A 453,058-nucleotide genomic window follows, 5' to 3' on the forward strand; every position below is an offset into this window, starting at 1 on the left:
AGGGGTGTCCGCACGGGCCGGAAACGGACACCCCGGCCGCGGCCAACGCCATGCTTTTGCCGCGACGGGCGGCTCTGTTGGCGCGCCGGTGGAGCGGATGCGACGGAACGGCGGGCCGGCGCGTTGACGGAAGCGGGCCGGAAAGGCATTTTCCAGTCGAACGTCTAGAAACGAATTCGCGATACCAACTGGTCTCGTGAAGTGCGGAAGGGACGGAAGTTGTATCAACGCAGATCAGCCGGGGCATGGCGCGACGGAACCAGCGCGGCCGGGCTCGGAGACGATCCCCCGCTGGGTGTCGACGGCGACGAGGAGGAAGTGGATCGGCGACGGGTTTCCGTCCGCTGGTTTGCGGCCACCCTGCTCACGGCCCTGTGCGGCTCCTTCCTGATGGGCGGCGCAGTCTATGCCGCGCTCGACGGCGAGCACCGGCTGGCGTTGATGCCGGAGAAGATCCGTACCGCCCTGCGCCAGACCCTGGCCAAGGGGGAACGGCCGAGCAACGTGCTGCGCAAGGGCGATCGCATGTCCCTGCTCGGCGATTCCAGCAACGCCCGGCAGACCTTCCGCGTCTCGACCGCCACCAAGGTCGGCGATCGCGAGATCATCAAGGTGCGCCCCTTCACCCGGGTGGCGGCCAATCTGGCCATGTCCACCACCTCGGTGTCGTCCAACGTCCCCCGCTTCAATCCCGCCCAGCTCACCGCCGATTCCGGCGCGCGGGAGGAAGCCGCACCCCAGGCGGAGCCCACCGGCGAGGTGACGGTGGTGATGCGCGACCTGGGAGCGCTCAGCGCCCAGACCAAGCTGGGCGCCACCGCCTCCATGGAAAGCGTGCTCGTGAAGGTGCGCGAGATCGCCGAGCTGGCGCGCAGCCAGCCGGGGGCGCTGCCGCCCGCCATCGTCGGCAGCAATTCACGCTTCGCACCCGGCGCCCCGGCCTATCTGGCCTATGCGACCCAAGGCACCAGCCTGGGCACGCCGGTGCCCAGCGGTGCCATGAATAATGTCAGCTTCATCCCCAAGAGCTCGGCGGAGACCTCTGGCGGCAATGACTGGTCCGACACCACGGTGGTGGTGAAGAAGGGCGAGACCATCATCTCCATCCTCACCGACGCCGGCGTTTCGAAGGAGGATGCCCGCGCCCTTTCGGTGGCTTTCAATCGTGGCAAGGATGGGCGGATCAAGGACGGGCTGCGCCTGCGCATGCTGCTGCAGCAGGAGGGCAGCCGCATTCTGCCCCTGCGCGTGTCGCTGTTCAGCGATTCCGGCCACGAGGGCACCATTGCGTTGTCGGACCGCAACGAGTTCGTGAACGTGCCCGAGCCTGCGGAAACGGAGATCGCCGGCGTCTCGGAGGATACCGATGACGACAGCGGCCCCGGCATCCGGCTTTATGAGAGCGTCTATGAAACGGCGCTGCGCAACGAGATTCCGCGCAACGTGATCGCCGATTTGATCCGGATCTATGCCTTCGACGTGGATTTCCAGCGGCGCGTGCGGTCCGGCGACAGCTTCGAGGTGCTCTATTCCGACGATGCTGGCGCCAACAACGAGATCCTGTATGCGGCGCTGACCACCGGCAGCGAAACCAAGCGCTACTATCGCTTCCAGACCTCGGACGACGGCCTCGTCGACTATTATGACGAGGATGGAAAGAGCGCGAAGAAGTTCCTGGTGCGCAAGCCCGTGGCCGGGGGTGTCATGCGCTCGCCCTTTGGGTACCGCCGCCATCCGATCCTCGGCTATTCCAAGCTCCACACCGGTGTGGACTGGGCGGATTCCATCGGCACGCCCATTTATGCGGCGGGCAACGGCACCATCATCTATGCCAACTGGAAATCGGGTTATGGCAAGCACACCGAGATCCAGCACGCCAATGGCTATGTCACCACCTATTCGCACCAGTCGGGCTTCGCCCGCGGCATCCGCGAAGGCATGAAGGTGCGCCAAGGGCAGTTGATCGGCTACATCGGCTCCACCGGCCTCTCCACGGGACCGCATCTGCACTATGAAGTGAAGATCAACGGCAACTTCGTGGACCCCATGCGCATCAAGTTGCCCCGCGGCCGTGCCCTCGCCGGGCGGTTCCTCACCGAATTCGGCAAGGAGCGCGAACGCGTGGACGCCCTGATGAACCACGCCCCCGTGCCGGCCAAGGTGGCCAGCGCCGGCGCGTCGGGCGCCAAGCCCGCGCGCTCCAGCGCCGACTGATCATCCGTCGCGCTCGGGCCGACGCCGGCAGCGCGGCCCGAGCGCCGCGGGTACCCCCGCCGCAGTTGACGGCCCCTTCCCCCATCCTCACTCTTCTCTCCCGCGCCAGGGCGGGAGCGCGACGCCGCGGTCCGCTCCCGCGAACCGCCACGGCTGAGACGAGGACACCACAGGATGGGACATCACCTTCTGCGTGACCGCCCGCGCCGCCCGCGACCGGCCCGTGCCGGCATCCGGGCGGCTGCCATGGCGATAGTGGTGGCCCTGTCCTGTTGGGGCAGCCACGACGTGGCCGCCGACACCCCCACCGAAAGCTACATCGCCACCCGCAATCAGCTGAGCGAGGCGGTGGCCGCCGCCGTCAAGGCCGGTGAGAACCAGGACGCGGTCGACACGCGCAGCGCCGCGGCGGTGCAGCAGCTGGAGCGCCTCATGACGGCGCTTATCGGCCCGGTCACCTTCGCGGACACCCGGCCGCCGCCGGTGTTCCTGCCCACCACCCTGGTGCCCGACTATCTGGAATCCCGGCAGCCCGATGGGCTGCTGTTTTCGAGCGCCGACTTCGTCACCCGTTTCTTCGTGGCGCCGGAGCCGGTGTTCGCAGACTGGCTCGCCCGGAGCGCCAAGGATGAGGACGCCCCCGAGGCGCTGCGCGGCGGGCTGGCGGCGGCCGTCGGCACACAGGCGCTCTATCAGGCGGTGATGGGATCGGACGCGATGTTCGTCAAATATATGGACCTGCCCGTCACCACCGCTCCGGGCGAGACGGTGAATGCGGCTTTGGGCCTGTTCACCCAGACCGGCGCCCAGAATGATGTGCCGGACAGCATCGTCTTCACCCGCATGGCCGGCGGACGGGTGGTGGTGGGGGCGGCGCCGGTCAAGGTCACCATCAGGCCCATGCCGGCCTGCGACAAGGTCTGGAAGGGGTTCGCCGCGAAATCCAAGGCCCTGATCGCCGCCGCCGAGAAATCGAGGAACGACCAGGACCCGCGCTGGGACCAGGCAACCGATGTGGAAGAAGAAGGCGCGGCGGCCTATCAGGCCTGCTTCGCGAAGGCGGCACCCGCCCTGCCCTTCTTCGCCGCCGCCACCCAGCGGGCCCAGGAGCTGCTGGCCGCCGCCCGCGGCGAATAAAGCCGCGCACCCGGTCCAGACGTCGATGGCTCTCACCAGATGAGTGCCGAGCAACGGCTTCTTGTCTCGTGGCGGACGCCACCCGCGCGCACAACAAAAAGGCCCTCCCCGAAGGGAGGGCCTCTTCTCTTCAGTCATACCCCTGCGACGCCAGGATCAGGCGGCCGCATCGACGGGTGCCGCGGTGGACTGGAAGGCGAGGTGATCGCCTTCGAGGGTGACCTGCACCGTCGCGCCATCCAGGATGTCGCCGGCGAGGATCTTCTCGGCGAGCGGGTCCTGCACCAGCTTCTGGATGGTCCGCTTCAGCGGACGCGCGCCATAGGCCGGGTCATACCCCTTCTCCGCCAGGAAGTGCCGCGCCTCGGGAGACAGCGTGATGGTGATCTTGCGATCCTCCAACAGCTTCTTCAGGCGGCCCATCTGGATATCGACGATGGAGTCCATCTGCTCCCGCTTCAGGCGATGGAACATAACGATCTCGTCGATCCGGTTGATGAACTCGGGGCGGAAGTGGTGCCGCACCGCCGTCATCACCAGGTCATAGGCCTCCTCGTCGGACACCACCTTGTCGCCCTCGTGGCCCGGCACCTTGAAGCCCATGGGCTGGCGGGGATCCGCCAGGAACTCGGCGCCGAGATTGGAGGTCATGACGATCAGCACGTTGCGGAAGTCCACCGTGCGCCCCTGCCCGTCCGTCAGGCGCCCGTCGTCGAGCACCTGCAGGAGGACGTTGAAGACGTCCGGATGGGCCTTCTCCACCTCGTCGAACAGCACCACCTGATAGGGCCGGCGCCGCACCGCTTCGGTGAGGGCGCCGCCCTCGTCATAGCCCACATAGCCGGGAGGGGCACCGATGAGGCGGCTCACGGAGTGCTTCTCCATGTATTCCGACATGTCGATGCGCACCATGGCGGTCTCGTCGTCGAACAGGAACTCCGCCAACGCCTTGGTCAGCTCGGTCTTGCCGACGCCGGTGGGGCCGAGGAACAGGAACGAGCCGATGGGCCGGTTCGGGTCCTGCAGGCCGGCACGGGCCCGGCGCACGGCGGTGGAGACGGCGGCCACCGCCTCCGACTGGCCCACCACGCGCTTGGCCAGCTCCAGCTCCATGCGCAGCAGCTTCTCGCGCTCGCCTTCCAGCATCTTGTCCACCGGCACGCCGGTCCAGCGGGAGACGACGCCGGCAATGTGGCTGGGCGTCACCGCCTCTTCCACCATGCCGCCGGTCGCTCCGGCCTTCTCCACCTCGGCAAGGCGCTTCTCCAGCTCCGGGATCACCGAATAGGTGAGCTCGCCGGCCTTCTGGTACTCGCCCTGGCGCTGCGCGGTCTGCAGATCGGCGCGGGCCTGGTCGAGCTTGGCCTTGACGGTGGTCGCCTCGTTCAACTTCTCCTTGTCCGCCTTCCACTTGGAGGTGAGGACGGAGGCCTTCTCCTCCAGCTCCGCCAGCTCCTTCTCGAGCTTCTTCAGCCGGTCCTTGGAGGCGGTGTCGGTCTCCTTCTTCAGCGCTTCCTGCTCGATGCGCAGACGGACGATCTCACGGTCGAGATTGTCCAGCTCCTCGGGCTTGGAATCCACCTGCATGCGCAGGCGCGAGGCCGCCTCGTCGACGAGGTCGATAGCCTTGTCGGGCAGGAAGCGGTCGGTGATGTAGCGGTTGGACAGCACCGCCGCCGACACCAAGGACGAATCCGTGATGCGCACGCCGTGGTGAAGCTCATACTTCTCCTTCAGGCCGCGCAGGATGGAGACGGTATCCTCCACCGTGGGCTCGGAGACGAAGACGGGCTGGAAACGACGGGCGAGGGCCGCGTCCTTCTCCACATGCTTGCGGTATTCATCCAGCGTGGTCGCGCCGACGCAGTGCAGCTCGCCGCGGGCCAAAGCCGGCTTCAGCAGGTTGGACGCATCCATGGCGCCATCGGTCTTGCCGGCGCCCACCAGCGTGTGCATCTCGTCGATGAACAGGATGATGCCGCCCTCGGCCGCCTCGACCTCGTTGAGCACGCTCTTGAGGCGCTCCTCGAACTCGCCGCGATATTTCGCGCCGGCGATGAGGGAGCCCATGTCGAGGGCGAGCAGGCTCTTGCCCTTCAGGCTCTCGGGCACGTCGCCATCGACGATGCGGCGGGCGAGGCCCTCCACGATCGCGGTCTTGCCGACGCCCGGCTCGCCGATGAGCACGGGGTTGTTCTTGGTGCGGCGGGCCAGCACCTGGATGGTGCGGCGGATCTCCTCGTCACGGCCGATCACCGGGTCGAGCTTGCCGTCGCGCACCGCCTGGGTCAGGTCGCGGGCATACTTCTTGAGCGCGTCATAGGCGTTTTCGGCGGTGGCGGTATCCGCGGTGCGGCCCTTGCGCAGCGCCTCGATGGCCGCGTTCAGATTCTGCGGGGTGACGCCCGCATGGGCCAGGATCTTGCCGGCCTCGGTTTCCTTCTCGATGACCAAAGCGAGCAGCATGCGCTCGACGGTGACATAGCCGTCACCCGCCTTCTTGGCCGCCTGCTCCGCCGCCTCGAAGACGCGGGCGAGCTGCTGGCTCAGATAGACCTGGCCGGAGCCCCCCGACACCTTCGGCAGCTTGGCCAGCGCGGCTTCCACATCGGCGCGCACCAGCGTGGGATTGCCGCCCGCACGCTGGATGAGACCCGAGCACAAGCCTTCCGGGTCGTCCATGAGCACCTTCAGGAGATGCTCAGGGGTAAACTGCTGATGACCTTCCCGCGTCGCCAGCGCCTGGGCCGACTGGACGAACCCGCGCGCGCGCTCGGTATAGATCTCGAAATTCATGTCTTTCCTCCTTCTCACGCCCGGCACCTTCATCTGAAGCATGCCAACGCGCTGGGGCACGGTCCCGGTATCCCCGGCGACCGTCGCGCACGGCCTTGCAACCTGCGCCGTGCCTCATGTGGGTGTGGCTTCCCGGCAACGGAAGGGGGTGCGCGACGAAAACAAGCTTATCGTTCCGCGGCCATGAAACCTTGACGAAGCCCAAGCCCGGACGCCGTTTTCGGCGCCGGCGCCAGCATCCCCGGGATGCCCAGAGCCGGCGTGGCGGCTTGACCGCGATGCCCTTCAGATGAGATCGCGGCACCCATGACCACCGTCGAGACCGTCGCCTCCCTTCCACCCGCCACCGTCACCGCCCTGTACCGTCATCCGGTGAAGGGGCTCTCCGCCGAGCCGCTGGCGGCGGTGCAGCTGGAAGCCGGCGCCTTCTTCCCCGGCGATCGCCTCTATGCGGTGGAGAACGGCCCGTGCGGATTTGACCCCGCCACCCCGGCCTATCGCCCCAAGACGGCGTTCCTGATGCTGATGCGGGATGCGCGCCTCGCCGGCCTGGACAGCCGCTACGACGACGCCTCCCGGGAACTGACCCTGTGCCTCGAAGGGGTGGAAGCCGCCAGGGGCAACCTCGCCACGGCGGAGGGGCGCGCCGAGATCGAGGCCTTCCTCACCTTTTATATGGGCGAGGAGGCCCGCGGCCGGCTGCAGCTGCTGACGGCGCCGGAGGGCTTCCGCTTCACCGATTCCCTGCGCTCGGGCTTCATCTCCCTGCTCAATCTCGCCAGCGTGCGGGATCTGGCAGGGCACATGGGTGAAGCGGTGGACCCGCGACGTTTCCGCATGAACCTTCATCTCGACGGCTGGGCGCCGGGCACGGAGCTCACCCTCGTCGGGCAGACGTTGGCCATCGGCGACGCCCGCCTCGCCATTCTCAAGCGCACCGAGCGCTGCGCCGCCGTCAATGTGAACCCGGACACCGCCGCCCGCGACATCAATGTGGTGAAGGGCCTCGCCCGCGCCTATGGGCACACGGATTGTGGCGTCTACGCCAGGGTGGTCCAGGCCGGCCGGGTGGCGGTGGGCGATGCCGTCCGCGTCGTCTGAGGCCGCCGCCGGCGGCCGGACTTGACCTTCCGACCCGCGCAGCGCACTAGAAGGCATGGAACCGGCTAGCCTCGCTCTTTTCGCGGCGGTCCTGACACTGGGGGCCGCGAGCCCTGGTCCGGCCGTTGTCGCCCTGGTGGCGCGCACGCTCGCCCGGGGTCGCCACGGCGCGTCCGCCTTCATCCTCGGCCTCGCCACCGGCGACATTCTGTGGCTCGCCGCCGCCGCGCTGGGCCTCGCCGCTTTGGCCGCCACCCTCGGCAGCCTGTTCATCGTGGTCCGCCTGGCCGGCGCCGCCTATCTGCTGCTGATGGCCTGGCGCATGTGGACAGCCCCCGCCGCGCCGCCCAGCGACGCGCCGGTGCCCACGGATCAATCGGCGCTCGGCCTCTATGGTGCCGGCGTGGCCCTGACCTTGAGCAACCCCAAGACCATGGCCTTCTACCTGGCGCTGCTGCCCACCCTGATGAACCTCGACCAGCTCTCCATGCTCGGCTTCGCCGAGATGAGCGGGGTCATCCTGGTGGTGCTGACAGCGGTGTTCGCCGGCTATGTGATCGTCGCCGACCGGGCCCGCCGGTTCATCGCCTCGCGGCGGGCCATGCGCACCCTCAACCGCATCTGCGGCGCCACCCTTGCCGGAGCCGCCGTGACCGTCGCCGCCCGTTAGCGGCCTCGCCCCAACGGCGCCACCAAATCACCGCGCGCGTGCGCTAAAGTCGCATGACGCTGACCACCGATTCGAGATCCGAGAACCGATATGGCAGAACCCGTGCCCGCTGCTTCCCCCGACGATTACGGCGCCCAGTCCATTCAGGTGCTGAAGGGTCTGGACGCGGTGCGCAAGCGCCCGGGCATGTATATCGGCGACACCGATGACGGCTCGGGCCTCCACCACATGGTCTATGAGGTGGTCGACAACGCCATCGACGAGGCCTTGGCGGGCTGGGCCCACGAGGTCACCGTCACCCTCAACGCCGACGGCTCGGTGACCGTGACCGACGATGGCCGCGGCATCCCCACCGACCTGCACCCGGAAGAAGGTGTTTCGGCGGCCGAGGTCATCATGACCCAGCTGCACGCGGGCGGGAAGTTCAACCAGAATTCCTACAAGGTCTCCGGTGGCCTGCACGGGGTGGGCGTCTCGGTGGTGAACGCCTTGTCCACCTGGCTCGACCTGACCATCTGGCGCGACGGCAAGGAGCATTTCATGCGCTTCCGCCACGGCGACGCGGAAGCGCCGCTGAAGGTGGTGCGCGAGGCCCCCGAGCATGCCCGTGGCACCAAGGTGACGTTCCTGCCGAGCCCGGAAACCTTCACCAAGGTGGAGTTCGATTACGCCACCCTGGAGCACCGCCTGCGCGAGCTCGCCTTCCTCAATTCCGGCGTGCTCATCACCCTCACCGATGCCCGCGGCCCCGAGCCCAAGCGCGAGGAGCTGCATTACGAAGGGGGCATCGAGGCGTTCGTGAAGTATCTCGACCGCTCCAAGACGGCGCTGGTGCCCAAGCCCATCGTCATCCGCGCGGAGCGAGACGGCATCACCGTGGAAGCCGCTCTTTCGTGGAACGATGGCTACCACGAAAACATTCTGTGCTTCACCAACAACATCCCCCAGCGGGATCGCGGCACCCATTTCACCGGCTTTGCCGCCGCCCTCACCCGCCAGGTGATCGGCTACGCCAATGCCTCCGGCATCGCCAAGAAGGAGAAGGTGGACCCCACCGGCGAGGATTGCCGCGAGGGGCTCACCGCGGTGCTCTCGGTGAAGGTGCCCGATCCGAAATTCTCCTCCCAGACCAAGGACAAGCTGGTCTCCTCCGAGGTCCGGCCGGTGGTCGAAAGCCTGGTGGGCGAGGCGCTGAGCACCTGGTTCGAGGAAAACCCCGCCGAGGCCAAATCGGTGATCGGCAAGGTGGTGGAAGCCGCCGCCGCCCGCGAGGCCGCCCGCAAGGCGCGCGACCTCACCCGCCGCAAGAGCCCGCTGGACATCGCCTCCCTGCCCGGCAAGCTGGCCGATTGCCAGGAGCGCGACCCCGCCAAGTCTGAGCTGTTCCTGGTGGAGGGTGACTCCGCCGGCGGCTCCGCCAAGCAGGGCCGCGACCGCGCCTTCCAGGCGGTGCTGCCCCTGCGCGGCAAGATCCTCAACGTGGAGCGCGCCCGCTTCGACAAGATGCTGTCCTCCGAGCAGATCGGCACCCTGATCACGGCGCTCGGCACCGGCATCGGCCGCGACGACTTCGATCTGTCGAAGCTGCGCTACCACAAGATCATCATCATGACCGACGCCGACGTGGACGGCGCCCACATCCGCACCCTGCTGCTCACCTTCTTCTTCCGGCAGATGCCGCAGATCGTCGAGGCCGGCCATCTCTTCATCGCCCAGCCGCCGCTCTACAAGGTGACGCGCGGCAAGTCCGAGACCTATCTCAAGGACGAGAAGGCGCTGGAAGACTATCTGGTGACCGCCGGCCTTGAGGATGCCTCCCTGCGGCTCGCCTCGGGCGAGGTGCGCGCCAGCGCCGACCTGACCCGGCTGGTGGAAGTGGCCCGCCACATGCGGGGCACCCTGCATGCGCTGCACCCCCGCTACAACCGCGCCGTGGCCGAGCAGGCCGCCCTCTCCGGGGCGCTCAGCGCCGCCGCGCTGTCCGATCCCGAGGCCGCCACCCGCAGCGCCGCCGCCATTGCCGGCCGCCTGGATGTGCTCGCCGAGGAAACCGAGCGCGGCTGGGTCGGCCTCGCCGACGAAGGCGGCTACACCTTCTCCCGCATGGTGCGCGGCGTGCAGGAAGTGGCGCGTCTCGATGCGGCCTTCCTCGCCTCGCCGGAGGCCCGGCGCCTCGACAGCCTCGCCCGCGAGCTGGACGGCGTGTTCACCGAAGCCGTCACCCTCAAGCGCAAGAGCGACGAGCAGACCCTGTTCGGCGCCGTGGACCTGTTCAACGCGGTCACCGATGCCGGCCGCAAGGGCCTCGCCCTGCAGCGCTACAAAGGCCTGGGCGAGATGAACCCCGAGCAGTTGTGGGAGACCACCCTCGACCGCAACGCCCGCTCGCTGCTGCAGGTGAGGGTCAAGGAAGTGGACGCCGCCGACGACCTCTTCAACCGGCTGATGGGCGACGTGGTGGAACCCCGTCGCGAGTTCATCCAGGAAAACGCTTTGCGCGCCAGCGTGGACGTGTAACCCCCTCAAGACGGGGGTGGACACCGCGTCGGCGATGTTGCCGCTGGACCGCGCCTTTGCCACAAAGGGGCGGCCAGAGGGACCATCATGACCACGCCTGCCCCGCTCGCGCTCCGCGCGCTTCCCGTCGAGGATCTCTCCGCCGATCAGGCCGCCCAGGAGCATCAGGCCCTGGCGGCGGAGATCGCCGGCCACGATGCCGCTTATTACCGCGAAGACGCCCCGGTCATCTCGGATGCAGACTATGACGCTCTGCGGCGCCGCTATGAGGCGATCGAGCAGCGCTTCCCCGGCCTCGTCGGCACCGACAGCCTGTCCAGAAAGGTCGGCGCGGCGCCGGTGGAGAAGTTCGGCAAGGTCACCCACCAGGTGCCCATGCTGTCGCTCGCCAACGCCTTCACCGATGAAGAGGTGGAGGAGTTCGTCGGCCGCGTGCGGCGCTTCCTGGCGCTGGGCGAGGCTGATCCGGTGGCGTTCACCGCCGAGCCTAAGATCGACGGCCTCTCCTGTTCCCTGCGCTACGAGCGCGGCCGGCTGACGGTGGCCGCCACCCGCGGCGACGGGTCCGAAGGCGAGGACGTGACCGCCAATGTGCGCACCATCGCCGAGATTCCCCACGAGATCCGCGGCCCCGACGTGCCGGACATCATCGACGTGCGCGGCGAGATCTATATGGCGGTGGCGGATTTCGAGGCCCTGAACGCCCGCCAGGAAGCCGCCGGCGAAAAAGTGTTCGCCAATCCGCGCAATGCCGCCGCCGGCTCCCTGCGCCAGCTCGATGCCAGCATCACCGCCGCCCGCCCGCTGAAATTCTTCGCTTATGCCTGGGGCGAGGCGACCACGCTGCCCGCCGACACCCAGATGGGCATGGTGGAGACCTTCGCGCGCTGGGGCTTTCCCACCAACCCGCTGACGGTGGTGGTGGAGTCGGCCCGCGCTTTGCTCGCCCATTACCACGGCATCGAGGAGCGCCGGGCGACGCTGGGCTATGACATCGACGGCGTGGTCTACAAGGTGAACCGGCTGGATCTGCAGCGCCGGCTGGGCTTCGTCTCCCGCTCGCCGCGCTGGGCCATCGCCCACAAATTCCCCGCCCAGCAGGCCATCACCATCCTGGAGGATATCGAGATCCAGGTGGGCCGCACCGGCGCCCTCACCCCGGTGGCCAGGCTCGCGCCCATCACGGTCGGCGGCGTGGTGGTCTCCTCCGCCACGTTGCACAATGAGGATGAGATCCAGCGCAAGGACATCCGCATCGGCGATACGGTGGTGGTGCAGCGCGCCGGCGATGTCATCCCCCAGGTGGTGCGGGTGATCGCCGACCAGCGCCCCGCCGGCGCCCGGCCCTATGTCTTCCCCACCGTGTGCCCCGCCTGCGGCTCCCACGCGGTGCGCGAGGTGGATCTCAAGAGCGGCAAGGTGGATGCGGTGCGTCGCTGCACCGGCGGCCTCATCTGCCCGGCGCAGATGGTGGAGCGGCTGCGCCACTTCGTCTCCCGCAACGCCTTCGACATCGAGGGGCTGGGCGAGAAGCAGGTGCATGCCCTTTATGAGTGGGAGCTGATCAAGTCCCCCGCCGACATCTTCACGCTCGAGGCTCGCAACGCCAATTCCCTGCAGCGGCTGGAAAATCGCGAGGGCTGGGGCAAGACCTCGGTGAAGAACCTGTTCGCGGCCATCGCCGCGCGACGCACGGTGGCTGTGGATCGCTTGGTGTTCGCGCTGGGCATCCGCCATGTGGGCGAAACCAACGCCAAGCGGCTGATGCGCCATTACGGCACCGTGGAGGCGCTGGAGCAGGCGGCCCTGGATGCGGTGATGCCGTGCGAGGCCGAGCCCAAGGGCAATGCCGCCTGGCAGGAGATGCTGGCCATCGACGGCATCGGCGACGTGGTGGCGGAAGCGGTGATCGACTTCTTCACCGAGCCCAACAATCGCGAAGTGGTGGCGGCCCTGCTCACCCATGTGACGCCGGCCCCCATGGAAGCGGTGGCGGCGGCAAGCCCGGTTTCCGGACAGACCGTGGTGTTCACCGGCAGCCTGGAAAAGATGACCCGGGACGAGGCGAAAGCCATGGCCGAACGGCTGGGAGCGAAGGTGGCAGGCTCGGTCTCCGCCAAGACCAACCTGGTGGTGGCCGGCCCCGGCGCCGGCTCCAAGCTCGACAAGGCCCGCGCCCTGGGGGTGAAGGTGATCACCGAGGACGACTGGTTCGAGCTGGTGGGCTGAGGCGGGGACAAGGACCCGCGCCGACGGGGCAGCGTCCCCACCCCCTTGACGCCCCGCGCGGGAGCGCTCATTGGTCCCGCACCAGCCGGCCGGGCGGCCGCGGCATTTCGGTGTCGAGGAAAGTCCGGGCTCCACGGAGACACGGTGCCGGATAACGTCCGGCGGGGGCGACCCCAGGGAAAGTGCCACAGAAATCAAACCACTCGCGAAGGTCCCTCGGGTCCGCGCGAGCCAGGGTGAAACGGTGGGGTAAGAGCCCACCGCGCGACCGGCAACGGAAGCGGCACGGCAAACCCCACCGGGAGCAAAGTCAAATAGGGACGACGCGGGAAACCACCCGGTCTTCGGGATGTCGTCCGGGTTGACTGCTAGAGGCGCCGGGCAACCGGCGTCCCAGATGAATGGTCGCCACGCGGGCCTCGTGCCCGCCGTACAGAACCCGGCTTACAGGCCGGCTGGTATTCCCCTATTTCGCCTGCACCTGCTTCAGGAGCGCCTCCACATCCGGCAGGATGCCGGACACCATCACCCGCACCCCGTCGGGATTGGGGTGCAGCCCGTCCTTCTGGATGAGCTCGGGATGGCCGGCCACCCCCTCCATGAAGAAGGGATAGAGCAGCACGCCCTGCTGGGCCGCCAGCTCCGGGAACACGGCGTTGAACTCGGCCTGGTATTCCGGCCCGAGGTTGGGCGCCGCCAGCATGCCGGCCACCAGCACCTTGATGCCTCGTGCCTTCAGGCGGCTGACGATCTCGGTCATGGCCTTACGCGTGGTGGCGGGGGGCAGCGCCCGCAGCATGTCGTTGGCGCCCAGCGCCACGATCACCCCATCGGTGCCCTCGGGCACCGACCAGTCGAGCCGGGCGAGGCCCTGGCTGGCGGTGTCGCCGGAGACGCCGGCATTCACGATCGCCACATCATAGCCCTTCGCCTTCAGCGCCGCCTGAAGCTGCACCGGAAACGCCTGCGATGACGGCACACCATAACCGGCGGTGAGGCTGTCGCCGAAGGCCACCAGCTTCACCGTGCGGGCGGCGGCGGGTGACGCGATCGTGATCAGGCAGGCGAGGGCCATCAGCCCCGGCAGTGCCTTAAATACCGTTTTCCATCCGTATGCGGTTGCCGGACGCGCGCCCGCGCCCGTTGCTGATGCCTTGAAGGTCTTGTCACGCATGAACGATGCTTCCCTTCCCCCGCCGGCCCTGAAGCTCTCCGGGGTCGATCTCTCTTTGGGGGCCGGCGCGGCCCGTGTCCATGTGCTGAAAGACATCTTCGTCCAAATCACGGCAGGGCAGACCGTGGGGCTGGTGGGTCCCTCCGGCTCGGGCAAGTCCACCCTGCTCATGGTGATGGCCGGCCTGGAGCGGCCGGACAAGGGACGGGTGGAGGTGGCGGGCACCGATCTCACCCCCCTGTCGGAAGATGCCCTCGCCCGCTTCCGGGGCCGGCATATCGGCATCGTCTTCCAGTCGTTCCACCTCATCCCCACCATGACGGCGCTGGAGAATGTGGCGGTGCCCCTGGAACTGGCCGGCCGGGCCGATGCCTTTGCCCGCGCCGCCCGGGAGCTGGAGGCGGTGGGCCTCGGCCATCGCGCCACCCATTATCCCGCCCAATTGTCCGGCGGCGAGCAGCAGCGGGTGGCGGTGGCCCGGGCGCTGGCGCCCGAGCCACCCATCCTGGTGGCCGACGAGCCCACCGGCAATCTGGACGAGGCCACCGGCCAGCAGATCATGGACCTGCTGTTCGCCGCCCATCGCGACCGCGGCACCACGCTGGTGCTCGTCACCCACGACACTGGCCTTGCCGCCCGCTGTGGCCGGGTGATCCAGGTGCGGTCCGGCGTCATCGCCCACGATTCGGCGGGCGAGGACCCGGCGGCGGATGCGGCGGCCCAGGCGGCCATCGGGGCCCTGGCATGAGCAGCCCGACCGAAACGCCCCCCCTTGCGCCCCTCCGATTCACGCCTCTCCGTTTCACGCCGCTCCGCTTTGCCTGGCGCGAGCTGCGCGGGGCGCGGCGGGGCTTTGGCATCTTCCTCGCTTGCCTGATCATCGGCGTCATGGCCATCGCCGGCATCGGCTCGTTCGCCCGCGCCCTCACCGAGGGGCTGGAGCGGGAGGGCCGCGCCATTCTCGGCGGCGATGCCGCCTTCACCTCCGCCCAACGCCAGGCGAGCCCGGACGAGCTGGCGCTGATGCGCGGGCCTCAAGGCTCCGCCACAGGTCCTGTCACCTTGGGTCGCGTCGCCTTGCTGCGGGCCATGGCCCGCGCCCCATCGGGCGATGCCACCCTGGTGGAGCTCAAGGCGGTGGATGCCACCTACCCCATGGTCGGCACCCTCGATATGTCTCCGCCGGCGCCCCTTTCAACGGTGCTCGGCCTGCATGACGGACGTTATGGCGCGGTGGCGGACGAGGCGCTGATGACGCGGCTCGACCTCGGTATCGGCAGCCGCATCAAGGTCGGCGAGGCGGAACTGGAAATCCGCGCCCGGCTGTTGTCGGAGCCGGACAAGCTCGCCTCCGGCGTCGGCTTCGGTGCCCGCCTCTTGGTCTCCGATGCCGGGCTCGAGGCCACCCGCCTGATCCAGCCGGGCAGCGTGGTGCGCTGGACCTATCGGGTCCGGCTCGCAGATCCCGCCGCATTACCGGCCTATCTGGAGCGCACCCACACGCCTTTGGCCGCCGCCGGCTATGAGATCCGCACCCGCGATGCCGCCACCCCGCAGCTGGAACGCAATGTGCGGCGCATCAGCCAGTTCCTCACCCTGGTGGCCCTCACGGCTCTGCTGGTGGGCGGGGTGGGCGTCGCCAATGCGGTGTCGAGCCACCTGGCTGCCAAGCGGGAGACCATCGCCACCCTGAAGGCGCTGGGGGCCACCCGCGCCACCATCTTCGCCACCTACGGGGCCGAGCTGGCGCTGATCGCCATGGTGGGCATCGGCATCGGCCTGGTGCTGGGCGCCGCGCTGCCATTCGTCGCCACCGCCGCCATCTCCGCGCTGGTGCCGTTCCCGCTGGCGCCGCGGCTCGATCCGGCGGCGCTGGCTCTGGCCGCCCTTTATGGGGTGCTGGTGACCGCCATCTTCACCCTCTGGCCCCTGGCCCGGGCCCAGGAGGCGCCGGTTTCGGTGCTGTTCCGCGACAGCCTGGGTGCCGACCGGCGCCGGCCGGCGCTGGCCTATGCCGCGCTGGTGGCCGTGCTTGCCCTGGTGCTGGTGGCGCTGGCACTCCTCACCTCCGACGACATGCGCACGGCGGCGGTGTTCCTGGTGGCGGCGGCCGGCGTGTTCGTGCTGCTGCGCGGCGTCGCCCTCGCCATCATGGCGCTGGCCCGCCGGCTGCCCCGGCCCCGCTCGGCTTTGGCGCGCCTCGCCCTCGGCAACATCCACCGGCCGGGCGCCCTCACCCCCACGGTGGTGCTCTCCCTCGGCCTCGGCCTGTCGCTGATGGTGGCGCTGGCATTGGTGGACCGCAGCCTCGGCACCCAGCTGTCCGGCCCCCTGCAGGAGAGCGCGCCGAGCTTCTTCTTTGTCGATGTGCCCTCTTCCCAGCAGGAGGAATTCGCCGCCTTCATCACCGCCAAGGCGCCGGATGGGGTGATGGACTCCGTGCCCATGCTGCGCGGCCGCATCACCGCTTTGAACGGCGTGCCGGCGGAGGAGGTGAAGCCCACCGCCGACGCCGCCTGGGTGCTGCAGAGCGATCGCGGCATCTCCATCGCCTCCGCCGTGCCCAAGGGCTCGCAGGTGGTGGCGGGGCAGTGGTGGGCGCCCGATGCCACCGAGCCGCTGGTGTCGTTCGAGGACAAGCTCGCCGCCGGGCTCGGGCTGAAGCTCGGAGACAGCGTCAGCGTCAATGTGCTGGGGCGCACCGTCACCGCCCGCATCGCCAATCTGCGGCGGGTGAATTGGGAGCGGCTCGGCATCAATTTCGTCATGGTGTTTTCCCCCGGCAGCTTCGCCGGCGCGCCCTATACGGTGCTCTCCACCCTCGCCTTCCCGGGCGGCGCCGACACCGCCCGCGAGGTGACGCTGATGAAGGAGGTGGCCGCCGCCTTTCCCGCCGTCACCACGGTGCGGGTGAAGGAGACCCTGGAAGAGGCCCGGCGCATGCTCGACAACCTCTCCCTCGGCATCCGCGCCGCCAGCCTCGTCACCTTGCTGACCTCGGTGCTGGTGCTGGCCGGCGCCCTGGCGGCCGGGCATCAGCACCGGGTGTATGACGCGGTGATCCTGAAGACGCTGGGGGCGACGCGCACCCGCCTCATCGGCGCCTATGCGCTGGAATATGCCGGGCTCGGCCTCATCACCGCGGTGTTCGCGCTCATCGCCGGCGGCATCGCCGCCGCCGTGGTGGTCACCCAGATCATGGAGATCCCCTTCACCTTCTCCATTCCCGCTGCCGCCGGGGCGGTGGCGGGGGCCCTGCTGCTCACCGTGGGCTTCGGCCTCATCGGCACCTACCGGGCCTTGAGCGCGCCGCCGGTTCGGGTATTGCGACACCTGTGAGCGCGCACCGGGTCAGCACGCCGCGTTGATCCGGCGCCCGCGCCGTGCCAGCACCACTCCAAACACAAAGGGGAGGATGGGGCATGGCACAGCGGGAGCCGGACCATGGCTGAGGCGGATCTGGTCATCGGCGAAGGGCGCACCCTGGCGGCGCATCCGCTGCGGGCGGCGGTGCTGAAGGAATTGCACGCGCGCCCGTTCATGCCGGCGGAGACGCCGCGCCGCATCCTCCACGCCGCCTTCCTCCTGGATGCTGGCGCCGCCGCCCGCGACCGGGCGGCGCTCAGCGCCCTGTGCAGCTCGCGCGGCCTGCCCACCCCGCCGGCCGGCGCCAAGCATCACCATGTCTCGTTCGGTGGTGCCGACCTGCGCTGGGAGAGCCACGCGGAATTCTGCACCTATACCTGGGATCTGCCCTCCCCCGGCGTGCTGCCCGGCATGCTGCCGTTCCAGCCGCCGGCGGTGACCCTGGCGAGCCCGTTCGGCGAGATGCCCCAGCCTGGCCCGCTGCTGGTGGCGGTGGACCTGCACCTGATCCAGGACACCGCCGAGGACCTGTTCCTCGACAAGGCCTTCAACCGGGCGAGCCTGGCCCGCGCCGACGTCAATGACGGCCTCGCCGAGATCGCCACCGATTTCATGGCCGATCCATCCGGCTTCGTGCGCATCCTGGTGCGCGATCGCGGCCTCGGGGCCGAGGCGGCGGGGGCGCTGGTGCAGCGCCTCCTGGAGATCGAGACCTATCGCACCCTGGCGCTGCTCGGCCTGCCGGAGGCGCAGCGGCTCGCCCCGGCCATCTCCAAGATCGAGGGGCGGCTGGCGGAGGTGGCCACCGCCATGACCCATTCGGAGGGGCTCTCCGCCAACAACAAGCTGCTCGACGAGCTGGTGGCGCTGGCGGCGGAGCTGGAGGCGGATGCCGCCGGCTCCCTGTTCCGCTTCGGCGCCAGCCGCGCCTATATGGAGATCGTGAAGCTGCGCCTCGCCACCATTCGCGAGGTGGCGGTGCCGGCCTTTCCCACCTGGCAGCAGTTTCTCGACCGCCGGATGGCCCCGGCCATGCGCACCTGCTTCGCCATCGAGGAGCGGCAGGACAAGATCGCCCGTAAGCTCGCCAATGCCGCCGACCTGCTGCGCACCCGGGTGGATGTGGAGCTGGAACAGCAGAACCGCGACCTGCTCACCTCCATGAACGAGCGCACCCGCCTGCAATTGCGCCTGCAGCGCACGGTGGAGGGACTTTCGGTCGCCGCCATTTCTTATTATGTGGTGAGCTTGGTCCACCACCTCGCCGAGGGGGTGCATCAGAGCGGCATGGCCGAGGCGCTGGGCCTCCACTTCGACGTGGGGCTCATCACCGCGGTGTCGGTGCCGGTGGTGGTGCTGGGGGTGTGGGGCGTGGTCCGCAAGATCCGCAACGCCCACGGCGACCATGACTGAATCTGGCGACCATGATTCGATTTGACAATCATGCCTGAGGCCGGCCGAATGCCCGGCGCGGAGGACACCTTGGATCTCGCGCTCGAATACGACAATCGGGCCCGTGTTCCCGACTATCCCGCCATTCTCGATGGCTGGATCCGCCGTTCGGCGACCCTGCGCGCCGAGGTGCCGGCGGCCGATCTCGGCGTGCCCTACGGCCCCTCGCCCCGGCAGACCCTCGACATCTTGTGGCCCGATGCCTCGCGGCAGGCTCCGGTGGTGCTGTTCTTCCACGGCGGCTACTGGCAGCACGGCCACCCGCGCAATTTCTCCTTCGTCGCCGAGGGCTGCCTCGGCCAATCGGTGGCCATGGCCATCGCCGGCTATGACCTCACCCCCGACGTGTCGCTGGCCACCATCGTCGCCCAGGCCCGCGCCGCGGCGCTCTGCCTCGCCCGGCTGGTGGGCCGCAAGGTGGTGGCCTGCGGGCATTCGGCCGGCGGCCATCTCACTGCCGCCCTGCTGTGCACCCCATGGCGGGAGCATTCCCCCGGCGCGCCGGCGGATCTGGTGCCGGCGGGGGTCGGCCTGTCCGGCGTCTATGACGTGGAGCCCTTGGTCGCCACCCCGCTCAACACCGCCCTGCGGCTGACGCCGGAAGAGGCGCGGCGGGTCTCCCCCTCCGCCTGGGCGGTGCCGCCGGGCCGGGTGTTCGATGCCGTGGTGGGCGGTGAGGAAAGCAGCGAGTTCCTGCGCCAAGGCCGCCACATCACCGATCTGTGGGCGACCCAGGGCGCCACCACCCGCTATGTGGAACTGCCCGCCACCAACCATTTCACCATTCTCGAGCCGTTGACCGATCCGCGATCGGCGCTGGTGCAACGGCTCACCAGCCTGGCCCGCGGCATCACCGACTGAGCCGCCGCCCCATGCCAGGCCCGCCCGGCCTGGCCCTGGAGTTCCCATGGAAACCGCCCCCGCCCAGCCCGTGCAGATCGCCATCGTCCCCGTCACCCCGTTCGCGCAGAATTGCTCGATCCTGTGGTGCACCAAGACCATGAAGGGGGCAGTGATCGATCCCGGCGGCGATGTCGACCGCATCCAGGCGGCCGTCGCCGAAACCGGCGTCACCATCGAGAAGATCCTGCTCACCCACGGCCATGTGGACCACGCGGCCGGCGCCGCCGCGCTCGCCGAGCAGCTGAAGGTGCCGGTGGAAGGGCCCCATGCCGCCGACCAGTTCCTGCTCGACGAGATCCCCGCCTCGGCCACCAAGTTCGGCTTCGAGGGCGGCGGCCGGGCGATGACGCCGGATCGCTACCTGAGCGAGGGCGATGCCTTGAGCGTGGGCGCGCTCGACATCGACATCCTCCACGTGCCCGGCCACACGCCCGGGCACCTGGTCTTCGTGCTGAAGGACGCCAACATCGCCATCGTCGGCGACACCCTGTTCCGCGGCTCGGTGGGGCGCACGGATTTTCCCTATGGCGACCATGAGCAGCTCATTGCCGGCATCGTCGAAAAGATGCTGCCGCTGGGAGATGGCGTGGTGTGCCTGCCCGGACATGGCCCTTTGACCAGCATCGGCGACGAGCGCGCCCGCAACCCCTTCCTGCCGCGCTGACGGCCGGCCATGACCCATCGCTACGCGCTCTATCTGGCTCCGCCGGCCGCCAGCGCCCTGTGGCGGTTCGGCTCCGCGGTGGTCGGCTACGACGCCGAGACCGGCGCCGAGCTGGCACCGCCCGAGGTGGCCGGGTTCGATGCCGAAACCTGGCGCACCCTCACCGGCGAGCCGCGCCGCTACGGCTTCCACGGCACGCTGAAGGCGCCGTTCCGGCTGGCGCCGGGGGTGAGCGAGAGTAATCTTCAGGCCCAGATCGCGATGGTCGCCGCCGGCCAGCACCCGTTCGAGCTGCCGCCGCTGGTGGTGCGGGCCATCGGCCCGTTCATCGCGCTCGTGCCGGCGGCCCCGGCGCCGGCCCTCGACGACCTGGCCCGCAGCATGGTCCTCGGCCTCGAACCGGCGCGCGCCCCGCTGAGCGCCGAGGAGATCGCCCGCCGCCGGCCCGAGCGGCTCACCACCCGCCAGCGCGCCCATCTCGAACGCTACGGCTATCCCTATGTGGGCGAGGACTTCCGCTTCCACATGACCCTCACCGGTCCGCTGGAGCCCGAGACCCAGGCCCACGCCCTCAATGCGCTGAACGACGCCTATGGCGCCTGCGGCGCGGAGACGCCCCTCGCCATCAGCGAGGTGGCGCTCTACACCCAGGCCAGCCCCGACAGCCGGTTCCGGATCAGCCGCCGCATGCCCCTCGGAGCGCCCTGAGCGCGGCCGGCCGCGTGTATTGATTCGGCCTGCAACCCACCAACACGTGGCCGCGCGCACCCACCGGCGCCCGGCTGCGTTCCGCGCAGGGCTGGATTGCCGAGCGGGCCAAAGCCTGTCGCACCAAGAACTTATACAAACTCTTGCACAAGCTCTTGCAAACGCTGCGTTCACCCTGCGTCACGCGGCGCGGATGCTCCCCCTGCGGCGCGAATGGTGCTAAGACAACTGGCATGATGCCCTCTTTGAAGATCCCTGTTCCAGGTGCCGACGAGCAACCGATGCGGCCCTCTTCCGTCACGTCCGCTCTGGCCACCCTCGACGCGGAGAGCAACGGCCTCAAAGCCCTGACGGCCGCCATCGCCGGCCCGCTCGGTGCCGCCTTCGAGACGGCGGTGGAGACCATCCGCAACGCCCGCGGCCGGGTGGTGGTGACCGGCATGGGCAAGAGCGGCCATGTGGCGCGCAAGATCGCCGCCACCCTCGCCTCCACCGGCACCCCCGCTTATTTCGTGCACCCGGGCGAGGCGAGCCACGGCGACCTCGGCATGATCACCGGCGATGACGTGATCATCGCCCTGTCGTGGTCCGGCGAGACGGCGGAGCTGCGCGATCTCGTGGACTATTCCAGCCGCTTCGGCGTGCCGCTGATCGCCTTCACCTCCAATCCGCAGAGCACGCTGGGGCGCACGGCACAGGTGCTGCTGAGCCTGCCGGTGGAGCCGGAAGCCTGCCCCCACGGCCTCGCCCCCACCACCTCCACGGTGATGCAGCTGGCGTTGGGTGACGCGCTGGCGGTGGCCCTGCTGGAGAGCCGCGGCTTCACCGCGCTGGACTTCCGGCAGTTCCACCCCGGCGGCAAGCTGGGTGCCAAGCTCAAGTTCGTGCGCGATGTGATGCGCGACCGCGACGCCCTGCCGGTGGTGCGCCGGGGCACGTTGATGGGCGAGACGCTGGTGGAGATGAGCGCCAAGGGCCTCGGCTGCGTCGCGGTGGTGGACGAGGACGCGCGGCTGATCGGCATCGTCACCGACGGCGACCTGCGCCGCCACATGACCCGCGACCTCACCGTGCAGACCGTGGAGACGGTGATGACCGCCGCGCCGAAGACCGTGCGCCCGGACCAGCTGGCGGTGGAAGCCCTCAAGATCATGAACGAGCGGCAGATCACCACCCTGCTGGTAGCCGAGGACCAGGCCCTGAAGGGCGCGCTGCACATCCACGACCTGCTGAGCACCGGCATCGCCTGAGCGCAGTCGAGGGCCTTCATCCCCGGTGCACGCCGCTCAGACCATGAGGGGCGCCGGCGCCGGGCGGCTGGTGACCAGGCGATGCAGGGTGGTGATGGTGGACGCATCGGCGATGCCATCCACCCGCGTCCGCCGGAAGTGGCGCTGGAACGCGGTCACCACTTGGGTGGTGGCCGGGTCGAACACACCTGTCACTTCAAGGCCATAGCCATAGAGCGCGAACAGCGCCTGGAGCGCCGACACCGGCTCGCCATAGTCGCCGGGCATCAGAAAACGGCCGCCGGTGAGCGGCGTTTCGGGCACCAGATGGCCGATGCCGGCGGCGTGGAGGGCCTCCCAGGGGAAGTTCTCGCCGGGATCTTGCTTCCGGTCCGGCGCCACATCCGAATGGGCGAGCACCCGATCGGCGCGGATGGCGTGCCGCGCCTGCAGATCCGCGCACAGCGCGATCACCGCCGCGATCTGCGCCCCGGGAAAGGCCGGCAGCCCGAAATCGTGGCCGCCATTGACGATCTCGATGCCGATGGAGCGGGAATTGGTATCGGTGATGCCTTCCCAGCTGGACCGGCCCGCATGCCAGGCCCGCTGCGCTTCCGGCACCATCTGGATGATGCCGCCATCCTCCAGCACCACATAATGGGCCGAGACTTCGGCGGCCGGATTGCGCAGCTGCTCCACCGCCGCCTCGGCGCTGGCCATGCCCGTATAGTGCAGCACCAGCATATCGACCGGCGCACGGCGCGCGCCGAAATTGGGCGAGGGCACCAACGTGGTGACCAGGCCGCAGTCGGCCCTCATCTCAACCGGCCCGCTCATCGCAACCCCCGCATCTGTGCAATCCGTCCATAGGCGACATTGAGGGCCGCCACCCGATCATTGGCGAGCTTCACCGCCGCCGGCGGCAGGCCGCGCCCGGCGATGCGATCGGGATGATGGCTCGCCACCAGCGCCCGCCAGCGGGCCTTCACCTGCGCATCGGAGGCCTCCGCATCGAGATCCAGCACCGCATAGGGATCATCGGGCCGGCGCACGTGGCGCGCCTCGATACGGGCATAGGCCGGGCCGCTGAAGCCGAGGATGCGGCCGACCTCCTCCAGAAAGGCCAGCTCGCGTGGGTGCAGGGCATGGTCGGCCTTGGCCACGTGGAACAATGCGTCGATGAGGTCTTCGCGGGTGTCGGGATCGTCGGCGAACATCTCCGCCACCTGGCGGGCATAGGCCTCGTAGCCCGCCACGTCCGCCTTGGCGAGATTATAGAGCCGCGAGACCGCCTCGAAATCCTCCGGCGGAATGTCGAACACCTCCTGGAAGGCGGCCACCTCAGCCGGCACCACCACCCCGTCGGCCTTGGCCATCTTGGCCGACAGGGCGATGAGCGCCACAGAGAAGGCGGCCGGCCGGGGCGCCGGCGCCAGCAGCAGCCGATCCAGCACCACCCCGGCCAACGCCCCGAGCAAGGCCCCGAGCGGCCCGCCCAGCACGAAGCCGACGCCGGTGCCGCCGATCAATCCTATGGTCAAATGTGTCTCCCTGGTCGGCGCCGGGCTAGCCGAGCAGTGCGGCATTCTCAAGGGCGCCGTGGGCCGACGCCGCCGGCAGCCACACCGTGAAGACGCTGCCCTGGCCAGGCGCGCTCTCCACCTCCATCACGCCGCCGGCCCGCTCCACCAGGGTGTAGCTGATGGAAAGACCGAGCCCGGTGCCGCCCTCGCCCTTGGTGGTGAAGAAGGGATCGAACACCCGAGCGAGCTGCGCCGGAGCGATGCCGACCCCGGTATCGCGCACCGCCACCGCCACCCCGGCCTGCCCGCCGCGCGCGCCGTCACGGGCGGTGAGGGTGAGCGTGCCGCCGGCCGGCATGGCATGGATGGCGTTGACCATCAGGTTGATCAGCACCTGCTGCAGCTCCACCCGGTTCATCAGCACCATGCCCGTGGCCTGCTCGTGCCGCACCACCTCGATCTCCGAGCGGGCCAGAAGGTGCTGCACCAGCAGCAGGCAGTCGCCCACCACATCCACCGGGCTCACCGGCTCGCGGGCGCCGGCGAACTCGTCCGGACGCGCGAACTGCAGCAACTTGGACACGATGATGTTGATGCGGTGCACCTGCTGGTCGATGAGGGCGAACTCGCCTTTCACCGGGCCCGCAGCGCCGCCCAGAAGCTCCCGCGCCACGTCCAGATTGCCCTGGATCACCGCCACCGGATTGTTGATCTCATGGGCGATGCCGGCGGTGATCTCACCGATGGCGGCGAGCTTGCCACTCATCACCAATTGCCGCTGGGCGGCGGCCAGCTCCGCATTGGCGGCCTCCAGCTCGCGGGTGCGGGCGGCCACCCGGGCATCCAATTCCTCCGCCCATTGGCGCAGCTGGGCATCGCGCTGCTGCAGCAGGTCCAGCATGGCATCGAGATGGTGGGCGAGGCGACCGATCTCGTCAGCCGGGCCGGTAAGGCCGGTGCGGGCATCGAGGGCGCCAGCCTCCACCTTGGAGATGGTGGCGTTCATCGCCTCCAGCGGCCGGAAGATGCCGGCGGCCCAGCGCAGCAGAATGGGAATGGTGACCAGCGCCACCAGCAGAAAGCCCACCCCCACCGAGGCCAGGATGGCCCGTTTCAAGGCCAGGAACGGAGCCTCCAGGAAGCCCACATAGAGCATGCCCACCCGCTGGCCGGCGGAATTGAGGATGGGTTCATAGGCCGAGATGTACCAGTCGTTCACCACGAAGGCGCGGTCGAGCCACACTCGCCCCTCGCCCAGCACCGCCGCGCGCACCTCCCGCGACACCCGGGTGCCCAGCGCTCGCTGGCCCTCGAACAGGCGCACATTGGTGGAAATGCGCACATCATCGAGGAACAGCGTGGCGGTGCCCTCGCTGCCCTCCGGCAAAGCGCCGCGGCCATAGACCAGATCGTTGATGGTGTCGATGAAATCGAGATTGCCATTGAGCAGCACCCCGCCCACCAGCACCCCGCGATGGTCGCCGGCCAGCAGCACCGGCGCCGCCGACTGCACCACCATGCCGCGCACCTCCTCGGTGCGGGTGGTGGGCACGGCGCCGGGGGTGGGCACCAGTTCCACCCGCGCCCGCTCGGCCAGCGCCGGCGAGAGCCGCGCCAGGGTGGCGGCGCCAAACACGTCGATGCCGGAACCGGCCTTGCCATCCAGCGCCCGCAGCACCACCGAGGACTGGGTGACGGCGGTGCCGTCTGGCCGCGCCCCCGGCGGCGCGGCGGCCACCAGCGCATCGCGGGCATCGAGCACGTAGAGGAAATCGAGGCCGAGGGCGGCGCGGCTGGTATTGAGGAAGGTGGCGAGCGCCGCCGGATCGCCGGCCTGCGCCACCTTCTCGAACGCCACCGAATCCCCCAGCGCATGCAGCGTCTCGTCGGAACGCTCCATCAGCCGGTCGAGATACTGGCGGGCGATGGTGAGATCGCCCTGCACCTTGGAAATGAGCAGCCGATCAAACTGCCGGGTCCACCAGCCCACCGCCACCAGCAGCACCACCGGCAGAATGATGAGCATGGGTAAAAGCGCGATGGCCAAGAGCCGCGCCCGCACGGTGCCCACGCGCCCGTATCCCAACCGCCCGTGGCTCACTCGCCAGTTCCCCAATCGCCCGCGGCCAAGGGCGGGCCGCGCCCCATCGGCGGGGGCCCCTTCAGCCATGCCAGGCCTTCAGCTTGCGATCCAGCGTCTTGCGCGACACGCCAAGGCGGCGCGACGCCTCGGCGCGATTGCCGCCGGCCTCCGCCAGCACCTTGAGCATGTGGTGTTTTTCCACCGCCTCCATGGCCTGGGAATAGGTCTCCTCGTCGTCCGCGCCATCGAGGGGCACCACATCGCGCGGGAAATCGCCGAGGATCAGCGCCCGCTCGATCACATTGCGCAGTTCGCGCACGTTGCCCGGCCAGGGATAGCGGGCGAGCTGGCGCAGCACCGCTTCGGTGAGCTCCAGCGGCGGCACCCCCAGCTGGGCGCTGAGCTCGTCCATGAACAGGCGCGCCAGCGGTGCCACGTCGGCCGCTCGCTCGCGCAGCGGCGCCAGGTGAATGTTCACCACGTTGAGCCGGTAATAGAGATCCTGCCGGAACCGGCCAGCCTCCACCATCTCCTTGAGGTCGCAATTGGTGGCCGCCACCAGGCGCACGTCCACCGGCACCTCCCGTTCGGCCCCCACCGGGCGCACCTTCTTATCCTCGATCACCCGCAGGAGCTTGGCCTGCAGACCGAGCGGCAGCTCGCCCACCTCGTCAAGGAACAAGGTGCCGCCCTGGGCATAAAAGAACAGCCCCTCGCGGGAGGAGGCGGCACCGGTGAACGCCCCCTTGAGGTGACCGAACAATTCGCTCTCGATGATGTCCGCCGGAATGGCGGCGCAGTTCAGCGGCACGAACGGCTTGTCGGCCCGGGGCGAGGAGGTGTGCAGGGCGCGGGCGGTCACCTCCTTGCCGGTGCCGCTCTCGCCGGTGACCAGCACCGTGGTGGGCATGGGCGCCACCCGCGCCACCATGGTGCGCACCGCGTGGATGGACAGGGAATCCCCCACCAGGGTGGACGGGCCGGCGCTGGCGCCCGGGGTCCGCAGCGCCCGGCGCAGCACGAAGTTCTCGCGGCTCAGCCGGGCCCGCTCCAGGCAGCGGGCCATGGCGTTGAGAATTTGGTTGGAGCGGAACGGCTTCAGCACGAAATCGGCGGCCCCGGCGCGCAGCGCCTCGATGGCGGTTTCGAGATCGGCGAAGGCGGTGATGAGGATCACCTCGCGGAAGAAGCCGGTGGCCCGCAGCTCCTTCAGCCAATCGAGGCCGGAGCGGCCAGCCATGATGTTGTCGAGAATGATGAGGTCGAACGGCGTCGCCTCCAGCAGCCGGGCGGCGGTGGCCACATCGGCCGCCTCCGCCACATGGCGGCAGCGCGGCGCCAGCATGCGGGTGAGGAAGTTGCGCATGCCCGGCTCGTCATCCACCACCAGCACGGCCGATTCCGCCAGGTGCGGGCTGAAGGTGACGTCGGAAGCGGGGTCCGCCGGAAGGGCGCGGGTCATGGTCATCAGATGCGTGCCGCAGTTGCTGGGCGCTCGCCCCTGGCGACACGACCCCACCTCGAAGCCCGGCGCCCGGCACCGGTCTTCCTCCTCGATGGCGGCGACACGTCTTCTGTCACGGGCTGCCCGCGCGGCGCGGCTCGTCATCAGCCCTATCAATCGCTCAAATTGATCCAGCGATCAAATACGCAGCACGAGGCCCCCTCTCCACCCCCGCGGGGGAGAGGGGGTTCTGCAATCCGGCCGGACCCCTGACGCCCGGCCGGGTGCCCGCGATCAGTGGAACAGGACCACCGCCTTCTGCAGGGTGATCCAGATGCCCCACACCAGGGGGATACCCACCGCCAGCCAGGCCAGCGCGACCAGCGCCACGGGGGTCGAGCCGGTGGCCACCGGGGTGCTGGAACGCACGGCGGACGTGGTGCCGTCCTTCGCCTCCTCCTCGAAGTCCTCGAAGTCGGCGTGGGTCTCCTCCTCGGCCTTCTGGACGGCGAGCTTGCCCGCCTTCTTGAGCTCCTCGTCGGTCATGTAGAGCTTCTCGGCGACCGGCCTGACCAGGAGGTTGCAGATGAAGCCCAGCACCAACAGACCGGCCAGGATGTACATGGTCTGGTCATAGGCGGCGAACCGCGGAATGCCGGCGGCGATCTGGTATTCGCGCAGATAGTTCACCAGCACCGGCCCCAGCACGCCGGCGGTGGCCCAGGCGGTGAGCAGCCGGCCGTGGATGGCCCCCACCATATGGGTCCCGAAAATGTCGGCGAGATAAGCGGGAATAGTGGCGAAGCCGCCGCCATACATGGACAGGATGATGCAGAACGCCAGCACGAACAGCACCACCGACCCCATGTGGGCGGTGGTGGGCACCAGGGCATACAGGCCAAAGCCCAGCACGAAGAAGACCGCATAGGTCATCTTCCGCCCCAGCTTGTCGGAGAAGGAGGCCCAGCCGAACCGGCCGCCGATGTTGCACAAGGACAGCAGGCCGGTGAAGCCGGCGGCGATTGCGGCGATCTGCGCCTTCTGGCCCGCATCCAGCTGGGAGAAGGTGAGGTCGAGGCCGATGAGCCGGCCGCCGAACACTTCCTGCAGCATGGGCGAGGCCATGCCGATGACGCCGATGCCGGCCGACACGTTGAGGCACAGCACTGCCCACAGCAGCCAGAACTGCGGGGTCTTCCACGCCACGTCCAGATGCACATGGCGATGGGTGACCATGGCGTTGGCGCTGGCGGCGGGGGGGGTCCAGCCGGCCGGCTTCCAGCCTTCGCGCGGCACCCGGTAGCCCAGCGCCCCAGCCACCATGAACACGAAATAGATGGCCGCCATGGCGAGGAAGGTCTGCGCCACGCCCACCGAGGTGGGGCTGGCGAAATGCTGCATCAGGATGTTGGCCAGCGGCGCGCCGATCATGGCACCACCGCCGAAGCCCATGATGGCCATGCCGGTGGCCATGCCGCGCTTGTCGGGGAACCATTTGATGAGGGTGGACACCGGCGAGATATAGCCGAGGCCGAGGCCGATGCCGCCGATGACGCCGGAGCCGAGCCACAGCATCCAGATCTGGTGCAAATAGACGCCGATGGCCGAAATCACCAGGCCGCCGCACCAGCAGAAGGCGGAGACGAGGCCGGCCTTGCGCGGCCCGGCATGCTCCAGCCAGCCGCCCCACACCGCCGCCGAGGAGCCCAGCAGCACGAAGAACAGGGTGTACATCCAGCCGAGCTGGGAGATCTGCCAATCACAAGAGGTGGCGAACAGGCCCGCGATGAAGCCCATGTCGGCCGGGCAGGCCACCGGCGCGGTGATGCCCACGGCGCGCGACAGCGGCAGCCAGAACACGCTGAAGCCATAGGCCATGCCGATGCACAGATGGATGGCGAGCGCTGCCGGCGGGACCAGCCAGCGATTGAAGCCGGCGCCGGCGATGGTGCGCTCCCGGCTGAGGAACGGGGGTGGGGCAAGGGTGGTGACTGACATCTTTCCTCCTGGCGGCTTCTTGCTTGGGCCTGGATCTTGATCCCGCGCACGTCCGGCGCAGGTGGTCTCGCCTAGCAAGCCGGGGGCCAGCACCGATCTGCCCGCAGAAGTGTGGAATTTGAGGCCCTCACGCAGCCGCGCGCCGCCAGCGACGACGGCAGGGTGGACATTTTGTCCCATCGGCGACGGAAGCGGCGCCCCGCCCGGGGCAAAATGACGAGGCGCTCAGCCGAGCTCCAGGCTGGTGATGCCGAAGATTTCGGCCAGGGGCAAAGCCGGCGCCGGGCCTTGATACATGCGCGCCGTCTCGAACACCGGCGCAAGCCCGGCGGTCTGCGCCAGGGCGGCCGCCGCGCCATTGGGCTCGGGCACGTCGAGGAAAACCGCCTCTCCGGTCCGCCCGGCCACGAGCGCGCGGAACAGAGCTTCCGCACACCCCGGGTCATCGGCGAACAGCGGCCCGATCCTGTAGCCGGTCCGGCACGCCCGGATCACCCCATAGCCCTTCACCGTTCCATCCTCCACCAGGGCCAGCGCGCTGCCATGGGTCGGCACCAGCCAGGAGGCCAGGAAGCGGGGCCGCTGAAAGCCGAAATGGCGCGCGTCATAGTCCATCACCGCGGCCCGCACCGCCGTGTCCACGGGCACGATGCGGGGGTCGACGGCACCGACGGCAGGGGCTGGCCCTCCATATCGGTTGTTGCGATGGGCGAGGACAAAGCCGGAGGTCGCATAATTGGCCTGCTGCGCCACCACCCCATCAAGGCCCATGCTGCGACCGGACAGGCCGGCAAGGGCCGCCTGCCACAGCTTGAGCCCCAGCCCACGCCCCCGCAGATCCGGCCGGCAGATGTAGAAGCCGACGAAGGCGAAGCCGCCGTCATAGCGCACGGTGGACAGGCTGACCGCCAGCGCCCCGTCCACAAACAGGCCCCAGAACCCCTGTGGGTCCTGGGCGTGGAAGATGGGAGCATCGGCGAGGCCCGGGTTCCAGCCCTCGGTGGCTGCCCATTCCACGACCGTGTCCAGCTCGGGGGCGGACAACAGACCGATACGAAGATCCTCAGCCATCACGCGCCTCCTCCGGCTCCGCCGCCCACATGACCATGCAGTTGCGCCCGCCCGCCTTGGCGGCATAGAGGCCGCGATCGGCCCGTTCGATGACGGTCGCAATGGTCCGGTCGTCCGCCGCGAGGGCGGCACAGCCGATGCTACAGCGCACCTCCAGCGCCATTTCGCCCACGGTGACCGGCACACCGGCCACGGCCTCCAGCAGGTTCTCGGCCACCAGACGCGCCCCGGCCGCGCCGGTGTTGGGCAGCAGCACGGCGAATTCCTCGCCCCCCATGCGGGCCACCAGATCGCGCGCCCGCAGCGCCGCCCGGCAGCGGCCGGCCACCTCGCGCAGCACCGCATCGCCGGCGGCGTGGCCATGGCTGTCGTTGATGCCCTTGAAGTGATCGAGGTCCATCATCAGCACCGACAGATCGGAGCTGGTGGCAACGGCGATCCGGAAGGCGCGGTCCGCCTCCTCGAAGAAGCGGCGGCGGTTGCACAGGCCGGTGAGCTCGTCGGTCACCGCGAGGTGACGCAGCTCCCGCTCCAGCCGTCGCGGCTCGGAGACATCCCAGAAGACCACCACATAGGTGTCACCCACGAAGCGGAAGCGGAACAGGATGGTGCGGGTTTGGCCATCACGGCACAGCACCTCCCATTCCGCATCCTGGACCGTGCGCGGATCGGCACGCACCGCATCCATGCAGGACCGCCACTCGCGGATCACCTCGGCCCGGATCGCATCGTCGGGAAAGGCCCGCTCCCACCAGCCGTCGAAATCACCATAGGCCGGCGTCTGATCGCCCGCGCCGAGGCCGAAGAGCTGATCCGACTGGGCATTGAAGAACAGCTCCCGCATGTTGACATCGTAGATCTCGACACCGACCGGCAGGGAGCGGACGATGTCTTCCAGCTTGGCGCCGAAATCGTCGACCGCAGGCAGCGGCCGCCCGCGCCGCGCCGCCGCGCTCTCCCGGTGGTCCCGCAGGGTCACCACCGTGCCGTCCCCTTCCGGCAGCCGCGCGACCTTGAAACCAAAGGTGGCGAGGCCGAAGGGCGTGCGGCAATAGAGCACCATCTCTTCGGTATCGAGACGCGGGCCCGCCAGCAGGCCATGCAGACGACCGGCGGCATAGGCGCCGAACAGGTCCGCAAGATCACGCCCGTCGAGCTGATCACCCACCAGACTCACTGCCGACGCGTTGGCCCTGATGACCCTGCGCCCCTCGCCCTCCACCACCAGCACGGGGGCGTGGACGAGATCGAGCCACGCGAAGCGACCAGCATCCTGCACTGCGAGAACCTCACGCGAGACAGTCGTCGACGGAGCCCGCTCCCGCCTCAAACGGGCCTGCCCCTTGAAGGTACTTTGGACATGGCGCGCGCACACCCGAAATCTCAGACGTCACCGCACGGACACGGCCACCACGCCGGATCCCCCATCGCGTGCCGGACCTGAACACCACTCCCGACCAGACATGGCCCTGCGTTACGGCGACCAAAGTGACCATATCACGCAGATATACAACCTCAAGATGTACTCGTTGTCAGGCCAGGGCCTTCAGGAAGCCTTCGAGGTCATCGGTCACATGGTCCACATGCGGCGCCTCGCGCCCCTCCAGCTCCCAACTCTCGCGGCCGGCGCCGGAATGGCCGGGGGTGACCACCAGCACGGTGGCCATGCCGAGCCGGGCAGGCACTTCCAGATTGCGCGCCAGATCCTCGAACATCACCGCCCGGGTGGGCACCACCCCATGCGCGGCAAGGAACCGCTGATAGGCCTCCGCGGTGGGCTTGGGGTGGAAATCGGCGGCGACGATGTCATGAATGGCGTCGAACTGGCCGGCGATGCCCAGCCGTTCCAGCACATTGCGCGCGTGGCGCTCTGAACCGTTGGTATAAACCATCTTGCGTCCCGGCAGAGCGGCGATGGCCGCGCCCAGGGCCGGTTCCGGCGCCAGGCCCGACAGGTCGATGTCGTGCACATGGGCGAGGAAGGCGGCGGGATCGATCTTGTGCTCGATCATCAGCCCGCGCAGGGAGGTGCCGTAGCGCCGGTAATACTCCTTCTGGAGCTTGAAGGCGTCGTCGGGCGTCATGTCCAGATGCTGCGCAATATAGGATTTCATGCGCGCATCGATCTGCGGCCACAGATCGTGGTCGGCGGGATACAGGGTGTTGTCGAGATCGAACACCCAGGTGTCGATGCCGGCAAAGCGGGGCGAAGAAACGGGAAGCGACATGCAGCTCTCGATGGGCGCGCCCAGGCGGCACGCCGGGTGATGGAGCGCCCGCGCAGTGGCCGGGCTCCGAAGTCAGAAGGGTCCGCGCGCGGAGATGGCGCCCAGGGCGGCCTCCAGCTCCGCGATCCGCGCGGTATAGGCGGTCTGCACGCAGGCCGCATCCGTGCCGCACAAGGCACGCCGCGACAGCCACGCGCGCTGGGCATCGACCATATCGCCGCGCTGGCCCATGGCGACCAGCTGGGTGAGCACCCCATAAAGGGTCGCCATCTTCACATCCAGCTGCTGCAGGTCGCAGCTGGCGCAGATGGTCTTCTCATCCGCCGCTTTCGCCGCCGCGCAGGAGAAGCTGGCGCCCTGCGCGACGGCGCCGGTGGCCAGAAGAACGGCGGTTGCGACGCCGGCGAGCCGGAACAGTGATGCGCCCATATGATCCTCCTTTCCTGCGCGCCGATGGCCGGCGCGGATCTAAGGGACGGCGGCGTAGCGGGCGAAGCCCTCGGCCCTGAGCCGGCAGGCCGGGCATTCGCCACAGCCATAGCCCCAGGCATGGCGGGCCCCCCGCGTGCCCAGGTAACAGGTGTGGGTCTGCTCCAGAATCAGCTCCACCAGCTCGCGCCCGCCGAGCTGCTCCGCCAGCCGCCAGGTCTCCGCCTTGTCGATCCACATCAAGGGGGTGTGCAGCACGAAACGGCTGTCCATGCCGAGGTTCAGGGCCACCTGCATGGCCTTGACCGTGTCGTCGCGACAATCGGGATAGCCCGAGAAATCCGTCTCGCACATGCCGCCGACCATATGGCGCAGGCCACGCCGGTAGGCGAGCGCCGCCGCGAAGGTGAGGAAGATGAGGTTGCGGCCCGGCACGAAGGTGTTGGGCAGGCCCCCCTGCTCCATCTCGATGGAGACGGCGCGGGTCAGCGCGGTATCGGAGATCTGGCCGAGGGCGTCGAGGTCGAGCAGATGGTCCGGCCCCAGCCGCTCCGCCCATTGCGGCCGCAGCCCGGCGATGCCCGCGCGCACGCCCGGCCGGCAATCGAGCTCGATGCGGTGCCGCTGGCCATAGGAAAAGCCGAGGGTCTCCACCCGCTCGAAGCGGTCAAGGGCATAGGCGAGGCAGGTGGTGGAGTCCTGCCCGCCGGAAAACAGCACCAGGGCACCTTCGCGGGCACCCGCGTCAGCGGTGGTCATGGGAGCCTTTCAATGACGAACGGGCCGCAGTGCCCGCTCCGTTCGTTCCGCGCAAATGGCGCTCAATTGCAGTGCGCTCACTCCCCGGGAGCCTTGGCCTCGATGGCCAGGGCGTGCAGCCCCTTGGCGATTTCACCCTGCAGCAGGGCATTCACCATGCGGTGGCGCTCCAGCCGGCTCTTGCCCGCGAAATCGGCGGCCACCACCCGCACGCGCAGATGGGTGATGCCCCCGTCATCGCGATGGGCCCCCTTATGATCATGCATCACGCCGGCGTGGCCGGCATGCTTGTGGCTTTCGTCCTCCAGATCGAGGGCCAGGGGACGAAGGCCGGCTTCGAGGCTGTCACGAATGGCGGAAAGAGAGGCATTGGACATGATGAAAACCGTGCTCTGAAAAGAGAAGCGTCACCGTGCAGGCCGCGCGCCATGGCCCGCTCACCAGAACAAGCTCAACCATGGCACCTGCCGGACCCTGCCATTATATAAGCGTTATTCCGGCGCGCCTATCCTGCCCCCTGCGGCGCGGAACGGCTGTCTGCCGGGGGGGACCCGTCGCGTTTCCGGTGCCGTACCTGCGGTATCGGGAGCCCTCGTCGCGTCGCCGCGTATCTGTGCCGTATCCTTGCCGCGCTGCCGCACGGCGCTCATAATTGCCCTGTCATGAAGCTCAACTCTCCGCTCTTCGACCGCATCCGCGTGAAGCCCGCCGCCACCCGCGCGCGCGAGCCGGAACAGACCTGCTGCCAGTGGCCGGGCTGCGGAGCGCCGGCGACTCACCGCGCGCCGAAGGGGCGTCAGCAGGAAGGGCAATACTGGCATTACTGCCTCGACCACGTGAAGCAGTACAACCAGTCGTACAACTATTTCGCGGGCATGACCGACGATGCGGTGTACGCCTATCAGAAGGATGCGCTGACCGGCCACCGCCCCACCTGGCGCATGGGCAGCAAGGGGGCCGGTGGCGCCGCGGCCGGCGACGAGGGGGCCACCCCGCGCGGCGATTTCCATGAGGGCGTGGGCGATCCGTTCGGCTTCGGCGCCGAGATGGGCCGCACCTTCCGGCCCGAGCGCGAGGAGGCCGAGGGCCGCGTGGTGCGCACCACCGAGCGCCGGGCGCTGGAGGTGATGGGCCTCGAAATGTCCGCCGGCGCGGACGAGATCAAGGCCCGCTACAAGGAGCTGGTGAAGAAGCACCACCCCGATGCCAATGGCGGTGACCGCTCCTCCGAGGACCGGCTGCGCAGCGTCATCCAGGCCTATACCAACCTCAAGCAGGCGGGATTTTGTTGACCTTCCGCCCGCATTGAGCCCACCAAGGGGCGTTTGATTTTTCTTGTGGCCGCGGCTTTGCTTGGGCGAATCCAGCGGCGAACCATTCAGGCACGAAGGGCGCGGGATGCGCCCACGGAGGAGTTATGAGCGGCACCGAAACCCTTGCCCCCACCCCGGACATGAAAGTCTCGGTGCGCCAGACCTTCGGCATAGACATCGACATGGACGTGCCGGCCTATTCCGAGCCCAACGAGCACGTGCCCGACCTCGACCCGGACTATCTGTTCGATCGCCCCACCACCCTCGCCATCCTGGCCGGCTTCGCCCACAACCGGCGGGTGATGGTCACCGGCTATCACGGCACCGGCAAGTCCACCCACGTGGAGCAGGTGGCGGCCCGCCTCAACTGGCCGTGCGTGCGCATCAACCTCGACAGCCACATCTCCCGCATCGACCTGATCGGCAAGGACGCCATCGTGGTGAAGGACGGGCTGCAGGTGACCGAGTTCCGCGATGGCATCCTGCCCTGGGCCTACCAGAACAACATCGCTCTGGTGTTCGACGAATATGACGCCGGCCGGCCGGACGTGATGTTCGTGATCCAGCGCGTGCTGGAATCCTCCGGCCGCCTCACCTTGCTCGACCAGAGCCGGGTCATCCGCCCCCACCCCGCCTTCCGGCTGTTCGCCACCGCCAACACCATCGGCCTCGGCGACACCACCGGCCTTTATCACGGCACCCAGCAGATCAACCAGGCGCAGATGGACCGCTGGTCCATCGTCACCACCCTGAACTACCTGGCCCATGACCACGAGGTGGCCATCGTGCTGGCCAAGGCCAAGCACTTCCAGACCGCCGAGGGCCGCGACACGGTCAACCGCATGGTGCGGCTCGCCGATCTCACCCGCCAGGCGTTCATCAACGGGGACCTCTCCACGGTGATGAGCCCCCGCACGGTCATCACCTGGGCCGAGAATGCGGACATCTTCAAGGATCTCGCCTTCGCGCTCCGGGTCACCTTCCTCAACAAGTGCGATGAGCTGGAGCGGCCGCTGGTGGCCGAGTTCTACCAGCGCTGCTTTGGTCAGGAACTGCTGGAAAGCACCGTCAACGTCGCCCTGTCCTGAGGGCGTTCCGGCGGCCGCCGCGGGTGGCCGCCTCCTTGTCCGCGGTGCCGGCCGTCCCGGCACCGTTCCTCGCGTCGCTTTGAGAGACCGGCACCATGGCCCCCACCAACCGCACGCCTGGAAAGGCGCCCCAGGAAGCGCCCGTCGAGCCGTTCAAGCGCGCGATCACCGGATGCTTCAAGGCCATCGCCGGGGTAGGCGAGTTCGAGGTGACCTTCACCGCCGAGCGCCCGTCCCTCGGTCCCGACAGGGTGCGCCTGCCGGAGCCGCCGCGGCGCTTCACCGTCCATGACGCAGCCGTCGTGCGCGGCCAGGCGGATTCCATGGCGCTGCGCCTTGCCTGTCACGACGCGGCGGTGCATCGCAAGATGCTGCCCACCGGCGACACCGCCCGCGCCATCTTCGAGGCCGTGGAGCAGGCGCGGGTGGAAGCGCTGGGCTCCAACCGCATGCCGGGCACCAAGACCAACATCTCCGCCATGCTGGCGGACCGCTACCACAAGGCCAATTACGCCGATATCACCGATCGCGCCCAGGCTCCCATCGAGGAGGCCATCGCGCTGATGGTGCGCGAGCGCCTGACCGGCGAGGCCCCGCCCCGCGAAGCGCGCAACCTGGTGGATGTCTGGCGATCCCATATCGAGGATCGGGCCGGTGATGATCTCGCCCGCCTGCTCGCCTCCATCGACAACCAGAAGCATTTTGGCGAGATCGCGCGCCACATCCTCTCGTCCCTCGACATGGGAGAGGATGCCGACTTCGACGCCGACACCGAGAGTGAGGACAACGAGAGCGACGGCGGCCCCGAAGAGGAAGCCGGCGAAGAGGGCGAATCCAAGCAGGACCAGAGCCAGCAGGGCAGCACCGAGGCCGACGCCCAGCTCTCGGAGGAAGAACTGCCGCTCGGCGAGGTGGATGCCGAGGCCGCCCCGCCCGACGACATGCCCGAGGGCACCGAGCCCGGTGATAGCGAGGAGGCGGCCGAACCCTGGCAGCCCCGGCCGCCGGCCACCCACGACAATCGCGGACCGGAATACCACGCCTTCACCACCAAGTTCGATGAGGAGGTGGCGGCCGAGGATCTGTGCGACCCGGAAGAGCTGACCCGCCTGCGGGCCTATCTGGACAAGCAGATCTCCCATCTGCAGGGGGTGGTGGCGCGGCTCGCCAACCGGCTGCAACGGCGGCTTCTGGCGCAGCAGAACCGGGCCTGGGAATTCGACCTGGAAGAAGGCGTGCTCGATCCCGCCCGCCTCTCCCGCGTGGTCACCGACCCCACCGCCGCTTTGTCGTTCAAGCGCGAGCGCGACACCGATTTCCGCGACACGGTGGTGACGCTGCTCATCGACAATTCCGGCTCCATGCGCGGGCGGCCCATCACGGTGGCCGCCACCTGCGCCGACATCCTGGCGCGGACGCTGGAGCGCTGCGGCGTGAAAGTGGAGGTGCTGGGCTTCACCACCCGCGCCTGGAAGGGCGGCCAATCCCGCGAGGCGTGGCTGGCCGCCGGCAAGCCGGCCCATCCCGGCCGGCTGAATGATCTGCGGCACATCATCTACAAGGCCGCCGACGCCCCCTGGCGGCGGGCCCGGCGCAATCTGGGCCTGATGATGCGCGAAGGCCTGCTGAAGGAGAATATCGACGGCGAGGCCCTCGACTGGGCCCACCAGCGCCTGCTGGTCCGCCCCGAGGCGCGGCGCATCCTGATGATGATCTCCGACGGCGCGCCGGTGGATGATTCCACTCTCTCGGTCAATGCCGGCAACTATCTGGAGCGGCACCTGCGCCACATCATCTCGGAGATCGAGACCCATTCCCCGGTGGAGCTGATCGCCATCGGCATCGGCCATGACGTCACCCGCTACTATCGCCGCGCGGTGACCATCGTCGACGCCGAGGAGCTGGGCGGTGTGATGACCGAGAAGCTGGCCGAGCTGTTCGAGGAGAAGGCCGCTCCCGCGCAGCCGGGCCGGCGGATGCATTGACCCGGCGCGACGCCCCTCGCCCCTCATTCCGACGGCTCATCAGCCTCATCGCCGCCGGAGTGCTGACGCTGGCGGTCGGCGCCGGGGTGGTGATCGAGACCGCGATCTCGAAGCCCACCACGCTGCCGGAGCGGCCGGAGCCGCTCACCGTCACCGCCAGCCCCATCACCCGCTTCAAGCTCGATGACGAGCGCACCCGTTTCGGCGCGCTCGCCTTTCGCGGCGGGCTGGTGCTGCACTCGACCTATCCCGCGTTCGGCGGCATTTCCGGCTTCCATCTTACTGCCGACAACCGCTTCCTGGCGGTCACCGATGCCGGCGTGTTCCTCTCCGGCCGGCTCGATGTCGACGGCGATCGCCCCACCGGCCTCTCCGATGTCACCGCCGCCGCCCTCCAGGATGACGCCGGCCGCCTGCAGGCGCAGCGCGGCCGCGGCGATTCTGAATCCCTCGCAGTGGCCCCGGATGCGGTCTATGTGGGCCTGGAAACCATCAACGAGGTGTGGCGCTATCCGCGCGATCCCCTCAGTGCCCACGGCACGCGGGTGCAGGCGCCCGCGGCGGTGCGCCGGCTGCGCACCAATGTGGGCCTGGAAAGCCTCGCCTATGTCCCCGCCGGCCCGCTCAAGGGCGCGCTCATCGGTATCGGCGAGGAGGGGTTCGAGAAGGGCGGCGACCTGCCCGGCTTCATCATCGGCGGGCCGCAGCCCGGCGCCTTCACCATCACCAAGAGCGGGCCGTTCAACGCCACCGACATGGCGCTGGCGCCCGATGGCAGCTTCTATCTGCTGGAACGGCACTTCTCCATCACCACCGGGGTGCTGATGCAGATCCGCCGGTTCGCGCTGAAGGATGTGACGCCCGGCGCGGTGCTCACCGGCACCGTGCTCGGCACCTTCGACGGCGGCTATGACATCGACAACATGGAAGGCCTCGCCGCCACCACCAACGCCGCCGGCGAGACCCTGCTGACGCTCATCTCCGACGACAATTTCAGCCCCCTGCAGCGCACCATCCTGCTGCGCTTCGCGGTGCTGCCGGACTGAGGACATGTCCCGATCCGGGACGCCCCGCAGACCGCATCGGGGCTGAACGGGAACAAAACGGGCGCGAATCGCGAGACATCGGCGGATCGCGCTTCGTTCCCTCCGGGTTGCAGCGGCACGACGCCCATGTCCTTATGCGCGGGCCGGCCCAGGCCGGCTGCGGGGGTCACGGGCAGCGGCCGAAGAACCGGCCGCAGGACTCATGTCAAGAGACGGACCAAAGGATAAGACCATGCTCGTCGTCGGCCCGAACCTCTTTGTGATCGTGCTTCTGGTGCTGGCCATCGCCATCGTCTTCGCCGGGGTGAAGACGGTGCCGCAGGGCTACGAATATACCGTCGAGCGCTTCCGCCGCTACACCAAGACCCTCTATCCCGGCCTCAACCTCATCGTTCCGTTCATCGACCGCATCGGCAACAAGGTGAACGTGATGGAGCAGGTGCTGGACGTGCCCACCCAGGAGGTCATCACCAAGGACAATGCCACGGTCTCGGTGGATGGGGTGGCCTTCTTCCAGGTGTTCGACGCGGCCAAGGCCTCCTATGAGGTGGCCCGGCTCGACACCGCCATCCTGGCCTTGACCATGACCAATATCCGCACGGTGATGGGTGGCATGGACCTCGACCAGCTTTTGTCCCACCGCGACGAGATCAACGTGCGGCTGCTGGCGGTGGTGGATGCCGCCGCCTCACCCTGGGGCATCAAGATCAACCGCATCGAGATCAAGGACATCGTGCCCCCCACCGATCTGGTGAATGCCATGGCGCGGCAGATGAAGGCGGAACGCGAGAAGCGCGCCGCCATCCTGGAGGCGGAGGGCCTCCGGCAATCGGAGATCCTCAAGGCGGAAGGCCAGAAGCAGGGCCAGATCCTGCAGGCGGAAGGCCGCCGCGAAGCCGCCTTCCGCGACGCCGAGGCGCGTGAGCGCCTGGCCGAGGCCGATGCCCGCGCCACCGAGATGCTCTCCGCCGCCGTGGCGAGCGGCGATCCGGCGGCGCTCAATTATTATATCGCCGAAAAATATGTGAAGGCGTTCGAGACCCTGGGCGCCGCCCCCAACCAGAAGGTGGTGCTGATGCCTTATGAAGGCACGGCGCTGCTCTCCTCCCTGGCCGGCATCGGCGAGCTGACCCGCAGCGCCTTCAGCGGCGAGCCGCCGCGCCCCACCGGCAACCGCCGCGCCACCGGCCCCCTCACGCCGCCGGCCGCGTGATGGGCCCTCTCTTCGATCTCGGGCCCTGGGCCTGGTTCGTGCTGGGCGGGGTGCTGCTGGTGGCGGAAATCCTCGCCCCCGGCACCTTCCTGGTCTGGCTGGGCCTCGCCGCCCTCCTCACCGGCGCTCTCACCTATCTGGTGGACCTGGCGTGGCAGAGCCCGGTGCTCGCCTTCTCCTGGCAGGCCCAGGTGCTGGTCTTCGCCGCTTTGGCGGTGGTGGCGGTGCTGGTGGGCCGCAAGGTCTCCCCCAGCCCCGACAAGGCCTCTGACCGGCCATTCCTGAACCGCCGGGCAGACGGCTACGTGGGCCGGGTGTTCACTTTGGACGAGCCCATCATCAGCGGCATCGGCCGGGTGCGCATCGACGACACCGTCTGGCGCGTCACCGGCCCCGACACCGCCGCCGGCCACGACGTGAAAGTGGTGGCCGCCGACGGCGCGGTGCTGAAGGTGGAGGCGGTCTAGGCTTCCCCCATCGCCGCCCTCACCAGTTCCTCCTCGGCTTCGGCAAGCAAGGCGTCCTCGGCGTCGCCGCCCACGCCTTCGCGGCCGATTTCCAGCAGCACCGGCACCGACAAAGGCGAGACGCGGTCCAGCGGCTGGTGGACGATGTGGCCCTTGATGCGGGCCAGCATCTCGGCGAGGCGCTTCACGTCAAGGAGGCCGGTGGCGGCATCCGCCCGCGCCGCGCGCAGCAGCAGGTGATCGGGCTGGTGGCGGCGCAGGACGTCGTAGACGAGGTCGGTGGACATGGTGACCTGCCGGGCGTTCTTCTCCTTGCCCGGAAAGCGCCGCTCGATCAGCCCGGCGATGACGGCGCAATAGCGGAAGGTGCGCTTCATCAGGCTGCTCTCGTCGAGCCAGGCTTCCAGATCATCCCCCAGCATGTCCTCGTCGAACAGCTCCGCCAGCGACAGCCGCCCCTGGCGCAAGGCGAGGCCCATGTCGCCCACCCCATAGATGCCGAGGGCATAATCGTTGGCGGTGAAGCCCAAAGGCCGCAGCCGGGCCCGCTCCAGACGCCGGGTCAACAGCATGCCGAGGGTCTGGTGGGCGAGGCGGCCCTCGAACGGATAGGTCACGAGATAATGCCGCCCGGCCCGCTCGAAGGTCTCCACCAGGAGATCGTCGCGGCCCGGCAGGCGGGAGCGCAGGCGCTGCAGCTCCAGCCATTCGCGCACCGGCGCCGGCAGATCCCCCCACCGCTGCGGGCTCGCCAGCAGCGCCCGCACCCCGGCGGCGAGGAAGGTGGAGAGGGGAAACTTGCCGCCCGCATAGGCCGGCACCTTGGGCTCGGTGGCACTGGCGCGGGCCACATAGGCCTCGTCCTCCACCATGGCCTCGTAGCGCAGGATTTCGCCGGCGAACACGAAGGTGTCGCCCGGCGTCAGGGTCTCGATGAAATATTCCTCCACCTCCCCCAACACCCGGCCGCCCCAGCGCACTCGCCCGGCCACCCCGCTCTTGGCGGCGCCGCGGGCCGAGACCAGGCGGATCTTGATCATCGGGCTTTCGACGATGGTACCCACATTCAGCCGGTAGGCCTGGGCAATCATGGGGTTGGCCACCCGCCACAGGCCATCCTTGGTGCGGCGGATCTTGGCGAAGCGCTCGTAGGCGCGCAGGGCGTAGCCGCCGGTGGCGACGAAATCGAGCACCGCATCGAAATCCGCCCGCGACAGGTCGCGATAGGGGGCGGCGCTCACCACCTCGGCGAACAGAGCGTCGGCATCGAACGGCGCCGCGCAGGCCATGCCAAGCACGTGCTGGGCTAGCACGTCGAGAGCGCCCACCCGCTCCGGTGGGGTATCCTGGGCGCCCGCCCGCACCGCCTCCAGCGCCGCCCGGCATTCCAGCACCTCGAACCGGTTGGCCGGCACCAGCACCGCGCGGGAGGGCTCATCCAGCCGATGATTGGCGCGGCCGATGCGCTGGAGCAGGCGCGAGGACCCCTTGGGCGCGCCCACATTAATGACGAGATCCACATCGCCCCAGTCGATGCCGAGATCAAGGGAGGAGGTGGCCACCACCGCCTTCAGCCGGCCCGCCGCCATGGCCGCCTCCACCTTGCGGCGCTGGTCCACCGCCAGTGAGCCGTGGTGCAAAGCGATGGGCAGATTGTCGTCATTGATGCGCCACAGCTCCTGGAACAGGAATTCCGCCTGCCGCCGCGTGTTCACAAACACCAACGAGAGGCCGCTCGCCTTGATGGCCGCATAGATGTCCGGCACCGCATGGTCGGCCATGTGGCTGGCCCAGGGAATGGGGCCGTCGGCTTCCAGCAGGGCCACGTCCGGCGCGGCGCCGCCCTTGGCCACCACCAGCTCGGCCAAAGGCACATCGGCCCTTTGGGGCACCAGATAGCGGCGCAGATCATCGGGTTCCGCCACGGTGGCGGAGAGGCCGACGCATTGCAGCCCCGGCGCGATGGCCCGCAGCCGCGCGAGGGCCAGAGCCAGAAGATCGCCGCGCTTGGAGGTGACGAGGGCGTGGAGCTCGTCCAGCACCACCCGCTTGAGGCCGGCGAACAGGGTTTCCGCATCCTTCGAGGCCAGCAGCAGCGAGATCTGCTCCGGCGTGGTGAGCAGGATGTCGGGGGGATCATGCCGCTGGCGCTGGCGGCGCGATGCTGGCGTATCACCGGTGCGGGTCTCCACCCGGATCGGCAGGCCCATCTCGGCGATGGGGGTTTCGAGATTGCGGGCGATATCCACCGCCAGCGCCTTCAGCGGCGAGATATAAAGCGTGTGCAGCGGCGACACCGGGGCGGCGCTGGCCCAGCGGGCGAACGGCACGGCCGCGCCATCGGCGGGAGGCGGCGCCTCATCCCCGGATCGGCGCGCCGCGCGGGCGGCACGGCCTTCGCGCCCATCGGCCAGCTCCAGCAGAGTGGGCAGGAAGCCGGCCAGGGTCTTGCCGGCGCCGGTGGGGGCGATCAGCAGCACCGAGCGGCCGGCCCGCGCCGCCGCCACCAGATCGAGCTGATGCACGCGGGGCGCCCAGCCGCGCGCCTTGAACCAGCGCCGGAAGGGTTCGGGAAGGGCGCCCACGCCCGCTCGTTTCGCCTGTGCCACCGGGGAAAGATAGGGGCGAGAGGCCGCTTCCGCGAGGCGGACCCCTGGCCTTAATCCGGCGTCAACCGTCTTCCCTCACTGTGCGGCCCATGTTCTCGCGTGGAGTATGCGTCCCATGATGTCGCGCGCCGATCGCACCGTGCTGAGCGAATGGTGGTGGACGGTGGACCGGGCCCTTCTGGCCGGCCTGTTCGCTTTGATGGTCATCGGCATCATCCTGTGCCTGGCGGCCAGCCCCGCCGTGGCGGCGCGCATCGGCATCGATGACCCGTTCCACTTCGTGAATCGGCAGGTGATGTTCCTCATCCCTGCCGCGTTCGTGATGCTCGCCACCTCCTTCCTCTCGCCGCGCTCCATCCGGCGGGTGTGCATGGTGGTGTTCGCCATCTTCTTCGTGCTGCTGCTTGCGACCTTGGTGATCGGCCCGGAGGTGAAAGGCGCCCGGCGCTGGCTCACCGTCGCCGGTATCACCGTGCAGCCGTCCGAATTCATCAAGCCGGCCTTCGTCATCCTCGCCGCCTGGCTGTTCTCGGAAAGCACCAAGCGGCCGGAGATGCCAGCGCAGTTGCTGGCCATCGGCCTGCTCGCCCTGGTGCTGGGCCCGCTGGTGAAGCAGCCGGATTTCGGCCAGAGCCTGCTCATCTCCCTGGTGTGGGGCTCGCTCTTCTTCATCTCCGGCCTGCGCTGGATCTGGATGTTCGGCTTGGTCGGGGTCGGCATCGGCGGCGGCACCATCGCCTATTTCACCGTCTCCCACGTGCACAAGCGCATCAGCCGCTTCCTCAATCCGGAATCCGGCGACACCTACCAGATCGACGCGGCGCTGAATTCCTTCCGCAACGGCGGCTGGTTCGGCCAGGGCCCGGGCGAGGGCACCATGAAGCGCCTGCTGCCGGACGGCCACACCGACTTCGTGTTCGCGGTGGCGGGCGAGGAGTTCGGCATCATCCTGTGCCTGATCATCCTGACGCTGTTCGCCTTCATCATCCTGCGCGCGCTCAACCGCGCCCAGCACGAGACCGATCCCTTCGCCCGCTTCGCCGTCACCGGCCTCGCCCTGCTGTTCGGCCTGCAGGCCTCCATCAACATGGCGGTCAACGTGCATATCGCGCCGGCCAAGGGCATGACGCTGCCCTTCATCTCCTATGGCGGCTCCTCGCTGATCTCGCTGGCGTTCGGCATGGGCATGCTCATCGCCCTCTCCCGCAAGCGCCCGGGGGCAGCGGCGCTGGCGGCGCTGAGCGAGCCGCGCCAGCTCACCGGCACGCCGCGCGCCACCCCCAAAACCGCCGCGCCCTATGGCGGCCCCGCCGAGGGCGCCCCTTCCCCGGCATGACCAGCGCCGCCTTATTGGCGTCGCGAACACGGAACAAGAGAGCGCCGTGACCAAGCTCGTTCTTCTCGCCGCCGGGGGCACCGGCGGCCATCTGTTCCCCGCCGAGGCGCTGGCCGCCGTGCTGACCGCCCGCGGCTGCATGGTGGATCTCGCCACCGACGAGCGGGCGGCGCGCTATGCCACGAGCTTCCCCGCCCGGCAGCTGCATGTGCTGCCTGCCGATACGGTGCGCGGGCGCTCGCCCGTGGCCCTGGCGAAGGCCGGCCTCACCCTCGCCTCGGGTCTCATTTCGGGGCTGGCGCTGATGCGGCGGCTGAAGCCGGCGGTGGTGGTGGGGTTCGGCGGCTACCCCTCATTGCCGCCGCTGCTTGCCGCCTCGCTCATGGGCATTCCCACCCTCATCCACGAAGCCAATGGGGTCATGGGCCGGGCCAACCGGCTGCTGGCGCGCCGCGTCACCGCCATCGCCACCGGCTTCCCCGGCCTCACCAAGACCGATCCGGTGCTCGCCGCCAAGGCGGTGTGGACCGGCAATCCGCTGCGCCCCGCCGCCATCGCCGCCGCCGCCGAGCCCTATGATGAACCGGCGGCCGACGGCCCGCTGAAGGTGCTGGTGTTCGGCGGCAGCCAGGGCGCCCGCGTCATGTCAGACGTGGTGCCCGACGCGCTGGCCCACCTACCCCGCGCGATCCGCGCCCGGCTGCAGCTGACCCAGCAGACCCGGGCCGAGGACATGGTCCGGGTGCGCGACGTTTATGGCGACCTCCATCTGAAGGCGGAGCTCGCCCCCTTCTTCGACGATCTGCCCGCCCGCATGGCGCACGCCCATCTGGTCATCTCCCGCTCCGGCGCCGGAACGGTGGCGGAGCTGGCGGCCATCGGCCGGCCGTCGATCCTGGTGCCGCTACCCCATGCGCTGGACCAGGACCAGGCCGCCAACGCCCGCAGCCTCGCCGAAATCGGTGCGGCGCTGGTGCTGCGGCAGCTGGAATTCACCCCCGAGCGGCTCAGCGAGGAGCTCACGCGGCTCGCCGCCGACCCGCAGACATTGACGCAGATGGCCGCGCGCGCCAGAAGCGCCGGCGTGCTGGACGCCGCCGAACGCCTCGGCGACCTCACCCAATATCTGGCCGACGGGGGCACGGCCGCAACTTTTCAAGGACCACGCTCATGAAGCTGCCGGCAGCGCTCGGCCCCATCCATTTCGTTGGCATCGGCGGCATCGGCATGAGCGGCATCGCCGAGGTGCTCCACAATCTCGGCTACACGGTGCAGGGCTCCGACGCGTCGGAGAACGCCAATGTGAAGCGCCTGCGCGAGCTGGGCATCACCGTCAGCATCGGCCATGACGCGGCCCATGTGGAGACCGCCGCCGTGGTGGTGGTTTCCTCCGCCATCAAGCGCGACAATCCCGAACTGGCGGCAGCGCGGGCCCGGCGCCTGCCGGTGGTGCGTCGCGCCGAGATGCTGGCCGAGCTGATGCGGCTGAAGAGCTGCGTCGCCGTTGCCGGCACCCACGGCAAGACCACCACCACCTCGCTGGTGGCCACCCTGCTGGACGCCGGCGACCTCGACCCCACGGTCATCAATGGTGGCATCATCAACGCCTACGGCACCAACGCCCGCTGGGGTGGTGGCGAATGGATGGTGGTGGAGGCCGACGAAAGCGACGGCACCTTCCTCAAGCTGCCCACCGAGGTGGCCATCGTCACCAATGTGGACCCCGAGCATCTCGACCACTTCAAGACCTTCGAGAAGGTGCAGGAAGCGTTCGAGACCTTCGTGGAGAACCTGCCCTTCTACGGCTTCGCGGTGATGTGCATCGACCATCCGGTGGTGCAGGCGCTGGTGGGCCGCATCGAGGACCGCCGCGTCATCACCTATGGCGAGAACCCCCAGGCCGACGTGCGGCTGGTGGACGTGGACCTCAAGGGCGGCATCACCAAGTTTGGCGTGGTGTTCCGCGACCGCTCCGGCGCGGTCACCCACGAGATCACCGGCCTGCGCCTGCCCATGCCCGGCAAGCACAATGCGCTGAACGCCACCGCCGCCATCGCGGTGGCCCGTGAGCTGGGCGTGTCCGATGCCCAGATCGTCGAGGCGCTGGCCGGGTTCGGTGGCGTGAAGCGCCGCTTCACCCATACCGGCGATTGGAACGGCGTCACCATCTTCGATGACTACGGCCACCACCCGGTGGAGATCGCCGCAGTGCTGCGCGCGGCCCGCGGCGCCAGCGAGGGTCAGGTGATCGCCGTGGTGCAGCCGCACCGCTATTCGCGCCTGCAGAGCCTGTTCGACGAATTCTGCACCTGCTTCAACGACGCCGACCACGTCATCGTCGCCCCGGTCTATGCCGCTGGCGAGGCGCCCATTCCCGGGGTGGATCGTGACCATCTGGTGGAGGGGCTCGTCGCCCACGGCCACCGCTCGGTCATCGCCCTGCCGGGACCGGAGGCGCTGGCGGGACTGGTGGCCGGCCTCGCCAAGCCGGGAGATTATGTGGTGTGCCTGGGTGCCGGCTCCATCAGCGGCTGGGCCTATGCCCTGCCCGGCGAGCTGGCGGCGCTGAAGCCCGCCGCCTGACGCGGCCGACCCGCGGCGGAAGGAGACGCGCCATGCTGCCGCTGCTGCCCTGGCTGCGCCGCATGCGCCACGGCCTCACCCTCGGCGTGCGCGTGCTCGCCACCGACGCCGACGACCGGCTGCTGCTGGTGCGGCACGGCTACACGCCCGGCTGGCACCTGCCCGGCGGCGGGGTCGATGTGGGTGAAAGCGCGGCCGCCGCCGCCCATCGCGAGCTGATGGAGGAAACCCACGCCGTGGTGGACGGGCCGCTGCTGCTGCACGGCGTGTTCTTCAATCCCCGGGTCGGCGGGCGCGATCATGTGGTGTGCTTTCGCGCCCGAGTGACCGCCGGCCCCCCGCCCGGCCCCAATCTCGAAATCCGCGAGATCGGCTATTTCCCCTTCGATGCCCTGCCGGATGGCACCACCCCCGGCACCCTGCGCCGCATTGGCGAGTGGCGTCGGCAGCTGCCCCTGCACGAGGCGTGGTAGCGCCACGCCATCGCCGCTGCGCCGGCAAAGAGCGCCGGATGCCTTGCCAACCTCCCCGCCAGAACCTTAAGTGCGCCGACGACCGCCCGGGGCGGTGACTCACGGAGGCTTTGATGTCCCTCGACGCCGACCAGATCGTCGAACGCCGCAGATTGCGGCGCAAAGTCACCTTCTGGCGCACGCTGGGCGTGCTGGCGGTGGTGGGGGCGATCGCGGCGGGGGTCGGCTACGCGGTCTCCGACAAGGTTTCCACCGGCGGGCCCCACGTGGCGCGGGTGGTGATCGGCGGCCTCATCCGCAACGATCGCGAGCGGGTGGAAATGCTCGACGAGATCGGCCGCTCGGGCGCGCGGGCGGTGATTCTCTCCATCGACAGCCCCGGCGGCACGGTGACCGGCTCCGAACAGCTTTATGACGCGCTGCGGCGCCTCGCCGCCAAGAAGCCGGTGGTGGCCATGGTGGAAGGCGTGGCCGCCTCGGGCGCGTATATCGCCGCCCTCGGCGCCGACCATATCGTTGCGCGGCGCAACGCCATCGTCGGCTCGGTGGGGGTGATCTACCAGTTTCCCAACGTCACCGAGCTCCTGAAGACGGTGGGCGTCACCATGGAGGACATCAAGTCCTCCCCGCTCAAGGCCTCGCCCAACCCTTATACCCCCACCACCCCGGAAGCCCGGGCCGCCATCGACGCCCTGGTGGTGGACAGCTACGACTGGTTCAAGGGCCTGGTGGGCGAACGCCGCAGGCTCTCCGACGCCAAGCTCGCCGCCGTTTCCGACGGCCGGATCTTCACCGGCCACATGGCCCTGCCGCTGCAGCTGGTGGACGAAATCGGCGACGACCGCACCGCCCGTGCCTGGCTCTCCCGCGAGAAGGGGGTTCCCGAGAACATGCGCGTGCGCACCTGGCGGACCCGGGAGCTCGATACCGAGTTCGGCTGGCTGCTCGGCATGGCCCGTGGCGCACTGGACGCTGTGGGATTACCACAACTTGGAATTGTGCTGTCAGCAGCGACCCAGGGGGCCCTTGAGCGTAGTCAACTTGACGGCTTGCTGGCCCTCTGGCACCCTCCGGCCGACAGATAACCGGGGACCCAACCCCCTCTCAGGGGTTGCGAATTTTCACAAGATCGAGGCTGGAGGCGACAACCGCCGCCGTCAGCCTGTCCACCGCTCCCGGCGGTTCGGTCGTGAGGGGAACCAGAGCCATCATGATCAAGTCGGAACTCGTCCAGAAAATTGCCGAAGCCAACCCGCACCTGTATCAGCGGGATGTTGAGAACATCGTCAACGCCATCCTGGAGCAGATCGTCTCGGCCCTCGAGCGGGGTGACCGCGTCGAGCTGCGCGGTTTCGGCGCCTTCTCCGTCAAGAAGCGCGACGCCCGCGTCGGCCGCAACCCGCGCACCGGCAAGCAGGTGGAAGTGAGCGAAAAGACGGTGCCTTATTTCAAGACTGGCAAGGAGATGCGCGAGCGTCTCAACACCGGAAAGTAAACAGCCGTGCGGCGGTTCGTGTCCCTTCTCATCGGCCTGCCCGTGTCGATCCTGGTCATCGCCCTGGCGGTGGCCAATCGCCGCGAAGTGCTGGTTTCGCTTGATCCCTTCTCGCCCAGCGCCCCCGTGCTCTCCATGACGGTGCCGCTCTATGCGGTGATCTTCGGGGCCCTCATTCTCGGCGTGGTGCTGGGGGGGTTGGTGACGTGGCTGCGGCAGGGCCGCTTCCGGCGCGAAGCCCGCCAGGCGCGGCGCGACCTCAAGAAGACCGGCGCCAGCCCCGCTGCCCCCGCGCCGGGCCTCACCCTGCCCGCGCCGCGCACCTGAGCGCGCCGGCCGAAAGGCCGAAGCCTCTATCCCCACCGGTGATCAGGCCGCAAGGTCTGTCGGGCGCTCGCCGCGTTTCTTCTCGGCGCGCTCGATCAGGTATTTCGCCACCAGGGTGAACAGCGCCACACCCACCAGCACCGTGGCTGCGGCAAAGGCGGCCACCACCTGGCTGTCCTGGTACAGCAGCTCGATCTGCAGCGGCAGGGTGGACGTCTGCCCCCGGATATTGCCCGACACCACCGAGACCGCGCCGAATTCCCCCATGACCCGGGCATTGCACAGCGCCGCGCCATAGAGCAGTGCCAGCCGCACATTGGGCAGGGTGACCAGCCGCAGGATCTGGAAGCCGGAGGCACCCAGGCTCGCCGCCGCCTCTTCCTCGTCTCGCCCCTGGGCCATCATCAGCGGCACCAGCTCGCGCACCACGAACGGCGCCGTCACGAACAGGCTGGCAAGGATGATGGCCGGCACGGCGAACATGATCTTGATGTCATGGGCGGCGAGGAACGGCCCCAGCAGGCCCTGGGCGCCATAGACGAACAGATAGGCGACGCCGGCGATGATGGGAGAGATGGAGAAGGGCAGCTCCACCAGCGCCAGCAGCAGGCTGCGCCCGGGAAAGGTGAACTTGGTGACCGCCCATGCGGCGGCAATGCCGAACCCCACATTGACGGGCACGCAGACCAGCGCCGCGAAGACGGTGAGCCCCATGGCGTGCAGCGTATCGGGACGCACCAGGGCTTCGCCATAAGGGGTAAGCCCGCGCCGGAACGCTTCCACGAAGATGACGCCCAGCGGCGCGATCAACACCAGAGCCGTCACCAGCAGCACCGCGCCGGTGAGGGTGAAAGCCACCGCCGGCTGATCGCCGACGCGCACCCGATAGCGATTGATGCGCCGCGCCATCTCAGGCCTCCCCGATGCTGTGGCGCTGGTGCCAGGCCTGGATCAGATTGACCAAGAGCAACATCAGGAAGGCCAACCCCAGAAGGGTCGCCGCGATGGCCGCCGCTGCCGGATAGTCATATTCCTCGAGCCGGATATAGGTGAGCAGCGCGACGATCTCGGTGCGAAACGGCTGGTTGCCGGCGATGAACACCACCGCCCCGAACTCCCCGAGCGAGCGGGCAAAGGCCAGTGACGCGCCGGCGAGAAACGCCGGAAACAGCGCCGGCAGGATCACCGTGCGCAGGATCCGCCCATCGGAGGCGCCAAGGGTGGCAGCGGCCTCCTCCAGCTCCGGCTCCAGATCCTCCAGCACCGGCTGCACCGTGCGCACCACGAACGGGATGGACGTGAATGCCATGGCGCAGGCGATGCCCGCGGGCGCATAGGCCACCTGGATGCCCCAGAGCGAGAGCGGCGCGCCATACCAGCCATTGCGGGCGAACAGCGTGGTGAGGGCGAGACCCGCCACCGCCGTGGGCAAGGCGAAGGGCACATCCACCAGCGCATCCAGCAGCCGCTTGCCGGGAAACTCATAGCGCACCAGCACCCAGGCGAGCGCCAAGCCATAGACACAATTGAACAGCGTGGCCGCCGCCGCCGTCGCGATGGTGACTTCGAACGAGGCGAGGGTCCGCGGCGAGGTCATGATCGCCACATAGCGCGCAAACCCCACGTCCGCCGCCTTCAGCAGCAGCGCCGCGATGGGCAGCAGCACGATGAGCGCCAGATAGGTGAGGGTCAGCCCCAGGGAGAGGCGCAGGCCGGGAATGACCGTGCGCCGCGGGCGGGAAGCAAGGCGGTGGAACATGTGCGCTCGAACATCTCCGGCCGGGGCCCCTCGCGAAGGCCCCCTCGGGGAAACGCTCCTCGTGAAAGCCCGCAGGCGTGACAGGAGCAGGAAGCAAGAGGAGCAGCCAGCCAAAGCGGCCACCGACGCACCGGAGGACCAAGGAGATCCGCGCCACCCCATGGGGTTATGGCGCGGCACACGCTATTTGTCATTCTTTTTCTGTGAAGAAAATATTCAACAATTTTTAATTGTATAAAATGCACAAAACAAAGGGCCGCTCTGGCTGGAGCGACCCTGCGACACGCGGAGCGGTACGCCTGAACTCAGTATCCCGGCAGATCGAACGGACCGGGCAGCGGCCAGCGGATGCCGGTGATGGGGCCCGGGCCGACGGCCGAGCCGCTGTAGTTCGGGAAATTGTAGTTCAGCGGCAGCGCGTAATCGAGATAGGGCTGCGAACCCGGCTTCACCATGGTGCCCGGATCAAGATACGAGCGCTGGGTGATGGTCAGCTTGGTGCGCTTCTGGGTCTGCTGCGTCTGCGCCTCGGCGCTGCTGGCGACCGCGACCGAACCCGCGAGCGCGACCATCAGCGCGGCGGCAAGGGTGTGAAGCGGCGCGATACGCATGGAACCCTCCTCAAACGGCTCATCTGCCGTCTCGCCATGAATTACGGCACTTGTCCGGCTGGCGCAAGGAAACGTCGGTGCGCGGCCAGGGTTCCCCGTGGGAGAAATCGCCCTCGTGGCGTCACGGCAACACCGCCATCGCGCCACAAAGCGCAGTAGCGGTGCCGGAAAACGCCGCGACCGCCGGCCTTTGCGCAGCCCCGCCCAGCCCCGCGCTGACGGCACCCGCGCATCGCCCGGCGCAGCGCCCGGCGCATCGCCCCCTTGCAGCGCGCTCCAGCGCTCCTAATTGATTCGGTAGATTTGCAACGCGCGCACGTTCGTCTTACAAGGCGCGTTCACCGGCCCCAAGGCCGGCAATCCCGAGGAAGATCATGGGTTACAAGGTCGCCGTCGTCGGCGCCACGGGCAACGTGGGCCGAGAGATTCTCTCGATCCTCGAAGAGCGGGGCTTCCCCGCGGACGAGGTGGTTGCACTCGCATCGCGCCGCTCGCAGGGCACCGAGGTTTCTTACGGCGACAAAACCCTGAAGGTGAAGGCCCTCGATACCTACGACTTCTCCGACACCGACATCTGCCTGATGTCGGCCGGCGGCTCCGTGGCGAAGGAATGGGCGCCCAAGATCGGTGCCCAGGGATGCGTCGTCATCGACAATTCCTCCCAGTGGCGCACCGACCCCGACGTGCCGCTGATCGTGCCGGAGGTGAATGCCGACGCCATCGTCGACTTCAAGAAGAAGAACATCATCGCCAATCCCAACTGCTCCACGGCGCAGCTGGTGGTGGCGCTGAAGCCGCTGCATGACGCGGCGACCATCAAGCGGGTGGTGGTGTCCACCTATCAATCCGTCTCCGGCGCCGGCAAGGACGCCATGGACGAATTGTTCAGCCAGACCCGGGCCATCTTCGTCTCCGATCCGGTGGAGCCGAAGAAGTTCCCCAAGCGCATCGCCTTCAACCTCATTCCGCAGATCGACGTCTTCATGGACGATGGGTCCACCAAGGAAGAGTGGAAGATGGTGGTCGAGACCAAGAAGATCCTCGACCCCAAGATCAAGCTCACGGCCACCTGTGTCCGCGTGCCGGTCTTCATCTCCCATTCGGAATCGGTGAATGTGGAGTTCGAGAAGGAGCTGTCCGCCGAGGACGCGCGCAAGATCCTGCGCGAGGCCCCGGGCATCCTGGTGGTCGATACCCGTGAGCCCGGTGGCTATGCCACCCCCCACGAGGCGGCCGGCGAGGACGCCACCTACATCTCGCGCCTGCGCGACGATCCGACGGTGGAGAACGCCATCAACTTCTGGTGCGTCTCCGACAATCTGCGCAAGGGTGCGGCCCTGAACGCGGTTCAGATCGCCGAGGTGCTGGTGAACCGCAAGCTCATCTCGCCCCGCCGCGCGGCGGCGTGACCGCATCGCGAACGGCCCTCCCCGGAGGGCCGTTTTCGCTTGCGGCCCGATGTCCTATGCTCGGGCCGCCTCTGGTCGGCAGCAGGCCGACGGCTCGATGGATCAGGTGAAGACCATGTCTCAATCCCAGCGCTCCGGCCAGGATGTGGACCCCAAGCTCCTGGAGATCCTCGTGTGCCCCCTCACCAAGGGGCCGCTGGAATATGATCGCGCGCGCCAGGAACTCATCTCCCGCGCCGCCCGCCTCGCCTATCCCATCCGCGACGGCATCCCGATCATGCTCGCCGACGACGCCCGCCCGCTGGACGAGGCCGAGCTCAAGAAATAAGCCGCTGCCGGCAAGCCGGACATTAGGATCGGTCAGCGGACCAGCGCGCCTGCATATAGGCGAGGGCAAAGGGCGCCATCTGCGGCGTAAAATCCCCCGGGCCGCGCACCAGCATCATGTCGGTGAGTTCCGGCAGCGCCTCGCGGGCCAAGAAGTCGCGCACCTGTGCCGCCGCGGCGGCGGCCGGGCGACGCAGCACCAGACGTCGCATGAGGGCGAGGCGCGGGCCGTCGAACACGGCGACAAAGCCAAGGTCCTGCGCCACATCCGCGGCGCCCAGCCCGGTTTCCTCCCGCAGTTCCTGCCAGGCTGACGCCTCCAGATCCACCTGCCCTGCGGGCGTGACATTGGAGAGGTCCGGCGTGCCGCCCGGGAAATAGACGCAGCCGGCGGACGCGGTGTGGGGACCCATCACCCCCATCAGGAAGGCGCCGTCCGCCCCCTCGATGGCGGCGAGGGAAAAAGCGTTGAGCGCCTGCATGTCCTGCGGCCAGCCACGATCGCGCCACCACAGGAAGGTGGCGAAATCGGTCTGGCGGAATCGGCCCCGCAGGTGACCGTCATCCATCTCGTAATCGCGCAACAGCAGAACGGCCCCGTTCCACAGGTGCGGATTGACGGCGCGCCGTTGGGCGAAATGGGCGTCGATCTCGCTGCGGAATGCCTCCGCCTCGGGCCAGCCGCCGGGCTCCAGAACGAGGTCGAGACCTCGGACCGGCACCACGCGCCGGCCCTCGGTCTCATTTCCCCATAACGGATCGGCGCTCACGCCACCGGGTCCAGGGTCGGATAGTCCGTATAGCCCTTGGCCCCACCGCCATAGAGGGTGTCGCGGTCGAGCTCATTCCAGGGCGCGTTGCGGCGCAGCCGCTCCACCAGATCGGGATTGGAGATGAAGGGGCGGCCGAACGCCACCAGATCAGCCTTGCCTTCCGCCACCACCCGGGTGGCGAGATCAAGGTCGTAGCCGTTGTTCACCATCCAGGGGCCGGCGAAGCGCTGGCGCAGCGCCTCGAAGGAGAAGTCCGGCGCCACATCCCGCGGGCCGCCGGTGGCGCCTTCCACCACATGGACATAGAGCGGGTGGCGCTTGTCCAGTTCCTCGATCACCGCATTGAACAGCGCCTGCGGGTCGCTGTCGGAGATGCCGTTGGCCGGGCTCACCGGCGACAGGCGCACACCGGTGCGAGCGGCGCCGATCTCGGCGATCACCGCATCCATCACCTCCAACAGGAAGCGGCAGCGGTTGGCGATGGAGCCGCCATAGGCATCGGTGCGGTGGTTGGCGCCATCCTTCAGGAACTGGTCGATGAGGTAGCCGTTGGCGGCATGCACCTCCACCCCGTCGAAGCCGGCTGTGATGGCATTGGCCGCCGCCCGGCGATAATCGGCAACGATGCCGGCGATCTCGCCAATCTCCAGCGCCCGCGGCATGGAGGTGTCGGTGAAGGTATTGTTCACAAAGGTTTTGGTGGCGGCCTGCAGCGCCGATGGCGCCACCGGAGCCGCCCCGCCCGGCTGCAGCGCCGTGTGGGAGACCCGGCCCACGTGCCACAGCTGGATGACGATGCGCCCGCCCTTCGCGTGCACCGCGTCGGTCACCTTGCGCCAGCCGGCGACCTGGGCATCCGTATAAATCCCGGGGGTGTCCTGATAGCCCTGGCCCTGCTGGCTGATCTGCGACGCCTCGGTGATGAGCAGGCCGGCGCTGGCGCGCTGGGCGTAATAGTCCGGCGCCAGATCGCTCGGCACGAAGCCCGGCGCGGCGCGGTTACGGGTGAGGGGCGCCATGACAATGCGGTTGGGAAGCATCATCTCGCCCAGGCGATAGCTGTCGAACAAGGAGGGCGTGCTTGCGCTCATAGACAATCCCTTTGCCAGGCCGCAGACGGCCGGATGGATGCGATTGAGCGAACATAGGTGCGACCGGCCGATCGCCAAGGGGCGCGCCGGGAAAGCCTGCGCCAAAACCCCCGGAAAGCGGCGTGATCACAAAAAATTCACGCCGCGGTACGCATTTTCCAGAGCTATCGCAAGGGAATACACCATTTCCCTTGTGAAATGCGGCGTCCCTGGCCATGCCCTGTTTCACGTGAATCCGCCGCATGGGCGCGCGGCACATGGTCAGATGTGCAGCACCCCCTCGGCCACCACCACCGCACCGCCGCCGATGGTGGTGGTGCCATCCACCAGTGCCCCGTCCTTCACCGAGAAGCCGATGTCGATGCGGCTCGGCCGGCCCATCTCGAAGCCCTGGTCGATGCGCACCTTATGGTGGCCATCCACCCGGTTTTCCGCATCCAGCAGCACCTTGGGGAATGCCGCTGCCGCCGCGCCGGTCGCCGGGTCCTCGACGAGGCCGAGGCCGGGAGAGAACATGCGGGCGCGGAAATCGGCGTCGCCGTCCTCATCCAAAGTGTAGAGATAGACCGCCTCGCCAAAGGCCCCGAGGGTGGCGATGGAGGCCGCCTCGTCAGGCCGTGCCCGGGCGAGGGCCGTGAGATTGGCCAGCGGAATGAACAGGAAGGGCACGCCCGCGGAGGCCACCACCGGCCGGTGGGCGTCAAAGCCGATATCTTCCGGATCAAGGTTCAGCGCCTCGGCACAGGCCTGGCGGGAGACATCCACCGTCTCCAGCGCGGCGCGGCGCGGCACGGTGAAGACCGCCGATCCCTTGCGGCTGCCTGCGCCATCGGTGGCCACGGTGCAGCTGACGGCGCCGATGGGCTCGTCCAGCTTCATCACCCCCTTGTCGATCTTGTCCTCCAGCGCCAGCAGCACCGCCGTGCCCACCGTGGGGTGGCCGGCAAACGGCATCTCATGGGCGACCGTGAAGATGCGGATGCGGGCGCGGTGCGCGGGATCCTTCGGCGGCAGGATGAACACCGTCTCGGAGAGATTGAACTCGCGGGTGATCTGCTGCATGGCCGCGTCGTCGAGCCCCGAGGCGTCGGTCACCACGGCCAGGGGATTGCCGCCGAACGGGCGGGTGGTGAACACGTCGAGCGTCACATAACGGCGCGGCATAACGGCTTTCCGGACAGGATGGCGAACAGAACGCACCGGCCCCGAAGGCCAGCGCCACAAAGTTGCCTTAAACCGCCATGGGCGTGAAGACCTTGGAGGGGCTCACGAACTCCTCCTGGGCCTCGACCAGCAGCAATTCCCGGGAGTGTGCTTTTTCGGTCCGCTCCAGGAGGCAGAAGATGGAGGAGGCGGCGGCCGACAGCGCCTCGGCGGTGGAGCCCGTGCGCTTCACGTGGAAGAAGAACAGGGCCGCGATGGCGTCGCCCGCCCCGTTCAGGGACACGTCCAGCCGCGGCGTGCGCACCAGGAAGCGGCCATCCGGCCCGCAGGCGAGGAGATCGATGGACTCCTTCGGCGTTTCCCGGGTGTGCAGGCTGGTCACCAGCACCGCCTTCGGCCCGCGCTTCTGCAGCACCGCGCAGGCCGCCAGCGCATCCTCCAGATCCACCACCTGACGGCCGGAGAGCAGCTCCAGCTCGAACTGGTTGGGTGTGATCACGTCAGCCGCCGGCACCGCCTGGTCGCGCATGAATTCGGGAATGCCCGGCAGCACGAACACGCCGCGTCCCACGTCGCCGATCACCGGATCACAGCAATAATCCGCATTGGGATTGGCGGCGCGCACCCGCTCCACGGCGCCGAGAATGCCGGCGCCAATCTCCGCCGAGCCCATGTAGCCGGACAGCACGCCATCACAGCGCGGCAGCACCCCGCGCTCGGCGATACCCTCAACCAGATCGGCGATCACCGAGGCATCGAACACTTGGCCGCGCCAGGCGCCATAGCCGGTGTGGTTGGAGAACTGGACGGTGTGGATGGGCCACACCTCCACCCCCAGCCGCTGCAGCGGGAAGACGGCGGAGGCGTTGCCCACGTGTCCATAGGCGACATGGGACTGGATCGACAGGAGATTCATCGGGCGTTTCCGGGTCGAGCCGAAGCAGGGGACAGGACATTAGACGCGGTTCGCCGGTTACTCCCCGCATCGGCGCGGCACAAATGGAAATTGCTCATCAATGCCGCACGCAACGGTGATGGGTCAGCCGCGCGACGCCAGCATGAAGCGGGTGGCCTCGCTCACCAGCCGGCGCGGTGCGAGCCGCGCCAAGAGGATCAGCACCCTGTTGAGCAGCCCCACCACCTCCACCCGCCGCCCGGCCATGAGCGCCTTGAGGCCGCGCTCGGCCACCATCTGCGCGCTGGTCATGGGCCCCTTGAACAGCCGCGTGCCATCCCAGCCGGCCCGGGCGAAGAAGCGGGTGGACGTCGGCCCCGGACACAGGGCCGTGACGGTGACGCCGGAGCCCTTCAGCTCTTCGGCGACCGCCTCCGAGAAGCTCAGCACATAGGCCTTGGTGGCACCGTAAACGGCGGAGAAGGGCAGCGGCGCGAAGGCGCCGGTGGACGCCACATTGAGGATGCGGCCCGAGCCGCGCGCCCGCATGCCCGGCAGCACCGCCGCCGTGAGGCGTGTCAGCGCCCCCACATTGGTGGTGATCATGGACAATGACAGCGCCGGGTCGATTTCGGCAAAGCGGCCATAGGCGCCAAAGCCCGCATTGTTCACCAGAATGTCGGGCACCCGCGCCGCCAGCTCCTGCGCCAGTCCCTCGAGGGCGGCCGGCGCGGCAAGATCCACCTGCCGCACCGTGACGGCGCGGCCGAGCGCCGCAATCTTCCGTTCCGCCGCCGCCAGCCTCTCCCCATCGCGCCCCACCAGCATGAGATCGAAGCCGGCCTGGGCAAGCTCCACGGCGAGCGCCAGACCGATGCCACTCGACGCCCCGGTGACCACCGCGAGCGGCGCGGCGGCCGTACCTTCCGCCGATCGAAGGCCAAGCTGTGCGGACATCCCCACCTCTCCGGTGCCGTGAACGATGTCGCAGTCTAGCCCAAATGATCGCCGGCCCGCGCCCCGCCGCTGCGACCAACGCAGCCCTGGCACCGGGGCCGCGAGGCGCCTATGGGTAGCGACGCGACGCCGCGCCCCCGGACCTTGGGGCCGGCCGCGTCGCTGCCTTGCCGAGACCGACCGTGCACCATCCTTCCTTTGCCTTCCGTGTCGCCGCCCTGCTGGGCGCGCTCCCGCTGCTCGCCGCCGCCCCCAGCCACGCCGCCGGGCCCGCCTGCTTCCCCCCGCAGAGCCTGGCTGCCCGCGCCGGCGAAGAAATCGTCCAGCCCCACCCGAAGTCCGAGCCCGTCACCTTGCCGGAGCTGGCGCTGGCCGCCGCCAAGCCAGTGCCCGCCGCTTTGCGCGGCTCCATCCGCCGGGTGGACCTGCCCGCCGGCCAGAAGCTCGTCGCCCTCACCTTCGATCTGTGCGAAGCCTCCGCAGAAACGTCCGGCTATGACGGGGCGCTGGTCGACTATCTGCGCGCCCAGGACATCCCGGCCACTTTCTTCGGCGGCGGCAAATGGCTGATGAGCCACCCGGAACGCGCCACCCAGCTGATCGCCGATCCGGACTTCGAGATGGGCAACCACACCTGGTCCCACGCCAATCTCACCGTGCGGACGGGCGAAGCCATGCGGCGGCAGGTGGATGACGCCGACATCGCCTTCTCCTTGCGCCGCAGAGACGCCGCCGCCCGTGCCTGCCCCCTCGCCAACGTGCCCCAGCGGCCAGACCTGTTCCGCTTTCCCTATGGCTCGTGCAGCGCCGAATCCCTCAATTATGTGAATGACACAGGCCACCTCGCCATCCAGTGGGACGTGGATTCCGGCGATCCCGCCTTTCTCGGCGCCAAGGTCATGGCCGAGGCCATGGGCCGGCAGATCAGGCCCGGCTCTATCGTGCTGATGCATGCCAATGGCCGCGGCAAGCACACGGCGGAGGCGTTGCGCCTGCTGATCCCGGCGCTGCGGGCCAAGGGCTACCGCTTTGTCACCGTCTCCGAACTGCTGGCCGCCGGCCGCCCGGTGATCGCCGACACCTGCTATTCGCTCAAGCCCGGTGACACCCGCGTCTATGACGAGGCGGCCCGAAGCGGCAAGCGCATCCTCGGCCCACGCTGACCCCGCGCCCCATAAACGCGGACGCCGAGGAGATCCCTCTCCCCGGCGCCGCGATCATCGATCCGACCTCAACTTTGTTGTGTTCTAGGGTCAGTGCGGGGGCTCCCCCGCGAGCCGGGGTCAAACCATGCCCAAAACGACCGCGCCAATGAAGGCGAAGGCGGCGCATGTCTCAAGCAAGGCGAACAGCTCCATGGGCATTGGGATCCCCCGCTGGATCGATACCGCAGCCGACCTTAACAAAGGTTAAGCCTTTGGAAAGATAAAAGTTGTGCTGCAGTGCAAGCCCCGCGACAGCATTGCAGCGCACGCTGAGACACAAAGAAAGACTTTTCATTCATTTGCGCTGGCGTTGCACTGCACCGCCGGCATTGAAGAAATATTTCGTCGCCCGGAGCGGAAGACGCGCCCCGGGTCTTTTCCGCGCCATCTCGGCTGCCGTCATACGCCTGTTGCGCACGCGGATTATCCGCACTGGAACGCAACGGAGCGAGCCGATGCTTGTGATCGAGGGCCTCAGTCGCCAGTTCGGCGACAAGGCGGCAGTCTCTGACGTCACCCTTCAGATCGGCCACGGCGCCTTCGTTGGAGTCATCGGCCGATCCGGAGCCGGCAAATCGACCCTGCTGCGCATGATCAACCGGCTGCAGGAGCCCTCCGCCGGCCGCATCAGCTTCGACGGGCGGGACGTGAGCGCCCTCAAGGGTGCGGCGCTGCGCCAGTGGCGCGCCCAGGCGGCCATGATCTTCCAGCAATTCAACCTGGTGGGCCGGCTCGATGTGCTCACGAACGTGCTCATGGGCCGGCTCGCCACCGCCCCTACCTGGCGGGCGCTGACCAAGATGTGGAGCGCGGACGACCGGGCTATCGCTTTGTCCGCCCTTGAGCAGTTCGACATCGCATCCCTGGCCGCCCAGCGCGCCGACAGCCTTTCCGGCGGCCAGCAGCAGCGGGTGGCCATCGCCCGTGCCCTGGCCCAGGAACCGGGCCTCATTCTCGCCGACGAGCCCATCGCCTCGCTCGATCCGCGCAACACCAAGATCGTCATGGACGCGCTTTTGCGCATCAACCGGCATTTCGGCATCACGGTGCTGTGCAATCTGCACTCCCTGGATCTTGCCCGCACCTATTGCGACCGGCTGGTGGGCATGGCCCAGGGCCGGGTGGTGTTCGACGGCGCGCCCGAGCAGCTCACCGACGCGGTGGCCCGCGACCTTTATGGGCTGGAAGCCGGCGAGGTGATGGAGCTCGCCCCCGCCCGCGCGCCGCAGGGCCTCGGCGTCACGCTACCCGGGGCCGTGCCCGCCTGACGTTCAGGAGCGCCGCCGCAACCTGCGCCACGGCCTGAAGCCGCGCGCCATGCCGACCGACGGGCTTCGACCGGCCGCGATGCCCGCCTTCGTGTGACGGCCGGATCCTGCCCGACATGGCCGCGCCAGACGCGGCCGACGGGTGTGCACGCGTTCTTTTTTCCGCGTTTTCAATGCTTCGTCCGACAGGAGCCCAAGCCATGTTGAACCGTCGTACCCTGATCGCGGCCGGCGCCGCGCTCGCCCTTTCCGTCGGCGCCGCCGGCGCGCAGGACTGGAAGGCGCAATATCCCGAGCTCACCTTCGCCATCATCCCGGCGGAGAACGCCACCGGCGTCACCGAGCGCTTCGCCCCGCTGATGGACTATCTCTCCAAGGAAATCGGCGTGCCGGTGAAGCTGCGCATCGCCAATGATTATGCGGCGGTGATCGAGGGCCAGCGGGCCGGCAACATCCACATTGCCTCCTATGGCCCGGCCTCGTTCGCCCGCGCGCTCAAGACCGGCGTGCCGGTGGAGGCCTTCGCCATCGAGGTGAATGGCGACGGCACCAAGGGCTATCATTCGGTGCTCTATGTGAAGGCCGACAGCCCCTACAAGTCCATCGAGGACCTCAAGGGCAAGAACCTGTGCCTGGTGGACCCCAACTCCACCTCCGGCAACAACGTGCCGCGCTTCGCCATGAACAAGATGGGCCTCAAGCCCGACGAATTCTTCGCCAAGGTGGTCTATGCCGGCTCGCATGAAAACGCGGTGATCGCCGTGCAGCAGGGCACCTGCGACGCCGCTTTCAACTGGTGGAACGACGAGAGCGAGTCGAACCTCAAGCGCATGGAGCGCAAGGGGATGGCGAAGTACGACGACTATCGGATCATCTACAAGTCCGACCTCATCGTGAACTCGCCTTACGCTTACATCACCACCATGCCGGCGGACCTGAAAGCCAAGATCCGCGACGCCTTCTTCTCCATCGGCAAGAACGACCCGGCCGCCTTCGAGAAGATCTATGAGGGCAAGTCCCAGCTCTGGCAGCCGGTGGACAACGAGGCCTACACCCCCATCATCGAGCTCATCACCTTCGTGGACGAGCTGCGCAAGAAGAAGTCCTGATCTCATCCGAAGGGCGGCCCCTCACGCGGGCCGCCCTTTTCTTTGCCCCTTGCCCCGCCCGTTTCGGAAAGGTCCGCCGTGCCCCATGCGGTCACCCTGCTGCCTGATGCGCAGATCGCCACGCTGACGCGGACCTACGAGGCCGCCGTGCAGGCGCGGCGCCGCGCCAGCCTCATGGTGGCGGCGGTGATCCTGGTCTGCACCGTGCTGGCCGGCTGGGTGGGGGAGGTGAAGCCTCTGGTCTTCATCGCCCATGCCGACCGGCTCACCGGTTATTTCTGGCAAATCCTGCCCACCCTGCACTGGCAGACGCTGGGGGCGGACCTTGCCGAATGGTATTGGAACCTCGACCACTGGCTGAAGCTGCTGGTGGACACCCTGCTCATCGCCTATCTCGGCACCCTCTTGGGCGCCATCGGCGCCTTTGCGTTGTGTTTTCTCGCCAGCGCAAATCTGGTGCGCAATCCGCTCATCCGCCTCAGCGCGCGCCGTTTCCTGGAATTCTGCCGCACGGTGCCGGAGCTGGTGTTCGCGCTGCTGTTCGTGGTGGCATTCGGGCTCGGCCCCATGCCCGGGGTGCTGGCGCTGGCCATCCACACCATGGGCTCGCTCGGCAAGCTGTTCGCCGAGGTGGTGGAGAATATCGACATGAAGCCGGTGGAGGGCGCCACCGCCGCCGGCGCCTCCTGGACCGAGACGGTGCGCTTCGCCGTGGTGCCGCAAGTGCTCTCCAATTTCGCCTCTTACGGCCTGCTGCGCTTCGAGATCAACGTGCGCGAAGCCTCCATCATGGGGTTCGTGGGGGCCGGCGGCATCGGCCAGGACCTCATCGAGGCCATCCGCAAATTCTATTATTCCGACGTCTCCGCCATCCTGCTCCTCATCATCGCGACGGTGATGCTGATCGACCTCGGCACCGAGAAGCTCAGGCACCGCCTCATCGGCTTTGGAGAGCCGCGATGAACCGCGCCCGCATCCAGCCCGCCGCCGCCGACCACGCGCGCCTCGCCGCCGCTTTTCCCGAGGCCATGGCGCCGGACCCCGCCAGCCGGGTGCGCCTCCTCGTCACCGCCGGCGCGGCGCTGGCCCTCGCACTGTTCGGCTTCTGGCACCTGGGCTTCAATTTCGATCGGCTGGGCACCGGCCTCGGCCAGCTCGCCCATTTCATCACCTTGATGATGCCGCCCGATCCCGGCGCCCAGCTGCCGCTCTACATCCACGCGCTGTGGGAAACCCTGGCCATCGCTTTCCTGGGCACCCTGCTGGGGGCGGTGATCGCCTTTCCGTTCGGCTTTCTCGCGGCCAAGAACGTCATTCCCAACATCTTCGCCCATTTCGCCGTGCGCCGGGTGCTCGACACCGTGCGCGGCGTGGATAAATTGATCTGGGCGCTGATCTACGTGACGGTGGTGGGCCTCGGCCCGTTCGCCGGCATCCTCGCCATCGCCACCGCCAGCATCGGCGAATTGGGCAAACTGTTCTCCGAAGCGGTGGAGGCCCTGGACCGGAAGCCGGTGGAAGGGGTCACCGCCAGCGGCGGCTCGCCCATGGCGGCGGTGCGGTTCGGCATGCTGCCCCAGGTGCTGCCGGTGCTGGCGAGCCAGTTGCTCTATTATTTCGAATCCAACGCCCGCCAATCCACCATCGTCGGCATTGTCGGCGCCGGCGGGCTCGGCCTGCACCTCGCCGAGCAGATCCGGGTGCTGGAATGGCAGAAGGTGTCGTTCCTGATCCTGATGATGCTGGTGATGGTGGGGGTGATCGACTTCATCTCCTCCCGCCTGCGCTTCGCCATCATCGGCCGCGCGCCGACCAGCGTCTGAGCCCGTTTAAGGCTTGAACACCAGCTGCACCCGGTCGGCGGCGAAGGCGGAGCGGCCCCATTGCAGCGGTCGCCCGTTCGGCTCCACATCCACCCGCTCCAGCACCATCACCGCGCGGCCGGGCGCAAGGCACAGCTGCTCCATCTCCCGTGCCGTGGCCGGGCGGGCGGTGAGCCGGGTTTCGCGGCGGCGATAATCCTCGATGCCCAGCGTGGCCAAGGCCCGGGTGAGGGAGCCGGTGGCGGCATAGACGAGATCGAGATCGGGGCAGCGGGCCGCCACGAAATAGGCGCAGCCCATGGAGATGGGCACCCCATCGGCCTCATGGACACTCTCGATGCGCAGCACCGGCGTGCCTTCCGCCACCGCCAGCTCTCGCGCCACTTCGGCATCGGCGGGCTCCACCCGGGCCTCCAGGAAGCGGCCGAACGGCTCGCGGCCGCCGGCCGCGACGATCTCCGAGAAGCGGGTGCGCGGGCCAATGGGATAGCGCAGCGGCGGCTCCTTCACGAAGGTTCCGCGCCCCGCCGTCGCCTCGATCAGGCCGGCCTCCGCCAAAGCGGCGAGGGCGCGCCGGAGCGTGTGACGATTGACGCCGAAGGCCCGCGCCAGATCCGCCTCCACCGGCAACCGCTCCCCCGGACGCCAGCGGCCGGACACAATGTCCGCCTCCAGCCGCTCGGCGATCTGCCGCCAAACGGTGACGCCCGTGCCGCGCGGCACGCTGCCGGCCGGCAGGTCCTCAACGCCACCCGTCCCAGCGCCGGAGGGCGCGTCCTCGTCGTCCGTCATCGGAATGTGACCATCCGCCCGCACACTGCGTCCCATTCCAGCCACTCTGCCCTCCCCGATGCCCTTTTGGCAATCTTTGAACATTTGTATAGACTATTAGACAAATAGGGTCTAGTGAAGCGTCCGTGATGCCGCCGCGGCTGGTGCCGCCCTGCGATCGAGACCGCCATGATCCCCGACACCCCACCTGAGGCTGCGGCGACACCGGCCGGCGCCCCCGGTTTTCCCCTTCCCCCCACCGATGGCGCGACTCCAGAGGTGGCCCAGCGCCAGGCGGTGATGGGCCTCCTCAACCGCGCCACCCTCGCCGAACTGCAGGCCGCCATCGAGCGCTTCCAGCCGCTGCCGAAGGTGCATGTGATGCGGCCGCCGGAGGTGGGGCTGGTGATGGTGCAGGGCCGCACCGGCGGCGATGGCGCTCCCTTCAATCTCGGCGAAGCCACCGTGACCCGCGCCGCCGTGCATCTGGATGGCGGCGCCACCGGCGTCTCCTATCTGCTCGGCCGCGCGCCGGAAAAAGCCAAGGCCGCCGCGCTGCTCGATGCCCTGTGGCAGGACCCGGCCCTGCGCATCGCGGTGGAGGATGCCCTGCGGCCACTGCGCCGGCGGCTCGCCGCAGAGGCCGCCCGCGCCCGGCAGGACACCGACGCGACGCGGGTGAACTTCTTCACCATGACCCGGGGAGAAGACTGATGGGCATCGCCGCCCCCGCCACCGGCTTCGCTGAACCCGTGCATGAGTCCCAGCGCACCTTCGTCGCCCTCATGTGGGCCATGGCAGAGCCCGCTTTGCCCCGCCCCCTCGCCAGCGCGCTCACCCCGCCGGCGCCGCTCTCCCCCGAGCTTGCCGCCGTGGCCCTGACGCTGCTCGATTATGAAACGCCCTTCTTCCTCGATGGGCCCCTCGCCATCGCCCCGGTGGCGGCGTTCCTGCGCTTTCACACCGGCGCCCCGCACACCCTGGTGGCCGCCGAAGCCCGTTTCGTGCTGTGTGCCGACGCCGGGGCGCTGCCGGACTTCGCCACCCTCGCCCAGGGCACGGCGGACTACCCGGACCGCTCGGCCACGGTGCTGGCGCAGGTGGACCGCTTCACCGCCGGCCCGCTGATCTTCTCCGGCCCCGGCATTCCCGACACCCGCCGCTTCGGTGCCGAACCGCTGCCGGCGGACCTCGCCGCCCGGCTCGCCGCCAATGCTGCCCTTTTCCCGCTCGGCATCGATCTGGTGCTGTGCGCGCCCGGCACCGTCGCCGCCTTGCCGCGCACCACCCGGCCGGTGACGCCGAACCCCTGACGTTCCCCCCATCAGCCTGCGGAGACTGACATCATGTATGTGGCCGTCAAAGGCGGTGAGGACGCCATCCGCAATGCCCATGACCTGCTGGCCCGCACCCGGCGGGGCGATCCCGGCGTGCCGGAGATCGGCCTCGACCAGATCGCCGAGCAGCTGGGCCTCGCCGTGGACCGGGTGATGGCCGAGGGCTCGCTCTATGATCGCGACCTCGCCGCCCTCGCCATCAAGCAGGCGCGGGGTGACCTCATCGAGGCGATCTTCCTCGCCCGCGCTTTCCGCACCACCTTGCCGCGGTTCGGCACCAGCGTGCCGGTGGACACCACCGCCATGGCCATCCGCCGGCGCATCTCCGCCACCTTCAAGGATCTGCCCGGCGGCCAAGTGCTGGGCCCCACCTTCGACTACACCCACCGCCTGCTCGACCAGGGCCTCGCCACCACCGCGCAGACCACCGTGAAGAAACCGGCAGCCTCGGCCTCCGAGCCCACCGGCGAGGAGGCTCCCGTCGCCTCACCTCCCATGCCCCGGGTGACCGATCTTCTGGGCGATGAAGGCCTGATCGAGCCCGCGCCGGCGGACGACGGGACGGCGCCCACCGACATCACCCGCACGCCGCTCAGCTTTCCCGCCGGCCGGCCGACACGGCTGCAGGCGCTGGCGCGGGGCGACGAGGGCTTTCTGCTGGCGCTCGGCTATTCCACCCAGCGCGGCTATGCCAGAAGCCACCCGTTCGTGGGGGAGATCCGCTTCGGCACGGTGGAGGTGAGCCTGCCGGTGGAGGAGCTGGGCTTTGCCGTGCCGCTCGGCGACATCACCCTCACCGAGTGCCAGAACATCAATCAGTTCAAGGGCTCGGCCACCACCCCGCCGCAGTTCACCCGGGGCTATGGGCTGGTGTTCGGCCAGTCGGAGCGCAAGGCCATGTCCATGGCGCTGGTGGACCGGGCGCTACGCTTCGCCGAATTGGGGGAGGAGAAGACCGCCCCCGCCCAGGACGAGGAATTCGTCCTCTCCCATTGCGACAATGTGCAGGCCACCGGCTTCGTGGAGCATCTGAAGCTGCCCCATTACGTGGACTTCCAGGCCGAGCTGGAGCTGGTGCGCCGCATGCGCGCCGCCCATGCCACGGACGAGGCCGCCGGCGCCCCCGTTCCCACTCAGGAGGCCGCGGAATGACACGCCCTGCCACCGCCATGCCGGCCATTTCCTACAATTTCGCCTATCTCGACGAGCAGACTAAACGGATGATCCGGCGGGCGATTTTGAAGGCCATCGCCATTCCCGGCTATCAGGTGCCGTTCGCCGGCCGCGAGATGCCCATGCCCTATGGCTGGGGCACCGGCGGGGTGCAGGTGACCGCCGCGCTGCTCGGCGCCGACGACGTTCTGAAGGTGATCGACCAGGGCTCGGACGACACCACCAATGCGGTGGCGCTCCGCACCTTTTTCGAGACCACGGCGGGGGTGAAGACCACCTCCCACACGGCGGAGGCAAACGTTATCCAGACCCGCCACCGCATTCCCGAAACTCCGCTCAAACCCGGGCAGGTGCTGGTTTATCAGGTGCCGATCCCGGAGCCGCTGCGGTTCCTGGAGCCGCGCGAGACCGAGACCCGCAAGCTCCATGCCTTGTCGGACTACGGGCTGATTCACGTGAAACTCTATGAGGACATCGCCCGCCACGGCCATATCGCCACCACCTATGCCTATCCGGCGACGGTGAACGGCCATTATGTGATGGACCCCTCCCCCATCCCCAAGTTCGACAACCCCAAAATGGACCACTCCCCGGCCCTGCAAGTGTTTGGCGCCGGCCGCGAAAAGCGCATTTACGCGGTGCCGCCCTACACCTCGGTGGTGCCCTTGGATTTCGCGGACCACCCCTTCACCGTCCAGCGCTTTTCCCAGCCCTGCGCCTTGTGTGGGGCCGAAGGGGTCTATCTCGACGAGGTGATCCTCGATGACCAAGGCGGGCGCATGTTCGTGTGCTCGGACACCGATTATTGCGCCGGCCGGCAGGCCGAGGGGCACACCGGCACCCTGAGCGCGCCTGATGCGCCGACGCGGGCCGACGAGGGGCCGAAGGAGGGCTGCTCATGACCTCATCCGCCATGCCTCGGCCGAAGGCCGACGACGAGGCACCGCTGCTCGTCGCGGAGAAGCTGACGCGCTTCTACGGCGCCCGCCTCGGCTGCCGCGAGGTGGATCTCACCCTCCATCCGGGGGAGGTGCTGGCCATCGTCGGCGAATCCGGCTCCGGCAAGTCGACCCTGCTCTCCCTCCTCTCCACCGAGCTCGCCGCCAGCTCCGGCCGGGTGCTCTACCGCCAGCGCGACGGGGTCACCCGGGATCTCGCCACCCTCTCGGAGGCGGAGCGGCGCCTGCTGCTGCGCACCGACTGGGGCTTCGTGCGCCAGCATGCGGAGCAGGGGCTGCGCATGGCGGTCTCGGCTGGCGGCAATGTAGGCGAGCGGCTGATGGCGGTGGGCGGGCGCCACTATGGCGCCATCCGCCAGGAGGCCGTGGACTGGCTCGGCCGGGTGGAGATCGAAGCCGACCGGGTGGACGACGACCCGCGCAGCTTTTCCGGCGGCATGCGCCAGCGGCTGCAAATCGCCCGCAACCTCGTGACCCGGCCGCGGCTCGTCTTCATGGACGAGCCCACCGGCGGGCTCGATGTGTCGGTGCAGGCGCGGCTTCTGGACCTCATCCGCTCCCTGGTGGCGCAGTTCGGCCTGGCGGTGGTGATCGTCACCCACGACCTCGCGGTGGCGCGGCTGCTCTCCCACCGCATCATGGTCATGAAATCCGGCCGGGTGATCGAGGAGGGCCTCACCGACCAGGTGCTGGACGATCCCCGCGAACCCTATACCCAGCTCCTCGTCTCCTCGGTGCTCGTGCCATGATGGACCACACGATGGATGCCGCCCCCCTGCTCAGCGTCGAGGCCATCGCCAAGAGCTTCACCCTGCATTTGCAGGAGGGGCTGCGGCTGCCGGTGGTGGCGGGGGTGTCCTTCACCCTCCAGCCGGGGGAATGCGTCGCCCTCGGCGGGCCATCGGGGGCCGGCAAGAGCTCCATTCTCAAGATGATCTACGGCAATTACCGCACCGATGCCGGCCATATCCGCGTGGCCGACGGCACGGAGCAGGTGGACGTGGCCACCGCCGCGCCGCGCCGCATGCTGCGGCTGCGGCAGCAGCGCATCGGCTATGTGAGCCAATTCCTGCGGGTGATCCCCCGCGTCGCCGCCCTCGACGTGGTGGCCGAGCCGCTGCTCGCCGAAGGGGTGGCGCCGGAGGCTGCCCGCGCCCGGGCCGGCGCTCTGCTCACCCGCCTCAACCTGCCGGAACGGCTGTGGCTTCTGCCGCCGGCCACCTTCTCCGGCGGCGAGCAGCAGCGGGTGAACGTGGCACGCGGCTTCATCGGCCGCCAGCCGCTGCTGCTTCTGGACGAGCCCACCGCCTCCCTCGATGCCGCCAACCGCGCCGTGGTCATCGACCTCATCGCCGAAAAGAAGGCGGCGGGCTGCGGCCTGCTCGGCATCTTCCATGATGCCGAGACCCGGGCGGCGGTGGCCGACCGGGTGGTGGACGTGACCCGCTTTTCCGCCTGAGCGACCCGCCTGGCATAAGGATGACACCATGACCGAACACGTGCTCACCAACGCCCGCCTGATCCTGGCGGAAGAGATGGTGCACGGCCATGTGCGCCTGGTGGATGGGCGCATCGCCGAGATCGGCACCGGCGCTGCGCCGGCGGGGGCGGAGGCGAGGGCGGAAGATTGCGGCGGGGATTATGTGCTGCCTGGCCTCATCGAGCTGCACACCGACCATGTGGAGGGCCATCTGGCGCCGCGGCCCAAGGTGAAATGGAACCCGCTCGCCGCCGTGCTCGCCCATGATGCGCAAATCGCCACCGCCGGCATCACCACCGTGTTTGATTCCCTGCGGGTGTGGCCGGACAAGAAGGCGGTGGGCATGGATGGGGATGCCCCGACCCTCATCGCGGCTCTGGAGGCCGCCCGCGCCGCCGATGCGCTCAGGGCCGACCACCGCATTCACCTGCGCTGCGAAGTGGCCACCGATACGGTGGTGGAGGATGCCGCCGCCCTCATGGCGAAAACCCCCATCCACCTCGTTTCCCTCATGGATCACACCCCGGGCCAGCGCCAGTTCGCCAGCGTCGAGCAGTTCCGCAGCTATTACATGAAGAAGAGCGGCATCTCCGCCGACGAGGCGGATGTCATCGTCGCCACCCGCATGGAATATCACAGCCTTTATGCCCGCAAGAACCGGGCGGGGCTGGTGGCCCTGGGCCACGCCCATGGCTGCATTCTGGCAAGCCATGATGACGCCACCCCCGAGCACGTGGCGGAGGCCATCGGCGATGGCGTCGCCATTGCCGAATTCCCCACCACCGAGGAGGCGGCGCGACTCTCCCACGAGGCCGGCATCCGGGTGCTCATGGGCGCGCCCAATCTGGTGCGCGGCGGCTCCCACACGGGCAACGCCTCCGCCGCGGCGCTGGCGCGGGCCGGCCTGCTCGACATCCTTTCCTCGGATTACGTGCCGGCGAGCCTGCTGTGGTCGGCCTTCGACCTCGCCCGCCGGGTGCCGCGCCTCTCCCTGCCGCACGCCGTGCAGCGGGTGACCAAGACCCCGGCCGAGGTGGTGGGCCTCACCGATCGCGGCGAGATCGCCCCCGGCAAGCGGGCCGATCTGCTGCGGGTGGCCCTGGCGGGGGAGATCCCGGTGGTGCGGGCCGTCTACCGGGAAGGGCGGCGGGTCGCCTGACCAGCCCGCCGTTCGGCGGCGCGTCTCGCACCCATCGACATTCAAGCGAGAACGGCCTGTTGAAGGGCGCATCCCCTCTCCCGCTTGCGGGGGAGGGCAAGGGAGGGGGCCGGGACGCGACCAATGGCACCGGCCTTTGATGTTCAATACATTTTCGATTCCCGGCGCTGCGCTTCACCTCACGGCCGGGCTGCCAGCTCCAGCGTTTTGCCCCCTCCCCACCCCTCCCCCGCACGCGGGAGAGGGAGCTCGACGGCGCCGTACACGGGGGACAGCGCAGGAACCGAGCCGCCGCTCCATCGCGATCGAACCTCACCAAAAATCAAAGGCCGACAGGCGAAGAGCCCATCGGCCTTTGGTGAACGCCGTGCGGCGCCTGCCCCCCTCTCGCCCCGGCGTGGAACCGGGCCGACCGCATCACTGCCGGTAATGCTGGATGCGCGTGGTGCGCAGCCCCGGCAGACCGTGGCGGTCGATGGAGGCCTGCCAGGAGAGGAATTCGTCCACGGTCAGAGTATAGCGCTTGCACGCCTCTTCCAGGGACAGAAGACCTCCCCGCACCGCTGCCACCACCTCCGCCTTGCGGCGGATGACCCAGCGCCGCGTGTCGGGCGGCGGCAGGTCGGCGATGGTCAACGGACCACCATCAGGGCCGATTACGTATTTTACCCTCGGCCGATAGGCATCGGTCATTGTTACGCCACCTGTTACTCAACTCAACACAGGGGTTAACCTCGCCGAAGGCCATGAAAAAATTGCTAAGAGGAAGAAGAAGATGTTGTTTACTTCGATTAATGACTCGTGAACGCGTGCAAATGAAGAAATATAGAGAAAGACGAAATAGTTTCTATTTCTGACTTTCGCGCTTCAACAAAGTGCTTTTGCCGCCTTTCCGCGACCGATGTCACAGCTTCGCCAGGTAAAAAAATCTGACGCTGCGCAAGCATGGTACCTTCGTAAGGAGGCCTCAAGCGTGCACGCAGCCCCCACCACACGCAAAAACGGCCCGGTCGCGGGGACCGGACTGCCATCACAACGGCCCCTTCGGGCTGCCGATCACTCAAAGAGGTCCGCGTGCGTTCCCGCGCGAACAAAATTGATCTGATGTCCGTCCACTTGATAGATCAGCAGGAAATCACCGCCGATGTGGCACTCGCGGTGATCGGCCCATACGCCCTTCAACGGATGATCCAGCCATTCGGGCTCGAGCGGCCCGTCATTGGCGACCAGCAGCAGCATGAGTTCTTTCAGGCGCACCATGTCATAGCGCCCGGAGCGGGAGAGGCGCTCCCAGTCCTTCACGAACGACTTCGTGAAATCGCAGGCTCTGAGAGGCTTCGCCCGCTTCCTGTCAGCGGGCTTTCTTGTCGAGGGCATCGATCAGGTCCTGCCCCGCGTGGAAGCGGGCCTGTCGCGCCGCCAGCATGGCGCGGGATTCGGCCATGGCAGCCTGTGTCTCGGCGTTCGGAATCTTCAATTCCAGCGGCAAAGCCTTGTCACGGGCAACGCGCGTCAGGGTGAGGCGCACCGCGTCCGAAATGGTCAGCCCGAAATAGCTCAGGACGGCCTCGGCCTCCGCCTTCACCTGCTCATCAACCCGGGCGCGTACAAATGCGGTCGTCGCCATGACGTGTCTCCCTCTCGCCCCTATGTAGCTCAATTGAGCAACACAAACAAGGACGGCGGCGACATCACCGACGGCTCATGTCCCTGATCGCCGACGCAAAAACGGCCCGGTCGCGGGGACCGGGCCGTTCAGATGGCAGCAGGGCCGGCAGATCAGCCGGCGATGCGGTCGAAATCGGCGATGGCGCGGGTGGCGGTGCGGATCTCGTCCAGGAGCTTCAGCCGGTTCTCGCGCAGGGCCGGGTCCTCGGCATTCACCGTCACCGCCTCGAAGAAGGCATCGACGGGGGCCCTGAGATCCGCGAGGGCGGTCATGGCGGTCTCGAAATCCTCCTTCAGGAGGGCGGCCTTCATGCGCTCCTTCACCGCGTCCATGGCGGCGGCGAGCTTTTCCTCGGCCTCTTCCTTCAGCAAGGTGGCGTCGGTGGGGCCCTGGTAGGTGCGGCCGTCCTTCTTCTCCTCGATGCGCAGGATGTTCACCGCGCGCCGATAGCCGGCCAGCAGGGTCTTGCCGTCCTCGGTCTCCAGGAAGCGGGCCAGCACCGTCATGCGGCTCACCAGCAGGAACAGGTCGTCCTGCCCCTCCAGAGCGAACACCGCATCCACCAGATCCACCCGCGCCCCATTCTCGCGCAGATGCACCTTCAGCCGATCGGCGAAGAAGGAGAGGAGATCGCCCTGCCAGGGGCCGGGGCTCGCCTGCGGCAGCACTTCGGCGGCAGCGGCGATGAGGCTCGAGAGCCGCAGCCGCAGCCCGTTCTCCAGCACCATGCGGATCACGCCCAGCGCGGCGCGGCGCAGCGCATAGGGGTCCTTCGATCCGGTGGGCTTTTCGTCGATGGCCCAGAAGCCCACCAGAGTGTCGAGCTTGTCGGCCAGGGCCACCGCCACGGAGACGGGGGCCTTGGGCACGCGGTCGCTCGGGCCCTGGGGCTTGTAATGCTCCTCGCAGGCGGCGGCGATCTCCGGGGCGAGGCCTTCGCCCTGCGCATAATAGCGGCCCATGAGGCCCTGCAATTCGGGGAACTCGCCCACCACCTCGGTGACGAGGTCCGCCTTGGCGAGCCGCGCCGCCTCCGCCGCCAGCGCCGGATCGGCCCCCACCTCGGGAGCGATGATCGCGGCGAGCTTCGCGATGCGGGCGATGCGGGCCGCCTGGGTGCCGAGCTTCTCGTGGAAGGTGATGTGCTCGAACTTCGGCAGCCGGCTCTCCAGGCTGTGGGCCCGGTCCGTATCCCAGAAGAATTTGGCGTCCGACAGCCGCGCCCGGATCACCCGCCCGTTGCCGGAGACGATGGCCGCACCGCCGTCGCTCGCCACCAGATTGGAGATCAGGATGAAGCGGTTGGCGAGGCGCCCGGTCTTGGGGTCCTTCAGCACGAAGCATTTCTGGTTGGCGCGGATGGTGGCGCGGATCACCTCATCGGGAATGTCGAGGAAACGCTCCTCGAACGACCCCATGAGCACCACCGGCCATTCCACCAGGCCGCAGACCTCCTCCAGAAGGCCCTCGTCCTCCACCAGATCGAGCCCGGCGGCCAACGCCAAATCCTTGGCATCGTTGAGGATGATGGCCTTGCGGCGGTCGCGGTCGGCCACCACCTTGGCGGCCTCCAGCTTCGCCATCCAATCGTCCAGCCGCTTCACGGTGAAGGGCGCGGGCGCCATGAAGCGATGGCCGCGGGTGACGTTGGAGGAGACGATGTCGTCCACCGCGAAGCGCACCACTTCCGGCTCGTCACCCTCGGAACCGAAGGTGCACAAAATGGTGTGCAGCGGCCGCACCCAGCGCAGGGAGCCCGAGCCCCAGCGCATGGATTTCGGCCAGGGGAAGGCGCGCACGATCTCCGGAATGATCTCGGCGATCACCTCCGGCGTGGTGCGGCCGGCCTTCTCGATGACCGCCACATAGAAGTCGCCCTTCTTGGGGTCCGACTGGATCTTCGCCTCGTCGATGGAGGCAAGGCCCGCGCTCTTGAGGAAGCCGGCGAGCGCCGCCTCGGGCGCGCCGACGCGGGGGCCCTTCTTCTCCTCCTTCTGGTCCGCCTGCTTGCCCGGCAGGCCGTGCACCGCCAGCGCCAGCCGGCGCGGCGTCACGAAGGCTTTCGCGCCTTCGTAGATCAGGCCGCGATCCACCAGCGCATCGGTGACGAGCTTGCGCAGGGTGTCGGCCGCCTGCGCCTGCATGCGGGCGGGGATTTCCTCGGAGAAGAGTTCAAGCAGAAGATCGGGCATGGGGCTGATTTTCAGGCAATCTCGGCCGTCGTGACGACGGTGGCGAAGCGATCGGCGAGCTCCGCGAGCGCGGTGCGATGAATGTCGGTGGCGGCGATGTCCGGCCCGCCCAGCGGATCCGGCAGCGTTCGGGTGGCGACGGCATCGGCCACCACGAAGGTGGTGAAGCCGAAGTCCAGCGCGTCCCGGGCCGTGGTGCTCACGCACATATGGGTCATGAAGCCGGCCAGGATCAGGTCGGGCCGGCCGGTGGCGGCGAGCCGCTCCTCAAGGTCGGTGCCGGCAAAAGAGCTGGGCAAGGTCTTTTCCACCACCGCCTCCCCCGCCACCGGCAGGGCCGGCGCGGCAAAGGCGAAGCCCGTCCGCTCGGGATCGAACGGACCGCCGGAGCCGGCACGGCCGCGGTGGGCCACATGGATCACCGGCGCGCCCGCCGCCCGGACCGCCGCCAGCAGCCGGCCGATGGCCGCGAGCGCCGGGCCGACGCCCTCCAGCGGCAGCATGCCGTCCACATATTCGCGCTGGGCGTCGATGATCACCACCGCGGCGCGGCCCAGCACCGGCTTGTGCTGCGGCGCGCCGGAAAGCTGAAACAGGGTCTTGGCGCCGCTCATGATCGCGCCCCGCTCACGTCGGCGCCGCCGCCGGCGGTCTTCAGCCAGGCGGCGCCGCAGGCCTTGGCCAGCTCGCGCACCCGCAGAATGTAGCTCTGCCGCTCGGTCACCGAGATGACGCCGCGGGCATCCAGCAGGTTGAACACGTGGGAGGCCTTGATGCACTGGTCATAGGCCGGCAGCGCCATCAGGTGCCGCTCGCCATCGGCGCCCGCCGCCAGGTATTTGGTGCAGGCGCCCTCCGCCATGCGGAACTGCTCCAAGAGCATGTCGGTATCGGCATATTCGAAATTGTGCCGGGAATATTCCTGCTCGGCCTGCAGGAACACGTCGCCATAGGTGGTCTTCTCCGACCCCTCGCGGCCGTTGAAATTGAGGTCGTAGACGTTCTCGACCCCCTGCACATACATGGCGAGGCGTTCGAGCCCATAGGTCAATTCGCCGGAAACCGGCGCGCACTCGAAGCCCGCCACCTGCTGGAAGTAGGTGAATTGCGAGACTTCCATGCCGTCGCACCAGCACTCCCAGCCGAGCCCCCAGGCGCCCAGGGTCGGGCTTTCCCAATCGTCCTCCACAAAGCGCACGTCGTGCAGCTTGAGATCGACGCCGATGGCCTCCAGGGACTTCAGATACAGCTCCTGCAGGTTTTCCGGCGAGGGCTTCAGGATCACCTGGAACTGGTAATAATGCTGCAGCCGGTTGGGGTTCTCGCCATAGCGCCCGTCCTTGGGGCGGCGCGAGGGCTGCACATAGGCCGCCTTCCAGTGCTTGGGGCCGAGCGCCCGCAAGGTGGTGGCGGGATGGAAGGTGCCGGCGCCCACCTCCATGTCGTAGGGCTGGAGGATGACGCAGCCCTGGTCCGCCCAGAAGCGCTGAAGGGTCAGCAGCAGGGCCTGGAAGGAACGGTCGGGCCGCATATGCGGCGGAAGGGCGGGGTCGATCATCTCAAGGCTCGCGACGAGGAAACCGGCGACGGCGCGGGCCCCGATGGCGGCGGCCAAGGCCGCGCCCGGCCGCTCGCGCCGAGGAAGCGGGCGCGAAGACTGCGCCGCCATGGGGCCGGACACTAGTTTTTCGCCCCGCCGATAGCAAGGGAAGCGGCGCGATGGGCCCTTCCCCCGCACGCGGGCTAAGGACAGGGGGCAAAGAAAAGCCCCGGCGCGCGGGCACGCCGGGGCAAAAGACTCAGGCGGAGCGCGATCAGCCGCGGGCGCGGGCGCGCACCATGAAGTCGTCATAGGTGAACTCGACGATCTGCCACCACAGATAGCCGTTGTTGCGGAACGCCTTCACGTCGTCCCAGATCTTCTTGAACTCGGGGTTCTTGGCGGAGATTTCGTCATAGAGGCTGTGCGCCGCCTTATAGGCCGCGTCCAGCACGTCGTTGGGATAGCGGCGCAGCTGGGTGCCGGACTTCACCAGGCTCTGGATGGCGATGGGGTTCTTGGCATCGTAGCTCGCCAGCATGCTCTCGTTGGCACGGGCGCAGGCGGATTCGAGGGCCGAGCGATAGGCCTTCGGCAGCTTCTCCAGCTCTTCGAGGTTGAAGAAGAAGTTCAGGGCCGCGCAGCCTTCCCACCAGCCGGGGTAATAATAATACTGCGCCACCTTATAGAGGCCGAGCCGCTCGTCGTCATAGGGGCCGACCCACTCGGCGGCGTCGATGGTGCCCTTCTCCAGCGCCGGGTAGATGTCGCCGCCGGCCAGCTGCTGCGGCACCACGCCGAGCTTGGCCATCACCTGGCCGCCCATGCCGGCGATGCGCATCTTGAGGCCCTGCAGGTCGGCGACCGACTTGATCTCCTTGCGGAACCAGCCGCCCATCTGGCCGCCGGTGTTGCCGCCGGGCAGCATGTAGACGCCGTACTTCTTGTAGAAGTCGTTAAGCAGATTGAGGCCGTTGCCGAACAGGAACCAGGCGTTGGTCTGACGGGTGTTCAGCGAGAACGGAATGGCGGTGCCGAGACCGAAGGTCGGGTCCTTGCCCACATAGTAATAGGACGCCGAGTGGCACATCTCGACGGTCTTGTTCTGGGTGGCGTCCAGCGCCTGCAGGCCGGGCACGATCTCGCCGGCGGCGAACACCTGGATCTGGAACTTGCCCTCGGTGGCCTCCGACACCGCCTTGGCCATCAGCTCGGCGGCGCCATAGATGGTGTCGAGGGACTTGGGGAAGGACGAGGTGCAGCGCCACTTCACTTCCGGCATCGTCTGGGCGATGGCCGGCATGGCGACGGCGGTGGAGGCGACGGCACCGGCGCCAGCGGCGGTGAGGAAATCACGGCGTTTCATGGAGCAGCTCCCTAGAACGTCTTTGGCGACGCGACCCGACCGCACGGGGTGAAGCGGCGTCTTGGCCCTATCTAGAGCCGGTCCGAGCCCAGGGGAAGCATGTTTGCATCGCAAAAATGGTGTTGGCGCACTGAAATGTGCGTCAACACCATACCGTACGACAGATTATTACGCGATTACTCCATAACGATGCGTGGCGCGGGCTTGGCGGCGGTCTCCAGCCGCTCCAGCGCCGCCTTCACGCCGGCCGCCACATGGCGATAGGCGGCGGCCTGCTCACCCTCGGGATCGGACACCAGCACCGGCGTTCCCGCGTCCGACATCTCGCGGATGCGCATATGCAGGGGAATCTCGCCGAGGAACGGCACACCCATCTTGTCCGCCTCCGCATGGGCACCCCCATGGCCGAAGATGTCGGACCGCCCGCCGCAATGGGGGCAGACGAAATAGGCCATGTTCTCCACCACGCCGAGGATCGGCACATTCACCTTCTCGAACATGGCGACGCCGCGCCGGGCGTCAATCAAGGCCATGTCCTGGGGGGTGGAAACGATCACCGCGCCGGCGAGGTTCACATTCTGCGCCATGGTCAGCTGGGCGTCGCCGGTGCCGGGGGGCATGTCCACCACCAGCACGTCGAGGGGGCCCCATTTCACGTCGCGCAGCATCTGGGTGATGGCGCTCATCACCATGGGGCCACGCCAGATCATCGGCGTCTCTTCATCCACCAGGAACCCGATGGACATCAGCTTCAGGCCGAAATTCTCCAGCGGGATGATGGTCTTGCCTTCCTCCATCTCGGGCTTTTCGCTGAGGCCGGAGAGGCGCGGCAAAGACGGGCCGTAGATGTCGGCGTCCAGCAGGCCGACCGTCATGCCCAGGTCCCGCAGGCCGAGCGCCAGGTTCATGGAGGTGGTGGACTTGCCCACGCCGCCCTTGCCCGAAGCGACGGCGATGATGGCCTTCACCCCCGGCACGGCGGTGCCGCGGGGGGGCGGCGGCGGGGCCGCCTTGGGCGCAGCCGGGGCTCCGGCGGGCGCGCCAGTCGAGGCCCCCATGGCCTTTTCGGCGGTCAGCGCCACCAGCGCCGAGGCGACGCCGGGCAGCGCCGCCACCGCCTTCTCGGCGGCGATGCGCACGCTCTCCCAGGCCCGCGCCTGGGCCGGCTCCACATTGATGGAGAGATAGACCTTGCCGGAGGTGACCACCACGCCGGACAGCGCCGGCGACTTGGAAAGGGCCACCCCATCCGGCGTGCGCACCTGCGACAGCGCCTCGCGCACCTGATCTTCGCTCACCGCAGGCACGGAGCCCGCGTTTTCGGTTCCGCCGGTCTCGGCCATCTCGTCTCTCCCCTGCCGCGGCGTCGCGCCCTTTGACAACAGGCTGCGCAGGGCATCGGAGGCGCTTGCGGCAGCACTCTGGAACCAATCGAATATGTTGCTTCGCACGATGCGCCCTTCCTGCAAAGCCTCACTAATGGGCGTGCCCATCGCTCAGGCAACAGGCATGCCCAGCTTTGAGGCCCGGCCTGCGCTGCCCAAACTGCAGTCAGATGCCGCCTCATGCATGCCAAATCGCACATGAGATGGGAAGGATCTCAACGCCGCGCACCTGCGACGAGGCGCAGCAGGCGGGCGATATCGGCCTTCAGCTCCGGCAACAGTTCCTCTTCAAAAAACGGGTTACGCTTCAGCCAGCCAGTGTTGCGCCAGGAAGGATGGGGCAGCGGATAAAGCACGGTGGGCCGTGGCAGCCGGGCGCCCGCGTCCCGCACCGCCCGCCAGTTCGCCACCGTCTCGGTGAGGCCGCGGCCCACGAGGTGGCCAAGACCGAGGCGGCGCAAATGATAGGCCTGCGCCGGCCGCCCCACCGCCAGCACCAGAGCGAACGGCGGCAAGGCGGCAAACACCGCATCGTGCCAGGTGGCCACGCACTCGCGCCGGGGCGGCAGGTCCGCGCCCTTGGCGTCCTGGCCGGGAAAGCAGAAGCCCATGGGGGCGATGGCGATGCGCGCGGCATCATAAAATTCGTCGGCGCTCACCCCCATCCAGGCCCTCAGGCGATCCCCCGAGGCATCGGTGAAGGGCCGGCCGCTGGCGTGCACCTTGGTGCCCGGCGCCTGGCTCGCCACCAGGATGCGGGCGGTGGCCGACACCTGCAGCACCGGACGCGGCGCATGGGGCAGCGGCGCGCCGCGCGGCGCTTCCACGCACACCCGGCAGGCGCGGATGCGGGCCACCAACGCGTCGAGAGCGGCTTCAGATGTCGAGGACGAGGCCATCCTCCGCCACCGTGAAATGGGCGCCATCCACGGCGCCGCGCCGTTCCCACATGGCATCGCCCATATGGGTCAACAGGATGCGGCGGGCACCGAGCGCGGCCCGCTGGGCGGCGATGGTGGTGTAGGCCATGTGCCCCACCGGCGCGCCGTCGAACATATAGCTCTCGCAGATGAAGAGATCGGCACCGTGGGCGATGGGCAGCAGCGCCTCGGTCCATTCGGTATCGCCGGAAAAGGCCAGGGTCCGCCCATGGAGGCCGAGCCGCAGGGCGGTGGCGGGGGGCCCGGCGAAATGGCGTACCTCGGCGGTGGTGAGGGTGAGCGGGCCGAGGGCGAGGGTGCCGCCCGGCGCCACCTCCTCCACCCGCCACTCGAACCGCCAGGTGTTGCGGCCCATGCCGGCGAACATGGCCTCCATGAGCAGGTCCAGGCGGGCACGGGTGCCGGTGGGGCCGACGATGGTGAGCGGCCGGCTGCGCCGGTGCACGAACTGGCCGTCCAGCAGCAGCATGGGCAGGCCACCGAAATGGTCGCCGTGCAGATGGCTCAGCACCACCATGTCGATGCGCGCCGGGTCGAGCCCCAGCCGGTTGAGGGCGACCGGGGCGCTGGCGCCGAAATCCAGCGTCAGCACCAGGTCTGCGCTCTCCACATGGTAGCAGGAATTGCCCCGCCCGCCGGAGCCGAAGGCATCGCCGCAGCCCACCACCGTCAGCCGCATGGCATCAGGCCTTCATGCTCGGGCGCTCCGACACCACATGGCGCCAGCGCCACACATGGGTGAGGTGCTCGGGCACCTCGGTGCGGATCGCCCGCATGAAATCCACGGCGACGATGGCGGTGATGTCGGCCACGGTGAAACGGGCACCGGCCACATAGGCCCGGTCCGCCAGCTCGCCGTTCAGAAATTCGAGGAAGGCGAGCACCTTGGGCTTGTTGGCCTCGCCCCACTGGGGCACCTGGGGCACCTCCATGGCGGCCATGGCGGGGTTGAGATGGCGCAGCACCGCCGCCACCGGCAGGAACAGCTCCAGCTCCACCCGGCGCTGCCACATCTCCACCTGCGCCTGCTCCAGCGGGGTCGCGCCGAACAGGTTGGGTTCCGGCTGCACCGCCTCGAAATAGCGGCAGATGGCCATGGTCTCGCTGATCACGGTGCCGTCGTCCAGCACCAGGGCCGGCACCGCCTGGCGCGGATTGATGCGGGTGAATTCGGCGCTCTTATGCTCCAGCTTGCCCAGGTCCACGGACACCAGCGGCACCGAAATGCCCTTTTCCGCCAGGAAGATGCGGACACGGCGCGGGTTCGGGGCGCGGGCCTGATCATAGAGCTTCATGGTGTGGCGTCTCCTCCATCTTTCACCAGCACAGACCACAGGGCGCCGGCGGGCGCAAGCGCGGCGGTTCAGCCGCCGCGGGGATGGGCGGCCCGGTAGTCCTGCGGCCGCTCGAAGCTTCCGCTCCACAGGCCCCGCCGGGCCGCGCGGGCCTCCTCCTCGGCGGCGGCGTAGCCGTGCCGGCCATAGGCGACGGCAAGGCCCTGCCGCACCATCTCCTCGCCGATATCGGTGCCGGACACGGTGCAGCGGGCCAGGCGCCGGTCATAACGATCCCGCGAGCCGGAGGTGCAGAACACCGGCCCGCGCAGCACCAGCTCCGCCAGGCCGAAGCGGGCCACCTCGCCGCAGGGCCAGCTGGTGCCGTCGCGCTGGCAGGTCTGGCGCAGTTCCGGCGCATCGATGCCTTCGAGGCGAATGCGCTGATGGTTGAGGGTGAAGCTGTCGCCATCGCTCACCGTGGCGGTGCCGCTCAGCACCTCCTTGCGCGTCAGCCACTCCGCGACAAGGCCCACGGCGAGCACGATGGCGAAGGCGACGATCACATCCAATATGCGCATGGCGGCGGTTGCGACCTTCCCAATACGGACCCGAAGTGGGCCCGATCGCAGAGCAACGGTTGACGACCCAGCCTGAACACAGGAGCGTTAACCCTTCGTTAACTGCCTTTCGGCGAGGAGTCGAAGGGTCAATCCCGGCACCCGGCGGTCTTCGGGCCGGCCAGCGCGAAGGGCTCGCATGCACGGTTCCGCTCACCCCCGGGTGAAGGACACGCCCCGCCCCGCCTCATCGCCGGGGCCGGAGCGCGCTCCCCTCGCAGTCCCCTCGCCGGTCCCGGCCGCCCTGCTGGTGGCCGCCACCGGCGTGCTCGGTCTCGCCGCAGCGGCCTTCGCCCTTGGCGGGGCAACCTTCGCCCTTGGCGGGGCAACCTTCGCCCTTGGCGGGGCCTGGGCCGCGGCCGCCGGTGCGGTGGTGGGCCTCGGCGCCGGCGCCCTCCTGCTGGCGCAGGCGCGGCGACTCGATCGCGACCGCGCTGCTCTCGAAGCCCGCGCCGCCGCCGCCGAGGCGGCCCGCGCCCAGGCGGAGGCGGACAATCTCGCCAAATCCCGCTTTCTCGCCGAGATGAGCCACGAGCTGCGCACCCCGCTCAACACGGTGATGGGGTTTTCGGAGATGATGGCCGACGAGGTGCTCGGCCCCCATCGCATTCCCGCTTATGCCGGATACGCCCGCGACATCCTCGCCTCCGGCCGCCATCTCCTGGCGCTGGCCGACGATCTTCTGGACCTCGCCCGCATCGAGAGCGGCCACCGGGTGCTGCTGGAAACACCGGTGCATCTGGAGCGGCTGGGCCAGGAGTGCCTGGCCATGATGGCTCCCGACGCCCGCGCCCACCAGCTCGCCCTCGGCCAGGACAGCCACGGCCCGGCGCATCTGTGGGGCGATGAACGGGCGGTGCGGCAGATGGCGCTGAACCTTCTGGCCAATGCGGTGAAATTCACCCCCGCCGGCGGCGAGGTGCGGCTTGTCACCGGCCGCGACGAGACCGGCGCGCCGTTCCTGGCGGTGGAAGATACGGGGCCCGGCGTTGCCGAGAGCGAGCTGCCCCTCGACGATGCCCGCCACCGGGAAAGCCGGCTCGATGTGAACAGCGGCCGTGGCGCCGGGCTGGGCCTCGCCATCGTGCGCGGGCTCGCCCAGCTGCATGGCGGCACGTTCCAGCTCACCCGCCGCGCCACCGGCGGCACCCGCGCCCTGGTGTGCTTCCCGGCGAGCCGGGCGCTGCGGGTCGCCGCCTGACGGCGGCTCGTGGTTCAGCTTTCCTCGGAAACGCCAGCCTCGGCGAAGGTGGCCATGCCGCGATGGCAGGCCACCGCCGCCTTCACCACGCCGATGGCCATGGCGGCGCCGGACCCCTCGCCGAGGCGCATGCCGAGATCGAGGATGGGGTTCAGTCCCAGCCGCTCCAGCACCGCGCCATGCGCCTTTTCCGCCGAGACGTGGCCGGCGAGGCAATGGTCGATGGCGGACGGGTCGATGGCATGGAGCACGGCGGCGGCGGCGGTCACCACATAGCCGTCCAGCACCACCGGCACCTTTTCGTGGCGGGCGGAGATGATCGCCCCCGCCATGGCGGCGATCTCGCGGCCGCCCAGGCGCCGCAACACTTCCAGCGGATCTTTGAGGTGCGGCCCATGCAGGGCCACCGCCTCGCGCACCACCGCGAGCTTGCGCTCCAGCACCGCGCCGGTGGAGCCGGTGCCGGCGCCCACCCAATCCTCGGCGGTGCCGCCATAGAGGCCATGGCAGATGGCGGCGGCGATGGTGGTGTTGCCGATGCCCATCTCGCCCAGGCACAGGAGGTCGGAGCCGCCGGCGATGGCCTCCATGCCGAACGCCATGGTGGCGGCGCACGCCTTCTCGTCGAGGGCCGCCTCGCGGCTGATGTCGGGGGTGGGATAGTCGAGGGCGAGGTCGAACACCCGGAGGCCGGCGTCGAAGGTGGCGCAGATCTGGTTCACCGCGGCCTTGCCGGCGGTGAAGGTGTCCATCATCTGCCGGGTCACCGCGCCGGGATAGGGCGAGACGCCGCGGTCCGCCACCCCGTGGGTGGCCGCGAACACCGCCACCATGGGCCGGTTGACCGTGGGCATGGAATTGCCCTGCCAGGCGGCGAGGTGAACGGCGATCTCCTCCAGCCGGCCGAGCGCGCCCGGCGGCTTCACCAGCTGGCCCTGGCGGCGCAGGGCCGCATTGCGCGCATCCTCATTGGCCGCCGGCATGGCGGCGATGAGGGCGCGGATGTCGTCGAAGGGAAGGCCACTTTCGGGAGCAAACATGGGACAGCTCGGGGGCAATGCGGGGCAACAGTTGGTCCGCTGCATAATCCGCCCGGCCCCACATCGCAAATGCGCCGGGGCGGGGAGCAGGTCCCCGTCCCGGCGCACAGCCAGCGCACAGGCGTTCGAGCGGGTGGCTCAGGCCTCGCGGATGTCGTTGGCGGCGCGGGCCAAAATCTCGACGATCCGGGTTTCGGCGGCGCGGCTCGCGTCCAGCTTCTCCTGGCTCACCTCGCGCAGGTTCTCCAGCGCCGCCTCCACCAGGCGCGGCAGCGCGGCCGCCTCGCCGGTGCCGCTGTCACCCCAGCCCATCCACTTGCGCACCCGGCTCATCTTGAGGCCGATCTCGGACAGGCGGCCGAGGATGGCATCGGCCAGATCCCGGTTCTGGCCGAGATAGGCGGTGCCCTCGTCGGTGATGGCATAGAGCTTCTTGGCGCCCTCGGTGGTGGCGGTCACATAGCCCGCCTCCTCGAGAAAGGTGAGGGTGGGATAGATGACGCCCGGGCTCGGCGAATACCAGCCGCCGGTCTTCTCCTCGATCACCTTGATCAGCTCGTAACCGTGGCGCGGCTGCTCGGCGATCAGCGTCAGGGCGAGCAGCTTGAGGTCGCCCTGGGCGAGCATGCGGCCGAGGCGGAACATGTCGCCGCCGCCACCGCCGCGGAACCGGCCGCCCCGGGGGCCCCGCGGGCCGCCCCGCTCACCTTCGCCGGCGAAATACCCAAGGCCCTCGCCCTCGCGGGGGCCACGATGCGGTCTGCATCCAAACATGGAACATCTCCTTAGATATATCTTTCGATATGATGTGGCCAATACATATCGTTCGATATATCGAGAGTCAACAGCTATATCTAAAGATAGTTCCGCACCTCCCCTGCGCCAGCGGCGGAACGCCGGCTGGAACGGCCCAGGGACATGCTGCGATGGGAGATCACGGGCGCGCCGAGAAAACGCACGAAGCAGGCGCACGAAGAGGGCGCGCAAAGAATGAGCGCGAAGCGACCCTCAAACGGGCGCTTCAGGCGCTCGCCGCGGCCTGACGACCCACGGTGGCGCGAGGGATGGCATCCCGGCGCAACGGCGCCGGAAGACGCGCAACCGGTTCCACTCCCAACCCGACGGGGCCAGGGTGCAGCGCGGCCACGGTGCGGAGGGCCCAAGGCCAGTGACGCAAGGCCAGGGACCCAAGACCCGGTGAACGAAGCCCCAGTGACCCGAGCGCCGCCGGGCGCTCACTCCGCGGAGGCGTTGGAGGATTTGGGCAATAGCCAGGACAAAAGCGACGGCGCCGGCTTCAGATGGCCCGGCAGGCGGTCCACCACCACGATCTTGGTGACCTCGCCGCGCTTGTAGGCGGCCATGAACTTGTCATGGTCCTTCACCGAGACGCAGCCGTTGGAGTCGCCGCGCGGCCCCATCATGAAGGGATGCACCAGGAAGCCGTCGCGGCCATACATCTTGCCACCGCCCACCGGGGTCATGCGCAGGGTGGCCACGCCGTGGAACAGGGCTTCCCGCGGCCGCAGGTTATAGATGTTGGGGGGCGTGGGGCCACGCATCTTCAGCGTCACCTTGCGGATGTCGTCCATGGAGTCGCCATAGCCTGAATGGGCCTCGTAGCGATCCCCATTGGGCATGTACACCATCTGCCCCTCGATATCGTAGAGGGCGTAGCCGCTGCCCGGCTTGGGAAGACCCACCGGCTCGCTCACCGATTTGGGCGCCGTCACCCCCAGCGCCAGACCGTCGGCCCCCTGGCCGGAGGGCTTCGGCGTGCTGGCGCGGGCCTCATCGGGCACCCGATCCGGCGCGCGGACCGCCGGCGTCTCGCTGGCGGGAAGATCCATGGGTGTCAGGGACGCCACCTGCCCGGCCGTCTGCCGACGTTGACGGGACAGAGGATTGCTGGGCGGCAGCGGCACCGCCGCCAGCTGCTGCATGGGTTCCGGCAGCCGACCGGCCATCAGCGGATTGCGCGACGGCGCCGGCGCGCTCTCGACGATGATCTGCGCCACCCGGGCGTCACGATCGAGATCACTGCCGCCCGCCAGCCGGGCACCGGAGAAGGTGCCGGCGGGCGCGGCGAGGCGCGGGCCCAGCAGCCAATAGGAATCGATTTCGATGGCGCCGGCCGCCGGCAGGCCATCGGCCCGGCTCACCGCATCGGCGGCACTGGCCAGACGATAGCTGCGACGCTCGGCGGCCACCGAGCGACGCAGGTCGAGATCGGTCACCTGCGGCGCCGTGGAGACCCAGGCCGCACCGGACGTGGCGGCGAAGGTGGCGGCGCCGGCAATGCCGACACCGAGCACGCTCAGCATCACCACATGCGACGTCCGCCAGCGGCGCTGAGGCCCGGCGTCGTCGAAATCCGGTTCCGTTCCCAAAGTGGTTCCCGCCATGACCCTCGTCACTCGAAGAGAAGGCCGCCCCGCCGTGGCGCGCGCCGGTCACTCGCCCGACGCGACACCTCGGCCGCTTTGCCGTTTCCGTTGCCGTCCACCGTGACCGTACCCGACACCGTCCTGGACCCGATCGGTCCATCCGGCGCGATCTTCGGATACGCGAGGTGCGACATCCCACCGACGTCCGCTGCGACACAGAGAAGGCGTCCGCTCCTCGTGGGCGGTCGCACCTGGCGCACCTTCGTCGGCACCCTAGCCGAGTTCCGTAACCATTCTCTTTACGTGCACCCGACCAGATTGGGAAGGCGAGAATAAGGAACCGCGCTTGCCCGAAGCTGCAGCCCGCCGCCCCCGGCGATGCCCCGGCGCCACGGACCCGCGCGGCACTGATACACGCCGATGCCAGCTTCGGCACCGACGGACAGGGCACCTGTCCCCCACCCGGACACCTGCCCGCGGTGCGGTGCTTCAACATGACCTTTCGTCATGCCGTCCCCCTTCAACCCGCTCCAACACGCTTGCCGGCGCGCAGGGCGCAGCGGCGGAGCTGCTGCTGCAGATGTGGGGATCGGGCGCGGCCGGAACAAGCGGGCGACCCCGCCCGCTCCCCTGCCGGCGCGCCGCCATCGGCGGCCGGAAAGTGGCCCCGGCGCGACATTTCCGTGGCGCCGGCCTGGCCCACCTGCGCGCTGTTGCCGCACCCTGGGAGCGGCGGCCCAGCCCCGCGCCCGTCAGTCCAGCTTGATGCCGATGCGATCGGCCTGCCGCTTGACGAAGGCCTCCATGCGCGCCCGCCCGGTATCGGTGAGGTGGACGATGACCCGCCGCCGGTCGCGCGGATCCGGCACGCGGTCGATCAGGCCGGCATCCTTCAGGTCGTCGATGCGGCGCAGGGCGGTGGTGGTGGGTGCGCCGGAGGCGATGCACAGGCTGGTGACGGAGATGGGCCGGCCACTGGCCTCGGCCACCGCCAGATCCAGCATCATGTCCCACGCCGGATCCGAGAACAGGCCGCTCTGGAAGATGGCATCGCGATCCGCCCGGGCCGCCACCAGGGCCCGCAGATAATTGGGGCGCGGCACCGCCGCCTTGCCGGGCTCGCCGGCCGCCGCCTCGGCCTCCTCATCGGCCACCAGCGCCAGGGCGCGGCGGATGGCGTGGGCCACCTCCTCCGCCGACAGCGGCTTCTGCAGGAAATCCACCGCATGCAGGCGCAGCGCGCCCACCGCCCGGTCGAGGGAGGCGTGGCCGGTGATGACGATGGCTGCCATGGGATGGCGCTGGCGCCGCACCGCAAGCTTCTGCAACAGCTCGATGCCGTCGATCCGCGGCATCTGCAGATCGGTGACGATCACCTTCAGCGCCGGATTCTGCTGCACCACGTCGAGCGCCTCCACGGCCGTCGAGGCGGTGAGGCAGGTCATTCCCAGACCTTCCAGGCCCTCGCAGAGCTCGGACAGCATGTCCACATCGTCATCCACCAGCAGAACACGGGGAATGGCGGTCTCCTCCATGGGCCTCTCCTGCGGCGGCCTTCACCGGACGCCTGCGACATTCTGTCCAGCATGATGCCAGTGATCGCCGGTTTTGGAAGCCGCGACCGGCCGGGGGCACGCTGTTTCTCGGCAATGCGTTGGGCACGCCATATGGTTTTCAACCATAGCCTGCATGCGCCCGCAATCCCGCGCTGGCGAAGAATGATCCTCTGCCCGGCTGCGTATTGCGCCGCACAGGGTCTATAAGGTCTCCATTCGACGGCCGAACCGGAACGCCTCAGTGACACCTTCCCTGCCCGACGCCACCTTTGCCGACAGCGCGCTCGATGCCGCTGACCTGCAGGGCGCCTTCACCCGCCTCGCCGATTACATGAACACCAGCATCCTGGGGCAGCCGGCGTTCGTGGACCTGTTGCTGGTGGCGGTGCTGGCCGACGGCCACCTTCTGGTGGAAGGGGCGCCGGGCCTTGCCAAGACCAAGGCCATCAAGGCGCTGGCCCGGGCCATCGACTGTGACGACCAGCGCATCCAGTTCACCCCGGACCTTCTGCCCTCCGACCTCACCGGCACCGACATCTTCCGGCCCGAGGACGGCTCGTTCCGCTTCCAGCCCGGCCCGGTGTTCCACAATTTCATCCTGGCCGACGAGATCAACCGCGCCCCCGCCAAGGTGCAGGCGGCGCTGCTGGAGGCCATGGCCGAACGGCAGGTGACCGTGGGCGGCGTCACCTATGCGCTGCCCAAGCTGTTCCTGGTCATGGCCACCCAGAACCCCATCGAGCAGGAGGGCACCTATCCGCTGCCCGAGGCCCAGCTCGACCGCTTCCTGCTGCATGTGAAGATCGGCTATCCCGACATCGCCGCCGAGCGGCAGATCCTGCGGCTGGTGCGCGGCGAGGCCCATGGCGAGGAGGTGCGGTTCGGCGCGCCGCTGCCGCAATCGGTGATCTTCGCCGCCCGCCAGGCGGCGCTCGCCACCTATATGTCGGAGGCGGTGGAGGAATATCTGCTGCAGTTCGTGTTCGCCACGCGCCAGCCCACCCTCTATGGCGACGACCTCGCCGGCCTCGTGTCGTTCGGCGCCAGCCCGCGCGGCTCCATCGCGCTCGATCGCTGCGCCCGCGCCCATGCCTGGCTGCGCGGCCGCGATTTCGTCACCCCGGAAGACGTGCAGGCGGTGGCCAAGCCGGTGCTGCGCCACCGCGTGCTGCTGACCTTCGAGGCCGAGGCCGACGGCATGGGCACCGACGATTTCCTCGATGCCCTCATCGCCCGCGTGCCGGTGAGCTGACCGGCCCATGGCGCAGATGCCCGGTGCCCCGCCTTCCTATGGTCTCGTCGCCAGCCTCGACGAGCTGCTGGCCATGCGGCCTGCCGAGGGTGTCGGCGGCTTCGCGCCGGGCGGCAAGGTGCGGACCCACCAGTTCGGCGGCCACCGCTCCGCCTTCCGCGGCCGCGGCATGGAATTCGACGAAGTGCGCGCCTATCAGCCCGGCGACGACATCCGCACCATCGACTGGCGGGTGACGGCCCGCACCGGGCGCACCCACACCAAATTGTTCCAAGAGGAGCGCGAACGGCCGGTGCTGCTGCTGGTGGATGCCCGCACCGGCATGCGCTTCGGCACCCGCGACTGCTTCAAATCGGTGCTGGCGGCGCGCGCCGCGGCGCTGCTCACCTGGGTGGCCATCGCCGGTGGCGATCGGGTGGGTGGGGTGGTGCTCACCCCGTTCGGCCTCACCGCCTACCGGCCCGAGCGCAGCCGCCGCCGCATCCTGCATTTCGTGAAGGCCGTGGCGGATGCCACCGCCGAGGGCTTCGGCCGCGAGGCGGCGGCGGGCGAGGCGCCGGCGCTGGCGAGCGCCCTCGCCCACCTGCGCAGCGCCGCGCGCCCCGGCACCCTGGTGTTCCTGCTGAGCGATTTCGAGGATTTCGACGGCGCCGCCGCCCGCGAGCTGAACCGCCTCGCCCAGTCGAGCCAGGTCACCGCGCTGTTCACCTATGACGATCTGGAGGCCCGGCTGCCGCCGCGCGGCGCCTACCGCATCAGCGACGGCGACGCGGTGGCCACCCTCGACACCACCCGCCCCGCGCTCACCGCCGCCTATGCCGAGCGGTTCGCCCTGCGGCGCGGACGCATCGAGCAGTTCTGCCGCCAGCACGGCATGGCCTTCCTGCCCCTGCGCACCGGGCAGAATGTCGGCGACATCCTCCATCCCGAACGGCTCGCGGCGCCGCGCGCCGGCCGTCCCGCGGTGGCGTGATGGCACAGGAGCAGATCCTTCTTCCCGAACGGGCCCCGCCGGTGACGTTCGATCCCGGGGCCGATCCGCTGGCGCGGCTGCGGGACATCCACCTGCCCGATCCGGTGCCGTTCTGGCCGCCGGCCCCGGGCTGGTTCCTGCTGGCCGGCGCCGTGGTGCTGGTGCTGCTGATCGCCGGCGTGCTGGAATGGCGCCGCCGGCAGACCCTCGCCTATCGGGTGCTACAGAGCTTTCAGGCGCTCAGCCGTGATCCCGAGGCCGACACCCTGGCCCTGGGGGCGGCCGCCGCCGTGCTCATGCGCCGGGTGCTGCTGAGCCGCCAGGCCCACGCGCCGGCGGCCGCCTACACCGGCGCCGCCTGGGCGGCCTTCCTCGCCGATGGCCCCAAGGGATTGCCGCCGGACATCAGCCGGTTCCTGGCCCTGGCCCCCTATCTGCCCCCAGGCGCGCCCGAGGCGGCGCAGATCGACCGCGCCGCCCTGGTGGCGGCGGTGCGCCACTGGATCCGGGGCCACGCATGATCACCTTCCAGTGGCTGTGGGCCTTCCTCTTCCTGCCGCTGCCGCTGGTGGCGCGCCTGCTGCTGCCGCCGGCGCCCACCCCCCGGGCGGGGGCGCTCAAGGTGCCGTTCTTCCAGGCACTGGCGGCGGCCGGCCTCGCCGGACGGCGCGCCGCCGGGGGGCGCCGCCTGCGGCTGGTGCTCGCCAGCCTCATCTGGGGGCTCATCGTCCTCGCCGCGGCGCGCCCCGCCTATGTGGGACCGCCGATCGCTGTGCCGGTGGAAGGCCGCGACCTGATGCTGGCGGTGGACCTTTCCGGCTCCATGGCGCGGCAGGATTTCGCCGTGGGCGGCCTGCCCATGGATCGGTTGTCGGTGGTCAAGAGCGTGGCCGACGACTTCATCGCCCGCCGGGTCGGCGACCGGGTCGGGCTGATCCTGTTCGGCACCCGCGCCTATATCCAGGCGCCCCTCACCTTCGACCGCACGGTGGTGCGCGAGCTGCTGGACCAGGCCAGCATCGGCATGACCGGACAGGAAACCGCCATCGGCGATGCCATCGGCCTCGCGGTGAAGACCCTGCGCAGCCGGCCGGCGGATCAGCGGGTGCTGATCCTGCTCACCGACGGCGCCAACACCGCCGGCATGCTCGATCCCCTGCAGGCGGCGGAGCTGGCCAAGCGCGAGCAGGTGAAGATCTACACCATCGGCGTCGGCGCCGATGCCCGGGCGATGAATCCCTTCCTCCTCAACATGCCGTCCGACCTCGACGAGGAGACCTTGCGGAAGATCGCCGGCATCACCGGCGGCCATTATTTCCGCGCCCGCGACGTGGCCGGGCTGTCGGCCATCTATGCCGACATCGACCGGCTGGAGCCGGTGGCCGGCGAGCCGCTCTATCTCAATGCCACGGTGGCCCTGTTCCAATGGCCGCTCGGCGCCGCCCTGGTGCTCAGCCTCGCCCTCGGCGCGCTGCTGCTGCCGCGCGGCCGGCGCCGGGTGGCGGCGGAGGGGAAGCCATGATCCCCGCCGATTTCCATTTCCTGCGCCCGCTCTGGCTGCTGGCGCTGCTGCCGGCGCTGGCCCTGGCCCTCGTCGCCTGGCGGGCACTGCGGTCCGGCCGGAAAGACTGGCAGGGCCTGGTGGATGCCCACCTGCTGCGGCACCTGGCGGTGCAGGGCGGGGGCGGACCGGGCCGCGGGCCGCTGCTGCTGTTGCTGGCCGCCTGGGTGATCGCCGCGCTGGCCATGGCCGGCCCCACCTGGCGCAAGCTGCCGACCCCGGCCCTCGACCGGCTGGACCCCACCGTGATGGTGCTGAACCTCGGCCGCTCCATGGACGCCACCGACCAGGCGCCGAGCCGCCTCACCGGCGCCCGCCACAAGCTCACCGACATCCTGGCCCGCCAGCGCGGCGCCCAGGTGGGGCTGATCGTATTCGCCGACGTGCCGTTCGTGGCGGCGCCGCTGACCGAGGATGCGCGCATCATCGGCCAGATGCTGCCGGAGCTCGCCACCGACCTGATGCCAGTGAGCGAGAACCGCCCCGACCTCGCCATTCGCCGGGCGGTGGAGCTGCTCCAGGGCGCCGGCGCCCGCGACGGCCGCATCGTGCTGGTGACCGACGGGGTGGGCGATGCGCCGGAGAAGACCCGCGCCGCCGCCCGGGCCGCCGCCCAGGCGGGCTATCGGCTCAGCGTCATCGGCGTCGGCACGGTGGGCGGCGCCCCGCTGCCGGGGGCCGATGGCGCGCCCGTGCTGACCCGCATGGACAAGGCCCGGCTCACCCAGTTGGCCGATGACGGCGGCGGCGCCTTCACCCCGCTCACCATCGACAGCCGCGACCTCGACACCGTCTTCACCCCCGGCGCCGGCGGGCGCTCGCGCAATCCGCTCCAGGACAGTGGCATGACCGCCGATCAATGGGCCGACATGGGGCCGTATCTGGTGCTGCTGCTGCTCGTGCTGGCGCCCTTCGCCTTCCGCCGCGGCCTCATCCTGCTGCTGCTGGCGGGCCTGCTGACCCACCTGCCGCTGGCGGTGCCGGGCGGCCAGGCCCTGGCGCAGACGCCATCGGTGGAGCCCACCGCACCAGCCCCGGACAGCGGCTGGGCGAACCTGTGGCAGCGGCCGGACCAGCAGGGCGCCCGCGCGTTCGCCGAGGGCGATTACGCCGGCGCCGCCAGCCGCTTCGAGACCCCCGCCTGGCGCGCCGGCAGCCTCTATCGGGCCGGCCGGTTCGAGGAAGCCGCCGCGGCCTATGGCCGGGTGCCCGGCGGCGACTACAATCGCGGCAACGCCCTGGCGCGCGCCGGCAAGCTGGAAGAGGCGCTCACCGCCTATGACGACGCCCTGAAGGCGGATCCGAACAACGCCGACGCCTTGTTCAACCGCGATCTGGTCCACCAGTTGCTGCAGAAGCAGAAGGAGGACGAGGAGAAGCAGAAGTCCGGCGGTGGTGGCGGCGCGGGGGGTGGCGCGGGGGGCGGCGGTGGCGGCTCCAGCGCCGGCGCGTCCCAATCCGGCCAGGGCAACACCGAGTCCTCCAAGGACCCCGGCAAGAACAAGGGTGACAACAAGGACCAGAACAAGGGGCAGGACCAGGGCAAAAACCAAGGCAAGAGCCAGGGTCAAGGCCAGAAGCAGGACAAGGGCCAGGACAAGGGCCAGGACAAGGGCCAGGACAAAGATCCCAAGGGCACGCCGGATTCCGGCACCGGCGCCGCGCAGCCGCGCACCGGCAGCGGCAACGCCCCGCAGCCCTCCCCCAAGCCGCAGCCCGCTCCCGACAAGCCGGGCCAAGACCAAGGTGGAAAAAACCAGGGCGAGAAAGACAAAGGCGACAAGGACAAGGACGGCCAAGACCAGAGTGGCCAAGACCCGAGTGGCAAGGACAAGGGCGACAAGGACAAGGGCGACAAGGACAAGGGCGACAAGGACAAGGACGGTAAGGACAAGGGTGCCAAAGATCAGGACGGCCAGGAGCCGGCGCAGAAGCCGGATCCCGCGAAGGATGGCCGGGACCAGCCCGATCCCGCCAAGGCCGGCAACACACCCGCACCGGCGCCGACCCCCGCCCCCGCACCGCCACCCGGACCCGGCGGCCAGCAGCCGGCGCGCCAGCCGGAGCCGGGCGAGGGGCCGAACGTGCAGCCGCGATCGGGCGCACGGCCCGTGCCGGTGCGTCCACAACCCGCCGGTGAGGCGGGCTCGGACACGGAATCGGCCAATCCCGGCGGCATGCTGCTGCGGCCCATGAGCGAACAGGACCAGACCAACGAGCAGGCCTTGCGGATGGTGCCGGACGACCCCGCCGGCCTGCTGCGGGCGCGCATCCGCGCCTATTACCGTGGTGGCGCGGTGACGGTGCCTCAGGAGCAGCCCGCCCCATGAGAGCAGCCGAAAACATGAGCGCAGCCGAGACCAAGAGCATCACCGAGGCCAGACGCGCAGGCGGTGCCCTGGGCGCGCCCCCGCAGACCGGCATGCTGCCGGCGCGCGATCTGGCCAAGGCGACGAGCGCGGGCATTGGCGACACGGCCGGCCCGCGGCCGCAGAAGCGGCCGGCGCGGCACCTTCTGCCGGCAACCCTCGCCCTGCTGCTGGCGCTGGCGGCGCCGACAGCGGCCTGGAGCGCCAGTGTCACCGCCGGGCCCGACCGCTTCGTGGTGCCCATGGGCGAAACCTTCGACTACATCCTGACCCTCACCGACGGCCTGGGGCGCGATCCACCGGACGTGAGCGCCCTGACCCGCGACTTCGAGATCGTCGATCGCCGCCGCACCAGTCAGGCGGAGATGCGGGACGGCAAGCCCGTGCACATCGACCAGTGGGTGATGACCCTGCGCCCCCGGCGGGCCGGAACCCTCACCCTGCCGTCCCTCACCGTGGACGGCCTCACCACCAGCCCGGCCCAGGTGCAGGTGCTGCCCGGCGGCGCGCGCCGGGACATCGTCCGCGCCGAAGACGCCGGCCCGCTGTTCGTGCGGGTGGAGGCGGCCGACACCCCCGCCTATGTGCAGAGCGACATTCCCGTCACCCTGCGGATCTACGACCGCATCGGCATGCGCGGCGGCGCCATGGACAAGCCGAGTGCCGAGGGCGCCACCTTCACCGCCGATGGCGGCCAGCGCACCTATGTCACCACCATCGGCAAGGCCCGCTACCGGGTGATCGAGCAGAGCTATCTCATGACGCCGCAGAAGAGCGGCACCATCGAGATCCCGCCGCTGACCCTCAAGGCCCGCGTGCCCGGCTTCAGAGGCAGCTCCGCCGGTTCCGACCTGGCGCAGATTCTCGGGCGCAACGGCATGGGCGAGGTGGGCGAGCGGGAGGAGACGATCCGCTCCCAGCCCGTGTCGGTGACCGTGCGGCCGCGGCCGGAAGGGGTCACCGGCTGGTTCCTGCCGGCGCGCGCGGTCAGCCTGGAGCAAAGCTGGTCGGCACCGGTGGACGCGGTGAAGGTGGGCGACACCCTCACCCGCACCATCCGGCTGAAGGCCCGGGGGGCGAGCCCCAACCAGTTGCCGCCCCTCGATCCGCCGCCGGTGGAGGGGCTGCGCCAATATGCCGAGGACAGCCGCACCGACGCCACCCTCTTGGATGGCGAGGGGGCGGCGGTGCTCACCAAGACCTTCTCGGTGGTGCCCTCCGCCTCCGGCAGCCTCACCCTGCCGGCGCTCACCGTGCCATGGTGGAACACCGCCACCAACCGCCAGGAAACCGCCACCCTGCCGGCGGTGACCCTCCAGGTGCGGCCGGCCGGCGGCAGCCCGGCACCGACCCCCACCGCCCTGGCCGCGCCACAGAGCCCGACGCAACCGGCGCCGCCGCCGGAACCGGTCGCCAGCCCCGCGACCGCATGGCTCGACCCGGCGACCCTGTTGGCGCAGTTGCGGGCGCATCGCCTGGGGCTCTCCATCCTCACCGGGCTCCTGGTGGCGCTGCTGGCCCTGCTGCTCTGGCGCCCCTGGCGCCGTCGCCGGCCAGTCGCGAATGCGACACCGATGCCGCGCACCGGACGTCGCCGGCCCGGCGCTGTGTCGGGTCTGCCCCGCGCCCGCCTGCTGGCGGACCTCATCGACGCTTGCCGGCGGCATGATGCGGTGGCCGCCCACACGGCCTATGCCGCCCTGGAGCGACAGGGCGCGTTCGCCGGCGCCGACCCTGCCCTTGCCGCCGCCGGCACCGACCTTGCCCGCCATCTGTATGGCGCCGACACCCGGCGCTGGAACGGCAAGGCCCTGCGCACGGCGGTGGAGCGGGCCGCACGGGCGAGCGCCAAGGCCCACCGCCCCGCCCGCGGCGCCCGGCTGGCGCCGCTTTATCCGGCCGGCCGCTGACGGGCGCAGGCCAGCGCTGGACTGGAATTTGCTTCGCCTGTCGGCAGATCATCGCCTGCGCCCCTCGCGCAGCTCGGAGAGCCCGCCATGGCACTGGACCTCAAGACCGACTGGACCGACGCCGACCTCGCCCAGCTCATCGCCTCGGTGGTGGATGACCGCGACTGGCGTCTGGAGGTGGCTGCCGACGGCGTCGCGCGCCTCGCCGACAAGACCGCCAACCCCACCGGCGCCGATTATGACGAAGGCCTGCACTGTTATTTCGAGACCTGGATGGCGGGCACGGATTTTGTCGGCCCCGGCGCCGCCGGCGACAAGACCCTGGTGGGCAAGCTCGCCACCGCGCTGCGGGCCAATTACCCCAGCCTGAAGGCCGACAAGTTGGTCTATGTCGACCTGTAGGGCGGCACGCCTTTAAATTGCATCTCTTGACAGGACACGCTCTGATGAGAGCAACTAAAAGTTGCCGGACTTCGGGGAGGTGTTGTCATGGATGCGGCTGCGCTGTCGGACTTTCGCGAGAAGCTGACCGAGTTCGCCAAGCGGGCGGTGACGGCTGCGCCGCGCTGCCTGAATGAGGAATCCACCAAGATGTTCCTGGTGGTGCCCATGATCTCGTTCCTGGGCTACGACCCCATGGACCCCAACGAGGTTTTCCCCGAGCACCATTGCGACTTTTCGGAGAAGTATAAGAACCGGGTGGATTTCGCCATTTTCAAGGGCGGCGAACCGGTGATCGCGCTGGAGACCAAGCCCGCCGGCGCCCCCAGCCTGCGCGACGACCGTGGCCAGCTGCGCAGCTATTTCAATGCCGCGCGCACGGTGAAGATGGGGGTGCTCACCGATGGGCTGGTGTGGGAATTCTATGCCGACAGCGACGAGCCCAACATGATGGACGCCAACCCCTTCCTGCGCTTCGACCTGAGGGACGTGGCGCGCGGCAAGGTGGATGAGTCCGCCCTGGAGGGCCTCTCCAGCCTGGGCAAGGCGGTGTTCGACCCCGACAACATCGGCGCCGAGGCCAAGCGCAAGCACATCTACAATTCGGTGCTGGGGCAGGTGGCGACCATCTTCGCCGATCCGCCGGAGGAGTTCGCCCGGCCGCTGCTCAAGAAGGCCGGCATCGGCCACATCTCGCAGAAGGCCCTCGACGAATACCGGCCCATCATCCAGGCCGCCCTGCGCGAATTCATCAGCCGCCAGATCCTGCACCGGCTGGACCTGCCCAAGCCCGATACGCCCGCCCCGGCCGCATCGACGGATGCCCCGCCGCCGGCGCCCATCGCCGATAACGTCATCACCACCGAGCGCGAGCTGGCGGTCTATCGCTGGGTCTTGCAGCGCCTCGCCTTCCTGGTGTCGGACGACGCCTTGTTCGGCGAGATCGCGGCGGTGGAGTATCGCGACTACCAGGGCAAGTTCGTGGTGTTCTACAAGATGGAGCGCAAGGGGCGCCTGTTCGAGTTCATCGAATCGAAGACCAACCCGGGCTACCGCTTCGTCTTCCCGGAGGAGGCCGGCCTGCCCGCCGGCGACGTCACCGTTCCCAACCTCCAGGACATCGACGCCCCGCTCCTGGCGGTGTTCACCGCCCGGGTGGCGGGCATCGGCAAAACTGCGGACAAGACCGCGGACAAAAGCACCGACAAGGCCGAGAAGGCGCCCGCGCCGGCGGGCGCCTGAGGGCTCAGCCGAGCACCATCTCCGGCACCTCGTCGGGCACGATGAGGCTGGCGGTGGTGGCGCCCAGCACCTCCTCCACCGACACGCCCGGGCCGCGCTCCAACAGCACCAGGCCCTCATCCGTGGGCTTGATCACGGCGAGCTCGGTGACGATCAAAGTCACCCGGCGCTCCGCCGTCAGCGGCAGGGTGCAGCGGGGGACGATCTTCGAATCCCCCTTGGCGGCGTGCTGCATGGCGACGATGACCGCCTTGGCCCCCGCCACCAGATCCATGGCGCCGCCCATGCCGGGCACCTTGTGCCCGGGCACCATCCAATTGGCGAGATAGCCGCGCTCGTCCACCTGCAGGCCGCCCAGCACGGTCAGGTCGAGATGGCCGCCGCGGATGAGGCCGAAGCTCATGGCGCTGTCGATGGAGGCCGCCCCCGGCACCGCCGAGACAAAGCCGCCGCCGGCGTCGGTGAGGTAGGGGTCCTCCATGCCTTCCGGCGGGTGGGCGCCGAGGCCGATCACCCCGTTCTCGGCCTGGAAGAACACGTCGGAGCTCGCCGGCAGGAAATTGGCCACGAGACTCGGCAGGCCGATGCCGAGGTTCACCAGCATGCCGGGCCGAAGCTCCTTGGCGACGCGGGCGGCGATGATGGACTTGGCGTCCCAGTCCTTGGGAGAAGCAGGGGTGTTCGTCATCACGCGGCCCTCGCCAGAAGATGGTCCACCAGCACGCCGGGGGTGCGCACCTCGTCGGGCGGAATGACGCCCACGGGCACGATCACATCCGGCTCGGCGATCACCGTCTTGCCGGCCAGTGCCATGATGGGATTGAAGTTCTGCGCAGTGAGCGAATATTCGAGATTGCCCACATAGTCCGCCTGGCGCGCGCCGATCAAAGCGAAATCCGCATGCAGCGGGGTCTCCACCAGATAGCGCTTGCCCTCCACCTCGATCACCTGCTTGCCCTCTTCCACCGGCGTGCCGAGGCCGGTGGCGGTGAGCACCCCGCCAAGGCCCATGCCGGCGGCGCGGATGCGCTCCACCAGCGTGCCCTGGGGCACCAGTTCCACGGCGATCTCCCCGTCGATCATCTTCTGCTGGATCTCGGGGTTGAGGCCGATGTGGCTCATGATGGCGCGGCTCACCGCCCCGGCATGCACCAGCCGGCCGATGCCCTTGTGCGGCAGGCCGGCATCATTGGCGATGACGGTGAGGCCGCGCACGCCGCGTTCCACCAGGGCATCGATGAGGCGCAGCGGGCTGCCGACAGCCATGAAGCCGCCGATGAGCACCCGCGCGCCGTCGGGAATGAGAGCCGCGGCCTCCTCGGCCCGGATCGCCTTCTTCATGGCGTTTCCTCTTGGTGTTGGGGGGGCGCGGGACACGCCGCGCCGGAGAGGGATGAGACAGATCAGGCCGCGCGCGGCGCCTGTTCGGCGAGGGCCCGCTTGCAGGCGCGGGCGATCACCAGCTCCTCATTGGTGGGGATCACCATGATGCGGGCGCGGGAGAATTCGGTGGAGATGACCTGGGCGCTGACGTCGTTCTGGTCGTGGTCGAGCTCCAGGCCGATCCAGCTCATGCCCTCGCAGATGCGGCGGCGGATCTTGCGCGAATTCTCGCCGATGCCGCCGCAGAAGATGAGGGCGTCGAGACCGCCCAGAGCGGCGGCCAGGCCGCCCAGCTCGCGGCGGATGCGGAACACGAAATAGTCGATGGCCTCGTGGGCCTCCGGCAGGTCCGCCGCCTCCAGGGTGCGCATGTCGTTGGAAATGCCCGACATGCCGAGGAGACCGGACTTGTAGTAGAACATGTCCCGGACTTCATCGATGGTCTTGCCCTCCTGCTGGACCATGTAAAAGATCACGCCCGGATCGATCTGGCCGCAGCGGGTGCCCATGGGCAGGCCGTCGAGGGCGGTGAAGCCCATAGTGGAGGCGATGGAGCGGCCGCCGAGAATGGCGCACATGGAGGCGCCATTGCCGAGATGGGCGACCACCACCCGGCCGTCATGCAGCAGCGGCGCCATGCGCTGCAATTCGCCGGTGATGTATTCGTAGGACAGGCCGTGGAAGCCATAGCGGCGCACGCCCTTGGCGTAATATTCGCGCGGCAAAGCGAAGGTGTCGTTCACCTTGGGATGGTGGCGGTGGAAGGCGGTGTCGAAGCACGCCACCTGCAGCGCCTCGGGAAACGCCATCTTGGCCGCCTCGATGCCGGCGAGGTTGTGCGGCTGGTGGATGGGCGCGAACGGCGACAGCGCCCGCATCTCCTCCATCACCTTGTCGGTCACCACCACCGGGGTGGAGAAATGCGGGCCGCCATGCACCACCCGGTGCCCCACCACCGAGGCTTTCGCCTCCGGATACTGGCTGCGCAGCACCGCCAAGGCGGTGGCGAGGGCGCTCGCATGATCGGAGGCCTCGGACTGGGCGAGATCGCGGGTGATGGCGGCGGTGCCGGGGGCGAGCTTGGCCTTCAGCCGCGGCGCCCCGCCGATGGCATCCACCGCCCCCACCGCCATCAGCTGCGGCTCGGCGAAGCCTTCGGAGATGTCGTAGAGGCTGAACTTCAGGGAGGACGAGCCGGCGTTCAGGGTCAGGGTGACGGGACGTTCCATGCTCACACCGCCTCGCTCGTGTTCTGGCCGCTGATGCGGGCCTGATGCACCACCGCCACCGCGCAGGAGGCGAGCCGCGCCTTCTCGCCATCGGCGCGGGAGGTGAGGATGATCGGCACCTTGGCGCCCATCACCAGGCCTGCGGCCTCGGCGTGGGAGATGAAGGTGAGCTGCTTGGCCAGCATGTTGCCGGCATCGAGATCCGGCACCACCAGCACCTCGGCCTTGCCCGCCACCGGCGAGCGGATGCCCTTGATGCGGGCGGCGGCAATGTCCACCGCATTGTCCATGGCCAGCGGCCCATCCACCAGCCCGCCGGTGATCTGGCCGCGCTCGGCCATCTTGGACAACAGCGCCGCATCCACCGAGGAAGCGATCTGCGGGTTCACCGTCTCCACCGCCGAGAGCACCCCCACCTTGGGCTGCGCGATGCCCAGCGAGATGGCGAGGTCGATGGCGTTCTGGCAGATGTCCACCTTGGTGAGCAGATCGGGGGCGATGTTGATGGCCGCGTCCGTCACCAGCAGCAGATGCGACAGCCCCGGCACATCCATGATGAAGATGTGGGTGAAGCGCCGGCCGATCCTGAGGCCGCGCTCCTTGCGCAGCGCCGCCTTCAAAAGCTCGTCGGTGTGCAGATGGCCCTTCATGAGCGCCTGCGCGCGGCCGTCGGCCACCACATCCACCGCCGCATTGGCCGCGGCGGCATTCTCCGGCTGGTCGATGATCTCGATGCCGTCGAGGCTCTGGCCGAGGCCCCTGGCCGCCGCCTCGATCTTGCGGGCCGAGCCCACCAGGATGGGGGTGATCAGCTTTTCCTTGGCCGCCAGCAGGGCGCCACCGAGGGAAGCCGGCTCCTCCGGCGCCACCACTGCCACCGACAAAGGCGGCAGCTTCTCCGCCCGCTCCAGCAGGGCGTCGAAATGGCGATGGCGCTGCACGATGAGGCCGGGCAGCTCCTGCTCCTCATAGGTGAACTTGACCTTCGGCGCCTCCACCTCCGCCTCGCCTTCCAGCAGGATGGTGTCGTCGGACAGGCGCCGCACCTCGGTCGCGAGGCGCACCACGCCATCCACCCGCTTCTCCAGCACCGTGACCTTCACCTGCAGTTCGTCGCCGGCCGACGCCCGGCCGTGGAACTGAAACAACTGCGTGCGATAGAGGGTACCCGGGCCGGGCAGCAGATTGCCCAGCACCGCCGAGATCAGCGAGCCCACCCACATGGAGGGCGCCACCACCACGTCTTCCTTGCCATCGTGGTCGATGTCCTGGTTGGGCAGGTGCATCGGGTTGTGGTTGCCGGAAACGTTGGCGAAGACGATCAGGTCGTCGGTGGTGCAGGCGCGGCGCAGCTCGGCGCTGTCGCCCGGCTTGAGCTCGTCGAAGGTCTTGTTTTCGCGCATCATGCGGGCACCTTACCTTGGGTGGGGTCAGGACGGAACGGCAGGCGGGAGCACCGGCTCCCGCCGCAACGCGGGCTAGCCGACGATGCTGTAGCCGCCGTCAATGAGATGGACGCCGCCGGTGACATTGGCGGCCTCGCGGCTGGCGAGGAAGGCGGCATAGGCGCCCACGTCCTCGATGGTGGCCAGCAGGTGGGTGGGGGCGCGGGCCGCCGCCTCCTCCAGCAGCTCGTCGAACTCGGCGATGCCGGAGGCGGCGCGGGTCTTCAGCGGCCCGGGCGACAAAGCGTGCACGGAGATGCCCTTTTCGCCCAGCTCCGCGGCCACATAGCGCACGGTGGCTTCCAGCGCCGCCTTCACCGGGCCCATCACATTGTAATGCTCGACCACCTTCTCGGAGCCGTAGAAAGAGACGGTCATGCAGGTGCCGCCCTGAGGCATCAGCGGCTCGGCCCGGCGCACCATGCGCAGGAAGGAATGCACCGACACATCCATGGCCATGGCAAAGCCAGCCTTGGAGCAATCCACCACCCGCCCGTGCAGGTCCTCGCGCGGGCAGAAGGCGATGGAATGCAGCACCGTGTCGAGCCGGCCCCATCTTTCCGTGATGGCGGCGAACACGGCGTCCATCTCCGCGTCCTCGGTGACGTCGAGGGGCAGGATCAGCTCGGCGCCGAGCGCCTCCGCCAGCGGCCGCACATGGCTTTCCGCCTTGGCGTTGAGATAGGTGATGGCGAGATCGGCGCCCTGCGCCCGCAGCGCCTTGGCGCAGCCCCAGGCAATGGATTGATCATTCGCCACGCCAACCACCAGCGCCTTCTGACCGGCCAGTGAAAACATGAGGGGTCCTCTCGTTCGCCGCACCTGGAGATGCCCGCCGCGACGGATAGGTCGTGAGGCTTGCGCCAGAATGGGCTCGTCACCCTGCCCCGGCGGCGTGCACCGCTGCGGCAGCCGGATCATGCTGCCGCACCGCACGCCTAACGGGAATCCACTGCAAATGGATGACGTCCCGCCCGCCGATGCAAGGGGGAAGTGTGCACCGCACACACCGGCCCCGGGTGCGGCACTTCGCCGTTGCCCCCGGCGCCATGGCGACCGCTGCGCCCTCCCACCGGGCCGCACCGCCGGCCGCCAAGGCCCGCCGGAAGGCGCCCCGCGCGCCGCCCGACGCCGCCCGCGCGACCCGATGACGGCCGCGGCCGGCCCGTCGCCGGCGGCGGTGCGCGTATGGACAGCCTCGGAGTGCGTCCCTAGACTTGACGCTAGGTCGTGGGGCCCGGTAGCGGGGTCATGATGGCCCGGCGCAGGGTGCCCGCCTGGGGTGCCGCGCTCCCGCAGCCCTTGTCCATCCGCCCTTGTGCATGGACGGGATGCGCCTTCTCGCGGTTCGCCCGGCGCGCGGACCACCCCCTTCACCGCCCGCCCGGCCGGGGCGGCGCAACCGGTCGCGAGCCATGAACGCCATCGCCATCCATTACGACCTGATTCTCTCCATCGTCGGCGAAGTGGTGCGGGTGGCGCTGCCGCCGCAGACCGCCGACGACCCGGAGGGCCCGCGCTATGGCGACCTCGCCATGGTGCGCGAGGGCAACGACACGCCCCGCCTCGCCCAGGTGGTGAAGCTGGAGGCGGGGGAAGCCTCACTGCAGGTGTTCGGCGGCACCCAGGGCCTGTCCACCCGCACCACCGCCCGCTTCCTCGGCCATCCGCCGCGGGTGATCTTCTCCGACAACATCCTCGGCCGCGTCTTCACCGGCGACGGCACGGTGGCGGATGGCGGCCCACCGCTCACCGACGAGCCACAGGTGGAGATCGGCGGCCCCTCCGCCAATCCGGCCCGGCGGGCGCTGGCCTCGCGCATGATCCGCACGAACGTGCCGATGATCGACGTGTTCAACTGCCTGGTGGAAAGCCAGAAGATCCCCATTTTCTCCACCGCCGGCGAGCCCCACGACGCGCTGCTGGCGCGTATCGGCGTGCAGGCGGAAGCCGATGTGGTGGTGTTCGGCGGGCTCGGCCTCACCTTCGATGACTATTGGCGCTTCCGCTCCGCCTTCGAGGATGCCGGCGTGTTCGCCCGCACCGTGATGTTCGTGAACCAGGCCGCCGACCCGCCCCTGGAGCGGCTTTTGGTGCCCGACATGGCGCTGGCGGTGGCCGAGCGCTTCGCCGTGGAGGAGAAGAAGCGCGTCCTGGTGCTGCTCACCGACATGACCGCCTTCGCCGACGCGCTGAAGGAGGTGGGGGTGGCCATGGAGCGGGTGCCCTCCAACCGTGGCTATCTGGGCGATCTCTATTCCCAGCTCGCCCGCCGCTATGAGAAGGCAGCGGTGTTCCACGGCGCCGGCTCGGTCACCATCCTCACCGTCACCACCATGCCCGGCGGCGACGTGACCCATCCGGTACCCGACAACACCGGCTACATCACCGAGGGCCAGTTCTATCTGCGCGACGGCATGATCGACCCGTTCGGCTCCCTCTCCCGGCTCAAGCAGCACGTGATCGGGAAGGAGACGCGGGAGGATCATTCCGCCGTCATGAACACCATGATCCGCCTCTATGCCGGCGCCCGGGATGCCGAGCGCAAGCAGGCCATGGCGTTCGACCTCTCCGAATACGACCAGCGGCTGCTGCGCTATGGCGCCCTGTTCAAGGCCCGCTTCATGGATGCGGCGGTGGCGCTGCCGCTGGAAGCCGCCCTCGATCTCGGCTGGCGCACCATGGCGGAGTGCTTCCCGCCCGAAGACCTGCTGGTGCGCCAGAGCCTGATCGAGAAATACTACCCAGCGGAGGCGTGAGCCCATGGCCGGCGTCACCTTGAGCAAATCCCAGCTCACCCGAGAGAAGGCGAACCTCGCCACCTATAAGCGCTACCTGCCGGCCCTCGACCTCAAGCGCCAGCAGCTGATGGCGGCGCGCAACCAGGCGCGGGCCGAGCTCGCCGCCGTCGAGGCCGCCCTCGCCACCGCCATCGCCGAGGCCGGCGCCGCCTTGCCCATGCTGGCCGATCGCCGCATCGACCTCGACGGCCTGGTGCGGTGCGGCGCGGTCACCTTCGCCACCCGCAACGTGGCGGGGGTGAAGCTGCCGGTGGTGGATCAGGTGGAGATCCGCGTCGCGCCCTACGGCGGCATGACGCGCCCCCATTGGGTGGATGCGGTGGTGACCCGGCTTGAGGCCGCCCTCCGCCTCAAACTGGAAACCGAGGTGGCGGTTGAGCGGGTGGCCCTGCTCGACCGGGCGGTGACGCGCATCACCCAGCGCACCAATCTGTTCGAGAAGATCCTCATTCCCCAGACCGAGCGCAATATCCGCCGCATCCTGGTGTTCATCGGCGACAGCGAGCGGGCGGCGGTGGTGGCCGCCAAGATCGCAAAGGGCAAAGGGGCGCGTCACGCCATGATCGAGACACGCACATGAGCATCGTGCCCATGCGCCGCCTCACGTTGTGCGGCCCCCTCGCCGACAAGGCGGATACCCTCAAGGCGCTGCAGAAGCTCGGGGTGATGCACCTCATCCCGCTCACCGAGGCGGCGCCTCTGGCACCGCGCGACGCCACCCGCATCAACCGCACCCAGGCCGCCTATCGCCACCTCACGGAGGCGCCAGACAAGCGCCTGCCCTACCGGCCCAAGACCCCCTTCGATCTCGACGTGGTGGTGGCAGAAGTGCTGGAGAACCGGTCCCTGCTGCGCACCCTGCGCGACCGGCGCGACGTCCTGCAGGCCCGCATCGAGGCCCTCGCCCCCTGGGGCGACATCCATTTCCCGCCGCTGGAGGCCCTGGCCGGCCAGCGGCTGTGGTTCTACGCCCTGCCCATCGGCCAGCGCGCCGCCCTCGACCTTGTGCGCCTGCCCTGGCACGTGGTGCGCAAGGGCACCACCAATCTCTATGTGGCCGTGATCGCGCCCGAGGAGCCGCCGGATGATCTGTTGCCGGTGCCGCGGGTGCATGTGGGCGCGGTGCCGCGCAGCGTGCTCAAGGTGGAGCTGGACGACAATGCCATTGCCATCGAGAAAGCGGAGAACACCCGCGCCGAGCTGAGCCGCTGGCGCCTGGCGCTGGGCACCCACCTCGCCGCCGCCGCCGACCAGGAGGACCTGCGCGAGGCCGCCGAGCACACGTTCGATGCCGATGCGGTGTTCGCGGTCCAGGGCTGGGTGCCGGCCCGCGCGGTGCCGGAGGTGGCGGCCCTGGCCGCCGACGGGCGCCTCGCCCTGGTGGACGAGGTGCCGGGACCGAGCGACGCGCCGCCCACCCTGCTGGACATTCCCAAGGGCCTGGAGAGCGGCGGCGACCTCACCAGCTTCTACACCAGCCCCGGCTATCGCAGCTGGGACCCGAGCCTCGTCGTGTTCTCCTCCTTCGCCTTGTTCTTCGCCATGATCGTGGCCGACGCCGGCTATGCGCTGCTGCTGGCGCTCGGCACCCTGGCGTTCTGGCGGCGGCTCGGGGCGCGCCCGGCCGGCCGGCGCGCCCGGGTGCTGCTCATCACCCTTGCCGGAGCCGCCCTTCTCTATGGGGTGCTGGCGGGCTCCTATTTCGGCCTGAAGCCCCCCGCCGGCTCCCTGCCCGCGGCCCTCGCCATCATCCATATCAACGACTTCGACCAGATGATGCAGCTCTCCCTCATCATCGGCGTGGTGCATCTCACGGTGGCGCTGGGGGCGGTGGCGTGGCTCAACCGGGACCGCGGCGCCGGCCTTTCCGCTTTGGGCTGGATCGTCACCCTGTGGTCGGGCCTTGCCGCCTTCCTCGCCCAGGGCAGCGGCGGGGAAGGCCTGGCCTACGGCGCCATCGCGCTCGGCCTCGCCCTGGTGTTCGTCGGCGCCGCCGCCGCGACCCCGGTGGAGGCGCCCCTCGACTGGCTGAAGCGGCTCGCCGCCGGGGTGCTCGCCCTCACCTCCGTGACCAAGCTGTTCGGCGACGTGCTGAGCTATCTGCGCCTGTTCGCCCTGGGCCTCGCCAGCGCCTCGCTGGCCGCCACCTTCAACGCGCTGGCGGTGGAGATGCGCGGCACCCATCCCGGCCTCGGGGTGGTGCTGATGATCGCCATCCTGGCGTTCGGCCATGTCACCAACATCGCCCTCGGCCTCATGAGCGGCGTGGTGCACGGGCTGCGCCTGAACTTCATCGAATTCTTCGGCTGGGGCCTGACCGAGGAGGGTTATCCCTTCCGCGCCTTCGCCCGCCGGGAGCTTCCCCAATGACCAGCGCCCCACCGTTGAGAGAGGCACGCTCATGAATGATCTCGTCATCGCCCTCGGCTGGCTCGGCATCTTCGCCCCCATGGGGCTCGGGGCGTTGGGCGCGGCCATCGGCGTGTCCATCGCCGGCCAGGCGGCCATCGGCGCCATGGTGGAGACCGACAGCGGCTATGGCCGCTATATCGGCATCTCGGTCATCCCCTCCTCGAACGTCATCTACGGCATCGTGGTGATGTTCTCCCTGCAGCAGCCAGTCACCGCGCACAGCGCCGGCGCCCTGTTCGGCATCGGCTTCATTGCCTCCCTGGTGCTGCTCTACACGGCGGTGTGGCAGGGCCGCGCCTGCGCCAGCGCCATCGCCGCCTCCAAGACCAAGCCGGAGATCTTCGGCCTGGCGCTGGCACCGGCCGCCATCGTCGAGGGCTTCGCCGTGTTCGCCTTCGTGTTTGCCCTGGTGCTGGCGCGCACCATCTGAAGCCGAAGGAGCGCGCCATGGTCCACAAATCCGACGCCGCCTTGTCCACCGCCTCGGGGGTGGAAACCCTCATCTCCCGCCTGCGTGACGAGGGAGTGGAAGCCGGCCGCCAGGAGGCCGAGCGCCTGGTCGGCGAGGCCCGCGCCCACGCCCGCGAGATCCTGGACAAGGCCGAGGCCCAGGCCACCGCCGTGCGCGAGACCGCGCGGGCGGAAGCCGAGGCGCTGCGGCGCGCCGGAGAGGATGCCCTGCGCATCGCCGTGCGCGACGCCATGCTGGACCTGAAGGCCCAGCTCGCCCAACGCTTCGCGGCGGATGTGGCCAAGACCGTCTCCCAGGTGATGCGCGACGAGGACCTGCTCAAGGCCATGATCCTGGCGGTGGCGGGCCGCGCCCGGGACGAGGCCGACCTCGACCGTGCCGAAACGCTGGTGGTGAGCCTGCCGCGCCAGGCGGTGGGCCTCGACGAGCTGCGGCGCAATCCCGAGGAGATGGTGGCCGGCTCCCTCACCCATTTCGCCGCCTGCTGCGCCGCCGAGATGCTGCGCGGCGGAGTGAGCTTCGATCGCCAGGAGGGGCCGGACGGGGGCATCCGCATAAAGCTCGTCGATCGCGGCGTCAGCGTCGACCTCACCGACGCCGCCGTGGCCGAGGTGCTGCTGGCCCACCTCCAGCCCCGCTTCCGCGCCCTTCTGGAAGGGGTGGTGCGATGATCGCCGGCCATGATCCCTATGTGATGGAGATGGCCAGCCTGCCGGCGCTGGGGCCGCTGCTCGGCACCACCACACCGGCCATCAGCACCACCCGGCTGGAGGAGCGGCTGCGCAACCTCGCCCCCGAGGACCGGGCCGATCTCGACGCGCTGGATGCCGCTCTGTCCTGGGACCGCATCGACCTCGGCGAGAGCGACGCCGCGTTCGTCGCCGCCGTCACCAAGGTGGTGGCGCGGGCCCGCAACGACACCCTGCGCGCCGCCCTCCGCGACCGGCTGGAAATCCGCACCCTGATCGCCGCCCTGCGCCGCCGCCACAGGGGTGGCGAGGCCCCCGCCCATGGCGAGGCCTGGGGCTATGGCCGCTTCACCGAGACCATCCGCACCCATTGGGCCGCCCCCGATTTCGGCGTCGGCCATTCCTTTCCCTGGGTGAACAAGGCCCGCGAGCGGCTGGAGGCGGGCGACACCGCCGGGCTCGAGCGGGTGATCCTGCAAGCGGCGTGGGATGCCGCCGGCCGCTATGGGGACGGCCATATCTTCGATTTCGAGGCGGTGGCGCTCTATGTGCTGCGCTGGCGCCTCGCCGACCGCTGGGCCCGCTATGACGTGGCCGCCGCCACCACCCGGTTCGCCGCGCTGCTCGACGCCGCGCGCGACGCCGGCCAGCCCTCCGGGATTGCCCCATGACCGTGGACGCCACCGCCACCATCGTCGCCGTGCAGGAAGACATCGTGCGCCTGCGCCTCACCGATCCGGCCCGCGGCCGGCTGATGAAGAATGAGGTGGTCTATATCCGCCCCGCCCGCGCCCCCGCGCAGCGCCTCAAGGCCGAAGTGCTGCGGGTGCTGGGGGATGAGGCGGACGCCCAGGTCTATGAGAGCACCGGCGGCATCGGCCTTGGCGATGGCGTCGAGCAGACCGGCCAATTGCTGTCGGTGCGGCTCGGCCCGGGCCTCCTCGGGCAGGTCTATGACGGCCTGCAGAATCCGCTGGAGGCGCTGGCCCACGGCCATGGCGTGTTCCTGCCCAAGGGCGTCGCCGCGCCGGGGCTCGACCCCCATGCCAAATGGGCCTTCTCCGCCACCCGCCGGGTGGGCGACAGGGTGAAGGCCGGCGACGTGCTGGGCACGGTGCCGGAAGGGGCCATCACCCATAAGATCATGGTGCCGTTCGCCCTCGACGAGGATTGGACGGTGAGCTGGATCCGCGACGGCTCGGTGAACGTGGACGAACCGGTGGCGCGCATCACCGCCCCCTCCGGCGCCGAGCGCACCCTGACGCTGGCCCAGGACTGGCCGGTGCGGCGCGCCCTGCCGCGGCTGCAGCTGCGCAACGGCAGCGCGACCCGGCTCTATCCTTCCGAGCCCATGATCACCACCCAGCGCATCATCGACACCTTCTTCCCGGTGGCGCAGGGGGGCGCGGCCTGCATTCCCGGGCCGTTCGGCGCCGGCAAGACGGTGCTGCTCAACCTCATCGCCCGCCATTCGGACGTGGACGTGGTGATCCTCGTGGCCTGCGGCGAACGGGCCGGCGAGGTGGTGGAGACCATCACCGATTTCCCCCGCCTCAAGGACCCGCGCACCGGCGGTTCGCTGATGGATCGCACGGTGATCGTCTGCAACACCTCGTCCATGCCGGTGGCCTCGCGGGAGGCCTCCATCTACACCGGCATCACCATCGGCGAATACTATCGCCAGATGGGGCTGAAGACGCTGATGATCGCCGATTCCACCTCGCGCTGGGCCCAAGCCATGCGCGAGACCTCGGGCCGGCTGGAGGAGATCCCCGGCGAGGAGGCGTTTCCCGCCTATCTCGACAGCGCCATCAAGGGCGTCTACGAGCGCGCCGGCGTCATCCGCGCCAATGACGGGGCCGAAGGCGCCTTCACCATCATCGGCGCGGTGTCCCCCGCCGGCGGCAATTTCGAGGAGCCGGTCACCCAGTCCACCCTGGCGGCGGTGAAGTGCTTCCTCGGCCTCTCCTATGACCGCGCCTACAAGCGCTTCTACCCGGCCATCGACCCGCTCACCTCCTGGTCGCGCTACCGGCGGCAGATGGAGCCGTGGTTCGTCGACCATCTCGGCGCCGACTGGACCCACCAGGTGGACGAGATGATCGCTTTGCTGCAGCGGGGTGACGAGATCCAGCGCATGGAGCAGGTGGCCGGCGAGGAGGGCATCAGCCTGGAGGATGCTTTGGCACTGGAGCAGGCGCGCTTCCTCGACATGGTGTTCCTGCAGCAGGACGCCTTCGACCCGGTGGACAGCTCGGTGGCCCCGGCCCGGCAGAAGGACCTGTTCGGCCGCGTCTACGCCATCGCCACCAGCCGCTACGAATTCGCCGACAAGGAGGCGCTGCGGCGCCATTTCACCAGGCTCACCGGCCTGTTCAAGAACCTCAATTATGCCGCCCCCTCGTCGCCGGATTTCACCCGCCTCAGCGCCGAGATCGACGCCCTGCACGAGTCCGTGCCGGTGACCTGAGCCCGCGCGGCCCGGCGCGGGGCCATCTGGCCCCTTGCCGGCGCCGCTCCGCTCCCATAAAAAAGCGAGCGCTCGCTCAAATTAGAAGAAGCGAGGCGAGACAGGGCAACGGGAAACACGGGAGGCATCCATGGGCTTTCAGGTCACGCTCGACGGCCAGGCGGTGCTGGTCACCGGCGCCTCGCAGGGGCTCGGCGCCTTCTTCGCCGAGCGGCTGGCCGCCGCCGGCGCCAAGGTGGCGCTGGGCGCCCGCAACGTGGCCGCCTGCGCGGCTTTGGCCGAGCGCATCACCGCGGCCGGCGGCACCGCTCTGCCCCTCGCCCTCGACGTCACCGATACCGCCTCGGCGGAGGCGGCGGTGACCGCCGTAGCCGAGGCCTTCGGCCGGCTCGACGTGCTGGTGAACAATGCCGGCACCACCGCCACCAAGCCGCTCATGGACATGGACGAGGCCAGCTGGGACCGGGTGGTGGACACCAATCTCAAGGGCGCCTTCCTCACGGCCCAGGCGGCGGCCCGCCAGATGGTGAAGGACAAGCAGGGCGGCGCTATCGTCAATGTGGCCTCCATCCTCGGCCACCGGGTGGCGGGGCAGGTGGCGGCCTATGCCGCCTCCAAGGCGGCGCTGGTGCAGCTCACCCGCTCCATGGCCCTCGAATGGGCACGCTACGGCATCCGCACCAATGCGCTGTGCCCCGGCTATGTGGAAACCGACCTCAACCGGGACTTCTTCGCCACCGAGGCGGGCCTGGCGCTGGTGAAGCGCATTCCCAACCGCCGCCTCGGCACCCTCGACGATCTCACCGGCCCGCTGCTGTTCCTGTGCTCGGACGCCTCCGCTTACATGAACGGCGCGAGCCTGGCAGTGGACGGCGGGCACCTCGTCTCCTCGCTCTGAGGGCGGCACCGGCCTTGTCCACAGCGCGCGCAAGGTGGCGCGAAAAATTCAAACCGCAGGCTTGTCAGTCCCCGGCCAGTTTGCTACACGAACGCCTCCTTCGGGGGCAACCTCGAGTGGGCGCATAGCTCAGTTGGTAGAGCAGCTGACTCTTAATCAGCGGGTCCAAGGTTCGAGCCCTTGTGCGCCCACCACCTGAAGACCTGATGGCACGGAAGCCCGACGTCGGACGCGCGTCGGGACCAGCCGTGGAGGGCGCCGCCCCATCCGGTCGAGACCTGGCCTTGCAGCCCGATGTCGACAGCCCTGCGGGAATGGCACACCGCCCCGGCGGTCAGCGCATGGGAGACGGTGGCATCTCGGCGACCATCCTATTAGGAAGACGTTCCAGACACCTTCCGACGGCTCCCCTTCGACGCCTGACGAGATTGCGAGATAGGCGGAACCAGCCGTGCCCTTCCTGACGTCCAACCCGGCCCTTGCCCGCTCCCTGGCCGAGCGCGAGTACAACGACCCCACCCCGGTGCAGCAGGCGGTGCTGGCGCCCGAGGCAGCCACCCGCGACCTTCTGGTCTCGGCCCAGACCGGCTCCGGCAAGACCGTCGCCTATGGCCTCGCCATGGCCGAGACCCTGCTGGGCACCGCCGAGCGCTTCGGCCCGGCCGGCGCGCCGCAGGCCCTGGTGGTGGCGCCCACCCGCGAGCTGGCCCTGCAGGTGCAGCGCGAGTTCAGCTGGCTCTATGCCGGCACCGGCGCGCGCATCGTCTCCTGCGTCGGCGGCATGGACCCGCGCCAGGAACAGCGCCAGCTCAACCACGGCGCCCATATGGTGGTCGGCACCCCCGGGCGGCTGCGCGACCATCTGGAGCGCGGCCGGCTCGATCTGTCGGCGCTGCAGGTGGCGGTGCTGGACGAAGCCGACGAGATGCTCGACCTGGGCTTCCGCGAGGATCTCGAATTCATTCTTGAAGCGACGCCGCCGGAGCGGCGCAGCCTGCTGTTCTCCGCCACCATGCCGCGCGGCATCATCGCCCTCGCCCGGCGCTACCAGCACGACGCCCTGCGCATCGAGGTGGCGAGCGCGGAAGGCGGCCACGCCGACATCGAATATCGCGCCATGCGGGTCGCCCCCACCGAGGTCGGCCATGCGGTGGTCAACGTGCTGCGCGCCCACGACACCCCCAGCGCCATCGTGTTCTGCAACACCCGCGACGCGGTGCGGCGGCTGCACGCCATGCTGCAGGAACGCCAGTTCGCCGCCGTCGCCCTCTCCGGTGAACTGAGCCAGAACGAGCGCAATCATGCCCTGCAGGCGCTGCGCGATGGCCGGGCGCGGGTCTGTGTCGCCACCGACGTCGCGGCCCGCGGCATCGACCTGCCGAACCTCGGCCTTGTCATCCACGCCGACCTGCCGAACGATGCCGAAAGCCTGCAGCACCGCAGCGGCCGCACCGGCCGGGCCGGCCGCAAGGGCGTCAGCGTTCTACTGGTGCCGCCGTTCCGCCGCCGCCGCACCGAGGACCTGCTGCGGGGCCTCGGCATCCAGCCGGCCTGGTCCGGCCCGCCCACCGCCGAGGACATCCGCAAGCTCGACCACGAGCGCATGCTGCGCGATCCCCTCATCACCGAGGAGCCGAGCGAGGACGATCTCGCCGCCGCCCAGACCCTGCTGGCGGCCCATGCGCCCGAGCATCTGGCCGCCGCCCTGGTGCGCCTTTACCGGGCCGGCCTGCCGGCCCCGGAAGAGGTCAGCGATCCGGGCCTGTCGCGCAGCCCCCGCGACCGCGCCGCCGACCGGGATTTCGGTGGCGCCTCGGGCGCCGGCAGCGTCTGGTTCCGGCTCAATGTGGGCCGTCGCAACAATGCCGATCCCAAATGGCTGCTGCCGCTGATCTGCCGGCACGGAAACGTCACCCGCAAGGAGATCGGCACCATCCGCATCTTCGATGACGAGACCGCGTTCGAGGTCAGCCTCGCCGCCGCCGATCGCTTCGGCAAGGCGGCCCGCAAGCCGGAGGGCGAGGATGTGATCATCGAGCCCCTGCCCGGCGCGCCCCCGGCCCGGCCGGAGCGCTCCGGCAAGCCCATGCGCGGCCGGCCGCAGCGGGATCACCGGTCGCACGAGACGCCGTATCGGGAGAAGCCCCACCGCGGCAAGCCGTTCCGCGATGGGGCGGGGCATGCCGGCGTCGGCGAGGACCGGGGCGGCGCCCCGGGAAAGCCGCGCGCCGCCAAACCGTCTACCGGCAAATCATCTGCTGGCGGCAAGCTCGACCGGCCGCCGAAGGGCCGGCACTCCTCCCCCTCCGAGGGCAAGCCCAAGGGCAAAGGTAAACGCTACTCGTGATCGGCGCCCATCCTGAGGGCGGCGCTCAGGCCCGGCCGGGCGCCGCCGCTGGCTCGGTGACGGCGGCGGCGTAGAGCTGCGCCGCGTCGCCCGCGAGCCGCATGGCCTCCCGCACCTGCGACGCCCGCAGCTGCCGGGCGATGCAGGCCAGGACGTTGAGATGGGCCCCGGTGCCCTCCTCCGGCAACAGCAGCACGAACACCATGTCCACCGGCACGTCGTCGATGGCCTCGAACGGGACCGGGCTGGCCAGCCGCGCCAGCAGCCCCACCGGCTGGCGCAGGCCGGGGACCCGCGCGTGGGGAATGGCGACACCCTCGCCGATGCCGGTGGAGCCGAGCCGCTCGCGGGCCGCCAACAGCTCCAGAATCTCGTCCCCTGGCCGGCCCAGCCGGCGGCCGGCGAGATCCGCCAGGCGCGCCAGCACCGCCGCCTTGGAGGCCGGCGCCAAATCGACGAAGACGTTCTCCGGCGAAAGAAAATCAGCAATCTGCATGGGTCTCGTTCGCTTCATGGGGCGGGCGCCGGCCGATGCCGTGGCGCCACCGCCCGCCCTCACCCGTCGGCCTCGCGCAGGCGGTAGCCCACGCCGGTCTCGGTCATGATGTAGTGTGGCTGGTCCGGCGAGGTTTCGATCTTCTGCCGGAGCTGGCGGACATAGACGCGCAGATACTGCACATCGGCCGCCCCCCCCCACACCTGCCCCAGCAGGTGCTGGTGGGTGATCACCTTGCCGGCGTGCTGCACCAGGATGCGCAGAATATCGTATTCCTTCGGCGACAGCTTCACCTCGCGGCCGTCCACCCTGACGATACGCTTCACCAGATCCACCGACAGGCCGCCGCTCTGGAACACCGGCCGCTCGCCCTGCTGCTGGAAGCGATGGCGCAGGGCGACCCGGATGCGCGCCACCAGCTCCTTCATGCCGAACGGCTTGCACACATAATCGTCGGCGCCGCGCTCCAGCGCCTGGACGATGCCGGTCTCGTCGGTGCGGCTCGAGAGGATGATGATGGGCACATCCACACGCGCCGCGCGCCAGGCTTCGAGCAGATCGTGGCCGGAGCGGTCCGGCAGGCCGAGATCCAGCAGGATCAGGTCGGGATGGGCGGCCTCCACCTGCGCCATGGCATCGCGGGCGTTGATGGCCTCGGCGATGGCGAAGCCCTCGGCGCCCAGGCCCACCCGCAGCAGCTTGCGAATGGGCGGCTCGTCATCCACCACCAGGATCCTGACCGTCGACGCCGTCATGCCTGCGCATCCAGATGGGGCGGCTCCGCCGCCAGCGGCAGGCGGAGGGTGAAGAGGGCGCCGCTGCGCTCGCGCCGGTTGGCCACCGTGATGGTGCCGCCCATGGCCTCGACGAAGCCGCGGCAGATGGACAGCCCGAGCCCGGTGCCGGCGCGCACGTGGTCGGTCTTGCGTACACGGTAGAAGGAATCGAACACCCGTTCCAGATCCGCCTCGGGAATGCCCGGCCCCTCGTCCATCACCCGGATGGCGAGGTCCGCCCCCTCCCGGCGGCCGGTGATCCGCACCAGGGAGCCCGCCGGCGCATATTTGGCGGCATTGTCCAGAAGGTTGAAGACCACCTGCTCAAACAGCACCGCGTCGGCCTTCACCATGGGCAGGTCGGAGGCGATGTCCACCTCCACCCGGTGGCCGGCCAGGATCTTCTCGGCCCGGCGCAGGGCCGCGCCGACCATATCGCCGGCGAACTGGAAGGAGGCGTTGGGCTGCATGGCGCCGGTCTCCAGCCGGGTCATGTCCAGCAGGTTGGCGATGAAGCGGTTGAGCCGCTCGGCCTCGTCGATGACGGTGGCCAGCAGATCGGCCCGGTCCGGCTCCGACATGGAGGCGGCATAGTCGCGCAGCGTGCCCGCCGCCCCCAGGATGGCGGCCAGCGGCGTCTTCAGGTCATGGGAAAGGGAGGTGAGCAGCGCCGAGCGCAGCCGGTCCGTTTCCGCCGCGCGCTTGGCCTGGTCGATGTCGGCGACCAGCTGAATGCGCTCGATGGCAAGGGCGGCCTGATCGGCCAGGGCATCGAACAGCCGCTGCTGCTCGGGCGTGAGCAGCGGCCCCTGCCGATCATTGTCGAGGCCGATGACGCCGAGGATGGTGCGGCTCGATTTGAGCGGCAGGTAGAGCCGGCGCGCGCCCGGCAGGGTATCGGCGCCGCGCCCGGCGGCATGGTCGTGGGCCCAGGCCCAGCGGGCGGCGGCCAGATCCGCCTCCACCAAGCTGTCGTCGGGCGGATAGCCGGCCTTCACCGCCAGGCCTTCCGCCTCTGGCATCAGGATCACCACCCGCACCTTGAGCATCAGGGCGAGCTGGTGGGCGCTCGCCCACAGCACGTCGTCGAGGGTGCCCGCCCCCGCCAGCTTCCTGGAGAAGAGATAGAGATCCTCGGTGACGCGGGCCCGCTGGCGCGCGGTTTCCGCCTGGCGCTGCACCCGCGCCATGAGATTGCTGGCGATCACCGCCACCACCAGGAAGAACGCCAGCGCGAGCACGCTCTCGGGGTCCTGAATGGTCAGGGTGTAGCGCGGCTCCAGGAAAAAATAGTTGAAGGCCAGCGCGCTGGCGAGGCAGGCATAGAGCGCCGGCCACAGGCCCGCCGTCACCGCCGTGCCCAGCACCCCCATGAGGAACACCAGGGCCAGGTTGCGCACATCGAGCACCCGGTCGAGCACCACGCTGGCGGCGAGGGCGCCCGCCACATAGAGGGTGCCGACGACATAGGGGCCGATGCGGAACGGCGGGCGCGCCGCGGCCGCCTTCACGCTCCAGCCCGGCGCGGCGGCCTCGCGCTCGGCGCCGGAGATCACATGCACGGCGATGTCGCCGGCACGGCGGATCAGGTCATGGGAGACCGAACCGGTCAGCAGCTCGCGCCAGCGCGGCTGGCCGGGGCTGCCCACCACCACATGGGTGAAATTGTTGGCGGCGGCATAGCGCAGGATGTCGCCCGCCACGTCCTGTCCGGGAAGGGTCACCGCCTCCGCCCCGAGCTGCTCGGCCAGGCGCAGGTGCGCGGCGATGCGATCCTTGTCCGCCTCGGCGAGCGCCGCATCGCGGGAGGTCTCCACGTGCAGCGCCGCCCAGGGCGCGCGCAGGCGGTCCGCCTGCCGGCGGGCATAGCGCACCAGCGCGCGGCCCCGCGCCTCCTCATTGACGCACACCAGCACCCGCTCGCCCGCCGCCCACGGGCCGGATATGGCATGCGCCTGCATGTGGCTGACCAATTGCTCGTCCACCCGCTGGGCGGTGCGCCGCAGGGCCAGCTCCCGCAGGGCGGTGAGGTTGCCGGGGGAGAAATAGTTCGCGATGGCGCGCCGGGCGGTGGTGGGCAGATAGACCTTGCCCGCGTTGAGACGCTTGATGAGATCATCGGGGGTGAGGTCGATCACCTCGATGTCGTCGGCCCGGTCGAGGATGGAATCCGGCACCGTCTCGCGCACGCGGATGCGGGTGATCTGCGCCACCACGTCGTTGAGGCTCTCCACATGCTGGATGTTGAGGGTGGTGTAGACATCGATGCCACGGGCCAGCAGCTCTTCCACATCCAGATAGCGCTTGGGATGGCGGCTGCCGTCCACATTGGTGTGGGCGAGCTCGTCCACCAGCACCAGCGCCGGCCGGCGGGCGAGGATGGCATCGAGGTCCATCTCCGCGAGCAGGCGCCCTTTGTAGGTGACAGGGCGGAGCGGAATGATCTCGAAGCCCTCCACCAGGGCCTCGGTCTCGGCGCGGCCGTGGGTCTCCACCACGCCGATCACCACATCCGCCCCATCGCCCCGCCGGGCACGGCCCGACAGCAGCATTTCATAGGTCTTGCCGACGCCGGGGGCGGCGCCGAGGAAGATCTTCAGGCGGCCGCGGCTCTCCCGCGCGGCGCTCTCCAACAGCGCGTCGGGCGAGGGACGCGCCGGTGCGTCGCGCATGTCGTCAGCCATGGTCCCTCCCCCGCTCGCCGCCCATCACCGCCCGAGCTGGTCCAAGGCCAGGTTGAGCGCCAGCACGTTCACCGTCGGCTCGCCGATGACGCCGAGCAGCCGATCCTTCACATGCGCCACCACCAGCGCCCGCACCGCGTCTTCACCGAGGCCCCGCGCCCGGGCCACCCGCGGCACCTGGAACAGGGCCGCCGCCGGCGACAGATCGGGATCGAGCCCGCTGCCGGAGGTGGTCACCAGGTCCACCGGCACCGGCGCCGCCGGGTTCTCCGCCCGCAGCCGCGTCGCCTCGGCCGTGATGCGGTCGATCAGCACCGCATTGCTGGGGCCGAGGTTGGAGCCCATGGAACTCGCCGCATTATAGGGCTGCGGCACGCTTTTGGCTGGATCGTTCGGATCAGCGCCGAGGGTGGCCGAGGGGCGCGGATGGAAGTAGCGCGCCGCGGTGAAATCCTGGCCGATCAAAGCGGAGCCGATCACCCGCCCCTCCCGTTCGATCAGGCTGCCGTTGGCCTGGGCGGGAAACACCGCCTGGGCGAGGCCGGTCATGGCCAGGGGATAGGCGAGGCCGGTGATGAGGGTCAACGCCACCAGCATCACCAGGGCGGGACGCAGCTGTTTCAGCATGCTTGTCTCCTTTCAGGAAGAAGCCGCCGTCAGGCGAGGCCGAGGGCGGTGACGGCCAGATCGATGGCCTTGATGCCGGCGAACGGGACGATGATGCCGCCGAGGCCGTAGACCACCAGATTGCGGGTGAGCAGCGCGCCGGCGCCGACCGCCCGGTAGCGCACCCCCTTCAACGCCAGCGGGATCAGCGCCACGATGATCAAGGCGTTGAAGATGATGGCGGAGAGAATGGCGCTCTGCGGTGTCGCCAGCCCCATGATGTTGAGGGCCCCCAGCTGCGGGTAGAAGGCCACGAACAGGGCGGGGATGATGGCGAAATACTTGGCCACGTCATTGGCGATGGAAAAGGTGGTGAGGGCGCCACGGGTCATCAGCAGCTGCTTGCCGATCTCGACGATCTCGATGAGCTTGGTGGGGTCGCTGTCCAGGTCCACCATGTTGCCGGCCTCGCGCGCCGCCACCGTGCCGGTGTTCATGGCGACACCCACATCGGCCTGCGCCAAAGCGGGCGCGTCGTTGGTGCCGTCGCCGCACATGGCGACGAGCTTGCCCTTGGCCTGCTCCTCGCGGATCAGGGCCAGCTTGTTCTCGGGGGTCGCCTGGGCGAGGAAGTCGTCCACGCCCGCCTCGGCGGCGATGGCGGCGGCGGTCATGGGGTTGTCGCCGGTGATCATCACCGTGCGGATGCCCATGCGACGCAGCTCGGCGAAACGCTCCTTGATGCCGCCCTTGACGATGTCCTTGAGGTGCACGACGCCCAGCAGGCGCGGGCCGCGCAGCACCGCCAGGGGGGTGCCGCCGGACCGCGCCACGTCCTCGGCGATGGCCTCGATCTCCCGCCGCGCCTCGGCGTCGATGCCGGCCGCCGGCTGGGCCTCCAGATGCTTCAGCACCGCATCCACCGCGCCCTTGCGGATGCCTTCTCCGTCCATGTCCACCCCGCTCATGCGGGTCTGCGCGGTGAACGGCACGAAGGTGGCGCGCAGGCTGGCCATGTCGCGGGCGCGAATGCCGTATTTCTCCTTCGCCAGCACCACGATGGAACGCCCCTCGGGGGTTTCGTCGGCCAGCGAGGCGAGCTGCGCGGCATCCGCCAATTCGCGATCGGTGACGCCCCGCACCGGCAGGAAGGCGGTGGCCTGGCGGTTGCCGAGGGTGATGGTGCCGGTCTTGTCCAGCAGCAGGGTGTCCACGTCCCCTGCCGCCTCCACCGCGCGGCCGGACATGGCCAGCACGTTGAAGCGCACCAGCCGATCCATGCCGGCGATGCCGATGGCCGACAGCAGGGCGCCGATGGTGGTGGGAATGAGGGTGACGAACAGCGCCACCAGCACGATCACCGGAATGGTGCCGCCGGCGTAGGCGGCAAAGCTCGGGATGGTGACCGTGGCCAGCACGAAGATCAGCGTCATGCCCGCCAGCAGGATGTTGAGGGCGATCTCGTTGGGGGTCTTCTGCCGCGCGGCGCCTTCCACCAAAGCGATCATGCGGTCGATGAAGGTGGCGCCGGCGGCCGCGGTGATGCGCACGCGGATCCAGTCGGACAGCACCTGCGTGCCGCCGGTGACCGCCGAGCGATCGCCGCCGCTCTCGCGGATCACCGGTGCGCTCTCGCCGGTGATGGCCGCTTCGTTCACCGAGGCCACGCCTTCGATCACCTCGCCATCGGAGGGGATGATGTCGCCGGCTTCCACCAGCACCACGTCGCCCACCTTGAGGCTGGTGCCGGGCACCAGGGTGAAGGTGTCGCGGTCCGCGCCGGAGAGCAGCTTGGCCTGGGTCTCGGTGCGGGTGCGGCGCAGGGCGTCGGCCTGCGCCTTGCCGCGCCCCTCCGCCACCGCCTCCGCGAAATTGGCGAACAGCACGGTGAACCACAGCCACAGCACGATCTGAAAGGAAAAGCCCAGGCCGGCGCCGCCGCTCAGCGCATCACGCACCAGCAGCACGGTGGTGAGCGCCGACACCAGCGCCACCACGAACATGACCGGGTTTTTGGCCAGGGTGCGCGGATCAAGCTTGCGGCCCGCATCACCGAGGGCCGGCAGAAGAATGCGGGCATCGAGAATGCGCGCGGACGGCGACTTGCTCATGATGAGCCTCCAGATGAGCCTCAAAGGCGGGGCGGCGCGTGATCAGCCGACCGCCGACACAAGGGTGAGCACAGCGGCAAAGCCCAGCCCGATCAGGGCGATGGCCAGCATGCCGAGCAGCAGGGTCGAGATCCTGGGCGGGGTAGGATCATCCCCGGCCCACCCCGCCCGGGCGGGCCGGCGGCGCGGGGTGGGGGTGGAAGACGGCGGGCGCGCCATGGGGATGCCGCCGGCTCAGAAGGTGGCGCCGCCGAGCAGCGCCAGATGCTCGACGATGGGCCCGAGGGCGATGGCCGGGAAGAAAGTGAGGCCGCCGACGATCACGATCACCCCCACCAGCAGGCCCACGAACAGGCCGCCATGGGTGGGAAAGGTGCCGGCGGAGGCCGGCGCCGCCTTCTTTTCCACCAGCGCCCCGGCCAGCGCCAGGGCCGGGATGATGACCAGGAACCGCCCCATCAGCATGGCAAGAGCCAGGGTCACATTGTACCAGGGCGTGTTGCCGGAAAGGCCGCCGAAGGCCGAGCCGTTGTTGGCGGCGCCGGAGGTGTAGGCATAGAGCATCTCGGAGAAGCCATGCGGGCCGGGATTGGCGATGGAGGCCACCGCGCCGGGCAGCACGCTCGCCGCCGCGGTGAAGCCGAGCATGGCGAGCGGCAGGCACAGCACCGCCAGCATGGCCATCTTGACCTCCCGGGCCTCGATCTTCTTGCCGAGATATTCCGGCGTGCGCCCCACCATGAGGCCGGCCACGAACACCGCCACCACCACGAACAGGATGATGCCATAGAAGCCGGCACCGACGCCGCCGATGATGATCTCGCCCAGCATCATGTTGATGAGCGGGACCATGCCGCCGAGCGCCATGAAGCTGTCGTGCATGGCATTCACCGCGCCGCAGGAAGCGGCGGTGGTGACGGCGGCGAACAGCGCCGACATGGCGATGCCGAAGCGCGCCTCCTTGCCCTCCATGTTGCCGCCCTCGATGCCCAGCGCATGCACCAGCGGATTGCCGGCGGCCTCGGCGCCGTAGCACACCGCCACCCCGGCGAGGAACAAGAGGCCCATGGCGATGAACAGCGCCCAGCCCTGGCGCTCATCGCCCACCATGCGGCCGAATACATTGGTCAGCCCGGCGCCCAGGGCGAAGATGGAGACCATTTGGATCAGGTTGGCGAGGGCACCGGGATTCTCGAAGGGGTGGGCGGAATTCACGTTGAAGAAGCCGCCGCCATTGGTGCCCAGCATCTTGATGGCGAGCTGGGAGGCGACCGGGCCCACCGCGATGGTCTGCCGCGCGCCCTCCAGGGTCTGCGCCTCCACAGAGGGACCGAGGGTCTGCGGCACGCCGAGCGCCACATAGGCCAGGGTGAGCACGATGCAGGCCGGCAGCAGCACATAGAGCGTGGACCGGGTGAGATCGATCCAGAAGCTGCCGAGGGTCCGCATGGACTTGCGGGAGAAGGCGCGGATCACCGCCACGGCCACGGCGATGCCGGTGGCGGCGGAGACGAAATTCTGCACCGCCAGGCCCGACATCTGCGTGAGATAGGACAGGGTGGTCTCGCCGCCGTAATTCTGCCAATTGGTGTTGGTGACGAAGCTCACGGCGGTGTTGAAGGCAAGGTCGGGCGGCACGTCGGCCATGGCCATCGGGTTGAACGGCGCCATGCCCTGCAGCCGCTGCAGCGCGAACAGCGCCACCACGCCGGCCAAGTTGAACACCAGCAGGCCCACCGCATAGGCGGTCCAATGCTGCTCCTCCCCCGGCGCGGTCCCCGCCAGCCGGTAGAGCCCCCGCTCCAGCGGCCCGAGCACCGGCGCGAGCACCGTGCGCTCGCCGCTGAACACCCGCGTCATGTACCCGCCAAGCGGCCGCACGAGCGCGACGATGATCGCGCAGAAAAGGAGGATCTGAAGCCATCCGTTCACAGTCATCGAACAGGCCTTCGCAAGAATGGGCGCCGGGTGGTCAGAACCACTCGGGACGGATGAGGGCGATGGTGAGATAGAACAGAATGCACAGCGCCACAGCGCCGCCGGCGATGAGATCGAAGAGCATCACGGCCTCCACCCTCGCCTAAAGACCATCACAGACGCGGACATAGGCCAGCGCGCCGGCAAAGCAGAGAAATGTGAGGCCGATGAGAAGCAGATCCATGGTCATGTCCCGTTCCAGATCCACGATCATGGCCCCCTCCATCTCGAGAATGGAGCAGATCAACTGTCGCGAACGTCACCAAAGCTGGTGAGATCCCCGGCGCGTGGAAGAGGACGGGACTATGGCGCCGATCCGCATAAAGGTTCGAGAGCGGACCAAAGGGAAAGACATAAAGACCGCATAAAGATCCGGCCGCCGTCCACGCCGCGACACAGGCATGGGACCAGCCGTGGAACGTCGCCCGCCGCTAGCGGGCGAGGGTGCGGAAGCCGGCGCTGACGAAGGCCACGAAATCCTCGAACACTGTGGGATCGCCGGCGATGGCACGGCCGCCGGAGAGGCGCTCGATGCGCTTGTCGGCCACGTACATCAGCAGCGCCCCCACCGCATATTCATAGGCCCACAGCAGCCGGGCCTCCGCGCAGCCGGGCAGCGCGATCCGCATCGCCTCCAGGAAGGCGTGCACCAGCGGGTCGTAGAAGCGCTCGATGATGGCGCTCGCCTCCGGGCCGGGGTCCCAGGCGGTGCGCGCCACCAGCAGCGAGAAGGAATCCCCGGAGGCCGAACCGTGCAGCCGCACCACCGGCTCCGCCCAGGCGGTGACGATCTCTTCCACCCGGCCCGGGCCTGGCCCCTTCGCCCCCACCGCCCGGATGCGGGCGATGCGCTCGTCGAGATTACCCTGCCGGTGCTCGAACACGGTGGAGAACAGCTCCGGCTTGCGGCCGAAATAATAGCCCACCAGGGCCACCGGCACGCTGGCGCGGGCGGCGATGTCGCGCACCGAGACCGCCGCATAGCCGCGTTCCGCGAACAGGGCCTCGGCGCTGTCGAGAATGTCCTGGCGCCGGTCCGGCCGATCCCGCTCGCTGGCCGGCACCGGTGAACGCCGCCCGCGCTTTTCCGCCACGGCGCCGGCGGGCTTGCCCGTTTTCTTGCTGGCCGTCCCGCTGCGTGGCTCGCGGGCCGTCTCGGTGTGTGTCTTGTGGACCATGGCGGCGGTGTCGGCGCGCTCGGGTCCCTGGCCGGATTTGGGCGTGGCGGTCTCCATCGGGCTGTCGGCTCAGGTCCTTTCTAGACCGAGCGGCACGCCGGCGCCAACGGTTCGGGGCCGGGAAGAATGGCGTATTGTACGATCGTACAAAAAGATGTACGTTTGTACAAAATAGCGGGTGCCACGGGCGCCCATCAGGATGGAAACGCCGTGCCCCGACTGATCGACATCTCCATTCCCCTGGAGAATGACGTTCCCGCAGACCCGCCGTTCCAGCGGGTGCGGATCGACTATGCCACTCACCGGGAAACGGCGCCGGCCCTGTGCGCCGCCTTTCCCGGGCTGCGCCCCGATCAATTGCCCGACGGCATGGGCTGGGCGGTGGAAACCGCGCACATCTCCACCCACAACGGCACCCATGTGGACGCCCCCTGGCACTACCACCCCACCATGGATGGCGGCGCCCGCGCGATCACCATCGACGAGGTGCCCCTCGACTGGTGCTTCCGGCCGGGTGTGAAGCTCGATTTCCGCCACCTGCCCGACGGCCATGTGGTGAGCCCCGACGAGATCGACGCCGAGCTCGCCCGCATCGGCCACACCCTGGCGCCCTTCGACATCGTGGTGGCCAACACCGCCGCCGGCACCGCCTATGGCGCGGCGGACTATGTGGATCGCGGCTGCGGCTTCGGCCGCGCGGCCACCCTCCATCTGGTGCAACAGGGCATCCGCGTGGTGGGCACCGACGGCTGGAGCTGGGACGCCCCCTTCAGCGCCACCGCCCGCCGCTTCGCCGAAACCGGCGATGCCGCGCTGATCTGGGAGGGGCACAAGGCGGGCCGCGAGAAGGGCTATTGCCAGATCGAGAAGCTCCACAATCTCGAAGCGCTGCCCGCCACCGGCTTCACCGTGTGCTGCTTCCCGGTGAAAGTCCGCGCCGCCTCGGCCGGCTGGACCCGCGCCGTCGCCATTCTTCCCGACTGATCCATCCCCTTCTTCCTGCGGAGCGAAGCCTTGAGCAAGGTCATCATCACCTGCGCGGTGACGGGCGGCATTCACACGCCCACCATGTCGGATGCGCTGCCCATCACCCCCAATGAGATCGCCGCTGAGGCCATCGCCGCCGCCGAGGCGGGCGCCGCCATCCTGCACCTGCACGCCCGCGACCCGATCGACGGCCGGCCGACGCCCGACCCGGCGGTGTTCATGCAGTTCCTGCCGCGCATCAAGCAGGCCACCGATGCGGTGATCAACATCACCACCGGCGGCGGTCTCAACATGAGCGTGGAAGAGCGCCTGGCCGCCCCGCTGAAAGCGGCGCCGGAGATGTGCTCGCTCAACATGGGCTCCATGAACTTCGCCCTCCATCCCCTCGCCAAGCGCTATTCCAACTGGAAGCACGCCTGGGAGGAGCCCTATCTCTCCGGCACCAAGGATTTTATCTTCCGCAATACGTTCGGCGACATCGAGCGGATCTATAAGATGCTGGGCGAGGAGCACGGCACCAAGTTCGAGCATGAATGCTACGACGTGGGCCACCTCTACAATCTCGCCCACTGCCTCGACCAGGGCTGGTTCCGGCCGCCGGTGTTCCTGCAGCTCATCTTCGGCATCCTCGGCGGCATCGGCGCCGACATGGACAATCTGATGTTCATGAAGCGCACCGCCGACAAGCTGTTCGGCTCCGATTACCAGTGGTCGGTGCTGGCCGCCGGCCGCCACCAGATGGCCTTCGCCACCCAGGCGGCGATGATGGGCGGCAACGTGCGGGTGGGGCTGGAGGACAGCCTGTTCATCGGCCGCGGCAAGCTCGCCACCTCCAATGCCGAGCAGGTGGCGAAGATCCGCCGCATCCTGGAGGAACTGGGCCATGAGATCGCCACCCCCGACGAGGCCCGCGCCAGCCTCGGCCTCAAGGGTGCCGACACGGTGAACTTCTGAGCCGCGCGGAGATCGCCATGGCCCGGCCCAATCCCCTCGACGGCTTTGTGGTGGACCCGGCGGCCATCACCTATGTGGGCGCCGACCTGCAGCGCCCCGAATGCATCCTCGCCGAGCGCGACGGCTCCTTGTGGAGCGCCGACGCCCGCGGCGGGGTGGTGCACATCCGCCCCGACGGCAGCCAGGAGCTGGTGGCCCAGCAGGAGGCCACCCAATTCGCCGCCGCCACCGACGAAGAAACCCGCTTTGTCTCCGGCACCCTGCCCAACGGCCTCGCCTTCGCCCGCAACGGCGACATCCTGATCTCCAATTTCGGCACCGATCGGCTGGAGATCATGAGCCGCGACGGGCGCAGCCGGGTGCTGGCCGACAGCATCGACGGCGCCCCCATCGGCAAGGTCAATTTCGTGCTGCGCGACAGCCGCGACCGCATCTGGCTCACCATCTCCACCCGCACCCGCAACTGGATGCGGGCCATGAGCCCGAACATCGCCGACGGCTTTCTCGCGCTTTACGACCAGGGCCGGCTGCGCATCGTCGCCGACGGCTTCCGCTTCACCAATGAGATCCGCCTCGATGCCCGTGAGGAATGGCTCTATGTGGCGGAAACCTGCGGCCGCTGCGTCACCCGCCTGCGGGTGCTGCCCGACGGCAGCCTGACCGATCGCGAGACCTTCGGCCCCGCCGACCATGGCGCCTTCATCGACGGCATCGCCTTCGACGCCCATGGCAATCTGTGGGGCACCCATGTGATGACCGACCGCCTGTTCGCCATCACCCCGGAGGGGGAACTGCGGATCCTGCTCGACGACGACAGGGGGAGCCCCGCCGGCGCCGCCCTCATGGCCGCTTTCGAGGCCGATGCGGCGACCCCCGAGCTGATGCTCGCGTGCGGCGGCACCCTCGCCCCCTGGTTCGCCAGCGTCACCTTCGGCGGGCCGGACCTCACCACCGTCTATATCGGCAGCCTGCGCGGCCGCCGCATTCCGTGTTTCCGCGCGCCGGTGGCCGGCCTGCCCATGGCCCATTGGTGAGCGGACCACCAACATAGAAAACACCGGGAGAAGCGACATGAGGACAGGATTGAACCGCGCCGGCCTCGTTCCAGCCCTGGCGCTGGCGGCGGGGCTCGCCACCGCGCCGGCCCATGCGGAGATCTCCGGCGGCAGGGTCAAGGTGGGCGTGCTCACCGACATGTCGGGGGTCTATTCGGACATCACCGGCAAGGGCTCCGTCACCGCCGCGCAGATGGCCATCGACGATTGCCTGAAGGCCGAATGCGCCGGCATGACCATCGAGATGATCTCGGCCGACCACCAGAACAAGGCCGACATCGCCTCCGCCACCGCCCGCAAATGGATCGACATCGACGGCGTGGACGTGCTGGCCGACATGTCCAATGCCTCCATACAGCTCGCCATCGCGCCGCTGGTGAAGGAAAAGAACCGCGTCGCCCTGTTCCCCGGCGGCACCGCCCGGCTCACCGGCGATGCCTGCCAGCCGGGCCATGTGGTGCAGTGGATGTGGGACACCTATGTCCAGGTGGCCGGCATCGCCAACCGCCTCACCCAGCCGGGCACCTCCTGGTATCTGGTGACGGCGGACTACGCCCTCGGCCATCAGCTGGAAGCCGATACCAAGGCGGTGGTGGGGGCCCGGGGCGGCAAGGTGCTCGGCTCGGTGCGCCATCCGTTCCCGGCGGTGGACCTGTCCTCGCCGCTGCTCACCGCCCAGGGCTCCGGCGCCGACATCATCGCCCTCGCCAATGCGGGCAACGATACGGTCTCCGGCATCAAGACGGCGCGTGAATTCGGCATCATGGGCTCGAAGCAGAAGCTGGTGGCCTTCTTCCTCACCGCCCTCGACGTGAAGAGCGTGGGCCTGCCCACCGCCCAGGGAACCCTGCTCTCCGAAGGCTTCTACTGGGACCTGGACGAGGGCACCCGCGCCTTTTCCGAGCGCTTCAAGGCGCAGAACGGCAAGATCCCCTCCGCCATCCACGCCGGCGTCTATTCCTCGGTCCTGCACTATCTGAAGGCGGTGGCGGCGGCCAAGAGCGATGATGCCACCACGGTGGTGAAGACCATGGCCGAGCTGCCCATCAAGGATGACGTGGTGCGCAACGCCCACCTGCGGGAGGACGGCCGCATGGTGCACGATTTCTACGTGTTCGAAGTGAAGGCGCCGGAGGCCTCCAAGGGCGAATGGGACCTTTACAAGCTGGTGGCCACCCTGCCCGGCGACACCGCCTTCCGCCCGCTGGCCGACAGCACCTGCCCGGCGGTGACTGCCGCTCGCGGGGCGCCGAAGCCGGCGAACTGAGGCGCCGCCACGCCGGGGCCCCGCGCCCCGGCGCCGGCTCAGAGCGTCGTGAGGCCCATGCCGGCGAGGGCCAGCAGCAGCACCACCATCCAGGGCGGCGCCTGCCACACGGTCAGCAACAGGAAGCCGGCCAGCGCCACGGTGAAGTCACGCGGGGTGAATACGGCGCTGGTCCAAACCGGGGTATAGAGCGCCGCGCCGAGCAGGCCCACCACCGCCGCATTGGCCCCGCGCATGGCCGCCTGGGCGGCCGGCAGCGGCCGAAGGGCACTCCAGAATGGCAGCATGCCATAGACCAGCAGCAGCCCCGGCAGGAAGATGGCGCCAAGGGCGATCAGCGCGCCGCACACCCCCGCCGCCGCGCCCGCCGCCGGCAGTGTGGCCGGCCCCATGGCGGCGCCGAGATAGGCGGCAAAGGTGAACAGCGGCCCGGGCACCGCCTGCGCCAGGCCGTAGCCGGCGAGAAAGGTGGTGGCGCTCAGCCCGTCCGGCCGCACCACCTCGGCTTCGAGCAGCGGCAGCACCACATGGCCGCCGCCGAACACCAGGGCCCCGGACCGGTAGAAGGACTCGAACAGCGCCACAGCGCCGGACCCGCCCGCCTGCACCAGCGCCAGCGGCCCGACGAACAGGGCGACGAACAGGCCGAGGGCGACCAGGCCCGCCCGCCGCGACACCGGAAAGTGCAGCGCCACGGCGGCGCGCACCGGGCCCTGCCGGCAGAGGGCGAGGCCGGCCAGGGCGCCGATGGCGATGGCCGCCACCTGCCCCAGGGCGCCACCGAGCAGAACCACCAGCGCCACAGCCATGAGGGCGATGGCCGCGCGCGGACCATCGGGCGTGAGGCTGCGGGCCATGCCCCATACCGCCTGCGCCACCACCGCCACCGCCACCAGCTTGAGACCATGCAACAGCCCCTCGGCCAGCGGCCCGGTGACCGCCGCGGCGCCCAGGGCGCAGGCCATCAGCAGCAGGGCGGAAGGGGCGGTGAACCCCAGCCATGCCAGCGCCCCACCCGCGAGGCCGCCGCCCCGCAGCAGGCCCAGGGCGAAGCCCACCTGGCTCGATGCCGGGCCGGGCAGGAACTGGCACAGGGCCACCAGCTCGCCGAAGGTGACATCGTCCAGCCAGCGGCGGCGCAGCACCAGTTCATCACGAAAATAACCGAGGTGCGCCACCGGCCCGCCGAACGAGGTGAGGCCCAGCTTGAGAAAGGCCACGAACACCTCGCGACGGCGCCCGCCGGTGACCGGCGCCGCGCGCTCCGACCGCTGATTTCCTGCCGCCATCACGCCTGTCGCCCCACGCCCGTCCCCGGCGCCGCCCCCGGCGCCAGCGGTCCATAAAGACCAGGCGTATGAAGACAGCATGTCGACGCGGCCGCGGCCCCGTCAAGCGGCGCGCACCCGCTGCCTGAAAGGCCATCGCGCCTTAAAGTTGTGCATGCTGGCACGACCAGCCTATTGCATTGCCCCACGATGCTCCGTCATCATGCCAAGCCGGCAGCGCGTTCCATCGCCGCGGCGCGTCGGCAGCGACGGCTCCGGCGGGACGGCGCGGGCGTTCGAGGAGGCGTGGCCCCACTCGGGAGCATGGAGCCAGATGCCAGGCCAGTGGCGATGCCGCAATACGGCGTCCCTCGCCCGGCCGGCTCTCCCGGCCCCCGCATGCGGTTATTCTCCCGCTCTAGGTATTCGGCAATGGCGCAGCTTTCGGTTTCGGACAAGATGGATGACAAGCGCGAGCTGATCGTGGATCAGCTCCGCCGCGTGCTGTCGGAAGAGATCGTGACCGGGGTTCTGGGGCCGGGCATGCGGCTGGACGAGCAGAGCCTGGCCGACCGCTTCCAGGTCTCCCGCACGCCGGTGCGCGAGGTGCTGAGCCAGTTGTCGGTGCTGGGGCTGGTGGAGCGGCGCCCGCATCGTGGTGTGGTGGTGCTGCAGCAATCCAAGGAGCGCCTGCTGCAGCTGTTCGAGGTCATGGCCGAGCTGGAAGGCGCCTGCGCCCGCTTCGCGGCGGAGCGCATGTCGGCCGCCGAGCGCGACACCCTGTTCGAGCTCCACGCGCGGGCGGCACCGCTGGTGGAGACCGGCGACGTGGCGGCCTATGAGGAGGTGAACGGCGTCTTCCACCGCTGCATCTACGATGGCACCCACAATCCCGCCCTCGTGGACCTGACCCTCGACGCGCAGCGGCGCGTCTTCCACTTTCGCCACGCCCAGTTCCGCATGCCTAACCGCATCCGCAATTCCCACGCGGAACACGGCGCGGTGGTGGCCGCCATCGACAAAGGCGACGGCGGCGCCGCCTACGAGGCCATGCGGGCGCATATCCTGGCGGTGAAGGAGGCCTCCACCGTGGTGGTCACCCATCGCCGTCCGCATCTGGTGGGCTGAAGCGGCCTGCTGCTTAGAATTTGTTCAATTGCTATTGGTTTGAGCGCCGCAACGACAGCCTTCCGCGGCAAGGGGTCTCCAAAGGCTTGAATTCTCCCGCACTGCAAAATGGCACGCACCTTGCTTTCAAGGATTGCATGTAATTTTGCATCCAATCTGCATCTCACCGAAGGGAGAGACCTTATGCAGCGCCGGGAGTTCCTGAAGTCGTCCGCCGCCGTGCTCCTCGGAGCCGGACTGCTTCCACTGTCCGAGGTCCTGCCGGCCGCCGCGGCCGCAAACGACACCATTGTCGTCGCCACCGGCGCCACCATCAACTCCCTTGACCTGCACCGCCAGGGCACCAACCGCGCCAGCTATCAGGTGGCCATCAACGCCTATGACCGGCTGGTGAAGTTCGGCACCAAGACCATGCCGGACGGCTCCCTGAGCTACGATTCCACCAAGATCGAGCCGGATCTCGCCGAGAGCTGGACCGTCTCTGACGACGGCAAGGTCATCACCTTCAAGCTGCGGCCCAACGCGGTGTTCTCCGACGGCTCACCGGTGACCGCCCAGGACGTGAAGTGGTCGCTGGATCGTGCGGTGAGCCTCGGCGGCTTCCCCACCACCCAGATGAAGGCGGGCCTCATGGAGAAGCCCGAGCAGTTCGAGGTGGTGGACGACAAGACCATCAAGGTCATCCTGCCCCGCAAGAGCAAGCTGACCCTGCCTGATCTGGCGGTGCCGATCCCCTTCATCATCAATTCCAAGGTCGCCAAGGCCCACGCCACCGAGAAGGACCCGTGGGCGACCGAATATCTCCACCGCAACACCGCCGGTTCCGGCGCCTTCGTGGTGGAACGCTGGGACCCCGGCCAGCAGGTGGTCTACGCCCGCAACGACAAGTGGACCTCGGGTCCGCTGCCGGGCGCCAAGCGCGTGATCATGCGCGAGATCCCCTCCGCCGCCACCCGCCGGGCGCTGATCGAGCGCGGCGACGTCGACCTGGTGTTCAACATCCCCGACAAGGATGCCAATGAGCTGAAGGCCTCCGGCAAGGCCAAGGTGGTCTCGACCCCCATCGAGAACTGCATCTACGTGCTGGCCCTCAACGACAAGTTCGGCCCCTTCAAGGACAAGCGCGTGCGCCAGGCCATCGCCTACGCTTTGCCCTATGAGGACATCTTCAAGACCGCCGCCTACCAGACCGGCGTACCCATGTGGGGCGCCGACAAGGCCGAGGGCATCGCCTGGCCCCAGCCCTCGCCCTACAAGCAGGACCTGGAGAAGGCCAAGGCGCTGCTGGCCGAGGCCGGCTACAAGGACGGCCTCACCGTTCCGCTCTATATCAACCTCGATCTCGCCTCCTGGATGGAGCCCACCGCTCTGCTGATCCAGGAAAGCCTCGCCAAGATCGGCGTGAAGACCACCATCGAGAAGATCCCCGGCGCCAACTGGCGCACCGCCGCCAACGTGGAGCGGCGCCTGGAGATGCATCTCGACGACTTCGGTGGCTGGCTGAACTATCCGGACTACTATTTCTTCTGGACCTACATGCCGGGCACCATCTTCAACAGCTCCAATTACGACAATCCGGAGATGGTGAAGCTGGTCAACGAGACCCTCGACCTCTCGGTGGACGATCCGGCCTATGCCCCGAACATCAAGAAGATGATCGACATCGCCTTCGAGGACGTGCCGCGGGTGCCTCTGTGGCAGCCCGCCCTCTCCTCGGCCATGACGCCGAAGATCAGCGGCTACGAGTTCTGGTTCCACCGCCAACCGGACGCCCGCAAGCTCACCAAGTCCTGAGCACTTCCAAGTTCTGAGCGCTCAAGCTCCTGAGCGCTCAGGCGCATCGACGGACCGGGCCGCCCGCGGCCCGGTCTCCCTTCCGCACCGGCCGCCGCGGGCGGCGAAGGAGTCCGGCGATGACCTCCTCGCGAGGCATGATTGTCCTGAAGCGCCTCGCGCAGGCGATCCCCACCCTGTTCGGCGTCATCGTCGTCACCTTCATCATCACCCGGGCGCTGCCCGGAGATCCCGCCGCCTATTTCGCCGGGCCGGCCGCCACGCCGGAATCCATCGCCCAGATCCGCGCCGGCATGGGCCTCGACAAGCCGCTGCCCGAACAGTTCGTGCGCTATCTGCAGGATCTGGCCACCGGCAACCTCGGCTCGTCCATCTCCACCGGCCAGACCGTGCTGTCTGATGTGCTGAGCCGCCTGCCCGCCTCGCTGGAGCTGACGTTCAGCGCCCTGCTGCTGGCCCTGGTCATCGCCGTGCCGCTGGGCATTCTGGCCGCCACCCGCCAGGGCACCTTCGTCGATCACCTGTGCCGCGTGGTGGTCACCGCGGGCGTCTCACTGCCGGTGTTCTTCACCGGCCTCGCGCTGGTCTATGTGTTCTACTACATCCTGGGCGTGGCGCCGGCCCCGGTGGGGCGGCTCGACTTCATCTATATCTCGCCGCCCACCATCACCGGCTTCTATGTCATCGACGCGCTGCTGGCCGGCGATCCGGAAACCGCTGGCGCCGCCTTCAAGCAGCTCATTCTGCCGGCGGCCACCCTTGCCATCTTCACCCTGGCGCCGCTGGCGCGCATGACCCGCGCCGCCATGCTGCAGGTGCTGGCCAGCGACTTCATCCGCACCGCCCGCGCCGCCGGCCTCTCGCGCCGCAAGATCCTGTTCACCTACGCCTTCCGCAATGCGCTGCTGCCGGTGGTGACCACCCTCGGCATGGTGTTCTCCTTCGTGCTCGGCGCCAACGTGCTGGTGGAGAAGGTGTTCGCCTGGCCGGGCATCGGCTCCTACGCGGTCGAGGCGCTGGTGGTGTCCGATTATGCGGCGGTGCAGGGCTTCGTGCTGGTGATGGCGATCCTGTTCGTGGTGATGAACCTCTTGATCGACCTCTCCTACACGGTCATCGACCCCCGCGTCGGGTTCGACGGGTGAAGCCATGGAAGGATCCCAGCAGATGACATCCACGGCTGAACCGGCGCGCGCCGCCCCGGGCCTGATCACCCACACCCTCTACGTGCTGCGCTCCAACCCCATCACCCTCCTGGCCTTCGTGCTTCTGGCGCTGTTCGTGCTGGCGGCGCTGATCGGCCCCTATGTGGTGCCGCACGACCCCTACCAGAGCAACGCCGCCAACGCCCTCAAGCCGCCGTCCTGGCAATATTGGTTCGGCACCGATGACCTCGGCCGCGACGTCTTCTCCCGCGTGGTGGTGGCCACCCGGCTCGATCTGCTCATCTCCCTGTCGGCGGTGGTCATCTCCTTTTTCGCCGGGTCCACGCTGGGCTCGCTGGCCGGCTTCTACGGCGGCTGGACCGACCGCATCGTCTCGCGCCTGCTCGACACGCTGATGGCCTTCCCGCTGTTCGTGCTGGCCATGGGCATCGTCGCGGCGATGGGCAATTCGGTGCAGAACATCGTGATTGCCACCGCCATCGTGAACCTGCCCTTCTATGCCCGCGTCAGCCGCACCGAGGTGAACATCCGCCGCGAGGCCGGCTTCGTGCAGGCGGCGCGCCTGTCCGGCAATTCCAACCTGCGCATCCTCGCCACCCAGATCTTCCCCAACGCTCTGCCGCCCATGATGGTGCAGATCTCCCTCAATCTCGGCTGGGCGATCCTGAATGCGGCAGGCCTGTCCTTCATCGGCCTCGGCGTGCGCCCGCCCACCCCGGAGTGGGGGATCATGGTGGCCGAGGGCGCCCGCTTCATCGTCTCCGGCGAGTGGTGGCTGGCCCTGTTCCCGGGCGCCGCCCTGATGCTCGCCGTGTTCACCTTCAACATGCTCGGCGACGGCCTCCGCGACATCGTCGATCCGCGCCAGCGCAGCTGAGGAGACAGGCCATGACCGCCTTCGTGGACGTGCGCAACCTCAGCGTCGACTTCAAGACCCGCAACGGCCTGGTGCATGCCGTGCGCGATGTGAGCTTCACCCTGGACAAGGGCAAGACGCTGGGCATCGTCGGCGAATCCGGCTCCGGCAAGTCGGTCACCTCCTATTCCCTCATGCGCATCCTCGATGCGGCGGGGGTGATCGCCGGCGGCGCCATCACCTTCGAGGGCATGGACATCGGCTCGGCCTCCGAGCGCGCCATGCGCGACATCCGCGGGCGGGAAATCTCCATGATCTTCCAGAACCCGCGCGCCGCGCTGAACCCCATTCGCAAGGTGGGGCACCAGATCGAGGACGTGCTGCGCCAGCATGTCCAGGCCGACGCGCACAATGCGCGCGAGAAGGCCATCGAGGTGCTCAAGCAGGTGCGCATCAACAATCCGGAAGAGCGCTACCATTCCTATCCGTTCGAGCTCTCCGGCGGCATGTGCCAGCGCATCGTCATCGCCCTGGCGCTGGCCTGCAAGCCGCAGCTGCTGATCGCCGACGAGCCCACCACCGGCCTCGACGTGACCACCCAGAAGGCGGTCATGGATCTCGTCGCCGAGCTGACCCGGGCGCGCGGCATGGCCATGATCCTCATCACCCACGACCTGGGGCTGGCCGCCACCTATTGCGACCACCTCATCGTCATGAAGAGCGGCGAGGTGGTGGAATCCGCCCCCGCCCTCGAACTGTTCCGCAACCCGCAGCACGCCTATACCAAGAAGCTGCTGCGGGCGACGCCCCACGGCACGGAATCGGTGCGTGACCTGCTGCCCGAGGACCTGCGGCCGGCCGAGACCGCCGCCGTGCCGGAGCCCGTGGTCGTCAAGGATCGCACCCCGCTGCTGGAGGTGCGCAACCTGGTGAAGGAATATCCGCTGAAGTCGGCCCGGGGCGGCGTGTTCCGGGCGGTGGGCGGCATCTCCTTCAGCGTCGGGCGGGGCGAGAGCGTCGGCCTGGTGGGGGAATCCGGCTGCGGCAAGTCCACCACCTCCTCCATGGTGATGCGGCTTCTGGACCCCACCTCCGGCACCATCCGCTTCGATGGCACCGACATTGGCGAGATCCCCGCCGGCGCCTTCGCCCGCTCGCCCTATCGCGGCCGGCTGCAGATGGTGTTCCAGGACGCCACCGACAGCCTGAACCCGCGCTTCAGCGCCCGCCGCTCCATCGCCGATCCGCTGCTACAGCTGGGACTGAAGGGGGGCGAGCGCCTGTCCGGAGCGGCCCTCAACGCCCGGGTGGAGGAGCTCGCCACCCTGTGCGGCCTGCCCCACCATCTGCTGGATCGCTTCCCCCACCAATTGTCCGGCGGCCAGAAGGCGCGCGTGGGCATCGCCCGCGCCATCGCCGTCTCGCCCGATCTGCTGGTGCTGGACGAGCCCACCGCGGCGCTCGACGTGTCGGTTCAGGCGGTGGTGCTCAACCTGCTGGTGGACCTGAAGGAAAAGCTCGGCATGAGCTATCTGTTCGTGTCCCACGATCTGGCGGTGGTGAAGCTCCTGTGCGAGCGCGTCATTGTCATGAAGGGCGGCGAGATCGTCGAGCAGGGCAATTGCGCCAAGATCCTCAAGGCGCCCGAGCACGATTACACCAAGGCCCTCCTGGCGGCCATTCCGCATCCCCCCATCTGAGAGAGACGTGATGTCCGCGTTCGGCGCTGCGCCGGGCTCCAGGCCCGGCGACGACTTCACCATTCCCGCCCTCCATGCCGCCTATGCCGCCGGCACACCGGTGGAGGCGACCATCGACACGCTGCTGGCGCGCCACAGCGCGGCGGGCGACCCCGGCATCTTCCTCAACATGGAAAGCCGCGAGAACCTGATCGCCCAGGCCCGCGCCCTCGGCCCATTCGACCCCGTAGCCAAGCCGCTGTGGGGCATCCCCTTCGCGGTGAAGGACAATATCGACGTGGCCGGGGTGCCCACCACCGCCGCCTGCCCCGACTTCGCTTATGTGCCGGACAGCGACGCGCCGGTGGTGGCCCGCCTCAAGGCGGCGGGCGGCCTTTATGTGGGCAAGACCAATCTCGACCAGTTCGCCACCGGCCTCGTCGGCCTGCGCACCCCCTATCCGGCGCCCCTGAACGCGGTCGACCCGGCGCTGGTGCCCGGTGGCTCGTCCTCCGGCTCGGCGGTGGCCACCGCCCGGCGCATCGTCTGCTTCGCGCTCGGCACCGACACCGCGGGCTCCGGCCGGGTGCCGGCGGCGCTGAACAACATCGTCGGCCTCAAGCCGTCGCTGGGGGCCCTGTCCAGCCGCGGCGCCGTGCCGGCCTGCCGCACCCTCGACTGCATCTCGGTGTTCGCCTTCGACATCGCCGACGCCTGGAGCGTGTTCGATCTGGTCGCGGCCTATGATGCGGCCGATCCCTTCTCCCGCGATCGCGACGTGCGGGGCGAAATGGTGCCGCAGGTGGTGGGCATTCCCTCCGCCGGCAGCATCCGCTTCTTCGGCGATGATCTCCAGGCCGCGGCGTTCGCGGCGGCGGTGGCGCAGGTGCGCGCCACCGGGGTCGAGGTGCGCGAGGTGGATTTCGCCCCGCTCTATGCGGTGGCCGACATGCTCTACCAGGGTGCCTGGGTGGCCGAGCGGCTGGCGGCGGTGGCGCCGTTCCTGAAGACCCATCCCAACAGCCTGCACCCGGTGACCGCCAGGATCATCGAGGGTGCGCGCGACCTCACCGCCGTCGATGCCTTCAACGGCTTCTATCGCCTGAAGGCGCTGGCGCGGGAGGCGGAAATCGCCCTCGACGGCATCGACCTGTTGTGCGTGCCCACCATGCCCACCTTCTGCACGGTGAAGGAGGTGGAGGCGGACCCGATCGGCCCCAATGCCCGGCTCGGCACCTACACCAATTTCGTCAACCTGCTGGACTGGTGCGGCATCGCCGTGCCCTGTGGCAGCCGCGCCGATGGCCGGCCCGGCAGCATCACCGTTCTGGCCCGGGGTGGCGGCGACCGCTCGGCCGCCGCCTTCGCGGCCCGGGTCACCGGGGCTCCGCCGCTGCCGCCGGTGCGTGCGCCGGTGTCGTCGGACATCGAGCTCGCCGTGGTGGGTGCCCACCTCTCCGGCATGGCGCTCAATGGCGAGCTGACCCGCCTCGGCGCCCGCCTCGCGCGCACCGTGCGCACCGCCCCGGACTATGCGCTCTACCTGCTGCCCGACACGGTGCCCGCCAAGCCCGGCCTGCTGAAGGTGGGGCCAGGGGCCGGCGCGGCCATCGAGGTGGAGGTGTGGACCCTGCCGGAGACGGGCTTCGCCCGCTTCGTGGCGGCCATTCCCGCGCCCCTCGGCCTCGGCCGCATCGCCCTTGAGGACGGCAGCCGGCCACAGGGCTTCCTGGTGGAGCGCTACGCGGTGGACGCCGCCACCGACATCACCACCTTCGGCGGCTGGCGCGCCTGGTGCGCGGCGCAGGAGACGCTGCCGGCCACCCGCGCGGCGTCGTGACACCTGCGCCGGACGGGCCCGTGGCACGTTCGGCGTGGTCCAAGTGAGCGCACCAAGCGAGCGCACCAACGGCGCGCAAGGGCCGGCCTCGGCGGCCCCGCGCCATATCCCTAGAGTGGGGCGGTGGCGCGGATCAGCCAGGCGAGGTCATCACCCTCCAAAAGCGGCGTCAGGGCACCGCGCACCAGGCGGTGATAGGCGTCGATGGCGCCCCGCTCGGCCGGCGTGATGAGGCTGAGATCGATGAGCTTGCGGTCGTAGGGCACCAGCGTCAGTGTGGTGAAGCCGAGACATGGCTTCTCCGCGCCCGGGACGGTCCGAGGCTCCACCAGGACCAGATTCTCGATGCGGATGCCGTAGGCGCCCTTCTTGTAGTAGCCCGGCTCGTTGGACAGGATCATGCCCGCCGCCAGCGGCACCGAGCCGAGCGGCGAGATGCGCGCCGGCCCCTCATGCACCGACAGGCCGGCACCGACCCCATGGCCGGTGCCATGATCGAAATCGAGCCCCGCCGCCCACAGATACTGCCGCGCCAGCGGATCGAGCTGGGCGCCGGTGATGCCGGAGGGAAACACCGCCAGGGTGAGGGCGAGATGGCCCTTCAGCACCAGGGTGTAGCGCGCCCGCATCTCTTCTGAGGGCATCCCCACCGCCAGCGTGCGGGTGATGTCGGTGGTGCCATCGGGGTATTGGGCGCCGGAATCGAGCAGGAACAGCTCGTGGGGATGAAGCGCGCGGTTGGTCGCCCGGGTCACCCGGTAATGGACGATGGCGCCATTCTCCCCTGCGCCGGCGATGGTGGGGAAGGAGACGTCGGTGAGCGCGCCGGTCTCGCGGCGAAAGGTCTCCAGCGCCTCCACCACATCGATCTCGGTGAGGCGCCCCCCCAGGGCGGCGAACTCGAACCACGCCAGGAAGCGCACCAGCGCCACCCCGTCGCGCACATGGGCGGCGCGCATGCCGGCGATTTCCGCCGGATTCTTGCTCGCCTTGAACAGGGCGATGGGGTCCGCCCCCTTGTCCACCGTGCCGCCCGCGCCCTCGATCACCTGCGCCAGGTGCACCGGCGCGGTGGCCTGGTCCACCCGGAAGGTGCGCCCGGTGGCCAGCGCCGCCAGGGTCGCCTCCAGCTCGCTCGCCGGATGAATATGGGCGTGCTCGGCCACGCTGGCGCGCACCTCGCGGCTGAATTTGGCGTGGTCGACGAACAGGTGCGGCAGGCCATCCGCCGGCACCACGCACCACGCCAACGGCAGCGGCGTGTGGGCGACGTCGCCACCGCGGATGTTGAGCAGCCACGCGGTGCAATGGGGATCGGACACCAGCAGCCCGTCCAGCCGCTGCTCCCGCAGCGTCTCCTGCACCCGGCGCAGCTTGGCCACCGGCGTCTCGCCGGCGATGGCGGGATCCAGAAGGCGGATCGGCTCGCGCGGCGCCGGTGGCCGGTCCGACCAGAGGGCGGCCACCGGATCCTCCGGCACCGGCACCAGGATGCCGCCGGCCAGGGCCACCGCCTTGGCCAGCCGGTCCCGGCCGTCCAGGGTGGTGCGCCAGGGGTCGAAGCCGAGGCTCGCCCCCTTGGGCAGGTGGCTCTCCAGCCATTTTTCCGGCCGTAGCTCCGAGAGGGGCACCACGCTGAAGGCTGACGTCTCCACCTGGGCCGGCGCCTGCAGCACATAGCGCCCGTCGACGAACAACGCCGCCTCGTCCTTCAGCACCACCAGCAGGCCGGCCGAGCCGGTGAAACCGGTCATCCAGGCGAGGCGCTCCTCGCGGGCCGGCACATACTCGTTCTGGTGGGCATCGGCGCGTGGGATCACGTAGCCATCAAGGCCGCGGCGCGCCAGTTCGGCGCGCAGCGCCGCGAGGCGATCGGGGCCGGCGGCGCCATCGGCGAGGTCCTCGAAGGTTTGAAAGACGGCCTTGAAACGATGGGGATTTGGGTGATGCAGGGTCATGAGGACAACGGGTGCGACCGGCCACGTGCGAGGGCAATGCCTCGACCATAAGAGCGTGGCGGCCAGACCGCAACGCACGCAACGGCATGTCGACGAGAAGTTGCAAGCCCCTTCCCCGGTCACAGCCCGTTGAGCAGGCGCTCCAGATAATCCAGCTCCAGGCGCGGCCGGCCCGGCTGCTCCAGGCGGCGCCGCAATTCCTCCAGCACCTGGCGGGCGCGCTGCGCATCCACCTCGTCCGGCACCTTGACGGTGAAATCGTCGCCATAGTCCTGGCCGCGCAGGGGCCGGCCCAGGGGATCGGTGCGCTGGGCACTGTCCTCGCCCGGACCGCCGGGGCCCGGCTCACCATTCTGGTTGCCGCGCTGGCCCTGGGCCAGGGCCTGGGCGCCCTGCCGCAGGGATTGCAGGGCCCGGCCTTCCGCATCGAGGGCGGTCTGCCCCTCGCCGCGGCCGAGAGCCTCCTCGGCCTCACGCATGGCCTGCTCGGCCCGGCTGAGGGCCTCTCCGGCGCGATCCATCGCCTGGGCCTGGGCCTGGGCCTGGCCCTCACCCTGCCCTTCACCCTGGCCTTGCGGTTCCCCGTTCTGGCCCTGCTGCCCCTGCTGGCCGCGCTGCATCTCGCGCAGGGCATCGCGCATGCGGCCCAGCCGCTGGCGCAGCTCCTGCTGGCCCTGCCGCAGCTCGTCGAAGCGGCCCTGGCGGTCGGCCTCCCCCTCTTGCGGGCCGCCCTCTTGCAGGCCGCCCTCCTGCGAACCACCCTCTGCGCCCTGCGGCTCGCGCCCGTTCTCCCGGCCCTGGCGATAGGTGCGATCGCGCAGGCGCTGCTGCTCCTGGATCATGGCCCCCAGTTCACTCTGCTGGCGGTTGCCCTGGCGGCCGGCCTGGCGATTGCCGGGGCGCATGTTCTCCATCATCGCCTGCAGCTGTTCGAGCAGCTGCTGGGCGGCCTCGCGGTTGCCGGAGCGGGCGAGATTCTCGATCTGGTCCAGCATGCGCTGGAGATCCTGTGGCCGCACGATGCGGGTGTTGGGGTCGAGCGGGCGGGCGTCGGTGCCGCTGTCGCGCCGGCTCTGCTCGGCCAGCTGGCGCATCATCTTGTCCATGGCGGCGCGCAGATCCTGCGTGAGGCGCTGGATCTCCTCATCGCTCGCGCCCCGCTCCAGGGCCTCGCGCAGGGCCTCCTGGGCGGCCTTGAGGGCGCGTTCCGCATCGGTGAGGGTGCCATCCTCGATCTGGACGGCCATCTCCCACAGATAGTCCACCAGCGCCCTGAGATCATCGTCGTTGCGGGCATATTTGGCCTGGGCCAGCGCCGCCCGCAGGCCGAGATACTGGCCGAGCGGCGGCGCGAACGCCTCCGGCGTATCGGTCAGGGCGGTCAGCACCGCCACCAGCCGGCGCCGGTTGCGGGCATCGAAGGCCAGAAGGCGCCGCTCGTCGATCAGCGCCCGCGCCATCGGATTGGAGAAGCTGCGCGCCGGCAGGCGCACCTGCCGGGTCTCGCTCCGCCCCTCATTGCCGGTGTCGTCCCGCACCCTAAGGGTCAGCTTGACGGTGGCGCCGGCCCAGGGATGGGCCACCAGATCCGCCGAGGTCTGGGCGGCGCCGCTGCGCCCGCCGGGCGGCAGCACCAGCTTCACCTCCGGCGCCGGAACCAGCGGCTTTTCCGGCACCCGCGGGGCCGCCGCACCGGGGCGGGGAAACAGCGGCGGCTCGGCCGGCACCGGCGTCATCTCCACCTCGCCCGCCTTCACGCCATAGTCGTCCTCGATGCGATAGGCGAGCTGCAGCACGTTGCGCGGCCCGGGCTTGGGCTCGCGGGCGAAGGCCACGGTCGGCGGCAGATCCGGCAGCGCCTTGAAATGCCACATGACCCGGCGCTGATCGGGCCCCACGAAACTCACGTCGCCCGTATCGTGGATGACGAAGCGCTGCTCGCGGGCGGCAGCCGGCGCTTCCGCCGCCGTCCCGGCATCACCAGCCGGGGGCGCCAGGGGGGTGATGCCCCCCTCCAGCTTCAGGCCGTCGAGATCGATGCCGGCGCCCCGCACCACCAGCACGCTGCCCGCCGGCACCTGCAGGGCGGTGGCGTTCAGCGCCGTGGGCTCATCCCAGCGCAGCCCCGGCAGCACCGCGGGCGGGCGACCGGTGTAAGCAGGCGGATCCACCCAGGCATCGAGCCGGAACGGGGTCGGCGGGGTCAGCGCCCGCCAGTCGAAGGCGGCGCCGATGCGGGCGAGATGCGCCCCCGGCGCCATGAAGAAGGTGGCGAACAGGGCCAGCACCACCAGCGCCCGCAGGCCGCGCGGGTCACGCTTCGCGAGGCCCGGCGCCGGCAGGCCCGCGCGCAGGCGCGCGGCGGCCGTCACCGCCCGCGCCAGATGCGCCCGCCACAGGGCCGCGCCCACCGGATCATCCGGGCGGGTGGCAAGGCGATCGGAAAGGGTGGTGGCTGGCCGGTGCGCCAGGGCGCTTTCCCGGTCGAGCCGCGCCACAGCCTCGGCATCACCCGGCAGCCGCACCCGCAGCAGAGGAATGAGAGAGAGCAGCAGCAGGAGGGCAAAGGCAGCAACGCCGATCACCCGCCCCAGCGCCGGCAGGGCGGGCCACAGGCCGGCGAACGAAACCGCCAGGAACAGGCCCACCACCAGCAGCGGCAATGCCAGGCCGGGCCAGATCCGTTCCCAGGTGAGGCTCAGCCGGGCCCGCCGCACGGCGCGCGCCAGCAGCCGCTGGGCCGTCGCCGCCCTGGCGGCATCCGCCGAGAGCTTCGGGTCTTCCTCCGCGCCATCCAGAGGCCGCTTCGCCGGGCTCACGCCATCTCCATGATCTCGCGAGAAACTCGCGCCCGCGCGGGGCTTTTCCAGAGGACCTTGCCGCCCGGAACTCGCACGAGCTTAGCACGCCGCGCCACAGGCACCAGCGGCGCACGCACCCCGCCCCATCACAAGCCGGTGGCACCCGGCCCGCGTCAGAAGGCCGTGTCCGCCGCGGTGCCGATGGCATCCGGGTCGAGTCCCAGGGCCTTGAGGGTCTCGCACATATGCGGCGGCAAAGGGGCGCTCACCGCCACCGGCGCACCGTTCTTGGCCAGCGGCACCACGATGCGGCGCGAATGCAGGTGCAGCTTGGGCCCGCCCGGCAGGCGGGAGGCGCCGCCATAGATGGCATCGCCGAGGATCGGCGCGCCGAGATGGGCGAGATGGGCCCGCAACTGATGGGTGCGCCCGGTGACCGGCGACAGGGCCAGCACCGCCAGCCCCTCGCCCCGATGCAGCACGCGATAATCGGTGACGGCCTCCTGGGCCCCCGCCGTGCCCTTGGGCACCGCCTGCATCCACCAGCCGCGATGGGGCGAGCGCTTCGCCAAAGGCTGGTCGATGCGCCCGGCATCGTCCGCCGGCGCGCCGCGGGTGAGCGCCACATAGGTCTTGTCCACCTGCCCGGCGGCGAACAATTTGCCCAGCAGCGCCAGCGCCTTGGCGTGGCGGCCCAGAACCAGGCAGCCGGAGGTGTCCTTGTCCAGCCGGTGCGCCAGCTCCGGCGCCCGCGGCAGGCCGAAGCGCAAGGCGTCGAGATGATCGGCCAGGGTCTCCCCGCCCTTGGGCCCGGCATGCACCGGCAGGCCGCAGGGCTTGTTGATGATCAACATCATGCCGTCGCGATGCAGGATCGGCAGGTCGGGCGCGGGGGTATCAGAGGCGGGTGGCGCGGCTGGCGGCAAGGGCATGGTCATGCATTTCGGCGGAAGAGGGAGAAAAGCAGCAGAACACCACCCGCGTCACCGAGGAGGCGGCCTCGAGATGGTCGAGCACCGCGCCCACGGCGAGCGGGGCGGCCCGTTCCGCCGGAAAGCCGTACACCCCGGTGGAGATGGCGGGAAAGGCGATGGAGCCGAGCCCGGCGCCGGCGGCGAGCGCCAGGCTCCGCGCATAGCAGGCGGCGAGCAGAGCGTCCTCCCCCACCCCGCCGCCCTGCCACACCGGCCCCACCGTGTGGATCACATGGCGCGCCGGCAGGGCGAAGCCCGGGCTGAGCTTGGCGGCGCCGGTGGGACAGCCGCCGAGGGTACGGCAGAAGGCCAGCAGCTGCGGCCCTGCCGCCCGGTGGATGGCGCCATCCACCCCGCCGCCGCCCAACAGCGAGCTGTTGGCAGCATTGACGATGGCATCGAGGGCGAGGCGCGTGATGTCGCCGGTCACCACCTCCAGGCGGACGCCCCGCCAGTCATAGGTGGCGGACGGGGTGGGCGATGGGTCAGGCGATGAGGGGATCATGGGAGCGGGCTGCCAACGATGCGATACGCGGAATGCGCCAGGCCTTATCTAGGACCGCCAGCCTCATGTCGGAACCCCAGGCGCCCACCGGGCCGCGCAGACGCACGAGCACGGGGTGAGCGCCGACCGGGCCGACTTCAGTCCGGGGCGAGCTCCAGGCTGAGATCGAGGGTGGAGCGGCGACCGAGGTCGTCGAAATGGGCATCGAGGAAGATCTCTGCCGCCGCCCGGCCGAGATCGCGCAGATGCTGCAGGAAGTTCCATTCCGCATTGAGCTTGGAGGTGGCATCGAGCGCCATCAGCTGGTCCTCGCCGCCGATGCGGTGCAGCCGCACCCGGCGGAAGCTGGAGCCGCCCAGGGTCCAGCGGCTCAATAGGCCCTGGTCGATCAGCTTGGCAGCGTGGTCGATGGCCCGCAGCTGCGCCAGCAGCGAGGCGTTGAAGGTGATCTCGTTGATGCGGTTCTGGATTTCCGAGGCGGTGCGCGGCGTGGTCTTGCGGGCCACCGGGTTGATCTGCACCAGCAGGATGTCGTCGGCATCCGCTTTCTCATAGAGCGGAAACAGCGGCGGATTACCCATATAGCCGCCGTCCCAATAGGGCACGCCCTCGATCTCCACCGCCTGGAACAGGAACGGCAGGCAGGCGGAGGCCATGACCGCATCGGCGGTCATCTCGTCATGGCCGAAGATGCGAGCGCGGCCGGTGTGCACATTGGTGGCGGAGATGAAGATCTTCACCTGCGAGCGCCGCAGCGCCTCGAAATCCACGTGCGCCTCCAGGATCTCGCGCAGCGGATTGATGTTCAGCGGGTTGAAATCGTAGGGGGAGAAGAAGCGGGAGGCCACCTCGAAGGCGAGATAGGCCGGGTTGCGGGCCAGCGACCAATTGCCCATCAGCCGGTCGAAGGCGGTGCGCTGCAAGGGCGACATGCGCCCATCGCGGGACACGTCCCGCCAGAACTGGGTGAGGCCGTGGCGAGCCTCCTCGGGATCGCCCTTGGCGAGGCCGTTGGCCAGCACCACCGCGTTCATGGCGCCGGCCGAGGTGCCGGAGATGCCGCCGATGACGAGCCGCTCGTCCTGCAGCAGCCGGTCCAGCACGCCCCAGGTGAAGGCGCCGTGGGCGCCACCCCCCTGGAGCGCGAGGGACAGGGACTTCTTTTCGCCGTCGCGACGGGCCATGGGTCTTCGCCTCCTCAGCACGGGTCTGTTGCGACCCACCCCCGACCCGCCGCGCGGCGGATCACTCCGCGGTCCAGCCGCCGTCGATGGACTGCATGGAACCGGTGATGGAGCGGGCATTGTCGGACGCGAGGAACACGGCATAGGCCGCCACTTCCTCCACCGTCACGAACTCCTTGGTGGGCTGGGCGGCGAGGATGACGTTCTTCTTCACCTCTTCCTCGGAAATGCCGCGGGCCTTGGCCGTATCCGGAATCTGCTTCTCCACCAGGGGGGTCCAGACGTAGCCGGGGCAGATGGCGTTCACGGTGATGCCGAACTGCGCCGTTTCCAGGGCGGCGGTCTTGGTCAGGCCAGCGATGCCGTGCTTGGCCGAGACGTAGGCCGACTTGAAGGGCGAGGCCACCAGGGCATGGGCCGAGGCGGTATTGATGATGCGGCCCCACTTGCGGGCCTTCATGCCGGGGATCGCCGCCCGCATGGCGAAGAACGCCGCCGACAGGTTGATGGCGATGATCATGTTCCACTTGTCGATCGGGAATTCCTCGATCGGCGACACATGTTGGATACCGGCATTGTTGACCAGGATGTCGCAGGAGCCGAGCTCGGTCTCAGCGAGCTTCACCATGCCCTCGATCTCTTCCGGCTTCAGCATGTTGGCCGGCGAATAGAGGCACTTCACGCCGAAATCGGTCTCGATGCGGGCGCGTTCGGTCTCGATGGCGGCCGCATCGCCGAGGCCGTTGATGACGATGTTGGCGCCTTCCTTGGCGAAGGCGCGGGCATAGGCGAGCCCGATTCCGCTGGTGGAGCCGGTGACGACGGCGACCTTCCCTTTGAACATGGCTTTTCCCCAATCCGGCGCAGGTGAGCGCGCAAGGCGCGGCATCACCATCTAGCGATGCGCTGTGACGATGCTGTCACATGCGGATGATCGCGACGATCCCCCGCGCGGCGCAGCTTGCCTTGGCCCGCGAAGCGACGCAATGCGCGCCATCCCGCAAAATGCGGGGTGGTCGCGCGCTGCGCTTCTGGTATCAGATTATGGTTAAGCTCCAGCGTCGTCGCGGTGGCGATGGCGGAACGGGCCTCCATGCATTACATCGGATCTGTGACCCGCGAAGAGATGCATATCAGCCCCCCAGGCGACGACCACGACCACAGCCAATGCGTGGCCGGGGCAGTGGCGCGCGTCGAGCAATGCTGCGTGGCCAAGGGCCTGCGGCTCACCCCGCTGCGGCGCAATGTGATGCGGGCCTTGGCGCAGAGCCACACGCCGCTCGGCGCCTATGACATCGTCGAGAGGCTGACCGCCGAGGGCGAGGGCGCGCCGCCCATGTCGGTCTATCGGGTGCTGGATTTCCTGGTGGCCGAGGGGCTCGCCCATCGCATCGAGAGCCGCAATGCCTATCTCGCCTGCACCCACCCCCACGACATCGACGAGGTGGTGGTGTTCCTGATCTGCGAGCGCTGCGGCCTCACCCGGGAAGTGGGCTCCCACGCGGTGGGCCGCGACCTCGCCTGGGCCGCCCGCGCCGCCGGCTTCACCCCGCGCCAGCGGGTGCTGGAGGTGGCCGGCACCTGCGCCCGCTGCCGCGAGGCGGCGGAACGCGACGGCGCCACGGCGCCCGACGGCGCCTGAGCCCTCCGCCGGTTGACGCTGGCGCCGCCCGGGCCTACCTCGATGGCGTTGCCGGCGCGCTCATGGCGCCCGTGACCCTGCTGCCCGAGGATCTTCCGGCCATGACCTCTGCCCCCTCCCCGATCGCGGCGCCCGCGGTGGTGCCCACCGAGCTTCTGCAGGCCGGCCCTGCCGGCCGTCGCCCCACCGTGGGGGTGCGGGTGGGCGCGGTGATGGTGGGTGGCGGTGCCCCGGTGGTGGTGCAGTCCATGACCAACACCGACACCGCCGATGTGGCCGGCACCGTGCGCCAGGTGGCGGCCCTCGCCCGCGCCGGCTCGGAGCTGGTGCGCCTCACGGTGGATCGGGACGAGGCGGCGGCGGCCGTGCCCCACATCCGGGAGAAGCTGCTGGCGCAAGGCATCGACGTGCCGCTGGTGGGCGATTTCCATTACATCGGCCACAAGCTCCTGGCCGATCACCCGGCCTGCGCCGAGGCCCTCGCCAAATACCGCATCAATCCCGGCAATGTGGGCTTCGGCGACAAGAAGGACCGGCAGTTCGCCGCCATCGTCGAGACCGCCCTCAAGAATGACAAGCCGGTGCGCATCGGCGCCAACTGGGGCTCCCTCGACGGCGAGCTCTTGACCGCCTTGATGGACGAAAACGCCCGCCTGCCCCACCCGGCCGAGGCCCGCGCGGTGACCCGCGAGGCGCTGGTGCGCTCGGCGCTTCTGTCGGCGGCGCTGGCGGAGGAGATCGGCCTCAAGCGCGATCACATCATTTTGTCCGCCAAGGTCTCGGCGGTGCAGGACCTCATCGCCGTCTATTCCGAGCTGGCGCGCCGCTCGGACTACGCTTTGCATCTCGGCCTCACCGAGGCGGGCATGGGCTCCAAGGGCATCGTCGCCTCCACCGCCGCCATGGGCGTGGTGCTGCAGCAGGGCATCGGCGACACCATCCGCGTGTCGCTGACCCCGGAGCCGGGTGGCGACCGCACCCGCGAGGTGCAGGTGGCGCAGGAAATCCTGCAGACCATGGGCCTGCGCACCTTCGTGCCGCTGGTGGCGGCCTGCCCCGGCTGCGGCCGCACCACCTCCACCGTGTTCCAGGAGCTGGCGCAGAGCGTGCAGGAGATGATCCGCACCCGCATGCCCCATTGGAAGGCGACATATCCTGGCGTCGAGACCCTGAACGTGGCGGTCATGGGCTGCATCGTGAACGGGCCGGGGGAATCGAAGCATGCCGACATCGGCATCTCCCTGCCCGGCACCGGCGAGACCCCCTCCGCCCCGGTGTTCATCGACGGCAAGAAGGTCGCCACTTTGCGCGGGGCCAACATCCAGGAAGAGTTCCGCCAGATGGTGGAAGCCTATGTGGAGCAGCGCTTCGGCGTGGGCGCGAAGGCCTCATCCGGCTCGGCCGACGCCGCCGAGTAAGCCGAAAGCAGAGCGCGGCGTGACGCAGGAAGACCCCATCGGGCTACCTGACGTTACGAAAATTTCATCTGCGCCCGCCCTATCGGCGCCCCCCTTGGCTGCTCATATCCCTCCCGGTCCAACCACCGGAGGCGGAGATGACCCCCGAGGAACGTGCCCTGATCGACGGCCTTTTCGACCGCATGCGCGAGTTCGAGAGCGCGCCGCGTGACGCAGAGGCGGAAGCGCTGATCGCGCGCCGCGTCGCCCAGGCACCTTATGCACCCTATGCGCTCGCCCAGAGCGTGCTGGTTCAGGAACATGCCCTGCAGCAGGCCTATGCCCACATCCAGGAGCTGGAAGCCCAGCTTCAGGATGCCGAGGCCCGCGCTCAGTCGGCACCATCGTCTTCCGGCGGCTTCCTTGGTGGCCTGTTCGGCGGCGGCCGCGGGTCGGTTCCGGCAGCGGGAGCCCGCCCGACGGATCAGCCCATGGGCGTGCCTCCGGGCTACGCCCAAGGTGGCTACAATCAAGGCGGCTACAATCAGCCGGGCTATAACCAGCCGGGCTACGGTCAGCAGGGTTATGGCCAGGGCGGCTACCCGCAGGCGGCCCAGCAGGCCGGCGGCCCCTGGGGCCAGCAGCAGCCCATGCCGGCGGCTCCCGCGCAGCGTGGCGGCGGCTTCCTGCAGGGGGCTCTGGCCACTGCGGCCGGCGTCGCCGGTGGCGCGCTGCTGTTCGACGGCATCAAGAGCATGATGTCCGGCGGCGAGGGCGCCATTGCCCAGCAGGCGGCCGACGCGGTGAAGCCGGTGACCGATGCCGCCGGCGACCTCGGCGCCGAAGCCCAGCAGGCGCTGGGCGGCCAGGGTCAGAGCGACAGCTTCTGGGACGTCGACCCGCAGAATGCCAGCCTCGACGACGGTGGCTGGGATCTGGGCGGCGACGACAGCGACTGGACCTGAGCGCGCCCCAACCCAGAGACCCCAACCCTGAAGCGCGGGCCGGGCCTTATCCCCGGCCGCGCCGCATGTGGCAGCCCATCGCCGGTGCAGACCGGCGAGGCTCGGGCTGAAGTAGCTGGTGGCGTTGTTGGCTCCTGGGCTTGCCTGCTGGTGGACTTGCGCCGCCATCCCTGCGATGGAGCGGAGGAAGGCGCGCAAGACGCGCCAGCCAGACAAGCAGGGGGCCCATGACGCCGTTCGGTCGCCGGGTGCGAGATCTGCGAGCCAGCCGGGGTGTGACGCTCACGCAGATGGCGCACGCCTTGGGCGTGACCCCCACTTATCTTTCGGCGCTGGAAAACGGCAAGCGCGGGCGGCCCACCTGGGCGCTGGTGCAGCGCGTCATCGCCTATTTCAACGTCATCTGGGACGAGGCGGAGGACCTGCAGCGGCTCGCCGAGCTGTCCCAGCCGAAGGTCAGCGTCGACACCTCGGGCCTCAGCCCGGAAGCCACAGAGCTTGCCAACCTGCTGGCGCAGGAGATCCGCCACCTGCCCCCCGAGGCGGTGGCCGAGCTGCTGGGCCGGCTGAAGATCCTGCGCAAGCGCGCCTGAGCGCCCCGCCCAACGCTCAGGCGACGTGGGAATCGGCGCCGACATCCCCATGGTCGGGATCCGACTGCTGCCAGGCGAGCTTCTTGCGATAGAGCGTGGACGGGCTGAGATCGAGCGCCGCCGCAGCCAGGGTGATATTGCCATCAAAGGCGGCGATCGCCGCCTCGATGGTGCGCCGCTCCACCACCGCGAACGGTTCGACGATGCGCAGGCCCGGGGTCACCGGCAACCCGCCGGGGGCCGGCACGGCCGCCGCCAGAACCGGGGCGCTGCGCCGCTCCGTCGAGACCGCGTCACCGTCCATGCGGTCATCCTGGAACAGGGCCGGCGACAGCACCGGTCCGTCGCTCAAAACCACCGCGCGGCGCATCAGATTCTGCAGCTCGCGCACATTGCCGCGCCACTGGCGCTGGCGCAGCACCTCGGCCGCCTCCGGTGTCATCCGCGGCAGCGGCCGCCCTTCCTCGCCCGCGAAGCGGGCCAGGAACGCCTCGGTCAGCAGGATCACATCCTCGCCCCGCTCCCGCAGCGGCGGCAAATGCAGATGCAGCACATGGAGGCGATAGAACAGATCCTCGCGCAGGCGGCCGGCCTTCACTTCCGCCACCGGATCGCGATTGGTGGCGCAGACGATGCGCACGTCCACCTGCCGCTCATGCCCCTCGCCGATCCGCCGCACCTTTCCATCCTGCAGGAACCGCAGCAGCTTGGCCTGCAGAGCGAGGTCCATCTCACCCAGTTCGTCGAGGAACAGGGTGCCCCCGTCGGCCAGCTCGGCGGCGCCGGAGCGCTCCGCATGGGCGCCGGTGAAGGCGCCCCGCGCGTGGCCGAAGATCTCACTTTCCATCAGCTCGCGCGGGATGGCACCGCAGTTCAGCGCATGGAACGGCCCCGCGTGGCGCGGCGAGCGGGCGTGGACGGCACTGGCCGCCAGTTCCTTGCCGGTGCCACTCTCGCCGGTGACGAACACCGGCGCGCGCGAGGCGGCCACCCGGTTGATCTGCTCATAAAGCCGCGTCATGGGGGTGGAGCGGCCGAGAAAGCCGCAGAAATCCGAATGGAGGGTGGCCGCCGGGGGCCGCCGATCCTCGCGCATGGCCCGGCGCCGCTCCGGCCGCTCGGCGGGCGCGGCCGCCACGAGGCGCTCCGCCACGTCTTCCGCCCGCACCGGCTTCAACACCACGTCGTCGGCGCCGGCCCGCATGGCGGCCACCGCGCCGGCCACCGACCCCTGGGCCAGGGCGACGATCATCACCCCTGTCAACCCGGCGGCCCGCAGCCGCGCGATCATGTCTTCCTCGCCCGGCCCCATGGCCACCAAAGCGGCGTCGCAATGGGGCGCCAGCACGAAGGCCGCCTCGAGGCACTCCGCTTCCATCATGTTCAGGGCGTCGCGGCGGCCGAGGGCAGCCCGCAGCCCGCGTCGGGCCGCCGGATCCGGATCACAGACGAGCACACGCAGGTTCTGGGCGGAGCGGACGACGGTCATGAACGGCACACGTGGGCAGGAGGCGGGCGCTCAGGGTGCCCCGCCGGGGGTAAACAAATCCTTGCCATCGGCGTCTGAGCAACTGCCGATGGGCCGTCTGGCGGCTTGCACCCGGATGCCCGAGCCCCAGCCGCCGCTCAGCCCCTCGGGCGCTTGAGGGTCGCCGCCTCCTGGGAGAGGCCCGCCGCCTCCAGGGCATCCAATGCCCGCTCGGAGACGGCCGGCGCCGGCAGCAGGTGGCGCACCAGCCGGCGCACCCCCTCCGCCCCGCCATTGTCGAGCCGGGCGAGGGCGCGCACAGCCTCCCGTTCATCGCCGCTGCGCTCCAGGGCGTGCAGCGCCAGGGCCAGGGCAAGCCGGCTCTGCGGCCCGCTGTGCAGGCGCAGCTGCGGCACCATGGCCTGGGCGGCGAAGGGATCCCGCTTAAGGAAGGCGGCGATGGCCAGATAGGCCTCCTGCAGCGGTGCCCGACCGGCCCCATGGGCCTGCGCGGCGCGCAGCAGCGCTTCCCCCTCCTCGACACGGCCAGCGCCGATCAGCACCGATCCCACCGCCGCCGCCACATCGAAATCCAGGGGATTGAGCCGCAGCGCCCGCTCGCCGGAGGCCACCGCATTCTCGGTCTGGCCAAGGTAGAGCTGCACCAGCGCCAGGGTGCGGGCGGCATAGGCGCTGGTGGGGGCGAGATCGGCCGCCAGCTCCGCCTCCCGCAGCATCAGCGCATTGTGCTCCGTGTCCGCAGCGGGCGCGACGCCGCGCATGGCCTCGTCGAGCAGCAGCGAGGCCCGCACCGCATGGCCGAGGGCGAATTCCCCATCCCGCGTCACCAGGCTGGTCAGGCAGGCCCGGGGCGTCGTGGCGCTGGCGCTGCCGTCGTTGCGCAGCACGGCGAACGCCGCGGCGACGCAGCCGAAGCCGGAGCCCGGGGCATGGGCCAGCACCTGCGAGCGCGCCCGCACCGGCACCACGCCATAGCTCTCCATCAGCGCCGGGGTCACCTCGCGCACCACCTGCAGCTCGGTCTCCTGGCTGCCGGGCTCCGCCTTGAGACCGTCAATGGCCTGCGACCAGACGATCACCCCCTCGCACCGGTCCGCCAGGTGCAGCATGAGCGAGAAGGTGCCATCGGCGCGGGGCTCGGCGAGGCCGCCGAGCACGAACACCGAGCGCGGCTGGCGGCCATTGCATTCGCGTGCCGCCAGGCCCTCTCCCGTGCCGGCCCGCACCTCGGCGAAATCGAACTGGGCGAAAGCATCGCGCAGCCGCTCCTCGATGCTGCGCAGGTCGTTGCGCACCACCTCGCGGCTGTCGTTGGAGGCAAGGCTGGTCACCTCCACGATGGGCAGCCGCACCCGGTCCGCCAGCGGCGGGCGCCCCCCCAGCCACGATTGCAGAACCGGCGGCGCCTCCATGCCGCTCAGCCACAGCACCGCCGCGGTGGCGCAGGCGGCCGTCGCCGCCACGACGGCGGTCATGGCCGCCGCGGCCCAGCGGCGGGGGGCTCGCGCCGCCGGAGCCGGCACCGGGATCGGCACCGGCGCAGCCTCGGGCAGTGGCGCCGGCACCGCGGCGGCCGGCGACGTCACCGCCGGCACAGCCCCCTTGCGCGGCACGAACTGCGGCACATAGCCCCCCTTGGGGATCAGGATCTGCAGGGGGTCGTCCAGGCCATCGGTATTGTAATAGTTCTGCAGGGCCCGCCGCAGGCGGGTCGCCTCCACCCGCACGATGGGATCGGACTGGGGATCGAAGGAGGCCGGCCGGCCCAGCGCCTCCACCGCGATGGTGTAGCCCTTGATCTGCTCGGCCCGCCCGGCAAGCCTCGCTTCAACCACATAGCGCAGGAAGGCGCCCAGCCGTGGCGAGGTGCGCAGGTCCGGCGCCGCCAGCACCCGCTCCAGCGCCTCGACCACCTCCTCGTCGGCCGGCGCCGCTTCGGCGGGCGGGGCTTCGACGGGCAGGGCTTCGACGGGCAGGGCTTCGACGGGCGCGGATATTGTGGACAGGGATCCGGCGGACATGGATCCGGCGGCGCCCCCCTCGGCGGCCGGCAACACGCCATCCGCCGGCGCAACGTCGGGCGTTGCAGCGTCGTTGGGTTCCATTTTGCCGGCATTACCCATGGTCATGGGGTCTTTTTCTGTCAGAAGCCATGCGCATGCAAGAGGATTGAGCCGCGCTCGCGTGATGTTTCCTGGAGGCCGGAGCGCTGATAGCTTGCAGAACTTGGCGGCCGAAGCATGGCCGCATGAGCGCTCACGCGCGCTTGAGGGAGACCATCATGGTTCTGGACGACAGGGCTGGCAGCACCGCTTCCGTTGCGGACGTGCCGAACGACATCGACGCCTTCTGGATGCCGTTCACCGCCAACCGTGCCTTCAAGAAGCGACCGCGGCTCGTCGCCCGCGCCAAGGACATGCACTACTACACGCCCGAGGGCCGCGCCGTGCTCGACGGCTGTTCCGGCCTGTGGTGCACCAACCCCGGCCACAATCGCGAGCCGATCGTCGAGGCCATCCGCACCGCCGCCACCACGCTGGATTTCGGCCCCACCTTCCAGTTCGGCCATCCCGATGCCTTCCGGCTCGCCAACCGCATCGCCGCCCTGGCCCCGGGCGACCTCGACCACGTCTTCTTCTGCAATTCCGGCTCGGAGGCGGTGGATACGGCGCTGAAGATCGCCCTCGCCTATCACAATGCCACCGGCCATGCCGGGCGCACCCGCCTCATCGGCCGCGAACGGGCCTATCACGGGGTCGGCTTCGGCGGCATCTCGGTGGGGGGCATCGTCACCAACCGCCGCACGTTCGGCACCATGCTCACCGGCGTCGACCATCTGCGCACCACCTATGACCGCGAGCATCAGGCCTTCACCAAGGGCGAACCCGACTATGGCGCGCATTTTGCCGACGAGCTGGAGCGCATCGTCGGCCTGCACGACGCCTCCACCATCGCCGCGGTGATCGTCGAGCCCATGGCCGGCTCCACCGGCGTGCTGCCCGCCCCCAAGGGCTATCTGCAGCGGCTGCGCGAGATCTGCGACAAATACGGCATCCTGCTGATTTTCGACGAGGTGATCACCGGTTACGGCCGGCTCGGCGCCGCCTTCGCCGCCGAGCGCTACGGCGTGGTGCCGGACCTCATCACCTTCGCCAAGGGCATCACCGCCGGCGCCGTGCCCATGGGCGGTGTGCTGGTGCGCAAGGGCATCTACGAGGCCTTCATGAAGGGGCCCGAGCACACCATCGAGCTGTTCCACGGCTACACCTATTCGGCCCATCCCCTGGCCTGCGCGGCGGCGCTCGCCACCCTCGATCTCTATGCGGCGGAGGACCTGTTCGGCCGCGCCCGCCGGCTGGAGCCCCTGTGGGCCGATGCCATCATGAGCCTGCGCGACAGGGCCGGCGTGCTCGACATCCGCACCGTCGGCCTTACCGGCGCCGTCGACCTGCCCGCTCGCGAGGGCGCTCCGGGCGCCCGCGGCTATGAGGGGCTCGAACGGGCGTTCCATGAGGAAGGGCTGATGATCCGCACCTCCGGCGACACCCTGGTGGTGACGCCGCCGCTGATCATTTCCGAGGCGCAGGTGGGCGAATTGGTGGAGAAGCTCGGCCGCGTCATCGACAAGGTGATGTAAACCGCCCCGCGCCGGGGCTGCTGCGGTGGCCCCGGCATGCCGGCATCAGGAGCACCGGCATCACAGGCACCGGGATCGGGGCACGAAAAGAACCTAGAGCCAGCCCGTCAGGGTCAGCACCGCCACCACGAGCAGCAGCGCGCCGACCGCGCCGCCCGGGGCATAGCCCCAGCGGGCGCTGTAATTCCAGGTGGGCAGGGCGGCCACCGTCAATATCACCAGCACGATGATCAGGACCGCCGCCATCGGTGCCTCCAAAGGGGTGGCGACCCGGACATGGGCGCCATCAGGACAGGGCTGCCTTCCGTGCCCGCGCAGGTGCCCACCCGGACGGCCATCGGTGCCGGCGCAACGACGGCGCGCGAGTCACGGCGCGGGGCACGGCGCGGGGAACGGAATGCGCCGGGCATCCTGAGGGCATTCCCCTAACAGCTGGTATTCAACCGGGCCCGCCGACAGGTTACGCTCCCGCCCCGGGGCGCGCCAAGCCATAACCGGCTGCCACATGCAAAAGGCCCGGCCGTGGGGCCGGGCCTATCGTCTCCTACGCGTCGCGCCCGCAGGCGCCCCTCAGGCTCAGGCCTGGAAGGGATGCTTGACGGCGTCGCGCTGCTCGGTGGCGACCTTTGCGGAGGGCTCGCCCTTGACGGCGCGGGCGAGGGCCTGCTTGGTGGCCTCGTAATTGTAGGACTGGATCTTGGCGTCGTCCGCCGCTTCCCAGTGGATGAACACGCCCACGCAGATATAGAGGTCGTCCGCCTCTTCCAGCGGGATGATGCCCTCGGCCACCGCGTCCTGCACCGCCTTGGCGACGCCGTGCTGGGCCGGGCCGAACATCTGCACCGCCTGGCGCGCGTCCTTGATGGTCACCTTGTTGAACATCACGGTGTTGGGCTTGCACTGCAGGTTCGGCGCAATCACCGCCAGCAGGGACGTGAAGCCGTCCTTGTTGTTGGTGAGGCTGTTGCAGAAGGCGCTTTCGGCCGCGCTGCCGCGCGGGCCAATGATGAGGTCGATATGGGCGACCTCGTTGCCGTCGCCCACCAGCGCCTCACCCACCAGAACCTTGTCGATCTTGGCCATCGTTTCGTCCTCCCAAATGGAACCCGGGCGATGGCCGCCGGACCGGGCCGCGGGAGCCCTGCTCCCGCACGCGCCGTCGCATCCATCACCAGGCTCGGGACGACCGCCTCCGGTTCATGCGGATAGCGGTCGGCTGCCGCTTACCCTTGTTGTCAGCGCCCGGCACACGCCGAGCCGGTTCACCGGATAGCTCGCGGAAACTACGCGACCCAACGGCCGCCAGCAAGATGCCCCGGGCGCGGCGGATGGCCCATTTGTTCCAGTCTGATCAGAAATCGCTGGCGATGCCGCCCACTTCCCAGTCGCCATAGCGCACCGGCTCCGGCCCGTCGCGGCCGTTGATCTCCTTGGGCAGCGGCGTGCGGGCGGCATCGGCCGCCTGGCGCCGGGCCTCGGCTTCGGCCAGCGCCCGCTTGGCGGCATCGCTGAGCGGCTTGCGCTGGGCCTCGGGGGCGGCGGGGCGCTGGGGCGCGTCGGTCATGGCAACCTCTCGGGTCTCGGGGCGTGATCTCTCACGCAATTTGGGCGCTGGCGGCCGCGTGCTCAACCTTGAACCACCGCTGCAAAGCATGGTAGCGAACCGCGCGCCTTCGGGCTCACTGTATCAAAGCCTGCAACCGATGGAGATGCGCATGGCGACGCAGAATGGCGGCCCCACCCCGAATCAGGCGCCGTCGCTGAACGTGCTCGCGCAATACACCAAGGATTTCTCGTTCGAGAATCCCAATGCGCCGCGCTCCCTGTCTGCGCCGCCGAGCCAGCCGGACGTGAATATCCAGATTCACGTCAACGCCAAGCCGGGCGGCAACGGTGATTTCGAGGTGGAGCTCAAGATCGAGGGTGGCGCCAAGGTCGGTGCCGATACCCTGTTCGCCTTCGAGCTCACCTATGCCGGCATCTTCCGGGTGCAGGGCGTGCCCGAGCAGAGCCTGCAGCCGGTGGTGCTCATCGAGTGCCCGCGCATCCTCTTCCCGTTCGCCCGTCAGATCATCGCCGACGCGGTGCGCAATGGCGGCTTCCCGCCGCTGATGATCGATCCGGTGGACTTCGCCGCGCTCTACCAGCAGCGCATGCAGGCCGAGGCGCAGAAGCTCGAGACCTCCGGCCAGGCCTGATCGGCTTCCAACGCCCGGGTCCACGGCCCGGGCGTTTTCATGTGGGGCCGGCGGCTTGACGATGGCCGGGTTGCCCCGCCACCGTGCCGCCTCGCCCGGCGGCGCTGCGCCCGCGGGCGTGGCGGAGCTGGGGCATGGCATCGATAAGGTTCAAGCTGGGTGCGCTGATCGCCGCCGTCGCCGCCCTGGCGGCCCTCGCGGCGGGTGGCGTGGTGGTGGCGGTGGGCGCGACCGATCGTGCCCTGGAGGCCGCCGTGGCTGCCCAGCGCCGCCTGGATCTCCTGACCGAAGCCTCGGCGCGCCTGTCTGAATTCGGCATCACGGCGGTCGCCGATGCGGGCTTTCCCAGCCCCGATCGCGCCCGGCTCGAAGCGGCCCGGGCGCGGGTGGTGGCGGTGCTGGAGATCGTCGCCACCGAAAGCTCCGAGGATCTGTCGCCCTCCGATGCGACGCGCCAGGGCCGGGCGCGATTCCTCGCCCATCTGAAAGCCGATTTCGCCCTTCTGGACCGCCAGATCGGTCTCGCTCTCGCCGATCCCGACGGGGCGCGGCGGTCCGACAAGGTGCGCGGCGCCCTCAATGCCTTCGCCGCCAGCGCCGGCCCGGTGCTCTCCCTGCTGGTGGAGGGGGAACGGCGCGCCGTCACCGAGGCGCGGGCGGAAGCGCGGGCCCTATCCCAACAGCTGAAGCTCGGCGCGGTGCTGCTGGCGGTCACGGTGCTGCTGGTGGCGCTGGTGCTCTATCGGGCCCTGGCCCGGCCGCTGCTCGACCGTTTGGCGCAGATCGACACCGCGGCCGCGGCCATCGGGCGCGGGGTGCTGGCGACCCGCCTCGCCATTGGCCCGCGGGACGAGCTCGGCCTGCTCATGGCGAAGTTCAACCGCATGGCAGAGCGCCTGGCGCGGCGCGAACGCCGGGTGGCGCAGGACCGCGTCGTGCTGGAGCGCACCGTGGCCGAACGCACCGCCGACCTCACCGCCGCCAATGACCGGCTCGCCGCCATCGATGCCTCGCGCCGGCGCTTCTTCGCCGATGTCAGCCACGAGTTGCGCACGCCGCTCACGGTCATCATCGGCGAATGCGACATCACCCAGCGCGCGCCCTCCATTCCCGAGGCGGTGGCCCGCGCCGTGCTCGCCACCATCCGCAAGCGGGCCGGCCGGCTGCATCGGCGCGTGGAGGATCTGCTGCGGGTGGCCCGCTCCGAAAGCGGCGAGATCGAGCTGGTGTTCCAGGATGTACCGATGGCGGCACTGGTGGCCGAGGCCATCGCCGCCTTCGAGACGCCGGCCCAGCGGCAGGGGGTGCGGCTGGCTGGCGTGGTGGCCGACCCCGGCCTGCTGGTGCACGCCGATCGCGAATGGCTGCGGCAGGTGATCGAGGGCCTCATCGACAATGCCCTGCGCCACGGCGCGCCGCTGTCGATGATCACAGTGGATGCCCACGAAGCGCTGGGCGAGGTGCGCATCATGGTCGCGGACGATGGGCGCGGCATTCCCCCGGCGGCCCGCGCCGGCCTGTTCCAGCGCTTTGCTCGGGGCAGTGCCAGCGCCGCCCATTCCGGTTTCGGGCTCGGCCTGTCGCTGGCGGAATGGGTGGTGACGCAGCATGGCGGACGTATCACACTGGGGGACAATGACGACGGTGGCGACGTCCGCGCGGGGACCCGCGTGACGATCACGCTGCCGCGGCCCTTCGGCGCCGAGGCCGCCGGGGCGGGAGAGGAGACGACATGAACATTCTGGTGGTGGAGGACGACAGCGATATCGGCGCGATGCTGAGCCGCGGGCTCGTTGCCGAGGGGTTTGAGGTGCAGGTGGTGGGGCGCGCCGACGCGGCGCTCGATACCGCCCGGGCCTACAATCCCTGCGCTGTGGTGCTCGACATCATGCTGCCCGACGGTTCCGGTATCGATGTCTGCCGGGCGCTGCGGAACGCCGGGCATTCCGGCCCCATCCTGTTCCTCAGCGCCAAGGACGAGGTGGCCGACCGCGCCGAGGGCCTCGGCGCCGGCGCCGATGACTATATCGTGAAGCCGTTCGAATTCGGCGAGCTGGTGGCGCGGCTGCGGGCCCATCTCATGCACCGGCTGGGCGATGCCCACGACAAGCGGCTGACCGCCGGCCGGCTGGTGCTGGATCTCGCCAGCCGCCATGTGCTGTTCGGCGACATCCACGTGCGCCTGACCGAGCGGGAAGCGGAGCTGCTGGCGCTGCTGATGGCGACCCCGAACCGGCCGGTGGCGCGGGGCGACATCTTTGATCGCCTGTGGGCGAGCCAGGGCGGCGCCTCGCTCAATGTGGTGGATGTCTATGTGGGCTATCTGCGCAACAAGCTGGCGGCGGTGAGCCGCGCCGGTGGGCCTCAGGTGGCCACCGTGCGCGGACGCGGCTTCATGCTGGATCTGGTGGGCGCCGGCGCCCATTGAGCGGCCCTGTCCGGGCAAAGCGGGCACTGCGTGGGGCCGCTGCAACATCTTCCTGGTCGAGGGTGGTGAAAATTCCCCTTGCGGGTCGGCGAATGAAGGACAATATTTGAAGTCACTGTAATGAATGCTCATTACAGCTTGGTTCTTATGATTTTCTTATGAAAATCTGGAACTCAATTAATAGGAGGAAACATCATGCGTTGGCAGAAGCCCGAAGTGTGCGAAGTGTGCGTCGGCATGGAAGTCACCGCCTATCTGCCGGCCGACTTCTGAAAGCAGTGCGTGCCCGCATCCCGGAACGGGCGGGCAACGGCCCCTTTCACCCTTGCCGGTGATGCGGCGCGCGGCTCACGCGCAAGGTGCGTGCGCCCATGTCCCGCGCGGGGCTCGGCACGACCTCCATCATGCAAGCCATTGTTCTTGGCTCTGCGGCCGGCGGCGGCGTTCCGCAATGGAATTGCCGCTGCCCAGTCTGCCGCCTCGCCTGGGCGGGTGATCCCCGGGTCACGCCGCGCACCCAATCTGCCCTGGCGGTGTCGGCCGATGGCGATCGCTGGCTGCTGCTGAATGCCTCGCCGGACCTGCGGGCGCAGATCGCCGCCACCCCGGCCCTGCATCCGCGTGCGGGCGAGCGCCATTCCCCTATCGCCGCCGTGCTGCTGACCAATGGCGACGTGGACCATATCGCCGGCCTCCTGACGCTGCGGGAATCGCAGCCCTTCATCTTGTTCGGCACGGCCGAAACCCTGGCGCTGGTGGGCCAGAACCAGGTGTTCGACGTGGTGAACCCGGCCTTCGTGGAGCGGCGCCAGGTGGCGCTCGGCGCGCCGTTCTCGCCCCTGCCCGGCCTCACGCTGGAGATGTTCTCCGTGCCCGGCAAGGTGCCCCTGTGGCGCGAGGATGCGGAGCTCGTCCTCGGGGCCGAGACCGAGGGCACGGTGGGGGTCGTCATCACCTGCGCCGACAAGCGCCTCGTCTATATTCCCGGCTGCGCCGCCGTGACGGCGGAGGTGCGGGCCCGCCTCGCCGGGGCCGATCTGCTGCTGTTCGACGGCACCCTCTTCCGCGACGATGAGATGATCCGCTCCGGCACCGGGGTGAAGACCGGCGCGCGCATGGGCCACCTCTCCATGTCGGGGCCCGGCGGCACCATGGCGCTGCTCGAGGATGTGCCGGTGAAGCGGCGGGCCTTCATCCATATCAACAACACCAATCCCGCCCTCGTGGATGGCTCGCCGGAGCGCAGCGCGGTGGAGGCGGCGGGGTGGATCGTGACCCGCGACGGCATGGAGTTCTCGCTGTGAGCCTGCAATTCGACATCTCCCGCGAGCCGCTGCCGGCACCGGTCGACACCCCCTACACGCCGGAGGGGCTGGAGGCGGCGCTGCGGACGGTGGGCGCGCAGCGCTATCACAATCGCCACCCGTTTCATCAGCTGCTGCACTCGGGCGCGCTCAATCAGGATCAGGTGCGCGCCTGGGCGCTGAACCGCTATTGCTACCAGTCCGCCATTCCGCGCAAGGACGCGGCGCTCATGAGCCGCTGCGATGACCGGACCCTGCGCCGGGAGTGGCTGCACCGCATCACCGACCATGACGGTTTCGAGGCCGATCAAGGCGGCATCGAGCGCTGGCTGATCCTCACCGACGGCCTCGGCCTCGACCGGGATTACGTGGTGTCCAAGCAGGGCGCGCTGCCGGCCACCACGTTCGCGGTGGAAGCCTATGTGCGCTTCGTGGCCGACCATTCCCTGCTGGAGGCGGTGGCCTCCTCGCTCACCGAGCTGTTCGCGCCCGGCATCCATGCCGAGCGCATCTCCGGCATGCTCACCCATTACGATTTCATCAACGAGACGGTGGTGGCCTATTTCCGCCGCCGGCTCGATCAGGCGCCGAAGGATGCCGATTTCGCCCTCGACTATGTGAAGGCGCATGCGCGCACGGTGGAGCAGCAGCGGGCGGTGCTGCGTGCCCTGACCTTCAAGACCGAGGTGCTGTGGGCGCAGCTGGACGCCCTCTATTTCGCCTATGTGGCGCCCGGCTGGCCGGCGCCGGGGGCCTGGGTGCCCGGTGTCGGCATGGCGGGGATGACCCCATGATCGCCGCCGAAACCGATGTGCCGCGCCTGCCGCGCGGAGTGAAGCTGAAATACGACGCGGTGCGCCAGCGCCATGTGCTGCTGGCGCCGGAACGGGCTTTCAACATCGACGCCATCGCCGCCGCCGTGCTGGCCCTGGTGGATGGCCAGCGCGACTGCGGCGCCATCGTCGATGCCCTGGCCGCGCAATATGACGAGAAGCGCGAGGTCATCGCCGGCGACGTTCTGGCCATGATCGGCGATCTGATCGCCCGCCGGGTGATCGAGCGATGAGCGCCCCGGCGCCGGCCCGCGCGCCGCAGGCCGCCGATCTGGTGGGCCATCCCATCGGCCTGCTGGCGGAGCTGACCCATCGCTGTCCGCTGCGCTGCCCCTATTGCTCCAACCCGCTGGAGCTGGAGCGGCGCGACGCCGAGCTCGACACCGCCACCTGGAAGCGGGTTCTGAGCGAGGCGGCGGCGCTTGGCGTGCTGCACATCCATCTGTCCGGTGGCGAACCCACCGCGCGGCCGGATCTGGTGGAACTCACCGCCCACTGCGCCCGCGAGGGGCTCTATTCCAACCTCATCACGTCCGGCATCGGCCGCGCCGGCACCATGATCGACGCCTTGTACGACGCCGGCCTCGACCATGTGCAGCTCTCCGTGCAGGGCGCCACCGTCGACACCGCGGATCGCATCGGCGGTTATAAAGGCGGCCACGTGGCGAAGCTCGCCTTTGCCCGGCGGGTGGTGGAACTGGGACTGCCGCTCACCCTCAACGCGGTGATCCACCGCGGCAACATCCACGAGGTGGAGGAGATCATCGCCCTCGCGGTGGCGCTCAAGGCCAAGCGGCTGGAGGTGGCGCACACCCAATACTATGGCTGGGCCTATGTGAACCGGGCGGCGCTGATGCCGGAGCGGGCGGAGGTGGACCGCTCCATCGCGCTGGTGGAAGAGGCCCGCCGGCGGCTCGAAGGCGTGCTCGTCATCGACATGGTGATTCCGGACTATTACGCCCGCTATCCCAAGCCCTGCACCGGCGGCTGGGGCCGCAAGACGCTCAACGTGACGCCCACCGGCAAGGTGCTGCCCTGCCATGCCTCGGAGAACATCCCGGGGCTCGAATTCTGGACCGTGCGCGAGCATGGGCTCGCGGACATCTGGCGCCACAATCCGGCGTTCAACGCCTATCGCGGCACCGACTGGATGCCGGAACCGTGCCGCAGCTGCGAGCGGCGCGAGCTGGACTTCGGCGGCTGCCGCTGCCAGGCCATGGCGCTTCTGGGGGATGCCACCGCCACCGATCCCGCCTGCTCGCGCTCGCCCTTCCACGCCCGCATGGAGGCCCTGGCCACCGCCGAGGCCGGCGGTGTCGCGCCCGACTACATCTATCGCACCATCGGCGGCGCCCCGGTGCCGCAGCCGGCGGAGACGCTGTCATGAGCCTTCTGCGTTCCCCTCGCCGCGCCGGACGGCGTGCCGCGCTGCCGGTTGCCGCATTTCTGCTGGCGGCGGGCCTCGTCGCCGCGCCGGCGTTCTCGGTGCTGCAGGCCGCCGAAACCGCGGCACCGGCGGCGGCGGCGCTGCTGTTCGAGGCGCCGCAGCTCGCCGACACCACGCCGGGCCAGACGCTGCGCTACGACTACCACCGCAAGATGGCCAATGCCGACCTCGGCCCCAGCTATGACGATCGCATCACCCTGCAGATCGAGCCCGCCGCCGAGGCGCCGCCCGGCGCGCGCACCGTGAAGGTGGACTTCTTCGGCCCCGAGCGGCACCGCGCTGCCGGTCCGTTCGAGGGAGTGAGCGGCAATCCCGTGCTGGTGCTGTTCCTGGAGCATCATGTGGGCGACCTGTCGGGCCTGCTGAAGGGCAACCCGCGCTATTTCAAGAACGCCATCCGTGCCGCCCTGCGCGACAAGGCGGAGGTGAGCCCGCTGCAGATCACCCGCGGCGGCCACACCTATGCGGGCTGGCAGGTGAAGGTGGCGCCGTTTGCCGGCGATCCCAATGCCAAGCGCATGCGCGGCCTGGAGGCCCTGACCTACACGTTCGACGTGGCCCCGGAGCTGCCGGGCGCCATCGCCCGCATCGCGGTCACCGCCGACGTCCCCGAGGGGCGCTTGTGGGAGGAGGCATTGAGCTATGAGCCATAGAGCTTTTGCACGCATCGCCGCGGTAGCGCTGGCGTTGGCGCCGCTGGGAGTCTCGGCCACCGAGACCAGTGATTATCCCACCGAGGCCCGGGTGGATTATGTGCTGGCCTGCATGGGCGCCAACGGCCAGACGCGCGATGCCATGACCCGCTGCGCCTGCTCGGTGGATACACTGGCTTCAGTGCTTCCCTATGACCGCTACATTCAGGCCGAGACCATCCTGTCCATGCGCCAGGGGCTGGGGCAGGGCGCGTCCATATTTCGCAGCGTGAAGATGTATGACGACATCATCGCCGATCTGCGCCGCGCCCAGGCCGAAGCCGAGGTGCGGTGCTTCAAGTAATTCCGGCGATCGGCGTGCAATTGAAGGCGGGAGAACGGGGGCGCGGCGCACCCAATTCCCATGGACGCGGGGGATGTGCCTGCCGCCGGGTTTCGCAACGCACAACAATTGCTCGCATCTGCCGCACAGCTGACGGGTTTTCAAGTCCCGATGGGCTGTGTTAGCTTCCTTCTCAAGAACAGACGCATGGCGCACGAAGCCGTTCCTCAGAAGAGGCGGAGCTACGAAGCGCACTGCAACGACAAGCGGGCAACCGCCGCGGCGTCTTGATCGGGTCCTTAAATTCCCATCCAGGCAGTGCCATGGCCATATCCCGTTTCGTTGCCCCACCCGTAGTGTCGGGTTCTTTCCTGCAGTTTCAGCATGGGACCAGTGCCTGCGCGGCCGCGGTCGCCCCGGCTTCCCGCGCGCTGTCCGCACGGTGACATCATGACAAGTGACGACGAGTCCCGCGACGATGCAGATCGCATCGTGACGGACGTGGTCTGCGGTTTTTGCGGCCTCGGCTGTGACGATCTCGAAGTGGCCGTGTCCGGCCGCGCCATCCGTCCCATCAAGGCGTGCGCCGAGGCGGCGCGCCTGCTCGCCCGGCCGGATCAGCCGCCGCCGGCGCCGCGGGTGGGCGGCCAGGAGACCACCCTTGCGGAGGCCGCGGCCGCCGCCGGGCGCCATCTGCGCGGCAGCCGCGCCGCCGCCTTCAGCGGCCTCGGCGCCGACCTCGACGGCCTGCGCCGGGTGTTCGACATCGCCATGACCTGCGGCGCCAGCTTCGATCACGAGGCCTCCGGCGGCCTGTTCGCCAATCTGGAGCGGCTGGGACGGCGCGGCTGGATCGCCACCACCGTCGCCGAGGTGCGCAACCGGTGCGATCTCCTGGTGGTGTTCGGACCCGATCCGACCCTCAGCTTCGGCCATGTGTTCGAGCGCCTGCTGCCGTCGGCTGCCGGTGACGCGGATGCCGCGCCGCTGTTCGTCGCCGGTCGCCGGCGCCGTGTGGTGATCATCGGCGGCGCCCTTTCCGAAGCCGCGCGGCGGGCGCTGGCCGGCCAGGAGGTGGTGGAAATCCCGGTGCCGACCGATCAGGTGGCGCTGGCGGCCCAGGCGCTCACCGGCCTGCTCGCCGGCCGCGCCGTGGCCGACCTGCCGGAACTGGATGGTATCGCGCCGGCGCTGGTGGCGCTGGTGGAGCCGCTGAAGGCGGCGGCCTATTCGGTGTTCGTCTGGAATGCGGGAGTGCTCTCCACGCGGGACGCCGCCACCGTGGCGGAAGCCGCAGCCGGCGCCGTGGACGTGCTCAGCGTCACCACCCGCGCGGCGGTGTTTCCGCTCGGCGGGCGGGACAACATCACCGGTGCCCATCAGGCGGCGCTGTGGCGGTTCGGCTATCCCCTGCGCACCAGCGTCGGCGGCGGCACCGCCCGCCATGCCCCGGATCGCTACGCCACCGCGACCGCGTTGAAGGATGCGGACCTGCTGCTGCATGTAAGCGCGTTCCGCCCCGGTGCCCCTGCGGATTTCGAACGGGGCCCGGTGATCGCCCTCGCCCATCCCGACACGGTGTTCACCCGCGAGCCGGATGTGTTCATTCCGGTGGGAACGCCGGGGGTGGACCACTTCGGCCACGTGTTCCGCATGGATTCCGTGGTCTGCCTGCCCCTCGCTCCACTACGTAACGCCGAGCTGCCCAGCGTGGCTGCGGCCGCGGAAGCCATTCTCGACAGCCTGCGGAGGGCGGCATGACCACACGCATCACCGGCGGGCGGGTGTTCGACCCCGCCAACGGCGTGGTGGACACGCCGCGCGATATCGTCATCTCCGATGGCCGCATCATCGCCGCAGACGGCCCCGCCGGGGCCAATGACGAGATCATCGACGCCTCGGGCTGCGTGGTTCTGGCCGGCGGCATCGATCTGCACACCCACATCGCCGGCGGCAAGGTGAACCTCGGCCGCCTGTTGATGAACGACGACCGGGCGCGATTCCCGGAGCCGTTCGGCGGCATGATGTGCGGCTGCGGCGGCGGGCGCGCCGCGCCCACCACCCATGCCACCGGCTGCCGCTATTCGCAGATGGGCTACACCGCCGCCTTCGAGCCGGCGGTGGTGGGGGCCAATGCCCGGCACGCCCATCTGGAGATGGGCGACATCCCGAACCTCGACACCGGCGGCTTCCTGGTGCTGGGCAATGACGATTTCCTGCTGCGGATGATCGCCGAGGGGGACGGCCAGCAGGCGGTGAACGACTATGTGGCCTGGATGCTCAAAGCCACCCAGTGCTGCGCCATCAAGATCGTCAATCCGGGCGGCATCAACGCCTTCAAGTTCAACGGCCGGGCTCTCGACCTGGATGAAACCGGCCCCCATTACGGCCTCACGCCCCGGCGCATCCTCAACACCCTGCAGCGGGCGGTGACGGAACTGGGCGTGCCCCATCCGATCCATCTGCACGGCTGCAATCTCGGCGTGCCGGGCAATGTGAAGACCACGCTGGCCACCATCGGCGCCACCGAGGGCTTCCCGCTGCACCTCACCCACATCCAGTTCCATTCCTATGGAACGGAGGGCGACCGGCGCTTCTCCTCCGGCGCGGTGGAGATCGCCGAGGCGGTGAACGCCAATCCCCACATCTCCATTGATGTGGGGCAGATCATGTTCGGCCAGACGGTGACCGCCTCGGCCGACCTGATGTCGCAATATCGCAACCATGGCATCGCCGATCCCAAGAAGTGGATCGGCATGGACATCGAGATGGATGCGGCCTGCGGCGTGGTGCCATTCAATTATCGCGACACCTCGTTCGTCAACGCCCTGCAATGGGCCATCGGGCTGGAGCTGTTCCTGCTGGTGGAAGATCCCTGGCGGGTCTACCTCACCACCGATCATCCCAATGGCGGGCCGTTCACCTCCTATCCGCACCTCATCCGGTTGCTGATGGACAAGCCGTTCCGCGATGCCCACCTGGAGCGCATCCACAAGGCGGCCCGCGCCCATACCCGGCTCGCGGAGATTTCCCGCGAATACACGCTGGAGGAGATCGCGGTGGTGACCCGGGCGGCGCCGGCCCGCACCCTCGGCCTCAAGGATCGTGGCCATCTCGGCCCCGGCGCCCGTGCCGACGTGGTGCTGTACGTGGAGCAGCCCGACCGCGAGGCCATGTTCGCCGCGCCCCGCCTGGTGCTGAAGGATGGTGACATCGTCGTGCGCGATGGCGAGGTGGTGGCGCTCAAGAAGGGGCGCACGTTCGCGGTGCATCCGCCCTCTGACCCGCTCATGGACAAGCGCCTGGAGCGCTGGTTCGACGAGGCGGTGGGGCTCAAATCGAGCCATTTCCAGATTGCCGATGGCGAGATCCGCGACGGCGAAGGGCCTGAGCTGGTGGAGACCCAGCCATGAAGATCAATGGTGTGGAGATCCGCGACAGCTTCGCGGAAGCCTTTCCCATGGCGGGCACCCGCCTCATCATCACCGCCGACACGCCGCGCTGGGCGCGCACCGCTGCCACCAGCATGACCGGCTTCGCCACTTCGGTGATCGGCTGCGGCTGCGAGGCTGCCATCGAACGGGAGCTGGCCCCCAGCGAGACCCCGGACGGGCGGCCCGGCATCAGCGTGCTCATCTTCGCCATGTCTTTGAAAGACCTGAAGAAGATCGTGCCGCTGCGGGTCGGCCAATGCGTGCTCACCTCGCCCACCTCGGCCTGCTATGCCGGGCTTCAGGGCGGCCCGGCCATCCCTATCGGCCGGGCCCTGCGTTATTTCGGCGATGGCCACCAGGTGTCAAAGAAGATCGAGGATCAGCGCATCTGGCGGGTGCCGGTGATGGAGGGCGAATTCGTCTGTGACGAGATCTCCGGCTCGGTGACCTCGGCGGTGGGCGGCGGCAACTTCCTCATTCTCGCCCGCGACCGGCCGGCGGCCCTGGCGGCGGCGGAAGCGGCGGTGGATGCCATGGCCCAGGTGGAAGGCGCTGTTCTGCCGTTCCCCGGCGGCGTGGTGCGCTCGGGCTCCAAAGTGGGCTCCAAATATGCGGGGCTGATCGCCTCCAGCAACGACGCCTATTGCCCGACCCTGCGGGGCCTCGTGCCCTCGGCTCTGCCGCCGGAAGTGGGCAGCGTGATGGAGATCGTCATCGACGGCCTCGGCGAAGCGGAAATGGCGGCCAGTATGCGCGCGGGCATCGCCGCAGTGTGCGAACTTGGCGCCGACGCCGGGGTGGTGGCGGTGGATGCCGGCAATTACGGCGGCAATCTCGGCCCGTTCCATTTCAAGCTCCGGGCGCTGATGGCGCCGGCCGGGCTTGCAAAAGAAACCCTGGAAGGGGGGCAGGCATGAGCGGCTATCGGCTGAAGCTGCGGGCGCCGCTCGACGCCCGCCTGGATCTCACCGGCATCACCCCGGCGGCCCTCGCCGGCCTGAGCAGTGATGCGGTGGCGCGCAAGGATGTGTTCCTCGGGGCCCAGCGGGTGGCCCTGGGTGAGCTGTTCGAGGTGAGCTCGGGCGCGTCTGACGCCCTGGTGGTGAGCGGCGATCCGCGGCTCGATGGCGTCGGCGCCGATCTCGGCGCGGGTGAGATCCTGGTGGAGGGCCCGGTGGGCGCCGATGCCGGGGCCCGCATGACGGGTGGTCGCCTGGTGGTGCGCGGCGATGCCGGCGACGGCCTCGCCGCCGGTCTGGTGGCCGGTCGCATCGAGGTCGCGGGTGATGCCGGTGCCGGGCTTGGCAGCGCCCTGCCCGGTGAGCGGCTGGGCATGCGCGGCGGTGTGGTTCAGGTCGGCGGCAATGCGGGCCTCCGCCTCGCCGAGCGGCTGCGCGGCGGGCTGGTGCTGGTGGCCGGTGATGCGGGCGCCGGCGCGGCGACTGATCTTATCGCCGGCACCGTGGCCGTGGCCGGGCGCCTGGGGCCCGATGCCGGGCGCGGCATGCGGCGCGGCTCGCTGCTGCTGGCCCAGGCGCCAGCGGCCCTGGCGCCGGGTTTCGCCGACACCGGCAGCCACGACCTCGTGGCACTGCTGCTGATGGCGCGCCGGGTGCCGGAGCTGGCGGCCCTGTTCGGCGGCGGCGTGTCCGGCCGCGCCCAAAGATTTGCCGGCAACCGATTGGTGGGCGGCGAAGGTGAAATACTGCTGCTGCAGTGAGCTGTGGCTGGCGCAACACGAGCCGGTCCAAACCGGCCAGAAGGAGGAAGTCCGATGAGAGTGACTTTTGCGCGCGTCGTTGCGGCCGGCACCCTGGCGGTGCTGCTCGCCGGCGCCGGTTCGGCCCGGGCGGAGGATGCCGCGGTGGCCGGTGACCCCGCCAAGGGGGAGGTGGTGTTCAAGAAATGCATGGCCTGCCATGCCATTGGCCCCGGCGCCAAGACCAAGGTCGGCCCGCCGCTCAATGGCATCGTCGGCGCCAAATGGGCGCACTTCGAGGGCTATCCTTATTCCGAGGACATCAAGTCCGGTGCCGCCGCCGGCAAGGTCTGGGATCTGGCCACGCTCGACAATTATATCACCAACCCCAAAGTGCTGGCACCCAAGGGAAAAATGGCCTTCGCCGGGGTCAAGAACGACACCGAGCGGGCCAACCTGATCGCTTTCCTGGCGCAGTTCGACGCTGAGGGGAACAAGAAATAGCATCCGTTCGCCGGAGAGGTCGCCGGCGAACGGTTGAGGTTTGCCATTCACGTCGCGAGGGGGTCGTGGCGTGAGAACCTGAGGCGGCAAAGTGAAAAACTTTGCCGCCTATTTTTATTCGCCGGCGAGCTGCTTCAGCCACCGCTCCGCCTGCGCCCGCACCCGCTCGGGCGCCGTGCCGCCATAGCTCATGCGGCTGTCCACCGAGCGTTCCACCGACAGGACGGAATAGACGTCGTCGGTGATGCGGGCATCCACCGCCTTCATGTCAGCCAGCGGCACGTGATCCAGCGCCAGACCCTTGTCGGCGGCGAGACCGACGATGCGGCCGGTAATATGATGCGCTTCGCGGAACGGGATGTTGAGCGCCCGCACCAGCCAGTCAGCCAGGTCCGTGGCGGTGGAGTAGCCCTGGCCGGCAGCGGCCTTCATGCGGTCGGCGTCGGGGGTGAGATCACGCACCATGCCGGCGCTCGCGGCGATCACCAGAGACAGCGCGGACAGAGCGTCGAAGGCACCTTCCTTGTCCTCCTGCATGTCCTTGGCATAGGCCAGAGGCAGGCCCTTCATGACCACCAGGATGCCGGTGAGGGCGCCGATGATGCGGCCGGCCTTGGCCCGCACCAGCTCCGCCGCATCGGGATTGCGCTTCTGCGGCATGATCGAGGAGCCGGTGGTGAAGGCATCCGAGAGCTTGACGAGGGCGAACGAGGGGGAGGTCCAGATCACCACCTCCTCGGCGAAGCGGGAGAGGTGCACGGCGCAGATGGAGGCGGCCGACAGGGTCTCCATCACAAAGTCGCGATCGGACACGCCGTCGAGGGAATTGGCAGTGGGCCGGGCGAAGCCGAGGGCGGCGGCGGTGGCCTCGCGGTCGATGGGGAAGGAGGTGCCGGCCAGCGCCGCCGAGCCCAAGGGGCACTCGTTGAGGCGGGCGCGGGCATCCTTCAGCCGGCCGCGGTCGCGGTTCATCATCTCCACATAGGCCATCAGATGGTGGCCGAAGGTGACCGGCTGGGCGGTCTGCAGGTGGGTGAAGCCGGGCATCACCGTGGCGGCGTGGGCGAGCGCCTTCTCGGCCAGCGCCAGCTGCAGATCGGCCAGCTGGGCGTCGAGGGCGTCGATGGTGTCGCGCATATACAGGCGGAAGTCGGTGGCCACCTGGTCGTTGCGGGAGCGGGCGGTGTGCAGGCGGCCGGCACTGGCGCCGATCAGCTCGGCGAGCCGGGACTCCACATTCATATGGATGTCCTCCAGCTCGCGGCGGAAGCTGAAGTTGCCGGCCTCGATCTCTGACAGGATCGTGTCTAGACCGTCCTGGATCTTCTGGGCATCGTCGCCGGCGATGATGCCCTGGGTGGCGAGCATGGCCGCATGGGCCTTGGAGCCGGCGATGTCCTGCGCGTAAAGACGCTGATCGAAGCCGATGGAGGCGTTGATCTCCTCCATGATGGCATCGGGGGCGGAGGTGAAGCGCCCGCCCCACATCTTGTTGCTCATGACGGATCTCCGGTGATGACCAAACCTGAACAGGCGTCCCCCGATACCGAAAGCCGGAACGGGGCTGTTCCGGCGGCTCAGGGCGGCGCTTCCGCGCGGCGCGCGTCGGCCCGGCGGACCATCGGCCTGGTGGCTCTGGCGACGCTGGCGGGCGCCGCGGCCGGCGCGCTCGCCCTATACGGGATGAACCACCTCTCCGGCAATGCACCCGTGGCGCAGAGCAGCGCTGAACCGGCCGCGACCGCCACCGGCCCGACCCCCGACACGGCGACCGCGGACTGCGCCGCCAGCGTAGCGCGGGCCCGCGGCCTCGACGGGCTGGCCAAAGGCGAGCTGGCGGCTCTCAAGCTGGCCACCGAGCCGCGCCGGCTGCCGAACCTCACCTTCACCGACGCCAAGGGCGTGAGCGGCAGCCTCGAGGATTTCAAGGGACGCATCGTCCTGGTCAATCTGTGGGCCACATGGTGCGTGCCCTGCCGCAAGGAAATGCCGGAGCTGGATCATCTCGAGCAGGCTCTCGGCGGGCCGGATTTCGAGGTGGTGGCCATCAATCTCGACACCCGCGACCCGGACAAGGCGCAGCGCTTTCTTGCCGAAACCCAGGTTCGTCACCTGCGCTTCTTCGCCGATCCGCAAACCCGCAGCTTCCAGGCGCTGCGGAGCGTCGGCCGCGGCTTCGGCCTGCCCACCACTTTGCTGGTGGACCGCAACGGCTGCGAGTTGGGTTTTCTGGCCGGCCCCGCCGCGTGGGGGAGTCCCGAGGCGCAGGCCCTGGTGAAGGCTGCGGTTGCCGGCCGCTAAGGGGGCACCGAAACGGATCCCGATGCCTCAGCGGCCCGTGAGGTAGTAAGATAACGCTGCGAGTGCGGCGCCGGGCCGCGGCGCGGCGACATTCCGCAGCGGTGAGCCCGAGGCTGTAGGACAGCCGGCACGGATCCACGCCGAACCCCATAAACCATTGGTTTACCTTAACGTTGCGTAACCTTTTGTGGCACGCCTCGCTTAAGGTTCTGGAAGCGGTTGCACCTGCAGGATGGAATTACCACACGTTTACGGTATCATCGTGCGGCGCAAAATTAGTCATAGATTCATCATTGGCTTGCGCCCTCGACAAATTGGCGACACAAAAAGCTGGGCCCGCAGGTCTTGACACCGGCGGCCGCCTTGGTCTTGTCCGCGTCGAATCAGCATTGGCGGTCCCTTTGAGAATTCTGTCCGTTTTCGGCACGCGCCCCGAGGCGATCAAGATGGCCCCGCTGGTCAAGGCACTGGCAGCGGAGCCGGGCCTGACGGCGCGCGTGTGCGTCACCGGCCAGCACCGCGAGATGCTGGACCAGGTGCTGCGGCTGTTCGACATCACCCCCGACTTCGACCTCAAGCTCATGGCCAGCAACCAGGGCCTCAACGGCTTGGCCAGCGCCGCCCTTGCCGCCCTCGACCCGGTGCTGGAGGCGGAGCGCCCCGATCGGGTGCTGGTGCATGGAGATACCACCACGGCCATGGCCGCCGCCCTCGCCGCCTTTCATCGTCGCATTCCGGTCGGCCATGTGGAGGCGGGCCTGCGCACCTATCACCTCGACCAGCCGTTCCCGGAGGAGATGAACCGCCGGGTGGTGGATGTGGCGAGCGACCTGCTGTTCGCCCCCACCGCCCGCTCCCGCGCCAATCTCGAGAGCGAGCAGCTGGAAGGCCGCATCATCATCACCGGCAACACGGTGATCGACGCCCTGCAGGAGACCCAGCGCCGCATCGCCGCCGACCCGGCGCTGCGGGCGGAGCTCGATCGCCCGTTCGCCGGGCTGGACGCCGCCAAGCGGATCATCCTCGTCACCGGCCATCGCCGCGAGAATTTCGGCGCCGGCTTCCTGCACATCTGCCAGGCGCTGGCCGACCTGTCGCAGCGGCGGGATGTGGAGATCGTCTATCCGGTGCACCTCAATCCCAACGTGCGCGGGCCGGTGCATGAGGCGCTGTCCGGCCGGGCCAACGTGCACCTCATCGCACCACTCGATTATCTGCCGTTCCAGCGGCTCATGCAGCGGGCCCACCTGGTGCTCACCGATTCCGGTGGCGTGCAGGAAGAGGCGCCCGCCCTCGGCAAGCCGGTGCTTGTCATGCGTGATGTGACCGAGCGCCCGGAGGCTGTCGACGCCGGCACCGTGCAACTGGTGGGCACCGGCCGGGCCGCCATCGTCGCGGCGGTCAGCCGCCTGCTGGACGATCCTGAGGCTTATGCCCGCTTCGCCAACCGCGTGAATCCCTATGGCGACGGCGCCGCGTGCCGCCGGATCGTCGACACCCTTCTCGGCCGTCCGGTCGAAGAGTTCACCCCCGCGTTTTCATCCGTTCTGCAGCGGTCCAAGCCGGCCGCTGCACCGCAACCCACCGCATCGTGAGAGAATGACATGACACCTCATCCCGCACGTCGCGCGGCTTGCGCAATCCCCGCAGGGCTGGTCGCCTTGACCTTGCTCAGTTCCGCGGCCTTTGCACAAACCGCAGATCCCCTCATCTCCGCCCTCCAGGAGCGCGCGCAGGATCAGATGGTGACCCGCGAGGTCACCCTCACCGATCTCGGCGTCGACGCGCCCGTGGTGTTCCAGGGCATGGATGCCCGGCGCGACATTTATGTTCCCGTTCCCGCGGGCGTGCCCCTGTCCGATGCGCGGTTCGTGGTCGATGCGGACTATCTACGCGGCGACGGCGGCCGGACCACCATGGTGGTCTCGGTGGACGGCAATCCGGTGTTCTCCCGGCGGCTCGAAGGCGAGCAGGGCACGGCCAACACCACCGTCGACGTGAGCGCTAAGCCGCGCCCCTCCGGCTTCCTGCGGTTCGGCATCGCCTGGTCGTCGGTGATCGGCGAGGACCTGTGCTCGGACGAGCGGGCCATCGGCAATGTGCTGAAGCTGCTGCCGACCAGCCACCTCATCTATTCCTACAACGCCTCCTACGTGCGCGACCTGTCCACCGCGTGGAGCGCCATGCCCGGCGCCGGCTCGGTGCTGGTGGCCGGCGGCACGCTGGCCAAGGAGAGCTTCGACACCGCCTGGCGGCTCGGCCTCGCGGTGGAGAATGCCGGCAAGCGCATCGTCGTGAAGACCCTGCCCAGCGTGGGTGACGAGGTGGACGTGTCCGGCCTCGACGTGCCCGCCAGCCTGCGGGTCATCGCCCCCTTCTCCAATTTCGTCGGCGCCAACACCTATCGCCTGCGCGACCAGGCCGAGGTGGGCGCCCTGCTGATGCTGCCGTCCTCGCCCATCGGCGCCGACATCGTGGTGGCCGATCCGATCCTGCTGAGCCAGATCCGCAGCGCCCTCGATGCCCTGGCGGGCCGCATGGGCGGGCCGGCCATGGCGGCGTTCAACGACTGGCGCACCAAGTCGGCCAGCCTCGGCAACGCGGTGGTGGCCACCGACGAGCTCAGCCTGCAGACGCTGGCGGGCCGTCCGGTGATCGCCGTCGGCGCCGGCGCCGGCGCCAAGGCCGCCCAGCTGTTCGACAGCTTCTGGCGCGGCTCCATCTCAGCCGGCAACGTCACCGTGCGCTCGGTGGATGCCAAGCCGACCCCGCGGGATAGCATCCCGCTGTCGACCTTCGGCAATGCGGCCGGCAACCTGGAGGTTCTGGCGCGTGGCGACTGGGTGGTGAATTTCGACCTCGCCGCCGCCACCGGTGGCACCAGCCTGCCCAACCGCGTGAACCTCGACGTGGCCGCCGCGCCCGGCGCCTCCACCACCGAGCCGGTGGCGGCGGTGTTCCTGAACGACGTGCTGCTGGCCGCCAAGCGTCTCGACGCCACGGGCCATCCCGAGCACCTCTCGGCGGCCATCCCGGTCTATGCGCTCGGCGCTCGCAACACCCTGCGGGTGACCTTCCAGCGCCAGCCGGTGAGCGACCGGTGCCGCGAGACCCCGCAGGCCTTCCCGGTGGCGGTCCTGCCCTCGTCCAACCTGGAGCTGGGCGGCTCGGTGTCCGGCGCCGACTTCCTCGGCGTGATCTCGGCCATGGCCGGCGGCGGCCGTGTGGTCATTCCCGACACCTACCTCTCCACGGCCCGCGACAGCGTGGTGCGGGTGGTGCGGGCGGCCGCTGCCGCCGGCGTGCCCCCGGGCACCGCCTCCACCCTCGACGTCAACCCGCCCGGGATGCCCTTCAAGGTGAGCGGCTCGTTCCTCGGCCTCGACGTGCCGGCCCAGGGCGCCGACCTCAAGGCCCATGTGGAGGGCGACCGGGTGATCGTCGGCAATGACGAGAAGGCCCGCATCCTCGACATCACCGGCCTCAAGAACGTGGCGCTGGTGCAGGCCGTGCATGCCGATGGCAGCCGCGGCATCCTGTGGCAGAGCATCGGCCCCAAGCCGATGACGCCGCAGAAGGCGGTGCGGCTGTCGCGCGGTGACGTGGCCATCGTCGGCGTGGACGGCACCTTGATCGAGGTGTCGGCCTCCGGCGCCGCGCCCGGCACCGTCCGCGTGCCGGAGACCGAGGGCGCGGTGGCGACCCTGCAGCGCCTGTGGCAGAATTCCGCCGAATGGGGCCTGCCCCTCGGCGTGGGTGCCGCCGCGGTGTTCTTCCTGCTGCTGATGCGCGCTTCCTACGTGCGGCGTCGGGGTAACTGAGCCCTCGGAGGACTGCCACCATGTCCCTCTATTGGCCCTTCCTGTTGGCCGACGTTATTCGCATCATCGAATATTCGTCGGCAGTGGTGGCGGTCCTCATCCTCCTGTCCTCGCTCGACGACCTGTTCGTCGATGCGTGGTACTGGACGCGGCGGATCTACCGGCGGTTCGTGGTCGAACCGTTCATCCGTCCGCTTTCGGTCCAGGCGCTGTATCAGAAGGACGAGCAGCCGCTCGCCATCATGATCCCCGCCTGGCAGGAATCCGATGTGATCGCGGCCATGATCGAGAACATGGTCAGTGTTCTCGATTACCGGCGCTACATGATCTTCGTTGGGACCTATCCCAACGATCCCGACACCATCGCCGAGGTGGAGCGCATGCGCCGGCGCTACAAGCAGCTGGTGCGTGTGGAGCTGCGCAACCCCGGCCCCACCAACAAGGCCGACTGCCTCAACGCGGTGGTGCGCGCCATCTTCCAGCACGAGCAGATGACCGGCACCGAGTTCGCCGGCCTCATCCTGCACGACAGCGAGGATGTGCTGCATCCGCTCGAGCTGCGCTTCTTCAACTACCTGCTGCCCCGCAAGGATCTGGTGCAGGTGCCGGTGGTGTCGCTGGAACGCCATTGGTCGGAGATGGTGGCCGGCATCTATATGGACGAGTTCGCCGAGTGGCATGCCAAGGATCTGGTGGTGCGCGAAAGCGTCGCCGGCTCGGTGCCCTCGGCGGGGGTGGGAACCTGTTTCTCCCGCCGCGCCGTGCTCTACCTCAACAGCGAGGGCGAGGTGTTCAACACCGGCAGCCTGACCGAGGATTACGACATCAGCGCCCGCCTCTCCGCCGCCGGCATGCAGGCCATCATCGCCCGGTTCCCGGTGGAATACCGGGTGAAGCGCGAGACCTTCTTCGGCTTCGGCCCGGAAAAGGAAATGCGCCTGTCCATGCCGCTGTGCGTGCGTGAGTTCTTCCCCGATACCTTCCGCACCTCCTACCGGCAGAAGGCGCGGTGGGCCCTGGGCATCGCCTTCCAGGGCTGGCAGTACATGGGCTGGCGCGGTTCTCTCGCCAACAAGTACTTCCTGCTGCGCGATCGCAAGGGCGTGGTCACCTCCATCGTGACGGTGCTCGCCTACGTGCTCGCGGTGCTATTCCTGGTGATCTACTTCGGCAGCGAGCTGGGCTTCATTCCCCAGCGCTATCCGTCCATCTTCGCGACGGAAGGCTGGCTGTTGGCGGTGCTGGCGGCCAACGCCGTCGCCTTCGCCCTGCGGCTGGCACAGCGCTTCTACTTCGTCTCGGCCATCTATGGCTGGGAACAGGGGGTGATGTCGGTGCCGCGGGTGGTGATGGGGAACTTCGTCAACTTCGCGGCCACCCTGCGGGCGTGGAAGCTGTTCCTCGGCCACATTTTCCTCGGTCGGCGCATCGTCTGGGACAAGACCATGCACGACTTCCCGGAAAGCGAGGCCTTCGCCCATCGGCGCCAGCGGCTCGGCGAGCTGCTGCTGATGTGGCAGGCGGTGCTGCCCGAGCATCTCGACGAGGCACTGGCGCTGCAGAGCGGCCAGCAGCAGCCGCTCGGCCGCATCCTCATCTCGCGCGGCTGGCTGGACGAGGAGACGCTGGCGGAAGCCATCGCCTATCAGGCCAACCTGCCGCGGACCCACGTCACCGAGCATCTGGTCCGTGAGTTCCGCGACCTGCTGCCGCTGGACGTGATGGTCCGCCGCCGGGTCATCCCCATCGGCCGCGACGTGTCGGGCCGGCTGGTGGTGGCGGTGTCCTCGCCGCTGGGCGACAAGGCGCTGGAGGACGTGCGGGTGGCCACCGGCGACCTGCCGCTGCAACGCATCGCCCGCGAGAGCGAGATCAACGACGGCCTGAGGCTGGTGGCCGGCACCGGCCGCGGCTTCGAGGGCGCGAGCTCGCCGCCGCTGCTGGGCGACCTGCTGCTGGAAAAGGGCCTGATGCGCCGCGAGGCGTTCGAGTCCGCCATGGAGCACTATCGCCCGGACGTGGACGGGCGGATCGGCGAGTATCTGGTCCGCTGCGGCATCGTCACCTCCGAGGCGCTGGCCGAGACCATGAAGGAACAGCAGCGCCGGCTCATGCTGATGCCGGCGTGACCGGCGCCGGGCGGTGCGCCGTCCGGTGCGTTTCCTGAACACCTCATCGGCGGCCGGTCTCCGGCCGCCGTTTCCTTATACGAGCATCGCCGCGAGAGGATGCCATGGATCGACGCACAGCCCTCATGGTCGCGGGAGGCGCCGCCGGTGCCCTCGGCCTGCTCGGCCTCGACCGGCTGCTGAACCGCGAGGCGCCGCCGCCCAAGGGGCTGATCGACGGCATCGTCTGGCAGCTCTACGACGGCTCCCTCGACCCCTATGGGGAATGGGAGCGGCTGGGGGTGCATGCGCTGCTGCTGCAGTGGATCGTGGTGAACGGCACCGCCTTCGTCCCCGGCCTCGGCGTGCAGACCATCGAGGACCCGCCCAACTGGGAGCGCATCGCCCGTGAGCCGTGGGCCCGCTCCATCATCGTCGGCCTCGCCAGCATGAGCAACGAGCCGGAGGCGCGGCGCAACGTGGCGGCGCTGGTGGAGCTGTCGGCGAACATCGCCCGCCGGCCGCTGCCGTTCCGGGCCGATGGCTTTTACTTCCCGGTGGAGGCTGACCCCACCTGGATGGACGCCCCCAAGATGGGGCCCCTTCTGGCCGCCCTGCCGCGCCCCCTGTGGGTGAGCGCCTATGACAACAGCAACATCGGCGCCGCCCCGTTCGCCGACTGGATCGACAGCTGGCTGCCCAAGGACGTGGGCCTGTTCTTTCAGGATGGCGTGGGGCTGCACATGCGCACCGCCGAGAGCGCCCGGCTCTATGGCGAGGCGCTGACCGCCAAGCTCGGCCGCGACCGCTTCCGCATGATCCTGGAAGCCTTCCGCCCGGCCGGAGGGGACGCGCTGCGGCCGGCGACGGCGGCGGAGATCCGCCCGCAGATCGCCGCCTACCGCGAGTTCGAGACCTTCGCCTTCGAGGCCCCCAACTACCTCAAGCGCAAGCTCATCAACGAGCTGCTGCGCGGCTGAGCATGGCTGAGCGTGGCCCCGGCCGGAACCGGGCCGAAGGGCTCAGTGCCGGAAGTGGCGCACGCCGGTGAACACCATGGCAAGGCCGGCTTCGTCGGCGGCGGCGATCACCTCGGCGTCGCGCATGGAGCCGCCCGGCTGGATCACCGCCGTGGCGCCCGCCTCCACCGCCGCCATCAGGCCGTCGGCGAACGGGAAGAAGGCGTCGGAGGCCACCACCGAGCCCTTGGTGAGCGGCACCGCCAGGCCGGCGGCCGCCGCGGCGTCCTCTGCCTTGCGGGCGGCGATGCGGGCGGAATCCACCCGGCTCATCTGGCCGGCGCCAATGCCCACGGTGGCGAGGTCCTTGGCATAGATGATGGTGTTGGACTTCACGTGCTTGGCCACCCGGAAGGCGAACCGCAGGTCGGTCAGTTCGGCCTCGGTGGGGGCGCGCTTGGTCACCACCTTCAGCTCCAGGTCGTCGGCGCTCATATTGTCGCGGCCCTGCACCAGGAAGCCGCCGGCCACCGTCTTCACCACCAGGCCGGAGGCGCGCACGTCCGGCAGGCCGCCGGTGAGCAGCAGGCGCAGGTTCTTCTTGGCGCCCACCACGGCGATGGCCTCCTCGGTGGCGTCGGGGGCAACGATCACCTCGGTGAAGATCTCCACCATGGCGCGGGCGGCCTCGGCGTCCAGGGTGCGGTTGACGGCGATGATGCCGCCGAAGGCCGAGACGGGGTCGCAGGCGAGCGCCTTGCGATAGGCCTCCTGGAGGCTCGCGCCCTCGGCGACGCCGCAGGGGTTGGCGTGCTTCACGATCACCACGGCGGCGGTGCGACCGGGATGGAACTCGGCCACCGCCTCGAAGGCGGCGTCGGTGTCGTTGATGTTGTTGTAGGAGAGCTGCTTGCCCTGCACCTGGCGGGCGGTGGCGACGCCGGGACGGATCTCGTCGGAGGCGTAGAAGGCGGCCGACTGGTGCGGGTTCTCGCCGTAGCGCAGCGCCTCGATGAGCTTGCCGCCGATGGCCCGATAGGCCGGGGCCTCTTCCTTCAGCTCGCGGGCGAACCAGTTGGAGATGGCGGCGTCATAGGCGGCGGTGCGGGCATAGGCCTTCTGGGCGAGGCGCCGGCGGTTGGCCAGGGTGGTGCCGCCATGGGCGGCGAGCTCCTGCAGGACGGATTCGTAATCCACCGCGTCCACCACCACCGCCACGTCGCCGTGGTTCTTGGCGGCGCCGCGGATCATGGAGGGGCCGCCGATGTCGATATTCTCGATGGTCTCGTCGAAATCGGCCTTGCGGGCGACGGTGGCCTCGAACGGATAGAGGTTCACCACCACGAGATCGATGGGGGCGATGGCGTGCGCGGCCATGGCGGCCTGGTGGCCGGCGTCGTCCCGGATGGCGAGGATGCCGCCATGCACCTTGGGGTGCAGGGTCTTCACGCGGCCGTCCATCATCTCGGGAAAGCCGGTGAGCTCGGACACGTCCTTCACCTTCAGGCCGGCGTCGGCGAGGGCCTTGGCGGTGCCGCCGGTGGAGACCAGCTCCACCCCATGCCCGGCGAGGGCGGTGGCGAACGGCACGAGACCCGTCTTGTCCGACACCGAGATCAGGGCACGGGTCACGGGACGGATATCGGCAGGCATGATGGCGGCTCCGGTGATGGAAAGTGCCGCTCGCCTATCACTAAAGGCCGCCGCTCGCCAGCGCGCAGCGCGGGAGACACCCCTGCACGCAGGGCGGCGCTCCCGGCGCGGGGCTCCAGTTCGCACCGCGGCCGCCGCTCAGCGGCTGCCGCTCCGGCCAAGACCGCCAGTGGTGCCGGGATGCGCCTCGCGGGTGCGCATGAAGGTCCAGATGACCCGGCTCTTCTCCGCCACGTCGCCGGCCAGCACCAATTGGGTGGTGCGGCGCGGGCCGCCGGCGGCCGCCAGATAGACGCTTTCCTCGATGCCGAGCTGAATATGCGGCGCGGCGAACGCCCAGGCTTCGCCGGTGGGGAGGCTGAGCAGGGCGGTGTGGGGATCGTCGAGCCGCTCCACCGAGACCGAGGGATGCAGGTGGAAGCGGATGGCGAACGGTGCGGGCTCCAGCACCGCGCCTTCCGCCGGACGGAACACGTCCTCGCCGTCCAGCCGGTTGCCTTCGGCGGCCAGCCGCCACGAGCGCTGGTGGATCACGCCGAAGGCGGTGCCATAGCCGTCATGGCTGGCGCGCAGCAGGATGGCCTCGTTGCGGGTGCCGCGCTGCACCTCCACATGCTTCGGCCCGTCGACGATGGGCACGCCCATCAGTCGGGTGAGCTGGGGCCCCTTGAGGAACTGGCAGGAGGAGGTATCGGCCACCACGGCGGTGGAATGGGCGGCGGTGGACCGCGCCACCTGGCGCCACTGCTCGCGATTGACGCTGGGCATGCCGCAATTGACGACGATGCGGCTGCGGCCGGAGGACAGCTCGAAGGCGAGGGCGCTCGCATGCGCCTCCCAGCTCACCGGCAGGGGCGGCGGCGGGCCGGTATCGGCAATCACCACCACGCCCCTGGCATCGAGCCGCTGGTAGCCGGAATAGGGGGCATTGGCCACCGGCGCGCCCCGGGCATCGTCGAAGGCGAGGATGGTGGCCAGCTGGTCGGCCGCGGTGAAGCCCATGCCATGGAAATGCGCGAAGGCGCCATCGCCATGGCGGAAGAAGCGCAGCATGGGCATCATGCGGTCGATGGCGTTCATCAGCGCGGTGGGGGCCGGCTGGTTGCGCGCCATATAGGCCTGGCGCAGCGGCAGAAGTTCCAGCAGCAGCTCGATCAGCATGCCGGGGTTGCGGGTAAGGGGGCCGCCGTCGGGCAGGATCTGCCGATCCAGCTCCTCGGTGAGGCGGCGCTGTGCCGCCTTCAGCAGCCGGCCCTGGTCGGACATGCACAGGCCGGCGGTGGTGAGCGCCACCAGCACCAGCAGGCGCGGATAGCCATCGGGCGCGCGGTCGGCCTCGCGGCGCAGCTGGCGCACCTGGCGCGCCAGGGAGCGGGTGAAGCGGCGGTAGAAATCGAGCTCGGCGTCCTGCAGCAGGAAGGTCGCCTGGGTGAGCCAGGAGATGATGCGCCGGGCGGTGACCTCGGGCCGGGCGGCGATGGCCCGGGCGGCGCCGGTGCTGCGCATCCAGTCGCCCACCAGGGCGCGGGCATTGGCCCGGGCGATGGTGGTGTTGGCGGCGCGCAGGTGGCGCAGCCAGCCGAAGCCGTGCAGCGCCTCGGCCCAGTCCACCGAGGGCGGCACCAGCTCGAAGGCGGTCTGGCCATCGAGCTGCACCACCTTGCCGGCGAAGGCGAAGCGTCCAGCATAGATTTCCGCCGCCTGGGTGGCATCGCCGGTGCGCAGATCCTGGGGCGCGATCAAGAGCCGCTCGGGCACCGGAACCGAGACATAGGCGAGGCCGAGGTGGCTGCCGCCGGCGCGGCCGGCCTGGCCCAGCAGCCACTGCCGGGTCACCACCACCGCCAGACGCAGGCGCTCGGCGAGGCTCTCTCGATTCACGTGAGCCCCCTTCAACTGGGCCCCCCTCAGCCGGGGCCCCGGGCGCGACGAGGCGCCGGGCGCGAAAGGATGGAAGCGCGCCGCAAATCCGTTCCACATGACAGCCTCCCCCTCCCGCGATGCGCCAGACGGCGAATCAGCTGCGAATCACCGGATGGGCGTCGCAGCGCTCCCGCGGGGGGCGAAGAGGGCGCCGCCGGCCCTTCAAGGCCGCGGCGTATTCCCTTCAACCCATTCGTGCAAATGGGGTTTCTGCGTCACCCGATGCGCCGGAGGCGGGCCGCGAAGAAGCCGTCCAGCCCCGAGCGTTCCGCCTCTCCGCGCATCCAGTCATGGGGAAGAGTGCGCACATCCCCTTGAGGAGTTATGAACGGCGCGATGCCCTCCACATCGGCGGCGGTGACCGGCACGCGGGCGACGTCCTGGCGGCGGGCGAGCAGCTGGGCGATCTGCAGCTCGCCTTCCTCCGGCTCCAGGGAGCAGGTGGAATAGACGATGAGGCCGCCCGGCTTCAGCAGGTCCACCGCATGATCCAGCAGCCGGGCCTGCAGCGCCGCCAGAACGGTGATGTCGCCGGGGCGCTTGGCGAGGGCAATGTCGGGGTGCCGGCGCAGGGTGCCGGTGGCCGAGCAGGGCGCGTCCAGCAGCACCGCATCATAGGGCCCGCCCTGGAACTGCAGGGTGTCCGCCTCCACCACCTCCGCCGACAGCTTGAGTCGCGCCAGGTTTTCCTCCAGCCGGTTGAGCCGCGCCGCTGAGCGATCCACCGCCGTCACCGTGGCGCCGGCCGCCGCCAATTGGGCGGTCTTGCCGCCGGGGGCGGCGCAGAGGTCGGCCACCTTGAGGCCCTCGACCGGCCCGAGCAGCCGCGCCGGTAGCGCCGCGGCGGCGTCCTGCACCCACCAGTCGCCCTCGGCGAAGCCGGGCAGCGCCCGCACTGGGCCCGCCTGCAGCACCCGCACCGTGCCGGTGGGCAGCACTTCGCCGGCGAGGCGCTCGGCCCAGGCGGCGGGATCCGCTTTCACGGTGATGTCGAGTGGCGGCTCGACCTGGTGCATGGCGGCGAGCGCCCGTGCGCCATCCTCGCCATAGGCGCCGATCCAGCGGTTGCGCAGCCATGCCGGCGTATCGGCGGTGAACGGGTCGATGCCCTCGAGGGCGGCCGTCTTGTCGGAGGCGATCCGCCGCAGCACCGCGTTCACCAGGCCGGCAAAGCCGGCGGTGGAGCGATCGGCGCGGGCGATGTCGACGCTCAGGCCGACGGCGGCGTGATCGGGCACATCCATGAACAGCAGCTGGGTGGCGCCGGCCAGCAGCACCGCCTCCAGCCGCGGCGCCGACTTGGGAAAGCCGCGGGCCATCAGCCGTCCGAACACGGCGCGCAGGGTGCCGGCCCGCCGCAAGGCGGTGGCGACGATGCGATAGGCCAGCGCCCGGTCGCGTGGATCCAGCCCCGCCGGGGCGCTCTCCAGCGCCTCTTCCAGGGTGCTGTTGTGGTGGAGGATGCGATCGAGGCCATCCACCGCCAGGCGACGGGCGGCGAAGCCAGCGGGAACGGCGGCGCCGGTGGCGGCGCGGGGGGCGGACGAGGAGCGCGGAGGTTTCATCGCGGAAGATAGAGCACGAACCACCCACCGGCGCCAACCCGGCCGGTGGCACCCGCTCCGCGCGCACCGGCCTACCAGTGCGGCGCGGCGGTGCCTTGCTTCGGCCCGTGCGATCTCGTAAGACGCATCAGTAACGCCCCGGACCAAAGCCGGGGCTTTGCTTTGTTCGCGCGGGCCGATGTGACCCGCGCCGCGCGGGGAGGCAATTCAGCGTGGCCAATGTGGTCGTGGTCGGCTCTCAGTGGGGCGACGAAGGCAAGGGTAAGATCGTCGACTGGCTCTCCGAGCAGGCCGACGTGGTGGTGCGGTTCCAGGGCGGGCACAATGCCGGCCATACCCTGGTGGTGAACGGCGTCACCTATAAGCTGTCGCTGCTGCCCTCTGGCGTGGTGCGCCCGGGCAAGCTGTCGGTGATCGGCAACGGTGTGGTGCTGGATCCGCAGGCGCTGGTGGACGAATTGGCCCGGCTCGCCGCCCAGGGGGTGGTGGTGGGGCCCGAGCGTCTGCGCATCGCCGAGACCACCCCGCTGATTCTGCCGCTGCATCGCGAGCTCGACGCCCTGCGCGAGAACAGCAATTCCGGCACCCGCATCGGCACCACCAAGCGCGGCATCGGCCCCGCCTATGAGGACAAGGTCGGCCGCCGCGCCATCCGCCTCATCGACCTGGTGGACGCCGACGCCCTGCCGGCCAAGGTCGAGCGGCTGCTGACCCATCATAACGCCCTGCGGCGCGGCCTCGGCCTCGACGAGATGAAGGGCGACGCCCTGGTGGCCGAGCTGCTGGCGCTGGCACCCAAGGTGCTGCCGTTCATGGACCGGGTCTGGGAGCTGCTGGACAAGGCCCGTCGCGACGGCAAGCGGATCCTGTTCGAGGGCGCCCAGGGGGCGCTGCTGGACATCGATCACGGCACCTATCCGTTCGTCACCTCGTCGAACACGGTGGCGGGCTCCGCCTCCAGCGGCACCGGTATCGGTCCCGGTGCGCTCGACTATGTGCTGGGCATCACCAAGGCCTACACCACCCGCGTCGGCGAGGGGCCGTTCCCCACCGAGCTCACCGATGAGGTGGGCAAGATGCTGGGCAGCAAGGGCCGCGAGTTCGGCGTGGTCACCGGCCGCGCCCGCCGCTGCGGCTGGTTCGATGCCGTGCTGGTGCGCCAGACCGTGCGCACCTGCGGCATCCACGGCATCGCGCTCACCAAGCTCGACGTGCTCGATGGCTTTACCGAACTGAAAGTCTGCGTCGGCTACAAGGTGGACGGCAAAGCCATCGATTACCTTCCGGCGGAAACCGGCGCGCAGGCGCGGGCCGAGCCCATCTACGAGGTGATGGAAGGCTGGCAGGCCTCCACGCAGGGCGCGCGCTCCTGGGCCGACCTGCCGGCGGAGGCGGTCAAGTACGTGCGTCGGGTCGAAGAGCTCATCGGCTGTCCGGTGGCGGTGTTGTCCACCAGCCCGGAGCGTGACGACACGATTCTGGTGCATAATCCGTTCCAGGACTAACCTGCGCGGCGCCGCTCCCTGGTGGAGCCGGTCAGGTGAAGCCTCCAAGGTGAAGCAAAGTCTCTGATGGCTGACTATTATCCGCTTCTCGCCCGCGCCATCTCGAGCCTGCCGCAGAACACCGCGGAGGCTCGGAAGGCCGTGTTCGACCGGGCCCGGACGGCACTGCTGCGGCAGTTGCGCGGGGTTGATCCGCCCTTGCCGGAAGGCGAGATCACCCGTGAGCGGCTCGGCCTCGAGGAGGCGATCCGCCGCCTGGAGGCGGAAGCAGCACCTCAGGACAATGAGAAGCCCGAGGGCGCGGAGGCCCCGTCCCCCGCGCCGGAGCCGGTCGAGCCGCCCCCGGCGGCGCCATCGACCGAGGCCGAGGAACCGGCCGAAACCCTTGCAGAAGAGGCGGCCGCGCCGCAGCCAGATCAGGATACGCCCGTTGAAGCGGACGCGCCGTCCGACCCGGAGGTCGCCACCGGCGATGCGCCGGCTCCGGCCGATGAGGACGCCGCGGCCCGCCGGCCGGCCCTGCGCCGCGGCGAGGTGCGCAGCCGCGAGGCGGCCAAGGCCGATGGCAAGCCCGACGGCAAACCGGTGCGGCCGAGCGTGCGCGGCAGCGAGCCGCGACAGGGCGCTTCCTGGAAGCGCTTCGCCTTGTGGGCCGTCGTGGCACTGGTGGTGCTCGGTGGCATCGTCGCCGCCGTGGTAGGTCGTGGCCTGTTGTCCGATGGTCACGAGGGTGGCGTTTCGGCACCGGTGGCCAGCCAGAACGCGCCGGCCGAGCAGCCCAAGAGCGAAGACCGCATGGTGGCCAGCGGTGGCGATGCCGCCCGCCGGGCCCCGGCGCCGACCCGCAATGCGGGCACCCAGCGCGCCGTGCTGCTGGAGGAGAGCCCGGGGGGCACCAGCCCGCCGCAGACCTTCGAGGGCACGGTCACCTGGAAGACCGAAACCTTCACCGCCGGCCCGGGCCTGCCGCCGGATATCGGCGTGCGCGGCGAGATCACCATTCCCGAGCGGCAGATCACCATGTCGTTCGTGCTGCGCCGCAATCAGGATCAGACCCTGCCGGCCTCGCACACCATCGAGATCGCCTTCAAGCTGCCGCAGGACTTCGCCCTCGGCGGCATCGCCAACGTGCCCGGCGTGCGGGTGAAGCAGAGCCAGCAGGCCCAGGGCGTGCCCCTGGCCGGGCTCTCGGTGAAGGTCAATCCCACCCTGTTCCTGGTGGGCCTGTCGCCGGCGCCCGCCGATCGGCAGCGCAATGTGGCGCTGCTGCAGGTCTATCCCTGGCTGGACGTGCCGGTGATCTACACCAACAACAAGCGCGCGGTGGTCGTGTTCGAGAAGGGCCCGGCCGGCGACCAGGCCTTCAACGACGCCTTTTCGGCCTGGGGCGAGCTGCTCCAGAACCCGCCGCAGCAGGGTGAGCCGGCCGAGGCGCCAGCGGAACCGCCGCAGAACGCCAATTGAGCCTGACGGTTTTACCCCTTCAACACAGCTCCAAGGGCGGCGGCAACGCCGCCCTTCGTGCATCTTCTGGGAGCGAGTGCACTATGCGTCGCCGGTGCTCTGCCGCAGGCCCTTCAGGCGGTAGAGGGCGTCCAGCGCCTCCCGCGGGCTGAGGGCGTCGGGATCGAGGGCGTCGAGCGCCTCTCCCACCTGATCCGGCGCGGCCGGGGGCGTCTCGGCCGGCGCCGGGCGCGACAAAGCGGCGAACAAGGGCAGGTCGTCGATGAGCTTCTGGGCGGGAGAGGCCCGCTCCGCCGCCTCCAGCTCCGCCAGCACCGCCTTGGCGCGGGTGATGACCGCCGCCGGCAGGCCGGCGAGCTTGGCCACCTGGATGCCATAGGAGCGGTCGGCGGCGCCGGGCACCACCTCGTGCAGGAAGATCACGTCGCCCTTCCATTCGGTCACCTTCACGGTGGCGTTGAACAGCCGCTTGCAGCGCTGGGACAGGGCTGTCAGCTCGTGGAAATGGGTGGCGAACAGGGCCCGGCACCGGTTCACCTCGTGCAGGTGCTCGAGGCTCGCCCAGGCGATGGACATGCCGTCGAAGGTAGCGGTGCCACGGCCGATCTCATCGAGAATGACCAGGGAGCGCGGCGTCGCCTGGTTCAGGATGGCGGCGGTCTCCACCATCTCCACCATGAAGGTGGAGCGGCCCCGGGCAAGATCATCCGCCGCCCCCACCCGCGAGAACAGGCGATCGACGACGCCGATGCGGGCCGCCCGCGCCGGCACGAAGGCGCCGGCCTGGGCCAGCACCGCGATCAGCGCATTCTGGCGCAGGAAAGTAGACTTACCCGCCATGTTGGGGCCGGTGACCAGCAGGATGCGGCCATCCTTGGCTCCTTCGGGCGGGGAGAGATCGCAATCATTGGGCACGAACGGGCCGCCGTCCCGCGACAAAGCCTGTTCCACCACCGGATGGCGGCCGCCGGTGATGGCGAACACCGCATCGTCCTCCATCTGCGGGCGCACATGGCGCTCGGTGCTGGCGAGCTCGGCCAGGCCGGCGGTCACGTCCAGCTCGGCGAGCGCCTCTGCGGCCTCACGAATGGGTTGGGCGGCATCCACCACCGCCGCCGCGAGACGGTCGAAAATGGCCTGCTCCAGCCCCAGAGCCCGCTCGCCGGCGGAGGCGATGCGGCTTTCCAGCTCAGACAGTTCGACGGAGGAGAAGCGCACCGCCCCCGCCATGGTCTGACGATGCACGAAGACTTCCAGATGCGGCGGCTCCCGCAGCCGGTCGGCATTCTGGGCGGTCACTTCCACGAAATAGCCGAGCACCGCATTGTGCTTGATCTTGAGCGACTTGATGCCGGTGTCCTCGGCGTAGCGGCGCTCCAGGGCGGCCACCACGCGCCGGCTTTCGTCGCGCAGGGCGCGGGTGGTGTCGAGCTCGGTGTCGTAGCCGGCGCGCACGAAGCCGCCGTCGCGCCGATAGGCGGGCAATTCGTCGGCGAGGGCGGCGCCGAGCTCGCCCGCCAGCGCCGCCGGCACCCGGGCCAGGATGGCGAGGGCCTCGGCGATGTCGGCGGGAGGCGCCGCGCCGAACAGGCCGGTAAGCGCCAGGGCACCATCGAGCCCGTCGCGGATGGCGGCAAGGTCGCGCGGGCCGCCCCGCTGCAGAGCGAGGCGGGTGAGGGCGCGGGCCATGTCCGGGGCGGCGGCGAGGCGGGCCCGCAGGGCGCGGCGCAGCTCGCCATCGTCGCCGAGATATTCCACCGCATCGTGGCGGGCGCGGATGACGGCAAGGTGGGTGAGCGGCTCGGCGATGCGGCGGGCGAGCAGGCGGGCCCCGGCGGCGGTGACGGTGCGGTCGATGGCGCCCAGCAGGGAGCCGCGCCGCTCACCGGAGGTGGTCTTCACCAGCTCCAGATTGGCCCGGGTGCCGGCATCGATGAGCATGATGCCGCCTTCCACATCCTTCACCGGTCGGGCGAGGGCGGGGCGGGCGCCGATCTGGGTGCGCTCCACATAGGCGACGATGGCGGCGGCGGCGATCAGCTCAGGCCGGCTGAAGGCGCCGAAGGCGTCGAGCGCCGCCACCCCGAAGAAGCCGGTGAGGCGCTTTTCGGCGCCGGCACCATCGAAGTTTTGGCGCGGCAAAGGCGTGAGGGCGGGAAAGCCGCGCAGCATCTCCTTCAGCTCGGCATCGTCCAGCAGCGCGTCGGAGACGAGGATTTCCGCCGGCTCGATGCGGGCGAGATCGCCGGACAGCGCTTCGCGGCTGCTGGCGCTGACGCGGAACGAGCCGGTGGACATGTCGGTGAAGGCGAGGGCATAGGCGAAATCATCCGCCGCCGTGCCGGCCCGCACCCGGGCCACCGCGGCCAGCACGTTCTCGCGCCGGGCATCGAGCAGGGAGTCCTCGGTGAGGGTGCCGGGGGTGACGAGGCGGGTGACATCCCGGCGCACCACGCTTTTGGGCCCGCGCTTCTTGGCGAGCGCCGGGTCCTCCAGCTGCTCGCACACCGCCACCCGGAAGCCGAGGGCGATCAGCTTGTGCAGATATTCCTCGGCCCGCTCGATGGGCACCCCGCACATGGGGATGTCCTCGCCCAGGTGCTTGCCGCGCTTGGTGAGCACGATGCCCAGCGCCTGCGAGGCCTTCTCCGCATCCGCGAAGAACAATTCGTAGAAATCGCCCATCCGGTAGAACAGCAGGCTGTCCGGATTGGCCGCCTTGATCTCCATATATTGCGCCATCATCGGCGTGACGCGGGTGTCGTCCGCGCGCGGCGCAGCGGCGGCAGAGGCCGCAGCAGGAGGCGCCTCTGCAGGAGGTGCGTCTGCGGGAGGGGTCTCTCGGGCGGGATCGGCGGGCAGCGCGGCGGCGGTGGAGCTCATGGTGGCACTCATGGGCGCCAAGCTAATGGCCGGCGGCGGCGCTGTCAGCGCGCGGGGGGCATCTTCGACAGGAAATCTGTGCCAGCCGGGGATTCAGCGCCCTCGCCTTACCCCCAGGGCCCCCGTCGCGGCGGCTCGGCGCCTCCGCCCCACGGGCCGGTGCCGGTGCCGGTGGGCGGCGTGCGCGGGGCGCCGGTCGGCCAGCCGCCGGGCGCCCGCGGGCCGCCGCTCGGGCCCATCTGCTGGGCCAATTGCTGCAGGGCGGCGATGCGGTTCTGGGTGGACGGGTGGGTGGAGAACAGATTGTCCATGCGCATCCCCGAGAGGGGATTGATGATGAACATGTGCGCCGTCGCCGGATTGGATTCAGCCTCGTAATTGGGAATCTGGTGGGCCTCGCCGGAAATGCGGGCGAGCGCCGAGGCAAGCGCCATGGGCCGGCCGCAGATCTCGGCGCCGCCGCGATCCGCCTCATATTCCCGCGAGCGGGAGATGGCCATCTGCACGATCATGGCGGCGATGGGGGCCAGCACCGCCATGAGGATGGTGCCGATGGCGCCGAATGGGCTGCCGTTGTTGTCCCGGTGGCCGCCGCCGAAGAACAGGCCGAAGTTCGCCAGCATGGAGATGGCGCCGGCGATGGTGGCGGTCATGGTCATGGTGAGGGTGTCGTAATGCTTGATGTGCGCCAGCTCGTGCGCCATCACGCCGGCCACCTCGTCGTGGGTCAAGGACTGCAGCAGGCCGGTGGTGGCGGCCACCGCGGCGTTCTGCGGGTTGCGGCCGGTGGCAAAGGCGTTCGGCTGCGGATTGTCCATGATGTAGACCTTGGGCATGGGCAGGCCCGCCCGCTGCGCCAGCTCCCGCACCATGCCGACGAACTCGGGGGCGGTGGCCTCGTCCACCTGGCGCGCGCCATACATGCGCAGCACCATCTTGTCCGAGTTCCAATAGCTGAAGAGGTTCATGGCCGAGGCCACGACGAAGGCGATCATCATGCCGCTCCGCCCGCCCAGGGCGAAGCCAACCACCATGAACAAAGCGGTGAGCCCCGCGAGCAGGATCACCGTCTTCAAATGGTTCATGCCGCTCCTCCGTGACTGCGCCACGCGCATCTCCCAGAGGATGGGAAGTGCCGCGCCGCGACGCAAGGGCAGAGGCGTTGGGAAGGACGATCCGCTCAGATGTCGTGGCCCAGGCGGTCGGCGGCCACGCACCTCCAGCGGCCCACCTGCCACTGGGGATGGGCCTCGGTCCACTGGGCGATGGTGGCCTGGGACGAGATCATGCAGGCCATGGGCGCGGCGGCTTCCATGGAGAAATTGATGTGCTCCTCGCGGCAGGTGGCGGGGGCGCTGATGAGGCAGGCATAAAGGACGATGAACATGACACAGGCTTCCCACGGGGTTGGGTTTGGCCATCCGGATGTTGTCGCTCCCGAAACGCCCGCGATCAACGCCATTGTGGCGCCCCCCACCGGCCGCGCGCCCCGGCGGGGCGTTTGGGCCGGCCGATCCCGGATCTGTTGGGGTCAAACGTAAAGCAGTTTTCCCATGGGTGAAAGCGGAAATTGCTGCACTGCAACAAGCTGGAATGGGCGGCCGTGCGTGCGGACTGCCGTCTTGCTGGTGCCGCACAGCTGGGGTAGTTTCCGCGAGCTATCCGGTGAACCGGCTCGGCGTGTGCCGGGCGCTGACAACAAGGGTAAGCGGCAGCCGACCGCTATCCGCATGAACCGGAGGCGGTCGTCCCGAGCCTGGTGATGGATGCGACGGCGCGTGCGGGAGCAGGGCTCCCGCGGCCCGGTCCGGCGGCCATCGCCCGGGTTCCATTTGGGAGGACGAAACGATGGCCAAGATCGACAAGGTTCTGGTGGGTGAGGCGCTGGTGGGCGACGGCAACGAGGTCGCCCATATCGACCTCATCATTGGCCCGCGCGGCAGCGCGGCCGAAAGCGCCTTCTGCAACAGCCTCACCAACAACAAGGACGGCTTCACGTCCCTGCTGGCGGTGATTGCGCCGAACCTGCAGTGCAAGCCCAACACCGTGATGTTCAACAAGGTGACCATCAAGGACGCGCGCCAGGCGGTGCAGATGTTCGGCCCGGCCCAGCACGGCGTCGCCAAGGCGGTGCAGGACGCGGTGGCCGAGGGCATCATCCCGCTGGAAGAGGCGGACGACCTCTATATCTGCGTGGGCGTGTTCATCCACTGGGAAGCGGCGGACGACGCCAAGATCCAGTCCTACAATTACGAGGCCACCAAGCAGGCCCTCGCCCGCGCCGTCAAGGGCGAGCCCTCCGCAAAGGTCGCCACCGAGCAGCGCGACGCCGTCAAGCATCCCTTCCAGGCCTAGGAACGAGACCACCCTGGGCAGAGCGCGCCCGCGCCGATGCCGACGGGACTGCTCCAGCGGTTGGCCGCCATCTTTCTGGGTCGCTGACCTTGCACATATGTCCGCCGGCCGTGCGCCGGCGGATTTTCTCGCATCCCCGCGTCCGCACAGCCCCTAGGGGTCGCGGCGGATGAAGGCGCCGAAAGCCCGCGGCCCGTCGGCCACCGACACCGCGCCGGTCACGGTCAACGTCTTGACGTCGATGACCGAGAGCGTGTTGTCGAACCAATTGGCCACATAGACCTTGGTGCCATCGCCGCTGGCGGCGATGCCTTCCGGATACTCGCCCACCGCGATGGTGCCGCGAGGCGCCAGTGTCGCGACGTCGAAGACGCTCACCGAGCCCGCATATTGATTGGTGACGAAGGCGAGGTCCTGGGCGAGAGCCACCCCATAAGGCCGCTCCCCCACTTTCACCGTGCCCACCACCGCCCGCTTATGCACGTCGATGACCGAGACATCGTTGGAGCCCACGTTGGCGGTGTAGGCCCGCCGGCCCTCGGCATCGAGGGTGATGCCGAACGGCCGCTGCCCCACCGCAATGACGGCGAGACGCTTCAGGCTGCGGGCGTCGATCACCGACACCGCATCGTCGTCGCGGTCGGCGGTGAGAACCAGCGCCCCATCGGGCGTCACCGCCACCCCGGAGGGCGAGCGGCCGGTTTCCGCCTGCCGGCGCAGCTCCGGCCGGTCCGGATCAATCACCAGCAGATGATGATCATACCAGTCCGCCACGAACACCGGCGTGCCCGACGGGGCAACGGCGATGCCGAGCGGACCGCCGCCCACCGGCCACCGGGCCACCACCGTGCGGCTGGCCGTGTCGATGGCCGACAGCATCTTGTCGTCGGGACTGGTGACATAGGCCCGGCGGCCGTCTCGGGTCACCGCGATGCCGGCTGGGGCGCCCGGCACCGGGATCTGCGCCACCACCGCGCCCGCCCCGCCGGCGGCGGCGAGGTCGATGACCGCCACCGCATTGGCCGGCTGCTCGGTGATGAACGCTTCCTCCGCCCCGGCCCCGCCCGCAGCGAGAAGCAGCGCGGCCGCCGCCAGGGTGGCCCGGCACGCGGTCCGGCTCACTTCTCGAACTTCGCTTTCAGGGCATCGAGCCCGGCACGGTAGACGCCGCTCACCGCCGCCACCGCGGCCTCGTCGCTCAGCTCCGGCGGCGGATCATTGTTGGGAAAGCCGCGATAGAAGGCGCCGCGCCACTCCACCTTGCTGTGGGTCGCATCCACCGGCGTGACGGTGATGGTCGAGGAATAGTTGGTGACCGGCAGAACCTTCACGTCCACTTCGGCGATCCGGTAGGAATAGCTCATCTTCTCGGGCTCGAACTTGTAGAGCACCTCGTCGATGGTGCCGCCGCCCTTCAGGGTGAGATGGCGGGTGGCATCCACCGCATTGCCGCCCTGGCCGGTGGTGGCGCCGATCACCGGATGCCAGCCCATGTCCTGGAAATTACCGATGGCGGCCCATACCTTGTCCGCGGGCGCGGCGACCTCGACGGTTTCCGTCACCTTCTTGCGGGTGGGCCCATGCGCCTCGGCCGCCAGCGGCGCGAGCACCACGGACGCCACCGCGGCGATGGTGAGAAGATGTTTCATGCGGCGTTTCCTTCCTGTCTTCCATGACGTGTTTTAGCGGTTGGGCGTGGGGTTCAGGGCGCCAGCGGCGCCTGTCCCGGTGCCAGAATGCGGTTCTTCATGAGGTAGCGCACCCCGCGCAGCCACGACTCCTCGGTATTGCCGCGGATCTCCACCTGCCCGGCGCGCAGCACCCGAGCGGGCGTGGCCACCTCTCGCACCTGAAGCGAGAAGGAGAGAATGAGGTTCGAGACCTTGCGCACCACGCCCAACACCTCCAGCTGCGCCCCCGCCGCGCGGGCGAGGTCCTCCTCGCAGCCATTGCATTTGTAGAACGGTGCGAGCTCGGTGATGCGGCTCGCCAGGGGCGCGAGATCCACCGGCGTCATCTCGCCCGAGGCGACCACCATGGCCAGCAATTCCGCATTGGCGTGGGCGAGCCAGATCTTTTGCGCCGCAACAATATCCGGCCGGGCATCCATGGTGTCATCGAAGAATTCAAAGCCAAACATGGCCGTCTTCACCGGCTCAGCCAGGGCGGTGACCGGACAGGACAACAACAGGAGCAGGATCGCAAGAAAACCGCGGCAGATCATGGTGTACACTCGAGCGCGACAGAGGGTGTCACAGCCCGCCCCATTCCGGCAAGGTGAGATTATCTTATTGTTTCCTTAGATATATCCGGTTGCACGCGCGACCTGATGATGCCTAGATCTCGGCACTGGACGCACCAGATCCAGGAACAACGACGACGATGGGGAGATGCCATGAGGAGCCTGCCTGCGCTGGCGTGCGCCGTGGCGGTAGCCGTGGCTGGCCTCTCTTCGCCGCTTGCAGCGCAGACGCCCCCCGCCCCGAACACCGCAGCGACAAGCGCCCCGGCGGCAAGCACCCGGGCAGACAGCGCCCCGGTGGAGATCGGCATCGGCCTCATCACCCGCGAGGTGCCGCCGCCGCCCCTTTATGATCTGCTGGCCGTGCCCGAGGACGATGCGGTGGCTGGCGCCACCCTGGCCATCAAGGACAACAATTCCACCGGCACCTTCACCGGGCAGCATTTCACCCTCGACGCCCAGACCCTGGCTGAGGATGAGGATGCCGTGGCCGCCGCCACCGCCCTGGTGGCGCGCGGCACCCGCCTCATCGCGGTGAACCTGCCGGCCGACGAGCTCATCGCCGTGGCCGACGCGGTCCGTCCGCAGGGCGCCATCGTGTTCAACATCGGCGCCGGCGACGATGCCCTGCGCGGCGCGGACTGCCGGGCCAATGTGTTCCATGTGGCGCCGAGCCGCGCCATGCTGGCCGATGGGCTGGCCCAGTTTCTCGCGGCGCGGCGCTGGAACCGGCTGTTCCTAGTGGTGGGGCCACAGCCGGCCGACGTCGCCTATGCGGCGGCGGTGAAGCGGGCGGCCCGCAAGTTCGGCCTCAAGATCGTCGCCGAGAAGCCCTGGACGCTCGGTCCCCTGGGCCGCGAGCGGGCCGACAGCATCACCCGGTCCGATGCCTTGGTGCTGACCCGTGGGGTGGATGCGGATGTGCTGGTGGTGGCCGACGAGGCCAACGATTTCGGCAATTACATTCCCTTCCGCACCGCCGCGCCACAGCTGGTGGTGGGCACCCAGGGCCTGACCGTCGGCACCTGGCACCCGGCGCAGGATGCGTGGGGCTCGGCCCAGCTGCAGAGCCGCTTCCTGCGCAGTGCCGGGCGCACCATGCGGCCCACCGATTATCAGGCGTGGCTCGCGGTGCGCATGGTGGGCGAAGCGGCCACCCGCACCCAGGGCGGCGATGCCGCGGCTATCGCCGATTTCATGCGCAGCCCGGCCTTCACCATCGCCGCTTTCAAGGGTGTGCCGCTGAGCGTGCGGCCCTGGGACCAGCAGGTGCGCCAGCCGCTGCTGGTGGCCCAGCCCCTCGGCATCGTGGCGGTGGCGCCGGAAGAAGGCTTCCTGCACCAGCGCACCCCCCTCGACACCCTGGGCACCGACGCGCCCGAGACCACGTGCAAGCTGAAATAGGCCAAGCCGAAGGCCAACCGACAGGCCGCCACCGGAACGGCGGCGAAACGACAGAGCGCCCGCGCGCCACAGATTGGGAGGACACCGCCAATGACCGCCTTTCACCCCCCTGCCCCGTCGCGCCGCGGCGCCCCCCTGCGGGCGCTCGGCGTCGCGCTGATCGGCGCCGGCGCCCTTCTCGCCGCCGATGCGGCTGAGGCCTACACCGTGTTCGTCTCCAACGAGCGGGGCAATTCCATCTCGGTCATCGATTCCGAAACGCTGACCGTCACCAAGACCGCCAAGGTGGGCCGCCGCCCGCGCGGCATCACCACCAGCCCCGACGGCAAGGTGATCTATCTGTGCGCCAGCGACGAGCATGCGGTGCAGGTCATCGATCCCAGCTCCCTCAAGGTGCTGCGCAAGCTGAAGTCGGGGCCGGACCCGGAGCTGTTCGCGCTCCAGCCCTCGGGCAATCCGCTCTACATCGCCAATGAGGACGACAACCAGGTCACCGTGCTCGATGTGGAGAAGAACAAGGTCATCGCCCAGGTGCCGGTGGGCACCGAGCCCGAGGGCATGGCGGTGAGCCCCGATGGCAAGACCCTGGTGGCCACCTCCGAGACCACCAACATGGCCCATTTCATCGACACGGGCACCTTCAAGATCGTCGGCAACGTGCTGGTGGATGCGCGCCCGCGCTTTGCCGAATTCACCAGCGACGGCAAGAAGCTGTTCGTCTCCGCTGAGGTTGGTGGCACGGTGTCCGTGGTGGATCCGGAAACCCGCAAGATCATCCATAAGATCACCTTCAAGATCCCCGGCGTCTCCCAGGAGACCATCCAACCGGTGGGTGTGCGCCTGACCAAGGACGGCAAGACCGCCTTCGTGGCGCTCGGACCGGCCAACCGGGTGGCCGTGGTCAATGCCGAGACCTACGAGGTGGAGCAGTATCTGCTGGTGGGCCAGCGGGTGTGGCAGCTCGCCTTCACGCCGGACGAGAAACTGCTGTTCACCACCAACGGCAATTCCAACGACGTCTCCGTCATCGACGTGCCGAACCGCAAGGTCATCAAGTCCATCAAGGTGGGCAATGCACCGTGGGGCGTGGTGGTCTCTCCCCAATAGGCGCGCAAAGGACCGCGCGTGATGACGGACACGCCCTACATGCCGGCGCTGGCGGTGGAGCAGGTGAGCCATAGCTTCGGCCGCCGGCTGGCGCTGGACCATGTCTCGCTGACCGTGCCGCAGGGTCGATTCGTGGCCCTGCTCGGCCCCAATGGGGCCGGCAAGACGACCCTGTTTTCGCTGGTGACGCGGCTCTACGCCACCCGCGCCGGCGCCGTGCGCATCTTCGGCCACGATGTCGCCCGCAGCCCCTCCGCGGCGCTCAGCGAACTCGGCGTGGTGTTCCAGAGCCGCACCCTCGACCTCGATCTCTCGGTGCGGCAGAACCTCGCCTACCACGCCGCTCTGCACGGCCTCGCGGGCCGCGCCGTGAGGGCGCGGATCGACGAACTGCTGACCCTGGTGGGGCTGCAGGAGCGGGGCGCCGACAAGGTCCGCACCCTGTCCGGTGGCCAGTCGCGACGGGTGGAGATCGCCCGCGCCTTGCTGCATCGCCCGCGGCTGTTGCTGCTGGACGAGGCCACGGTGGGGCTCGATCTTGCGTCCCGCCGGACCATCGTCGCTCTGGTGCGGACGCTGGTGCGCGAGACCGGCCTCGCGGTGCTGTGGGCCACCCACATCTTCGATGAGATCGAGCCCGACGACGCGGTCTCTGTGCTCCATCGCGGCCGCATCGTCGCCTCGGGAGACGCGAAGGCCCTGGCCGCCGACGCGCCCTCGCTGGAGGCCGCATTCCGCGCCCTCACCGAGGACGCGGCGGGGGAGGCGGCATGAGCGGGGCCCCGGCGGCGTCTCCCTCCGCGACGCGGACCCTCGGCCCGCGCGGCTATGCGGTCTGCCTCGGCGGCATCGTCTGGCGCGAGCTGCTGCGGTTCGTGCAGCAGAAGGAGCGCTTCCTGTCGGCGCTGGTGCGGCCGCTGGTCTGGCTCTTCATCTTCGCCGCCGGCTTCCGCTCGGTGCTCGGCGTCTCCATCATGCCACCCTATGAAACCTATGTGCTCTACGAGGTTTACGTGACGCCGGGCCTGGCGGTGATGATCCAACTGTTCAACGGCATGCAATCCTCCCTCTCCATGGTTTACGACCGCGAGGTGGGCTCCATGCGGGTGCTGCTGACGAGTCCGTTTCCGCGCTGGTGGCTGTTGTTCTCCAAGCTCATCGCCGGGGTCGCCGTGTCGCTGGCGCAGGTCTACGTGTTCCTGGCCATCGCCCGGCTCTGGGGCGTGGACATTCCACCGCTGGGGTACCTGACCGCACTGCCGGCCTTCATCCTCACCGGCCTCATGCTGGGGGCCATCGGCCTCGTCATCTCCTCGCTGGTGCGGCAGCTGGAGAATTTCGCCAGCGTGATGAACTTCGTCATCTTCCCCATGTTCTTCGCGTCATCCGCCCTCTACCCCCTGTGGCGGGTGCGCGATGCCAGCGAGGCGCTCTATCTCGTGTGCCTCGCCAATCCCTTCACCCATGCGGTGGAGTTCGTGCGCTTCGCGCTCTATGGCGCGTTCGATCCGCTGTCGGGCGCGGTGGTGCTCGGCACCACCATCGTGTTCTTCGCCCTCGCCGTAATCGCCTACGACCCCGGGCGGGGTGTGATGGGCCGGCGCGGCGGACCGAAGGGAGAGGCCCCATGATCCGCCGCCCGCCCCTGTCCCGCAATCCTGATCCCCGAGGCTCGTCCGCCATGATCCAGCGCCCCCGTCGCGGTGCCCGCGGCCCGCTCGCTCTCCTGATCGCCAGCGCGCTGGTGCTGCTTGCGGGACCGGCGGCGGCGCAGCCACAAACCGATCCCGACTGGCCGTGCGCCCAGCGCAAGCGGCCGGACATCAGCCTCGCCACGGTGTGGACCGGTCCGGACATTGCCGCCGCCGGCCCGTGGACCGCCGACCAGGACGCGGCCACCCTGGCCTACAAGCTCGCCTCGCGGCGCACCCCCATGGAAGAGGTGGACGGCCTGCTCGATGGCTTCGTGGCGGTGGCGGGCCCCGACGCCAAGACCCGCCTGGTGCGGGTGTTCGCCGGGGTCTACGAGATCACCAGCAGCGAGCGGGCCCAGCTCATGCACGGCATCGAACGCTATGCCCGCGGCCAGGAACGGCTCGCCGCGCGCCTGCGCGAGGAGGGCGATGCCTTAAGCCGGATCAAGGGCGCGCTGGACACGCCCGACACCCCCGAGAGCCTGGCCCTGGAAGAGAAGCTGAAGTGGGACACCCGCATCTTCGACGAGCGGGCGCGCTCCCTCACCTATGTGTGCGAGACGCCGGTGATCCTGGAACAGCGGGTGTTCGAGATCGGCCGGCGCATCACCGATCGGCTGTGATCCCGGCGCGGCTCAGCTGCCGCCGCCGGGAAAGGTGTGGGTGAACACCTTGCCCTCGGTGTCCTCCGCCCGCACCGCCACCGGTTCGGCGGAGGGCCGATAGCTGAAGCGGAAGGTGGGATCCTCGCCGATGGAGATGCCACCCTCCATGCTCATCAGCAGCCGGCCGCCCTGGGTGATTTGCACCTCGCGCACGAACCAGGCCGGCGTGTAGCCCCGGGTCGCCTCGTCCATCTGCAGGCCGGAGAAGTTGGGGTGGCGGATCTGCACCTGCGCTTCGTCGCGCCCCGACGCCGCGAAGGAGCGGAACCGCATCTCGCCCAGATGGCTGATGGAGTCCGCCGTATCCTTGGTGGCCGATGCCGAACAGCCACCCGCCGCCTTCACATAGGCCTTGGTCATGTGCAGGGCCCCGTCGCTGGTTTCGGCCACCGCGCGCACGTAGGAATAGGAGTTCACCCGCGCCCGCAGGGTGAGGGCGAAGTCTGTCTGGTCAGGGCCGAAGGCGAAGCGGGCGGCCACCGGCGACGGATTCTCGTCCACCACCACGGTCACCGCCTTGAAGCGGCGCGGATCCCCCGGCGGCAGGGTGAGCGCCACCGTGAGCGGCACCAGCGCCGCGTCTTCGGCGCGCGCCGGCGCGGTCAGGGTCACGAGCCCATCGGCCGCGCCGATGGGCTGGCCCGGAAAGATATCCGGCGCGATGCTCCGCCAGGTGGTCTCGGTGCGCTCCAGCGGGCTCTGTGCGGCGGTCTCAGCCGGGGACGCATCCGCCGGCTCCGCCGCCCGGCTCAGGGCCGGCGCAAGCAGCAGGGGAAGGCCCAGCGGCAAGGCCAGAAGCATCCGCGTCCGGGTGGTCCCGGTGCCACCCGGAGCGGTGCGCGCGCAGTGTCCTGTCATCCCCTTCCTCCCTCGCATGGGCGGACCTTGTGTGCGGCCCGTCTCAATTTGCCTCCGGCGATGCCGGATGCCAGGGTTCCACCGCAACCAGCGGCAGCCCGGCCTCCTTCCAGCCATCGACGCCGGCCGGATACCAGCCAACGGCGGTGTAGCCGGCGGCGCGGGCACGCTTGACGGCGTTCCACGACATCCAGCAGTCGCGCAGACAGTAAATCACCACGGGCGCCGCCGGGTTCCCGGCGGTCAGAGCCGCGAGGCCCTCCAGGAAATAGCGCGTGGTGGCGGCATCCAGCGCCCCGAACCCCACATTCGGCAGCCAGTGGGCGCCGGGAATGCTGTCATGGGGTGGATCGCGCCACACCGTATCGGCGGGCAGCGCCGCCGGGCGCGGCGGGCGCGGCAGCACATCCAGCAGAATGACCGCGCCGGCGCGCCACAGCCGCTCCACCGCGCCGGTGCTCACCCCCGCAACCCCATCCACCGTCAGCGGTGTCGGCGCACGATAGGGCTCCAGCCGATAGCCCGGCGGCTCCGCCGGCGGTTCAGCCCGGGCCGGCGCGGACAGGCCGGCGGCCAGCACCGCGACCGCGGCCAGCGTGCGCAGGCACGTCCGCACGGTGGCGGGGGCTGGCATGCGGGCTTGCGTCGTGGAGCCTTGCCTCATGGCGTCTTGCCGCCGGTGGCGGGCAGCGCCGCGGTGATCAGCTGGTCGTCGTCGTCCAACAGCGGCACGCCATAGCTGAGCAGCACCGCATTGATCTCGCCGGCGCGCGCGGTGAGCACCCGGTTGAGCACCTGCTTCCACTGATGATCGGTGGGCCGCACCCCCATGGTGATGCGGTAGGCGAGCGGCGGGCGTTCCGCCTCGTGCAGCAGCGGCACCATCTTCAAGGGCACCTTGGAGGCTTGCACCACGGCCCCCGCGCTCGGCCCCCACAGCAGGGCGCCATCCAGGGTGCCCGAGGCCACGTCGGCCACCATCTGCTCCACCGGTGATTCATAGCGCCGATCCACCAGCAGCGAATAGGTCTTGGCACTGCCCAGCAGGTTCAGATCGAGCAGATGGTCAGCCGGCGGCGTGCCGGCGGCAAGCCCGAGCTTTGCTCCCTTCAGCCGCGGGTCGGCCAGCCGCTCCACCCCATCCAGCGGCCCGCCCGCTTTCACCACCAGCGTATAGACCGACTGGTAATAGGGATTGGTGTGCAGCACCGGATCGGCGCCGGCGGCATAGCCGATCACCACGTCGCACAGCCGCTTGCCGAGGCTGTTGCGGACGAAACCGGGCCCCTGCGGCATGAAATAATAGCGCACGGGCACCTGCAGCGCGCCGGCGACGATCTCGGCGATCTTGTTCTCGAACCCTTCGCCGCGGGCGTTGCTGAACGGCATGTTGCTGGGATCGGCGCACACCCGCAGGGCATCCGCCGAAACCGAGCTTGGAATCTGCTGGCCATGGGCATCCGAGGGCGCCAGCAGGAGGATGGCGGCGAGCGCCGCTGTCGCCACCGAGGCGATCAGCGGCACGAAGCGCTCGCTGGCCATGCACTCGCGCCGGCCCGGCTCACTCCCCGAGACAGGCTTTTTCCGTGGCGGTGATGACCGGGGTCTTGTCTTCGCGCTTGGCAGGCCGCGCCCGGCCCAGGGCATCGTCCGATCGGGCGCGGAGATAGACATAGATGTCGTCGAGGTAGCACATGACATTCTTGTTGAGTCCAAAGGACGGCATGACCTTTTCATTGCCACCTCCCACATTCTGCCGCCCGCCGACGACCACCTCCTGGAAGTGGTCGTAATCCATGGTCTTTAGGGAATCGATCAGCGCCGGTGCATAAGTCGAGCCCATGCCGTCGGGCCCGTGACAGACGTGACACTCGGCGTGATAGCGGCGATAGCCCGAATATGTGGCCCAATCCACGGTTCCATCCGGCTTGATATTGTATGTCGGCGCACCACTCTTATCGAAATACTTTCCGTCTTCATCCTTCACCGGGGTCGGATCCCCCTGCTTGCTGAGGGTCTGCGCCGAGACGGATAGGGGCGCCAGCGCCATGCAAAGGGCCACGGCCCCTGTGCGCATCAATGAGAGCTTTGAAAACACACGCCTTCTCCAAACACGAATCCGGGGACAAGGTGCAGGCTCCCGTTCACGGCGCCGCGCGCCATGTGGAACGTCATGCCATCGGCACCATCTGCGATCTCGCGGGCGCCGGCGTGGGAGGGAACCACGCCGGCGCCCCAGTCAAGGCTCCGGGGTCCGCCGCATCACTGCGGCAGGGTGAACACCGAGAGCTGACCACCCAGGGCGGTGTAGCTGCTGAGCGCGGAATATCCGCCCACCGCACCCAGACCGGCGTTGGGATCCGTGAGGCCCGCGGCGAGGCCGATGCCGGCCCAGCCACCCACGCCCGAGAGCACCGCAACATATTGCTTGCCCTTATGGGTGTAGGTCATGACGTTGCCGATGATGCCGGACGGCGTCTTGAAGCGGTACAGCTCCTTGCCGGTCTTGGCGTCCACGGCCTTCAGATAGCCTTCCAGCGTGCCGTAGAAGACCACGCCGCCGTCGGTGGAGAGCGCGCCGGACCACACCGAGAACTGCTCGGGCTTGGTCCAGACGATCTTGCCCTTGCGGGCATCCCAGGCGATGAAATTGCCCATGCCGCCATGGCTGTTGGGGGCCGGGAACATGGACAGGGTCGCGCCCACGTAAGGCTGGCCCGGCGTGTAGCTCACGTGGAACGGCTCATAGTCCATGCACACGTGGTTGGTGGGCACGTAGAACAAGCCGGTCTGCGGCGAGAAGGACGCCGGCTGCTGGTCCTTGGTGCCGAGGGCGGCCGGGCAGATGCCGGTGGTGTTCACGTCCTCGCCATTGTGCTCGGTGGAATACTTTTCCACCACCAGCGGGCGCCCGAAGGTGGGGCTGTTCTTGTCCATGTCCACCTTGGTGGCCCAGTTCACCGCCGGATCATACTTTTCCGCCAGCAGCAGCTCGCCGGTCTTGCGGTCGAGGGTGTAGGCGAAGCCGTTGCGGTCGAAATGCACCAGCATCGGCCGCATCTTGCCGTCGAACTCCTGGTCCACCAGGATCATCTCGTTGATGCCGTCATAGTCCCACTGGTCGTGAGGGGTCATCTGATAGACCCACTTGGCCATACCGGAATCGGGATCGCGGGCGAAGATGGTCATGGACCACTTGTTGTCGCCGGGACGCTGGGCGGGGTTCCAGGTGGAGGGGTTGCCCGAGCCGTAATAGACCGTGTTGGTCTTCGGATCGTAGGAATACCAGCCCCAGGTGCAGCCGCCGCCGATCTTCCACTGGTCGCCCTGCCACGTCTTCAAGGACGAATCCTTGCCCACCGGCTTGCCAAGCGACATGGTCTTTTCCGGATCGAACAGGATCTCGTCGTCCGGGCCCATGGAATAGGCGCGCCAGATCTGCTTGCCGGTGTTCATGTCATAGGCGGTGAGGTGGCAGCGCACGCCGTATTCGCCGCCCGAGATGCCCACCAGGAGCTTGTCCTTCACCGGCATCACGGTGGCGGTATTGGTCTCGCCCTTCTTCGGGTCGCCGTTCACCGCAGACCACAGCACCTTGCCGGTCTTGGCATCCAGCGCCACCACCTTGGTGTCGGCCTGGTGCAGGAACACCTTGCCATCCGCATAGGCGAGGCCGCGATTGACCGTGTCGCAGCACATCACCGGAATGACGTTCGGATCCTGCTTGGGCTCATACTTCCAGATGATCCTGCCTTCGTCGTTCAGATCGAGGGCGTAGACAATATTGGGGAAGGGCGTGTGCACATACATCACGTCGCCCACCACCAGCGGCGAACCTTCATGGCCGCGCAGCACGCCGGTGGAGAAGGTCCAGGCCACCTGGAGCTTGCCCACGTTCTCCGTGTCGATCTGTTTCAGCTTGGAATGGCGGGTGTTCGCATAGTCGCCGGTCTGCAGAACCCACTGGCTCGGGTCCTCGGTGAGCTTCTGCACACCGTCGTTGGCCATGACCGGCGCGCTGAAAAAAGCGCTGCACGCCGCCACGGCGGTCACCGTCAAAAGTCGTCTCATCAGGGCTTCCTCCGATGGATGCGCGCCCGCGCCACCGCATGTGGAGCAGGAAACGCACTGAGCGTTGTTTTCGCCTTTGGGGGACTCCATCTACTTCGGCAGCGTGTCACGACCGGCGTGATGCCCTAGAAGCCATGCGGTGACAGGGTGTCCCGCAGGCCTGCGAACCAGCACCGCGTTCCCCGCGCGGTGCCGTTGAAGCCGAAGCTGAGAGGAACGTAAGCAAAGTTTCTCCGAGACGCAATACGCCAATAGAGCCGTTCTATATTGCAGGTGCGAAGTCGAATCGGCAGCTTAGATTTTGCAGTGCAGCGGCATGACGGGGGAGAGCGTGGATATTCCCGCAACGGCAGGTGCACCCGTTATTCCCACTCCAACTCATGAAACGTCGCGGTGGCGTTGCGCGCATTGAAGTCATCGAACAGCGCCCAGTCGGCGGCCTCCGCGCGGCCGGCCTGCCGCGCCGCCTCGTCCATGGAGCGGCCGTCGCGGACCATGCCGCGCACATCGGCCACCAGCCGCCTGAGATAGCGTTCGGTGGGCGCCGCGGCCGCCGGCCAGGGCTGCTGGGCGGGGCCATGGCCAGGCACCACCCGCGCAGCGGGACGGGCCTTCAACTGCTCCAGCAGGCTGATCCAGCCCAAGGCCTTGCCATCGATGGCCGGCACATGGCCGAGGAACAGCAGATCTCCCAGGAACCAGGTGTCGGTGGCCCCATCGAACACGGTGAGGTCGGTGGCGGTGTGGGCGGTGGGCCACGCCTCCAGCAGCAGCGGCCGGTGGCCGAGATCCACGGTCAGGCTGTCGCTCACCGTCTGGTCGGGCAGCACCACCCGCGTGCCCTCGGCTCCGTCCGGCCCCACCAGGCGGCGGGTCGCCTCCAGATAGCTCTCCGCCCGCGCACGCAGCGCCTGCGGGAGATTGTGGTGGCCGATGAAGGTCACCCCGGGGCCGGCGAAGGCCGCATTGCCCAGCACGTGGTCGGGATGCATGTGGGTGTTGATGACATAGCGGACAGGCAAGGACGTGTGCGCCGCGATGGCCGCCTTGAGCCGCTCGCCGGCCTTCAGGGAACCGCCCGTGTCCACCACCGCCACCGCATCGTCGCCGATGATGAAGCCGGCGTTGCCGACAAAGCCGAGATTGCGCGGAAGCGCCAGGGCATAGGGCGCCTGGTGCACGAAGACCCCCGGCGCCACCTCCACCACCGGCAGGGGCTCGACAGCTTCAGGTTGCGCTGCAGCATGGGCGGGCAGCAGCAGGAGCGGGATAAAGATACCTGCGACCAGCCGCCGCACCCAGCCCCCTCGGTCGGCCCTCGCCCGTGTCTGCGCCATGCTGCCCTCCTCTTGTTCACCGGCGGGCGACCCCTTGCGAGCCTGGCCCCGCCTGCCGTCAGACCGGTGCCGGCGGCCTCTCCCCCGAAGCCGCGCCCGGCCGGGCCTCAGCCGCCGGTGGGGTCGCATCGAAGCACCGGGCAAGGCGCGCCGACTGGGCCTCGACCCAGGATGCGGTGCGCTCCGCCCGCGGCGTTTCCAGCACCATCTCGCCGACCACCCCCGCCGGCCGGCCGGCCAGCAGCACCAGCCGGTCCGCCAGCGTCAGCGCCTCGCGCACGTCGTGGGTCACCATGAGCACGGCGGCGCCGCGGCGGTCGGCGAAACGCTGCAGCGCGGCGCGCAGCCGCGCGGCCGCCGCCGCATCCAGCGACACGAAGGGCTCGTCCAGGACCAGCCAGTCGGGCTCCACCGCCAGAGCCCGGGCCAGGGCCACCCGGCGGGCGAGCCCCAGCGACAGCGCATGGGGAAACAGGCCGGCGTGATCGGCAAGCCCCAGCTCCGCCAGCAGCGGGCGCAGGTCGCGCGACCGGTCGGCGCGGGGCAGCACCAGGCGGATATTCTCCTCGACGGTGCGCCACGGCAGCAGCCGGGGCTCCTGAAACACGATGCCCATCGGCCCCTCTGCCCGCGTCACCCGCCCCTCGAAATCCGCGTCGAGCCCGGCGAGAATGCGCAAGGTGGTGGTCTTGCCGCATCCGGAGGGGCCGAGCAGGCATACGAACTCCCCCCGGTTCAGTACCAGGTGGACATCGCGCAGCACCTCCACCGCCGCACCATCCGCGCGGCGGTGGTGCTTGCGGCTGATGCGCGCCTCAAGACACTGCGGGGCGCCAGCGGCGGGCATGGGCTTCAAAGGGTTGCAGGATGAGATATTCAACGGCCAGCATCACCGCCATGAACGACAAGGCGTAGCCCAGCACGGCCCGCACATCGAACAGCTGAAAATACACCGAGATGGCATAGCCCACCCCATCGGGCCGGCCGAGCAGCTCCACCACCAGCACGATCTTCCAGACCAGCGCGAGCCCGGAGCGCGCGGCCCCAGCCACATAAGGCTCCAGCTGCGGCAGCATCACGTGCCGCAGCCGGTCGAGGGGAGCGAGGCGGTAGGCGCGCGCCATCTCGTCCAGCTCCGGCGACAGCGCCCGGGTGCCCTCGCGCAGCAGCACCGTCACATTGGGCATCTTGTTCAGCGCCACCGCCACCACCGCGGCGGTCTCGGTGAGGCCGAGCCAGATGTAGCAGAGCACGGTGATGACCAGCGCCGGCGTGTTGAGCAGCAGCACCAGCCAGGGATCGAGGGCGCGATCGAGACCCGGCCGCCGGCCGAAGGCGATGCCCACCACAACGCCCACACCCATCGCCAGCAGGAAGGCCGCCACCACCCGCGCCAGGGTGATGGCGAGATTGGCCAGCAGGTCGCCGCCCACCGCCTCCCGCAGCATGAAGTCGAACACTGCCGCCGGGGGCGGCAGTGCCGGGCTGTGGGCGGCGCTGGCAGCCAGCTGCCAGCAACCGAGCAGGGCCGCCAGCGACAGCGCCTTGACGCCGACCCGGGCCATCAGCCGGCCGCTCACGGCACCGCCCCGCCGGCGGCCCAATAGAGGTTCGCCGGCAGCGCCTCCACCGGCCCCAGCAGCTTCGCCCCGCCCTGGGCCACCAGCACCGCCAGCAGCCGTCCGGCCGCCGCCGCCTCCTCCCGCGCCGAGCGTCGCGGCACACCGGCCACGAAGCCGGCCCGCAAAGCGGCGAAGGTCGCGTCATCCGGCGCCTGCATCAGCGGGCGGGCCGCCGCCCAGGCCGCGTCCGTCTGCGGCCCGGTGCCGATCAGCACCGCCTTGGTGGCGGCGACGGCGGCGGCGAACGCGGCCATGTCCGGGTCGTGGGGCCGCGCGAAATCCCCCTGAAACACATAGCCGACCAGCGCCGGCGGCGGAGCGATGCCGAAGCCCGCCACCACCGCGTCGAGGGTGATCAGCGGTGTGAAGCCCTTGGCTTGAAGGCGCGCGCCATAGGTCCAGTAGAGCAGCGCGGCGTCGAGCTCTCCCTGCTCCAGCTTGGCCGCCAGCAACGGCGGCGCCCCGAATGACAGCTGCGCCGCCGTCAGCTCCATGCCGGCCCGCGCCCGCGCATAGGCCCGCAGCAGCAGCCAGCTCTTGTCGAGAGGACCGCCGGCCACCCCCAGCCGCGCGCCGCGCAGATCAGCGAGACTGCGCAATGGCGATCCGGACGCCACCATGATGGCGCCTTCCGCCGTCGAGAACGGCAGATAGACCAGCGGGCGCCCCTCCACCCGCATGCGCGCCGCCCACAGCAGATCACTGACCACCCCATCCACCGCGCCGGTGAGAAAGGCGAGGCGGCCGGCGTCGTTGTTGGCGGCCCGGCGCAGCTCAAGGGTCAGGCCATGGGCCACATCGAGCCCGAGCGCCGTCATCGCGGCGAGCTCCCAGGCGGCGGTGCCGAACTGCAGCACACTGAGGCGAACGACACGCGGCACCGGCGTCCCCGCGGGACCAGATGCCGGCCCAGATACCGGCCCTCCAGGCACGGCGGCCGCGAGCACCCCCATCGGTGGAGCGACGGCCGCGCCAGCCACCAGCTGCAACACCCGACGGCGCGTGTGCATCGCCCGCCTCCTCCCACCTGGGCCGCGTCCGCCGGGACACACCCGTGGCGCCGCCTCTTCTCAGGTCCGATCCTGCGTGTTGCGCCGATCTTGCGGGGCCGCGCCAGGCTTGTGCAAATCCTAAGAGCCGAGATGCACGCCCACTAGAATTGCACGCCCACTTGCAGTCGCGCCTGCTGGCGCTCGAAATCGGCGAGGTCGAGCGCGGAATTCCAGCTGTCCGGCGAATCACCCGTCAGCTGGATCGACCAGGCGGCCTTGACGTACCAGGCCTCGGTGAGCTGGGCATAGAGCGTCGGCCCCATGAACAGGCCCCAGCCCTCGCGGCTGTTGAGGAAGTTGCCGTCATAGCTGGCCAGATAGCGGATCTCGCCGCCAAGAAAGACATCCTTCACCACCTGGGCGGTGAGCGCTGCGGACACTTCCAGACCGGAGCCGGAGGCCCAGATGCGCTGATCGAGATCGTTCTCGTCCCGCTCCCACTCGGGCTCGTAGACGATGTTCACGGCGCCGAACAGCACGTCCTTGATCAGCTCCTTGTCCGCCGCCAGACGGAATTCGATGCCATAGGCGGTGCCGCTCTCGCCCGACACCTCGTCATAGCGCGCCCATTCCGGCTCGATGGACAGAGACAGGCCGAACGGTGCCGTGCGGTAATCGAGGAAGCGATACTTCACCTCGAAAAAGGCGCCGCCGATGCCACCGCCATTGGTGTCATCGAGCCCCGGCACGCGGGAGATGTCGAAGCTGTTCAGCGCGGCGCCCAGGGAGACCTTCAGGTCGTCGGTCACGGCATATTCAAACTCCGCTTCCCCGGCCAGAGCGTTGTAGCGCTGCCCCCCTTTGCCCAGTCGCCCGTCCAGGGTGAAGGTCAGTTCCTTCTCCCCCTTCTCACCGGTGTCGGTGCCCAGGGTGTAGCCGAAGATGTTCTCGGTCTCGATGCCCTCCACCTCCGCAGCGCCGGCGGCGCCGGGCTTGTCGTCATCGTCATCATCCGCCCAGGCGCCGGTGGTGGCGAGGATGGTCGTTCCGGCCAGAAAAAGAGCCAGCCATTTCTTGGTGAGCGCCTGCATGTTTGCCCCGCAGCAGCGTTTCTTCCCTTGGGTTGAGTGCTAACGGTGGTAAAAGGCGCGGTCAATGCGAAGAACTCTTAGGAATCATTTATCTGCTGCGGTCGTTGCAGACGCATCACGGCCCTACCCGTCTTCGCAGTGCAGCACCAAAACCCTGGCGTCCTGCCCGCCCGGGGGGTTGCGCACAGCGCCGGAGTGATTAAACAATTCGTCGCATTCGACTGCGTGCGGGGAAACAACCGCGGCGCCGCGACTGACGGACCGCCCCCACGGGCGCCGGTCCGGCGGTCAAAGGCGCGGCCACCCGCTAATGTTTCCCTCTGCACGGAGCTGCGCCCATGGCGGATTCCGCCCCCATCCTGCACATCATCACCCCCCTCGCCCATGTGAGCCCGTTCGACGTGAACATGGCGGTGGACGCGGGCTACACCACCATCGTCCCTTATCCGCGGGTCGCGCTGAACGAGGTGCGTGATCTCACCCAGGACATGATGTTCTCGCGGCCGCCGAGCGCGGCGCCGCGCACCGGCCTGTTCATCGGCGGCAAGGATGCGGCCCTCGCCCTCGACATGGCGGCGGAGGCGCAGGCCTCCATCTTCCCGCCGTTCGAGATCTCCATCTTTCCCGATCCCGCCGGTTCCTTCACCACCGCCGCCGCCATGATCGCCAAGGTGGAGCAGGCGCTGCTGGCGGTGCGGCCCGCGGGCCTTTCCGGCGCCAAGGTGCAGATCTACGGCGCCACCGGCGTGGTCGGCTCCATCGCCGCCGTCATCGCCGCCCAGGCGGGCGCCGCCGTCACTCTAGTGAGCCACCGCGAGATCGCTGCGGTGGAGGAGAAGGCGGCCGACTTCAAGACCCGCTTCTGCGTCGATCTCGCCTGCGCCGCCGCCGTCACCGATGCGGAGAAGGCGCAGCTGGTGCCGGAGGCGGAGGTCATCCTGGCCACCGGCAAGGCCGGCGTGGAAATCCTGAACCCCGCCCATCTGGAAGCCGCCCGCCAGCTCATCGTCGCCGCCGACGTGAACGCGGTGCCTCCGGCGGGCATCGCCGGCATCGGCGCGCATGATGCGGCCGCCCCCCTGCCCCACGGCATCGGCATCGGCGCGCTCGCCATCGGCAATCTGAAATATGCGGTGCAGCACGAAATCCTGAAGCAGATGCGCGACACCACGACCCCCATGTTCGTGGACCTGCCGGCGGTGTTCGCTTTGGCCCGCACGCTGAAAGCCTGAGCGTCTCAGGCTCCGCCTTCGCCCGCCGCCGGCGCCCAACCCCGGCGGGCCATATTTGTCGGTCTCGAACGGACACGGCCATGACCCTGCAAGACCCCGCGGCCTCTGCCGCCCCTCGGCGGCGCCCCAGCCTCGCCGCCAGCGTCCGCCCCCTGGTGGATGCCCTCGTAAACGACGCGGACGCGCTGCGCCTCGCCCTCTCCACTGGCCCTTTGGGAGCACGCATCATCGATGCCGGCATCGCCGTTCCCGGCGGGCTGGAAGCCGGCCGGCGCATCGCCGAGATCTGCCTCGGCGGCCTCGGCCGCGTGACCTTCGAGGCGAGCTCCCGCTTTTCCCCCTGGGCGACCCTGGTGAACGTCTCCACCACCGATCCGGTGCTCGCCTGCCTCGGCAGCCAATATGCCGGCTGGAGCCTCGCCGGCGGCGATTTCTTCGCCCTCGGCTCCGGCCCCGGCCGGGCGGTGGCGGCGGTGGAGGAGCTCTATGACGAGCTCGGCTTCCGCGAGGACAGCGAGGACACCACCCTGGTGCTGGAAACCGGCGTGGTGCCCCCCGAGGCGGTGGTGGCGGAGATCGCCGCGCGCTCGCGCGTCGCGCCGGAGCGGATCACCCTCATCCTCACCCCCACATCGGCGCTGGCCGGCACGGTGCAGATCGTGGCGCGGGTGCTGGAGGTGGCGCTGCACAAGGCCCATGCCCTGCACTTCCCGCTGGAGCACATCGTGGATGGCATCGGCAGCGCGCCGGTGGCGCCGCCCTCGCCGGATTTCCTCACCGCCATGGGCCGCACCAATGATGCGGTGCTCTATGGCGGCGACGTGCAGCTGTTCGTGCGTGGCGAGGCGGCCGCCGCCCAGGAGCTGGCGCGGCACCTGCCCTCTTCCGCCTCACGCGACTATGGCCGGCCGTTCGCCGAGGTGTTCAAGGGCTATGACTGCGACTTCTACAAGGTGGATCCACTGCTGTTCTCGCCCGCGCGCGTCACGGTGACCGCCATCGACCATGGCGAGAGCTTCACCGCCGGCGGCTTCGATCCGGTGCTGATCGCCCGCTCGTTCGGGGCTTGAGGAGCCAAGACTCTGTGACCGACCTCGTGATCTTCGCCGAGCGGCTGGACTGGCACACCCGCTCGCTGCTCGCCGCCATCACGGCTCAGGACCGGCGGGCACGGATGGTCTCGCTCAAGGCGTGCGGTTTCGCCGTGGGGGAGACCGCCCATGGCCTGCTGCTGCCGGGCTTCGGCGATGAGCTGCCTGCCGCCTGCTTCGTGCGCTCGGTGCCCAACGGCACCCTGGAGCAGGTCACCCTGCGGCTCGGCGTGCTGCACGCCCTCGGCGCCCTCGGCGTGCCGGTGATGAACTCGGCCCGCGCCATCGAGCGCTGCGTGGACAAGAGCGCCACCACCTTCCTGATGGCGCATGCCGGCCTGCCCACCCCGCGCACCCTGGTGCAGGAGGGGCGCGCGGCGGCGCAGATGCTGGTGGATGCCGCCCCCGGCGACAGCGTGCTGAAGCCCATGTTCGGGGCCCAGGGCCGCGGCCTGCAGCGGCTGGAGCGCGGCGCCGCTCTGCCCGCCGAGGCGGAGGTGGGCGGCGTCTATTACCTGCAGGATTTCGTCGCCGCCCCCCATGGCCGGACCGGCCCGGATGATCCAAACGAAGAGATGCACGAGGATTTCCGCGTGTTCGTGGTGGGCGGCGTGGCGGTGGCCGCCATGGCGCGCCGCGCGCCGTCCTGGATCACCAACATCCACCAGGGCGCCGTGGGCGTGGAAGTGGCGCCGGAAGGGGTGCTGGCCGATTATGCGGTGCGCGCCGCCGCCGCGGTGGGCGCCGATTATGCCGGCGTCGACATCATCTCCGGCAGCGACGGGCGCCTGATGGTGCTGGAGGTGAACTCCATGCCCGCCTGGCGTGGCTTGTACGACGCCACGGGGAAGAATATGGCAGATTCCCTGGCCGCTCACCTGTGCGCCGCGCGCGCAGTCGTGGCCTGATAAGGCCCGTTGATCGGCCAGTGCGGGGGTTAAATGCGCGTCTTCATCTGCGAATTCGTCACCGCCGGCGGCCTCAGGGGCCAGGAGCTGCCCGAAACCCTGGTGCCCGAAGGCACCCGCATGCGCGATGCGCTGATGCGGGACATCCTGGCGCTGCCGGGGGTGGGCAGCGTGCTGCTGGCCCATGACGATCGCCTGCCGGCGCCGCAGGACTCCTCCATTCCCGTGGCCGCCGGAGACGACCCCTGGGCGGTGTGGGCGGAGCTCGCGACCGGCGCCGACGTGGTGTGGCCGGTGGCGCCGGAAACCCACGGTCTGCTGGCCCGGCTCATCGCCTTGATGCAGGAGAAGTGCAGCCACGTGGTGGCGTGCGACCTTCCCGCGGTGGAGCTGTGCTCCAGCAAGCTGCTCACCGCCCGCCAGCTGGCCATGGCCGGCCTGCCCCACGTGCCCACCTTCCGCGCCGAGGCGCCGCCGCCGGAGCTGACCGGGCCGGTGGTGACCAAGCCGGACGACGGCGCCGGCTGCGAGAACACCCGCCGCTGGGCCTCGGTCGCCGATGCGCCGCGCGATCCCGATCTGATCATCCAGCCCTTCGTCGCCGGCACCCCGGCCAGCCTGTCGGTGCTGGTGCGACCGGAGGGGACGACCCTGCTCACGGTCAACCGCCAGCACCTGACCGAAACGGACGGCGTGCTCAGCCTCTCCGGCCTCACCGTGGGCGCCGCCGCCCGCGACGAGCGGCTGGAGCGGCTGGCCCAGGCGGTGACGGCGACCTTCCCGGGCCTTGCCGGCATCATCGGCATCGACGTGATCCTGACCGACGCCGCGCCGGTGGTGGTGGAGGTGAACCCGCGCATCACCACCTCCTATGCCGGCCTGCACCAGGCGCTGGCGGTGAACCCGGCGGCCTTCCTGCCGCAGTTCATCCGCGACGGCCGCCTGCCCGCCATGCCCCACCTGCCGCCGGCGGCGCCGGTGGAGGTGGGCCTGCGATGAAGCCGGCGCCGGTGCTGTTCGGCTGGGACGTGGGCGGGGCCCACCTCAAGCGCGCCGCGCTCGATGCGGCGGGCCGCCTGCTGCGGGTGGACATGGCACCCTGCCCCCTATGGCGAGGCCTTGCAGAGCTCGATGCCGCCATCGCCGCCTTGCCACAGCTGCCGGCCGCGCCCTCGGTGGTGACCATGACCGGCGAGCTGACCGACCTGTGGCCGGACCGCGCCTCCGGGGTCGTCGCCCTCGCCGCAGCCCTGGCCGCCCGCCTCGGTGCCGAGACACAGATCTATGCCGGGCCCGATGGCCTGGTGGCGGCGGGTGCTGCGGCCGGGCACATCGACACCATCGCCTCCGCCAATTGGCATGCCACCGCCGCCGCGCTGGCGCTGCGGCTGCCCGCCGGGATCCTGGTGGACATGGGCTCCACCACCACCGACATCATCCCCTTCGCGGACCGGCGCCTCACCAGCCGTGGTTATTCCGATGCGGAGCGCATGGCGGCGGGCGAGCTCATCTATTGCGGCGCGGCCCGCACTCCGGTGATGGCCTTTGGCCCCACCCTGCCCTTCCGGGGCGCGCCGGTGCCGCTGATGATGGAATTCTTCGCCACCACGGCGGACGTGCACCGCCTCACCGGCGCCCTGCCCGAGGGCGCCGACCTCTATCCCGCGGCTGATGGCGGCGCCAAGACCCTGGAGGCGAGCGCCCGGCGGCTGCTGCGCATGGTGGGGCGCGATCTCGGCCCACCGACCCTCGACCCCGCCGCCCCCGAGCTCTGCACCCTCGACGAGGCCAGGGCCCTGGCGACGCGGGCGGCGGAAGCGCAGCTGCGGCGGCTCGACGATGCCCTGGCCCAGGTGGTGAGCGCGCCGCCGGGCGGCATCGCCCCTGATGTTCCCATCGTCGGGGCGGGCGTCGGCCGGTTCCTGGCGGCGCGGCTCGCGGAGCGGGCCGGCCGCCCCTATCTCGATGCCGGCGCCCTGCTGGCCGGCGACGCCCCCTGGGCGGAGGCGGCGGCCGATTGCGCGCCGGCGGTGGCGGTGGCCGTGCTCGCCTTTCAAGGCTGAAGGCGGCGGCCCACAAAAAAGCCCGCCGACGTCCTCTCCGGCGGGCTTTTCGGTCACTGTGCCGACGATCAGCGGGTGATGGCGAGGCCGATCAGCCCGGCGATCCCCACCGCGATGCGCCACCAGCCGAACGGCGCGTAGCCGTGGCGGGACACGAAATCCAGCAGCGAGCGGATCACCATCACCGCCGCGCAGAAGGCGGCGACGAAGCCGATGGCGATCAGCAGCCCGTCGTCCAGCGAGAGCGCATTGCGGTTCTTGTAGAGGTCGTAGGTGAAGGCGCCCAGCATGGTGGGCAAGGCGAGGAAGAAGGAAAATTCCGCCGCCGCCCTCTTGTCGACCCCCATCAGCATGGCGCCGACGATGGTGGAGCCGGAACGGGACATGCCGGGGATCATGGCGAGGCACTGCCAGAAGCCGATCTTCAGCGCCAGCAGCAGCGGGAAGCCCATGGCGTTGTTGTAGCGCGGCGCCGGCACCACCTTGTCGATGAACAACAGCACGATGCCGCCGAAGATCAGGGTGCAGCAGATGAGCGCCGGCGACTCGAACAGCACGGACTTGATGAAGCCATGGGCCGCCGCGCCGATCACCGCCGCCGGCAGGAAGGCGACGATGACGCCGAGCACGAAGCGGCGGGCGCCCGGATTGGTGGGCAATTGGGTCGCCACCCGAACGAAGCGCTCGAAATAGACGGTGAGGATGGCCAGCACCGCGCCCAGCTGGATCAGCACCTCGAAGGTGCGCCCGGTGCTCTGGAAGCCCAGGAAGTGTCCGAGCAGCAAGAGGTGCGCGGTGGAGGACACGGGGATGAACTCGGTCAGCCCTTCCACGAGGCCGAGCACGAGGGCTTCAAACATATCGCCGAGAGTCATGGGCGGAGAGATCCAAGGGAGATGGCACGAGACCGGGTGGCATGAAGACGGTGACGCAGAGGAAGCGCGCGCCCAGGGGCGCCCGGCCCGCAAATCAGGCGCACCATCCTGAGAGCACAGCCATTAAGGTGCAATTACGGCGCCCGGCTCGGGCCCCGCCCCTAAAGGGATATGCCGCTGCGTCAGACCCTACGGCTCCGCTTGCGGCGCGCGCCGCATCGTTCTAGATGCGCATGAAAGGCAGCGGACAAAGGTCCCTGTTCACCATCCGCGCACATTCTCGCCGTCCGGTCCCGCATTGCAGCGCAAGTGCTCCAGGCGGGAACCAAACGGAAAGAATCCGTGGCTAAACATGAACGGGCCGGGAGAGCGCGCCGCGCTTGAACGCCCCGGCGAAACAAGCCTCATGTATCTGCATCACCATCCTTTCTGCCCCCATTCCCGGTTTGTCCGCCTGCTGCTCGCCGAATACGGGCTGGAGCCGGAGCTCGTGGAAGAACGGGTGTGGGAACGCCGGCCCGGCTTCCTCGCCCTCAACCCCGCCGGCGAAACACCGGTGATCGTGGAGGAACAGGCCGCCTCGGTGCCCGGCCCCACCATCATTGCCGAATATCTCGACGAAACCCGCGGTCTCGCTCTGGGTGACCACCGCCTGCTGCCGGACAGCCCGGCCGAGCGGGTGGAGGTGCGCCGGCTGACCAGCTGGTTCCACGAGAAGATGTATGTGGAGGCCACCGAGCCGCTGGTGCGCGAGCGCATCCACAAGCGCTACATGAACCGCCAGCAGGGTGGCGGCCCGCCCGATGCCACCGCATTGCGCATGGCCCGCGCCAATCTGCGCTATCATCTGAAATACATCGGCTGGCTGGCCAAGGCCCGCAAATGGCTGGCGGGCGAAAAGCTCACCCAGGCCGATCTGGCGGCGGCGGCCCACCTTTCGGTGGCCGATTATCTCGGTGATGTGCCGTGGGACGAGGACGAGCACGCGAGGGATTGGTATGCGCGCATCAAGTCGCGCCCGACCTTCCGCGCCCTCCTGAACGAGAGCATTCCCGGCATGCCCCCCTCCAAGACCTACGCGGATCTCGACTTCTGACGCCTGCGCCGACACCGGAGCATTTGCGGGCGCAGATCACCGATCTCGCCCGCGCCGAGGGTTTCGAGGCCATCGGCATCGCCGATCCGCGCCGGGTGCGCCCGGCCGGCGACCGCCTCGGCCAATGGGTGGCCAGCGGCGCCCATGGCGAAATGGGCTGGATGGCCGAGACATTGGAACGCCGCGCCGATCCCCTCACGTTGTGGGCGGACATGCGGTCCGTGGTGATGCTGGGGCTCAATTACGGCCCCGCCACCGATCCCCGCGCCGCCCTCGCCGATGCCGCCACCGGCGCCATCTCGGTCTATGCGCGGGGCGAGGATTATCACGAGGTCATCAAGCCGAAACTGAAACGCATCGCCCGCGCTTTGCTGGCGGCGGCGGAGGGCGGCGACGTGAAGGTGTTCGTGGACACCGCCCCGCTCATGGAAAAGCCCCTGGCCATGGATGCCGGGCTCGGCTGGCAGGGCAAGCACACCAATCTGGTGTCGCGAAACTTCGGCTCCTGGCTGTTCCTGGGCGCCATCGCCACCACGCTGGAGCTGCCGTTCGATCGGCCGGACGCGGACCATTGCGGCTCCTGCCGCGCCTGCCTCGAGGCCTGCCCCACCAACGCCTTCCCGGCGCCCTACCAGATCGACGCGCGGCGCTGCGTCTCCTACCTCACCATCGAGCTCAAGGGACCGATCCCGCGGCCGATGCGGCCGTTGATCGGCAACCGCATCTATGGCTGTGACGATTGTCTGGCCGCCTGCCCCTGGAACAAATTTGCGGCGGAGGGGGCCGAGATGAAGCTCGCCGCCCGCGCGGAAAACGCCGCCCCGCCCCTGGCCGAATTGGCCGAGCTGGATGATGCCGCCTTCCGCGCCCGCTTCCCAAAGAGCCCCATCAAGCGCATCGGCCGCGACCGCTTCATCCGCAACGTGATGATCGCCATGGGCAATTCTGGAAACGCCGGGTTCGTCCCGGCGCTGGAGCAGAAGCTCGCCGATCCGGCGCCCCTGGTGCGCGGCGCGGCGGTGTGGGCGCTCGCCCGGCTGCTGTCGGCCGCTGCCTTCCGGGTCCTCGCGCACCGCCATGCCGCTACGGAAACAGATCCCGCCGTCGCCGACGAGTGGTCTGCCGGCTCAATGACTTGAGCGGCGGGGGTGTGATCCGCCGCCGTGTGGGTGTCGCGCCAGTTTTCAAACCCACGCTTTGTCGGTAGGATTGTGGCTTCTTGAGCGAAAAGAGGGGGCGAGCAGATCTGGCGTCACGATCACGTCGCGCCCGGGCGCGAGAGTGAGAGCCGACAGACACGCGACTATGCAGAAGCCCCGCAAGCTTTATGTGAAATCCTTCGGGTGCCAGATGAACGTCTACGATTCCCATCGTATGGCGGACACCCTGGCGCGGGAGGGGTTCACCGAGACCCAGGACCCGGCCGAGGCCGACCTCGTCATCCTCAACACCTGCCACATCCGCGAGAAGGCCGCCGACAAGGTCTATTCGGAGCTGGGCCGCCTGCGCAAAGCCAAGCAGGAAGCCGGTTCCGACACCATGATCGCGGTGGCCGGCTGCGTCGCCCAGGCCGAGGGCGCCGAGATCATGCGCCGCGCCCCGGTGGTGGATCTGGTGGTGGGCCCCCAGAGCTACCACCGCCTGCCCGACCTGCTGCGCGCGGCCGAGACCGGCCGGAAGATGGTGGATACCGACTTTCCGGTGGAGGACAAGTTCGACCACCTGCCGGCGCCCACCCGCGCCGCCACCCGCTCGCGCGGGCCGGCCGCGTTCGTGACGGTGCAGGAAGGCTGCGACAAGTTCTGCACCTTCTGCGTGGTGCCCTATACCCGCGGCGCCGAGGTCTCCCGCCCGGCGGCAAAGATCCTCGACGAGGCCCGGCGGCTGGCCGACCAGGGGGTGCGCGAGATCACCCTCATTGGCCAGAACGTCAATGCCTTCCATGGCGAAGGGCCCGATGGCCGGACCTGGAGCCTCGCCCGGCTGCTGGAAGAGATGGCCGGAATCTCCGGGGTGGAGCGGCTGCGCTACACCACCTCGCACCCGCGGGACATGGACGACGACCTCATTGCCGCCCACCGCGACCTGCCGCAGCTGATGCCCTATCTGCACCTGCCGGTGCAGTCCGGCTCCGACCGCATCCTCGCCGCCATGAACCGCAAGCACGGCCGCGACGCCTATTTCGCCATCATCGACAAGATGCGGGCCGCGCGGCCGGATCTCGCCCTCTCGTCGGATTTCATCGTCGGCTTCCCCGGCGAGACCGATGCGGAGTTCGAGGACACCATGGACATGGTGCGGCGGATCGGCTTCGCCAGCGCCTATTCCTTCAAGTACAGCCCGCGCCCGGGCACCCCGGCGGCGGACCATGCCGGCCAGGTGCCGGAAGAGGTGAAGAGCGCGCGGCTCGCCACCCTGCAGAAGGCCCTGGAGGCCTCCAAGGCCGCCTTCGATGCCTCCTGCCTGGGGCGCACCTTCGACATCCTGCTGGAGAAGCCGGGACGCCAGGACGGCCAGCTCATCGGCCGCTCGCCCTATCTCCAGAGCGTGGTGGTGAACGACCCGCCGGCGACCATCGGCGACATCATCACCGTCACCATCACCGAGGTGGGGCCCAACAGCCTCGCCGGGCGTTGCGAGGCCATCGCCACGCCCCCGCGCGCGCCGCGCCCCCGGTCCGAGCCTTCTTCATCCCCGGCGGCCATGGAGGCCTGAGCTTGCGCAGACCCGGCAGTGATCGCGATCGCCCCCCCGCCGCAGGCCCGGCCCGTGCGGCGGTGACGGCGCCTTGGGCCACCACCGAAAGCGACGCCACCGCCCAGGTGGTGCTGGCCTTCGATGACAATCGGCTGGCCACCCAGCTGTTCGGCCACTACGGCCGCAACCTCGCGCTCATCGAGCGCAAGCTGGGGGTGAAGGCGGATTCCCGCGGCAATCACGTCACCCTGGAAGGGGATCGGGAGAATTGCGAGCAGGCCCGCGCGGTGCTGGAGCACCTTTATGAGGCCTTGAAGAAGGGCCGCGACATCGCCCAGGGGGATGTGGACGGTGCCATCCGGGAAGTGACCTCCCAGGGCTCGCTGTTCGATTTCGATCCCGCCGCCCAGCGCCAGTCGTTCGATGAGATCCAGCTCCGGCGACGGCCCATCCGTGCCCGCACCGCCGCGCAGGATGCCTATATCCGCGCCCTCAAGCGGCATACCCTGGTGTTCGGCGTGGGGCCGGCCGGCACCGGCAAGACCTGGCTGGCGGTGGCCTATGCGGTGCACCTGCTGGAACGGCGGATGGTGGATCGCATTATCCTCTCCCGTCCGGCGGTGGAGGCCGGCGAGCGGCTCGGCTTCCTGCCCGGCGACATGAAGGACAAGGTGGATCCCTACCTCCGTCCCATCTACGATGCCCTGTACGACCTGATGGATCGAGCCTTCGTGGAGCGGGCGCTGCAGGCCGGCGAGATCGAGATCGCCCCGCTCGCCTTCATGCGTGGGCGCACCCTCTCCAATGCGGCTGTCATCCTGGACGAGGCGCAGAACGCCACCTCCATGCAGATGAAGATGTTCCTGACCCGCCTGGGCGAGAATTCCCACATGATCGTCACCGGTGATCCCAGCCAGACCGACCTGCCCGGCGCCCAGACCTCGGGCCTGGCGGAGGCCGTGCGCCTGCTGGGCGAGGTGGAGGGCGTGGGCGTGTGCACCTTCAAGGCCGAGGACGTGGTGCGTCACGAGCTGGTGGCCCGCATCGTCGCCGCCTATGAGCGGGTCGGCACCACCCGGCCGCTGCGGCCGGAGGAGACCTGATCATGGCAGAAGCCGCAATCGCCGGCGTGCCCCCCGACGGCATCGAGATCGACGTTCTGGCGGAATCCCCCCTGTGGACCGGCCTGCCGGAGGCGGAGGGGCTGGCGGTGCGCGCCGCCCTCGCTGCCCTTGGCGCGGTGCCGGAGGAGGTGCCGACCCCGGCGGAAATGAGCATCACCCTCACCGATGATGCCCACATCCAGGTGCTCAATCGCGAATGGCGCGACATGGACAAGCCCACCAACGTGCTGTCCTTTCCCGCGCCGGAGCTGCCGGAGGACGTGGACGGCGCGCCTCAGCCCATGGGCGACGTGATCGTTGCTTATGAAACGCTTGCCCGCGAGGCCGACCTGGACGGCAAGCGCATGGAACACCATCTGATCCATCTGGTTGTGCACGGCACGCTGCACCTCCTGGGTTATGATCACATCGAAGACGACGAAGCTGAAGAAATGGAGGGCTTGGAGCGCCAGATCCTCGCCGGGCTGGGGATCGACGATCCCTACCGCCTGCCGCAGGACGGTGGCTGAAGCTGAAGAAAGACCATGTCGAACACCGACCAACCGACCGAGACCAGCTCCGCGGAGCCGCAAAGTTTTCTCGATCGATTGCGTGCCCTCCTCGGCACGTTCCGGCCCCACGGCTCGCTGCGCACCGACCTGACGGAGGTGCTGGACGCCGCGTCGAGCGCGCCTGAGGAGGAGAGCGAATTCACCCCCTCCGAACGCAAGATGTTGCGCAACATCCTGCACTTAAAGGAGGTAGGCATCGGCGACATCATGGTCCCCCGGGCCGAGATCGTCGCGGTGCGCAAGGACATCTCGCTGGGCGAGCTGCTCAAGGTGTTCGTCTCCGTCGCCCACTCGCGGCTGGTGGTTTATGACGACACGCTGGATGATCCGGTGGGCATGGTGCACATCCGCGATCTGGTGGCTCACCTGGCCAGCGGCATCACCAATTCGCCGCCCGGCAAGAAGCTGGAGCTGTCGGCGGTGGACCTCGACGGCAGCCTGGAAGATGCCGCCCTGATCCGCCGCATCCTTTATGTTCCGCCCTCCATGCCGGCCGTCGACCTCTTGGTCTCCATGCAGGCGGCGCGCACCCATCTCGCCCTGGTGATCGACGAATACGGCGGCACCGACGGCCTCGTCTCCATCGAGGACGCGGTGGAGGAGATCGTCGGCGAGATCGAGGACGAGCACGACGACGCGCCCGAGAACCTGCTCGAGGCCCAGCCCGACGGCAGTTATCTCGTCGACGCCCGCGCCCCGCTCGAATCGATCGTGGAGATCCTCGGACCCAGCTTCGCTTCCGAGGAGGCGATGGAAGAGGTGGACAGCCTCGGCGGCCTCGTCGTGCTCATCGCCGCGCGGGTGCCGCAGCCCGGCGAGATCATTACTTTGCCGGGTCAATATCAGGTGGAGGTGCTCGACGGCGACCCCCGCCGGGTCAAGAAGCTGCGGATCATCCCCCCGGCCCGGCCGGGCAGGGCGGCCGAGAGCATCGCCTCCGGGGAGGTCTGACGACGCGGCGGCACCGGACGGGGCACCGGACGCGTTCTTTTTTTCCTCACACCTGCCCCCTAAAGCTGGCCGCCTGAAGCTGCGCCTGGAGCATCCGGCGACCACCGGATGCTGCGCCGCAGTGCGGGAGCCGCCATGACCACCAGCCACACCGCCCCTCCCCCGCCCCCCTCTGGCGCCCCGACCGTTCCCGCCGGCGGGCGCGGCGTCCGCTGGGCGGCGGCCATCGGCGGCCTGCGTGGCGGACGGCGGGCGCTCCTGGCGCTGGTAGCCGGCGCGCTCGGCGCGCTCGCCATGCCGCCCTTCGGCCTGTGGCCGGTGCTGGCGGTGTCGTTCTCGCTGCTGGTGCTGCTGCTGGACGGCACCACCGGACCCCTGCGGGCGCGGCTGAAGGCGGCGGCCGCGGTGGGCTGGTGCTTCGGCTTCGGCTATTTCCTCGCCTCCCTATGGTGGATCGGCGCGGCGTTTCTGGTGGAGGCCGACGTCTTCGGCTGGCTCTTGCCCCTGGCGGTCATCGCCATGCCGGCGGGCCTCGCCCTGTTCACGGCGCTCGGCACCACCCTCGCCCGGCTGTTGTGGTCCAACGGGCCGTGGCGGCTGTTCGCTTTCAGCTTCGGCCTCTCCCTCGCCGAATGGCTGCGCGGCCATGTGCTGACGGGCTTTCCCTGGAACACCTACGGCTATGCCTTCGCCCAGGACCTGCGGCTGATGCAGGCCGCCGCCCTGATGGGCGTGTGGGGTCTCACCTTCTTCGCTCTGCTGCTGCTGTCGACCCCGGCGCTGGCGCTGAGCGGACGGCGCCGGGCGGCCTGGCCCATGGGCTTCGCGGCGGCGCTGATCGCGCTCGCCGCCGGCGCCGGCGCCGTGCGGCTCGCCACGACCCCGGTGGGTGACGTGCCGGGTGTGGCCTTGCGGATCATGCAGCCGAACCTCGCCCAGGACCAGAAGTTCAACTATGGCCGCCGGCGGGAAATTCTCGACGATTACCTGGCCCTGAGCGCCGGTCGGTCGCTGCGATACCCGGAAGGCTTGCGCGACGTCACCGCCCTCATCTGGCCGGAAAGCGCGCTGCCCTTCATCTACGAGCGCGAACCCTGGGCCGCCGAGGCCGTCGCGAATACTTTGCCGGATAACGTGACGCTCCTGACGGGCGCGGTGCGGCATGGCGCGCCGCCGCCGGACCAATACTCGCCCTTCTTCAATTCCATCCGCGTGATCGACCACAACGGGGCCGTGCTGCGCAGCACGGATAAAGTGCATTTGGTCCCATTTGGCGAGTATTTGCCGTTCCAGAATACCTTGGAGCGTCTCGGCCTTGAGCAACTCACACGTGTACGGGGCGGGTTCTCCGCGGCACCCGCACTCCGCGCCCTTGAGGCCCCAGGACTACCTTTGATTGCACCCCTGGTATGTTACGAAATTATCTTTCCCGGCAATGTGATTCCCCCCGGCGAGCGGCCGAGGCTGCTGCTGAACGTCACGAATGACGCCTGGTTTGGACAAACCCCAGGGCCTTATCAGCACTTCACTCAGGCCCGTCTACGTGCCGTTGAGGAAGGGCTTCCGCTGGTGCGCGCCGCCAATACGGGCATCTCCGCCATCGTCGACCCACTGGGGCGTATTGTCGCATATGGTCCGCTGGGCGAGCGCGCAGTCGTCGATGGTCCGTTACCTCAATCTCTGAAAACGGTTCCGCCGGCTGCACGGCTAGGCAGCAAGGTCGAATTCTCACTCCTTTTTGGCGCCCTTCTCCTTGCGCTTGTACCTCTTTATGGATGCATTGCACGCAAAAGTTGATCGACGCCTAGTGATTGTATGCCTATGTTCGCGGTCAATCAGGGCAGCCTTCGCATTGCGAAGTAACAATACTCTTTTCCGACATAGCCGGAGAGACCATGGCCAAGAAGGCGCCGAACCCTATTGATAAGCATGTTGGAGCACGCGTGCGGATGCGCCGCATGATGGTCAGCATGAGCCAAGAGAAACTGGGCGAGCACCTCGGCATCACGTTTCAGCAGATCCAGAAGTACGAAAAGGGGACCAACCGCATCGGGGCGAGCCGATTGCAGCAGATCTCCGTTGTGCTGGGCGTGCCCGTGGCGTTCTTTTTCGAAGGGGCCCCTTCCGTGGGGCCCGAGACTGACGGTTTCGCGGAAGCGCAATCGCCGGCCTACGTCTCCGACTTCCTTGCGACTTCGGATGGCTTGACCCTGACGCGCAATTTCATGCGCATTTCCGACGCCCGCGTGCGCCGGCGTATCGTGGACCTCGTCATCGCTATCGCCGGCGAGGCGGAGACCTGACCTTCGATTTGACGAACGTTTTCGCTTCGGCGATCTTGACCGCTCCCCGCCGCGTTGCGAGAAGAACCCTCCGCAACGCGGCGCGGGCGCAAGAAAGGCCGAAACATGGCGCGTCAATCCTACCTGTTCACCAGCGAATCCGTTTCCGAGGGTCACCCCGACAAGGTCTGCGATCGCATCTCCGACGAAGTGGTGGATCTGTTCTTCCGGACCGCTGAAACCGAGGGCTGGGATCCAAGCCAGGTGCGGGTCGCCTGCGAGACCCTCGCGACGACGAATCAGGTGGTGATTGCCGGTGAGACCCGTGGCCCGTCCACCATCACCCATGATCTGATCGCCCACACCGCGCGTCTGGCCATCAAGGACATCGGCTACGAGCAGGACGGCTTCCACTGGGAGCACGCCGACGTCGACGTTCTGCTGCATTCCCAGTCCGCCGACATCGCGCAGGGCGTGGATATCGCCGGCAACAAGGATGAAGGTGCCGGCGACCAGGGCATCATGTTCGGCTATGCGGTCCGCGAGACCCCCGAATTGATGCCGGCGCCGATCTTCTACGCCCACAAGATTCTCAAGACCCTGGCCGAGGCCCGCCACAGCGGCACCACCACCGCTCTCGGCCCCGACGCCAAGAGCCAGGTCACCGTCCGGTATGAGGACGGCAAGCCGGTGGGCGTCACCCAGATCGTGCTGTCGACCCAGCACCTGGATGAGCGGCTCTCGTCCCAGGATGTGCAGGCCATCGTCGAGCCCCATATCCGCGACACCCTGCCCGCCGGCTGGATCAGCAAGGACACCATCTGGCACGTCAATCCCACCGGCAAGTTCGTGATCGGTGGTCCCGATGGCGACTGCGGCCTCACCGGTCGCAAGATCATCGTCGACACCTACGGCGGCGCCGCGCCCCACGGCGGTGGTGCCTTCTCCGGCAAGGACCCCACCAAGGTGGACCGCTCGGCGGCCTATGCCGCCCGCTATCTGGCCAAGAACGTGGTCGCCGCCGGCCTCGCCGATCGCGCCACCATCCAGCTCGCCTACGCCATCGGCGTGTCCGACCCGCTGGCGGTCTATGTGGATCTGCACGGCACCGGCCAGGTGGAAGAGGCGAAGCTGGAGAAGGTGCTGCGCGAGGTCATGAACCTGCGCCCCCGCGGCATCCGCGAGCATCTCGGCCTCACCAAGCCGATCTATGCCCGCACCTCTGCCTATGGCCATTTCGGCCGCGCCCCCGAGGCCGATGGCGGCTTCTCCTGGGAGCGCACCGACCTGGTGGACGAGCTCAAGTCGGCGCTGGCCTGAGCCGCCCCACCCGTTGTCGTCACCATGGCCGGGCTTGCCCGGCCGTGGGCATTTTTGACAACTCCCGTTTTTGACAACTCCCGTTTCTGAGACCTGCCCGTTTCCGATGCTGCCTGTCTGCGAGGGCCGCCCTCTGGTACCCTCCTGGGAAGGGCTCCTCTGCAACGCCCGGCAGGGGCATTGTGCGACCGCTACGGTAGCGTTCACTCGGGTAGCGCTCACTCGCGCGGTGCTTTCGGGCGTGGACATGACCGCCGGCGGTGCGCTGGCGCAAGACGAGAACCCTGAACTTGGCAAATCCCGCGAACCGGGCCTCGCCCACCGATGCCCTGAGCCCCGGCGCCTTCTATGGCCGCCGGGTCGGCAAGGCGCTGCGCACCACCCAGCTGGACGCCATGAGCCGGCTGCTGCCGCGCTACCGTTTCGAGCTTGCTGCGGCGCACGATCCGCTGGCCCTGTTCCCGCGGCGGCCGCAGGCGCTCTGGCTGGAAATCGGCTTCGGCGGCGGCGAGCACCTGATCGACCACGCCCGGCGCCGGCCGGATGTCGGATTTCTCGGCGTGGAGCCCTTCGTCAACGGCATGGCCCGGATGCTGGTGGATCTGGAGCCGGCGAACCTCGACAACATCCGCCTGTTCGACGCCGATGCGGCGCTGCTGCTGGACCAGCTGCCCCGCGCCAGCCTGGCCGGCGTCGACCTGTTCTATCCCGATCCCTGGCCCAAGAAGCGGCATTGGAAGCGCCGCTTCGTGCGGCCCGACAATCTGGATCGCCTGGCCCGGGTCATCCGCCCCGGCGGCGTGCTGCGGGTCGCCTCCGACGTGCCGGACTATGTGGGCTGGACCCTCGCCACCGTCCGTGCCCATGGCCTGTTCCGCTGGACCGCGCGGGTCGCCAGCGACTGGACCATGCCTTATCCCGAGTGGCCGGGCACCCGCTATGAAGCCAAGGCCCTGCAGGAAGGGCGTATTCCAACCTATCTCACCTTCGCGCGGCCCTGAGGGGCTCAGGCCCCCTCGCCGGCCGCCGCCAGGGCATCGAGCCCGTTGTGGTAGGTGGGATAGGCCAGCGCCACCCCCAGCTCCGTCTTCAGGCGACGGTTCGACACCCGCTTGCTGGCTCCCCAGAAGCTCAGGGCCATGGGGCTCATGGTGGCGGCCGCCACGGCGAACGGCACCGGCTCCGGTGCCGGCAGCGCCAGCAGCTGCGCCGCGTAGGCGATCGGGTCGCCCGGCGCGGTCGGCAGGTCGTCGGCCACGTTCAGCACGCCGTCGAACCGCCGGGCGATCACCGCCATCACCGCACGGCTGATGTCCTCCACATGGATGCGATTGAACACCTGGCCGGGCTTGTCGATCACCCGGGCGGTGCCGGCGCGCAGCTGCGCCAACGCATTCCGGCCCGGGCCGTAGATGCCGGCAAGCCGCAATGCCGCCACCGGCACCTGGTGCCGGGCTCCGAAATCGAACCACGCCGCCTCTGCATCAAGCCGCCGCTGCAGCCGCGCGCTGCCGGGCCGGGGCGGGGTCGTCTCATCCACCCACGCGCCCTGATGGTCGCCGTAGACCCCAAGGGTGGTGAGATAGACCACCTGCCGCAGCCGCCCCTCGGCGGCTGAGCGGGTGAGCGCCGGCAGCGCCAGCCGCAGCAGCGGATCCCCCGCCGCATCGGGGGGGGCTGAAAGCAGCAGCACATCGCGGACCGCGAGCCGCTGTGCCAATGCCGGGTCCAGGCGGGTGCCGTCGAACACCGCGCCCTCCACCCCCGCCGGCAGCCCGCTCAAGCTCTGTTCCTGCCGCGCCGTGCCGACCACCGGTGCGAAGGCCTGCGGTCGGCTGGCCAGCAGATGCCGAGCGCAATAGCCGAAGCCCACGGCGGCAAGGGACAGGGTCATGGGCGCGCTCCCGGCTGATCTGGTGAATGGATGTCGCTCAACTTTCTTCAAGCGCAGGGGACACCGCTTCGCGTGAAGAAAACGTCATCATGCGAAGGCTCAGGCTGTTTCGCCAGGTCCATGAACGGCAGAAACCGGCGCGCTCGCACGGCCGGCGAGCTGCGCCGTGACCTGCTGACGAACCGCTCGCTCGGCGGCGCGGGTCACGCTCTTGCGGTCGTGTCCCGCATCGAGCTGCATCGGTGGCAGAAAGGTGACGTCCACATCGAAGGCGCCCTGGCGCAGAACATCCAGAAGATGAGGCGCCAGGTCCATGTCGCCATACCAGGCCGCGAGCGGACGATGGGTGCGGCCCATGGGCAGGCCCTGCACGCGGGTGTAGGCCACCGCCAGGGGCTGCACCGTCACCGCCTCATGGCTGGCGAAGGCCTGGCTGGCGAAGGCCTCGCCCACCGCGCCCACCAGCGCGGTGCGGAACGGCAGCACCCGATTGCCGTCGCTGGAGGTGCCCTCTGCGAACAGCACCACCGGATCGCCCCCCTGCAGCCGGGCGGCGATCTCCCGGTTGACGGCCCCGGTGGCGTGGCGGCGCTGGCGGTCGACGAACACCGTGCGCTGGAACTTGGCCAGCAGGCCGATCAGCGGCCAGCCCGCCACCTCGCTCTTGGCCACGAAGCACAGGGGCATCAATGCGCCCACCACCGGAATATCGAGCCACGAACTGTGATTGGAGAGCAGCAGCAGCGGCCGGGCAGCGGCCGGCGCGCCATGCACATGCACCCGCACGCCCAGGGCCCACAGCAGGATGCGGTGATACAGGCGGGGGATCTGGCGCCGCAGCGGCAGGTTCAGGGCCAACGCCAGCCATTGCAGCGGCAGCCCCACCAGGGTGGCGGCACCGATGACCAGCAGCACCGCGCCCATGCGCAGCCCGTTGAGGATGCGGGTGCCCCGCGGGCACTCCCGCCCCAGCGGGGGAATGCCAGCGTCGGCATCAGCCGGATCGGACTTCATGGCGGTGGCGCCTATTTCGGCCCCTCGTCGTCGATGGGCACCGCATAGAGCTCGAGCCGGTGGCCGCACAGCTTGAAGCCGAGGCGGCGGGCGATCTCGTCCTGCAGCTTCTCGATCTCTTCGGAGCGGAACTCGATGACCCGGCCAGAACGCATGTCGATCAGGTGGTCGTGGTGCTCGTCGGGCATCTGCTCGTAGCGGGCGCGACCATCGCCGAAGTCATGACGTTCGATGATGCCGGCATCCTCCAGCATCTTGACCGTACGGTAGACCGTGGAGATGGAGATGTTGTCGTCGATGGCGGCGGCCCGGCGGTGCAGTTCCTCCACGTCGGGGTGGTCGTCGGCGCTCGACAGCACGCGCGCGATCACCCGGCGCTGCTCGGTCATCCGCATGCCCTTTGCGAGGCACGCCTCTTCGATGACACTCACTTTTCCGCTCACGCGGCACCTCCGCAAAACCGGCGCGACATGTTCGCCTTATCGCCTTGACGACGCCCTGCTGCAAGGGCTTCTCGAACAGCGGGCGGCGCCACCGCCCGCCATCGCTCAGAAATCGCGGCGCAGCAACAGGGCATCGACGCCCGCATAATAGCCCCGGCGGCGGCCGATCTCGCCATAGCCGAACGCACCATAAAGCTGCAACGCGGCCGTATTGCCCGCCTCGACCTCCAGAAAGGAGGTGGTCACGCCCTCCGCCGCCAGCCGCCCCAGATGATGCTGGAGAAGCCCGCGGCCGATGCCGCGGCGCCGGGCAGCCTGGGCCACGGCGATGGACAGGATCTCCGCTTCCGGCGCCACCACGTGGGACAGCACGAACCCCACCAGCTTGCCGCCGGCCACCGCCACATGGGCGCGGGCGGCGCGTTCCGACAACAGCCGCTCGAACTCCTCCATCTCCCAGCCGCGGGCGAAGGCCGTGGCATGGAGCGCGGCCAATGCCGCCGCATCCGCCGGCCCGCCGTCGCGATAGCGCAGCGGCGCGGGCGGGAAGAAATGGTCGATGAGGGCCATCATCGGCGGGCGATACGGGCCTTGTCCTGAGGCTTGGCATCCGGCGGCCGCAGATAGAGCGGCTTGGCCTCCGCCACCTCGGGATCGGCCGCCGCGCCCAGCCGGGCCACCCAGGCCACGTCGGGTGCCGGCACCACATCCACCGACACCGGCGGCTGCTCGCCAGCCGGCCAGAGCTCGGCCACCAGCTGCGCGCCGGAGCCCACCAGACGGGCCGGGCCGATGGCCACCGCCCGCGCCGCCTCCCGCACCGAGGTCACCCGCGGGGCAATCAGGGTGCGGCCGCCGACGCCGAACATCTGCAGGAAGACGTGGCCGTGGCGGGCATCGACAGCGCTCACCACGGGAATGGCGTCATCCAGCGCCAGGAACGGTGCCGCCAGGGCCGCCAGGGTGGTGACGCCCACCACCGGACGGTTGGCGGCCAGCGCGAAGCCCCGCGCTGCTGACAGGCCGACCCGAAGGCCGGTGAAGCTGCCGGGGCCCACGGTGACGGCGATGCGGCTGAGGTGCTCGAAATCGAGCCCCGCATGGCCCATCACCTGTTCCACCAGCGGAATGAGGCTCTCCGCGTGGCCGCGTTCCATCAGCAGCGAATCACCGGCGATGACACCGTCGTTTTCGGCGTCGAGCACGGCGGCGGAACACGCCGAAAGCGCGGTGTCTATGGCCAGAATGAACATGAACGCGGAGCCCCTCTCCGTCCCACGATTGCCTGAAATGCGCGCAAACGGAAGGGGAAGAGCGCCATCCCTCGGTTCAAACGGTTAATGGCGGATCCCGTTCAGGCCGCCTGAACCTCGCGGATCTCCGGAACGAAGTGCTTCAGCAGGTTTTCCACGCCGTTCTTGAGGGTGGCGGTGGAGGACGGGCAGCCCGAGCAGGAGCCCTTCATGTTGAGGTAGACCACCCCGTCCTTGAAGCCGCGGAAGGTGATGTCGCCGCCGTCATTGGCCACCGCCGGGCGCACCCGGGTGTCGAGCAGCTCCTTGATGGTGGCGACGATCTCCTCGTCGGCCCGATCGAAGAATTCCTCGCCCTCGGCCTCTTCCAGCGCCATGCCCTCGGTGACGATGGGCGCGCCGGACATGAAGTGTTCCATGATGGCACCGAGAATGGCGGGCTTCAGCTGCCGCCAATCGCCCTGGCCCTTGGTGACGGTCACGAAATCCGGACCCAGCATCACCCCGTCGACGCCCCGCACCTCGAACAGGCGCTGCGCCAGCGGCGAAACGCCGGCGTCGTCGGCGGTGCGCACATCGAGCACGCCCTCGCCGAGAACATCGCGGCCGGGCAGGAACTTCAGCGTCGCCGGATTGGGCGTGGCTTCAGTCTGAATGAACATGGCCAAATCCTCAAAAAATCGGAGGGGCACGGGCCGGCGACCGCCGGGCACCTCAGCGCCCTGTCATGACCTTCAAGATAAGTCGCCCCACGGCCGAGCGGAAGGGTCGGCTTCCGGAATGTCCCGAATTGACACGGCGGCCTGCCGCTGAAGCACGCCCCACGAACAGAGCGCGTCCGAATCGCGGACCGGCGGGCGATGCCAGTTCGTTCCCAAAAAGAACCGCCCGCGGCGTCGGGGCCGCGGGCGGTTGTCGGTCGATGGCCAATGCCACCAAGGTCGGCCCGGGCAGCCCGGGCCTTGCCTCAGGTGTTCATGGAATCGAAGAAGTCCTGGTTGGTCTTGGTCTGCCGCAGCTTGTCCTGCAGGAACTCGATGGCGTCCACGGTGCCCATGGGATTGAGGATGCGCCGAAGCACATACATCTTCTTGAGGGTGTCGGCGGGAACCAGCAACTCCTCCTTGCGGGTGCCGGAGCGGGTGATGTCGATGGCCGGGAACACGCGCTTGTCGGCCACCTTGCGGTCGAGGATGACCTCGGAATTGCCGGTGCCCTTGAACTCCTCGAAGATCACCTCATCCATGCGCGAGCCGGTGTCGATGAGCGCCGTAGCGATGATGGTGAGCGAGCCGCCTTCCTCGATATTGCGGGCGGCGCCGAAGAAGCGCTTGGGGCGCTGCAGCGCGTTGGCGTCCACGCCACCGGTGAGCACCTTGCCGGAGGACGGCACCACCGTATTGTAGGCACGGCCGAGGCGGGTGATGGAATCCAAAAGGATCACCACGTCGCGACCATGCTCCACCAGGCGCTTGGCCTTCTCGATGACCATTTCGGCCACCTGCACGTGGCGGGCGGCGGGCTCATCGAAGGTGGAGGAGATCACCTCGCCCTTCACCGAGCGCTGCATGTCGGTGACTTCCTCCGGCCGCTCGTCGATGAGCAGCACGATGAGGTAGCATTCCGGGTGATTGGCGGTGATGGACTTGGCGATATTCTGCAAAAGCACCGTCTTACCGGTGCGCGGCGGCGCCACGATGAGGCCGCGCTGGCCCTTGCCGATGGGCGCCACGATGTCGATGACGCGGGCGGAGAAGTCCTTCTTGCCAGCGTTTTCCTCATGCTCGAGCTTGAGGCGTTCATCGGGATAAAGCGGCGTCAGATTGTCGAAATTGATCTTGTGCCGGGTCTTGTCCGGGTCTTCAAAATTGATGGTGTTGACCTTGAGCAGGGCGAAATAGCGCTCACCTTCCTTGGGTGAGCGGATCTGCCCTTCCACCGTATCGCCGGTGCGCAGGCCGAAGCGGCGGATCTGCGAGGGGGAGACATAAATGTCATCCGGACCGGGCAGATAATTGGCCTCCGGCGAGCGCAGGAAGCCAAATCCATCCTGCAATACCTCGACCACGCCTTCACCGATGATCTCGGTTTCGGTGGCCGCCAGCTGCTTGAGGATGGCGAACAGCAGTTCCTGCTTGCGCAGCGTGCTCGCATTCTCCACCTCGTTCTCTTCGGCGAAGGCGAGCAGCTCGACAGGCGTTTTGGATTTAAGGTCTTGAAGTTTCACTTCCCGCATATGGGAAAGCCTCGATTAAGTCTTGGGGCGTACCTGCTCGGTGGGGGACACGGAGCGGGCATCTGAGGAGGGACGGGGATCGCAGGTCTTCAGGGGCAGCCGGAGCGACGGCTTGAACCTGACGCGCGGGCCGATCCACAGCGGAACCGGACAGCCAAAAGCGCGTTCGCCTGCGTTGAGGAAAGCAGCGCGAACATATTCACGCTTGCGCCCCAGCGCAAGTGCTTCCTTCTGCTTCCTTCGTCGCGGTCTGGCTTCAGAACGGCTTCACCACCACGCAGATGACGATGCCGATCATCAGCAGGGTCGGAACCTCGTTCATGACGCGGTAGAATTTTGCCGAATGGATGTTGGCATCCGCCGCGAACTGACGCACCCAGCGCGCCTCCAGCCCATGCACGGCGGACAGCAGCACCACCAGCAGCAGCTTCACATGCAGCCAGCCCTGGGTGATCCAGCCGCCCTCCACCACCAGATAGAGGCCGGCCAGCCAGGCGACGATCATCGCCGGGGTGCCGATGGCCTTCAGAAGACGCCGCTCCATCACCTTGAAGGTTTCCGACTGGGCTGAGCCCGCCGGCGCATCGCAGTGATAGACCAAAAGCCGCGGCAAGTAGAGCAGCGCCGCCATCCAGGCGATCACCGCAATCACGTGCAAGGCCTTGATCCAGAAATAAAGCATCATGTCCTCCAGGCGGCCCTCAGCGGGCGGCGCGCACCCGCGCCACCATGGTTTCCACATGGGAAATGGGTGTTTCCGGCTTGATGCCGTGACCGAGGTTGAAGATGTGCCGGGTGCCCGCAAAATCCGTGCGGATCCGGTCAATCTCCTCCTCCAGGGCCGCGCCACCGGCAATCAGTCGCAACGGATCGAGATTGCCCTGCAGCGCCAGTTTTTCACCAAGACGCGCCCGCGCCGCCGGCCGGTCCGCGGTCCAGTCGAGGCCGACCGCCTGAATACCGGTGGCCGCCAGACGCTCCAGCGCCTCCAGGCTCGCGCCCTTGGGAAAGGCGATGACCCGCGCCTGCGGGTGCGCCGCCTTCAGGCCACTGACGATGCGGCGCAGTGGCTCGGCACACCAGCGCTCGAACGACAGCGGATCCAGCACGCCGGACCAGGTGTCGAAGATCTGCACGGCATCGGCGCCGGCCTCGATCTGCGCCGAAAGGTGGGCGATGGAGGCCTCCACCAGATGATCAATGAGGCGCTGGAACAGGGCGGGATCCCGCAAGGCGAGAAGACGCGCCGGGGCCTGATCATCAGTGCCCTGCCCCGCCACCATGTAGGTGGCCACGGTCCAGGGGGCGCCGCAAAAGCCGATCAGCGCCACCTCGGGCGGCAAGGCGGCCCGCACCCGGGCGATGGCGTCATAGACCGGGCCCACCCGAGCCGGATCGAGGGTGCTCGGCAGGCGGGCAAGGCGCGCGCCATCGTCCACCTTCTCCAGCCGCGGCCCCTCGCCCACCGCGAAGCTCAGGCCTACGCCCAGGGCATGGGGCACCACCAGGATATCGGAAAAGATGATGGCGGCATCGAAGGCGAATCGTCGGATCGGCTGCAGCGTCACCTCGGCGGCCAGCTCCGGCGTGTAGCACAAGGTGAGGAAATCCCCCGCCTTGGCCCGCACCTCGCGATATTCCGGCAGATAGCGGCCGGCCTGGCGCATCATCCAGAGAGGCGGCGGATTAAGGGGGGTTCCGTCCAGGACGGCGAGGAAGGGTGATCGTGTCACCGGAGAGCGGCTCATCCCGTGCCTTCAATCTAAGAGATATATTTTAAAGAGAGAGTCTTTGGAGTCTTTACGGTTGATTAACCAGTCGCAGGGCCATCGACAACCGATCCACATGTGATCCCGATTCAAGTGGGCCATTTATGCCCGTGCCCCAGGGGCGCCGAGGCCCGGTTAACAAAGGATTAACGTGCCGCCCTGGCGTGCTATTCACAATGACGCACAGGGGGGCATGGAATCTGTCCCCCCCGAGTCAAAATGTGGACAGACTTCCCCCCTTTCCCCAGGGCCGGCTTGCGCCCCGCCAGGGGGCATGCCTTCCTCAACAGCCTTCCACAGCAGCGGTGGACAACGTGCCCGATCCCAGATCGCCCAATCCCAGTTACTTCCACCTGCACCTCGTATCCGACGCCACCGGCGAAACCCTGATCAACGTCGGCCGGGCCGCCTGCGCGCAATATGCGAACGTGCAACCCATCGAGCATGTCTATCCGCTGGTGCGCTCCATGAAGCAGCTCGAGCGGGTGCTGAGCGAGATTGAGAACAACCCCGGCATCGTGCTGTACACCCTGGTGGATCGCGAGCTGCGGGAGCGCCTCAAGGCGCGCTGCCAGGATGTGGGCGTGCCTTACATGTCGGTGCTGGCACCGGTGGTGCGGCTGTTCCAATCCTATCTCGGGGGTGAGCCGACCCCGCGGGTGGGCGGCCAGCATTCCCTCGACGCCGGCTATTTCAAGCGGATCGACGCGTTGAACTATACCGTCATGCATGACGACGGGCAGATGACGCACGATCTGGAAACCGCCGATGTGGTGCTGCTGGGGGTGTCGCGCAGCTCCAAGACCCCCACCTCCATCTATCTCGCCAATCGGGGCATCAAGACCGCCAACATTCCGTTGGTGGCCAACATGCCGCTGCCGCCGGGGCTGGAGAGCCTCAAGAAGCCGCTGGTGGTGGGCTTGGTGGCGACCCCGGAGCGGATCGTGGAGATCCGCCAGAACCGGCTTCTGGGCCTCAATGCCGCCGATGCGGCGTCTTCCTATACAGACCGGCAGGCCGTTTCCGAGGAAATAGCCTTTTCACGCCGGCTATGTGCCCGTAATGGTTGGCCCCTTATCGATGTGACCCGCCGGTCCATCGAGGAGACCGCCGCCACCATCATGGCGCTCTATAACGAGCGCCGTCGTCGCGCCATCGCCGAGACCTGAACATATGGACACCAAATCCCTCTGGCGCAGCGAGCAGCCGCTGGTTCTGGCCTCCAAGAGCGCGACCCGGCTCAGCCTGCTGGTGCATGCGGGCCTGCCGGTGGAAACCATCGCCACAGATGTGGATGAACGCAGCCTGCAGATCGCCGCCGGCGACGTCTCGCCGGAAAGCGTCGCCCTGATGCTGGCGCGGGCCAAGGCCATGGCGGGCGCGGCGGCGATGCCCGGGCGGATCGTGCTGGGGGCGGACCAGACCCTGGCCCTCGGCAGCGAGATCTACCACAAGCCCCACAGCGTGGAGGCGGCGCGCAGCCAGCTGCAGAGCCTGTCGGGGGCGACCCACGCCCTGCATTCGGCGGCGGCAGTGGTGATGGATGGCGCGGTGGTGTTCGAGGTGGTCACCTCCGCCTATCTCAGCATGCGGCCGCTGACGGAAGATATGCTCGACACCTACCTGGGCGCCGCCGGCCAGCGGGTTCTCACCTCGGTGGGGGCCTATCAGCTGGAATCCGTGGGCGTGCATCTGTTCACCCGTGTGCAGGGTGATCATTTCACCATTCTCGGCCTGCCGCTGCTGCAGCTGCTGCCGTTCTTCCGCGAGCAGGGGCTGCTGCCGTGACCCGTCGGGCCTGCATTACCGGCCATCCGGTCAGCTATTCCCGATCGCCGCTGCTGCATGGCTATTGGCTGGAGCGCTATGGCATCGCCGGTGCCTATGAGCGGGAGGACGTGCCGCCGGAAGGGGCGGCCGCGTGGTATCGCGGGCTCGGCGCACGGCGGTATGTGGGCTGCAATGTGACGGCGCCCAACAAGGAAATCGCCTTCTCCATGCTCGACGAGGCGGATGCTTCGGCGGTGGCGCTGGGGGCGGCCAACACGCTGTGGCTGGAAGATGGGCGCCTGTGCGGCGCCAATACCGATGGCTACGGCTTTCTCGCCAATCTCGACGCGACCGTTCCGGGCTGGGATGGCTCGCGCAATACGGCCGTTGTGCTGGGCGCGGGCGGCGCCTCGCGGGCGGTGGTTCACGCTCTGGTGGGGCGTGGGTTTGAGCGCGTGATCCTGGCCAACCGCACCCTGGCGCGGGCGGAAGCGGTGGCGGCGCCCTATGGCGCAACTGTCAAGCCGATGGAATTGCGGCATGTGGGCGACGTGCTTGGCGCAGCGGACGTGCTGGTCAATTGCACCTCGTTGGGCATGAAGGGCAAGGCGCCCCTGGAGCTCGACCTTGCCCCGCTGCGGGCAGAAGCAGTGGTGACGGACATCGTCTATGTGCCGCTGCGCACGCCGTTCCTGAAGGCGGCGGAAGCTCGCGGGCTGCGCACGGTGGATGGCCTGGGCATGCTTCTGCACCAGGGGGTGCCGGGCTTCGAGCGCTGGTTTGGCGTGCGCCCGGACGTGACGCCGGAGCTGCGCGCGCTGCTGGTGGAGGATTTGAGGGCCAAGGGCCAGCTGGAGGCGTAAGCCATGTGGATCCTCGGTCTCACCGGTTCCATCGGCATGGGCAAATCGGCCACTGCCGCCATGTTTCGTAGCTTCGGCGTGCCGGTGCATGATGCGGATGCCGCCGTGCACATGCTCTATCGTGGCGCGGCGGTGGAGCCGGTGGAAGCCGCATTCCCCGGCGTGGTGCGCGATGGCGTGGTGGATCGCACGGCGCTTGGCGCGCGGGTGCTGGGCGATGCCGCCGCCATGGCGCGGCTGGAAGCCATCGTTCATCCGCTGGTGGGCGCGCAGGAGCTCGCGTTTCTGGCGCGGGCGCGCGGCCGTGGCGCGCGGGCGGTGGTGCTGGACATCCCCTTGCTGTTCGAGACCGGCGGCAGCCGGCGCACCCATGCGGTGGTGGTGGTGAGTGCGCCGGCGGAGGTGCAGCGCGGGCGGGTGCTGGACCGGCCGGGCATGACGCAGGATAAGTTCCACGCCATTCTGGCCAAGCAGATGCCCGATGCGGAAAAGCGGCGGCGGGCGCATTTCATCGTCGATACCGGGCGCGGCTTCGAGGCCGCGCGCCACCAGGTGGCCGGCGTGCTGCGCGCCCTTTGCGGGCCCGGTCGCCGCCTGCCGGTGGAGGGATCGCCGACCTCATCTTGAACCCCGGCTTCCCGGGGTGCATCACGGGTGAGGGATCACATGGGCATCCGGCGCGGAGAGGCGAGACATGCGGGAGATCGTGCTCGACACGGAAACCACGGGCCTGGAAGCGCGCGGCGGTGACCGGCTGGTGGAAATCGGTTGCGTGGAGATGGTCAACCGCATCCTCACCGGCACGGTCTATCACGTCTATATCAATCCCGAGCGGGACATGCCGGTGGAAGCCTTCAACGTGCATGGCCTGTCCAGCGAGTTCCTCGCCGACAAGCCGGTGTTCGCCACCGTGGCCGACGCGTTCCTCGACTTCATCGCCGATGACACGCTGGTGATTCACAATGCCGCGTTCGACATCGGCTTTCTCAATGCGGAGCTGGAGCGCATCGGCCGGCCGCTGATCGCCCGCGACCGGGTGGTGGATACGCTGGCGCTGGCGCGGCGCAAGCACCCCGGAACCAGCAATCGTCTTGACGACCTCATGAACCGCTACGGCATCGACAGCTCGCGCCGCGTGAAGCACGGCGCGCTGCTCGATGCTGAATTGCTGGCCGAGGTCTACAGCGAGTTGCTCGGCGGCCGGCAGGCCAGCCTGATGGGGCTGGTGGAAGATTCAAGCGAAGCGCCGCGGCTGGTGGTGGAGGCGAAGGCGGTGCGGCCGCGTCCGACACCACTGCCGCCGCGCATCCATGCCGAGGAGGCCACCGCTCACGCGGCCTTCGTCGCCTCCATGGGCGAGAAGGCGCTGTGGCTGAAATATGAGCCCCCGGCGGAGGATCAGCCGGGGTGAGCGGGCGGTATTGATGAGGCTGTCGCCTGATAAGAAAAATAGATAACCTCAGCCACGAACATCGAAAAAATTGATCGAATGAGAACTCTCAGGACGGCAATCTGATCCCTTATCCGATCCATTCTTCATAAAACCCGTCTTTCCGCTCCATGGGCCTTAGAATCGATTCTAAGGCCCATGGTCGTTTTGGGCTCAGTTGATCGCCCCGTGTGACGTGAGCAGGCCCAGCACCGTCCCCCGCACTGCCGCTGGATCTGTGATCGGTGGCGTGCAGCGTTCGCCAATACAGACGAAGGCCGCGCCGCCCTCGGGTGCCGCCGCCAGACGGGCGGCCATCAAGCTGTCCGATCCGTTCGCGTCGGCCTGCGTGGCGGTGCGCAGGGCACGCAGGGGAAACGGCAGCGCCAGGGCAGCGGCTTTCAGCTCGGGCGCACGGGGTCCCACCACGGTGACTTCGGCGAGGCCGAGCCGGGTGTCGAAGGCATTGAGCAGCGCGCCATGGGCGAGAATATTGCCCGCGACCGCCCCGGCAAGGCCGGCGAGTATGCGATCGGCGCGGGTGCGCCACAGATCCTTTCCCGTCACCGCGGCGAGGCGCATCAGCGCATCGACCGCCACCCCATTGGGGTTTGGCACCGCTTCGTCGTGGCTGGTGAGCGGGCGCAGAATGAGGTCTTCCGCATCGTCGGCGGTGAGGAAATAGGCGCCGCTGGCCGCATCGCGGTGGTGCTCTTCAAGGGTGTCGAGGAAGCGTGCGGCGTGCGCCAGATAGGCGGGCGCGTCGGTGGCCTCGTGCAGGGCGAGGGCCGCTTTTGCCATGGCGGCGAGGTCGGAGGAAAGCGCGGGGCCGACCCGCTTGCCCGCGCAGAGGCTGTGCACCAGCCGCCCGCCCGGCGTCATCTGCCGCAGCATGGCCTCGAACACCTGGGCACCAAGAGCGATCCAGGCCGGTTGGTTCAGGGCGCCGCCGGCGCGCGCCAGGGCGGCGATGGTGAGGCCGTTCCAGTCCGCCAGGATCTTGTGATCGCGACCCGGCGGCGGCCGGCGGGCGCGCGCCGCGGCCAGTTTTGCCCGCATTGGGGCGAGCCGCCCCTCGTCCTCGGGGCTGATGGCGCCGGCATCGGTGCGGTTGAGGATATTGCCGCTCTCCCAGTTGCCGGCGGGTGTCGCATCATAAAAGCGGTTGAAGATGGCGGCGTCCTCCGCCCCCAGCAGAGCGGTGATCTCCTTGGCGCTCCAGACATAGAAGCGGCCTTCGTGGCCCTCGCTGTCGGCATCGAGGCTCGCGGCGAAGGCGCCTTCCTCGGTGAGCATGTCGCGCTGCAGCCAGTCCACCGTTTCCGCCGCGCGCCGGGCAAACAGGGCTGCGCCGGTGTCGAGATGCGCGAGCGCCAGCAGCTCCAGCAGCTGCGCATTGTCGGAGAGCATCTTTTCGAAATGCGGGACGAACCAGATCTGGTCCACGGAATAGCGGGCGAAGCCACCGCCGATGTGATCATAGATGCCGCCCTCGCACATGCGGTCGAGGGTATGGGTCATGTGCGCACGCAGCTCCGGCTGCCCCTCGCGCAGGCCGCGCCGCCAGAGGAATTCCAATAGGCCGCATTGGGGAAATTTGGGGGCGCCCTTGAGCCCGCCGTGGACGGGATCGAACCGCGCGGCGATGCGCGCCGCGGCTATCGCCAGCTCCTGTGGCCCGAGGCTTTCGCCGGCGGCCGGGGCGCTGGCCGCCCTGAGCCCATCCAGGATGGCGTCGGTGTTCTTGGCGATCTTGTCCGGTTCATCCCGATAGGCGGCGGAGATCTGGCGCAGCACATCCGTGAAGGCCGGCCGTCCATAGCGGGCAATGGGCGGAAAATAGGTGCCGCCCCAGAAGGGCCGGCCCTCGGCATCGAGGAACATGGTCAGCGGCCAGCCGCCATGGTCGCCCAGCTGCTGCAGGGCCGACATGTAGATCTGATCCACATCGGGATGCTCTTCCCGATCCACCTTGATGTTGACGAACAGCGCATTCATCAGCGCCGCCGTTTCCGCATTCTCGAAGCTCTCATGGGCCATCACGTGGCACCAGTGACAGGCGGCGTAGCCCACCGACAACAGCACGGGCTTGCCGGTGGCCCGTGCCTCGGCGAACGCCTGCGGCCCCCAGGGCCACCAATGGACCGGGTTGTCCTTGTGCTGCAGCAGGTAGGGGCTGGTTTCTCCCGCCAGGCGGTTGGCGGAGGGTGGCGGCGAAGGGGGCGTGGAAGGCTGGGTCATGGGCAGATCCTGGAGGCGTGAGCGGTCTCTAGCGGGCGTGCGATTGTCCGGCTCCACACATGGCGTGACGGCAGCCGGCGGGTAGTCCCCCGTCTCGCAAGACTAATGCCGGCCGGCGGAAGAGCCGAGGGGCCGCGGCGCAGACAGCCGGTCTCGCGCCGCGCGCTTGGCGATGGCGGTGGCTTGGTTCATAGCTCGCACCAGTTAGCGGGTGAGCCACCCGCGCAGCGTGGTGAGGAATGGATGGCGCCCGCCGATACGATCTTCGCTCTGTCCTCGGGCCAGCCGCCCAGCGGCGTGGCCGTGGTGCGGATCTCCGGGCCCGGCGCGCCGGAGGCGTTGCGTGCGCTGGCGGGAGCGCTGCCGGCGCCGCGCCGGGCGCGCTTCGGCCCCCTGCGCGGACCCGAGGGGGACATTCTCGACCAGGCGCTGCAGCTGTTCTTCCCTTGCCCCGCCAGCGCCACCGGGGAGGATGTGGTGGAGCTGCATTTGCACGGCGGCCGGGCGGTGGTAGCCGCGGTGCTGAGCGCGCTTGGTGACCGGCCCGGCCTGCGGCTGGCGCAGCCGGGAGAGTTCACTCGCCGCGCCCACGCCAACGGCAAGCTGGATCTCGCCGAGGTGGAGGGGCTGGCCGACCTGATTGCCGCCGAGAGCGAGGCGCAGCGGCGGCAGGCCCTGGCCCTCGCCTCGGGCGCCCTCTCCCGCCAGGTGGAGGGTTGGCGCGACGGGCTGGTGCGGGCCCTCGCGCTTCGAGAAGCGAGCCTCGATTTTGCCGATGAAGGGGACGTGCCGCAGGGCCTGGATGAAGAGATTCTCGCCGCCTTGGCGCCGGTGCGCGCCGGGCTCGCCCAGGCGCTGCGGGACGCCGGGCGCGGCGAGCGGGTGCGTGACGGGCTGGTGGTGGCGCTGGCCGGCCCGCCCAATGCGGGCAAGTCCAGCCTGCTCAATCGCCTTGCGGGCCGGGAGGCGGCCATCGTCTCGCCGGTGGCCGGCACCACGCGCGATGTGCTGGAGGTCCATTTCGAGATTGCCGGACAGGCCGTGACGGTGCTCGACACCGCCGGCCTGCGCGAGACATCGGACCTGGTGGAGAGCGAGGGCGTGCGCCGGGCCCTGGCGCGGGCGGAAGCGGCGGATGTGGTGCTGTGGCTGAGCGAGGATGCGGAGCCGCCGCCCCCTGCCCTTTCCACGGCCCTGCGCCTTCGCACCAAGGTCGATCAAGGCGGGCCGGTGCCGGCCGGGTGGCAAGGCGTGTCGGTGCGCGATAGCACCGGGCTGGAGGCAGTGCTGGCGCAGATCGAAGCCCGCGCCAGCGCCTTGGCGGGGGGTGAGCCGGCGCTGGTGTCCCGCGCCCGGCAACGCCGGGAGGTGGAGGCAGCCTTCGCTCATGTGGAACAGGCGGTGCGGCTGCCGGGGGAGGCCGGGGAACTGCAGGCCGAGGAGATGCGGCTGGCCGCCCGCGCCCTCGATCGGCTCATTGGGCGGATTGATGTGGAGGATGTGCTGGACGCTTTGTTCGGCAGCTTCTGCATCGGCAAATAGGGGTTTCACGTGAAACATGGACGCCGGGGCAGCGGGCCGGAGCGAAGCTGTTTCACGTGAAACAGGCATCGAACCCGGCCGTCTTTCGCCCGCCATCTTGACGCGCCGCGCGCAAGGGCGTTTCCAGAAGGCATGAGCACGCCCTGCCCCCTGCAGCCCCATGCCCTGCCCGTTGATGGCGGAACGTTCGATGTCGTCGTTGTCGGCGGCGGCCACGCCGGCTGCGAGGCCGCCGCAGCGGCTGCCCGCGCCGGCGCCCGCACGGCCCTCGTTACCCACCAGGTGGCGACGGTGGGCGCCATGTCGTGCAATCCGGCCATCGGTGGGCTGGGCAAGGGGCATCTGGTGCGGGAGATCGATGCACTCGACGGGCTCATGGGCCGGGTGGCCGATGCCGGGGGCATCCAGTTCCGGGTGTTGAACCGGCGCAAGGGCCCGGCGGTGCGGGGGCCGCGGGCCCAGGCGGACCGTCGTCTCTATGCCCGCGCCATGCAGCAGGCCCTCGCGCAGCAGCCGGGGCTGGTGGTGATCGAGGGCGAGGCGGCGGATCTCGACACGGCCGCCGGCCGCATCACCGGCCTGCGGCTTGCCGATGGGCGCCGGTTGCGGGCGGGCGCCGTGGTGCTGACCACCGGCACCTTTCTCAACGGCCTCATTCACCTGGGCGAGGTGAGCTTTCCCGCCGGGCGGATCGGTGAGCCGCCGGCCCTCGGCCTCTCCCCTGCCCTGGCGCGGTTGGGGCTCGCCCTCGGCCGGCTGAAGACCGGCACGCCGGCACGGCTCGACGGGCGCACCATCCAATGGTCGGCGCTGGAGATGCAGGCCGGCGATGATCCGCCCGAGCCGTTCTCCGCGCTCACCACGCGCCTGCCCAACCCGCAGGTGGAATGCGGCATCACCCGCACGGTGGCGGCCACCCACGAGATCATCCGCGCGAACCTGTCGCGCTCGGCCATGTATTCCGGCCGCATCGAGAGCTCCGGGCCGCGCTATTGCCCGTCCATCGAGGACAAGATCGTCCGCTTCGGTGATCGCGACGGCCACCAGATCTTCCTGGAGCCGGAGGGGTTGGATGACCCCACCGTCTATCCCAACGGCCTGTCCACCTCGTTGCCGGAGGAGGTGCAGGTGGCCTTCCTGCGCACCATTCCCGGGCTGGAGCAGGTGGCGGTGCTGCGACCGGGTTATGCCATCGAATATGACCATGTGGACCCGCGCGAGCTGGCCCCCACTCTGGAGGCGCGCCGGGCGCCCGGCCTGTTCCTGGCGGGCCAGATCAATGGCACCACGGGCTATGAGGAAGCCGCCGCCCAGGGCCTGCTCGCTGGCCTCAACGCGGCCCGCCGTGCCGGCGGTGCCGAGGGGGTGGTGATCGACCGCGCCACCGCCTATCTCGGCGTGATGGCGGATGATCTGGTGACGCGGGGGGTGAGCGAGCCCTACCGCATGTTCACCTCGCGGGCCGAATACCGCCTCACCCTGCGCACGGACAATGCCGACCAGCGGCTCACCCCCCTGGGGCTCGACCTCGGCCTGGTTGGCGCGGAGCGCGCGGCGGTGTTCGAGGCGCGCATGGCGGCGCTGGCGGCGGCACGACGGCTGGCGGAAGAGCTCAGCCTCACGCCCACCGAGGCGCAGCGCCATGGGCTGCAGGTGAACCGCGATGGCCAGCGGCGCTCGGCCTTCGATCTCCTCGCCTATCCGGAGATGGATGTGGCGCGGCTCGCCCAGGTGTGGCCGGAGCTGGGCGGGCTCGATCCGCGCATTGCCGAGCAGCTGGAGACGGACGCCAAATATGCCGTTTATCTGCAGCGGCAGGTGGCGGATATCGCGGTGCTGCGGCGGGATGAGGCGCTGCTGCTGCCGGAGCACCTTGTGTATGACGCTCTGCCCGGCCTATCCAACGAGCTCAAGCAGCGGCTCGCCCGGGTGCGGCCGCGCACGGTGGGTCAGGCCGGGCGGATGGAGGGTATGACCCCCGCCGCGCTGGCCCTGCTGGCGACTTATGCCCGGCGTGAGGGCGGCGCGCGGCGGGCGGCGGATGACCGCGCCGCATCATGACGGTGGATAACGGGGATAGCGGCGTGAGCGCAGGCAGGGTGCGAACCGACGGGGGCGACGGCGCGGCGATGGCGGCGGTGGAGGCCGCTGTTTCACGTGAAACGTTCCAGCGTCTGTCCGGCATTGTGGATCTGCTGCTGCGCTGGCAGCCCACCATCAATCTGGTGGCCCCGGCCTCCCTTCCCGCTGTGTGGCAGCGGCATGTGGCCGATTCGCTGCAGTTGGTGCAGCTCGCCCCGCCGGGTGCCCGGCGCTGGGTGGACCTCGGCTCCGGCGGCGGCTTTCCCGGGCTGGTGGTGGCGGCGGTGCTGGCTGAGCGCCCGGATGCCCGGGTGATTCTGGTGGAAAGCGACAGCCGCAAGGCGGCGTTTCTGCGCGAATCAGCGCGGGTCATCGGCCTGCCGGTGGAGGTGCATGCGGCACGCATCGAGAAGGTGGCGGGCGCTCTGGCACCGGGCACCCATGTGGTTTCCGCACGGGCGCTGGCGCCGCTCGCCAAACTTCTTGATCTGGCCGCACCTTTTCTCTCGGCCGGTGCATTGGCCCTGTTTCCCAAGGGGCGGGATACGGAACGCGAATTGACCGAGGCGCGCAAAGGCTGGACACTGGCGGTCGACCTTGCCCCCAGCCACACCGATCCGGAAGCGCGGATCGTGGTGGTGAAGAGCGCGCAGCGCAATTCTGGGTGAAGCGGCACGCCGCTTTCGCCGCCCCATGACGTCATCGAAGGCTCGGAGCGTCTGTCGACGCGACCGCCCGGCTCGAACAGATCAGATGTGATCGAGGATCGTGAACCCATGACCGATCTCATTCCCACCGCGTCGGTGCCGAAGCCCGCCGCCCCTTCCGCGCGGCCGCGGGTGCTGGCCCTGGCCAACCAGAAGGGCGGGGTCGGCAAGACCACCACCGCCATCAATCTGGGCACCGCCCTTGCCGCCATCGGCGAGACCGTGCTGGTGGTGGACCTGGACCCCCAGGGCAATGCCTCCACCGGCCTCGGCATCGACCGGCGCGCCCGCCAGCGCTCCACCTATGACGTGCTGGTGGGCGAGGCGAGCCTGCGCGATACCTTGATGGAGACCGGGGTTCCCGCCCTCTATGTGGCGCCGTCCACCCTCGATCTTTCCGGACTGGAGCTGGAGATCGCCTCGGCGCGGGATCGCGCGTTCCGGCTGCGGCAGGCCATCGAGGCGCTGGCGGCGGACGTGCGGGCGCCGCGCTTCACCTATGTGCTGATTGATTGCCCGCCGTCCCTGTCGCTGCTGACGGTCAATGCCATGGCTGCGGCCGATGCCATCGTGGTGCCGCTACAATGCGAGTTCTTCGCCCTGGAGGGCCTCTCGCAGCTGATGAAGACGGTGGACCAGGTGCGGGTGGGGCTGAACCCCAACCTGGTGATTCACGGCATCGTGCTGACCATGTATGACGGCCGCAACAACCTGTCGGAGCAGGTGGTGCAGGACGTGCGCGCCTTCATGGGCGAGAAGGTCTATGAAACGGTCATCCCGCGCAATGTGCGCATCTCGGAGGCGCCGTCCTACGGCAAGCCCGCTTTGCTCTATGACCTGAAATGCGCGGGCTCGCAGGCCTATCTCAAGCTCGCCTCGGAAGTGATCCAGCGCGAGCGCGCGGCACGGGCGGCGGCCTGACTTCTCAATGGATGGACGTGTGAGGAAGACGATTCATGGCGGATGAACCGCGCTCCCGGCTCGGGCGGGGCCTTGCTGCTTTGATGGGCGAGATGAGCGACCCGGAGACCCCCGCCGCCGCAGGCGTGCCGCCGCGGGCCGGAGTGCGGCGGCTGCCCATCGAGCACGTCCGGCCGAGCCCGCGCAATCCGCGCCGCGCCTTCATCGAAGACGGGCTGGAGGATCTGGCGGCTTCCATCCGCGAGAAGGGCATCATCCAGCCCATCGTGGTGCGTCCCCTGCCCGCGCCGGACACGTTCGAGATCGTCGCCGGCGAGCGGCGCTGGCGGGCCGCGCAGCGGGCGGCTCTGCACGACGTGCCGGTGGTGGTGCTGGAACTGAACGATCGTGAAGCACTGGAAATCGCCATCATCGAGAATGTCCAGCGGGCCGATCTCAACCCCGTGGAAGAGGCCCAGGGCTACGAGGCCCTGATGGCGGAATTTGCTTATTCACAAAACGATCTGGCAAAGGTGATTGGCAAGAGCCGCAGCCATATCGCCAACACCCTGCGGCTGCTGAAGCTGCCGGAAGGGGTGAAGGTCTTCCTCGCCGATGGGCGGCTGACCGCGGGCCATGCGCGGGCCATGCTCGGCCACGATGATCCCGAGCAGCTGGCGCGGCACGTGGTGGAAAAGGGCCTCAACGTGCGCGATGTGGAAGCGCTGATGAAGACGCGCAGCGCCCTCACCTCCGGCCGGGTGCCGGCCGCGCGGCCGGAGGTCGACGCGGCCTCGGCCGACAGCCGGGCGCTGGAGAAGCGGCTGGGGGATGCGCTGGGGCTGCAGGTGGCGCTGTCGAATCGCGGCGAGGCCGGTGAGTTGCGCATCCGCTTTAAGAGCTTCGATCAGCTCGATGCTCTGTGCCGGCGGCTGGGCCTGGACTGAGCCGGCCGGCGTCGCGCGCTGAACGCGCCATCAACACAGCCTAAAACGCAATCGGGGCGTCGCGCGCGGCCTATGGCCGGCGGGACGCCCCGAATTCTTTCAGACCCATTGAACCGGGCCCGCGGCACTCAGCTGGCCGGGGCGGCCTTGCGACGGGTGGGCTTCTTGGCCGGGGGAGCGGCAACCTTCTTGCGGCTCTGGCCGAGGCCCATGTTCTTCGCCAGCTCGGAGCGGGCCGCGGCATAGGCCGGGGCCACCATGGGATAGTCCTTCGGCAGGCCCCACTTCTCGCGATAAGCGTCGGGGGTCATGCCGTAGCTGGTGCGCAGGTGGCGCTTCAGCGACTTGAACTTCTTCCCGTCCTCGAGGCAGACGATGTATTCCGGAGTCACAGACTTCTTCACCGGGACGGCGGGCTTCTGCTCTTCCACCGGAGCCGCGACAGGCGCGTCGAGCTGGCCGAGGGCGCGATGCACCGCCTCGATGAGCGCGGGAAGGTCCGCGGCGGCCACGCTGTTGTTGCTGACATAAGCGGCCACGATGTCCGCGGTGAAGTCGATGTGGTTCGGCGACTGCGGATTGGAGGTGGAGTCGCTCACGGGGGCATCCCTTTCTGCTTGCACGCTACGGCTGTTCGCACGGCAGCATTGTTTATCGGCTATAACTGGGAAAGTTGAACTTTCTCGAATATTTTATAGCAGAGAACTAACAGGTTACAATCAGGCCTTCCAAAAAACTTGAAAACCGAGTGATGGTGCCATTTTGATGGATATTTCGGTGCTGGTCCCGGGCGCCGGTGGCAGCATCGAAATGGCGAAAAAAAGGCCATGATTCGATTGGCGTGGAGCCTGCAACACCGCGCAATGGCGCGCCGGGCAAGGTCAATTGACAACCAAGAGATGCAATTGTGCTTCCCGCTGGGTGAGGTGTGATGTCAACGGGCGATTTCTGCTTCGGCATGACCATGGCGGCCGGGCGGAGGAAGTTGTTGGCATGGCGAGCGGGAGTGAAATCGGCCCGGAGCGCGCCGCGCCGCCCGAAATGCGGCGGCTGCTCGCCCGGCTATTCAGAATGCCCGGGGGCGTAAAAGGATTCCATTTTGTCGGCAATGGGCGCCAGGAAGGAAAAACGGCGTGTGGTGCGCGGAACCATTGCGCGCGCGCCCGTCCAAAGACCTTCCGCGCGAAGGTGATGGATCATCGGGCCGCGGTGCAGGAGACGGGGCGGACATGTCGGAAAAGCATAACTGCCGTGCGTGATCATCTGTTCTGGGCCATCAAGGTGGAACCAGCATTTGCTGTGCTGGAACGAGCGACTGTTGTTGCATGGGGCGGCCTTTGCCATTCATCCCGGTGCCGGCATCCGGTCGGGCCGGTGGGTGAAGGATGATTGGCGGCATCGGACGCAGCGGTTATAGACAGACGCAAGCGTCCGGCTCGGCGCGAGGGGCGGTGCGGCGGCGTGGTCCGTGAGGCGGCCCGGTCGGGCGTGGCCCAAGACCTTGAGAACGGTGGAACCATGCCGCGCGCCGTCGCCGGACCGGAGATCGAACGTTTGATTCAGCTGCTGGCGCGGTTGCCCGGGCTCGGACCGCGCTCCGCGCGACGGGCGGTGCTGCAGCTGATCAAGCGCCGGGAAGCGCTGATGGCGCCGCTGGCGCGGGCGCTCACCGATGTCCACGACAAGGTGGTGGAGTGCCAGATCTGCGGCAACGTGGATGTGTGCGATCCCTGCACGGTCTGCACCGATGTCAGCCGCGATCCGCGGCTGCTGGTGGTGGTGGCCGAGGTGGGCGACCTGTGGGCGCTGGAACGCGCCGGGGTGCTCAACGCCCGCTACCATGTGCTGGGCGGCGTGCTCTCTCCCCTCGACGGGGTCGGCCCCGACGATCTCAACCTCGCCAAGCTGGTGGAGCGGGTGCACGACGGCGCGGTGGCCGAGGTAGTGCTGGCGCTCGGCGCCACCGTGGATGGACAGACCACCGCCCATTACATCACCGATCTGCTGCGGGATCTGCCGGTGCGGGTCACGCGCCTGGCGCAGGGCGTGCCGGTGGGCGGTGAGCTCGATTATCTCGATGAAGGCACGCTGTCGGCCGCCATTCGCGCCCGCACCCAGATGTGAGCGCCTCAGGCGCCGCTGGGGGCCGGACGCGGCGGCGCGACCAGGGGCCGCGTGGCGGCGGTGGTGAAGAAGTCCGGCAGTGCCCGCAGCGCGGCGGCGGCCCGGCGCAGGGCATCCACCGCCTCGCCCGGTGCCTCACCAGGGCGATGCGCGAGCCGGGTGGCGGCGCGATCAAGGGCATTGGCCACCCGCAGCGGCTGGGTGGTGAGCACACTCATGGCGGTGAGCGCGGCGACGAGGCTGCGATCGAGGCTGTCGGAGCGATCCGGCGCGGCCCGGCAGGTGTGAAGGGCGCGGATGGCGGTGCCCACGGCGAGAGCCGCCAGGCCACCGTCGATGGCCGCAAAATCGCGATCGCCGGATTTCTCGGTCCATCGCACCAGCCGTAGCAGGCGATGATAGAGCCGGGCCCGCCAGCGGCGCGCGTGGTCCGGGCCATAGGGTGCGCGCGCCATGTCGCTCAGCTCGCGCACCATCATCTGCACCAGCATGGTCCGCCTTCGGCGGGCGTCCACGGGAAAGGCCACGCGGTAGGCCACCAGGGCCACCATCGGTCCGGCCAGCATGGCGAGCACCATCTGGACCATGATGGCCGGGGTGCCGTGCAGCGGAAAGGCGGGCTGCAGAAGCAGCAGCAGCGCCATGTTGTAGTCCATGCCCGCCAGCATGGTGGTGCGGTGGGCCATGATGAAGGCGCCGATGAACAGGAACGGCACCGTGAGGGCGATGACCCCGGCGAGGCTGTCCGCATAGGGCAGCACCAGCCAGCGCGCCGCCAGCGCCGCCAAGGCCCCCGCCACCGAGCCGCCCAGCACGAACCGCATGGTCAGGGCGGGGTTGTCGAAGGTGGAGAAGAGCGAGGTCATGATGGCCGCGCCCATGAGCATGAAGGGGCCATAGGTCCAGCCGGTGGCCAGCCACAGGGCCCCCACCACCAGCACCGCGCCGGCGGCGCGCAGGGTGGCGGCGCGGGCGCCGATGAAATCGCGGTGCCGCAGCAGCTGCGGGCCCTCGGCGTCCGGATCGGCGGTGTGGCTCCCTTCCGTGTCGAGGGCGACATAGGCCGACACCACGGTTTCCACCGTTGCGGCGAGGGCGGGGTCGTCGGCGGTGGCGAGGGCCCGGGCGCTGCGGCTGAGGGCGTCGAGGTCCGGGCGCGCGAGGTCGAGGGCGGCGACGATGTCGCGCAGCCGGGCCTGATCCTCCTGCCGGTGGGGGGCGGCGCCGCCGGCGCGGCCGCGGGCGAACACCAGGGCGCTGAGCAGCGCCGCCAGCAGGGTGCGGCTGCGATGGGCGGCATTGCGGCTGCGGCTGGAACCGGCGCCATGGGCGTCGAGCACCTCGTCGATGGCGGCCATCTCGGAGATGATGGCATGCTCCTCGGCGCGGAACCGGGGCAGGTCGGCGCTGTCGAGGGCCTGGGCGAGATGGCGCAGCACCCGGGTGGTGAGCCGCCGCACCCGGCCGAACAGCGCGCTTTCCTCGCTGGCCGGGGTGAACAGCCAGCCCACCGCCAGCGACACCACCACGCCGACGCAGATGGTGAGCACCCGGTCGAGCGCCAGGGCGTAGATGTGGTCCGGATGGTGGAAATCGATGAGCGCGACCATGGCGGCGGAATAGCCGGCGAGAATGGTGCCATAGCCGGTGAAGCCGCCGAACACGTTGCCGGCCCCGGCGCACAGGCCGATCCAGGGGGCGAGCCCGATCACCATCAGCGCCGGCGTGTCGGCGCAGGTGAGCACCAGCACGATGCCCACCAGGGCGCCGGCGAAGGTGCCGATGATGCGGAACACGCCCTTCTCGAGCAACTGCCCGCGGGTGGGCTGCGCCACCGCCCAGACGGTCATGGCGGCCCACTGCGGATTGTCGATGTGCAGCGCCGAGGCGAGGATCAGGGCCACCGCGGCGGCCACCGCCGTGCGCAGGGTGAAGGCGAGGCGCGGCGTGTCGAAGCCCAGCCGGGTCAAAAGAGCGAGGGCGGGCATCAGCGTTCGGAACCCTTGCTGGCCGGTGGCGGAGCGGCCTGGATGCGGGCGTCGATGCGGTCGAACGCGGCGGTCATCTGGGCGATCTCCGGATCGGAGAGGTCCTCCAGCAGCTGATCCTCGATCCGCGCCAGCTTGGCGCGGATGTCGTGCACCGCGGTGTGCCCGGCGGGGGTGAGCTGCACCAGCTTGAGCCGGCGGTCCCGTGGGCTCGGCTGGCGTTCCACCAGGCCCCGCTCGGCCAGCAGATCCAGCAGCCGCACCAGGGTGGATTCGTCGATGCCCACCGCCGCCGCAAGCTCCTTCTGGCAGCGGCCGTCGCCCAGCTCCGCCAGATGCACCAGGGGCGCCCAGGTGGCGTCGCTGAGGCCGATGACGGCGAGCCGCTGATCCAGCGCCCGGCGCCAGCGCCGCGCCAGGCCCACGAGGTGAATCCCGAACCGACGTCGGGCCGACATATCCGTTTGCATCCAAGTCGTTTTAATTCAAACTATATGGATCGCAAGCGATGGCCCCTGCCCCGCACGCGGGCCAGCCGCGCTATTTCAGCAGGGGTTCATAGCGCTTGTCGGTCAGTGTCTTGAGAAAGGCCACCAGGGCGTCGACCCGCCGGTCGTCGAGGGCGGGGCCGCTTTCCAACTCCTTCAGGGAGATGTTCTGTGCCACCTCCGGCGGCGTGAACGGGGCCCCGGTCTCGGGGTTGATGTGGCGGGCCGGATTCTTGGTGTTGTAGGCGTTGTAGAAGAGAATGACGGTGCGCAGGTCCTTGAACACGCCGTTGTGCATATAGGGGCCGGTTACGGCCACGTTGCGCAGGGTGGGCGTGCGGAAGAGACCGGCCTGTGCCGCCTTCTGTTTGCCCTTCACATGGGGATTTTGCGCCAGGCCGAGGTCGCGGCTGTCGGGCTTCAGCCCGGCGGCGGCGCGGGCGGCGATGTTCTTCGGCACGCCGATATTGTGGAATTCGTAATTGGTGAAGGTCTCCTCCGGCGCGCCCACCTGGGCATTCAGCCGGTGGCACTGGCTGCAATTGGTGAATTGCTGGGAGAAGAACAGCAGCCGCCCAAGCTCTTCCTGGTCGGTCAGCTTCACCTCGCCGCGCAGATAGCGGTCGTATTTCGAATCGAAGGGGGCGAATTCCGGTGTCCGCTCATAGGCGGCGATGGCGCCGGTCATGGCGGCGTAGCCGCTGGCGGCCTTGTCGAGCACCTTGGGGCCGTAGAGCGCCTCGAACGCCGCCACATAGGCCGGGTTCTCCTTCAGCCGCGCCACCACGCTGGCCTGATCGGGCATGCCCATTTCCACCGGGTTGAGCGGTGGCCCGCCGGCCTGCTCGGCGAGGTCCTTGGCGCGGCCGTCCAGGAACTGCCCGCCGTGGTAGCGCCCGGTGGTCTTGGATTTGCCGAACGGCGGGCTGAACCGGGCATAGGCCGCGGTGGGCGCGTTGCGGTCGCCCAGGGAGGTGCCGTCATCGCCCAGCGACACCGCCGCCCCGGCCTCGGGGGTCTCGCGCGGATCGGTGAAGGCATGGTCCGGGGAATGGCAGGAGGCGCAGGCCTGGGTGCGGTTTTTCGACAGGTTGGTGTCGAAGAACAGCGCCTCGCCCAGTTTTTCCCGGGTCGACAGATCCACCGCATCGGCCGCGCGGGCGTCGCCCGGAACCGTCGTCAGCAGCATGCCGGCGAGGGTGACGCCGGTGGCGAGTGCCGCCCACGCCCGCGCCCGGACAACGCGAGAAGCCGGCGTGCGAAAGGGCGTGCCAACAGCTGATCGGCCAGGCTTGACGGGAGCAGACCCGAAACCGTCGCGGCCAGGCCGGACGGACGGCAGAACCATCACCATCACTCTCCTCAGGGCGGCGGCCGGGGCAGCGCCGGCCCGCGCCCGGTTGCGACGCATTCGACAGCCATGAAGCGCGCCTCGCCCGCCAAGGACAATCCGGAAATCTACCAAAGCGCGTCAAATCAATGATTTAGAGAAATTCTAAACGCCGCGCATTGCGTTGCGAAGTCGCGCTGCAGCAACAGATTTGCTTCGCATCTGCGCTGTAATCTCCTAGCGTATCGTGTCACTTTGATACCAACCCTCGCGCGCCCGGAGCGCGTGCCGGAGGAGCGATGTCGGCCCTCGTCTCTTCATCCGCCGCCGCTGATGACCTTGCGCGGGTCGTCGCCCAAACCTGCCTTTGCCTCGCCATCCAACGGGCGAGCCGCGCGGTGGGCCGCTGCTTCGACGAGGCCTTCCGGCCGCTGGGCCTGACCAACTGGCAGTTTTCCCTGCTCGCCATGCTGAGCCGTCCGGAGCCGTTCACGGTGACCCGGCTGGCCGAGGCCATGGGCATGGACCGCACCACCATCACCTCCAATCTCAAGCCGCTGGAGCGCAAGCGGCTGGTGACGGTCGCCACCGATGCGCAGGATCGCCGGGTGCGTCGCATTGTGCTGAGCGCCCGTGGCCAGGAGGTGCTGGAGCAGGCGGCGTGCCACTGGCAGCAGGCCAATGCCGCGGTGGAAGCGCGACTGGGCGAAGTGGACCCCATCACCCTGCGCATGGCCCTCGACGAGCTCGCCGGCGCCTGAGCGATCAGGACGGGGCCAGGACCGCGGGCGATGTCGGCGCGGGGAGCGGCCTTGGAGATGGGGACAGGGCGTGTCGCACCAGCGGGTGGGCGCGCACCTCGGCGCAGGTGAGCCGGCTGCGGGTGCCGGGGCCGCTGGCGGTCGCCTCCGCCGGGTGGTCGGCCCGCCAGTGGGCGCCCCGGCTCTCCGTGCGCTGGTGCGCAGCCACCGCCATCATCAACGCCACGAGGGCCGGTTCGGCGGCGGGTGTGGCCGAATGGGCGAGAGGCGCCAGTGTGGTGATGGCGTCTCGCAGCCCGTCCTCCCGCCGCACCACGCCGAGATGCGCGCTGGTGATGGGCTGCACTGCGGCCGGGTCCGGCGCGGGCGGCAGGCTCTCGCGTGCGGTCCCCCGCCGCGAGGTTCCCTGTCCCGTAGTCCCCTGTCCCGTGGCCCCCTGCCCTGTCGTCTTCCGCGCGGCACCGCCGGCGAGGCTGTCGGCCACCCAGCGGGCGCACACCACCGCTTCCACCAGGGAGTTGCTGGCAAGGCGGTTGGCGCCGTGCAGGCCGGTGGCCGCCACTTCCCCGCAGGCCCAGAGCCCTGGCACGGAGCTGCGCCCCTCTAGGTCCACGGCGATGCCGCCCATGTGATAGTGGGCCGCCGGCCGCACCGGCAGCAGCTGGCGTGCCGGATCGAGACCGGCGGCGGCGCACAGGGCGGCGACGGCCGGGAAGCGGCTGGCGAAGCGTGGGCCCAGCGCCGCGCGTGCGTCGAGATAGACCGCGCGGCCTTCGGCCAGCTGGCCGGCCACCGCGCGCGCCACCACGTCGCGGGGGGCGAGCTCGCCGCCGGGGACCGCATCGAGGAAGAAGGTGCCGTCGGCGGTCACCAGCCGGGCCCCCTCCCCCCGCACCGCCTCGCTGATGAGGGCAAGCGGCCGGCCGGCGCCCACCAGCGCGGTGGGGTGAAACTGCACGAACTCGAGGTCGGCCAGCACCGCGCCGGCCCGGGCCGCCAGCGCCAGGCCGAGACCGAACGAACTGAGCGGATTGGTGGTGTCGGCGAACACGGCGCCGAGGCCGCCGGTGGCGAGCACCACCTGGCGCGTGTGGAGGGTGACGGGCGTGTCGCCCCGGGCCAGGAGCAGGCCGCGGATGCCGGCCTCGTCGCGCAGCAGGCGGCGGGCCTCCAGCCCTTCCAGCACCGTCACCGAAGCCGTGGCCCGCACCGCCGCCGCCAGGGCGCGCACCAGCTCGCGGCCGGTGCCGTCGCCGCCGGCATGGACGATGCGGCGGCGGCTGTGGGCCGCCTCCAGCCCCAGCGCCAGCCGGCCCCCCTGCTCCCGGTCGAGGCGGGCGCCGATGCGCTCCAGGGCGCTGATGGCCGCCGGCACCGCAGCAAGAATGCGCCGCGCCATGGCGGCATCGCACAGGCCGGCGCCGGCGCTGAGGGTGTCGGCGAGGTGGAGATCGACGCTGTCGTCGTCGGCCAGGGCGGCGGCCATGCCCCCCTGGGCCAGGGGGCTGGAGCCGTCCTGTTCGAGGGGTGCGCGGGTGACCAGCACGCAGGGACGGGGGGCCAGGAACAGGGCGGTGGCAAGCCCCGCCACTCCGGCGCCGACGATGACCGGAGGCTGATCCGGCAGGGCGCCGCTCACAGCGCCAGCATCCGGTCGACGGCGGCGCGGGCACGGCCGGCCACGTCGGGCGCGATGTCCACCACGTGGCGGTTCTCTTCCAGGGCCTGGCGGATGTTGGCGAGGGTAATGCGCTTCATGTGCGGACACAGGTTGCACGGGCGCACGAAGTCGATGTCGGGATGGAGCGCCGCCACATTGTCGCTCATGGAGCATTCGGTGAGCAGCACCACCTGCTCCGGCCGCTCACGGCTCACATAATCCGCCATGGCGGCGGTGGAGCCGGCGAAGTCGGCCTGCGCCACCACCTCCGGCGGGCATTCGGGATGCACCAGGACGCTCACCCCCGGGTGCGCCTCGCGCAGCTCGCGGACGTCGCCGGCGGTGAAGCGTTCATGGACCTCGCAGGCGCCGGGCCAGGAGATGATCTCGACGCCGGTCTCGGCGGCGACGTTGGCGGCGAGGTATTGGTCCGGCAGCATGATGACCCGCGGGGCCCCCAGCGCTTCGACGACCCGGCGCGCATTGCCGGAGGTGCAGCAGATGTCCACTTCCGCCTTCACCGTCGCCGAGGTGTTCACATAGGCGATGATCGGCACCCCGGGATAGGCTGCCCGCATGGCGCGCACGTCGGCGGGGGTGATGGATTCGGCCAGCGAGCAGCCGGCGGCGAGGTCCGGCATCAGCACCGTCTTGTCCGGGTTCAGCAGCTTGGCGGTCTCGGCCATGAAGTGCACGCCGGCCAGCACGATCACGTCGGCATCCGCCGTGGCGGCTGCCCGCGCCAGGGCCAGGCTGTCGCCGACGATGTCGGCCACGCCGTGGAAGATCTCCGGGGTCTGGTAGTTGTGGCCGAGGATGATGGCGTTGCGGCTGCGCTTCAGTGCCAGGATGGCTTCCACGTCGTCGACGAACAGGGCCCAGTCGGCGGGCGGCACCACCCGCTTCACCCGGTCATAGAGCGCCGCGGTGCGGGCCAGAGCGGCATTGAGGGCGGGGGTCGCGGCGGCGGGGGCTGAGGAAACCGGGGTCATGGCGCATCTCCCTATGCTCATACTGAGCATATTTATGGGATATGCTTATCTTGAGTATAAGTCCTGTCAAGAGCGCGCCAGCGGCAGCTTGGTGCCCGCCACTGCCCGCTCGGCGAGGACGGCGGCGCGGAAGCGGAACAGCTTGGCGGGCCGGCCGATGCCTTCGGCGGTGGTGGCGCCGGTTTCCTCCACCAGCTCCTGCTGCTCCATCAGCCGGCGGAAATTCTGTTTGTGCAGGGTGCGGCCGGCCAGGCCCTCCACGCAGCGCTGCAGTTGCAGCAGGGTGAAGGTGGGGGGCAGCAGCTCGAACACCACCGGCCGGTATTTGATCTTGGCGCGAAGCCGGGCGATGGCGGTGGCAAGGATCCGGCGATGATCGCCGATCATGGGCCGGCCCAGGTCGGCAAGGTCGGCAAGGTCGGCAAGGCCGGCAAAGGCGGGTGCCGTATCGACGTGCCGGCGCTCGGGCACCAGGGCGGCTTCATAGAGCAGCTCATAGCGCTGCAGGGCCAGCTCCTCGTTCCAGGGCTGCCCGTCCAGGCCGAAGGCAATGGCCACCCGCTGGCGCCGGGCGGCCTGCTCGGCCGGGTCTGGCGCGCTCTGCGCCCAGCCGGAGAGGGCCGGGGCGATCTGCGCGGCGATGAGCGGCGGCGGCCCGGCGCGGTGGTCCTCCCAGGGGAAATAGGCATACCAGCTGCACCAGCCGCTTTCCGCGTCCGACAGCGCCCGGGTGAGGCCGAGATAGCTGATGGAGATGGTGCGGGCTCCGCCCTCGCCGGCCCGATCCTTGTCGGCGAAGGTGTAGAGCTGCTCCACATAGCCGAGGGGATGGTGCGTCTGCTGCTCCACCCAGGCCCGCAGGCCCGATTGCAGGGAGCGGTGGCCGAGCGCGAAGGGACCCGACGGCAAGGCGCGCTCCCGGTCGAGGGTCATCACCAAAGGCGTGCCGGCCTGCACCGCCACCAGCACCGCGATGAGGTCCACCGTCACCGCTGGAGCTTCGCGCGGCGCGGGCGGGGGCGAAGCGGGCACCTGCGTCACGGGCCGGCGCCGTTCAGGCTTCGACCCGGAGGTCGGTGTCGATCGTTTGGGCCTTGGGGCGGGCGCCGTCGGTAATCCTGACGCCGCCCTTGCCGTTCTTCTTGACCTCGTACATGGCGGCATCGGCGAGCCGCATCAATTCGCCGTCGTCGGTGGAATGGCGCGGGCAGAGCGCGATGCCGATGCTGGCGCCGATGGACACCGAGACGGCCGGCCGCGCCTGGCGCAGGCCATAGGGCTCCTTGAGCGCCTCGCACAGGCGATGTCCCTGGTCCAGGGACACCGTCTCGTCCTGCAGGTCCAGCATGATCACGGCGAACTCGTCGCCGGAGAGGCGCACCGCGAAATCACCGTGGCGCAGGTTGGCGCGCAGACGCTGGGCGATGGCGCACAAAAGCTCGTCGCCGGCGGCGTGGCCGTGGCGGTCGTTCACCTGCTTGAAGCCGTCGATGTCGATATAGAGCAGGGCGAAGGCGGAGCTGTTCTGCTGGGCCTGGGCAAAGGCACGGCTGAGATGCTCCACGAACAGGATGCGGTTGCCGAGGCCGGTCAGGGCATCGTGGGTGGCCATGTGGCGCACCTGCTTTTCCACCCGGCGCCGCTCCTCGATCTCCACCTCCAGCTGCCGATTGCGCTTCTCCAGCTCCTCCAGGGCGCTTCGCAGCCGCATCTTGGAGATGTGCAGCTCCAGGAACACCGTGACCTTCGACAGCAGCACCGCGTCGTTGATGGGCTTGGCGATGTAGTCGACGGCGCCGAAGGTGTAGCCCTTGAGACGGTTGACGTCGTCCAGATAGGCGGCGGTCACGAAGACGATGGGGATGTCGCAGGTGGCGGGATCGTTGTTGAGCAGCGAGGCCACTTCGAAACCGTCCATGTCGGGCATCTGCACGTCCAGCAGGATCAGCGCGAAGCGGTGGTCGAGGCACAGGGCCAGCGCCTCGTTGCCGGAGCGGGCCTCATAGATCTCGGCGTCGACCGGGGCCAGCAGCCGGCGCATGCCCGCCAGATTGGCGGAAACGTCGTCCACCACCAGGATCTTGGGGCGGGGCTCGCCCTGGACGGTCTCGCTCATGTCCGGCACGTTTCGTTGATCCGCGTGGCGAGCGCCGCCAGCGGGGCGCACAGGTCGGCGCCCGCGCGCTCCAGGGCTGCCTGCGGCATGGTGGCGACCTGCGCCTCGTCCGGAGCCTGCACCAACGCCATCCCTCCCAGCGCGCGGATGCAGGCCAGTCCTGCCGCACCGTCGCTGCTCGCCCCGGTGAGAACGACACCAATGAGGCTTTTCTGGTACGCCCGCGCCGCGCTTTCAAACAGCACGTCGATGGCCGGTCGGGAGAAGCACACTTTGGCATCCACCGAAAGTGTAAAGTGATGATCGGGCGCGATGAGCAGGTGGTAGCCGCTCGGCGCCACGAACACCTGGCCCGGCGTCACCGGCAGGCGCTCGCGGGCGGTCGAGACCGGCAGCGGGCAGGCGGGGGCCAGCACGTCCGCCAGCAGGTCGGGGCCCCGTGCCCCCACGTGGTTGACGATCACCACCGCCGCCGGCAGCGCCGGCTCGAGGCCGCCGAGCAGCCGCCGCAGGGCGGCCGGACCGCCGGCCGAGGCGCCGATGACCACGGTTGGCGCCATGCCTCAGCCTCCGCTGCGCAGGCGATAGATCTGCGTGTCCGCATCCAGGCACTGGAATCGCTCCCGCGCCCGGGAGAACTGCAGATTCTCGCGGGTGCCGAGACACAGGAAGCCGCCCCGCACCAAGCTGTCGGCGAACATGCCCAGCACCCGGTCCTGCAGGGCGTTGTCGAAATAGATGAGCACGTTGCGGCACAAGATTAGGTGCGCTTCACAGAACACCGTGTCGGTCACCAGATTGTGTTCGGCGAAGGTGACATTGGCGATGAGCCGCTCGTCCAGCTTCAGCAGGTCGTAACGGGCGTGATAATAATCGGAAAAGCTGCGGGTCCCGCCACTGTCGAGGTAGCGGCGGGCGGCATCGGGGGCGTCCTGCAGGGGAAAGATGCCGTCGCGCGCCTGCGCCAGCGCCTGGGTGGAAATGTCCGTCGCATAGATGTGGGCGCGCGAAGAGAGCCCGGCCTCGGCGAGCAGGATGGCGAGCGAATAGACCTCCTCCCCATGGGCGCATCCGGCCTGCCAGATGTTGATGCGCGGGTAGGAGGCGAGCAGCGGGAGCACGCTCTGCCGCAGGGCCTGGAACACGGGCGGATCGCGGAAGAATTCCGACACCGGCACGGAAAGGCCCGAGATGGCGGATTTCAGCTGCTCCGGCGCGTGCAGCAGCCGATCGGTGAGGGCGGTGACGGTCCCGGTGCCGAACTGGGTCACCAGGGCGCGCACCCGGCGCGTCAGCGAGGCCCGGCTGTAGCCACTGAAGTCATAGCCGTAGCGGCGCTTCATCGCCTCGACGAACAGGTCGATCTCGAGGGTTTCCAGGGCCACGGGGTCGTCGATGTGGGTCATTTGGGCGGCAGCCAGGCGCGGATCATGGACAGGAGCTTGGGCACGTCGATGGGCTTGGCGAGATAGTCGCTGGCGCCCGCCGCCAGGCATTTCTCCCGGTCATCCTTCATCGCCTTGGCGGTCAGGGCGATGATGGGCAGCTTGGCGAACTGCGGCCGCTTGCGGATCTCCGCGGTGGCTTCATAGCCGTCCATCACCGGCATCATGATGTCCATGAGCACGATTTCAAGCTCGGGATGCGACTCCAGCTGGGCCACCGCCTTGGCGCCGTCCTGCGCCAGGGTGACCTCGATGCCCTTGCCGCGCAGCACCTTGGCGAGGGCGTAGATGTTGCGCATGTCATCATCCACCAGCAGCAGCCGGCGGCCCTTCAGATCGCCATCCGGATCGGCCGGCAGGGCCGGGGAGTCGTGGCGGACCGAGTGCAGGAACAGGCTCACCTCGTCCAGCAGCCGTTCCGGCGAGCGGGCCCCCTTCACGACGATGGAATCGGTGAAGGCGCGCAGCTTCATGCTTTCTTCCGGGGTGAGATCGCGGCCGGAATAGACCACCACCGGCACCTGGCGGTTGCTGGCCGCCAGGTGCTCCAGCAGCTCGAAGCCGGACATGCCCGGCAGGCCAAGGTCGAGCACCATGCAATCCACATCGGAGCTGTTGATGGCGTCGAGGGCGGCCTCGCCGCTGTCCGCCTCCACCACCTCCACATGCTCGCCGGTGATCAGCTTGCGCACCGCCAGTCGGGCGCCGGCGTCATCGTCCACCACCAGCACGCGGCGGGGCTGGTCGGGCGAGAAATGGGCGAGGAGGGCGAGGGCGCCGCTGAGCTCGTCGGCGCTGACCGGCTTGGTGAGGAAGCCCACCGCGCCGAGATCGCGGCCGCGCTTGGCCTCATCGAGGGCCGAGACGAAATGCACCGGGATGTGGCGAGTGGCCGGGTCGCTCTTCAGCCGCTCGATCACCGTCCAGCCATCCATGCCCGGCAGCATCACATCGAGCAGGATGCCGGTGGGACGATGGGCGCGGGCCAGTTCCAGGCCGCTTTCGCCATCGCCGGCGGCCAGCACCTGGAAGCCCTTGCGCCGCACCAGGCTCACCAGGGTCCGGGCGAACGCCGGGTCGTCTTCCACCACCAGGATGGTGGTCACCCCGGCCCGCAGCTGCGCGCGGTCGTCCTCGACCACGATGGCCGGCCGTGGCGCGGGCGCGGCGGTGGCGCGGCTGGTGGCGCGGCTGGGGGGCGCCGGGCGGGCCACGGGGGCGGCGGTCTCCGCGCCATCGCCGATGGGCAGCACCAGCTGGAAGGTGGAGCCGGCCCCGAGGCTGCTGTCCACCGTGACGTCGCCACCCAGCAGCTGGGCGAGCTTGCGGGTGATGGCAAGGCCCAGCCCGGTGCCGCCGAACTGGCGGCGGGTGGAGGCGTCCACCTGCTCGAACGCCTCGAAGATGGTCTGCCTCTTGTCCTCGGGAATGCCGATGCCGGTGTCGCGCACGCGCACCGCGAGGGTCTCGCCCGGCCCGCGCGCGAAGGTGACGGTGACGCTGCCTTCAGCGGTGAACTTGAAGGCGTTGGACAACAGGTTGTTGGTGATCTGCTCCAGCTTGCCGTCGTCGGTGACGATCTGCGGCGGGGCGTCGGGGGCGATGGTGACGGTGAAGTCGACGCCCTTCTCCTGCGCCACGTGGCGGAAGTTGCGCTCCATGCGGGTGGCGATGGCGGGGATGCTCACCGGCTCGTGCACCACGTCCATCTTGCCGGCCTCCACCTTGGACAGGTCGAGGATGTCGTTGATGAGCCGCAGCAGGTTGGTGCCCGAGGAATGAATGATGTTGGCGGCCTCGATCTCCTCGCCGTCGAGGTGGCCGGTGTGGTTCTGGGCCAGATCGTGGGCGAGGATCAGCAGGCTGTTGAGCGGTGTGCGCAGCTCGTGGGACATGTTGGCGAGGAATTGCGACTTGTACTGGTTGGCGCGCGCCAGCTCGTCGGCGCGCGCCTCCGCCTCCCGGTTCATCTCCTCCAGCTGGGCCTTCTGGGCGGTGAGCTCCTCGGAATTGTGGCGCAGCACCGCATTGGACCGCTGCAGCTCGTCCGCCTGGACCCGCAGCTCTTCCTCGGAGGCGGCGAGCTTCTGGGATTGGCTCTGCAGCTGCTCGTTGGTGGCGCGCAGCTCCTCCTGCTGGGTGCGCAGCTCCTCTTCCGCAGCCCTGAGCTCGGTGGTCTGGCGCTGGGTCTGCTCCAGGAGGTCCCGGGTGCGCAGGGCCCGCACGAGATTGTCGAGGGAGAGCGCCGCCATGGGCGCCACATCGGCCAGCAGGCGTGCACGCGCACCCTCCAGGGGCTCAAGGCAGGCGAATTCCATCACGCCGAGCAGGCGGTCCTTGCTGATGACCGGCACCGCGACCACCAGGTGTGGGATCGCCTCGCCGGTTCCCGAGTGGATGCGCACATAGTCGGCCGGCACCGGGCTGAGGGTGATGGGCTTGCGCTCGCGGGCGCTCTGGCCGATCAGCCCCTCGCCGAGGGCATAGCGCAGCGACAGGTGGCGCCGCTCCTGGAAGGCATAGGTGCCGGCGAGGCTGAGCGCCTCGCTGCCGGGATCGAAGGTGTAGAACACGCCGACGCCGGCCTTGAGTCGGGGCGCCAGCTCTGCCAGCAGGTCGTTGGCGAAGGTCGCCAGATCCTCCGCCGGCTGCACCTTGGCGGAGACCGCGGCCACGCCGGTCTTCACCCAGTCGTTGTCATAGGTCTGCACCGCCATGGTTTTGAACACCGCGAGGGCGCGGGCGATGGTGCCCACCTCGTCGCGGCGGTCGGTGAAGGGCACGATGATGTCGTGGTCGTGGTCCGCCAGCTGCTCCATCCGCTCCGCCAGGGTCCGCAGCGGGCGGGTGATGGAATGCGCGGTAAGCACCAGGGCGCCGATGCCGGCCACCAGGGTGGCGACGAGGGCGGCGAGATCGACCATCCGCAGCAGGGATTCGGTGTGCGCGAGGCTGGTGCGCGCCTGTTGCAGCGCCTCGTCCGCAGTGGCATTGACCTGGTCGATGGCGAAGATGATGGCACGGCTGCCGCCTTCGGCGCGCTCGGCGGTGAGGAAGGCCAGCAAGGCCTGGTTGAGGTCGCCGGGGGTGGCCTCCCCCCGCTCCGCGCGCGCCGCTGCCGCCACCAGCGGCGTGGCGGCCGATTGCGACCAGCGCTGATCGAGGCGGGCCACCACATCCACCGCCGCGCGCAGGGCGCTGTCGCCGTCGGTGGCGGCGCGCAGCTCCTTGATCAGGCCGGCCACCTCCGCATCGGCCTCGGTCAGCCGCGCGCGTACGGTTGCCGGCGCGATGAAGGTGTTCTGGATGAGCCGGCCCTGGCGCTCGATGATGGCGCGGGTGACGCCGCTGCCGATCTCCGTGAAATGCACCAGGCGATTGGCCTGCTGCTGCAGGTGGTTGAAGGCCTGGAGCGCGAGGCTGTTGGCTCCCAGGAGCAGGATGAACAATGCCACCAGCAGCACGATGACGGCGCCGAACTTGCGCTGCATCGGCATGTTGGCGAGCCAGGAGCTGCGCGACGAGGCTTGCGACATCCTTATCCCCACGAGGCGTCTTGTGACGAACCGACCGGGGCGGAATGAAGCACGTGAGCTGATAAGAAGTTCTGAAGCGCCTGCGGTGCAGGGGGCTAGGGCAGGATCTCGCGCACCCGTTCCATCGGCCGGCACAGACGCACCCCCTTGGGGGTGAAGACGAAGGGGCGCTCGATCAACGCCGGATGGGCGATCATGGCATCGAGCAGCGCATCATCGCTGAGCGCGGGATCGTCGAGGCCGAGGTCCTTGTAGAGATCGCCCTTGCGCCGCAGGGCATCGCGCACACTGATGCCGGCTGCCTGGATGGCCTGGGCGAGGGCCGGTCGGCTCGGCGGGGTCTTCAGATACTGGACGATGTCCGGGGTGAGCCCTTCGGCCTCCAGCAGCGCCAGGGTCTTGCGCGAGGTGCCGCAGGCGGGATTGTGCCAGATGGTGACGCGCGACGAACCGCTCATGACGCTGGACTCCGGAGGGGACAGGATCGGGGCGGCGACGGCGGATGGCCGGTCAGCGCGCCCCCCGCCATCAAGCCGGCGGGCGCCGCGGGATGTCAACGCGGCGCCGCGCCGCCGCGACTCATGTAGTTCGATTGGATTAATGTTATTTGTTGAGTCGTGACGCGAGGTGGGATGCCAGATGGGACCGGAGAGCGAACGCGAAAAGGGCCCGCGCGGCACGCTGATCATCGTTGGGGGCGGCTTCAGCGGCACCCTGGCGGCGCTGCTGGCCCATCGGCGCGGCGCGTTCGACGTGGTGCTGGTGGAGCGCGAGGCGCAGGCCGGCCTCGGCCTCGCCTATGGGGCCTGCGACGCCCACCATGTGCTCAATGTGCCGGTGGTCCGCATGGAGCTGGGGCTGGAACCCTCCTTCGCAACCTGGCTTCAGGCTTCGGGTGCCGATCTCGAGGCCGCCCTGGCGGAGGCGGGGGGCGATCTCTCCCAGGCGTTCGTGCCGCGTGCCCTGTTCGGGGCCTATGTGGCGGCGCAATGGGAGGCGGCCCTCGCAGCGGCGCAGAATGCCGGCGCGCCCCGCCTGCGCCGGGTGCGCGGCGCGGTGGTGGACGTGCGCGCGCAGCCGATGCCCGGCGTGGTGCTGGCGGATGGGCGCCGGCTCACCGGGACCCATGTGCTGCTGGCCACCGGCAACCTGCCGCCCAAGCCGCCCCGCTGCGCCGATGCGGCGTTCTACGACACGCCGCGGTTCATCCCCGACCCCTGGGCGCGCGGCGCGCTGACGGCGCTGCCGCCGGATGCGGCGGTGCTGCTGATCGGCTCCGGCCTCACCCTCGTGGACGTGGCCCTGAAGCTGGCGGCAGCGGGGCATCGTGGGCCGCTGGTGGCGGTGTCCCGGCACGGGTTGCTGCCGCAGGTGCATGCTGCGGGCGGGCGCTTCGCGGCGTTCCTGTCACCGGCCCTGGCGCCGACGCCGCGGGCGGGGCTGCGGGCGATCCGGCAGGCGGTGGCGCGCGCGGCGGCGGAGGGCATCCCCTGGCAGCGGGTGATGGATGCGGTGCGCCCGGCCATCGCCACCATCTGGAGCCACTGGACGCAGCCGGAGAAGGCGCGGTTCCTGCGTCACGCGCGTACCTATTGGGATGTGCACCGCCATCGCATGGCGCCGCGGGTGGCGGACCGGCTGCAGGCCCTCATCGGCTCCGGCCAATTGCGGGTGGTGGCCGGTCGCATCACCGGCTACCGGGCGGGGACCGACGGGGTGAGCATCACCCTGCGCCACCGGGGCGGCGGCCATGACAGGAGCCATGACAGGGGCCATGAAGAGGTACGGGCGGCGGCGGTGATCAATTGCACCGGGCCGCGCTCGGATTTCGCCACCCTGGGCCTGCCGCCGTTCGCCGCCCTGCGGGATGCCGGCCACATCGTGCCGGATGCCCTGGGGCTGGGGCTTGAAACCCGCGGCTGCGCCCTGGTGGACCGCTATGGCGCCGCCAGCTCCTGGCTCCACGCGGTGGGGCCGCTGACCCGGCCGGCCTGGTGGGAGATCACCGCCGTGCCGGAAATCGCCGCGCAGATCCATCGGCTGGTGGAGGATCTCGCCGATGGCACCGTGTCCGCCCCCGGCGTGCCGGCGGATCTGCTGGTGGATTTCGTCAATCTGGGCGCGGGCATCTGAGGCCCCGCGCCATTGGGTCGCTGCCGGGGCCGCAAATAGGCGCAAATACGCCTAATCGAACGGCTGAAGGCGTCCCCGCCGACCCCATCCCCTGGCAGATGCCCCAGCGGCAGGGGGCCGGTGATGGTAGCGCGGGCCGCGTGCCTCTGGCATGTTTCCGCTGAAACGTGTTCCCCCACTCCATCCGAGCGGGCGGCGGAACCGGTGCACGGAGGTCGGTGCATGGCGGGGCGTGCGAACGAAACCGCGGACGGAGACGGCCGCATCGTCGCCCTGCGCGGCGCCGTGATCGACGTGCGCTTCGCCGGGGGGAACCTGCCGGCGGTGGAGCATGCCCTGTGGGTGGAAGACCCCGCGCGCGGCCGCATCCTGGCCGAGGTGCAGAGCCATATGGACATCGAGACGGTGCGCGCCATCGCCCTGCAGCCCACCTCCGGCCTCAAGCGCGGCGATGTGGTGAAGCGGGTGGGCGGACCGGTGGAGGTGCCGGTGGGCGACGCGGTGCTGGGCCGCCTGCTCGACGTGGCCGGCAATGTGGGCGACAAGGGCGCCCCGCTGCCCGCCGATGTGCCGCGCCGGCCGATCCATGCGCCACCCCCCGCCTTCGCCGACCAGAGCGGCACCGCCGACATTTTCGGCACCGGCATCAAGGTCATCGACCTGTTGGCGCCGCTGGCCCAGGGCGGCAAGGCGGCGATGTTTGGCGGCGCCGGCGTGGGCAAGACCGTGCTGGTGATGGAGCTGATCCACGCCATGGTGGCGAGCTACCAGGGCATCTCGGTGTTCGCCGGGGTGGGGGAGCGTTCCCGCGAGGGGCATGAGATGCTGCTCGACATGACTCATTCCGGGGTGCTGGACCGCACCGTGCTGGTCTATGGGCAGATGAACGAGCCCCCCGGCGCCCGCTGGCGGGTGCCCATGACGGCGCTGACCATCGCCGAATACTTCCGTGACGAGAAGCACCAGAACGTGCTGCTGCTCATGGACAACGTCTTCCGCTTCGTTCAGGCGGGCTCGGAAGTGTCGGGCCTGCTCGGCCGGCTGCCCTCGCGGGTGGGCTACCAGCCGACCCTGGCGAGCGAGGTGGCGGCGCTGGAAGAGCGCATCGCCTCGGTGGGTGGCGCCGCGGTGACCGCCATCGAGGCGGTGTATGTGCCGGCGGACGATTTCACCGATCCGGCGGTGACCACCATCGCCGCCCATGTGGATTCCACCGTGGTGCTCTCCCGCGCCATGGCGGCGGAGGGCATGTATCCGGCGGTCGATCCCATCGCCTCCTCCTCCATCCTGCTCGATCCGCTGATCGTCGGGGAGGAGCACGCGCAGGTGGCCACCGAGGTGCGCCGGACCATCGAGCATTATCGCGAGCTGCAGGATGTCATCTCGCTGCTGGGCATGGAGGAATTGGGGGCGGAGGATCGCCGCATCGTCGAGCGCGCCCGCAAGCTGCAGCGCTTCCTCACCCAGCCGTTCACCGTCACCGAGGCCTTCACCGGCGTGCCCGGCCGCTCGGTGCCCATCGCCGACACCGTGGCTGGCTGCAAGGCCATTCTCGCCGGAGCCTGCGACGACTGGCAGGAAAGCTCGCTTTACATGGTGGGCGGGCTCGATGAGGCTCGCGCCAAGGAGGAGGCCGCCCGCAAGCCCAGCGGCGCGAAAGCCGGCGCGACCGCAGGGGCGGCGACATGAGCGGAACCCTGCGGCTCTCCATCTCCACGCCCACCGCCGTGCTGGTGCGTGATGCGGAGGTGCGCGCGGTGCGTGCCGAGGATGAGAGCGGCGGCTTCGGCATCCTGCCGGGCCACACGGATTTTCTCACCGTGCTGCCGGCCTCGGTGGTGCGCTGGCGCACCGGCGACGACGTGGTGCATTACTGCGCCCAGGCCGGCGGGCTGCTGACGGTGGAGGGCGGCACGAAGGTGGCCATCGCCTGCCGCCAGGGCACGCTGGGGGATGATTTGCCGCGCCTCGAGGCGGAAGTCGCCCGCCTGCGCGCCGCCGAGACCGATGCCGAGCGCAAGGCGCGGGTGGAGCAGATGCGCCTCCATGCCCGCGCGGTGCGCCAGCTCATGCGCTATCTGCGGCCGGGGCAGGGGGAGGCCTTCGGCGCCTTCGGCACCGACACGCATACGCCGCCAGCGGATGGAGGGGCGTGATGGCGGCAGATCCCCGTTCCGGCCCGCCGATCGACCGTCTTGCCGAAGCCGCCCGGCGTGCGGCTGAGCGGCAGAAGCGCGGCCTGGAGAATCCGGAACCCTCCCTCGGCGCCCGGCTGGGGCAGATGGGCATTCTCGGCTGGACCATCGTCGTGCCCACCCTGCTGGGGCTGGTGGTGGGGCGCTGGCTCGACACGCAGTTTTCCACCGGCATCATGTTCGCCGCGGCACTGCTGATGCTGGGGGCCGCCTTCGGCCTGTGGTCTGCCTGGCGGTGGATGCACCGGGCCGGGGGAGGAGCCGACCAATGAGCGCACCGTTCGCCGCCATGGCGGCCCTCTCCGCCGCTCTGCCGAGCTTCAGCCCCTTCGCCGGCGCCGCCGTCGGCCTGGGGGTGGGGCTTGCGGCCGGTTTCGCCTATTTCGCCTCGCTCTGGTGGAACACGAAGCTCTATCTGGCCGGCGGCCGGGTGGCCCTGGCGGTGGTGCTGCAAATGGGCCGGTTCGCCATCCTGCTGGTGGCCATGGCGGTGCTGGCGGCGCTGGGCGCGCTGCCGCTGCTGATGGGCGCGGTGGGGCTGCTGGGCGCCCGCACCCTCGTCGTGCGACGGCTGGGGAAGGTGGCATGATCTCTTCGCCCCTGGTCATCGAACCTTTGTTCCACGTGGGCCCTGTGCCCATCACCGCGCCGGTGGTGGTCACCTGGGGCATCATGGTGGCGCTGGGCGGCGGCTGCTGGCTCGCCACCCGCCACCTGAAGCTGGTGCCCGGGCGCGGCCAGGCGCTGCTGGAGACGGTGGTCTCCGCCATCGACAGCCAGATCGCCGACACCATGCAGGTGAACCCGGCGCCGTATCGCGCGTTGATCGGCACCATCTTCCTCTATGTGCTGTGCGCCAACTGGATCTCGCTGATCCCGGGCCTGGAGCCGCCCACCGCCCATCTGGAAACCGATGCCGCCCTCGCCCTCATCGTGTTCGTGGCGACCCTCGCCTATGGGGTGCGGGCGCGCGGGCTCGGCGGCTATCTGAAGACCTTCGCCGAACCCACCTGGGTGATGATCCCGCTCAATGTGGTGGAGCAGATCACCCGCACCTTCTCTTTGGTGGTGCGCCTGTTCGGCAACATCATGAGCGGCGTGTTCGTCATCGGCATCATCCTGTCCCTGGCGGGGCTGCTGGTGCCGATCCCGCTGATGGCGCTCGACCTGCTCACCGGCGCCGTCCAGGCCTATATTTTCGCGGTGCTCGCCACCGTCTTCATCGGCGCGGCGGTCAGCGAGGGCGAGGCCCCCGCGCCCGCCGTCCCGCCCGATCCTTCCGCCCAGCAGGAGCGCTAGACCCCATGGACAATCTCATTCAAGTGGTCTCCATCGCCGCCGCCGCCATGGCGGTGTCGTTCGGCGCCATCGGCCCGGCGCTGGGCGAGGGGCGGGCGGTCGCCGCCGCCATGGACGCCATCGCCCGCCAGCCGGAAGCCGCCGGTACCCTCTCGCGCACCCTGTTCGTCGGCCTCGCCATGATCGAGACCATGGCGATCTACTGTCTGGTGATCGCGCTTTTGGTGCTGTTCGCCAATCCGTTCGTGAAATAGCGGCCCGCGCCCATGCAGATCGATTGGTGGACGCTCGGATTGCAGGCCATCAACGTCCTGGTGCTGGTCTTCATCCTGGCCCGTTTCCTGTTCCGGCCGGTGGTGGCGCTGATGGCCGAGCGGCAGGCGGCGGCGACCCGCGACCTGGAGGCCGCGCGCGCCGCGCGCGCCGCCGCCGAGGCGGAGCGCACCAAGGCCGCGGCCGAGACCGCCGCCATCGCCGCCGCCCGCACCGAGAAGGTGGATGCCGCTCTGGCCGAGGGGGAGGCGCGCAAGGCGGCGCTGCTGGCGGCGGCCCGCAGCGAGGCCGATGGCCTGCGGGCCGCCGCCGAGGCGGACATCGCCCACGTCCGCGCCCGTGCCGAGGCGGCGGTGGATGACCGGGCCAGCCGGCTCGCCGTGGACATCGCCGCCCGCCTGCTGGCGCAGCTGCCCGACGACACCCGCGTCGCCGCCTTCATCGATGGCCTGTGCGCGGGTCTCGCCGCTCTGCCGGAGGAGGCGCGCGCCAGTCTTGCCGTCGCCGAGGAGCCGCTGCAGCTGAAAGCGGCGCGCGCCCTGTCCAGGGAAGAGGAGGCGCTTTGCCGGCAAAAAATCGCCGCGACGCTGGGGCATGATGTGACCCTGGCGCTGAGCGTCGACCCGAACCTGATCGCCGGCCTGGAGCTCACCGCCCCCCATGCCATCGTCCGCAACAGCTGGCGGGCCGCCCTCGACCGCATTCTGACGGAGCTCACCCACGATGGGCGCTGATGCCGATTGGCTCGAAGCAAGCCGTGCGAAGGTGGCCCGCGCCGATCTGTCGGTGCAGGCGGAGGCCATCGGCCGGGTGGAGGAGGTGGCGGACGGCATCGCCCGCGTCTCCGGCCTGCCCGACGTGCGGCTCGATGAGATCCTGAAATTCGAGGGCGGCCGCCTCGGCTTCGCCTTGACCCTCGACGCCGACACCATCGGCGCCGTGCTGCTGGACGATGCCGCCGGCGTCGAGGCCGGCTCCAAGGTCACGGGCTCCGGAGAGGTGGTGCGGGTGCCGGTGGGGGAGGGGCTGCTGGGCCGGGTGGTCGATCCCCTCGGCCGCCCCCTCGACGGGGGCGCGCCCATCACCGCCACCGACCATCTGCCCATTGAGCGGCCGGCCCCCGCCATCATCGACCGCGACCTCGTCAGCGAGCCGGTGGAAACCGGCATCCTGGTGCTCGACGCTTTGTTCGCTCTGGGTCGCGGCCAGCGTGAGCTGATCATCGGCGATCGCGCCACCGGCAAGACCGCGGTGGCGGTGGACGCCATCGTCAACCAGAAGCATTCGGATGTGATCTGCGTCTATGTGGCGGTGGGCCAGCGCGCCACCGCCGTGGAGCGGGTGATCGAGGCGGTGAAGGCCCATGGCGCCCCGGAGCGCTGCATCTTCGTGGTGGCCGCCGCCTCGGCAGCGCCGGGCCTGCAGTGGATCGCGCCCTTTGCCGGCTTCAGCATGGCGGAATATTTCCGCGACAAGGGCGGCCATGCCCTGATCGTGGTGGACGATCTCACCCACCATGCCGCCACCCATCGCGAGCTCGCCTTGCTCACCCGCGAGCCGCCGGGCCGCGAGGCCTATCCCGGTGACATCTTCTATCTGCATGCCCGCCTGCTGGAACGCGCCGCCAAGCTCTCACCGGAGCTGGGCAGCGGTTCCCTCACCGCTCTGCCGGTGGCCGAGACCGATGCCGGCAACCTCTCCGCTTACATTCCCACCAACCTCATCTCCATCACCGATGGCCAGATCGTGCTCGATTCCCGCCTGTTCGCCGCCAATCAGCGGCCGGCGGTGGATGTGGGCCTGTCGGTGTCGCGGGTGGGCGGCAAGGCCCAGAAGCCGGCCCTGCGCGAGGTGTCCGGCCGGTTGCGGCTCGATTATTCCCAGTTCCTGGAGCTGGAGATGTTCACCCGCTTCGGCGGCATCTCCGATACCCGGGTGAAGGCGCAGATCACCCGTGGCGAGCGGATCCGCGCGCTGCTCACCCAGCCGCGCTTCGCCAATCTGCGCCTCGCCGACCAGGTGGCGCTGCTGGCGGCGCTGGCCGACGGGGTGTTCGATGCCCTGCCGGTGGCCGTCATTCCCCCGCTGCGGGCGCGGCTGCCGGCCTATCTCGATGCCAATGCGGGCGCCGAGGTGGCGGCCCTTGCCGCCAGCGGCACCCTTGAGGCGCCGGTGCGGGAGAAACTGGTGGCGGCGGTTCAGGCGCTGGCGCAGGAGTTGGCGCAGGAGTTGGCGGCCGCCGGCTGAGGCGGCAGGGAGCCGGGATAAGGAGAGCGCCATGGCGGAACGCCTGTCCGATGTCACCGCGCGCATCCGCACCGTGCATCAATTGTCGGCGGTCATCACCGCCATGCGCGGCATTGCCGCCGCCCGCTCGCGGGAGGCACGGGCCCATCTCGACGGCATCCGCGCCTATGCCGACACCATCGCCGCCGGCATCGGCCATGCCCTGGCCTTTCTGCCGGTGGACGAGCGGGGCACGGCGCTCCCGTCGGGTCCCGGCCTGCGGCTGGTGATCGCCCTGTGCGCGGAGCAGGGCTTTGCCGGCGCCTTCAGCGAGCATGTGCTGGAGGCTGCCGTCGCCGCGCGCGGGCCCGACGCGGGCGGGGGGCTGTTCATCGTCGGCGATCGCGGGCTGCTGGTGGCGGAAGAGCGGGGCCTGGCCTGGGACTGGTCGGCGGCCATGGTGGGGCATCCGGATCAGGCGGCGCGGCTCGCCAGCGAGATCGCCGATGCGCTGTTCGCGCGGCTGGAGCGCGTGCCGGTGGCGCAGGTGTGCCTGCTGCATGCCGTGCCGGGCGGCGGGGAGGCCATGGAGGTGGCCACGAAACAGCTGGTGCCGTTCGATTTTCACCGCTTTCCGCTGGCCCACCGGGCGGTGCCGCCGCTGATCACGCTGGCGCCCGATGTGCTGCTGGCGCGGCTGGTGGCCGAATATGTGTTCGCCGAGATCACCGAGGCGGTGATGCTCTCGTTCGCGGCGGAGAACGAGGCCCGCATGCGGGCCATGATCGCCGCCCACACCAATGTGGAGAACACCCTCGACATGCTGGTGTCCCGCTCCCGCCAGTTGCGGCAGGAGGAGATCACCAACGAAATCGTCGAGCTGGCGGGCGGCGCCGCCGCCCACGGCGGCTAGGCGCCGTCACGCGAAGGGGAACCGGCTTCGCGGGGCGACAGCGCGCCGGGCGGCCTACAGGGCGGGCGTCAGCGGCCCGTCGTCATGGGGGCCGACGCCGACCACCGCCACCGGGATGTCGTGGGCGGCATGGTCGAGCCGGTGGGCCACCACAGCCAGCAGCATGGCGAGGCAGGCCAGCGCGGCACCCATCCACGGCAGGTCCATGTAGGAGAGGCCGGCGGAGAGGCCGACGCCGCCGACGGCCGCGCCCAGGGCGTTGCCCAGGTTGAAGGCGCCCTGGTTGAGGGTGGAGGCGAGGTTGGGGGCTTCCGCCGCTTCCTTCACCACCCGCATCTGCAGCGGAGCCACCAGCGCGAAGGCCAGCACGCCCCAGATGAACAGGGTGATGGCCGCCGGCAGCGGATAGGCGCTGGTGAGCGGGAACAGGGCCAGCAGTACCGCCAGCACCGCGGTGATGCCGATCACCGTCGGCAGCAGGCTGCGGTCGGCCATCCAGCCACCGCCGAAATTGCCAATGGTGAGGCCGACGCCGAAGATCAGCAGCATCAGCGTCACCCCATGGGCCGAGACGCCGGTGTGCTCGGTGAGGATCGGGGCGATGTAGGTGAACACGCTGAACAGGCTGGCGGAGGCGACGATGGAGATGACCATGGCCAGCACCACCTGCACGTTGGCGATGGCCTTGGCCTCCCGCTTCAGCGCCAGGGGCGGGGTGGGCAGGTCCTTGGGCAGCCACAGGGCGAGCGCCGCCGCGGCGGCGATGCCGATGACCACCACCGCGAGGAAGGTGTCGCGCCAGGTCAAGGCCTCGCCCAAGGCGGTGCCGAGGGGCACGCCCAGCACGTTGGCGATGGTGAGGCCGGCGAACATCATGGCGATGGCCTGCGCCTTGCGGCTCGGCACCGAGAGTTCCGCCGCCACCACCGCGCCGAGCCCGAAGAAGGCGCCGTGGCACAAAGCGGTGACGATGCGGGCGGCCATCAGCAGGGTGAAGCTGGGCGCCACCGCGCACAGCGCATTGCCGGCGATGAACACCCCCATGAGGGTCATCAGCGCATGGCGCCGGTTCATGCGGGCGGTGGCAATGGCGAGGAAGGGCGAGCCGAACGTCACGCTCAGCGCATAGCCGGTGACCAGGAAGCCGGCCTGCGGAATGGTCACCGACAGGTCGGTGGCCACGCGCGGCAGCAGCCCGACGATGACATATTCGGTGGTGCCGATGCCGAACGAGGCAAGAGCCAAAGCGAGCAGGGCGAAGCGCACGGCGCGGGGATCCGCGCCGGCGGCGATGGAAGAAGGGAGACCCATGGGCTTCACCAGGGAATGGGGCAGATCGAAACGGGGGGTGAGCCCTGCCGATCACGGTCCGTCGCTGCCGCGGTGCCGTCAGCGCAGCGGGTGGGCGCTGCCTCGATCGTCAGAAATCGGCGGAAATCTATGTCCGCTTGCTGCGGCGCGAAAATGAATTCTTCGACTAGTGTCCAGGCGGCAATCGAATGATGGCGCAGGTGTGGAGGCCGCCTGTCCAAAAGCCGCTGGCTCTGGGCCGGTTCGCCCGGAAACGGGGCCGGTGCGGGCGTGGCCCCGTGGACACGGCGGGGCGGCGCCGTGGGCGGCAAGGGGCTGGTGCGCCGCACAGGGGCTCGCCTTTGGCGGCGCGCAGGCTATAGTGGCCGCGAATTGACCCGGATGGCCCGCATTTCCATGTCCCGTCTCTCCCTTCCTCTGGCGCTGGTCGCCGCCCTCGCACTCGCCGGATGCGGCGTGAAGGGGCCGCTTGAGCCGCCGCCAGGGGCCCCCAAGGCCGAAGCGCCGAAGACGCCGCCGGCGGTTCCGCCACCCACGGCTGCCGGGGAAACCGGCTTTCACTCCGCCACCTCGGCTTCCGACATGGCCAATTCGGTCACGCCCCATGCCGATTGGGAAAAGAGCAAGCAGAAACAGAGCGGCAAGACGGATCAGCTGGAGGGCGTGGCCCGTCCGGACCGGCCGTTCTTCCTCGACGGCCTGCTGTGATCGCGCCTACTGGCGCAGCGCGCTGCCGCCACCGGGCCTGACGCGGCATCGCGATCGGCGCGCCGGGGCCATGATCTGAGGGCGATCCGCGCCACGGGTCCCGTGGCGGCGCCCGATCCTCCGCGGGTGGGCTCGCCCCTTTCGCCGCCTGTCCCGCGGCTTCCTGCACATTCGGCCTTACCATCATGCATCACTTCAGCTACCGCGACGCGCGCCTTCATGCCGAGGACGTGGACCTCACCGCTCTCGCCTCCGAGGTGCGCACCCCCTTCTATTGCTATTCATCGGCAACGCTGGAACGCCACTACAAGGTGTTCATGGAGGCGTTCGCCGATCGGCAGGCGCTGCTGTGCTATGCCTTGAAGGCCAATTCCAACCAGTCGGTGATCGCCACCCTGGCGCGGCTCGGCGCGGGGGCGGACATCGTCTCGGTGGGCGAATTGCGGCGGGCGCTGGCGGCCGGCATTCCCGGCTCGCGCATCGTCTTCTCGGGAGTCGGCAAGACCCGGGAGGAGATGGCGGAGGCGCTGGCGGCCGGCATCTTGTGCTTCAATGTGGAGAGCGAGCCCGAGCTGCACGTGCTCTCCGAGGTGGCGACGGCGCTGGGCCGGGTGGCGCCGGTGTCCATTCGCGTCAATCCGGACGTGGACGCCCGCACCCACAAGAAGATCTCCACTGGCCGGTCCGCCACCAAGTTCGGCATTCCCATCTCGCGGGCGCGGGAGGTCTATGACGAGGTGGCGCGGCTGCCCGGCCTCGCGGTGACCGGCGTCGACATGCACATCGGCAGTCAGATCACCGATATGGCGCCGGTGGAGAATGCGGTGGAGCTGCTGGCCCAGCTGGCCCGCGACCTGCTCGCCGCCGGCCATCGCCTGCATCACCTCGATCTGGGTGGCGGGCTCGGTGTGCCCTATGCGGTGAGCGACCCTGTGCCGCCGCCGCCCCACGTTTATGCGGAGGTGGTCCGCCGCGGCCTCGGCGGCCTCGATCTGCCACTGGTGTTCGAGATGGGGCGCATGATCGTCGCCAACGCGGGCATCCTCGTCACCCGTGTGATCTATGTGAAGCACGGGGAGGGCAAGACCTTCGTGATCGTCGACGCGGCCATGAACGACCTCATCCGCCCCACCCTGTACGAGGCGCACCACGACATCTTCCCGGTGGCGCAGCCCGCGCCCGGCACGCCCACCATGGTGGCGGACGTGGTCGGGCCGGTGTGCGAGACCGGGGATTTCCTCGCCCTCGATCGGGCCATGCCGGAGGTGAAGGCCGGGGATCTCCTGGCCGTGATGACCGCCGGGGCCTATGGGGCGGTGCAGGCCTCCACCTACAACACCCGGGGCCTGGTGCCGGAGGTGCTGGTGAATGGCGCGGTGGCGGCGGTAGTCCGGCCGCGGGTGGATGCGGACGCCCTCATCGCCCTCGATCAGATGGCGCCCTGGCTGGCGTAAGGGGGCGGCGCGCCGGTGCCGTTTTCACGTGAAACAGGGGGTGAGCTCGCTGTCACAGCGCGCGGCAGCGCTCACACCGTGGCGAGGCCGCGCTCGGCGATGAACTGGAGGAGGGCTTCCTCGGTCATGGGGCGGCCGAGATAGAAGCCCTGAACCTCGTCGCAGCGGTCGGCCTTGAGGCAGGCGAGCTGGCTTTCGGTCTCCACCCCTTCGGCCACCACCTGCATGCCCAGGGCCCGGCCGAGGCCGAGGATGGCCTGGACGATGGCCAGCGCCCCCTTGCTCTGGTCGAGATCGCCGACGAAGCGGCGGTCGATCTTGAGCGCGTCGAACGGGAACGAGCGCAGATAGCCCAGCGATGAATAGCCGGTGCCGAAGTCATCCATGGACAGGCGCACCCCGAGATCCTTCAGCTTCATCAGGATGTCGAGGGCGTTGTCGGTGTTCTCGATCAGCACGCTTTCGGTGATCTCGAGCTCCAGGCGGTGGGCCGGCAGCTCGGCGGCCCTGAGCACGGATTCCACCGTGGTCACCAGCTCCGGGCCGCGGAACTGCACCACCGAGACGTTCACCGAGACATTGAGGTCCGGCAGCCGGGCAATGGTGTCGCACGCCTTGCGCAGCACCCATTCGCCGATGGGAATGACAAGGCCGCTCTGTTCGGCCAGGGGCACGAACTCGTCCGGCACCAGCCGCCCGAGCTGCGGGTGATCCCAGCGGATCAGCGCCTCGACGCCGAGGATGCGCAGGGTGTCGGTGCTCCAGCGCGGCTGGTAGAGCAGAACGAACTGGTCGGACACGATGGCGCGGCGCAGGTCGCCTTCCAGCGACCGCTTGCCCTGGGCCGCCTCGTTCATCTCGGCGGTGAAGAAGCAAAAGACGCCGGGGCCGATGCTCTTGGCGCGCTCCAGGGCGAGGTCGGCCCGATGCAGCAGGGCATCCGCCTCGTCGCCATCCAGCGGCGCGAGGGCGATGCCGAGGGTCGCCTGGGGGTAGACCGTGGTGGCGGCCAGCGCCATGGGGGTGCTCACCGCCGCCTGCAGCCGGCGGCACAGGCGCTCGGCGGTCTGCGCGTCATTGAGGCCGGTGGCGATGAGAATGAACTCGTCGGCGCCCACCCGCGCCACCAGGTCATTGTCGCGCACGCAGCGGCGCAGGCGCCGGGCCATCTCCACCAGCACCTGATCGCCGCAGGAGAAGCCATACTGGTCGTTGAGCTGGCGGAAATTATCGAGATCGACCGACAGCACGGCCACGGTCCGCGCGCCATCCCGGGCCGCGCCCAGGGCGCCGGCCAGAAATTCGAGCATGAGCAGCCGGTTCGGCAGATTGGTCAGCGGGTCGTGCAGAGCCAGATACTCCGACCGCCACGGACCTCCCGTCTCCCCTGTGTCGTTCGTCGCCATCTTGCGCAAACCGATGAAATGCCTGGCGGTGCCCACCCCGGAACCGCACAGCGCGTGTGCACATCTAGAACAACAGATCCACCGTCACATTGCGACGGCACAAATGCGCCCTGTGTGCTGAAGTCGATAACGCACGTGACCTGATATTGCGCCTCGCCGTCTCACCGTCAAGCGTGCTGCGTCGGCGGCCGGGGACAGGCGCCGGTTCAACCGCCGGTGCGCGCGTCGTTTCAGGGCGTTGGGGCCGGTGCGCCGGCCCCCTCACAGGGTGATCACCACCCGCATGATCGAGGGATCCTCGGCGCTGGGCGCCACCTTGAAACCGAGATCCTCGGCCATGTGCAGCATGGGCCCGTTCTCCCGCATCACGTCGCCGAACACCTTCTTCAGGCCGCGGGCGCGGGCATGGTCGAGGATTTCGGTCATCAGCCGGTAGCCGAGGCCTTTGCCCTTCATGTCCGAGCGCACCATGATGGCGTATTCGGCCTCCTCATTGTCCGGATCGGCGATGATGCGCACCACGCCGCAGATGTCGCCGGAGGGCTCCACCGCCACGAACGCCATCTCGCGATCATAGTCGATCTGCGACAGGCGGGCGGCCATCAGGTGCGGGAAGTCCTTCACCGAGCCGAGGAAGCGCATGCGCACATCCTGGGGATCGGACCGGCGCACCACGTCGACGAGGCCCGGCTCGTCCTCGGGCCGGATCGGCCGCAGGGTGACGGTGTGATCGTCGGTGAGGGGAATGTCCTTCACGTGCTCCGGCGGATAGGGCTTGATGGCGAACCGTGCGGTGCCGTCCTGCCGGGCCTCGTGCACGACGATGCGGGCGTCGAGCGCCAGAACGCCATTCTCGTCGGCAATCAGCGGGTTGATGTCGAGCTCGGCGATCTGTGGCAGGTCGGCCAGAAGCTCGCTGATCTTGATGAGGGTGGAGGCGATGGCCTCCATGTCGGCGGGCGGGTGGTCGCGATAGCCGGCGAGGCGCTTGGCCACCCTTGTGCGGGAGATCATCTCCCGGGCCAGCACACCGTTGAGCGGCGGCAGCGCCACCGCCCGGTCGCCGATCACCTCCACCGCCGTGCCGCCACGGCCGAACAGCACGATGGGGCCGAAGGTGGGATCGTTGGCGATGCCGGCGATCAGCTCGATGGCGTGGGGCCGGCGCACCATTTCCTGCACGGTGAAGCCCTCCACCTTGGCGCGCGGCATCTTCTCCGCCACCGTGGCGATGATGGCGCGGCAGGCGTCCTCCACCGCCGCCGGCGTGCGCAGATCGAGCCGCACCCCGCCCACGTCGGATTTGTGGGTGATGTCGTGGGACAGCACCTTCACCACCACCGGCCCGCCCATCTCGCTGGCGATGCGGCCGGCATCCTCCGGGTTCTGGGCGATGCGCGTTTCCACCACCGGAATGTCATAGGCGGCGAGCACCGCCTTGGCCTCGAACTCGCCCAGGGTGCTGCGGCCGGCGGCCAGCACGTGCTCGACGATCTGCCGCGCCCGCTCGCGGTCGGGCTCCTCGAAAGTCCGCGCCGGCGGCGTCTCCATCAGCAGGGTTTGGTTGCGCTGGTAGGACACCAGGTGTCCGAAGGCGCGCACCGCCTCGTCGGGGGTTTCATAGGTGGGAATCCGGCGGGCGGCGAACTTGCGGCGCACGTCGGCCACCGCGCTCTCGCCCAGCCAGCAGGTGAGCACCGGGGCGCGCGGTCGCGTCTCCAGCACTTCCATGACCGCCGCCGCCGCGCCCGGCGCGTCACCCACCGCGGTGGGGCAGTCCAGCACCAGGATGCCGTCGGAGCCCTTATTGGCCAGCAGCGCCTTGAGCGCCTCGCCATAGCGCTTGGCCGGGGCGTTGGCGTGGATATTGACCGGATTGGCGTGGGACCAGGTGGGCGGCAGCGCCGCCTCCAGCTTGGCGAGGGTATCGGGATCGAGGGTGGCGAGCGTGCCCTCCACATCTTCCAAAGCGTCCACCGCCAGCACCCCGGCGCCGCCGGAATTGGTGAGGATGGCGAGCCGGTCGCCATGGAGGCGGATGCCCGACGACAGCGTGGTGACGGCCTCGAACACCTCGCGCAGCTCCAGCACCCGCAGCATGCCGGCGCGGCGGAAGGCGGCGTCATAGACGAGATCGGCGCCGGCCAGGGCGCCGGTGTGGGAGAGGGCGGCCCGGGCGCCGGCGGCGCTGCGGCCCGCCTTGATGACGATCACCGGCTTGGCCCGGGCGGCGATGCGGCCGGCGGACATGAATTTCCGCGCGTCGGTGATGTTCTCCACATAGAGCAGGATGGCGCGGGTGGTGTTGTCGAGGGCGAGATAATCGAGCAGGTCGCCGAAATCGATGTCGCCCTTGTCGCCCAGGGAAATCACGTGGGAGAAGCCGAAGCCGCGGGCGTTGGCCCAGTCCAGCACGGTGTTGGCCATGGTGCGCGACTGGGTGATGAAGGCCACGTCGCCCTTGGTCGGCATCAGGTGCGCCACTGAGGCGTTGATGCGGGCGGCAGGGGAAATGAAGCCGATGCAATTGGGCCCGAGAATGCGCAGGAGGTGCGGCTTGGCCGCGTCCAGCATGCGCTGCAGCAGGTCGGTGCCCTCGAGCTTGGCGCCCTCGCCGAAGGCCGAGGCGGTGACCACCGCGGCGCGGCACCCCTTGGCGCCGAGATCGGCGATGATCTGCGGCACCGTCTCTGGCGGTGCAGTCACCACCGCCAGGTCCACCGGGATCGGCAGGTCGTTCACATGGGCATAATTGAGCGAGGAGCGGGTGACGCGCTCCTTGGCATTGACGGTGAGGATGGGACCCGCAAACCCGGCCTCGAACAGGTTGCGGGCGATGATCGAACCGATGGAGCCCGGTGCGTTGCTGGCGCCCACCAGCGCGATGGCGCTCGGGTGGAACAATGCATCGAGATTGCGGGTGGTCATGGCTGGCCTTCCGGTCTGCGGCGCCCAGGGGCGGTCCCGGCGTCCGTCGTCGCGACTTGGATCATGCCTCGGCGATGCGACAGCACGTCGACCCGGTCAGGGTGCCGGGTGCGAAGCTGCGGTGCAATAGCCAAGGCGTGTCGCACGGGTTGTAGGCGGGGACGCTTGCGCCGGACTGGCGCCGGCGCGGCGCGGGTTGCTCAGCAGGGCATGGCCCGGGAGAAGCTCGCCCGCACCGCCTCGCTGAGCTGATTGCCCAGCAGCGGTTTCTCGATGATGGCGACGCCCTGCGCGCTGGCCCGGCGCCGCACGTTGGTGGTGGGGTTGCTGGTGATGAGGAAGGACGGCAGGTGCACATCGCGCCGGTCCAGTTCGCCCAGCAGCTCCAGGCCGTTGAGGCCGGGCAGATTGTAGTCGACGATCAGGCAGCCGGCGCGCGGCAGGTCCGACGCCAGCAGCTCGCCATAACCGGGATAGGTGCGCACCTCGAAGCCGTCGAGCTCCAAAGCGAACTTGAGGGAGCTGCACACCGCCGCGTCGTCATCCACCACATGCACGATCCACGGCAGGTCCGGATCCGGCTCGGGCTGAACCTGATGGGCCATCAGCGGTGCCGCGGCATTGGGGACGGGGGCGTGGGGAGCCGGTGCGTGGGACATGGATGGGTGGGGCATGGCGGACTGGGGCATGGCGGAGCGAGGCACCACCGGTGCGGGCAGCCCCGCGTGCGGCGCCAAGCCGAAGCGCGCCGTCGCCGGTGGCGACAGGTCGACACCCGCCAGCGGCGCGTCGCGGTCGCGGGTCATGTTGGCCTTGCAGTGCGCATCCATCGGCCGCCTCCCGCGACCCGCAAGAGGGCCCACATTGGGCCCAGTTGGTCGATGACACAGGCTAACCGATGTGGAGGGAAAGTGGCCTTGAGTTAAATCAAGCGCTTCACCCGGCGCTGGGGGCGATGCCGGCGAGCAGCGCCATGCGCACCAGTTCCGACAGGCTCTGGGCCTTCATCTTGGTCATCACATTGGCGCGGTAGACCTCCACCGTGCGCGGGCTGATGCCGAGATCATAGGCGATCATCTTGTTGGCCTGGCCGGCCACCAGGCATTCCAGTACCTGCCGCTCGCGCTGGGAGAGGGCGGAAATGCGCTCGTTGACCTCCTCGCGCAGGGCGTCGCGCTGGTGGTGCTTCTGCCGCCGCGCCAGCGCCGCCTTCACCGCGTCGAGGATGGCCACGTCGTCGAACGGTTTTTCCAGGAAATCGGTGGCGCCGAGCTTCATGGCCTCCACCGCCAGCGGCACGTCACCATGGCCGGTGACCACGATCACCGGCACGCTGGAGCCCTTGTCCTTGAGCTGGTGGAGCAGGTCGATGCCAGTCATGTCGGGCATCCGCACATCGGTGATGATGCAGCCGGCCAGGCCGTCGCCCGCCGGCAGGCCGGCCTGGATGAAGGCGCGGGCGGAGGGGTGCTCCTGCACCTCATAGCCGGCGGTGGCCAGCAGGAAGGCCAGGGATTGGCGGACCGCCTCGTCGTCGTCGATGACGTGGATCAGCGTCGGTTCAGTCATCGACCGCCGCCTCGTCGCCCACGGCGCGCAGGGTGAAACGGAAGGTGGCGCCGCCCGCCGGGTTGGATTCCACCCAGATGCGGCCGCCATGGGCTTCGATGATGGTGCGCGAGATGGACAGGCCGACGCCCATGCCCTGTCGCTTGGTGGTCACGAACGGGGTGAACAATTGAGCCTTGATCTCCGGCGAGATGCCGGACCCGGTGTCCGAGACGCTGATCATCACCATGTCATCCTCCGCCGGCTCGGTCTGCACGAGGAGCTGCCGCCGGGGTGCCTCCATCATTGCCTCCAGGGCGTTGCGCATCAAGTTCAGCAATACCTGCTGGACCTGCACCTTGTCGGCGAGCACGAGGTCGCACCCGGGATCATAATGGAACCGCACCTGGATGCCGTGCTCCTTGGCGCCCACCAGGGCCAAAGCGCTCGCCTCCTCCACCAGCTTGGCGAGGCTCTCCACCCGCCGCTCGCTTTCGCCACGGGAGACGAAGTCGCGCAGGCGGCGGATGATCTGGCCGGCCCGCAGGGCCTGTTCGCCGGCCTTTTCCAGCGCCCCCTGGAGCATCTCGGTGCGCACCACCCCGCCTTCCAGCAGCCGCCGGGAGCCCTTGATGTAATTGGCGATGGCCGATAGCGGCTGGTTCAGCTCATGGGCCAGGGTGGAGGCCATCTCGCCCATGGCGGTCAGTCGCGAGATGTGGACGAGCTCGGCCTGCAGCTCCTGCAGGCGGGCCTCGGTTTCCTGACGCTCCGTCAGGTCGCGGATGAAGCCGGTGAAGAAGCGTTCCGTGGCCGAGCGCATTTCGCCCACCGATAGTTCCATGGGGAACGTGGAGCCGTCCTTGCGCTCGCCCACCACCACCCGGCCGATGCCGATGATGCGCCGCTCGCCGGTGTGAAGATAGCGGCCGATATAGGCGTCATGGGCCTCCCGATGGGGCGAGGGCATGAGCACGGAGACGTTCTGGCCCACCGCCTCGGCGGCGGTGTAGCCGAACAGGCGCTCCGCGGTGGCGGAAAACGAGCGCATGATGCCGTGCTCGTCGATCACCACCATGGCATCGGGCACTGTGCTGAGGATGGAGGAGAGGTGGGCCTCGCGAGCCAGCAGGTCGCGGGTGCGCGCGGCGGCGGCTTGTCGGGTCTGCCGCAGGCGTTCCCCCAGCACCGCCACGCCGAGGCCGGCGCCAGCCAGCAGCAGCGCCGCGATCGGATCGAGCGGCGGAAAATCGGGGCGGGAAAGGGTGAGCAGCACCCCGCCGGCCAGGCCGACGCACAGCAGGGCAAGGCTCGCCGCCAGCCCGAGCGCGCTCACCAGGACGGTGGCGATCACCAGCAGCAGGGCGCCGCGCGCGTCGCCGCGCGCGTCAAAGGGCGGCAGCGGAAGCATGGCGCACAGCGCCAGCACGAAGGCGCCGGTGCCCGCCCCGCGCGCGAGGTTCAGCGCCTGCTGGCGCCAGGGGCGCTGAACCTCGCGCGCGGCGCCGCTCTGTTCGGTCGCCGCCGGTTTCATCTCGCCCACTGCCTCGTCCTCGCGCCTGTTCCCCGGTGGAGCTTCCGTCCCTGTTAGCGCCGGCCGTCACCTCCGTAAATATACCTAAGGGTCACGACTTAAGTGTTCGTTCCGAATTTCTCTCAAGGTCTCCGAGAGTTATCGCTGATAACATTCTGTGGAGGAGAGTTCCCATGTCGACCATTGCCGCCGCCCTCACCCAGAAGGCCTATGTTCAGCCGCCGCTGTCGGGCGCGGTCGCGGGCCGGGTGTCGCGCGCATGGCAGGACGAGACGGGAACCCGCCAGCCCACCGACATTCTCGCCGGCCTCGGCGTGGTGACCACCTTTTCGCGCAATTCCGAGATCTTCGCCGAGGATGCGCCGGCCGATCACATCTTCCTGGTGCTGTCCGGCGCGGTGCGGGTCTGCAAGCTGCTGGGCGATGGGCGCCGCCAGATCGAGACCTTCTGCCTGCCGGGCGACGTGTTCGGCTGGGAGACGGCGCCGCGGCATCGCTTCTCCGCCGAGGCGGTGAACGAATGCCGGGTGGTGCGCGTCAAGCGTTCGATCCTGTTCGCCCGCGCCGCCGACGATGCGGAGCTCGCCCATGCCCTGTGGGCGCTGACCGCCGGCGAGCTGAGCCGCACGCAGAACCATCTGCTGGTGCTAGGCCGCAAGACGGCGCAGGAGCGGGTGGCCACCTTCCTCCTGGACATGGCCGCGCGCTCGGCCGGCACCGCCGGGGAAGTCACCCTGCCCATGTCGCGCCAGGATATCGCCGACTATCTCGGTCTCACCATTGAGACGGTCTCGCGCACCCTCACCCATCTGGAAGATGCCGCCGTCATCGCCCTGCCGTCGTCGCGCCGCGTGGTGCTGAAGGACGGTGGCGCGCTGCGCGGCCTGAATTCCTGAGGTTTCATCCCATCGGGCATGTGACCACCCGAGCTGGCGGCTGAGACCCAGCCGCCCACCTGCTGCAGGCACGTCCCGCCTTACACGGCGGCGGCGTGCCTCTTCTTTTCCGGCTCCGCCTGGCGGGCCGCCGTGAGGCGGGGATCGAACACCGCGCACACCACCCGCGCGAAGCTGCGAGCGGCTTCCGGCACCCTCACCACCAGCCCGTCACGCACCGCCAGCCCGTCGGCGATCAGCGGCGCGAGGGCCTCCAGCTCCGGCTCGAACAGGTGGGGCGAGGCGCCATGGGCGGTGGCCATGGCCGCCAGATCCACCTCGAGGTCGCACATCAGCCGCTCGATGATGGCCCGGCGCAGCCGGTCCTCGCCGGTGAGCGCGATGCCGCGGGCGATGGGCAGGTGGCCCAGCTCCAGGGCCTTGTGCCACAGCGGGGTGGCGGCGATGTTCTGCACATAGCCTTGCGGCAGGGCGCCGATGGCCGAGGCGCCGAAGCCCAGCAGCACCGGCGCATCATCGGTGGTGTAGCCCTGGAAATTGCGCTTGAGGGTGCCGGCCCGGGCGCGCTGGGCCATGGGGTCTTCAGCCCGCGCGAAATGGTCGAGGCCGATGGCGTGATAGCCGTGATCCGCCAGCAGGCCGGCCACCAGCTCGGCCTGCTCCAGCCGCTCCAGCGGGCCCGGCAGATCGGCATCGCGGATCAGCGCCTGATGCTTCTTCATCCACGGCACGTGGGCATAGCCGAAGACGGCGATGCGGTCGGCCTCGAGTTCGAGGGCCTGCTCCACCGTCCGCTGCACCGATTGCGCAGTTTGGTGCGGCAGGCCGTACATGAGATCGAGGTTGATGGCGGTGATGCCGGCCGCCCGCAACGCGTCGGCGATGGCCTTGGTGGTGGCGTAGGACTGCTGCCGGCCGATGGCCTTCTGGACGGCGGGCTCGAAATCCTGCACGCCGAGGCTGGCCCGGTTGAAGCCCTCGCGGGCGAGGGCGGCCACCTTGCCGTTATCCATCACCCGCGGGTCGATCTCGATGGCGATCTCGGCGTCGTCGGCAAAGGCGAAGGCGCGCCGCAGGGCGGCCATCACCTGCGCCAGATCCCGGTCGCCGAGCATGGTGGGGGTGCCGCCGCCGAAATGCAGGTGGGTCAGGCGCAGGCGCCCGGGCAGGCGGGCGCGGACCTGCTCGATCTCCGCCACCAGGCGCTCCGCATACGCGGTCACCGGCGTACCGGAGCGCACCACCGCGGTCTGGCAGCCGCAATAGAGGCAGAGCTCGGCGCAGAACGGAATGTGCACATAGACCGACACGGCGCTGTCTTCCGGCACGGCCGACAGCCACCGGGCATAGGTTTCGGCGGTGATGTCGGGCGTGAAGTGCGGCGCGGTCGGATAGCTGGTGTAGCGGGGGACCGGGTGCCCATAACGGGCGAGCAGGGCGGCATTCACCGGGGTGTTTTCGCGGGCGTTCATGGCGGAACTCTGGGCAAAGGCTGTGTGCCCTATCCATGTCGCCAGCGGGTCGAGACCGCTTTGACCTGCCGCAATTCTAAGCGCTGCGGCAGGTCCTTCGCGTCATTGCATGCCGCCGCCACCGGCGGCGGAGGGCCTCAGTAGGAGAGGAAGGCGCCGGCGAACAGGCCCTCGGCGCGGTCGTCGCCGGCGAGCTTGAAGCGATACTGGGCCATCAGGTCCACATAAGAGTGGGGCGCCTGGTATTCGTCCTCGTTGAACCAGTAGCGCAGGGTCGCGCCGGGGCCGATGCCGAGGGCGAACGGGGTGTCGTAGCCGTTGTCGTAGGCGCCGCCGAGGGCGAGGAACGGCCACAGCACCAGATGATCATTGATGGGATCCAGCCGGAAGGCGTGGCCGTAGCGGACTTCGAAGGTGGCGATCGTCTCCGGCAGCATGGTGTAATAATTGTAGTCGGCATAGATCTGCCAGGCGCGCCAGTTGTCGGGTTGGCCCACCCGCAGTTCGGTGCCCTCACCCTTGGAATAGGCCGCGCGCAGCAGCACGTCCTCTCGCGAGGTGCCCCCGGTGGGGAACAGATAGGACGCCTCCAGCACCAGGTTTTCCGTCTTGAACGGCTTCCAGCGCGCGCCGACGCTGCCCTGGAAGGTGTCGAGCCCGGTGTTGCCGCCATTTTCGGCGTAGAGCGTGGTGAAGCCGCGCACGAACAGCTCGAACAGGGCGCCGTCGCGATAGCCGATGCCCGGCGGGCGCCAGTAGATTTCACCGCCGGCACCAATGGTGTGATAGGCGCTGCCGGTGGGCGGGGCGAGATAGGAGCCGGGGGCGACGCCCACCGCGCCATAGCTCACCGAGGCATAGGCGCCCCAGGTGCGGCTCAGCTCGGCCACCTCCCGCCGCAGGCCGAAGACCTGCTGGGGATCGAGCGGCAGCTTGCCGGACCGGTGCTCGTCGATGGCCGCCTTGAAATAGTCCACCGCGGTGTCGTTGTGATAGGTGCGGCGGGCGTTGTAGGCGGCGTTGATGAGGTTGGTGCCGCGCAGCTGCCACTTGTCGTTGGCCTGCTGGAAGTATTGGAAGGCGATGTCGTCCTCGCCCGCCTGGCTCGCCAGCACCGCCAGATCCACCGTGCGCATGCCACGCAGGTCGCCGCGCTCGTAGGCGGCGAGGAACAGGGCCTTCGCCTCTTCCTTGCGGCCGAGCTGGTTGAGCACGCCGACGCGCGCGGTGAGCATGGCGTTGCGCTGCTGCTGGCCCTGGGCCCGCCGCGCCGCGGTGTCGAAAGCGGCGAGCGCGGCTTCCTTGTCGTCGAGGGCGAGATAGGCGTAGCCGAGGCGCGCCTGCACGTCATAGCTCTGCTCGCCGGCCATGGGCGCCAGGGTGGAGAGGGCGAGCTCGGGATCCTTCACCTGCAGCGCCGCGTCGGCCAGGGCCAGGCGAACGGTGCGGGCTTCGCCCGGCGGCAGCCGGCCGGTGGCGAGCGCGGCGCGATAGTCGCGGATGGCGCCGCCGAACTGGTGCGCCTGCATGCGCAGGTTGCCACGCTGCACCAGCAGGGTGACATCCCGCGGGCGGGCCGCCAGCAACTGGTCGAGCAGGCGCTCGGCCTCGGCGTAACGGCCCTGTGCCATGAGCGCGTTCATGAGCAGCATGCGGTAGCTGCTGTTGTCCGGCTCCGCGTCGATGGCCTTGCGGATCTCGCGCACGGCGGTGGCATAATCGCGCCGGCCGAAGGCAGTGTAGGCGGCGCTGGCGGCGGCATAGCCCGGGCTGGCCGGGTTGAGGCCCGCCCCGCCGGGACCGCCGGGGGCGCCGAAGAACACCGAGCAGATCACCCCGTATTTGGTGGGCTGGCACAGCACGGTAGGCGGAATGAGGCCCGGGCGCTTGCCCGACGGCGTCTTCACCAGCGCCTCCGCGGTGCGCCGGTAGGCCGCCACGTCCTTGTTCTTGGGATCGTCGATGGGCTGCAGGATCTTGAGCGCCTCTTCCGCCGCGCCCTGCGCCAGGGCGGCATTGGCGGCGATGAGGCGATAGTTCACCTCTTCCACATCGGTGAGGATGGTGGAGGCGAGCACCTTGTCGAAATCGGCGGTGGCCTCCTCGCGCTTGCCGAGCTTCTCCAGGAGCCAGGCGTTGAGGATGCGCGGCAGCGGATCGTTCTCGTCCTCCTTGGCGGCGGCGGCGGCCTCGGTCTGGGCATCTTGGAACTGGCCCGAGGACATGAGCGCGCTGACGAGGATGAGGCGGAACTGCATCACCGCCGGGGCCCGCGCCACCGCCTTGCGGGCGAGGGTGACGGCGGTCTTGGGGCGGCCCTGGCTCAGCTCCTTGATGGCCTGGGTGGCATCGGGCTCGGCGAGGCGCTTGTCGGTAACGGCGCGCAGGGCCTCCAGGGAATTGTCATCGCCGGCCTTGGCGACCGCATCGTTGATGGCGGCCTCCAGCTCCTTGAGCTTGCCGGCGCGCTCCAGGGTGTCGATGAGCAGGCGATGCCAGGCGCCGTTCTTGGGATTGAGCTGCAGCGCCTCGCGGATGCGCTTTTCCGCCAGGGCGTCATCGCCCTTGCGATAGGCGGCGAATGCCTCCTGGGCGGCATAGAAGCCGGGGGTGTCGCTGACCCCGCTGCCGGGCGGGGCATCGGCGGGCACCAGCGAGCAGGACGGCCCATAGGGCGTATCCACGCACTTCTGATAGGGCACCGGCAGGGTCTGGTGCGCCTTGGCGGGAATGATCTGCGGATTCTTCTCGGCGGCGCGCGCCACCTGCAGCCGCGCGGTCACCGCCGGATTGTTGCTGTCGGCCAGGGGCTCCAGAATCTTCAGCGCGCGATCCACATGGCCCGCGGCCAGCGCCGCATCGGCAATGACGATGCGGGTGTCGCGCTCGGTGTCGCCAGTGAGGACCTCGTCCTTGAGGGCGTCGTCGAAATCGCGTTCGCCGTCGGCGATCTGGCCGAGCCGCACACGCAGGAAGCCCCGCAGGGTGCGCGGCAGGAAGGAATTGGGATCGACCGCGATGGCGTCGCTGGCCGCCTTTTCCGCCGCCTCGAGCTGCTTCTGCGCGATCAGCGCATAGACCAGCAGCATGCGATAGCTGAGATCATCGGGAACCAGCAGGATGGCCTTGCGCGCCGCCTCGGCGGCGGCGGCCGGGTCGTTGGCCTCCAGCGCCTTGTTGGCGGCGAGGGAGGGCGCCTGGGCGAGCACCTTGCTCTGGGCCCGCAGCCGGGCGCGCAGCGAGGCATCCTTCACGCCGGCGGCGAGCGCCTCGTTGCCGGCGCCCACCGATTCGGCGAGCTTGCCCTCGGCGTCCAGCGCATCCATCAGCAGGATCCACATCTGCGCCGCGTCGGGCCGCAGCCGCAGCACCTCGCGGGCGAGGTAGGCGGCGCGGGCATAATTCTTCTGCTGATAGGCCTGGTAGGCCTGATTGGCGGTGTTCCACGCGGCGCCGGTGAGGGCCGGCGGCACCGGCTCATCGGCCGGCGTGCTGGCGGCGGATGAGGAGCCGGGTGATGGAGGATGTGCCGCGGGTGCCGCCGGCGAAGGCTGGGCGCCCGCCTGCTCGACCGCGCTCAGCGTCAGCGCGCTGACCGTTGCGGCCAACATCAGTCCGAAGGCGAGACGCCTGAGGAGTGTCGTACCCTCCCGGGAGTCCGCGGGAGCGCTAACAGTGTGGAGATGGATCGCGGTCGTCATAGCGCCACTGTGGGCGCGAGTACTTAAATTGCAGTTAACCTTAACAAGTATCCAACTCTTAATTATAAGTAAAAATTCTATGAATACATTTACGCGCTGTTAACGGTTGGCGGCCGGTGAGGCCAGGGCGGGCGGTCATTGTCGCTTCGGTGCAGCCGCTTGCGGCCTCCGCGCGGGGGGGGGGGCGGCGGCACCTGCCGCAAGACAGAGGGGCGCCCCGCCGGGACGCCCCCTCGTCACGTTCGTGCGTCCGTGTGGCGCCGCGGCCACAGCCACCTATTTACGCACGGCGGCCTGCATGCGGTCGCGCCACTGCGGCGCCGACATGATGGAGGAGGCATCCCACTGGTCGGTGGCCTCGGGAGCGGAATGGAACGGGCCTTCGTTGAACTGCCACACCACCACCTGCGGCGGGTTGCGGGCGAAGTCGGGGGCACTGGCGAACTGCAGGAAGGTGACCCAGGGGCCCACGTTGCCGGGGTTCCAGGTCAGCGCCACCGGCCGGTCGAGGGCGTTGGAGAGCTTCTGCGGAAAGCCGAGATACGGCTGCACGAAGCTGTTGCCCACCACGTGCACCGGCGCGGGGGCGGTGTCCACCAGGCTTCCCTTGGCCTCGCTCTGCACCCGGACGGTATAAAGGTCGGGGCCCACCTGCTTCTGCTGGTCGGGGGTGAGGAAGCGTTCGGCCAGATCGCCCAGATGGCGCTGGGTGACCCATTGGCCGAGCTTGTCGCCGGAGCCGGGCGCCCCGGCCAGCTTGACGCCGCTGGCCTTGATGGCGGCGGCCACCGCATCGGCCGAGGCCTCCGCCGCCCAGGCGCTCCAATGGTAATCGGCCCGGTAGAAGCTGACCTGCTTGCCCTTCTCCACGGACTTGATGGCCGGTCGCAGGTCCACCGTGTCGAGACCGTTCTGCTTGAGCTGGGCGAGGATGTAATCGTACTGGCCGCTCACATCCGCCGAGAGCTTCACGCCATCGGGCAGCTTGTCCGCATAGAAGGCGGCCTTCAGCGGCACCACGATGGGAATGAGCGTGATGTTGCGGGCGGCCAGCGCCGTCTGGGCATCCTTGATGAGGCCGATGGTGCGGGCGATGCCGGCCTTGTCGAGCACGGTGAGGCTTTCCCAGCCGGGAAACAGCCAGCCGCCCTTGCCCGAGATGATCGGCTGCGACTGGGCGGCGGCCGGTCCGCTGGCCGCCGTTAGCCCGGTGGTGGCCATGAGCCCGGCGCACAGGCCGAGGGCCGCGCCGCGGATGAGGTCGCGCCGGGACGGTGCGGAACGAAAGATCATTTGTCGTCTCCCAGAAAGGTGCGTTCAGCCGGTGTCAGAGGCTGGGTGAGGACACGCATGGGAAATTCCCAGACCACCAGACGGGTCTGATCAAGAAGGGTCGGTTCACGGGTGAGGATGTCGAGCAGCGCCCCCGCGAAACCCGCCCCGTCCTGGCTGCGCTGGGCCACCTCGCGGTTGAGCGCGCCCTGAAGATAGTCCAGGAACCCCGAATTGCGGGAATAGGACGAGCCCGCCAGCACCACGCTTGGTGCCTCCACATCATCGAGCAGGCCGCCGGAGCGGGTGAAGCGGGTGCTCACCTCGCCTTCCCGATCGGGCTGCGGCCCGGACCACGGCCAGGAGCGGGCGAGGCCCGCGAGGCGCATGAGGTCGCCCACATGGTCCTGGGGCGGGGAGACCACCACCTGCGCCGGCAGGGTTCCGGCGCCGAGCCGGGCCGTCACCGTTTCGGCCACCAGCCGGGCGGCGAAGGCGGCGCCGGTCTGGTTCCAATGGGTGTCGGTGCGCAGGAAGCCGCCGGGGGGCCAGTCGGGGCGGATATCCACCTGCGTGAGGCCGAGACCGGCGCTGTTGCGTGCCCATAGTCCCGGCCGCTGCCGCGCCTGATCGGCAACCCCGAGCCCGCACAGGGTATCGCGGGAGAGATCGGCCTTGTCGGGCACCGGCAGCACCACCAGCGCCACGCCCTTCGCCGCCAGTGCCGCCTGGAGCTTGGCGGCGAGGCGGATGCGATCGGCCAGATGGCGGGGGCCACCGGGAGCCTCCACCAGCTCCTCGGCCAGAAACAGCCAGCCGGCGCAGCCGGCGCGCACCTGCGGCCCGGCATCGCCGAACAGGCGGTAGGAGAGGCCCGACACCAGGGAATCGAGGGCGGGCGTCGTCGGCAGGGCCGCCACCACGGCCTTGTCCACGCGGGCGGTGAGCGAACCGTTCAGCACCCCTTCGAGGCTGGCATCGGCGGCGATCCGCCCGCCCGCCGGTCCGGCCAGGTGGACGGCGACGAAGCCGAGGCCGACCAGCATAAGAGCCAGGAAGACCAGGGTGGCGAGGGTGCGGGCGAGGCCGGGCATGATGGGCTCCCCCTCTAGAACTGGAAATACAGGAACGGCACCACCGTGCGCCCCTGCAGGATCAGCAGCGCGAACAGGAACAGCGGCAGGGCGGTCCAGGCGCGCAGACTATGGCCAGGCTCCGGCGCCGCCGGGTCGATGCGCAGCAGCTTGGGCAGATAGACGAAGCCGATACCCACCATCAGCGCCAGCAGTTCCACTGGCCGCACCGCCGCCGCCATGGCCGGCGACAGGCCGAGGCCGTGGACGCCGGCGAGCCCGGTGAAAATGGTGGCCGCCTCGCTCCAGCTCTGGGCGCGGAACAGCGCCCAGCCCACCATGACGAACGCCAGGGTGAGGATGTGGCTCAGGAGCGGCCCCAGCCGCGGCAGGGTATGGTTGCTCCACACCCGCCCCACCATCAGGCCGAAGCCGTGCCACAGGCCCCAGGCGAGGAAGGTCCAGCTGGCCCCATGCCACAGACCGCCGAGCCCCATGGTGATGATGAGATTGGCGGAGGTGCGGGCGGTGGAGCCCCGGTTGCCGCCCAGGGGAATGTAGAGATAGTCCCGGAGCCAGCTCGACAAGGAGATGTGCCAGCGCCGCCAGAATTCCGCGAGGGAGGTGGACAGGTACGGGTTGTCGAAGTTCTCGGGAAACTTCAACCCCACCATCAGGCCGAGGCCGATGGCCATGGCGCTGTAGCCGCAGAAATCGAAATAGAGCTGCAGCGTGTAGCCGGAGACCGCCAGCACCACGTCGGTGGTGGTGGGATTGGCCAGGGCATAGCCGGCGTCCACCAGCGGCGCGAGGGTATCGGCGATCAGGACCTTCTGGGCGAAGCCGAACATGAAGCGCTCGACCCCGAACATGAATTCGGCGCGCTGGAAGGTGCGCTCCTTCAGCCGCTCGGCCACCCATTTGTAGCGCACCACCGGGCCGGCCACGAGGTGGCCGAACATGGATTGGTAGGTGGCGTAGTTCACGAACGAGGGCTCGGCCGGCACGGTGCGGCGGAAGACGTCCATGGAATAGGAGATGGCGCCGAACACGAAGAAGCTGAGGCCGATGGGCAGCAGCACGTCTTCCCAGCCCCAGACGGAGGCGGTGACCGCCTGGCCGGTGGCCACCAGCATGTTGGCGTATTTGAACCAGACGAGGGAGATGAGCGGCCAGGCGATGCCCGCCAGCAGCGCATTGCGGCGGGCGGGTCCCTCGGCGCGGGCGATCCACAGGCCGGTCAGCCACGACCACACGGCGATGGAGACGATGAGGGGCAGGAAATCGGCCCGCCACCAGGCATAGAACAGCCAGGAAAAGGCCAGGATAGTGAGATTGCGCGCCGCCCCGGGCGTCAGCCCATAGACGATGAGGAAGACCGGCAGGAACAGGAACAGGAAGCTGTCGGAAGCGAAGACCATGGTGAGGTCAGTTGGCCGGGGCGCGGTAGGGTTCGGTCTCGTCGCGCTGGCCAGCCAGCACCGGCGCGCCGCCGGTGGGCACCAGGAACAGGCTGTAATGATCGCCCGCCTTGAGGGGCGGCAGCTTCAGGGCCTCGGTCTTGGTGGCGCCGCAGCTGGCTTCCAGGGTCGCTTCGATGGGATTGATGGAGCGCTGGCGGGTGTCGTGGGTGGCCACCCCCTCGAACACCTTGGGGCCATCCACCACCGTCACCGCCCCGATGCAATCGGGCACCAGATTGTAGAAGCGCAGCTGCGCCTTGAGATCGTTGCGTCCCTCGGTGGAGTCGGGGATCAGGATCAAGCTCTCGTCGGGGGTGATCACCAGGGTCGAGAAGGCGTCGGCCGGCGGTGTCACGGGGCCGTTCACGGGCTTGCCGGCGAGATTGAGGGTGAGCGGAGCCCCGCCCTTGACAATGCGGTAGATGCTGGCGGCCTCGCCGCTGCCGGGCTGCACCGCGCGGGCGTCCGAGCTGAACGAGATGGGAGAGCCCGAGCGGGTGAGGTCCACCACCCGCACGTAAGCGGAGCCGGCCGGCGGCTTCGGCGCATAAAGGCGGGTCAGCTCCTGGGCGCTGGTGGCGTTCGGCCCGGCGACGGCAGCGGTTGCGAGGGCCGCGAGCACGAGGGCGCGGACCCGGCGGGCGCGGCGCTTCAGCCGGTGCCCGGTGCCATCCGCTCGCACCGTCTGCGATCCCCTGATCTTCATGGCCACGCCCTGCTCCGATGTCCCAGCGGATATGGATACCATGAGTGTTAGGGGGGCGGCGGACTCAATGCAACCGACGCCGGCCCCCTTTCATCCGTATGGTTACGGGCGGCGCCGTCAAATCACCAATCGGGGAGCGGTGTTCAGGCGGCTTTCGCCGCCAGCGCCTGGGCCACCCGGGAGGTGGGCGCGCGGCCGAGCGCCGCAGTGATGGCCCGGCCGGCGGCGGCCAAAAGGTCGAGATCCACACCGGTCTCGATGTTCAGGCCGTTCAGCATATAGACCAGGTCCTCGGTGGCGAGATTGCCCGACGCCCCCTTGGCATAAGGGCAGCCGCCGAGGCCCGCCACCGACGCATCCACTGTGGCGATGCCGAGATCGAGGCAGGCCAGCACATTGGCCAGGGCCTGCCCGTAGGTGTCGTGGAAGTGCAACGCGGTGCGGGCGACGCCGATGCGGTCGGCCACCGCGCGGGCCATGGCCTTGGCCTTGTCCGGGGTGCCGACGCCGATGGTGTCGCCGAGGGAGACCTCATAGCAGCCCATGGCGATGAGCGCTTCGGCCACCTCCACCACCTTGGCCACCGGCACCTCGCCCTGGTACGGGCAGCCGAGCACGCAGCTGACATAGCCGCGCACCGCCACCCCATGGGCCCGGGCGAGGTCCAGCACCGGGGCGAAGCGCTCCAGGCTCTCGGCGATGGAGCAATTGATGTTCTTTTGGCTGAACGCCTCGGAGGCGGCGGCGAACACCGCCACCTCGGTGACGCCGGCGGCCAGCGCCAGCTCCAGGCCCTTGAGATTGGGGGTGAGCACCGGATAGCGCACCCCCTCGCGGCGCTGGATGGTGGCGAGCACCTCCGCCGTGTCCGCCATCTGCGGCACCCATTTGGGGGAGACGAACGAGCCGCTCTCGATGGCGGTGAGCCCGGCATCGGCCAGGGCCTCGATCAGCGCCACCTTGGCGGCCAGCGGCACGACGCCCGGCTCATTCTGCAGCCCGTCGCGGGGGCCCATCTCGACGATGCGGACCGAAGTGGGGCGGGCCATTATGCGTCCTCCAGAACCAACAGTTCGGCGCCCTCGTCCACCAGGTCGCCCACGGCGAAATTGAGGGCCTTGATGCGGCCGTCGCGGGGGGCGGCCACCGTGTGTTCCATCTTCATGGCTTCCACCACCACCAGCGGCGCCCCCTTGGCGACGCTCTGGCCGGCTTCCACCGCGATGCGGATGATGGTGCCCGGCATGGGCGCCACCAGCCGGCCGGCGGTGCCGGTGGCGGCCAGGGAGGCGAGGCGCGGATCGATGAATTCCAGCGCGAACTCGCCGCCGCGCACGAACACCGTGAGATGGTTGCCGGTGCGCACCACCCGGGCGCTGAGCTTCACCCCATCGAGCCGGGCGGACAGGGTGCCGGCGTCATCGGCCTCGCCCTCCACCGTCATCGGGCCGCCGGGCAGGTCCAAAGTGAAACCGTTGGGCTTGAAATGGGCGCGCACCACGGTGCGCCCTTCCACGTGCGGATCCTGGAAGGTGAGGTCCACATGGGCGTCGCGGTTGAGCCGCCAGCCGGGGGCGCGGCCCCAGGGGGAGAACGGATCGGCCGCATCCACCGCCTCGGCGGACTGGCGGGCCTCGTCCTTCAGGATGGCGAGGGTGGCGAGGGCCAGCACCGCATCGCCCACCGGCTGGGGCGGGGGCAGCAGATCGGCGGCGTGACGGGCGATGAAATTGGTATCCAGCTCCGCCGCCGCGAACGCGGGATGGGCGGCGATGGCTTTCAGGAACACCCGGTTGGTGGCAAGGCCCACCACCTCGGTGGCGGCCAGCGCCGCCTCGAGCCGGCCCACCGCCTCCGCCCGGTCGGCGCCGGCGACGATGATCTTGGCGATCATCGGATCGTAATGGATGGAGACCGTGTCGCCGGCCCGCACGCCGGTATCGACGCGGGTGCCGGGCACATGGGCGGGCAGCACCAGATGGTCGAGGGTGCCCACCTGGGGCAGGAAGTCCCGCGCCGGGTCCTCCGCATAGAGCCGCACCTCGATGGCGTGGCCGTTGAGCGGAATCTGCTCCTGGGTGAGGGGCAGGGGCGCACCGGCGGCCACCCGCAACTGCCACTCCACCAGATCCTGGCCGGTGATGGCCTCGGTGACCGGATGCTCCACCTGCAGGCGGGTGTTCATCTCCATGAAATAGAAGCCGTCGCCCTCGGCGATGAATTCCACCGTGCCGGCGCCCACATAGCCCACCGCCTTGGCGGCATCCACCGCCGCCTGCCCCATGGCGGCGCGGCGCGCGGCCGTCATGCCGGGGGCGGGGGCTTCTTCCACCACCTTCTGGTGGCGGCGCTGGATGGAACAGTCGCGCTCATAGAGATAGACGGCGTTGCCGTGGGTATCGGCGAACACCTGCACCTCGATATGGCGCGGGGTGGTGAGATATTTCTCCACCAGCACCCGGTCGTCGCCGAACGCGCTCTTGGCCTCGCGCTGGGCGGAGGCGAGCGCCTCCGGAAACTCCTCGGCTGAGCGCACCACCTTCATGCCCTTGCCGCCACCGCCGGCGGAAGCCTTGATGAGCACCGGAAAGCCGATGCGCGCGGCCTCCCGCGCCAGGAGCGCGGGATCCTGGTCTTCCCCATGATAACCGGGCACCAGGGGCACGCCGGCCTTTTCCATCAGCGCCTTGGCGGCGCTCTTGGAGCCCATGGCGCGGATGGCGCTGGCCGGTGGGCCGATGAAGACGAGGCCGGCCTTGGCGCAGGCGTCGGCGAAATCCGCATTCTCGGAGAGGAAGCCGTAGCCGGGATGGATGGCATCCGCCCCGCTCTTCTTGGCGGCGTCGAGAATGGCGTCGATCTTCAGATAGCTCTCGCGGGCCGGGGCGGGGCCGATGGGATAGGCCTCGTCCGCCACCGCCACGTGCAAAGCGTGGGCATCCGCCTGCGAATAGACGGCGACGGTATTGAGGCCCAGGGCCTTGGCGGTGCGCATGACGCGGACCGCAATCTCACCCCGGTTGGCGACGAGAACGGTGCGGATCGGCCGGCTCATGCGCTTTCCCCTTTTCCCCATTGGGCTTTTCGCTTTTCCAGGAAGGCGGTGACGCCCTCCTTGCCGTCGGCGCTGGCGCGGATGTCGGCGATGCGGCGGGCGGTGTCGTCCACCACCGCGTCATCCAGCGGCCGGTCCACGGCGCGGATCAGATCCTTGGTGGCGCTGAGCGCCGCCGGGCTCGCCGCCTTCAGCGCCTTGAGATGGCGGGTTATGGCGGCATCGAGCGCATCCGGCGGCACCACCTCGTGCACCAGGCCCAGCTCCAAAGCGGTGGCGGCGGAGAAGCGCTCGGCGGTGAGGAAATAGCGCCGCGCCTGCCGGGCGCCCATGGCCCGCACCAGATACGGGCTGATGACCGCCGGGATGAGGCCGATCTTCACCTCGGTCACCGCGAATTCCGCTTCCGGCACCGCCACCACGATATCGGAGGCGGCGATGAGCCCGGTGGCGCCGGCGAAGGCCGAGGCGTGCACCCGCACCAGGGTCGGCTTGGGGCACAGGTCGATGGTGCGCATGAGAGCGGCGAGCCGGCTGGCGTCTTCGAGGTTTTCCGCATGGGAATAGCCGGCCATGCGGCGCATCCAATTGAGGTCGGCACCGGCGCAGAAGCTCTTGCCCTCCGCCTTCAGCAGGATGGCCCACACGGCGGGATCGGCGCTGGCCTCGGCATAGGCGGTGGTGAGGGCGGCGATGACCGTGTCGTCGAAGGCGTTGTGCACCTCCGGCCGGTTGAGGGTGAGGATGCGAACGCCGTCCTCGGTGGTGGTGAGAAGGCTCATGCGGTCCTCGGTCGAGGTGAGGAGGCTCATGGGATCCTCATTGAAATGGAGGCCGCTGTCCGCGGGCGCCGGTCCATTCCCTCTCCCGCTTGCGGGGGAGGGCCAGGGAGGGGGCGGACGGCGGCGGCCGGTGAGCGGCGGTGGGGCCTGTGGGCGAAGCCGGACGTGCAGGCGACGGATGCCGCGCGGGTGGCGGTCGCCCGTTCCCCCTCCCCAACCCTCCCCCGCAAGCGGGAGAGGGGGCGTGTCGCATGAGCGTTGAGGGCCATCACATGCGGAACACGCCGAAGCGCGTCTCCTGCTCGGGGGCGTTCAAGGCGGCGGAAAGGGCCAGCGCCAGCACCATGCGGGTGTCGGCGGGGTCGATCACCCCGTCATCCCACAGCCGGGCGGAGGAATAATAGGGATGGCCCTGGCGCTCATACTGGGCGCGGATGGGGGCCTTGAAGCCCTCTTCCTCCTCACCGGTCCATTTGCCGCCGCGGGCCTCGATGCCGTCGCGCTTCACCTGGGCCAGCACATTGGCCGCCTGCTCGCCGCCCATCACCGAAATGCGGGCATTGGGCCACATCCACAAAAAGCGCGGATCGAAGGCGCGCCCGCACATGCCGTAATTGCCGGCGCCGAAGGAATTGCCGATCACCACGGTGAATTTCGGCACATTGGCGCACGACACGGCGGTGACGAACTTGGCGCCATCCTTGGCGATGCCGCCGCTCTCATATTTTCGGCCCACCATGAAGCCGGTGATGTTCTGCAGGAAGACGAGGGGAATGTTGCGCTGCGCGCACAATTCCACGAAATGCGCGCCCTTGAGCGCGCTTTCCGAGAACAGGATGCCGTTGTTGGCGACGATGCCCACCGGATAGCCGAAGATGCGGGCAAAGCCGGTCACCAGCGTTTGGCCATAGAGCGGCTTGAACTCGTCGAACTCGGAGCCGTCCACCATGCGGGCGATGATCTGGCGCACATCGAACGGCTGCTTGGGATCGGCCGAGACGATACCGTAGATCTCCTTCGCGTCATAGAGCGGGGCGCGCGGCTCGGCGATGTCGAGGCTGTGGGCCTTGGTGCGGTTGAGATCGGCGACGATGGACCGGGCGATGCCCAGCGCATGGGCGTCGTTCTCCGCCATGTGGTCGGCGACACCGGAGGTGCGGGTGTGCACGTCCGCCCCACCCAGTTCCTCGGCGGTGACCACCTCGCCGGTGGCGGCCTTCACCAGCGGTGGGCCGCCGAGGAAGATGGTGGCCTGGTTCTTCACCATGATGGACTGGTCGGCCATGGCCGGCACATAGGCGCCGCCGGCGGTGCACGAGCCCATCACCACCGCGATCTGCGGGATACCTTCGGCCGACATGTTGGCCTGGTTGAAGAAGATGCGGCCGAAATGCTCGCGATCGGGAAAGACCTCGTCCTGATTGGGCAGGTTGGCGCCGCCGGAATCCACCAGATAGATGCAGGGCAGGTGGTTTTCCCGGGCGATGGTCTGGGCCCTGAGGTGCTTCTTCACGGTGACGGGGTAATAGGTGCCGCCCTTCACCGTGGCATCATTGGCGACGATGACGCATTCGCGGCCCGACACGCGGCCGATGCCGGTGATGATGCCGGCCGCCGGCACCTCGTTCTCATACATGCCGAAGGCGGCGAGCTGGGAGAGCTCCAGGAACGGCGAGCCGGTGTCGAGCAGGGTGCGGATGCGGTCGCGCGGGAGCAGCTTGCCGCGCTTCAGGTGCCGCTCGCGGGCGACCTCGCCGCCACCTTCGGAGACGGTCTCGACCTTGGCGCGCAGATCGGCGACCGACTGCTCCAAAGCCTCCTTGTTGCGGCGGAAGGTGTCGGAGCGGCGGTCCACCGCATCCTCGATGATCGCCATGAGCGGCCTCACGTCCGGGCAGATGCCCTTGTCAGGGGTGCCCTTGCCAGGTGGGAGAGGACGACGCGCGGCGTCACCGGTGCCGATGGCACCGGGCACCCCCGGACAGGCCGGTGGGCGGGTGGCGTACGAGCGTGTCCTCCGTGCCGATCACGGTCGGCTTGGAAACGATCGTACGTTTTTTTCCGGCAGGTGCAAGAGGTTTTCGGCGCGGGATGAAGGGCGCGCGACGGCGGGCCCTGTCAGGCCATCAGGCGCCGGCGGCGGTCCTCTTCGCCGTGGCCTTGCCGGTCGTTTTGGTCTTGGCCTTGGGGGTGCGGGCCGCCGGGCTGGTGGCCATCGACGCCTTGGCCTCCAGCGGCAGCGGCGCGGCGACGGCCTCTTCCGCCCCCGTGACACCGCCCACCACCAGGCCGGTATAGATGCCGATAAGATCCTCCTGGCTCAGCCGGCCGCCGGGGCGGTACCACATGCAGATGCCGGTGAGCATGGAGATGATGGCGTAGGTGGCGACCTTCGGCTCGCGCACCTCGAACACGCCCGCCTCCGCGCCGCGGCGCAGGGTGTCTTCCAGCAGGCCTTCATAGCGGCGGCGCTGGGCGATGATGGTGGCGCGGTGCTCGTCCTCCAGGGAGCGGATCTCCATGTTGGCGATGAACACATGGGCCATGCGCGTCATGTGGTAGCGCAAATGGAAGGCGGCGAAGGCCTTCAGCCGCGCCAGCGGATCGGCCACCCCGGCGAGGTCCGCCTCGGCCTTGGAGATCAGATCCTCCATATGCTCGCGGACAATGTCGAACAGGAGGTTCTGCTTGTTCTCGAAATATTTGTAGAGCGAGCCGGATTGCAGGCCCACCTCCGCTGCCAGCTGCCGCAGGCTCATGGCCTCGTAGCCGTGCTTGTAGATGAGCTTCACCCCCGCCTGGCGGATCGCCTCGGCGGTGCGGGTGCCGTTGGAACCGATGGTGCGCGCCATGGCCTTCTGAACTGTTGGGGCCCGGCAACCGGGCCGGCCGCGCGACTCACGCGAATGCGCGCGCCGCGCTGGATGGAGAGGTGCTAAACTGTGCGGCCCGCAGCCGGGATGCAAGGTGATCCTCGCAAGATCACCCTTGCAAGATCATCCCGGCAGCGCCGCCAACATCATCCTGCGACATGAAATGCCGCTTGACCAGAATAAAAAAGAACGCTTGATTGTTTCCTGAGACCTGACGTTACGATCGGGCAAGGGCGCCACGCCAACCGCCGGGCAAAGCACCGCGTGGGGGCGCCGACAAAACGGGGGAGGGGGCAGCGCCTCATTCTCCCGGCACATGAGGGAGGATGGGCTTGAGCACCACATCCGTGGTTCCGCAGGCAGCTGCGGACGTGCGCGCGCTGTTGAGCGTGGAAAACATCTCCTTGCGCTTCGGCGGCCTCAAGGCCCTGACCGACGTGAGCTTCCATGTGAAGCCCGGAGAATTATTCTCCATCATCGGCCCCAACGGCGCCGGCAAAACCTCTATGCTGAACTGCATTTCCGGGCGCTATACCCCCAGCGAAGGCATCGTGCGGTTCGAGGGGGAGAATATCACCAAGGTGAAGCCGAACCGGCGCGCCGCCATCGGCATCGGCCGCACCTTCCAGAACCTGGCGCTGTTCAGCCACATGAGCGTGCTCGACAACATCATGGTCGGCCGCCATCACCTTCTGAAGAACAACTTGTTCAATGGCGCCCTCTATTGGATCGGTGGCGCCCAGAAGGAAGAGCTGGAGCATCGCCGCAAGGTGGAGGAGGTGATCGACTTCCTCGACATCCAGCATGTGCGCAAGGCCACCGCCGGCACCCTCTCCTATGGCCTGCGCAAGCGGGTGGAGCTCGCCCGCGCGGTCGCCCTCGAACCCAAATTGATCCTGCTCGACGAGCCCATGGCCGGCATGAACCTCGAAGAGAAGGAGGACATGGCCCGCTACATCGTCGATCTCAACGAGGAATGGGGCATGACCATCATCATGATCGAGCACGACATGGGGGTGGTGATGGACATTTCCCACCGGGTGATGGTGCTGGATTTCGGCAAGAAGCTGGTGGAGGGCGAGCCCGCCGCCGTGCTGGCCGATCCCCATGTGCGCAAGGCCTATCTCGGCGAGGAAGACCCGCTGCTCGAAGACGAGCAGGCCCTGACTGCTCTGTCCGCGTGAGGCCCGCCATGAGCGCTGCTGTTTCCGCCGCCCACGATTGGCCGGACGTGACCGTTCACGACACCTTCCCCAAGCTGCTGCGCCTGCACGCGGCCCAGCATCCCGACGACATCTGGCTGCGGGAAAAGGATCTCGGCATCTGGATTTCCCATACCTGGCGGCAGGTGGCCGGCCGGGTAGCGGCCATCACCCTCGGCCTCGAAAGCCTCGGCGTCGCCCGCGGCGACGTGGTGGCCCTTCTGGGCGACAACCGCCCCGAATGGCTGATGGGGGAGATCTCCGCCCATGCGCTGGGTGGCATGAGCCTTGGCATCTATCGCGATGCGCTGGCCGATGAGGTGGCTTATCTCATCACCTATGCCGACGTGGCGGTGGTGTTCGCCGAGGACGAGGAGCAGGTGGATAAGCTGCTCGCCCTGGAGGACCGGATCCCCACGGTGCGCCACATCGTCTATGCGGACCCGCGCGGCATCCGCAAATATGACGATCCACGCCTGATCTCCCTGAAGGATCTGGAGGCGCGGGGCACCGCGGTGGCGGCCGGGGAGCCGGCCCGCTTCGATGCGCTGGTGGATGCCGGCTCCGGCGCCGACGTGGCGATCTTGTGCACCACCTCCGGCACCACTTCTCATCCCAAGCTCGCCATGCTCTCCGCCGGCTCGCTCTTGAAGCATTGCCGGGCCTATCTCGACATGGATCCGCGCGGCCCCGCCGACGAATACGTCAGCGTGCTGCAGATGCCGTGGATCATGGAGCAGATCTACGCGTTCGGTCAGGCGCTCATCTCCCGCATGAAGGTGAACTTCGTGGAGGAGCAGGAGACGATGATGGCCGACATGCGGGAAATCGGCCCCTCCTTCGTGCTGTTCGCGCCCCGGGTGTGGGAGCAGATCGCCGCTGACGTGCGCTCGCGCATGATGGATTCCTCGCCCTTCAAGCAGGCGATGTTCCGGCTCGGCATGACCCTGGGCCTCAAGGCCTTGAACGAGGGCAAGCATTCGGCGCTGGCGGACTTCATCCTGTTTCGCGCGCTGCGCGACCGGCTGGGCTTTTCGCATCTGAAGTCGGCGGCCACCGGCGGGGCGGCGTTGGGGCCGGACACCTTCCGCTTCTTCCTGGCGCTCGGCGTGCCCATGCGCCAGCTCTATGGCCAGACCGAGACCCTCGGCGCCTATACCCTGCACCGTGCCGACGACGTGGATTTCGACACGGTGGGCGTGCCGTTCGAGGGGGTGGAGATCCGCATCGACGATCCCGACCCCAACGGTTTGGGCGAGGTGGTGACGCGCCATTCCAACATGTTCACCGGCTATTTCCGCAACGAGGACGAAACCGAGAAGTCGTTCTCCGCGGGCGGCTGGATGCGCACGGGCGATGCCGGCTTCTTCAACAAGAAGGGCCACCTCGTGGTCATCGACCGCGTGCGCGACATGGCGAAGACCGCCCATGGCGACCGCTTCTCTCCCCAATATATCGAGAACAAATTGAAGTTCTCGCCTTATGTGGCCGAGGCGGTGGTTCTGGGCGATGGCCGCGACAGTCTTGCGGCGCTCATCTGCATTCGCTTCTCCATCGTCTCCAAATGGGCGGAGAAGAACCGCATCGCCTTCACCACCTATACGGATCTTTCCGCCAAGCCTGAAGTCATCGCGCTGCTGCGAAAAGAGGTGGAGGAGGTGAACAAGACGCTGGCGGAAAAGCAGCGCATCGGCCGCTTCCTGCTGCTCTACAAGGAGCTGGACGCCGACGATGGCGAATTGACCCGCACCCGCAAGGTGCGCCGCGGCGTCATCAACGAGCGCTACGGCTCCATCATCGATGCCATGTATGCGGGCGAACAGGTGATCGACGTGGACACCACCATCACCTTCCAGGACGGCACCAAGCAGCGGGTGAAGACCACCCTCGACGTCATCGACCTCGGCGGCCCCGCCGCCGGCGGCGCGCGGAGGGCGGCGTGATGACTGCGCTCCTTCACCTGAGCCGCGCCGCTCCCTCTCCCGCCTGCGGGGGAGGGCTGGGGAGGGGGAAGGCGCCCTTCCGTCACGTCTCCACCGTCGGCGCCTGCCGCCGCCATCCGTTCCCCCTCCCAACCCTTCCCCGCAGGCGGGAGAGGGCTCTGGCGGAGTGTGTGTGATGCAATCCCAGCTTCTGCTTCAGCTCATCATCAACGGGCTCATCATCGGCACGCTCTATGGCGTGGTGGGCATGTGTTTCGTGCTCATCTACAAGGCCAGCCAGGTGGTGAACTTCGCCCAGGGCGAATTTCTGCTGATCGGCGCCTGGACCTGCTGGTGGCTGCTCACCGCCTGGGACATCCCTTTCTTCTGGGGCTTCCTCATCGCCGTGTGCTTCATGATGGTGTTCGGCATCGCCGTGCAGATGATCATTCTGCGCCCGCTCATCGGCGAGCCGATCATCTCGGTGATCATGGTCACCATCGGCATGTCCATCTTCTTCCAGGCGCTGATGAAGTGGATGTTCGGCACCTTCGCCCAGCCGTTCCCGCCCATCTTCCCGGTGGAGAAGGTGGATGTGCTGGGGCTGCAGGTGCAGACCGCCTATCTCATGTCCACCGGCGTCAGCCTCGCGATTATGGCCGGCTTCGCCTGGTTCTTTAAGTATTCGAAGATGGGCCTCGCCATGCGGGCCACCGCCTTTTCCCAACAGGTGGCGCAGTCGCTCGGCATCTCGGTGCGCCAGGTGTTCGCCTTGTCCTGGGGCATTTCGGCGGCGGTGTCGGCGGTGGCCGGCGTGGTGGTGGGCATCGTCAACGGCGTGTCCTCGGCGCTCTCCTACTTCGGCATCAAGGTGTTCCCGGCGGTCATCCTCGGCGGCCTCGACAGCATCTTCGGCGCGGTGGTGGGCGGGCTCATCGTCGGCCTTCTGGAAAACCTCGGCCAATACGTGGACAGCCAGTATCTGAAGTGGGGCAACCTTTACGAGGTCATCCCTTTCTACGCCCTCATCATCATTCTCATGATCAAGCCTTACGGCCTGTTCGGCACCCGCGACATCGAGAGGGTTTGATCCCATGGCCATCGACACCATGCGTCCGTGCGGCGATTACCGCACCAGCTACAAGGCCGACCAGACCATCTTCGCCACGCGGCTCACCTTGCTGTTCTGCATCGGTGCCGTGGTGCTGCTGTGCTTCGCGCCCTTCTTCATGTCGCGCTATGCGCTGAGCCTCCTGATCCAGATCGGCTATCTCGGCATCGCCGCTTTGGGGCTCAACATCCTGGTCGGGTTCTCGGGGCAGATCTCCATCGGCCATGCGGTGTTCTTCGGCTTCGGCGGCTTCGCCTCGGCCTATCTCGCCGACAAGGGGGTGCCGGTGCCCCTCGCCATCGTGCTGGCGGGGCTGTGGACCACGGTGGTGGGCCTCATCTTCGGCCTGCCGGCGGCACGGGTGAAGGGGCTCTACCTCGCCATCGCGACGCTGGCCGCCCAGTTCATCCTGCAGGATTTCTTCGTGCGGGCGGAGTGGTTCACCGGCGGCACCCACGGCGCCATCGCCGCGCCCTTCACCTTGTTCGGCTATGACCTCTCGGGAGACGACAAATACTTCTACGTGGTGCTGTTCTTCGTGGTCATCATGTATCTCGGCGCCACCAACCTCATGCGCACCCGGGACGGGCGGGCGCTGATCGCGGTGCGTGATCACTATCTCTCCGCCGAGATGATGGGCGTGAACCTGGCCAAGTATCGCACCATGGCGTTCGGCATCTCGTCTTTCTATGCCGGCATCGGCGGCGCGCTTTATGCCCATTATGTGGGGTTCATGTCGGTGGAGGGATTGGACATCCTGTTCTCGATCCAGTTCCTCGGCATGATCATCATCGGCGGCCTCGGCTCCATCATGGGCACGCTCATGGGCACCATCTTCATGGTGCTGCTGCCGGAGGCCACCGGCTGGGTGGCGGGGGCGCTGTCGGGCAGCGTCATCGATCAGGTGCTGCACCTGAAGGATGGCATCAGCTACCTGCGCGAGATGCTGATCGGCGCCGCCATCATCCTGTTCCTGATGTTCGAGCCCGATGGCCTCGCCCACCGCTGGCGCCAGATCAAGGCTTATTGGAAACTCTATCCGTTCTCGTTCTGAGTGTGACATCCCAAGCAAAAGACGGCGAACCGCCGCTTCGAGGAAACGCCAAGGAGACGATGATGCAGAAAAAGACCGCCGCCGCCCTCACCCTGGTGTCGACGCTGGCGCTGGCCAGCGCGGCGCCCGCCCTGGCCCAGCAGATCAACATCGGCCATCTGGCCGACTATTCCGGCGGCACCTCGGACGTGGGCCAGCCCTACGGCCAGGCGATCCAGGACACCATCGCCTGGATCAACGCCAATGGCGGGGTGAACGGCAAGACCATCAATTCCGACTTCAACGAATATGGCTACCAGGTGCCCCGGGCGCTCGCCGCCTTCAAGAAGTGGGTGGGCTCCGACAAGGTGGTGGCGATCCAGGGCTGGGGCACCGCCGATACCGAGGCCCTGGTGGGCATGGTGACCAAGGAGCAGATTCCCTATTATTCTGGCTCCTATTCCGCCTCCCTCACCGATCCGTCGGGCAAGGCGAACGAGCATTCCACCCGCTCCGCGCCGTTCAATTTCTTCTATGGCCCGTCCTATTCGGACGCCGCCCGCGCCATGGTGAAGTGGGCCGCCGACGACTGGAAGGCCAAGGGCAAGCCCGGCAAGCCCAAGTGGGTGCACATGGGCGCCAACCACCCCTATCCCAACTCGCCCAAGGCGGCGGCGGAAGCCTATGCCAAGGAACTGGGCTTCGAGGTGCTCGACCCCATCACCTTCGCCCTCACCCCCGGCGATTACACGCCCCAGTGCCTGACGCTGAAGCAGTCGGGCGCCAATTACGCCTATCTCGGCAACACCGCCGGCTCCAACATCTCGGTGCTCAAGGCCTGCAAGACCGCCGGCGTGGACGTGCAGTTCCTGGGCAATGTGTGGGGCATGGACGAGAACGCCATGAAGGCCGCCGGCGAGGCCGCCAACGGCGTGGTGTTCCCGGTGCGCACGGCGGTCACCTGGTCCGGCGATGCGCCGGGGCTCGCCACCGCCCGCGAGATCTCCAAGATCTCCGATCCCTCCGGCAACACCTATCGCCCGGTGCACTATCTCACCGCCATCTGCACCGCCCTCTACATGAAGGAAGCCATGGAGTGGGCGGACAAGAACGGCGGCGTCACCGGCGTGAAGATCCGCGACGGCATGTATCAGAAGAAGGACTGGGTGCCGAAGGGCATGGAAGGCGTGTGCGTGCCCTCCACCTGGACCGCCACCGATCATCGTCCCACCACCACCGTGGAGCTCTATCGCGCCGTGGTGAATGGCCCGACCGATGCCTCGGTGACCGAGCTCATCAAGAACGGCACCATCAAGCTTGAGAAGGTCACCACGGTCGATCTGCCGCGCAAGACCGAGCTGCAGGGCTGGTGAGTCCCCCCTGAACGCCCGCGTCCTCGCCCCCCTCTCTTCTCGCGGGAGAGGGGGGGCGGGCGCGGAGAATTCCGGACCGCCGGGGACATGGACCCCTTCCCCCGGCGCTCTTCCACGCGGCGCGCGGGCGTTCCGCCTGCCGCGCGGGTCCGCGTTAGACCGAAATCGGAGACCGCCATGGCCGAGGCCGCATTGAAGCTCGATCCCATCGCCGAAACCGGGCCGGCCCCGCTGTTGGCGGTGGACAATATCGAGGTGGTCTATAACGACGTCATCCTGGTGCTGCGCGGCCTGTCGCTGAAGGTGCCGCAGGGCCAGATCGTCGCCCTTTTGGGCTCCAACGGCGCCGGCAAATCCACCACGCTGAAAGCCATCTCCGGCCTCCTGAAAACCGAGGATGGGGAGATCACCCGCGGCGAGGTGAATTTCCTGGGTGAGAAGATCAACGGCATCGAGCCCGACAAGATCGTGCGCCGGGGCATCTTCCAGGTCATGGAGGGGCGCCGCATCATCGCCGACATGACGGTGCTGGAAAACCTGCGCCTCGGAGCATTCACCCGGCGCGACAATGAGGTGAAGAGCGACATCGAGCGGGTCTATGAATTCTTCCCGCGCCTGCGCGAGCGCACCGGCCTTGCCGGCTATCTCTCCGGCGGCGAGCAGCAGATGCTGGCCATCGGCCGCGCCATGATGGCCCGCCCCAAGCTCATTTTGATGGATGAGCCGTCCATGGGTCTCTCGCCTTTGATGGTGAAGGAGGTGTTCGCCATCATCAAGAAGCTCAATGTGGAGCTGGGCGTCACCATTCTGCTGGTGGAGCAGAATGCGCGGGTGGCGCTTTCGGTGGCGGACTACGGCTACATCATGGAGCAGGGCAAGATCGTGCTCGACGGCTCGGCGCAGATGCTGGCCACCAATGAGGACGTGAAGGAATTCTACCTTGGCCAGGGCGGCGGCGAGGAGCGCAAGAGCTTCAAGAACCTGAAAAGCTTCAAGCGCCGCAAGCGCTGGCTGTGAGCGGGCAGGGGAGGGGGAAAAGCCCCTCGGATGATGGATCTCAGATGTTCAAGCAGGCCGCGCAATGACTGATCCGAACCGCTATTACGATGCCAGCGAGACCCGGGACCCGCAGGCGCGGGAGGCGGCGCTGTTCGCCGCGGTGGCGGCCCAGGTGGCCCATGCCAAGGCGAAGTCGACCTATTTCGCGGCGCTGCTGAAGGATGTGGAGCCGGAGGCCATCACCAGCCGGCAGGCGCTGGCGCAGTTGCCCGTCACCCGCAAATCGGAGCTGTTGGAGATCCAGCCGAAAAGCCTGCCGTTCGGCGGCCTCAATGCGGTGCCGCCGGGCAAGCTCTCGCGCATCTTCATGTCGCCGGGGCCGATCTATGATCCCGAAGGTCATGGCCCGGATTTCTGGCGCTTCGCCCGCGCCCTGTTCGCCGCCGGCTTCCGCGCCGGCGACATCGTGCACAATGCCTTCTCCTATCATTTGACTCCGGCGGGCTCGATGATCGAGGGCGGCGCCCATGCCCTGGGCTGCGCGGTGGTGCCGGCGGGCGTGGGGCAGACCGATCTGCAATTGCGCGCCATCGCCGACATCCGCCCCGCCGGCTATGGCGGCACGCCGTCCTTCCTGAAGATCCTCCTCGACAAGGCGCGGGAGAGCGGCACCGACATCTCCTCGCTGAAGAAGGCGCTGGTGACCGGCGAGGCCTTCCTGCCGCCCCACCGGGCGGAGCTGAAGGCGGCGGGCATCACCGCCCGCCAGTGCTACGGCACCGCCGACCTCGGCCTCGTCGCCTATGAGAGCGAGGCGGAAGAGGGGATGATCGTGGACGAGGGCTGCCTGGTGGAGATCCTGCGCCCCGGCACCGGTGATCCGGTGGAGGCCGAGGGCGAGGTGGGCGAGGTGGTGGTGACCCTGTTCGATGCGGATTACCCGCTGATCCGCTTCGCCACCGGTGATCTTTCCGCGGTCCTGCCGGGCATGAGCCCCTGCGGGCGCACCAACATGCGGCTGAAGGGCTGGATGGGCCGGGCCGATCAGGTCACCAAGATCCGCGGCATGTTCGTGCACCCGGTGCAGGTGAGCGCGGCGGTGAAGAAGCACCCGGGCGTCGCCAAAGCGCGCCTCGTGGTGGACCGCATCGGCGATGCCGATGACATGCTGCTGGAGGTGGAGGTGGCGGACGCTACCGCCCTCTCCCAGGAGGCGCTGCTGGACGATCTGCGCGCCACCACCAAACTGCGCGGGCGCCTGGCCCTTCTCGCACCCGGCACCCTGCCGGCCGATGCCAAGACCATCGAGGATCGCCGGCCGGTGTGAAGCCAAAGGGCCTTGAGCTTGCCTCAGGGCCCTTTGGTATTCATGGTCCCTTGGTCAAGCCCCGATCCAGCCGCCGAGCTCGCGGCGCACCACATGGGCGAGCACGCGCATGCCGGCGTCATCATCATTGAGGCAGGGAATGGCGGCGAACTGTTCCCCGCCATGCTTCAGGAAGATGTCGCGGTTTTCGACGCCGATCTCTTCCAGGGTCTCCAGGCAGTCCGCCACGAAGCCCGGGTTGAACACCGCGATGCGCTTCACGCCGCTCTCGGCCAGCGCCTGCACGGTGGCGTCGGTGTAGGGCTGCAGCCATTCCTCCCGCCCGAAGCGGGATTGGAAGGTGAGGCGCAGCCGCTCCTCCCCCCAGCCGAGCCGCGCCCGCAGGAGCCGCGCCGTCTTGGCGCACTGGCAGGCATAGGGATCGCCCTTGAGGTGGTAGGATTTCGGAATGCCGTGGAAGGAGGCGAGAATCACCTCCGGCTCGAAGTCGAGCGCCGCCACATGGCGCTCCAGGTCCTCGGCCACCGCATCGATATAGACGGCGTCGTCATGCCAGGGCGGGGCAATGCGCACGGCGGGCTGCCAGCGCAGCTTTTTCAGCGCATCGAAGGCGGCGTCGGCCACGGTGGCGGTGGTGGCGGCGGCATATTGGGGATAGAGCGGCACCACCAGGATGCGCTCGCAGCCCTTGGCCTGCAGGGCACCGATCTTCTCGGCGATGGCCGGGCGGCCGTAGCGCATGGCGAAATCCACCACCAGGCGGTCGTCGGTGCCGGCGAGGCGCGCGGCGAGCTTTTCCGCCTGGCTGCGGGTGATGGTGAGCAGCGGCCCCTCGTTGCGCTCGCGGTTCCAGATGGTCGCGTAATCGCGGCCCTTCCGGCCCGGGCGGGTGGTGAGGATGATGCCGTTGAGCACCAGCCACCACAGGGCGCGGTTCACCTCGATGACCCGGCGATCGGAGAGGAATTCCTTGAGATAGCGCCGCATGGACCAATAATCGGTGCCATCGGGGGTGCCGAGATTGACGAGGAGCACGCCGATTCGGCCAAAAGCGATGGCCGGATGATCAGCCGCGGGCGTTGACCAGGCATCGGCGGCTGGACTCGGGAACGGCGGGACGGGGGGTTGGCTCATCAGGTCACCTCTGTGAGGCAGATGGAGCCTTGAGGCGGCGCCGTCAATCGGTCCAGTCGCCACGGCGCGGAGCGCCCCGGAGGGGACGATCTCAGGTCGGTGTCGGATGAGGAGGGATGGTGGGCGCGACAGGGATCGAACCTGTGACCCCTACGATGTCAACGTAGTGCTCTCCCGCTGAGCTACGCGCCCCTCCACGGGAAGCGCCTCTATATCCACTCCGCCGGCGGGTGGCAAGGCGCCAAACGCAGGTTCATGCGGCGGCGAGCATCTTTCCCACTTCGGAAACGAGATCGCGCAGATGGAAGGGCTTGGACAGCACCTTGGCCTCGGTCGGGGTCTCGCCATCGGCATTGAGGGCGACCGCGGCAAAGCCGGTGATGAACATCACCTTGAGGTCGGGATCGAGCTCGGTGGCGCGGCGCGCCAGCTCGATGCCGTCCATCTCCGGCATGACGATATCGGTGAGCAGGAGCTCGAACGGCTCTTCGCGCATGCGTTCATACGCGGATTTGCCATTGTCATAGGAAGCCACCGAATAGCCGGCATTCTGCAGCGCCTTCACCAGGAAGCGCCGCATGTCATTGTCGTCTTCGGCGAGCAGGATCTTGGACACGCCGTTTCCCCTGATCATTCGTGAATCCGGCCCGGCCATGCCGGGCGCCCATGTGCTTTGTGTCGCCCAATCGGGTAAATTCGAGGTGAAAGCCCGGTTCCCCCTTCACAAGCCCCCCTTCGGGCGGGCATCATGTGGGAAAGCCAAGCCTTTAGAATCCCTCCAGAGTTTTTGCGGCGCACGATGACGGCCTGCCTCGCTGACACCATAGATCCCGCATTCGAGATCCTGGGCCTTGAGGCTGCCACCGGGCCGTTCCTCTTCAACTCCCCCCATTCGGGCCGCATCTACCCCCGAAGCTTCGTGACGCAGACGCGCCTGGACTTTGCCACGTTGCGGCGGTCCGAGGACAGCTTTGTGGACGAATTATTCGAGGACGTGGTGAACGCCGGCGCGCCCTTCATGCGGGCGCTGTTCCCGCGCGCCTTCCTCGATCTCAACCGCGAGCCCTACGAGCTCGACCCGCGCATGTTCGAGGGTCGCCTGCCGCCGTTCGCCAACACCCGCTCGGTGCGGGTGTCCGGCGGGCTCGGCACCATCGCCCGGGTGGTGGGGGAAGCCCAGGAGATCTACCCGGCCCGCCTGTCGGTCGCCGAGGGGCTGGAGCGCATCGAGACCTTCTACAAGCCCTATCACCAGGCTCTGCGCCGCATGATTGCCGCCACCCAGCGGCGCTGGGGCGTGGCGGTGCTGGTGGACTGCCATTCCATGCCCTCCGGCTCGGCCCGGGACGACAGCACCCGCGCGGATTTCGTCATCGGCGACCGCTACGGCACCAGCTGCAGCGAGCGGGTAACGGAGGCGCTGGAGGTGGAGCTGAGCGCGGCGGGCTACCGGGTGCTGCGCAACAAGCCCTATGCCGGCGGCTATATCACCGAGCATTATGGCAACCCCGCCGCCGGCCTGCACGCGGTGCAGATCGAGGTCAATCGGGCGCTCTATATGGAAGAGGCCCTGTATCTGCGCGCGCCGGGCTTCGATCGCCTGCGGGCGGAGATCGGCGCGGCCATGCCGCGGGTGTTCGCGCGGCTGACCGGCGTGCTGGCGCCGCCGCGGGCCGCAGCCGAGTAAGGTCATCCACAACCTGAGCGGGCATGAAAGACTGGCGGCTCAAGGCCTTAAGGATCTGCCCTGCAGATTTGCAAAAGCTGCCTTGCGTTTTTTGAATGGCAGTTATACGAATTTGCTCGTCTGGGCTCCACCGTGTCCCTCGGGATACACGAGTGCGCGGTGGGGGCAGCGGTCTGAAGCGCCGAAGAGCGCGGACGGAATGCGCCAAGGGGCGCGACGTGCGGAGCGCTGACGGATGGTGGGGAATGGATCGGCCTTCGGGCGGCCGGAACCCTTCGATCCACCCCAGAAAAGAAAGGGGCCGTCCGTGTAAACGAACGGCCCAAGTCTAGGGAGGAAACGCCCAAGGAGGGCAGCGACACAGCGACGCCAATCGCCATGTCGCACTGCACAAATAGCCGAGTGCGCTGCCAGAAATCAAGTGCCCGTTTGTCGCATCGCACGGTAGAGAATTAATCCATTGTTTTTCTTTGATTTTTTGAGAGCCCGCTCAAGCGGCTAAGACCCCCTCCGGTCCCTGGTGCCATCTTTTCGTCACGAATCGACCGGTTCGCACACCACTGAACGTGCTGAAATGGCGTCGCCCGTCCGCCGGGTGGTGGGCCAGATGGTCCGCTTGGAGGCCGGCCGCGGTCGCGATGCATCTTATTCGTGTGTCGAATGGATGTTGCGACTTTTCATTGTAGAATGCGGGTTGTGCGCGCAGATCGTCCCGGCCGGATCTCGGCACGGCGCAGTCGCAGCGAAGCCGTATAGCCAATGTCCGCGCCAGATGTGCTGGGGGCACCAAAGACCTGCAGGCTGCAAAGAGGTGTGGAGACGCCCAAAAGACCGGTGGAGACGCAGCGGTGGAGGCGCCAAGACCTGTGGGCTTGCCAAAAGAAAGGGGCCGCTCGCCAAGTGGGAGCGGCCCAAGTCTAGGGAGGAAACGCCCAAGGAGGGCAGCGGCACTGCAATAGGCAATGCCGCGCTGCATCAATATGCGGGGATCACCCCATTTCTTCAAGCCGCGCCGCCGCGGATTGTTTAGGCAGCTTTGGGGGTGAAAAAGCCCGCCGGCACACACTCTTGCACACATCTGCTCATTCCTTGATCCGCCCCTGCCCGAATCCTCGCCGCCCCACCGATGGGCGACGCCGCCTGCGGTTCGCACTTGATTGCCCGCGTGTTCCGCTGCATTCCGGGATCACGCCAGGGCCGGTGCCGCCTGTCCGCTGCACGGAGGGCGGGCGAAGTCCTTGCCACCGAAGCCGTTCGCGGGCTGCCGCAGGGGGCGGCAGATCTGGAGCGCACTCATGACCGCTGTCGCCATCGACGACTTCGTGCATCATCTCGCGACCGTGTCGGGCGAAGCGATTCTGCCCTTCTTCCGCACCGCTCTGGGGGTGGAGGACAAGAGCCACGGCACCGCCTTCGATCCGGTCACGGAGGCCGATCGCGCCGCAGAGCAGGTGATGCGGCGGATGATTCGCGAGGCGTTCCCCAGCCACGGCATCATCGGCGAGGAGTTCGCCAACGAGGACACTGACGCCCCCTATGTGTGGGCGCTGGATCCCATCGACGGCACCAAATCGTTCATCGCCGGCCTGCCGGCCTGGGGCACGCTGATCGGCCTCATGAAGGACGGCGATCCGGTCTACGGCATGATGCACCAGCCGTTCATCAAGGAGCGCTTCTTCGGCAATGGCGCGGTGGCGCGCTATCGCGGCCCGGCGGGAGAGCGGGTGCTGCGGGTGCGCGACTGCGCGCGGCTGGAGGACGCCATGCTCTACACCACCAGCCCGCGGCTGATGCATGGCGCCGACCGCACCGCCTTCGAGCGGGTGGAAGAGCAGGTGCGGCTGTCCCGCTATGGCGGGGATTGCTACGCTTACTGCATGCTCGCTGCCGGTCTGGTGGACCTGGTGATCGAGACCGAGCTGAAGAATCACGACATCGTCGCGCTCATCCCCATCATCGAGGGGGCGGGCGGCATCGTCACCAGCTGGGAGGGCGGCTCACCGGCGGACGGTGGCCGGGTGGTGGCGGCCGGCAGCCGGGCGGTGCACGAACAGGCACTGCGCGTGCTGACCGCCTGAGGGCTCACAGCACCGGCGTGCCGGGGATGAAGGCGTCGAAGGCGGCCCAGAACTGGGCGCGGAAGATGTCCCGCTCCTGCAGGATTTCGTGACGGGCCGCCGGCACCACCACATGGGCGCCGGCGATGAGGCGCGCCGACAGATGCTCGATGGCGGCATTGGAGACGATGCGCTCGGCGCCGGCGGCGATCATCAGCAGTGGTTGGCGGATCTGCCGGATCACCTCCGGATCGGCCAGGGTGGCCATGGCGCCGTAGGCGGCATGCAGCCAGCCATTTGTGGGGGCGCCGAGGCCGAGTTCCGGGTGGGCCTCCACCAGGCTGGCGGCGCGGGCGTAGCGCACCGGGTCCGAGGTCACCAGGTTGCGGGCAAAGGGGATGGCGGTGATCGGCCGGCCGCGGGCACCGGGCACGAAGGCCCGCGCCAGCCCCGCATAGGCGAGGGTGGTGACCAGCGGACGCACCAGGCCCGGCAGCGGCACCACATCGACACCCAGCATGGGCGCCACCAGCACCATGCGATCGAACCAGCGGTGGCCGGCCAGGGTGCCGTGGAGCAGGATGGCGCCAGCCATGGAATGGGCCAGCGCGAAGTGCGGCGCGGGGCAATCGGGCAGCAGCACCTCGCGGGCGAAGGCTTCCAGATCGGTCACATAGTCGCGGAAATGCCGCACATGGCCCTTGAGCGGAGACCGCAGGAGGCGCTGCGAGCCCCCCTGGCCGCGCCAGTCGAGGGTGGCGACGGCAAAGCCGCGGCTGCGCAGCTCCCGCACCACCTCGTAATATTTCTCGATGAACTCGGCGCGTCCCTGAAACAGCGCCACCGTGCCGCGCAGCGTGCCCTGGGGCATCCAGCGCGCATAGCGCAGGCGCACGCCGTCGGCGGTGGTGATCTCGCCGGTGATGGCGCCCTCGGGCGCCGGATCATCGGGACGGCTGAACAGGGTCATGGAATTTCGGCCCGGATGCCTGGAGGCGCAGAGGATCGGCTAGGGACGAGGGTTACACGCTCGCCGCCGCCACCACAACGATCCGCCTGATCGCCCCGCGCCGGCAGGGGTGAAACGGGATGACCGCGCGCGAACGCGGCGGGTCTTGACGGCTCTTGGGGGCCTTCCCACATCGAGAACGGCGCCGGTCATCGTGACGGCGCCAGGATCGGGCCCGGCTTCGGCGGGCCCTGCATGTCGCTTCAAGGAGGATATGCCATGCGTACGTTTGATCTGTCCCCGCTGTATCGCAACACCGTTGGCTTCGACCGGCTGTTTTCGCTGCTCGATTCCGTCGGCGGCGTCGATGCGGCACCCACCTATCCGCCCTACAATATCGAGCGGACGGGGGAGAATACCTATCGCATCACCGTCGCGGTGGCGGGCTTCACCGATGCCGAGCTGAGCATCGAGGTGAAGGAGAATGCGCTCACCCTCAAGGGTGAGAAGAAGGCGGCCGAGGAGCAGCAGAGCGCGCAGGTGCTCTATCGCGGCATCGCCGCCCGCGCCTTCGAGCGCCGCTTCCAGCTGGCCGATCATATGGAAGTGCGAGGCGCGGTGCTGGAGAACGGGCTGCTGCACGTGGATCTGGTGCGCAACATTCCCGAGGCCAAGAAGCCGCGCATCATTCCCATCGCCACCACCGGGGAGGCGCCGAAGGCGATCGAAGGCGGCACCACCGTCGAGGGGAATGCCGTCGCGGTACCCCAGCCGGCGCCCCAGGCGGCCTGACGTCGGGGTGACCTGACCCAAGGACCGGAGGTGCCGGGGTCCTGGTGCCTCCGGGACCTGTTCGGCGGCGACGCGGTGGGCGTCGCCGCTTTTCTTTTGTCGGCCTCTTGATCCGGCGCGATCCCGGCGCGAGGAGAGGGCAGACGTCGATTCCGTCGATCAGGATAGGCTGCCCGTGTCCGCAACGCCCCTCAAGGTTCTCGTCACCACCCGGCTGTTCGATGCCGCCGCCACCCGCTTCCTGGAGGATCGCGGCTTCGAGGTGGTGGGCTCCGGCCTGCCCGCCGACGCCATCGATACCGATATTTCCGATGCCGATCTCGACCGCCTCCTCGAGGGGGTCGGCGGCTGGATCGTCGGCCTGCGGGCGGTGACGCGGCCGGTGCTGGCGCGGCATCCGCAGCTCAAGGTCATCGCCCGCCGCGGTGTCGGCTATGACCGGGTGGACGTGGCGGCGGCGCGCGATCTGGGCCGCGTGGTGGCCATCGCCGCCGGCGCCAACGACCCTTCTGTGGCCGACCACACCCTGGCGCTGATGCTGGCGGTGATGCGGCGGCTGCGGGAAGGGCAGGCCCGCATGGGCCATGGCGACTGGCGGCCCCTGAGCGGCACGGATCTGTTCGGCAAGACCGTGGGCCTCATCGGCTTTGGCCGCATCGCGCGCGGCGTGGCGCGCCGGCTCAAGGGGTTCGATGCGCGGGTGCTGGTCACCACGCCGCGTCCGGACCTTGCCTGTGACGGCGTGACCTTCGTGCCCCTCGCCGAGCTGCTGACCCATAGCGATGTCGTGAGCCTGCATGCGCCGCTGACGTCGCAGACCCGGCATCTGATCGACAGCGCCGCTCTGGCCGCCATGAAGCCGGGTGCGGTGCTGGTCAACACCTCGCGCGGCGAGCTGGTGGATGAGGGCGCCCTGCTGGGGGCGCTGGAGCGCGGCCATCTCGCCGGTGCCGGTCTCGACGTGTTCGAGGCGGAGACCGATCCGGCCAAGCAGGCGCTCGCCCGCGCGCTGGTGGCGCGGGAGGACGTGGTGGCGAGCCCCCACACCGCCGGCGGCAGCCGTGAGGCGCTGGCGCGGGGCAACCTCATCTCCGCCCATTGCGTCGCCGCCGCCCTGTCGGACGAGGAGCTGCCGCCCGGTTGCGTGGTGGCCGACGGGCGGTAAAGCCGCCCTGCGCCTCTTGCGTCTTGATCACTGACGATTTATGACAATCGTCAGTTCATTGGAGGCGCGTGTGACCGTCAGGGTGAAAGAGGCCGGCCGGCACAGGGAAACCGCGGAGGAGACGCGCGCGCGGATCACCCTGGTGGCCGAGGACCTGTTTCGCCGTATGGGCTTCGCCAAGACCGCGGTGGCCGATATCGCCGCCGAGCTGGGTATGTCGCCCGCCAATGTCTACCGCTTCTTTCCCTCCAAGACCGCCATCGTCGCCACCATCTGCCAGCGCTGCCTGGGGGAGATCGAGCGGCAGGCGGAAGTGATCGGCGCCGGCCCCGGCACGCCGCAGCAGCGCATCATCGACATCTATCTCGCCATCCTGCGCTACCACCGGGACAATTTCCTGGCCGAGCGGCGGGTGCACGACATGGTGCTGGTGGCCATCGAGAACAATTGGGACAATATCGAAAGCCACAAGGCACGCATGGGCGCGGTGGTGGCCAAGGTGCTCCAGGAGGGGATCGAGACGGGGGTGTTCGTGCCCCACGATCCCGCCCAGGTGAGCGGCATCATCCTCGGCACCTGCGTGCGGTTCTGCCATCCGGTGCTGGTGGCCCAGAATATCGATGAGGACCTGGAAGCGAGCCTGACCGCGACCATGCGCTTCATTCTGCGCAGCATCGAGGTGAACCGGTCCGATCTGGCCTGACTAGCGGTGCCTCGGCACCGCGTTTCGTCATGGGCGTTTTGTGACGATTACGAAAAAATATCAGCGTTGAACCATAACCGTTCAGCCGACAGGAACCGAACCATGGCCTTTCGTTCTTCGATCCTTCGGGATGGACTGCCCTCGCGCCGGGGGGGCCGGGCGGCGCTGCTGCCGGCGGCCGCCCTCACCTTGTCGCTGGCGCTGGCCGGATGTGGCGAGAGTGCCCCGGCGCAGACCGAGGCGGAACCGTCCCGTCCCGTCCAGGTGACCACGGTCGAGCTGCGCCCGCGGGAGGCGGAGAAGACCTTCGTCGGCGTGGTGCGGGCCCGTCGCGAGATCGATCTCGCCTTCCGGGTGGGGGGCAAGGTGGTGCAGCGCAAGGTGGAAGTGGGGGACCGGGTGCAGAAGGGCGATCTGATCGCCCGCATCGATCCGGAAGACCTGAAGCTCGAGCTGGAAAGCGCGCGGGCGGAGATGGCCGCCGCCACCGCCAATCTGGCGCAGACCACCGCCGAGGATGGCCGCTATCGCTCGCTGACGGCCAAGGGCGTCGCCTCCAATGCCGAGCTGGATCGTAAGGCGCTGGCCAAGGAGGAGGCGGTCGGCCGCCTCGAGCGGGCCAAGAGATCCCTGGAGCTGGCGGAGAACCGGCTCTCTTATGCCGATCTCGTTTCCGACACCGCCGGCGTGGTGGTCTCCACCGCTGCCGAGCCGGGGCAGGTGGTGTCCTCGGGGCAGACCATCGTGCGGGTGGCGCGGCTCGATGAGAAGGAGGCGGCGGTGGCGCTGCCCGAAACGGCGCTCGCGGCGGCCCGCAGTTCCGATGCCTCGGTCTCTTTGTGGGCCGATCCCAACCGGCGCATTGCCGCCCATCTGCGCGAGCTGTCGCCCCAGGCCGATCCCGCCTCGCGCACCTATGCCGCCCGCTTCACCCTGGAGAGCAACGACGATGCGGTGGCCCTGGGCATGACCGCCACGGTGACGCTGACCCCCAAGGCCGGGGTGATGGTGGCGCGGCTGCCGCTGTCCTCGGTGTTCGACAAGGGGCACGGCCCCCACGTGTTCGTGGTGGACGAGGCCACCCACACCTTGGTGGCGCGGCCGGTGGAGCTGGCCGGCTACACCGACGATTCGGCGCTGATCAGCAAGGGAGTGAGCCAGGGCGAGCAGGTGGTCACCCTCGGTGTCCACACGCTGGAGCCGGGCCGCAGCGTGCGCACCGTGCCGGCCAAGGATGCGGTGAGCACGACCGCCCGCGCCGAGGTGCGCCCATGAGCGCCGGCCCCACTCCCGAGGAGGCGGCGGCGCTCAAGAGCCCGTTCAACCTCTCGCGCTTCGCCATCACCCATCGGGCGCTGACCCTGTTCGCCATCATCCTTCTGGGGGCGGCGGGCTTCTATTCCTACCTCAACCTCGGCCGCGCCGAGGACCCCTCCTTCACCATCAAGGTCATGGTGATTTCCGCCGCCTGGCCCGGTGCCACCGCCTCGGAAATGCAGGCCCAGGTGGCCGATCCCATCGAGAAGAAGCTGCAGACCATGCCGCATCTCGACCGGGTGGAAAGTTATTCGCGCCCCGGCATCAGCTTCGTGCAGGTCTATCTCGCCGACACCACGCCGCCTTCTGCGGTGAAGGACCTGTGGTACCAGGTGCGCAAGAAGGTGGGGGACATCAAGGGCGACCTACCCCAAGGGGTGGTTGGCCCGAGCTTCGACGATGAATATGGCGACGTCTATTCCGCCCTCTACATGCTGAGCGGCGACGGGGCGTCGCCCGCCGAGCTCAAGCGCCAGGCGGAGATGATCCGCCAGCGGCTGCTGCGGGTGCCCAATGTGGAGAAGGTGGACCTCATCGGCGAGCGGCCGGAGCGGATCTATATCGAATTCTCCCACGCCCGCTTGGCCACCCTCGGCATCACCCCCGCGCAGATCTTCGACAGCGTGGCGCGGCAGAATGCGGTGGTGGCCGGCGGCGCGGTGGACACCAAGGCCGACCGCATCAATTTGCGGCTCAGCGGGGCCTTCACCGGCGCCGAGGCCATCGCCGAGGTGCCCATCAGCGCCGGCGGCGCGCTGGTGCGGCTCGGCGACATCGCCACGGTCAAGCGGGCCTATGAGGACCCGCCCAGCTACGTCATCCGCCAGCATGGCCGGCCGGCCCTGGGCCTCGGCGTCTCCATGGCCCAGGGCGCCAACATCCTCACCCTCGGCCAGGACATTCAGCGCGCCATGGCTGATGCCATGACGGAGGTTCCGGTGGGCATCGACGTGGTGCAGGTGGCGGACCAGCCGCACATCGTCGGCGAATCCGTGGGCGAGTTCCTGAAGACCTTCGCCGAGGCGCTGGTGATCGTGCTGGTGGTGAGCTTCCTGTCGCTGGGCTTCCGCTCCGGCATCGTGGTGGCCCTGTCGGTGCCGCTGGTGCTCGCCATCGTGTTCCTGGTGATGTTCGCATCGGGCATGGACCTGCACCGCATCACCCTCGGCGCCCTCATCATCGCTTTGGGCCTGCTGGTGGATGACGCCATCATCGCCATCGAGATGATGGTGGTGAAGATGGAGGAGGGCTGGGACCGCATCTCCGCCGCCAGCTTCGCCTGGACCTCCACCGCCTTTCCCATGCTCACCGGCACGCTGGTGACGGCGGCGGGCTTCCTGCCGGTGGGCTTCGCCCGCTCCTCGTCCGGCGAATATGCCGGCGGCATCTTCTGGGTGGTGGGCATCGCCCTCATTGCCTCCTGGTTCGTGGCGGTGCTGTTCACCCCCTATCTCGGAACGGTGCTGCTGCCGGATATGAAGGGCAAGCACGCCGCCGAAGACCTGCGCAGCGGCCGCCTCTATCGCCTGCTGCGGGGCATGCTGGAGGCCTGCCTGCGCCATCGCTTCCTGGTGATCGGCACCACCGTGGGCCTGTTCGCCCTGGCGGTGGTGGGCTTCGGCTTCGTGCAGCAGCAGTTCTTCCCCACCTCCACCCGCACCGAGCTGTTCCTGGAGATGCGGCTGCCGGAGGGCTCCTCCATCGAGGCCACCACCACCACCGCCAAGAAGGCCGAAGCGCTGGTGGGCGAGGATGCGGACATCCTCTCCGCCACCACCTATATCGGCCAGGGCGCGCCGCGCTTCTGGCTGGGTCTCAACCCGGTGCTGCCCAACCCCAATTTCGCGCAGATCGTCATCGTCACCAAGGATGTGGCGGCCCGCGAGCGGGTCAAGGCGCGGCTCGACAAGGTGGTGGCCGAGGGCGCCCTGTCGGAGGCGCGGGTGCGCGTCGACCGCTTCGTGTTCGGTCCGCCGGTGGGTTTCCCGGTGCAGTTCCGGGTGGTGGGGCCCGATCCCCTGAAAGTGCGCGACATCGCCGAGGAGGTGCGCCAAGTGATGGGCGCAGACCCGGCGGTCATTGATCCGCACCTCAATTGGGGCGAGCAGGTGAAGTCCATCACGTTGTCGGTGGATCAGGACCGGGCCCGGGCCCTGGGCACCACCCCGCGCGATCTCGCCGAAACCCTGCAGACCCTGCTGTCCGGCTACACCGTCACCCAGTATCGGGAGGGCAACCTCCTGATCGGCGTGGTGGCCCGCGCCGTGCCGGAGGAGCGGGTGGATCTGGAGCGGCTCGGGGCCCTCACCGTCACCAACCACAATGGGGTGGCGGTCCCCCTTGGCCAGGTGGCGCGCATCGCTTATTCCAGCGAGGAGCCGATCCTGTGGCGGCGCGACCGCGACCTGGTGCTGACCGTGCGCGGCGACGTGCGCGACGGGGTGCAGCCGCCGGATGTGACTGCGCGTCTCCTGCCCAAGCTCGCCGCGGTGAAGGCGGCATTGCCCGCCGGCTATCGCATCGAGACCGGCGGCTCGGTGGAGGAGAGCGCCAAGGCCAACAAGTCGCTGGCGGCGGTGTTCCCCATCATGATCATCGTCATGCTCACCATCCTGATGATCCAGCTGCAGAGCTTCTCCCGGCTGGCCCTGGTGATGGCGACGGCGCCGCTGGGGCTTATCGGCGCCTCGGCGGCGCTGCTCGTCACCCACCAGCCCTTCGGCTTCGTGGCGCTGCTGGGGCTGATCGCGCTCGCCGGCATGATCATGCGCAACACGGTGATCCTGGTGGACCAGATCGACCATGACATCGCCGCCGGCGCCACCCCGCACCAGGCCATCGTCGAGGCGACGCTGCGCCGGGCGCGGCCGGTGGTGCTCACCGCGATGGCGGCGGTGCTGGGCATGATCCCGCTGGCGGAAAGCGTGTTCTGGGGGCCCATGGCCATCACCATCATGGGCGGCCTTTTGGTGGCGACGGCGCTGACCCTGCTGGTGGTGCCGGCCCTCTATGCCACCTGGTTCCGGGTGAAGGTGACCGCCGACGCTCCAGTGTCCGGCGCGCTCCACCCGGCGGAATGAGAGGGCACGGAACGGACATCGCCCCCGTCTCGTTCCGGCCTCTCTTCATGCGCGCGGCCCCGTCCGAAAGGACGGGGCCGCGTTGCGTTTCAGGCGGATGAGCGGACGGCTCAGGCGGTCTTCTGGCGCAGGGCAAGGCCGAAGAAGAAGGTGCCCACGCCGTTGACGATCAGGTCGATGCCCAGGAAAAGGCCGAGGATATAGACCGAGTTCACCGGCCACTGAGCGATGATGATGGCGCCCAGCAGCAGGGTGATGAGGCCGGAGAACACGATCCAGCCCCAGCCGCCGGTGCCGCGTGAGCCGATGCCCGCGGCGATGCGGAAGATGCCTTCCACCGCCAGCGCCACGCCGATGAGCAGGGTGATGACGCCGGCGCCCAGCAGCGGATTGTACATGATGAGGCCGCCCGCCACCACGTAGAGCAGGCCGGCCAGCAGCCAGTAGAAGAAGCGGCCCCAGCCCTGCACGCGGAAGGCGTGGATGACCTGGATCACGCCACCCACCAGGATCAGCGCGCCCACATAAAGGGCGGTGGCGATGGTGGACACCAGCACATGGGCGAGGGCGATGAAGCCCAGGATGACGAAAGCGATGCCGAGCGCGACGAACCAGCCCCAATTGGCGCGGATGGCATGCAGCGTGTCGGTCAGCGCGGTAGAGGACGCGGGTGAAGGCATGGACATGAGCCGTCTCCAAAGATGCGTGTCGGCGCGAACAATCGGTGATGCGGGGAGCCCCCCGGGGCCACCATATAAGCACAACCCCATGAAGATCACGCAGATGTGTAAGATACTTAAGGCGTGAGCGTCGCGATGGTGGAGACCGGGGCATGAAAGAGAGGGAGGGGGCCGCGGCGCGGCCGCCGCTGCTGGCGCGGCTGCTGCGGGCCCATCTGCGGCTGACGCTGGCGGTGGCCACCGCCGCGCTGGTGTTTGTGCTGCTGCCGCCGGCGCTGGGGCATGACGTGCGCTTCCTCGCCAGCTTCGATGTGGCGGCGGTGCTGTGGCTGGCGCTGGCGCTGCATCTGGTGGTCACCTCCGATGCGGCGGTGGTGCGCCGGCATGCGGAAGCCGCCGATGAAGGGGCCTGGGCGGCGTTTCTCATCGGCCTGGTGGCGAGCTTCGCCGGGGTGGTGGCGGTGGCGCTGGAAGCCCATGCCTCAGGGGAGGGGGCGGCGCACCGCCTCGCGCACATTCCCCTGGTGGTCAGCACGCTGGTGCTGGCCTGGCTGTTCTTCCACGGCGTCTTCGCCTTTCATTATGCGCGGGAATTCTATCGGCCCGAGGTGGCGGACGCCCACCCCATGCTGAAGTTCCCCGGCACCGGCGAGCCGGATTATTGGGACTTTCTCTATTTCGCCTTCAACATCGGCACCGCGTCACAGACCGCCGATGTCTCCATCACCTCGCCGCGGCTGCGCCGGCTGGCCCTGGGGCACCAGATCGCGTCCTATCTCTTCAATGCCACCATCATCGCCCTGGGCGTGAACGTGGCGGCCGCTCTGGTGTGAGGCGCAAAATCAATGTGACGGGCAAAGAAAAAGCGCGCTCGCAGGAGCGCGCCTTGTTTTTCGGGAGACAGCTCTTGCCGCCTGTCGATCGGGCGGCGGCGAGCGCCGGATCGATGGTCAGCGCTGCGCTGCGGCCACCGGCACCGCCGCCGGGGCCATGCTCGCCTGAGCCGGGCTCGACACCGGCTTCGGCAGGATCACCACCTTGGTGCCCACCTTCACCCGGTCATAGAGGTCTTCCACATCGTTGTTCAGCATGCGGAAGCAGCCCGAGGACACGAACTTGCCGATGGTCTGCGGCTCGTTGGTGCCGTGGATGCGGTAGACGGTGCCGCCGAGATACATGGTGCGGGCGCCGAGCGGGTTGCCCGGGCCGCCGGCCATGAAGCGCGGCAGGTAGGGCTGGCGCTGGATCATCTCCGCCGGGGGCCGCCAGTCCGCCCATTCCTTCTTGGCGCTCACCCGCTCGGTGCCGGCCCAGGTGAAGCCTTCGCGGCCCACGCCGATGCCGTAGCGGATCGCCTTGCCGTTGCCCATCACGTAATAGAGGTACGTATTGGGGGTATCGATGACGATGGTGCCAGCCGGCTGGGTGGTCACATAGTCCACCGTCTGGCGGCGGAAGCGATCCGGCACCGGCTCGGCGGGATCCACGTCCTCGATGCGCGGGCCGGACGGCGCCTCCTGGGTGCCGGGCACGACGGCGGCGTTGGATTCATAGACACCGGCCGGTGGGGCGGCATTGGTGGGATACTGGCTCTGGCCATAGGTCTGCTGGCCGGCGTTGCCCTGCTGATAGGCAGGCTGGCCGTAAGGCGGCTGCGGATAGGCAGTGGCTGCCGGCTGCTGTTCGTAGCCCTGCTGCGGATAGGCCGACTGCGGATAGGTGCCCTGCTGCTGCGGATAGGCGGGCTGCGCCGGCTGCGGATAGCCGGTGGAAGCCTGCTGCTCCTGGCCGCCGTAGGACGGCGCCTGCTGATAGCCGGGGGGCGGCGCCAGATTGGTGCGCTCCACGCCATCGGCGGCCGCATTGGAGCCGCCGCGCGCATAGGGATCGCTGTAGCCGGGAGGTGCCGCGCCATAGGTGCCGCTGACGCTTCCGGGCGGCACATCCGCAGGAAGTGCCCCGGTCTCGTCGCGAGAGGGGTAGCCCGGATACGCGCTCTGGGCAAAAGCCGGTGCCGACAGCACGGTGGCCCCAAGGGCAGCGAGAAGGAGTGAGTGGCGCAAGGTCATGACAGAGGTGTTAACCCTGAAACGTGACGAAATTGGAAACGGCGCAAAGGAAATTTCGACACGCTGAGGTGGTGGCTGTACGCCCGATGCTGCCCCGCGCAACGTCAAGCACATGCCCCGTTCGCAGCCGTTTAGCGCCGCCTCGTCGGGGAGGCAACGCACGTGGATGCAACGCCGCATATCGTGATCGGAATGGGTCGGTTCTGGGGCGGGGCACGGTGCCGCATCGGTGCTTGAAATTCTCCTCGCTCAAGATATAAGCATATCCTTATGTCTGACTCTGAGCCGCCGCGCCTGTTGTTCGCCTCCCTGCTCGATGCCCTGAAGGCGGCGGGGGAGGAAACGCGCCTGCGTCTTCTGGCGGTGCTGGGCGAGGCCGAGCTCACGGTCTCCGATCTCACCGAGATCCTCGGCCAGTCCCAGCCGCGCATCTCGCGTCACCTGAAGCTGCTGGCGGAGGCCGGGCTGGTGGAGCGGCATCGGGAGGCCAGCTGGATCTTCTATCGCCGCACCGCCGACGGGCCGCTCGCCGAGGTGGCCGGCCGCCTCTTCGATCTGCTGGATCCGCGCGACGGCGTGCTGGCGCGCGATCGCGAGCGGCTGGAGGCGGTGCGGGCGACCCGCGCCGCCGCCGCCCAGGCCTATTTCGCCGCCCATGCCCGCGAATGGGACGAGATCCGCAGGCTGCACGTGCCGGAAGCGGCGGTGGAAGCGGCGGTGCGCGCGAGCTTCGCCGATGCGCCCATCCAGTCGCTGCTCGATCTCGGCACCGGCACCGGGCGCATGCTGGAATTGTTCGCTGGCGGCATCGATCGGGGCATGGGTCTCGACCTGTCGCCGGAAATGCTGGCGGTGGCGCGCACCCATCTGGAGAAAGCCGGCATCCGCAACTGCCTGCTGCGCCAGAGCGACATCTATGCCGTGCCGGCACCGCGCGATTCCTTCGATGCGGTGATCGTGCACCAGGTGCTGCATTATCTCGATGACGGCGGGCGGGCGCTCACCGAGGCGGCGCGGGTGCTGAAGCCCGGCGGCCGGCTGCTGGTGGTGGATTTCGCCCCCCACGATCTCGAATTCCTGCGCGAGGCCCATGCCCACCGGCGGCTCGGCTTCGCGCGCGAAACGGTGGAGGCCTGGCTGATCCAGGCCGGCCTCGTGCCGGAACGGTTTCAAACCCTGGCGCCCGAACATGCGGGCGAGCAGGGGCTGACGGTATCGCTGTGGCTGGCGCGTGATCCGCGCGCCGGCGCGGCCGGGCAGGCGCCGGTTTCCGAGGGCGCCGCCGACAGGGAGGTGGCGTGATGGCGGGCGAAGTGCGGGCGAGCCGGGAAACCGGGCGGGCGCCGGTGACGGTGTCCTTCGAGTTCTTTCCCCCCAAGACCGAAGAGATGGAGAAGACCCTGTGGGCCTCCATCGGCCGGCTGGCGCCGCTTCAGCCGGAATTCGTCTCGGTGACCTATGGCGCCGGCGGCTCCACCCGCGAGCGCACCCATGCCACCGTGGCGCGCATCGTCAAGGAAACCACCCTCGCCCCCGCCGCCCATCTCACCTGCGTCAACGCCACGCGGGACGAGGTGGATGCGGTGATCCGCGCCTATGGCGAGGCGGGGGTGAAGCATATCGTGGCGCTGCGTGGCGATCCGCCCGCCGGGGTGGGCACCCGCTATGAGCCGACGCCGGGTGGCTATGCCTATGCGGCGGACCTGGTGGCCGGCATCAAGCGCATCGGCGATTTCGAGGTGTCGGTCTCGGCCTATCCGGAAATGCACCCCGAAAGCCCCTCCATCGATGCCGACATCGAGGTGCTGAAGGCCAAGGTGGATGCCGGCGCGACCCGCGCCATCACCCAGTTCTTCTTCGAGAACGACGTCTATTTCCGCTATCTGGACAAGGTGCGGGCGAAGGGCATCGACATTCCCATCGTGCCCGGCCTGCTGCCGGTGACCAATTTCAAGCAGGCCTCGAACTTCGCCACCCGCACCGGCGCCACGGTGCCGGCCTGGCTGCTCAAACGGTTCGAGGGGCTCGACGACGATCCGGAGACGCGCAAGCTGATCGCCGCCGCGGTGGCGGCGGAGCAGGTGACGGACCTCGTTGATCGCGGTGTCACCGATATCCATTTCTATACGCTGAACCGCGCCGACCTCGTCTATGCCATCTGCCACCTGCTGGGCCTGAGGCCGAAGGTGCCGGGCGTGGCGGCGGCGGAGACGCGCGCGGGATAGACGGTCCCGCGCCCCGTTGTTCGACATTTCATCTCACGGCGGCCGCTGATGCCGCCCGTAGCCCGAGATCGATCATGAGCTCTTCCGACGTCTTTTCCGCCCTCACCGCCGCCGCGCGCGAGCGCATTCTGGTGCTGGACGGCGCCATGGGCACCATGATCCAGGCGTTGAAGCTCGACGAGGCGGGCTATCGCGGCACCAGGTTCAAGGACTGGCCGCGCGACGTGAAGGGCAACAACGACCTTCTGAGCCTCACCCAGCCCGACGCGGTGCGCGAGATCCATCTCAAGTATTTCCGCGCCGGCGCCGACATCGTCGAGACCAACACCTTCTCCGGCACGACCATCGCCCAGGCCGATTACGGCATGGAAGAGATCGTCTACGAGCTGAATTTCGAGAGCGCCCGCCTCGCCAAGGAAGCGGCGATCGCGGCGGAGCAGGAAGACGGCCGCCGCCGCTTCGTCGCCGGCGCCTTCGGCCCCACCAACCGCACCGCCTCCATCTCGCCGGACGTGAACGACCCCGGCTTTCGGGCGGTGACCTTCGATGATCTCGCGAAAGCCTATGGCGAGCAGGCCCGCGGCCTCATCGCCGGCGGCGCCGACATCCTCCTGGTGGAGACTATCTTCGACACGCTGAACGCCAAGGCGGCGATCTTCGCCATCGAGGGGCTGTTCGACGAATTGGGCCTGCGCCTGCCGGTGATGATCTCCGGCACCATCACCGATCTGTCGGGCCGCACCCTCTCCGGCCAGACGCCTTCGGCCTTCTGGTATTCCCTGCGCCACGCGCAGCCCTTCTCCATCGGCCTCAATTGCGCGCTCGGCGCCAAGGAGATGCGCGCCCACATCGCCGAGATCGGCCGGGTGGCCGATACGTTGGTGTGCGCCTATCCCAATGCCGGCCTGCCCAACGAGTTCGGCCTCTATGACGAGAGCCCGGAAGCCATGGCGGCGCTGGTGGGCGAGTTCGCCACTTCCGGTCTCGTCAATATCGTCGGTGGCTGCTGCGGCACCACGCCGGACCACATCGCCGCCATCGCCGGGGCGGTGAAGGGCGTTCGCCCCCGCGCCATTCCGGAGCTGGAGCCGCGCCTGCGCCTCTCCGGCCTGGAGCCGTTCGAGCTGACCCGCGAGATCCCGTTCGTGAACGTGGGCGAGCGCACCAATGTCACCGGATCGGCGCGGTTCAGGAAGCTCATCACCAATGGCGATTTCCCCGCCGCGCTGGCAGTGGCCCGCGACCAGGTGGAAAACGGCGCCCAGGTGATCGACATCAACATGGACGAAGGCCTGCTGGACAGCGAGGCCGCCATGATCACCTTCCTCAACCTCGTCGCCTCCGAGCCGGACATCGCCAAGGTGCCGGTGATGGTGGACAGCTCCAAGTGGGACATCATCGAGCAGGGGCTGAAGCGCCTGCAGGGCAAGGGCATCGTCAATTCCATCTCGCTGAAAGAAGGCGAGGCGGCATTCCGCGAAAAGGCCCGGCTGGTGCGCCGCTACGGCGCCGCGGTGGTGGTGATGGCGTTCGATGAAGAGGGCCAGGCCGACAGCTACGCGCGCAAGACCTCCATCTGCAAGCGTGGCTATGACATCCTCACCGGGATGGGCTTCCCGCCCGAGGACATCATCTTCGATCCCAACGTGTTCGCGGTGGCCACCGGCATCGAGGAGCATGCGGGCTATGGCGTCGCCTTCATCGAGGCCACCCGCTGGATCCGCCAGGGACTGCCTTATGCCCATGTGTCGGGCGGTGTCTCCAACCTCTCCTTCTCCTTCCGCGGCAACGAGCCCGTGCGCGAGGCCATGCACGCGGTGTTCCTCTACCATGCCATCCAGGCGGGCATGGATATGGGCATCGTCAATGCCGGCCAGCTCGCGGTCTATGACGAGATCGAGCCGGAGCTGCGCGAGGCCTGCGAGGACGTGGTGCTGAACCGCCGCGCCGATGCCACCGAGCGGCTGCTGGCGCTGGCCGAGAACTTCAAGGGCCAGGGCCGGGAGAAGAAGGAGCAGGACCTCACCTGGCGCACCTGGCCGGTGGAGAAGCGGCTGGAGCACGCTCTGGTCAACGGCATCACCGACTATGTGGAGGCCGATACCGAGGAAGCCCGCGCGCGGGCCGAACGGCCGCTGCACGTGATCGAAGGGCCGCTGATGGCCGGCATGAACGTGGTGGGCGACCTGTTCGGCGCCGGCAAGATGTTCCTGCCCCAGGTGGTGAAATCGGCCCGCGTCATGAAGCAGGCGGTGGCCTATCTCATGCCCTTCATGGAGAAGGAAAAGGCCGAGCAGGGCCTCACCGCCGCCTCGGCCGCCGGCAAGATCCTCATGGCCACGGTGAAGGGCGATGTCCACGACATCGGCAAGAACATCGTCGGCGTGGTGCTGCAGTGCAACAATTACGAGGTCATCGACCTCGGCGTCATGGTGCCCACGGCCAAGATCCTGGAAACCGCCAAGGCTGAGAAGGTGGATGTCATCGGCCTCTCGGGCCTCATCACCCCGTCCCTGGACGAGATGGTGAACGTGGCCGCCGAGATGGAGCGCGAAGGCTTCTCGCTGCCCCTTCTCATCGGCGGCGCCACCACCTCGCGGGTGCATACGGCGGTGAAGATCTCGCCCCAATATGAGCGCGGCCAGGCGGTCTATGTCACCGACGCCAGCCGCGCCGTGGGCGTGGTCTCGAGCCTGCTCAATGCCGAAACCCGCGGCCCCTATGTGGCGGACATCCGCGCCGAATATGTGAAGCTGGCCGAGGCCCACGCCCGCGCCGACGCCAACAAGCAGCGGGTGCCGCTGGCCAAGGCGCGGGAAAACGGGCTGAAGCTCGATTTCTCCGGCTATGTCCCGCCCCGGCCCCAGCTTCTGGGCACCGAGGTGTTCGAGGATTACGACCTCGCCGACCTCGTGCCCTTCATTGATTGGACGCCTTTCTTCCAGTCGTGGGAGCTCACCGGGCGTTACCCCGCCATCCTGGACGACAAGGTGGTGGGCGAGCCCGCCCGCGCCCTGTTCAAGGACGCCCAGGCCATGCTGGCCAGGATGGTGGAAGAGAAGTGGGTGACCGCCCGCGCGGTGATCGGCTTCTGGCCGGCCAATGCGGTGGGCGACGACATTGTGCTGTTCCGCGACGAGAGCCGTGCCAATCCCCTCACCACCCTGCACACCCTGCGCCAGCAATTGGCCAAGCGGGAGGGCCGCTTCAACCTGGCGCTCGCCGATTATGTGGCGCCCATGGAAAGCGGCGTCGCCGATTATGTGGGCGGCTTCGCGGTGACGACGGGCATCGGCGAGGAGGAGCGGGTGGCCGCCTTCAAGGCCGCCAATGACGATTATTCCGCCATCCTGCTGAAAGCCCTATGCGACCGCCTCGCCGAGGCGTTCGCCGAGCGCATGCACCAGCTGGTGCGCACCAAATACTGGGGCTATGCGCCGGAGGAAGCGCTGTCGAACGAGGCGCTGATCGCCGAGACCTATCGCGGCATCCGCCCGGCGCCCGGCTATCCGGCCCAGCCCGACCATACAGAGAAGGGCACGCTGTTCGCGCTGCTGCACGCCACGGAAGAGGTGGGCATCCGCCTCACCGAGAGCTACGCCATGTGGCCGGGGGCGGCGGTGTCCGGCTTCTATTTCGCCCACCCGGAAGCCGCCTATTTCGGCGTCGGCCGCATCGAGCGTGACCAGGTGGAGGATTACGCCGCCCGCAAGGAATGGACGGTGGCGGAAGCCGAAAAGTGGCTCGCCCCCATCCTCAACTACGATCCCACCCGCCAGGCGGCTGCGGAATAGGGCGGGGGCGCCCGATCCAGCGCGGCACCCGCGCCGCATAGGCGGTGAAGGCGGGGCCGAACTTGGCCGCGAGGTGCCATTCCTCGCGGCGAGCGGCGAGACGGTCGGTGGCGAAGGCCGCCATCAGCGCGGCGCCCATCAGCCAGGCATTGCTCAGGACCAGACCGATCCCCAGCACCAGCAGCGTATTGCCCAGATAAATGGGGTTGCGCGTGAGCGCGAAGGGCCCGTGGGTGACCAAGTGGTCGGCTGCGCGGTGGGGCAGGATGTTGGTGTGCGCGCGGCGCAAGGTGTGCAACGCCCAGAAATCGAAGCCCAGCCCCGCCGCCGCAACCAGCACGCCGGTGCCGCGCAGGGGCCAGCCGATCACGGCGGCTGGCCACCCCACCGGCACGAAGGCCTGAAGACCGAGCCCGGCGACGAGGGCGGCGCCATAGATTAGCGGCGGCCAGGGAAGGCGGTTGGGCCGCGTTGCGGCATGATCGGGCATGGATGTCATGATGACTTCCCTCTGGCACCGGTGCGGGCGCTCGGCGTCGGCGGCATTCGAGCCGCCCATCCCATTAGCGCTGTTCATTGAAGCATAACCTGCGGGGGGCGATCCGCGTGCGGCGCGTTCGACCGGGTGCCGCCGTGGGGCGACGGCCTCTTGCCAAAACATTCAAATCATATAATTTCATTTTCTTGAATATATAGGCCTGTGCCCCGATGGCCGGTCCTGCCTCTCGCGGAGAGCTTCCCATGCGCGTGTGTTCCCTGCGCCAGAAGGCGTGGTCGCCTTATGTGGCGGGCATCATCATCGGTCTGCTGCAGGTGCCGGCCTTCCTTCTCATCTCCACCGCCCTCGGCGCCTCCTCGTCCTATGTGACGGTGGGCGGCTACATCGCTTCCCTGTTCGATCCGGCGGTGGTGGGCATTGATTATGTGGCCAAGCACATGGCCGCCACCGGCAAGAACTGGTGGCAGGTGGCCCTGGTGGTGGGGGTGGCGCTGGGCGCCTTCCTGTCCATGAAGCTGTCGGGCGCCAGGCGTCAGGCCATCTCCCCCATCTGGGGCCGGGCACTCGGCACCCACAGCCCCGTGGCGCGTTATGCGGTGGCCTTCGGTGCCGGCTTCCTGATGCTGTTCGGCGCCCGGGTGGCCGATGGCTGCACCTCCGGCCACGGCCTCTCGGGCATGGCGCAGATGGCGGTCTCCTCCACCATCGCCGTCGCCTTCATGTTCGTGGGCGGCATCGCCACCGCCGTCCTCGTGCTGCGCCGCATCTGACCCACGCCTTTCGGGAGAACCTCCATGTCCGTCTTTCCGGCCATTCTCATCGGTCTCGCCATGGGCGTCGTGTTCGGCTTCGCCTTCGAGAAGGCCCGGGTGTTCGAGCCCGGCATGATCGTGGGGCAGATGCAGCTGCGCAACTTCACCATGCTCAAGGTGTTCCTTACCGCGGTGGCCACCGGCGCCGTGGTGCTCGCCGTGCTGCAGGGCTTCGGCCTCATCAAGCTCGCCCCCAAGGCCACCTTCTACGCTGCCGATGTGCTGGGCGGCCTGGTGCTGGGCGCCGGCATCACCCTGGCGGGGGCGTGCCCCGGCACCATTCTGGCGCAGATCGGCGCCGGCTATCGCGATGCCTGGTTCACCCTGGCCGGCGGCCTCGCCGGCGCCATCGCCTTCAGTTATGCCGAGCCGGCCCTGACGCCGCTGCTGTTCACCGGCGGCCCCGGCAAGCTCACCTTCATGGACCTGACCGGCCTGCCCTATCCGTTGCTGGCCGCGGGCTTCGCCGTAGTGCTGGTGGGTGCGCTGGTGGCTCTGGAGAAGTGGCGGCCCTGGCGGGACGATCTCGGTGCTGACGTGGATGGCGACTTCGCCGCCGCCGAGGCGCCCGTGTCCGCCCGCCTGAAGGCAGCGGAGTGAGCGCCATGGCCGCCGCGCAGGCCGCGCCCGGCGCCGGCGAACGGCGCATCGTCATCCTCGGGGCGGGCTTCGCCGCTTTGACCGCGGTGCGGGCGCTCCGACGCGCCGGGGTGCGGGCGCCCATCACCCTGGTCTCGCCCTCGGCGACGCTGACCTATCTGCCCAGCCTCATCTGGATTCCCGCCGGATTGCGCCAGGGGGCGGATCTGCAGGTGCCGCTGGCGGACTTCTTCGCCCGGCACGGCGTCACCCACCTTGCCGGGCAGGTGGAGGCGGTGAGCGATGGCGGCCGCATCGTCGAGACCTCGGCCGGCCCGGTGGCCAACGACATGCTGCTGATCGCCACCGGCGGCCGCTCTATCCGCAAGCTGCCCGGCATCGAACACGCCATCATCCCCTGTTCCGGCATCGCCGCCGCCGAGGCGGTGCGCGATCGCCTGGCGAACATGGCGGGCGGCACCATCGCCGTGGGATTCGGGGCCAATCCCAATGAGCCCTCGGCAGTGCGCGGCGGGCCCATGTTCGAATTCCTGTTCGGCATCGACACCCTGCTGCGCCGCCAGGGCCGGCGGGAGCGGTTCGAGCTGGTGTTCTTCAACCCCTCCACCCAGCCGGGCCAGCGGTTGGGGCCGAAGGCCGTGGGCGGTCTTCTGGGCCAGATGGCGAAGCGCGGCATCACCACCCGGCTCGGGCACAAGATGGTGCGCTTCGACGCCCATGAGGTGGTCACCGAGGGCGGAGCCTTCGCCGCCGACCTTATCCTGTTCATGCCCGGTCTGACCGGGCCGGCGTGGCTGGAGGCGAGCGACCTGCCCAGATCCCCCGGAGGCTTCGTCGTCGCGACGGAGACCTGCGCCGTGCCGGGCCTGGAACGGGTCTATGTGGCGGGGGATGCCGGGTCCTTCCCGGGGCCGGACTGGATGCCCAAGCAGGCCCATCAGGCCGATCTCCAGGCCGAGGCGGCTGCCCGCAACATGGCGGCGGAGCTGGCCGGCCGCCCGGCCACCGCCACCTTCAAGCCCGAGCTGGTCTGCATCGTCGACACCCTCGACGCGGGCATGCTGGTGTTCCGCAACACGAGGCGCAATTTCGCTCTGCCGCGCCTTGGCCCCTTCCACCACCTCAAGCGCCGTTTTGAAACGCACTATCTCAAGGCCTATCGCCGGGGCTGAGGGGGCTCAGGGCGCCGCCTTGCGGCCGCAGAAGATGTCGTAGATCACCGTCAGCACCCGCTGCACATCCTCGCTGGCGAGGCGATAGAAGACCGCCTTGCCGTCGCGGCGGGTGGTCACCAGCCCGTCGAGCCGCAGCCGCGCCAGCTGCTGGGAAACCGCCGGCTGGCGCAGTGAGAGGATGGTTTCCAGTTCGGTCACCGAGCGCTCGCGTTCCGACAGAAGGCAGAGCAGCAGCAGCCGGTGCTCGTTGGCCAGGGCCTTCAGGAAGGCGCTGGCATCGCGGGCATTGCCCATCATGGTTTCGATCGTCGGCGAAACCGCGCCGGCGCGGCACAGCTCGCCGGCATCTGGTGGCGATCCAGTGGGGACCATGTGTGTCTACCTTGATCGAGACCGCCGCCCGCGTTGCGGGCCGCACTCCATTCAGCCGGTGGGCCGGTGATCACGCGGCGCGGGACCTCCCTGGCCGTGACGACCCTTCACCGCCGGCTAGCAAAACCTGCGCCAATCATGTGGTGGCGGCATGGCGCGCAGCGAAGGCGTTGGCCAGCGCCACGAACCCGTCCACGTCGATCTCCTCCGCCCGCGCCGTCTCCGCGACGCCCGCAGCCGCCAGCAGCGGCAGCGGATCGCCGCCCAGCGACTTGAGGCTCTGCCGCAGCATCTTGCGGCGCTGGCCGAAGGCGGCTTCGGTGACCCGCTCCAAGGTCGCCAGCGCACACGGCGCGGGGCTGGCGCGCGGCACCAGGTGCACCACCGACGAGGTGACCTTGGGCGGCGGCACGAAGGCGGAGGGGGCGACGTCGAAGGCGATCCGCGCGGTGGTGCGCCAGCCGGCCAGCACCGCCAGCCGGCCATAGGCCTTGCTGCCCGGCGCGGCGACGATGCGCTCCGCCACTTCCTTCTGGAACATGAGGGTCAGTGAGGTGAACCACGGCGGCCAGGGGTCGCTCGACAGCCAGCCCACCAGCAGCAGGGTCGCGACATTGTAGGGCAGGTTGGCCACCACCCGCGCCGGCTGGCCCTCCAGCAGCGGCAGCACGTCCACCTTCAGGGCATCGCCCTCGATCACCTGCAGCCGGCCCGGATAATGGTCGGCTACTTCCGCCAGGGCATCGAGGCAGCGGCGGTCGCGCTCGATGGCGATCACCCGGCGGGCGCCGAGCGCCAGCAGCGCCCGGGTGAGGCCGCCGGGACCGGGGCCCACCTCCACCACCGTGGCATCCTCCAGCGGGCCCGAGGCCCGGGCGATGCGCCCGGTGAGGTTGAGGTCCAACAGAAAATTCTGGCCCAGGGACTTCTGGGCGGACAGCCCATGGCGTCGGATGACATCGCGCAGGGGAGGCAGGTCGTCGAGGGCGCTCACGGCGTGGGAACCTGATGGCGGGATGGGGCAGCCTGCGCCCGGGTGTCGGCCCGCTCCGCCTGGGTATCGGCCAGCCGCCGCGCCAGCCGCAGGGCGGCCATGAGGCTGGTGGGTCGGGCACGTCCGGTGCCGGCGAGATCGAAGGCGGTGCCGTGGTCGGGCGAGGTGCGGATGAAGGGCAGGCCCAGGGTGACGTTGACGCCGTCGTGGAAGGCCAGCGTCTTGGCGGGGATCAGCACCTGGTCGTGATACATGCCCACCGCCACGTCATAGGTGGCGCGGGCCTCGGGATGGAACAGGGTGTCCGCCGGCAGCGGGCCGCGCGCGTCGATACCGGCGGCGCGCAGCTGTGCCACCGCCGGGCGGACCACGTCCTCATCCTCGCGGCCGAGGGTGCCGTTCTCGCCGGCGTGCGGGTTGAGCCCGGCGAAGGCGAGCCGGGGCGCCGCCAGCCCGAAGCGCCGCTGCATGTCGCGGGCGATGATGTGGCCGGTCTCCACCAGGAGCGCCGGGGTCACGAGATCGGGCACCTGGCGCAGCGGCACATGGATGGTGGCGGGCACCACCGCCAGCGCCGGCGACCAGATCATCATCACCGGGCGCGGTGCGGCGCCGCCGGCGTCGGTGGCGCGATGGGCGAGATATTCGGTGTGGCCGGGAAAGCGAAAGCCGGCCGCGTACATCACCGACTTGGCCAGGGGATTGGTGACAAGAGCCGCTGCGGTGCCGGCGCGCACCAGGTCGATGGCGGCGTCGAGGCTGGCGAGCACGCTGGCGGCGCTGGTGGCGTCGGGCTGGCCGGGGGCGGCGGTGGCGCTGGGGCCCGCCGGCCAGACCGGCAGGGCGGCGGCGCCGATGGCCTCCGCCGGCCGGGTGACGATGGCGATGGGGATGTCCAGGCCCAGCTCACCGGCACGCCGCGCCAGCAGATCGGGATCGCCGGTGACCAGGAAGGCGGGCAGGTCGGCGCGGGCCTGCCAGGCCCGCAGGATGAGCTCGGGGCCGATGCCCGCGGGCTCTCCGGTGGTGAGAACGAGCGGGCGGTCCGCGGGCTGGCCCATCAGCGGTACTGAATCAGCGCGCCCTTGCGCAGCTCCGCCAGCAGCTTGCTGCTCACCGAATTGAACTGCTTGCTGGAGAGCTCGTCCTTGATCTCGCGCTTCTGCGGGCTTTCCCCGCGCACCTGGCGCTTCTCGCAGACGGCGAAGGTCTCGACGCCGGACTGGCTGACTTCCGGCGGGGTCAGGCGGCCGACGGCGGTCTGGTCGAAGATCTTCTGCAGCGCCGGCGGCATGTCGGAGGAGAGGCGCAGGGCCGGCGGCCGCACCACCACTTCGCGCAGGCCCTTGAGCATCTCCAGCCCGCTTTCGCAGCCGTTGAAGCGGGCCCGCACCGAATTGGCCTCGGCGAGGCGGGCGCCGTGGCCGTTGGAATTGCGGGGCACCACGAAGATGATGGGGCGCAGCACGTATTCGGTGGCGGTGAGCGAGGTCTCACCGCGCTTCTGCAGGGCGGCGATGACGTCGGCATCGCGAATGGTCACTGAGCCGGCGCGGCTGCGCACATACTGGCCCCAGACATAGTCGGCGGCGAGCTTGGTCTTGAAGGCCTCGGGATCGAGACCGCCCTGGGACAGGCCGGCGGCGAGCTGCTGCGCCGTACGGCCGGAACGCTCGGCCACGCTGGCGAACAGGCGATCGGCGTCCTTCTGGTCGATGGTGGTCTTCAGGTAGCGAACCTGCTGGATCTTGAGGCGATCGTCGATCAGCTGCTCCAGCGCCTGCTTGGGCGAGATGCTCTTGCGGTCCAGGAGTTGAACGAGGCGCTGGCGCTGCGTCACGTCGTAGGAGGTGATGGGGTCGCCATTCACCATGACCACCACCTTCTGGGCCAGGGCGGTGCCCGGGGCGAACAGCGGCAGCAGCAGCGCGAGTGCGAGCGTCAGGAGCGGGGCGAGGCGAAGAGGAATGCGCATGGTCCTTATCCGAACGCGGCAAGCGACATACGGTCGGCAAGAGGAGGGAACCCCAGATCTTTGCCGGGGCGCTGTGGCACGAATGGGGCCAAGGTCTGGAGCCACGACCAGGGGCCAAGGCCGGACATCAGCGCCTGCAGCGGGCCCGGCGGCGAAGGAAGCGCCCTGCAACGGCAAGAGGACCACAGCGGGAACGCCCCGCCGGACACCGCGGGCAACGCAATGCCCGCAGACTAGCGTTTCGGCCGCAGCGGCTCAAGACCGCAGCGGCATTCACTGGCTGGTGTCGCCGCTGCCCGAGCCGAACGAGGTGGAGAAGCCGCCTTCGCCGAGGGTGCGCAGGCCGATCCGCAGCATCACCTTGTTCACCGGATCGCCGCCCGGACCGTTCACCGTGTAGTCGGTCACATAATTGAGGGCGAAGGTCAGGCAGTCGTCGATATAGCTGAGGCCGATCAGCGTGTAGTCGAAATCCGACTCGGCGATATTGTAGCGGACGCCGCCGCTGATGGTCCAATTGTCGGTCAGCTTGTAGCCGGCGGTGGTGTAGATGCCTTCGCGCAGCTCGTAATAGCCGAGCAGCGGCTGCGGCTCATAGCGGCCATAGGTGACCGAGACGCCCAGGCGATCGATCTGGCCGCGCCCCTGCAGCTCCAGCCGCTGCAGGGCGAAGTCCTCGTTGTCGAAGCGGAAGCGGGAGACGAACTCGAGCTGCTTGGTGGGCGAATAGCCGAGCCGGGCCACATAATCGGAGGTGGTGGTCTCCAGCCCCGATTCCAGGCCGGTGTTGGCCATGTCGCCATAGGCGTAGGAGTTCTTGCCGAACAGGCTGTAGGACTGGCCGACCAAAGCGTTGACGGTACCGAAGCCGCGGATGACCGCATTGTAGGTGATACCCACATTGGCGCGGCTGCCGCCCTCGACCCGGTCATAGCCGGAATACTTGCTGAGCTCGAACAGGTTGGTGTCGTCGAACACCAAGCTCTGGGCGTCCTCGTTGGGGAAGGAGCCGATGTCGGTCTCGTTCGGGCGGATGATGATCTGCGCCCGCGGCTCGATGGTCTGGGTGCCCCAGCTCTCCGCGGAGATGAAGGGATAGCGGTAATCCAGACCGATCGCCGGCATGCCGCGAATGAGATCGTCGGAGCCGGACATCAGCGGATTCTGCCCGGCATAGGAGCTGCCATACATGTAGTTGTACGGCAGCTGGTCGATGTTGACCGAGGCCACGTCCACGCGGGCGTTGACGAACGGCGTCCACATCTGGCCGGCGGAATCGGTGATGGTCTTCTTCCAGTAGAGCTCGGCGGACAGGCGCGTGTAGTCGCCCGGCGCGCCGCGCAGCAGGCACTGGGTGGGGTTGGGATTGGCCAGGGTGCAGGAGCCGGTGGGAATGCCGGTGGCGCCCACCGCCGAATCCCAGGACGACATGCCGATGAAATCGGCCTGCTCACGGGTCAGGCTGGTGAGGTTCACCTTGATGCCCGATTCGCCGCCCCACAGGGGCTTGTCGAAGACCTTGCTGTAATTGAGCGAGCCCACCACCGGAATGCGGTCCTGGTCGTCGGTCACCGACATGCCGAGGAAGTACATGCCGCGCAGATCGAAATAGGACCGGTCGCCCTGGCCGGTGAGGTACACCGATGACGTCTTGGTGGTGATGGTGTCGCCGGAGATGTTGTAATCGCGCAGGAAGGTGCGGTCCGACACCAGGGCGCCATCCCAGCCGAAGGTCCAGAACTTGTTAATCGCGAAGGCGCCGGAGGTCTCGATGGCGCCGCGATTGTCGCGATAGCCCGGCAGATAGTCCGGCAGGCCACCGGCGGTGGTGCTGATGAACTGGTCCTTGTCCTGCTGGATGATGCCGGAGGCGCTGATGGTGTAGCTGCCATTGGCCAGGCGCTGGCGCCACTCACCCTGCATCAGCACGCCCTGCTTGGTGGTGTAGGCGGGCGTCAGGGTGAGGTCGCGGTCGGGCGCGATGTTCCAGAAGAACGGCGTCGCCACCCCATAGCCGATCTGGCTGGACGAGAAGAACTCCGGCATCAGGAAGCCGGTCTTGCGCTTCACCGTCGGATCGGGGGACGACAGGTATGGGAAATAGGCCACCGGCAGGCCGAAGAACTCGACCGTGGCGTCCTTGTAATAGATCATCCGCTCGTCTTGGTTGTGGATGATCCTCTTGGCCTTGATCTGCCACAGCGGCGGCTTGCTGGGGTCGTCCTTGCACGGCTCGCAGGCGGTGTAGACACCATTCTGGAAGACGGTGACGTTGCCCTCCGTGCGATCGGCGCGGATGGCGGCGAAATGGGTCTTGTCCGGGGTGTCGAGCCGCAGAGAATCGATGAAGCCCTGCTTGAAGTCCTGGGTCAGCTGCAGGTTGTCGGCCGTGATGACCTTGCCGTCCTTGTCGGTCAGGCGGACATTGCCCTGCGCGTGGAGCTGATTGGCCTTGCGGTCCAGAATCACGCGGCGCGCCTCCAGGGTGGCGCCATCGTAATAGATCTGGACGTTGCCGGCCGCCGCGACGGTTTCCTTCTGGAAGTCGTATTCCATCTGGTCGGCCGTCACCAGCATCTTCTGGTTCGGGTCGATCTTCCGGTTGGGCATGATCTCGCTGCCCACCGCGCCACTATTCTGCGCGGCGGCGGGGGTGGCGAGGCCGGTCAGGCACAGCGCGAGCAGGGCGGCCACCGCACACGCAACACCGCTCCGCCGCCGCGTCCACGCGGGGCGATTGGGGTGCGTCGTTGTCGCGGCGGGGTGCAGAGCGACCCTCATCCGTCCTCCCGATACAACAGAATGACAGCCCCCATAACAATTCCGGCTACTGCTGGAAACCACGCTGCAGCAACAGGATGAACGATTCCTGCATCACCGAGATCCTCGGCGAGCTTGGTCCCAACATAAAGCAGAAACCCTGCCGCCACGCCACCGAGAATCGTCTGGCCCACCCCGCCGAAGCGGAACACGCGCAGCCCCACCACTGCGGCGATCAGCACCATGGCCACCAGCAAAAGCGGCCGCGCCAACAGGCTCTGCAGCTGCAGCCGATAGCGAGTGGCGCCGAAGCCGGCCTGTTCTGCACTGCGAATAGCAGAGGGCAGTTGCCAAAATGGCACGGTCTCCGGCGCGATCAGCGAATCCTGCACCTGGGAGGGATCGAGATTGGTGGCGATCTCATAGGTGTCGAAGTGTTGCAGGTCCTGGCCCGGAATGAGCACGCGGGCGTCGCGCAGGATCCAGGCGCCCTCGCCCAGGGTGGCCGAGCGGGCCTCCACGCGCTCCATCAGCCGGTCGTGCCTGTCGAACTCGTACACCACCACCGTCGACAGCTGGCGCCCGCCCTGGGAAGAGGCGGCGGCCTGGATGATGGCCTGGCCGTCGACGCTCTGCTGGCGCACCCAGAAATCGTCCTTGCTTGGCCCCAGAAGGGTGCCCGATCCGCCGAAGATCTCGCTTTCCAGCTGGTTCGCCCGCTCCTTGAAATCGGCGGAGAGGGGATTGAACACGGTGGTGGCGAACACGCCGATGAGAAAGGCCACCAGCACCGGCGGGGCGATGAACTGCCAGACCGACAGCCCCACCGCGCGGGCCACCACCAGCTCCAGGCGGCGGGACAGCAGGACGAAGGTGGCGATGCCGCCGAACAGCACCGCGAACGGCAGCAGCTGCTCGGTGAAGGCGGGGGCGCGGTAAAGAGTCACCAGCGCCACCATGGCGGCGGAGACGTTCTCGCGGTCGGCGGTGCGCCGCGCCATCTCCAGGAAGTCCACCAGCATGATGAGGCCGACGCAGGCGAAGAAGATCAGCCCCACGGCGGCGGCGAAGCGCCGGGCGAAATAGAGGCCGAGGGTGCGCCCGATCATGGCGTCACGACGCTCCGCCGCGGGCCAGCCGCTGCTTCAGGGCCTCGAGCGGCCCGTGGGCCCAGGCCGGCATGGCGAACTGCAGCCGGTCGCTCAGCACCAGGGCGCACAGGGCCACCACGATCAGTGGGAAGATGTAGATCAGCGGTACCGCCAGGGCGTGGCTTCGCAACTGGCCGGCGATGGCGAAATTGCCGATCTGCACCGCTGCCATGGCGGGAATGATGGCGAGGAGCGCCATGCCGCGGCTCTGGCGGGTGGTGCGCGGCCGGGCCAGCGCCGCCGCGGCGATGGCGAAATAGGCCAGCGGATAGAGCCCCGCCGACAGGCGCTTGTGCAGCTCCTCCCGGAACCGGCCGGGGAAGAACTTCTGGAAGAAGTCGTCGGGGGCCGGGTTCAGGATGTAGGCGAGGGGGCGCTCGGTGGGCCGGATGGCGGTTTCCTTGCTGCTCGGCGCCAGCGAGGACAGATCGAGGGCGTAGCGCTGGAATTCCACCACGGAGGTGCTGTTGTTCTTGGCGTTGCCGGTGTTGCGGCGGTGGATGGAGCCGTTCTCCAGCACCAGGAAGGTGCCGGCCGGGCTATCCACGATCTGCCCGCGATCGGCCAGATAGGTGGAGATTTCCTTGTCGCGGGCGTCGTTGATGAAGATGCCCTGCATCACCCCGTTGGCGGCGCGCTCGCGGACATGGAAGATCAGTCCCGGGGTCAGGCTGATGAAGCGGCCCGGCTGGGCGACGAACGACACCACGTCGGCGCGCACCTTGGTCACCTGGTCGCGAAAGGCGGCGAGGCTGGTGGGCACGATGACGACGGCCAGAGCCGCGCAGAAGGCGGAGACCAGCAGGGCGAGGATGATCAGCGCCCGCAGCACCCGCCACGGGCTCATGCCGGCCGCCGCCATCACCACGATCTCGCTGTCGCCGTTCAGCTTCAGCAAGGTGTAGGCGGTGGCGATGAACAGGGCCGCCGGGGCGATCACCAGCACCAGCGTGGGCATGGTGAGGCTGGTGATGGCGATGAAGGCGAGGATCGTCTGGCCCTGGCTGGTGACGAGGTCGAGCTGGCGCAGCGCCTGGGTGGACCAGATCATGCCGGCCAGCACCACCACCACGCCGGCAAACGCGATGGCGGCGGTGGAGAAGATGTAGCGATCGAGACGGCCCATCAGTCATTCACCAGATGCACGGAACCGCCCGCTGCTCACGCATGCCAGTTTCAAGCGGGCCCTGGATAGCGGCAAGGCCCGGTCGGCGCAATTCACCCAGCGTTGCACGGTGAGCGTGTATCGCGGGCAGGCGGCAGCGCGCGGCAATGCGTTGGGCGGGCTCAAGCGGCGGTTCCGTTGAATGCGGTCTCGTAGTCCTGCGGCTTGAAGCCCACCAGCAGGCGGCCCTGGTGCTCCAGCACCGGTCGTTTGATCATGGAGGGCTGCGCCAGCATGAGGGCGATGGCCTTGTCGGCATCGAGGTCCGCCTTGTCGGCCTCGGGCAGCTTGCGGAAGGTTGTGCCGGCCCGGTTGAGCAGCACCGGCCAGCCCAGCTCCGCCACCCAGCCGGCGAGCCGCGCGCGGTCGATGCCCTGGGTCTTGTAGTCATGGAAGGTGTAGGCGACGCCATGGGCGTCGAGCCAGGTCCGCGCCTTCTTCATGGTGTCGCAGGCCTTGATGCCATAGAGGGTGCTGCCGTCGGCCACGTGGTCTTCCTTCAATCGCGCGTTCGCCGGAGCGGCGGGCGAGGGGCGTTGCCGCCCGATCTGCACGTCATTCCGCTCGACGTTTGGCGCCATAGGCGCTCATGAACATGTAGACGGCGCCCTTCACCACCTTGGCGGTGTGGGCGGGATCCGGCTGCTCCGCATTGCCCATCAGAATGGGCACGGTCACGCCGTCCTTGCACAAGGACAGGAACTGGCTGGCGGCCTGCTCGGCATCGGGAATGACGAGATCCCCCTGCTCGACGCGGGCGTTGAGATAGTCGGAGAGCCGGCGGATGCCCTGGCAGGGGCCGGCCTCGAAGAAGCGATGGGAGATCTGCGGAAACTTGCTGCCGATGGCGATCACGGTGCGCAGCGTGGCCATGTGCTCCGGCCGCACCATGGCGGCGATGAAGGAATGCCCGAGCTTGGTGAGCACCTTCTCCACGTCGGGCTCGTTGCGGTCCAGCACGAACATGCGTTCGGCGGTCTCGTTGCACTCGCTCGCCACCAGGGCGGCAAACAGGTCTTCCTTGTTCTGGAAGTAGACGTAGAGCGTGCCCTTGGAGACCCCGGCGGCGCGGGCGATGTCGCCCATGCTGGCGGCATCGAAGCCGCGCTCAAGGAAGACCTGGCGGGCGCCGGAGAGGATCTGGCGACGCTTCTCGGGATCCTGGCCCGCACCGGGCGAGCCCTCGCGCAGGTCGCACGCCTTGGCGTGGGCGCTGTCCGGGGCGCTGAGGTCGCTGGTGGTCACCTGTTCAAGTCCTCTTCGTTTCCGCCCGTTCTTGCGGCAGCGCGGGGGTTCACGCAAGTCCGCCCCGCAAGTCCGCCCCGCAAGTCCGCCCCGCAGGTCCGCCCCGCAGGTCCGCCCCGCGCTGGCGATGGACAGTCCTCCGCCCCGGTCAAAAAACTGACCGAACCGTTCGGTTCCCTCTTGCCATACCCAAAGAGCTGGTTTAAGTCAAAGTCAGTTCGACCGAACCGTTCGGTCAAATCCGTGGTTCCGCAACCCACGGACTGATCGGACTGAGGGAGGAGGGCACCGCCCCCGCTCTCCTCCCTCAAAATTCTTCGGCGAATCCGCAATTCCCCGCATTTCAGACCGTATCGCGCCGCCATTCGGACGCATGAGCGTGGGTGTGCCGCTGTCGCGAGATCAAGGCTGCGGCATCCTGCCACACCTGGCATGCCTTGGCGCAGGGGATGCAGACCCTACCTTGAGGCAGACCGATCCGGGCCCCTCTGGCGCGACGCTGCCGTCGCGTGATGTCGGATCGTGGTTTGCCGGGCATGAGCCTTCGGTGGTGCGCGCGCTGCAGTGCGGCGACCGCCGCCTGGTGTCTCCTCCCGGCACATCGCGTGACCCGAGGACCCAGGATCGAGCCGCCTATGACTGCACCGCCCTTGCGCCGGCGTGCGCTGCTTCTCATCAATCCCCGCGCCCGACAGGGCGACATGCCGCTGGACGCGGTGCGCGGTGCTCTGGCCGCCGGCGGCATCAGCCTCACGGACGGCGCTTGGCCGGGCGACGCCGGCGGGCCCAAGGGGCTCAGCGATCTGGTGCGGCACGCGGCGCCCCATCATGATCTGATCATTCTGGGCGGCGGCGACGGCACCCTCAATTCCGCGGCCGAGGGCCTGTTCGATACCCAATTGCCGTTGGGCGTGCTGCCCTTGGGCACCGCCAACGATTTCGCGCGCACCCTCGGCATTCCCACCGATCCGCTGGCCGCCGCACGGGTCATCGTCGCTGGCCGGCCGCAGGCCGTCGATCTCGGCGACGTGAACGGCCACCCTTTTCTCAACGTGGCCAGCGTCGGCTTCAGCGCCGATCTCGCCCGCGCCCTCACCGCCGACGCCAAGAAGCGCTTCGGCGTGCTGGGTTATGGGGTGGTGGCGGCCCGACTGCTCTGGCAGTCGCGGCTCTTCACCGCCTTCATCGAGCACGACGGCACGGTGGAAACCGTGCGCACCCTGCAGGTGTCGGTGGGCAACGGCCGCTACTACGGCGGCGGCATGGCGGTGGAGGCCAGCGCCACCGCCGACGACGGCCAGCTGGATTTCTACAGCCTGGAGGTGGCCCATTGGTGGCGCCTGCTGGGGCTGCTGCCCAGCCTGCGCCGCGGCACCCAGGGCCAGTGGGCCGATGTGCGGGCGTTCCGCACCACCGAAGTGGTGGTGCGCACCAGCCGTCCCCGCCCGGTGAACACCGACGGCGAGCTCGTCACCTTCACCCCCGCCCATTTCCGGGTCCGGCCCGGCGCCCTGCGCGTCTACGCGCCGGATGCCCCCGCCCCATTCCTGTTCTGACCCCCATTCGAGGCGAAACGTCATGGATTATCTGTTGCAGCTGGCCGCCGATCCCGGGGCCTGGGTGGCCCTGGTCACGCTCATCGCCATGGAGGTGGTGCTCGGCATCGACAATCTGATCTTCATCTCGATCCTCACCAACAAGCTGCCGGCGCAATATCGCGCCAAGGCGCGCCGCATCGGCATCGGTCTGGCGCTCATCCTGCGCCTCGCGCTGCTGGGCACCGTGGCCATCATCGTCACCCTCACCACGCCGGTCATCACCGTGTTCGGTCACGGCTTCTCTTGGCGTGACATCATTCTGCTGGCCGGTGGCCTGTTCCTGGTGTGGAAGGCCACCAAGGAGATCCACCACAATGTGGATCCCCACCCCAACGACGACATGTTCGATTCCAAGGTGTCCCTGGGCTTCGTCGCCGCCATCGCCCAGATCCTGATGCTGGACCTCGTCTTCTCCGTCGACAGCATCATCACCGCGGTGGGCATGACCGAGCATATTCCGATCATGATCATCGCCGTGGTGGTGGCGGTCACTTGCATGCTGCTGGCCGCCGGACCCCTGGCCCAGTTCATCGAGGCCAACCCCACGGTGGTGATGCTGGCCCTCGGCTTCCTCATCATGATCGGCATGACGCTGATCGCGGAAGCCTTCGGGGCCCATGTGCCTAAGGGCTATGTCTATGCCGCCATGGGCTTTTCCGCGGCCATCGAGGCGCTCAACATGGTGGCGCGCAAGCGCCGCGCGCGGCTTGAGCAGGGCTGATGCGGGGCCGATGCGGGGTGGCCGCGCGTGTCGCGGCCGCCACCCCTTGCGACAGCGGTAACCCTGGGTTCTAAAGGGAGGCCGCCGTCGCCGCGGTTGCCGGCCGAGGACCCACCCGGCCGGCTGCAGACGCAAGAGGTCAGCTCATGGGCACCATTCTTTCCCGCATGTTCGCGGTTCCCGGGCTTGCGGCGCGCCGCGCCACCATGGTGGCCGCCGCCGCGATGGGGGCGGGGCTGCTGGCCGCGCCGGCGGCGCAGGCGCAGACCTGCCTGGAGCAGATCGTCGTCGTCCAGCAGCAGTTGAAGAACCAGGTTCCCCAGACCCGGCAGCCGCCGGCGCAGCAGCAGAGTGTCGCCGCGCAGGATGCCCAGCAGCCGACGCCCGGCTCGCTGGCGGCGGCGGGCGTCACGCAGCCGGAATCCGGGCCACTGGGGGCGCTCAACGCGGCGATGAACCTGCAGGCCGCCGGCGATGAGGCGGGCTGCCTGAAGGCGCTGGCCGAGGCCCGCCGCCTGGGCGGGCTCGACTGAGGACGGTTGGACGACGGAGGTCTGCACGGGGCGGGCCCAAGGCGGGCCCAAGGCGCGCCGTCACGCCCTAGAGGCGGTCGCGCAGGGCGTAATAGCTGAGGCCGGCCACCAGCAGCGGGTAACGCAGGGCGGTGCCGCCGGGAAACCGCGGCACCGGCAGCTTTTCCAGCAGGTCGAAGCGTTCGATCTGCCCGCGCACCGCTTCGGCGAGGATCTTGCCGAACAGCGGCGCCAGCGCCACGCCATGGCCGCTGTAGCCGGCCGAGACCAGCACGTGGTCGGACATGCGCCGCACGAACGGCAGCCGCGTCAGGGTGATGCCCAGCACCCCGCCCCAGCCGTAGTCGATGCGCACGTCGGCGAGCTGGGGAAACACCCGCAGCATGAACGGCCGCACGAATTGCGGCACATTGCCATGCAGGTTGCGGCGATAGCTTTCGCCGCCGCCGAACAGCAGCCGGCCATCCCGCGACAGGCGGAAATAATTCACCACGAAGCGGCTGTCGGCCACCGCCGCGCCATCGGCGATGATGCCGGCGGCGCGCTCTCCCAAGGGCTCGGTGGCGGCAATATAGTTGCAGATGGACATGACATGCTCGTCCACCCGGTGGTCGAGCCCGTCCATGAGGCCATTGCCGCATTCCAGCAGGAATGAGGCCTTCACCGTGGCGCCGGTGTCAGTGGTGAGGGTGACGCCGTGCCAATCCTCGAAGCCCGACACACGGGTGTGCTCGTGGAGGCGCACCCCGGCCCGGGTGCAGGCGGCGGCGAGGCCCAAAGTGAAATTGAGCGGGTGGAGATGGCCGCCCCCATGGTCGTAGACGCCGCCATAATAGCCGGGCGAGCCCACCAGCGCCCGCACCTGCGCTTCGTCGAGGGGCTCCATGGCGTCATAGCCATAGGTGTCCTGCAGGTGGCGGGCATAGGCGTGGCTCTCGGCCACGTAATGGCGCTTGTGATCGGCCAGGATCAGCCCGTCGGTGAGGTCGCAGGAGATGTTGTGCCGGGCGATCAGGTCGCGCAGCAGGGTTTTCGAGTCCTCGGCGAGCTCCCAGAGCTTGCGGGCATCGTCGAGGCCCAGTTCCGCTTCGAGATAGTCCTGGTGGCGGCGCTGGCCGGAATGGATCTGCCCGCCGTTGCGGCCCGACGCGCCGGAGCCCACCTGCGAGGCCTCCAGCAGCACCACGTCGAAGCCCGCTTCCGCCAGATGCAGCGCCGCCGACAGACCAGTGTAGCCGCCGCCCAGCACGCACACATCCGCCCGGGTCTCGCCCTGCAGCGCCGGATAGGACGGAATGGCGTTGGCGGTGGCCACATACCAGGATGCGGGATGCGCCATGGGGCGGGGGGACGACATGGTCTGCTCCGTGCTGTGGCGTCCGCGCAGGCGTGAGGCCGGGGGCGCGCGGGGGAGGCCGCCGCGCGCCGTGGCTCACACGTTCAGCAGCAGATATTCCCGCTCCCAGGGCGAGATCACGCGCATGAAGGTCTCGAACTCCGCCTGCTTCACCGCCGCATAGGTGGCGACGAAGCGCTTGCCGAGCACCTCCGCCAGGGGCTCGGCCTCCTCAAATGCCGCCACCGCCTCCAGGAGGCCGCGGGGCAGGTCGAAGTCGAGGTCCTTGGCGTCGCCCTCCAGCGGATCGGTGGCGCGCAGCCCCTCGACCATGCCCAGGTAGCCGCAGGCCAGCGAGGCGGCGATGACGAGATAGGGGTTGGCGTCGGAGGACGGCACCCGGTTTTCCACCCGGCGCGCCGCCGGGGTGGAGGGCGGCACCCGGAGGCCGGCGGTGCGGTTGTCATAGCCCCACTGCAGGTTGATGGGGGCCATGGAATCGCGGGTGAGCCGCCGGTAGGAATTCACATAGGGCGCCAGGATGCACATCACCGCCGGCAGATACTTCTGGTGGCCGGCAAGGAAGGAGAAGAATTCCGGCGTCGGATCCCCCTCGTCGTCGGAGAAGATGTTCTTGCCGGTCTGGGTGGAGATCACCGACTGGTGGATGTGCATGGCGCTGCCCGGCTCGTTGGCGATGGGCTTGGCCATGAAGGTGGCGTAGATCTTGTGGGCGAGCGCCGCCTCGCGGATGGTGCGCTTGAACAGGAACACCTGATCGGCCAGCACCAGCGGATCGCCGTGACGCAGGTTGATCTCCATCTGCGCGGCGCCGTCCTCGTGGATCAGGGTGTCGATCTCGAGCCCCTGCGCCTCCGAATAATCGTAGATGTCCTCGAACAGCGCGTCGAACTCGTTCACCGCCTGGATCGAATAGGACTGGCGGCCGATCTCCGGGCGGCCGGAGCGGCCCACCGGCGGCTTCAGCGGATAGTCGGGATCGGTATTGGGCTCCACCAGATAGAATTCGATCTCCGGCGCCACCACCGGCTTCCAGCCCTTGGCGGCATAGAGATTGATGATGTGCTTGAGTACGTTGCGCGGCGCGATCTCCACCGGGCGGCCGTCACGATGGAAGGCGTCGTGGATCATCTGGGCGGTGGGGTCCTGGGCCCAGGGCACCGAGCACAAGGTGGAGAAATCCGGCTCTAGCACCAGGTCGCTGTCGGCCACCACCGAATCCACCAGCCCCTCATAGGAGGGGTATTCGCCGGAGATGGTCTGCAGGAACACCGACAGCGGCAGGTTCATCACCGGCGAGGAGAAGAATTTCGAGGCCGGCATGATCTTGCCGCGGGCGACGCCGGCAAGATCCGGCACGGTGCACTCGATCTCGGTGATCTCCCGCGCCGCCATCCAGGCCTTGGCCTCGCTCAGGGAGGCGGCCCCGTGGGGCGCGTCGGCCGCATGTTTGCCCGCCAGCTTGCTGCGTTTCGACATGATGTCCTCAAGCGTGACCTGCTCACGCCTCCCAAGGGAACACCGGCCGCCCCCGCAGTGTCAACGCGGGCTCATGCGAGGGCTGGAATGTCCCGGTGGCGGCCGTGCGGAACGGGCCACGAACGAATCACGATCGAATCGCGCGGGGCCCACGGTTCGCCTTTCGCCCCCTACTAGCGCTAGTAGGCCGGGGCCGGCGGTAGCCGATTCCTGTGGATCAGCGCGGTCAGGGCTTGGTGGCGCTCGCCGGCACCGGCGCGTCCTTGGCCTTGGCCTCGAAATTGGTGGCCTGGAACAAAGCGGTGCCGATCATGGTCGCCACCGACACCTTGAACGGCGCCATCAGCCGGGTGCCCTCGATGGGCACCAGCCAGACGAACATGTCCTTGTTGTCCTGCATGTAGCGCACGGTGTAGCGGCTGGGGCGATGCCCGGCGACCGGCTTGTAGCGCACAGAGCAGACCACGGCGGGCCCCTTGTAGCCGGTTGCCTTCACGGTCTCGGTGCGCAGGTAGGAGAGCGTGATGTCGTAGCGCTGGCGCCCGTCGAACACCGGCACCGAGCGATCGCACGCGGCGGCGGACAGAAGGTCGGCGGTGCCCGGCACATAGACGAAGGCGCCGCTCATGGGATCGATTATGTTCTGCAGCGTGGTCTTGGTGAGCGGCACCCGATCGGGCAGGGGCTTGAGCGGCGGCTCGATTTCCATTTCTGCCAACGCGCCGCTGGTCATGGCGAGGCGGGCGAGCTCCTTCTTGCCATCCGCCTCGGCGTTGAGGGCGTAGACCCGGGGCACCATCTTGTCGCCGTTCAGGGCGCCGCGGGCCGCCGCCACCCCCTTGCCCGAGGAGACGGCCCGCAGCACGCCGGTGATGCGGCCGGAGCCGGAGATTTCGTAGCCCTCGGCCCCGGCTTCCACCACCACCGAGGCGCGCCCCAGTTCCACGCCGCCGACGCTCAGCACGTATTTGGCGTCGAGCCGGCCTTCGGCGCAGGCCGGTGCGGCCCACATCGCAAGGGCGCCGGCGGCCAGCACGCCGCGGAAGAGACTGGAGGCGGAACCTGCGTCGATCATGTCTGTCACCGTGAATCCGGCAGCCCCGGGCGGGTGTGCCTTTCCGGATGCGCCGGAGCCATGCTCCCAGATGCGGGGGGAAGGCGGCTGAACTGTGGCTGCCGGGACTATGCCGCCAGCCGAGACCGCGCGTCCAGCGGGGGCGGAGCGGCAGGGTGTGGGCAAAGCGGTGCGCCAAACCGGGCCGAGGGTCCGGAAAATCCGCAAGGTCATTGACTTTCTGCCCGTTTATCCCGATCTTTCAGCCCTGCCCCAACCCTGGGTCCCGGCGACGGCCGGCCGATAAACGCGGCCGCCGCCCCACGAAGGACGGCCAGCGCTGGGGAAAGTGTTGATTGTTGAGGAGATCGAAGCCATTCGCCGCCCCATGAGACCCGTCGCGCCGGAGAAGGATGGACCGCGCGTCAATGAGGAAATCCGCATCCGCGAAGTCCAGTTGATCGACCAGGACGGCCAGAACCGCGGCGTGTTGGCTATCCGCGATGCGCTTGCATTGGCGCAGGAGGCCGGCCTCGACCTCGTGGAGATCGCTCCCAACTCGGCGCCCCCCGTCTGCAAGATCCTCGATTACGGCCGCTTCAAGTATCAGAACCAGAAGAAGGCCAGCGAGGCGCGCAAGAAGCAGAAGGTGGTCGAGGTCAAGGAGATCAAGCTGCGTCCCGGCATCGACGACCACGATTACGACGTGAAGATGCGCGCCATGCAGCGCTTCTTCGAGGAAGGCGACAAGGTCAAGGTGACGCTGCGCTTCCGTGGTCGTGAGATGGCGCACCAGGACATCGGCTACAAGCTGTTGCAGAAGCTGAAAGAGGATGTCACGGCCATCGCCAAGGTGGAGGCCGAGCCCATGCTCGAAGGCCGCCAGATGATCATGATTCTCGCTCCGCGCTGACGGAGCGCGCGGTCCGGTTTATCCGCACCCATGAAAAAGGCCCGAGGCGGCAGCGCCTCGGGCCTTTTCTTTTGCCATGCCGTTCGCCCCTGGGGCGCTGGGCCCATGGCCCGGGCGGCGGGCACCGCCGGGGCCATGGCTCAGGCCGTGTCACGGGCAGGGATGCTGCCGCCCGTCGTAGCCGGTGAAGGTCCCGGTGGAGGGATTGTAGGAGCGGTAGCGCTGCATGCAGTAGGCCACCGCGTCGTCATACACCGGCGCGCTGTTGGCGGCGGCCGCCGCGCCCAAAGCCAGGCCGGAGGCGACGCCGAGGGCGATCCAGGCGCCGGAATTGTTGTAATAGCCCCAGCCCCAGCCGGGACGATACCAGCCCCAGCCGGGATACCAGCGACCCGGTCCCCAGGCGCCGGGCGGCGGCCGCCAGCCCGGACGACCCCAGCCCGGGCCAACGGGACCCGGCCCCGGCCGCCAGCCGGGGCGATTCCAGCCCGGCCCCGGCCGATAGCCCGGCCGCACATGCGCATAATTGGGGCCGCGATACCCCGGACGACCGTAGACGGGCCGACCATAGGCGGGTCGGCCATAGCCCGGCCGTCCATAGGCGGGCCGGCCCATCCGCGGGCCATAGGCGCGCGCCGGCGCACGGGCCGGCCCCCTGTAGGCCCGTGCGGGGGCGCCGCCCCGCCACTCCACCGGCTGCACCGCGGCGCCGCGCGCCGTCTGATCGGTGAGCCCCAGGCGGAGCGCCTGCGCGCCCGCCGGCAACGGCGTAAACGACAGCAAGCCGGCCGCGACGGTCGCCGCCACCCATGCCACCTTCTTGATCCCGAGCATGATGTTTCACTCCCATCAGGCGTCGCTAACGTCAGGTCTCATTGTGTCAATTGTGGCGCCCGCTCAGCGTCGCGATGTGTCGAGAAAACGGCAATTGCGGCAATCGGTTCCGGCGACCGGCTGGCGATGATGAGCGGTTGCCATCTCCTTGCCCTCTCCATGGGGCATGAATCACCTCGGGCGGCGTTGCCGTCGTGCGAGAAGGAGAAGCGAATGCAGAAGAAAACGGCTTCCGCGGTCGGCATCGCCAGCAAGGCGATGGTGTGGACCCTCGTGGCCGGGCTCAGTGCCGGCGGCGTCACAATGAGCGCATCGCAGGCGGTGGCCCAAGGGTTGGCGAGCGGAATGGCGACGATGGGAGATCGCCAGGCCGATGTCACGCAGGTACAGGGGCCGCCGCCCGGCCGTTATCGTCCCGGCCCGCGTCCCGGCTGGAACCGTCCGCCGCCCCCGCCGCCGCACGGGCGCTGGGGCAATCCCTATTGGCGCAACGGGGGCTGGTATTATCGCAACAATTCCGGGGCCTGGATCGCTGCCGGCGTTGCGGGCATCGCTCTGGGCGCCGCCGCTGCGGCGGCCGCCCAGAATGCCCAGAACCAGCGCGATGCGGTGGCCTACTGCATGCAGCGCTACCGCTCCTACGATCCGCGCACCGGGACCTATCTCGGCTACGACGGCTATCGGCACCCCTGTCCGTGAGGATGACCCGGGGGCGGCTTGCCGCCCCCGGGTCCTACACGGGGCGCCATGACCCCGGTCCGCTTACACGGTGCGCCTACTCGGCGGCGATGCGCACCTGGGGCTGGGCATCGCGCACCGCGGCATCCACATGGGCCTCGAACTTCGCGAAATTGTCCTGGAACATGGCCACCAGCCGGCGCGCGGTGGCGTCGAACTCGGCCTTGTCGGCCCAGGTCTTGGCCGGCTGCAGAATGTGCGGCTCGATGCCCGGCACCGAGGTCGGCACCTTGAAGCCGAAATAGGGATCGGTGCGGACATCCGCATGTTTGAGCGAGCCGTCGAGCACGCCGGCAAGCAGTGTGCGGGTGACCTTGATGGGCATGCGCCGGCCCACGCCATATTTGCCGCCGGTCCAGCCGGTGTTCACCAGCCAGCAGTCGACCCCGTGATTGGCGATGAGATCGCGCAGGAGATTGCCGTAGACCGAGGGATGGCGCGGCATGAATGGGGCGCCGAAGCAGGTGGAGAAGGTGGCTTCCGGGTCCTTCACCCCCTTCTCGGTGCCGGCCACCTTGGCGGTGTAGCCCGAGAGGAAGTGATACATGGCCTCCGCCGGCGTCAGCCGGGCGATGGGCGGCAGCACGCCGAACGCATCGCAGGTGAGCATGACGATGTTCTTCGGCATGCCGGCGCGCCCGGTGGGGCTGGCATTGGGGATGAAATCCAGCGGATAGGCCGCGCGGGTGTTTTCGGTGCGGCTGCCGTCGTCGAAGTCGGGCACCCGGGTGACCGGGTTGAGCGCCACATTCTCCAGCACCGTGCCGAAGCGGTTGGAGGCGGCGAAGATCTCCGGTTCCGCCTCCGCCGACAGGCGGATGGTCTTGGCATAGCACCCGCCCTCGAAATTGAAGACGCCGCTCGGGCTCCAGCCGTGCTCGTCATCGCCGATGAGGGTGCGGCTGGTGTCGGCCGAAAGGGTGGTCTTGCCGGTGCCGGACAGGCCGAAGAACAGGCACACGTCCCCCTCCGCGCCCACATTGGCAGAGCAATGCATGGGCATGATGCCCTGCTGCGGCAGCAGATAATTGAGGACCGTGAACACCGATTTCTTCATTTCGCCGGCATAGGAGGTGCCGCCGATGAGCACGATGCCGCGCGAGAAATTGACCGCGATCACGGTTTCCGAGCGCACCCCGTGGCGCGCCGGATCGGCCTTGAAATCGGGCAGGTCGATGATGGTGAGGTCGGGCACGAAGCCGTCGAGCTCGGCCCGCTCGGGCCGGCGCAGCATGGTGCGGATGAACAGGGAGTGCCAGGCGAAGGCGGTATAGACGCGCACCTTGATCCGGCAGGCGGGATCCGCGCCGCCATAAAGATCCTGGGCGAACAGGGTCTTGCCTTCGGCGAGGGCGAGGAAATCCTGGTGCAGGGCGTCGAACTGGGCCGGGGTGATGGCGCCGTTATTGTCCCACCATACGTTGTCCTCGGTGGCGGCATCGCGCACCACGAACTTGTCTTTCGGGCTGCGGCCGGTGTGAACGCCGGTTTCCGCGGTCAGCGCGCCGCCGGAGGCAAGGTGGCCCTCAAGGTGTTCCAGAGCGTGCTCATAGAGCTGCGGCTCGGTCAGGTTCCAATGGATCCTGTTGACATGTTTCAGCCCGAAGGCCTCAGCGCCACAAGCGCTGTTGCGGTGACCAGTCTCCAGCACGGCGTTTCTCCATCATCGTGTTTTCCGGCTTGCTGCCGGCTCTTTATGGCGGCGTCGAGGCCCGCTCGGCCGCCGACGCTGCGCGCCCCGCGCCGGGGCGCGGGACGAACCTGTAGCGCCCCGCACCGCGGGCGCGCGACGACCCCGTGACACAGGGTCATAGAGATGGCGATGCCGGCGGAGAAAAATCAAGCGGCCTTGCTGCTGCGCGCCTGCTCCACCAGCGCCACCAGGTCCTTGCGCACCGCGCCCACGTCGGTCTTGCGGTCCGAGAAGGCGAGGCGCCGCACGCTCGGGCCGGAGGTGATCTCGAAGCCCTCGGGGTCCAGTCCCACCATCCGCCATGCGCCATCGGCGGCGCCGGCCAGCACGGTGGCATACAGGCTCACCGCGTCGGCGTGGTCGGCATTCATGTGCGAGACGATGCCCTCATGGGCCTCGCGCACCGCTTCGGCGCCGCTCCAGTCGGTCACCAGGGCGCTGCCGGGCACATCGATGATGCGGCCGAAGCCTTCGACCAGATGGGCGTGGTCGAGATCGATGCGGTAGAAGGCGAAGTCCTTGAAATCCGCATAGCCGGTGGCCGCCTCATGGCGGGCGAGGTAGCGCGCGCGCACCAGGGGATCCTCGGCGGCGGCGATCCGGCCGATGAGGCTGGCCCGCGGCGCGTTGAGCGGATCATCCGCCTCCGCCGCCGACACCAGCAGCGACACCCGCGCATCGCGGGCGATGTTCTGGGTGTGGCGGGCCAGCTGGGAGATCAGCAGGGTGGGGCGCCCTTCCGGATCGGTGCCCACCGCCACCAGCGACGCATAGGGCCCGCCATCGGCATCGAGGGTGGCCAGGGTGCCGAACCGCGCCTCGCGGATCAGGCGGCGCACCGTGGCGGCGGCGGTGTCGGCCACGGAAGGGGCTTCGGATGCGGTCTGTGTCACGGGCGTGGCTCCTCTGTCGCGACGGAGGATGGGGAAGGCCCTCCGCGATCGCAAGTGGAGGGGACGCCCGGCACGGTCGGGAGGGGTAACTATAGAGGTATTCCAATGCAAGGGCGGGGGCTGGAACGCCACGGAATGGTTGGAGTCTGGTGAGAATCTCGCTATTTTGCAGCCGTTGGCGCTTGAGTGTCACATTTCGGCCACGCGAGGCGGGTTCACCGGCGCGTTACGGCCGCGCAGAACAGCCGGTCATTGTGGACGGCTTGAAAGAGGTGTCATGCCCACCATCGCCCTCGTCGACGACGATCGCAACATTCTCACCTCGGTGTCCATCGCCCTGGAGGCGGAGGGGTATCGCATCGAAACCTACACCGATGGCGCCTCCGCCCTTGATGGCTTCAAGACCAATCCGCCCGATCTCGCCATCCTGGACATCAAGATGCCGCGCATGGATGGCATGGAGCTGCTGCGCCGGCTGCGCCAGAAGACCGACATGCCGGTGATCTTCCTCACTTCCAAGGATGAGGAGATCGACGAATTGTTCGGCCTCAAGATGGGCGCCGACGACTTCATCAAGAAGCCGTTCTCCCAGCGCCTCCTGGTGGAGCGGGTGAAGGCCGTGCTGCGCCGCGCCGGTGCCAAGGACGGGGTGGTCACCCGCGAGGTGGACAGCGCCAAGGTGCTGGAGCGCGGCAACCTGCGCATGGACCCCGAGCGCCACACCTGCACCTGGAAGGGTGAGCCGGTCACCCTCACCGTCACCGAATTCCTGATCCTCCAGGCCCTCGCCCAGCGGCCCGGCGTGGTGAAGAGCCGCAACGCGCTGATGGATGCGGCCTATGACGACCAGGTCTATGTGGACGACCGCACCATCGACAGCCACATCAAGCGCCTGCGCAAGAAGTTCAAGTCGGTGGACGAGAGCTTCGAGATGATCGAAACCCTCTACGGCGTCGGCTACCGCTTCAAGGAATGAATCCCTTTCCGGTCGCTCCGCGTCCTGATCGGCGGTACGCGCGATGACCGCCGAAGCCGAACCGCACGATGCGACCCCCGCGCCGGAGCGCGGCGGGCTGCTCGGCGCGCTGAGGCGCGCCCGCCGCTTCGTGGCCTTCAAGAGCTTCTCGTCGCTGACGCGGCGGATCGTTCTGTTGAACCTCGCCGGCCTCTGCGCCCTCGTCTCGGGCATCCTCTACCTGTCCGAGTTCCGCTCCGGGCTCATCGATGCCCGGGTGCAGAGCCTCCTGGTGCAGGGCGAGATCATCGCCGCCGCCATCGCCTCCTCGGCCCAGGTGGAGACCAACTCCATCACCGTGGACCCCGACCGTCTGCTCGAATTGCAGGCCGGCGAAAGCTATGGGCCGAGTGAAGAAGGCTTTGCGCCGCTTGAGTTTCCCATCAATCCGGAGCGGGTCGCGCCGGTGCTGCGGCGCCTGGTGGGCCCCACCGGCACCCGCGCCCGCATCTATGATCGCGACGGGCAGATGCTGCTCGATTCCCGTTCGCTCTACTCCCGGGGCGAGATCCTGCGCTTCGACGTCCCCTCCCCCAACGAGCCCCGCCCGGGGCCCCTGGAGCGGCTCTGGCGCGCCATACAATTGTGGTTCGCCCGCGGAGACTTGCCTGTTTACAAGGAGTTCGGGCCACAGGCCGGCAAGAGCTACCCGGAGGTGGCCATCGCCGCGCTCGGTGGCAAGGCCAGCGAGGTTCGGGTGGATGATCGTGGCCGGGTCGTGGTCTCGGTCGCGGTGCCGATCCAGCGCTTCCGCGCCATTCTCGGCGTCCTGCTGCTCTCCACCCAGGGCGGCGAGATCGACGCCGCGGTGCGGGCCGAGCGGTTTGTGATCGTGCGGGTGTTCCTGGTGGCCGCGGTGGTCATGGTGCTGCTCTCCGTGCTGTTGGCGGGCACCATCGCCGACCCGGTGCGCAAGCTGGCGGCCGCCGCCGAGCGGGTGCGGCGCCGCATCAAGACGCGGGTGGAAATCCCGGATTTCACCACCCGCGCAGACGAAATCGGCCACCTCTCGGGCGCCCTGCGCGACATGACCGGTGCCCTCTACAACCGCATCGAGGCCATCGAGAGCTTTGCCGCCGATGTCGCCCACGAGCTCAAGAACCCGCTGACCTCCCTGCGCAGCGCCGTGGAGACCCTGCCGCTGGCCAAATCCGACTCCTCGCGCGGGCGGCTGCTGGAGGTCATTCAGCATGACGTGAAGCGGCTCGACCGCCTGATCACCGACATTTCCGACGCCAGCCGCCTCGACGCCGAACTGCAGCGCCAGGAGGCGGTGGAGGTGGACCTCAAGCAATTGCTCGAGATGGTGGTCGGCATGGCCCAGGACGTGCGCAAGGACGACGGGGTGCGGGTGGCGCTGAGCTTCGAGCGGCCGCACGCCGGCGCCGCCGCTTTCCTGGTGCCGGGCCATGCCTCGCGGCTGGGGCAGGTGGTGGACAATCTGGTGTCCAACGCCCGCTCCTTCTCGCCGACGGGGGGCACCGTGAGCGTCGCCTGTCGCCAACTGAAGGACGGGGTGGAGATCACCGTCGACGATGAGGGGCCGGGGATCCAGCCCGATGCGCTCTCGCGGATCTTCGAGCGCTTCTACACCGACCGCCCGCACCAGGGGTTCGGCCAGAATTCCGGCCTGGGACTATCCATTTCCAAGCAGATCGTCGAAGCCCATGGCGGGCGGATCTGGGCGGAAAACCGCATGGTCTCGGCGCCGGACGGCGCCCAGACCGTGGCCGGCGCCCGGTTCGTCGTGCGCCTGCCGGCGGGCGAGCCATGACGGAGCCGGCGCCCCCGGAGCACGCCCCCCCAATGCACGCCCCTTCGGTGCACGCGACCTGCATCGCCCTTGGCGATCGCGGGGTGCTGATCCGCGGCCCGTCAGGCTCCGGCAAGTCGACCCTGGCGCTCCAGCTGCTGCTCGATCCGCCCCGCGCGTTGCCGCTCGCCGAGCTGGTGGCCGACGACCGGGTGCTGCTGCGCGCGGCGGCAGGGCGGGTGTGGGCGCGGCCGGTACCGGCGCTCGCGGGGTTGCTGGAGGTGCGTGGCCTGGGGGTGCGGCGGTGGCCCCACCGCGACAGGGTGTCGCTGTCCCATGTGGTGGATCTGGCCAGCCCACTGGCCGCGCGCCTGCCATCAGATGAGGCGCAAACCGTTCGCATCTGTGATGTCGCGCTGCCGTGCCTGCGTCCGGTGTGCCTTGAAAGTGCAGCATTGTTGCTGGCGGCGGCCTGGTGCAGTCAACCTTACGAAAACTAAATGTGCTTTTGTGCGTTGCACCCCTTGCGTAATTTTTGAGCCGCTCTGAATATGAATGTCCCGCAACGCGGGAGGCCTTCATCGGGGGATGAAGGCGGAGGAAGCATGATCGGTCTCGTCCTCGTCACCCATGGCCGCCTCGCCGATGAGTTCCGCTCCGCCTTGGAGCACGTCATGGGCCCGCAAAGCCATATCGCCACCGTCACCATCGGGCCGGAGGACGATATGGAGCGCCGTCGGCAGGATATCATCGAGGCAGTCGCCCGGGTGCGCTCCGGCGGCGGCGTGGTGATTCTGACCGATATGTTCGGTGGAACCCCTTCCAACCTGGCCATCTCGGTGATGAACACGCCGGATGTCGAAGTGGTGGCCGGCATCAACCTGCCCATGCTGGTCAAGCTCGCCAAGGTTCGCGGCGAGCTGCCGCTCGCCGAAGCGGTGGACGTGGCTCAGGAAGCAGGCAGGAAATACATCAATGTCGCAAGTCGCGTCCTCGCCGGTAAATGATCTGTCGGGACGGGCCCTGCCGTCCGAAGACCCGGCCGAGGCCTGTGGCGGGCCGGTCGACCCCTCCGCGCTGGTGCGTGTGCTGCCCATCATCAACAAGCGCGGCCTTCACGCGCGCGCTTCCGCCAAGTTCGTGCAGACCGTGGAGCGCTTCGACGCCCAGGTGCGGGTGTGCCGCAATGGCGAAGCCGTGTGTGGCAACTCCATCATGGGCTTGATGATGCTGGCGGCCGCACCGGGCACTACGGTGACCGTGACGGCCACCGGCCGCCAGGCCGAGGAGGCTCTGGCGGCGCTGAGCACCCTGGTCGCCGATCGCTTCGGCGAAGAGGAATAGACGCACCCCCGACACCGATGCTGGCTTCGCACAAGGTCTGTGCTTATCTCTAGACATCACGTTTCCGCGCGTGGGACGCGCCACCGAAACGGGCGTTCGCCCCTGTGAGTGTCATGTTCGGGACCAGAGCCGATCCACCGATCGACCCGCCCCACCACCGCCGGGGCCGCTTCAGCTTGTCCGCGAAGCTCCTGGTCTTGACCGTGTTTGTGGTGGCGGCGGTGGAAGTGGCCGTGCTGGTGCCGACGATCGCCAATTACCGGGTGGCCTGGCTCTCCGATCGCCTGGCCGCCGCGCGCACGGCGGCGCTGGTGCTGGATGCGGCGCCGCAGGACAGCATTCCCATGGATCTCACCCGCCAGCTGCTCGCCAATGTGGGGGCGCAGGTGATCGTGGTGAAACGGGAGGATACGCGCCGTCTGCTGGCCGCCTCCGACATGCCGCCTCAGGTGGACGAGCATGTGGACATGCGGGACATGAATCTCTGGAGCGCGGTGCGCGGCGCCGTCGAGACCCTGTCGGCGCCCGATGGGCGGATGCTGCGACTGGTGGGCGAGGCACCCTCCGGGGCGGACTTCATCGAGATCGTGCTGTCGGAAACGCCGCTGCGGCGGGCGCTGCTGCGCTTCACCACCACCACGCTGCTGGTGTCCGCCATGGTGGCGGGCGCCGCCGGCGCCCTGGTCTATTTCAGTCTCAACGCGCTCTTCGTGCGCCCCATGCGGCGGCTCACCGAGCGGATGACGGCATTCCGCGAGAATCCGGAGGATGCCTCCCGCATCATCGTGCCGAGTGGGCGGCGTGACGAGATCGGCACGGCGGAGGAGGCGCTGCAGGAGCTGCAGCGCGGCCTGGCGCAGACCCTGAGCCAGAAGAGCCACCTTGCCGCGCTCGGCCTTGCGGTCTCCAAGATCAACCACGACTTGCGCAATCTCCTGGCGTCTGCCCAGCTGCTGTCGGATCGCCTGGCGGCGCTGCCCGATCCCACGGTGCAGCGCTTCGCGCCGAAGCTGCTGGCGGCGCTGGATCGGGCCATCACCTATTGCGAGCAGACCCTGTCCTATGGGCGTGCCATGGAGCCGCTGCCGGAGCGGCGCGACGTGGCGGTGGCACCGCTGCTGGAGGAGGTGCGCGATACCTTGGGCCTGGGTCCCGGATCGGGCATCGCCTGGGTGGCGCAGGTGGAGCCGGGCCTGGTGGTGGATGCGGATCCCGACCAGCTGTTCCGGGTGATCTTGAACATCGGCCGCAATGCGGTGCAGGCACTGGAAACCCGCGCGCCCCTCGATCCCGCGCGGGATCAGATCCGCCTGGTGGCACGGCGCGCGGGCGCGGCGGTTGAGATCGAGATGGGAGACACGGGGCCGGGCATTCCGCAGGACCGGCGGGCCCATCTGTTCGAGGCCTTCGTCTCGTCCGCGCGTCGCGGCGGCACCGGCCTGGGGCTGCCCATCGCCGATGAGCTGGTGCGGGCCCATGGCGGCGAGATCCGGCTGCTGGATGGCAAGGAAGGCACCACCTTCCGGATCACCCTGCCGGACCAGCCGGAACGGGACCGCCAGCGGCGGGAGCGCCTGCGCGCTTGAGGGCGGCCGCGCTCGCATTCGAGTATGCTTTGCGACCGGTGTTGTCCACAGGCTGTGGGCAGCAGGGCGATTTCGGCTTTTGCCCTTGCGCGGTCGAATGAAACGCAGTAGGTCACACACCTCGCCGGCGGAGTTCTCCGCCGCGGGTCCTGCGGAGGTCTCCTCCGAAAGCGGCATCCCAGCCGCCCACACAGGACGATGCGCCGGTAGCTCAGCTGGATAGAGCACCAGACTACGAATCTGGGGGTCGGGAGTTCGAATCTTCCCCGGCGCGCCATTAAATCAAGCACTTAGCTTGATTTCACCGTTTCAATTTGGAAGCTAAAGCGGCTTTTTGAAACGGTTTTCGCTGAAGTTTGCTATTGGGCCGCATTTCCCACGATTCGTCGCGATGCGCTTCCCGTACGTCGGGGGACGAGGCGGCAGGCGCAACCTGTGCCTACCATGGCGTGGTCTCGCCTCCTAAGGTGGCCCCGTGACATGCAATTCGCTCTCCGATCACGCCGGGCCATTTTTGAGGCCCGTCGCTATCAGGTCCTGCGCACTCACATAAGATGGTGCTCGATATCTGATGGTTTCGATCGAGCCCTCGCCGAGGTTCTTTGTAACAATCCACCGCGGGCCACTTATCGCGGATGGCGGGTCTTGACCCTTTGCGGGCATTAGAGCACGTCCGCTGAACGTCGATTCGATGGAGGGGTGACGTTCGGGCTCTGTTGTGATTCACCGTCTCCGTTGATGGAGGCGGTGATGGCACGGGCTTATGGGGACGATCTTCGCGTGCGGGTTCTAGAAGCGGTGGCGGCCGGAGCCTCGGCCCGGTCTGCGGCGGCGCGGTTCGGTGTCGGTGTGGCGACGGCGATCGTCCGGGCCCGGCGGGCCCGGCAGGATGGCGAGCGCACGGCCCGGCGGCAGGGCAAGCCGCGCGGCTCGCGGCTCGATGCCCACGAGGCCTTCATCATCGCCATGATCGACGCGGCCAAGGACATCACGCTGAACGAGATGGTCGCCCGATTGAAGGCCGAACGGGCTGTCGCCATCGAACGCAGCGCGTTGAGCACCTGACTGCGCTCCCGCGGCTGGACGTTCAAAAAAAAGTCCGCCCATGCACTGGAGCAGGAGCGTCCGGATATCCTGAAGCGGCGGGAGGACTGGTTCGAAGCCCAGCCCGACCTCGCCCCTGAAAGGCTCGTCTTCATCGACGAGACCGGCCTGTCCACCAAGATGGCCCGTTTGCGGGGCCGTTCCCTGCGCGGCGCGCGTTGCCGGGCCGGCGTGCCGCACGGGCATTGGAAGACCACGACCTTCACGGGCGCGCTCCGGCTCACCGGAATGACCGCGCCCTTCGTCTACGACGGGGCCATGAACGCGGTCGTGTTCCGGGCTTATGTCGAGCAGGTGCTGGTCCCCACGCTCCAGCCCGGTGACATCGTGGTCATGGACAATCTGCCAGCCCACAAGGCGGCCGGCGTCCGCGACGCCATCGAGCAGGCCGGCGGCTCCCTCCTGTACCTGCCGCCCTACAGCCCGGACTTCAACCCCATCGAGAATGCCTTCTCAAAGCTCAAGGCTCTCCTGAGAGCCAGGGCCGAACGCACCGTCGGTGCCTTATGGGACGCCGCAGGTGCGCTCCTCGACGCCTTCACGGCAGCCGAATGCCGAAACTACTTCGCTGCCGCAGGATATGACCCGGATTAATACGGACGTGCTCTAGAAGGGTCCGCTTCCGGGTACGTTGATGATGCGTGTCAAGGGTCCGAGATAGGGCCAGGAGCTGAAAGTCTGCTTACGTTCGATCTACCTCAAAAGCTGACGCGCAGCATCGGCGCAACCGCCATATTCTATCCACTTTGCGGTCGAATGCCTACTGGGAGTCCGTCAACCCACGTTTAATCCCTCACTGTAGGTACCGGTTCGCTGCCCGTCAAAATCGAACTCATAGACGATGCTGGGTCCGATCGCATTGTGCAACTGGCCTAGGAAGAAAGTGAAACCGTTGGGAGCGGAGATGAACAGGTGGGTCTTTGGGCTGCGCCCCATTTTTCGCAGCTGATCGACCAGAGCTTCGGCAAGCAGGGCCGCGTGCGCGCCGCACTTAACCGATGACTGCGACGCTGTGCGTGAAAGCTTCGCCGCAACGACGCTGCCGACGCCGGGCAAGTTGTTGGAGACAAAGTTCCGGACGTCCTGGCTTATGTCGTGGGTGAGACCGATGGCGATCGCACGCTCCGGCCCGTCTCCCAAGGTTTCCGTATCGCACTCGATCGTCGGCCAATCAGGTTCGGGCGGACAATCATCGCGCGACCAGAAGCGGCGCCCGCCTGTCCGCTGTTCGATCTGGATCGACTTGCCCGATTTCACATCGAGGATCGAACCGATCGCAAAGGCTAGCGAAACATGCGCATCCAGCACCAGCCGCAGTGAGTCATTTTCTCGCGCGTGCGAGAGCACAAATGCCTTCAGCTCGGGATAGAGCGTCTCGTTCCACGACATTTCATCGCGCAGATACCGTCCTTCGAAATGCGGCACCAGATTGAGGCTCTCGTCCGTGCGCGCCTCAAGGCTGTCGATCGCGTGCATGAAGGACTTGACCCCGATCGTAAAGCTTGGCGGGTCTTTGCGATCGGCGAGCAGATTTTCGCTGCGCACCATGTCGCGGAAAGAGTCGCGGTCGAACTCCTTTCTCCCTTGCGCGTGCAGCTTCTTGATCGTGTCATCGTACGAGAAGCTCGCTTCGCTTGCGGGGATCGCTTTCATGCCGAGCCTGGCGAAGCGTTCGTTCAAGTGATCGCGGATGTCGGCGCCGGAGCGAATCCGCAGATTGATGCCGAGCGTGCGCGCGAGGAGCCGCAGCTGATCTTCGTCGATGCCCAGATGATCCGCCCACTGCGCGCGGAACTTTCCCATCTCGCTCCGGGGGCCGCCTTTGAAGAGACCGGGAATATCGAGCGTGTTGTACTGATTGAGGATGAGCTTCCGCAAGGGATCGGTTGCGTTCCAGTTGGTGACGAACTGGAACCGCGCGCCGTCGCCGTTCGGCGCATGGGCGAGCTGGGCATCGTGCGCGCGTTTCAGGATCGAAACGCTCGTGCCCTTCGTGAAGTCGGGGTTGACGAAATCCTCGTAGCCGAAGTCGCCGGGGCGCACATGCCATTTGCACTGCATATGATCGCGCAGGACAGGCCTGCCGGTATGATCCTGCGGCGCGCCCTTGGCGTCATAATCCACGACGACATCATCGAAGGCTCTGGGGCCGGTTTCGAAAAACACGCGCCGGACAGGTGATGCGTCGTCAAGCAGGAGCGCGGCGTGAAGCCAGAACAGCCTTGCCTGGAAATCATCGCCCTGCTGGCGCGCAACGATCGAGTCTGCCATGGTCCACCTAGCTCGCCGGAAAATACTTGCCCATGATCTCACGCCAGAGCGCGATGGCATCGCCCTGCCGCCCCTGCTGTTCGTAGCGAACTGCGATGGCGGCTTTCATCTCTGCCTGCCGCACGCTGTCCTTCGCCTTCGCGATCAGCTCCGAGGTCATCTGGTCCGAAACTGGCGGGCCATATCCGGCGGGGTCCAGCCACGATTTTCCGATGCCATCCAGGGCGGCTGCGAAGAAGCGCCGGACCTCGCTCGGATATGTGGTGAAGGGAGCGTCCACGAGTTCCTGCATCATGACCTCGATCAGGAAGGAGGGCTTGATCGGCTTCCCGGCGGACCGGTTCCAGCGCTTCACCATCTTCACGAGCGGCACCCATTTGCCACCGAGTTCCTTGTTCTTCGTCGTGGCCTGCTCTGCATGGATTTCAGGGTCGGTCTTGATCCATTGGCCGAGGATGCGGTCGGGGATCTCATAGCAATCGCCGATATCGAATGCCGGCACGGCATCGATCGAAAGCACTTTGCCTTCCTCGTCCTTGGTGTTCTTTTCGAACTCGACGGTGGCGCAGCGCCGGCCGGGCTCAACGGCGTCATCGCCATAGGTCTTGCGCAGCGTCTTCACGAACGCATCGAGCAGTTCGGAGGACGGCTTGTTACGGTACTTGTCCTTCTCCTTCTGGCCGAGGACGAAGAAGACATCGACATCCTTGAGCGGCTTCGTTTTAGTCGATCGGCCGTAAGAGCCGGTCAGAAAATCGCGATCGACGGCAAAATCAGCGCGGATCAGCTCGCGCACCTCGGTGTGCCGCTTGATCGTATCCTTGCGCTCTGTCTCACTGAGTTCGAGGCGCTGCCGGTATTTTTCGAAAGCTTCTTGCGTCGTAATCATCTGTAGTAGGCCGCCGATGCCATGATATCAGGGGTTGCAATGACAGTTCCTGCTTCACGCGGCGACAAGCCGTTGAGGCCGAGGAAGTTCACGTAGGTCAGCCCGACATTGGGCGCCCCCGGCGCCTCGACGAGCAGGATGCGGTAGACGCAGTTCGAGGGCGGCTTCGGTGCCTTCGCGAAGGAGCTTTTGAAAAACTCGGTGTCGACCCACATCTCATCGACGCCGCTTGCGTCGTAGCGAATAGGGAAATCCCAGCGGCCCGACGCGTTGGCCGCGCCGGGCACGTAGAACTCGATAACGATCTTCTTGAGATGGCCGCTTTCCATCAGCTTTTTCGCCGCGTCATGAACCCAGCCGGACCAGGCGTCGACGAGGGCTTTCGGATCGAGCCCGGCATCGATAACGAGGCTCTTCATCAGATTGCGCATCTTGTCGGCGAGGTAGATCGCCGTGTTGGTGCGCGCGTAGGTGGTCGCATTCGTGCTCGTCATTTCAGCCCAGCGCTCCCCAATCGACTTTCAGCGCCTGCTCGCCGCTCGCGCTTTCCTCCTCGTCGATCGCCGCATCGACGTCGTGGGCCTTGATACGCGGCGCACGGTCTTTGAGCGCGTTGTTCATCCAGGTGACATCATCCGCATCGCAAGGCGCCGTCATCGACCAGTCTCCGGCCGTCGGGTTCCAGCTGAGCTTGTCGACCTCCAAATCGGCTTCCATCGCGTTCTCGCCGTAGAGCAGATAGATCACGAGGCGGTTGCCCGCGCCTTTGAGCACAATGGGCTTCTTGGCGGGATGCTCGTCCGCGATGAGCGATTCCATGACGCTGGAGGCACCCTCCAGCGTCTTCTTATCAACCGTGCCAGTCCCGGTGATAAGCTCGATGATCGTCTTCCAGGTCTGCGCGGCCGAGCGCTTGGGGATGGATGCAATGTCGCGACGTACCTTCATGCTACTTCCTCCAGATCGGCCTGCGCGGCGGCACGCTTGAGCGTATCGAGCACGTCCTTGCTAGTAACCTTGTTCGGGTCCTTGGCGGTCTCGATGGAGATCGCCGCCGCCGAGGTCATGGCTTTGCGAAGCCGCCGTCCGTCCATGCCTTCTGATGCCTTCACGAAGGCCGCGAGCTGCGATTTCAGCATTCCGAGCTTGGGCCACTGCCCGCCCAGAAGCGCGAGCACGTCGAGGATGATTTCGGCGCGCGCTTCCGCGTTCGGCGGACCGATTTCCTCGATCCAGTCGGCACGGGAGAGAAGGGCCCGGTCGACCGACTTCGGATAATTGGTCGTCGCGATCAGAAGCGTGTTGCGGTGTTTCCGGCACAAAAGATCGATACCCGCGAGCGCCGCATCGGTCGCGCGATGCGCGTCGATCGGATTGGCTTCAAGGCTCATCCTCTGGCGGTCGGCCGCAAGCGTCTCGACTTCGTCGAGCAGCACGATGGCCGGCATCGACATCGCCAGTTCTGGAATCGTCTGGCTGAAGATTTTCGACACTTCCTTCTGGCTCTTGCCGAGCGAGGAGCTGCCGAGCGCATGTGCATCAAGCTGCACATACTGCGCCTTGCCGACCACCTTGGCGATCTTGTCGGCAAGGCCGCGGGCGAGCGTCGTCTTCCCCGTGCCAGGCGGCCCCGACATAACTATCAGCCCGTGCATGGGCACCTGTTCGAACGAAAATATCTGACGCATCCGCAGCGAGAGCACGGCCTGCGCGACCAGCCTCTCCTTGACCGAGGCGTCGACCTTGATGGCATCCCAGGCGGCCTCGAAGTCTTTGCTCGGCAGCTGCTTGTGTTCGGCGATAACGTCCATGCTCGTTTCCCTCTCGGGGACGCCAGTCGGCGGTCCCGTTCCGTCGCGGCAAAAATGCGTTTCCCTTTGGGAAAATATGACTCTCGCCATCTATATAAGTATGCTTTTGTGCTTTTCAGCACCACATATAGTGTCGTTCAGCAAAAGCCGGTATAGAAAATGCCAGAATTCCGAACACGATAAATGGGGCTGGTTTTCGTTGTCAAGGAGGAAAAATATCGCTACTCTGAATTTTGTGAATGAAGGAGCATGCGATCGTGACAACCCCTCTCGGAACCAAAATCCGCGACCTTAGGAAACAGAAGGGGTTTACGCTCGATAAGCTCGCCGAGCTTACCGAATCCAGCAAAAGCTACATCTGGGAACTGGAAAACAAGAACCCGCCAAGGCCATCGGCCGACAAGGTCGCCCGCATTGCGACGGCGCTCGGCGTAACGAGCGACTACCTCGTCGATGTCAATGCGAGCGTCACGGTCGAGGACGCCGCCGACCAGGCATTCTATAGAAAGTATCGAGACATGGACGCATCGACCAAAAGCAAGATTCGCAAGATGGTCGATCTGTTGGGCGAGGATGAATGAACGAGCCGTCTCCGGAGCGGTGGGCGATTGACCTTTCCTTTCTGCTGAACGCGGTCAACGGCACCAATCGATTTCCGGTCGATATCGTCGAACTGGCGCTGGAATATTCGAAGACGAGATTTCCGGATGATCCGATCCTGCGTGTCGCTGGCGACGACCTGCCGGGTTTCGACGGTGCTTTGATGAAGGCGCGTGGGCCAAAGCCCGGCTGGGGCATTTTCTACAACAACGCCTTCAAATCGAAAGGACGGATCAATTTCACGCTGGCGCATGAGCTCGGGCATTATCTCTTGCACCGGAAAGCCCATCCGGATGGCTTCCATTGCAGTTCGAATGACGTTGTCCGGTGGGATTCGCGGTACGGTCAGATCGAGCATCAGGCGAACGTTTTCGCCGCCAACATCCTGATGCCGCTCGATGACTATCGACGTCAAATCCCGCAGCATCAGCGGGTGGACCTCGAAATGATCTCGGCCTGCGCAGAACGCTACCGCGTTTCACTGATCGCGGCGACCCTCCAATGGCTCGACTACACGACGCGGCGGGCCATCCTGGTTTGTTCGCGCGATGGCTACATATTATGGGCGAAGCCGAGTGGCAGTGCGCTCAAATCCGGCATCTTCTTTCGCACCTCAAAAGGCCCGATCGAGATACCGGGCCAGTCCCATGCGGCAAGGCCGGAAATGCCGGTCGATGGCCGCACCGGCGTGGCGCACCCTGCGGGCGTATGGTTTCGTGAACCCGTCCAAGAGATGACGGTATTCTCGGAGCAGTATGATTTCGTCATCAGCCTGCTGACCCTTGAGGATCGGGAAAAGTATGAGATCAGCGATGAACCGGTTGAGGACAGCTACGATAGGTTCATGAGCCGTGAGCGGTGACGGATTGGATCGCCCCAGCCCCATGGCTCAGGTCGACTGCTTCTGCAGCACGCGCCCCCCGGGGGGCGCCAGGCAATGGCAGCTCTTGGCGCTGGGGGCGGGCTTCTATCTGTTCCGGGCTCCCGATCTTAGCGTTAGCTTACAGCGGAGCTGGAGGCGCGAGATCAGCTTGAAGAGAAAGGCTGCAGCGGGCTTTCTCTCATTGATGAAGTTGTCGCTGGCTGCGGCAGGATCACGGAAGAAGTGACCATGCGAGGCGATGCAGCCGAGGTCCAACTGCCGCTCGCCCGTGCATTTGTTGAGCACGCTCGCGAGCGATGCGCCCATCGCAGGATTCCACTCGCTCTCAAAGGTGAGGATGCCGACGAGGATCGGGATCAGCGGCTTCGCCGGAAAGACCCCACCCGCATTGGGGATTGGCAAGCTGGTGCGATGCAGGTGATGCACGCTTTCGACTTTCTCCTGCGCGTAGCGGAGGTTGATTTCGCCCGCTATTTTCTGCAACTATCAAGTGCATCCGCTTGAGGCGGAGATTCGCCAAAAGGGGGGCGATTGTGCGGGAAGCTCCACCGACACGGAAGCTCACAATCCTGGCAAAGGATCCCGGCTTTCGGCTGGGCTCCGCCAACGGTCCGATGGCCTTCATGCAAGTCAGCGTTCCGGCCGAAATACTGGCCAAGGGGCCGACGGGCTACCGCATCAAAGTCGTGGACTACAACGCCGCCGAGCAGCGCGCCTATCTCGACCGGCAAACCTATCAAAATGTCGCCGGCGAGCTGCTCGATCCCTTCGGGTGCGCCCCGGGCGAAACGCCGGAGGACCCAGCCTACCAGGCGCGCCTGATCGGCGATCCCAATTTCCACGCGCAGAACTGCTACGCGATCGCCATGCGGACGCTCGGCGCATTCGAGCGCGCCTTGGGCCGCCGGGTGAGCTGGAGCAGCGGCGGCCACCAGCTCCATATCGCCCCCCACGCCTTCGCCCAAGCCAACGCCTTCTATTCCGAGCCGGACCGCGCGCTGCTGTTCGGCTATTTCTTCGGAGTGGGCGGGCAGCCGATCTTCACCTGCCTCAGCCACGACATCATCGCCCATGAGACCAGCCACGCCTTGCTTGATGGGCTCCGCTCACGCTTCACGGAACCGTCCGGACCGGATCAGTCGGCGTTTCATGAAGGCTTTGCCGATATCGTGGCGCTATTGTCGATCTTCTCGCTGGAGCCCGTCGTGGCAGCGGCCATCGGCGAGGATGGCGCGCTGGTGAAGAACGGGCGGACGATCCGCCTGGTGGATGCCGGCAAGCTGACGCCCGAGGCGATCCGCAAATCCATCCTGCTCGGGATCGCGCGTGAGGTGGGGGAGGCGCTCTCCTCGAGCCGGCTCGGAGACGACGCGCGCGGCGCATTGCGGCGCTCGGTCGAGATCACGCCCGCCGCAGGCAAGCGCCTGCGCCAGAGCAATGACGAGCACGATCGCGGCGAGGTGATCGTCGCAGCCATGATGCGCTGTTTCGTCGAGCTCTGGAGCACGCGCATTGAAGGTCTCGGGACCTTCGATGGTGGCCGATACAATCTCGATGCCGTGGTGGAGGAGGGGGTGAAGGTCGCCGGGCACCTGCTCAACATGGCGATCCGCGCGCTCGACTATTGTCCTCCGACGGATATCGATTTCGGCCAGTATCTCGCCTCGCTCCTCACCGCCGACCGCGAGCTCGTCCCCGACGATGACCATGATTATCGCGGCACCCTGCGACGTCATTTCGCCGCCTACGGCATCAAGACGCCCCGCATGGGCTGCGATGCGGAGGGGTGCTGGCGGCGCTTCTCCGATCCGGACAAGCTGGTCTATGCGCGCTCGAACTTCGCCGCGATGATGCGCAATCGCGACGAGTTCTTCCGCTTCTTGTGGGAAAATCGCGCCGCTCTGCCCATCAATCCCCGCGCCTATACCGAGGTCGTCTCTATCGACATGGCAAGCCGGCTCGGTCCGGACGGGCTCACCCTGCACGAGACGGTCTGCCAATATGTGCAGCGGGTGGACATCTTCGGCGCCGAGTTCAAGTCGGTCCTGGGCGCCGAGCGGCCCGAGGGCATGGTGACCACCGATCGTCTGACGGCCCACGGCGGCGGCGTGGTGATCCTCGACCAGTATGGCCAGGTCAAGTACCACATCCAGAATCCGGTGCTCGATGGTCCGCGGCAACGTGCGCGCGCCCAATATCTCATGGACAGCGGGCTACTCTCGGACCATGGACAGGCCGAGCGGCTGCAATTCGGCGTCATTCATCTCGAACGGATGGGAGGGTGACGTGCCCCAGCCGATCCGCGCGACCATCTTCGCCTATCAGGTCGGTTTCGGCGACTGCTTCCTGCTGCGCTACGACTATGATGACGGCCAGCGCCGGCACATGCTGTTCGACTTCGGCACCACCGGGCTCCCCGAGGAGACCGCCTCAAGCCAGATGCTCGACATCGCGCGGGACATCGCCGAAAAATGCACTGAGGACGGCGCCGATGGCCTCGACGTGGTGGTGGCGACCCACCGTCATGCCGACCACATCAGCGGCTTCGCGACCCGCGCCGATGGCAAGGGCTCGGGAGACATCATCGCCGCGCTCCGCCCCAAGGCGGTGGTGCAGCCGTGGACCGAGGTGCCCGATGCGCGGCTCGACTGGCTCGGCCCCGACGAGAGCAGCCCCGCCCATCACGCCGCGATCCGGCAGCGTTGGCGGTCGCTGCAGGCCATGCAGCAAGGCGCGCAGGAGGCCGTTGCCTTCGCCCAAGCCCTCGGCAAGCGCCTGCCGCCCGCCGTGGCGGGGCAGATCAGTTTCATCGGCGAGGACAATCTGGCCAACCTCTCGGCGGTGAAGAACCTTCAGGCCATGGGTGACAAGGGCCGGCACTGCTTTGCCTATCACGGCTGCGACCTCGGCCTCGGCTCCGAGCTGCCTGGCGTCGAGGTTCATGTGCTCGGCCCGCCCACGCTGCGCCAGACCGAAACCATCCGCAAGCAGCGCTCCCGCGACAAGGACGAGTTCTGGCAGCTTCAGCCCCAGCGACTGGCTGCGGCGCGCGGGCCGCGGCGGGGCGCGAAGGCCTTGTTCCCCGATGCCACCTACCGACCCGCGACCCACCTGTTCACGGAACAGCGCTGGCTGGCCCACCGGGTCGACGAGCTCAACGGGGCCGTCATGCTGAGCCTCGTGCGCGCGCTCGACAAGCAGATGAACAATACCAGCGTCATCCTGCTGATGAAGGCGGGCTCGAAGTCGCTGCTCTTTCCAGGCGATGCGCAGCTTGAGAACTGGCAATATGCACTGCAGTCGCCCCTGGCTGCGGAGCTCGACGCTGTGGACCTCTACAAGGTCGGCCATCACGGCAGCCTGAACGCAACCCCGCGCAGCATGTGGAACCGCTTCCACAAGCGCGGCGCGGCACGCAAGCCCGACCGGCTGACATCGGTTCTGTCCACCATGCACGGCAAGCATGGCGATGACGACAAGAACACTGAGGTGCCGAGGCGAACCCTTGTGAACGAGCTTCAAGCCAAGTCGAACCTCGTCTCGACCGAAAATCTTGAGCCGAAAAAGTTATATCAGGCGATCGTGCTGGATCTTACCTAAGGTTCGATCCGTTCCCATCCAATCGCGCGCACAATTGGATCGGGAACGGTGAATTGGTCTCTATACAAGTACCTGGAGGGCGATTCACCAAATCATGCAGAACTGCCGTGAGGTTCGGCATGATCGGATAGCGTTCCGGTTGGACCACTGGAACTGAAAAAGCGGGAACGAGGGGATGGGCGAAACACGTAACATCGTCATCTGCTGCGATGGGACATCCAATGAATTCACCAAGGACCTCACCAGCGTCGCCAAGCTGACCTATGCGCTGGTGAAGGATTCCGAGCACCAGCTCGTCTATTACCATCCGGGTCTCGGCACCATGGCGGCGCCGGGTTTTCCCATGCCGATCGGCAACTGGCTGGCGCGGATGGCGGGGTTGGCGTTTGGCTACGGCCTTAAGGCGGACCTGCGCGACATCTATGGCTTCATCATGGAGCATTGGCGGACCGGCGACCGGCTCTACCTTTTCGGCTTTAGTCGCGGTGCCTATACGGTCCGTGCTCTGGCCTCTCTGCTCCGCCTCTATGGGCTCGCCATGCCCGGAAATCTCGCCCTCGTGCCCTATGCCATCCGGATGCTCTGGAGCCTGCGCGAGGACGATCCCCAGCGCCGCAAACAGCTCTACCAACAGGCTGATAAGTTCAAGGCGAGCCTTGCCGTAACCGGGTGCCAGCCCCATTTCTTGGGTGTCTGGGATACTGTCAGCTCGGTTGGCTGGGTGGGCAGCCCGGTGTCGCTCCCTTACACGCGCATCAATGACGAGATCGGCATCATCAGACACGCAGTCTCCATCGATGAGCGCCGCGCCTTCTTCCGCGCCAACCTCTTCGCGAGGGCGCCCGGGCAGGATCTGGTGGAGCTCTGGTTCCCGGGTGAACATTGTGACGTCGGCGGCGGATGGCCAGAGGCTGAGAGCGGCATCTCGAAATACCCCCTTGCTTGGATGATCAAAGAAGCAGAGCAAGCCGGTCTGCTGGTCGACAGCCACCGACGTGACGAGATTCTTGGCAGGACGGCAGGCAGTCATTACGCGCCCGCCAGCCCAAAAGCGCGTGTGCACGCAATGCCATGGTCATGGTATCCGGCGGAATTCGTGCCCAAGAGTCATTGGGATTACAAGACCAACATGCAAAGCCTTCGGTGCAACCGCTTTCGCCGCCGCCGCATGCCTGAAAAGCCGCTTGTCCATCCCATTGCCTGGGAGATTAAGGACTATGCGTCCAGCCTGCCACCCGATGCCGTCCGCTACACCCTCGCGACGGAAAAGGAGCGATGAGGCACTGCCAGTTCGGCGCTCTGGTCCTCCAGCCCCCGCAGCCGCTTGGCCTCGGACACCTACGCCGCCGAACAGAACCTTCCACTTGGAGATGCTGGCGTTGCGGGCGGCCAACTTCTGCCACGGCTTCGCAACCATAACTCCGGCTTCATGCTCACGAAAAGGGATTGCGCTTCATGCTCCAGTCCTTTGATTGGGCCAGAGGGAGCTTTTTTCAGACTGGATTAAGGGCGTAGGGCAAAACCAGCCTGATGCCATTCAATCGGTCATTCGGCTTCGGCCTTAAAGGGTCAAAACGACTTGGAGCGGTGGACAGCCTCAGGGCTACGCAGCTTGGAGTTGAATTACTGCAATGTGCTGGTACTTTAGAATAAATGATTCGGCTTTAGGGGTCATTATGTCGTCCAACACGGCGCCACCATGGGCAGCGGTTGGCCCTCCTCAGCCGGCTGTGTATCGCGTTCTTTTCGTCCTCGCCCCGATTCCGATCTCCAAGCTCGATATCGCGCGGTTCTTATTCATGACGTTCGTTGTTGATCGCAAGCCGGGATCTCCCGCAGAGCCCGTCCACGTAATAATCGTAATGGTCGGAGCCTATCTGAAGGCATCCGCCAATCTCCCCGGCGCAGGCGCATTCGTGCAAACGGTCGTCGACTTTTGGCGGACACTTCCGAGCGGCAGCTTTCCTTCGGCTCAGATGCTCGCATCCATCAAGGTGTTGGCTTCAGATCCAGCTGGCGTCGTCTCGATCCGCGGCGACGGCGGCAGCGCAATCAGGGTGGACCGTCCGGACTTCACCGCCATTCAGTCAGCGCTTCTCGCATGGGCGCAACGGGTGAGGGACGAAGGGGGCGTCGGCTTCCTTCACTGGATTGGGCACGGGATGGAGCTGATCAAGGGCGGCAGCGTAGTCAGCTTGTCGTGCGACGGTGCGCTCTCCGATGGAGTGAGCCAAGCCGGTCTTGACTGGACAACCTCCCTGCATGTGATCAATAATTTGATACGGGAGCGGCCCGTCTACTGCTTCATCGACGTGTGCCGCTCACAGGACAAATCGACCCTCAGCTACCTACCGATTGCGCCGGCGGATTTGGCTGCGCCCGACAACGCATGCGTCTTCTATTCGACGTCTAGAGGAAAAAAGGCATTCTGGATTCGCCAACTGAAGCTGGCGGCCGAAAACGCGGGTTGTGGAGAGTATGCCATTGGGACACAAGCGTTTTTGGCGGCGCTGAAAAGCTTCGGCGCACGTCTAACCGGCGATCCCGCGGACGTCCATGTACCAATCGTCGCTGCGGAAGTGGTCGAGGCTTCGCAGGCACTGGTCGAGCGGTGGTCGCGCCATCAGGGTATTACGCCGCCGCCGGGGGATCCGCAGGGGCCTTCGAGCTGCAAGACACGCGCCATCCTGCTGACCGAAGAACCAAAGAGTATCGTGACGGTTCTGGCTAACGGCGTGGCTTCCCCGACATCCTGCGAGGCGCTTTCCGATACCCCTCCGCCTGTCGGCTCGGAATCTGCCGCTCCATTTGAGTTCCGACTGGCACGAAAGCCGCATAAATTCCGCTTTGATGACCAAAACTGGAACTCTGAGAAGCGGCTCCTTCATCCCTATATGAAACTATCCAGCTAGGAATTTCGATGGCCGAGACGCTGGCAGTGTCGACGGGCAAAGGGCTCCCGGGGGCGCCCCCACTTTTTGTGACCGCCTTTTCCGAGGAGGGAAAGCGGTACGACGATCTGCTCGAAAGCGGGCAGCCTGCCCCAAACTGGTTCAATTCGGCTCCGTACGTCCGGGTGCAGGCTCCCAGTGGAGAGGTTACAGACGGTGTCCTATCCGCCGATGGACCGGACGGAGCCTATGAGAAGTGCCTCCGGCTGTTCGGCGCGAGGCGTGCTTGGGCGCCTGCCATCGTGGAGACGTCTGCCGCCGACACCGTGGCAAGTCTAGAGCTTTGGACCAGCGAGGAAGGCGAAGCGTCCGTGTCTGAAGGTCCCGTCCTGACATTGCACAGACCGTCGCGAGGAATCACCAAAAACGGCAAAGGACTGTTCGCGAGCGACGGGAATCTCTCCTGCTACGCCGTCGTTCGGCGGAAGGACAAGACCACCGTATATGTACCTAACGCTGGAAGGTTTTACCTGGATGTCATTTCCCTCGACGACGGCCCGGAGGCCGTACCGCGGGCGCTGTTGGACACCGGTCTAGCTGGAGCCTTTTGGGGCTTCACCGAACACCAAAGGCCTGAGGCCGCCGAGTTTGTGGCGAAGCGGCTTCTGGCGGCCATTTTCGACATTCCTTCCGCGCCGCATCCGACCCCCTGGATAGCAGCAGCTGCCCACGCCGTACTTGCGCACCGATCCCTGCTGCCTGTTTACGGCGACAAGGTCCTCAAGCTACTGGCTTCGCCTGACGCGCCGGCACCCGACGCCGAATTCTTGCGGGCGGTCGTCGGCATGGCCCAACTGGGCATTGGAAAGGGCGACACCGAAACCGTGAAGCAAGACGTGCGCTCGGCGATCGTCGCTCTCGCCGCGCACCGCGCCACGTACGGTGAAACCGTGCGTTGGTTGGACATGAAGTTCAGTATCCTGCGCGAACTGGCGCTGCGTGAGTTCAAGGATGCCGGCATCGAGGAAAAGCTGAACGCCGTCGCCAACTGGCTACGAAGATCCTATGCGGGCGGTCAGATCGCCGCTTACCTTGGCGAAGCTCCTATCGAAGGCCTCGGCTGGCACGACGTGCTAGCGCAAAAAAAAAGGACGGATGATTTAGCATTCCGACATCTCGAAAGCAGACTTCAAGGTGCGATCAGGCCTCGGGTGGCTTTCGTCGCGCCCGAACAGATGCGTCCGGTTAAACAGGCCCTTCTGAAACTGCCGGATGCCGCACCCCATGAGCCGGCGCTCGCTTTCCCCACTTCCACCCCACAGGCGGTGCCAGACAAGGGGATGAAACTCAACAAAAGCAAAAAACCGCCAAAAAAGCCGATTAAGAAGGGCTCCATCAGAATCAAGCTACGCGCCTTCGACCACCGGGTGCTGGATGCCACCGTTCAAGAGATCATCGCCACCGCTCGCAGGACGGGATCCTTCGTCAGCGGACCGGTTCCGCTCCCGACTAGAAAAGAAAAGTTCACGGTCAATCGCTCGCCCCACGTCGACAAGAAGAGTCGCGAACAGTTCGAGATGCGGACCCACAAGCGTCTGATCGACATCATCGAGCCGACGCCTCAGACAACGGATGCACTGATGAAGTTGGATCTGAACGCCGGTGTCGAGATCAAAGTCCAGCTATGAGCGAGGCAGCCAGTGTAAGCGTCACTCAAATCATACTCTTCAGGGCTTCCGACGGGGACTGCATACTTGTTCGCTGCATCGACGGTCGCGAAGCATTCAACCTGCTAGTGGACGCCGGCCGCACCTCCACCATCGCTAGGCTGAAGAAATTCATCTATGGATTGCCGGACGACGAACGCAAGATCGATCTTTTCGTTGTCACCCACATCGATGCAGATCACATCGCCGGAGCCATTGCGCTGGCTAAGGATACCGAGTTCGCCCGCCTTGTTAAGGCCGTCTGGTTCAACGCCGCGCAGCACCTCCCGCACGAAACCCTTCCGATGTCCGTCGGCCAGGGCAAGACTTTCGCCGAACTTATCGTTAAGAACGGCTGGGCCTGGAACGAACCGACCGGCGGCGACGCGATCGCCCGCAAACCGGAGCTAGGTCCAATCAATCTTCGCGTGGATGGCACCGTCTCAGTGCGCCTCTTGGGTCCCCTGCCCTCGGGACTCGCCGCACTGGCGGAGATCTGGCCACTGCCGGAGGGAGCGGACGAGCCCGAGGACGACGAAGAAGAACCCTCCGAGGTCGCGATGGACATCGAACCGCCGCCCGATGTCGAGGACTTGGCCGGCGCGGACTACTCGGCCGACGACACGATCCCGAACCAATCGAGCATCGCCTTCGTACTGAGCCACGGCAACAGGCGCGTCTTGATCGGCACCGACTCACATGCCGAAACGCTGATCACTTCCATAAACGAGGATTTCGGCGGTCGCCTGGAAGTGGACGTTGCGACGCTCCCCCACCACGGCTCGCGCCGGAATACCAGTCCCGATCTGGCAGAGCGCATCGTGGCGTCGACGTGGACCGTCTCGACCCAGGGCGGAGGCAAGCACCTCTTTCCACACGGGGAATCGATCGCACGCATCCTGACCCGCAAAGAGCCCGGCAATCATCCCTGTTTCGTCTTCAATTCTGACCATCGCGAAGCTTGGGTGTGGAATGACCCGGGGACGAAGAACGCTTATGGCTATTCCACCCTCTATCCTGCAAAACAAGAAGGATGGATCGTCTTATCGATCGAGAGCAAGCAAGCTCACTCGTGATCGGTCGAATGGAGAATACCCCATTATGGCAACTAAAAATCTGGGGAGGAGAATAAACTGTCTACCGTAATCTATTCCACGCCGGCATCATTGGCGTAGATTTGAGATTGTGGCTTTGGGAAAATTTGAATCTCATCCTGGTTGCAGAATAACTAAGATGAGTGACAACTCGTCCGGCATCAATAAGCCTACGATGCGAGCTATAAAAGACATATACCGAGTATATTACGGGGGTTATCAGTGGCAGAAAAGATTCGAAGCATGCCGCAATGGTCTGCGGGGAGAGGACTGAATCGCCGAGTTGGGTCGCCAGGAAAGAGGCGCCGAGATAATATACTAAGCTGCACCTGGTCCGATCTCAGCAAGGCTGTCAAAGCGCCGGCCGGCCGGTGATGCAGCCCGCGTCTCAATCACCTACGAGGTGAAGGATCTTCACCTTGAGGCTAGCGCTCTAAGGGTGTGTATCGCGGATCTGACGATCGAGAGCCCCAGCCACATAGGAGGCCATGTCACTACGAGGCAGTATGGGCGCCTGGTCGACCAATGAGGCGGCCTGATTGGCCTCACCCCAGCCGGCTATGGGACCACAACCTGCGGCGAATCAAGGTCTCCATCCTTTGCAAGCGGACTGGAAGCCTCCGCGCCTGTCAGTTCCCGCTCGGCTATATCAGGCTCGAGAGCACCGTGCGCAAACTCGGCATAGAGGTCGACGACGCCCTGAGCCCATCGGAGCAGGCTGAGATCTGAGGCTTGGCGCGGGCAGTTCAAGGATTGCCGGTGCCGTTGACGCAAAGCGGCAATTCATTTGAGCTGACGTAGCTCTCGAGTAGCGGGCAGGACAGCTTGACAACCTCCTGTTAAGCGCCCCGTCGTGCGTGGTAAAAGTAAATGTGCTGGGAATAGCCGAATCAAGTGGGCTAGTCGCGACTGGGGGCGATGCTGTCGACGATAACTGCGGACGATCTTGAAGCTTCGCTAACCGGCGATCCGGACGCTCTTGACGTTCATCTAACGCTCGTTGAGCGCGACATCGCGGTGGGCGGGCAGTCGGTCAAAATCCACTGCCACTGCCTTGCTGTCGATGGAAATGGCAGGGTTCAGCTTCATCGGCTGGCGCAGTTTATGCGAAACGCAGCCACCGACTACGCGATGCCGCGGTCCAAGGTCGCCGAGGCGAAGGAGCGGGACGCCAAGTTCAACAGCACCGAGGCTGTCGCCGAGTTGGTCGAGCGCGCTAAGCGATCCTTTACGGGCTTGGCAACCACCGGCGAGGGTGGCGAGATGTTGCTGTATCTGCTTGCCGAGCGGTTCCTCAAACTACCTCAGATCCTCTGCAAGATGGATCTCAAGACCGACGAGAAGATGCACTACCATGGTGCTGACGGCGTTTACGCCGGAGTTACGCCGGAAGGCCTGTTAAAGCTCTATTGGGGCGAGTCAAAGGTCTACGCGAAGGCGGGCGATGCGATCTCGGCCTGCCTTGATTCGCTGGCTCCGTATCTACTGGAGCACGAGCACGAGGGGGCAGAGAGGGAACGCGACCTGTTGCTGCTCAGCGACAAGGCGAACCTGACTGACGAGGCCCTGACTACGGCGCTTAGGAAATATTTCGACCGGTCGTCACCAATGTCGAACCGGGTCCAATATTGCGGCGTGGCGTTGGTAGGATTCGGCGTGCCCTTCTACCCTGGCGAGGGCGCAACAGCACTCGCTGACGAGATCGCCGGGGCGGCAAGGGCCGCGCTTGCCGACTGGGTCGATAACGTCGGCAAGGGGGTTACAAAGAACAAGCTGGAGAGTCTCGAGATTGAGTTCTTCTGCGTGCCGTTGCCGTCGGCGCAGGATTTCCGGGACGCGTTCCTCCAAGTGATGGGGCTCAAGCCATGAGCCTCGCCAGCCTGCAGGCGTGGCTCATGTCGGAAGGTGTGAGCGACGACATCGCCGCATTGACAAAGCTCACCGTCCGCTCCGAACTCAGCAATCTCTCCGACGACCCTCAGGCAATTGATCCGGCCGACATTGATTGGCAGCGGTTGATTCTGGCGGGAAGCATCCTGGCCCGGTCGGAGCGACGCGCTGACCAGGAGGCGGCGCTGAGAATCGCCGTGGCGGCGGTCTCACTCGCCAAGGACACGAAGGTCCGCGACGCGGGTGCTGTCCTTTTCGACAAGCTGTCGAACTTCCGAGCAGTCACACTCGCGGTGAGCCGCGGCATGGTCGCCGATGGGCTTGAGGAGCGGCTCGGGATCTCGCTGCGCCTTGAAACGCAGCGGCGCGAGATGGACCGCTCGATCCTCGTCGAGACTACCGGGCGTTGGCTGGAGGTCAACGAGTTCCAGCAGCGGTTCTGGACGACTGCCTCAACAGCAACCTGGTTGTCGGCATCGGCGCCGACGGCGTCGGGAAAAACGTTCCTCGTGCTGCAGTGGCTGATCGATCAGGTCGGGTCGCGCAGAAAGACGGTGGCAATATATCTCGCGCCAACACGCGCGCTCGTGTCCGAGATCGAGACGAACCTGGAGTCGTTCCTCAAGGAGACGGAGGGCATCGAAGTGTCCTCGCTGCCGCTCAGAACCAAGTTTGATGCTGCCCGGTCGGGCGGGTCGCGCTTGATCCTCGTGCTCACCCAAGAACGCATGCATCTGTTGGCGAATGTCCTGGGCGGCGAATTCTCGGTCGACTTAATGATCGTCGACGAGGCCCACAAGATAGGCGATGGCGGTCGCGGCGTGATCCTGCAGGATGCGATTGAACGTGCATCCAGACTCAACCCTAAAATGACGCTGGTCTTCATCAGCCCCGCGACGCAGAACCCCGGCGAACTGCTCGCGGACGCGCCGGCGGATGTGCCGACGGCCGCCGTCGACAGCGACGCGCCTACGGTCCTGCAGAACCTCCTTCTCGCGACCCATGTTAAGGGTAAGCCGCGACGCTGGACGCTGAACGCCAAGCAGGGCGATGCCGAAATCGAGATCGGCACGCTTGAACTCGTGAGCACGCCGGCCAGCTTCACGAAGCGCCTAGCCTTCGTCGCGGCGGCGGCGGGTACACGCGGTGGAACTCTCGTCTACGCGAACGGCGCCGCCGAGTCCGAGGACGTCGCCGACTTAATCAGCCAACTACAGCCCGAGCACGATCCGAAGTCCGTCGACCCCGAGCTGACCGCGCTCGCCGAACTTGCCAGGAAGGGCGTTCACCCGAGCTTCCGGCTCGCGCCGCTCGTCGAACGCGGCGTGGCGTTCCACTTCGGAAACATGCCCACACTCCTTCGATTTGAGATCGAGCGACTATTCCGATCCGGCAAGATACGCTTCCTCGTCTGTACGTCGACGCTGGTGGAGGGGGTCAACCTCTCCTGTCGGACCATCGTCGTGCGCGGTCCGCGCAAGGGCCAGGGAAATCCCATGGAGCCGCATGACTTCTGGAATCTAGCCGGTCGCGCGGGGCGGTGGGGCGACGAGTTCCAGGGGAACATCATCTGCCTCGATCCGCAGGACGAGACCGCCTGGCCGCACGGCGTGCCACAACGTGCCCGCTACCCCATCAAGCGCGAGAGCGATGCGGTGCTGGAGGCTGGGGATGGCCTGTTGGCATACTTGGCAGCCCGACCCAACAGTAAGCCCACCGAGCTCGAGGACAACGATGAGTTCGAGCAGGTCGGTGCTTACCTGCTGACTACCTACATGAGGCTTGGATCCATCGGTCAGGCGGAACTCGCCAAGCGCCATGATCGCGACTTTATAGAGAGGCTCGACGCGGTATTGGCGACAATAGTAGCCAACATCGAGATCAGTCCCGACCTAGCGGCCCGGCATTCTGGCGTCAGCCCGATCGGCATGCAGCACCTGCTGGAAACCTTCAGGAAGTATGGCGGGGAGCCCGAGAATTTGCTGCCGGCTGAGGTCGCCAGCGACGACAGCTACGACCGCTTCGTCACAATCATGCGGCGGATCAACACGAGCCTGTTCCCCGCCTTCGAGCCCGACAGCCGCGCGACGTTATATGCGCTGATCGTGTTCCACTGGCTGAAGGGGAAGTCGCTGGCTGAGATCATCCGCCGGAACATCGCGTGGCACGAGAAAGTCGGGAGGAAGTACAATCTACCCGGCATCATCAGAGACACAATGGCGCTTGTGGAGCAAGTCGCCCGGTTCCGTGCGCCGAAATACCTATCGGCCTACATTGACATACTGCACCTGTATTATGTCGAGATCGGACGCGAGGATCTGATCGACGACGGATTGGATATCGGCACGCAACTCGAATTCGGCGTGTCGTCCCGCACGCTGATCTCGCTGATGGAGCTAGGGTTGTCGAGGATGACTGCCGTCGCGCTCTACGAAAAAATTGCGCGGGATGATCTCGATCAAGCACAGGCGGTCAAGTGGGTCGCCGATCGTATCGAGCAACTCAACAGCATGGATCTGCCTGCAGTCATTGTTCGCGAAATTCGCGAACGGTTGCTCGCAAGCGCCGCCAAAGGGCCGACAGAATCTCTGGAGACTTGAAGGAGAACAGTGGAATGGTTGCTGGGAAACCTGTGAGCTACGGCGATCTGCACTTCCGCACGCAGACTGAGGCGCGCGCCTTCCTGAACGCAATGCTCAACCGATATGACATCGGGGATCGGGTCAGCGCCGCAGACGCCGTCATCCTTAGAGCCGCGCTCGTTCTCCACCCCGAGGCCAAAGAAAAGATCGGCTCTGGCATTAGGGACTTCAGTGTGCGCAGTGCAGACTTCGGAACAAAATGCTTCTGGATCAACCGGACCGACGGTACGACTGAGAAGTTCTCGCACAAGGCTTGTGTATAGGGTGCAACAATGCACAGCTGCCTGTCCGTCGTCAGGACATTCGGCACAGATCGCGGGGTCGATTAGCGGAGTGCGGGCCTTGTCTGGGGGGAGATGTTAGGCGGCGAGCTTACGGTGCTGCAAGCGCCGATGTTCGATGGTCTGTCGCTTGGTTCTTTCGCGCTGTTGGATGATGGCTGGAGCCCTGCCGAAGTAGGCGTCGGCCGGTGTGACGTTAGCCAGGCTCTCGTGATAGCGCTGGTGGTTGTAGTGCTCGACAAAGGCCTCGATCTGGGCTTCGAGGTCGCCGGGCAAGAAGTAGTTTTCGAGCAGGATGCGGTTCTTCAGGGTCTGGTGCCAGCGCTCGATCTTGCCCTGGGTCTGGGGATGGCATGGGGCGCCGTGCACATGGCCCATCTTGTTGGCCTCGATGTATTCCGCCAGCTCGCCGGCGATGTAGCTCGGTCCGTTGTCGCTGAGCAGTCGAGGTTTGTGCAGGATCGTGGCGCTATCGCAGCCGGAAGCTGCCAGGGCGAGATCCAGCGTGTCGGTCACATCCTCGGCCCGCATGTTGGTGCACAGCTTCCAGGCGATGACGTAGCGCGAGAAGTCGTCGAGCACGGTCGACAGGTACATCCAGCCCCAGCCGATGATCTTGAAGTAGGTGAAGTCGGTCTGCCACATCTCGTTCGGCCGCGTGGTCCTGGTGTGGAACTGGTCGGCCGCCTTGATCACAACGTAAGCCGGGCTGGTGATCAGGTCGTGGGCCTTGAGCAGCCGGTAAACCGTGGCTTCCGACACGAAGTAGCGCTGCTCGTCGGTAAAGCGCACGGCCAGCTCTCGGGGGCTCAGCTCGGACTGCTCCAGCGCCAGCTCGATGATCTGGTCGTGGATGGTGGCCGGGATGCGGTTCCACACCCGGCTCGGCGCCGAAGGCCGGTCTTCCAGCGCTTCCGGCCCGCCCTCGAGGTAGCGGTCGTACCCAGCGGTAGAAGGTTCGGCGGGGGATGCCGAGCTGGTCCAGCGTGCGTTTGGCCGGCAGGTGCGACTGCTCGACGATCCTGATGATCTCGAGCTTCTCGGATGCGGGATACCTCATTCGTTGTCGCCCCCATCCGCGATCATGCTTTTTTTGAGCAACCGGTTTTCCAGCGTCAGGTCGGCGACGCATTCCTTCAGGGCGCGGGCTTCGCGGCGCAGGTCCTGCACCTCGCCGGTGGTCGCGGCACGGGCGGTGTCGCCGGCCAGACGGCGCTTCCCGGCCTCCATGAACTCCTTCGACCAGGTGTAATACAGGCTCTGCGCGATGCCTTCCTTGCGGCACAGCTCGGCAATGCTGTCCTCGCCGCGAAGGCCATCCAGCACGATGCGGATCTTGTCCTCAGCCGAGAAGTGTCGGCGGGTCTGCCGCCGGATGTCCTTCACCACCTGCTCTGCAGGGGCCTTCGCCGAGGATTTCACGTTGGAGGGTCTGGGCTTCATCTTCGTTCCTTCGACACTACGACGAAGCCCGGATCCTCCTTAAATCACAACCTCAAATCTGTGCCACGGGTGCTGACGGCGGACAGCCTTGATGTGCAGGGGCACCTCATAGCCCGCGAAGCCTGCGTCCGGGACAACGGTTTGAGGAGGCAGGGCCTGCCGCATCTCATGGGCCGAGAGGAGTTCCTGCGCATAGCGGCGGAAGGAATGATGCGAGCCATAAATATTGAGAAGCCGCCGCACTTCTACCACCACGGCTTCTGTATCGGGTGCTCCCTTCTCAAGCATCAGACGGCGTTCAAGACCGTAAAAATAGAGAAAGACATAGCCGATGTACGTGCCAGGGTCTGACCGGGGGCCGGCCAGCCATTCGAGGTACGACTTCCTGGCTTCGGCAGAAATTGTGGAATACGAGGGCCAGTAGCCCATGGTGACGCCATGGGGATCTCCGCTGCGTGTCGCCACCGCGAGATCCGGATTGATGAGGCAGTTTTCTGGCTGGTGGCCGCTGCCCTGTTGCGGCAGGCGGCGGCCCACATAGATCATGCCGCCGCCAACAACATGCGGGCCGATCCGGACCGTCTGGCCGGCCGGAGTCCACCCGTCGGCTGGCGCAGGCTCATCGCGACGGACGCCCACAACAAGCCGTTCCATGAACGATGAGCGCGCCTGATGGGCAGAGGCTAGATCACTATTTCGCCCCTCGATGGCTCGCCCGACCTCGGCGTTGTGCGCGGACAGTTTGGCCTTGAGCTCATCTCCCAGGGCGGGAGGTGCGTTGGCAGTCGCTGTTTTCAGTCCCGCCGTCAACTCCACATTCCTGTCGAATGACGATAGCACAGAGCCGTCCGATGAAATTTGCCCCCCGATGGCTCGCCCGACTTCGGCGTTGTGAACAGCCAAACGCTCCTTCAGGTCATCCGCTAGCGTATTCGCCAATGCTGTTGCGGCGGGTGCCTTCACCACGCGTAGTAGTGCCTCTTCGTTTTCAGGCGAGACGTCGGAAGGAGGGACTAGCGCCTTTCGATTTTCGATTGCTCGACCAACGCTCGCATTATGAACAACTAAGCTGGATTTGAGCGCGTCGGAAAGCGCGGGCACAGCTTTTGCCATCGACGTGGCGGGCGCCGATGCTGAATGATCATTGCGAGATATTCGAAGCTGTCCGGCACCACTACTATTCTTGCTTCCTGCTCTTGTCAGGTCCCCGCGGCGGCGCACAAGCAGGCTTATGATCCCGAAGCTGGCCACGATGCCGATAATCCAGCCGAAACCAGGCCCGCTTGACGGCGCAGTCTTCCGGGATTGGTCTGTCGCCGGAGCAGGCGGGGAAGAAATCGGTGCGCTCCTTGCCGGCGGCACAGATGAGGCGCCGGCCACTGGCTTCGCAGCTTCTGCCCTCGGTGGAGGCAAGGACGCCGGTTTTTCGAGCACCGGCGAACTCCCCTTGCCTGGTGCCGGGACAGAGCCGGCATCCGGGTTCAATGGCGGCCGTGCTTGTCGGGGCTGGAGCAGGCGAGAAATCGTTGCGCGATCGAGCTCCCCAGTCGCTGGCAATCCTTCCGCCTTTTGAAAGGCGGCGAGAGCGTTGATGGAGCGGCGCCCCCAAAGGCCATCAACCGATCCAACACTGTAGCCATGTTTGACCAAGGCGCGCTGGATGTCTGCGATATCAGGCTTGGCGTCCTGCGCCATTGCGGCAGTCGCTACGAAGCTCGCCACTAGAAGGACGATATGACGTCCTGCGATCGCCGCTAATCCCATCCGCCACGCCCCCGACATCGAGAACATAGCGACTGCAGAGGCCCTTGAAAACGTGGAAAGGTTGTTGGGTGCAGATCTCCGTGCGCCGAAATTTGCGTGTCAGGCACTTGAAGGAAGAGGCATTGAGCCCACAAGCGTCAACTTTCCGGCGGGGCTCCAACATTCGATTTTGGCGCGAGCTTTCCGATCGACCATGAATTTAGAGCTCGTTGCGCTACGAACGCCCGCCACGGTGCAAATCGATGGAGTATTATCCGCGAGCCTCCGACAAAGCCCCTGACGTTGCCCCCAACTTCTATCCAGCTGTGAGTTCGTTCTGGCGGTTGGGTTTGCCCTCTTGGGCGTGCGGAGTGGCTGGGGCAGACGTCGAGCCGTTGATGGTGTGGGGCATCTGATCCCGCTGCGGATGGAACGTTAAGGCGAAGGCGTTTGGTGTCTGCCATCCGAGCTTCGAGTGCGGCCGGTCGGTGTTGTAGTTGCGCTGCCACCGGGCGAGAGCCGCTCTGGCCTGGGACAGGCCGGAGAACAGCGTCTCGTTCAACAGCTCGTCCCGAAGGCGGCCGTTGAAGCTTTCTATGAAGCCGTTCTGCATGGGCTTGCCGGGGGCGATGTAGTGCCATTCGACCCGAGCCGCGTCGGCCCAGCCCAGAATGGCATTGGAGGTGAACTCGCCGCCATTGTCGCTGACGATCATCTTCGGCCGGCCACGCTCGCCCCCGACAGCTCGAAATGCATTTCCAGTGGCAGGACGAAGAAGGGTTGGTGGGGGGCTCCCGCTCTTCCCTACATTTTTTAACGCTGACGCATTAAGATCCATAAAAAGATCATTTAACATATAAATGGGCTATTTATGGATCTCCATGGTAATTTTCCCTTGCAGATGATTGATGTGAAACATAAATGGATCAATAAATAGCTTCATGGTCTGTTTATGGAGTGGTTTGCCATGGCCAAGCCGATAAGCCGTCCCTATTCCCGCTACAGCCACGACGCCTTGCTGCTGCTGGGCCAGTTCATCCGCCGCGCCCGCATCGAACGCAAGATCACGGCCGCTGAACTAGCCGAACGCGCTGGCATCTCCCGCGGTCTGGTCCAGCGCATCGAGAAGGGCGACCCCGGTTGCGCCATCGGCGCTGTCTTCGAGGCCGCGGCCGTGGTGGGCGTGCGGCTCTTCGATGCCGACCAGGGGGCGCTCACGAGCGCGATCGGCGCCAACACGGCGATGCTGACGCTCCTGCCCAAGGCAGCGCGCTCCTCGAAGCTGGAGGCCAAGGATGACTTCTGACGCGGGGCCAACCGAGGCATTCGTCTGGGTCTGGCTGCCGGGCGAGACCGGGCCGGTGGTCGCCGGCCGGCTCGCCGCGACCGGCAATCAGCTGCTGTTCAACTACGGACGCAGCTATCTGGCACGGAAGAATGCCATTCCGCTCTATGAGCCCGAGTTGCCGTTGCGCGCCGGCGTGCTCCCCCTCCTCAACGGACTGCACATGCCCAGTTGCATCCGTGATGCAGCGCCTGATGCGTGGGGTCGGCGCGTGATCCTCAATCGGAAACTCGGTGTGCAGGGGCGTGATGTCGACGCCGCCTCGCTCGACGAGCTCACCTATCTCCTGGAGTCCGGCTCCGATCGGATCGGGGCACTGGATTTTCAGACATCAGCCGCCAAGTACGTCGCCCGCGACGCGACGCCCGTCTCCCTCGACGACCTGATGAACGCCGCGGCCAGCATCGAAAAAGGTCTCCCGCTCGCTCCGGAACTCGACCGGGCGCTTCTTCACGGCAGCTCGATCGGCGGCGCGCGCCCGAAGGCGATGCTCACGTCGGGTGACCGCAAATATGTCGCGAAATTCTCATCGCAAAGCGACCTCTACAGCGTCGTCAAGGCCGAGTATGTGGCGATGCGCCTGGCGGCCGAGAGCGGCATCACGGTCGCTCACGTGGCACTGGAGCGCACGGCCGGCAAGGATGTCCTGCTGGTCGAGCGCTTCGACCGCGAGAAATCCACGGCCGGCTGGCAGCGCCGCGCGATGGTTTCGGCTCTGACCTTGCTCGAGCTCGACGAACTGATGGCGCGCTATGCGAGCTACGAGGATCTTGCGACGATCATCCGTCATCGCTTTATGACGCCGAGGGAGACGCTGAGGGAACTCTTCAGCCGCATGCTTTTCAATATACTATGCGGCAACACGGACGATCACGCCCGCAATCACGCCGCCTTCTGGGATGGGCAGAGCCTGGCGCTTACGCCGGCCTATGACATCTGCCCGCAGGCCCGGGCGGGCGGTGAGGCGACCCAGGCCATGCTGATCGCCGGCAACGAGCGCTGGAGCCGGATCGTGCTATGCCTCGATGCAGCCCCGTTGTTTCTCCTCTCTCGCCGAGATGCGATGGCTTTGGCGGAGCACCAGATCACCGTGATCAGGGATGGATGGGTGGCGATCTGCGCGGAAGCGGATTTGAGCGAAGTTGATAGAAACCTGTTGTGGCGACGGCAGTTCCTCAATCCCTTCGCGTTCGAGGGGGCGCCGCCTTCTCTCCTCGCCCTGCTGGCGTGAGCCGTTGTGCATTGGCCCAGGCGAAGCGAGGGCGGGCGGTGGGTGATTTCTGCCACCTATTCTCCTTCGCTGGGAGACCCCATTCTCCTCGGGCGCTGGAAGCGCTGGCCGGCGATGGCGTCGCGCCCATTTTCTGCAACGGTTTTTGAAACGGTTTTGGCGGATCGGAGGGTTTGGCGGTGCGAATTCGCCAGAGCACGCCAGGCCACGATTAATCGAGAATCATCAATGCATTATACGAATGCGGAGAAAGTTAGTAGGCCTATAGAGTATTGTAGCGAAGCGCCATTTCTGAACTACGAATCTGGGGGTCGGGAGTTCGAATCTTCCCCGGCGCGCCATCTAAATCATTGAAGCTAAAATTATTTTCAGGAAGCTCGTCGGTTGGTGCCGGCTGAGTTTTGTGAATTCGGCCGGTTTTGGACAGGCGGATGCTCTTTCGAGGGATATCGCAGTCTGGGATATGTCCGGGTGGTCGGACGAGAATGACGTTGCCCCCAATTTTTATCCAGCGTTGAGTTCGTTCTGACGGTTGGTGAAGTGCTCCCCATTTCTAGGCCACCCGGATCTGGAAAATTCCGGGGTTAGGGCTCACGCCGGCGGGGATGCAGGAGAGCCATCATGAGTGCGATCGGCGGCTTGTTGCCGATCGCACTGTGTGGCCGAACCTCATTATAATCCCTACGCCAAGCCTCCATTTTTCGCCCGCGCGTCGTCAAGGCTCATGAACCAGTGCGTGTTCAGGCATTCCGCCCGGAACTTGCCGTTGAACGACTCGATGAAGCCGTTGTCCGTCGACTTCCCCGGCCGCGAGAAGTCCAGCACCACGCCTTTCGGATATGCCCACAGGTCCAGATCCCGACTGACGAACTCCGATCCCTGATCCACCCGGATGCTCTGCGGATAGCCCATGCTCAGACGGACCCGTTCGAGCGTCAGCACCACGTCCTCGCACCGATAGCTGAACCTGGGATCGACCGCCGGCGAGAACCGCGTGAAGGTATCAACGCTGGTCAGAACCCGGATCTTCCGGCCCGTGGCGAGCTGGTGGTGGACGAAGTCCATGGCCCACGTCTCGTTGCTGCGCGTCTGACGTTGCCCCTCCTGGTTCATCCAGTTTGAAGTTCGTTCTGGCCCATTGCGAAGACCAGGACATGAAGCGCAGTCGTTTTTCGGAAGAGCAGATCATCGGGATCCTGAAGGAGCACGAGACCGGGATCCCGGTTGCGGAGCTATGCCGCAAGCATGGGGTCAGCGACGCCAGCATCTATAAGTGGAAGAGCCGCTTCGGCGGCATGGAGGTGTCTGAGGCCAAGCGGCTGCGGGCGTTGGAGGACGAGAATGCCAAGCTCAAGCGCATGCTCGCCGACGCGATGCTCGACAATGTCGCCCTGAAGGACCTCTTGGGAAAGAAGTGGTGACGCCCGCGGCCAAGCGGAAAGCCATCGGCCATCTCATGGGGCACCACGGGATGAGCGAACGGCGGGCGTGTAAAGCCACCGGCTTCTGCCGCATGACCATGAGATACGAAGCAAAGCGGGTCGACGATGGAGCCCTGCGCGAGCGCATGAAGGCCCTCGCCCATGAGCGACGGCGCTTCGGCTATCGGCGCCTGCATGTGCTGCTCAAGCGGGAGGGCTTCAGGGTCAACCACAAGCGCCTGTTCCGGCTCTATCGAGAGGAGCGCCTGAAGGTGCGGCGCCGTGGTGGCCGCAAGCGGGCCATCGGGACGCGGGCGCCCATGACGATCCCGATGCGGCCGAACGCGCGCTGGTCGCTCGACTTCGTGTCGGACCAGCTCACCTGCGGCCGCCGCTTCCGCATTCTCACCGTCGTGGATGACTGCACCCGGGAATGCCTCACCCTGGTTGCGGATACATCGCTGTCCGGTGGGCGTGTCGCACGGGAGCTGGATCGTCTTGTAGCCGAGCGCGGCAGGCCAGACATGATCGTCAGCGACAACGGCAGCGAGTTCACCTCCAATGCCATCCTGGCCTGGGCGGATGCGGCAAAGGTCGAGTGGCACTACATCGCCCCGGGCAAGCCCATGCAGAACGGCTTCATCGAGAGCTTCAACGGCCGCCTGCGCGACGAGCTTCTCAACGAGACGCTGTTCTCGGCACTCAGCCAGGCCCGCTCGACCCTGGGCAGGTGGCGCTCCGACTACAATGGATCACGCCCGCACTCCGCCCTCGGCTGGCAGACCCCGTCCGCTTTCGCCGCCACCTTCCACCCGCGACGGGATCAGCCGCTGCGCCAGGCGAAAAGCTCCGCGCCAGATCCCGCCACTCACCCGGCCGACAAGGCCAAACCCAACCGCCAGAACAACCTCACCGCTGGATAAAACTTGGGGGCAACGTCACGTCGCCGGACGACGGTCGTCCCGCAGCTTCGCCTTGACCCGGCACTTGCGCACCTTGTTGCGCAACTGCAGGCCCAAATCTTTCTAAAGACGATAGATTCGCTTAGGGTTGACCGCCCAGCCCTCCCGGGGCAGCAAGATGTTCACGCGGCGATACCCATATCGCACGCGGGTCTGACAGATCTCCTTGATCCGCTGGCTCAGCTCGGGCTGCGTGCCCCGCTTCGGCTTGTAGGCATACAGTGCCCGATCAACTGAAAGAGTGGCACAGGCGCGCCTGGCCGACACCTTCCAATCCTCGCGCAGCCTGTCCACAAGCTCGTGTTTGCGCGCAGGCTTCAGAGCTTTTTTGACAGCACGTCCTGCAGCATCGCTTTGTCGAGAGACAGGTCCGCCAAAGTCAGCTCCCGTTGCAGCTTCAGCTTGGCGTTCTCATCCTCCAGCTGGCGCAGCCGCCGCATCTCCGAGGGCATGAGGCCGGCGTATTTTTTTGCGCCAGTTGTAGAACGTCGCGTCCGAAATCCCCGCCTTCCGGCACACATCCGCTACCGGTGTCCCGTCCGCCGCCTGCTTCAGCATGAACGCGCTCTGCGCCTCCGTGAACTTCGACGCCTTCATGGAACTCTCCTCATCCCCGATCAGGGGATCATAGATGGACAATTCCAGCTCTGACCGGCGTAAAAACAGGGGGCACGTCACCGGCTCCTCCCACTGGCTACACCCATAGAAATTTATCGTACTTGAAAAAATCAATTTTATCACCTACGACGATTGCTATGGAGCAGTCGCTCGCCCGCCTCTTTCCGGACTGATGGGCGGGCACCTGGCTCAAGATGAATGGGAGAGAGACGCATGAAGTTGGCAACATTCACCGCCGACGGCCAAGCACCGGAGATCGGCATCGTGCGGGGTGATAAGGTTTTCTCGCTTTCGCGCGCGGCACCGCAGCTCGCCCCGAATATGGTGGCATTGATCGCGAATTGGAATGTCCTCGAGCGGGAGGTGCGTCGTCTTGACGGCACCGGAGAAGCCCATCTTGATCTTGCGGATGTGCATCTTCAGGCACCGGTGCAGCAGCCCCGCAAGATCATGGCCATCGGACTGAATTACGCGGATCATATCGCCGAAAGCGGCCTGCCCACGCCGGAACAGCAGCTGTGGTTCGCCAAGCTTCCCAACACCCTCAATGGTCCCTACGACGACGTGCAGATTCCCCTCGCTTCCGACAAGGTCGACTATGAGGTGGAGCTGGTGGCGGTGATCGGTCAGCCCGGTCGCCATATCACGCCGGCATCGGCGCCGAAGCATGTGTTCGGCTATTGCGTCGGCAATGACGTCTCGGTGCGCGACTGGCAGACCCATACGCCCCAGTGGGTGCTCGGCAAGTCGTTCGACGGCCATGGCCCCATCGGCCCTTGGATCACCACCGCCGACGAGATCGGCGATCCCCATCGCCTCGCCATTCGCTGCCTGGTCAATGGCGAGGTGCGGCAAAACTCGAATACGCGTCAACTCGTGTTCGATGTCTGGCATCAGATCGCGCATCTGAGCGAGCCCATGACCCTTGAGCCCGGCGATCTCATCTTCACCGGCACGCCGGGCGGCGTGGGCTGGGCCATGGAGCCCCGGCAGGTTCTCAAGAGCGGAGACCGGGTGCGCTGCGAGATCGCGGAACTGGGCGCCATCGAATGCCGGATGGTTCCCGAACTGGCCGCCAGCCAGGCTTCCGACGCCGCCTGAGCGATGTTGTATCATTGCGGATGCAGCCAGCGGAGTTGCGGCGCGACCCCATGTCGGTCCCGCAGCAACTCCGGTTTCTTCCAGTCCTCGGGCTTTCATGGAGCGCGGTTCAGCAAAGGTTGAAGTTGGGCGCTCGCCAGGCTTTCCGCCACCACATGGCATGTGCCTGGGGTGCCGAGCAGCACCTCCGGATGTCCGACAAATGCAAAACGGGAAATGCGAAACGGGCGCCGGTTGGCGCCCGTTTCGTTTGGTGCAGGTCGACGTGGCCGCGAGCGCCTGCCGCGGTCTTTGCGGCCCTCAGGCATCGGCCTCCGAATTGGCGAGGAAGATTGGATCGAGGGGCGGACCCCAGAGATAGAACGAGTCCTCCGGATTGTGATCCTTGCCCTCCCAATCGATCTCGGCTGGGATGTAGTCCATGGTGGCTGAAAGCTCGCACCAGCTTCCCCAGGGGTCCTGCGCATAATAGAAATAGTTGGAGCCGAGCACGTGCCGGCCGACACCCCAGCCCACCGGATAGCCCGCCGCCTGCAGGCGGCTCATGCCCAGGCCGATGTCCTCGATGGTGGGCACGTCCCAGCTCAGATGATGCAGGGCGGCGCCCGGTCCGGTCGCCAGAGCGAACAGATGATGGTCACTGCCGTGGGGGGCATGCAAAAAGGCGACGCCATCGCCGGCCCGGTCCGACAAGCGCAAGCCGAGGACACGTGTGTAAAAGTCGAACAGTTTGGGCAAATTGGCCGTCATCCGCGCGATATGTGAGAGGCGCTGAGGCAAAGCGGGCCGCGCCTGGCTGCGGAACGGCGTGCATTGCACGCCATCAACGGGCAATGGCGGGCTGTGATGCTGGGCCGCGTCGATGGTGGTCTTGGCGCCGGGGCGGACCTGTAGCAGCAACCCATCGGGTTCACGGAACCACAAGCCACTGTCATCGGCTCCTATCGGCGTCGCGACACGCTCCACATCCTGGGACAGGATGTGGTCGTAGAGCTTGTCGGCCTCATCTTCGAAGCAATGAAAGGTCAGGCGATCGAACCTCTTCTTCGGGCCTTCGGACAGACGTCCCCAGACGTGATCACTGCCGGCCGCGCGCAGCACCAGGTCGTGGCCTTCATGCGCGACCCGCAGCCCGAATGCGCTGTAGAAGCGCTCGGCATCGGCGAGCGAGGGCACGGTCAGATGGAACTCACCGATGGAGTGAACGCCGAGGCGGTCGAGGCGGCGGGATGCAGTCATGAGTGCGCCTCCTGGGCACAGAGGGTCAGGTCGCGGATGGCAAGCGCCTCGCGCCAATCGTCGAGCATCTTGTTCAGCTCTGTGGCATTGCGGACGCCACCGTGAAGGTAGAAGTCCGGCCGCACCAGCACCGCGCCGCAGCCCAAGCGCTCCAGCCAGGGCAGGTACTGGTGATCCACATCCGTGAGGCCGCCGGGGCCGAAATGCACAAGCGCTGCATCGACCGTTTCGAGGGCTGCGCGATTGTGGGGCGAAATCGCCGCCAATGTCGCCGCATCGCGGCACATCAGCGCGAAGCGTCCGCCGAACACATCGTCGAACCGGGCGCGGCGCCCGCCGAATTCCACCTGCGCCTGAGGGCTGAGGAAGCCGGCATCCGGCAGATCACTCGCCCAAAGGCCCGGCCCCAGCCGTGCCTTCGGCGGCGGTGGGGGCTGATAACCTGGGGCGGCGCACACCTTGGTCATCTCGATGTCGCGTGCTTTGGCCTGCTGCGGATCAGAAATGCAGATCACCTTGCCGAGCTCGACGGAGAACCAGATCAGCTCCTGGACGTGGCTGCTGCGCTCCGACCCATAGCTCTCCAGGATCTCCTCGCCGCACACCCCGCGCAGGATGAGATCGAGCCGCCAGGCCAAGGCCAGGGAGTCGCGCATGCCGCTGCACATGCCCTGGCCTGCAAATGGCGGGGTCAGGTGGGCGGCATCGCCCGCCAGCAGCACATGGCCGCTCTTCCAGGACTTCGCCCACTGGCCGCGGAAGGTATAGACCGCATGGCGCTCCAGTACCGCGTTTTCCGGGGTCATGTCCCACGGCGCCAGGAGCTTCCACGCCACTTTCGAGCAGTTCATCTGTGTCAAGTCTTCGCCGGGCAGCAGCATGAACTCCCAGCGCCGGCGACCCGGCCCCCCCGGCACCACGGTGGTCGGGCGGCGCGGATCGCACAATTGCCAGCACTCCGGCTCCCACACGCGGGGTGTCTTCGGCACGGCGTCCACCACCAGCCAGTTAAAGGCGAAGCCGAGGTCCTGCATCTCGATGCCGAGGCTGCGCCGGACGAAGGAGTTTGCCCCGTCGGCACCGATCACATAACGCGCCCGCACGCGGTTACGGGCCCCGTTCGGCACCCATTGGCCCTTCTGCATGGCCCCCTGCTCGAGATCGAGCACCACACCGGCGTCGTCCTGGATCAGCCCGGCGGCAGACCAGCCCTGCCACACGTCCACCGCGGGCTCATCCTTCACATGGCGATCGAGCACCTTTTCCAGGTCCGGCTGGGAGAAGAAATTGGCGCTCGGCCAGCCGCTGAGGCCATGTGCGCTCCAGTCGAACTGCAGCAGCAGCTTGCGGTCGGCGTTCCGCCATTCATAGCTGCGCGGCTGCTCAGTGATGCGGTTGACCTCATCGATCGCGCCGGCGGCCTGGAGGATGCGGGCGATCTCATCATCGAAATGCACCGCGCGCGGCAGTGGATAGAGGTTGGGCCAGCGGTCGCAGGCCAGCACCCGGTGCCCCTGGCGTGCCAGCAGGAGCGCCAGGAGCTGGCCGGTCGGTCCGTAGCCGACAATGGCGACATCCGTCGTCTCGACTTCAGTCATGTTCGTTTCCTCTCCCTATGATCGGATTGTTTAAAGCTTTGGCCCGCTTCGGCGCCGGCTCAGCCGTCCTCCAGACGAACCAGCTGCTTGCCCAGGTTCCGGCTGGTCAGCAGCCGCAGGAAGGCGTCCGGCACGCTCTCCAGGCCCTCGGCGATGTCGAATCTCGATTGAATGAGGCCGGCCTCGTACCAGCGCCGCAGCTGGGCCCGCGCATCCTCGTGGCGGGGGGCATAGTCGGAGAACAGGAAGCCGCGCACATTCGCCCGCGCAACCAGGATCTGCCGCAGAAAGCGCGGGCCGATATCCGGCGCTCCGAACCTGTCGGCGAGGCTCGCGGTGCCGACCACAACTACCCGCGCGCCGATCGCGAGATTCTGCATGGCGGCGTCGTGAATGGGGCCGGCGGTGTTGTCGATGAAGAGGTCCACCCCTGAAGGGCAGGCCTCGGCTACCGCTGCGGGCAGATCGGGAGCGGCGCGATAATCGACCACTGCGTCATAGCCCGCCTCGTGGCACCAGGCGGCCTTCTCAGGCGAACTCGTCACCGCGACGGGACGGCAGCCGGCGAGGCTGGCCAATTGCCCGGCGATCTGCCCCACCGATCCGGCCGCGGCCGAGATGAGGACGGTATCGCCCGCCTTCATCGCCCCCGTGTCGAACAGTGCGAAATAGGCGGTGAGCCCGTTGAGACCGAACAGATCGAGCCAATAGGGCAATGGCGCGAGCGCGGGATCGACCCGCCGCACGTCGCCCGGTGCAAGCAGCGCATAATCCTGCCAGCCGAAGGCAAAATCGGTGACGATGATGTCGCCTTCGGCAAAGCCCGGCGCGCGGGCCTCCACAACCTTGCCGATCGCCCCGCCCACCATCACCTCGCCGATGCGCACCCCGGCCGCATAATTGCGCTCTGGCGAGATCCGCCCACGCATATAGGGCGCGACGTCGAGATAGAGCGCCTTCACCAGCAGCTCACCGGGCCCTGCCCGTGGCGCGTCGTTCTCCACCAGCGTCCAGTTGCTCACATCGGGCAGCCCGCTGGGATAGGAGGCGAGCCGCCATTGCCTGTTCATCACCATCTGCATCCCCGCCTGTTCCATGCCCGCCTCCAGGGGCGCGGATGGAAGCTTTGCTCAGAAGGCGACATTGGCGCCGCCCTTGAGGGACAGCATGCCCCGAGCCTCCTCCGGCGTCGCGATGTCCAGGTTCATCGCTTCAAGAATGGTGCGGATGCGCTGCACCTGGCCGGCATTGCTGGAGGCGAGCTCTCCCGGGCCCGCCCAGAGGGAATCCTCCAGTCCCACCCGCACATGTCCTCCGAGCGTGGCCGACATGGTGGCGAGCGCCATCTGCCGCCGGCCCGCGCCCAGCACGGACCAATGGTAGTCTTTCCCGAAAAGCCGATCGGCCGTGCGTTTCATGTGCAGAACATCTTCCGGGTCATTGCCGATCCCGCCACGGATGCCGAGCACCGATTGGATGAGCAGCGGCGGCCGGATCAGCCCGCGATCAAGGAAATGGGCCGCGGTGTAGAGATGGCCGATGTCATAGCATTCGATCTCGAACCGCGTGTCGTTGTCGCTGCACGACTGGAGGATAAAGGCAATATCCTTGAATGTGTTGCGGAAGATGCGGTCGTCACTGCCGGCGAGATAAGCCTCTTCCCAGTCGTAACGGAAGGTCTTCATGCGCCCGAGCATCTCATAGAGGCCGAAATTCATCGATCCCATGTTGAGAGAGGCGACTTCCGGCTTGAGCTGCAGCGCGGGCTGCAGGCGCTCCTCCACGCTCATGGTGGGGGCGCCACCGGTGGTGAGGTTGATGATCACGTCGCTGGCCGCCTTGATCTGCGGCACGAACCGACGGAACAGCCCCACATCCTGCGACGGGCGCCCATCTTTCGGGTCACGCGCATGAAGGTGCACGATAGCTGCCCCCGCCCGCGCCGCCTCGATGGCGGAGGTCGCGATCTCATCAGGGGTGATGGGCAGGTGTGGCGACATCGATGGCGTGTGGATCGAGCCGGTGATGGCGCAGGTGATGATGACCTTGTTCACGATCTCTCCTTTGCGGCCTGCGCGACGGCAGGTAGGCGCTGGCGGCGGCGCGTCGTGCTACGGCGCGCGCAGAGGCAACATGAATTGGAGCCAGAAGCGGTCGCCTTCGGGCCGGTTTTCGGCCGCGAACTCGTGCTGCCATTTGAGGCCGATGGCACCATTGGGACCGCCGTAGGAAATCTGCGGGCCGACCGCGAAGCCCTGCTGGCGGAAACCATCCAGATACACGAGCCCATCCAGCTCATCGTCGCTGAACTGCTTGATGACGTAGCCCCCCAACCCGACGGCCAATCCGGGGACCTTGTCGAAGGCATGCCAATTCACGCCCCAGTCTAAGAAAAACAACGCGCCGGACTTGTAGTCGGTGTCGGTGTTCTTGCTGTGAAACTCCACCCCGATGGCCCCCGAGATGTCGAGGGTGGGCAAGGCCAGCCAGGTGAAGGTGGTGTGAGGATTGAAGGTGTAGAAATTGTTGGAGGTGGGACCGCCGGTGGGCACGAAGACATCGAGCGCTACATAGCCAAAGAACGTATGGTCGGCATTGGACCAACCGAGGTCGATGGGTTGCAGGGTGATGTCGCCGAAGCCGAAATTACTATCCGAGCCAAATGCCGTGCTGACATTCGCGTTCATCACCGGCACGACAATACCAGAGGCCAGCAGCAACGGTCCGAGATCCACGTTCCACGTGTGGAACAGGCGCCCGGCGTTTACGGCCACACTGGCGCTGAAGCCGGGGACCGCGCTGTTGCCTTGGCCGTCGGTGAAGGCCCCAGCCGAGTAATAGACGGCGTAGTTCTGATACCAAGTCTCGCCCGGCGCCGGCATGGCGCCGGCCATGATGGTGTTGACGCCGATGGGATAGGCGATAGCGCCGTTTTCGGTCGCATGGGTGGGCCCTGCGGCGAGCAGCGTGGCGAAGGCGGCGCAAGCGCCAAGATGCCTCCTCGACATGGGGTGCGATCTCCCTAAACTACCTGTTTTGATTGAATTTTTAACGCATAGACTCATGCTGCCGGCGTGGGCATGCCTTCTGGCGTTCCACCGGTGACCAGCCGTGGCGCGGTTTCCTTGAGAGCAAGGCAGACCAGAAAGCCCACAAGCACGGCTCCGGCTGCAAGATAGAGGATCGATGCAATGCCTAAATGGTGCGCCACCGTCCCGGCAATGATGAGTGCGATGCCGCCACCGAAGATCTCGCCGGTACCAACTACAATGCCCGATGCCGTTGCCATCAACATCGCCGGTACGGCCTCCACGGTCAGCGGGCCTACGGTGAGGCAGATGAGGGCAAAGTTGAAGAAGCAGGTACCGGAGAGAGCGAAGAAGAGCCAGCTCGGCGCGGCACCGATATTCATCAGCAGGACCAGGAAAGCGAGGTTTCCAAGCGCTGATGTGATCATGATCGGCTTGCGGCCGAAACGATCGGACAGCCAAGGCATGACGACGGTGCCGAGCGCCGCGCCGAAGCCGATGCCGGAGACCACGAAGCCTATGGACTGCACGTCGAGCCCGATATGGTCGGTCAGATAGCTGGGCATCAGGGCGCTGGTGACGATGAGGCACGTCAGCCAGCACAGCATGCCCAGCATGTTCAGAGGCACGTTGCGATACTTGAACACGTCGCTCCAGCGGTGCGTGGACGCATCGTGGGTGGCGGTGTGGAGGGCGGCCACCTTCGGCGGTACGTCGCGCAGCACGCGATAGGTTAGGAACGCTACCAGGAAGCCTGGAGCTGACACCAGCAGGAAGATCCAGCGCCAGTCGACGATCTGCAGGAGCTGGGTGACGAGAATGGGGGTGAGGCCAAGGCCAAGGCCAAGCAGAGGCAAGGTCGCCTGCTGAATGCCGAGATTGAGCCCATGGCGCGTCGGGTCAGACGCTTCCAGGGTGGCAGTGATGCTGGCAGGCGTGAAGGCGCCCTCCGAGAACCCCATGAGCGCCCGGAACACGATGAGCCCGCCCACTCCGCTCGCAAGGCCGCTGGCGCCGGCGAGCGCCGAGAACACGATAAGCGAGCCGATGATGACCTTCCGGCGGCCAATGCGATCGGCGAGATTGCCCATGAACAGCGCCGCGATACCCCAGGAAATGGCGAGGCTGCCGGCAATATGGCCGAGATCCTGGTAGGTGAGATTTAAGTCGTTCATGATGGCCGGAAACATCGGCATGATCATGAAGCGGTCGATGCCTACGATTCCAAAGCCAATGGAAAGCAGGGCCACCGCTTTCCATTCATAGCCGCGGCCTTGCTGCGCATTGGCCATGGTTGCCTCCCCAGATTTATTTCTTTGTTTGTCCCGCCCGGCGAAGCGGTGGCGGCTCATGCGGACGGTCATGAGTCCGTCATCGCACTCGTTTCGATCATCCGCCTCGCCATGTGCGTGGATTGATATTGACTACAAAAATAAATGAGTCAATTAAAAATCAATTTTATGACCATGCCGTTGCGAGGCGAGGTGCGCGGGGCTTGCGCTGGCTCCATTCGCGACGCACATCACGACCTGGCGAGCCATCCCCACGCTTGCGAATATATCATTGATTTATTTTAATAAAATTGATTATATATCGCTGATATTGCCCGTCAGGAAGGGGACGACGATGACGCAACCGGCGCAGCAAGGGTCATCGAGCCTTGCCGAAGAGGTCTATGCGACGCTGCGCGCGGACATCCTGTCCTGCCGGCTCTCGCCTGGCATGAAGCTGAAGATTTCCGAATTCGCAGCGCATTTCTCCACCGGTCTTGCCGCCGTGCGCGAGGCGCTGTCGCGACTGAGTGCCGAAGGGCTCGTCACGGCCGAGCCGCAGAAGGGGTTCCGGGTGGCCCCGGTGTCGGCAGAGGATCTTATCGACCTCACCAAAGCACGACTGCATGTGGAAGAAGAATGCGTGCGGCGCTCCGTCACCCTTGGTTCGTTGCAATGGGAAGGTGAGCTTGCCGCTGCATTCCACCAGCTCGATCGCACACCTCTGCTGGACCAGGGCGGGCAGCGGGTCAGCGATGAGTGGGAGCGGCTCCACCAACAATTCCACGAGGCGGTGGCTTCTGCTTGCGATTCCCAATGGCTCTTGCGCATGCGCAGGCAGTTGTCGGAGCATGCGGAGCGCTACCGACGGCTCTCCGGCCCGGTCGACCGCTTCAGCCGCAATGTCGCCGTGGAGCACCGCGCGTTGTTTGAGGCTGCGATGGCCCGCAATCCGGATGCTGCCGCCAAACTGATTGTCGACCATCTCAGCGAGACCACACGCATTCTGCTTGACGCTGAGAGGGGCTATGCAGAGGAAGAGGGCAAGCCGAAGGTGGCGCCGCGCCGCGCTGTTCACACGGCCCGCTCTCCCGCAGGCCGCCGCGGCCGCGCTGCCGGTGCTGGAGGGCAGTGAGATCGGCTACGTCGCTGCTGTGTGTGGCTGAGAACAGTCCTGTCATTTTCTCGACGGCAAGTTCATAACCGCTCCACTGGGTGTCGAAGGTCCGCACCAGGGTGTTCAGCCCTCCGGCGGCTCCATCTCCTGTCGGAGAGCCGGCAGCCGCGCTTCGATCCAGTCCGCCAGTCCTTCCACAAGGGCTGCTGCCTCCTGTCCGAGGGGTGTCAGGGTTTACTCCCCATGGGGTGGAACCACAGGAGAGCTCTGCCGCCCGCCGCAGCTTGGCGAGCGCGTCCGGCGCCTCGTCATCGGCCTTGCGCGCGCCGCGCGCCTTCTCCCAATCGAAGCCGGCATGGTGCTCCAGAATGTCATCTGTGGAGCCGAGGGCCTTCTGAAAGACGTCTGCGGTCTGTTCGACGATGGAGGTGTAGGGAAGACATAGATGATGCGTTTGAGGCCGTGTCGCACCGCATGTTCGAGGGCGAAGGACAGGGAGGCGAGGGTTTTGCCGCCGCCGGTGGGCACGGTGAGGCTGAAAAGTCCCGGCGAGAGCGCCGCTTTGTCCAGGGCGTGGGCGAGAATGTCTGCGCGCAATGCATTGAGCGGCGTGGGGGCGGCACCGGCGCGTGTCTCGGCCATGAAGGTGCGGAGGCGATCGCGCAGGTCGGACAGCGCCCGGTGACCGCCGCGCGCCACCGGCGTGCCGGTGGCGCGGGCATAGAAGCGCTCGGTGGCGATGAAGTCCGCATCCACAAGGCAGGAGAACAGCATGCGCACCAGAAAGCTTACGGCGAAGCCCTTCGGGCCGCCGGTCGGCGGTGGTTGATCCGGCGCCAGCTGCGCGCGCGCCGCCAGCGGGCCCGTGTGATCCTGCCAGCCACCCGGAATGCGTTGCCTGGCCGCCTCCATGCGCAGCTCGACTCCGATGCCGCCAACAAGGTGGAGGACGCAGATCTCGCCTGGCAGGAACTTGGCGCCGACCATGCCGGCATCGCCTATGTCACCGTCACGGTGACGGTCTGGGATGCCGATCCCCGCATCGCAGACGAGAAGCTCCGGTTGGTCGAGAAGGTGATCCAGGGCCGGGATTTCACCGCCATGGTGGCGACCCTCAATGCCGTGGACGTCTGGCTCGGCAGCCTGCCGGGACACGGCTACGCCAATGTGCGCCAGCCGCCCCTCTCCACCCTGAACCTTGCCCACATGATCCCGCTCTCGGCAGTGTGGGCCGGAGACGAGCAGGACGGGCATTTTACAGCACCACACGATGTCTATGGGGCTGCGCCGTATTACCCCCACTGCCGCTGCGCTGGCGGCAGTGCCGCACGGCAATGGGGGCAATGTCCCAGATAGCGGGCCGGATTTGGAACCGATGCGCGCGCGGTCAGCTTGCCGTGCCGACTGACGCATCGCTCACTCTCGCCGCGACGACAAATGCGCACCAGGTGACATCCTGCGTCCGAGAATGAGATCAGCCGCTCGCTCTCCCATCATTATAACCGCAGCGTTGATATTTCCGCCGATCATATCTGGCATGACCGAGGCATCGACCACGCGGAGGCTCTCCATCCCATGGACCCGCAGGTCGGAGCCGACCACAGCGAAAGAATCCGAAGAGGGCCCCATTTTGCATGTGCCGAGTGGATGGTGTGCCGTCAACGCAGTTCCGCGGATGTGCGCGTCGAGCTCATGATCCGAAGGCGCGATGCCCGGGCTCTTTTGTTGGCGGATATAGGGCATCAGACTCCGCTGCCGCCCAAGCTCCGCACTCAACCGCAGACCGGCCCGAAGGGTCTCCCAATCCCGCCTGTCGGCGAGAAAGTTCTGCAGTATGCGCGGCCGCGCGGTCGGGTCCTTGGACACAAGATCAATATGCCCCCGGCTGTGTGGGCGCAGAAGCACCGCCCGGCATGCGAAGCTATCGGGGAAGGACTTGCGGAACGGCTCCAGGTAGGGCCAGGCTGCCAATGGGGCCGCGCGAAATATCAACTGAACGTCTGGAAGAACCTGATCATGCCGACTTTTGACAAATCCCGTAAAACCGGCAGGAAGCTCGGTAGCGAAGCCTTTTCCTCTGAAATAGGTATTCAGAACTTCTTTTGCTATGCGGTCCACGCGCATGGCATGATGAAAAGGGCCGGGCGCCGCTCGATCATAATCGACCGCTACAGACAGATGGTCTTGCAGATTTCTCCCGACGCCGGGCAGCGCGGCTCTCACGGGAATATCGAGCGCCTTCAATAAGGCAGGATCACCAATGCCAGATAGCATCAATATCTGTGGCGTATTGATCGCTCCACCACAGATAATTACTTCTCTTTCGGCTTCCGCCTGACCCTTTCGACCCCTGTGCTGAAATTCAACCCCCGTTGCGCGGGTGCCTTCAAAGCTGATGTTTGTCGTCAACGCACCTGTGATGACCTGGAGGTTGTCGCGAGCCAAGGCCGGGCGCAAGTACGCGACTGCGGCACTGCACCTCCGTCCTGAACGGATTGTCGACTGCACATAGCCGAGCCCCTCCTGTGTCTTCCCATTGTAGTCGGGATTGGTCGGATACCCGATCTCACGACCGGCCTCGAAATAGGCCTCGATCAACGGATCCTGGTAACGCGTGACCATCGTATTCAGAGGGCCATCGCCACCGCGGTAGGTGTTGGCGCCGAACTCCCAGCTTTCCTGCTTCCGAAAATACGGGAGGACATGGGCATAATCCCATTCCGGCAAACCACTCGCCGCCCAACGCTCATAGTCATCGCGGTTTCCGCGACAATAGAGCATTGCATTTATTGACGACGATCCGCCGATGACCTTTCCACGCGCGCACTCAATCTCGCGGTTGTCCAGGCGGGTTTCGGGAGCGGTGAAATACATCCAGTCATGGCGGCGTTCACCAAGGATCTTACCCCAGGCCAAAGGGATGTGGATGTAGGGATGCCAATCCCAGCCTCCGGCCTCAAGCAGTAAGACGCGATAGCTGCCGCTCTCGGTGAGACGGCTCGCCAGCGTACAACCCGCCGATCCCGCTCCAACGATGATGTAATCGTAGACCTTTGCTCGGCGTTCCATCATCCCGCCTCGTTGTATGTGCGGCGGCAAGGCACGAGCTTCGCCACACTGAGAATCGATGCAGCGCCTAAACGCCTCAGGTCAGGTCAGGATGGCCTTCGTTTCGAGATATTCTTCAAGGCCCTTGACCCCTTGTTCCCGTCCATTCCCCGAATGCTTGTATCCACCAAACGGTGCGTCGAGATCATTGACGACTGTATTTATATAGACGCGACCCGCGCGGATCTTTGCCGCGAGCCGCCGCGCCTTCGCCAAATCCTGACTCTGGATATAGGAGGCGAGGCCATATTCGGTGTCATTAGCCATACGCAGTGCGTCTTCTTCGCTCTCATAGGGAATGATAGGGAGCGCTGGGCCGAAAATCTCTTGTCGGGCGATGGTCATGTCGTTGGTCGCTGCGCCGAAGATCGTAGGGCGCACAAAGAACCCCCGATCCAGATGGTCCGGTCGGCCGAGCCCGCCGGTGACGATCTCGGCCCCCTCATCGATCCCCGCCTTGATGAGCGCCTGAACGCGTGTCCACTGAATTTCAGAGATCACCGGTCCAAGCTCGGTTTCCTGCGAGAACGGATCGCCGACATTCAGGCTCTCTGCACATGCTTTGGCAAACCCAAGCGCAGCGTCATACTGGCTCCGGTGCACAAACATGCGCGTCGGCGCCTGGCAGGACTGACCCGCATTGGAAAATGCTCGGCGCACCCCCATGTTGACCGCTTTCTCAAGGTCGACATCGGGCAGCAGGATATTCGGGGACTTACCGCCGAGCTCCTGGTGCACGCGCTTGACGGTATCAGCGGCTGACTTCGCGACAAGAATTCCCGCGCGCGTTGAGCCGGTGAACGACACCATATCAATATCAGGATGGGATGAGATCGCCTGGCCAACTACTGCCCCGACACCATTGACCAAGTTAAACACCCCTGGCGGCACCCCGGCGTCGTGGAGGGCCTGAGCCAGTAGCAGGGGGGATAGGGGTGCGAACTCACTGGGCTTAAGAACCACGGTGCAGCCGGCAGCCAAAGCATAAGCCAGTTTGGAAGCGATGAGCGCCAACGGCCAATTCCAGGCCGTGATCAAGCCGCACACGCCAATCGGCTCATAGGTAACACAATAGCGCTGGTAGGTGTGCTCGAATTCAAAGCCGGCGAGAGCCTTCGCCGCATGCTCGAAATGCGCGATTGCCGTAGCGACCTGAACGGAACGAGCGAATGAAATAGGTGCTCCCATTTCTGTCGTCACCGCATGCGCAAGGATGTCCTGCCGCTCCCGCAGGACACGGACAATCCGAGCAAGCAAATCCAGCCGCGTGGCCGGCGTCGTATTGGCATAGGAAGGAAAGGCTTGCGCAGCGGCAGCGACGGCGGCGGCCACATCCTGACCTGTGCCGACGCTGATGTCCGCGGTTTTCTCCCCGTTGGCAGGGTTGTAGATCGTGAAGATCTCTTGAGACGAGGGCAATACCCACCGTCCGCCGACGTAAAACCGGTTCGTCTCCAAGACGGGTCTCCATAGCGCGCGTACGCGTCCTAGGCGAGGGCTTGTCTAAGGTGGCGTGCAGCCGCGCGCCGGCATGGAAGCGGAGCAGTGCGCGCGGCTGTGATGGAATCTGCAACTAGCGCTTGGTGCGCTCGGTGGCCCGAACGAGCAACTCGTAGAGTGCAAGGTCTTGTGGCCGCGATTTGAGCTGCTCGCGCGCAAGAGGGGCGAGTTTCGCTGCCACCTGGGCGCGAAATTCCGGGGTGATCGGGACGATCTCTCCGCCACCTGCGACCCAGAGCTCGCGCGCGTCGTCGACGTCCTTCACCGAGAACTCGTAAACGTCAGTCGTCGCCTGCTTGCCCGCCTCAACAATCACCTTCTGAAGATCCGGAGGAAGGCCGTCGTACCAGTCTTTGCTGATCACCGCGATCGACGAGATGACGCCGTGGTTCGTCTCAGACAGGTATTTGGCCGCATCGTTGTAGCGCAAACCGGCCAAGACAGGCAGGCAGCTCATTACCGCGTCGAGGGTGCCCTGCTGCAGTGCAGGCAGAACTTCGCTGGGGGGCATCGGAATTGGAGTCGCGCCCAATGCGCGAATCTGCTCCAGCTGAAGCTGGGCCGGCAAAACGCGGATCTTCTTGCCGCCAAAATCATCGAGCGCCTTAATCGGCTTGGTCGATGCAAAAATTGAAGGACCTGAGATGAACAGACCAAGCCCCAGCAGACCACGATCCTGACCGAGCGAAAGAAACGCTTTGTTGAACTCGGGGTCTTGAAGTGTGCGATTGGTATGCGCCAGATCGGTGAAGATGCCGGGTGCGCTCAGTACCTGAAACCGTGAATCGATCCCACCGAGAAATTCCGGTGGAGTGACGACACCTTGTATGGTGTTCATCTGCGTCTGCTCAATCATACGGGGCGATGCGCCAAGCTGACTCGCTGGATAGACCTCGACGGAGATGCGTTGGCCGCTCTTCTCGGCAACCAACTCCGCAAATCGCTTCATCCAAGCGTGTTGTGAATCATTGATGGTCGCCGTGCCAAGCTTCATGACGATCGGCTTCTGCGCCAAGGCAGCGCCGCCGGTCGCCGATGCGACCAAGATAGCACCGGCACTGACAAGAAAATTCCGTCGATTCATTTTATGTTCCTCTGGTTTTATAGAAGGCATTCGTTTTTATATTTTTATTTAGATTCGATTATGTCTCGCCATCACTCTCCTTGTACGCGGCCAGGGCGGCACTGCATGCTAGGTCAACGTGACGGACGGCCGCGAGCCGGGCCGCTTCCGCGTCGCGCCGCTTGATGGCCTCGTAGATCGCGGTCATCTCCTTGAGGCTCTCGCGGGGTCTTGCAGGATTCGACATGGACCGGTCGCGGAGGAAACTGATCCGCGCATAAAGGTGTGCTTGCATCTCGGCGATGATCCGGTTCCCGCAGCCATCCACCACTGCCCGGTAGAAGGCGGTGGTGGCAACAATCAGCGAACGACGATCACCCACAGTGACAGCTGCTCGAAAATCCTCGAGGGCGCAGCGCATCTGCTCAAGGTGATGCGCCTCGACGTGCTCTGCCGCGAGCGCAGCGGCCTCTCCCTCCAGCAGCTTACGAACATGATAGATCTGCCCAGCTTCTGCCCATGTCACGACTGAGACATGGGGGCCGCGGTTCGGCACGATCGTAACCAAGCGCTCGCTCTCGAGGCTGCGAAGGGCCTCGCGCAACGACGGGCGGCTAATGCCGAGAAGCCCCGCCACTTCGACTTCCACGAGCCGCTCGCCGGGTTGAAACACACCCTCGGAAATGGCGGAGCGGAGCCTCTCGACAGTCTGCTGCTGTATCGTCTTCGGCTGGATCTGCAGATCGGCGCGCGTCAAGCCATCGCCGCCGCGCCCCAAACCTCCGGCATCGATCTGTCGAGACCTCCGTGGCCCAGCTGGCTTGCTCGCGATTTTGCCCCGCCGTCCGTCCATGGCTACGCGCACCTGTGAATCTGTTTGACAAATTGTCAGACATTTTTAAAACATGATGACAGAACGTCAAGCCCGGAAAAATGAGTTCAGAGCATGGAACTGAAGATTCGTCGCAGTTATTCGATCCTGAGCGAGCAACGGGAAGAGGCCGGCATTCGGGCCGCCGTTCCGCTTCGCAAAGTTGCGGTCGTCGCGGTCGTTGAAAATCCATGGGTCGGCGGATACGAGGCTGATCTGTCCGATGGAATCGCTGCATCCGTGGCGCTCGGTTCGACCCTCGCGCAGATGGCGGCCAAGTATGTCGCCCGCGGGGAGATTCAGGCGTACGGCAAGGGGGGGATCGTCGGCGTCGCGGGCGAGCAGGAGCACGCGAATGCCCTGCTGACCACGAGCTTCGCAAACCCCATGCGCGAGATGATCGGCACCGGCAAGGCCTGGATCTCTTCCATGACCAAGGTCGGTGGTCCCGGAACGGCGGTCGATATCCCGCTGAATCACACGGACGACGTCTATGTGCGTTCGCACTACAACGGCATGACCATCATGCTTCCGGAAGGGCCGGCGCCGGACGAGGTCGCGATCATCTTTGTGCTCGCAACGGGGGGGCGCCTCAATGCACGCGTGGGTGGCCTGACCCACGAGGAGGTCGTCGCCCGCGCGGCCGTGGCGGCGGTGTAGGAGCCTCAGATGAAAGTCGGAATCGCAAATCTGGGTGGAGTTCTCACGGGGGACATCGATGCCCCGGTTGCGGCAGGCGACACAATCGTCACAGAGGCCGGCAAGATTGTGTCTGTCGGAACCGGTGCGTCCTTGGACGGCTGCGATGTCGTGATCGATGCTGGCGGGACGATCGCGGCGCCGGGCCTGATCGACTCCCATGTGCACATCACGTTCGGAGACTACACGCCCCGCCAGAAGACGGTCGGATTTCTGGAGAGCTACGTGCACGGCGGCGTGACCACAAGCATCAGCGCGTCGGAGGTGCACGTTCCCGGGCGCCCGCGAGACCCCGCTGGCGTGAAGGCGCTTGCCGTCGCGGCGATGAAGTCCTTTCAGACCTATCGGCCGGGGGGCATGCGCGTGTGCGCTGGATCGCTGATCCTCGAGCCGGGGCTGGCGGAGGAGGATTTTCAGGACGCCGCGCGTCTTGGCATCTGGATGTGCAAGGCCGGGTTTGGTGCCTTCTCAAGCGCCGACGAATACGCGCCGCTGGTGGCAGCCGCACGGCGGGCCGGGATGGTGTCTATGGTGCACACCGGCGGCTCCTCCATTCCCGGTTCGGGCGGGATCTGGGCGGAACATCTCCTCAAGATCCTCCCCGACGTTTCCTATCACGTGAACGGCGGACCGACGGCGATGCCCGAGCCGGGTTTCGCTCGCCTCGTGAATGAATCGCAGATGGCGCTGCAGGTCTGCACCGCCGGCAATTTGCGGACCACGCTCCTGGTGGCCGACCTGTTGAAATCGGCGCATCAACTGGAACGTCTCCTGATCGCTACGGACACGCCCACGGGCAGCGGCATCATGCCATTGGGGATCTGGTACACGATCACGCACCTAGTCGCTCTCGGCGGCATGGCGCCGGAGATCGCGGTTGCGGCGGCCACGGGAAACAATGCCCGGGTATTCCGCCTCGACAGTGGCATCATCGCCCCGGGGCGTGCGGCGGACATCGTGCTGATCGATGCATGCGATGGCGGCTCCCAGGCCGATGCGCTCTCCGGTCTGCGGAACGGAGATATCCCTGCAATCGGCGCAGTCATAACCAATGGCGTGCCGCGTTTCGTCGGCCGCAGTCGAAATACCCCGGCAACAACCCGCAAGGTCCGCGTGGCGAAGAGCACCATCATGCAGACCTTCAGCGGGGAGGCTCACTAAAAAAAGATTCTTCCAAGACGGGAATTTTCAGATGACCCAAGCCTCGACCCTTGCAACTGCGCCGCCAGCCCGCGCCGACCGCTTTCCGCGGCTTCGCAGGGCGGGGGACATCCTTTCGAACGTGTCGACGCAGCTCGGTGCAGTCGCGCTGCTTTGCATCGTGCTCATCTGCGGGGTGAATGTGGTGGGGCGCTATGTCTTCAGCCACGCATTCAGCTGGGCGGAAGAGGCGATGATCTACCTGATGGTGTTCGTCATCTTTTCATCATCCGCCGCGGTGACGTGGAGAGGCGTTCACATGCATCTCGATATGCTGGTGAAAAGGCTGCCGGCTCAGCTTCGTGCTGCGGTGGCAACGTTCATCACGTTCTTCTCTGTCACGCTTCTTCTCGTGCTTGCATGGAATAGCTTCTTCGTCGTGTCGAAGCTCTTTCGTTTCAACCAGCGCAGCGATGCGCTCGAATTGCCGATGTGGATTCCGCAGTCGTTCCTGATGGTGGGCGTCATTCTCATCGCTGTCATGATGGTCTTGCGCCTCGTGGTCTTCGGTCCACTGGCGGTGGATGACGCGCATTCGGAACTGGAGCCGTCGTCATGACAGCACTTATTTTCGTCGGCCTGCCGGTCATCCTGGTCGCGCTGAGCGCGCCGATCTTCATCGTGCTCCTGGCGGCGACGATCTTCGGCATCCTCGACCTCAACGTCGGTCCGATCCGCGCCATTCACACCACCATGTTCGGTGGTCTGGACAGCTTTCCTCTGCTGGCAATCCCGCTCTTCATCCTTGCGGGAGACTTCATGGCTCGCGGCGGCATCGCCGCGCGCCTCATCGAATTTATCCTGTCGCTGGTCGGCGGTATTCGCGGCTCGATGGGCGTGGCGGCAATCGGCTCGGCGTCCGCCTTTGGTGCGATGTCAGGCTCCAGCATCGCGTGCGTCGCCGCAATCGGGAAGCTCACCATCCCCACGCTGGAACGCCAGGGCTACGGTCGGCGCTTTTCCGTCAGCCTGATCACAGCGACAGGTGTCATCGACGTTATTATTCCGCCGTCGATTCCGATGATCCTGTATGCCATCACGGCGCAGGTCTCGATCACGCAGCTTTTTTTTTCCGGCATCATCCCGGGACTGATGATCGCGGCGCTGTTGAGCATGTATGTGATGGTGCGGGCGAAGATCCTCGACATCCCGGTCACTGGGCGACCGCAGCTGTCGGTCATCATTCCCGCTGCGCGGCGCGCCAGCTGGGCGTTGTTCACTCCCGTCCTCATTATCGGCGGCATCTATGGAGGCATTTTCACGCCGACGGAAGCGGCCGGGATTGCCTGCATCTATTCCTTGCTCGTTTCCGTTTATGTTTACCATGAGCTGACATGGGCCGGCGTCTGGCGGTGCCTGACGGAATCCACGGTGCTGGTTGCGCAGATCATGATCCTCGTCGCGGTAGCGGGTGCCTATGGGTGGCTGATCACGACGAGTGGCCTGCCGCAGCAGTTGGTGGAATTCATCAATGGCCTGCATCTCGACACCTGGGTTCTACTCCTGACGTTCAACGTGGCTTTGCTGTTCATTGGGAGCGTGCTGGAACCGCCACCTGCAATCCTGATCCTGACGCCACTGCTCGCTCCCGTGATCGCTAATGCTGGCATCGATCCCGTCCATTTCGGGTTGATCGTGACCATCAACCTTGCGATCGGAATGTTCTTGCCCCCGTTCGGCCTGAACCTGTTCGCGTCGAATGCCTTGTTCAAGGTGCCGATGTCGCAGCTCTATATTGGAGTTATTCCGTTCGTTCTGATATATCTGCTCGTTCTGCTGCTGATTACATTTATACCGTCTCTAACGATGGTGCCATTAGAGTGGTATCGGGCCGGCTAGAGATGCGCGCGCCCACGCAGCGGCCCGCAGGAGCTGAGGCGAACGGCCCTGCGGCGAGCTTTGAGCGGAGCGCCGTGCCCAGGGGCGACCCTGGATACGGCCTTCCTCGATGGCGCGGAAGCAGCGGATCAACCTGGCTCCAAAAATCTGCTACCTAAGTACGCTTTGGGTGCAGGCGGCAGTCGGGGTGCCTTGGGATGGACAACGCGCGGGACGTCAGCTGGGTCGACATCGATCAGAAAACGCACGTCTACGCGTTTACTGATTACATGAAGAAAGTGGCGCAGGCACGTTATGTCATTCGCAAGGTGCAGATGACTATCGATGATTGCGCGCGCAAGCACGATCTCGTGCCGCTGGAGCATCAGGCGCTGATCCAGATCTTCGGTGCGACGGGAAAGGCTCTGCCGGTGGGCCGCATCGCCGATCGGCTCAATATCGTGCAGACGCTTGCATCCCGCTTGGTGCAACAGCTTGAAAAGGTGGGGCTTGTCCGCAGAACCCGCTCGAAAACCGATCGGCGCGCGACGCTCGTCCATATCACCGCCAGCGGTGAAGAGCGGTTGTTCGATATCGTGCAAGATGCGCACGCGCACATGAGCGCGTTTCGCTCTCAGGTCGCTCCCGAGGAGCGCGAGGCCGTCCACGAGATCATGGCGTTTTATGTCGGGGGGATCGACCGGACAGCGAAGCCGGAGGACGAGGGGTCTCCGGCTTCTGATCTGCGCCCCAAACGGGGACGCCGCTTATCGCGATAGGTAGGTCAGAACCTCGGTCAGGGACACCACGTCGGCGTATTTCTGCTGCAGGTCGAAAAGGTTCGACTCATGGGGGCCCTCAGCCCGATCGCCGACGCAATCCCGCACGACCATGGGCCGGAAGCCTGCGCACATGGCATCGACGGACGAGGCTCGCACACAGCCACTCGTCGTGCAGCCCGTCACGATCAAGGTGTCGACCCGCCGCTGGGTGAGCCAGCTCGCTAAATTGGTGCCGATAAAGGCGGACGGATACTGCTTGTCGATGACAAGCTCGCCGGCGGTCGGGGTAAGCTCCGGCACGATTTGCGCTGCGTCGCTGCTGGTGGTCAGGAGATTGTTGGTCGGAAGCTTCACGTTGAACAGGTTGAAGTTGCTGCCATCGTCCGCATAGATGTGCCGGGTGAATGCGATGGGAATGCCCGCGTGACGCGCTGCGCTCAGCAACGTCACCGTGTTGGCGATGGCGGCTGCGATGTTGCCGCCGCCGAGGATCGCGGGATCGGCAAACCCGCGCGTGTAATCGATGACCACCAGCGACGCCGAGACCCCAAATCCGAGCTTCTGCCCGAACTTTTGCCGCTGATAAACCGAAGTATCGACCTCAGTCATGCTGACCCCTTTTCACGGAACTCGCTTGACGTACAAAAGTTATATAACTTAGGATACATAAAATATCGGCTGGAGCAAGCTCCCTGGGGCCGCTCCCGAGCCCGAGGGTGGGCTTGGCTTCGGCCGGACGCTAGGGCGTGAGCTGGAGAAAATCCATGGATGTGGTCAGAAGGGTCTTGGTTGCCGGCGGCGGCGTTGGGGGCTTGGCCGCGGCGCTTGCCTTTGCGCAACGTGGGGCGCAGGTGAGGTTGATCGAGCGTCGGCCTGCCTTTGACGTGACCGGAGTCGGCCTTGGCCAGCCCGCAAATGCACTGCGGGTCTATGATCATCTGGGTGTGCTGGAGGAGATTTTGGATCATGGATTCATCTATGATCATATGACGATCTTCGACGCGCAACGTCGTCTCATCGCCGAGCATAAATTTCTTCTGGGAGATGAGCGGGTTCCGGCGGTCTGCGCGCTGTCGCGTGCGGAGCTGCACCGCATTTTGTTGGCGGCGGCGAAGCGGATCGGCGTGGAAGTCAGCTTGGGGCTGCAGATCAGCGCCTATGATGAAAGCGACGCGAACGTGGTGCGCGTGCGCTTCTCGGACGGAACGAACGACGCATTCGACCTGGTCGCCGGCTTCGACGGCATCCGCTCGACCACGCGCCAGCACCTTGTTGGAACAATGTTCGTTCCCCGGCCTTGCGGGATCGGGGCGTGGCGGGTCCAGGTGGACCGCCCGGAGTGTGTCACCGGCATGGAATTCTTGCAGGGGTGCGGCGGAAAAGCCGGCGCGATGCCCATCAGCAAGGACAAGATGTATTTGTTCAATATTCGCCCTGAGCCGATCGGCGCCTATTACGAGCGGAAAGATCTGGCCTCGCTCTGGAAAGAGCGGTTGGCCCAGTTTGGCAGCTACGTATCGGAAGTCAGCGCCAGTCTGAATGAGCAATCCGATATCGTCTATGGTGCCTTGGAGCCGATGTTGGTGCCTTGGCCTTGGCATCGCGGGCGTGTCGCTATCGGGGGCGATGCAGCCCACATTGTGCCTCCTCACCTGACACAGGGCGCAGCTATGGCGGTCGAGGACGCTCTGATCCTGGCTCACGAGGCGATGCAGGCGGATGGCACGCTGGAGCAGCGCCTCATGCGCTATGGGCGAGCGCGCTACGCGCGTTGTGCTTTCGTCTATGCCTTTGCTCGGAGCTGGCTTGAGGAAGAACAGGCGGTATTGACGGCTGAGCAGATGGAGGAGGCGCGCCGGGAGCTGGCGCAGAATGCCTCCGGTCGCATTGCTGTCAGCGATCGCATCTTGAACACTCCCATTCTTTGAGCGGAAGCACCGAAATGAGCATCTTGAGCCACACCGATGGCGACGTTCTCTACCTGTCCCTGAATCGGCCCGAGGCCGGCCACCGCATTGACGCGGCCACTATCGATGAATTGACCGATAGCTTGAACGCGGTAGCCCCGCTTGACGGCGGCCCGGGCGTCGTGGTGCTCGGCTCGACGGGCCCCGACTTCTCTCTCGGCCGGCAACGGCCTGCAGTGCAGTCTTCGGATCCCCTCGACATTGTCGAGGAATTTCAGCAAATCCAAAAGTTGAACGAGGCGGTCCAAAGATGCCGTGCGGTCACCATCGCCGCAATCCGCGGCCGGGCCGAAGGTGCGGGCCTCTCACTGGCAGGGCGCTGCGACATTGTGATCGTGGCGGAGGATGCAAGGCTGAGCTTTCCGGAGATTCCACATGGCATTCCACCGACCATCGTGCTGAGCCATTATCGGTATGTTTTGCCGCGTAGCATTCTCGGCGACCTGATCTTCACCGGGCGCGAACTGAGTGGGCAGGAGGCCATTCAGCTGGGCTTAGCGGCCCGCGTCGTTTCGTCGGAGAATCTGGACGCTGTGGTGCTCGCGATGGCGAAGCAGGTTGCCAGTTACGATCGCCGGTCAATTGCTCTCGTGAAGGAGTTCTTGGAGCGCACCGAAAGTCTGCCGGCACCACTTGCGCCGTCACTTGGGATCTCGCTCTATGCAAACGAGATGTCGCATCGGCAATTGAAGGGATAGCAACCTGATCCCGGGGCTTTGCGCTGCAAAGCCGGCCCTGGCCGGCGGCGGAAGAACGCCGCAGGCGGACGTTGCGGTTTCAGGATCGAAGCGGCGCTTTCGTCGCTGATCTTCGGTCAGCCCCAGACCAATCGAGGCCGCGATGGATGCGGCTTGAAACCGGCGGAGAAAAGGAAGCGCCCGAGGGCTATCATCGGTGTCGCACGCTCACGTCGTGACCATGAGGGGCTTCGTCAAAAGGGTCGGGCAAAGCCCTCGGCCGCAGCAGTGCGGTGGACTTTTCGTCGTTCCCCTGCAGGGGAGCGACCACGACAAGGGGTTTGGACCCGAATGTCGTCGATGGCCATTGACGTTGCCCCCAAGTTCCATCCAGCGGTGAGTTCGTTCTGGCGGTTGGGTTTGGCCTTGTCGGCCGGGTGAGTGGCGGGATCTGGCGCGGAGCTTTTCGCCTGGCGCAGCGGCAGATCCCGTCGCGGGTGGAAGGTGGCGGCGAAAGCGGACGGGGTCTGCCAGCCGAGGGCGGAGTGCGGGCGTGATCCATTGTAGTCGGAGCGCCACCTGCCCAGGGTCGAGCGGGCTTGGCTGAGTGCCGAGAACAGCGTCTCGTTGAGAAGCTCGTCGCGCAGGCGGCCGTTGAAGCTCTCGATGAAGCCGTTCTGCATGGGCTTGCCCGGGGCGATGTAGTGCCACTCGACCTTTGCCGCATCCGCCCAGGCCAGGATGGCATTGGAGGTGAACTCGCTGCCGTTGTCGCTGACGATCATGTCTGGCCTGCCGCGCTCGGCTACAAGACGATCCAGCTCCCGTGCGACACGCCCACCGGACAGCGATGTATCCGCAACCAGGGTGAGGCATTCCCGGGTGCAGTCATCCACGACGGTGAGAATGCGGAAGCGGCGGCCGCAGGTGAGCTGGTCCGACACGAAGTCGAGCGACCAGCGCGCGTTCGGCCGCATCGGGATCGTCATGGGCGCCCGCGTCCCGATGGCCCGCTTGCGGCCACCACGGCGCCGCACCTTCAGGCGCTCCTCTCGATAGAGCCGGAACAGGCGCTTGTGGTTGACCCTGAAGCCCTCCCGCTTGAGCAGCACATGCAGGCGCCGATAGCCGAAGCGCCGTCGCTCATGGGCGAGGGCCTTCATGCGCTCGCGCAGGGCTCCATCGTCGACCCGCTTTGCTTCGTATCTCATGGTCATGCGGCAGAAGCCGGTGGCTTTACACGCCCGCCGTTCGCTCATCCCGTGGTGCCCCATGAGATGGCCGATGTCAGCCGGATCGAGGAATGGTTCGATGCCGGCATGGGCCGGCGCCACATGGCAGTGCGGCACGAAGCCGTGGCGCGAGACGCTCCACAGCGGTCCACGATGACCCCGCGCCGCGAGCATGAGAGCCACCTCCACCCTGGCCAGGCCGGAGCCGATCAGCAGCTGCGGAGCGTCTGGCGGGACGTTTGCCGGATCCTCCCAGCACCACGGGTTGGGGACGAACTGGGGACTGTCCTAGACACCGTGGTCCCGACATCGTGGCGGCTTCGGCGGGAGATTGCCGGTCGCAAGGACCACATGGTCACCCTCAATGCGCCGACCGTCCGCGAGCCGGACGAAGCGCATGGAGTGGTCGTCCACACGCACCACCTCCCCCCGCACGCGCTGCAGTTTTCCGTTCTGCGTCGCGATGGCCTCGTCCAGCTGCTCGGCAAGGTAGGCGCCGAACAGGGCTCGGGGCACGAAGGCCAGTGCATCGGAAAGGTTCGCCTCGATGCGACCAGCCCGTGCGCGAAGCTGTGCGTCAGGCCCAATTCCATGCGCACAACCAGCACATTGAGCAGGGGAGGGGTGCGCAAGTACCATGGGGCAGGCCCCGCCCGGCTTCCCGCGCCCGCTCGATCAGCTCCACGTCGAGGCCCGGCGAGGCGGTCGCCAGGAGCGCTAACAACGTCCCGCTGAAGCCGCCGCCAACGACAGTGACGGACCGGCGCGACCCGCCCCCCGGCAACATGGCGTGGTGCTCCTCTTGGGTTCCGCTCAGGGCGCCGAGGCGCGGCGTTCCTCAGGGACGATGACATTGCCGATGATCTCGCCGAGCGGCCCGCGATGGTTGGTCACCCCCCCCGGAGCGCCGGTTCCGGCGGCGCGCGGCAGCAGCAGCAGGGCACTTCTCCGAAGCGGTAGGCTTCCTCCAGGTGGGGATAGCCGGAGAGTGCGAACGTATCGATGCTGATGGCCATGTATTCCTTCATGCGCGCGGCGACCGTTTGCGGATCACCCACCAGCGCCGTGCCCGCGCCGCCGCGCACCAGGCTGACGCCAGCCTACAGGTTGGGGGCCACTTCCAACCTGTCGCGGCGACCGCCATGCAGCGCGCTCATCCACCGTTGGCCGTCCGAATCCATGCGCGCGAACACCTGTTGCGCATCACCTCCCGCGCCCTGTGGGAGGTGCCCAGATGATGGCCACCGCCATGGGTAGGGAGGAGCCACGGGACATTGGCGTGCTCGGCTGCGGGCCGGGCGGATCTGCGACAGTCTCGGACATGGGTGGGCTCCGGCTTCACAGATCGACGCCAGGAGGACGGCGTCGATTTAAATTCAATAAAATATCTAGATATTATTGACTATATGAAATGGCGCTGTCTATCCTTTTTCCCGAACTAACGCCTCCGCGCCATTGCGGAGGCTTTCGACCACCCGACGCGTCGCCGTCCCAACCGGGCTCGGCCGCCGCGGCCCACCGATGGCCCTCAGATGAATGCTCATTCAGCCGCCGTTGCTCCCGCCACCACAACCAACGCGCTGCCGCCTGCCTCCCTCGCTTTCCGCTCCGCCATGCGCAAGCTTGCAGGAGCGGTGAGCGTGCTCACCGTCGGCGCAGGCGAGGAGCGCACCGGGCTTACCGCCACCTCGGTCAGTTCGGTGTCGGTGGAGCCGCCAACCCTGCTCATCTGTGTGAACCGCACCGCCTCTTCCCTGGCGCCGCTGCTGAAGTACCGCGCCTTCGCCATCAATGTTCTGCGCCCCCAGCACGAGGAGGTGGCGGGCCGCTTCGCGGGCAAGGACGGGCTCAAGGGACAGGCGCGCTATGAGGGCGCAGACTGGACCCGCCTTTCCACCGGCGCGCCGGTGCTCGCAGACGCCCTCGCCACCTTTGACTGCGAGCTGGAGGATGCCATCGAGCGCCACTCCCACGTCATCGTCATCGGCCGGGTGGTGGCCTCCCGCATCACCGAGAATGCGGAGCCGCTGCTTTACTGGGCCGGCGACTATCGCCGCCTTGCCCTCTGATCCGGCGTTGAATCAAAGGACTTCTCCCATGTCTTCAGGTCGCGCCTCCGGCATCAATCGCCGCCGCTTCGCCCTCGCTGCTGCCGCGCTGGCCGGCAGCCTCATCCTCTCCGCCGCGCCGGTTTCGGCGTAGGACAAGGTGGTGCGTATCGGCTACCAGAAGTACGGCACCCTCATCCTCTTGAAGAGGCGAGGCCTGCTGGAGGAGGCCTGCAGCCCCTCGGCTACACCGTGAAGTGGGCCGAGGCCCCGGCCGGTCCCCAACTGCTCGAAGCGCTCAATGCCGGGGCCGTGGACTTCGGCAATGCAGGCGAGGCGCCGCCCATCTTCGCCCCGGCGGCGATGGTGGACACCTCGCTCTCCGGCGCCCGCGTGGCGCGTGAGCTCGACGAGGTCATCGCCCGCCGCGGCCGGCCTTGCATGATCGTCTCCGACAATGGCACGGAGCTGGTCAGCCGGGCGATCCTCGGCTTCTGCGAGGAGACCGCCATCGAATGGCACGACATCGCACCGGGCAAGCCGATCCAGAACGCCTTCGTGGAAAGCTTCAACGACCGCCTGCGGGATGAGTGTCTCAACGAGCACGCCTTTTCCGTGCTTGTCGAGGCGCGGCGGATCATCGAGGCTGGGTACAACACCGTCAGACCCCATACGAGCCTCGGCGGCCTCTCGCCGTCGATGTTCGCGAGTCGGTCCCATGAGGACCAAAACCCAGCCGGGCCTAACTTATGACCGACAGGAAAATGGGGGCACGTCAATCTCAATGGAAATCAACAAACGTGGTCTGAAGACGACGCTCGCGAGACGATAGGCATGGCAGGGCAACAAGATCATGGCGCTCGGCTTGTGGTCGTGCTCAAGCTGTTCGGGTCGATGGCCGGCATGTCACTACCCGTGGATGGTGTCGGGATCGATCGAGAGGACGAGCCTTTCCACGCGTCTGCCGCCGATGATGTGCGAGCGCAGGATTTCGGCGACGTCATTCTCATTTTCGAACCTGTACCATGCAGCTTCCGGATAAATGACCAGGACGGGACCATGGCTGCAGACGTTCATGCAGCCTGCGTGGTTGATGCGGATGCGCCCCAGGCCGAGCGCCATGGCGAGGCGGCACATGTAATCGCAAAGTTCGCGACTGCCTTTTCCGCCGCAGGAGCCCCGCCAGTGGGTCGGCGGTCGCGCGTTGGTGCAGCAGAAGACGTGAATGCGATACACCGGCTCATCGCTCGCAGGCGGAGGGCGACATGCCTCTGGGTCAACATGCTCTTCGCTCATTGGCTCGATCCTAGCTGGCCACGCATTGCCTGAACCCCTCCACGAATTCGGCGCGGTCGAGGTTTCGGCCGATGACGACAAACTGTGACATGGGCGTCTCATCATCGGTCCACGGCCGGTCCTGACGCATGGTTGTCAGCATGCGCACGCTCTGAAAAACGATGCGTTGGGGAAACCCGCGCGCATGAAAAATGCCCTTGGTGCGGTAGAGATCTTGTCCACGGGCCTGTGCAATGGTGTTCAACCAGATCGAAAAGCGGTTCAGATCGATGGGCCGGCTCTCTTCCAGAACGAACGAGGCGACCGCGTCGTCGTGCTCATGCTCATGATCGTCGAGAAAGGCTGGATCCACTTCCAGTTTCTGCACGAGATCGAACGCGCCGACGCCAATGACCTTGTCGAGGTCGATCCGGCTATCCTGGGTGTGGTGGATGCGGGCCAGCGGATTGAGGGCGCGGATGCGGGCTTCGACCGCCTTCAGTCGTTCGGCATCCACCAGGTCGATTTTGTTGATCAGGACGATATCGCTGAAGGCGACCTGCTCAACCGCCTCGTTGCTCTGATCGAGATTTGCATCGATGTTGACGGCATCCACCAGGGTCACGAACGCGTCGAGCTGGATACTACTCTTCACTTCGTCGGCGACGAAGAAGGTGGAGGCGACGGGGGCGGGATCAGCGAGGCCCGTCGTTTCGATCAGGATGCCGGTCAGATCGTCTGCCCGCTCGCGAAGCCGCTGCAGCGTGTCGATCAGATCGCCGCGCACAGTGCAGCACAGACAGCCGTTGTTGAACTCCACCAGCTCGGCCTGGTCATCCTGCACGACCAGCTGGCCGTCGATGCTGATCTCGCCGAATTCATTGACGATCACGGCGATTTTCTTGCCGTGCTCCTCGTGCAGGATGTGATTGATGAGGGTTGTCTTGCCGGAACCAAGAAAGCCCGTGACGACGGTGGCGGGAATGCGGCTGTTCGCCGATTTTGCGGGCGGCATCGTCCTATCCTTCCGTGGAAATTGAGCTCAGGGACAGCATTCGAGAAAGCGGCCTGTCGAAGGCGCGCTCCCAATCGGGGCGGTCGCTTTCTTGCCTGCGCCAGCGACGCTGCCTCAGGGCGACTCGAATGCAGGACAGCTCGGCGCGTGTCGGCGCGCGCCGGTGGCCGAATAGGTTGCTCAACGCATTCGGTGGCAGCGACAAATCAAGCATATGCTCGACCTGTCGTTTGAACCGGGCAAGAGGCTGGTCGCCATAGCGATCGATCAGACTTTGAAACGCCGCGTGGCGGTCGATTGCGTTCGTTGCATGGGGATGGCGGGGCCGTGGCGGGAACACGTAGCCAACCGGAACAAGCCCGGGAGGGATGGGCGCGATATTGGCGTGTGTTGCGGAGCCCGACAGCAGATTTGGAATGAGGTGTCGCCGTTCCGGATGGCACGTTTCGATGCGTCCCAAAGCCGTCTGGAATATCCATGTGTCCGCGTGAAATCGTTCGGCACATTCGGCGGGCTCGATCGACTGGCCCGCCACGGCGCATAATTTGTGCCCGATGTCACTCGCGTGGGGGCGGACACATACGTCGGCATAGGGTGTTTCCAAACCAAGATCGTAGCAACACAGATCCCGTTCGGACGCATCGAGAGCATCCGCATCGGGTCCCATGGCCGTGACGTACGGTCGCTGGGACATTCGTGCCTGCTGCTCCGGCAGGCAAAGCGCGACGCCATGATTCCAGCTTTCCGGATCCGAGCTGATCATTTCGAAGGCAATCAGCTGAAATCCGTCACACATCTTGAGTGCAATTCGAGCCGTCGCGGTCGCCGCTTCCACCCAGCCGTCCCGGACGTCGACGAATGTGCGGGGCTCGCCCGGAAACTGCCCCACGGCGCCAAACGCCCCCAGGCTAAGGGCGCATTCCGGATCGGCTATAGCCCCGACAAGCCAGGCGAAGCTGGGACCGGGCGTGTGCTCTGGCAAATGGAATGTGGCAGCGCTGTTCATCGCTCTGATCCGTTTCCGCTTCAGGATCGGCTTCTGTTTCGAGCTTTACTGACCGCCCGCCGTCCAAAAGCGGCCGTCATTCCGCCTGCCAGACCAATCGACACAAGCCAACCCGCCGCGACTGTCGGTTGAACCGGCGCGATAAATTCACCCGTATGGAATGTCTCCGCGCTGCTCTGGCAGAGGACAAACGCCAAGGCCGCTGATCGGTCATTCTCGATGGAGGCGACGATCCGGGCAGCCTGCGCATGAGCCTCCGGCTTGGTCGCCAAATGCTCAAGGAGGGCCCAAGTGCCAGCCAGATAGGCATGGGAGCATCGATTGAAGCTGCTTTCCTCATTCGTGATGGCTCCCGGAACGAGCCCCCACAAGCAGTATGTCTTCTGAATTCTGGTGTAGTTGAGCAGCCGGCGGAACCGCTCGTCGGTGCGGGTCTGGCGTTCAGCTAAGGCGATGATGGCGCCATAGTAAGGGGCCACGAACGCCATGTCGGAGTGAGCGATTGCCGAGATCTCGAGCCCGCGCGCCTCGGCACTGTTCATTTCTGCGCCAGATCGGTGTGCCTCGGCTGCAGTCGCGGCCACAAGCAGCAGGATGCCGAGAGGGAGCGGAGACCAGGGGCGGGTTGGTGCGGCGGCTGAGCTGCGCCTTGATGTGCGGTCCGGCAAAAATCTCTTCATCGTCTTGCGCCTCGGATGGCACGCCCTTGAACGGCGCGACGTGCTGGTTTTTTGCCTCAAAACGACCGCTCTTTCCGTCTGCAGAGCGTCCCGCATTCGCAACATCGTGCCCCGCCCGCTCTCGCCGAAGACTTGGCCGCTCTCAGCCTGGCATCAGCTCCCGAGCTGATTCCGGCTCTGGGTCGTCAGGCTTTTGCGACGGCGGGTGCGGCGCCGCCTCCGTGCGCCTCGCTCGCCATGGAACGCCTGAGCGTGGCTGCGCCAAGGGATCTCGGCAAGCCGATGGCAACGCTGGCGATCAATCCGGCCAGCATTCCCTTGAACAAGAGCTTTCCGGCCATGTTTGGGCTCCTCAGTGGCAGGGGAAACCGAGCAGGTGGCGGGCATCATGGACGTATTCGTGGACATAGGAGCCCGCGAAGACGGAGAGGGCCCCTTCCTCGACCCCGACGAAGTAGATGGCGAGCAGCATCATGAGGCCGCCGAAGAGGGCCCATGGCATCACCTCACGCAGCGGGATCGGAGCGGGGGTGGCAATGGATCCCGAGAATTTGGCCTGATGCTGCAAGAGTGTGGACATGGTCATCCTCCTGGACAAGGGGGTTCTGGACAAGGGGGTTGAAAAACGCAAAACGCCCCACGCGGCCCGGCCCAGGAAGGACGAGAGCAGTGGGGCGTTGATGCCGAAAATTTTGGGTAGCTGTATTGCTGGCAAAAAATTTGCATGGCTTTTCCAGCCTGTCAAGCGCTGCTTCAAGATCGCCCTCAGGTAAGGGTTGGTCGAGTGGTGCAACTCCAGTGTGTTGCCGTGAGGCCGCAGATGAGGACCGGTTGTTGGTAAGAGGTGTTACGTTGGGGACGGCAATTCATGGTTGCCGGTATGTGGTGAAATGCAGTCACCTAAACATAGAGTTGACAGGGCTGGCGCGGCTCTTCTAGCTTTTCCGCGACCGGCTGAGCGAGCCATAAACCCGATGTCTTCTGCTGGGTAACCCCTATTTTCTTCCATTTTCGTGGCAACGAGTGGGCGTTGCTTTTGTCAATCGGAAGGATCCGGTGAAAAGTGGAAGGCGCCATGCAAATGCAGGGGTTGAATATGCACGGCAGCGCAAACGGATCTTCTCGCGGCGGCGCAGCGACATCGGAGCCCTGGCATGTCGGGGTCCTCTTTTCGAGGACTGGCTTCATGTCGGTCATTGAGGAAACACAGCTTCGTGGAACCTTGATTGCCATCGAGGAAATCAACGATGCCGGAGGCATCAATGGACGGCCGATCGTTCCGATCATCTACGATCCGGGTTCCGACGTGCGGTCGTACGGGCAGTATGCGAAGCGTCTCATGGTGGAGAATGGCGTCTATACAATATTCGGTTGCTACACCTCGGCGAGCCGCAAGGCGGTGCTTCCTGTGGTCGAGCGTCTCAATGGGCTCTTATGGTACCCGACCTTATACGAAGGGTTCGAGTTTTCACCGAACGTATTATACACAGGAGCGACGCCAAACCAGAATTCAGTCCAGCTATGTAAAATGTTGATGGAGCAGTTTGGTACGCGTTTTTATTTTGTCGGTTCGGATTACGTTTATCCACGCGAGTCCAATCGGGTCATGCGTGAGCTCATTCAGGGCAATGGTGGGACAGTCGTCGGTGAGCGGTATCTCAAGCTGGAGGCGGAGCGGAGCGAATTCGCGCCAGTCTTGCGCGATATCAGGGAAGTGCAGCCTGACGTCATCTTCTCGACGGTCGTCGGTGAGTCAACGACCTTCCTATATCAGACCTATCATGATTTCGGTCTTAATCCGAAGTGCCTTCCCATTGCGAGCTTGACGACAACCGAAGCCGAAATTCGCGCCATGGGGTTCGACGTGGGAGAAGGTCACTACACTGCGGCATCTTACTTTCAGGGCGTGCAGACGGAAGGGAACAGCCGGTTCGTGAGCCGATACCGTGAGCGATATGGTGAAGACGAACCCACGAATATGTGCCTGGAGGCATCCTATTTTCAGGTGAACCTTTTTGCCCGAGCGTTGGAACGGACCAATTCTTTGGAAACCTCACTCCTGCGCAATTCGGTCATGGGCGCCGAGTTCGATGCGCCGCAGGGGGCCGTATCGATCAATCCCTTGTGGGGGCATGCCGATGTTTGGGCGCGCATCGGCAGGGTCAATCGGCAGGGCCAATTCGACATCGTTTATCAGTCGCCATCCAATGTTAAGGCCGATCCTTACCTCGTAAGCCATGGTTGATGGGGGCAAGACGAGAAATGAGCAGCGTGGAGAGCGCGAAATGAGCAGTGCGGGGGGCACCGGCGAGACGTCGAGCAAAGAGCCGGCGGCCGAGGGGCGGCAGCTTGAGCAACGTTCGGACTTGGGTTCAGGCGTGAACCGGCTCGCCGGCCGAGTCCCCTCCGGGGACCAGCGTCGGCCGGGTGCGCGCTCGAGCGAGCTCAACGTCGCCGTGATCGTGGAGCGCGACGACAACGGCGAGTTTCTCATTCGCGAGCTTCAGCGGCTAAGGGCGGTTGTTCGACACATCTGGCCGGTGCCTGCGCAACTGCCCCTGCAGCATGACGTGATTTTTTGCCTGCTTTCGGAGGATCTGCCGCAGCGGATCCCGTGGGTGCCGGGAGAGCCCTCTTCGGCGTTGGTCGTCGTCGATGATGGCAAGCAACCGTTAGACTTGAAGTTGATTCACAATTGTGCAGGTCATGGTGTGCTCCACTTTCCTGCAACCTCCCGCGCGATTCAGACGGTGCTGATGCTTTCGCGGGAGAGTTTCCAATATGAGCGTCGTTTGCGGGGGCGTATCGACAAGCTGGACGACAGCCTGCGCACGACACGGCTCGTCGAGCGAGCGAAATCCCTGTTGGTCCGGACGAAAAACCTAACGGATGAGGAAGCCTACAGCTTCCTCCGTACGCGAGCCATGGAGAAGCGCGTTACGATTGGCGCAGTGGCGTCGACCGTGATTGACTCGTATGAGCTGCTCGGCTAATAGAATTACGTCGTGTTCGGCAATAGCGCCGTAGTGAAAATGATGTAGGGCCTGTTCTCTTGCGGTGGCGGGAGGCGGGCTCTTTTTGTGTGCCGCAACACGGCGGTACTTTTCGGCGTGCGTGCCGATCTCACAATCTCACGTGGCAACAAGGCCCTGACATGATCCGTCCGACCGGGCGGACCAGGGCCTTTTTTGTTGTTGGATGACGAATGTGACCACTCCAGATCCTTGTCTTGAAGAGTTGCGGCCATGCGATGGGGTGTTCTTTGCCGTTTGTCGCGCGGTCAGCGCGATCGGCATCGCTCTCCATGTGTCTGGTCGCGGACCTCAGGGACGTTTCGGCTGCGTTGCGCCGGGAAGGGCGGTCTTCCGTCGGATGTGTGCGCGCGCTGCGGTCTATCCCATGTCAGCCAGAAAAGTCACCAAGGCTGTCGAGAGTCCGTGGTCCGGTGTCTGCGGCCGCGGCGAAGATCTCTTCCGCATGGTGCCAACGTTCTCAAGCGACGTTGCCTCTTCTCCCGCCTCAGATCGTAACGCGAGAACTAAGGAGATCCGTCATGTTCCACGGAGACATCACCAGCAGCAACGACACTGTTGGTGTCGCTGTCGTCAATTACAAGATGCCGCGGTTGCATACCAAGGAGGAGGTTCTCGAAAACGCGCGTAACATCGCGACCATGATCGAGGGCATGAAGGTTGGTCTGCCCGGCATGGACCTTGTGATTTTCCCGGAATACTCCACCCATGGAATCATGTATGATTCCAAGGAGATGTATGAGACTGCCTCGCAGGTTCCGGGCGAGGAGACGGCGATCTTCGCGGAAGCCTGCAAGAAGGCCAATGTCTGGGGCGTCTTTTCGCTGACGGGCGAGCGCCACGAGGAGCATCCCAACAAGGCGCCCTACAACACGCTCATCCTCATGAACAACAAGGGTGAGATTGTGCAGAAGTATCGCAAGATCATGCCCTGGGTTCCCATTGAGGGCTGGTATCCCGGAGACTGCACCTATGTGTCCGAGGGTCCCAAGGGCATGAAGGTCAGCCTCATCATCTGTGATGACGGCAACTATCCGGAGATCTGGCGCGATTGTGCCATGCGTGGCGCCGAACTCATCGTCCGCTGTCAGGGATACATGTATCCGGCCAAGGAACAGCAGGTGCAGATTTCCAAATCCATGGCCTGGGCCAACAACGTCTATGTCGCGGTGGCCAACGCGGCCGGTTTCGATGGCGTTTATTCCTATTTCGGCCATTCCGCGATCGTCGGCTTTGATGGCCGCACGCTCGGTGAATGCGGAACCGAGGAATATGGGATCCAGTACGCTCAGCTTTCCGTGTCGGCGATCCGGGATGCGCGGCGCAACGGCCAGTCCCAGAACCATCTCTTCAAGTTGCTCCACCGCGGCTACACCGGAATGATCAATTCGGGTGACGGTGACAAGGGTACCGCGGCGTGCCCCTATAATTTCTATGCCAAGTGGGTGAGCGATCCCGAGGGCACTCGCGAGATGGTCGAGGCGATGACCCGCACCACCATCGGCACGGAGGAATGTCCGATCGAAGGGATTCCGAACAGTCCATCGCATCGCTGACGCTCCGACGAGAGGCCTCCAGCGTGAAGGCGCTGGAGGCTGACGGCACGCCGGTCGATACGACAGGTAGGACATGGCTGGTCAGCGGAAGGGGGCACATGTGTCGATGATGGACGCCTACCGTATCGCCGAGGAACCCTATTACCGGGATGTGGGCCACGAGGTGGAGCTGTTCCGTGCGGCTTATGACAGTCGGACGCCGCTCATGCTGAAGGGGCCGACCGGATGCGGCAAGACACGTTTCGTGGAACACATGGCGTGGCGCCTCGGCCGGCCGCTGATCACCGTCTCCTGCCACGAAGACATGACGGCCTCCGACCTGGTCGGGCGCTATCTTCTGGATGCGGAAGGCACGGTCTGGCATGACGGGCCGCTGACAATGGCCGTGCGCTATGGCGCGATCTGCTATCTCGACGAGATCGTCGAGGCGCGGCAGGACACGACCGTCGTGATCCACTCGCTGACCGATGATCGCCGTATCCTGCCGCTCGAGAAGAAGAACGAGGTCGTGGCCGCCCACCCCGACTTCCACGTGGTGATCTCCTACAATCCTGGATACCAGAGCGTTCTGAAGGATCTGAAGGAGTCGACGAAGCAGCGGTTCGGCGCCATCGCCTTTGCCTATCCTGATCCGGCGATCGAGGCCGAGATCGTCAGCCGCGAGGCGGGTATCGAGCGGGGAATGGCGGACAAGCTGGTGCGCATCGCGGAGCGGTCGCGCAATCTGCGCGGAAAGGGGCTCGAAGAGGGCGCCTCCACCCGCGTGCTGATCAATGCCGGCCGGCTGATCGCGAAAGGCGTGCCGCCTGACCGAGCCTGCCAGTTCGCCATGGTGGTTCCCATCACCGATGATCCCGACATGCGCGATGCTCTTGCCGGGGCGATCGATGCTTGCCTCTGACAAGGTGCGCGATGACCTTGATTGCGAGACGCAAGGAAGATGCGAGCGGTCCGATGGACTGGCAGGGGCGGTGGCGCGCCGCGCTCCGGCGCATCGAACAGGCCGGCTACGGCGCAAACGTCTATGATGCCTACACGGCTGCGGGACCGGCGCTGTGGCGCAATATCGGTCCGGGAGCGGCCGTCGATCTCGGCCGATCGGTCTCTTATGTGGCCATCCGAAGCGGCAAGAGAGCCGCTGCGCTTCTGCCGCCAGCGGCGGTGGAGGCGTCGGAGCGTCTTGCGAAGCCGGAGCATTTCGCAAGGTGGCTGGAGACGGTGGACGCGCTTGCCAAGCAGGCGCCCCGGTATGTGCCCTTCCTGCTGGAGCGGACGGGGCGGCTTCTGGGCGTCCTGGATATCCAGGCCTTCATCGCCTTCGTTCGCATGGGCCTCAGCATCGGGCGATCGGACAATGAGCGGGGCCGGGCTTTCTTCTCGCTCGCCAGCGCGGAGGCGTTGAGGCTGCTGGGCGATGGGGGCGTGGAAGCCTTCGCGGATCGCCGCGCCGCGCTGCAGGCCTATCTCACGGCCCTTTGGGCCATCCATCCGCCGCTGGTGGAGGTGCCTGCCGATGCCCCCGAGCATTTGCGGCGCCGGCCAGGCTTCGGTGGTGGAGGCATTCGTCTGCCGAGCGCGTTCGCGGGATTCAGCGCGGACGATCAGACGGCGCTCTACCGAGCGGCGCTCGCCCATATCGGCGCGCACCATCGCTTCTCCCGCACCACCTTTCCGTCCTTCGGGCTCAAGCCTCTGCAGATCGCCTTGACCTCGCTGATCGAAGACGCGCGCGTCGAGCGCCTCGCGATGGCCGCCATGCCCGGGCTGCGCCGTCTCTGGGGGCGCTTTCACATGGCGCGGCCGGAAGGCGCGCCCGTTGCGATCGCGCTGATGGCACGCCTGTCCCGTGCGCTGTTCGACAGTGACTATGTCGATCCGCACGGCTGGGTGGAGAAAGGCCGGCGCCTGTTCGATACGGAGGCCGCGAGCGACATCACCGACCCGCAACTGAGCCGCAGGATCGGCGGGCTCCTCGGCAACGATATCGGCCAGATGCGCCTTCAGTTCGATGCCAGGGCCTATGTCGTTCAGCCCGCCTATCGGGATGACAATCTCGGCCTCTGGCACTTCGATCCGCAGGAAGATCTGCCCCCGCTGGAGATGGATGCGGTGTTTGAAGGGGCCGTGGTAACCCGGCAGGACGGCGACGGCGGCCGGAGCGAAACCGATCCGGATGCCGGCCATTCGGCGGGAAAGCTCCGCCAGGGCTGCGACGACGAAGGGATCGTGTCGGTCCGCTATCCGGAATACGATTATCTGAGCGGTCATTTTCGGCCTGCGTGGTGTACGGTTCGGGAGGTTGCCCCTGCAATGGGGACTGCCGCCGCCACCGCCGTCTTGAGGGACACGCGCTCCGATCTGGTGGAGCGCCTCTCGGCGCTCATGCGGTCCGCGCGCATCAGCCGCCAGGAGCGGGTGAAGCGGCAGCCGGACGGCGAGTATCTCGATGTGGACGCGAGCATCGCCGCGATGGTTTCGCGTCGTGTCGGCGAGATGCCGGACACGCGGATCTATGGTCGTTATGAGCGTCGTTCGCGGGATATTTCCGTGCTGCTGCTGATCGACGTGTCGCGTTCGACGGCCGACACGACCCGGGACGGGGCGGCGCGGGTGATCGACGTGGAGCGCCTTGCCGTATCCGTCATGGCGCGGGCCATGGAGAGCCTGGGCGATCCATTCGCGGTGGCCGCCTTCTGCTCGAATACACGGGACGATGTTCGCTACTGCCGGATCAAGGATTTTGGCCAGCCGTTCGATGAGCGCTGCATGGGGCGGCTTGCGGGGCTCGCGGGCGATTTTTCAACACGTCTCGGGCCGGTGATCCGGCATGGCGGCCATTATCTGCGGGGGCAGGGCACCTACCGGCGCCTTCTCCTCATCGTGACCGATGGCGAGCCCTCCGATATCGACGTGGACGACCGGCAATATCTCGTAGAGGACGCCCGCACTGCCGTTCGGGACCTGAAGCGGGATGGCATGGATGTCTTCTGCGTGACCCTGGACTCCGGCGCGGAATCGGCCGCTGAACGGATATTCGGGCGCAAATGGTCGCTCGCGATCTCTTCCCCGGACGAGCTTCCCCAGCGGTTGCCGCAGCTTTACCTGAGGTTGCGATCATAACCTGAAGCGCCACGCCGTGGCCCCTCAACCGTCGCATCGGTGCGGTTGTCCCGCTTGTCGTCCAGGGGGAGGGAAGGATCAGATCAGGTGCCACAGCATGTCGCGCAGCCGCGCGCGTGCGCGGCGGTTGCGTCGCGATAGCGCTCGATCCCTGGCAGGTGTGCGTTGATCCGGACCAGCTTCCGCGCAGTGACCGGATTGAGCTCCATCCGTGCATCGAAGCGCTTCGGCAGGCTGGTGCAGCTGTTGCCGAAGCGTGGGACGACAGTCATCTGCAACCTGCTGTTGGACGATGCCGCACACCGCTTCCGGCGGCTCGTTACAAGCGCGCCGTAAGCCGTACTTCCTTCCGTTTACATCGGACCGAAACGTGCACGCACGCTTTGGTCCGATGACCCGTCCGCAGCAGACCAGCAACCGCCTTGCCGGCGGGGATCAGGCCTGCTCGAGCGCCTTTGCATTGGCATCCGCAGGTCCCGGCACAGGGTCAGCGCCGTATGCCGTCAAATCGCTCTTCTTGACGGAAGGGAGGATGATGTTCGCATAGGATGTCAGTTCATCGAAGAACTCGCGTGTGAACGCGTGATAATTGTCGTCGCCTGCCTTCAGGTAGAGGCCCTTCAGCAATTTGCCGAGCTCGTCCATCATCATGCCGTTGCGCATGTTCCGCGACGTATAGATGTGCGCCTCCACGTAGTCCGTCTTGTAGCCATCGGCGAGCCCTGCATAATTCGGCACGAAGCTGATCCATTGCTGCAGCATGGCATCCCACGTGGACCGCGCCTGGCCAGGCAGCACCTGAACCCCGGGATGGCTGAATTTCGCGACGTTGAACATGATGGTTTTGCCGCCGGCCTTCGCCAGGACCCGTGCCAGGTGAGCGCCATTGTCTGAAACCGCCCAGCGCATGACGGAGTCCGCGACAAAGCGATTGGTGACCAACTGCTTGAAGTGCTGGCGGATCTCCTTCTGCCCGGTTTTTGTATAGGCGGTCAGGCGTTGCCAGCTGTGCTCGGTGGATACGATGAAGCAGCCGCCGGGGAAGGCGCTCTTCTCCGCTGCCCCGGACATTGTCCGATCGATGTCCTCGATCGCCATCGTCTGCGCCAAGCTGTTCTGATAGACGCCGTCGCCGCTGTGGCTCAACTGGGCGAGGCCGACCAGCCGGACGGTCTCGCCCAGCCCCAGCTTCCCGAGTTCCCGGGCGATGTCGAATGCCATCCCGCTGCCGGTTCCGCCGGCGAGGCCAAACGCGATGAGTACCGTGGACGGATGCCTGGCGCGCTTGACCTGATCCGCGAAGCGCTGCAATGCGCCGGCGATCGGCTTGTCATCAAGATAAAGGCCGAAGGCAGCGATGGCCTTGGCGATGGCGCGGGGGGTGTGCTCGCCCGGCTTCGGCAGCTGGAGCGCCTTTGGCAGGGGCGACAGCAAGCCCTCTCCGCCGGCAGTCGTGTAGAGGGGAAGCACGGCGTTGATCTTCGGCCCGAAGGTCGCTTGGTCCGGGATGTCGAGCACCAATGACTCGTAGTGGCACTTTTCCGCCGGGATTCCCCGCGACTTGAGACGGGCATCGAACGAACGTGCATAGTCGTTGGCCACCTGGATATCGTCGTCGCCGATATCGATCAGGAGGCCAGCCAGTGTCGTTCCGTCTTGCGTGAGATTGTCCTCGGCCTCGCCGGTTCGAAACAGCGCCTCGACGTAGACGGCGCCCGTGCGGCCGATGCCGATGACGTGGACACACTGGGGTTCGGAATTCTTCGTCGTGTCTGCGGTGGACATCGTTGTATTCCCCTCACTCTTGATCGTCGGTTGAGACATTTGTGCGCTTATGAAATGAATTAATGATTTTCGCACTCACATTGAGTTGCATTTATAAATATAAACATTTGAGCACAGTATTTTCTGTGCGCGAACATATATAAAATTAGTCTGAAAATGCTGCTAAGCCGCCAGAATCCGGATGAGCGTCTTGTTCGTGTTGCTGGTGAACGCCGATGCGCGTTCAATGATCAGGAAGTTGCGCGTGCCGAAGATCCGGCGCACGTAACGGTCGGCGCGCCGGTCGAGTGTCAGGCAATAGGTACGCACTTTCTGTGCGGCCGCACGGACGACGGCGTCGCGTGCGTCCTCGACGAGATAATTCTCTTCGACGACATCGATGTCCGCGGGTTCGCCGTCGGTCAGGAAAAGGATCACCTTGCGATCCGTCATTTCAGCAGCCAGAAGCGTGGTCGCATGGCGCAATGCAGCGCCCATGCGGGTCGACAGGCTACTGGTCAATGCCGCGAGCCGCGCCCGCTGCGGGCTGCCGAACGGCTCGTCGAAATCCTTCACTCTGCTGTAGCGAACCTCGTGACGGCCGTTGGAGGAAAAGCCGTGCACCGCGACCCGGTCGCGGTCGGCGTCCAGCGTTTGCGCGACGATGGCTGCGGCCTGCTTTTCCAGATCGAGCACCTTGGTGAAGCTGCCGGCAGAGAAGCGGTCGGTCGACGTTGAAAGATCCATCAGCACGACGACGGCCGTCGAGCGCCGGCGCCGCCCGTGGTGGAAGAAGATGCGTTCATCGGGCGCAAGACCGGATCGTTGCTGAACGACGCTCTCGATCGCCGCGTTCAGATCGAGTTCATCCCCCTCCGACTGGCGCATCAGGCGGATGGACCGATCCGGGATGCGTGCCGATCCCTGGCGATGCGCGCCGCCGTGGAGCGCGAACCGCGGCGGCTCCGCGATGCCCCGACGCTCTGGCGCCTGCTCGACAATGGTCGTCCAGTCCTCTCGCAAGGTCTCCAGGCGGTGGTCCCATTCCGGGTAGAGATAGCGAGGACGCAGATCGATGTTCAAAAGGTCCTGCGCCGGGGGCGTCTCGCGCTGCGCGCCCGCTTCGAGCACCTCGATGTCGACAGGGGCGTCCTCATCCACCGGCAAGGCGAGATCCCGGCTCCACAGAAGAGTGTTGTCGTCGCGATACGCTGGGACGGGGTGGCTGTCGCGGGGCAATGACAAGCGCATCTTGCCGATGTCGATGGAAAGCGTCCGCGCGAGGCGATCGAAGGCTGAAATGTCGCACAGGTCGCGCGCCGCAGCCTCCTCGAAGAGCTCGCGTCCCTTGCCGACCCATGGGTTGGAATCGGGATAGGTCGGATCGTGAAGGGCCCGCGCAAGCCGCGCCATCAACCCGGCCAGCTCGGCGCCGGACCTCTCCTTGTTCGCGGTGTGGAAGAGTCCCCAAAGGGAGTGCAGCCCCGGATGCTTCTGCGCCGTGAGCCGTTCGACGCGCGCGTCTTCAATAAGAGCCGTCATGGCCAGCAGCACGGGACGTCTGTTGCCGGCTGCGCGCGCCAACGGTGAATGGCACAGATGCGCAGCGACATGGGCAAGCATGGCGCGCAGGAGGAGACCACGTTGCTCGGGGTCGATGCCGTCGAAGCGGCGCGGAAGACGGATCACCTCATTGTCGACCGTCGGCGCAGGTGACGGCTCTCCCTCTCCGCGCGGCTCGTGGAGATCGATATGGTGGTGCGCGATGCCGAAGCCAGCCAGGTAGTGAAGCAACGTTCCGCGCTGCTCCAGAAGATATTCCGTGTCGTTCCGCGTGCGCCGATCGAAGAACAGCTCGGGGTTGGCCCGGTCGAAATAATCAATGCGATGCCCGGGGGCGTTGCAATGGCGCTTGAGGCCATGCAATGCCCATCTGCGAACGCCATGGGTGTCAACGGCCATTCCCGGTTGGAGGTGGAGCCGTTCGGCGAAAACCCGCGCGGCATCGGGGGCTTCGGCGGCGATCTGTGCGATCAGGTCGACCATGTCGGCCAGTCCCGCCTCGTGTTCGAGATGTTCCGCCAGGCCGGGCAACGCGGCGACGATGGCCTCATGGGTCGCGGCGTCGACCGCCCGCAATGCCGCCAGCCGCCGCGTGAGCGAAGGCCTTTGAAGCGCTTCCGCCTGCAGTGTCATGGCCAGGGCCCGAACTGCGCCTCCACGAAGCCGCGCAGGGCCGCCTGAAGGTCGCCGTCATCCGAAAGGGGGACCGTCATCGCGAGCGCGCAGGCATCGTGCGGGGAGATTCCTTCAACAATGAGAGCGCCGGCATGTACCAGCATGCGCGTGCTCATGCCTTCATCAAGGCCTCTGCCGCGCAACATGCGCGATTGCGCGGCCACCGCAACGAGCCGTTCGGCGATGTCACTCGAAATTCCGCTTTCATGCGTGACCACCTCGGCTTCGATCGCGGGCGGCGGGAAGTCGAAAGCGATCGCACCGAACCGTTGAGCTGTCGAAGGTTTCAGGTCCTTGGCGGCGCTTTGGTATCCCGGGTTGTAGGAGACCACCAGCCGGAAATCGGGGTGCGCCCGGACCACCTCCCCGCGCTTGTCCAGATGCAGAATCCGGCGGTCGTCGGTCAGGGGGTGGATGACGACGGTGGTGTCCTGACGGGCTTCGACAATCTCATCGAGGTAGCAGATGGCGCCATGACGAACCGCCGATGTAAGCGGGCCGTCGTGCCACACGGTGCCTTGGGAATCGAGGAGCCAGCGCCCCAAGAGATCGGAAGCGGTCATGTCCTCATTGCAGGCCATGGTGATCAAGGGCCGCTTGAGCCGCCACGCCATGTGCTCGACGAACCGCGTCTTGCCGCATCCCGTCGGCCCCTTGAGCATCATGGGCAGGGCGCGCGCCATCGCTGCGGTGAACAGCTCAACTTCATTGCCCGCGCTGCGATAATAGGGCTCATCCTCTATCAGCAGTGGGAGAATGCGGTCGTCCATATCGGCCTCTCGTGGGTGTTCGGAGCCGCTGCGCGCGGCTCCGATCTCGTTCACGCGCCGGCGTCACGCATGCTGTCGAGCGAGAGGCTTGGCGTCGCCGCCGGGCGTCTTGACCACGGTCTTGGTCATTGCCGCGATGCCTTCCTCAAGGATGACCTTGCGGTTCGGCGGAGGGAGCTTGTCGCCGCGCACCTGATCGTATGGCACCACCACCCAGCAGGCGCAGCCCCAGATGCACTCGCCGGCCATGCCTTCGAAGCGGATCGCCGGCTCTGAGAGCATGGGGCCGATATCCACGAGCCAGGCGTGATCCTGCAGCTTGGCTTCCCAGTCGAGCGTGTCGTATTTCTTCTGGCTCTCCCAGAATGCAAAGAGGTCCGTTTTCGCGACGCCGGGCAGGATGACGTTGGCGTAGGACGTGAGGGCGTCGAAGAACTCGTGGTTGTAGGATTGATAGGTCGAATCACCATCGAGAAGGTAGGAGCTGGAAATCATCTCCTTCATGCCTTTTTCGATATTCTCGAAGCCCATGTCGCGCGACGCATGAATGTGGACTTCGGCGTAGTCGGTCTTGAAGCCGTCCTTCAGGCCGCTGTACTGCGGCGTGAAGTCGATCCACTGCGCGATGACGGACTGCCATTTCGATCCGGACTCGCCGGGCAGAACCTGCACACCGGGGTGGGTGAGCTTGGCGACGTCGAAGAGGGTCCAGTTGCGGGCCTTGGACGAGAGCGTCTCGTGCGGAGCGCCCGTGAAGCCGGCCGGCCGGAGGGCGCGAAACAGCACGCGTCCATAGTCCATCACGGCAAAGCGCATGAAGGAGTCGGCGACGAAGCGGTTGGTGACCATCTGCTTGAAGCCCTGACGAACTTCTTTCTCGCCGGTGGTCGTATATGCCGTGAGGCGCTGCCAGCTGTGTTCGGGATTCACCACGAAGAAGCCGCCGGTGAACGGGCTGCGGTAGAGGTCGCCCCAGACCGTCGTGACACCGGCATTCTTGTCATCGTCGAGCATGCAATCGAGCTCGTTCAAGGCGGTATACTGCCCCGGGCAGTTGTGGACATCATCTCCATCGCCGCTGTGGGAGAGCTGTCCGACGCCGATCACGGGGATCCGGCGGCCCAGCTTCACGTTCGACAGATGACGGGCGAGGTCCACCACCATGCCGCTGCCCGTGCCGCCGGCGATGCTGAACGCGACCATCACCATGGACGGCAGCGTCGACTTCTCCACCGTGTCCACGAAGCTGCGCAGCGCGACGTCCATCGGGCGCTCGCCTGCATAGTAGGCGTTGGCATAGATGCCCTTGGCGACAAGGCGGGGGAAATGACTTCCGGCCTCGGGCATCTGATACTTGTGCGACACATAGGATTCGAAGTTCGGATTCCAGTAGTAACGGGGATATTCGAGCTTCAGAAATTCGCGGGTCCGGTTGAGGCCCTCGAAGAACTCCGCCTTGCCCGGCACCGGCAGAGCGATCGCCTGGAAGTTGAAACGATCGGGCGCGACGCCGCGGGACTGGAGCCGCTTCTTGAAGGCGTTCGCATAGTCGATGGCGACGGCCATATCTTGGTCGCCGATGTCGACGACCATCAGTGCGCATGTCGCGCGGGGGTCTTCGGCGAGCAGATCCTCGATCTCACCGGTGCGCAGCAGCGCTTCGATGTAACAGGCGCCGGTGCGGCCGATGCCGATCGCGTGGATACAGTGCGGTGACTGGGTGCCCGTGGCGCTGTTATATAGGGATGACGAGGCCATAGGTTCGACTCCTCTGGTTAAAGGTCTAGAACGCGCGTGATGTATTTGACGGCGAATTGAGATGATGAAGGCGGTTCTCTGGCGTCTTCAGAAGCCGTTTGGCGCCGCTGTCAGCAGCGGATATTAAACGTCTCAGTTTGATCCAAGATGCCCAGATGGCGCAGAATGTGCGCGACCGAGCTGGCGCGTTCGTGGGCGACGTAGAGCATGTAGTCTTCCACGAACAGCCCGGGATCCCTGGATATGACGCCGGACTCGATCAAATCGACGCCTGCCTCAAGATTTTTTCGATGTAGTTTTGCGCTCCAGATGGGTGTCTCGATGTAGATCGCCTCATCGTCGACACCAACGATATTGACGAATTTTCCACCCCGGATGGTTGGAACCTGATAGCCGGCACCGTATTTGGCTTTTACCTCGTTCCAATCGAGTGGCATCGGGATCTCCTCACGCGTCTTCGCCGCGCAGCTGATGCCGCGGAACGGCGATCCACTGGTTGCCGTTGCCGATGCTCGCGCCAGCCATGCCTTCGATCACCGTGGAGGGTTCGCAAAGCAGCAGGCCCTGTTCGAGAAGGAGCGCATGGTGCAGGTGGCGTTGTTCCATGGGCTCCGCGTCGTAGCCCTTCAACGCCCCCTGGAAGGCGGACAAGTCCTTCAGGGCGACGCGAGGCAGCAGGTATTGGATCGCGCCGGGCGATCCACCGTCGACCTGGTGCGGGGGCACTTCCGGCATGAATGCGGCATTCAAGGCGTCGATCCAATCCTTGGCCGCATGGTCGTTGGCGCTGTCGGCGGTCCGCATTTCGAGGAACTCGGGCTGATAGTCGGGCATGAGCCCCAGCGCGGTGCGAAGGTCCTTGGCTGCCGGGCCGGCCGTGTCGGACCCGAAGCCAAACATATGGATCCAGCGTGCGCCCCATGGAGTCCGGGCGGCCGAGTGCTGGGTCGAAGGTGCCGCGACCCAGTTCAGCAACCGCAGCGCCTCCCAGAGGTTCGCGCCGCGGCGCTCGGCAAACAGCGACGACAGCTGCTGCTCGACGGACTTGCGGGCCTCATGCGGGTCCACGTCCGCTGGCTGAGGGACGATGATGAAGCCTGCCGTGAACGGGTTTTTGAAGAGATCGCCGCAAGACGGGGTGACGCCCTTGTTCTTGGTCTCGTCGCAGAGCACATCCAGCTCGCTGAACACAGCATGCAAGCGTGCGCCGCGCGCTGTGGCGGAATCGCTCGGGTGGGGGGTGATCCCAACTCCGGTCACCAGGATGCGGCGGCCAAGGATGCTCGACGAGAGGTGACGTGCGAGATCCAGGGCGATCCCACTGCCCACGCTCTCTCCAAGTCCGAAGACGATGGCGACCACGGAGTCACCCCCCGTCGCCTCCACGCTGGAGGCGAAGCGCTTGAGCGCGCCGTGCATGGGGCGGTCGCCATCGTAGAATGCGCGGCCGTACGCCGCCTTCGCCACGGCCCTTTGAATCGAGCCATCGGCGTCTCGCAACGGCGCGTCGGCGGGCAGCCAGGCCAGTGAATCCGGGTTCGGGTGGTACAGGGGATACTCAAGCTTGAGAAAGTCGATGTACCGGGCCATGGAGGCCTGCAGATCCTCCATGGGCGGCAGCTCGACCGGCATGATCTCGATCTGGGAGCGGTCGCCTGCAAGCTTTGAGGCTGATGCAATAAGGGGCTTGAGGTCGTCGTCACCGATATCGACGCCCAGAACGGTCAGTCGGGAGCCGGGCGGGTCGAGGAGGTCGACCGGAGCGTTGTCAAGGAACCTTTGGACCACGCCCGTCCCTGCTTTTCCGACGGCGATCAGATGGACGCCAAACGGATGCTGCGAGGATTGCGGGATCCGGTGAATGCCACGCTTCAACGCATCAAGCTTGCGTTGCTGTAGCTTGGCTTCGGTGGTGCCGATGGCGGGCAAAGGCCGCCCTCGGCGAAGATCCAGGCCTGCATTTGTGGGCATGTCTTACGTTCCTCGAACCGTTGCTTGTGCACGACCGTTGCAGACTTGGTCGGAGTGTCTTGACGGGGCCCGGCGCGGCCGGGCGCCCGCGTCAGGCGGAGATGTGTTCGCGGCTCCGTGCCTTAGGGCTTCTCGTCTGGATTGCAGCGAATGCAACGGCGAGAGCGGCCCAGAAGATGACGTGTCCGGTCAGGGAGGCGGCCCGGAAGGCCCAGAGGGCATCGGTGGGGAAGGTCTCCGGCACCTCGTTGACGGAGGGCAGGGCCGCGAGCGCCAGGGCGATGGTGGCCACATAGACGCCGGCCGGCAGGACGAAGGCTCGCCAGTCCCCGAAGGACATCCAGAGCCTTCGCCCTGTTATGAGTGCCGCCACGGCGGTGAAGAGGGAGAAGCCCATCATCACGAAGTAGAGCTGCGTGCGGGCATCGATGGTGTCGCCACTGCCGACGGCGGGCGGGTTGGGGGGATATTTGAGGGCCGGGACGAGAACCAGCGCGATGAGGCCGACGGCTGCCAGCAGGAGAGTTGTGGTTCGTGGCCCGAGCGCGCCGAGGCGTCCGTTGGCGAAGGCGAAGGCGATGGCAAACAGCCCGCCGACGGCAGCACCATATGCCAGGACGCCGGTGAGCAGGCCAAATCCGGCCTGGGTCTGGCGGCTGACGAGCTCGGGCTCTGCTGCGGCGACTTCAGGTGCGTGTGCGTGGGGAACGGCGCTTTCCGCCTGCTCCTCGAAGGCGATGGCGCGCTCAAGCGGCGGCTCGCCAAAGACCCTGAGGAAGCAGAAGATGAGAAGGCTGGCGATCAATCCGGCCAGCATTCCCTTGAACAAGAGCTTTCCGGCCATGTTTGGGCTCCTCAGTGGCAGGGGAAACCGAGCAGGTGGCGGGCATCATGGACGTATTCGTGGACATAGGAGCCCGTGAAGACGGAGAGGGCCCCTTCCTCGACCCCGACGAAGTAGATGGCGAGCAGCATCATGAGGCCGCCGAAGAGGGCCCATGGCATCACCTCACGCAGCGGGATCGGAGCGGGGGTGGCAATGGATCCCGAGAATTTGGCCTGATGCTGCAAGAGTGTGGACATGGTCATCCTCCTGGACAAGGGGGTTCTGGACAAGGGGGTTGAAAAACGCAAAACGCCCCACGCGGCCCGGCCCAGGAAGGACGAGAGCAGTGGGGCGTTGATGCCGAAAATTTTGGGTAGCTGTATTGCTGGCAAAAAAGTTTGCATGGCCTTTTCAGCCTGTCAAGCGCTGCTTCAAGCCAAATTTTGAGCATTCATTTTGTGAGGTGCTCCCAATCGCGCGGACAGTCTGGCGGCGTGGCCAAGCTGGGTTCGGGTGTCGGTTACGCGGCCAAGTTGATACCGCCTGCCATGCTCCCCGCTACGCGCTCCATCTGAGGCTCGAGTCCGTTCCATCGACAGGACCGGACCATGAGGACCGGACCACGCAGCGATCGAGGTTCGCGGAAGAGCAGAGCATCGGCGTGCTTTGTGAGCGGGCGGCCGCGCGAAGGCGGCGGTCACCTTTGGGTCGTCGACGACAACGATCAGCGCCCACATTTCGCGCTCGGTGATCTGACGCGGGGGGCGTTCGCTTCGACCTTCACCGTAACGGAAGATTGGCTGCGCAATCCCGACCAGCTCCGCCGGTCGAGCGTTGCTCAACCGGCGCATCAACGCCAAACTCACCAGAGGACTCAGGTCTCTATGGCATGGGAGAAGAGGGGCGGGCCTTCAAAAAGGGCGTCGGACCTGGCCGCGTCAGCAGGCCGGCATCGCCGCAACATTCGGTGGCGTGCGGGTGTGGAGCCAGAGGCGCTCCAGGGTGTCGGGCAGGGCATCGAAGACGCTTTTGGCGATCATGTGCCGGCCTTCGACGGTGTGCATCATCGTCGTCCCGGTGATGAACTCCGACCAGGCGCAGGCGGCCTCCCATTGCACGAAGGCGTCGGCGTCGGCGTGGAAGACGTGGGCGGGGCAGTCCAGCCGGTCGCCGGATGTGTCGTGCTGGTAGACTTCACAGATGCGGAAGTCATTGCGCAGAATAGGCTCGAATACCGCCATGGCTTCCGGGTTGTTCAAGATGTCCATGTGAATCCCGCCCAGGTCCGCGAGGGTGCGCTGGAAGTCGTGCGGAGCGAGCGTATGGAACGGCTCGCGATCCAGAACCATGCGATCCGGCGCGTTGCAGCCGAGAACAAACAGCATGTCTGGCCCCGGCAGCCCCCAGCGGACCCAGCGCCGGGCGATCTCGTAGCCCAGCAGCGCACCCATGGAATAGCCGAAGATGGCATAGCTGCCGGTGAGGCGGGCCTGCAGTTCCTCGGCCATCTGATCGGCCAGGGCATCAAGGCTGGCGGGCAGGGGATCGTTGAAGCGCACCTCCCGCCCCGGCAGCGCGACCGGGTGGATGTTCATGGATCGCCCCGGCCGGGCCCAGCCGCGGAACAGGCTTGGGCCGACTCCTGCGGGTGGCAGAGCCAGGAGGAGGGGGGTGGAGTCACAAGCGCTCATAGCTCCACCTCGATATGGTCGTCGCCGGCGCCCGATTGCGCGACCAGGCCGTCAATATGGGCGGCGAGCTCGGAAAGAACCGGCTGCTCGAAGAGCGCGCGCACCGGAAGGCGCACGGGGAGCGCGCCCCTCAGGCGGCTGATGACCCGCGCCGCAAGCAGGGAATGGCCGCCGAGCTCGAAGAAATTCGCGTCGCTCTGCAGCGCCCCGCATTTGAGGACATCCTGCCAGGTGGTGGCCAGAAGAGCTTCCGTCGGCGTGGTGAGCGGCCGCCGCGGAGGGGTGGCGACGCGCGTCGGGTCATGGGCCGCGGGCCGATCTCTGCCGACGGCGAAGCCCAAAGCGGTGGAGGCCGGCGGCAGCTGCGCCAGGATGGCGCCGACTGTTTCCGCCGGAGCGCGCGACATAACGGCAAGGAGCGCGGCGAGCCGGGAAGCCATGTCGGCGATGGTCGCGGCTGAGATCACATCCGCGCTATAGCCGATGTCGAGGGTGAGAACGTCGGCGTGGGGCCGGGCCCAGAGCGTCAAGGGGAAGTGGGTTCGCTCGTCGAAGTCCAGGCACTCGCTGGTCAAGGCTGGCTGCTGTGGTGCGTGGTCCCGGGCGGTGAAATTCTCGACGACGAGGAGGGTGTCGAAAAGGGAGGCGCCGCGCCCCTGGATCTCGGACAGAGGCACATGCTCATGCTCCATCGTGGTGGCCTGACGGGTCTGCAGGTCGGCAAGCCAATGGTCGAGCGGCTGGGCCCGATCGATCGCTATGCGCACGGGAATAGTGTTAATGAATAGGCCGATCATCGAGGTGGCGCCCGCCAGTGTCGGGGGACGACCGGAGGTCGTGGTTCCGAACACAATGTCGTCCGCCCCGGTCTGCCACGCAATGAACAGGCCGAGGGCGCCCTGCAGCAGCGTATTGAGGGTGAGGCCCGAGGCCGTGCAACACGCCTTCATGCTGCGGTGAAGGTCTGGGGGACAGGTCCAGGTGTATCGTTGGAACCGCGTGGTGGCGTCGCCGCTCAACAGCCGTGTGGAACCGGGAGCGCCGGCAAGATAGGAGCGCCAGAAGCTGGCCGATGTGGCCCGGTCGCGCCGCTTCAACCATCCGATGTAGGCGCTGTAGGGTGGGGCCTCGGGCAGAGGTGGCGTGTCCGCGCCGGTTTCGCGTTGGTAGAGCAGCAGAAATTCTTCCAGAAGTTTGCGGATCGACCAGCCGTCAAGAATGATGTGGTGATAGCAGACGACCAGGATGGAGTCCTGCGGCCCGGTCTCAATCCACTGCGCCCGGGCCAGCGGCGGACGCCGCAGATCAAAGGTCGTCGCCCGGTTGGCGGCAAACAGGTCGGACAGTTTTGCCCGCTGCTCCGCGTCGCTGGCGGCGCTCCAGTTCAGGGTCGTGACTGCGGCCGGAGCATCCCGGACCACCACCTGGAAGGGCTCGTCCCGCTCCTCCCAATGGAAGCCGGTGCGCAGCACGCCATGACGTTGGATGAGGCCGCGCCAGGCGGCCTCAAGCGCGGCGCCATCGACCGCGCCGCGGAGACGGATGGCGGTCTGCGGCATGTAGAGGCCATCGGTTCCCGAAGACACCGTGTGGAACAGGAGGCCTTCCTGCATGGGTGACAGCGGATAGATATCCGCGATGGCATTGCGTCCGGTGATGGCGGCGGAGCTTGGGTGCGGCATGGGGCGTCTCAAAGGCTCCGGAGGATGTCATCCAGCTCATGCTGATTGAGGGACATGTGCGGGAAGTCGGCGGGGGTGAAGCCCGTCTCCGGCGCGGCGATGCAGTATTCGACCAATGCCGTGAGCTGGGCCCGGAACTCTTCCGACAGCTCCGCGATGGTGCTGCGATCATGGATCGCGGCGGAATAGGCCCAGCGCACGCTCAGGCAGCCCTCGGAGACGATGGCGTTCACATCGAGGAGCACGCCGCGGGGATTGGCTCCGCCGCGTGGCTCTCCGGCCGGTTCCGGCGCGCGGGCGAACAGGGCGTCACCCTCGAATAGATGATCCGTCTGGCCGAGATAGTTGAAGCGGATCGCCGCGATTTCCTCCAGGCGGGGCAGCGTCTTCCCCCGGAGATATTTGAGCACTCCGTAGCCGATACCGATGTTTGGGATGCGCCGCAGGCTGTCTTTCACGGCGAGCAGGGTGGCGCGCGTGTCGGCGTCGGGTTCGGCTTCGAGCAGCAGGGGGTGAAGGCCAGTGAACCAGCCCACGGTGCGGGAGAGATCGCGCGCCTCGAACAGGTCGGGCCGGCCGTGGCTCTCCAGGATGATGCGCAGCCGGTCCTGTCCAGACCATCGCCGCAGCGCGCCGTACAGGGCGGCGAGCATCAGCTCGTCGGCCTCGACCGGATAATGCGCTGGAGCATCATGCAGCAGGCGCTGGGTGGTGTCGCGATCGACAACAAGCCGCACCATGGCCGTATCGCGGGAAAGGTTGCTTCCCTCCGCGTGATCGGCCGGGGGCGGCGGTAGGGGCGCCTCGCAGATGCCGCGCCAATAGCCGAGTTCGTCGTCGAAACGGTCGCTGTCCGCAAGGGTACGGACCCATGCCCCCACCGGGCTGGTGCGGAGGGGCAGGGGCGCCTCGCCGGCGGCTTCTGCTTCGAGGCAGTGGCGCAGGTCGTCAAGCAGGATGCGCCAGGAGACACCGTCGATCACCAGATGATGCGCCGCGAGGGCGAGGCGCTGATCCTGGGCGCCGATATTGACGAGCACCGCGCCCCAGACCGGCCCGTCCGCGATGTCGAAGCTCCGCGACAGGGCATTGGCTTCGGCGGCGATGACGTCCGGCGCCTCCCTTTCGCTGCAGCTCACCACCCGCAGCGCCGGCGCCGGGGTGATGGGGGCATAGAGCTGGGTCCATCCGTCCGGGCCGGGCGCGTAGCGCGCCCGCAGGGCGTCGTGGTCGGTGTGGATGCGGTTCATCGCCGCCTGCAGGGCCTGCGCCTCCAGCCGATGGCGCGGACGCAGCAGCAGCGCCTGGTTCCAGTGGCTGGGTTCCGGAAAATCCTGCTCGAAGAACCAATGCTGGGCCGGGGCGAGGGGGACGTTGCCGGTGACCGGTCCCTGTTCCATCTGCTCCGCGCCCAGTGTTGCCACTGAGGCGGCCAGGGCGGCCAGGGTGCCGTGTTGAAAGAGCTGGCGCGGCGCGATGGCGATGCCCTGCTGGCGCGCCAGTGCCACCACCTGGATGGCGAGGATGGAATCGCCGCCGAGGGCGAAGAAGTTGTCGTTCCGGCCGATGTCGGCACGCCCCAGCAGCTTCGCCCAGATGGCCGCGAGGATCTGCTCGAAACCCCGCCGCGGCGCCCCATCGTCGCGGTGGTGCGGACCGTCGGTGGTGGGGTGGCCGGCGGTGGGGTCCGGCAGCGCCTTGCGGTCGAGCTTTCCGTTCGGCAGCCGCGGTAGTTTGGCGAGGAGCGTGACGAGCGTCGGCACGAGGTGGCGCGGCAGCTGCTCGGAGAGATAGGCGGATACGGCCGCCTTGGCGAGGGGCGCGGGCGTCTCGATCCAGGCCGCCAGACGGGCGTGGCCGGTGGCATCGTGCCAGGCGTCCACGGCAACGCCGGTGATGCCCGGATGGCGCAGGAGCACCGCCTCGACCTCGCCGGGTTCGATGCGGAATCCGCTGATTTTCATCTGCCGGTCGCAGCGGCCGAGATAGTCGATATTACCGTCGGTGCGCCGCCGCACCAGATCGCCGGTCCGGTAGAGCACCGGGGCGTGCCCGGTGGTGGCGAAGGGATTGGGCAGGAAGCGCTCGGCGGTCAGGTCCGGGCGATGGTGATAGCCGCGGGCGATCCCACGGCCGCTGAGGTAAAGCTCGCCGGGCATGCCAATGGGCACCTCTTGCATCTCTTCGTCCAGCACATGGGCCTGCGTGTTGGCGATGGGCTGGCCGATGTGGATGCGCTCGATCGGCTCCTGGAGGCGGTAGCCGGTCGAATAGGTGGTGTCTTCCGAGGGGCCATAGAGATTATGCAGCGCGGTGACCGCGCCGTCCGCCAGGATCGCAGCGGCAAGGCTCGGCGGCAGCGGTTCGCCGGCGAGGCAGACCGTTCGCGCATTCGGCGGCAACGGTCCGAACCGCATGAGTTCCGCCATGGGGGTCGGCACGGTGTTGATGAGCGTGATCTCGTCGGCGAAGGCGGCGTCGGGAAGCTCGAACAGATCTTCCACCATGAACACGCGGCCACCGGCTGCCAGGGTGGCGAAGATCTCGAAGATCGACAGGTCGAAGCACACGGAGGTTGCGGCCAGAACGCCGGAGAGTTGCTGCGGCGAGAAGGTCTCGCGAGCCCAATGGGTGAAGGCCACCGCATTGCCATGCTCAATGGCGACGCCCTTCGGCTTGCCGGTGGATCCCGACGTATAGATGACGTAGGCGAGGTCATGGCCGCAGGCGCCGTTCGTGTCGGGGGCGTCATCGCCTGCTGATGCTTCCGCCTTGGTGGGCTCCCATATGGTGGTCGGGTCCAGGGTTTCCCGCCCGAGGAAATGGGGCTGGTCCTCCCGCGTCAACAGCAGCGCCAGGCGTGCGTCGGAAGCGATGAAGGCGACGCGCTCCTGCGGATAGTTGGGATCGAGCGGCACGTAAGCGGCTCCGGTTTTCAGCACCGCCAGCATGGCGGCCACCAGATCGACCGTGCGGCGCAGGCAGATGCCGACGCAGGCACCACGGCCGATGCCCCGTGATGTGAGATGGCGCGCAAGCGCGTTGGCCCGCTGGTTGAGCGCCCCATAGGACAGGCTGCGGTCCCGATCGGTCACGGCGATGGCCGTGGGGGTGCGGCGGGCGCTGCGCTCGAAAAAGCCATGCAAGGTGTCCGGCGCCGCGGGGGTCTGCTGGGCGGTATCGTTCCACGCCTGGATCTGCTGGCGTTGTTTCACTGGAAGGCAGGAGATGCGCGCCTGCGGCAGGTGGGGGTGGGCCACCAGCGCCTCCACCAGTGCCGCGAAGGCCTCGGCCATGGCGGTGATGGTGGCGGGCAGGAACAGGTCTGTCCTGAAGATGAAGGCGCAGTCCAGAAGGCCATTCTGGTGCCGCACGTTCAATGTCAGGTCGACCTTGGCGCTGTCCGGCGGGAGTGAGACCGCGGCGCGCTCCAACCCGATGGGATCCATGTCGCGCGGCGTGTCCGCTTGCCAGCTGAACATGGCCTGGAACACCGGATTGTGGCTCCAGTCGCGCGGGACGGCGAGGGCGTCGACGACCCGCTCGAAGGGGGTGTCCTGGTGCTGGAAGCCTTCGAGCACGGTGAGGCGGGTCCGTTCGAGCTGGCGGGCGAAGCTGGCATCGGGCTCGTAGGCCAGCTTCAGGGCCAGGGTGTTCACGAACAGCCCGACCACCTGCTCGAGCGCCGGATCCGGCCGTTGGGAGATGGGCGTTCCGATGACCACCTCGCGGGACCGGGAATAGCGCGACAACAGGACGGTGAAGGCCGACAGGACCGCCATGAACAGCGTGGCGTCATGTGCGCTCGCCAGCGCCGCCAGGCGGCGGGTGAGATCCGCACCGAGGGTGACGCGCACGCCGTCGCCGCCGCCCTCCTGCTGCGCGCCGCGCGGGAAATCGGTGGGCAGCTCCAGCAGGCGCGGCGCATCCTGCAGCTGCTGCCGCCAGTAAGTGAGATCATCGTCGCCGGCCTGCTGACGCTGCCAGGCGGCGTAGTCTGCGTAGCGCAGAGCCAGGGGCGGCGGCTGCGTTTGTCCCTCGTCCCCCACCAGCCGGTTATAGAAGGCGGTGACGTCCCGCTGGATCAGCTCCAGAGACTGAGCATCGGCGACAATGTGGTGGATCACGATCAGTACGACGTGATCCTGCGGCCCCACGACAAAGATCCGGGCGCGGAAGAGGGGGGCGTGCTGAAGATCGAACGGGATCCGGCATTCCGCCGCGAGATCTTCAGCCAGGGTCGCGTCGCTGGATGGCCGATCGGCGACGTCGGGCTCCACCAGAGGCTCCACGTCGATGACCGGCTGGCCGTTGTCGGTGACGATGCGCGTGCGCAAGGCCTCGTGGCGCTGCGAGAGGCGCCGGAAGGCTTCGACCAACGCCGCGCGGTCCAGCGGGCCGCGTAGCCGGATCGCCGCGGGCACGTTGTAGGAGGGGCTTTTAGGCTCGAGCTGCCAGAGGGTCCAAAGCCGCTGCTGGGCGAAGGACAGGGGGATCGGCTCGCCCTCCGCCAGCCGCGGGATGCTGACGCCGCCGGAGGGCTGGCGCGGGTCGGACATGCCAGCCGCCGGGGCGATGGCCGCCGCGAAGTCCTGCAGGTTCGGGAACTCGAACAGCGTGCGCAGCACGTCCTTGGTGGGCAAGGCGAAGGGCAGGCGGGCGATCATCCGCATGGCCAGAAGGGAATGCCCGCCCAGCTTGAAGAAATTGTCCTGGCGGCCGATGTCCGCCACCTTCAGGGTGTCCGACCAGGCCGCGGCGACCTGCCGCTCGACATCGGTGACGAGCGGCGCCTTGTGACCGGTCGTGAAATCCGCGATCGCCGGCAGCGCGCCGCGGTCGATCTTGCCATTGGGCTGCTGGGGCAGCCGGGTGATGAAGCCCCACAGGGTCGGCACCATATGGGCGGGCAGCACCTGCGCCAGGGTGCGCCGCAGGGCGGCCTCGTCGAGGGTGATGCCGTCGTCCGGCTCCACGAAGGCTGCGAGCTGCCTGTCGGCGCCGCCGGTGACCGTGACGACGGCCTTGGCGACCCCGTCGATCCGTTCAAGGTGATGCTCGATCTCGCCGGTTTCGATCCGCAGACCGCGCACTTTCACCTGCTGATCGAGCCGGCCGAGGAATTCCAGCAGGCCGTCCGCCCGATGTCGCACGCGATCCCCGGTGCGGTAAAGGCGTGCGCCGGGCGATGACGAGAAGGGGTCGGGAAGGAAGCGCTCCGCCGTCTGCGCCGGTCGCCCGAAATAGCCGCGCGCCAGTCCGCAGCCGGCCAGGTGCAGCTCGCCGGAGACGCCCTGCGGGCGTACGCGGCCGGCTCGGTCGAGAATGTAGGTGCGCGTGTTGGGGAGCGGCCTGCCAATGGGCACCACGCCGCCGTCATATCCTGCCCCATGCAGGGCGACCTCCGTCGAGAACACGGTGTCTTCGGAGGGGCCATAGAGATTGTGGATGTGCAGATGCGGGTAGTCCGCGCGCAACCGCGTCACGAGGGAGGCGGGCAGCGGCTCGCCGCAGAAGGTGGCGCATTTCACCGTCTTCGGCAGGCGCTGGGTCTGCAGCAGCTCCTGCAGCAGGCTCGGCACCGTATTGATGAAGGTCACGTCCACCTTGCCCGTCAGGTCCGGCAGGGTGAGAAAATGCTCGGTGACCACCAGCGCGCCGCCAATGACGAGGGGCGCGAAAAGCTCGAACACCGACAGGTCGAAGCTGATGGAGGTCGGCACGAGCATATAGGCCATCTCGTCCCGGCTGAAGCGGGCCTGCGCCCAATGCATGAACGCAACCACCGAGCGGTGGGCGATGGCGACACCCTTGGGGCGCCCGGTCGAGCCCGAGGTGTAGATGATGTAGGCGAGATCGTCGGGTTCGACCCGGGGCCGGGCTGCCAGGCGGGCGGCGGGCAGCGCGTCCACATCCAGGATCTGCAGCCCCTCGCCCGTCACGAAGGAAGGTTGATGGTCGGACAAGAGAATGTCGAGGCCGGCATCCTGGGCGATGAATGCGAGCCGTTCGGCGGGATATTCCGCATCGAGCGGAACATAGGCACCGCCGGATTGGAGAATGCCCAGAAGGCCGGCGATCATGCCCGGGGAACGGCGCATGCAGATGCCGACACGATGTCCCGGCCTCACGCCGGCCCCCACCAGCGCGGCGGCGATGCCGGCGGCGCGGTCGGCCAGCTCCTGATAGGTCCATGTCACGGTGCCGTCGGTGACCGCCGGCGCACGGGGGGTCGCCCCGGCCTGCATCCGGAACAGGTCATGGAGGCAGAGCCCGGCGGCTTCCTCCCGTACCGGGCCGGCCCCGGCCGCCACGGCGGCGGCGACCTCGTCGGGGGACAGCAGATCGAGGGTGGACAGACGCCGCTGGGGGGCCTCGACGATCATGGCGAGCAGGCGCTCGAAGCGGCGCGCCATGTCGGCGATGGTGTCCTCGTCGAACAGGTGGCAGGCGTATTCGATCTTGCCGCCGATATCCGGCCCGATGTCCTCCAAGTTGAACCGCAGCTCATACTTGGTCGCCACCTCCCGCAGCGGATAGGGCGCGATGGCGAGGTCGTGCAGGCCGGGCGGTGGGGCGATGGAGTGCTGGATGTCGAACTTCACCTGGAACAGCGGGTTCAGTTCGGACAAGGAGCGTTCCGGGTTGATCGCCTCCACCAGCCGCTCGAACGGGATGTCCTGGTGCGCGAGACCCTGCCGGACTGATGCTGCCACGCGCATGAGGAGATCCTCGAACGTGGGATCGCCCGAGAGGTCGCTGCGGAACACCAGCGTGTTGACCATCGGCCCGATCATCGTCTGCGTCTCGGGGCGGTCGCGATTGGCCACCTCGCTGCCGACGATGATGTCGTCGCTGTCGCTGTAAAGGTGCAGCAGCACCTTGAAGGCGGTCAGCAGCAGCGTGAACACGGTCACGTTCCGCTGCGCCGCAAGTGTGCGCAGCCGCAGCGCCAGGGCACGATCCAGCCGCACCGGCAGATGGCGCCCTTCGAAGCTGGTGGCGGCGCCGCGCGGGCGGTCGAGTGGCAGCTCCAGCACCGGCAGCTCTCCCGCGAGCTGTGCGGTCCAATAGGCGAGCTGGTCGCGCAGCACCGGGCCGGCCAGCAGGTCCCGTTGCCAGAGCGTCCAATCAGCGAACTGCACGGCGAGGTCGGGCAGGTCGGCAGGACGGGCCATCACCTGCGCCTCATACAGTTTGGACAGCTCTCGCGCGAACACACCCATGGACCATCGATCGGAGATGATGTGATGCATGCCCAAAGCGAGCACGTGCGCGTCGTCACTCAGCTGCAGCAGCGCGGCGCGCAGCGGCGGCCGCGTCAGGTCGTAAGGGGTGCCGACCAGTTCCTCCACGTGGCGGCGCGCGCTCGCCTCCGGATCGGGGGCCTGACGGTAATCCTGATAGGAGAGGTCGAGGGCATCGGGCTCCCCCACCACCTGCAGGGGGGTGCCATCCGCGCCTGGGGTGAACGCGGTGCGCAGCGTGTCATGGCGCGCCACCAGCGCCGCGAAGGCGCGGGCCAGGGCCGGACGATCGAGAGGGCCCTCCAGGCGCAGGGCGAGGTTCATGTTGTAGGCAACGGTGCCGGGATCGAGCTGCTGCATGAACCAGAGCCGCTGCTGCGCGAAGGATAGCGGCAGGGGCGCGGCCGGGTTCCCACGCCGCGGAAGGGCGGCGGGCGCGGCGCGGTTCCCGCGCTTGGCGTTGAGGAGTTTGCGTTCCAGGAGCTGCCGCCGCTCTGGTGAAAGAGCATCAAGTTTCTGCAGGACCTCGTTCATCGGGCATCGCTCCCGGCTATCAGTCGGCCGACTTCGTCATCGGAAAGGCTGCCGACCTCATCGAGGAGATCGGCCAGGACGTGCAGGTCCGTGTTCTCGGCAATCCGCGCGGTAAGGGTGGCGGCGATCTCCGCCGCCGTCGGGTTGTCGAAGAGGAGATCGCGCATGGCGATGTCGACCGGAAAGGCGTCACGCAGTTTCGCCACCGCGCGGATGGCCAGCAGCGAGTGGCCGCCGAGCTCGTAGAAGCCGTCATTCACGCCCACGCGCTCCAAGCCGAGCAATTCCTTGAAGATCTCGACCACGGTAGCTTCCGCCGGCGTGCGCGGTGCGAGGAAGGCGGTGGCCAGCGCCGGCCGGCTGCGGCCGCCGGTGGCGCCGATGGGCTCCACCGCGGTGGCGACGGCGCCAATGAACGGGCGGCCGTTGGCCGAGAGCATCGTCTGGCCGCTGCATCCGGCGTCGATGAGGCTTGAGGTCAGCGCCCAGGCCGTCGCGGGGGACACCGCCGCGGCCGTCGCCGCGCCCGCCCGCGGGTGTCCGCCCGCATCCGGAGCAACGCGCGGATAGCCGATGGCGAACCAGCGGGTGGGCCCTGTCCGATCCTGCCGGGCCACGAGCAGATCCATGGCCTGGTGGGTGGCCGCATAGGCGGCAAGGCTCGGACCGCCGACCGCGACCGACAACGAGGACTGGATGCAGCAAAAGCCGATCCTGCGCCGCCCCGCCGCTGCGATCAGCGCCTGCAGCGGCGCGTGCAGGGTGTCGAGATTGTGCTGCCAATGGGCGTCTTGCAGCGCGGTGATCGGGGCCGCGGAAGCCCGGTCCGACTGAGGCATGCTCAGAAAGACGCCGTCCACCCGGCCGCAGGCGGCGACGACAGCATCGAGCGCGGCGTCGAGCGACGCCGTGTCGGTGCCATTGAGGGGGATGCGCAGGGTGTCGGCCGTTTCGAGCGATGGCGCGCCACTGTCCTGCAACAGGGCGAGCCGGACTCCGGGCCATGCGGAAAGCCCGTCGCGCCAAGCCTGGCCGACCGGGCCGGTGAGGTCGCCCATCATCGCATAGACACCATTGCGCCGCAGCCCGGCTTGCCCGTCCGCCTTGGAAGGCTCCAGGCGCTCCATCTCGGGCAGCCAGCGGTGCGGGCCGCGCAGCGCCACGGTGCGCCCATCGCGGCCGAGCTCATCGCAGATGTGCCGCGCCACCTGCTCCGGCGGGAGAGCGTCGGTCGCCTCGATGTCGATGTGGCGCCATGCCAGGTGGGGGTGCTCCTGGCCCACCACTGGCATCACCCCACCGACCAGGGCTTGGGCGGCGTCGAGATCTTCCAGGCCGGTCACGTCCGCGGCGCATCGGGTGAGCAGGGTCAGGCTCAGGTGCCGTTCATCGTGCGCGAGCGCGGTGACGACGGCCAGCATGGCGCAGGCGTCGGCGTTGAGCGGCGTGGCCGTCGGCCGGGGCCGCAGCGGCCAGGCGAACAGCAGGTGATCGGGGGGGGCGCCGCGCTCCGCCAGCGTCGCCAGCAGGCTCGCATAGTCGGCGGGTTCACCGGGACGCAGGGCGAAGCACCGATAGTCGGGTTCGGCGAACTGGTCGCTGGCGATGACCCGGTAGGGTTCAGCGCCGGTGCGTTCGAGGATCTGCGCCAGGGCTGTGCCGATCCGTCCGTCGTCAAAGATCAGGACACGCCCCTTCAACGGCGCCGCCTTCGCGGCGGCTGGGGGCTGCCTGTGCCATGTGGTCCGATAAAGGGTGGGCCCGGGCGCCTCCGCAGCGGCTGGGCCGGCCGCTTCGTCGGGCCGGACCCAGAAGCGCTCCCCTTGAAAGGGATAGGTGGGCAGGGGCACGCGCCGGGCGCCGCGGGCGGCCGGCAGGTCGAGTGCGCCATTCAGCTGCCAGCACCGTCCCAGGGCGGTGAGGACCTGTTCGGCCTCTTCGCGCCGGTCTTCATCCCCGAGCGTGGCGATGCAGGGCACCGTCGCGGGCGCGGTCTGCGCCGTCAATGTGCTGAGCGTCCGTCCGGGACCGACCTCGATGAAGAGGGGCGCGGGCAGGGACAGCAGGGTCCGCGTGCCCGCCTCGAACCGCACCGGCTCCAGCAGGTGGCGCACCCAATAGTCCGGATCGGTCGCCTGCTCATCTGTCATCCAGGTGCCGGTGACGTTGGAGATCAGCGGGATGCGGGGCGGGGCCAGGGGGATGTCCCGAAGCACCGCGCGAAAGGCGTCGGCGGCCTCACCCATCATCGGGGAGTGAAAGGCATGAGAGGTCTTCAACAGCCGGCTGGCGACTCCATCCTGCTTGAGGCGGCGCTGCAGGTCGGCGATGGCCGCGCGGGCGCCGGACACCACACTGAGCCCGGGGGCGTTGGCCGCCGCCAGGGCGATGTCGGCTGACAGCCAAGGTTCCACCTCCTGGTCCGGATGGATGATCGCGAGCATGGCGCCGGCGGGCGCCCGCTGCATGAGGCGGCCGCGGGCCACCACGAGGGCGAGCGCCGCATCGAGATCGAACACGCCGGCGAGGCAGGCAGCCACATATTCGCCGATGCTATGCCCATGCATGGCCCGGGGCGCGACGCCGTGCGCCATCCAGGTGCGGGCCAGGGCATAGGAGACGGCGAACAATGCCGGCTGCGCGACGTCGGTCCGATAGATGGCGTCGTCGCCGGAGAACAGATGCTGCCGAAAGTCGAGGCCCATCAGGTGGTCGAGCCGATCGGCGCACGTCTCGAAGGGCATTCGGAAGGCGGGCAGGCCGGCGTGCAGCGACCGGCCCATGGCGGCGTAGGGGGTGCCCTGGCCGGGAAAGAGGAACACCGGCTCCGGCTCCGGTCCGCGGGCCGTCTCATCGAAGCTCGACAGGGCGCGCAGGCGCGCCGCGGCGGTGGCCGCGTCCGAGGCCACCACGAACTGCCGATGCGGGAAGTCCGTCCGCCCGGCACGCAGGGTG

391 protein-coding genes, 3 tRNA genes, 1 other RNA gene and 9 pseudogenes (1 of these 404 running past the window's edge) are annotated in these 453,058 nt (G+C 67.8%); 211 read left to right on the forward strand and 193 right to left on the reverse strand.

Annotated elements, in window-relative coordinates; all coding sequences use genetic code 11:
* The first annotated feature begins 219 nt into the window (after positions 1-219).
* The gene (locus ACU4E7_RS06010; protein WP_447020962.1) at positions 220-2,214 is read left to right on the forward strand and encodes a peptidoglycan DD-metalloendopeptidase family protein; all 1,995 of its coding nucleotides are present in this window, start codon (positions 220-222) and stop codon (positions 2,212-2,214) included.
* A gap of 246 nt (positions 2,215-2,460) precedes the next feature.
* Positions 2,461-3,351 carry a hypothetical protein gene (locus ACU4E7_RS06015; protein ID WP_447020963.1) on the forward strand — a complete coding sequence of 297 codons (891 nt, stop codon included), beginning with the start codon at positions 2,461-2,463 and terminating at the stop codon, positions 3,349-3,351.
* Positions 3,352-3,507: 156 nt separating this feature from the next.
* Here the strand turns inward: ACU4E7_RS06015 and clpB are convergent, their stop codons facing one another.
* Positions 3,508-6,147, reverse strand: a complete 2,640-nt coding sequence (gene clpB / locus ACU4E7_RS06020) for an ATP-dependent chaperone ClpB (RefSeq protein ID WP_447020964.1) — start codon at positions 6,145-6,147, stop codon at positions 3,508-3,510.
* A gap of 306 nt (positions 6,148-6,453) precedes the next feature.
* Between clpB and ACU4E7_RS06025 the strand changes: the two genes are divergently transcribed.
* The 5 genes from ACU4E7_RS06025 to rnpB all read left to right on the forward strand — a co-directional run bounded on the left by ACU4E7_RS06025 (position 6,454) and on the right by rnpB (position 13,127).
* Entirely contained in the window at positions 6,454-7,248 is a 795-nt protein-coding gene (locus ACU4E7_RS06025) for an MOSC domain-containing protein (protein WP_447020965.1), read from the forward strand.
* A gap of 55 nt (positions 7,249-7,303) precedes the next feature.
* Positions 7,304-7,918 (forward strand): LysE family translocator, encoded by a 615-nt coding sequence (locus ACU4E7_RS06030; protein ID WP_238123467.1) that lies wholly within the window; start codon positions 7,304-7,306, stop codon positions 7,916-7,918.
* A 90-nt stretch (positions 7,919-8,008) separates the two neighbouring features.
* Positions 8,009-10,435 carry a DNA topoisomerase (ATP-hydrolyzing) subunit B gene (gene gyrB / locus ACU4E7_RS06035; RefSeq protein ID WP_447020966.1) on the forward strand — a complete coding sequence of 809 codons (2,427 nt, stop codon included), beginning with the start codon at positions 8,009-8,011 and terminating at the stop codon, positions 10,433-10,435.
* Between the two features lie 87 nt (positions 10,436-10,522).
* On the forward strand, positions 10,523-12,664 hold the full coding sequence (gene ligA / locus ACU4E7_RS06040) for an NAD-dependent DNA ligase LigA (protein ID WP_447020967.1): 2,142 nt from the start codon (positions 10,523-10,525) through the stop codon (positions 12,662-12,664).
* Between the two features lie 81 nt (positions 12,665-12,745).
* Positions 12,746-13,127, forward strand: an RNA gene (gene rnpB / locus ACU4E7_RS06045) — RNase P RNA component class A.
* 3 nt (positions 13,128-13,130) lie between these two features.
* Here the strand turns inward: rnpB and ACU4E7_RS06050 are convergent.
* The gene (locus ACU4E7_RS06050) at positions 13,131-13,739 is read right to left on the reverse strand and encodes an arylesterase (protein WP_447021592.1); all 609 of its coding nucleotides are present in this window, start codon (positions 13,737-13,739) and stop codon (positions 13,131-13,133) included.
* 97 nt (positions 13,740-13,836) lie between these two features.
* Here ACU4E7_RS06050 and ACU4E7_RS06055 point away from each other — a divergent pair, with 97 nt between their 5' ends.
* From ACU4E7_RS06055 to ACU4E7_RS06085, 7 genes are all read left to right on the forward strand, one after another.
* The gene (locus ACU4E7_RS06055; protein ID WP_238123471.1) at positions 13,837-14,586 is read left to right on the forward strand and encodes an ABC transporter ATP-binding protein; all 750 of its coding nucleotides are present in this window, start codon (positions 13,837-13,839) and stop codon (positions 14,584-14,586) included.
* Positions 14,583-17,177: an ABC transporter permease gene (locus ACU4E7_RS06060; protein ID WP_447020968.1), complete on the forward strand. Its 2,595-nt coding sequence runs from the start codon at positions 14,583-14,585 to the stop codon at positions 17,175-17,177. The genes ACU4E7_RS06055 and ACU4E7_RS06060 overlap by 4 nt, the downstream gene beginning before the upstream one ends.
* A 105-nt stretch (positions 17,178-17,282) precedes the next feature.
* Positions 17,283-18,617, forward strand: coding sequence for a DUF3422 family protein (locus tag ACU4E7_RS06065; RefSeq protein WP_447020969.1), 1,335 nt, complete (start codon positions 17,283-17,285; stop codon positions 18,615-18,617).
* Positions 18,618-18,686: 69 nt separating this feature from the next.
* Entirely contained in the window at positions 18,687-19,517 is an 831-nt protein-coding gene (locus ACU4E7_RS06070; protein WP_447020970.1) for an alpha/beta hydrolase, read from the forward strand.
* A 46-nt stretch (positions 19,518-19,563) separates the two neighbouring features.
* Positions 19,564-20,223 carry an MBL fold metallo-hydrolase gene (locus ACU4E7_RS06075; RefSeq protein WP_447020971.1) on the forward strand — a complete coding sequence of 220 codons (660 nt, stop codon included), beginning with the start codon at positions 19,564-19,566 and terminating at the stop codon, positions 20,221-20,223.
* 9 nt (positions 20,224-20,232) lie between these two features.
* Positions 20,233-20,931: a DUF1045 domain-containing protein gene (locus ACU4E7_RS06080; protein WP_447020972.1), complete on the forward strand. Its 699-nt coding sequence runs from the start codon at positions 20,233-20,235 to the stop codon at positions 20,929-20,931.
* 236 nt (positions 20,932-21,167) lie between these two features.
* Positions 21,168-22,181, forward strand: coding sequence for a KpsF/GutQ family sugar-phosphate isomerase (locus ACU4E7_RS06085; protein WP_443267710.1), 1,014 nt, complete (start codon positions 21,168-21,170; stop codon positions 22,179-22,181).
* A gap of 36 nt (positions 22,182-22,217) precedes the next feature.
* Here the strand turns inward: ACU4E7_RS06085 and ACU4E7_RS06090 are convergent, their stop codons facing one another.
* From ACU4E7_RS06090 to ACU4E7_RS06140, 11 genes are all read right to left on the reverse strand, one after another.
* Positions 22,218-22,997 (reverse strand): N-acetylmuramoyl-L-alanine amidase, encoded by a 780-nt coding sequence (locus tag ACU4E7_RS06090; RefSeq protein WP_447020973.1) that lies wholly within the window; start codon positions 22,995-22,997, stop codon positions 22,218-22,220.
* Positions 22,994-23,701 carry a molecular chaperone DjiA gene (locus ACU4E7_RS06095; RefSeq protein WP_238123478.1) on the reverse strand — a complete coding sequence of 236 codons (708 nt, stop codon included), beginning with the start codon at positions 23,699-23,701 and terminating at the stop codon, positions 22,994-22,996. Before ACU4E7_RS06095 ends, ACU4E7_RS06090 begins: the two co-directional genes overlap by 4 nt.
* A 25-nt stretch (positions 23,702-23,726) precedes the next feature.
* Complete coding sequence (locus ACU4E7_RS06100) at positions 23,727-25,709, reverse strand: sensor histidine kinase (protein WP_447021593.1); 1,983 nt, start codon at positions 25,707-25,709, stop codon at positions 23,727-23,729.
* A gap of 136 nt (positions 25,710-25,845) precedes the next feature.
* The gene (locus ACU4E7_RS06105; protein WP_447020974.1) at positions 25,846-27,228 is read right to left on the reverse strand and encodes a sigma-54-dependent transcriptional regulator; all 1,383 of its coding nucleotides are present in this window, start codon (positions 27,226-27,228) and stop codon (positions 25,846-25,848) included.
* Between the two features lie 276 nt (positions 27,229-27,504).
* The gene (locus tag ACU4E7_RS06110) at positions 27,505-29,208 is read right to left on the reverse strand and encodes an OFA family MFS transporter (protein WP_238123480.1); all 1,704 of its coding nucleotides are present in this window, start codon (positions 29,206-29,208) and stop codon (positions 27,505-27,507) included.
* Positions 29,209-29,433: 225 nt separating this feature from the next.
* Positions 29,434-30,279 carry a GNAT family N-acetyltransferase gene (locus tag ACU4E7_RS06115; protein ID WP_447020975.1) on the reverse strand — a complete coding sequence of 282 codons (846 nt, stop codon included), beginning with the start codon at positions 30,277-30,279 and terminating at the stop codon, positions 29,434-29,436.
* Entirely contained in the window at positions 30,272-31,558 is a 1,287-nt protein-coding gene (locus ACU4E7_RS06120; RefSeq protein WP_447020976.1) for a GGDEF domain-containing protein, read from the reverse strand. Before ACU4E7_RS06120 ends, ACU4E7_RS06115 begins: the two co-directional genes overlap by 8 nt.
* A 253-nt stretch (positions 31,559-31,811) precedes the next feature.
* The gene (locus tag ACU4E7_RS06125) at positions 31,812-32,507 is read right to left on the reverse strand and encodes a pyrimidine 5'-nucleotidase (RefSeq protein ID WP_238123483.1); all 696 of its coding nucleotides are present in this window, start codon (positions 32,505-32,507) and stop codon (positions 31,812-31,814) included.
* 72 nt (positions 32,508-32,579) lie between these two features.
* A complete protein-coding gene (locus ACU4E7_RS06130) occupies positions 32,580-32,936 on the reverse strand; it encodes a lysozyme inhibitor LprI family protein (protein ID WP_447020977.1) in 357 nt (118 codons plus the stop codon).
* A 39-nt stretch (positions 32,937-32,975) separates the two neighbouring features.
* The gene (gene queC / locus ACU4E7_RS06135; RefSeq protein WP_447020978.1) at positions 32,976-33,695 is read right to left on the reverse strand and encodes a 7-cyano-7-deazaguanine synthase QueC; all 720 of its coding nucleotides are present in this window, start codon (positions 33,693-33,695) and stop codon (positions 32,976-32,978) included.
* Positions 33,696-33,772: 77 nt separating this feature from the next.
* On the reverse strand, positions 33,773-34,072 hold the full coding sequence (locus ACU4E7_RS06140; protein WP_447020979.1) for a BolA family protein: 300 nt from the start codon (positions 34,070-34,072) through the stop codon (positions 33,773-33,775).
* A gap of 285 nt (positions 34,073-34,357) precedes the next feature.
* Here ACU4E7_RS06140 and ACU4E7_RS06145 point away from each other — a divergent pair, with 285 nt between their 5' ends.
* From ACU4E7_RS06145 to ACU4E7_RS06170, 6 genes are all read left to right on the forward strand, one after another.
* Positions 34,358-34,987, forward strand: a complete 630-nt coding sequence (locus ACU4E7_RS06145) for a J domain-containing protein (protein WP_238123487.1) — start codon at positions 34,358-34,360, stop codon at positions 34,985-34,987.
* Positions 34,988-35,112: 125 nt separating this feature from the next.
* The gene (cobS, locus tag ACU4E7_RS06150) at positions 35,113-36,096 is read left to right on the forward strand and encodes a cobaltochelatase subunit CobS (RefSeq protein WP_447020980.1); all 984 of its coding nucleotides are present in this window, start codon (positions 35,113-35,115) and stop codon (positions 36,094-36,096) included.
* A gap of 95 nt (positions 36,097-36,191) precedes the next feature.
* Positions 36,192-38,081, forward strand: coding sequence for a cobaltochelatase subunit CobT (cobT, locus tag ACU4E7_RS06155; protein ID WP_238123489.1), 1,890 nt, complete (start codon positions 36,192-36,194; stop codon positions 38,079-38,081).
* Positions 38,078-39,127 (forward strand): esterase-like activity of phytase family protein, encoded by a 1,050-nt coding sequence (locus tag ACU4E7_RS06160; RefSeq protein ID WP_447020981.1) that lies wholly within the window; start codon positions 38,078-38,080, stop codon positions 39,125-39,127. The genes cobT (ACU4E7_RS06155) and ACU4E7_RS06160 overlap by 4 nt, the downstream gene beginning before the upstream one ends.
* 232 nt (positions 39,128-39,359) lie before the next feature.
* On the forward strand, positions 39,360-40,340 hold the full coding sequence (locus tag ACU4E7_RS06165) for an SPFH domain-containing protein (RefSeq protein ID WP_447020982.1): 981 nt from the start codon (positions 39,360-39,362) through the stop codon (positions 40,338-40,340).
* Complete coding sequence (locus ACU4E7_RS06170; RefSeq protein WP_447020983.1) at positions 40,340-40,807, forward strand: NfeD family protein; 468 nt, start codon at positions 40,340-40,342, stop codon at positions 40,805-40,807. Before ACU4E7_RS06165 ends, ACU4E7_RS06170 begins: the two co-directional genes overlap by 1 nt.
* Here the strand turns inward: ACU4E7_RS06170 and ACU4E7_RS06175 are convergent.
* Positions 40,804-43,392: a ligase-associated DNA damage response DEXH box helicase gene (locus tag ACU4E7_RS06175; RefSeq protein WP_447020984.1), complete on the reverse strand. Its 2,589-nt coding sequence runs from the start codon at positions 43,390-43,392 to the stop codon at positions 40,804-40,806. The genes ACU4E7_RS06170 and ACU4E7_RS06175 overlap by 4 nt on opposite strands.
* 139 nt (positions 43,393-43,531) lie before the next feature.
* Here ACU4E7_RS06175 and ftsW point away from each other — a divergent pair, with 139 nt between their 5' ends.
* The 7 genes from ftsW (at position 43,532) to ACU4E7_RS06210 (ending at position 49,630) form a co-directional block, all read left to right on the forward strand.
* On the forward strand, positions 43,532-44,752 hold the full coding sequence (ftsW, locus tag ACU4E7_RS06180) for a putative lipid II flippase FtsW (protein WP_447020985.1): 1,221 nt from the start codon (positions 43,532-43,534) through the stop codon (positions 44,750-44,752).
* A 46-nt stretch (positions 44,753-44,798) separates the two neighbouring features.
* Positions 44,799-45,926, forward strand: coding sequence for an undecaprenyldiphospho-muramoylpentapeptide beta-N-acetylglucosaminyltransferase (gene murG, locus ACU4E7_RS06185; protein ID WP_447020986.1), 1,128 nt, complete (start codon positions 44,799-44,801; stop codon positions 45,924-45,926).
* Positions 45,923-47,335 carry a UDP-N-acetylmuramate--L-alanine ligase gene (gene murC / locus ACU4E7_RS06190; protein ID WP_447020987.1) on the forward strand — a complete coding sequence of 471 codons (1,413 nt, stop codon included), beginning with the start codon at positions 45,923-45,925 and terminating at the stop codon, positions 47,333-47,335. Before murG ends, murC begins: the two co-directional genes overlap by 4 nt.
* A 32-nt stretch (positions 47,336-47,367) precedes the next feature.
* A complete protein-coding gene (locus ACU4E7_RS06195) occupies positions 47,368-47,808 on the forward strand; it encodes an NUDIX domain-containing protein (RefSeq protein WP_447020988.1) in 441 nt (146 codons plus the stop codon).
* A gap of 113 nt (positions 47,809-47,921) precedes the next feature.
* Complete coding sequence (gene sppA, locus ACU4E7_RS06200) at positions 47,922-48,893, forward strand: signal peptide peptidase SppA (protein ID WP_238123498.1); 972 nt, start codon at positions 47,922-47,924, stop codon at positions 48,891-48,893.
* Between the two features lie 125 nt (positions 48,894-49,018).
* On the forward strand, positions 49,019-49,303 hold the full coding sequence (gene ihfB / locus ACU4E7_RS06205) for an integration host factor subunit beta (protein WP_238123499.1): 285 nt from the start codon (positions 49,019-49,021) through the stop codon (positions 49,301-49,303).
* A gap of 18 nt (positions 49,304-49,321) precedes the next feature.
* Positions 49,322-49,630 (forward strand): lipopolysaccharide assembly protein LapA domain-containing protein, encoded by a 309-nt coding sequence (locus ACU4E7_RS06210; protein WP_238123500.1) that lies wholly within the window; start codon positions 49,322-49,324, stop codon positions 49,628-49,630.
* Positions 49,631-49,672: 42 nt separating this feature from the next.
* On the opposite strand, the gene cysW is transcribed toward ACU4E7_RS06210, so the two are convergent.
* The 3 genes from cysW to ACU4E7_RS06225 all read right to left on the reverse strand — a co-directional run bounded on the left by cysW (position 49,673) and on the right by ACU4E7_RS06225 (position 52,000).
* The gene (cysW, locus tag ACU4E7_RS06215) at positions 49,673-50,539 is read right to left on the reverse strand and encodes a sulfate ABC transporter permease subunit CysW (protein ID WP_238123501.1); all 867 of its coding nucleotides are present in this window, start codon (positions 50,537-50,539) and stop codon (positions 49,673-49,675) included.
* A 1-nt stretch (position 50,540) separates the two neighbouring features.
* Positions 50,541-51,389 (reverse strand): sulfate ABC transporter permease subunit CysT, encoded by an 849-nt coding sequence (gene cysT, locus ACU4E7_RS06220; protein WP_238123502.1) that lies wholly within the window; start codon positions 51,387-51,389, stop codon positions 50,541-50,543.
* Positions 51,390-51,694: 305 nt separating this feature from the next.
* On the reverse strand, positions 51,695-52,000 hold the full coding sequence (locus ACU4E7_RS06225) for a hypothetical protein (RefSeq protein ID WP_238123503.1): 306 nt from the start codon (positions 51,998-52,000) through the stop codon (positions 51,695-51,697).
* A 374-nt stretch (positions 52,001-52,374) separates the two neighbouring features.
* Between ACU4E7_RS06225 and ACU4E7_RS06230 the strand changes: the two genes are divergently transcribed.
* On the forward strand, positions 52,375-53,409 hold the full coding sequence (locus ACU4E7_RS06230) for an aspartate-semialdehyde dehydrogenase (protein ID WP_238123504.1): 1,035 nt from the start codon (positions 52,375-52,377) through the stop codon (positions 53,407-53,409).
* Positions 53,410-53,524: 115 nt separating this feature from the next.
* Complete coding sequence (locus tag ACU4E7_RS06235) at positions 53,525-53,737, forward strand: Trm112 family protein (RefSeq protein WP_238123505.1); 213 nt, start codon at positions 53,525-53,527, stop codon at positions 53,735-53,737.
* Between the two features lie 22 nt (positions 53,738-53,759).
* Here the strand turns inward: ACU4E7_RS06235 and ACU4E7_RS06240 are convergent, their stop codons facing one another.
* The 5 genes from ACU4E7_RS06240 to ACU4E7_RS06260 form a co-directional block, all read right to left on the reverse strand.
* On the reverse strand, positions 53,760-54,506 hold the full coding sequence (locus ACU4E7_RS06240; protein WP_447020989.1) for an NUDIX hydrolase: 747 nt from the start codon (positions 54,504-54,506) through the stop codon (positions 53,760-53,762).
* Positions 54,503-55,600 (reverse strand): alkene reductase, encoded by a 1,098-nt coding sequence (locus tag ACU4E7_RS06245; RefSeq protein ID WP_447020990.1) that lies wholly within the window; start codon positions 55,598-55,600, stop codon positions 54,503-54,505. The genes ACU4E7_RS06240 and ACU4E7_RS06245 overlap by 4 nt, the downstream gene beginning before the upstream one ends.
* Before the next feature lie 261 nt (positions 55,601-55,861).
* Positions 55,862-56,764, reverse strand: a complete 903-nt coding sequence (locus ACU4E7_RS06250; protein ID WP_238123508.1) for a PhzF family phenazine biosynthesis protein — start codon at positions 56,762-56,764, stop codon at positions 55,862-55,864.
* A gap of 67 nt (positions 56,765-56,831) precedes the next feature.
* The gene (pdxY, locus tag ACU4E7_RS06255) at positions 56,832-57,680 is read right to left on the reverse strand and encodes a pyridoxal kinase PdxY (protein ID WP_238123509.1); all 849 of its coding nucleotides are present in this window, start codon (positions 57,678-57,680) and stop codon (positions 56,832-56,834) included.
* A 123-nt stretch (positions 57,681-57,803) separates the two neighbouring features.
* Positions 57,804-58,616, reverse strand: a complete 813-nt coding sequence (locus tag ACU4E7_RS06260) for an SDR family NAD(P)-dependent oxidoreductase (RefSeq protein WP_447020991.1) — start codon at positions 58,614-58,616, stop codon at positions 57,804-57,806.
* A gap of 182 nt (positions 58,617-58,798) precedes the next feature.
* Between ACU4E7_RS06260 and ACU4E7_RS06265 the strand changes: the two genes are divergently transcribed.
* The 5 genes from ACU4E7_RS06265 (at position 58,799) to phnE (ACU4E7_RS06285) (ending at position 64,021) form a co-directional block, all read left to right on the forward strand.
* Positions 58,799-59,779: a polysaccharide deacetylase family protein gene (locus ACU4E7_RS06265; RefSeq protein ID WP_447020992.1), complete on the forward strand. Its 981-nt coding sequence runs from the start codon at positions 58,799-58,801 to the stop codon at positions 59,777-59,779.
* 497 nt (positions 59,780-60,276) lie between these two features.
* A complete protein-coding gene (gene phnC, locus ACU4E7_RS06270) occupies positions 60,277-61,089 on the forward strand; it encodes a phosphonate ABC transporter ATP-binding protein (RefSeq protein ID WP_447020993.1) in 813 nt (270 codons plus the stop codon).
* 200 nt (positions 61,090-61,289) lie between these two features.
* Positions 61,290-62,198, forward strand: a complete 909-nt coding sequence (gene phnD, locus ACU4E7_RS06275; protein ID WP_447020994.1) for a phosphonate ABC transporter substrate-binding protein — start codon at positions 61,290-61,292, stop codon at positions 62,196-62,198.
* A 78-nt stretch (positions 62,199-62,276) separates the two neighbouring features.
* On the forward strand, positions 62,277-63,161 hold the full coding sequence (gene phnE, locus ACU4E7_RS06280; protein WP_447020995.1) for a phosphonate ABC transporter, permease protein PhnE: 885 nt from the start codon (positions 62,277-62,279) through the stop codon (positions 63,159-63,161).
* Positions 63,158-64,021: a phosphonate ABC transporter, permease protein PhnE gene (phnE, locus tag ACU4E7_RS06285; RefSeq protein ID WP_447020996.1), complete on the forward strand. Its 864-nt coding sequence runs from the start codon at positions 63,158-63,160 to the stop codon at positions 64,019-64,021. The genes phnE (ACU4E7_RS06280) and phnE (ACU4E7_RS06285) overlap by 4 nt, the downstream gene beginning before the upstream one ends.
* Before the next feature lie 6 nt (positions 64,022-64,027).
* On the opposite strand, the gene phnF is transcribed toward phnE (ACU4E7_RS06285), so the two are convergent.
* Positions 64,028-64,813: a phosphonate metabolism transcriptional regulator PhnF gene (gene phnF / locus ACU4E7_RS06290; protein ID WP_447020997.1), complete on the reverse strand. Its 786-nt coding sequence runs from the start codon at positions 64,811-64,813 to the stop codon at positions 64,028-64,030.
* 168 nt (positions 64,814-64,981) lie between these two features.
* Here phnF and phnG point away from each other — a divergent pair, with 168 nt between their 5' ends.
* The 7 genes from phnG to ACU4E7_RS06325 are packed head-to-tail and all read left to right on the forward strand — an operon-like array spanning position 64,982 to position 70,900.
* Positions 64,982-65,506, forward strand: coding sequence for a phosphonate C-P lyase system protein PhnG (gene phnG, locus ACU4E7_RS06295; protein ID WP_447020998.1), 525 nt, complete (start codon positions 64,982-64,984; stop codon positions 65,504-65,506).
* The gene (phnH, locus tag ACU4E7_RS06300; protein ID WP_447020999.1) at positions 65,506-66,105 is read left to right on the forward strand and encodes a phosphonate C-P lyase system protein PhnH; all 600 of its coding nucleotides are present in this window, start codon (positions 65,506-65,508) and stop codon (positions 66,103-66,105) included. Before phnG ends, phnH begins: the two co-directional genes overlap by 1 nt.
* Positions 66,106-66,138: 33 nt before the next feature.
* A complete protein-coding gene (locus ACU4E7_RS06305) occupies positions 66,139-67,281 on the forward strand; it encodes a carbon-phosphorus lyase complex subunit PhnI (RefSeq protein WP_447021000.1) in 1,143 nt (380 codons plus the stop codon).
* A gap of 17 nt (positions 67,282-67,298) precedes the next feature.
* Positions 67,299-68,204, forward strand: a complete 906-nt coding sequence (locus ACU4E7_RS06310) for an alpha-D-ribose 1-methylphosphonate 5-phosphate C-P-lyase PhnJ (protein WP_238123591.1) — start codon at positions 67,299-67,301, stop codon at positions 68,202-68,204.
* The gene (gene phnK / locus ACU4E7_RS06315) at positions 68,201-69,010 is read left to right on the forward strand and encodes a phosphonate C-P lyase system protein PhnK (protein WP_447021001.1); all 810 of its coding nucleotides are present in this window, start codon (positions 68,201-68,203) and stop codon (positions 69,008-69,010) included. Before ACU4E7_RS06310 ends, phnK begins: the two co-directional genes overlap by 4 nt.
* Positions 69,007-69,720: a phosphonate C-P lyase system protein PhnL gene (gene phnL, locus ACU4E7_RS06320; RefSeq protein ID WP_447021002.1), complete on the forward strand. Its 714-nt coding sequence runs from the start codon at positions 69,007-69,009 to the stop codon at positions 69,718-69,720. Before phnK ends, phnL begins: the two co-directional genes overlap by 4 nt.
* 28 nt (positions 69,721-69,748) lie before the next feature.
* Complete coding sequence (locus ACU4E7_RS06325; RefSeq protein ID WP_447021003.1) at positions 69,749-70,900, forward strand: alpha-D-ribose 1-methylphosphonate 5-triphosphate diphosphatase; 1,152 nt, start codon at positions 69,749-69,751, stop codon at positions 70,898-70,900.
* Between the two features lie 417 nt (positions 70,901-71,317).
* Here the strand turns inward: ACU4E7_RS06325 and sciP are convergent, their stop codons facing one another.
* From sciP to ACU4E7_RS06385, 12 genes are all read right to left on the reverse strand, one after another.
* The gene (sciP, locus tag ACU4E7_RS06330; protein ID WP_012113328.1) at positions 71,318-71,593 is read right to left on the reverse strand and encodes a CtrA inhibitor SciP; all 276 of its coding nucleotides are present in this window, start codon (positions 71,591-71,593) and stop codon (positions 71,318-71,320) included.
* A gap of 363 nt (positions 71,594-71,956) precedes the next feature.
* On the reverse strand, positions 71,957-72,277 hold the full coding sequence (locus ACU4E7_RS06335; protein ID WP_447021004.1) for a type II toxin-antitoxin system YafQ family toxin: 321 nt from the start codon (positions 72,275-72,277) through the stop codon (positions 71,957-71,959).
* Entirely contained in the window at positions 72,252-72,527 is a 276-nt protein-coding gene (locus ACU4E7_RS06340; protein WP_447021005.1) for a type II toxin-antitoxin system RelB/DinJ family antitoxin, read from the reverse strand. Before ACU4E7_RS06340 ends, ACU4E7_RS06335 begins: the two co-directional genes overlap by 26 nt.
* Positions 72,528-72,679: 152 nt before the next feature.
* Positions 72,680-74,761, reverse strand: a complete 2,082-nt coding sequence (glyS, locus tag ACU4E7_RS06345) for a glycine--tRNA ligase subunit beta (protein WP_447021006.1) — start codon at positions 74,759-74,761, stop codon at positions 72,680-72,682.
* A gap of 11 nt (positions 74,762-74,772) precedes the next feature.
* On the reverse strand, positions 74,773-75,375 hold the full coding sequence (locus ACU4E7_RS06350) for a cysteine hydrolase family protein (RefSeq protein ID WP_447021007.1): 603 nt from the start codon (positions 75,373-75,375) through the stop codon (positions 74,773-74,775).
* The gene (locus ACU4E7_RS06355) at positions 75,372-76,319 is read right to left on the reverse strand and encodes a glycine--tRNA ligase subunit alpha (RefSeq protein WP_447021594.1); all 948 of its coding nucleotides are present in this window, start codon (positions 76,317-76,319) and stop codon (positions 75,372-75,374) included. Before ACU4E7_RS06355 ends, ACU4E7_RS06350 begins: the two co-directional genes overlap by 4 nt.
* A 256-nt stretch (positions 76,320-76,575) precedes the next feature.
* Entirely contained in the window at positions 76,576-77,667 is a 1,092-nt protein-coding gene (locus ACU4E7_RS06360) for a TRAP transporter substrate-binding protein (protein ID WP_238123525.1), read from the reverse strand.
* 176 nt (positions 77,668-77,843) lie between these two features.
* Positions 77,844-79,010 (reverse strand): Mrp/NBP35 family ATP-binding protein, encoded by a 1,167-nt coding sequence (locus tag ACU4E7_RS06365; protein ID WP_447021008.1) that lies wholly within the window; start codon positions 79,008-79,010, stop codon positions 77,844-77,846.
* A 257-nt stretch (positions 79,011-79,267) separates the two neighbouring features.
* Positions 79,268-79,951 (reverse strand): uracil-DNA glycosylase family protein, encoded by a 684-nt coding sequence (locus ACU4E7_RS06370; protein ID WP_447021009.1) that lies wholly within the window; start codon positions 79,949-79,951, stop codon positions 79,268-79,270.
* A complete protein-coding gene (locus ACU4E7_RS06375) occupies positions 79,929-80,672 on the reverse strand; it encodes an MBL fold metallo-hydrolase (RefSeq protein WP_447021010.1) in 744 nt (247 codons plus the stop codon). Before ACU4E7_RS06375 ends, ACU4E7_RS06370 begins: the two co-directional genes overlap by 23 nt.
* 4 nt (positions 80,673-80,676) lie before the next feature.
* Positions 80,677-81,288 (reverse strand): glutathione S-transferase family protein, encoded by a 612-nt coding sequence (locus ACU4E7_RS06380; RefSeq protein WP_447021011.1) that lies wholly within the window; start codon positions 81,286-81,288, stop codon positions 80,677-80,679.
* Positions 81,289-81,356: 68 nt separating this feature from the next.
* On the reverse strand, positions 81,357-81,848 hold the full coding sequence (locus ACU4E7_RS06385) for a thermonuclease family protein (protein ID WP_447021012.1): 492 nt from the start codon (positions 81,846-81,848) through the stop codon (positions 81,357-81,359).
* A 178-nt stretch (positions 81,849-82,026) separates the two neighbouring features.
* On the opposite strand from ACU4E7_RS06385, the gene ACU4E7_RS06390 reads away from it, so the two are divergent.
* Positions 82,027-83,088 (forward strand): sensor histidine kinase, encoded by a 1,062-nt coding sequence (locus ACU4E7_RS06390; RefSeq protein ID WP_447021013.1) that lies wholly within the window; start codon positions 82,027-82,029, stop codon positions 83,086-83,088.
* 14 nt (positions 83,089-83,102) lie between these two features.
* Here the strand turns inward: ACU4E7_RS06390 and cobT (ACU4E7_RS06395) are convergent, their stop codons facing one another.
* The 4 genes from cobT (ACU4E7_RS06395) to ACU4E7_RS06410 form a co-directional block, all read right to left on the reverse strand.
* The gene (gene cobT, locus ACU4E7_RS06395) at positions 83,103-84,128 is read right to left on the reverse strand and encodes a nicotinate-nucleotide--dimethylbenzimidazole phosphoribosyltransferase (RefSeq protein ID WP_238123532.1); all 1,026 of its coding nucleotides are present in this window, start codon (positions 84,126-84,128) and stop codon (positions 83,103-83,105) included.
* A 138-nt stretch (positions 84,129-84,266) separates the two neighbouring features.
* A complete protein-coding gene (locus ACU4E7_RS06400; RefSeq protein ID WP_447021014.1) occupies positions 84,267-84,902 on the reverse strand; it encodes a PadR family transcriptional regulator in 636 nt (211 codons plus the stop codon).
* A 461-nt stretch (positions 84,903-85,363) separates the two neighbouring features.
* On the reverse strand, positions 85,364-86,533 hold the full coding sequence (locus ACU4E7_RS06405; protein ID WP_238123534.1) for a DUF2778 domain-containing protein: 1,170 nt from the start codon (positions 86,531-86,533) through the stop codon (positions 85,364-85,366).
* A 734-nt stretch (positions 86,534-87,267) separates the two neighbouring features.
* Entirely contained in the window at positions 87,268-88,050 is a 783-nt protein-coding gene (locus ACU4E7_RS06410; RefSeq protein WP_447021015.1) for a response regulator, read from the reverse strand.
* 352 nt (positions 88,051-88,402) lie between these two features.
* Here ACU4E7_RS06410 and ACU4E7_RS06415 point away from each other — a divergent pair, with 352 nt between their 5' ends.
* The 8 genes from ACU4E7_RS06415 (at position 88,403) to ACU4E7_RS06450 (ending at position 97,819) form a co-directional block, all read left to right on the forward strand.
* On the forward strand, positions 88,403-89,323 hold the full coding sequence (locus ACU4E7_RS06415) for an AAA family ATPase (protein WP_238123593.1): 921 nt from the start codon (positions 88,403-88,405) through the stop codon (positions 89,321-89,323).
* 7 nt (positions 89,324-89,330) lie between these two features.
* The gene (locus ACU4E7_RS06420) at positions 89,331-90,296 is read left to right on the forward strand and encodes a DUF58 domain-containing protein (protein WP_238123536.1); all 966 of its coding nucleotides are present in this window, start codon (positions 89,331-89,333) and stop codon (positions 90,294-90,296) included.
* Positions 90,296-90,817 carry a DUF4381 domain-containing protein gene (locus tag ACU4E7_RS06425; RefSeq protein ID WP_238123537.1) on the forward strand — a complete coding sequence of 174 codons (522 nt, stop codon included), beginning with the start codon at positions 90,296-90,298 and terminating at the stop codon, positions 90,815-90,817. The genes ACU4E7_RS06420 and ACU4E7_RS06425 overlap by 1 nt, the downstream gene beginning before the upstream one ends.
* Positions 90,814-91,818 (forward strand): vWA domain-containing protein, encoded by a 1,005-nt coding sequence (locus ACU4E7_RS06430; protein WP_447021016.1) that lies wholly within the window; start codon positions 90,814-90,816, stop codon positions 91,816-91,818. The genes ACU4E7_RS06425 and ACU4E7_RS06430 overlap by 4 nt, the downstream gene beginning before the upstream one ends.
* Positions 91,815-94,187: a VWA domain-containing protein gene (locus tag ACU4E7_RS06435; protein ID WP_447021017.1), complete on the forward strand. Its 2,373-nt coding sequence runs from the start codon at positions 91,815-91,817 to the stop codon at positions 94,185-94,187. The genes ACU4E7_RS06430 and ACU4E7_RS06435 overlap by 4 nt, the downstream gene beginning before the upstream one ends.
* Positions 94,188-94,201: 14 nt before the next feature.
* On the forward strand, positions 94,202-96,136 hold the full coding sequence (locus ACU4E7_RS06440; RefSeq protein ID WP_447021018.1) for a BatD family protein: 1,935 nt from the start codon (positions 94,202-94,204) through the stop codon (positions 96,134-96,136).
* A gap of 87 nt (positions 96,137-96,223) precedes the next feature.
* Complete coding sequence (locus ACU4E7_RS06445) at positions 96,224-96,538, forward strand: hypothetical protein (RefSeq protein ID WP_447021019.1); 315 nt, start codon at positions 96,224-96,226, stop codon at positions 96,536-96,538.
* A gap of 87 nt (positions 96,539-96,625) precedes the next feature.
* Entirely contained in the window at positions 96,626-97,819 is a 1,194-nt protein-coding gene (locus ACU4E7_RS06450; protein WP_447021020.1) for a type I restriction endonuclease, read from the forward strand.
* A gap of 4 nt (positions 97,820-97,823) precedes the next feature.
* Here the strand turns inward: ACU4E7_RS06450 and ACU4E7_RS06455 are convergent, their stop codons facing one another.
* From ACU4E7_RS06455 to fabI, 5 genes are all read right to left on the reverse strand, one after another.
* Complete coding sequence (locus tag ACU4E7_RS06455; RefSeq protein WP_447021021.1) at positions 97,824-98,507, reverse strand: 3-oxoacid CoA-transferase subunit B; 684 nt, start codon at positions 98,505-98,507, stop codon at positions 97,824-97,826.
* The gene (locus ACU4E7_RS06460) at positions 98,507-99,160 is read right to left on the reverse strand and encodes a CoA transferase subunit A (protein ID WP_238123544.1); all 654 of its coding nucleotides are present in this window, start codon (positions 99,158-99,160) and stop codon (positions 98,507-98,509) included. Before ACU4E7_RS06460 ends, ACU4E7_RS06455 begins: the two co-directional genes overlap by 1 nt.
* Positions 99,161-99,222: 62 nt before the next feature.
* Positions 99,223-100,431 carry an acetate/propionate family kinase gene (locus ACU4E7_RS06465; RefSeq protein ID WP_238123545.1) on the reverse strand — a complete coding sequence of 403 codons (1,209 nt, stop codon included), beginning with the start codon at positions 100,429-100,431 and terminating at the stop codon, positions 99,223-99,225.
* A 2-nt stretch (positions 100,432-100,433) separates the two neighbouring features.
* Positions 100,434-101,837, reverse strand: coding sequence for a bifunctional enoyl-CoA hydratase/phosphate acetyltransferase (locus tag ACU4E7_RS06470; RefSeq protein WP_447021022.1), 1,404 nt, complete (start codon positions 101,835-101,837; stop codon positions 100,434-100,436).
* A 72-nt stretch (positions 101,838-101,909) separates the two neighbouring features.
* Entirely contained in the window at positions 101,910-102,674 is a 765-nt protein-coding gene (gene fabI, locus ACU4E7_RS06475; protein WP_447021023.1) for an enoyl-ACP reductase FabI, read from the reverse strand.
* 617 nt (positions 102,675-103,291) lie between these two features.
* Here fabI and ACU4E7_RS06480 point away from each other — a divergent pair.
* The 10 genes from ACU4E7_RS06480 to ACU4E7_RS06525 all read left to right on the forward strand — a co-directional run bounded on the left by ACU4E7_RS06480 (position 103,292) and on the right by ACU4E7_RS06525 (position 113,965).
* On the forward strand, positions 103,292-104,635 hold the full coding sequence (locus tag ACU4E7_RS06480; protein ID WP_447021024.1) for a V-type ATP synthase subunit B: 1,344 nt from the start codon (positions 103,292-103,294) through the stop codon (positions 104,633-104,635).
* A 4-nt stretch (positions 104,636-104,639) separates the two neighbouring features.
* Entirely contained in the window at positions 104,640-105,257 is a 618-nt protein-coding gene (locus ACU4E7_RS06485; RefSeq protein ID WP_238123548.1) for a V-type ATP synthase subunit D, read from the forward strand.
* Positions 105,254-107,047: a V-type ATP synthase subunit I gene (locus ACU4E7_RS06490; protein ID WP_447021025.1), complete on the forward strand. Its 1,794-nt coding sequence runs from the start codon at positions 105,254-105,256 to the stop codon at positions 107,045-107,047. Before ACU4E7_RS06485 ends, ACU4E7_RS06490 begins: the two co-directional genes overlap by 4 nt.
* A gap of 31 nt (positions 107,048-107,078) precedes the next feature.
* Positions 107,079-107,519, forward strand: coding sequence for an ATP synthase subunit C (locus ACU4E7_RS06495; RefSeq protein WP_447021026.1), 441 nt, complete (start codon positions 107,079-107,081; stop codon positions 107,517-107,519).
* Between the two features lie 17 nt (positions 107,520-107,536).
* A complete protein-coding gene (locus ACU4E7_RS06500) occupies positions 107,537-108,232 on the forward strand; it encodes a hypothetical protein (RefSeq protein ID WP_447021027.1) in 696 nt (231 codons plus the stop codon).
* On the forward strand, positions 108,229-108,921 hold the full coding sequence (locus ACU4E7_RS06505) for a hypothetical protein (RefSeq protein WP_447021028.1): 693 nt from the start codon (positions 108,229-108,231) through the stop codon (positions 108,919-108,921). The genes ACU4E7_RS06500 and ACU4E7_RS06505 overlap by 4 nt, the downstream gene beginning before the upstream one ends.
* The gene (locus tag ACU4E7_RS06510) at positions 108,918-110,720 is read left to right on the forward strand and encodes a V-type ATP synthase subunit A (protein ID WP_238123553.1); all 1,803 of its coding nucleotides are present in this window, start codon (positions 108,918-108,920) and stop codon (positions 110,718-110,720) included. The genes ACU4E7_RS06505 and ACU4E7_RS06510 overlap by 4 nt, the downstream gene beginning before the upstream one ends.
* Before the next feature lie 130 nt (positions 110,721-110,850).
* The gene (locus ACU4E7_RS06515) at positions 110,851-111,618 is read left to right on the forward strand and encodes an SDR family NAD(P)-dependent oxidoreductase (RefSeq protein ID WP_447021029.1); all 768 of its coding nucleotides are present in this window, start codon (positions 110,851-110,853) and stop codon (positions 111,616-111,618) included.
* 118 nt (positions 111,619-111,736) lie between these two features.
* A tRNA-Lys gene (locus tag ACU4E7_RS06520) sits at positions 111,737-111,812 on the forward strand.
* A 257-nt stretch (positions 111,813-112,069) separates the two neighbouring features.
* Positions 112,070-113,965 carry a DEAD/DEAH box helicase gene (locus ACU4E7_RS06525; protein WP_447021030.1) on the forward strand — a complete coding sequence of 632 codons (1,896 nt, stop codon included), beginning with the start codon at positions 112,070-112,072 and terminating at the stop codon, positions 113,963-113,965.
* A 25-nt stretch (positions 113,966-113,990) separates the two neighbouring features.
* Here the strand turns inward: ACU4E7_RS06525 and ACU4E7_RS06530 are convergent, their stop codons facing one another.
* The 9 genes from ACU4E7_RS06530 to ACU4E7_RS06570 all read right to left on the reverse strand — a co-directional run bounded on the left by ACU4E7_RS06530 (position 113,991) and on the right by ACU4E7_RS06570 (position 123,850).
* Positions 113,991-114,461 (reverse strand): PTS sugar transporter subunit IIA, encoded by a 471-nt coding sequence (locus ACU4E7_RS06530; RefSeq protein ID WP_447021031.1) that lies wholly within the window; start codon positions 114,459-114,461, stop codon positions 113,991-113,993.
* Positions 114,462-114,520: 59 nt separating this feature from the next.
* Positions 114,521-115,216, reverse strand: a complete 696-nt coding sequence (locus ACU4E7_RS06535) for a response regulator transcription factor (protein WP_447021032.1) — start codon at positions 115,214-115,216, stop codon at positions 114,521-114,523.
* The gene (locus tag ACU4E7_RS06540; RefSeq protein WP_447021033.1) at positions 115,213-117,921 is read right to left on the reverse strand and encodes a DUF4118 domain-containing protein; all 2,709 of its coding nucleotides are present in this window, start codon (positions 117,919-117,921) and stop codon (positions 115,213-115,215) included. Before ACU4E7_RS06540 ends, ACU4E7_RS06535 begins: the two co-directional genes overlap by 4 nt.
* A 24-nt stretch (positions 117,922-117,945) precedes the next feature.
* Complete coding sequence (locus ACU4E7_RS06545) at positions 117,946-118,548, reverse strand: K(+)-transporting ATPase subunit C (RefSeq protein WP_447021034.1); 603 nt, start codon at positions 118,546-118,548, stop codon at positions 117,946-117,948.
* Between the two features lie 29 nt (positions 118,549-118,577).
* Positions 118,578-120,638, reverse strand: coding sequence for a potassium-transporting ATPase subunit KdpB (gene kdpB / locus ACU4E7_RS06550; protein WP_447021035.1), 2,061 nt, complete (start codon positions 120,636-120,638; stop codon positions 118,578-118,580).
* A 42-nt stretch (positions 120,639-120,680) separates the two neighbouring features.
* Entirely contained in the window at positions 120,681-120,857 is a 177-nt protein-coding gene (locus tag ACU4E7_RS06555) for a hypothetical protein (protein WP_447021036.1), read from the reverse strand.
* Between the two features lie 15 nt (positions 120,858-120,872).
* Positions 120,873-122,576 carry a potassium-transporting ATPase subunit KdpA gene (kdpA, locus tag ACU4E7_RS06560; RefSeq protein ID WP_447021037.1) on the reverse strand — a complete coding sequence of 568 codons (1,704 nt, stop codon included), beginning with the start codon at positions 122,574-122,576 and terminating at the stop codon, positions 120,873-120,875.
* A gap of 34 nt (positions 122,577-122,610) precedes the next feature.
* Positions 122,611-122,700, reverse strand: a complete 90-nt coding sequence (locus ACU4E7_RS06565; RefSeq protein WP_238123563.1) for a potassium-transporting ATPase subunit F — start codon at positions 122,698-122,700, stop codon at positions 122,611-122,613.
* Positions 122,701-123,046: 346 nt separating this feature from the next.
* A complete protein-coding gene (locus ACU4E7_RS06570) occupies positions 123,047-123,850 on the reverse strand; it encodes a TetR/AcrR family transcriptional regulator (RefSeq protein ID WP_447021038.1) in 804 nt (267 codons plus the stop codon).
* A gap of 153 nt (positions 123,851-124,003) precedes the next feature.
* Here ACU4E7_RS06570 and ACU4E7_RS06575 point away from each other — a divergent pair, with 153 nt between their 5' ends.
* From ACU4E7_RS06575 to ACU4E7_RS06590, 4 genes are read left to right on the forward strand one after another with little or no spacing between them, the layout of a single operon-like run.
* Positions 124,004-124,777 (forward strand): cyclase family protein, encoded by a 774-nt coding sequence (locus tag ACU4E7_RS06575; protein WP_238123565.1) that lies wholly within the window; start codon positions 124,004-124,006, stop codon positions 124,775-124,777.
* A 30-nt stretch (positions 124,778-124,807) separates the two neighbouring features.
* Positions 124,808-125,734 carry a BKACE family enzyme gene (locus ACU4E7_RS06580; RefSeq protein ID WP_273546388.1) on the forward strand — a complete coding sequence of 309 codons (927 nt, stop codon included), beginning with the start codon at positions 124,808-124,810 and terminating at the stop codon, positions 125,732-125,734.
* A 17-nt stretch (positions 125,735-125,751) separates the two neighbouring features.
* Positions 125,752-126,768, forward strand: a complete 1,017-nt coding sequence (locus ACU4E7_RS06585) for an SMP-30/gluconolactonase/LRE family protein (protein ID WP_238123566.1) — start codon at positions 125,752-125,754, stop codon at positions 126,766-126,768.
* Positions 126,769-126,805: 37 nt separating this feature from the next.
* Positions 126,806-128,056, forward strand: a complete 1,251-nt coding sequence (locus ACU4E7_RS06590; protein WP_238123567.1) for an ABC transporter substrate-binding protein — start codon at positions 126,806-126,808, stop codon at positions 128,054-128,056.
* Positions 128,057-128,094: 38 nt separating this feature from the next.
* Here ACU4E7_RS06590 and chrA read toward each other — a convergent pair whose 3' ends face one another.
* The gene (gene chrA / locus ACU4E7_RS06595) at positions 128,095-129,345 is read right to left on the reverse strand and encodes a chromate efflux transporter (RefSeq protein ID WP_447021039.1); all 1,251 of its coding nucleotides are present in this window, start codon (positions 129,343-129,345) and stop codon (positions 128,095-128,097) included.
* Positions 129,346-129,756: 411 nt separating this feature from the next.
* On the opposite strand from chrA, the gene ACU4E7_RS06600 reads away from it, so the two are divergent.
* The 6 genes from ACU4E7_RS06600 to atzF all read left to right on the forward strand — a co-directional run bounded on the left by ACU4E7_RS06600 (position 129,757) and on the right by atzF (position 137,787).
* Positions 129,757-130,452 carry a GntR family transcriptional regulator gene (locus tag ACU4E7_RS06600; RefSeq protein ID WP_447021040.1) on the forward strand — a complete coding sequence of 232 codons (696 nt, stop codon included), beginning with the start codon at positions 129,757-129,759 and terminating at the stop codon, positions 130,450-130,452.
* Positions 130,453-130,635: 183 nt separating this feature from the next.
* Positions 130,636-132,246, forward strand: a complete 1,611-nt coding sequence (locus ACU4E7_RS06605) for an ABC transporter substrate-binding protein (protein ID WP_238123570.1) — start codon at positions 130,636-130,638, stop codon at positions 132,244-132,246.
* Between the two features lie 119 nt (positions 132,247-132,365).
* A complete protein-coding gene (locus ACU4E7_RS06610) occupies positions 132,366-133,391 on the forward strand; it encodes an ABC transporter permease (RefSeq protein ID WP_443267698.1) in 1,026 nt (341 codons plus the stop codon).
* A gap of 22 nt (positions 133,392-133,413) precedes the next feature.
* A complete protein-coding gene (locus ACU4E7_RS06615) occupies positions 133,414-134,289 on the forward strand; it encodes an ABC transporter permease (RefSeq protein ID WP_238123571.1) in 876 nt (291 codons plus the stop codon).
* An 11-nt stretch (positions 134,290-134,300) separates the two neighbouring features.
* Positions 134,301-135,968, forward strand: coding sequence for a dipeptide ABC transporter ATP-binding protein (locus tag ACU4E7_RS06620; protein ID WP_447021041.1), 1,668 nt, complete (start codon positions 134,301-134,303; stop codon positions 135,966-135,968).
* A 10-nt stretch (positions 135,969-135,978) separates the two neighbouring features.
* Complete coding sequence (atzF, locus tag ACU4E7_RS06625) at positions 135,979-137,787, forward strand: allophanate hydrolase (protein WP_447021042.1); 1,809 nt, start codon at positions 135,979-135,981, stop codon at positions 137,785-137,787.
* Between the two features lie 110 nt (positions 137,788-137,897).
* Here the strand turns inward: atzF and ACU4E7_RS06630 are convergent, their stop codons facing one another.
* The 7 genes from ACU4E7_RS06630 to ACU4E7_RS06660 all read right to left on the reverse strand — a co-directional run bounded on the left by ACU4E7_RS06630 (position 137,898) and on the right by ACU4E7_RS06660 (position 146,304).
* Entirely contained in the window at positions 137,898-139,745 is a 1,848-nt protein-coding gene (locus ACU4E7_RS06630; protein WP_447021043.1) for an aminopeptidase P family protein, read from the reverse strand.
* Positions 139,746-139,864: 119 nt separating this feature from the next.
* Complete coding sequence (locus ACU4E7_RS06635; protein WP_447021044.1) at positions 139,865-142,564, reverse strand: TIGR02302 family protein; 2,700 nt, start codon at positions 142,562-142,564, stop codon at positions 139,865-139,867.
* Positions 142,565-142,719: 155 nt separating this feature from the next.
* On the reverse strand, positions 142,720-143,478 hold the full coding sequence (locus tag ACU4E7_RS06640; protein ID WP_238123597.1) for an RluA family pseudouridine synthase: 759 nt from the start codon (positions 143,476-143,478) through the stop codon (positions 142,720-142,722).
* Complete coding sequence (locus ACU4E7_RS06645) at positions 143,444-144,025, reverse strand: O-acetyl-ADP-ribose deacetylase (RefSeq protein WP_238123576.1); 582 nt, start codon at positions 144,023-144,025, stop codon at positions 143,444-143,446. Before ACU4E7_RS06645 ends, ACU4E7_RS06640 begins: the two co-directional genes overlap by 35 nt.
* A gap of 137 nt (positions 144,026-144,162) precedes the next feature.
* Positions 144,163-145,209: a patatin-like phospholipase family protein gene (locus ACU4E7_RS06650; protein WP_238123577.1), complete on the reverse strand. Its 1,047-nt coding sequence runs from the start codon at positions 145,207-145,209 to the stop codon at positions 144,163-144,165.
* A 61-nt stretch (positions 145,210-145,270) separates the two neighbouring features.
* Complete coding sequence (locus ACU4E7_RS06655) at positions 145,271-146,053, reverse strand: 3-hydroxybutyrate dehydrogenase (protein WP_238123578.1); 783 nt, start codon at positions 146,051-146,053, stop codon at positions 145,271-145,273.
* Positions 146,054-146,097: 44 nt separating this feature from the next.
* A complete protein-coding gene (locus ACU4E7_RS06660; RefSeq protein ID WP_238123579.1) occupies positions 146,098-146,304 on the reverse strand; it encodes a hypothetical protein in 207 nt (68 codons plus the stop codon).
* Between ACU4E7_RS06660 and ACU4E7_RS06665 the strand changes: the two genes are divergently transcribed.
* The 4 genes from ACU4E7_RS06665 to ACU4E7_RS06680 all read left to right on the forward strand — a co-directional run bounded on the left by ACU4E7_RS06665 (position 146,303) and on the right by ACU4E7_RS06680 (position 149,806).
* Positions 146,303-146,851, forward strand: coding sequence for a Fur family transcriptional regulator (locus ACU4E7_RS06665; RefSeq protein WP_447021045.1), 549 nt, complete (start codon positions 146,303-146,305; stop codon positions 146,849-146,851). The genes ACU4E7_RS06660 and ACU4E7_RS06665 overlap by 2 nt on opposite strands.
* A 101-nt stretch (positions 146,852-146,952) precedes the next feature.
* A complete protein-coding gene (gene ispG / locus ACU4E7_RS06670; protein ID WP_447021595.1) occupies positions 146,953-148,269 on the forward strand; it encodes a flavodoxin-dependent (E)-4-hydroxy-3-methylbut-2-enyl-diphosphate synthase in 1,317 nt (438 codons plus the stop codon).
* A 137-nt stretch (positions 148,270-148,406) separates the two neighbouring features.
* The gene (locus tag ACU4E7_RS06675; RefSeq protein WP_447021046.1) at positions 148,407-149,213 is read left to right on the forward strand and encodes a DUF2076 domain-containing protein; all 807 of its coding nucleotides are present in this window, start codon (positions 148,407-148,409) and stop codon (positions 149,211-149,213) included.
* 227 nt (positions 149,214-149,440) lie between these two features.
* A complete protein-coding gene (locus tag ACU4E7_RS06680; protein WP_238123582.1) occupies positions 149,441-149,806 on the forward strand; it encodes a helix-turn-helix domain-containing protein in 366 nt (121 codons plus the stop codon).
* 16 nt (positions 149,807-149,822) lie between these two features.
* On the opposite strand, the gene ACU4E7_RS06685 is transcribed toward ACU4E7_RS06680, so the two are convergent.
* Both ACU4E7_RS06685 and ACU4E7_RS06690 read right to left on the reverse strand, forming a co-directional pair.
* On the reverse strand, positions 149,823-151,295 hold the full coding sequence (locus tag ACU4E7_RS06685) for a sigma-54-dependent transcriptional regulator (RefSeq protein ID WP_238123583.1): 1,473 nt from the start codon (positions 151,293-151,295) through the stop codon (positions 149,823-149,825).
* Between the two features lie 137 nt (positions 151,296-151,432).
* Positions 151,433-153,424 carry a hypothetical protein gene (locus ACU4E7_RS06690; protein ID WP_447021047.1) on the reverse strand — a complete coding sequence of 664 codons (1,992 nt, stop codon included), beginning with the start codon at positions 153,422-153,424 and terminating at the stop codon, positions 151,433-151,435.
* A gap of 152 nt (positions 153,425-153,576) precedes the next feature.
* Between ACU4E7_RS06690 and ACU4E7_RS06695 the strand changes: the two genes are divergently transcribed.
* Positions 153,577-154,932 (forward strand): aspartate aminotransferase family protein, encoded by a 1,356-nt coding sequence (locus ACU4E7_RS06695; RefSeq protein WP_238123585.1) that lies wholly within the window; start codon positions 153,577-153,579, stop codon positions 154,930-154,932.
* 93 nt (positions 154,933-155,025) lie between these two features.
* Here the strand turns inward: ACU4E7_RS06695 and ACU4E7_RS06700 are convergent, their stop codons facing one another.
* From ACU4E7_RS06700 to ACU4E7_RS06710, 3 genes are all read right to left on the reverse strand, one after another.
* The gene (locus ACU4E7_RS06700; RefSeq protein ID WP_238123586.1) at positions 155,026-155,178 is read right to left on the reverse strand and encodes a DUF3309 family protein; all 153 of its coding nucleotides are present in this window, start codon (positions 155,176-155,178) and stop codon (positions 155,026-155,028) included.
* A 330-nt stretch (positions 155,179-155,508) separates the two neighbouring features.
* Positions 155,509-156,015, reverse strand: a complete 507-nt coding sequence (gene fae / locus ACU4E7_RS06705) for a formaldehyde-activating enzyme (RefSeq protein ID WP_447021048.1) — start codon at positions 156,013-156,015, stop codon at positions 155,509-155,511.
* A 268-nt stretch (positions 156,016-156,283) separates the two neighbouring features.
* Positions 156,284-156,496: a DUF1674 domain-containing protein gene (locus ACU4E7_RS06710; protein ID WP_447021049.1), complete on the reverse strand. Its 213-nt coding sequence runs from the start codon at positions 156,494-156,496 to the stop codon at positions 156,284-156,286.
* Positions 156,497-156,647: 151 nt separating this feature from the next.
* On the opposite strand from ACU4E7_RS06710, the gene secB reads away from it, so the two are divergent.
* The 15 genes from secB to ACU4E7_RS06785 all read left to right on the forward strand — a co-directional run bounded on the left by secB (position 156,648) and on the right by ACU4E7_RS06785 (position 169,754).
* Complete coding sequence (gene secB / locus ACU4E7_RS06715) at positions 156,648-157,130, forward strand: protein-export chaperone SecB (protein WP_238123937.1); 483 nt, start codon at positions 156,648-156,650, stop codon at positions 157,128-157,130.
* A 134-nt stretch (positions 157,131-157,264) separates the two neighbouring features.
* On the forward strand, positions 157,265-158,866 hold the full coding sequence (locus ACU4E7_RS06720; protein WP_447021050.1) for a HAMP domain-containing sensor histidine kinase: 1,602 nt from the start codon (positions 157,265-157,267) through the stop codon (positions 158,864-158,866).
* Complete coding sequence (locus tag ACU4E7_RS06725; protein WP_238123935.1) at positions 158,863-159,558, forward strand: response regulator transcription factor; 696 nt, start codon at positions 158,863-158,865, stop codon at positions 159,556-159,558. Before ACU4E7_RS06720 ends, ACU4E7_RS06725 begins: the two co-directional genes overlap by 4 nt.
* Positions 159,559-159,753: 195 nt before the next feature.
* The gene (gene pqqA / locus ACU4E7_RS06730) at positions 159,754-159,831 is read left to right on the forward strand and encodes a pyrroloquinoline quinone precursor peptide PqqA (RefSeq protein WP_443268014.1); all 78 of its coding nucleotides are present in this window, start codon (positions 159,754-159,756) and stop codon (positions 159,829-159,831) included.
* Between the two features lie 131 nt (positions 159,832-159,962).
* Complete coding sequence (gene pqqB / locus ACU4E7_RS06735; RefSeq protein WP_447021596.1) at positions 159,963-160,862, forward strand: pyrroloquinoline quinone biosynthesis protein PqqB; 900 nt, start codon at positions 159,963-159,965, stop codon at positions 160,860-160,862.
* A 2-nt stretch (positions 160,863-160,864) separates the two neighbouring features.
* A complete protein-coding gene (pqqC, locus tag ACU4E7_RS06740) occupies positions 160,865-161,656 on the forward strand; it encodes a pyrroloquinoline-quinone synthase PqqC (RefSeq protein ID WP_443268011.1) in 792 nt (263 codons plus the stop codon).
* On the forward strand, positions 161,653-161,928 hold the full coding sequence (gene pqqD, locus ACU4E7_RS06745; RefSeq protein ID WP_238123933.1) for a pyrroloquinoline quinone biosynthesis peptide chaperone PqqD: 276 nt from the start codon (positions 161,653-161,655) through the stop codon (positions 161,926-161,928). The genes pqqC and pqqD overlap by 4 nt, the downstream gene beginning before the upstream one ends.
* Positions 161,925-163,082: a pyrroloquinoline quinone biosynthesis protein PqqE gene (pqqE, locus tag ACU4E7_RS06750; RefSeq protein WP_447021051.1), complete on the forward strand. Its 1,158-nt coding sequence runs from the start codon at positions 161,925-161,927 to the stop codon at positions 163,080-163,082. The genes pqqD and pqqE overlap by 4 nt, the downstream gene beginning before the upstream one ends.
* Positions 163,079-163,795, forward strand: coding sequence for a hypothetical protein (locus ACU4E7_RS06755; RefSeq protein WP_447021052.1), 717 nt, complete (start codon positions 163,079-163,081; stop codon positions 163,793-163,795). The genes pqqE and ACU4E7_RS06755 overlap by 4 nt, the downstream gene beginning before the upstream one ends.
* Positions 163,785-164,138 (forward strand): hypothetical protein, encoded by a 354-nt coding sequence (locus tag ACU4E7_RS06760; protein WP_447021053.1) that lies wholly within the window; start codon positions 163,785-163,787, stop codon positions 164,136-164,138. The genes ACU4E7_RS06755 and ACU4E7_RS06760 overlap by 11 nt, the downstream gene beginning before the upstream one ends.
* Positions 164,139-164,567: 429 nt before the next feature.
* Positions 164,568-165,878: a formylmethanofuran dehydrogenase gene (locus ACU4E7_RS06765; protein WP_447021054.1), complete on the forward strand. Its 1,311-nt coding sequence runs from the start codon at positions 164,568-164,570 to the stop codon at positions 165,876-165,878.
* A complete protein-coding gene (locus ACU4E7_RS06770) occupies positions 165,875-167,530 on the forward strand; it encodes a formylmethanofuran dehydrogenase subunit A (protein WP_447021055.1) in 1,656 nt (551 codons plus the stop codon). Before ACU4E7_RS06765 ends, ACU4E7_RS06770 begins: the two co-directional genes overlap by 4 nt.
* Positions 167,527-168,468 carry a formylmethanofuran--tetrahydromethanopterin N-formyltransferase gene (gene fhcD, locus ACU4E7_RS06775; protein WP_447021056.1) on the forward strand — a complete coding sequence of 314 codons (942 nt, stop codon included), beginning with the start codon at positions 167,527-167,529 and terminating at the stop codon, positions 168,466-168,468. Before ACU4E7_RS06770 ends, fhcD begins: the two co-directional genes overlap by 4 nt.
* On the forward strand, positions 168,465-169,271 hold the full coding sequence (locus ACU4E7_RS06780) for a formylmethanofuran dehydrogenase subunit C (protein ID WP_447021057.1): 807 nt from the start codon (positions 168,465-168,467) through the stop codon (positions 169,269-169,271). Before fhcD ends, ACU4E7_RS06780 begins: the two co-directional genes overlap by 4 nt.
* 54 nt (positions 169,272-169,325) lie before the next feature.
* A complete protein-coding gene (locus tag ACU4E7_RS06785) occupies positions 169,326-169,754 on the forward strand; it encodes a c-type cytochrome (protein ID WP_447021058.1) in 429 nt (142 codons plus the stop codon).
* Between the two features lie 114 nt (positions 169,755-169,868).
* Here the strand turns inward: ACU4E7_RS06785 and argH are convergent, their stop codons facing one another.
* Positions 169,869-171,254: an argininosuccinate lyase gene (argH, locus tag ACU4E7_RS06790; protein WP_238123924.1), complete on the reverse strand. Its 1,386-nt coding sequence runs from the start codon at positions 171,252-171,254 to the stop codon at positions 169,869-169,871.
* Positions 171,255-171,269: 15 nt separating this feature from the next.
* Here argH and tlpA point away from each other — a divergent pair, with 15 nt between their 5' ends.
* The 5 genes from tlpA (at position 171,270) to ACU4E7_RS06815 (ending at position 178,964) form a co-directional block, all read left to right on the forward strand.
* Positions 171,270-172,055 (forward strand): thiol:disulfide interchange protein TlpA, encoded by a 786-nt coding sequence (gene tlpA / locus ACU4E7_RS06795; RefSeq protein ID WP_447021059.1) that lies wholly within the window; start codon positions 171,270-171,272, stop codon positions 172,053-172,055.
* Between the two features lie 401 nt (positions 172,056-172,456).
* Complete coding sequence (wecB, locus tag ACU4E7_RS06800) at positions 172,457-173,650, forward strand: non-hydrolyzing UDP-N-acetylglucosamine 2-epimerase (RefSeq protein ID WP_447021060.1); 1,194 nt, start codon at positions 172,457-172,459, stop codon at positions 173,648-173,650.
* 147 nt (positions 173,651-173,797) lie between these two features.
* Entirely contained in the window at positions 173,798-175,876 is a 2,079-nt protein-coding gene (locus tag ACU4E7_RS06805; RefSeq protein WP_447021061.1) for a hypothetical protein, read from the forward strand.
* A 20-nt stretch (positions 175,877-175,896) separates the two neighbouring features.
* Positions 175,897-178,005, forward strand: a complete 2,109-nt coding sequence (locus ACU4E7_RS06810; protein ID WP_447021062.1) for a glycosyl transferase family protein — start codon at positions 175,897-175,899, stop codon at positions 178,003-178,005.
* A gap of 104 nt (positions 178,006-178,109) precedes the next feature.
* Positions 178,110-178,964, forward strand: coding sequence for a hypothetical protein (locus ACU4E7_RS06815; RefSeq protein ID WP_447021063.1), 855 nt, complete (start codon positions 178,110-178,112; stop codon positions 178,962-178,964).
* A 42-nt stretch (positions 178,965-179,006) separates the two neighbouring features.
* Here the strand turns inward: ACU4E7_RS06815 and purH are convergent, their stop codons facing one another.
* The 3 genes from purH to ACU4E7_RS06830 all read right to left on the reverse strand — a co-directional run bounded on the left by purH (position 179,007) and on the right by ACU4E7_RS06830 (position 184,084).
* Complete coding sequence (gene purH, locus ACU4E7_RS06820; protein WP_238123918.1) at positions 179,007-180,596, reverse strand: bifunctional phosphoribosylaminoimidazolecarboxamide formyltransferase/IMP cyclohydrolase; 1,590 nt, start codon at positions 180,594-180,596, stop codon at positions 179,007-179,009.
* Between the two features lie 138 nt (positions 180,597-180,734).
* Complete coding sequence (locus tag ACU4E7_RS06825) at positions 180,735-182,477, reverse strand: heparinase II/III family protein (RefSeq protein WP_447021064.1); 1,743 nt, start codon at positions 182,475-182,477, stop codon at positions 180,735-180,737.
* A gap of 257 nt (positions 182,478-182,734) precedes the next feature.
* Positions 182,735-184,084 (reverse strand): RsmB/NOP family class I SAM-dependent RNA methyltransferase, encoded by a 1,350-nt coding sequence (locus tag ACU4E7_RS06830; protein WP_447021065.1) that lies wholly within the window; start codon positions 184,082-184,084, stop codon positions 182,735-182,737.
* A gap of 212 nt (positions 184,085-184,296) precedes the next feature.
* On the opposite strand from ACU4E7_RS06830, the gene ACU4E7_RS06835 reads away from it, so the two are divergent.
* Positions 184,297-185,589: an adenylosuccinate synthase gene (locus ACU4E7_RS06835; RefSeq protein WP_447021066.1), complete on the forward strand. Its 1,293-nt coding sequence runs from the start codon at positions 184,297-184,299 to the stop codon at positions 185,587-185,589.
* A 66-nt stretch (positions 185,590-185,655) separates the two neighbouring features.
* Positions 185,656-187,053 (forward strand): hypothetical protein, encoded by a 1,398-nt coding sequence (locus ACU4E7_RS06840; RefSeq protein WP_447021067.1) that lies wholly within the window; start codon positions 185,656-185,658, stop codon positions 187,051-187,053.
* 81 nt (positions 187,054-187,134) lie between these two features.
* Here the strand turns inward: ACU4E7_RS06840 and mutS are convergent, their stop codons facing one another.
* From mutS to ACU4E7_RS06855, 3 genes are all read right to left on the reverse strand, one after another.
* The gene (gene mutS, locus ACU4E7_RS06845; RefSeq protein WP_447021068.1) at positions 187,135-189,936 is read right to left on the reverse strand and encodes a DNA mismatch repair protein MutS; all 2,802 of its coding nucleotides are present in this window, start codon (positions 189,934-189,936) and stop codon (positions 187,135-187,137) included.
* 107 nt (positions 189,937-190,043) lie between these two features.
* Positions 190,044-191,021 carry a zinc metalloprotease HtpX gene (gene htpX, locus ACU4E7_RS06850; RefSeq protein ID WP_447021069.1) on the reverse strand — a complete coding sequence of 326 codons (978 nt, stop codon included), beginning with the start codon at positions 191,019-191,021 and terminating at the stop codon, positions 190,044-190,046.
* A 95-nt stretch (positions 191,022-191,116) separates the two neighbouring features.
* The gene (locus ACU4E7_RS06855) at positions 191,117-191,323 is read right to left on the reverse strand and encodes a hypothetical protein (RefSeq protein WP_447021070.1); all 207 of its coding nucleotides are present in this window, start codon (positions 191,321-191,323) and stop codon (positions 191,117-191,119) included.
* Between the two features lie 461 nt (positions 191,324-191,784).
* On the opposite strand from ACU4E7_RS06855, the gene fae (ACU4E7_RS06860) reads away from it, so the two are divergent.
* Entirely contained in the window at positions 191,785-192,291 is a 507-nt protein-coding gene (fae, locus tag ACU4E7_RS06860) for a formaldehyde-activating enzyme (protein ID WP_447021048.1), read from the forward strand.
* A 153-nt stretch (positions 192,292-192,444) separates the two neighbouring features.
* Here the strand turns inward: fae (ACU4E7_RS06860) and ACU4E7_RS06865 are convergent, their stop codons facing one another.
* The 3 genes from ACU4E7_RS06865 to ACU4E7_RS06875 are packed head-to-tail and all read right to left on the reverse strand — an operon-like array spanning position 192,445 to position 194,431.
* Entirely contained in the window at positions 192,445-193,413 is a 969-nt protein-coding gene (locus ACU4E7_RS06865; RefSeq protein WP_447021071.1) for a YVTN family beta-propeller repeat protein, read from the reverse strand.
* Complete coding sequence (locus tag ACU4E7_RS06870; RefSeq protein WP_447021072.1) at positions 193,410-193,940, reverse strand: SRPBCC family protein; 531 nt, start codon at positions 193,938-193,940, stop codon at positions 193,410-193,412. The genes ACU4E7_RS06865 and ACU4E7_RS06870 overlap by 4 nt, the downstream gene beginning before the upstream one ends.
* Positions 193,941-193,993: 53 nt before the next feature.
* Positions 193,994-194,431, reverse strand: coding sequence for a DUF3280 domain-containing protein (locus tag ACU4E7_RS06875; RefSeq protein WP_447021073.1), 438 nt, complete (start codon positions 194,429-194,431; stop codon positions 193,994-193,996).
* Between the two features lie 255 nt (positions 194,432-194,686).
* Here ACU4E7_RS06875 and ACU4E7_RS06880 point away from each other — a divergent pair, with 255 nt between their 5' ends.
* The 5 genes from ACU4E7_RS06880 (at position 194,687) to ACU4E7_RS06900 (ending at position 199,361) form a co-directional block, all read left to right on the forward strand.
* Positions 194,687-195,937 (forward strand): ABC transporter substrate-binding protein, encoded by a 1,251-nt coding sequence (locus tag ACU4E7_RS06880; RefSeq protein ID WP_447021074.1) that lies wholly within the window; start codon positions 194,687-194,689, stop codon positions 195,935-195,937.
* A gap of 90 nt (positions 195,938-196,027) precedes the next feature.
* The gene (locus ACU4E7_RS06885; protein ID WP_238122439.1) at positions 196,028-197,044 is read left to right on the forward strand and encodes a YVTN family beta-propeller repeat protein; all 1,017 of its coding nucleotides are present in this window, start codon (positions 196,028-196,030) and stop codon (positions 197,042-197,044) included.
* 21 nt (positions 197,045-197,065) lie between these two features.
* Positions 197,066-197,818: an ATP-binding cassette domain-containing protein gene (locus ACU4E7_RS06890; RefSeq protein ID WP_447021075.1), complete on the forward strand. Its 753-nt coding sequence runs from the start codon at positions 197,066-197,068 to the stop codon at positions 197,816-197,818.
* A complete protein-coding gene (locus tag ACU4E7_RS06895) occupies positions 197,815-198,675 on the forward strand; it encodes an ABC transporter permease (protein ID WP_447021076.1) in 861 nt (286 codons plus the stop codon). The genes ACU4E7_RS06890 and ACU4E7_RS06895 overlap by 4 nt, the downstream gene beginning before the upstream one ends.
* A gap of 50 nt (positions 198,676-198,725) precedes the next feature.
* The gene (locus ACU4E7_RS06900; protein ID WP_447021597.1) at positions 198,726-199,361 is read left to right on the forward strand and encodes a hypothetical protein; all 636 of its coding nucleotides are present in this window, start codon (positions 198,726-198,728) and stop codon (positions 199,359-199,361) included.
* A gap of 12 nt (positions 199,362-199,373) precedes the next feature.
* Here ACU4E7_RS06900 and ACU4E7_RS06905 read toward each other — a convergent pair whose 3' ends face one another.
* The 10 genes from ACU4E7_RS06905 to ACU4E7_RS06950 form a co-directional block, all read right to left on the reverse strand.
* The gene (locus ACU4E7_RS06905; RefSeq protein ID WP_447021077.1) at positions 199,374-200,261 is read right to left on the reverse strand and encodes a quinoprotein dehydrogenase-associated SoxYZ-like carrier; all 888 of its coding nucleotides are present in this window, start codon (positions 200,259-200,261) and stop codon (positions 199,374-199,376) included.
* 43 nt (positions 200,262-200,304) lie between these two features.
* Positions 200,305-200,895, reverse strand: a complete 591-nt coding sequence (locus tag ACU4E7_RS06910) for a rhodanese-like domain-containing protein (RefSeq protein ID WP_447021078.1) — start codon at positions 200,893-200,895, stop codon at positions 200,305-200,307.
* A gap of 26 nt (positions 200,896-200,921) precedes the next feature.
* Positions 200,922-201,803 (reverse strand): substrate-binding domain-containing protein, encoded by an 882-nt coding sequence (locus tag ACU4E7_RS06915; protein WP_447021079.1) that lies wholly within the window; start codon positions 201,801-201,803, stop codon positions 200,922-200,924.
* A 19-nt stretch (positions 201,804-201,822) separates the two neighbouring features.
* Positions 201,823-202,311: a c-type cytochrome, methanol metabolism-related gene (locus ACU4E7_RS06920; protein ID WP_238122433.1), complete on the reverse strand. Its 489-nt coding sequence runs from the start codon at positions 202,309-202,311 to the stop codon at positions 201,823-201,825.
* 212 nt (positions 202,312-202,523) lie between these two features.
* The gene (locus ACU4E7_RS06925; protein ID WP_273546270.1) at positions 202,524-204,332 is read right to left on the reverse strand and encodes a methanol/ethanol family PQQ-dependent dehydrogenase; all 1,809 of its coding nucleotides are present in this window, start codon (positions 204,330-204,332) and stop codon (positions 202,524-202,526) included.
* A gap of 362 nt (positions 204,333-204,694) precedes the next feature.
* Positions 204,695-205,669, reverse strand: coding sequence for a quinoprotein relay system zinc metallohydrolase 2 (locus ACU4E7_RS06930; RefSeq protein WP_238122432.1), 975 nt, complete (start codon positions 205,667-205,669; stop codon positions 204,695-204,697).
* A gap of 58 nt (positions 205,670-205,727) precedes the next feature.
* Positions 205,728-206,516, reverse strand: coding sequence for an ABC transporter ATP-binding protein (locus ACU4E7_RS06935; RefSeq protein ID WP_447021080.1), 789 nt, complete (start codon positions 206,514-206,516; stop codon positions 205,728-205,730).
* Positions 206,485-207,234: an ABC transporter permease gene (locus tag ACU4E7_RS06940; protein WP_238122474.1), complete on the reverse strand. Its 750-nt coding sequence runs from the start codon at positions 207,232-207,234 to the stop codon at positions 206,485-206,487. The genes ACU4E7_RS06935 and ACU4E7_RS06940 overlap by 32 nt, the downstream gene beginning before the upstream one ends.
* 11 nt (positions 207,235-207,245) lie before the next feature.
* On the reverse strand, positions 207,246-208,172 hold the full coding sequence (locus ACU4E7_RS06945; protein ID WP_238122430.1) for an ABC transporter substrate-binding protein: 927 nt from the start codon (positions 208,170-208,172) through the stop codon (positions 207,246-207,248).
* Between the two features lie 272 nt (positions 208,173-208,444).
* The gene (locus ACU4E7_RS06950; protein WP_447021081.1) at positions 208,445-209,374 is read right to left on the reverse strand and encodes a hypothetical protein; all 930 of its coding nucleotides are present in this window, start codon (positions 209,372-209,374) and stop codon (positions 208,445-208,447) included.
* Positions 209,375-209,712: 338 nt separating this feature from the next.
* Here ACU4E7_RS06950 and ACU4E7_RS06955 point away from each other — a divergent pair, with 338 nt between their 5' ends.
* The 5 genes from ACU4E7_RS06955 to ACU4E7_RS06975 all read left to right on the forward strand — a co-directional run bounded on the left by ACU4E7_RS06955 (position 209,713) and on the right by ACU4E7_RS06975 (position 214,668).
* Complete coding sequence (locus tag ACU4E7_RS06955; protein ID WP_447021082.1) at positions 209,713-210,606, forward strand: methylene-tetrahydromethanopterin dehydrogenase N-terminal domain-containing protein; 894 nt, start codon at positions 209,713-209,715, stop codon at positions 210,604-210,606.
* An 80-nt stretch (positions 210,607-210,686) separates the two neighbouring features.
* Entirely contained in the window at positions 210,687-211,676 is a 990-nt protein-coding gene (gene mch / locus ACU4E7_RS06960; protein ID WP_447021083.1) for a methenyltetrahydromethanopterin cyclohydrolase, read from the forward strand.
* 14 nt (positions 211,677-211,690) lie between these two features.
* A complete protein-coding gene (locus ACU4E7_RS06965) occupies positions 211,691-212,605 on the forward strand; it encodes a RimK family alpha-L-glutamate ligase (RefSeq protein WP_447021084.1) in 915 nt (304 codons plus the stop codon).
* Between the two features lie 33 nt (positions 212,606-212,638).
* On the forward strand, positions 212,639-213,604 hold the full coding sequence (locus tag ACU4E7_RS06970) for an ATP-grasp domain-containing protein (RefSeq protein WP_447021085.1): 966 nt from the start codon (positions 212,639-212,641) through the stop codon (positions 213,602-213,604).
* Complete coding sequence (locus ACU4E7_RS06975) at positions 213,601-214,668, forward strand: hydantoinase/oxoprolinase family protein (protein WP_447021086.1); 1,068 nt, start codon at positions 213,601-213,603, stop codon at positions 214,666-214,668. Before ACU4E7_RS06970 ends, ACU4E7_RS06975 begins: the two co-directional genes overlap by 4 nt.
* Before the next feature lie 68 nt (positions 214,669-214,736).
* Here the strand turns inward: ACU4E7_RS06975 and ACU4E7_RS06980 are convergent, their stop codons facing one another.
* A complete protein-coding gene (locus ACU4E7_RS06980) occupies positions 214,737-215,543 on the reverse strand; it encodes an undecaprenyl-diphosphate phosphatase (protein WP_238122423.1) in 807 nt (268 codons plus the stop codon).
* Between the two features lie 406 nt (positions 215,544-215,949).
* Between ACU4E7_RS06980 and ACU4E7_RS06985 the strand changes: the two genes are divergently transcribed.
* The 10 genes from ACU4E7_RS06985 to trmB all read left to right on the forward strand — a co-directional run bounded on the left by ACU4E7_RS06985 (position 215,950) and on the right by trmB (position 226,565).
* Entirely contained in the window at positions 215,950-216,639 is a 690-nt protein-coding gene (locus tag ACU4E7_RS06985; RefSeq protein WP_238122473.1) for a glutathione S-transferase family protein, read from the forward strand.
* A 23-nt stretch (positions 216,640-216,662) separates the two neighbouring features.
* Positions 216,663-217,778: a tRNA epoxyqueuosine(34) reductase QueG gene (gene queG, locus ACU4E7_RS06990; RefSeq protein WP_447021087.1), complete on the forward strand. Its 1,116-nt coding sequence runs from the start codon at positions 216,663-216,665 to the stop codon at positions 217,776-217,778.
* A gap of 166 nt (positions 217,779-217,944) precedes the next feature.
* Entirely contained in the window at positions 217,945-219,354 is a 1,410-nt protein-coding gene (gene miaB, locus ACU4E7_RS06995; protein ID WP_447021088.1) for a tRNA (N6-isopentenyl adenosine(37)-C2)-methylthiotransferase MiaB, read from the forward strand.
* A gap of 62 nt (positions 219,355-219,416) precedes the next feature.
* Positions 219,417-220,439 (forward strand): PhoH family protein, encoded by a 1,023-nt coding sequence (locus ACU4E7_RS07000; RefSeq protein WP_238122471.1) that lies wholly within the window; start codon positions 219,417-219,419, stop codon positions 220,437-220,439.
* A gap of 2 nt (positions 220,440-220,441) precedes the next feature.
* Positions 220,442-220,969: an rRNA maturation RNase YbeY gene (gene ybeY, locus ACU4E7_RS07005; RefSeq protein WP_447021089.1), complete on the forward strand. Its 528-nt coding sequence runs from the start codon at positions 220,442-220,444 to the stop codon at positions 220,967-220,969.
* Positions 220,970-220,984: 15 nt separating this feature from the next.
* Positions 220,985-221,962, forward strand: coding sequence for a hemolysin family protein (locus ACU4E7_RS07010; protein ID WP_447021090.1), 978 nt, complete (start codon positions 220,985-220,987; stop codon positions 221,960-221,962).
* A gap of 135 nt (positions 221,963-222,097) precedes the next feature.
* Positions 222,098-223,759, forward strand: coding sequence for an apolipoprotein N-acyltransferase (gene lnt, locus ACU4E7_RS07015; protein WP_447021091.1), 1,662 nt, complete (start codon positions 222,098-222,100; stop codon positions 223,757-223,759).
* A gap of 98 nt (positions 223,760-223,857) precedes the next feature.
* The gene (locus ACU4E7_RS07020) at positions 223,858-224,265 is read left to right on the forward strand and encodes a helix-turn-helix domain-containing protein (RefSeq protein WP_238122418.1); all 408 of its coding nucleotides are present in this window, start codon (positions 223,858-223,860) and stop codon (positions 224,263-224,265) included.
* A 105-nt stretch (positions 224,266-224,370) separates the two neighbouring features.
* Positions 224,371-225,564: a methionine adenosyltransferase gene (gene metK, locus ACU4E7_RS07025; protein WP_238122417.1), complete on the forward strand. Its 1,194-nt coding sequence runs from the start codon at positions 224,371-224,373 to the stop codon at positions 225,562-225,564.
* Between the two features lie 290 nt (positions 225,565-225,854).
* Positions 225,855-226,565 carry a tRNA (guanine(46)-N(7))-methyltransferase TrmB gene (gene trmB, locus ACU4E7_RS07030; protein ID WP_447021092.1) on the forward strand — a complete coding sequence of 237 codons (711 nt, stop codon included), beginning with the start codon at positions 225,855-225,857 and terminating at the stop codon, positions 226,563-226,565.
* A gap of 5 nt (positions 226,566-226,570) precedes the next feature.
* On the opposite strand, the gene ACU4E7_RS07035 is transcribed toward trmB, so the two are convergent.
* From ACU4E7_RS07035 to hemE, 9 genes are all read right to left on the reverse strand, one after another.
* Positions 226,571-227,458, reverse strand: a complete 888-nt coding sequence (locus ACU4E7_RS07035; RefSeq protein WP_447021093.1) for an NAD-dependent epimerase/dehydratase family protein — start codon at positions 227,456-227,458, stop codon at positions 226,571-226,573.
* A gap of 99 nt (positions 227,459-227,557) precedes the next feature.
* The gene (locus ACU4E7_RS07040) at positions 227,558-228,472 is read right to left on the reverse strand and encodes a lysophospholipid acyltransferase family protein (protein WP_447021094.1); all 915 of its coding nucleotides are present in this window, start codon (positions 228,470-228,472) and stop codon (positions 227,558-227,560) included.
* Positions 228,473-228,483: 11 nt separating this feature from the next.
* A complete protein-coding gene (locus ACU4E7_RS07045) occupies positions 228,484-228,867 on the reverse strand; it encodes a Fur family transcriptional regulator (protein WP_238122470.1) in 384 nt (127 codons plus the stop codon).
* Between the two features lie 153 nt (positions 228,868-229,020).
* Positions 229,021-229,488: a ribosomal protein S18-alanine N-acetyltransferase gene (rimI, locus tag ACU4E7_RS07050; protein WP_238122413.1), complete on the reverse strand. Its 468-nt coding sequence runs from the start codon at positions 229,486-229,488 to the stop codon at positions 229,021-229,023.
* Complete coding sequence (gene tsaB / locus ACU4E7_RS07055; RefSeq protein WP_238122412.1) at positions 229,485-230,168, reverse strand: tRNA (adenosine(37)-N6)-threonylcarbamoyltransferase complex dimerization subunit type 1 TsaB; 684 nt, start codon at positions 230,166-230,168, stop codon at positions 229,485-229,487. The genes rimI and tsaB overlap by 4 nt, the downstream gene beginning before the upstream one ends.
* 101 nt (positions 230,169-230,269) lie before the next feature.
* Entirely contained in the window at positions 230,270-230,830 is a 561-nt protein-coding gene (locus ACU4E7_RS07060; RefSeq protein ID WP_447021095.1) for a NifU family protein, read from the reverse strand.
* A 305-nt stretch (positions 230,831-231,135) separates the two neighbouring features.
* Positions 231,136-232,404, reverse strand: a complete 1,269-nt coding sequence (gene rho, locus ACU4E7_RS07065; protein ID WP_238122410.1) for a transcription termination factor Rho — start codon at positions 232,402-232,404, stop codon at positions 231,136-231,138.
* Between the two features lie 256 nt (positions 232,405-232,660).
* Positions 232,661-233,086, reverse strand: coding sequence for a protoporphyrinogen oxidase HemJ (gene hemJ, locus ACU4E7_RS07070; RefSeq protein WP_447021598.1), 426 nt, complete (start codon positions 233,084-233,086; stop codon positions 232,661-232,663).
* 19 nt (positions 233,087-233,105) lie between these two features.
* Complete coding sequence (gene hemE, locus ACU4E7_RS07075; RefSeq protein WP_447021096.1) at positions 233,106-234,152, reverse strand: uroporphyrinogen decarboxylase; 1,047 nt, start codon at positions 234,150-234,152, stop codon at positions 233,106-233,108.
* 335 nt (positions 234,153-234,487) lie between these two features.
* Between hemE and ACU4E7_RS07080 the strand changes: the two genes are divergently transcribed.
* The 5 genes from ACU4E7_RS07080 to dnaQ all read left to right on the forward strand — a co-directional run bounded on the left by ACU4E7_RS07080 (position 234,488) and on the right by dnaQ (position 238,217).
* Positions 234,488-235,342 (forward strand): pyruvate, water dikinase regulatory protein, encoded by an 855-nt coding sequence (locus tag ACU4E7_RS07080; protein WP_447021097.1) that lies wholly within the window; start codon positions 234,488-234,490, stop codon positions 235,340-235,342.
* A gap of 4 nt (positions 235,343-235,346) precedes the next feature.
* Positions 235,347-235,961 carry a Maf family protein gene (locus tag ACU4E7_RS07085; protein ID WP_447021098.1) on the forward strand — a complete coding sequence of 205 codons (615 nt, stop codon included), beginning with the start codon at positions 235,347-235,349 and terminating at the stop codon, positions 235,959-235,961.
* A complete protein-coding gene (locus ACU4E7_RS07090; protein WP_447021099.1) occupies positions 235,958-236,806 on the forward strand; it encodes a shikimate dehydrogenase in 849 nt (282 codons plus the stop codon). The genes ACU4E7_RS07085 and ACU4E7_RS07090 overlap by 4 nt, the downstream gene beginning before the upstream one ends.
* A 3-nt stretch (positions 236,807-236,809) precedes the next feature.
* Positions 236,810-237,433 (forward strand): dephospho-CoA kinase, encoded by a 624-nt coding sequence (coaE, locus tag ACU4E7_RS07095; RefSeq protein WP_238122405.1) that lies wholly within the window; start codon positions 236,810-236,812, stop codon positions 237,431-237,433.
* Positions 237,434-237,500: 67 nt separating this feature from the next.
* Positions 237,501-238,217 (forward strand): DNA polymerase III subunit epsilon, encoded by a 717-nt coding sequence (gene dnaQ / locus ACU4E7_RS07100; RefSeq protein WP_238122404.1) that lies wholly within the window; start codon positions 237,501-237,503, stop codon positions 238,215-238,217.
* A gap of 192 nt (positions 238,218-238,409) precedes the next feature.
* On the opposite strand, the gene ACU4E7_RS07105 is transcribed toward dnaQ, so the two are convergent.
* Positions 238,410-240,476: a thioredoxin domain-containing protein gene (locus ACU4E7_RS07105; protein ID WP_447021100.1), complete on the reverse strand. Its 2,067-nt coding sequence runs from the start codon at positions 240,474-240,476 to the stop codon at positions 238,410-238,412.
* 243 nt (positions 240,477-240,719) lie between these two features.
* Between ACU4E7_RS07105 and mnmE the strand changes: the two genes are divergently transcribed.
* The 5 genes from mnmE to ACU4E7_RS07130 all read left to right on the forward strand — a co-directional run bounded on the left by mnmE (position 240,720) and on the right by ACU4E7_RS07130 (position 246,654).
* Entirely contained in the window at positions 240,720-242,018 is a 1,299-nt protein-coding gene (gene mnmE / locus ACU4E7_RS07110) for a tRNA uridine-5-carboxymethylaminomethyl(34) synthesis GTPase MnmE (protein ID WP_447021101.1), read from the forward strand.
* Positions 242,019-242,150: 132 nt separating this feature from the next.
* Complete coding sequence (mnmG, locus tag ACU4E7_RS07115) at positions 242,151-244,079, forward strand: tRNA uridine-5-carboxymethylaminomethyl(34) synthesis enzyme MnmG (protein ID WP_447021102.1); 1,929 nt, start codon at positions 242,151-242,153, stop codon at positions 244,077-244,079.
* A gap of 23 nt (positions 244,080-244,102) precedes the next feature.
* Complete coding sequence (gene rsmG, locus ACU4E7_RS07120) at positions 244,103-244,768, forward strand: 16S rRNA (guanine(527)-N(7))-methyltransferase RsmG (RefSeq protein WP_447021103.1); 666 nt, start codon at positions 244,103-244,105, stop codon at positions 244,766-244,768.
* Between the two features lie 108 nt (positions 244,769-244,876).
* Complete coding sequence (locus tag ACU4E7_RS07125) at positions 244,877-245,728, forward strand: ParA family protein (RefSeq protein WP_238122400.1); 852 nt, start codon at positions 244,877-244,879, stop codon at positions 245,726-245,728.
* 35 nt (positions 245,729-245,763) lie between these two features.
* Positions 245,764-246,654 (forward strand): ParB/RepB/Spo0J family partition protein, encoded by an 891-nt coding sequence (locus ACU4E7_RS07130; protein WP_447021104.1) that lies wholly within the window; start codon positions 245,764-245,766, stop codon positions 246,652-246,654.
* A 128-nt stretch (positions 246,655-246,782) separates the two neighbouring features.
* Here ACU4E7_RS07130 and ACU4E7_RS07135 read toward each other — a convergent pair whose 3' ends face one another.
* On the reverse strand, positions 246,783-247,253 hold the full coding sequence (locus tag ACU4E7_RS07135; protein WP_238122398.1) for a MucR family transcriptional regulator: 471 nt from the start codon (positions 247,251-247,253) through the stop codon (positions 246,783-246,785).
* A 394-nt stretch (positions 247,254-247,647) separates the two neighbouring features.
* Here ACU4E7_RS07135 and ACU4E7_RS07140 point away from each other — a divergent pair, with 394 nt between their 5' ends.
* Both ACU4E7_RS07140 and recR read left to right on the forward strand, forming a co-directional pair.
* A complete protein-coding gene (locus ACU4E7_RS07140) occupies positions 247,648-248,043 on the forward strand; it encodes a hypothetical protein (RefSeq protein WP_238122397.1) in 396 nt (131 codons plus the stop codon).
* A 129-nt stretch (positions 248,044-248,172) separates the two neighbouring features.
* Positions 248,173-248,778 (forward strand): recombination mediator RecR, encoded by a 606-nt coding sequence (recR, locus tag ACU4E7_RS07145; protein ID WP_238122396.1) that lies wholly within the window; start codon positions 248,173-248,175, stop codon positions 248,776-248,778.
* Positions 248,779-248,783: 5 nt separating this feature from the next.
* On the opposite strand, the gene ACU4E7_RS07150 is transcribed toward recR, so the two are convergent.
* The 3 genes from ACU4E7_RS07150 to ACU4E7_RS07160 all read right to left on the reverse strand — a co-directional run bounded on the left by ACU4E7_RS07150 (position 248,784) and on the right by ACU4E7_RS07160 (position 252,443).
* Positions 248,784-250,766: an FUSC family protein gene (locus ACU4E7_RS07150; RefSeq protein WP_447021105.1), complete on the reverse strand. Its 1,983-nt coding sequence runs from the start codon at positions 250,764-250,766 to the stop codon at positions 248,784-248,786.
* Positions 250,766-251,224, reverse strand: coding sequence for a MarR family winged helix-turn-helix transcriptional regulator (locus ACU4E7_RS07155; RefSeq protein WP_238122394.1), 459 nt, complete (start codon positions 251,222-251,224; stop codon positions 250,766-250,768). Before ACU4E7_RS07155 ends, ACU4E7_RS07150 begins: the two co-directional genes overlap by 1 nt.
* Positions 251,225-251,306: 82 nt before the next feature.
* Positions 251,307-252,443 carry a cytochrome-c peroxidase gene (locus ACU4E7_RS07160; protein ID WP_447021599.1) on the reverse strand — a complete coding sequence of 379 codons (1,137 nt, stop codon included), beginning with the start codon at positions 252,441-252,443 and terminating at the stop codon, positions 251,307-251,309.
* Between the two features lie 440 nt (positions 252,444-252,883).
* Here ACU4E7_RS07160 and ACU4E7_RS07165 point away from each other — a divergent pair, with 440 nt between their 5' ends.
* Positions 252,884-253,345 (forward strand): MarR family winged helix-turn-helix transcriptional regulator, encoded by a 462-nt coding sequence (locus ACU4E7_RS07165; protein ID WP_447021106.1) that lies wholly within the window; start codon positions 252,884-252,886, stop codon positions 253,343-253,345.
* A gap of 4 nt (positions 253,346-253,349) precedes the next feature.
* Here ACU4E7_RS07165 and ACU4E7_RS07170 read toward each other — a convergent pair whose 3' ends face one another.
* The 8 genes from ACU4E7_RS07170 to arsC all read right to left on the reverse strand — a co-directional run bounded on the left by ACU4E7_RS07170 (position 253,350) and on the right by arsC (position 263,552).
* Positions 253,350-254,984, reverse strand: a complete 1,635-nt coding sequence (locus ACU4E7_RS07170) for an L-aspartate oxidase (protein WP_447021107.1) — start codon at positions 254,982-254,984, stop codon at positions 253,350-253,352.
* The gene (nadA, locus tag ACU4E7_RS07175; RefSeq protein ID WP_447021108.1) at positions 254,981-255,997 is read right to left on the reverse strand and encodes a quinolinate synthase NadA; all 1,017 of its coding nucleotides are present in this window, start codon (positions 255,995-255,997) and stop codon (positions 254,981-254,983) included. Before nadA ends, ACU4E7_RS07170 begins: the two co-directional genes overlap by 4 nt.
* A gap of 66 nt (positions 255,998-256,063) precedes the next feature.
* Positions 256,064-257,038, reverse strand: a complete 975-nt coding sequence (locus tag ACU4E7_RS07180; protein WP_447021109.1) for an NUDIX hydrolase — start codon at positions 257,036-257,038, stop codon at positions 256,064-256,066.
* A gap of 13 nt (positions 257,039-257,051) precedes the next feature.
* Positions 257,052-258,113, reverse strand: a complete 1,062-nt coding sequence (locus ACU4E7_RS07185) for a diguanylate cyclase domain-containing protein (protein WP_238122389.1) — start codon at positions 258,111-258,113, stop codon at positions 257,052-257,054.
* Entirely contained in the window at positions 258,110-258,673 is a 564-nt protein-coding gene (locus ACU4E7_RS07190; protein ID WP_238122388.1) for a chemotaxis protein CheB, read from the reverse strand. Before ACU4E7_RS07190 ends, ACU4E7_RS07185 begins: the two co-directional genes overlap by 4 nt.
* A 3-nt stretch (positions 258,674-258,676) precedes the next feature.
* On the reverse strand, positions 258,677-259,519 hold the full coding sequence (locus ACU4E7_RS07195; RefSeq protein WP_447021110.1) for a CheR family methyltransferase: 843 nt from the start codon (positions 259,517-259,519) through the stop codon (positions 258,677-258,679).
* Positions 259,516-263,094, reverse strand: coding sequence for a response regulator (locus ACU4E7_RS07200; protein WP_447021111.1), 3,579 nt, complete (start codon positions 263,092-263,094; stop codon positions 259,516-259,518). Before ACU4E7_RS07200 ends, ACU4E7_RS07195 begins: the two co-directional genes overlap by 4 nt.
* Positions 263,095-263,189: 95 nt before the next feature.
* Complete coding sequence (gene arsC / locus ACU4E7_RS07205) at positions 263,190-263,552, reverse strand: arsenate reductase (glutaredoxin) (RefSeq protein WP_447021112.1); 363 nt, start codon at positions 263,550-263,552, stop codon at positions 263,190-263,192.
* A 181-nt stretch (positions 263,553-263,733) separates the two neighbouring features.
* On the opposite strand from arsC, the gene ACU4E7_RS07210 reads away from it, so the two are divergent.
* The 10 genes from ACU4E7_RS07210 to ACU4E7_RS07255 all read left to right on the forward strand — a co-directional run bounded on the left by ACU4E7_RS07210 (position 263,734) and on the right by ACU4E7_RS07255 (position 272,133).
* Positions 263,734-265,227, forward strand: a complete 1,494-nt coding sequence (locus ACU4E7_RS07210; RefSeq protein ID WP_447021113.1) for an FAD/NAD(P)-binding protein — start codon at positions 263,734-263,736, stop codon at positions 265,225-265,227.
* A 123-nt stretch (positions 265,228-265,350) separates the two neighbouring features.
* Positions 265,351-266,916, forward strand: a complete 1,566-nt coding sequence (gene atpD, locus ACU4E7_RS07215) for a F0F1 ATP synthase subunit beta (RefSeq protein ID WP_447021114.1) — start codon at positions 265,351-265,353, stop codon at positions 266,914-266,916.
* Complete coding sequence (locus tag ACU4E7_RS07220) at positions 266,913-267,383, forward strand: F0F1 ATP synthase subunit epsilon (RefSeq protein WP_238122382.1); 471 nt, start codon at positions 266,913-266,915, stop codon at positions 267,381-267,383. Before atpD ends, ACU4E7_RS07220 begins: the two co-directional genes overlap by 4 nt.
* Positions 267,383-267,694 (forward strand): AtpZ/AtpI family protein, encoded by a 312-nt coding sequence (locus ACU4E7_RS07225; RefSeq protein ID WP_447021115.1) that lies wholly within the window; start codon positions 267,383-267,385, stop codon positions 267,692-267,694. The genes ACU4E7_RS07220 and ACU4E7_RS07225 overlap by 1 nt, the downstream gene beginning before the upstream one ends.
* Entirely contained in the window at positions 267,691-268,011 is a 321-nt protein-coding gene (locus ACU4E7_RS07230; RefSeq protein ID WP_238122380.1) for an ATP synthase subunit I, read from the forward strand. The genes ACU4E7_RS07225 and ACU4E7_RS07230 overlap by 4 nt, the downstream gene beginning before the upstream one ends.
* Complete coding sequence (locus ACU4E7_RS07235; protein WP_443267370.1) at positions 268,011-268,721, forward strand: F0F1 ATP synthase subunit A; 711 nt, start codon at positions 268,011-268,013, stop codon at positions 268,719-268,721. Before ACU4E7_RS07230 ends, ACU4E7_RS07235 begins: the two co-directional genes overlap by 1 nt.
* Positions 268,722-268,726: 5 nt before the next feature.
* Complete coding sequence (locus ACU4E7_RS07240) at positions 268,727-268,975, forward strand: F0F1 ATP synthase subunit C (RefSeq protein ID WP_238122378.1); 249 nt, start codon at positions 268,727-268,729, stop codon at positions 268,973-268,975.
* A 12-nt stretch (positions 268,976-268,987) separates the two neighbouring features.
* Entirely contained in the window at positions 268,988-269,728 is a 741-nt protein-coding gene (locus ACU4E7_RS07245; protein ID WP_447021116.1) for a F0F1 ATP synthase subunit B family protein, read from the forward strand.
* Entirely contained in the window at positions 269,718-271,241 is a 1,524-nt protein-coding gene (locus ACU4E7_RS07250) for a F0F1 ATP synthase subunit alpha (RefSeq protein WP_447021117.1), read from the forward strand. The genes ACU4E7_RS07245 and ACU4E7_RS07250 overlap by 11 nt, the downstream gene beginning before the upstream one ends.
* A 31-nt stretch (positions 271,242-271,272) precedes the next feature.
* Positions 271,273-272,133, forward strand: coding sequence for a F0F1 ATP synthase subunit gamma (locus tag ACU4E7_RS07255; protein WP_447021118.1), 861 nt, complete (start codon positions 271,273-271,275; stop codon positions 272,131-272,133).
* 54 nt (positions 272,134-272,187) lie between these two features.
* Here the strand turns inward: ACU4E7_RS07255 and ACU4E7_RS07260 are convergent, their stop codons facing one another.
* Positions 272,188-273,444 carry an MFS transporter gene (locus tag ACU4E7_RS07260; RefSeq protein ID WP_447021119.1) on the reverse strand — a complete coding sequence of 419 codons (1,257 nt, stop codon included), beginning with the start codon at positions 273,442-273,444 and terminating at the stop codon, positions 272,188-272,190.
* Positions 273,445-273,840: 396 nt separating this feature from the next.
* Here ACU4E7_RS07260 and lptM point away from each other — a divergent pair, with 396 nt between their 5' ends.
* Both lptM and lysA read left to right on the forward strand, forming a co-directional pair.
* The gene (lptM, locus tag ACU4E7_RS07265; RefSeq protein WP_238122373.1) at positions 273,841-274,152 is read left to right on the forward strand and encodes an LPS translocon maturation chaperone LptM; all 312 of its coding nucleotides are present in this window, start codon (positions 273,841-273,843) and stop codon (positions 274,150-274,152) included.
* Between the two features lie 185 nt (positions 274,153-274,337).
* Positions 274,338-275,606 carry a diaminopimelate decarboxylase gene (lysA, locus tag ACU4E7_RS07270; protein ID WP_447021120.1) on the forward strand — a complete coding sequence of 423 codons (1,269 nt, stop codon included), beginning with the start codon at positions 274,338-274,340 and terminating at the stop codon, positions 275,604-275,606.
* Between the two features lie 71 nt (positions 275,607-275,677).
* Here lysA and ACU4E7_RS07275 read toward each other — a convergent pair whose 3' ends face one another.
* From ACU4E7_RS07275 to ACU4E7_RS07295, 5 genes are all read right to left on the reverse strand, one after another.
* Positions 275,678-277,012, reverse strand: a complete 1,335-nt coding sequence (locus ACU4E7_RS07275) for a putative bifunctional diguanylate cyclase/phosphodiesterase (RefSeq protein WP_238122371.1) — start codon at positions 277,010-277,012, stop codon at positions 275,678-275,680.
* A gap of 261 nt (positions 277,013-277,273) precedes the next feature.
* Positions 277,274-279,940: a bifunctional acetate--CoA ligase family protein/GNAT family N-acetyltransferase gene (locus ACU4E7_RS07280; RefSeq protein ID WP_238122370.1), complete on the reverse strand. Its 2,667-nt coding sequence runs from the start codon at positions 279,938-279,940 to the stop codon at positions 277,274-277,276.
* A 200-nt stretch (positions 279,941-280,140) separates the two neighbouring features.
* On the reverse strand, positions 280,141-280,770 hold the full coding sequence (locus ACU4E7_RS07285; RefSeq protein WP_447021121.1) for a response regulator: 630 nt from the start codon (positions 280,768-280,770) through the stop codon (positions 280,141-280,143).
* Between the two features lie 106 nt (positions 280,771-280,876).
* The gene (fixJ, locus tag ACU4E7_RS07290) at positions 280,877-281,509 is read right to left on the reverse strand and encodes a response regulator FixJ (RefSeq protein WP_238122368.1); all 633 of its coding nucleotides are present in this window, start codon (positions 281,507-281,509) and stop codon (positions 280,877-280,879) included.
* Positions 281,502-283,022: a sensor histidine kinase gene (locus ACU4E7_RS07295; protein ID WP_447021600.1), complete on the reverse strand. Its 1,521-nt coding sequence runs from the start codon at positions 283,020-283,022 to the stop codon at positions 281,502-281,504. Before ACU4E7_RS07295 ends, fixJ begins: the two co-directional genes overlap by 8 nt.
* A 173-nt stretch (positions 283,023-283,195) precedes the next feature.
* Here ACU4E7_RS07295 and ACU4E7_RS07300 point away from each other — a divergent pair, with 173 nt between their 5' ends.
* Positions 283,196-283,918 carry a helix-turn-helix domain-containing protein gene (locus ACU4E7_RS07300; protein WP_238122367.1) on the forward strand — a complete coding sequence of 241 codons (723 nt, stop codon included), beginning with the start codon at positions 283,196-283,198 and terminating at the stop codon, positions 283,916-283,918.
* 80 nt (positions 283,919-283,998) lie between these two features.
* Here the strand turns inward: ACU4E7_RS07300 and hemN are convergent, their stop codons facing one another.
* The 11 genes from hemN to ACU4E7_RS07355 form a co-directional block, all read right to left on the reverse strand.
* A complete protein-coding gene (gene hemN, locus ACU4E7_RS07305) occupies positions 283,999-285,390 on the reverse strand; it encodes an oxygen-independent coproporphyrinogen III oxidase (protein ID WP_447021122.1) in 1,392 nt (463 codons plus the stop codon).
* A gap of 137 nt (positions 285,391-285,527) precedes the next feature.
* The gene (locus tag ACU4E7_RS07310; RefSeq protein ID WP_447021123.1) at positions 285,528-289,001 is read right to left on the reverse strand and encodes an NfrA family protein; all 3,474 of its coding nucleotides are present in this window, start codon (positions 288,999-289,001) and stop codon (positions 285,528-285,530) included.
* Positions 289,002-289,367: 366 nt separating this feature from the next.
* Positions 289,368-290,384 (reverse strand): alginate O-acetyltransferase AlgX-related protein, encoded by a 1,017-nt coding sequence (locus ACU4E7_RS07315; RefSeq protein ID WP_447021124.1) that lies wholly within the window; start codon positions 290,382-290,384, stop codon positions 289,368-289,370.
* Positions 290,381-291,457, reverse strand: a complete 1,077-nt coding sequence (locus ACU4E7_RS07320; protein ID WP_238122363.1) for an alginate O-acetyltransferase AlgX-related protein — start codon at positions 291,455-291,457, stop codon at positions 290,381-290,383. The genes ACU4E7_RS07315 and ACU4E7_RS07320 overlap by 4 nt, the downstream gene beginning before the upstream one ends.
* Before the next feature lie 14 nt (positions 291,458-291,471).
* Positions 291,472-292,857, reverse strand: a complete 1,386-nt coding sequence (locus ACU4E7_RS07325) for an MBOAT family O-acyltransferase (protein WP_447021125.1) — start codon at positions 292,855-292,857, stop codon at positions 291,472-291,474.
* Between the two features lie 7 nt (positions 292,858-292,864).
* The gene (locus ACU4E7_RS07330) at positions 292,865-293,605 is read right to left on the reverse strand and encodes an alginate O-acetyltransferase AlgF (protein WP_447021601.1); all 741 of its coding nucleotides are present in this window, start codon (positions 293,603-293,605) and stop codon (positions 292,865-292,867) included.
* 143 nt (positions 293,606-293,748) lie between these two features.
* Positions 293,749-294,654, reverse strand: a complete 906-nt coding sequence (locus ACU4E7_RS07335) for a hydroxymethylglutaryl-CoA lyase (protein ID WP_238122360.1) — start codon at positions 294,652-294,654, stop codon at positions 293,749-293,751.
* Positions 294,654-296,660 (reverse strand): acetyl/propionyl/methylcrotonyl-CoA carboxylase subunit alpha, encoded by a 2,007-nt coding sequence (locus ACU4E7_RS07340; protein ID WP_447021126.1) that lies wholly within the window; start codon positions 296,658-296,660, stop codon positions 294,654-294,656. Before ACU4E7_RS07340 ends, ACU4E7_RS07335 begins: the two co-directional genes overlap by 1 nt.
* Positions 296,657-297,472, reverse strand: a complete 816-nt coding sequence (locus ACU4E7_RS07345; protein WP_447021127.1) for an enoyl-CoA hydratase/isomerase family protein — start codon at positions 297,470-297,472, stop codon at positions 296,657-296,659. The genes ACU4E7_RS07340 and ACU4E7_RS07345 overlap by 4 nt, the downstream gene beginning before the upstream one ends.
* Before the next feature lie 238 nt (positions 297,473-297,710).
* On the reverse strand, positions 297,711-299,318 hold the full coding sequence (locus tag ACU4E7_RS07350) for a carboxyl transferase domain-containing protein (RefSeq protein ID WP_238122357.1): 1,608 nt from the start codon (positions 299,316-299,318) through the stop codon (positions 297,711-297,713).
* 250 nt (positions 299,319-299,568) lie between these two features.
* The gene (locus tag ACU4E7_RS07355; RefSeq protein WP_238122356.1) at positions 299,569-300,294 is read right to left on the reverse strand and encodes a TetR/AcrR family transcriptional regulator; all 726 of its coding nucleotides are present in this window, start codon (positions 300,292-300,294) and stop codon (positions 299,569-299,571) included.
* A 347-nt stretch (positions 300,295-300,641) separates the two neighbouring features.
* Between ACU4E7_RS07355 and ACU4E7_RS07360 the strand changes: the two genes are divergently transcribed.
* From ACU4E7_RS07360 to ACU4E7_RS07390, 7 genes are all read left to right on the forward strand, one after another.
* Positions 300,642-301,499: an ABC transporter ATP-binding protein gene (locus tag ACU4E7_RS07360; RefSeq protein WP_443267170.1), complete on the forward strand. Its 858-nt coding sequence runs from the start codon at positions 300,642-300,644 to the stop codon at positions 301,497-301,499.
* Between the two features lie 8 nt (positions 301,500-301,507).
* Positions 301,508-303,460 (forward strand): AMP-binding protein, encoded by a 1,953-nt coding sequence (locus ACU4E7_RS07365; protein WP_447021128.1) that lies wholly within the window; start codon positions 301,508-301,510, stop codon positions 303,458-303,460.
* Positions 303,461-303,635: 175 nt separating this feature from the next.
* On the forward strand, positions 303,636-304,529 hold the full coding sequence (locus ACU4E7_RS07370; RefSeq protein WP_238122354.1) for a branched-chain amino acid ABC transporter permease: 894 nt from the start codon (positions 303,636-303,638) through the stop codon (positions 304,527-304,529).
* A 4-nt stretch (positions 304,530-304,533) separates the two neighbouring features.
* Positions 304,534-305,604: a branched-chain amino acid ABC transporter permease gene (locus ACU4E7_RS07375; protein WP_238122353.1), complete on the forward strand. Its 1,071-nt coding sequence runs from the start codon at positions 304,534-304,536 to the stop codon at positions 305,602-305,604.
* 62 nt (positions 305,605-305,666) lie between these two features.
* Positions 305,667-306,956, forward strand: coding sequence for an ABC transporter substrate-binding protein (locus tag ACU4E7_RS07380; protein WP_238122464.1), 1,290 nt, complete (start codon positions 305,667-305,669; stop codon positions 306,954-306,956).
* Positions 306,957-307,133: 177 nt separating this feature from the next.
* Positions 307,134-307,973 (forward strand): ABC transporter ATP-binding protein, encoded by an 840-nt coding sequence (locus ACU4E7_RS07385; RefSeq protein WP_447021129.1) that lies wholly within the window; start codon positions 307,134-307,136, stop codon positions 307,971-307,973.
* 64 nt (positions 307,974-308,037) lie between these two features.
* Entirely contained in the window at positions 308,038-309,282 is a 1,245-nt protein-coding gene (locus tag ACU4E7_RS07390; protein WP_447021130.1) for a phenylacetate--CoA ligase family protein, read from the forward strand.
* Between the two features lie 54 nt (positions 309,283-309,336).
* Here the strand turns inward: ACU4E7_RS07390 and hemH are convergent, their stop codons facing one another.
* The 3 genes from hemH to cpdR all read right to left on the reverse strand — a co-directional run bounded on the left by hemH (position 309,337) and on the right by cpdR (position 311,050).
* On the reverse strand, positions 309,337-310,416 hold the full coding sequence (gene hemH / locus ACU4E7_RS07395; RefSeq protein WP_447021131.1) for a ferrochelatase: 1,080 nt from the start codon (positions 310,414-310,416) through the stop codon (positions 309,337-309,339).
* Between the two features lie 117 nt (positions 310,417-310,533).
* Positions 310,534-310,608, reverse strand: a tRNA-Val gene (locus ACU4E7_RS07400).
* A 61-nt stretch (positions 310,609-310,669) separates the two neighbouring features.
* Entirely contained in the window at positions 310,670-311,050 is a 381-nt protein-coding gene (gene cpdR, locus ACU4E7_RS07405; RefSeq protein ID WP_238122349.1) for a cell cycle two-component system response regulator CpdR, read from the reverse strand.
* A 165-nt stretch (positions 311,051-311,215) separates the two neighbouring features.
* On the opposite strand from cpdR, the gene ACU4E7_RS07410 reads away from it, so the two are divergent.
* Both ACU4E7_RS07410 and hisN read left to right on the forward strand, forming a co-directional pair.
* Positions 311,216-312,103: an N-formylglutamate amidohydrolase gene (locus ACU4E7_RS07410; RefSeq protein ID WP_447021132.1), complete on the forward strand. Its 888-nt coding sequence runs from the start codon at positions 311,216-311,218 to the stop codon at positions 312,101-312,103.
* 1,295 nt (positions 312,104-313,398) lie between these two features.
* Positions 313,399-314,181, forward strand: coding sequence for a histidinol-phosphatase (hisN, locus tag ACU4E7_RS07415; protein WP_447021133.1), 783 nt, complete (start codon positions 313,399-313,401; stop codon positions 314,179-314,181).
* 4 nt (positions 314,182-314,185) lie between these two features.
* On the opposite strand, the gene ACU4E7_RS07420 is transcribed toward hisN, so the two are convergent.
* Positions 314,186-315,130 (reverse strand): alpha/beta fold hydrolase, encoded by a 945-nt coding sequence (locus ACU4E7_RS07420; protein WP_238122346.1) that lies wholly within the window; start codon positions 315,128-315,130, stop codon positions 314,186-314,188.
* 258 nt (positions 315,131-315,388) lie between these two features.
* Here ACU4E7_RS07420 and ACU4E7_RS07425 point away from each other — a divergent pair, with 258 nt between their 5' ends.
* The 5 genes from ACU4E7_RS07425 to ACU4E7_RS07445 all read left to right on the forward strand — a co-directional run bounded on the left by ACU4E7_RS07425 (position 315,389) and on the right by ACU4E7_RS07445 (position 322,166).
* On the forward strand, positions 315,389-315,901 hold the full coding sequence (locus ACU4E7_RS07425; protein WP_238122345.1) for an Hsp20 family protein: 513 nt from the start codon (positions 315,389-315,391) through the stop codon (positions 315,899-315,901).
* 175 nt (positions 315,902-316,076) lie between these two features.
* Positions 316,077-317,066: a phosphoglycerate dehydrogenase gene (locus ACU4E7_RS07430; protein WP_447021134.1), complete on the forward strand. Its 990-nt coding sequence runs from the start codon at positions 316,077-316,079 to the stop codon at positions 317,064-317,066.
* A 70-nt stretch (positions 317,067-317,136) separates the two neighbouring features.
* Entirely contained in the window at positions 317,137-317,769 is a 633-nt protein-coding gene (locus tag ACU4E7_RS07435) for a TetR/AcrR family transcriptional regulator (RefSeq protein WP_238122343.1), read from the forward strand.
* A gap of 102 nt (positions 317,770-317,871) precedes the next feature.
* Positions 317,872-319,044: an efflux RND transporter periplasmic adaptor subunit gene (locus tag ACU4E7_RS07440; protein WP_238122342.1), complete on the forward strand. Its 1,173-nt coding sequence runs from the start codon at positions 317,872-317,874 to the stop codon at positions 319,042-319,044.
* Positions 319,041-322,166: an efflux RND transporter permease subunit gene (locus ACU4E7_RS07445; RefSeq protein WP_447021135.1), complete on the forward strand. Its 3,126-nt coding sequence runs from the start codon at positions 319,041-319,043 to the stop codon at positions 322,164-322,166. The genes ACU4E7_RS07440 and ACU4E7_RS07445 overlap by 4 nt, the downstream gene beginning before the upstream one ends.
* 110 nt (positions 322,167-322,276) lie before the next feature.
* On the opposite strand, the gene ACU4E7_RS07450 is transcribed toward ACU4E7_RS07445, so the two are convergent.
* A complete protein-coding gene (locus tag ACU4E7_RS07450) occupies positions 322,277-322,846 on the reverse strand; it encodes an HdeD family acid-resistance protein (protein ID WP_238122463.1) in 570 nt (189 codons plus the stop codon).
* A 152-nt stretch (positions 322,847-322,998) separates the two neighbouring features.
* Here ACU4E7_RS07450 and ACU4E7_RS07455 point away from each other — a divergent pair, with 152 nt between their 5' ends.
* On the forward strand, positions 322,999-323,679 hold the full coding sequence (locus ACU4E7_RS07455) for a DUF1345 domain-containing protein (protein WP_447021136.1): 681 nt from the start codon (positions 322,999-323,001) through the stop codon (positions 323,677-323,679).
* 117 nt (positions 323,680-323,796) lie between these two features.
* On the opposite strand, the gene ACU4E7_RS07460 is transcribed toward ACU4E7_RS07455, so the two are convergent.
* Positions 323,797-324,915 carry a L,D-transpeptidase family protein gene (locus ACU4E7_RS07460; protein WP_238122339.1) on the reverse strand — a complete coding sequence of 373 codons (1,119 nt, stop codon included), beginning with the start codon at positions 324,913-324,915 and terminating at the stop codon, positions 323,797-323,799.
* Between the two features lie 270 nt (positions 324,916-325,185).
* Between ACU4E7_RS07460 and ACU4E7_RS07465 the strand changes: the two genes are divergently transcribed.
* From ACU4E7_RS07465 to metH, 3 genes are all read left to right on the forward strand, one after another.
* Positions 325,186-326,217, forward strand: coding sequence for an ArsR/SmtB family transcription factor (locus ACU4E7_RS07465; protein WP_238122338.1), 1,032 nt, complete (start codon positions 325,186-325,188; stop codon positions 326,215-326,217).
* Positions 326,217-327,140, forward strand: a complete 924-nt coding sequence (metF, locus tag ACU4E7_RS07470; protein WP_238122337.1) for a methylenetetrahydrofolate reductase [NAD(P)H] — start codon at positions 326,217-326,219, stop codon at positions 327,138-327,140. Before ACU4E7_RS07465 ends, metF begins: the two co-directional genes overlap by 1 nt.
* Before the next feature lie 74 nt (positions 327,141-327,214).
* Entirely contained in the window at positions 327,215-330,934 is a 3,720-nt protein-coding gene (metH, locus tag ACU4E7_RS07475) for a methionine synthase (RefSeq protein WP_238122336.1), read from the forward strand.
* Here metH and ACU4E7_RS07480 read toward each other — a convergent pair.
* Entirely contained in the window at positions 330,897-331,433 is a 537-nt protein-coding gene (locus ACU4E7_RS07480; protein WP_447021137.1) for a methyltransferase family protein, read from the reverse strand. The genes metH and ACU4E7_RS07480 overlap by 38 nt on opposite strands.
* A gap of 242 nt (positions 331,434-331,675) precedes the next feature.
* Here ACU4E7_RS07480 and ACU4E7_RS07485 point away from each other — a divergent pair, with 242 nt between their 5' ends.
* The 3 genes from ACU4E7_RS07485 to ACU4E7_RS07495 are packed head-to-tail and all read left to right on the forward strand — an operon-like array spanning position 331,676 to position 334,017.
* On the forward strand, positions 331,676-332,203 hold the full coding sequence (locus tag ACU4E7_RS07485) for a YeeE/YedE thiosulfate transporter family protein (protein ID WP_447021138.1): 528 nt from the start codon (positions 331,676-331,678) through the stop codon (positions 332,201-332,203).
* A gap of 24 nt (positions 332,204-332,227) precedes the next feature.
* Positions 332,228-332,845: a YeeE/YedE thiosulfate transporter family protein gene (locus ACU4E7_RS07490; RefSeq protein ID WP_447021139.1), complete on the forward strand. Its 618-nt coding sequence runs from the start codon at positions 332,228-332,230 to the stop codon at positions 332,843-332,845.
* A 5-nt stretch (positions 332,846-332,850) separates the two neighbouring features.
* Positions 332,851-334,017: an NAD(P)/FAD-dependent oxidoreductase gene (locus ACU4E7_RS07495; RefSeq protein ID WP_447021140.1), complete on the forward strand. Its 1,167-nt coding sequence runs from the start codon at positions 332,851-332,853 to the stop codon at positions 334,015-334,017.
* A 6-nt stretch (positions 334,018-334,023) separates the two neighbouring features.
* Here ACU4E7_RS07495 and ACU4E7_RS07500 read toward each other — a convergent pair whose 3' ends face one another.
* The 9 genes from ACU4E7_RS07500 to ACU4E7_RS07540 form a co-directional block, all read right to left on the reverse strand.
* Entirely contained in the window at positions 334,024-334,392 is a 369-nt protein-coding gene (locus ACU4E7_RS07500) for an ArsR/SmtB family transcription factor (RefSeq protein ID WP_238122331.1), read from the reverse strand.
* 136 nt (positions 334,393-334,528) lie between these two features.
* Entirely contained in the window at positions 334,529-335,386 is an 858-nt protein-coding gene (gene rsmA, locus ACU4E7_RS07505; RefSeq protein WP_238122329.1) for a 16S rRNA (adenine(1518)-N(6)/adenine(1519)-N(6))-dimethyltransferase RsmA, read from the reverse strand.
* Positions 335,383-336,447 carry a 4-hydroxythreonine-4-phosphate dehydrogenase PdxA gene (pdxA, locus tag ACU4E7_RS07510; protein ID WP_447021141.1) on the reverse strand — a complete coding sequence of 355 codons (1,065 nt, stop codon included), beginning with the start codon at positions 336,445-336,447 and terminating at the stop codon, positions 335,383-335,385. Before pdxA ends, rsmA begins: the two co-directional genes overlap by 4 nt.
* Positions 336,447-337,361, reverse strand: a complete 915-nt coding sequence (locus ACU4E7_RS07515; RefSeq protein ID WP_238122325.1) for a peptidylprolyl isomerase — start codon at positions 337,359-337,361, stop codon at positions 336,447-336,449. Before ACU4E7_RS07515 ends, pdxA begins: the two co-directional genes overlap by 1 nt.
* 273 nt (positions 337,362-337,634) lie before the next feature.
* A complete protein-coding gene (locus tag ACU4E7_RS07520; protein ID WP_447021142.1) occupies positions 337,635-340,055 on the reverse strand; it encodes an LPS-assembly protein LptD in 2,421 nt (806 codons plus the stop codon).
* 83 nt (positions 340,056-340,138) lie between these two features.
* Positions 340,139-341,230, reverse strand: coding sequence for an LPS export ABC transporter permease LptG (gene lptG / locus ACU4E7_RS07525; protein WP_238122323.1), 1,092 nt, complete (start codon positions 341,228-341,230; stop codon positions 340,139-340,141).
* Positions 341,231-341,234: 4 nt separating this feature from the next.
* A complete protein-coding gene (gene lptF / locus ACU4E7_RS07530; RefSeq protein ID WP_238122322.1) occupies positions 341,235-342,398 on the reverse strand; it encodes an LPS export ABC transporter permease LptF in 1,164 nt (387 codons plus the stop codon).
* Positions 342,399-342,559: 161 nt separating this feature from the next.
* Positions 342,560-342,925: an ArsC family reductase gene (locus ACU4E7_RS07535; RefSeq protein ID WP_337927142.1), complete on the reverse strand. Its 366-nt coding sequence runs from the start codon at positions 342,923-342,925 to the stop codon at positions 342,560-342,562.
* 67 nt (positions 342,926-342,992) lie between these two features.
* The gene (locus ACU4E7_RS07540; RefSeq protein WP_447021143.1) at positions 342,993-343,682 is read right to left on the reverse strand and encodes a TetR/AcrR family transcriptional regulator; all 690 of its coding nucleotides are present in this window, start codon (positions 343,680-343,682) and stop codon (positions 342,993-342,995) included.
* Positions 343,683-344,317: 635 nt separating this feature from the next.
* On the opposite strand from ACU4E7_RS07540, the gene ACU4E7_RS07545 reads away from it, so the two are divergent.
* The 3 genes from ACU4E7_RS07545 (at position 344,318) to ACU4E7_RS07555 (ending at position 346,534) form a co-directional block, all read left to right on the forward strand.
* Complete coding sequence (locus tag ACU4E7_RS07545) at positions 344,318-345,238, forward strand: lipid kinase (protein WP_238122319.1); 921 nt, start codon at positions 344,318-344,320, stop codon at positions 345,236-345,238.
* 22 nt (positions 345,239-345,260) lie between these two features.
* On the forward strand, positions 345,261-346,001 hold the full coding sequence (locus tag ACU4E7_RS07550) for a TerC family protein (RefSeq protein ID WP_238122317.1): 741 nt from the start codon (positions 345,261-345,263) through the stop codon (positions 345,999-346,001).
* 146 nt (positions 346,002-346,147) lie between these two features.
* A complete protein-coding gene (locus ACU4E7_RS07555) occupies positions 346,148-346,534 on the forward strand; it encodes a hypothetical protein (protein WP_238122316.1) in 387 nt (128 codons plus the stop codon).
* A 67-nt stretch (positions 346,535-346,601) separates the two neighbouring features.
* Here ACU4E7_RS07555 and ACU4E7_RS07560 read toward each other — a convergent pair whose 3' ends face one another.
* The 3 genes from ACU4E7_RS07560 to ACU4E7_RS07570 all read right to left on the reverse strand — a co-directional run bounded on the left by ACU4E7_RS07560 (position 346,602) and on the right by ACU4E7_RS07570 (position 350,445).
* Positions 346,602-347,891: an NAD(P)/FAD-dependent oxidoreductase gene (locus ACU4E7_RS07560; RefSeq protein ID WP_447021144.1), complete on the reverse strand. Its 1,290-nt coding sequence runs from the start codon at positions 347,889-347,891 to the stop codon at positions 346,602-346,604.
* 75 nt (positions 347,892-347,966) lie between these two features.
* Entirely contained in the window at positions 347,967-349,370 is a 1,404-nt protein-coding gene (locus ACU4E7_RS07565; RefSeq protein WP_238122313.1) for a glutamine synthetase family protein, read from the reverse strand.
* A 226-nt stretch (positions 349,371-349,596) separates the two neighbouring features.
* Positions 349,597-350,445, reverse strand: coding sequence for a DUF3108 domain-containing protein (locus ACU4E7_RS07570; RefSeq protein WP_447021145.1), 849 nt, complete (start codon positions 350,443-350,445; stop codon positions 349,597-349,599).
* Positions 350,446-350,812: 367 nt separating this feature from the next.
* On the opposite strand from ACU4E7_RS07570, the gene infC reads away from it, so the two are divergent.
* Positions 350,813-351,337, forward strand: coding sequence for a translation initiation factor IF-3 (gene infC / locus ACU4E7_RS07575; RefSeq protein WP_238122461.1), 525 nt, complete (start codon positions 350,813-350,815; stop codon positions 351,335-351,337).
* 150 nt (positions 351,338-351,487) lie between these two features.
* On the opposite strand, the gene ACU4E7_RS07580 is transcribed toward infC, so the two are convergent.
* Positions 351,488-352,171: a BA14K family protein gene (locus ACU4E7_RS07580; protein ID WP_238122310.1), complete on the reverse strand. Its 684-nt coding sequence runs from the start codon at positions 352,169-352,171 to the stop codon at positions 351,488-351,490.
* 213 nt (positions 352,172-352,384) lie between these two features.
* Between ACU4E7_RS07580 and ACU4E7_RS07585 the strand changes: the two genes are divergently transcribed.
* The gene (locus ACU4E7_RS07585) at positions 352,385-352,870 is read left to right on the forward strand and encodes a BA14K family protein (RefSeq protein ID WP_238122308.1); all 486 of its coding nucleotides are present in this window, start codon (positions 352,385-352,387) and stop codon (positions 352,868-352,870) included.
* A gap of 76 nt (positions 352,871-352,946) precedes the next feature.
* On the opposite strand, the gene ACU4E7_RS07590 is transcribed toward ACU4E7_RS07585, so the two are convergent.
* Together ACU4E7_RS07590 and ACU4E7_RS07595 are read right to left on the reverse strand one after the other, a co-directional pair.
* Positions 352,947-354,560, reverse strand: coding sequence for a phosphoenolpyruvate carboxykinase (locus ACU4E7_RS07590; RefSeq protein WP_447021146.1), 1,614 nt, complete (start codon positions 354,558-354,560; stop codon positions 352,947-352,949).
* Between the two features lie 188 nt (positions 354,561-354,748).
* The gene (locus tag ACU4E7_RS07595; RefSeq protein WP_238122305.1) at positions 354,749-355,495 is read right to left on the reverse strand and encodes a HugZ family pyridoxamine 5'-phosphate oxidase; all 747 of its coding nucleotides are present in this window, start codon (positions 355,493-355,495) and stop codon (positions 354,749-354,751) included.
* A 277-nt stretch (positions 355,496-355,772) separates the two neighbouring features.
* Here ACU4E7_RS07595 and ACU4E7_RS07600 point away from each other — a divergent pair, with 277 nt between their 5' ends.
* The 8 genes and pseudogenes from ACU4E7_RS07600 (at position 355,773) to ACU4E7_RS07635 (ending at position 362,891) form a co-directional block, all read left to right on the forward strand.
* Positions 355,773-356,471, forward strand: coding sequence for a response regulator transcription factor (locus ACU4E7_RS07600; RefSeq protein WP_238122303.1), 699 nt, complete (start codon positions 355,773-355,775; stop codon positions 356,469-356,471).
* A 43-nt stretch (positions 356,472-356,514) separates the two neighbouring features.
* Positions 356,515-358,284: a stimulus-sensing domain-containing protein gene (locus ACU4E7_RS07605; RefSeq protein WP_447021147.1), complete on the forward strand. Its 1,770-nt coding sequence runs from the start codon at positions 356,515-356,517 to the stop codon at positions 358,282-358,284.
* 32 nt (positions 358,285-358,316) lie between these two features.
* Positions 358,317-358,763, forward strand: a complete 447-nt coding sequence (locus ACU4E7_RS07610; protein ID WP_238122301.1) for an HPr kinase/phosphorylase — start codon at positions 358,317-358,319, stop codon at positions 358,761-358,763.
* Between the two features lie 105 nt (positions 358,764-358,868).
* Positions 358,869-359,270 (forward strand): PTS sugar transporter subunit IIA, encoded by a 402-nt coding sequence (locus ACU4E7_RS07615; RefSeq protein WP_238122300.1) that lies wholly within the window; start codon positions 358,869-358,871, stop codon positions 359,268-359,270.
* Positions 359,239-359,607 carry an HPr family phosphocarrier protein gene (locus ACU4E7_RS07620; RefSeq protein WP_238122299.1) on the forward strand — a complete coding sequence of 123 codons (369 nt, stop codon included), beginning with the start codon at positions 359,239-359,241 and terminating at the stop codon, positions 359,605-359,607. The genes ACU4E7_RS07615 and ACU4E7_RS07620 overlap by 32 nt, the downstream gene beginning before the upstream one ends.
* A 113-nt stretch (positions 359,608-359,720) precedes the next feature.
* Positions 359,721-361,193, forward strand: a complete 1,473-nt coding sequence (locus ACU4E7_RS07625) for an ATP-binding protein (protein ID WP_447021148.1) — start codon at positions 359,721-359,723, stop codon at positions 361,191-361,193.
* Between the two features lie 200 nt (positions 361,194-361,393).
* Positions 361,394-361,470, forward strand: a tRNA-Arg gene (locus tag ACU4E7_RS07630).
* A gap of 473 nt (positions 361,471-361,943) precedes the next feature.
* A pseudogene (locus ACU4E7_RS07635) lies at positions 361,944-362,891 on the forward strand (IS630 family transposase).
* Positions 362,892-363,071: 180 nt separating this feature from the next.
* Here the strand turns inward: ACU4E7_RS07635 and ACU4E7_RS07640 are convergent.
* From ACU4E7_RS07640 to ACU4E7_RS07660, 5 genes are read right to left on the reverse strand one after another with little or no spacing between them, the layout of a single operon-like run.
* A complete protein-coding gene (locus tag ACU4E7_RS07640; protein WP_447021149.1) occupies positions 363,072-364,568 on the reverse strand; it encodes an SAVED domain-containing protein in 1,497 nt (498 codons plus the stop codon).
* 7 nt (positions 364,569-364,575) lie between these two features.
* Positions 364,576-365,457 carry a CBASS oligonucleotide cyclase gene (locus ACU4E7_RS07645; RefSeq protein ID WP_447021150.1) on the reverse strand — a complete coding sequence of 294 codons (882 nt, stop codon included), beginning with the start codon at positions 365,455-365,457 and terminating at the stop codon, positions 364,576-364,578.
* Positions 365,454-365,951, reverse strand: a complete 498-nt coding sequence (locus ACU4E7_RS07650; protein WP_447021151.1) for a hypothetical protein — start codon at positions 365,949-365,951, stop codon at positions 365,454-365,456. The genes ACU4E7_RS07645 and ACU4E7_RS07650 overlap by 4 nt, the downstream gene beginning before the upstream one ends.
* 1 nt (position 365,952) lies before the next feature.
* Positions 365,953-366,405, reverse strand: coding sequence for a hypothetical protein (locus tag ACU4E7_RS07655; protein ID WP_447021152.1), 453 nt, complete (start codon positions 366,403-366,405; stop codon positions 365,953-365,955).
* Positions 366,402-367,268 (reverse strand): AAA family ATPase, encoded by an 867-nt coding sequence (locus ACU4E7_RS07660; protein ID WP_447021153.1) that lies wholly within the window; start codon positions 367,266-367,268, stop codon positions 366,402-366,404. The genes ACU4E7_RS07655 and ACU4E7_RS07660 overlap by 4 nt, the downstream gene beginning before the upstream one ends.
* A gap of 239 nt (positions 367,269-367,507) precedes the next feature.
* Here ACU4E7_RS07660 and ACU4E7_RS07665 point away from each other — a divergent pair, with 239 nt between their 5' ends.
* Together ACU4E7_RS07665 and ACU4E7_RS07670 are read left to right on the forward strand one after the other, a co-directional pair.
* Positions 367,508-367,849, forward strand: a complete 342-nt coding sequence (locus ACU4E7_RS07665; protein WP_447021154.1) for a helix-turn-helix domain-containing protein — start codon at positions 367,508-367,510, stop codon at positions 367,847-367,849.
* Positions 367,846-368,730, forward strand: a complete 885-nt coding sequence (locus ACU4E7_RS07670) for an ImmA/IrrE family metallo-endopeptidase (RefSeq protein ID WP_447021155.1) — start codon at positions 367,846-367,848, stop codon at positions 368,728-368,730. Before ACU4E7_RS07665 ends, ACU4E7_RS07670 begins: the two co-directional genes overlap by 4 nt.
* A 105-nt stretch (positions 368,731-368,835) precedes the next feature.
* Here ACU4E7_RS07670 and ACU4E7_RS07675 read toward each other — a convergent pair whose 3' ends face one another.
* Positions 368,836-369,234 carry a hypothetical protein gene (locus ACU4E7_RS07675; protein ID WP_447021156.1) on the reverse strand — a complete coding sequence of 133 codons (399 nt, stop codon included), beginning with the start codon at positions 369,232-369,234 and terminating at the stop codon, positions 368,836-368,838.
* Positions 369,235-369,374: 140 nt separating this feature from the next.
* Here ACU4E7_RS07675 and ACU4E7_RS07680 point away from each other — a divergent pair, with 140 nt between their 5' ends.
* The 9 genes from ACU4E7_RS07680 to ACU4E7_RS07720 all read left to right on the forward strand — a co-directional run bounded on the left by ACU4E7_RS07680 (position 369,375) and on the right by ACU4E7_RS07720 (position 382,837).
* Entirely contained in the window at positions 369,375-371,036 is a 1,662-nt protein-coding gene (locus tag ACU4E7_RS07680) for a hypothetical protein (RefSeq protein WP_447021157.1), read from the forward strand.
* A gap of 1 nt (position 371,037) precedes the next feature.
* On the forward strand, positions 371,038-372,351 hold the full coding sequence (locus ACU4E7_RS07685) for a hypothetical protein (RefSeq protein WP_447021158.1): 1,314 nt from the start codon (positions 371,038-371,040) through the stop codon (positions 372,349-372,351).
* Positions 372,352-372,526: 175 nt separating this feature from the next.
* Entirely contained in the window at positions 372,527-373,630 is a 1,104-nt protein-coding gene (locus ACU4E7_RS07690; RefSeq protein WP_447021159.1) for a T6SS phospholipase effector Tle1-like catalytic domain-containing protein, read from the forward strand.
* 397 nt (positions 373,631-374,027) lie between these two features.
* Positions 374,028-375,263 (forward strand): hypothetical protein, encoded by a 1,236-nt coding sequence (locus ACU4E7_RS07695; RefSeq protein ID WP_447021160.1) that lies wholly within the window; start codon positions 374,028-374,030, stop codon positions 375,261-375,263.
* Between the two features lie 1,319 nt (positions 375,264-376,582).
* Positions 376,583-376,930, forward strand: a complete 348-nt coding sequence (gene rpsJ, locus ACU4E7_RS07700; protein ID WP_447021602.1) for a 30S ribosomal protein S10 — start codon at positions 376,583-376,585, stop codon at positions 376,928-376,930.
* Positions 376,927-378,024, forward strand: coding sequence for an MBL fold metallo-hydrolase (locus ACU4E7_RS07705; RefSeq protein ID WP_447021161.1), 1,098 nt, complete (start codon positions 376,927-376,929; stop codon positions 378,022-378,024). Before rpsJ ends, ACU4E7_RS07705 begins: the two co-directional genes overlap by 4 nt.
* A 936-nt stretch (positions 378,025-378,960) precedes the next feature.
* On the forward strand, positions 378,961-379,911 hold the full coding sequence (locus ACU4E7_RS07710) for a HamA C-terminal domain-containing protein (protein WP_447021162.1): 951 nt from the start codon (positions 378,961-378,963) through the stop codon (positions 379,909-379,911).
* Entirely contained in the window at positions 379,908-382,532 is a 2,625-nt protein-coding gene (locus tag ACU4E7_RS07715; RefSeq protein ID WP_447021163.1) for a DEAD/DEAH box helicase, read from the forward strand. Before ACU4E7_RS07710 ends, ACU4E7_RS07715 begins: the two co-directional genes overlap by 4 nt.
* Positions 382,533-382,564: 32 nt before the next feature.
* Positions 382,565-382,837, forward strand: coding sequence for a DCL family protein (locus ACU4E7_RS07720; protein WP_447021164.1), 273 nt, complete (start codon positions 382,565-382,567; stop codon positions 382,835-382,837).
* A 96-nt stretch (positions 382,838-382,933) separates the two neighbouring features.
* Here the strand turns inward: ACU4E7_RS07720 and ACU4E7_RS07725 are convergent.
* From ACU4E7_RS07725 to ACU4E7_RS07735, 3 genes and pseudogenes are all read right to left on the reverse strand, one after another.
* A pseudogene (locus ACU4E7_RS07725) lies at positions 382,934-384,298 on the reverse strand (IS3 family transposase).
* A 39-nt stretch (positions 384,299-384,337) separates the two neighbouring features.
* Positions 384,338-385,993 carry a TerB N-terminal domain-containing protein gene (locus tag ACU4E7_RS07730; protein WP_447021165.1) on the reverse strand — a complete coding sequence of 552 codons (1,656 nt, stop codon included), beginning with the start codon at positions 385,991-385,993 and terminating at the stop codon, positions 384,338-384,340.
* A 364-nt stretch (positions 385,994-386,357) separates the two neighbouring features.
* Positions 386,358-386,774 (reverse strand): annotated as a pseudogene (locus tag ACU4E7_RS07735) (integrase core domain-containing protein); the annotation flags it as partial.
* 234 nt (positions 386,775-387,008) lie between these two features.
* Between ACU4E7_RS07735 and ACU4E7_RS07740 the strand changes: the two are divergent.
* Together ACU4E7_RS07740 and ACU4E7_RS07745 are read left to right on the forward strand one after the other, a co-directional pair.
* Complete coding sequence (locus ACU4E7_RS07740) at positions 387,009-387,347, forward strand: helix-turn-helix transcriptional regulator (protein WP_447021166.1); 339 nt, start codon at positions 387,009-387,011, stop codon at positions 387,345-387,347.
* On the forward strand, positions 387,337-388,617 hold the full coding sequence (locus ACU4E7_RS07745) for a type II toxin-antitoxin system HipA family toxin (RefSeq protein WP_447021167.1): 1,281 nt from the start codon (positions 387,337-387,339) through the stop codon (positions 388,615-388,617). Before ACU4E7_RS07740 ends, ACU4E7_RS07745 begins: the two co-directional genes overlap by 11 nt.
* Before the next feature lie 584 nt (positions 388,618-389,201).
* Here ACU4E7_RS07745 and ACU4E7_RS07750 read toward each other — a convergent pair.
* A pseudogene (locus tag ACU4E7_RS07750) lies at positions 389,202-389,697 on the reverse strand (integrase core domain-containing protein); the annotation flags it as partial.
* A gap of 74 nt (positions 389,698-389,771) precedes the next feature.
* Here ACU4E7_RS07750 and ACU4E7_RS07755 point away from each other — a divergent pair.
* Positions 389,772-390,961, forward strand: a protein-coding gene (locus tag ACU4E7_RS07755) for an IS3 family transposase (protein ID WP_447021168.1) whose coding sequence is annotated in 2 segments (ribosomal slippage) — positions 389,772-390,018 and positions 390,018-390,961 — 1,191 coding nt in all. Because the reading frame shifts where the segments join, the coding sequence is not laid out codon by codon here.
* A gap of 21 nt (positions 390,962-390,982) precedes the next feature.
* Here ACU4E7_RS07755 and ACU4E7_RS07760 read toward each other — a convergent pair.
* A pseudogene (locus tag ACU4E7_RS07760) lies at positions 390,983-391,597 on the reverse strand (transposase); the annotation flags it as partial.
* A 234-nt stretch (positions 391,598-391,831) separates the two neighbouring features.
* Between ACU4E7_RS07760 and ACU4E7_RS07765 the strand changes: the two are divergent.
* On the forward strand, positions 391,832-392,719 hold the full coding sequence (locus tag ACU4E7_RS07765; RefSeq protein WP_447021169.1) for a fumarylacetoacetate hydrolase family protein: 888 nt from the start codon (positions 391,832-391,834) through the stop codon (positions 392,717-392,719).
* Positions 392,720-393,019: 300 nt separating this feature from the next.
* Here ACU4E7_RS07765 and ACU4E7_RS07770 read toward each other — a convergent pair whose 3' ends face one another.
* The 6 genes from ACU4E7_RS07770 to ACU4E7_RS07795 are packed head-to-tail and all read right to left on the reverse strand — an operon-like array spanning position 393,020 to position 399,949.
* The gene (locus ACU4E7_RS07770) at positions 393,020-393,958 is read right to left on the reverse strand and encodes a VOC family protein (protein WP_447021170.1); all 939 of its coding nucleotides are present in this window, start codon (positions 393,956-393,958) and stop codon (positions 393,020-393,022) included.
* Entirely contained in the window at positions 393,955-395,556 is a 1,602-nt protein-coding gene (gene mhpA, locus ACU4E7_RS07775) for a bifunctional 3-(3-hydroxy-phenyl)propionate/3-hydroxycinnamic acid hydroxylase MhpA (protein ID WP_447021171.1), read from the reverse strand. Before mhpA ends, ACU4E7_RS07770 begins: the two co-directional genes overlap by 4 nt.
* A 59-nt stretch (positions 395,557-395,615) precedes the next feature.
* Positions 395,616-396,653 carry an NADP-dependent oxidoreductase gene (locus tag ACU4E7_RS07780; RefSeq protein WP_447021172.1) on the reverse strand — a complete coding sequence of 346 codons (1,038 nt, stop codon included), beginning with the start codon at positions 396,651-396,653 and terminating at the stop codon, positions 395,616-395,618.
* A gap of 33 nt (positions 396,654-396,686) precedes the next feature.
* Positions 396,687-397,610, reverse strand: a complete 924-nt coding sequence (locus ACU4E7_RS07785; protein WP_447021173.1) for a 3-keto-5-aminohexanoate cleavage protein — start codon at positions 397,608-397,610, stop codon at positions 396,687-396,689.
* A gap of 57 nt (positions 397,611-397,667) precedes the next feature.
* Positions 397,668-398,564, reverse strand: a complete 897-nt coding sequence (locus ACU4E7_RS07790) for a SphA family protein (protein ID WP_447021174.1) — start codon at positions 398,562-398,564, stop codon at positions 397,668-397,670.
* A gap of 53 nt (positions 398,565-398,617) precedes the next feature.
* Entirely contained in the window at positions 398,618-399,949 is a 1,332-nt protein-coding gene (locus ACU4E7_RS07795; protein ID WP_447021175.1) for an MFS transporter, read from the reverse strand.
* A gap of 262 nt (positions 399,950-400,211) precedes the next feature.
* Between ACU4E7_RS07795 and ACU4E7_RS07800 the strand changes: the two genes are divergently transcribed.
* Positions 400,212-400,991 (forward strand): GntR family transcriptional regulator, encoded by a 780-nt coding sequence (locus ACU4E7_RS07800; RefSeq protein ID WP_447021176.1) that lies wholly within the window; start codon positions 400,212-400,214, stop codon positions 400,989-400,991.
* Between the two features lie 216 nt (positions 400,992-401,207).
* On the opposite strand, the gene ACU4E7_RS07805 is transcribed toward ACU4E7_RS07800, so the two are convergent.
* A complete protein-coding gene (locus ACU4E7_RS07805; protein WP_447021704.1) occupies positions 401,208-401,960 on the reverse strand; it encodes a hypothetical protein in 753 nt (250 codons plus the stop codon).
* Between ACU4E7_RS07805 and ACU4E7_RS07810 the strand changes: the two are divergent.
* Positions 401,895-402,254 (forward strand): annotated as a pseudogene (locus ACU4E7_RS07810) (conjugal transfer protein TrbE); the annotation flags it as partial. The gene ACU4E7_RS07805 and the pseudogene ACU4E7_RS07810 sit on opposite strands and share 66 nt — an antisense overlap.
* Before the next feature lie 135 nt (positions 402,255-402,389).
* Here ACU4E7_RS07810 and ACU4E7_RS07815 read toward each other — a convergent pair.
* From ACU4E7_RS07815 to ACU4E7_RS07830, 4 genes are all read right to left on the reverse strand, one after another.
* On the reverse strand, positions 402,390-404,045 hold the full coding sequence (locus ACU4E7_RS07815; RefSeq protein ID WP_447021177.1) for a GMC family oxidoreductase: 1,656 nt from the start codon (positions 404,043-404,045) through the stop codon (positions 402,390-402,392).
* 78 nt (positions 404,046-404,123) lie between these two features.
* Positions 404,124-405,539, reverse strand: coding sequence for an aldehyde dehydrogenase family protein (locus ACU4E7_RS07820; RefSeq protein WP_447021178.1), 1,416 nt, complete (start codon positions 405,537-405,539; stop codon positions 404,124-404,126).
* A gap of 115 nt (positions 405,540-405,654) precedes the next feature.
* On the reverse strand, positions 405,655-406,665 hold the full coding sequence (locus ACU4E7_RS07825) for a TRAP transporter substrate-binding protein (RefSeq protein ID WP_447021179.1): 1,011 nt from the start codon (positions 406,663-406,665) through the stop codon (positions 405,655-405,657).
* A gap of 58 nt (positions 406,666-406,723) precedes the next feature.
* Positions 406,724-407,401 (reverse strand): GntR family transcriptional regulator, encoded by a 678-nt coding sequence (locus ACU4E7_RS07830; RefSeq protein WP_238122289.1) that lies wholly within the window; start codon positions 407,399-407,401, stop codon positions 406,724-406,726.
* A 189-nt stretch (positions 407,402-407,590) separates the two neighbouring features.
* On the opposite strand from ACU4E7_RS07830, the gene ACU4E7_RS07835 reads away from it, so the two are divergent.
* The 5 genes from ACU4E7_RS07835 (at position 407,591) to ACU4E7_RS07855 (ending at position 412,011) form a co-directional block, all read left to right on the forward strand.
* Entirely contained in the window at positions 407,591-408,175 is a 585-nt protein-coding gene (locus ACU4E7_RS07835; RefSeq protein WP_238122290.1) for an amino acid synthesis family protein, read from the forward strand.
* A gap of 9 nt (positions 408,176-408,184) precedes the next feature.
* On the forward strand, positions 408,185-409,375 hold the full coding sequence (locus tag ACU4E7_RS07840; RefSeq protein ID WP_238122291.1) for an amidohydrolase family protein: 1,191 nt from the start codon (positions 408,185-408,187) through the stop codon (positions 409,373-409,375).
* Positions 409,376-409,406: 31 nt separating this feature from the next.
* Positions 409,407-409,973 (forward strand): TRAP transporter small permease, encoded by a 567-nt coding sequence (locus ACU4E7_RS07845; protein WP_238122292.1) that lies wholly within the window; start codon positions 409,407-409,409, stop codon positions 409,971-409,973.
* Positions 409,970-411,253: a TRAP transporter large permease gene (locus tag ACU4E7_RS07850; RefSeq protein ID WP_238122293.1), complete on the forward strand. Its 1,284-nt coding sequence runs from the start codon at positions 409,970-409,972 to the stop codon at positions 411,251-411,253. Before ACU4E7_RS07845 ends, ACU4E7_RS07850 begins: the two co-directional genes overlap by 4 nt.
* 197 nt (positions 411,254-411,450) lie before the next feature.
* Positions 411,451-412,011 (forward strand): MarR family winged helix-turn-helix transcriptional regulator, encoded by a 561-nt coding sequence (locus tag ACU4E7_RS07855; RefSeq protein WP_238122294.1) that lies wholly within the window; start codon positions 411,451-411,453, stop codon positions 412,009-412,011.
* Here the strand turns inward: ACU4E7_RS07855 and ACU4E7_RS07860 are convergent.
* Positions 412,000-412,623, reverse strand: coding sequence for an isochorismatase family protein (locus tag ACU4E7_RS07860; RefSeq protein ID WP_238122295.1), 624 nt, complete (start codon positions 412,621-412,623; stop codon positions 412,000-412,002). The two genes, ACU4E7_RS07855 and ACU4E7_RS07860, sit on opposite strands and share 12 nt — an antisense overlap.
* A gap of 155 nt (positions 412,624-412,778) precedes the next feature.
* Between ACU4E7_RS07860 and ACU4E7_RS07865 the strand changes: the two genes are divergently transcribed.
* The gene (locus tag ACU4E7_RS07865; protein WP_447021180.1) at positions 412,779-413,942 is read left to right on the forward strand and encodes an FAD-dependent monooxygenase; all 1,164 of its coding nucleotides are present in this window, start codon (positions 412,779-412,781) and stop codon (positions 413,940-413,942) included.
* Between the two features lie 14 nt (positions 413,943-413,956).
* Complete coding sequence (locus ACU4E7_RS07870; RefSeq protein WP_238122297.1) at positions 413,957-414,679, forward strand: enoyl-CoA hydratase/isomerase family protein; 723 nt, start codon at positions 413,957-413,959, stop codon at positions 414,677-414,679.
* 368 nt (positions 414,680-415,047) lie between these two features.
* Here ACU4E7_RS07870 and ACU4E7_RS07875 read toward each other — a convergent pair.
* The 3 genes and pseudogenes from ACU4E7_RS07875 to ACU4E7_RS07885 form a co-directional block, all read right to left on the reverse strand.
* Positions 415,048-415,938: pseudogene (locus ACU4E7_RS07875) on the reverse strand (IS3 family transposase); the annotation flags it as partial.
* Between the two features lie 240 nt (positions 415,939-416,178).
* Positions 416,179-416,529 carry an FAD/NAD(P)-binding protein gene (locus tag ACU4E7_RS07880; RefSeq protein ID WP_447021181.1) on the reverse strand — a complete coding sequence of 117 codons (351 nt, stop codon included), beginning with the start codon at positions 416,527-416,529 and terminating at the stop codon, positions 416,179-416,181.
* A 174-nt stretch (positions 416,530-416,703) separates the two neighbouring features.
* Positions 416,704-417,092 (reverse strand): annotated as a pseudogene (locus ACU4E7_RS07885) (alkanesulfonate monooxygenase); the annotation flags it as partial.
* Between the two features lie 330 nt (positions 417,093-417,422).
* On the opposite strand from ACU4E7_RS07885, the gene ACU4E7_RS07890 reads away from it, so the two are divergent.
* Positions 417,423-417,959, forward strand: coding sequence for a flavin reductase family protein (locus ACU4E7_RS07890; protein ID WP_447021182.1), 537 nt, complete (start codon positions 417,423-417,425; stop codon positions 417,957-417,959).
* A 336-nt stretch (positions 417,960-418,295) separates the two neighbouring features.
* Positions 418,296-418,691, forward strand: a pseudogene (locus ACU4E7_RS07895) (integrase core domain-containing protein); the annotation flags it as partial.
* Between the two features lie 156 nt (positions 418,692-418,847).
* Here ACU4E7_RS07895 and ACU4E7_RS07900 read toward each other — a convergent pair.
* The 6 genes from ACU4E7_RS07900 to ACU4E7_RS07925 all read right to left on the reverse strand — a co-directional run bounded on the left by ACU4E7_RS07900 (position 418,848) and on the right by ACU4E7_RS07925 (position 422,494).
* The gene (locus tag ACU4E7_RS07900; RefSeq protein WP_238122285.1) at positions 418,848-419,234 is read right to left on the reverse strand and encodes a (2Fe-2S) ferredoxin domain-containing protein; all 387 of its coding nucleotides are present in this window, start codon (positions 419,232-419,234) and stop codon (positions 418,848-418,850) included.
* A 10-nt stretch (positions 419,235-419,244) separates the two neighbouring features.
* Positions 419,245-420,228, reverse strand: coding sequence for a CobW family GTP-binding protein (locus ACU4E7_RS07905; protein WP_447021183.1), 984 nt, complete (start codon positions 420,226-420,228; stop codon positions 419,245-419,247).
* 4 nt (positions 420,229-420,232) lie between these two features.
* On the reverse strand, positions 420,233-421,234 hold the full coding sequence (locus tag ACU4E7_RS07910; RefSeq protein WP_238122283.1) for a DUF6925 family protein: 1,002 nt from the start codon (positions 421,232-421,234) through the stop codon (positions 420,233-420,235).
* 20 nt (positions 421,235-421,254) lie between these two features.
* Entirely contained in the window at positions 421,255-421,776 is a 522-nt protein-coding gene (locus ACU4E7_RS07915) for a hypothetical protein (RefSeq protein ID WP_238122282.1), read from the reverse strand.
* A 323-nt stretch (positions 421,777-422,099) separates the two neighbouring features.
* Entirely contained in the window at positions 422,100-422,255 is a 156-nt protein-coding gene (locus ACU4E7_RS07920) for a hypothetical protein (protein WP_238122281.1), read from the reverse strand.
* Positions 422,256-422,266: 11 nt separating this feature from the next.
* A complete protein-coding gene (locus ACU4E7_RS07925; protein WP_238122268.1) occupies positions 422,267-422,494 on the reverse strand; it encodes a CbtB domain-containing protein in 228 nt (75 codons plus the stop codon).
* On the opposite strand from ACU4E7_RS07925, the gene ACU4E7_RS07930 reads away from it, so the two are divergent.
* From ACU4E7_RS07930 to ACU4E7_RS07955, 6 genes are all read left to right on the forward strand, one after another.
* Positions 422,493-422,687 carry a hypothetical protein gene (locus ACU4E7_RS07930; RefSeq protein ID WP_238122280.1) on the forward strand — a complete coding sequence of 65 codons (195 nt, stop codon included), beginning with the start codon at positions 422,493-422,495 and terminating at the stop codon, positions 422,685-422,687. The two genes, ACU4E7_RS07925 and ACU4E7_RS07930, sit on opposite strands and share 2 nt — an antisense overlap.
* Positions 422,688-423,010: 323 nt before the next feature.
* Positions 423,011-424,159, forward strand: a complete 1,149-nt coding sequence (locus tag ACU4E7_RS07935) for a transporter substrate-binding domain-containing protein (RefSeq protein WP_273546285.1) — start codon at positions 423,011-423,013, stop codon at positions 424,157-424,159.
* 40 nt (positions 424,160-424,199) lie between these two features.
* Complete coding sequence (locus ACU4E7_RS07940) at positions 424,200-424,907, forward strand: ANTAR domain-containing response regulator (protein WP_238122278.1); 708 nt, start codon at positions 424,200-424,202, stop codon at positions 424,905-424,907.
* 560 nt (positions 424,908-425,467) lie between these two features.
* On the forward strand, positions 425,468-426,502 hold the full coding sequence (locus tag ACU4E7_RS07945) for an aliphatic amidase (RefSeq protein WP_238122277.1): 1,035 nt from the start codon (positions 425,468-425,470) through the stop codon (positions 426,500-426,502).
* Between the two features lie 106 nt (positions 426,503-426,608).
* Positions 426,609-427,403: an AAA family ATPase gene (locus tag ACU4E7_RS07950; RefSeq protein WP_447021603.1), complete on the forward strand. Its 795-nt coding sequence runs from the start codon at positions 426,609-426,611 to the stop codon at positions 427,401-427,403.
* Between the two features lie 11 nt (positions 427,404-427,414).
* The gene (locus ACU4E7_RS07955) at positions 427,415-429,622 is read left to right on the forward strand and encodes a nitric oxide reductase activation protein NorD (RefSeq protein WP_447021184.1); all 2,208 of its coding nucleotides are present in this window, start codon (positions 427,415-427,417) and stop codon (positions 429,620-429,622) included.
* A gap of 83 nt (positions 429,623-429,705) precedes the next feature.
* Here ACU4E7_RS07955 and ACU4E7_RS07960 read toward each other — a convergent pair whose 3' ends face one another.
* The 9 genes from ACU4E7_RS07960 to ACU4E7_RS08000 form a co-directional block, all read right to left on the reverse strand.
* Complete coding sequence (locus ACU4E7_RS07960) at positions 429,706-429,894, reverse strand: hypothetical protein (RefSeq protein WP_238122275.1); 189 nt, start codon at positions 429,892-429,894, stop codon at positions 429,706-429,708.
* A 163-nt stretch (positions 429,895-430,057) separates the two neighbouring features.
* Positions 430,058-431,407: a tubulin-like doman-containing protein gene (locus tag ACU4E7_RS07965; RefSeq protein WP_447021185.1), complete on the reverse strand. Its 1,350-nt coding sequence runs from the start codon at positions 431,405-431,407 to the stop codon at positions 430,058-430,060.
* 162 nt (positions 431,408-431,569) lie between these two features.
* A complete protein-coding gene (locus tag ACU4E7_RS07970) occupies positions 431,570-433,582 on the reverse strand; it encodes a nitric oxide reductase activation protein NorD (protein WP_238122273.1) in 2,013 nt (670 codons plus the stop codon).
* Complete coding sequence (locus tag ACU4E7_RS07975) at positions 433,579-434,394, reverse strand: CbbQ/NirQ/NorQ/GpvN family protein (protein WP_273546284.1); 816 nt, start codon at positions 434,392-434,394, stop codon at positions 433,579-433,581. Before ACU4E7_RS07975 ends, ACU4E7_RS07970 begins: the two co-directional genes overlap by 4 nt.
* A gap of 63 nt (positions 434,395-434,457) precedes the next feature.
* Positions 434,458-436,152: a tubulin-like doman-containing protein gene (locus tag ACU4E7_RS07980; RefSeq protein ID WP_238122272.1), complete on the reverse strand. Its 1,695-nt coding sequence runs from the start codon at positions 436,150-436,152 to the stop codon at positions 434,458-434,460.
* Between the two features lie 110 nt (positions 436,153-436,262).
* Positions 436,263-436,589, reverse strand: a complete 327-nt coding sequence (locus ACU4E7_RS07985) for a hypothetical protein (RefSeq protein ID WP_238122271.1) — start codon at positions 436,587-436,589, stop codon at positions 436,263-436,265.
* A gap of 10 nt (positions 436,590-436,599) precedes the next feature.
* Positions 436,600-438,081 (reverse strand): hypothetical protein, encoded by a 1,482-nt coding sequence (locus ACU4E7_RS07990; protein WP_447021186.1) that lies wholly within the window; start codon positions 438,079-438,081, stop codon positions 436,600-436,602.
* 133 nt (positions 438,082-438,214) lie between these two features.
* A complete protein-coding gene (locus ACU4E7_RS07995) occupies positions 438,215-438,967 on the reverse strand; it encodes a CbtA family protein (protein ID WP_447021187.1) in 753 nt (250 codons plus the stop codon).
* Positions 438,968-438,978: 11 nt separating this feature from the next.
* A complete protein-coding gene (locus tag ACU4E7_RS08000) occupies positions 438,979-439,206 on the reverse strand; it encodes a CbtB domain-containing protein (protein ID WP_447021188.1) in 228 nt (75 codons plus the stop codon).
* Between ACU4E7_RS08000 and ACU4E7_RS08005 the strand changes: the two genes are divergently transcribed.
* Positions 439,205-439,396, forward strand: a complete 192-nt coding sequence (locus ACU4E7_RS08005) for a hypothetical protein (protein WP_447021189.1) — start codon at positions 439,205-439,207, stop codon at positions 439,394-439,396. The two genes, ACU4E7_RS08000 and ACU4E7_RS08005, sit on opposite strands and share 2 nt — an antisense overlap.
* A 491-nt stretch (positions 439,397-439,887) precedes the next feature.
* Here the strand turns inward: ACU4E7_RS08005 and ACU4E7_RS08010 are convergent, their stop codons facing one another.
* The 4 genes in view from ACU4E7_RS08010 to ACU4E7_RS08025 are tightly spaced (each overlapping or abutting the next) and all read right to left on the reverse strand, a layout consistent with a single transcriptional unit that may run on beyond the window.
* On the reverse strand, positions 439,888-440,640 hold the full coding sequence (locus tag ACU4E7_RS08010) for a thioesterase II family protein (protein ID WP_447021190.1): 753 nt from the start codon (positions 440,638-440,640) through the stop codon (positions 439,888-439,890).
* Entirely contained in the window at positions 440,637-442,334 is a 1,698-nt protein-coding gene (locus ACU4E7_RS08015; RefSeq protein WP_447021191.1) for a condensation domain-containing protein, read from the reverse strand. Before ACU4E7_RS08015 ends, ACU4E7_RS08010 begins: the two co-directional genes overlap by 4 nt.
* The gene (locus tag ACU4E7_RS08020; protein ID WP_447021192.1) at positions 442,331-450,103 is read right to left on the reverse strand and encodes an amino acid adenylation domain-containing protein; all 7,773 of its coding nucleotides are present in this window, start codon (positions 450,101-450,103) and stop codon (positions 442,331-442,333) included. Before ACU4E7_RS08020 ends, ACU4E7_RS08015 begins: the two co-directional genes overlap by 4 nt.
* Positions 450,100-453,058 carry the 3' portion of a beta-ketoacyl synthase N-terminal-like domain-containing protein gene (locus ACU4E7_RS08025; protein ID WP_447021193.1) on the reverse strand. The gene runs 1,466 nt beyond the window's last position, so the window shows 2,959 of its 4,425 coding nt (coding positions 1,467-4,425); its start codon lies off the right edge, out of view; it ends in the stop codon at positions 450,100-450,102. The genes ACU4E7_RS08020 and ACU4E7_RS08025 overlap by 4 nt, the downstream gene beginning before the upstream one ends.

Source organism: Xanthobacter sp. ZOL 2024, assembly GCF_052932325.1.

What these genes read in the sequence shown, in the direction of transcription:
- ACU4E7_RS07450 (WP_238122463.1), bottom strand. Translation starts at nt 322,846, where the DNA reads ATGCCTTCACCCGCGTCCTCTACCGCGCTGACCGACACGCTGCATGCC.
- ACU4E7_RS06245 (WP_447020990.1), bottom strand. Translation starts at nt 55,600, where the DNA reads ATGAGCGCAAGCACGCCCTCCTTGTTCGACAGCTATCGCCTGGGCGAG.
- ACU4E7_RS06380 (WP_447021011.1), bottom strand. Translation starts at nt 81,288, where the DNA reads ATGAAGCTCTATGATCAGGCCCGCGCCCCGAACCCGCGCCGTGTCCGC.
- glyS (WP_447021006.1), bottom strand. Translation starts at nt 74,761, where the DNA reads ATGCCCGATCTTCTGCTTGAACTCTTCTCCGAGGAAATCCCCGCCCGC.
- ACU4E7_RS06655 (WP_238123578.1), bottom strand. Translation starts at nt 146,053, where the DNA reads ATGTTCAAAGGGAAGGTCGCCGTCGTCACCGGCTCCACCAGCGGAATC.
- ACU4E7_RS07600 (WP_238122303.1), top strand. Translation starts at nt 355,773, where the DNA reads ATGCCCACCATCGCCCTCGTCGACGACGATCGCAACATTCTCACCTCG.
- ACU4E7_RS06370 (WP_447021009.1), bottom strand. Translation starts at nt 79,951, where the DNA reads ATGGCCTCGTCCTCGACATCTGAAGCCGCTCTCGACGCGTTGGTGGCC.
- ACU4E7_RS06590 (WP_238123567.1), top strand. Translation starts at nt 126,806, where the DNA reads ATGAGGACAGGATTGAACCGCGCCGGCCTCGTTCCAGCCCTGGCGCTG.
- ACU4E7_RS07420 (WP_238122346.1), bottom strand. Translation starts at nt 315,130, where the DNA reads ATGACCCTGTTCAGCCGTCCCGATGATCCGGCGCCCGAGGGCGCCATC.
- ACU4E7_RS07125 (WP_238122400.1), top strand. Translation starts at nt 244,877, where the DNA reads ATGACCGATCTCATTCCCACCGCGTCGGTGCCGAAGCCCGCCGCCCCT.
- ACU4E7_RS06195 (WP_447020988.1), top strand. Translation starts at nt 47,368, where the DNA reads ATGCTGCCGCTGCTGCCCTGGCTGCGCCGCATGCGCCACGGCCTCACC.
- ACU4E7_RS07285 (WP_447021121.1), bottom strand. Translation starts at nt 280,770, where the DNA reads ATGGATGCGCACTGCAAGGCCAACATGACCCGCGACCGCGACGCGCCG.
- cobT (WP_238123489.1), top strand. Translation starts at nt 36,192, where the DNA reads ATGGCCCCCACCAACCGCACGCCTGGAAAGGCGCCCCAGGAAGCGCCC.
- ACU4E7_RS07060 (WP_447021095.1), bottom strand. Translation starts at nt 230,830, where the DNA reads ATGTTCATTCAGACTGAAGCCACGCCCAATCCGGCGACGCTGAAGTTC.
- ACU4E7_RS07950 (WP_447021603.1), top strand. Translation starts at nt 426,609, where the DNA reads ATGATGGACGCCTACCGTATCGCCGAGGAACCCTATTACCGGGATGTG.
- ACU4E7_RS07580 (WP_238122310.1), bottom strand. Translation starts at nt 352,171, where the DNA reads ATGCTCGGGATCAAGAAGGTGGCATGGGTGGCGGCGACCGTCGCGGCC.
- ACU4E7_RS06425 (WP_238123537.1), top strand. Translation starts at nt 90,296, where the DNA reads ATGGCACAGGAGCAGATCCTTCTTCCCGAACGGGCCCCGCCGGTGACG.
- mnmE (WP_447021101.1), top strand. Translation starts at nt 240,720, where the DNA reads ATGGCGCCCGCCGATACGATCTTCGCTCTGTCCTCGGGCCAGCCGCCC.
- ACU4E7_RS07970 (WP_238122273.1), bottom strand. Translation starts at nt 433,582, where the DNA reads ATGACACTGCAGGCGGAAGCGCTTCAAAGGCCTTCGCTCACGCGGCGG.
- ACU4E7_RS06080 (WP_447020972.1), top strand. Translation starts at nt 20,233, where the DNA reads ATGACCCATCGCTACGCGCTCTATCTGGCTCCGCCGGCCGCCAGCGCC.
- ACU4E7_RS07650 (WP_447021151.1), bottom strand. Translation starts at nt 365,951, where the DNA reads ATGACGAGCACGAATGCGACCACCTACGCGCGCACCAACACGGCGATC.
- ACU4E7_RS07375 (WP_238122353.1), top strand. Translation starts at nt 304,534, where the DNA reads ATGGCCATCGACACCATGCGTCCGTGCGGCGATTACCGCACCAGCTAC.
- ACU4E7_RS07980 (WP_238122272.1), bottom strand. Translation starts at nt 436,152, where the DNA reads ATGGCCTCGTCATCCCTATATAACAGCGCCACGGGCACCCAGTCACCG.
- ACU4E7_RS06515 (WP_447021029.1), top strand. Translation starts at nt 110,851, where the DNA reads ATGGGCTTTCAGGTCACGCTCGACGGCCAGGCGGTGCTGGTCACCGGC.
- atzF (WP_447021042.1), top strand. Translation starts at nt 135,979, where the DNA reads ATGTCCGCGTTCGGCGCTGCGCCGGGCTCCAGGCCCGGCGACGACTTC.
- dnaQ (WP_238122404.1), top strand. Translation starts at nt 237,501, where the DNA reads ATGCGGGAGATCGTGCTCGACACGGAAACCACGGGCCTGGAAGCGCGC.
- ACU4E7_RS06985 (WP_238122473.1), top strand. Translation starts at nt 215,950, where the DNA reads ATGTATCTGCATCACCATCCTTTCTGCCCCCATTCCCGGTTTGTCCGC.
- ACU4E7_RS07925 (WP_238122268.1), bottom strand. Translation starts at nt 422,494, where the DNA reads ATGTCCACACTCTTGCAGCATCAGGCCAAATTCTCGGGATCCATTGCC.
- htpX (WP_447021069.1), bottom strand. Translation starts at nt 191,021, where the DNA reads ATGAACCATTTGAAGACGGTGATCCTGCTCGCGGGGCTCACCGCTTTG.
- metK (WP_238122417.1), top strand. Translation starts at nt 224,371, where the DNA reads ATGGCGCGTCAATCCTACCTGTTCACCAGCGAATCCGTTTCCGAGGGT.
- ACU4E7_RS06830 (WP_447021065.1), bottom strand. Translation starts at nt 184,084, where the DNA reads ATGAAACCTCCGCGCTCCTCGTCCGCCCCCCGCGCCGCCACCGGCGCC.
- ACU4E7_RS06675 (WP_447021046.1), top strand. Translation starts at nt 148,407, where the DNA reads ATGACCCCCGAGGAACGTGCCCTGATCGACGGCCTTTTCGACCGCATG.
- ACU4E7_RS07730 (WP_447021165.1), bottom strand. Translation starts at nt 385,993, where the DNA reads ATGGCGCAGGACGCCAAGCCTGATATCGCAGACATCCAGCGCGCCTTG.
- phnC (WP_447020993.1), top strand. Translation starts at nt 60,277, where the DNA reads ATGCTTGTGATCGAGGGCCTCAGTCGCCAGTTCGGCGACAAGGCGGCA.
- ACU4E7_RS07845 (WP_238122292.1), top strand. Translation starts at nt 409,407, where the DNA reads ATGACCCAAGCCTCGACCCTTGCAACTGCGCCGCCAGCCCGCGCCGAC.
- ihfB (WP_238123499.1), top strand. Translation starts at nt 49,019, where the DNA reads ATGATCAAGTCGGAACTCGTCCAGAAAATTGCCGAAGCCAACCCGCAC.
- ACU4E7_RS06620 (WP_447021041.1), top strand. Translation starts at nt 134,301, where the DNA reads ATGACCGCCTTCGTGGACGTGCGCAACCTCAGCGTCGACTTCAAGACC.
- ACU4E7_RS07915 (WP_238122282.1), bottom strand. Translation starts at nt 421,776, where the DNA reads ATGAACAGTGCCGAGGCGCGCGGGCTCGAGATCTCGGCAATCGCTCAC.
- ACU4E7_RS07455 (WP_447021136.1), top strand. Translation starts at nt 322,999, where the DNA reads ATGAAAGAGAGGGAGGGGGCCGCGGCGCGGCCGCCGCTGCTGGCGCGG.
- gyrB (WP_447020966.1), top strand. Translation starts at nt 8,009, where the DNA reads ATGGCAGAACCCGTGCCCGCTGCTTCCCCCGACGATTACGGCGCCCAG.
- mnmG (WP_447021102.1), top strand. Translation starts at nt 242,151, where the DNA reads ATGAGCACGCCCTGCCCCCTGCAGCCCCATGCCCTGCCCGTTGATGGC.
- ACU4E7_RS06490 (WP_447021025.1), top strand. Translation starts at nt 105,254, where the DNA reads ATGAGCATCGTGCCCATGCGCCGCCTCACGTTGTGCGGCCCCCTCGCC.
- ACU4E7_RS07350 (WP_238122357.1), bottom strand. Translation starts at nt 299,318, where the DNA reads ATGGCGATCATCGAGGATGCGGTGGACCGCCGCTCCGACACCTTCCGC.
- ACU4E7_RS06895 (WP_447021076.1), top strand. Translation starts at nt 197,815, where the DNA reads ATGAGCGGGGCCCCGGCGGCGTCTCCCTCCGCGACGCGGACCCTCGGC.
- ACU4E7_RS07780 (WP_447021172.1), bottom strand. Translation starts at nt 396,653, where the DNA reads ATGGAACAGGCGGGGATGCAGATGGTGATGAACAGGCAATGGCGGCTC.
- coaE (WP_238122405.1), top strand. Translation starts at nt 236,810, where the DNA reads ATGTGGATCCTCGGTCTCACCGGTTCCATCGGCATGGGCAAATCGGCC.
- ACU4E7_RS06760 (WP_447021053.1), top strand. Translation starts at nt 163,785, where the DNA reads ATGAGCCATAGAGCTTTTGCACGCATCGCCGCGGTAGCGCTGGCGTTG.
- ACU4E7_RS06500 (WP_447021027.1), top strand. Translation starts at nt 107,537, where the DNA reads ATGGTCCACAAATCCGACGCCGCCTTGTCCACCGCCTCGGGGGTGGAA.
- ACU4E7_RS07160 (WP_447021599.1), bottom strand. Translation starts at nt 252,443, where the DNA reads ATGCTGCTGACGACGGTTCCGGGCGACGCCCGCGCGGCCGATGCGGTG.
- ACU4E7_RS07940 (WP_238122278.1), top strand. Translation starts at nt 424,200, where the DNA reads ATGAGCAGTGCGGGGGGCACCGGCGAGACGTCGAGCAAAGAGCCGGCG.
- ACU4E7_RS06815 (WP_447021063.1), top strand. Translation starts at nt 178,110, where the DNA reads ATGGATCGACGCACAGCCCTCATGGTCGCGGGAGGCGCCGCCGGTGCC.
- ACU4E7_RS07460 (WP_238122339.1), bottom strand. Translation starts at nt 324,915, where the DNA reads ATGACCTTGCGCCACTCACTCCTTCTCGCTGCCCTTGGGGCCACCGTG.
- ACU4E7_RS06015 (WP_447020963.1), top strand. Translation starts at nt 2,461, where the DNA reads ATGGCGATAGTGGTGGCCCTGTCCTGTTGGGGCAGCCACGACGTGGCC.
- chrA (WP_447021039.1), bottom strand. Translation starts at nt 129,345, where the DNA reads ATGGCGGCAGGAAATCAGCGGTCGGAGCGCGCGGCGCCGGTCACCGGC.
- ACU4E7_RS06700 (WP_238123586.1), bottom strand. Translation starts at nt 155,178, where the DNA reads ATGGCGGCGGTCCTGATCATCGTGCTGGTGATATTGACGGTGGCCGCC.
- ACU4E7_RS06630 (WP_447021043.1), bottom strand. Translation starts at nt 139,745, where the DNA reads ATGACCCTGCATCACCCAAATCCCCATCGTTTCAAGGCCGTCTTTCAA.
- ACU4E7_RS07045 (WP_238122470.1), bottom strand. Translation starts at nt 228,867, where the DNA reads ATGCGGATGACCGAGCAGCGCCGGGTGATCGCGCGCGTGCTGTCGAGC.
- ACU4E7_RS07905 (WP_447021183.1), bottom strand. Translation starts at nt 420,228, where the DNA reads ATGCCGCCCGCAAAATCGGCGAACAGCCGCATTCCCGCCACCGTCGTC.
- ACU4E7_RS07955 (WP_447021184.1), top strand. Translation starts at nt 427,415, where the DNA reads ATGACCTTGATTGCGAGACGCAAGGAAGATGCGAGCGGTCCGATGGAC.
- ACU4E7_RS07705 (WP_447021161.1), top strand. Translation starts at nt 376,927, where the DNA reads ATGAGCGAGGCAGCCAGTGTAAGCGTCACTCAAATCATACTCTTCAGG.
- ACU4E7_RS07640 (WP_447021149.1), bottom strand. Translation starts at nt 364,568, where the DNA reads ATGGCAGACTCGATCGTTGCGCGCCAGCAGGGCGATGATTTCCAGGCA.
- fae (WP_447021048.1), top strand. Translation starts at nt 191,785, where the DNA reads ATGGCCAAGATCGACAAGGTTCTGGTGGGTGAGGCGCTGGTGGGCGAC.
- ACU4E7_RS06360 (WP_238123525.1), bottom strand. Translation starts at nt 77,667, where the DNA reads ATGAAACGCCGTGATTTCCTCACCGCCGCTGGCGCCGGTGCCGTCGCC.
- ACU4E7_RS06650 (WP_238123577.1), bottom strand. Translation starts at nt 145,209, where the DNA reads ATGGCCCGTCGCGACGGCGAAAAGAAGTCCCTGTCCCTCGCGCTCCAG.
- ACU4E7_RS07295 (WP_447021600.1), bottom strand. Translation starts at nt 283,022, where the DNA reads ATGAAACCGGCGGCGACCGAACAGAGCGGCGCCGCGCGCGAGGTTCAG.
- metF (WP_238122337.1), top strand. Translation starts at nt 326,217, where the DNA reads ATGGCGGGCGAAGTGCGGGCGAGCCGGGAAACCGGGCGGGCGCCGGTG.
- ACU4E7_RS06050 (WP_447021592.1), bottom strand. Translation starts at nt 13,739, where the DNA reads ATGGCCCTCGCCTGCCTGATCACGATCGCGTCACCCGCCGCCGCCCGC.
- ACU4E7_RS06125 (WP_238123483.1), bottom strand. Translation starts at nt 32,507, where the DNA reads ATGTCGCTTCCCGTTTCTTCGCCCCGCTTTGCCGGCATCGACACCTGG.
- ACU4E7_RS07620 (WP_238122299.1), top strand. Translation starts at nt 359,239, where the DNA reads ATGTCGCAAGTCGCGTCCTCGCCGGTAAATGATCTGTCGGGACGGGCC.
- ACU4E7_RS06780 (WP_447021057.1), top strand. Translation starts at nt 168,465, where the DNA reads ATGAGCGGCTATCGGCTGAAGCTGCGGGCGCCGCTCGACGCCCGCCTG.
- ACU4E7_RS08005 (WP_447021189.1), top strand. Translation starts at nt 439,205, where the DNA reads ATGGTCATCCTCCTGGACAAGGGGGTTCTGGACAAGGGGGTTGAAAAA.
- ACU4E7_RS07740 (WP_447021166.1), top strand. Translation starts at nt 387,009, where the DNA reads ATGGCCAAGCCGATAAGCCGTCCCTATTCCCGCTACAGCCACGACGCC.
- ACU4E7_RS06225 (WP_238123503.1), bottom strand. Translation starts at nt 52,000, where the DNA reads ATGCGTATCGCGCCGCTTCACACCCTTGCCGCCGCGCTGATGGTCGCG.
- ACU4E7_RS06755 (WP_447021052.1), top strand. Translation starts at nt 163,079, where the DNA reads ATGAGCCTTCTGCGTTCCCCTCGCCGCGCCGGACGGCGTGCCGCGCTG.
- ACU4E7_RS07565 (WP_238122313.1), bottom strand. Translation starts at nt 349,370, where the DNA reads ATGTCGAAACGCAGCAAGCTGGCGGGCAAACATGCGGCCGACGCGCCC.
- ACU4E7_RS06430 (WP_447021016.1), top strand. Translation starts at nt 90,814, where the DNA reads ATGATCACCTTCCAGTGGCTGTGGGCCTTCCTCTTCCTGCCGCTGCCG.
- hisN (WP_447021133.1), top strand. Translation starts at nt 313,399, where the DNA reads ATGACCGCTGTCGCCATCGACGACTTCGTGCATCATCTCGCGACCGTG.
- fhcD (WP_447021056.1), top strand. Translation starts at nt 167,527, where the DNA reads ATGAAGATCAATGGTGTGGAGATCCGCGACAGCTTCGCGGAAGCCTTT.
- ACU4E7_RS07870 (WP_238122297.1), top strand. Translation starts at nt 413,957, where the DNA reads ATGAGCATCTTGAGCCACACCGATGGCGACGTTCTCTACCTGTCCCTG.
- ACU4E7_RS06720 (WP_447021050.1), top strand. Translation starts at nt 157,265, where the DNA reads ATGGCATCGATAAGGTTCAAGCTGGGTGCGCTGATCGCCGCCGTCGCC.
- ACU4E7_RS07665 (WP_447021154.1), top strand. Translation starts at nt 367,508, where the DNA reads ATGAAGGAGCATGCGATCGTGACAACCCCTCTCGGAACCAAAATCCGC.
- ACU4E7_RS06585 (WP_238123566.1), top strand. Translation starts at nt 125,752, where the DNA reads ATGGCCCGGCCCAATCCCCTCGACGGCTTTGTGGTGGACCCGGCGGCC.
- ACU4E7_RS06925 (WP_273546270.1), bottom strand. Translation starts at nt 204,332, where the DNA reads ATGAGACGACTTTTGACGGTGACCGCCGTGGCGGCGTGCAGCGCTTTT.
- ACU4E7_RS07195 (WP_447021110.1), bottom strand. Translation starts at nt 259,519, where the DNA reads ATGACCCACATCGACGACCCCGTGGCCCTGGAAACCCTCGAGATCGAC.
- ACU4E7_RS07320 (WP_238122363.1), bottom strand. Translation starts at nt 291,457, where the DNA reads ATGCCCGGCCTCGCCCGCACCCTCGCCACCCTGGTCTTCCTGGCTCTT.
- ACU4E7_RS06710 (WP_447021049.1), bottom strand. Translation starts at nt 156,496, where the DNA reads ATGACCGACGCGCCCCAGCGCCCCGCCGCCCCCGAGGCCCAGCGCAAG.
- ACU4E7_RS07210 (WP_447021113.1), top strand. Translation starts at nt 263,734, where the DNA reads ATGGGACCGGAGAGCGAACGCGAAAAGGGCCCGCGCGGCACGCTGATC.
- ftsW (WP_447020985.1), top strand. Translation starts at nt 43,532, where the DNA reads ATGATGTCGCGCGCCGATCGCACCGTGCTGAGCGAATGGTGGTGGACG.
- mutS (WP_447021068.1), bottom strand. Translation starts at nt 189,936, where the DNA reads ATGAGCTCCACCGCCGCCGCGCTGCCCGCCGATCCCGCCCGAGAGACC.
- ACU4E7_RS07345 (WP_447021127.1), bottom strand. Translation starts at nt 297,472, where the DNA reads ATGAGCCTCCTCACCTCGACCGAGGACCGCATGAGCCTTCTCACCACC.
- ACU4E7_RS07900 (WP_238122285.1), bottom strand. Translation starts at nt 419,234, where the DNA reads ATGAGCGAAGAGCATGTTGACCCAGAGGCATGTCGCCCTCCGCCTGCG.
- nadA (WP_447021108.1), bottom strand. Translation starts at nt 255,997, where the DNA reads ATGACCCCGGTTTCCTCAGCCCCCGCCGCCGCGACCCCCGCCCTCAAT.
- ACU4E7_RS06890 (WP_447021075.1), top strand. Translation starts at nt 197,066, where the DNA reads ATGACGGACACGCCCTACATGCCGGCGCTGGCGGTGGAGCAGGTGAGC.
- ACU4E7_RS07850 (WP_238122293.1), top strand. Translation starts at nt 409,970, where the DNA reads ATGACAGCACTTATTTTCGTCGGCCTGCCGGTCATCCTGGTCGCGCTG.
- fae (WP_447021048.1), bottom strand. Translation starts at nt 156,015, where the DNA reads ATGGCCAAGATCGACAAGGTTCTGGTGGGTGAGGCGCTGGTGGGCGAC.
- ACU4E7_RS06610 (WP_443267698.1), top strand. Translation starts at nt 132,366, where the DNA reads ATGACCTCCTCGCGAGGCATGATTGTCCTGAAGCGCCTCGCGCAGGCG.
- mhpA (WP_447021171.1), bottom strand. Translation starts at nt 395,556, where the DNA reads ATGACTGAAGTCGAGACGACGGATGTCGCCATTGTCGGCTACGGACCG.
- ACU4E7_RS07615 (WP_238122300.1), top strand. Translation starts at nt 358,869, where the DNA reads ATGATCGGTCTCGTCCTCGTCACCCATGGCCGCCTCGCCGATGAGTTC.
- ACU4E7_RS07945 (WP_238122277.1), top strand. Translation starts at nt 425,468, where the DNA reads ATGTTCCACGGAGACATCACCAGCAGCAACGACACTGTTGGTGTCGCT.
- ACU4E7_RS06915 (WP_447021079.1), bottom strand. Translation starts at nt 201,803, where the DNA reads ATGGCCAGCGAGCGCTTCGTGCCGCTGATCGCCTCGGTGGCGACAGCG.
- ACU4E7_RS06900 (WP_447021597.1), top strand. Translation starts at nt 198,726, where the DNA reads ATGATCCAGCGCCCCCGTCGCGGTGCCCGCGGCCCGCTCGCTCTCCTG.
- ACU4E7_RS06540 (WP_447021033.1), bottom strand. Translation starts at nt 117,921, where the DNA reads ATGGCTGACGACATGCGCGACGCACCGGCGCGTCCCTCGCCCGACGCG.
- ACU4E7_RS06145 (WP_238123487.1), top strand. Translation starts at nt 34,358, where the DNA reads ATGAAGCTCAACTCTCCGCTCTTCGACCGCATCCGCGTGAAGCCCGCC.
- ACU4E7_RS06885 (WP_238122439.1), top strand. Translation starts at nt 196,028, where the DNA reads ATGACCGCCTTTCACCCCCCTGCCCCGTCGCGCCGCGGCGCCCCCCTG.
- lptM (WP_238122373.1), top strand. Translation starts at nt 273,841, where the DNA reads ATGTCCCGTCTCTCCCTTCCTCTGGCGCTGGTCGCCGCCCTCGCACTC.
- ACU4E7_RS06680 (WP_238123582.1), top strand. Translation starts at nt 149,441, where the DNA reads ATGACGCCGTTCGGTCGCCGGGTGCGAGATCTGCGAGCCAGCCGGGGT.
- ACU4E7_RS06390 (WP_447021013.1), top strand. Translation starts at nt 82,027, where the DNA reads ATGCACGGTTCCGCTCACCCCCGGGTGAAGGACACGCCCCGCCCCGCC.
- phnG (WP_447020998.1), top strand. Translation starts at nt 64,982, where the DNA reads ATGATCCCCGACACCCCACCTGAGGCTGCGGCGACACCGGCCGGCGCC.
- ACU4E7_RS07480 (WP_447021137.1), bottom strand. Translation starts at nt 331,433, where the DNA reads ATGACATCCATGCCCGATCATGCCGCAACGCGGCCCAACCGCCTTCCC.
- purH (WP_238123918.1), bottom strand. Translation starts at nt 180,596, where the DNA reads ATGCCTGCCGATATCCGTCCCGTGACCCGTGCCCTGATCTCGGTGTCG.
- ACU4E7_RS07670 (WP_447021155.1), top strand. Translation starts at nt 367,846, where the DNA reads ATGAACGAGCCGTCTCCGGAGCGGTGGGCGATTGACCTTTCCTTTCTG.
- ACU4E7_RS06250 (WP_238123508.1), bottom strand. Translation starts at nt 56,764, where the DNA reads ATGCCGCGCCGTTATGTGACGCTCGACGTGTTCACCACCCGCCCGTTC.
- cysW (WP_238123501.1), bottom strand. Translation starts at nt 50,539, where the DNA reads ATGGCGCGGCGCATCAATCGCTATCGGGTGCGCGTCGGCGATCAGCCG.
- ACU4E7_RS06310 (WP_238123591.1), top strand. Translation starts at nt 67,299, where the DNA reads ATGCCGGCCATTTCCTACAATTTCGCCTATCTCGACGAGCAGACTAAA.
- ACU4E7_RS07465 (WP_238122338.1), top strand. Translation starts at nt 325,186, where the DNA reads ATGTCTGACTCTGAGCCGCCGCGCCTGTTGTTCGCCTCCCTGCTCGAT.
- ACU4E7_RS07165 (WP_447021106.1), top strand. Translation starts at nt 252,884, where the DNA reads ATGTCGGCCCTCGTCTCTTCATCCGCCGCCGCTGATGACCTTGCGCGG.
- ACU4E7_RS06510 (WP_238123553.1), top strand. Translation starts at nt 108,918, where the DNA reads ATGACCGTGGACGCCACCGCCACCATCGTCGCCGTGCAGGAAGACATC.
- ACU4E7_RS06545 (WP_447021034.1), bottom strand. Translation starts at nt 118,548, where the DNA reads ATGCTGAAACAGCTGCGTCCCGCCCTGGTGATGCTGGTGGCGTTGACC.
- ACU4E7_RS06805 (WP_447021061.1), top strand. Translation starts at nt 173,798, where the DNA reads ATGGTGACCCGCGAGGTCACCCTCACCGATCTCGGCGTCGACGCGCCC.
- ACU4E7_RS07255 (WP_447021118.1), top strand. Translation starts at nt 271,273, where the DNA reads ATGGCGGAACGCCTGTCCGATGTCACCGCGCGCATCCGCACCGTGCAT.
- ACU4E7_RS06770 (WP_447021055.1), top strand. Translation starts at nt 165,875, where the DNA reads ATGACCACACGCATCACCGGCGGGCGGGTGTTCGACCCCGCCAACGGC.
- ACU4E7_RS07315 (WP_447021124.1), bottom strand. Translation starts at nt 290,384, where the DNA reads ATGATCTTTCGTTCCGCACCGTCCCGGCGCGACCTCATCCGCGGCGCG.
- ACU4E7_RS06935 (WP_447021080.1), bottom strand. Translation starts at nt 206,516, where the DNA reads ATGCCCGCCGCTGGCGCCCCGCAGTGTCTTGAGGCGCGCATCAGCCGC.
- miaB (WP_447021088.1), top strand. Translation starts at nt 217,945, where the DNA reads ATGCAGAAGCCCCGCAAGCTTTATGTGAAATCCTTCGGGTGCCAGATG.
- ACU4E7_RS07130 (WP_447021104.1), top strand. Translation starts at nt 245,764, where the DNA reads ATGGCGGATGAACCGCGCTCCCGGCTCGGGCGGGGCCTTGCTGCTTTG.
- sciP (WP_012113328.1), bottom strand. Translation starts at nt 71,593, where the DNA reads ATGACCGATGCCTATCGGCCGAGGGTAAAATACGTAATCGGCCCTGAT.
- ACU4E7_RS06495 (WP_447021026.1), top strand. Translation starts at nt 107,079, where the DNA reads ATGAATGATCTCGTCATCGCCCTCGGCTGGCTCGGCATCTTCGCCCCC.
- ACU4E7_RS07555 (WP_238122316.1), top strand. Translation starts at nt 346,148, where the DNA reads ATGGGCACCATTCTTTCCCGCATGTTCGCGGTTCCCGGGCTTGCGGCG.
- ACU4E7_RS07690 (WP_447021159.1), top strand. Translation starts at nt 372,527, where the DNA reads ATGGGCGAAACACGTAACATCGTCATCTGCTGCGATGGGACATCCAAT.
- ACU4E7_RS07625 (WP_447021148.1), top strand. Translation starts at nt 359,721, where the DNA reads ATGTTCGGGACCAGAGCCGATCCACCGATCGACCCGCCCCACCACCGC.
- ACU4E7_RS07440 (WP_238122342.1), top strand. Translation starts at nt 317,872, where the DNA reads ATGGCCTTTCGTTCTTCGATCCTTCGGGATGGACTGCCCTCGCGCCGG.
- ACU4E7_RS06810 (WP_447021062.1), top strand. Translation starts at nt 175,897, where the DNA reads ATGTCCCTCTATTGGCCCTTCCTGTTGGCCGACGTTATTCGCATCATC.
- kdpA (WP_447021037.1), bottom strand. Translation starts at nt 122,576, where the DNA reads ATGACTGTGAACGGATGGCTTCAGATCCTCCTTTTCTGCGCGATCATC.
- ACU4E7_RS07105 (WP_447021100.1), bottom strand. Translation starts at nt 240,476, where the DNA reads ATGACCCAGCCTTCCACGCCCCCTTCGCCGCCACCCTCCGCCAACCGC.
- ACU4E7_RS07695 (WP_447021160.1), top strand. Translation starts at nt 374,028, where the DNA reads ATGTCGTCCAACACGGCGCCACCATGGGCAGCGGTTGGCCCTCCTCAG.
- ACU4E7_RS06325 (WP_447021003.1), top strand. Translation starts at nt 69,749, where the DNA reads ATGACCGAACACGTGCTCACCAACGCCCGCCTGATCCTGGCGGAAGAG.
- ACU4E7_RS06640 (WP_238123597.1), bottom strand. Translation starts at nt 143,478, where the DNA reads ATGCCCTTGCCGCCAGCCGCGCCACCCGCCTCTGATACCCCCGCGCCC.
- ACU4E7_RS07660 (WP_447021153.1), bottom strand. Translation starts at nt 367,268, where the DNA reads ATGGACGTTATCGCCGAACACAAGCAGCTGCCGAGCAAAGACTTCGAG.
- ACU4E7_RS07365 (WP_447021128.1), top strand. Translation starts at nt 301,508, where the DNA reads ATGAGCGCTGCTGTTTCCGCCGCCCACGATTGGCCGGACGTGACCGTT.
- fabI (WP_447021023.1), bottom strand. Translation starts at nt 102,674, where the DNA reads ATGTTTTCACTGGCCGGTCAGAAGGCGCTGGTGGTTGGCGTGGCGAAT.
- ACU4E7_RS07250 (WP_447021117.1), top strand. Translation starts at nt 269,718, where the DNA reads ATGGGCGCTGATGCCGATTGGCTCGAAGCAAGCCGTGCGAAGGTGGCC.
- ACU4E7_RS06055 (WP_238123471.1), top strand. Translation starts at nt 13,837, where the DNA reads ATGAACGATGCTTCCCTTCCCCCGCCGGCCCTGAAGCTCTCCGGGGTC.
- ACU4E7_RS06140 (WP_447020979.1), bottom strand. Translation starts at nt 34,072, where the DNA reads ATGTCCAATGCCTCTCTTTCCGCCATTCGTGACAGCCTCGAAGCCGGC.
- ACU4E7_RS07245 (WP_447021116.1), top strand. Translation starts at nt 268,988, where the DNA reads ATGCAGATCGATTGGTGGACGCTCGGATTGCAGGCCATCAACGTCCTG.
- ACU4E7_RS06880 (WP_447021074.1), top strand. Translation starts at nt 194,687, where the DNA reads ATGAGGAGCCTGCCTGCGCTGGCGTGCGCCGTGGCGGTAGCCGTGGCT.
- ACU4E7_RS06445 (WP_447021019.1), top strand. Translation starts at nt 96,224, where the DNA reads ATGGCACTGGACCTCAAGACCGACTGGACCGACGCCGACCTCGCCCAG.
- ACU4E7_RS07880 (WP_447021181.1), bottom strand. Translation starts at nt 416,529, where the DNA reads ATGGTACTTGCGCACCCCTCCCCTGCTCAATGTGCTGGTTGTGCGCAT.
- ACU4E7_RS06165 (WP_447020982.1), top strand. Translation starts at nt 39,360, where the DNA reads ATGCTCGTCGTCGGCCCGAACCTCTTTGTGATCGTGCTTCTGGTGCTG.
- infC (WP_238122461.1), top strand. Translation starts at nt 350,813, where the DNA reads ATGAGACCCGTCGCGCCGGAGAAGGATGGACCGCGCGTCAATGAGGAA.
- ACU4E7_RS06955 (WP_447021082.1), top strand. Translation starts at nt 209,713, where the DNA reads ATGGCGGATTCCGCCCCCATCCTGCACATCATCACCCCCCTCGCCCAT.
- ACU4E7_RS07380 (WP_238122464.1), top strand. Translation starts at nt 305,667, where the DNA reads ATGCAGAAAAAGACCGCCGCCGCCCTCACCCTGGTGTCGACGCTGGCG.
- ACU4E7_RS07190 (WP_238122388.1), bottom strand. Translation starts at nt 258,673, where the DNA reads ATGGCGCCAACCGTGGTCATCGGCGCCTCGGCCGGCGGTCCGGCCGCC.
- ACU4E7_RS06460 (WP_238123544.1), bottom strand. Translation starts at nt 99,160, where the DNA reads ATGAAGAAGGCGATCCGGGCCGAGGAGGCCGCGGCTCTCATTCCCGAC.
- rpsJ (WP_447021602.1), top strand. Translation starts at nt 376,583, where the DNA reads ATGAAACTCAACAAAAGCAAAAAACCGCCAAAAAAGCCGATTAAGAAG.
- ACU4E7_RS08020 (WP_447021192.1), bottom strand. Translation starts at nt 450,103, where the DNA reads ATGAACGAGGTCCTGCAGAAACTTGATGCTCTTTCACCAGAGCGGCGG.
- ACU4E7_RS06695 (WP_238123585.1), top strand. Translation starts at nt 153,577, where the DNA reads ATGGTTCTGGACGACAGGGCTGGCAGCACCGCTTCCGTTGCGGACGTG.
- ACU4E7_RS06350 (WP_447021007.1), bottom strand. Translation starts at nt 75,375, where the DNA reads ATGAGCGGCGCCAAGACCCTGTTTCAGCTTTCCGGCGCGCCGCAGCAC.
- ACU4E7_RS07275 (WP_238122371.1), bottom strand. Translation starts at nt 277,012, where the DNA reads ATGGCGACGAACGACACAGGGGAGACGGGAGGTCCGTGGCGGTCGGAG.
- ACU4E7_RS07825 (WP_447021179.1), bottom strand. Translation starts at nt 406,665, where the DNA reads ATGAATCGACGGAATTTTCTTGTCAGTGCCGGTGCTATCTTGGTCGCA.
- kdpB (WP_447021035.1), bottom strand. Translation starts at nt 120,638, where the DNA reads ATGAGCAAGTCGCCGTCCGCGCGCATTCTCGATGCCCGCATTCTTCTG.
- ACU4E7_RS06840 (WP_447021067.1), top strand. Translation starts at nt 185,656, where the DNA reads ATGGCTGACTATTATCCGCTTCTCGCCCGCGCCATCTCGAGCCTGCCG.
- sppA (WP_238123498.1), top strand. Translation starts at nt 47,922, where the DNA reads ATGTCCCTCGACGCCGACCAGATCGTCGAACGCCGCAGATTGCGGCGC.
- ACU4E7_RS07200 (WP_447021111.1), bottom strand. Translation starts at nt 263,094, where the DNA reads ATGTCGCAAGCCTCGTCGCGCAGCTCCTGGCTCGCCAACATGCCGATG.
- ACU4E7_RS06085 (WP_443267710.1), top strand. Translation starts at nt 21,168, where the DNA reads ATGCCCTCTTTGAAGATCCCTGTTCCAGGTGCCGACGAGCAACCGATG.
- ACU4E7_RS06260 (WP_447020991.1), bottom strand. Translation starts at nt 58,616, where the DNA reads ATGTCCGCACAGCTTGGCCTTCGATCGGCGGAAGGTACGGCCGCCGCG.
- ACU4E7_RS07840 (WP_238122291.1), top strand. Translation starts at nt 408,185, where the DNA reads ATGAAAGTCGGAATCGCAAATCTGGGTGGAGTTCTCACGGGGGACATC.
- ACU4E7_RS06505 (WP_447021028.1), top strand. Translation starts at nt 108,229, where the DNA reads ATGATCGCCGGCCATGATCCCTATGTGATGGAGATGGCCAGCCTGCCG.
- ACU4E7_RS06870 (WP_447021072.1), bottom strand. Translation starts at nt 193,940, where the DNA reads ATGAAACATCTTCTCACCATCGCCGCGGTGGCGTCCGTGGTGCTCGCG.
- ACU4E7_RS07260 (WP_447021119.1), bottom strand. Translation starts at nt 273,444, where the DNA reads ATGGGTCTCCCTTCTTCCATCGCCGCCGGCGCGGATCCCCGCGCCGTG.
- hemH (WP_447021131.1), bottom strand. Translation starts at nt 310,416, where the DNA reads ATGAGCCAACCCCCCGTCCCGCCGTTCCCGAGTCCAGCCGCCGATGCC.
- ACU4E7_RS06910 (WP_447021078.1), bottom strand. Translation starts at nt 200,895, where the DNA reads ATGCCAGCCCCCGCCACCGTGCGGACGTGCCTGCGCACGCTGGCCGCG.
- ACU4E7_RS08000 (WP_447021188.1), bottom strand. Translation starts at nt 439,206, where the DNA reads ATGTCCACACTCTTGCAGCATCAGGCCAAATTCTCGGGATCCATTGCC.
- ACU4E7_RS07485 (WP_447021138.1), top strand. Translation starts at nt 331,676, where the DNA reads ATGCGCGTGTGTTCCCTGCGCCAGAAGGCGTGGTCGCCTTATGTGGCG.
- ACU4E7_RS07890 (WP_447021182.1), top strand. Translation starts at nt 417,423, where the DNA reads ATGAATGCTCATTCAGCCGCCGTTGCTCCCGCCACCACAACCAACGCG.
- metH (WP_238122336.1), top strand. Translation starts at nt 327,215, where the DNA reads ATGAGCTCTTCCGACGTCTTTTCCGCCCTCACCGCCGCCGCGCGCGAG.
- ACU4E7_RS07495 (WP_447021140.1), top strand. Translation starts at nt 332,851, where the DNA reads ATGGCCGCCGCGCAGGCCGCGCCCGGCGCCGGCGAACGGCGCATCGTC.
- fixJ (WP_238122368.1), bottom strand. Translation starts at nt 281,509, where the DNA reads ATGACTGAACCGACGCTGATCCACGTCATCGACGACGACGAGGCGGTC.
- ACU4E7_RS07550 (WP_238122317.1), top strand. Translation starts at nt 345,261, where the DNA reads ATGGATTATCTGTTGCAGCTGGCCGCCGATCCCGGGGCCTGGGTGGCC.
- phnD (WP_447020994.1), top strand. Translation starts at nt 61,290, where the DNA reads ATGTTGAACCGTCGTACCCTGATCGCGGCCGGCGCCGCGCTCGCCCTT.
- ACU4E7_RS06435 (WP_447021017.1), top strand. Translation starts at nt 91,815, where the DNA reads ATGATCCCCGCCGATTTCCATTTCCTGCGCCCGCTCTGGCTGCTGGCG.
- lptF (WP_238122322.1), bottom strand. Translation starts at nt 342,398, where the DNA reads ATGGGCCGTCTCGATCGCTACATCTTCTCCACCGCCGCCATCGCGTTT.
- ACU4E7_RS06535 (WP_447021032.1), bottom strand. Translation starts at nt 115,216, where the DNA reads ATGACGGCGTCGACGGTCAGGATCCTGGTGGTGGATGACGAGCCGCCC.
- ACU4E7_RS06485 (WP_238123548.1), top strand. Translation starts at nt 104,640, where the DNA reads ATGGCCGGCGTCACCTTGAGCAAATCCCAGCTCACCCGAGAGAAGGCG.
- ACU4E7_RS06450 (WP_447021020.1), top strand. Translation starts at nt 96,626, where the DNA reads ATGGATGCGGCTGCGCTGTCGGACTTTCGCGAGAAGCTGACCGAGTTC.
- ACU4E7_RS07225 (WP_447021115.1), top strand. Translation starts at nt 267,383, where the DNA reads ATGGCGGCAGATCCCCGTTCCGGCCCGCCGATCGACCGTCTTGCCGAA.
- clpB (WP_447020964.1), bottom strand. Translation starts at nt 6,147, where the DNA reads ATGAATTTCGAGATCTATACCGAGCGCGCGCGCGGGTTCGTCCAGTCG.
- ACU4E7_RS06170 (WP_447020983.1), top strand. Translation starts at nt 40,340, where the DNA reads ATGGGCCCTCTCTTCGATCTCGGGCCCTGGGCCTGGTTCGTGCTGGGC.
- ACU4E7_RS07935 (WP_273546285.1), top strand. Translation starts at nt 423,011, where the DNA reads ATGCACGGCAGCGCAAACGGATCTTCTCGCGGCGGCGCAGCGACATCG.
- ACU4E7_RS06530 (WP_447021031.1), bottom strand. Translation starts at nt 114,461, where the DNA reads ATGCAGATTGCTGATTTTCTTTCGCCGGAGAACGTCTTCGTCGATTTG.
- arsC (WP_447021112.1), bottom strand. Translation starts at nt 263,552, where the DNA reads ATGAGCGGTTCGTCGCGCGTCACCATCTGGCACAATCCCGCCTGCGGC.
- ACU4E7_RS07325 (WP_447021125.1), bottom strand. Translation starts at nt 292,857, where the DNA reads ATGGTCTTCGCTTCCGACAGCTTCCTGTTCCTGTTCCTGCCGGTCTTC.
- ACU4E7_RS06100 (WP_447021593.1), bottom strand. Translation starts at nt 25,709, where the DNA reads ATGCTCATCATTCTGCCGGTGGTGCTGCTGGTGGCGGTGGGCTGGTGG.
- ACU4E7_RS06465 (WP_238123545.1), bottom strand. Translation starts at nt 100,431, where the DNA reads ATGGAACGTCCCGTCACCCTGACCCTGAACGCCGGCTCGTCCTCCCTG.
- pqqA (WP_443268014.1), top strand. Translation starts at nt 159,754, where the DNA reads ATGCGTTGGCAGAAGCCCGAAGTGTGCGAAGTGTGCGTCGGCATGGAA.
- ACU4E7_RS07745 (WP_447021167.1), top strand. Translation starts at nt 387,337, where the DNA reads ATGACTTCTGACGCGGGGCCAACCGAGGCATTCGTCTGGGTCTGGCTG.
- ACU4E7_RS07585 (WP_238122308.1), top strand. Translation starts at nt 352,385, where the DNA reads ATGCAGAAGAAAACGGCTTCCGCGGTCGGCATCGCCAGCAAGGCGATG.
- ACU4E7_RS06375 (WP_447021010.1), bottom strand. Translation starts at nt 80,672, where the DNA reads ATGCGGCTGACGGTGGTGGGCTGCGGCGATGCCTTCGGCTCCGGCGGG.
- ACU4E7_RS07500 (WP_238122331.1), bottom strand. Translation starts at nt 334,392, where the DNA reads ATGGTCCCCACTGGATCGCCACCAGATGCCGGCGAGCTGTGCCGCGCC.
- ybeY (WP_447021089.1), top strand. Translation starts at nt 220,442, where the DNA reads ATGGCAGAAGCCGCAATCGCCGGCGTGCCCCCCGACGGCATCGAGATC.
- ACU4E7_RS07860 (WP_238122295.1), bottom strand. Translation starts at nt 412,623, where the DNA reads ATGACTGAGGTCGATACTTCGGTTTATCAGCGGCAAAAGTTCGGGCAG.
- lnt (WP_447021091.1), top strand. Translation starts at nt 222,098, where the DNA reads ATGACCACCAGCCACACCGCCCCTCCCCCGCCCCCCTCTGGCGCCCCG.
- ACU4E7_RS06645 (WP_238123576.1), bottom strand. Translation starts at nt 144,025, where the DNA reads ATGATCCCCTCATCGCCTGACCCATCGCCCACCCCGTCCGCCACCTAT.
- ACU4E7_RS06400 (WP_447021014.1), bottom strand. Translation starts at nt 84,902, where the DNA reads ATGTTTGGATGCAGACCGCATCGTGGCCCCCGCGAGGGCGAGGGCCTT.
- ACU4E7_RS06875 (WP_447021073.1), bottom strand. Translation starts at nt 194,431, where the DNA reads ATGTTTGGCTTTGAATTCTTCGATGACACCATGGATGCCCGGCCGGAT.
- ACU4E7_RS07795 (WP_447021175.1), bottom strand. Translation starts at nt 399,949, where the DNA reads ATGACCGTCCGCATGAGCCGCCACCGCTTCGCCGGGCGGGACAAACAA.
- ACU4E7_RS06940 (WP_238122474.1), bottom strand. Translation starts at nt 207,234, where the DNA reads ATGGCCCGGGTCGGCGTCAAGGCGCTGTCGCTGGCGGCCCTGCTCGGT.
- ACU4E7_RS07280 (WP_238122370.1), bottom strand. Translation starts at nt 279,940, where the DNA reads ATGACCACCCGCAATCTCGATGCATTGTTCCACCCGAGCGCCATCGCG.
- ACU4E7_RS07335 (WP_238122360.1), bottom strand. Translation starts at nt 294,654, where the DNA reads ATGGCCCGCCCCACTTCGGTCCGCATCGTCGAGATGGGCCCCCGCGAC.
- ACU4E7_RS07710 (WP_447021162.1), top strand. Translation starts at nt 378,961, where the DNA reads ATGCTGTCGACGATAACTGCGGACGATCTTGAAGCTTCGCTAACCGGC.
- ACU4E7_RS07035 (WP_447021093.1), bottom strand. Translation starts at nt 227,458, where the DNA reads ATGACCCTGTCCCTTGCCGCCGTGGGCTTCGGCTATTGCGCTCGGCAT.
- ACU4E7_RS07610 (WP_238122301.1), top strand. Translation starts at nt 358,317, where the DNA reads ATGCACGCCCCTTCGGTGCACGCGACCTGCATCGCCCTTGGCGATCGC.
- mch (WP_447021083.1), top strand. Translation starts at nt 210,687, where the DNA reads ATGACCCTGCAAGACCCCGCGGCCTCTGCCGCCCCTCGGCGGCGCCCC.
- ACU4E7_RS07330 (WP_447021601.1), bottom strand. Translation starts at nt 293,605, where the DNA reads ATGAAGATCAGGGGATCGCAGACGGTGCGAGCGGATGGCACCGGGCAC.
- ACU4E7_RS06665 (WP_447021045.1), top strand. Translation starts at nt 146,303, where the DNA reads ATGCATTACATCGGATCTGTGACCCGCGAAGAGATGCATATCAGCCCC.
- ACU4E7_RS06905 (WP_447021077.1), bottom strand. Translation starts at nt 200,261, where the DNA reads ATGACAGGACACTGCGCGCGCACCGCTCCGGGTGGCACCGGGACCACC.
- ispG (WP_447021595.1), top strand. Translation starts at nt 146,953, where the DNA reads ATGACCTCTGCCCCCTCCCCGATCGCGGCGCCCGCGGTGGTGCCCACC.
- ACU4E7_RS06420 (WP_238123536.1), top strand. Translation starts at nt 89,331, where the DNA reads ATGGCGCAGATGCCCGGTGCCCCGCCTTCCTATGGTCTCGTCGCCAGC.
- ACU4E7_RS06765 (WP_447021054.1), top strand. Translation starts at nt 164,568, where the DNA reads ATGACAAGTGACGACGAGTCCCGCGACGATGCAGATCGCATCGTGACG.
- hemE (WP_447021096.1), bottom strand. Translation starts at nt 234,152, where the DNA reads ATGAGCCGCTCTCCGGTGACACGATCACCCTTCCTCGCCGTCCTGGAC.
- ACU4E7_RS07805 (WP_447021704.1), bottom strand. Translation starts at nt 401,960, where the DNA reads ATGGTCGGCGCCAAGTTCCTGCCAGGCGAGATCTGCGTCCTCCACCTT.
- phnL (WP_447021002.1), top strand. Translation starts at nt 69,007, where the DNA reads ATGATGGACCACACGATGGATGCCGCCCCCCTGCTCAGCGTCGAGGCC.
- ACU4E7_RS07385 (WP_447021129.1), top strand. Translation starts at nt 307,134, where the DNA reads ATGGCCGAGGCCGCATTGAAGCTCGATCCCATCGCCGAAACCGGGCCG.
- ACU4E7_RS06340 (WP_447021005.1), bottom strand. Translation starts at nt 72,527, where the DNA reads ATGGCGACGACCGCATTTGTACGCGCCCGGGTTGATGAGCAGGTGAAG.
- phnF (WP_447020997.1), bottom strand. Translation starts at nt 64,813, where the DNA reads ATGACGGACGACGAGGACGCGCCCTCCGGCGCTGGGACGGGTGGCGTT.
- ACU4E7_RS07085 (WP_447021098.1), top strand. Translation starts at nt 235,347, where the DNA reads ATGGACACCAAATCCCTCTGGCGCAGCGAGCAGCCGCTGGTTCTGGCC.
- ACU4E7_RS07645 (WP_447021150.1), bottom strand. Translation starts at nt 365,457, where the DNA reads ATGATTACGACGCAAGAAGCTTTCGAAAAATACCGGCAGCGCCTCGAA.
- phnH (WP_447020999.1), top strand. Translation starts at nt 65,506, where the DNA reads ATGGGCATCGCCGCCCCCGCCACCGGCTTCGCTGAACCCGTGCATGAG.
- ACU4E7_RS06130 (WP_447020977.1), bottom strand. Translation starts at nt 32,936, where the DNA reads ATGGGCGCATCACTGTTCCGGCTCGCCGGCGTCGCAACCGCCGTTCTT.
- cpdR (WP_238122349.1), bottom strand. Translation starts at nt 311,050, where the DNA reads ATGATCAGGGGAAACGGCGTGTCCAAGATCCTGCTCGCCGAAGACGAC.
- ACU4E7_RS06470 (WP_447021022.1), bottom strand. Translation starts at nt 101,837, where the DNA reads ATGATGCGCGAAAACAAGACCTTCGACGAGCTCAAGCCGGGCGACAGC.
- ACU4E7_RS07425 (WP_238122345.1), top strand. Translation starts at nt 315,389, where the DNA reads ATGCGTACGTTTGATCTGTCCCCGCTGTATCGCAACACCGTTGGCTTC.
- ACU4E7_RS07220 (WP_238122382.1), top strand. Translation starts at nt 266,913, where the DNA reads ATGAGCGGAACCCTGCGGCTCTCCATCTCCACGCCCACCGCCGTGCTG.
- ACU4E7_RS06405 (WP_238123534.1), bottom strand. Translation starts at nt 86,533, where the DNA reads ATGGCGGGAACCACTTTGGGAACGGAACCGGATTTCGACGACGCCGGG.
- ACU4E7_RS07240 (WP_238122378.1), top strand. Translation starts at nt 268,727, where the DNA reads ATGGACAATCTCATTCAAGTGGTCTCCATCGCCGCCGCCGCCATGGCG.
- ACU4E7_RS06410 (WP_447021015.1), bottom strand. Translation starts at nt 88,050, where the DNA reads ATGGAGGAGACCGCCATTCCCCGTGTTCTGCTGGTGGATGACGATGTG.
- ACU4E7_RS06075 (WP_447020971.1), top strand. Translation starts at nt 19,564, where the DNA reads ATGGAAACCGCCCCCGCCCAGCCCGTGCAGATCGCCATCGTCCCCGTC.
- ACU4E7_RS06930 (WP_238122432.1), bottom strand. Translation starts at nt 205,669, where the DNA reads ATGGCGCAGACACGGGCGAGGGCCGACCGAGGGGGCTGGGTGCGGCGG.
- cobS (WP_447020980.1), top strand. Translation starts at nt 35,113, where the DNA reads ATGAGCGGCACCGAAACCCTTGCCCCCACCCCGGACATGAAAGTCTCG.
- ACU4E7_RS07490 (WP_447021139.1), top strand. Translation starts at nt 332,228, where the DNA reads ATGTCCGTCTTTCCGGCCATTCTCATCGGTCTCGCCATGGGCGTCGTG.
- ACU4E7_RS06565 (WP_238123563.1), bottom strand. Translation starts at nt 122,700, where the DNA reads ATGCTCTTCGATCTCATCGCCGGCGGCGCTGTGGCGCTGTGCATTCTG.
- ACU4E7_RS07150 (WP_447021105.1), bottom strand. Translation starts at nt 250,766, where the DNA reads ATGCCCGCCCTCGCTCTTTTGACCCGGCTGGGCTTCGACACGCCGCGC.
- hemJ (WP_447021598.1), bottom strand. Translation starts at nt 233,086, where the DNA reads ATGCTTTATTTCTGGATCAAGGCCTTGCACGTGATTGCGGTGATCGCC.
- pdxA (WP_447021141.1), bottom strand. Translation starts at nt 336,447, where the DNA reads ATGGGCCAGCCCGCGGACCGCCCGCTCGTTCTCACCACCGGAGAGCCC.
- pqqB (WP_447021596.1), top strand. Translation starts at nt 159,963, where the DNA reads ATGCAAGCCATTGTTCTTGGCTCTGCGGCCGGCGGCGGCGTTCCGCAA.
- ACU4E7_RS07300 (WP_238122367.1), top strand. Translation starts at nt 283,196, where the DNA reads ATGTCGACCATTGCCGCCGCCCTCACCCAGAAGGCCTATGTTCAGCCG.
- queC (WP_447020978.1), bottom strand. Translation starts at nt 33,695, where the DNA reads ATGACCACCGCTGACGCGGGTGCCCGCGAAGGTGCCCTGGTGCTGTTT.
- ACU4E7_RS06970 (WP_447021085.1), top strand. Translation starts at nt 212,639, where the DNA reads ATGCGCGTCTTCATCTGCGAATTCGTCACCGCCGGCGGCCTCAGGGGC.
- ACU4E7_RS07140 (WP_238122397.1), top strand. Translation starts at nt 247,648, where the DNA reads ATGGCGAGCGGGAGTGAAATCGGCCCGGAGCGCGCCGCGCCGCCCGAA.
- ACU4E7_RS07445 (WP_447021135.1), top strand. Translation starts at nt 319,041, where the DNA reads ATGAGCGCCGGCCCCACTCCCGAGGAGGCGGCGGCGCTCAAGAGCCCG.
- ACU4E7_RS07230 (WP_238122380.1), top strand. Translation starts at nt 267,691, where the DNA reads ATGAGCGCACCGTTCGCCGCCATGGCGGCCCTCTCCGCCGCTCTGCCG.
- ACU4E7_RS07770 (WP_447021170.1), bottom strand. Translation starts at nt 393,958, where the DNA reads ATGACTGCATCCCGCCGCCTCGACCGCCTCGGCGTTCACTCCATCGGT.
- ACU4E7_RS06105 (WP_447020974.1), bottom strand. Translation starts at nt 27,228, where the DNA reads ATGACCCGCGCCCTTCCGGCGGACCCCGCTTCCGACGTCACCTTCAGC.
- ACU4E7_RS06365 (WP_447021008.1), bottom strand. Translation starts at nt 79,010, where the DNA reads ATGGCCGAGACCGGCGGAACCGAAAACGCGGGCTCCGTGCCTGCGGTG.
- ACU4E7_RS06980 (WP_238122423.1), bottom strand. Translation starts at nt 215,543, where the DNA reads ATGACTCTCGGCGATATGTTTGAAGCCCTCGTGCTCGGCCTCGTGGAA.
- atpD (WP_447021114.1), top strand. Translation starts at nt 265,351, where the DNA reads ATGGTAGCGCGGGCCGCGTGCCTCTGGCATGTTTCCGCTGAAACGTGT.
- pdxY (WP_238123509.1), bottom strand. Translation starts at nt 57,680, where the DNA reads ATGAATCTCCTGTCGATCCAGTCCCATGTCGCCTATGGACACGTGGGC.
- ACU4E7_RS06975 (WP_447021086.1), top strand. Translation starts at nt 213,601, where the DNA reads ATGAAGCCGGCGCCGGTGCTGTTCGGCTGGGACGTGGGCGGGGCCCAC.
- ACU4E7_RS06605 (WP_238123570.1), top strand. Translation starts at nt 130,636, where the DNA reads ATGCAGCGCCGGGAGTTCCTGAAGTCGTCCGCCGCCGTGCTCCTCGGA.
- ACU4E7_RS07920 (WP_238122281.1), bottom strand. Translation starts at nt 422,255, where the DNA reads ATGGCCGGAAAGCTCTTGTTCAAGGGAATGCTGGCCGGATTGATCGCC.
- ACU4E7_RS07040 (WP_447021094.1), bottom strand. Translation starts at nt 228,472, where the DNA reads ATGAAGTCCGATCCGGCTGATGCCGACGCTGGCATTCCCCCGCTGGGG.
- ACU4E7_RS06440 (WP_447021018.1), top strand. Translation starts at nt 94,202, where the DNA reads ATGAGCGCAGCCGAGACCAAGAGCATCACCGAGGCCAGACGCGCAGGC.
- ACU4E7_RS06115 (WP_447020975.1), bottom strand. Translation starts at nt 30,279, where the DNA reads ATGGCTGAGGATCTTCGTATCGGTCTGTTGTCCGCCCCCGAGCTGGAC.
- murC (WP_447020987.1), top strand. Translation starts at nt 45,923, where the DNA reads ATGAAGCTGCCGGCAGCGCTCGGCCCCATCCATTTCGTTGGCATCGGC.
- ACU4E7_RS06025 (WP_447020965.1), top strand. Translation starts at nt 6,454, where the DNA reads ATGACCACCGTCGAGACCGTCGCCTCCCTTCCACCCGCCACCGTCACC.
- phnE (WP_447020996.1), top strand. Translation starts at nt 63,158, where the DNA reads ATGAACCGCGCCCGCATCCAGCCCGCCGCCGCCGACCACGCGCGCCTC.
- ACU4E7_RS07865 (WP_447021180.1), top strand. Translation starts at nt 412,779, where the DNA reads ATGGATGTGGTCAGAAGGGTCTTGGTTGCCGGCGGCGGCGTTGGGGGC.
- ACU4E7_RS06570 (WP_447021038.1), bottom strand. Translation starts at nt 123,850, where the DNA reads ATGGAGACCGCCACGCCCAAATCCGGCCAGGGACCCGAGCGCGCCGAC.
- ACU4E7_RS07715 (WP_447021163.1), top strand. Translation starts at nt 379,908, where the DNA reads ATGAGCCTCGCCAGCCTGCAGGCGTGGCTCATGTCGGAAGGTGTGAGC.
- ACU4E7_RS07410 (WP_447021132.1), top strand. Translation starts at nt 311,216, where the DNA reads ATGACGGCCTGCCTCGCTGACACCATAGATCCCGCATTCGAGATCCTG.
- ACU4E7_RS06305 (WP_447021000.1), top strand. Translation starts at nt 66,139, where the DNA reads ATGTATGTGGCCGTCAAAGGCGGTGAGGACGCCATCCGCAATGCCCAT.
- ACU4E7_RS06600 (WP_447021040.1), top strand. Translation starts at nt 129,757, where the DNA reads ATGGCGCAGCTTTCGGTTTCGGACAAGATGGATGACAAGCGCGAGCTG.
- ACU4E7_RS06355 (WP_447021594.1), bottom strand. Translation starts at nt 76,319, where the DNA reads ATGATCGACCCCGCCCTTCCGCCGCATATGCGGCCCGACCGTTCCTTC.
- secB (WP_238123937.1), top strand. Translation starts at nt 156,648, where the DNA reads ATGGCGACGCAGAATGGCGGCCCCACCCCGAATCAGGCGCCGTCGCTG.
- ACU4E7_RS06950 (WP_447021081.1), bottom strand. Translation starts at nt 209,374, where the DNA reads ATGCAGGCGCTCACCAAGAAATGGCTGGCTCTTTTTCTGGCCGGAACG.
- phnK (WP_447021001.1), top strand. Translation starts at nt 68,201, where the DNA reads ATGACCTCATCCGCCATGCCTCGGCCGAAGGCCGACGACGAGGCACCG.
- ACU4E7_RS07815 (WP_447021177.1), bottom strand. Translation starts at nt 404,045, where the DNA reads ATGATGGAACGCCGAGCAAAGGTCTACGATTACATCATCGTTGGAGCG.
- lptG (WP_238122323.1), bottom strand. Translation starts at nt 341,230, where the DNA reads ATGATCGGGCGCACCCTCGGCCTCTATTTCGCCCGGCGCTTCGCCGCC.
- ACU4E7_RS06615 (WP_238123571.1), top strand. Translation starts at nt 133,414, where the DNA reads ATGACATCCACGGCTGAACCGGCGCGCGCCGCCCCGGGCCTGATCACC.
- ACU4E7_RS07835 (WP_238122290.1), top strand. Translation starts at nt 407,591, where the DNA reads ATGGAACTGAAGATTCGTCGCAGTTATTCGATCCTGAGCGAGCAACGG.
- recR (WP_238122396.1), top strand. Translation starts at nt 248,173, where the DNA reads ATGCCGCGCGCCGTCGCCGGACCGGAGATCGAACGTTTGATTCAGCTG.
- ACU4E7_RS07960 (WP_238122275.1), bottom strand. Translation starts at nt 429,894, where the DNA reads ATGACTGTCGTCCCACGCTTCGGCAACAGCTGCACCAGCCTGCCGAAG.
- ACU4E7_RS07340 (WP_447021126.1), bottom strand. Translation starts at nt 296,660, where the DNA reads ATGAGCCGGCCGATCCGCACCGTTCTCGTCGCCAACCGGGGTGAGATT.
- ACU4E7_RS08010 (WP_447021190.1), bottom strand. Translation starts at nt 440,640, where the DNA reads ATGAGCGCTTGTGACTCCACCCCCCTCCTCCTGGCTCTGCCACCCGCA.
- ACU4E7_RS06855 (WP_447021070.1), bottom strand. Translation starts at nt 191,323, where the DNA reads ATGTTCATCGTCCTTTATGCCTGCCTCATCAGCGCCCCCGCCACCTGC.
- ligA (WP_447020967.1), top strand. Translation starts at nt 10,523, where the DNA reads ATGACCACGCCTGCCCCGCTCGCGCTCCGCGCGCTTCCCGTCGAGGAT.
- ACU4E7_RS06235 (WP_238123505.1), top strand. Translation starts at nt 53,525, where the DNA reads ATGTCTCAATCCCAGCGCTCCGGCCAGGATGTGGACCCCAAGCTCCTG.
- ACU4E7_RS07390 (WP_447021130.1), top strand. Translation starts at nt 308,038, where the DNA reads ATGACTGATCCGAACCGCTATTACGATGCCAGCGAGACCCGGGACCCG.
- ACU4E7_RS07910 (WP_238122283.1), bottom strand. Translation starts at nt 421,234, where the DNA reads ATGAACAGCGCTGCCACATTCCATTTGCCAGAGCACACGCCCGGTCCC.
- ACU4E7_RS06090 (WP_447020973.1), bottom strand. Translation starts at nt 22,997, where the DNA reads ATGAGCGGGCCGGTTGAGATGAGGGCCGACTGCGGCCTGGTCACCACG.
- ACU4E7_RS07680 (WP_447021157.1), top strand. Translation starts at nt 369,375, where the DNA reads ATGCAAGTCAGCGTTCCGGCCGAAATACTGGCCAAGGGGCCGACGGGC.
- ACU4E7_RS07975 (WP_273546284.1), bottom strand. Translation starts at nt 434,394, where the DNA reads ATGGACGACCGCATTCTCCCACTGCTGATAGAGGATGAGCCCTATTAT.
- ACU4E7_RS07605 (WP_447021147.1), top strand. Translation starts at nt 356,515, where the DNA reads ATGACCGCCGAAGCCGAACCGCACGATGCGACCCCCGCGCCGGAGCGC.
- ACU4E7_RS07310 (WP_447021123.1), bottom strand. Translation starts at nt 289,001, where the DNA reads ATGTTGGCCGCAACGGTCAGCGCGCTGACGCTGAGCGCGGTCGAGCAG.
- ACU4E7_RS06555 (WP_447021036.1), bottom strand. Translation starts at nt 120,857, where the DNA reads ATGGCGCGCCCGCCGTCTTCCACCCCCACCCCGCGCCGCCGGCCCGCC.
- ACU4E7_RS06660 (WP_238123579.1), bottom strand. Translation starts at nt 146,304, where the DNA reads ATGGAGGCCCGTTCCGCCATCGCCACCGCGACGACGCTGGAGCTTAAC.
- ACU4E7_RS06415 (WP_238123593.1), top strand. Translation starts at nt 88,403, where the DNA reads ATGAACACCAGCATCCTGGGGCAGCCGGCGTTCGTGGACCTGTTGCTG.
- ACU4E7_RS06230 (WP_238123504.1), top strand. Translation starts at nt 52,375, where the DNA reads ATGGGTTACAAGGTCGCCGTCGTCGGCGCCACGGGCAACGTGGGCCGA.
- ACU4E7_RS07995 (WP_447021187.1), bottom strand. Translation starts at nt 438,967, where the DNA reads ATGGCCGGAAAGCTCTTGTTCAAGGGAATGCTGGCCGGATTGATCGCC.
- rho (WP_238122410.1), bottom strand. Translation starts at nt 232,404, where the DNA reads ATGCGGGAAGTGAAACTTCAAGACCTTAAATCCAAAACGCCTGTCGAG.
- ACU4E7_RS06725 (WP_238123935.1), top strand. Translation starts at nt 158,863, where the DNA reads ATGAACATTCTGGTGGTGGAGGACGACAGCGATATCGGCGCGATGCTG.
- ACU4E7_RS07155 (WP_238122394.1), bottom strand. Translation starts at nt 251,224, where the DNA reads ATGTCGGCCCGACGTCGGTTCGGGATTCACCTCGTGGGCCTGGCGCGG.
- ACU4E7_RS07965 (WP_447021185.1), bottom strand. Translation starts at nt 431,407, where the DNA reads ATGTCCACCGCAGACACGACGAAGAATTCCGAACCCCAGTGTGTCCAC.
- rimI (WP_238122413.1), bottom strand. Translation starts at nt 229,488, where the DNA reads ATGATGGCCCTCATCGACCATTTCTTCCCGCCCGCGCCGCTGCGCTAT.
- ACU4E7_RS06480 (WP_447021024.1), top strand. Translation starts at nt 103,292, where the DNA reads ATGAACGCCATCGCCATCCATTACGACCTGATTCTCTCCATCGTCGGC.
- ACU4E7_RS07010 (WP_447021090.1), top strand. Translation starts at nt 220,985, where the DNA reads ATGTCGAACACCGACCAACCGACCGAGACCAGCTCCGCGGAGCCGCAA.
- ACU4E7_RS06690 (WP_447021047.1), bottom strand. Translation starts at nt 153,424, where the DNA reads ATGACCATGGGTAATGCCGGCAAAATGGAACCCAACGACGCTGCAACG.
- ACU4E7_RS07515 (WP_238122325.1), bottom strand. Translation starts at nt 337,361, where the DNA reads ATGCGCATTCCTCTTCGCCTCGCCCCGCTCCTGACGCTCGCACTCGCG.
- ACU4E7_RS06065 (WP_447020969.1), top strand. Translation starts at nt 17,283, where the DNA reads ATGGCTGAGGCGGATCTGGTCATCGGCGAAGGGCGCACCCTGGCGGCG.
- ACU4E7_RS07560 (WP_447021144.1), bottom strand. Translation starts at nt 347,891, where the DNA reads ATGTCGTCCCCCCGCCCCATGGCGCATCCCGCATCCTGGTATGTGGCC.
- pqqE (WP_447021051.1), top strand. Translation starts at nt 161,925, where the DNA reads ATGAGCGCCCCGGCGCCGGCCCGCGCGCCGCAGGCCGCCGATCTGGTG.
- pqqD (WP_238123933.1), top strand. Translation starts at nt 161,653, where the DNA reads ATGATCGCCGCCGAAACCGATGTGCCGCGCCTGCCGCGCGGAGTGAAG.
- ACU4E7_RS07570 (WP_447021145.1), bottom strand. Translation starts at nt 350,445, where the DNA reads ATGATCGACGCAGGTTCCGCCTCCAGTCTCTTCCGCGGCGTGCTGGCC.
- tlpA (WP_447021059.1), top strand. Translation starts at nt 171,270, where the DNA reads ATGACCAAACCTGAACAGGCGTCCCCCGATACCGAAAGCCGGAACGGG.
- ACU4E7_RS07985 (WP_238122271.1), bottom strand. Translation starts at nt 436,589, where the DNA reads ATGCCACTCGATTGGAACGAGGTAAAAGCCAAATACGGTGCCGGCTAT.
- ACU4E7_RS07360 (WP_443267170.1), top strand. Translation starts at nt 300,642, where the DNA reads ATGGGCTTGAGCACCACATCCGTGGTTCCGCAGGCAGCTGCGGACGTG.
- cysT (WP_238123502.1), bottom strand. Translation starts at nt 51,389, where the DNA reads ATGTTCCACCGCCTTGCTTCCCGCCCGCGGCGCACGGTCATTCCCGGC.
- ACU4E7_RS07655 (WP_447021152.1), bottom strand. Translation starts at nt 366,405, where the DNA reads ATGAAGGTACGTCGCGACATTGCATCCATCCCCAAGCGCTCGGCCGCG.
- ACU4E7_RS07020 (WP_238122418.1), top strand. Translation starts at nt 223,858, where the DNA reads ATGGCCAAGAAGGCGCCGAACCCTATTGATAAGCATGTTGGAGCACGC.
- ACU4E7_RS06030 (WP_238123467.1), top strand. Translation starts at nt 7,304, where the DNA reads ATGGAACCGGCTAGCCTCGCTCTTTTCGCGGCGGTCCTGACACTGGGG.
- ACU4E7_RS07765 (WP_447021169.1), top strand. Translation starts at nt 391,832, where the DNA reads ATGAAGTTGGCAACATTCACCGCCGACGGCCAAGCACCGGAGATCGGC.
- ACU4E7_RS07855 (WP_238122294.1), top strand. Translation starts at nt 411,451, where the DNA reads ATGGACAACGCGCGGGACGTCAGCTGGGTCGACATCGATCAGAAAACG.
- ACU4E7_RS06110 (WP_238123480.1), bottom strand. Translation starts at nt 29,208, where the DNA reads ATGTCAGTCACCACCCTTGCCCCACCCCCGTTCCTCAGCCGGGAGCGC.
- ACU4E7_RS06060 (WP_447020968.1), top strand. Translation starts at nt 14,583, where the DNA reads ATGAGCAGCCCGACCGAAACGCCCCCCCTTGCGCCCCTCCGATTCACG.
- ACU4E7_RS06455 (WP_447021021.1), bottom strand. Translation starts at nt 98,507, where the DNA reads ATGACGAACACCCCTGCTTCTCCCAAGGACTGGGACGCCAAGTCCATC.
- ACU4E7_RS07355 (WP_238122356.1), bottom strand. Translation starts at nt 300,294, where the DNA reads ATGGCGCGCACCATCGGTTCCAACGGCACCCGCACCGCCGAGGCGATC.
- cobT (WP_238123532.1), bottom strand. Translation starts at nt 84,128, where the DNA reads ATGTTTGCTCCCGAAAGTGGCCTTCCCTTCGACGACATCCGCGCCCTC.
- ACU4E7_RS06335 (WP_447021004.1), bottom strand. Translation starts at nt 72,277, where the DNA reads ATGCCCTCGACAAGAAAGCCCGCTGACAGGAAGCGGGCGAAGCCTCTC.
- ACU4E7_RS06685 (WP_238123583.1), bottom strand. Translation starts at nt 151,295, where the DNA reads ATGACCGTCGTCCGCTCCGCCCAGAACCTGCGTGTGCTCGTCTGTGAT.
- ACU4E7_RS07185 (WP_238122389.1), bottom strand. Translation starts at nt 258,113, where the DNA reads ATGAGCGAGACCGTCCAGGGCGAGCCCCGCCCCAAGATCCTGGTGGTG.
- ACU4E7_RS07800 (WP_447021176.1), top strand. Translation starts at nt 400,212, where the DNA reads ATGACGCAACCGGCGCAGCAAGGGTCATCGAGCCTTGCCGAAGAGGTC.
- ACU4E7_RS06785 (WP_447021058.1), top strand. Translation starts at nt 169,326, where the DNA reads ATGAGAGTGACTTTTGCGCGCGTCGTTGCGGCCGGCACCCTGGCGGTG.
- ACU4E7_RS07370 (WP_238122354.1), top strand. Translation starts at nt 303,636, where the DNA reads ATGCAATCCCAGCTTCTGCTTCAGCTCATCATCAACGGGCTCATCATC.
- tsaB (WP_238122412.1), bottom strand. Translation starts at nt 230,168, where the DNA reads ATGTTCATTCTGGCCATAGACACCGCGCTTTCGGCGTGTTCCGCCGCC.
- argH (WP_238123924.1), bottom strand. Translation starts at nt 171,254, where the DNA reads ATGAGCAACAAGATGTGGGGCGGGCGCTTCACCTCCGCCCCCGATGCC.
- hemN (WP_447021122.1), bottom strand. Translation starts at nt 285,390, where the DNA reads ATGAACGCCCGCGAAAACACCCCGGTGAATGCCGCCCTGCTCGCCCGT.
- ACU4E7_RS06385 (WP_447021012.1), bottom strand. Translation starts at nt 81,848, where the DNA reads ATGCGCATATTGGATGTGATCGTCGCCTTCGCCATCGTGCTCGCCGTG.
- ACU4E7_RS07545 (WP_238122319.1), top strand. Translation starts at nt 344,318, where the DNA reads ATGACTGCACCGCCCTTGCGCCGGCGTGCGCTGCTTCTCATCAATCCC.
- ACU4E7_RS06920 (WP_238122433.1), bottom strand. Translation starts at nt 202,311, where the DNA reads ATGGCGCTGGCGCCCCTATCCGTCTCGGCGCAGACCCTCAGCAAGCAG.
- ACU4E7_RS07790 (WP_447021174.1), bottom strand. Translation starts at nt 398,564, where the DNA reads ATGTCGAGGAGGCATCTTGGCGCTTGCGCCGCCTTCGCCACGCTGCTC.
- lysA (WP_447021120.1), top strand. Translation starts at nt 274,338, where the DNA reads ATGCATCACTTCAGCTACCGCGACGCGCGCCTTCATGCCGAGGACGTG.
- ACU4E7_RS07930 (WP_238122280.1), top strand. Translation starts at nt 422,493, where the DNA reads ATGGTCATCCTCCTGGACAAGGGGGTTCTGGACAAGGGGGTTGAAAAA.